Source organism: Thalassospira sp. MCCC 1A03138, assembly GCF_002115785.1.
Taxonomy (GTDB): domain Bacteria; phylum Pseudomonadota; class Alphaproteobacteria; order Rhodospirillales; family Thalassospiraceae; genus Thalassospira.
In genome coordinates this window covers 172,489-633,861 of record NZ_JFJY01000002.1, presented here as the reverse complement: position 1 = coordinate 633,861, position 461,373 = coordinate 172,489, and the positions used below count along the sequence as shown (strand labels likewise).

434 protein-coding genes, 3 tRNA genes, 2 pseudogenes and 1 riboswitch (2 of these 440 cut by a window edge) are annotated in these 461,373 nt (G+C 53.1%); of the genes and pseudogenes, 199 read left to right on the top strand and 240 right to left on the bottom strand.

Annotated elements, in window-relative coordinates:
• The 11 genes from TH468_RS07760 to TH468_RS07710 form a co-directional block, all read right to left on the bottom strand.
• A protein-coding gene (locus TH468_RS07760) for a methyltransferase, TIGR04325 family (protein WP_085642949.1) crosses the window boundary here: on the bottom strand, nt 1–788 show its 5' portion. Its footprint begins 37 nt before the window's first position; 788 of the gene's 825 nt are visible here — the first part of the coding sequence; the start codon lies at nt 786–788; its stop codon lies off the left edge, out of view.
• A complete protein-coding gene (locus TH468_RS07755; RefSeq protein WP_168177095.1) occupies nt 785–1,636 on the bottom strand; it encodes a glycosyltransferase family 2 protein in 852 nt (283 codons plus the stop codon). The genes TH468_RS07760 and TH468_RS07755 overlap by 4 nt, the downstream gene beginning before the upstream one ends.
• A gap of 53 nt (nt 1,637–1,689) precedes the next feature.
• Nucleotides 1,690–2,427, bottom strand: coding sequence for an FkbM family methyltransferase (locus tag TH468_RS07750; RefSeq protein WP_246832250.1), 738 nt, complete (start codon nt 2,425–2,427; stop codon nt 1,690–1,692).
• A 642-nt stretch (nt 2,428–3,069) separates the two neighbouring features.
• The gene (locus tag TH468_RS07745; RefSeq protein ID WP_085642943.1) at nt 3,070–4,419 is read right to left on the bottom strand and encodes a flippase; all 1,350 of its coding nucleotides are present in this window, start codon (nt 4,417–4,419) and stop codon (nt 3,070–3,072) included.
• A gap of 58 nt (nt 4,420–4,477) precedes the next feature.
• On the bottom strand, nt 4,478–5,572 hold the full coding sequence (gene gmd / locus TH468_RS07740; RefSeq protein WP_085642942.1) for a GDP-mannose 4,6-dehydratase: 1,095 nt from the start codon (nt 5,570–5,572) through the stop codon (nt 4,478–4,480).
• Nucleotides 5,569–6,504 carry a GDP-L-fucose synthase gene (locus tag TH468_RS07735; protein ID WP_007088319.1) on the bottom strand — a complete coding sequence of 312 codons (936 nt, stop codon included), beginning with the start codon at nt 6,502–6,504 and terminating at the stop codon, nt 5,569–5,571. The genes gmd and TH468_RS07735 overlap by 4 nt, the downstream gene beginning before the upstream one ends.
• Nucleotides 6,491–6,691 carry a hypothetical protein gene (locus TH468_RS21995; RefSeq protein ID WP_085642940.1) on the bottom strand — a complete coding sequence of 67 codons (201 nt, stop codon included), beginning with the start codon at nt 6,689–6,691 and terminating at the stop codon, nt 6,491–6,493. The genes TH468_RS07735 and TH468_RS21995 overlap by 14 nt, the downstream gene beginning before the upstream one ends.
• 188 nt (nt 6,692–6,879) lie before the next feature.
• On the bottom strand, nt 6,880–7,998 hold the full coding sequence (locus TH468_RS07725) for a DegT/DnrJ/EryC1/StrS aminotransferase family protein (RefSeq protein ID WP_085642938.1): 1,119 nt from the start codon (nt 7,996–7,998) through the stop codon (nt 6,880–6,882).
• Nucleotides 7,995–8,411, bottom strand: a complete 417-nt coding sequence (locus tag TH468_RS07720) for a hypothetical protein (RefSeq protein ID WP_139834663.1) — start codon at nt 8,409–8,411, stop codon at nt 7,995–7,997. Before TH468_RS07720 ends, TH468_RS07725 begins: the two co-directional genes overlap by 4 nt.
• Before the next feature lie 11 nt (nt 8,412–8,422).
• Complete coding sequence (locus TH468_RS07715; protein WP_085642935.1) at nt 8,423–9,223, bottom strand: bifunctional 2-polyprenyl-6-hydroxyphenol methylase/3-demethylubiquinol 3-O-methyltransferase UbiG; 801 nt, start codon at nt 9,221–9,223, stop codon at nt 8,423–8,425.
• Entirely contained in the window at nt 9,224–10,168 is a 945-nt protein-coding gene (locus TH468_RS07710; RefSeq protein ID WP_085642933.1) for a hypothetical protein, read from the bottom strand.
• Between the two features lie 556 nt (nt 10,169–10,724).
• Here TH468_RS07710 and TH468_RS07705 point away from each other — a divergent pair.
• From TH468_RS07705 to TH468_RS07680, 6 genes are all read left to right on the top strand, one after another.
• Complete coding sequence (locus TH468_RS07705; RefSeq protein WP_139834662.1) at nt 10,725–11,918, top strand: glycosyltransferase family 1 protein; 1,194 nt, start codon at nt 10,725–10,727, stop codon at nt 11,916–11,918.
• A gap of 7 nt (nt 11,919–11,925) precedes the next feature.
• A complete protein-coding gene (locus TH468_RS07700) occupies nt 11,926–12,729 on the top strand; it encodes a glycosyltransferase family 2 protein (protein ID WP_085642929.1) in 804 nt (267 codons plus the stop codon).
• A gap of 143 nt (nt 12,730–12,872) precedes the next feature.
• A complete protein-coding gene (locus tag TH468_RS07695; RefSeq protein WP_210402228.1) occupies nt 12,873–13,484 on the top strand; it encodes a DUF268 domain-containing protein in 612 nt (203 codons plus the stop codon).
• Nucleotides 13,481–14,215 carry a class I SAM-dependent methyltransferase gene (locus TH468_RS07690; RefSeq protein ID WP_246832249.1) on the top strand — a complete coding sequence of 245 codons (735 nt, stop codon included), beginning with the start codon at nt 13,481–13,483 and terminating at the stop codon, nt 14,213–14,215. The genes TH468_RS07695 and TH468_RS07690 overlap by 4 nt, the downstream gene beginning before the upstream one ends.
• Nucleotides 14,212–15,393, top strand: a complete 1,182-nt coding sequence (locus TH468_RS07685) for a glycosyltransferase (RefSeq protein WP_085642925.1) — start codon at nt 14,212–14,214, stop codon at nt 15,391–15,393. Before TH468_RS07690 ends, TH468_RS07685 begins: the two co-directional genes overlap by 4 nt.
• A gap of 271 nt (nt 15,394–15,664) precedes the next feature.
• Entirely contained in the window at nt 15,665–16,525 is an 861-nt protein-coding gene (locus TH468_RS07680) for a glycosyltransferase family 2 protein (protein WP_085642923.1), read from the top strand.
• 599 nt (nt 16,526–17,124) lie between these two features.
• On the opposite strand, the gene TH468_RS07675 is transcribed toward TH468_RS07680, so the two are convergent.
• Nucleotides 17,125–17,592 (bottom strand): very short patch repair endonuclease, encoded by a 468-nt coding sequence (locus TH468_RS07675; RefSeq protein ID WP_085642921.1) that lies wholly within the window; start codon nt 17,590–17,592, stop codon nt 17,125–17,127.
• A 91-nt stretch (nt 17,593–17,683) separates the two neighbouring features.
• Here TH468_RS07675 and TH468_RS07670 point away from each other — a divergent pair, with 91 nt between their 5' ends.
• Entirely contained in the window at nt 17,684–19,177 is a 1,494-nt protein-coding gene (locus TH468_RS07670) for a DNA cytosine methyltransferase (protein ID WP_085642919.1), read from the top strand.
• Between the two features lie 45 nt (nt 19,178–19,222).
• Here TH468_RS07670 and TH468_RS07665 read toward each other — a convergent pair whose 3' ends face one another.
• The 9 genes from TH468_RS07665 to TH468_RS07625 form a co-directional block, all read right to left on the bottom strand.
• Entirely contained in the window at nt 19,223–21,301 is a 2,079-nt protein-coding gene (locus TH468_RS07665; RefSeq protein WP_085642917.1) for an AIPR family protein, read from the bottom strand.
• Nucleotides 21,294–22,280 (bottom strand): PD-(D/E)XK motif protein, encoded by a 987-nt coding sequence (locus TH468_RS07660; RefSeq protein ID WP_085642915.1) that lies wholly within the window; start codon nt 22,278–22,280, stop codon nt 21,294–21,296. Before TH468_RS07660 ends, TH468_RS07665 begins: the two co-directional genes overlap by 8 nt.
• Nucleotides 22,273–24,978, bottom strand: coding sequence for a Z1 domain-containing protein (locus TH468_RS07655; protein WP_085642913.1), 2,706 nt, complete (start codon nt 24,976–24,978; stop codon nt 22,273–22,275). The genes TH468_RS07660 and TH468_RS07655 overlap by 8 nt, the downstream gene beginning before the upstream one ends.
• Nucleotides 24,979–26,445: an ATP-binding protein gene (locus TH468_RS07650; RefSeq protein WP_246832257.1), complete on the bottom strand. Its 1,467-nt coding sequence runs from the start codon at nt 26,443–26,445 to the stop codon at nt 24,979–24,981.
• Between the two features lie 295 nt (nt 26,446–26,740).
• The gene (locus TH468_RS07645) at nt 26,741–28,606 is read right to left on the bottom strand and encodes a TniQ family protein (protein ID WP_139834661.1); all 1,866 of its coding nucleotides are present in this window, start codon (nt 28,604–28,606) and stop codon (nt 26,741–26,743) included.
• A gap of 5 nt (nt 28,607–28,611) precedes the next feature.
• Entirely contained in the window at nt 28,612–29,622 is a 1,011-nt protein-coding gene (locus TH468_RS07640; protein ID WP_085642907.1) for a TniB family NTP-binding protein, read from the bottom strand.
• Nucleotides 29,619–30,887 (bottom strand): Mu transposase C-terminal domain-containing protein, encoded by a 1,269-nt coding sequence (locus TH468_RS07635; protein WP_139834660.1) that lies wholly within the window; start codon nt 30,885–30,887, stop codon nt 29,619–29,621. The genes TH468_RS07640 and TH468_RS07635 overlap by 4 nt, the downstream gene beginning before the upstream one ends.
• A gap of 44 nt (nt 30,888–30,931) precedes the next feature.
• The gene (locus TH468_RS07630) at nt 30,932–31,618 is read right to left on the bottom strand and encodes a hypothetical protein (protein WP_085642905.1); all 687 of its coding nucleotides are present in this window, start codon (nt 31,616–31,618) and stop codon (nt 30,932–30,934) included.
• Nucleotides 31,618–32,265 (bottom strand): TnsA endonuclease N-terminal domain-containing protein, encoded by a 648-nt coding sequence (locus TH468_RS07625; RefSeq protein ID WP_085642904.1) that lies wholly within the window; start codon nt 32,263–32,265, stop codon nt 31,618–31,620. Before TH468_RS07625 ends, TH468_RS07630 begins: the two co-directional genes overlap by 1 nt.
• A gap of 115 nt (nt 32,266–32,380) precedes the next feature.
• On the opposite strand from TH468_RS07625, the gene TH468_RS07620 reads away from it, so the two are divergent.
• Nucleotides 32,381–33,358, top strand: a complete 978-nt coding sequence (locus TH468_RS07620) for a hypothetical protein (protein ID WP_085642903.1) — start codon at nt 32,381–32,383, stop codon at nt 33,356–33,358.
• 11 nt (nt 33,359–33,369) lie between these two features.
• On the opposite strand, the gene TH468_RS07615 is transcribed toward TH468_RS07620, so the two are convergent.
• From TH468_RS07615 to mutM, 15 genes are all read right to left on the bottom strand, one after another.
• Nucleotides 33,370–34,476 carry a Fic family protein gene (locus TH468_RS07615; RefSeq protein ID WP_085642902.1) on the bottom strand — a complete coding sequence of 369 codons (1,107 nt, stop codon included), beginning with the start codon at nt 34,474–34,476 and terminating at the stop codon, nt 33,370–33,372.
• Between the two features lie 266 nt (nt 34,477–34,742).
• Nucleotides 34,743–35,414 carry a histidine phosphatase family protein gene (locus tag TH468_RS07610; protein ID WP_085642901.1) on the bottom strand — a complete coding sequence of 224 codons (672 nt, stop codon included), beginning with the start codon at nt 35,412–35,414 and terminating at the stop codon, nt 34,743–34,745.
• 77 nt (nt 35,415–35,491) lie between these two features.
• The gene (locus tag TH468_RS07605) at nt 35,492–36,616 is read right to left on the bottom strand and encodes an ABC transporter ATP-binding protein (protein ID WP_210402227.1); all 1,125 of its coding nucleotides are present in this window, start codon (nt 36,614–36,616) and stop codon (nt 35,492–35,494) included.
• Nucleotides 36,613–38,343, bottom strand: a complete 1,731-nt coding sequence (locus tag TH468_RS07600; RefSeq protein WP_085642899.1) for an iron ABC transporter permease — start codon at nt 38,341–38,343, stop codon at nt 36,613–36,615. Before TH468_RS07600 ends, TH468_RS07605 begins: the two co-directional genes overlap by 4 nt.
• A 152-nt stretch (nt 38,344–38,495) precedes the next feature.
• Complete coding sequence (locus tag TH468_RS07595; protein WP_210402231.1) at nt 38,496–39,842, bottom strand: extracellular solute-binding protein; 1,347 nt, start codon at nt 39,840–39,842, stop codon at nt 38,496–38,498.
• A gap of 213 nt (nt 39,843–40,055) precedes the next feature.
• Nucleotides 40,056–41,414, bottom strand: coding sequence for a sigma-54 dependent transcriptional regulator (locus TH468_RS07590; protein WP_085642897.1), 1,359 nt, complete (start codon nt 41,412–41,414; stop codon nt 40,056–40,058).
• Nucleotides 41,411–43,420 (bottom strand): ATP-binding protein, encoded by a 2,010-nt coding sequence (locus tag TH468_RS07585; protein ID WP_085642896.1) that lies wholly within the window; start codon nt 43,418–43,420, stop codon nt 41,411–41,413. The genes TH468_RS07590 and TH468_RS07585 overlap by 4 nt, the downstream gene beginning before the upstream one ends.
• Nucleotides 43,417–44,754 carry an ABC transporter substrate-binding protein gene (locus tag TH468_RS07580; protein ID WP_085642895.1) on the bottom strand — a complete coding sequence of 446 codons (1,338 nt, stop codon included), beginning with the start codon at nt 44,752–44,754 and terminating at the stop codon, nt 43,417–43,419. The genes TH468_RS07585 and TH468_RS07580 overlap by 4 nt, the downstream gene beginning before the upstream one ends.
• Before the next feature lie 314 nt (nt 44,755–45,068).
• Nucleotides 45,069–47,528, bottom strand: coding sequence for a DNA topoisomerase (ATP-hydrolyzing) subunit B (gyrB, locus tag TH468_RS07575; protein WP_063092090.1), 2,460 nt, complete (start codon nt 47,526–47,528; stop codon nt 45,069–45,071).
• 19 nt (nt 47,529–47,547) lie between these two features.
• Entirely contained in the window at nt 47,548–48,708 is a 1,161-nt protein-coding gene (gene recF, locus TH468_RS07570; RefSeq protein ID WP_085642894.1) for a DNA replication/repair protein RecF, read from the bottom strand.
• A gap of 64 nt (nt 48,709–48,772) precedes the next feature.
• Nucleotides 48,773–49,891, bottom strand: a complete 1,119-nt coding sequence (gene dnaN / locus TH468_RS07565; protein WP_007088333.1) for a DNA polymerase III subunit beta — start codon at nt 49,889–49,891, stop codon at nt 48,773–48,775.
• Between the two features lie 311 nt (nt 49,892–50,202).
• Nucleotides 50,203–51,786 (bottom strand): chromosomal replication initiator protein DnaA, encoded by a 1,584-nt coding sequence (dnaA, locus tag TH468_RS07560; protein WP_085642893.1) that lies wholly within the window; start codon nt 51,784–51,786, stop codon nt 50,203–50,205.
• A gap of 392 nt (nt 51,787–52,178) precedes the next feature.
• The gene (rpsT, locus tag TH468_RS07555; RefSeq protein ID WP_062949743.1) at nt 52,179–52,439 is read right to left on the bottom strand and encodes a 30S ribosomal protein S20; all 261 of its coding nucleotides are present in this window, start codon (nt 52,437–52,439) and stop codon (nt 52,179–52,181) included.
• A gap of 176 nt (nt 52,440–52,615) precedes the next feature.
• Nucleotides 52,616–53,392 (bottom strand): enoyl-CoA hydratase, encoded by a 777-nt coding sequence (locus tag TH468_RS07550; protein ID WP_085642892.1) that lies wholly within the window; start codon nt 53,390–53,392, stop codon nt 52,616–52,618.
• Nucleotides 53,393–53,559: 167 nt separating this feature from the next.
• Nucleotides 53,560–54,399: a bifunctional DNA-formamidopyrimidine glycosylase/DNA-(apurinic or apyrimidinic site) lyase gene (gene mutM / locus TH468_RS07545; protein ID WP_085642891.1), complete on the bottom strand. Its 840-nt coding sequence runs from the start codon at nt 54,397–54,399 to the stop codon at nt 53,560–53,562.
• A 195-nt stretch (nt 54,400–54,594) separates the two neighbouring features.
• Between mutM and TH468_RS07540 the strand changes: the two genes are divergently transcribed.
• Nucleotides 54,595–55,398 carry a TSUP family transporter gene (locus TH468_RS07540; RefSeq protein ID WP_085642890.1) on the top strand — a complete coding sequence of 268 codons (804 nt, stop codon included), beginning with the start codon at nt 54,595–54,597 and terminating at the stop codon, nt 55,396–55,398.
• Nucleotides 55,399–55,478: 80 nt separating this feature from the next.
• On the opposite strand, the gene TH468_RS07535 is transcribed toward TH468_RS07540, so the two are convergent.
• The 8 genes from TH468_RS07535 to aroA form a co-directional block, all read right to left on the bottom strand.
• Nucleotides 55,479–56,687 carry an MFS transporter gene (locus tag TH468_RS07535; protein ID WP_085643055.1) on the bottom strand — a complete coding sequence of 403 codons (1,209 nt, stop codon included), beginning with the start codon at nt 56,685–56,687 and terminating at the stop codon, nt 55,479–55,481.
• Nucleotides 56,688–56,921: 234 nt separating this feature from the next.
• Nucleotides 56,922–57,644, bottom strand: coding sequence for an orotidine-5'-phosphate decarboxylase (gene pyrF, locus TH468_RS07530; RefSeq protein ID WP_085643053.1), 723 nt, complete (start codon nt 57,642–57,644; stop codon nt 56,922–56,924).
• A 134-nt stretch (nt 57,645–57,778) separates the two neighbouring features.
• Nucleotides 57,779–58,093 carry a lipopolysaccharide assembly LapA domain-containing protein gene (locus TH468_RS07525; RefSeq protein WP_085642889.1) on the bottom strand — a complete coding sequence of 105 codons (315 nt, stop codon included), beginning with the start codon at nt 58,091–58,093 and terminating at the stop codon, nt 57,779–57,781.
• A gap of 189 nt (nt 58,094–58,282) precedes the next feature.
• On the bottom strand, nt 58,283–58,558 hold the full coding sequence (ihfB, locus tag TH468_RS07520; protein WP_007088342.1) for an integration host factor subunit beta: 276 nt from the start codon (nt 58,556–58,558) through the stop codon (nt 58,283–58,285).
• A 73-nt stretch (nt 58,559–58,631) separates the two neighbouring features.
• Nucleotides 58,632–59,555 carry a signal peptide peptidase SppA gene (gene sppA, locus TH468_RS07515; RefSeq protein WP_085642888.1) on the bottom strand — a complete coding sequence of 308 codons (924 nt, stop codon included), beginning with the start codon at nt 59,553–59,555 and terminating at the stop codon, nt 58,632–58,634.
• A 253-nt stretch (nt 59,556–59,808) separates the two neighbouring features.
• Nucleotides 59,809–61,512 carry a 30S ribosomal protein S1 gene (rpsA, locus tag TH468_RS07510; protein WP_085642887.1) on the bottom strand — a complete coding sequence of 568 codons (1,704 nt, stop codon included), beginning with the start codon at nt 61,510–61,512 and terminating at the stop codon, nt 59,809–59,811.
• Between the two features lie 225 nt (nt 61,513–61,737).
• The gene (gene cmk, locus TH468_RS07505) at nt 61,738–62,382 is read right to left on the bottom strand and encodes a (d)CMP kinase (RefSeq protein WP_085642886.1); all 645 of its coding nucleotides are present in this window, start codon (nt 62,380–62,382) and stop codon (nt 61,738–61,740) included.
• Between the two features lie 103 nt (nt 62,383–62,485).
• Complete coding sequence (gene aroA, locus TH468_RS07500) at nt 62,486–63,832, bottom strand: 3-phosphoshikimate 1-carboxyvinyltransferase (protein ID WP_085642885.1); 1,347 nt, start codon at nt 63,830–63,832, stop codon at nt 62,486–62,488.
• A 344-nt stretch (nt 63,833–64,176) separates the two neighbouring features.
• On the opposite strand from aroA, the gene TH468_RS07495 reads away from it, so the two are divergent.
• Nucleotides 64,177–64,482 (top strand): FYDLN acid domain-containing protein, encoded by a 306-nt coding sequence (locus tag TH468_RS07495; protein WP_007088347.1) that lies wholly within the window; start codon nt 64,177–64,179, stop codon nt 64,480–64,482.
• Nucleotides 64,483–64,582: 100 nt separating this feature from the next.
• Nucleotides 64,583–64,658: transfer RNA gene (locus tag TH468_RS07490), tRNA-Ala, on the top strand.
• 110 nt (nt 64,659–64,768) lie between these two features.
• Here TH468_RS07490 and TH468_RS07485 read toward each other — a convergent pair.
• On the bottom strand, nt 64,769–65,743 hold the full coding sequence (locus TH468_RS07485; RefSeq protein ID WP_063092149.1) for a methyltransferase domain-containing protein: 975 nt from the start codon (nt 65,741–65,743) through the stop codon (nt 64,769–64,771).
• Between the two features lie 46 nt (nt 65,744–65,789).
• The gene (locus TH468_RS21600; protein WP_156487995.1) at nt 65,790–65,933 is read right to left on the bottom strand and encodes a hypothetical protein; all 144 of its coding nucleotides are present in this window, start codon (nt 65,931–65,933) and stop codon (nt 65,790–65,792) included.
• A gap of 120 nt (nt 65,934–66,053) precedes the next feature.
• On the opposite strand from TH468_RS21600, the gene TH468_RS07475 reads away from it, so the two are divergent.
• The 6 genes from TH468_RS07475 to TH468_RS07450 all read left to right on the top strand — a co-directional run bounded on the left by TH468_RS07475 (nt 66,054) and on the right by TH468_RS07450 (nt 70,757).
• The gene (locus tag TH468_RS07475; protein ID WP_085642884.1) at nt 66,054–66,485 is read left to right on the top strand and encodes a YeeE/YedE family protein; all 432 of its coding nucleotides are present in this window, start codon (nt 66,054–66,056) and stop codon (nt 66,483–66,485) included.
• Between the two features lie 4 nt (nt 66,486–66,489).
• Nucleotides 66,490–66,939 (top strand): DUF6691 family protein, encoded by a 450-nt coding sequence (locus TH468_RS07470; protein ID WP_085642883.1) that lies wholly within the window; start codon nt 66,490–66,492, stop codon nt 66,937–66,939.
• A gap of 206 nt (nt 66,940–67,145) precedes the next feature.
• Nucleotides 67,146–67,871, top strand: a complete 726-nt coding sequence (locus TH468_RS07465) for a gamma-glutamyl-gamma-aminobutyrate hydrolase family protein (RefSeq protein ID WP_063092150.1) — start codon at nt 67,146–67,148, stop codon at nt 67,869–67,871.
• A gap of 192 nt (nt 67,872–68,063) precedes the next feature.
• Nucleotides 68,064–69,734: an adenylate/guanylate cyclase domain-containing protein gene (locus tag TH468_RS07460; protein ID WP_085642882.1), complete on the top strand. Its 1,671-nt coding sequence runs from the start codon at nt 68,064–68,066 to the stop codon at nt 69,732–69,734.
• Between the two features lie 236 nt (nt 69,735–69,970).
• Nucleotides 69,971–70,474, top strand: a complete 504-nt coding sequence (locus TH468_RS07455; RefSeq protein WP_007088353.1) for an Hsp20 family protein — start codon at nt 69,971–69,973, stop codon at nt 70,472–70,474.
• A 16-nt stretch (nt 70,475–70,490) separates the two neighbouring features.
• A complete protein-coding gene (locus tag TH468_RS07450; RefSeq protein WP_007088354.1) occupies nt 70,491–70,757 on the top strand; it encodes a DUF1150 family protein in 267 nt (88 codons plus the stop codon).
• Nucleotides 70,758–70,836: 79 nt separating this feature from the next.
• Here TH468_RS07450 and TH468_RS07445 read toward each other — a convergent pair whose 3' ends face one another.
• The 7 genes from TH468_RS07445 to cobA form a co-directional block, all read right to left on the bottom strand.
• Entirely contained in the window at nt 70,837–71,589 is a 753-nt protein-coding gene (locus tag TH468_RS07445; protein ID WP_139328086.1) for an MBL fold metallo-hydrolase, read from the bottom strand.
• Nucleotides 71,590–71,781: 192 nt separating this feature from the next.
• Entirely contained in the window at nt 71,782–73,272 is a 1,491-nt protein-coding gene (locus TH468_RS07440; RefSeq protein ID WP_085642881.1) for a PAS domain-containing methyl-accepting chemotaxis protein, read from the bottom strand.
• Nucleotides 73,273–73,455: 183 nt separating this feature from the next.
• Nucleotides 73,456–73,917 (bottom strand): YcgN family cysteine cluster protein, encoded by a 462-nt coding sequence (locus TH468_RS07435; protein ID WP_085642880.1) that lies wholly within the window; start codon nt 73,915–73,917, stop codon nt 73,456–73,458.
• Between the two features lie 82 nt (nt 73,918–73,999).
• The gene (locus TH468_RS07430) at nt 74,000–75,337 is read right to left on the bottom strand and encodes a cobyrinate a,c-diamide synthase (RefSeq protein WP_085642879.1); all 1,338 of its coding nucleotides are present in this window, start codon (nt 75,335–75,337) and stop codon (nt 74,000–74,002) included.
• 42 nt (nt 75,338–75,379) lie between these two features.
• Nucleotides 75,380–76,000: an SCO family protein gene (locus TH468_RS07425; RefSeq protein ID WP_085642878.1), complete on the bottom strand. Its 621-nt coding sequence runs from the start codon at nt 75,998–76,000 to the stop codon at nt 75,380–75,382.
• A 156-nt stretch (nt 76,001–76,156) separates the two neighbouring features.
• The gene (locus tag TH468_RS07420; RefSeq protein ID WP_085643051.1) at nt 76,157–76,945 is read right to left on the bottom strand and encodes a sulfite exporter TauE/SafE family protein; all 789 of its coding nucleotides are present in this window, start codon (nt 76,943–76,945) and stop codon (nt 76,157–76,159) included.
• A gap of 78 nt (nt 76,946–77,023) precedes the next feature.
• Nucleotides 77,024–77,893, bottom strand: coding sequence for a uroporphyrinogen-III C-methyltransferase (gene cobA, locus TH468_RS07415; RefSeq protein WP_085642877.1), 870 nt, complete (start codon nt 77,891–77,893; stop codon nt 77,024–77,026).
• A gap of 235 nt (nt 77,894–78,128) precedes the next feature.
• Between cobA and TH468_RS07410 the strand changes: the two genes are divergently transcribed.
• The 3 genes from TH468_RS07410 (at nt 78,129) to TH468_RS21595 (ending at nt 82,336) form a co-directional block, all read left to right on the top strand.
• On the top strand, nt 78,129–79,262 hold the full coding sequence (locus TH468_RS07410; protein ID WP_085642876.1) for a cobalt-precorrin-5B (C(1))-methyltransferase: 1,134 nt from the start codon (nt 78,129–78,131) through the stop codon (nt 79,260–79,262).
• A 26-nt stretch (nt 79,263–79,288) separates the two neighbouring features.
• The gene (locus tag TH468_RS07405; protein WP_085642875.1) at nt 79,289–80,074 is read left to right on the top strand and encodes a cobalt-precorrin-6A reductase; all 786 of its coding nucleotides are present in this window, start codon (nt 79,289–79,291) and stop codon (nt 80,072–80,074) included.
• A 114-nt stretch (nt 80,075–80,188) separates the two neighbouring features.
• Nucleotides 80,189–82,336 (top strand): methyl-accepting chemotaxis protein, encoded by a 2,148-nt coding sequence (locus TH468_RS21595; protein ID WP_168177092.1) that lies wholly within the window; start codon nt 80,189–80,191, stop codon nt 82,334–82,336.
• Between the two features lie 86 nt (nt 82,337–82,422).
• Here TH468_RS21595 and TH468_RS07395 read toward each other — a convergent pair whose 3' ends face one another.
• Entirely contained in the window at nt 82,423–83,430 is a 1,008-nt protein-coding gene (locus tag TH468_RS07395; protein WP_085642873.1) for a complex I NDUFA9 subunit family protein, read from the bottom strand.
• Between the two features lie 151 nt (nt 83,431–83,581).
• Entirely contained in the window at nt 83,582–84,487 is a 906-nt protein-coding gene (locus TH468_RS07390; protein ID WP_085642872.1) for an SDR family oxidoreductase, read from the bottom strand.
• A gap of 240 nt (nt 84,488–84,727) precedes the next feature.
• On the opposite strand from TH468_RS07390, the gene TH468_RS07385 reads away from it, so the two are divergent.
• Both TH468_RS07385 and TH468_RS07380 read left to right on the top strand, forming a co-directional pair.
• Nucleotides 84,728–85,540 (top strand): tetratricopeptide repeat protein, encoded by an 813-nt coding sequence (locus TH468_RS07385; RefSeq protein WP_246832248.1) that lies wholly within the window; start codon nt 84,728–84,730, stop codon nt 85,538–85,540.
• Between the two features lie 72 nt (nt 85,541–85,612).
• On the top strand, nt 85,613–86,644 hold the full coding sequence (locus TH468_RS07380) for a substrate-binding domain-containing protein (RefSeq protein WP_085642870.1): 1,032 nt from the start codon (nt 85,613–85,615) through the stop codon (nt 86,642–86,644).
• A gap of 34 nt (nt 86,645–86,678) precedes the next feature.
• Here the strand turns inward: TH468_RS07380 and TH468_RS07375 are convergent, their stop codons facing one another.
• The 9 genes from TH468_RS07375 to cobU form a co-directional block, all read right to left on the bottom strand.
• Entirely contained in the window at nt 86,679–87,485 is an 807-nt protein-coding gene (locus TH468_RS07375) for a trans-aconitate 2-methyltransferase (protein WP_085642869.1), read from the bottom strand.
• A complete protein-coding gene (locus tag TH468_RS07370; RefSeq protein WP_085642868.1) occupies nt 87,482–88,153 on the bottom strand; it encodes a glutathione S-transferase family protein in 672 nt (223 codons plus the stop codon). The genes TH468_RS07375 and TH468_RS07370 overlap by 4 nt, the downstream gene beginning before the upstream one ends.
• A gap of 192 nt (nt 88,154–88,345) precedes the next feature.
• The gene (locus TH468_RS07365) at nt 88,346–89,860 is read right to left on the bottom strand and encodes a cobyric acid synthase (protein WP_085642867.1); all 1,515 of its coding nucleotides are present in this window, start codon (nt 89,858–89,860) and stop codon (nt 88,346–88,348) included.
• Nucleotides 89,861–89,908: 48 nt separating this feature from the next.
• Complete coding sequence (gene cobO / locus TH468_RS07360; protein WP_062949813.1) at nt 89,909–90,535, bottom strand: cob(I)yrinic acid a,c-diamide adenosyltransferase; 627 nt, start codon at nt 90,533–90,535, stop codon at nt 89,909–89,911.
• A 53-nt stretch (nt 90,536–90,588) separates the two neighbouring features.
• Complete coding sequence (locus tag TH468_RS07355; RefSeq protein WP_085642866.1) at nt 90,589–91,386, bottom strand: endo alpha-1,4 polygalactosaminidase; 798 nt, start codon at nt 91,384–91,386, stop codon at nt 90,589–90,591.
• A gap of 167 nt (nt 91,387–91,553) precedes the next feature.
• Nucleotides 91,554–92,240 carry a hypothetical protein gene (locus tag TH468_RS07350; protein WP_085642865.1) on the bottom strand — a complete coding sequence of 229 codons (687 nt, stop codon included), beginning with the start codon at nt 92,238–92,240 and terminating at the stop codon, nt 91,554–91,556.
• 199 nt (nt 92,241–92,439) lie between these two features.
• Nucleotides 92,440–96,207 carry a cobaltochelatase subunit CobN gene (cobN, locus tag TH468_RS07345; RefSeq protein WP_085642864.1) on the bottom strand — a complete coding sequence of 1,256 codons (3,768 nt, stop codon included), beginning with the start codon at nt 96,205–96,207 and terminating at the stop codon, nt 92,440–92,442.
• A 103-nt stretch (nt 96,208–96,310) separates the two neighbouring features.
• Complete coding sequence (gene cobW, locus TH468_RS07340; protein WP_085642863.1) at nt 96,311–97,351, bottom strand: cobalamin biosynthesis protein CobW; 1,041 nt, start codon at nt 97,349–97,351, stop codon at nt 96,311–96,313.
• Between the two features lie 32 nt (nt 97,352–97,383).
• On the bottom strand, nt 97,384–97,923 hold the full coding sequence (gene cobU / locus TH468_RS07335; protein ID WP_210402226.1) for a bifunctional adenosylcobinamide kinase/adenosylcobinamide-phosphate guanylyltransferase: 540 nt from the start codon (nt 97,921–97,923) through the stop codon (nt 97,384–97,386).
• A gap of 59 nt (nt 97,924–97,982) precedes the next feature.
• Nucleotides 97,983–98,191, bottom strand: a riboswitch (cobalamin riboswitch).
• Between the two features lie 333 nt (nt 98,192–98,524).
• Between cobU and TH468_RS07330 the strand changes: the two genes are divergently transcribed.
• The gene (locus TH468_RS07330; RefSeq protein WP_246832247.1) at nt 98,525–99,100 is read left to right on the top strand and encodes a hypothetical protein; all 576 of its coding nucleotides are present in this window, start codon (nt 98,525–98,527) and stop codon (nt 99,098–99,100) included.
• 76 nt (nt 99,101–99,176) lie between these two features.
• Here TH468_RS07330 and TH468_RS07325 read toward each other — a convergent pair whose 3' ends face one another.
• Entirely contained in the window at nt 99,177–99,788 is a 612-nt protein-coding gene (locus tag TH468_RS07325; protein ID WP_085642861.1) for a histidine phosphatase family protein, read from the bottom strand.
• Nucleotides 99,789–99,872: 84 nt separating this feature from the next.
• Entirely contained in the window at nt 99,873–100,736 is an 864-nt protein-coding gene (gene cobS, locus TH468_RS07320) for an adenosylcobinamide-GDP ribazoletransferase (RefSeq protein WP_085643047.1), read from the bottom strand.
• A gap of 114 nt (nt 100,737–100,850) precedes the next feature.
• Between cobS and cobT the strand changes: the two genes are divergently transcribed.
• The gene (cobT, locus tag TH468_RS07315) at nt 100,851–101,882 is read left to right on the top strand and encodes a nicotinate-nucleotide--dimethylbenzimidazole phosphoribosyltransferase (RefSeq protein WP_085642860.1); all 1,032 of its coding nucleotides are present in this window, start codon (nt 100,851–100,853) and stop codon (nt 101,880–101,882) included.
• Nucleotides 101,883–101,927: 45 nt separating this feature from the next.
• On the opposite strand, the gene TH468_RS07310 is transcribed toward cobT, so the two are convergent.
• On the bottom strand, nt 101,928–103,157 hold the full coding sequence (locus TH468_RS07310; RefSeq protein ID WP_085642859.1) for a hypothetical protein: 1,230 nt from the start codon (nt 103,155–103,157) through the stop codon (nt 101,928–101,930).
• Between the two features lie 256 nt (nt 103,158–103,413).
• Here TH468_RS07310 and TH468_RS07305 point away from each other — a divergent pair, with 256 nt between their 5' ends.
• Both TH468_RS07305 and rfaE1 read left to right on the top strand, forming a co-directional pair.
• Entirely contained in the window at nt 103,414–103,998 is a 585-nt protein-coding gene (locus tag TH468_RS07305; protein ID WP_085642858.1) for a D-sedoheptulose 7-phosphate isomerase, read from the top strand.
• Nucleotides 103,999–104,040: 42 nt separating this feature from the next.
• Nucleotides 104,041–105,513: a D-glycero-beta-D-manno-heptose-7-phosphate kinase gene (gene rfaE1 / locus TH468_RS07300; RefSeq protein ID WP_085642857.1), complete on the top strand. Its 1,473-nt coding sequence runs from the start codon at nt 104,041–104,043 to the stop codon at nt 105,511–105,513.
• Here rfaE1 and cbiB read toward each other — a convergent pair.
• Nucleotides 105,510–106,529 carry an adenosylcobinamide-phosphate synthase CbiB gene (cbiB, locus tag TH468_RS07295; protein ID WP_246832246.1) on the bottom strand — a complete coding sequence of 340 codons (1,020 nt, stop codon included), beginning with the start codon at nt 106,527–106,529 and terminating at the stop codon, nt 105,510–105,512. The genes rfaE1 and cbiB overlap by 4 nt on opposite strands.
• 418 nt (nt 106,530–106,947) lie before the next feature.
• On the opposite strand from cbiB, the gene TH468_RS07290 reads away from it, so the two are divergent.
• The 10 genes from TH468_RS07290 (at nt 106,948) to TH468_RS07245 (ending at nt 117,508) form a co-directional block, all read left to right on the top strand.
• Nucleotides 106,948–107,982: a sirohydrochlorin chelatase gene (locus TH468_RS07290; protein WP_085642856.1), complete on the top strand. Its 1,035-nt coding sequence runs from the start codon at nt 106,948–106,950 to the stop codon at nt 107,980–107,982.
• Nucleotides 107,983–108,017: 35 nt separating this feature from the next.
• Entirely contained in the window at nt 108,018–108,710 is a 693-nt protein-coding gene (locus TH468_RS07285; RefSeq protein ID WP_085642855.1) for a precorrin-8X methylmutase, read from the top strand.
• Nucleotides 108,707–109,960, top strand: coding sequence for a precorrin-6y C5,15-methyltransferase (decarboxylating) subunit CbiE (cbiE, locus tag TH468_RS07280; protein ID WP_085642854.1), 1,254 nt, complete (start codon nt 108,707–108,709; stop codon nt 109,958–109,960). Before TH468_RS07285 ends, cbiE begins: the two co-directional genes overlap by 4 nt.
• Nucleotides 109,957–110,697, top strand: coding sequence for a precorrin-2 C(20)-methyltransferase (gene cobI / locus TH468_RS07275; RefSeq protein WP_085642853.1), 741 nt, complete (start codon nt 109,957–109,959; stop codon nt 110,695–110,697). The genes cbiE and cobI overlap by 4 nt, the downstream gene beginning before the upstream one ends.
• On the top strand, nt 110,688–112,643 hold the full coding sequence (gene cobJ, locus TH468_RS07270; protein WP_085642852.1) for a precorrin-3B C(17)-methyltransferase: 1,956 nt from the start codon (nt 110,688–110,690) through the stop codon (nt 112,641–112,643). The genes cobI and cobJ overlap by 10 nt, the downstream gene beginning before the upstream one ends.
• Nucleotides 112,643–113,404, top strand: a complete 762-nt coding sequence (gene cobM / locus TH468_RS07265; RefSeq protein ID WP_085642851.1) for a precorrin-4 C(11)-methyltransferase — start codon at nt 112,643–112,645, stop codon at nt 113,402–113,404. Before cobJ ends, cobM begins: the two co-directional genes overlap by 1 nt.
• A 164-nt stretch (nt 113,405–113,568) precedes the next feature.
• The gene (locus tag TH468_RS07260; protein WP_085642850.1) at nt 113,569–114,972 is read left to right on the top strand and encodes a circularly permuted type 2 ATP-grasp protein; all 1,404 of its coding nucleotides are present in this window, start codon (nt 113,569–113,571) and stop codon (nt 114,970–114,972) included.
• A 17-nt stretch (nt 114,973–114,989) separates the two neighbouring features.
• Entirely contained in the window at nt 114,990–115,937 is a 948-nt protein-coding gene (locus tag TH468_RS07255; RefSeq protein ID WP_085642849.1) for an alpha-E domain-containing protein, read from the top strand.
• Between the two features lies 1 nt (nt 115,938).
• Nucleotides 115,939–116,757, top strand: coding sequence for a transglutaminase family protein (locus tag TH468_RS07250; protein WP_085642848.1), 819 nt, complete (start codon nt 115,939–115,941; stop codon nt 116,755–116,757).
• Nucleotides 116,758–116,776: 19 nt separating this feature from the next.
• Nucleotides 116,777–117,508: a proteasome-type protease gene (locus TH468_RS07245; protein ID WP_085642847.1), complete on the top strand. Its 732-nt coding sequence runs from the start codon at nt 116,777–116,779 to the stop codon at nt 117,506–117,508.
• 67 nt (nt 117,509–117,575) lie between these two features.
• Here the strand turns inward: TH468_RS07245 and TH468_RS07240 are convergent, their stop codons facing one another.
• Nucleotides 117,576–120,068, bottom strand: a complete 2,493-nt coding sequence (locus tag TH468_RS07240) for a plasma-membrane proton-efflux P-type ATPase (protein WP_085642846.1) — start codon at nt 120,066–120,068, stop codon at nt 117,576–117,578.
• Nucleotides 120,069–120,183: 115 nt separating this feature from the next.
• On the opposite strand from TH468_RS07240, the gene TH468_RS07235 reads away from it, so the two are divergent.
• The 3 genes from TH468_RS07235 (at nt 120,184) to bioB (ending at nt 122,689) form a co-directional block, all read left to right on the top strand.
• Nucleotides 120,184–120,834, top strand: a complete 651-nt coding sequence (locus TH468_RS07235) for a GntR family transcriptional regulator (protein WP_085642845.1) — start codon at nt 120,184–120,186, stop codon at nt 120,832–120,834.
• Between the two features lie 287 nt (nt 120,835–121,121).
• On the top strand, nt 121,122–121,697 hold the full coding sequence (locus TH468_RS07230) for a biotin transporter BioY (RefSeq protein ID WP_085642844.1): 576 nt from the start codon (nt 121,122–121,124) through the stop codon (nt 121,695–121,697).
• A complete protein-coding gene (bioB, locus tag TH468_RS07225; RefSeq protein WP_085642843.1) occupies nt 121,697–122,689 on the top strand; it encodes a biotin synthase BioB in 993 nt (330 codons plus the stop codon). The genes TH468_RS07230 and bioB overlap by 1 nt, the downstream gene beginning before the upstream one ends.
• Nucleotides 122,690–122,820: 131 nt before the next feature.
• On the opposite strand, the gene TH468_RS07220 is transcribed toward bioB, so the two are convergent.
• Together TH468_RS07220 and TH468_RS07215 are read right to left on the bottom strand one after the other, a co-directional pair.
• Nucleotides 122,821–123,384, bottom strand: a complete 564-nt coding sequence (locus TH468_RS07220; RefSeq protein WP_085642842.1) for a CHAP domain-containing protein — start codon at nt 123,382–123,384, stop codon at nt 122,821–122,823.
• An 86-nt stretch (nt 123,385–123,470) separates the two neighbouring features.
• Complete coding sequence (locus tag TH468_RS07215; RefSeq protein ID WP_085642841.1) at nt 123,471–124,748, bottom strand: MFS transporter; 1,278 nt, start codon at nt 124,746–124,748, stop codon at nt 123,471–123,473.
• A 294-nt stretch (nt 124,749–125,042) separates the two neighbouring features.
• Between TH468_RS07215 and TH468_RS07210 the strand changes: the two genes are divergently transcribed.
• The 3 genes from TH468_RS07210 (at nt 125,043) to TH468_RS07200 (ending at nt 128,691) form a co-directional block, all read left to right on the top strand.
• Nucleotides 125,043–127,394: an alpha/beta fold hydrolase gene (locus TH468_RS07210; RefSeq protein ID WP_139834658.1), complete on the top strand. Its 2,352-nt coding sequence runs from the start codon at nt 125,043–125,045 to the stop codon at nt 127,392–127,394.
• A gap of 212 nt (nt 127,395–127,606) precedes the next feature.
• Nucleotides 127,607–128,239, top strand: coding sequence for a GntR family transcriptional regulator (locus tag TH468_RS07205; RefSeq protein WP_085643043.1), 633 nt, complete (start codon nt 127,607–127,609; stop codon nt 128,237–128,239).
• The gene (locus TH468_RS07200; RefSeq protein ID WP_085642839.1) at nt 128,236–128,691 is read left to right on the top strand and encodes an OsmC family protein; all 456 of its coding nucleotides are present in this window, start codon (nt 128,236–128,238) and stop codon (nt 128,689–128,691) included. The genes TH468_RS07205 and TH468_RS07200 overlap by 4 nt, the downstream gene beginning before the upstream one ends.
• A gap of 131 nt (nt 128,692–128,822) precedes the next feature.
• Here TH468_RS07200 and TH468_RS07195 read toward each other — a convergent pair whose 3' ends face one another.
• Nucleotides 128,823–129,611, bottom strand: a complete 789-nt coding sequence (locus TH468_RS07195) for a class I SAM-dependent methyltransferase (protein WP_085642838.1) — start codon at nt 129,609–129,611, stop codon at nt 128,823–128,825.
• 189 nt (nt 129,612–129,800) lie between these two features.
• Between TH468_RS07195 and TH468_RS07190 the strand changes: the two genes are divergently transcribed.
• The 3 genes from TH468_RS07190 to TH468_RS07180 are packed head-to-tail and all read left to right on the top strand — an operon-like array spanning nt 129,801 to nt 132,792.
• Entirely contained in the window at nt 129,801–130,925 is a 1,125-nt protein-coding gene (locus tag TH468_RS07190) for an ABC transporter substrate-binding protein (protein ID WP_085642837.1), read from the top strand.
• A gap of 5 nt (nt 130,926–130,930) precedes the next feature.
• Entirely contained in the window at nt 130,931–131,992 is a 1,062-nt protein-coding gene (locus TH468_RS07185; protein ID WP_085642836.1) for an iron ABC transporter permease, read from the top strand.
• Complete coding sequence (locus TH468_RS07180; protein ID WP_085642835.1) at nt 131,986–132,792, top strand: ABC transporter ATP-binding protein; 807 nt, start codon at nt 131,986–131,988, stop codon at nt 132,790–132,792. Before TH468_RS07185 ends, TH468_RS07180 begins: the two co-directional genes overlap by 7 nt.
• Nucleotides 132,793–132,810: 18 nt before the next feature.
• Here TH468_RS07180 and TH468_RS07175 read toward each other — a convergent pair whose 3' ends face one another.
• From TH468_RS07175 to TH468_RS07030, 30 genes are all read right to left on the bottom strand, one after another.
• Entirely contained in the window at nt 132,811–133,779 is a 969-nt protein-coding gene (locus TH468_RS07175) for a serine hydrolase (RefSeq protein WP_085642834.1), read from the bottom strand.
• Nucleotides 133,780–133,844: 65 nt separating this feature from the next.
• Complete coding sequence (locus TH468_RS07170) at nt 133,845–134,282, bottom strand: rubrerythrin family protein (RefSeq protein ID WP_085642833.1); 438 nt, start codon at nt 134,280–134,282, stop codon at nt 133,845–133,847.
• 247 nt (nt 134,283–134,529) lie between these two features.
• Nucleotides 134,530–134,967 carry an iron response transcriptional regulator IrrA gene (irrA, locus tag TH468_RS07165; protein WP_007088411.1) on the bottom strand — a complete coding sequence of 146 codons (438 nt, stop codon included), beginning with the start codon at nt 134,965–134,967 and terminating at the stop codon, nt 134,530–134,532.
• Between the two features lie 219 nt (nt 134,968–135,186).
• Nucleotides 135,187–136,581: a nitronate monooxygenase family protein gene (locus TH468_RS07160; RefSeq protein ID WP_085643041.1), complete on the bottom strand. Its 1,395-nt coding sequence runs from the start codon at nt 136,579–136,581 to the stop codon at nt 135,187–135,189.
• A gap of 106 nt (nt 136,582–136,687) precedes the next feature.
• Entirely contained in the window at nt 136,688–138,814 is a 2,127-nt protein-coding gene (pnp, locus tag TH468_RS07155) for a polyribonucleotide nucleotidyltransferase (RefSeq protein ID WP_085642832.1), read from the bottom strand.
• A gap of 222 nt (nt 138,815–139,036) precedes the next feature.
• On the bottom strand, nt 139,037–139,306 hold the full coding sequence (rpsO, locus tag TH468_RS07150) for a 30S ribosomal protein S15 (RefSeq protein ID WP_007088414.1): 270 nt from the start codon (nt 139,304–139,306) through the stop codon (nt 139,037–139,039).
• Nucleotides 139,307–139,323: 17 nt separating this feature from the next.
• Nucleotides 139,324–140,250, bottom strand: coding sequence for a tRNA pseudouridine(55) synthase TruB (truB, locus tag TH468_RS07145; RefSeq protein ID WP_085642831.1), 927 nt, complete (start codon nt 140,248–140,250; stop codon nt 139,324–139,326).
• Nucleotides 140,250–140,669, bottom strand: coding sequence for a 30S ribosome-binding factor RbfA (gene rbfA, locus TH468_RS07140; protein ID WP_007088416.1), 420 nt, complete (start codon nt 140,667–140,669; stop codon nt 140,250–140,252). Before rbfA ends, truB begins: the two co-directional genes overlap by 1 nt.
• Before the next feature lie 17 nt (nt 140,670–140,686).
• Nucleotides 140,687–143,347 carry a translation initiation factor IF-2 gene (gene infB / locus TH468_RS07135; protein ID WP_085642830.1) on the bottom strand — a complete coding sequence of 887 codons (2,661 nt, stop codon included), beginning with the start codon at nt 143,345–143,347 and terminating at the stop codon, nt 140,687–140,689.
• A gap of 80 nt (nt 143,348–143,427) precedes the next feature.
• Nucleotides 143,428–144,018 (bottom strand): RNA-binding protein, encoded by a 591-nt coding sequence (locus TH468_RS07130; RefSeq protein WP_007088418.1) that lies wholly within the window; start codon nt 144,016–144,018, stop codon nt 143,428–143,430.
• Nucleotides 144,019–144,037: 19 nt separating this feature from the next.
• Entirely contained in the window at nt 144,038–145,597 is a 1,560-nt protein-coding gene (nusA, locus tag TH468_RS07125) for a transcription termination factor NusA (protein WP_085642829.1), read from the bottom strand.
• A gap of 9 nt (nt 145,598–145,606) precedes the next feature.
• The gene (rimP, locus tag TH468_RS07120; RefSeq protein ID WP_085642828.1) at nt 145,607–146,146 is read right to left on the bottom strand and encodes a ribosome maturation factor RimP; all 540 of its coding nucleotides are present in this window, start codon (nt 146,144–146,146) and stop codon (nt 145,607–145,609) included.
• Nucleotides 146,147–146,302: 156 nt separating this feature from the next.
• Nucleotides 146,303–146,905, bottom strand: a complete 603-nt coding sequence (locus TH468_RS07115) for a biliverdin-producing heme oxygenase (RefSeq protein ID WP_085642827.1) — start codon at nt 146,903–146,905, stop codon at nt 146,303–146,305.
• Nucleotides 146,906–147,005: 100 nt separating this feature from the next.
• Nucleotides 147,006–148,343 carry an HlyD family type I secretion periplasmic adaptor subunit gene (locus TH468_RS07110; RefSeq protein ID WP_085642826.1) on the bottom strand — a complete coding sequence of 446 codons (1,338 nt, stop codon included), beginning with the start codon at nt 148,341–148,343 and terminating at the stop codon, nt 147,006–147,008.
• Nucleotides 148,340–150,088: a type I secretion system permease/ATPase gene (locus tag TH468_RS07105; protein ID WP_085643039.1), complete on the bottom strand. Its 1,749-nt coding sequence runs from the start codon at nt 150,086–150,088 to the stop codon at nt 148,340–148,342. The genes TH468_RS07110 and TH468_RS07105 overlap by 4 nt, the downstream gene beginning before the upstream one ends.
• Before the next feature lie 116 nt (nt 150,089–150,204).
• The gene (locus tag TH468_RS07100; RefSeq protein ID WP_085643037.1) at nt 150,205–150,939 is read right to left on the bottom strand and encodes a calcium-binding protein; all 735 of its coding nucleotides are present in this window, start codon (nt 150,937–150,939) and stop codon (nt 150,205–150,207) included.
• Between the two features lie 179 nt (nt 150,940–151,118).
• Nucleotides 151,119–153,632 (bottom strand): TonB-dependent hemoglobin/transferrin/lactoferrin family receptor, encoded by a 2,514-nt coding sequence (locus TH468_RS07095; RefSeq protein WP_371268728.1) that lies wholly within the window; start codon nt 153,630–153,632, stop codon nt 151,119–151,121.
• Nucleotides 153,633–154,057: 425 nt separating this feature from the next.
• Nucleotides 154,058–154,984, bottom strand: coding sequence for a DUF4880 domain-containing protein (locus TH468_RS07090; protein WP_085643035.1), 927 nt, complete (start codon nt 154,982–154,984; stop codon nt 154,058–154,060).
• A gap of 104 nt (nt 154,985–155,088) precedes the next feature.
• Nucleotides 155,089–155,598 (bottom strand): RNA polymerase sigma factor, encoded by a 510-nt coding sequence (locus TH468_RS07085; protein ID WP_256376253.1) that lies wholly within the window; start codon nt 155,596–155,598, stop codon nt 155,089–155,091.
• Between the two features lie 232 nt (nt 155,599–155,830).
• Nucleotides 155,831–156,547 (bottom strand): tRNA (guanosine(46)-N7)-methyltransferase TrmB, encoded by a 717-nt coding sequence (gene trmB, locus TH468_RS07080; protein WP_085642824.1) that lies wholly within the window; start codon nt 156,545–156,547, stop codon nt 155,831–155,833.
• A 133-nt stretch (nt 156,548–156,680) separates the two neighbouring features.
• Nucleotides 156,681–157,853: a methionine adenosyltransferase gene (gene metK / locus TH468_RS07075; RefSeq protein ID WP_085642823.1), complete on the bottom strand. Its 1,173-nt coding sequence runs from the start codon at nt 157,851–157,853 to the stop codon at nt 156,681–156,683.
• A 310-nt stretch (nt 157,854–158,163) separates the two neighbouring features.
• Entirely contained in the window at nt 158,164–158,658 is a 495-nt protein-coding gene (locus TH468_RS07070) for a helix-turn-helix domain-containing protein (protein ID WP_371268726.1), read from the bottom strand.
• Between the two features lie 75 nt (nt 158,659–158,733).
• Nucleotides 158,734–160,314, bottom strand: a complete 1,581-nt coding sequence (gene lnt, locus TH468_RS07065; RefSeq protein ID WP_085642821.1) for an apolipoprotein N-acyltransferase — start codon at nt 160,312–160,314, stop codon at nt 158,734–158,736.
• Nucleotides 160,307–161,287, bottom strand: coding sequence for a hemolysin family protein (locus TH468_RS07060; RefSeq protein WP_085642820.1), 981 nt, complete (start codon nt 161,285–161,287; stop codon nt 160,307–160,309). The genes lnt and TH468_RS07060 overlap by 8 nt, the downstream gene beginning before the upstream one ends.
• On the bottom strand, nt 161,284–161,886 hold the full coding sequence (ybeY, locus tag TH468_RS07055) for an rRNA maturation RNase YbeY (protein ID WP_085642819.1): 603 nt from the start codon (nt 161,884–161,886) through the stop codon (nt 161,284–161,286). Before ybeY ends, TH468_RS07060 begins: the two co-directional genes overlap by 4 nt.
• On the bottom strand, nt 161,870–162,964 hold the full coding sequence (locus TH468_RS07050) for a PhoH family protein (protein WP_085642818.1): 1,095 nt from the start codon (nt 162,962–162,964) through the stop codon (nt 161,870–161,872). The genes ybeY and TH468_RS07050 overlap by 17 nt, the downstream gene beginning before the upstream one ends.
• Nucleotides 162,961–164,352: a tRNA (N6-isopentenyl adenosine(37)-C2)-methylthiotransferase MiaB gene (gene miaB / locus TH468_RS07045; protein ID WP_085642817.1), complete on the bottom strand. Its 1,392-nt coding sequence runs from the start codon at nt 164,350–164,352 to the stop codon at nt 162,961–162,963. Before miaB ends, TH468_RS07050 begins: the two co-directional genes overlap by 4 nt.
• Nucleotides 164,353–164,490: 138 nt before the next feature.
• Entirely contained in the window at nt 164,491–165,393 is a 903-nt protein-coding gene (locus TH468_RS07040; RefSeq protein WP_085642816.1) for a 1-acyl-sn-glycerol-3-phosphate acyltransferase, read from the bottom strand.
• On the bottom strand, nt 165,390–166,181 hold the full coding sequence (locus tag TH468_RS07035; RefSeq protein ID WP_085642815.1) for a GNAT family N-acetyltransferase: 792 nt from the start codon (nt 166,179–166,181) through the stop codon (nt 165,390–165,392). Before TH468_RS07035 ends, TH468_RS07040 begins: the two co-directional genes overlap by 4 nt.
• 165 nt (nt 166,182–166,346) lie before the next feature.
• Nucleotides 166,347–166,769, bottom strand: coding sequence for a Fur family transcriptional regulator (locus TH468_RS07030; protein ID WP_085642814.1), 423 nt, complete (start codon nt 166,767–166,769; stop codon nt 166,347–166,349).
• Between the two features lie 195 nt (nt 166,770–166,964).
• On the opposite strand from TH468_RS07030, the gene TH468_RS07025 reads away from it, so the two are divergent.
• Complete coding sequence (locus TH468_RS07025) at nt 166,965–167,210, top strand: sulfurtransferase TusA family protein (protein WP_085642813.1); 246 nt, start codon at nt 166,965–166,967, stop codon at nt 167,208–167,210.
• 103 nt (nt 167,211–167,313) lie between these two features.
• Here TH468_RS07025 and rimI read toward each other — a convergent pair whose 3' ends face one another.
• A complete protein-coding gene (rimI, locus tag TH468_RS07020; protein WP_085642812.1) occupies nt 167,314–167,853 on the bottom strand; it encodes a ribosomal protein S18-alanine N-acetyltransferase in 540 nt (179 codons plus the stop codon).
• Nucleotides 167,850–168,668, bottom strand: coding sequence for a tRNA (adenosine(37)-N6)-threonylcarbamoyltransferase complex dimerization subunit type 1 TsaB (tsaB, locus tag TH468_RS07015; protein WP_085642811.1), 819 nt, complete (start codon nt 168,666–168,668; stop codon nt 167,850–167,852). The genes rimI and tsaB overlap by 4 nt, the downstream gene beginning before the upstream one ends.
• A 19-nt stretch (nt 168,669–168,687) precedes the next feature.
• Between tsaB and ddpX the strand changes: the two genes are divergently transcribed.
• A complete protein-coding gene (ddpX, locus tag TH468_RS07010; RefSeq protein ID WP_085642810.1) occupies nt 168,688–169,245 on the top strand; it encodes a D-alanyl-D-alanine dipeptidase in 558 nt (185 codons plus the stop codon).
• 36 nt (nt 169,246–169,281) lie between these two features.
• Here the strand turns inward: ddpX and TH468_RS07005 are convergent, their stop codons facing one another.
• From TH468_RS07005 to TH468_RS06990, 4 genes are all read right to left on the bottom strand, one after another.
• Nucleotides 169,282–170,355, bottom strand: a complete 1,074-nt coding sequence (locus tag TH468_RS07005; protein WP_085642809.1) for an ABC transporter ATP-binding protein — start codon at nt 170,353–170,355, stop codon at nt 169,282–169,284.
• Nucleotides 170,356–170,360: 5 nt separating this feature from the next.
• A complete protein-coding gene (locus TH468_RS07000; RefSeq protein WP_007088444.1) occupies nt 170,361–171,215 on the bottom strand; it encodes a carbohydrate ABC transporter permease in 855 nt (284 codons plus the stop codon).
• 2 nt (nt 171,216–171,217) lie between these two features.
• Nucleotides 171,218–172,147, bottom strand: a complete 930-nt coding sequence (locus TH468_RS06995; RefSeq protein ID WP_085642808.1) for a carbohydrate ABC transporter permease — start codon at nt 172,145–172,147, stop codon at nt 171,218–171,220.
• A gap of 78 nt (nt 172,148–172,225) precedes the next feature.
• Complete coding sequence (locus tag TH468_RS06990) at nt 172,226–173,470, bottom strand: ABC transporter substrate-binding protein (RefSeq protein ID WP_085642807.1); 1,245 nt, start codon at nt 173,468–173,470, stop codon at nt 172,226–172,228.
• A 228-nt stretch (nt 173,471–173,698) separates the two neighbouring features.
• Between TH468_RS06990 and TH468_RS06985 the strand changes: the two genes are divergently transcribed.
• Nucleotides 173,699–175,030, top strand: coding sequence for a GH1 family beta-glucosidase (locus TH468_RS06985; protein ID WP_085642806.1), 1,332 nt, complete (start codon nt 173,699–173,701; stop codon nt 175,028–175,030).
• 53 nt (nt 175,031–175,083) lie between these two features.
• Nucleotides 175,084–176,124: a LacI family DNA-binding transcriptional regulator gene (locus TH468_RS06980; RefSeq protein WP_085642805.1), complete on the top strand. Its 1,041-nt coding sequence runs from the start codon at nt 175,084–175,086 to the stop codon at nt 176,122–176,124.
• Nucleotides 176,125–176,134: 10 nt separating this feature from the next.
• Here the strand turns inward: TH468_RS06980 and TH468_RS06975 are convergent, their stop codons facing one another.
• Both TH468_RS06975 and TH468_RS06970 read right to left on the bottom strand, forming a co-directional pair.
• Nucleotides 176,135–176,668 carry an MgtC/SapB family protein gene (locus TH468_RS06975; protein WP_085642804.1) on the bottom strand — a complete coding sequence of 178 codons (534 nt, stop codon included), beginning with the start codon at nt 176,666–176,668 and terminating at the stop codon, nt 176,135–176,137.
• Between the two features lie 101 nt (nt 176,669–176,769).
• Nucleotides 176,770–177,687 carry a LysR substrate-binding domain-containing protein gene (locus tag TH468_RS06970; protein WP_085643031.1) on the bottom strand — a complete coding sequence of 306 codons (918 nt, stop codon included), beginning with the start codon at nt 177,685–177,687 and terminating at the stop codon, nt 176,770–176,772.
• A gap of 81 nt (nt 177,688–177,768) precedes the next feature.
• On the opposite strand from TH468_RS06970, the gene TH468_RS06965 reads away from it, so the two are divergent.
• Nucleotides 177,769–178,443, top strand: coding sequence for a LysE family translocator (locus TH468_RS06965; protein ID WP_085642803.1), 675 nt, complete (start codon nt 177,769–177,771; stop codon nt 178,441–178,443).
• 13 nt (nt 178,444–178,456) lie between these two features.
• Here TH468_RS06965 and TH468_RS06960 read toward each other — a convergent pair whose 3' ends face one another.
• The 7 genes from TH468_RS06960 to TH468_RS06930 form a co-directional block, all read right to left on the bottom strand.
• Nucleotides 178,457–178,900 (bottom strand): DsrE family protein, encoded by a 444-nt coding sequence (locus tag TH468_RS06960; RefSeq protein WP_085642802.1) that lies wholly within the window; start codon nt 178,898–178,900, stop codon nt 178,457–178,459.
• Nucleotides 178,890–179,693: a molybdopterin-synthase adenylyltransferase MoeB gene (locus TH468_RS06955; RefSeq protein WP_085642801.1), complete on the bottom strand. Its 804-nt coding sequence runs from the start codon at nt 179,691–179,693 to the stop codon at nt 178,890–178,892. The genes TH468_RS06960 and TH468_RS06955 overlap by 11 nt, the downstream gene beginning before the upstream one ends.
• A 120-nt stretch (nt 179,694–179,813) precedes the next feature.
• Nucleotides 179,814–180,764, bottom strand: a complete 951-nt coding sequence (gene cysK, locus TH468_RS06950; RefSeq protein ID WP_007088454.1) for a cysteine synthase A — start codon at nt 180,762–180,764, stop codon at nt 179,814–179,816.
• A gap of 202 nt (nt 180,765–180,966) precedes the next feature.
• A complete protein-coding gene (locus TH468_RS06945) occupies nt 180,967–181,422 on the bottom strand; it encodes an Rrf2 family transcriptional regulator (protein ID WP_007088455.1) in 456 nt (151 codons plus the stop codon).
• Between the two features lie 140 nt (nt 181,423–181,562).
• Nucleotides 181,563–182,036: a dUTP diphosphatase gene (gene dut, locus TH468_RS06940; RefSeq protein WP_085642800.1), complete on the bottom strand. Its 474-nt coding sequence runs from the start codon at nt 182,034–182,036 to the stop codon at nt 181,563–181,565.
• Nucleotides 182,037–182,114: 78 nt separating this feature from the next.
• Entirely contained in the window at nt 182,115–183,332 is a 1,218-nt protein-coding gene (gene coaBC, locus TH468_RS06935; protein ID WP_085642799.1) for a bifunctional phosphopantothenoylcysteine decarboxylase/phosphopantothenate--cysteine ligase CoaBC, read from the bottom strand.
• A gap of 146 nt (nt 183,333–183,478) precedes the next feature.
• Nucleotides 183,479–184,666, bottom strand: coding sequence for a polysaccharide deacetylase family protein (locus TH468_RS06930; protein WP_085643029.1), 1,188 nt, complete (start codon nt 184,664–184,666; stop codon nt 183,479–183,481).
• 212 nt (nt 184,667–184,878) lie between these two features.
• On the opposite strand from TH468_RS06930, the gene TH468_RS06920 reads away from it, so the two are divergent.
• Both TH468_RS06920 and TH468_RS06915 read left to right on the top strand, forming a co-directional pair.
• Nucleotides 184,879–185,460: a malonic semialdehyde reductase gene (locus TH468_RS06920; protein WP_085642797.1), complete on the top strand. Its 582-nt coding sequence runs from the start codon at nt 184,879–184,881 to the stop codon at nt 185,458–185,460.
• A gap of 245 nt (nt 185,461–185,705) precedes the next feature.
• Entirely contained in the window at nt 185,706–187,115 is a 1,410-nt protein-coding gene (locus TH468_RS06915) for an ATP-binding protein (RefSeq protein ID WP_085642796.1), read from the top strand.
• A 7-nt stretch (nt 187,116–187,122) separates the two neighbouring features.
• Here the strand turns inward: TH468_RS06915 and TH468_RS06910 are convergent, their stop codons facing one another.
• From TH468_RS06910 to hslV, 3 genes are all read right to left on the bottom strand, one after another.
• On the bottom strand, nt 187,123–187,602 hold the full coding sequence (locus TH468_RS06910; protein ID WP_085642795.1) for a GNAT family N-acetyltransferase: 480 nt from the start codon (nt 187,600–187,602) through the stop codon (nt 187,123–187,125).
• A 123-nt stretch (nt 187,603–187,725) separates the two neighbouring features.
• Entirely contained in the window at nt 187,726–189,036 is a 1,311-nt protein-coding gene (hslU, locus tag TH468_RS06905) for an ATP-dependent protease ATPase subunit HslU (protein ID WP_007088461.1), read from the bottom strand.
• A gap of 58 nt (nt 189,037–189,094) precedes the next feature.
• Nucleotides 189,095–189,655, bottom strand: a complete 561-nt coding sequence (hslV, locus tag TH468_RS06900; RefSeq protein WP_085642794.1) for an ATP-dependent protease subunit HslV — start codon at nt 189,653–189,655, stop codon at nt 189,095–189,097.
• 207 nt (nt 189,656–189,862) lie between these two features.
• Here hslV and ade point away from each other — a divergent pair, with 207 nt between their 5' ends.
• The 12 genes from ade (at nt 189,863) to TH468_RS06840 (ending at nt 198,434) form a co-directional block, all read left to right on the top strand.
• Nucleotides 189,863–191,593, top strand: coding sequence for an adenine deaminase (ade, locus tag TH468_RS06895; RefSeq protein ID WP_085642793.1), 1,731 nt, complete (start codon nt 189,863–189,865; stop codon nt 191,591–191,593).
• Nucleotides 191,594–191,740: 147 nt separating this feature from the next.
• On the top strand, nt 191,741–192,340 hold the full coding sequence (gene hisB, locus TH468_RS06890) for an imidazoleglycerol-phosphate dehydratase HisB (protein WP_085642792.1): 600 nt from the start codon (nt 191,741–191,743) through the stop codon (nt 192,338–192,340).
• Between the two features lie 71 nt (nt 192,341–192,411).
• On the top strand, nt 192,412–192,852 hold the full coding sequence (locus TH468_RS06885) for a DUF2628 domain-containing protein (protein ID WP_085642791.1): 441 nt from the start codon (nt 192,412–192,414) through the stop codon (nt 192,850–192,852).
• A complete protein-coding gene (gene hisH, locus TH468_RS06880) occupies nt 192,849–193,499 on the top strand; it encodes an imidazole glycerol phosphate synthase subunit HisH (RefSeq protein ID WP_085642790.1) in 651 nt (216 codons plus the stop codon). The genes TH468_RS06885 and hisH overlap by 4 nt, the downstream gene beginning before the upstream one ends.
• Entirely contained in the window at nt 193,496–194,050 is a 555-nt protein-coding gene (locus TH468_RS06875) for a GNAT family N-acetyltransferase (RefSeq protein ID WP_037989259.1), read from the top strand. The genes hisH and TH468_RS06875 overlap by 4 nt, the downstream gene beginning before the upstream one ends.
• Nucleotides 194,047–194,775, top strand: coding sequence for a 1-(5-phosphoribosyl)-5-[(5-phosphoribosylamino)methylideneamino]imidazole-4-carboxamide isomerase (gene hisA, locus TH468_RS06870; protein WP_085642789.1), 729 nt, complete (start codon nt 194,047–194,049; stop codon nt 194,773–194,775). The genes TH468_RS06875 and hisA overlap by 4 nt, the downstream gene beginning before the upstream one ends.
• Nucleotides 194,776–194,800: 25 nt before the next feature.
• On the top strand, nt 194,801–195,562 hold the full coding sequence (gene hisF / locus TH468_RS06865; protein WP_063092231.1) for an imidazole glycerol phosphate synthase subunit HisF: 762 nt from the start codon (nt 194,801–194,803) through the stop codon (nt 195,560–195,562).
• A 2-nt stretch (nt 195,563–195,564) separates the two neighbouring features.
• Nucleotides 195,565–195,891, top strand: coding sequence for a phosphoribosyl-ATP diphosphatase (locus tag TH468_RS06860; RefSeq protein ID WP_085643027.1), 327 nt, complete (start codon nt 195,565–195,567; stop codon nt 195,889–195,891).
• A gap of 32 nt (nt 195,892–195,923) precedes the next feature.
• On the top strand, nt 195,924–196,295 hold the full coding sequence (locus TH468_RS06855) for a histidine triad nucleotide-binding protein (protein WP_085642788.1): 372 nt from the start codon (nt 195,924–195,926) through the stop codon (nt 196,293–196,295).
• A 75-nt stretch (nt 196,296–196,370) separates the two neighbouring features.
• Nucleotides 196,371–196,847, top strand: coding sequence for a DUF6314 family protein (locus TH468_RS06850; protein ID WP_085642787.1), 477 nt, complete (start codon nt 196,371–196,373; stop codon nt 196,845–196,847).
• A 34-nt stretch (nt 196,848–196,881) separates the two neighbouring features.
• Nucleotides 196,882–197,301 carry a VOC family protein gene (locus tag TH468_RS06845; protein WP_085642786.1) on the top strand — a complete coding sequence of 140 codons (420 nt, stop codon included), beginning with the start codon at nt 196,882–196,884 and terminating at the stop codon, nt 197,299–197,301.
• Between the two features lie 167 nt (nt 197,302–197,468).
• Nucleotides 197,469–198,434 carry a glyoxylate/hydroxypyruvate reductase A gene (locus TH468_RS06840; RefSeq protein ID WP_246832244.1) on the top strand — a complete coding sequence of 322 codons (966 nt, stop codon included), beginning with the start codon at nt 197,469–197,471 and terminating at the stop codon, nt 198,432–198,434.
• Nucleotides 198,435–198,515: 81 nt separating this feature from the next.
• On the opposite strand, the gene TH468_RS06835 is transcribed toward TH468_RS06840, so the two are convergent.
• Nucleotides 198,516–199,430: a LysR family transcriptional regulator gene (locus TH468_RS06835; RefSeq protein WP_085642784.1), complete on the bottom strand. Its 915-nt coding sequence runs from the start codon at nt 199,428–199,430 to the stop codon at nt 198,516–198,518.
• Nucleotides 199,431–199,553: 123 nt separating this feature from the next.
• Between TH468_RS06835 and TH468_RS06830 the strand changes: the two genes are divergently transcribed.
• From TH468_RS06830 to TH468_RS06810, 5 genes are all read left to right on the top strand, one after another.
• A complete protein-coding gene (locus tag TH468_RS06830) occupies nt 199,554–200,297 on the top strand; it encodes an SDR family oxidoreductase (protein WP_085643025.1) in 744 nt (247 codons plus the stop codon).
• A gap of 221 nt (nt 200,298–200,518) precedes the next feature.
• On the top strand, nt 200,519–200,989 hold the full coding sequence (locus tag TH468_RS06825) for a GNAT family N-acetyltransferase (protein ID WP_085642783.1): 471 nt from the start codon (nt 200,519–200,521) through the stop codon (nt 200,987–200,989).
• Between the two features lie 88 nt (nt 200,990–201,077).
• Nucleotides 201,078–201,392, top strand: a complete 315-nt coding sequence (locus tag TH468_RS06820; protein WP_085642782.1) for a phosphoribosylpyrophosphate synthetase — start codon at nt 201,078–201,080, stop codon at nt 201,390–201,392.
• A 71-nt stretch (nt 201,393–201,463) separates the two neighbouring features.
• The gene (locus TH468_RS06815; protein WP_085642781.1) at nt 201,464–201,757 is read left to right on the top strand and encodes a phosphoribosylpyrophosphate synthetase; all 294 of its coding nucleotides are present in this window, start codon (nt 201,464–201,466) and stop codon (nt 201,755–201,757) included.
• Between the two features lie 172 nt (nt 201,758–201,929).
• Nucleotides 201,930–202,442 carry a class I SAM-dependent methyltransferase gene (locus tag TH468_RS06810; RefSeq protein ID WP_246832243.1) on the top strand — a complete coding sequence of 171 codons (513 nt, stop codon included), beginning with the start codon at nt 201,930–201,932 and terminating at the stop codon, nt 202,440–202,442.
• Here the strand turns inward: TH468_RS06810 and TH468_RS06805 are convergent, their stop codons facing one another.
• The 4 genes and pseudogenes from TH468_RS06805 to TH468_RS06790 all read right to left on the bottom strand — a co-directional run bounded on the left by TH468_RS06805 (nt 202,443) and on the right by TH468_RS06790 (nt 205,479).
• Nucleotides 202,443–203,954 (bottom strand): YifB family Mg chelatase-like AAA ATPase, encoded by a 1,512-nt coding sequence (locus TH468_RS06805; RefSeq protein WP_085642779.1) that lies wholly within the window; start codon nt 203,952–203,954, stop codon nt 202,443–202,445.
• An 88-nt stretch (nt 203,955–204,042) separates the two neighbouring features.
• Nucleotides 204,043–204,468: a VOC family protein gene (locus TH468_RS06800; protein ID WP_085642778.1), complete on the bottom strand. Its 426-nt coding sequence runs from the start codon at nt 204,466–204,468 to the stop codon at nt 204,043–204,045.
• Nucleotides 204,469–204,510: 42 nt separating this feature from the next.
• Nucleotides 204,511–204,948, bottom strand: a pseudogene (locus TH468_RS06795) (nuclear transport factor 2 family protein).
• A 57-nt stretch (nt 204,949–205,005) separates the two neighbouring features.
• Nucleotides 205,006–205,479 (bottom strand): VOC family protein, encoded by a 474-nt coding sequence (locus tag TH468_RS06790; RefSeq protein WP_085642777.1) that lies wholly within the window; start codon nt 205,477–205,479, stop codon nt 205,006–205,008.
• A 119-nt stretch (nt 205,480–205,598) separates the two neighbouring features.
• Here TH468_RS06790 and TH468_RS06785 point away from each other — a divergent pair, with 119 nt between their 5' ends.
• A complete protein-coding gene (locus TH468_RS06785; protein ID WP_085642776.1) occupies nt 205,599–206,066 on the top strand; it encodes a MarR family winged helix-turn-helix transcriptional regulator in 468 nt (155 codons plus the stop codon).
• A 15-nt stretch (nt 206,067–206,081) separates the two neighbouring features.
• Here the strand turns inward: TH468_RS06785 and TH468_RS06780 are convergent, their stop codons facing one another.
• The 5 genes from TH468_RS06780 to gshB form a co-directional block, all read right to left on the bottom strand.
• On the bottom strand, nt 206,082–206,351 hold the full coding sequence (locus TH468_RS06780) for a hypothetical protein (RefSeq protein ID WP_246832242.1): 270 nt from the start codon (nt 206,349–206,351) through the stop codon (nt 206,082–206,084).
• Nucleotides 206,352–206,459: 108 nt separating this feature from the next.
• Nucleotides 206,460–206,816: a hypothetical protein gene (locus TH468_RS06775; RefSeq protein ID WP_085642774.1), complete on the bottom strand. Its 357-nt coding sequence runs from the start codon at nt 206,814–206,816 to the stop codon at nt 206,460–206,462.
• Nucleotides 206,817–206,834: 18 nt separating this feature from the next.
• Nucleotides 206,835–206,909: a glutathione S-transferase N-terminal domain-containing protein gene (locus TH468_RS21990; protein WP_139834668.1), complete on the bottom strand. Its 75-nt coding sequence runs from the start codon at nt 206,907–206,909 to the stop codon at nt 206,835–206,837.
• 22 nt (nt 206,910–206,931) lie between these two features.
• Nucleotides 206,932–208,389 carry an alkaline phosphatase D family protein gene (locus tag TH468_RS06770; RefSeq protein WP_246832241.1) on the bottom strand — a complete coding sequence of 486 codons (1,458 nt, stop codon included), beginning with the start codon at nt 208,387–208,389 and terminating at the stop codon, nt 206,932–206,934.
• Nucleotides 208,390–208,628: 239 nt separating this feature from the next.
• Nucleotides 208,629–209,573 (bottom strand): glutathione synthase, encoded by a 945-nt coding sequence (gshB, locus tag TH468_RS06765; RefSeq protein ID WP_085642772.1) that lies wholly within the window; start codon nt 209,571–209,573, stop codon nt 208,629–208,631.
• 233 nt (nt 209,574–209,806) lie between these two features.
• Between gshB and TH468_RS06760 the strand changes: the two genes are divergently transcribed.
• A complete protein-coding gene (locus TH468_RS06760) occupies nt 209,807–210,502 on the top strand; it encodes an outer membrane lipoprotein carrier protein LolA (protein WP_085642771.1) in 696 nt (231 codons plus the stop codon).
• Nucleotides 210,503–210,986: 484 nt separating this feature from the next.
• Nucleotides 210,987–211,667, top strand: coding sequence for an EI24 domain-containing protein (locus TH468_RS06755; protein ID WP_085642770.1), 681 nt, complete (start codon nt 210,987–210,989; stop codon nt 211,665–211,667).
• Here TH468_RS06755 and TH468_RS21920 read toward each other — a convergent pair.
• The gene (locus tag TH468_RS21920; RefSeq protein ID WP_223304931.1) at nt 211,622–211,981 is read right to left on the bottom strand and encodes a hypothetical protein; all 360 of its coding nucleotides are present in this window, start codon (nt 211,979–211,981) and stop codon (nt 211,622–211,624) included. The genes TH468_RS06755 and TH468_RS21920 overlap by 46 nt on opposite strands.
• On the opposite strand from TH468_RS21920, the gene TH468_RS06750 reads away from it, so the two are divergent.
• From TH468_RS06750 to rlmN, 4 genes are all read left to right on the top strand, one after another.
• Nucleotides 211,971–212,468 carry a polymer-forming cytoskeletal protein gene (locus TH468_RS06750; protein ID WP_246832240.1) on the top strand — a complete coding sequence of 166 codons (498 nt, stop codon included), beginning with the start codon at nt 211,971–211,973 and terminating at the stop codon, nt 212,466–212,468. The genes TH468_RS21920 and TH468_RS06750 overlap by 11 nt on opposite strands.
• Nucleotides 212,469–212,471: 3 nt before the next feature.
• Complete coding sequence (locus TH468_RS06745) at nt 212,472–213,083, top strand: hypothetical protein (RefSeq protein WP_085642768.1); 612 nt, start codon at nt 212,472–212,474, stop codon at nt 213,081–213,083.
• A 195-nt stretch (nt 213,084–213,278) separates the two neighbouring features.
• Nucleotides 213,279–213,827: an invasion associated locus B family protein gene (locus TH468_RS06740; RefSeq protein WP_085642767.1), complete on the top strand. Its 549-nt coding sequence runs from the start codon at nt 213,279–213,281 to the stop codon at nt 213,825–213,827.
• Nucleotides 213,828–214,114: 287 nt separating this feature from the next.
• Nucleotides 214,115–215,359, top strand: coding sequence for a 23S rRNA (adenine(2503)-C(2))-methyltransferase RlmN (rlmN, locus tag TH468_RS06735; RefSeq protein WP_085642766.1), 1,245 nt, complete (start codon nt 214,115–214,117; stop codon nt 215,357–215,359).
• Nucleotides 215,360–215,512: 153 nt separating this feature from the next.
• Here rlmN and TH468_RS06725 read toward each other — a convergent pair whose 3' ends face one another.
• The 3 genes from TH468_RS06725 to TH468_RS06715 all read right to left on the bottom strand — a co-directional run bounded on the left by TH468_RS06725 (nt 215,513) and on the right by TH468_RS06715 (nt 218,084).
• Nucleotides 215,513–215,764 (bottom strand): hypothetical protein, encoded by a 252-nt coding sequence (locus TH468_RS06725; protein WP_246832239.1) that lies wholly within the window; start codon nt 215,762–215,764, stop codon nt 215,513–215,515.
• A 114-nt stretch (nt 215,765–215,878) separates the two neighbouring features.
• Nucleotides 215,879–217,150: a murein transglycosylase A gene (locus tag TH468_RS06720; RefSeq protein WP_085643023.1), complete on the bottom strand. Its 1,272-nt coding sequence runs from the start codon at nt 217,148–217,150 to the stop codon at nt 215,879–215,881.
• 217 nt (nt 217,151–217,367) lie between these two features.
• Complete coding sequence (locus TH468_RS06715; protein ID WP_139834657.1) at nt 217,368–218,084, bottom strand: Tim44/TimA family putative adaptor protein; 717 nt, start codon at nt 218,082–218,084, stop codon at nt 217,368–217,370.
• A gap of 382 nt (nt 218,085–218,466) precedes the next feature.
• Between TH468_RS06715 and TH468_RS06710 the strand changes: the two genes are divergently transcribed.
• Together TH468_RS06710 and secB are read left to right on the top strand one after the other, a co-directional pair.
• Nucleotides 218,467–219,045: an FxsA family protein gene (locus tag TH468_RS06710; RefSeq protein ID WP_085642763.1), complete on the top strand. Its 579-nt coding sequence runs from the start codon at nt 218,467–218,469 to the stop codon at nt 219,043–219,045.
• Between the two features lie 387 nt (nt 219,046–219,432).
• Nucleotides 219,433–219,927 (top strand): protein-export chaperone SecB, encoded by a 495-nt coding sequence (gene secB, locus TH468_RS06705; protein WP_085642762.1) that lies wholly within the window; start codon nt 219,433–219,435, stop codon nt 219,925–219,927.
• Nucleotides 219,928–220,037: 110 nt separating this feature from the next.
• Here secB and hemJ read toward each other — a convergent pair whose 3' ends face one another.
• The 3 genes from hemJ to hemE form a co-directional block, all read right to left on the bottom strand.
• On the bottom strand, nt 220,038–220,466 hold the full coding sequence (gene hemJ, locus TH468_RS06700) for a protoporphyrinogen oxidase HemJ (RefSeq protein ID WP_085642761.1): 429 nt from the start codon (nt 220,464–220,466) through the stop codon (nt 220,038–220,040).
• 106 nt (nt 220,467–220,572) lie between these two features.
• Entirely contained in the window at nt 220,573–221,685 is a 1,113-nt protein-coding gene (hemH, locus tag TH468_RS06695) for a ferrochelatase (protein ID WP_246832238.1), read from the bottom strand.
• Between the two features lie 177 nt (nt 221,686–221,862).
• Complete coding sequence (gene hemE / locus TH468_RS06690) at nt 221,863–222,900, bottom strand: uroporphyrinogen decarboxylase (protein WP_085642759.1); 1,038 nt, start codon at nt 222,898–222,900, stop codon at nt 221,863–221,865.
• Between the two features lie 666 nt (nt 222,901–223,566).
• Between hemE and TH468_RS06685 the strand changes: the two genes are divergently transcribed.
• The 13 genes and pseudogenes from TH468_RS06685 to TH468_RS06625 all read left to right on the top strand — a co-directional run bounded on the left by TH468_RS06685 (nt 223,567) and on the right by TH468_RS06625 (nt 235,034).
• The gene (locus tag TH468_RS06685) at nt 223,567–224,391 is read left to right on the top strand and encodes a pyruvate, water dikinase regulatory protein (protein ID WP_085642758.1); all 825 of its coding nucleotides are present in this window, start codon (nt 223,567–223,569) and stop codon (nt 224,389–224,391) included.
• Nucleotides 224,392–224,435: 44 nt separating this feature from the next.
• Nucleotides 224,436–225,032, top strand: a complete 597-nt coding sequence (locus tag TH468_RS06680) for a nucleoside triphosphate pyrophosphatase (protein WP_085642757.1) — start codon at nt 224,436–224,438, stop codon at nt 225,030–225,032.
• A gap of 31 nt (nt 225,033–225,063) precedes the next feature.
• Nucleotides 225,064–225,930 carry a shikimate dehydrogenase gene (locus tag TH468_RS06675; protein WP_085642756.1) on the top strand — a complete coding sequence of 289 codons (867 nt, stop codon included), beginning with the start codon at nt 225,064–225,066 and terminating at the stop codon, nt 225,928–225,930.
• A 31-nt stretch (nt 225,931–225,961) separates the two neighbouring features.
• Nucleotides 225,962–226,564, top strand: coding sequence for a dephospho-CoA kinase (gene coaE / locus TH468_RS06670; protein WP_085642755.1), 603 nt, complete (start codon nt 225,962–225,964; stop codon nt 226,562–226,564).
• Complete coding sequence (gene dnaQ, locus TH468_RS06665) at nt 226,557–227,270, top strand: DNA polymerase III subunit epsilon (protein ID WP_085642754.1); 714 nt, start codon at nt 226,557–226,559, stop codon at nt 227,268–227,270. The genes coaE and dnaQ overlap by 8 nt, the downstream gene beginning before the upstream one ends.
• 10 nt (nt 227,271–227,280) lie before the next feature.
• Nucleotides 227,281–228,273 (top strand): ABC transporter substrate-binding protein, encoded by a 993-nt coding sequence (locus tag TH468_RS06660; RefSeq protein WP_246832254.1) that lies wholly within the window; start codon nt 227,281–227,283, stop codon nt 228,271–228,273.
• Between the two features lie 212 nt (nt 228,274–228,485).
• Nucleotides 228,486–228,647 (top strand): annotated as a pseudogene (locus tag TH468_RS21915) (LUD domain-containing protein); the annotation flags it as partial.
• Complete coding sequence (locus tag TH468_RS06650) at nt 228,625–229,272, top strand: Smr/MutS family protein (protein ID WP_085642752.1); 648 nt, start codon at nt 228,625–228,627, stop codon at nt 229,270–229,272. The pseudogene TH468_RS21915 and the gene TH468_RS06650, both read left to right, overlap by 23 nt.
• Nucleotides 229,269–229,628 carry a helix-turn-helix domain-containing protein gene (locus tag TH468_RS06645; protein WP_085642751.1) on the top strand — a complete coding sequence of 120 codons (360 nt, stop codon included), beginning with the start codon at nt 229,269–229,271 and terminating at the stop codon, nt 229,626–229,628. Before TH468_RS06650 ends, TH468_RS06645 begins: the two co-directional genes overlap by 4 nt.
• A gap of 291 nt (nt 229,629–229,919) precedes the next feature.
• Nucleotides 229,920–231,902 (top strand): methyl-accepting chemotaxis protein, encoded by a 1,983-nt coding sequence (locus tag TH468_RS06640; RefSeq protein WP_246832253.1) that lies wholly within the window; start codon nt 229,920–229,922, stop codon nt 231,900–231,902.
• 360 nt (nt 231,903–232,262) lie between these two features.
• Nucleotides 232,263–233,525 carry a transcription termination factor Rho gene (rho, locus tag TH468_RS06635; protein ID WP_007088512.1) on the top strand — a complete coding sequence of 421 codons (1,263 nt, stop codon included), beginning with the start codon at nt 232,263–232,265 and terminating at the stop codon, nt 233,523–233,525.
• Nucleotides 233,526–233,740: 215 nt separating this feature from the next.
• Nucleotides 233,741–234,316: a GNAT family N-acetyltransferase gene (locus tag TH468_RS06630; RefSeq protein WP_085642749.1), complete on the top strand. Its 576-nt coding sequence runs from the start codon at nt 233,741–233,743 to the stop codon at nt 234,314–234,316.
• Nucleotides 234,317–234,419: 103 nt separating this feature from the next.
• Nucleotides 234,420–235,034 carry a LysE family translocator gene (locus tag TH468_RS06625; protein WP_085642748.1) on the top strand — a complete coding sequence of 205 codons (615 nt, stop codon included), beginning with the start codon at nt 234,420–234,422 and terminating at the stop codon, nt 235,032–235,034.
• Nucleotides 235,035–235,048: 14 nt separating this feature from the next.
• Here TH468_RS06625 and TH468_RS06620 read toward each other — a convergent pair whose 3' ends face one another.
• Complete coding sequence (locus TH468_RS06620) at nt 235,049–235,351, bottom strand: hypothetical protein (RefSeq protein WP_062950053.1); 303 nt, start codon at nt 235,349–235,351, stop codon at nt 235,049–235,051.
• Nucleotides 235,352–235,488: 137 nt separating this feature from the next.
• On the opposite strand from TH468_RS06620, the gene TH468_RS06615 reads away from it, so the two are divergent.
• Nucleotides 235,489–236,040, top strand: a complete 552-nt coding sequence (locus TH468_RS06615) for an HD domain-containing protein (RefSeq protein WP_085642747.1) — start codon at nt 235,489–235,491, stop codon at nt 236,038–236,040.
• A 69-nt stretch (nt 236,041–236,109) separates the two neighbouring features.
• On the opposite strand, the gene TH468_RS06610 is transcribed toward TH468_RS06615, so the two are convergent.
• The 3 genes from TH468_RS06610 to TH468_RS06600 all read right to left on the bottom strand — a co-directional run bounded on the left by TH468_RS06610 (nt 236,110) and on the right by TH468_RS06600 (nt 239,929).
• Nucleotides 236,110–237,084, bottom strand: coding sequence for a quinone oxidoreductase (locus TH468_RS06610; RefSeq protein ID WP_085642746.1), 975 nt, complete (start codon nt 237,082–237,084; stop codon nt 236,110–236,112).
• Nucleotides 237,085–237,259: 175 nt separating this feature from the next.
• Nucleotides 237,260–237,745, bottom strand: coding sequence for a methylated-DNA--[protein]-cysteine S-methyltransferase (locus tag TH468_RS06605; RefSeq protein ID WP_085642745.1), 486 nt, complete (start codon nt 237,743–237,745; stop codon nt 237,260–237,262).
• A gap of 132 nt (nt 237,746–237,877) precedes the next feature.
• Complete coding sequence (locus TH468_RS06600) at nt 237,878–239,929, bottom strand: thioredoxin domain-containing protein (protein WP_085642744.1); 2,052 nt, start codon at nt 239,927–239,929, stop codon at nt 237,878–237,880.
• A gap of 236 nt (nt 239,930–240,165) precedes the next feature.
• On the opposite strand from TH468_RS06600, the gene TH468_RS06595 reads away from it, so the two are divergent.
• The 11 genes from TH468_RS06595 to TH468_RS06545 all read left to right on the top strand — a co-directional run bounded on the left by TH468_RS06595 (nt 240,166) and on the right by TH468_RS06545 (nt 251,204).
• Complete coding sequence (locus TH468_RS06595; RefSeq protein WP_085642743.1) at nt 240,166–240,573, top strand: hypothetical protein; 408 nt, start codon at nt 240,166–240,168, stop codon at nt 240,571–240,573.
• A 136-nt stretch (nt 240,574–240,709) separates the two neighbouring features.
• Nucleotides 240,710–241,816 (top strand): ABC transporter substrate-binding protein, encoded by a 1,107-nt coding sequence (locus TH468_RS06590; protein ID WP_085642742.1) that lies wholly within the window; start codon nt 240,710–240,712, stop codon nt 241,814–241,816.
• Complete coding sequence (locus TH468_RS06585) at nt 241,813–242,877, top strand: iron ABC transporter permease (RefSeq protein WP_210402225.1); 1,065 nt, start codon at nt 241,813–241,815, stop codon at nt 242,875–242,877. Before TH468_RS06590 ends, TH468_RS06585 begins: the two co-directional genes overlap by 4 nt.
• Nucleotides 242,874–243,635: an ABC transporter ATP-binding protein gene (locus TH468_RS06580; RefSeq protein WP_085642741.1), complete on the top strand. Its 762-nt coding sequence runs from the start codon at nt 242,874–242,876 to the stop codon at nt 243,633–243,635. Before TH468_RS06585 ends, TH468_RS06580 begins: the two co-directional genes overlap by 4 nt.
• 196 nt (nt 243,636–243,831) lie before the next feature.
• On the top strand, nt 243,832–244,101 hold the full coding sequence (locus TH468_RS06575) for a DUF6489 family protein (RefSeq protein WP_085643019.1): 270 nt from the start codon (nt 243,832–243,834) through the stop codon (nt 244,099–244,101).
• A 14-nt stretch (nt 244,102–244,115) separates the two neighbouring features.
• Nucleotides 244,116–244,439, top strand: coding sequence for a ferredoxin (locus tag TH468_RS06570; protein WP_085642740.1), 324 nt, complete (start codon nt 244,116–244,118; stop codon nt 244,437–244,439).
• 319 nt (nt 244,440–244,758) lie between these two features.
• Entirely contained in the window at nt 244,759–246,168 is a 1,410-nt protein-coding gene (gene mnmE, locus TH468_RS06565) for a tRNA uridine-5-carboxymethylaminomethyl(34) synthesis GTPase MnmE (RefSeq protein ID WP_085642739.1), read from the top strand.
• 146 nt (nt 246,169–246,314) lie between these two features.
• Complete coding sequence (mnmG, locus tag TH468_RS06560; protein ID WP_085642738.1) at nt 246,315–248,213, top strand: tRNA uridine-5-carboxymethylaminomethyl(34) synthesis enzyme MnmG; 1,899 nt, start codon at nt 246,315–246,317, stop codon at nt 248,211–248,213.
• A gap of 284 nt (nt 248,214–248,497) precedes the next feature.
• On the top strand, nt 248,498–249,133 hold the full coding sequence (rsmG, locus tag TH468_RS06555; protein ID WP_085642737.1) for a 16S rRNA (guanine(527)-N(7))-methyltransferase RsmG: 636 nt from the start codon (nt 248,498–248,500) through the stop codon (nt 249,131–249,133).
• A complete protein-coding gene (locus tag TH468_RS06550) occupies nt 249,130–249,954 on the top strand; it encodes a ParA family protein (protein WP_062950071.1) in 825 nt (274 codons plus the stop codon). Before rsmG ends, TH468_RS06550 begins: the two co-directional genes overlap by 4 nt.
• Nucleotides 249,951–251,204, top strand: coding sequence for a ParB/RepB/Spo0J family partition protein (locus TH468_RS06545; protein WP_085642736.1), 1,254 nt, complete (start codon nt 249,951–249,953; stop codon nt 251,202–251,204). The genes TH468_RS06550 and TH468_RS06545 overlap by 4 nt, the downstream gene beginning before the upstream one ends.
• Nucleotides 251,205–251,293: 89 nt before the next feature.
• Here the strand turns inward: TH468_RS06545 and holA are convergent, their stop codons facing one another.
• From holA to TH468_RS06525, 4 genes are all read right to left on the bottom strand, one after another.
• Nucleotides 251,294–252,325: a DNA polymerase III subunit delta gene (gene holA / locus TH468_RS06540; RefSeq protein ID WP_085642735.1), complete on the bottom strand. Its 1,032-nt coding sequence runs from the start codon at nt 252,323–252,325 to the stop codon at nt 251,294–251,296.
• 13 nt (nt 252,326–252,338) lie between these two features.
• The gene (locus TH468_RS06535; protein ID WP_085642734.1) at nt 252,339–252,848 is read right to left on the bottom strand and encodes an LPS assembly lipoprotein LptE; all 510 of its coding nucleotides are present in this window, start codon (nt 252,846–252,848) and stop codon (nt 252,339–252,341) included.
• Nucleotides 252,845–253,462: a hypothetical protein gene (locus TH468_RS06530; protein WP_139834656.1), complete on the bottom strand. Its 618-nt coding sequence runs from the start codon at nt 253,460–253,462 to the stop codon at nt 252,845–252,847. Before TH468_RS06530 ends, TH468_RS06535 begins: the two co-directional genes overlap by 4 nt.
• Nucleotides 253,463–253,549: 87 nt before the next feature.
• A complete protein-coding gene (locus TH468_RS06525) occupies nt 253,550–254,089 on the bottom strand; it encodes a DUF3576 domain-containing protein (RefSeq protein ID WP_371268727.1) in 540 nt (179 codons plus the stop codon).
• 277 nt (nt 254,090–254,366) lie between these two features.
• Between TH468_RS06525 and TH468_RS06520 the strand changes: the two genes are divergently transcribed.
• The 3 genes from TH468_RS06520 to TH468_RS06510 all read left to right on the top strand — a co-directional run bounded on the left by TH468_RS06520 (nt 254,367) and on the right by TH468_RS06510 (nt 258,487).
• Complete coding sequence (locus TH468_RS06520) at nt 254,367–255,419, top strand: porin (protein ID WP_085642731.1); 1,053 nt, start codon at nt 254,367–254,369, stop codon at nt 255,417–255,419.
• 426 nt (nt 255,420–255,845) lie between these two features.
• Nucleotides 255,846–256,898 (top strand): porin, encoded by a 1,053-nt coding sequence (locus TH468_RS06515; protein WP_037988987.1) that lies wholly within the window; start codon nt 255,846–255,848, stop codon nt 256,896–256,898.
• A gap of 533 nt (nt 256,899–257,431) precedes the next feature.
• Entirely contained in the window at nt 257,432–258,487 is a 1,056-nt protein-coding gene (locus tag TH468_RS06510) for a porin (RefSeq protein WP_085642730.1), read from the top strand.
• Nucleotides 258,488–258,562: 75 nt separating this feature from the next.
• Here the strand turns inward: TH468_RS06510 and TH468_RS06505 are convergent, their stop codons facing one another.
• The gene (locus tag TH468_RS06505; protein WP_085642729.1) at nt 258,563–259,783 is read right to left on the bottom strand and encodes a glycosyltransferase family 9 protein; all 1,221 of its coding nucleotides are present in this window, start codon (nt 259,781–259,783) and stop codon (nt 258,563–258,565) included.
• A gap of 34 nt (nt 259,784–259,817) precedes the next feature.
• Nucleotides 259,818–260,456 carry a thiamine phosphate synthase gene (locus TH468_RS06500; protein WP_085642728.1) on the bottom strand — a complete coding sequence of 213 codons (639 nt, stop codon included), beginning with the start codon at nt 260,454–260,456 and terminating at the stop codon, nt 259,818–259,820.
• A gap of 55 nt (nt 260,457–260,511) precedes the next feature.
• On the opposite strand from TH468_RS06500, the gene TH468_RS06495 reads away from it, so the two are divergent.
• Nucleotides 260,512–261,207, top strand: a complete 696-nt coding sequence (locus TH468_RS06495) for a YggS family pyridoxal phosphate-dependent enzyme (protein ID WP_085642727.1) — start codon at nt 260,512–260,514, stop codon at nt 261,205–261,207.
• A gap of 272 nt (nt 261,208–261,479) precedes the next feature.
• Here TH468_RS06495 and TH468_RS06490 read toward each other — a convergent pair whose 3' ends face one another.
• Complete coding sequence (locus TH468_RS06490) at nt 261,480–262,169, bottom strand: response regulator transcription factor (protein WP_007088535.1); 690 nt, start codon at nt 262,167–262,169, stop codon at nt 261,480–261,482.
• A gap of 236 nt (nt 262,170–262,405) precedes the next feature.
• Between TH468_RS06490 and ribA the strand changes: the two genes are divergently transcribed.
• Both ribA and TH468_RS06480 read left to right on the top strand, forming a co-directional pair.
• Nucleotides 262,406–263,554, top strand: coding sequence for a GTP cyclohydrolase II (ribA, locus tag TH468_RS06485; protein WP_085642726.1), 1,149 nt, complete (start codon nt 262,406–262,408; stop codon nt 263,552–263,554).
• Nucleotides 263,555–263,728: 174 nt separating this feature from the next.
• Nucleotides 263,729–265,288: a hypothetical protein gene (locus TH468_RS06480; protein ID WP_085642725.1), complete on the top strand. Its 1,560-nt coding sequence runs from the start codon at nt 263,729–263,731 to the stop codon at nt 265,286–265,288.
• Between the two features lie 84 nt (nt 265,289–265,372).
• On the opposite strand, the gene trpS is transcribed toward TH468_RS06480, so the two are convergent.
• From trpS to mutS, 4 genes are all read right to left on the bottom strand, one after another.
• Nucleotides 265,373–266,371 carry a tryptophan--tRNA ligase gene (trpS, locus tag TH468_RS06475; RefSeq protein WP_210402222.1) on the bottom strand — a complete coding sequence of 333 codons (999 nt, stop codon included), beginning with the start codon at nt 266,369–266,371 and terminating at the stop codon, nt 265,373–265,375.
• A gap of 173 nt (nt 266,372–266,544) precedes the next feature.
• A complete protein-coding gene (gene murJ, locus TH468_RS06470; protein ID WP_085642723.1) occupies nt 266,545–268,095 on the bottom strand; it encodes a murein biosynthesis integral membrane protein MurJ in 1,551 nt (516 codons plus the stop codon).
• A 547-nt stretch (nt 268,096–268,642) separates the two neighbouring features.
• The gene (locus tag TH468_RS06465; protein ID WP_085642722.1) at nt 268,643–271,396 is read right to left on the bottom strand and encodes a [protein-PII] uridylyltransferase; all 2,754 of its coding nucleotides are present in this window, start codon (nt 271,394–271,396) and stop codon (nt 268,643–268,645) included.
• Nucleotides 271,397–271,607: 211 nt separating this feature from the next.
• A complete protein-coding gene (mutS, locus tag TH468_RS06460) occupies nt 271,608–274,331 on the bottom strand; it encodes a DNA mismatch repair protein MutS (protein ID WP_085642721.1) in 2,724 nt (907 codons plus the stop codon).
• A gap of 183 nt (nt 274,332–274,514) precedes the next feature.
• Between mutS and TH468_RS06455 the strand changes: the two genes are divergently transcribed.
• From TH468_RS06455 to TH468_RS06440, 4 genes are all read left to right on the top strand, one after another.
• A complete protein-coding gene (locus TH468_RS06455; RefSeq protein WP_085642720.1) occupies nt 274,515–275,012 on the top strand; it encodes a hypothetical protein in 498 nt (165 codons plus the stop codon).
• A 306-nt stretch (nt 275,013–275,318) separates the two neighbouring features.
• Complete coding sequence (locus TH468_RS06450) at nt 275,319–277,586, top strand: NADP-dependent malic enzyme (protein WP_085642719.1); 2,268 nt, start codon at nt 275,319–275,321, stop codon at nt 277,584–277,586.
• Between the two features lie 215 nt (nt 277,587–277,801).
• Nucleotides 277,802–278,146, top strand: coding sequence for a hypothetical protein (locus tag TH468_RS06445; RefSeq protein WP_139834655.1), 345 nt, complete (start codon nt 277,802–277,804; stop codon nt 278,144–278,146).
• Between the two features lie 106 nt (nt 278,147–278,252).
• A complete protein-coding gene (locus TH468_RS06440) occupies nt 278,253–278,714 on the top strand; it encodes a hypothetical protein (protein WP_085642717.1) in 462 nt (153 codons plus the stop codon).
• A gap of 79 nt (nt 278,715–278,793) precedes the next feature.
• On the opposite strand, the gene TH468_RS06435 is transcribed toward TH468_RS06440, so the two are convergent.
• The 8 genes from TH468_RS06435 to TH468_RS06400 all read right to left on the bottom strand — a co-directional run bounded on the left by TH468_RS06435 (nt 278,794) and on the right by TH468_RS06400 (nt 286,350).
• A complete protein-coding gene (locus tag TH468_RS06435; protein WP_085642716.1) occupies nt 278,794–279,780 on the bottom strand; it encodes a glucosaminidase domain-containing protein in 987 nt (328 codons plus the stop codon).
• 195 nt (nt 279,781–279,975) lie between these two features.
• On the bottom strand, nt 279,976–280,545 hold the full coding sequence (locus TH468_RS06430) for a NifU family protein (protein WP_085642715.1): 570 nt from the start codon (nt 280,543–280,545) through the stop codon (nt 279,976–279,978).
• A gap of 162 nt (nt 280,546–280,707) precedes the next feature.
• A complete protein-coding gene (locus tag TH468_RS06425) occupies nt 280,708–281,682 on the bottom strand; it encodes a DUF2333 family protein (RefSeq protein ID WP_085642714.1) in 975 nt (324 codons plus the stop codon).
• Nucleotides 281,683–281,751: 69 nt separating this feature from the next.
• Nucleotides 281,752–282,294 (bottom strand): L,D-transpeptidase, encoded by a 543-nt coding sequence (locus tag TH468_RS06420; protein ID WP_085642713.1) that lies wholly within the window; start codon nt 282,292–282,294, stop codon nt 281,752–281,754.
• 370 nt (nt 282,295–282,664) lie between these two features.
• Nucleotides 282,665–283,189 carry an inorganic diphosphatase gene (gene ppa / locus TH468_RS06415; protein WP_085642712.1) on the bottom strand — a complete coding sequence of 175 codons (525 nt, stop codon included), beginning with the start codon at nt 283,187–283,189 and terminating at the stop codon, nt 282,665–282,667.
• A 158-nt stretch (nt 283,190–283,347) separates the two neighbouring features.
• Nucleotides 283,348–284,214 carry a glycosyltransferase family 2 protein gene (locus TH468_RS06410; RefSeq protein ID WP_246832236.1) on the bottom strand — a complete coding sequence of 289 codons (867 nt, stop codon included), beginning with the start codon at nt 284,212–284,214 and terminating at the stop codon, nt 283,348–283,350.
• A gap of 120 nt (nt 284,215–284,334) precedes the next feature.
• Entirely contained in the window at nt 284,335–285,330 is a 996-nt protein-coding gene (gene galE, locus TH468_RS06405) for a UDP-glucose 4-epimerase GalE (RefSeq protein WP_085642711.1), read from the bottom strand.
• Nucleotides 285,331–285,408: 78 nt separating this feature from the next.
• Nucleotides 285,409–286,350, bottom strand: coding sequence for a LysR family transcriptional regulator (locus tag TH468_RS06400; RefSeq protein ID WP_063092300.1), 942 nt, complete (start codon nt 286,348–286,350; stop codon nt 285,409–285,411).
• A 243-nt stretch (nt 286,351–286,593) separates the two neighbouring features.
• On the opposite strand from TH468_RS06400, the gene TH468_RS06395 reads away from it, so the two are divergent.
• Nucleotides 286,594–287,538, top strand: a complete 945-nt coding sequence (locus TH468_RS06395; RefSeq protein ID WP_085642710.1) for a DMT family transporter — start codon at nt 286,594–286,596, stop codon at nt 287,536–287,538.
• A gap of 27 nt (nt 287,539–287,565) precedes the next feature.
• On the opposite strand, the gene TH468_RS06390 is transcribed toward TH468_RS06395, so the two are convergent.
• Nucleotides 287,566–287,919 carry an antibiotic biosynthesis monooxygenase gene (locus TH468_RS06390; RefSeq protein WP_085642709.1) on the bottom strand — a complete coding sequence of 118 codons (354 nt, stop codon included), beginning with the start codon at nt 287,917–287,919 and terminating at the stop codon, nt 287,566–287,568.
• A complete protein-coding gene (locus tag TH468_RS06385; RefSeq protein WP_007088556.1) occupies nt 287,916–288,245 on the bottom strand; it encodes an NIPSNAP family protein in 330 nt (109 codons plus the stop codon). The genes TH468_RS06390 and TH468_RS06385 overlap by 4 nt, the downstream gene beginning before the upstream one ends.
• Nucleotides 288,246–288,349: 104 nt before the next feature.
• Between TH468_RS06385 and TH468_RS06380 the strand changes: the two genes are divergently transcribed.
• Nucleotides 288,350–289,030 carry a helix-turn-helix transcriptional regulator gene (locus TH468_RS06380; RefSeq protein ID WP_085642708.1) on the top strand — a complete coding sequence of 227 codons (681 nt, stop codon included), beginning with the start codon at nt 288,350–288,352 and terminating at the stop codon, nt 289,028–289,030.
• Here TH468_RS06380 and TH468_RS06375 read toward each other — a convergent pair.
• The 3 genes from TH468_RS06375 to hrcA all read right to left on the bottom strand — a co-directional run bounded on the left by TH468_RS06375 (nt 289,008) and on the right by hrcA (nt 291,695).
• Nucleotides 289,008–289,793: an NAD-dependent deacylase gene (locus tag TH468_RS06375; protein ID WP_085643015.1), complete on the bottom strand. Its 786-nt coding sequence runs from the start codon at nt 289,791–289,793 to the stop codon at nt 289,008–289,010. The genes TH468_RS06380 and TH468_RS06375 overlap by 23 nt on opposite strands.
• 151 nt (nt 289,794–289,944) lie before the next feature.
• Nucleotides 289,945–290,586, bottom strand: a complete 642-nt coding sequence (gene grpE / locus TH468_RS06370; protein WP_085642707.1) for a nucleotide exchange factor GrpE — start codon at nt 290,584–290,586, stop codon at nt 289,945–289,947.
• 50 nt (nt 290,587–290,636) lie between these two features.
• Nucleotides 290,637–291,695, bottom strand: coding sequence for a heat-inducible transcriptional repressor HrcA (gene hrcA / locus TH468_RS06365; RefSeq protein ID WP_085642706.1), 1,059 nt, complete (start codon nt 291,693–291,695; stop codon nt 290,637–290,639).
• Between the two features lie 336 nt (nt 291,696–292,031).
• On the opposite strand from hrcA, the gene rph reads away from it, so the two are divergent.
• The 14 genes from rph (at nt 292,032) to ptsN (ending at nt 304,560) form a co-directional block, all read left to right on the top strand.
• Entirely contained in the window at nt 292,032–292,748 is a 717-nt protein-coding gene (gene rph, locus TH468_RS06360; protein WP_085642705.1) for a ribonuclease PH, read from the top strand.
• Between the two features lie 99 nt (nt 292,749–292,847).
• Entirely contained in the window at nt 292,848–293,444 is a 597-nt protein-coding gene (gene rdgB / locus TH468_RS06355) for an RdgB/HAM1 family non-canonical purine NTP pyrophosphatase (protein WP_085642704.1), read from the top strand.
• 59 nt (nt 293,445–293,503) lie between these two features.
• A complete protein-coding gene (hemW, locus tag TH468_RS06350; RefSeq protein WP_085642703.1) occupies nt 293,504–294,742 on the top strand; it encodes a radical SAM family heme chaperone HemW in 1,239 nt (412 codons plus the stop codon).
• Between the two features lie 169 nt (nt 294,743–294,911).
• Nucleotides 294,912–294,998, top strand: a tRNA-Leu gene (locus TH468_RS06345).
• Nucleotides 294,999–295,135: 137 nt separating this feature from the next.
• A complete protein-coding gene (locus TH468_RS06340) occupies nt 295,136–296,086 on the top strand; it encodes a glycosyltransferase family 2 protein (protein WP_246832235.1) in 951 nt (316 codons plus the stop codon).
• On the top strand, nt 296,083–297,345 hold the full coding sequence (locus TH468_RS06335; protein WP_085642701.1) for an O-antigen ligase: 1,263 nt from the start codon (nt 296,083–296,085) through the stop codon (nt 297,343–297,345). The genes TH468_RS06340 and TH468_RS06335 overlap by 4 nt, the downstream gene beginning before the upstream one ends.
• 122 nt (nt 297,346–297,467) lie before the next feature.
• Nucleotides 297,468–298,079 (top strand): ribonuclease D, encoded by a 612-nt coding sequence (locus TH468_RS06330; protein WP_085642700.1) that lies wholly within the window; start codon nt 297,468–297,470, stop codon nt 298,077–298,079.
• 185 nt (nt 298,080–298,264) lie between these two features.
• Nucleotides 298,265–299,263 carry an SIS domain-containing protein gene (locus tag TH468_RS06325; RefSeq protein ID WP_085642699.1) on the top strand — a complete coding sequence of 333 codons (999 nt, stop codon included), beginning with the start codon at nt 298,265–298,267 and terminating at the stop codon, nt 299,261–299,263.
• A 3-nt stretch (nt 299,264–299,266) separates the two neighbouring features.
• Complete coding sequence (gene lptC / locus TH468_RS06320; protein WP_085642698.1) at nt 299,267–299,974, top strand: LPS export ABC transporter periplasmic protein LptC; 708 nt, start codon at nt 299,267–299,269, stop codon at nt 299,972–299,974.
• Nucleotides 299,971–300,834, top strand: a complete 864-nt coding sequence (locus tag TH468_RS06315; protein WP_085642697.1) for an LptA/OstA family protein — start codon at nt 299,971–299,973, stop codon at nt 300,832–300,834. Before lptC ends, TH468_RS06315 begins: the two co-directional genes overlap by 4 nt.
• A gap of 111 nt (nt 300,835–300,945) precedes the next feature.
• Entirely contained in the window at nt 300,946–301,677 is a 732-nt protein-coding gene (gene lptB / locus TH468_RS06310) for an LPS export ABC transporter ATP-binding protein (protein WP_246832234.1), read from the top strand.
• Nucleotides 301,678–301,726: 49 nt separating this feature from the next.
• Nucleotides 301,727–303,295, top strand: coding sequence for an RNA polymerase factor sigma-54 (rpoN, locus tag TH468_RS06305; RefSeq protein ID WP_085642695.1), 1,569 nt, complete (start codon nt 301,727–301,729; stop codon nt 303,293–303,295).
• A 162-nt stretch (nt 303,296–303,457) separates the two neighbouring features.
• Nucleotides 303,458–304,054, top strand: a complete 597-nt coding sequence (gene hpf / locus TH468_RS06300; RefSeq protein WP_037988948.1) for a ribosome hibernation-promoting factor, HPF/YfiA family — start codon at nt 303,458–303,460, stop codon at nt 304,052–304,054.
• Between the two features lie 41 nt (nt 304,055–304,095).
• Nucleotides 304,096–304,560 carry a PTS IIA-like nitrogen regulatory protein PtsN gene (gene ptsN, locus TH468_RS06295; protein WP_007088574.1) on the top strand — a complete coding sequence of 155 codons (465 nt, stop codon included), beginning with the start codon at nt 304,096–304,098 and terminating at the stop codon, nt 304,558–304,560.
• Between the two features lie 81 nt (nt 304,561–304,641).
• Here the strand turns inward: ptsN and TH468_RS06290 are convergent, their stop codons facing one another.
• The 6 genes from TH468_RS06290 to TH468_RS06265 all read right to left on the bottom strand — a co-directional run bounded on the left by TH468_RS06290 (nt 304,642) and on the right by TH468_RS06265 (nt 312,955).
• Nucleotides 304,642–306,222 carry an MFS transporter gene (locus tag TH468_RS06290; RefSeq protein ID WP_085642694.1) on the bottom strand — a complete coding sequence of 527 codons (1,581 nt, stop codon included), beginning with the start codon at nt 306,220–306,222 and terminating at the stop codon, nt 304,642–304,644.
• Between the two features lie 247 nt (nt 306,223–306,469).
• A complete protein-coding gene (gene typA, locus TH468_RS06285) occupies nt 306,470–308,290 on the bottom strand; it encodes a translational GTPase TypA (protein WP_085643013.1) in 1,821 nt (606 codons plus the stop codon).
• A 424-nt stretch (nt 308,291–308,714) separates the two neighbouring features.
• The gene (locus TH468_RS06280) at nt 308,715–309,704 is read right to left on the bottom strand and encodes an adenosine kinase (RefSeq protein ID WP_085642693.1); all 990 of its coding nucleotides are present in this window, start codon (nt 309,702–309,704) and stop codon (nt 308,715–308,717) included.
• 618 nt (nt 309,705–310,322) lie between these two features.
• Complete coding sequence (locus TH468_RS06275; protein ID WP_085642692.1) at nt 310,323–311,234, bottom strand: SirB1 family protein; 912 nt, start codon at nt 311,232–311,234, stop codon at nt 310,323–310,325.
• Nucleotides 311,235–311,338: 104 nt separating this feature from the next.
• Nucleotides 311,339–311,995 (bottom strand): BON domain-containing protein, encoded by a 657-nt coding sequence (locus tag TH468_RS06270; RefSeq protein WP_085642691.1) that lies wholly within the window; start codon nt 311,993–311,995, stop codon nt 311,339–311,341.
• A 96-nt stretch (nt 311,996–312,091) separates the two neighbouring features.
• Entirely contained in the window at nt 312,092–312,955 is an 864-nt protein-coding gene (locus TH468_RS06265; protein ID WP_085642690.1) for an AraC family transcriptional regulator, read from the bottom strand.
• Nucleotides 312,956–313,004: 49 nt separating this feature from the next.
• On the opposite strand from TH468_RS06265, the gene TH468_RS06260 reads away from it, so the two are divergent.
• Nucleotides 313,005–313,412 carry a DUF2000 family protein gene (locus TH468_RS06260; protein ID WP_085642689.1) on the top strand — a complete coding sequence of 136 codons (408 nt, stop codon included), beginning with the start codon at nt 313,005–313,007 and terminating at the stop codon, nt 313,410–313,412.
• An 8-nt stretch (nt 313,413–313,420) separates the two neighbouring features.
• Here the strand turns inward: TH468_RS06260 and TH468_RS06255 are convergent, their stop codons facing one another.
• Complete coding sequence (locus TH468_RS06255) at nt 313,421–313,804, bottom strand: YraN family protein (protein ID WP_085642688.1); 384 nt, start codon at nt 313,802–313,804, stop codon at nt 313,421–313,423.
• A gap of 2 nt (nt 313,805–313,806) precedes the next feature.
• Nucleotides 313,807–314,811 carry a 16S rRNA (cytidine(1402)-2'-O)-methyltransferase gene (gene rsmI, locus TH468_RS06250; protein WP_371268724.1) on the bottom strand — a complete coding sequence of 335 codons (1,005 nt, stop codon included), beginning with the start codon at nt 314,809–314,811 and terminating at the stop codon, nt 313,807–313,809.
• On the opposite strand from rsmI, the gene TH468_RS06245 reads away from it, so the two are divergent.
• The gene (locus TH468_RS06245) at nt 314,733–316,178 is read left to right on the top strand and encodes a penicillin-binding protein activator (protein WP_085642686.1); all 1,446 of its coding nucleotides are present in this window, start codon (nt 314,733–314,735) and stop codon (nt 316,176–316,178) included. The two genes, rsmI and TH468_RS06245, sit on opposite strands and share 79 nt — an antisense overlap.
• A gap of 48 nt (nt 316,179–316,226) precedes the next feature.
• Here TH468_RS06245 and nth read toward each other — a convergent pair whose 3' ends face one another.
• Nucleotides 316,227–316,868 carry an endonuclease III gene (gene nth / locus TH468_RS06240; RefSeq protein WP_210402229.1) on the bottom strand — a complete coding sequence of 214 codons (642 nt, stop codon included), beginning with the start codon at nt 316,866–316,868 and terminating at the stop codon, nt 316,227–316,229.
• 213 nt (nt 316,869–317,081) lie between these two features.
• Between nth and TH468_RS06230 the strand changes: the two genes are divergently transcribed.
• The 3 genes from TH468_RS06230 to dnaJ all read left to right on the top strand — a co-directional run bounded on the left by TH468_RS06230 (nt 317,082) and on the right by dnaJ (nt 321,119).
• Complete coding sequence (locus TH468_RS06230) at nt 317,082–317,582, top strand: DUF2244 domain-containing protein (protein ID WP_168177091.1); 501 nt, start codon at nt 317,082–317,084, stop codon at nt 317,580–317,582.
• A gap of 373 nt (nt 317,583–317,955) precedes the next feature.
• Nucleotides 317,956–319,869 (top strand): molecular chaperone DnaK, encoded by a 1,914-nt coding sequence (dnaK, locus tag TH468_RS06225; protein WP_085642683.1) that lies wholly within the window; start codon nt 317,956–317,958, stop codon nt 319,867–319,869.
• Between the two features lie 104 nt (nt 319,870–319,973).
• Nucleotides 319,974–321,119 carry a molecular chaperone DnaJ gene (dnaJ, locus tag TH468_RS06220; protein WP_007088588.1) on the top strand — a complete coding sequence of 382 codons (1,146 nt, stop codon included), beginning with the start codon at nt 319,974–319,976 and terminating at the stop codon, nt 321,117–321,119.
• A 47-nt stretch (nt 321,120–321,166) separates the two neighbouring features.
• Here dnaJ and TH468_RS06215 read toward each other — a convergent pair whose 3' ends face one another.
• Nucleotides 321,167–322,105, bottom strand: coding sequence for a LysR family transcriptional regulator (locus TH468_RS06215; protein WP_085642682.1), 939 nt, complete (start codon nt 322,103–322,105; stop codon nt 321,167–321,169).
• Between the two features lie 108 nt (nt 322,106–322,213).
• Here TH468_RS06215 and TH468_RS06210 point away from each other — a divergent pair, with 108 nt between their 5' ends.
• Nucleotides 322,214–323,098 carry an aldo/keto reductase family oxidoreductase gene (locus TH468_RS06210; protein WP_085642681.1) on the top strand — a complete coding sequence of 295 codons (885 nt, stop codon included), beginning with the start codon at nt 322,214–322,216 and terminating at the stop codon, nt 323,096–323,098.
• A gap of 104 nt (nt 323,099–323,202) precedes the next feature.
• A complete protein-coding gene (gene dapB, locus TH468_RS06205) occupies nt 323,203–324,003 on the top strand; it encodes a 4-hydroxy-tetrahydrodipicolinate reductase (protein ID WP_085642680.1) in 801 nt (266 codons plus the stop codon).
• 88 nt (nt 324,004–324,091) lie between these two features.
• On the opposite strand, the gene polA is transcribed toward dapB, so the two are convergent.
• Nucleotides 324,092–326,917 carry a DNA polymerase I gene (gene polA / locus TH468_RS06200; protein WP_085642679.1) on the bottom strand — a complete coding sequence of 942 codons (2,826 nt, stop codon included), beginning with the start codon at nt 326,915–326,917 and terminating at the stop codon, nt 324,092–324,094.
• A gap of 315 nt (nt 326,918–327,232) precedes the next feature.
• Between polA and TH468_RS06195 the strand changes: the two genes are divergently transcribed.
• Nucleotides 327,233–328,015: a hypothetical protein gene (locus TH468_RS06195; protein ID WP_246832252.1), complete on the top strand. Its 783-nt coding sequence runs from the start codon at nt 327,233–327,235 to the stop codon at nt 328,013–328,015.
• A 17-nt stretch (nt 328,016–328,032) separates the two neighbouring features.
• Here the strand turns inward: TH468_RS06195 and TH468_RS06190 are convergent, their stop codons facing one another.
• From TH468_RS06190 to TH468_RS06170, 5 genes are all read right to left on the bottom strand, one after another.
• On the bottom strand, nt 328,033–329,328 hold the full coding sequence (locus TH468_RS06190) for a folylpolyglutamate synthase/dihydrofolate synthase family protein (protein ID WP_085642677.1): 1,296 nt from the start codon (nt 329,326–329,328) through the stop codon (nt 328,033–328,035).
• Nucleotides 329,309–330,244 (bottom strand): acetyl-CoA carboxylase, carboxyltransferase subunit beta, encoded by a 936-nt coding sequence (gene accD, locus TH468_RS06185; RefSeq protein ID WP_085642676.1) that lies wholly within the window; start codon nt 330,242–330,244, stop codon nt 329,309–329,311. Before accD ends, TH468_RS06190 begins: the two co-directional genes overlap by 20 nt.
• Nucleotides 330,245–330,301: 57 nt before the next feature.
• Nucleotides 330,302–331,150 carry a tryptophan synthase subunit alpha gene (trpA, locus tag TH468_RS06180; RefSeq protein WP_085642675.1) on the bottom strand — a complete coding sequence of 283 codons (849 nt, stop codon included), beginning with the start codon at nt 331,148–331,150 and terminating at the stop codon, nt 330,302–330,304.
• Nucleotides 331,147–332,370: a tryptophan synthase subunit beta gene (gene trpB / locus TH468_RS06175; protein WP_007088595.1), complete on the bottom strand. Its 1,224-nt coding sequence runs from the start codon at nt 332,368–332,370 to the stop codon at nt 331,147–331,149. Before trpB ends, trpA begins: the two co-directional genes overlap by 4 nt.
• A 141-nt stretch (nt 332,371–332,511) precedes the next feature.
• A complete protein-coding gene (locus TH468_RS06170) occupies nt 332,512–332,691 on the bottom strand; it encodes a zinc-finger domain-containing protein (RefSeq protein WP_007088596.1) in 180 nt (59 codons plus the stop codon).
• 185 nt (nt 332,692–332,876) lie between these two features.
• Between TH468_RS06170 and TH468_RS06165 the strand changes: the two genes are divergently transcribed.
• The 5 genes from TH468_RS06165 (at nt 332,877) to TH468_RS06145 (ending at nt 337,791) form a co-directional block, all read left to right on the top strand.
• Nucleotides 332,877–333,839, top strand: coding sequence for an ABC transporter ATP-binding protein (locus tag TH468_RS06165; RefSeq protein WP_139834654.1), 963 nt, complete (start codon nt 332,877–332,879; stop codon nt 333,837–333,839).
• 224 nt (nt 333,840–334,063) lie between these two features.
• Complete coding sequence (locus tag TH468_RS06160; RefSeq protein ID WP_246832233.1) at nt 334,064–334,927, top strand: alpha/beta hydrolase; 864 nt, start codon at nt 334,064–334,066, stop codon at nt 334,925–334,927.
• Nucleotides 334,928–335,086: 159 nt separating this feature from the next.
• Nucleotides 335,087–336,823, top strand: coding sequence for an adenylate/guanylate cyclase domain-containing protein (locus TH468_RS06155; protein WP_085642672.1), 1,737 nt, complete (start codon nt 335,087–335,089; stop codon nt 336,821–336,823).
• Nucleotides 336,824–336,964: 141 nt separating this feature from the next.
• Nucleotides 336,965–337,041 (top strand) — tRNA-Arg (locus TH468_RS06150).
• A 102-nt stretch (nt 337,042–337,143) separates the two neighbouring features.
• On the top strand, nt 337,144–337,791 hold the full coding sequence (locus TH468_RS06145; RefSeq protein WP_085642671.1) for a 5'-methylthioadenosine/S-adenosylhomocysteine nucleosidase: 648 nt from the start codon (nt 337,144–337,146) through the stop codon (nt 337,789–337,791).
• Nucleotides 337,792–337,822: 31 nt separating this feature from the next.
• Here TH468_RS06145 and TH468_RS06140 read toward each other — a convergent pair whose 3' ends face one another.
• The 14 genes from TH468_RS06140 to TH468_RS06075 all read right to left on the bottom strand — a co-directional run bounded on the left by TH468_RS06140 (nt 337,823) and on the right by TH468_RS06075 (nt 353,664).
• On the bottom strand, nt 337,823–339,490 hold the full coding sequence (locus tag TH468_RS06140; RefSeq protein ID WP_085642670.1) for a thiamine pyrophosphate-binding protein: 1,668 nt from the start codon (nt 339,488–339,490) through the stop codon (nt 337,823–337,825).
• Between the two features lie 182 nt (nt 339,491–339,672).
• A complete protein-coding gene (locus tag TH468_RS06135) occupies nt 339,673–340,611 on the bottom strand; it encodes an AEC family transporter (protein WP_085642669.1) in 939 nt (312 codons plus the stop codon).
• A 100-nt stretch (nt 340,612–340,711) separates the two neighbouring features.
• Nucleotides 340,712–342,226, bottom strand: a complete 1,515-nt coding sequence (locus TH468_RS06130) for a tripartite tricarboxylate transporter permease (RefSeq protein WP_085642668.1) — start codon at nt 342,224–342,226, stop codon at nt 340,712–340,714.
• Nucleotides 342,223–342,723: a tripartite tricarboxylate transporter TctB family protein gene (locus tag TH468_RS06125; RefSeq protein ID WP_085642667.1), complete on the bottom strand. Its 501-nt coding sequence runs from the start codon at nt 342,721–342,723 to the stop codon at nt 342,223–342,225. The genes TH468_RS06130 and TH468_RS06125 overlap by 4 nt, the downstream gene beginning before the upstream one ends.
• An 87-nt stretch (nt 342,724–342,810) precedes the next feature.
• Entirely contained in the window at nt 342,811–343,791 is a 981-nt protein-coding gene (locus TH468_RS06120) for a tripartite tricarboxylate transporter substrate binding protein (protein ID WP_085642666.1), read from the bottom strand.
• Between the two features lie 468 nt (nt 343,792–344,259).
• Complete coding sequence (locus TH468_RS06115; RefSeq protein ID WP_085642665.1) at nt 344,260–344,781, bottom strand: polysaccharide biosynthesis/export family protein; 522 nt, start codon at nt 344,779–344,781, stop codon at nt 344,260–344,262.
• A gap of 4 nt (nt 344,782–344,785) precedes the next feature.
• A complete protein-coding gene (locus TH468_RS06110) occupies nt 344,786–346,033 on the bottom strand; it encodes an outer membrane beta-barrel protein (RefSeq protein ID WP_085642664.1) in 1,248 nt (415 codons plus the stop codon).
• Nucleotides 346,018–346,683 (bottom strand): sugar transferase, encoded by a 666-nt coding sequence (locus TH468_RS06105; RefSeq protein ID WP_085642663.1) that lies wholly within the window; start codon nt 346,681–346,683, stop codon nt 346,018–346,020. Before TH468_RS06105 ends, TH468_RS06110 begins: the two co-directional genes overlap by 16 nt.
• Nucleotides 346,684–346,753: 70 nt before the next feature.
• Nucleotides 346,754–347,872 (bottom strand): AbrB family transcriptional regulator, encoded by a 1,119-nt coding sequence (locus TH468_RS06100; protein ID WP_085642662.1) that lies wholly within the window; start codon nt 347,870–347,872, stop codon nt 346,754–346,756.
• 2 nt (nt 347,873–347,874) lie between these two features.
• Complete coding sequence (locus tag TH468_RS06095; RefSeq protein ID WP_085642661.1) at nt 347,875–349,557, bottom strand: methyl-accepting chemotaxis protein; 1,683 nt, start codon at nt 349,555–349,557, stop codon at nt 347,875–347,877.
• A gap of 35 nt (nt 349,558–349,592) precedes the next feature.
• Nucleotides 349,593–351,128: a tripartite tricarboxylate transporter permease gene (locus tag TH468_RS06090; protein WP_007088607.1), complete on the bottom strand. Its 1,536-nt coding sequence runs from the start codon at nt 351,126–351,128 to the stop codon at nt 349,593–349,595.
• Nucleotides 351,129–351,138: 10 nt separating this feature from the next.
• Nucleotides 351,139–351,612: a tripartite tricarboxylate transporter TctB family protein gene (locus TH468_RS06085; protein WP_007088608.1), complete on the bottom strand. Its 474-nt coding sequence runs from the start codon at nt 351,610–351,612 to the stop codon at nt 351,139–351,141.
• Between the two features lie 46 nt (nt 351,613–351,658).
• Nucleotides 351,659–352,657 carry a tripartite tricarboxylate transporter substrate binding protein gene (locus tag TH468_RS06080; RefSeq protein ID WP_085642660.1) on the bottom strand — a complete coding sequence of 333 codons (999 nt, stop codon included), beginning with the start codon at nt 352,655–352,657 and terminating at the stop codon, nt 351,659–351,661.
• A gap of 326 nt (nt 352,658–352,983) precedes the next feature.
• Entirely contained in the window at nt 352,984–353,664 is a 681-nt protein-coding gene (locus TH468_RS06075; RefSeq protein ID WP_085642659.1) for an IclR family transcriptional regulator, read from the bottom strand.
• Nucleotides 353,665–353,783: 119 nt separating this feature from the next.
• On the opposite strand from TH468_RS06075, the gene TH468_RS06070 reads away from it, so the two are divergent.
• Entirely contained in the window at nt 353,784–355,001 is a 1,218-nt protein-coding gene (locus TH468_RS06070; RefSeq protein ID WP_085642658.1) for a CaiB/BaiF CoA-transferase family protein, read from the top strand.
• The gene (locus TH468_RS06065) at nt 354,998–355,846 is read left to right on the top strand and encodes a citryl-CoA lyase (RefSeq protein WP_085642657.1); all 849 of its coding nucleotides are present in this window, start codon (nt 354,998–355,000) and stop codon (nt 355,844–355,846) included. Before TH468_RS06070 ends, TH468_RS06065 begins: the two co-directional genes overlap by 4 nt.
• Here the strand turns inward: TH468_RS06065 and TH468_RS06060 are convergent.
• Nucleotides 355,833–356,822: an ABC transporter substrate-binding protein gene (locus tag TH468_RS06060; RefSeq protein WP_246832232.1), complete on the bottom strand. Its 990-nt coding sequence runs from the start codon at nt 356,820–356,822 to the stop codon at nt 355,833–355,835. The genes TH468_RS06065 and TH468_RS06060 overlap by 14 nt on opposite strands.
• A gap of 285 nt (nt 356,823–357,107) precedes the next feature.
• On the opposite strand from TH468_RS06060, the gene TH468_RS06055 reads away from it, so the two are divergent.
• Together TH468_RS06055 and TH468_RS06050 are read left to right on the top strand one after the other, a co-directional pair.
• Nucleotides 357,108–357,773, top strand: a complete 666-nt coding sequence (locus TH468_RS06055) for a response regulator transcription factor (protein ID WP_007088617.1) — start codon at nt 357,108–357,110, stop codon at nt 357,771–357,773.
• Nucleotides 357,770–359,176, top strand: a complete 1,407-nt coding sequence (locus TH468_RS06050; protein WP_085642655.1) for a sensor histidine kinase — start codon at nt 357,770–357,772, stop codon at nt 359,174–359,176. Before TH468_RS06055 ends, TH468_RS06050 begins: the two co-directional genes overlap by 4 nt.
• Nucleotides 359,177–359,184: 8 nt before the next feature.
• Here the strand turns inward: TH468_RS06050 and TH468_RS06045 are convergent, their stop codons facing one another.
• Complete coding sequence (locus TH468_RS06045) at nt 359,185–360,162, bottom strand: DNA-binding response regulator (RefSeq protein ID WP_246832231.1); 978 nt, start codon at nt 360,160–360,162, stop codon at nt 359,185–359,187.
• 134 nt (nt 360,163–360,296) lie between these two features.
• Here TH468_RS06045 and TH468_RS06040 point away from each other — a divergent pair, with 134 nt between their 5' ends.
• The 3 genes from TH468_RS06040 (at nt 360,297) to TH468_RS06030 (ending at nt 363,540) form a co-directional block, all read left to right on the top strand.
• Nucleotides 360,297–361,463 (top strand): EAL domain-containing protein, encoded by a 1,167-nt coding sequence (locus TH468_RS06040; RefSeq protein WP_085642654.1) that lies wholly within the window; start codon nt 360,297–360,299, stop codon nt 361,461–361,463.
• A 177-nt stretch (nt 361,464–361,640) separates the two neighbouring features.
• The gene (locus TH468_RS06035) at nt 361,641–362,033 is read left to right on the top strand and encodes a hypothetical protein (protein ID WP_246832230.1); all 393 of its coding nucleotides are present in this window, start codon (nt 361,641–361,643) and stop codon (nt 362,031–362,033) included.
• A gap of 43 nt (nt 362,034–362,076) precedes the next feature.
• Entirely contained in the window at nt 362,077–363,540 is a 1,464-nt protein-coding gene (locus tag TH468_RS06030; protein WP_246832229.1) for a sensor histidine kinase, read from the top strand.
• A gap of 55 nt (nt 363,541–363,595) precedes the next feature.
• Here the strand turns inward: TH468_RS06030 and TH468_RS06025 are convergent, their stop codons facing one another.
• From TH468_RS06025 to TH468_RS06010, 4 genes are all read right to left on the bottom strand, one after another.
• On the bottom strand, nt 363,596–364,810 hold the full coding sequence (locus TH468_RS06025) for a response regulator (protein WP_085642651.1): 1,215 nt from the start codon (nt 364,808–364,810) through the stop codon (nt 363,596–363,598).
• 22 nt (nt 364,811–364,832) lie between these two features.
• Complete coding sequence (locus TH468_RS06020) at nt 364,833–365,303, bottom strand: response regulator (RefSeq protein WP_085642650.1); 471 nt, start codon at nt 365,301–365,303, stop codon at nt 364,833–364,835.
• Nucleotides 365,304–365,513: 210 nt separating this feature from the next.
• On the bottom strand, nt 365,514–365,984 hold the full coding sequence (locus TH468_RS06015; RefSeq protein ID WP_085643007.1) for a DoxX family protein: 471 nt from the start codon (nt 365,982–365,984) through the stop codon (nt 365,514–365,516).
• 38 nt (nt 365,985–366,022) lie between these two features.
• Nucleotides 366,023–366,724: a pirin family protein gene (locus TH468_RS06010; protein ID WP_085643005.1), complete on the bottom strand. Its 702-nt coding sequence runs from the start codon at nt 366,722–366,724 to the stop codon at nt 366,023–366,025.
• 138 nt (nt 366,725–366,862) lie between these two features.
• Between TH468_RS06010 and TH468_RS06005 the strand changes: the two genes are divergently transcribed.
• Both TH468_RS06005 and TH468_RS06000 read left to right on the top strand, forming a co-directional pair.
• Nucleotides 366,863–367,774: a LysR family transcriptional regulator gene (locus tag TH468_RS06005; RefSeq protein ID WP_062950304.1), complete on the top strand. Its 912-nt coding sequence runs from the start codon at nt 366,863–366,865 to the stop codon at nt 367,772–367,774.
• A 73-nt stretch (nt 367,775–367,847) separates the two neighbouring features.
• Nucleotides 367,848–368,654 (top strand): CbiX/SirB N-terminal domain-containing protein, encoded by an 807-nt coding sequence (locus TH468_RS06000; protein WP_246832228.1) that lies wholly within the window; start codon nt 367,848–367,850, stop codon nt 368,652–368,654.
• Nucleotides 368,655–368,669: 15 nt separating this feature from the next.
• Here TH468_RS06000 and TH468_RS05995 read toward each other — a convergent pair whose 3' ends face one another.
• Complete coding sequence (locus tag TH468_RS05995; RefSeq protein WP_085642649.1) at nt 368,670–369,602, bottom strand: LysR family transcriptional regulator; 933 nt, start codon at nt 369,600–369,602, stop codon at nt 368,670–368,672.
• A 100-nt stretch (nt 369,603–369,702) separates the two neighbouring features.
• Nucleotides 369,703–369,879 (bottom strand): hypothetical protein, encoded by a 177-nt coding sequence (locus TH468_RS21590; RefSeq protein WP_156484574.1) that lies wholly within the window; start codon nt 369,877–369,879, stop codon nt 369,703–369,705.
• Between the two features lie 233 nt (nt 369,880–370,112).
• On the opposite strand from TH468_RS21590, the gene TH468_RS05990 reads away from it, so the two are divergent.
• Nucleotides 370,113–370,562, top strand: coding sequence for a PaaI family thioesterase (locus TH468_RS05990; protein WP_085642648.1), 450 nt, complete (start codon nt 370,113–370,115; stop codon nt 370,560–370,562).
• 953 nt (nt 370,563–371,515) lie between these two features.
• Here the strand turns inward: TH468_RS05990 and TH468_RS05985 are convergent.
• The gene (locus TH468_RS05985; protein WP_062960476.1) at nt 371,516–373,093 is read right to left on the bottom strand and encodes an aldehyde dehydrogenase (NADP(+)); all 1,578 of its coding nucleotides are present in this window, start codon (nt 373,091–373,093) and stop codon (nt 371,516–371,518) included.
• Nucleotides 373,094–373,742: 649 nt separating this feature from the next.
• Here TH468_RS05985 and TH468_RS05970 point away from each other — a divergent pair.
• Nucleotides 373,743–374,201: a hypothetical protein gene (locus TH468_RS05970; RefSeq protein WP_085642645.1), complete on the top strand. Its 459-nt coding sequence runs from the start codon at nt 373,743–373,745 to the stop codon at nt 374,199–374,201.
• Nucleotides 374,202–374,318: 117 nt separating this feature from the next.
• Here the strand turns inward: TH468_RS05970 and TH468_RS05965 are convergent, their stop codons facing one another.
• The gene (locus TH468_RS05965) at nt 374,319–375,050 is read right to left on the bottom strand and encodes a GntR family transcriptional regulator (RefSeq protein ID WP_085642644.1); all 732 of its coding nucleotides are present in this window, start codon (nt 375,048–375,050) and stop codon (nt 374,319–374,321) included.
• 314 nt (nt 375,051–375,364) lie between these two features.
• On the opposite strand from TH468_RS05965, the gene TH468_RS05955 reads away from it, so the two are divergent.
• From TH468_RS05955 to TH468_RS05935, 5 genes are all read left to right on the top strand, one after another.
• Nucleotides 375,365–376,450: an ABC transporter ATP-binding protein gene (locus tag TH468_RS05955; protein WP_037988293.1), complete on the top strand. Its 1,086-nt coding sequence runs from the start codon at nt 375,365–375,367 to the stop codon at nt 376,448–376,450.
• Between the two features lie 27 nt (nt 376,451–376,477).
• Nucleotides 376,478–377,794, top strand: coding sequence for a PotD/PotF family extracellular solute-binding protein (locus TH468_RS05950; RefSeq protein WP_062950322.1), 1,317 nt, complete (start codon nt 376,478–376,480; stop codon nt 377,792–377,794).
• A gap of 97 nt (nt 377,795–377,891) precedes the next feature.
• Entirely contained in the window at nt 377,892–378,737 is an 846-nt protein-coding gene (locus TH468_RS05945) for an ABC transporter permease (RefSeq protein WP_223304904.1), read from the top strand.
• Between the two features lies 1 nt (nt 378,738).
• A complete protein-coding gene (locus TH468_RS05940; protein WP_062950324.1) occupies nt 378,739–379,566 on the top strand; it encodes an ABC transporter permease in 828 nt (275 codons plus the stop codon).
• Nucleotides 379,563–380,318, top strand: coding sequence for an aspartate/glutamate racemase family protein (locus tag TH468_RS05935; RefSeq protein ID WP_085642642.1), 756 nt, complete (start codon nt 379,563–379,565; stop codon nt 380,316–380,318). The genes TH468_RS05940 and TH468_RS05935 overlap by 4 nt, the downstream gene beginning before the upstream one ends.
• Before the next feature lie 19 nt (nt 380,319–380,337).
• On the opposite strand, the gene TH468_RS05930 is transcribed toward TH468_RS05935, so the two are convergent.
• Nucleotides 380,338–381,009, bottom strand: coding sequence for a FadR/GntR family transcriptional regulator (locus tag TH468_RS05930; RefSeq protein ID WP_085642641.1), 672 nt, complete (start codon nt 381,007–381,009; stop codon nt 380,338–380,340).
• A gap of 113 nt (nt 381,010–381,122) precedes the next feature.
• Nucleotides 381,123–381,956, bottom strand: a complete 834-nt coding sequence (locus tag TH468_RS05925) for a sulfite exporter TauE/SafE family protein (RefSeq protein WP_037988410.1) — start codon at nt 381,954–381,956, stop codon at nt 381,123–381,125.
• Between the two features lie 238 nt (nt 381,957–382,194).
• Here TH468_RS05925 and TH468_RS05920 point away from each other — a divergent pair, with 238 nt between their 5' ends.
• The 7 genes from TH468_RS05920 (at nt 382,195) to TH468_RS05890 (ending at nt 391,798) form a co-directional block, all read left to right on the top strand.
• Nucleotides 382,195–383,139 (top strand): tripartite tricarboxylate transporter substrate binding protein, encoded by a 945-nt coding sequence (locus TH468_RS05920; protein ID WP_085642640.1) that lies wholly within the window; start codon nt 382,195–382,197, stop codon nt 383,137–383,139.
• Entirely contained in the window at nt 383,136–383,687 is a 552-nt protein-coding gene (locus TH468_RS05915) for a tripartite tricarboxylate transporter TctB family protein (protein ID WP_085642639.1), read from the top strand. The genes TH468_RS05920 and TH468_RS05915 overlap by 4 nt, the downstream gene beginning before the upstream one ends.
• Nucleotides 383,688–383,704: 17 nt before the next feature.
• On the top strand, nt 383,705–385,225 hold the full coding sequence (locus TH468_RS05910) for a tripartite tricarboxylate transporter permease (RefSeq protein WP_062950340.1): 1,521 nt from the start codon (nt 383,705–383,707) through the stop codon (nt 385,223–385,225).
• Between the two features lie 18 nt (nt 385,226–385,243).
• On the top strand, nt 385,244–386,842 hold the full coding sequence (locus tag TH468_RS05905) for a gamma-glutamyltransferase family protein (RefSeq protein WP_085642638.1): 1,599 nt from the start codon (nt 385,244–385,246) through the stop codon (nt 386,840–386,842).
• A 338-nt stretch (nt 386,843–387,180) separates the two neighbouring features.
• Entirely contained in the window at nt 387,181–388,971 is a 1,791-nt protein-coding gene (locus TH468_RS05900) for a glucan biosynthesis protein (protein WP_246832227.1), read from the top strand.
• 111 nt (nt 388,972–389,082) lie between these two features.
• Entirely contained in the window at nt 389,083–391,176 is a 2,094-nt protein-coding gene (mdoH, locus tag TH468_RS05895) for a glucans biosynthesis glucosyltransferase MdoH (RefSeq protein ID WP_246832226.1), read from the top strand.
• 139 nt (nt 391,177–391,315) lie between these two features.
• Nucleotides 391,316–391,798: a hypothetical protein gene (locus tag TH468_RS05890; RefSeq protein WP_085642635.1), complete on the top strand. Its 483-nt coding sequence runs from the start codon at nt 391,316–391,318 to the stop codon at nt 391,796–391,798.
• Between the two features lie 224 nt (nt 391,799–392,022).
• Here the strand turns inward: TH468_RS05890 and TH468_RS05885 are convergent, their stop codons facing one another.
• The 13 genes from TH468_RS05885 to TH468_RS05825 form a co-directional block, all read right to left on the bottom strand.
• The gene (locus TH468_RS05885) at nt 392,023–392,916 is read right to left on the bottom strand and encodes an NAD(P)-dependent oxidoreductase (RefSeq protein ID WP_085642634.1); all 894 of its coding nucleotides are present in this window, start codon (nt 392,914–392,916) and stop codon (nt 392,023–392,025) included.
• Between the two features lie 21 nt (nt 392,917–392,937).
• Nucleotides 392,938–393,744: an enoyl-CoA hydratase/isomerase family protein gene (locus tag TH468_RS05880; protein WP_085642633.1), complete on the bottom strand. Its 807-nt coding sequence runs from the start codon at nt 393,742–393,744 to the stop codon at nt 392,938–392,940.
• Nucleotides 393,745–393,782: 38 nt separating this feature from the next.
• Nucleotides 393,783–394,313, bottom strand: coding sequence for a thioesterase family protein (locus TH468_RS05875; RefSeq protein ID WP_085642632.1), 531 nt, complete (start codon nt 394,311–394,313; stop codon nt 393,783–393,785).
• Nucleotides 394,314–394,368: 55 nt separating this feature from the next.
• Entirely contained in the window at nt 394,369–396,153 is a 1,785-nt protein-coding gene (locus tag TH468_RS05870; RefSeq protein WP_085642631.1) for an acyl-CoA dehydrogenase C-terminal domain-containing protein, read from the bottom strand.
• An 18-nt stretch (nt 396,154–396,171) separates the two neighbouring features.
• Nucleotides 396,172–398,496, bottom strand: a complete 2,325-nt coding sequence (locus TH468_RS05865) for a 3-hydroxyacyl-CoA dehydrogenase/enoyl-CoA hydratase family protein (protein ID WP_085642630.1) — start codon at nt 398,494–398,496, stop codon at nt 396,172–396,174.
• Complete coding sequence (locus TH468_RS05860; protein WP_062950362.1) at nt 398,496–399,632, bottom strand: thiolase family protein; 1,137 nt, start codon at nt 399,630–399,632, stop codon at nt 398,496–398,498. The genes TH468_RS05865 and TH468_RS05860 overlap by 1 nt, the downstream gene beginning before the upstream one ends.
• A gap of 47 nt (nt 399,633–399,679) precedes the next feature.
• Entirely contained in the window at nt 399,680–400,084 is a 405-nt protein-coding gene (locus tag TH468_RS05855; protein ID WP_085642629.1) for a MerR family DNA-binding transcriptional regulator, read from the bottom strand.
• 104 nt (nt 400,085–400,188) lie between these two features.
• Nucleotides 400,189–401,880 (bottom strand): long-chain fatty acid--CoA ligase, encoded by a 1,692-nt coding sequence (locus tag TH468_RS05850; protein ID WP_085643001.1) that lies wholly within the window; start codon nt 401,878–401,880, stop codon nt 400,189–400,191.
• A gap of 98 nt (nt 401,881–401,978) precedes the next feature.
• On the bottom strand, nt 401,979–403,286 hold the full coding sequence (locus tag TH468_RS05845) for an OmpP1/FadL family transporter (protein WP_085642628.1): 1,308 nt from the start codon (nt 403,284–403,286) through the stop codon (nt 401,979–401,981).
• A gap of 54 nt (nt 403,287–403,340) precedes the next feature.
• Nucleotides 403,341–404,012, bottom strand: a complete 672-nt coding sequence (locus tag TH468_RS05840) for a DUF6134 family protein (protein ID WP_085642627.1) — start codon at nt 404,010–404,012, stop codon at nt 403,341–403,343.
• A 23-nt stretch (nt 404,013–404,035) separates the two neighbouring features.
• Entirely contained in the window at nt 404,036–404,332 is a 297-nt protein-coding gene (locus tag TH468_RS05835) for an SCP2 sterol-binding domain-containing protein (protein ID WP_063092425.1), read from the bottom strand.
• 232 nt (nt 404,333–404,564) lie between these two features.
• Nucleotides 404,565–405,173, bottom strand: coding sequence for a hypothetical protein (locus TH468_RS05830; RefSeq protein WP_085642626.1), 609 nt, complete (start codon nt 405,171–405,173; stop codon nt 404,565–404,567).
• Nucleotides 405,170–405,403: a glycine zipper domain-containing protein gene (locus TH468_RS05825; RefSeq protein ID WP_040060230.1), complete on the bottom strand. Its 234-nt coding sequence runs from the start codon at nt 405,401–405,403 to the stop codon at nt 405,170–405,172. The genes TH468_RS05830 and TH468_RS05825 overlap by 4 nt, the downstream gene beginning before the upstream one ends.
• A 296-nt stretch (nt 405,404–405,699) precedes the next feature.
• On the opposite strand from TH468_RS05825, the gene TH468_RS05820 reads away from it, so the two are divergent.
• On the top strand, nt 405,700–406,332 hold the full coding sequence (locus TH468_RS05820; protein WP_085642625.1) for a LysE family translocator: 633 nt from the start codon (nt 405,700–405,702) through the stop codon (nt 406,330–406,332).
• 24 nt (nt 406,333–406,356) lie between these two features.
• Here the strand turns inward: TH468_RS05820 and TH468_RS05815 are convergent, their stop codons facing one another.
• Nucleotides 406,357–407,253: a LysR substrate-binding domain-containing protein gene (locus TH468_RS05815; RefSeq protein ID WP_085642624.1), complete on the bottom strand. Its 897-nt coding sequence runs from the start codon at nt 407,251–407,253 to the stop codon at nt 406,357–406,359.
• A gap of 119 nt (nt 407,254–407,372) precedes the next feature.
• Nucleotides 407,373–407,528 carry a hypothetical protein gene (locus TH468_RS21585; protein WP_168177089.1) on the bottom strand — a complete coding sequence of 52 codons (156 nt, stop codon included), beginning with the start codon at nt 407,526–407,528 and terminating at the stop codon, nt 407,373–407,375.
• Nucleotides 407,529–407,550: 22 nt separating this feature from the next.
• Between TH468_RS21585 and TH468_RS05810 the strand changes: the two genes are divergently transcribed.
• Nucleotides 407,551–408,456, top strand: coding sequence for a PhzF family phenazine biosynthesis protein (locus TH468_RS05810; protein ID WP_210402220.1), 906 nt, complete (start codon nt 407,551–407,553; stop codon nt 408,454–408,456).
• A gap of 317 nt (nt 408,457–408,773) precedes the next feature.
• On the top strand, nt 408,774–410,048 hold the full coding sequence (locus TH468_RS05805; protein ID WP_085642623.1) for an MFS transporter: 1,275 nt from the start codon (nt 408,774–408,776) through the stop codon (nt 410,046–410,048).
• A gap of 79 nt (nt 410,049–410,127) precedes the next feature.
• Here TH468_RS05805 and TH468_RS05800 read toward each other — a convergent pair whose 3' ends face one another.
• Nucleotides 410,128–411,843 (bottom strand): methyl-accepting chemotaxis protein, encoded by a 1,716-nt coding sequence (locus TH468_RS05800; protein ID WP_168177088.1) that lies wholly within the window; start codon nt 411,841–411,843, stop codon nt 410,128–410,130.
• A 127-nt stretch (nt 411,844–411,970) separates the two neighbouring features.
• Nucleotides 411,971–412,888, bottom strand: a complete 918-nt coding sequence (gene gcvA, locus TH468_RS05795) for a transcriptional regulator GcvA (protein WP_062960499.1) — start codon at nt 412,886–412,888, stop codon at nt 411,971–411,973.
• A gap of 179 nt (nt 412,889–413,067) precedes the next feature.
• Between gcvA and TH468_RS05790 the strand changes: the two genes are divergently transcribed.
• The 4 genes from TH468_RS05790 (at nt 413,068) to TH468_RS05775 (ending at nt 418,335) form a co-directional block, all read left to right on the top strand.
• Nucleotides 413,068–414,129, top strand: a complete 1,062-nt coding sequence (locus tag TH468_RS05790) for a DUF1338 domain-containing protein (RefSeq protein WP_085642997.1) — start codon at nt 413,068–413,070, stop codon at nt 414,127–414,129.
• Nucleotides 414,130–414,207: 78 nt separating this feature from the next.
• Complete coding sequence (locus TH468_RS05785; protein WP_085642621.1) at nt 414,208–415,395, top strand: FAD-binding oxidoreductase; 1,188 nt, start codon at nt 414,208–414,210, stop codon at nt 415,393–415,395.
• Between the two features lie 62 nt (nt 415,396–415,457).
• Nucleotides 415,458–416,801 (top strand): aspartate aminotransferase family protein, encoded by a 1,344-nt coding sequence (locus tag TH468_RS05780; RefSeq protein WP_085642620.1) that lies wholly within the window; start codon nt 415,458–415,460, stop codon nt 416,799–416,801.
• Between the two features lie 34 nt (nt 416,802–416,835).
• On the top strand, nt 416,836–418,335 hold the full coding sequence (locus TH468_RS05775) for an aldehyde dehydrogenase family protein (protein WP_139834653.1): 1,500 nt from the start codon (nt 416,836–416,838) through the stop codon (nt 418,333–418,335).
• 130 nt (nt 418,336–418,465) lie between these two features.
• Here the strand turns inward: TH468_RS05775 and TH468_RS05770 are convergent, their stop codons facing one another.
• The 3 genes from TH468_RS05770 to TH468_RS05755 form a co-directional block, all read right to left on the bottom strand.
• Nucleotides 418,466–419,071 carry a superoxide dismutase gene (locus TH468_RS05770; RefSeq protein WP_007088675.1) on the bottom strand — a complete coding sequence of 202 codons (606 nt, stop codon included), beginning with the start codon at nt 419,069–419,071 and terminating at the stop codon, nt 418,466–418,468.
• A 383-nt stretch (nt 419,072–419,454) separates the two neighbouring features.
• Nucleotides 419,455–419,760, bottom strand: a complete 306-nt coding sequence (locus tag TH468_RS05760; RefSeq protein WP_062950398.1) for a hypothetical protein — start codon at nt 419,758–419,760, stop codon at nt 419,455–419,457.
• A gap of 187 nt (nt 419,761–419,947) precedes the next feature.
• Nucleotides 419,948–422,317 (bottom strand): Tex family protein, encoded by a 2,370-nt coding sequence (locus TH468_RS05755; protein WP_085642618.1) that lies wholly within the window; start codon nt 422,315–422,317, stop codon nt 419,948–419,950.
• On the opposite strand from TH468_RS05755, the gene TH468_RS21580 reads away from it, so the two are divergent.
• Together TH468_RS21580 and TH468_RS21910 are read left to right on the top strand one after the other, a co-directional pair.
• Entirely contained in the window at nt 422,316–422,489 is a 174-nt protein-coding gene (locus TH468_RS21580; RefSeq protein WP_167710591.1) for a hypothetical protein, read from the top strand. The genes TH468_RS05755 and TH468_RS21580 overlap by 2 nt on opposite strands.
• A 76-nt stretch (nt 422,490–422,565) precedes the next feature.
• A complete protein-coding gene (locus tag TH468_RS21910; RefSeq protein WP_007088679.1) occupies nt 422,566–422,826 on the top strand; it encodes a DUF1674 domain-containing protein in 261 nt (86 codons plus the stop codon).
• 13 nt (nt 422,827–422,839) lie between these two features.
• Here TH468_RS21910 and TH468_RS05745 read toward each other — a convergent pair whose 3' ends face one another.
• A complete protein-coding gene (locus TH468_RS05745; RefSeq protein ID WP_085642617.1) occupies nt 422,840–423,724 on the bottom strand; it encodes an Abi family protein in 885 nt (294 codons plus the stop codon).
• A gap of 273 nt (nt 423,725–423,997) precedes the next feature.
• Between TH468_RS05745 and TH468_RS05740 the strand changes: the two genes are divergently transcribed.
• The gene (locus tag TH468_RS05740) at nt 423,998–424,375 is read left to right on the top strand and encodes a hypothetical protein (protein WP_085642616.1); all 378 of its coding nucleotides are present in this window, start codon (nt 423,998–424,000) and stop codon (nt 424,373–424,375) included.
• Nucleotides 424,376–424,424: 49 nt separating this feature from the next.
• Here the strand turns inward: TH468_RS05740 and rpe are convergent, their stop codons facing one another.
• Together rpe and TH468_RS05730 are read right to left on the bottom strand one after the other, a co-directional pair.
• Nucleotides 424,425–425,090, bottom strand: coding sequence for a ribulose-phosphate 3-epimerase (gene rpe, locus TH468_RS05735; RefSeq protein ID WP_085642993.1), 666 nt, complete (start codon nt 425,088–425,090; stop codon nt 424,425–424,427).
• Nucleotides 425,091–425,216: 126 nt separating this feature from the next.
• A complete protein-coding gene (locus TH468_RS05730) occupies nt 425,217–426,566 on the bottom strand; it encodes an RsmB/NOP family class I SAM-dependent RNA methyltransferase (protein ID WP_085642615.1) in 1,350 nt (449 codons plus the stop codon).
• A 189-nt stretch (nt 426,567–426,755) separates the two neighbouring features.
• On the opposite strand from TH468_RS05730, the gene TH468_RS05725 reads away from it, so the two are divergent.
• The 3 genes from TH468_RS05725 to purH all read left to right on the top strand — a co-directional run bounded on the left by TH468_RS05725 (nt 426,756) and on the right by purH (nt 431,717).
• A complete protein-coding gene (locus TH468_RS05725) occupies nt 426,756–427,769 on the top strand; it encodes a glycosyltransferase family 4 protein (RefSeq protein ID WP_085642614.1) in 1,014 nt (337 codons plus the stop codon).
• 123 nt (nt 427,770–427,892) lie between these two features.
• Entirely contained in the window at nt 427,893–429,851 is a 1,959-nt protein-coding gene (locus tag TH468_RS05720) for a nucleoside-diphosphate sugar epimerase/dehydratase (RefSeq protein WP_085642613.1), read from the top strand.
• 288 nt (nt 429,852–430,139) lie between these two features.
• Nucleotides 430,140–431,717, top strand: coding sequence for a bifunctional phosphoribosylaminoimidazolecarboxamide formyltransferase/IMP cyclohydrolase (purH, locus tag TH468_RS05715; protein WP_085642612.1), 1,578 nt, complete (start codon nt 430,140–430,142; stop codon nt 431,715–431,717).
• Between the two features lie 88 nt (nt 431,718–431,805).
• Here purH and TH468_RS05710 read toward each other — a convergent pair whose 3' ends face one another.
• From TH468_RS05710 to hemC, 4 genes are read right to left on the bottom strand one after another with little or no spacing between them, the layout of a single operon-like run.
• The gene (locus TH468_RS05710) at nt 431,806–433,236 is read right to left on the bottom strand and encodes a heme biosynthesis protein HemY (protein WP_085642611.1); all 1,431 of its coding nucleotides are present in this window, start codon (nt 433,234–433,236) and stop codon (nt 431,806–431,808) included.
• Nucleotides 433,233–434,756 carry a COG4223 family protein gene (locus TH468_RS05705; RefSeq protein ID WP_085642610.1) on the bottom strand — a complete coding sequence of 508 codons (1,524 nt, stop codon included), beginning with the start codon at nt 434,754–434,756 and terminating at the stop codon, nt 433,233–433,235. Before TH468_RS05705 ends, TH468_RS05710 begins: the two co-directional genes overlap by 4 nt.
• A gap of 54 nt (nt 434,757–434,810) precedes the next feature.
• A complete protein-coding gene (locus TH468_RS05700; RefSeq protein ID WP_085642609.1) occupies nt 434,811–435,533 on the bottom strand; it encodes a uroporphyrinogen-III synthase in 723 nt (240 codons plus the stop codon).
• Nucleotides 435,534–435,573: 40 nt separating this feature from the next.
• Nucleotides 435,574–436,527, bottom strand: a complete 954-nt coding sequence (gene hemC, locus TH468_RS05695) for a hydroxymethylbilane synthase (RefSeq protein ID WP_085642608.1) — start codon at nt 436,525–436,527, stop codon at nt 435,574–435,576.
• A gap of 263 nt (nt 436,528–436,790) precedes the next feature.
• Between hemC and tsaD the strand changes: the two genes are divergently transcribed.
• The 5 genes from tsaD (at nt 436,791) to TH468_RS05670 (ending at nt 440,054) form a co-directional block, all read left to right on the top strand.
• Nucleotides 436,791–437,849, top strand: a complete 1,059-nt coding sequence (tsaD, locus tag TH468_RS05690) for a tRNA (adenosine(37)-N6)-threonylcarbamoyltransferase complex transferase subunit TsaD (protein ID WP_085642607.1) — start codon at nt 436,791–436,793, stop codon at nt 437,847–437,849.
• 53 nt (nt 437,850–437,902) lie between these two features.
• Entirely contained in the window at nt 437,903–438,910 is a 1,008-nt protein-coding gene (locus tag TH468_RS05685) for an NAD(P)H-dependent glycerol-3-phosphate dehydrogenase (RefSeq protein WP_085642606.1), read from the top strand.
• Nucleotides 438,911–439,011: 101 nt separating this feature from the next.
• Nucleotides 439,012–439,290 (top strand): YciI family protein, encoded by a 279-nt coding sequence (locus tag TH468_RS05680; RefSeq protein WP_085642605.1) that lies wholly within the window; start codon nt 439,012–439,014, stop codon nt 439,288–439,290.
• Between the two features lie 3 nt (nt 439,291–439,293).
• Nucleotides 439,294–439,707, top strand: coding sequence for an EVE domain-containing protein (locus TH468_RS05675; protein ID WP_085642604.1), 414 nt, complete (start codon nt 439,294–439,296; stop codon nt 439,705–439,707).
• The gene (locus tag TH468_RS05670) at nt 439,704–440,054 is read left to right on the top strand and encodes a Rieske (2Fe-2S) protein (protein WP_085642603.1); all 351 of its coding nucleotides are present in this window, start codon (nt 439,704–439,706) and stop codon (nt 440,052–440,054) included. The genes TH468_RS05675 and TH468_RS05670 overlap by 4 nt, the downstream gene beginning before the upstream one ends.
• Nucleotides 440,055–440,077: 23 nt before the next feature.
• Here the strand turns inward: TH468_RS05670 and TH468_RS05665 are convergent, their stop codons facing one another.
• Entirely contained in the window at nt 440,078–440,740 is a 663-nt protein-coding gene (locus TH468_RS05665) for a carboxylesterase (protein ID WP_168177087.1), read from the bottom strand.
• A 174-nt stretch (nt 440,741–440,914) separates the two neighbouring features.
• On the opposite strand from TH468_RS05665, the gene TH468_RS05660 reads away from it, so the two are divergent.
• The 8 genes from TH468_RS05660 to pheT all read left to right on the top strand — a co-directional run bounded on the left by TH468_RS05660 (nt 440,915) and on the right by pheT (nt 448,889).
• On the top strand, nt 440,915–442,147 hold the full coding sequence (locus TH468_RS05660) for a glycosyltransferase family 4 protein (RefSeq protein ID WP_085642601.1): 1,233 nt from the start codon (nt 440,915–440,917) through the stop codon (nt 442,145–442,147).
• Entirely contained in the window at nt 442,144–443,160 is a 1,017-nt protein-coding gene (locus tag TH468_RS05655; RefSeq protein WP_139834652.1) for a glycosyltransferase family 9 protein, read from the top strand. Before TH468_RS05660 ends, TH468_RS05655 begins: the two co-directional genes overlap by 4 nt.
• Nucleotides 443,161–443,408: 248 nt before the next feature.
• On the top strand, nt 443,409–443,924 hold the full coding sequence (gene infC / locus TH468_RS05650; protein ID WP_007088697.1) for a translation initiation factor IF-3: 516 nt from the start codon (nt 443,409–443,411) through the stop codon (nt 443,922–443,924).
• 38 nt (nt 443,925–443,962) lie between these two features.
• Nucleotides 443,963–444,367: a response regulator gene (locus TH468_RS05645; RefSeq protein WP_007088698.1), complete on the top strand. Its 405-nt coding sequence runs from the start codon at nt 443,963–443,965 to the stop codon at nt 444,365–444,367.
• A 350-nt stretch (nt 444,368–444,717) separates the two neighbouring features.
• Entirely contained in the window at nt 444,718–444,915 is a 198-nt protein-coding gene (rpmI, locus tag TH468_RS05640) for a 50S ribosomal protein L35 (RefSeq protein WP_007088699.1), read from the top strand.
• Nucleotides 444,916–444,931: 16 nt separating this feature from the next.
• Nucleotides 444,932–445,288: a 50S ribosomal protein L20 gene (gene rplT, locus TH468_RS05635; RefSeq protein WP_007088700.1), complete on the top strand. Its 357-nt coding sequence runs from the start codon at nt 444,932–444,934 to the stop codon at nt 445,286–445,288.
• A gap of 117 nt (nt 445,289–445,405) precedes the next feature.
• Nucleotides 445,406–446,476 (top strand): phenylalanine--tRNA ligase subunit alpha, encoded by a 1,071-nt coding sequence (gene pheS, locus TH468_RS05630; protein ID WP_063092449.1) that lies wholly within the window; start codon nt 445,406–445,408, stop codon nt 446,474–446,476.
• Nucleotides 446,477–446,480: 4 nt separating this feature from the next.
• The gene (gene pheT / locus TH468_RS05625; RefSeq protein ID WP_085642600.1) at nt 446,481–448,889 is read left to right on the top strand and encodes a phenylalanine--tRNA ligase subunit beta; all 2,409 of its coding nucleotides are present in this window, start codon (nt 446,481–446,483) and stop codon (nt 448,887–448,889) included.
• Nucleotides 448,890–448,985: 96 nt separating this feature from the next.
• Here pheT and TH468_RS05620 read toward each other — a convergent pair whose 3' ends face one another.
• Both TH468_RS05620 and TH468_RS05615 read right to left on the bottom strand, forming a co-directional pair.
• Entirely contained in the window at nt 448,986–449,441 is a 456-nt protein-coding gene (locus TH468_RS05620; RefSeq protein WP_037988385.1) for a hypothetical protein, read from the bottom strand.
• A 109-nt stretch (nt 449,442–449,550) separates the two neighbouring features.
• On the bottom strand, nt 449,551–451,593 hold the full coding sequence (locus tag TH468_RS05615) for an ATP-binding protein (protein ID WP_085642599.1): 2,043 nt from the start codon (nt 451,591–451,593) through the stop codon (nt 449,551–449,553).
• 534 nt (nt 451,594–452,127) lie between these two features.
• Here TH468_RS05615 and lepA point away from each other — a divergent pair.
• Both lepA and TH468_RS05600 read left to right on the top strand, forming a co-directional pair.
• On the top strand, nt 452,128–453,933 hold the full coding sequence (gene lepA / locus TH468_RS05605; protein WP_007088706.1) for a translation elongation factor 4: 1,806 nt from the start codon (nt 452,128–452,130) through the stop codon (nt 453,931–453,933).
• A gap of 130 nt (nt 453,934–454,063) precedes the next feature.
• A complete protein-coding gene (locus TH468_RS05600; protein ID WP_085642597.1) occupies nt 454,064–454,522 on the top strand; it encodes a heme-degrading domain-containing protein in 459 nt (152 codons plus the stop codon).
• 41 nt (nt 454,523–454,563) lie between these two features.
• Here the strand turns inward: TH468_RS05600 and TH468_RS05595 are convergent, their stop codons facing one another.
• Nucleotides 454,564–454,905 (bottom strand): helix-turn-helix domain-containing protein, encoded by a 342-nt coding sequence (locus TH468_RS05595; RefSeq protein WP_085642596.1) that lies wholly within the window; start codon nt 454,903–454,905, stop codon nt 454,564–454,566.
• A gap of 103 nt (nt 454,906–455,008) precedes the next feature.
• Here TH468_RS05595 and TH468_RS05590 point away from each other — a divergent pair, with 103 nt between their 5' ends.
• On the top strand, nt 455,009–455,326 hold the full coding sequence (locus tag TH468_RS05590) for a nuclear transport factor 2 family protein (protein ID WP_139834651.1): 318 nt from the start codon (nt 455,009–455,011) through the stop codon (nt 455,324–455,326).
• 50 nt (nt 455,327–455,376) lie between these two features.
• Nucleotides 455,377–456,171 (top strand): SDR family oxidoreductase, encoded by a 795-nt coding sequence (locus TH468_RS05585; RefSeq protein ID WP_085642989.1) that lies wholly within the window; start codon nt 455,377–455,379, stop codon nt 456,169–456,171.
• Nucleotides 456,172–456,192: 21 nt separating this feature from the next.
• On the opposite strand, the gene TH468_RS05580 is transcribed toward TH468_RS05585, so the two are convergent.
• The gene (locus tag TH468_RS05580; RefSeq protein ID WP_085642594.1) at nt 456,193–456,600 is read right to left on the bottom strand and encodes a GFA family protein; all 408 of its coding nucleotides are present in this window, start codon (nt 456,598–456,600) and stop codon (nt 456,193–456,195) included.
• 27 nt (nt 456,601–456,627) lie between these two features.
• Nucleotides 456,628–457,650 (bottom strand): NAD(P)/FAD-dependent oxidoreductase, encoded by a 1,023-nt coding sequence (locus TH468_RS05575; protein ID WP_181850035.1) that lies wholly within the window; start codon nt 457,648–457,650, stop codon nt 456,628–456,630.
• A gap of 230 nt (nt 457,651–457,880) precedes the next feature.
• Here TH468_RS05575 and tsaE point away from each other — a divergent pair, with 230 nt between their 5' ends.
• The 4 genes in view from tsaE to addB are tightly spaced (each overlapping or abutting the next) and all read left to right on the top strand, a layout consistent with a single transcriptional unit that may run on beyond the window.
• Nucleotides 457,881–458,357 carry a tRNA (adenosine(37)-N6)-threonylcarbamoyltransferase complex ATPase subunit type 1 TsaE gene (gene tsaE / locus TH468_RS05570; RefSeq protein ID WP_085642593.1) on the top strand — a complete coding sequence of 159 codons (477 nt, stop codon included), beginning with the start codon at nt 457,881–457,883 and terminating at the stop codon, nt 458,355–458,357.
• Nucleotides 458,354–459,451 (top strand): aminoglycoside phosphotransferase family protein, encoded by a 1,098-nt coding sequence (locus TH468_RS05565; RefSeq protein WP_085642592.1) that lies wholly within the window; start codon nt 458,354–458,356, stop codon nt 459,449–459,451. The genes tsaE and TH468_RS05565 overlap by 4 nt, the downstream gene beginning before the upstream one ends.
• Entirely contained in the window at nt 459,451–460,224 is a 774-nt protein-coding gene (locus tag TH468_RS05560) for a nucleotidyltransferase family protein (RefSeq protein ID WP_085642591.1), read from the top strand. Before TH468_RS05565 ends, TH468_RS05560 begins: the two co-directional genes overlap by 1 nt.
• On the top strand, nt 460,224–461,373 hold the 5' end (the start) of the coding sequence (gene addB, locus TH468_RS05555; RefSeq protein WP_085642590.1) for a double-strand break repair protein AddB. The gene runs 1,985 nt beyond the window's last position; 1,150 of the gene's 3,135 nt are visible here — the first part of the coding sequence; its start codon is at nt 460,224–460,226; its stop codon lies off the right edge, out of view. The genes TH468_RS05560 and addB overlap by 1 nt, the downstream gene beginning before the upstream one ends.

The following is a 461,373-nucleotide window of genomic DNA, read 5'->3' as shown; positions in this document are numbered from 1 at the left end:
TTCGACAAAAGCTTTCCGAAACCAATAGTACCATCCAGCGCGCCAAAAGACGATATTTCCTCATAATCATTATCAATATTTTTCTTTATATCCTGCTCTGAAAAAAGCCGGATTGGATATTCAGATTTGTTTATTGATTTTGGCACAATCTGGCTTGAAATAATGGTATTACCATTCACCAATATTGGTGTCCGATCAACGACAATATATGGAACTTTAAGAGCAACCATAGATTTTAATAAATCATCAGGGTTACTTAGATACTGTAAAGTACCTGATATCAGCGCTACATCCGGAGTAAAATTTGAACCTACTTCAGCCAAGCTCTGAGCAAACTTAAGTTGGTCATTTTCGAATTCTTCTTTACCGATTTTGACAAAATTTTTCTGCTCAACAACAACCCATTCAATATCTTTTAAGCCTTCAAGAAAATCTCGACACTGGTAATAAGAACTGCCAAGGGCCCCTCCGTAGTCTAACACCTTTAAACGGTTGCCATTCTCAACCGCTGCACGAAGCAATGTCGCGATAAGGGGAAAAGGATAGGGTATTGCATCAAAAATAACGCCATCTCTCTCCGACTTAGCCCGTCCGTCAACAACCTGCTTAGCAGCCCACCTAACTCTATCAAGTATCTCAGTTGCTTCGTAACCTTTAGTGGCTTCCTGAGCAGCTTCCCAATTTTCAAAATTCCCACGAAACACTATTCCACGATTGAAATAGCACGAGTAAGCTTTGACAAATATTGGAGGCATCCAGTTTCGTAAAATTTTTTTCAAAAAACTCATTTCAATAATCTCTTTATTTTTCTTACAACTCGGCTAAGCACTTTATCTCTTATGTTTTCCCGTTTTAACTTCAAGAGAAAATCACGCCAGGCCTCCCGAGCTTCGTCAGATTCTACAACTGGAATATCCTGTAAATCCGGGCAAGTTTCGGACAGCGACTGATCATAAATATCATTTTCGCCGCAATGTGTTCCAGTACCATCAAAACCTATATTTTGGGTCATAGATTTCCCAGGATATACAGTCAGCCCCCCCGCCAGAAGAACTGATGCGGACCAACGAATAGCCCAAGAATCATTCTTACCTTCGATTTGCTTTTTCAGCATATCTGTGTAGGGAAAGGCACCGTCAAAATCGAATTTTCTTTGTAAATTTCTTGCTTTCAATTCTCTAAGCAAGCTAGCACCGTCAGCCTGATAGAATTTCCAGCTTCGCCCCCAAACAGCCCATCCCCAACAATCCGGAAGAGACAGAAAGAAGCTATTTTCCAACTTTCTGTCTGTTGGAAATACATAGCATCCAACACTGAAGACTCTCGTGTCATGTTCGTACTTTTTAAGTGCTGCGTTAACCCAGCTCAGAAAATGTCGCGAAACTATTACATCATCCTCTACAACGGCCACAAAGCCGTACTCGTTGCATAATTGACTTACGCCGTCGACAATAGAGGCCGATAAACCCAGGTTATGATCTCGCTCAATTACGGTAACACTGCGAAAGCCTGAAACCCGTCGGCAGAACGACCGGACTTCTGTTACAGCATCAACATCGTCGGGACTTTTGGCGCCATCACAGAAAATAAATAAATCTGTTTCACTCGCAAGAGTATTCTCCTGCAAGCTTTTCACAACCAACCGCAAATGTTGGATGCGACGATAGGCGAATAAGGCTACCGGACAATTCAATTAGTTAGCACCTTTAATTCTGCAAATTTCTTTTCGACAAAAAGAAAAGAGTTATAAGTCTTAGCGAAAAAAACATACCCCTTTGACATCAAAAATGAATATACGTCACTGTTTTGAATATATTCAAAACTAATTTCATGGAGCAAACACTCAACTAAAACACATTTTGGTCGATACTTAACCCAGTCATTAGACATTAAGACCTTGAGATCTAAGCCTTCGACATCTATTGACATAAAGTCAATATCAACGCCAAAAGGTAAATGCTTCTCCAGAATCGAATCTAGCCTTTCAACATTTACTTCTCGCGTCGTCAGTATTGTGTACACGACGGTTTCATCTCGAGACTGGGCCAAATCTGAGTCAAATGTATTAAGTGCAGGATCATTAAATTCATAATATACAAGTTTTTCAGGACAGTCCGAAACACCGACGCATAGATTTATATCCCTTGGTCTTTGCTTCTTAAAAACAGCTTCTGCTGATGGATTTGGTTCTATATTAATGCCCGTCCAACCGGATTGATAAAAATGAAACGTGTTCGAAAATCTTCTAGGATGATGGGCTCCAACATCTACATAAAACCCATTCTTTTGCGCGCTAAAAAGTCGAGCTAGGATAGCGTCCTCGCCCTCTTGAGAATAAAAAACCCTTGCATTCGGATCAAGTATACGCGCAATAAGAGGAAGCCTTTTCCCAAGTAGCCACCTCAAAGAGTTCAAAAAAAATCTCACAGCCGACCTCCTAAAATCCAAGAAGATTATCATTATTGTAAAAAATATTTGCTCTCCACGTCTGAATATTAATTGGACCAGGAAAGTCTATTATTTTGAACTCTTTTTCAGAAATAAAAGTCAATGCTTCCTCATATTCGGGAACATTGCTGTTATCGATTATAAGAACACCATTTCTTGACAAAGCGGGTAAAGAGTTTTTAACGCAATTTACACGATCTCGGCCATCTGTGAATATGACATCAAAACAATCACGATATCCCAATACTTTTTTTACAATAGTCCCCTCCATATTCCAAAGCTACCAGGTTGGATTTTACATTCGCGGGTAAAGATGCGGAAAGTCTGTCATACCAAACTGAATCATGTTCACATGTCGCCACTTTCCCAGCGCGATCAGTCCACCATAATGCTGAGCCACATGTCACGTGTTCAAATACGGAAGAAATACCGCTAGGTAGCCTATCTTCCAGAAATATCAAACAAGGGTAGGTAATCCATGGAATTGGGTTCCCCTCCGCAATGATCGGAATACCTTTCTTGCGACTTTCGAACCAACCCATTTCAAGCAAGTCCCCCTTGTCCCGAAGAGAAAACAAAGAGTAGAGCTTCGTTCTCCCCCCAAAATTACTTATTATTTCTTTAAAAATTTGCATAATTTTTCGCTCCCCTTATGAAATTAATAAGATTAAGAGGCAGAATGGATCGACTGATTATGAAACATTGACCTCGTGACGAATCAAAAAGTATCAAAGAAAATGCAGAAATATAAAAAGATATGACAGTCGCAAACGCCGCTCCAAAAGCACCCCATATTGGTATAAATAAAGCATTCATAACAAGATTTACTACCAATCCAATAGCTGTTCTATAAAAAGATATCCTTTGTAAATTCTCAATAACAAGATACTGACTGCTTGCAACACCTAAAAAGACAGCCATTGTCGCCCAAGTATGGGTTCTTAGCACCAAGGCAGTCTCTTGATATTGATGGCCATAAATTATCTGAACCAAATAATCTGCAAATAGAAAAATAAAAATTGAGACAATAAAACTTAGTAAAATCATAAACTCATACAAAACACGCAGTCGAAAAATGTAAAGATCTCGACTTATCTCACGCGCCCGAACCAAAAAAGGCTGTAGGGACGAAATGAATGCTGCTGGCAGAAAATACCAAATCTCTGAAATGCGGAGCGCTGCAGTATAAATACCTACAGAGCGGTTAGAACTTAATTGCCCCAGCATAACAAGGTCCACCCTCATATAAAGAGCAGCGCCGGCAGCAGAAAGTAACAGCGGCCACCCCTCTGCCAGTATTTTCTTCGCTGTTTCAAACTTGTATGACCAGCTGAAACCGACTTTATTTCTCTTTAACAGGAAAAAATACGTAAGCGCTACCGCAGAGAGTATTGCTTCTGCCAAGCCAACCCAAGCAAAGGATATTAGAGGAGAATCGTTAAAAATAAGAATTATTCTTAGAATGGCAGATAGAACACAAGAGAATGATTTAGCCAATACAGCATACTTTGATTTAACGATAGATTGAAAATACAAGCTCACAACATCAAATGGCAAAAAGAACATACTCATCGACAATATAATTGTAATACTTACTACCGTTTCATCATTAGGCCTGAGAATAAAAACAGATGATATGCAACATATTACAGCAATCAATGAACCAGATAACTTTAAAAAGAAAGTTATTCCAATTTTCTCACCGACCCTGTCTTTCTCTTTAACCAAATCGCGTACAATATTGCTGTCCATTCCCAGTCCAGCTAAGACACCGAACATCCCAACAATTGCACTTGAATAACTAAGCTTCCCTAAATTTTCTGGCCCCAAATATCTGGCAATAAAAACACCTACAGTTAACCCAACAATTGCCCTGATAATACTCTCAAACACAATCCAGCTTGTATTTGACATAAAGGAATATAATCCGGTTTTTTTTAAAACCGAAAATGATTTCATAAAACCACTCATTTATGATTTATTCACTCGAGTACCAAAAGGATAGATTTAGAATACTCCGCAGCGCTTTCTACTCATTATAGCGCATATATTTAAAGCCATGTGCCTTCACAAGCTCATCTCTCTCAGCGGCTTTTAAATCCTCGATGACCATCTCGGACACTAGCTCCTGAAAGCTTGTTTTCGGCTGCCATGCCAGCTTGGTTTTCGCCTTTGTAGCGTCGCCAAGTAACGTCTCAACCTCAGTCGGTCGAAAATATCGTGGATCCACTTCCACAATTAGCTTTCCATTTTCATCATATCCTTTCTCCATAACACCTTGGCCACTCCAAGAGATATTCATGCCGAGTTCGCATGCCGCCGCATTCACAAAATCACGGACGCTGTACTGCACACCAGATGCAATGACAAAGTCCTCCGGCTGTTCCTGCTGAAGCATTAACCACTGCATTTCGACGTAATCCCTCGCATGCCCCCAATCGCGTTTGGCATCAAGGTTTCCAAGGTAAAGGCAGTCTTGAAGCCCAAGCTTAATACGGGCAAGTGCCCGAGTAATTTTTCTCGTGACAAACGTTTCACCACGTATCGGACTTTCGTGGTTAAAAAGAATCCCGTTACACGCGTACATCCCATACGCTTCTCGGTAGTTCACAGTAATCCAGTATGCATAAAGCTTTGCAACGGCATACGGACTGCGGGGATAAAACGGTGTCGTTTCTTTTTGGGGTATTTCCTGAACAAGGCCATACAGCTCAGAAGTGCTAGCCTGATAATAACGGGTCTTTTTCTCCATGCCGAGTATTCTTAACGCCTCGAGAATCCTCAGCGCGCCCAAAGCATCGGAGTTTGCGGTATACTCCGGCTCCTCAAAGCTAACCGCAACATGACTTTGGGCAGCCAGATTATATATTTCGTCGGGCTGCGTTTTCTGAATAATCCGCGTGAGGCTGGAACTATCCGTCATATCGCCGTGATGCAGGAAAAATCGCAAACTTTTTTCGTGCTGATCCCGGTAAAGATGGTCTATTCGATCCGTATTAAATAAGCTTGTACGGCGCTTAATACCGTGAACGATATACCCCTTTTCCAACAAAAACTCAGCCAAATACGCGCCATCCTGGCCGGTTACACCTGTAATAAGGGCGACTTTATTTTCTTTGTTCACAGCGTTACTTTCGTATTTTCAAGGTAATTTTCGTATGTCTTGGCGAGCCCATCGATCAAGGATAATTTCGGTTTCCATCCAAGATTAGACATTCGGGAGACATCCAACAACTTGCGGGGTGTGCCATCTGGTTTTGATGCATCAAAAATCACCTCGCCCTCAAACCCAACAGCATCCATTACTTTCTGAGCCAGATCTCTTATAGTAATATCTTCACCACAACCTACGTTATACATACCTTCACGAACCCCGTTTTGCATTAGAAACACACAGGCATCCGCAAGATCATCAACGTAGAGAAATTCGCGTCTAGGAGCCCCAGTCCCCCAAACAATCATTTCCTTTCCGCCTTGCACTTTTGCCTCATGAGCCTTACGCATCAGCGCTGGCAAAACGTGCGCATTATTCAAGTCATAATTATCATTCGGTCCGTAAAGATTAGTCGGCATCACGCAAATATAACGTGTTCCATACTGCAAGTTGCAGCTTTCACAGAGTTTAAGCCCGGCAATTTTAGCTATCGCGTATGGTTCATTGGTTTTCTCAAGCGCACCAGTAAGCAAGCTATCTTCTTTGATTGGTTGCGGGCAGTCTCGAGGATAAATACAACTAGAACCCAGAAAGCACATATCTTTGATACCGGCTGACATCGCCCCCCAAATGATATTATTCTGAATTTGGAGATTAGAATAGATAAAGTCAGCTCGATAAGTATTGTTCGCGTGAATACCACCTACTCTGGCAGCAGCCATGAATATATAGTCCGGCTTCTCTAATTTAAGAAAGTTAAACACCGCCTCTTGGTCAAGAAGATTGATCTCATCCTTTGATCGCAACAAAAGATTATTATAACCAAGAGATCGAAGTTTGCGGACAATAGCGGATCCGACCATACCACGATGGCCCGCAACAAATATTTTACTTCCTACCATTGTAGTCCTCAAAACGCACGATATCATCTTTTACAAGATAACAACCCGGTTGATACCCAACGATTTTCATCGCGGATCTCTCCGGGTTTGCCAACGTATGCCATACTCCCAACAGAATGCGAAAAACAATCATCGAAATATCGAAGAACTTTTCAGCAACTGTTTGTTTTTCTTTCACGCCATATATGACTGTCCAGCTCTTAAGCTATTTTTGACGGATGAAGTGCGACAACAAGATATATAGAAGCACTCTAATATTGAAACCAGTCCCGTCGTCAGCTCCAGTATTTGCAGCCACCTACTAGCTCATCTGGCGCGTCAAAAAGACCATTTCCAATTCCTCATCGCCTCAAAAGCCTATTTAATTCTGGATACTTAATCTAATAAACCGCCTTGCAGATCGCTCAGAGTTTTCGCTATTTGCGCCAGCTGCGCTTCAGTAAGGTTATGAGTTGAGGGAAGGTAAAGCCCGTTTTCCCATATACGGTCTGCAACCGGGCAAGGTACGTTTCTGAAACCTGGTATCTCCTGCAAACATGGCTGTTGGTTCATGGGGCAGAAGAACGTGCGTGTATCTATGCCGTGCTTCCTGAGGCTCTCACTTAACTGATCCCGTGACATTCCAAATTCATCACCAATGACTACGGCGTACATCCAGTAGACGTTGTACGCCCATTCTCTTTCCACAGGCAGCAAAAGACCAGGAATGTCCTCTAGAAGAGAATTGTAGGTATGCGCAACGCGACGCTTTTCATCCACTATATGTTCGATACGACGCAGTTGGGCCAGCCCCATCGCAGCTTGGTAGCCCGTCATTCGAAAATTGTAGCCAAGCTCCTCATGGCGAAATCTGGGTGTTGTAAAAGCAAGGTTACGCAACAACCGCAACCGCTCAGCCAAGGCTTTGTCATTAGTAACCACCATACCACCCTCACCGGTGGTAATTACCTTGTTCGCATAAAAGCTGAAGCACCCCATATCACCAAAGCCCCCGGTCTTCCGACCGCGGCAGGTGGCGCCGTGTGCTTCGGCACAATCTTCGATAACTATCAAATCGTGCTTTCTTGCCACTGCCATCAGCGCATCCATATCTACAGGATGCCCAAACAAATGGACGGGGATGATTGCTTTTGTTTTCGGCGTTATAAGTGATTCGATTAAATCTAGATCAAGATTCCAAGTTCCCTCTTCAGAGTCGACAGGAACTGGAATTGCGTTGTTGTGAGCTACAGCCAAGGCCGTTGCAATATTTGTGCTGGCGCTTATCAGTACTTCATCACCAGGTTGGATACCCGCTGCGGCAACAGCAAGATGAAGTGCCGTGGTACCATTTGAAACAGCCACACCATATTCGCAACCGCAAAACGCGGCGAACTCAGCCTCGAAAGCTTCCAAATAATGACCAAAAGTCCCTGACAACTCACCTTTACGTAACGCATCTGTAACGTAAGAAATTTCTTCTTCGCCAATAATTGGCTCAAACACTGGAATCATGGTTGTTTGACCTCTATCTCAACCTTGTCAAACTCGTCCCCCATAAAAGGCCCTTGCTTGACGCTAATGCATTGCATGTCTTCGATTACGTGGATGGCATGCGCACCATGAATAAGCACGATTGCATCACCAGCATTAAGTATGACCTCACGGATTAGCACTCCGTCATCATCAAACAACTGAACGCCAACAACCCCTCTTTGAACCACGAACATCTGCTGCAGATCACGTACGGTTCTCTCAAACTCACGATGGAAATGAGGTGGTTCTTGGTATCCTGCCTCATGCGCCAACAGTCCAAATTGGAATGACGATTCTGGAGGAGAGAAAAAACGGGTTTTTTCAACTTGGGCGGTGGCCCATATAATCTCGGCGTACCGGGTACCCTGGTATTCTACAATTTCATGACTCATCAGCCTATCTCCTAAAGAACCGTCCATCCAGACTGATCTATTCGTATTGGATTGGCACTACAGCGCCAAAAAACTTCCTGCCGCAACATCCCAGGACTGAATGGAGTGTCGTACTTGACCACTCGGTATGCTCGATAGGGGAAATGGCTGCTAAAAAGAGCATCCAGTTCTTCAATCGTTTCGAAGAACTGAAGGTGATCATGCCCCTCCAAACCTAAAGATTCAGAACCTGCAAAGACCCCATCCTCTGAGAGAACTTCCACTATTTTTGCGAGCACTATGTGGGTTGTCTCGGCTGCAAAATGCCCGATTGCGCCATCCCAAACCACTATGTTGTAATCTACAGACGGAAATGGTGTATTTACAGCATCACTCAATCGATAGTCGATTTTTGGAGATGCGTTCAAGGACTTTGCCGTCTCGATTGCAGTAGGGTCAATATCGATTGCATCAATGTGCGCGCAGCGTTTTGAATAGAAGCGTTTCGCAAAAAAACCGTCTCCGCACCCTATATCAAGCAACCGATCATGGTCTTTTATAAGCTCAGAGACAAAGAAACCACGGTAATATGGGAATATGCTGGTTCCGCCCTCTCCATAAATGAAGTCAAAAAAACCGATCCTATGACTGAAGAAATGCGGTTGTTCGCGAGCCCAAGACCACTCTCTCCGAAACACACTGCGGTAGTGCAAGCTTAAAAGCTTTACTAGAACTTTTTCGGACAACCGCCCGCCAAAAAAAATGCGTTCAAAAAGCCCAAAAGCCTTTTTTCTCAAAATCGTCAATGAGCCGTTTTCTTTCTGATTATCCATTTAAATTCCAAATATTTCTGAAATATTCCCAGTTAACTGCTTTTCCACGTCAAAGACTGGCATCTGAGATATTTCCTCAAGTCTTTTACCAGCCGGCAAGTAAGTCAACCCGCCGTCAGGGTGGCGCGACTCGCGGAATTTTGCCTCGACAAAACCTTCGGAACATTTCAAAGCCCGCAGATTACCCAACTTATCCCTACGCACAAAGTAAGCATTATTTCCCGCACTGTTGCATCCAACGAAGACGTATCCACGACGCTCGGCTAGCATGCAAAGCGATGCCAACGACGCTCCCCAATACAAATTGGAATAATGCGCCGCACCTCGCTGGAATTTTGGATCGTAAGGAACAGTAACTGCGAGCTCATCCCCAAAGACACTATTATACTCGCAAATCACAATGATTGGATCCACGACATCGATAGCATCCCAAACCCAGTAGTCGTTCCCGTCAATATCCACGCTTAAGATTCCGATTTCACCTTCGAAACCGTTGCTAGAAAACAGCTCGTTCACGTTGTCTTTATCGATGAAAGCAGCTATCGCCGTGAGATCGTATCGCCAAAAATGAGTGTCTGATACTACCTTGCTGATGTTTTTGCTCGAACCATCCAGGATCAACCCACTCCAGTTATCATTCATGAGCAAAAACCTAGTATTAGACTCTTGGTAATCTTGCACACCAAATTCGATAAATCTCCGCGCACCTTCTGGAACATCTACCTGCTGCAGTAGATATTGAATAATGCCATCATCACCGAATTGAGAAAAAACCTTGAACTCCGCGTCAGAAATCTTTGGCAGAGCTTGGTGCGATTTCATTTGATTGGCTATCTGTCGCCCCAATAGAATCTTCGTTTCTACAATCTGCTCACGAATCTCGTAGACACCGACAGCCCTTGCACATGACTGCAGGCATTTGAAGAACCAGTTTTTTACACTCATAATATTTCCTAGGCTCACAAAATCTATACTGGCTCAGAAACTTAGCTTACGCGACCGAAATAGCATAAGTGTTTAGCATCATCACCACCTGATTTGTTAGATTGTCACCTGCTTCTGATAAATTGATCAAAATCAGAACCTTAAATCTAAGGCTAACAAGATGAATTAAATTTTCATTTCAGTTAAACGATAAACAGAACCGCACTGGTTCGGCTCCTCTATAAACGGTCGGACCACATTGCAAAATGCCAGCCGAAACCAGACCCTAAGCAAGATTGCTGCACTAAAATAAAAGCAGCTCTCTAAGCAGGAAATTGAGAAATTATTGAACAGCATAAAAATCCCAGTTAATAAATCAAATTACATAGCTCGCCGGAAGGAGGCAATTATCTGGCCCCATAGAGAAACGCGCACGATACAAGCAAGGCGGATAAAATGGCCTGCATCCCACATCAAAACTCAATTATTCTAAGAACATTATCGATATAGTACCGCATTTTGACTAGAAATTTGGTTAATATGCCTACTTTAAAAGCTGTAAAACAGGTGCTTAATTGTGAAAATTGGTATTTGCTTGGGAAATTTCCATCAAGATACAGGTGGCGCTTTCACATTCCAAAATGAAGTGTTTAACGCTATTTTTCCCTTTATACGTGATAGCAATCACAGTTTTTTCGCATTAACTGAAAATGATACAATTTTAAAAAATAACAATGAAAAATCAAAAGAAATAGAACATCTAAAAATAGATACAAGTTCACTGGATAAATTTAAGAATAATTTATCGAGTTACTCCCCTTTAATTCGCCGACTACTAAGAAGCCCGGGTCCACTCCAACGCACAGCTTTAAAGCATGAGCTAGATCTTCTCTGGCATGTTGGAGGAGGTGCGCACGAAGTTACCGACACACCTTATATAGCAACAGTGTGGGATCTTCAGCATCGCATGACGCCCTGGTTTCCGGAAATGAGTGCTCTTGGAACATGGGATGCAAGAGAACAGTCATACAAATATTTTCTGCAACGTGCCTCCTTCATCATCACAGGAACAGAAGTTGGCAAACAAGAGCTGATGCAGTTATATGGGATACCAGCGCCTAGGGTAAGAATACTCCCCCATCCAACACCAAGCTTCGCATTAAGCTCAGCAAAACAGGAAACAGATATTCGCCAGAAGAAAGGGATCAGCGGCGACTATGTGGTTTACCCGGCCCAATTTTGGCCGCATAAAAACCACGCGAATTTGCTTTTAGCTCTGAAAGAATTACGTGAAAGACACGAAACCAAATTGCAGTTGGTCTTGGTGGGTTCCAATAAAGGAAACGAGAACTACATCAGGCAGCTTGCAGAAGACCTAGGCTTAACCAGCCAGGTTGTGTTTTGTGGATTTGTATCAAAATCAGAGTTGATCGATTTGTATCAAAATGCTCAAATGCTGGTCTATCCCAGTATTTGTGGTCCAGAGAATCTCCCTCCTCTCGAAGCATTTGCTTTAGGATGCCCCGTCGCTGCGGCCGACATTCCGGGAGCGCGTGAACAACTCAAAGACGCAGCTATTTTCTTTGATCCATTGGCCCCCTCTGACATAGTAAAAGCAATCCACACTGTTTACACCCAAAAATCTTTAGCGTTAGATTTAAAGAAAATGGGAAAAATTCGAGCGGAAAGCTGGAAGCCCCATGATTTCTGCTCCGGCATCTATGAACTGATCGAAGAATTTTCCAAAATTAGAAGAAATTGGCTTCGGTAAATTAAAAATGAAATTTTCTATTGTCACCCCAAACTATAATTCCGGTCAATTTCTAGCGGAAACAATCGAATCTGTTTTGATTAACCTGAAGAAAGGAGATGAATACTTCGTAATTGATGGTGGATCGCATGATAATAGCGTTGATATCATCAAAAAATACGAAAAACATATAACCGGCTGGGTCAGCTGCCCGGACAACGGATACGCTGATGCTATTTCAAAGGGATTTGCACGTGCAACCGGTGATATTATGGCTTGGATTAATTCAAGCGACCTGTTGCTCGATGGTGCGCTTGATACAGCGCGCGAGAAATTTATAAAATCCGATGTTGATTGGATATTTGGTGACGATTATTACATCGACGAAACCAGCCACGTCTTGTTTCGAAGCTGTGGTGGAACAAGCAACATAGAGAAAATGATGTTATATGGGGCATGGACTCCTCTTCAAGATGCTTGTTTTTGGAGGAGTTCTTTATACCACAGCGTTGGTGGCATAAATTCTAACATCAAGTATGCGGCGGATTTTGACTTCTTCCTTAAACTTTCCAGCATTGGAAAATCGGAATACATTCCAAAAGTTTTCAGTGCCTATAGAAAACACTCCAATCAAATCTCAATTGGTAAGTCGACCCAATACAAAGAAGAGAAGAAAGAAATTTCAGAGAAATTCAGTAGAAATTATGAAAAACGATTATCGAGGTATTATTACTTTGCTTGGGCAAGAGTCAGAGCAAGGATATTCCAAAGATTTATCAATTCGCATGCTGAAAAAGGCACACATATTTCCAATTGTAGGTGCGTGCGATAGTTATGCTTAGAAAAAACAAAAATCTAATAAAGAACTGGATTACTTCCCTGAATTTACACAGTTTCTTTATATGTTTATTATATTTTCCCTCCTATTTTCTGGACTGGAGGCGATTTGTAGCACTAGGAGGGAAAGCTAGTTTCTTGGATAGCTATCCTTGCCTAGGAGACAAAACTTCTCAAACAAGCTTTGATCCCCATTATTTTTATCAAGCGGCTTGGCTGTCACGCAAACTTGCAAGCAGCAAACCACACAATCACGTCGATATAGGTTCAGACATTAAAACCATCAATGTTTTATCAGCTTTTGTACCTGTCGAATTTCTCGATTTTAGACCACTAAATGTAAACATCTCCGGCCTCACATGCCTTGGTGACGATTTACTAAATCTGTCTAGAACAAGCAGAAGCATAAGCTCCCTGTCTTGCATGCATGTGATTGAACATGTAGGCCTTGGCCGCTATGGAGACCCCATAACCCCGACCGGCAGCTTGCAGGCCGCGAAAGAATTAGAACGCGTTATCTCTCCTGGGGGGAGACTGTATATTTCTGTACCCGTAGGCGAAGAGAAAGTGTGTTTTAATGCACATCGGATATTCGATCCTGTAAAGTTTATAGATATGTTTCCCGAACTGGATTTAGAGAGCTTCAGCTTTGTAGACGATCTCGGCAACTATTTCGAGAAAGCCGAGCCTTTAGATGCAGCGGATAATTCTTACGCATGCGGTATGTATGTATTTGTTAGGAAGTCATGAAGTCAGTTCGTAAAGCAATACATTCAGTTTGGGCTTACAACCTATATGAGCGAGATATTTGGGTATCTTCTCAGTGTCGCCAACTTCCGGCAGGAAGCAAAGTCTTGGATGTCGGCGCGGGATCATGTCCATATCGGAATCAATTACAGCACTGTGAATACAAAACCCAAGATTTTCAGCAGCTAACCTCCAGTCAGCTGCGAAATGGTTCTTATGGTCAAATAGACTATGTATGTGATGCATCTTCTATCCCAGTAGAAGACGCTAGCTTTGATGTAATTATATGCACCGAAGTATTAGAACACATCCTTGAACCAATTAAAGTGATAGAAGAGTTCAGCAGAATACTTAAACCGGGTGGGAAAGTTTTACTTTCTGCGCCACTCGGATCAGGGATACATCAAGAACCACACCACTATTATGGTGGTTTCACGCCTTTTTGGTATAAATCCGTTTTGGAAAGAAATGGATTTAAGGAAATCCAGGTTGAAGAAAACCGAGGATCTTATGCGTTTTTCTCTCAAGAGAGCATACGGTTTGTCGCATCCACTAAGCCGTGGAAGTTAAAAACGAACGTTATAAGTCGACTACTGTGGTTACCAATATGGATCGCGCTATCACCAATTCTTGCCATAGCAATACCAATTATCTCTCGCATACTTGACAAATATGATGCGGAAAAGAAATTTACGGTTGGATATCACATAGTCGCACAAAAAGGATTTAAATGAGAATTCTCTGTGTCTTTGGAAAACATCAATATGGAGATCCAAGCAGAGGATTGGGCATAGAATATGTTTCATTTATACCTGCTCTAAAGAAACTTGGCCATGAGGTGCTTCATTTCGAGTCATGGGACAAAGATAATTATAGAGATTTTTCGGATTTGAATAAGAAACTCTTAGAAACAGTTATTACATTCGAACCGGAAATAATTCTAACTGTTCATATGAGCTACGAAATATGGGCGGAAACTATCGATATTATCTCGGCAAGAGATGGCGTTAAAACCATTTCTTGGGCAGCGGATGATTCGTGGAAGTACAAAGAAGTTTCTAAGTTTATTGGCCGTCACTACCACGTGATGACCACCACATATGATTATATAGTTCCTCGCTATCATAAAGATGGCATTAGAAACGTTTTGCTAACTCAATGGGCTGCACCGGAAAATTGGCTTTCTGAGCCTCTATCCGCAAAAGATTGTCAGTATGAAGTTAGTTTTGTAGGGGCAGCTCACGGCTCACGGATCAAAAGAGTAGAAGAGCTAAAGAAAAACGGTATAGAAGTGGCATGTTTTGGTCACGGATGGCCTGCAGGACCCGTACCCGCAGAACGAATACCGTTCATTATAAGAAACTCAAAAATAAGCCTTAACTTTGCCAACTCGTACGGTGAGAACCAAATTAAAGCAAGAACGTTCGAGGTGCCTGGTTGCGGTGGGTTTCTAGTTACGGAAAATGCTCGGAACATCGAGAAATTTTACGAAAATGGTAAAGAAGTCATAATATTTGATACCGATAAAGAGTTGGAAGACCTAATAAAATATTATCTAGCAAACCCAGAAGAAAGAGACGATATAGCCCAGAACGGCTTCTCCAGAACTGCCAGAGAACACACATATGTCAATAGAATGAAATCCATTTTGAATTACTCCTCATCAATAGAGGCGTATGACGTGAAAAAAGACAACAATGGCACCCTTGAAAAATCGATAAAAGATCATAGAAAGACATATTTATTAACTGTTATTAGAAAAATCATTTGCGGATTACTTTGCGTAATTTTTGGAAAAAGACGTGGCCCAAGAGCGGCGCGTAGACTGGTTTTTGAACTTTCTTGGAGATTTCTAGGGCACCACACATTCACAGCAAAAGGAATTCCAGGACGAATGTTTCCCGACTTATAATGGAAGCTTTTCGTTCTATGTCGATAAATCGCGACAATCAGAAATAATAATCCAATATAGCATAGTGAATATTTATTTGTCTGAATAATTTAATTACACACATAAAACTAAAATATAATTTCATTACTTGATTTTTATACATATCATTAGCATCATCCGATGAAATGCTATGATTATTGAGTTAGGGATTTTGGTGATAAGATAAATAATAATATATCCAACCATTCTTCTCGCGAAAATATCCATAAAAAGCATAAATAGAGATGTTTACATGAAAAACACTCCCCTAGTCAGCATTGGAATGTCTGTTCATAATAGCGCCAATACTATTTCGGCAGCAATTAATTCAATATTGAATCAATCTTACCCATTTTGGGAACTAATTATAATTGATGATGGGTCCACAGATAACACGAGATCTATTATCGATAAATTCTCGGATAGCAGAATAAAGTTCTCCCACCATCAAAATTGTCGCGGTCTAGCTTATCGACTAAACCAAGCAATAGATACTTCAGCCGGAAAATATTTCATGAGAATGGATGGTGACGATATTTGTTTTCCGGAACGCATCCATAAGCAAGTTGATTTTCTAGAGTCACACCCGAGTATAGATTTACTTGGAACTAGCTTGCTTATCTTTAGAGATAACGGAGAAGCAATCGGCGTCCGCGACCTTCCATCAGATCATAAATCTATTTGCAAAAGCCCATTGTCCGGGTTTGAGTTACCTCACCCTACTTGGATGGGAAAAATAGAGTGGTTTAGACATTTCCGGTATGATGAGAATCAGTTTAAATCACAAGACTATGATGTGTTACTGCGATCTTATAAGCATAGCTGTTTCGCCGTATTACCCGAAGTCCTTCTTGGATATCGGGAAGATTTTTTCAATTTTCAGAAGCGTATTGTTAGTAGAAAATTCACAATAATATCGCAAATAAAATGCAGCAGAACCCTTCCTGATTACTTGAAACTAATTTATTCAATAACCTTACAAATTGCAAAATTATCGATTGATTACCTGTTCATCGAAGTATTTAAGAAAAATTCGAAAATTTATACTACAAAACTGAAAGCAAGCAAGGAAACTGAAAAATTATGGAAAGAAACCTGGGATACATGCAATTAAAATAAAACTATATAATCCCTCTGCAATAGAAAGCACAGGGAAAATCCTTTGGCGAATACGTACCAAGATTTATAAGATTATCTTTTCAAGGTTCAACATTGGAAGACTTGATCCGAGAACTGGCAATTGAAGATTCGATGCAACTCCCCATTAAGAAGAAGCATCACCGAAACCTCTCAGAATCTGTTTATGCATGCGCAGGAGCTAATATCCGTATTCGGCAACCAGACAGTTCGTCGCAAAAATCTCAGCATAAAAGATAGAACAGAGCGCACTCATCTCAATCAGATGAACTTGCTCTGCCCATTCTAATTTTATGCGTCAATTCACAACACGTGTGAATTGACGCATAAATCCAGAAACTCAGACCACCGTTTGCCAACGAAACCTCGAACTTTGCGACACATTATGCTGAAAAGGTTTGAAGCATAATCTTGGAATTCTCTCTATTCCTTATAAAATTCATAAAATCAAATGCTTACAGCATATCCAATTTGAGAAAAACGCTACAAATTTCGAAGATTATGTGTCGAATTCACTTGTAGTGTAATCTTGTTATGCATCGAACCGGATATCACGCTCCAAGATACTCATTGAGGCTAGCGTTGAGTATAGCCTTTCTGAGGAGCACCTAATTCGACATGCTGTTTAGCAGTTTGGCTTATGAAGCTAGCTAAGTCATCGATCAGCTCAAAATCAATCTTTGTCCCAATAGCACACTCCCATACAATTGCAGTGCGCCAACCCAAGTTATGCAATTCCTCTATCGCTGTTTTATCTCTCTTGGTATTGGCCGCAAATTTCTTAGTCCAGAAATCAGTGTTTGTTGCCGGTGTCGTCGCTTTCTTGCAGTCCGGATGACGATGCCAAAAGCAACCGTGCACGAAAATCACAACTCGCCACTTCGGCAGCACTATGTCCGGTGAGCCCGGCAACAGACGTACATTGATTCTGTAGCGATAGCCCACAGCGTGCAGTGCTTTTCTCAGCAGAACCTCTGGTTTCGTGTTTCTGCTCCTGATGCCAGACATCATTCTGGAGCGTGTTTTAGAGTCAACTATATCCATGATTTCACAAACATAGCGCAATCAAGCTTATTTTCCACCTGGTGACACTTGGTGAAACCTGGTAAAAGGCTCGACATTATGGGGAGAAACGATGTCCAAAGATTTTGCCATCATTGATTTGTTCGCCGGGCCAGGAGGGCTGAGTGAAGGATTTTCAAGGGCAGGACGCGACAAGGAAACCCCAATGAAGACCCATCTCTCAATCGAGATGGATGACCATGCAATTCAAACGTTGCGACTGAGGGCCTTCCTGCGGTCCTTTGATCGATTTCCTCAAGAATATTATGTCGCTCTCAATAGTGGTCTTGAGCTTCCTGACTGGGCCGACCTCTATCCCAACAATTGGAAAGTTGCGGCTAAGGAGGTACGTCAACGCGTCTTGGGGAGCGACGGTGTATTCGAGGAACTAGCGACCGAACTAGACCAAGTGCGCGAACGTCATCACGGCGATACAATCTTGATCGGAGGACCTCCCTGCCAAGCATATTCGTTAGTTGGAAGATCGAGAAATCGGGGCAAGGCAGGTTACGTTCCCGAGGATGATAATCGGCATTTTCTATATCGCGAGTATGTGCGCATTCTAGACCGGCTTCGCCCTGCGGCCTTTGTGATGGAAAATGTTAAGGGGATGCTCTCGAGCCAAATTAATGGCGGTCGGATTTTCAGCAAAGTCCTCGATGATCTTGAGGAGGCGGGAGACGGGTACCGTTTGTTACCGCTCGCAACTTCCGCCCCTCTCGATGGCTCCCGAGCTTCGGCCAAAGACTTTCTGATACGGTCAGAAGACTTTGGAGTTCCCCAAGCCCGCCATCGAGTTATCATTCTCGGAGTTAGGGTGGATCTCGCTCAACGCCTGAAACTCGACGGTCCACTTCTCGGCGCTACCCAAAAGCAAGTGGACGTGGGCACCGCAATTGACGGTCTTTCACCGCTCCGCAGTGGACTCAGCCGTGGCGATACAACAGAAGCTTGGAAAGCTGCTGTTCGTGAACAGGCTATACGCATTGCCAGAGCTGGAAACACTCCAGAAGAAGTAAGGAATATCGCTCAAAGGATTTCTTCTGCCACCAAATTGCCTGAAGCAAGGTCAAGTCGCGAGAAGGCGATTGCTGGCAATATGCCAAAACATCTCCTTAGGTGGTTCGATGATGAACGACTTCGGGCAACGCTGCATCATGAAACCCGAGGACATATCCCGGAAGATATCGGTCGCTACCTTTTCTCTTCCGCTTTTTCCAGCTCGTACTCACGTTCCCCGAAACTGGACGAGTTTCCAGATTTTTTGCAGCCGGCTCACAAGAACCGTGATTCTGGCCATTTTTCCGACCGTTTCCGCACCCAACTGAGTGGACGCCCATCGACCACTGTCACAAGTCACATATCCAAGGATGGTCATTATTTTATCCATCCCGATCCCGGCCAGTGCCGCTCACTCACCGTAAGGGAGGCTGCCCGCTTGCAAACATTCCCTGACAACTATTTATTCTGCGGATCTCGAACCAAACAATATCATCAAGTGGGCAATGCGGTACCACCGTACCTAGCATGGCAAATAGCTAAAGCAGTTTACAAAGTTTTGGGATAAAGAAGGCCTAAATGTTGGCTTGATCAGAAGGGGCGAAAGCGATCTCTAGCCAAGCACCTCAACCGGGGTGCCTTCTTCAGCCAATCGGTCGATAAGAAGTTTCATCGCATTCCTTTCAGGTCTGGAAAGCGAGATATTTCCAACGGCCAATTTCGCCAAGGCGCTATTCGATTTGTCGGTAAGAAGATGTTTTTCTTTTGCATTTTTGCGAACGATATCCGCTTTTGCGACAATCGAAAGCAGTACGACATCAAGATTAATCTCGTTATCGATTTTTTTCGTGTTACGCCCGTCTTTTCTCAAATCTTTTTCTTCATCGACACTGACCAAAACATGTTCAGGGAGAGCTGTCACATCGAAGTCAGCCTTTGACACTGCCTCCCAGCAAGCCTGCATTTTGCAGTACTCGCCCACATTTCGCACGTTAGTGGGGGTGCTTCTAATCGCACGTGCCACTTGAGGCGCAAGCGTAATGATGAACTCTTGAAGCTCATCAGGTACATCCTGCGACGACCAGATGATATCCCAGTTGAGCGACGCCTGCCCAATGCTCCGTACATGATGAGCAAGCCAAGCCATCGTATAGGCCACAGTCTGCGACTTGAAACCGCGATCAAGCTGATACCAATCCGATTGCGCGATCATCTTGTCAGTCCACCTGAACAACAGCGCCATAGAGCACGCATTTTTGAACCAAGTTTCGTTGTAGTCGGCCTGATGGGTTTTCCATGACTTCACCGTTTCGTCAGCGAAATGCATAAAGCATTTCTGCGCGCCTTTAGAGACAATATCAGGACGGCAATGGAAGGTGACCACGTATTTTGCGAGATCCGTTTTGACCATGACTTTAGCCTTGGGAAACTCAACCTGGTACTTTCGTCTTTCCGACTGGCTAGCATAGGCCATACCATCTTGGTACTGGCCCCGCGCACGCTCATAGAACCATTTCTCTCCTGAGAGCGCCCCATCCCGAGGCGGAGCTGCGAGAACCCGCGAATAGCGTTCCATCTGCAAATGAAATCGATGGTTTGAGAAGAAATCTGCTTCAGAGATACGGTTTTGCGTGTTCGCATAGCGCGAAATAAGCGGGACTACTTTTTCGACGGCACTTTCGGGTACAACCGACAACTTCATTTGAACATGAACTTGGTCCAGTGCAGCCTTTCCCACATCCTTTGCATACAGGATAGAAGCTGTTGTCTGCCCTCCGTTCACGATCTGAAGGTCACGAATGGCCGAGATGGCGAGCTGACCGTCACCCAGCTCCTTGAGCTCTACCCCGGATGCCGTCGCTGTCAGACCGTTATTATAAGCGAAAAACATCTCGGGCTCTTTGCGAATCGTCGCAAGAATTCCCTTGTTTACCTTCGTTCTTGCCTGGAGATAGGTTCTTACATTCTGTTCAAGTAAACGTGCCCCATAGAGCCCATAAACTTCGGCCAACAGTTCACCTGGGATTGCCAACAGATAGGCTTCATAATCAGCCGATGAGCGAGAAGCTCTTAGACAAGGAATTGGACTACCGGAGATTTCTTCTAGATCAACCTCGATAGCTTCAGGTGCTGCCCTTGATCTCTGAATCTCAGCATACCTAGCAACGTCGAGCACTGTATAAACGACAGGAACCCCCGCAACGTTTGCCACCAGCTGTGGAGGCTTCCTAGCAACGAGGCGAGCATTGGACAATAAAATCACACGTAACCGTCGGATGGTATGCTGGTTCGAATATATCGGATAGGCAGCTGAAAACGCAGAACTACTATCTTCGAGCGCATTGATAAAATCAGGTGAGAGAGCATTCTCAAAAAAATTGGTGGCCTGCTTCAGTGCAGAATCAATCCGTGACGCCTGAAGTGACTGTAGATCCTTTCCTTCCCGGTAGTCACAGACCGCTAAATAAAGCGTCCCACGATCCGCATCAAACGCATGGCCATCTACACGATAAGGTCGAGAACCTCCTTCTTTTCTGCAATGTGCGTACTCAAGATCTATTGTGTCGCCGTTCTCGCTCGCGGCCTCGGCGTATATTTCAAAAAACGCCTCTTCCTGAAACAATCCACTTGCTTCTGCCTCAAGCATTACATCTTCGCGTAGATCCTGAAACGCCACATCCAGATCATCCATATATCAGTTTCTCCAAAGTCGAGTGCAGGTCTACTCCGTAGGGCTGACAGTCAGAAACACGGATTCTGTAACGTACTTGCTCCACCCCGTGCCTAAGTTCGGCGCGTTCTATACGTGGGAAATCACCCCTGATTTCGTAAACAGCTCTGTCCACCAGCATCCAGATCTCGTCGTCGTACTCTTCATGCGGCTCATAACCTGCTTCCAACAGCCCAATGGCAAGAAGATCAGATGCAGCACCTCCAGTAGCTTTAGCAAGGCCAACCAGTTCTTTCACAATAGAATTGAGAGTGCATGCATTGGATGTGCCGCTTGGCACTGGAGAAATGCCTTGGTTGCAAAGTAATATACGTCCCTGCACAGGATCCAACTGATCCTCAGATGAAATCGAAATCATGCGATCTGCGGTTACGACTTGAGTTTTCACCTCAAAAATCGCTGAAGAAATTACAAAGTCCTGCTCGTGCCCCTCATGCCCTGTCCAAGCGAGAAGTGCAGGTAAGATTTCCATTCGCGGCAGTAGCTCGTCTCTTAGAAACAGAAGCTCGCCGACCAAACCAATCCTCTCGCTCCGGGTTAGTCGATTGTCACGACGTCTCTTCAACATTTCGTGCCAACGATGCAGTTCTTCGAGCGTTTTTAGGAGACCCTCAGGTGATCGGGATGCCGAAATTGCATTGGTTGCGAGCATCAACCCAGTACACATCAGTGAGAAGTTCTGAAGATCCGCATCATCTTGCAGGACCACAACTAGACGCGTTCGGTCATTTGCCAAATTTTCCAGCTCGATCAACATACCCTTGACACTGGGAAGAACTGGTCTTTTGTCGACAGGTTTATCTGTATCAAGCATGAAAACAAAACGCCCACGGCAATCTCGACCGATCCGGAAATCGAGTGGATGAGCACTGTCGGCAATGAGAACATTGCGCGCGCCGATTTCGGGTGCCGGGCTAAGAGATCTCCATCGCTCAAGCATCTTGCTCCCCCAACATAGCCTCGGCGTCGTCGTCCTCTTCGAATTCGTACTGGTCTCTAAGTTGCGCCAGATAAACTGCGTTAACCTGGTAAGTGTGCTCTTTTGCCGGCTGCTTGGTCTCTGGCAGACAGAAAGACAACGTTACAGCGACATCACCCACTCTCAGTATATCGTCGGACTGTTCTTTGTGATCTTTGTCGTTACGCAGACTGGGCTCGAAGATATGAATTAGCATCAACGGGCGCTTACGAACGCTACAGGCCGCACGCTCCTTTTTGTATTGGTCATTGGCTACTCGCTGAGTTGCAATCCGTTTTTGGTCTTCATCAAGTTCAATCTCAGCATCTGGTTGATCAGCGACCCTGCTCCTCCCGCCATAAACCTTATAAGATCCATTTTTAACCAAACCCTTTTCTCGCCTTCTCAGTGAGAGATTCTGGCCCGCAAACAACAGTGGTTTACCATCAGTCTGACGCATTGGAATTGCGACATCCCAAACAGACATTTCGCCAGAAATGCGATCTTGAATGTAGTCCTGAAAAAGAGATGTATCCGAGATCTTGGAGAGATCGGCATGTGCTCCAAAATTGAACCTGTCGATCAAGTTCAACACTTCTCGACCGTTTACATTATCCCAAAAAAGATAGCCTTTTGTCGCTTTTTTAGGGTCTCCGAACTGCTCCAAGAAAGACGACACGGATGCGTAATTTTCAGCACTTTTTTGGGTATCATTTGGCAGCGCATGACCTTCGACGTGACGAGCGGAGTAGTCTTGAGCGACAGTCAGCTTTTCTGCCGTCCGCATTTTATTGGCAGCCGTCACCCGGATTGCCAAAGGGCTTTGACGAACCTTAAGACCGAAATCCGCCGGTGTACTGTTGGCAGCTTTCATACGCTTGACTTCTCTACGAAGCTCCTCGGTAGCCTCATCTACATATTCGTAGTGATCGAAGGACATCTTTGGTAGGTACAGGCGACAAATGTGCTCATAGCCGGGGCGATAACCGAACCAGCGTGCCATCTGCATAAGTGTGTCGCTCGCCCCCACATTTCGTAGGAGATAGGATACGGTCAGTCCCTCGAGCGTCAAACCGCGGGAAAGTGCAAGACCACCAATGGCTATGACGTGAAGGCCGTGCTCTTTGTTGAGCGTATAGTCAAGCACTCCACCTTGCATGTTTACAGTACGGACCTCGATGCTCTGAATCCCTTCGTTAAGATTTGAAAGCACATCAGACCAGTTGTAGTCTAAGTCGGAGTATTCACTCTCAAAGCTTTCCTGCAATTTAGTCATCGTCTCGTCATGGATGTTATCCGGATCGAGAGAAGCATGAACCGAAACTGCATACTTTAGTTCACCAAGGTACTCATGAGTATGGCCTAAAATTTGAGTCTGAATGGCATTGAAACGGCTGACATTGATCATCATCGAACAATGTGCATGCCCCTTTCCTTGAAAAACTCGAATTGCGCGAGTTAAACAGAAAACCCGGATCGCGTGCTTCAGACTTTCGGGTAAATCACTTACTAAATCGCCACTCTTATGCTTGAGGGGCAAAAGCACTCGATAGTCATCAACAGTTTTGACCATATTCTCCCGCAAATCACCGTCTTCTCTAAAGACCCGATGCGAGCCCACATAATTTGAGGGCGGATCGAGGGCCTTGATGAAGTTTCCAGGAAACAGATCGTCATGCTCCATATCTTCGGACGTTTCAGGATCGATGAAGATGTTGGCAAAAGGTGTTGCTGTATATCCAACGTAAACGGACCTTGGGAAACGGTTCAAAATCTGCCGAATAATCCCGTTTATTGCAGTCGTGAGCTTTGGATCCTTTGCCGTGTTGATTGACGCATTGTCCGCCTCATCATCGATAAGAAGAAGCGGCAGTTCAAAACCACCAGTCTGTTCTTGATCGTCGATCCACTTCTCAAGTCTTTCAAGCACAGACTTGTTCTTCTTGGTCACAAAAATCATCGGCTCTTGGTGACCCGTCAAACCGAAATAAATTCCGTCCCTTCCGGCTTTGAAGTCTGAATCTCTGGTAGTTCCGACAGCCGGGATTCGCCTTTCTGTTGCGAACCTCTGGATCGGCAGAGACTGTTGAGCTGCGGCATTTGCAACCGAAACCTTTCCGATGAAAGTTTCATCCAAACGTTCCTGCGTTTGTGTCCGAAGAGAGTTCGTTATACCAGCAAGAAGAATGATGACTCGGTAGCCAGCGTCCGCAGCCTTACAGATCAAGGCTGAATAATTGGTTGTTTTGCCCATCTGCACGTTGCCCATGACCATCCCTCGGACCGCTTGGTACGACGGGTCTAGAGGATCACCACAAAGATCAAGGATTTCATCGGTGTCAGAATCAAGTGTTGCTACTACGCTAGATGGTAGAGTTCCAGTCTCTCGATAAAATTTACTAAGACGGTTCCAGTAATAAAACTCCAGATCGGATTTCTTTTTTGAAAGCCAAGGCTGATGTCCCTTAGAAATCACGGCACCACGTCTTTGTGTCACCCTGAAACTTGCTTGCAATTCGCGAATGATAAATACTGTTGCTTCCTCGTCGAGATGACTGAAAGGCCCTTCGCGCACAATTTCTTCGATAGTACCTTCTGGCAAACCCGTGCCACTCGCGAAAAGATCGGCGTATTTTTGTTCAATGTTCAAACGGAAATAGGCAAGTTCTGCATCATGCATCTACCACCATCCTTTCGACTTCAAATGTTCCTCGACAACAGATGTTTGGCCTGCCCACGGCTCAGTCACCTGAAGTAATTCCCACAACTTCTCGAATGATCCTTCTGAGCGCGCGAGGAGAGATGGCAAGGCCGTTTCGAGGTGTTCGATAAAAGCGTCACGACCTAGAGCGCTCTGGTTCATCATCTCAGGCCTCACAGCAAAATCTTCGCCAATGCTGATTGCCGGAAAGCAATCCTCAATAACTCCCAGTGTAGCCATGAATGATTGGGCGACTTCGGCATTCTCATGCTCAAGCAACTGCAAAATGAGGGGATGCTCGCGATTGAGGTAATATCGAACTTCACCGTTACGGACATACTTTGCCCATACTGGAGTTTTACCATCGGTAGGCTTGATCCTACCTCCGCGCGATTGAAACACTTTTCCAGACTGGCTTTTGAGACCCTTTACGATTTCTTTCAATCGTGACCGCAATCCAGATGGCAGCTGGGCTTCAGACTTATCCACCGTAATCTTCCAGATTGCGTCGAGGCTATTGGGGATGCTCACGGCTACCCTGACCAACTGAGACAACTCACCATGTCGCACCAGCCGAAACCAAGTGCCATGCATTATCAAGCGATTCTGCCGATAGATGTAGAAACCCTGGTTTCGGACGAAGCCTTCCTCACCGCCCAACCTCTCATGGTCATGTGACGAAATCTTCGAGAAATGCGGCAGGATGAAGGCCTGAACATTGAACGGTTTACCTTCCAGTTCGAGATGCTCCACTGGACCTTCCTGAGTTGCCAAATGATCGCGCAAGAACGGATCGACAGGAGCAAGCAGCCCACCATTGAACGAGATCTTCAACTTTCTGAGGCCGAACTCCCCCGCAATATAGCGGTGAAACGTAAGTGCCAATTCAGACTTGGCGTGCGCGACTATCTCGTTGAAGCCCTTGCTGCTAACCCTTCCAAACTCGGAAAGGCGGTCGCATTTGGTCCATATGACTTCAGTTCCATCACGCTCAAGAAGCTTGCTGTTCGCAATATTTTCAATTTCGAAGGGCTCGAGTATCCCCATTTTCCAGTCGGCAAGATCATCAAGATCCCAACTTGCACCAGAAAGAACGCCTTCCTTTCTCGTCAGAACAGTTAAATGCCTACATTGAGAAAGCGACGCGGACTTCATGCCCCAACCAAAGCGCCCTAAATCGTCGGGAGCGCGCTCGTCATCTGGATTTGCACTTGCAGGTCGCATGGCATCATAAAGTTCCTCTTCGCTCATGCCATGGCCGTCGTCGAGAATTCGGACTACCGGTTCGCCGTCGTGACGAATACAGAGAATATCAATAGAGTACGCCTTGGCCTTGATGCTATTATCCAACAGATCAGCAAGTGCACTTGGCAGATCGTAATTTCCAAAGCTCCGCGCAGAAGTCATAAGCGCAGCTGCATCAGGTGGATTATTTGTGTACTTCACCAAGCGTCGAATCCCTACCCAGAACATCTCCTTCTAATATAGTGATCATCTTTTTTTTCTAACGTAAATGGTTATTGTCAAAAAAGTTTTCTTCTATCGACCGTCGTTCATCACAGGGCATTAATTGTTCGATTTAATTGGCAAAAAACACGAAAGCCCGCGACAAGCGCGGGCTTCGGAAAGCGGGCAACCACTGCTGTCGTTGCGTCGCAGTCATTAGATTGGCGACATACTGAAGAAGAGTTAATCAATTCGCCCCAGTTCCGCCACCAGCCAATCCGTTTGAGCTAGCGTCCTATCCTGTCGCTGATCTTCTGAAGAAGTATTGGCGACTTCCATCAATCGCTGGCCCAGTAACAGGGCTGGTCCCAAATTCCTTCAGCTGAGCAACGACAGATCTGGCCGAAGTATTCTTATGTGCTGCCAAGCAGGAAGCTGAAATATAATTCGCTTTGAACCCCTCGATCGCATCCAATGAAACCTGCCTGCGAAGACGCCCGTCTAATGGAACAGAGATTGTTTCAAGAAATCCTTTTTGCACGAGATTACGTGTTGCCTCTTCGTTTAACCCAAGCATTCTTGCAGCTTCACGAATGGTAACAGCCCATTTGATAGTACGTTTCTCGTTATATAGAAAAGCTCGAAAGTCTGGTTCATTGAAGAACAGATCATTCAGCTTTATTCCGTTCCTAGCGTGCCTAAGAGCTTTTAGCTCTCCGCTTAGGATCGACTGTACCAAGTCAACAATACAAAGACCCTTGGCCGTACAGCGGCGCACTGCTTTATCAAAGGCTATCGGTTCTTCTGCCGAACTGTATCGGTTCGCACGATTAATCAAGGATGCAAGAAATTCCCCGATATCACACTTTTTGAAGGCCCAGTGCTGAGAACCATCAACCTTCGGCCCCTTGACGGCTTTGATCAAGCCTGCGTTCACCAGTTTCATGAGTGGGTGCTTTGAAACGCCTAGCAGTTCCTGAGCGTCATTGGTTCCAAGCAGGTTTTCGCGCGCGTTTCGGTACCGCTCAACCTCCGAGACCTCTATGACGCGAAGACATCTGCTTTGCATCTGTCTCGTGGTTGCAGCCAAACTTCCCTCGGCGATATCACGTCTCAGGATACTTGGATGAATACCAAGGCGTCGTGCTGCTTCCGCAACCGTAATAAACGACTGATCTTGGGACCATTCCTCTGACAGTCGTTTACTGGTTGGCACGACAAACCCAGCAAACCATTTGCCTTCAATGTATTTGGCAAATTCGGCCCGGATGAGATGTAGATGCTCAACTTCCTGCTGCTTACGAAACAGATTGGTGTAGAGCGATCGAAATTCTGCCTCGAGCCCGACATGTTTTCCAACGTCTTGTTCGGTGAATTGCCGCACCTCATCAAGCAGCAAGTGAAACCCGTTCGGCCAATCAGCAAGAATCACAGAAACCCGGTCAAACACCTCACGCAACGCATCAGCGGCAAGATTGTAAAACAGTTGTCGGCCGGTCCCACGCCCTCGACCTGAAATATAAGCCGCTAGGAACATCGTGTGATTCAGAAGGTCCGTGAAACTCAACTTCTGAAATGCCGGATGCAAGGAGCAGCTTTCGTCTGCCAGCTGACCGTGGAGACGCTTCTCCAGCAACCTGCAGAAACCTATTGTTTTATCGGGTGCTGAACGCGGCCGGAACGACCTCAAATCCGCACCACAGTTACACTCCAGAAGGTTCTCACGCCCCCAACCAATACGGCGATCACATTTTCTGCAACTTTCAAGCAGATATGTCCCGTGTTTCGGGCAGGCACTTAAAAGCTTGAGATCCCACACGGCACGATGGTACGGAGCTTCGCTCAAGCATTCAGGACAATAGCGAAAGGAACGCCTTTCCTGTGCACAGATATGAACTTCATGCGCCCCCACACGAACCCACCGAGGCGCCACAACTCGGTTCTGCATATTTGAAAGCTCGCGGTCCTGGAGATTTAGCGCGCTTGCCAACTTTGCAATGTCATCACGCGGCAAATATGTGCGTGGATGAATACCAAGCTGCCTCAGCATCCAGTTTGCATTGTGATAACCATTTTCCGTCGAAACCCTGAGCAGATATCCTCGGAAGCTCTCAGCCTTTTCCGGCTTAGGACGTACCAGTAGTGACCGATCACCTGACATGTGTCTCACCTTGCTGAGAGGACTTCGTTAACGTTTTGAGAACGTGATCTCGCGCTAATCGACGGGATGCATCCCGCCACCGACATATGCCTGCTCTCGGGAAGCGGGTCGATTGCTTGCCCATCCCAACTGTCGAGAAACGGATTGAGAACTGCCTTGTCTGGTACAAGGCGCTCTCTGAACGATTTGGCAAGGTGCTGCCGGGTTATTGACGAAGCATTGCATTTGGCTGATTCGTAGGCGGCACCATGGAGTAGCTTGATCAGCAGAGAAATCAAGCCTTTCGTCGCAGCATGGCAGCGGACAGCTTGGCTCTTCAAATCGCTTCGGCTTCCCAAGATATCTGTTAGCTTTCCGTCTACAGCGTCGAGAATCCTGATGAACTCTGCACGCTCCGCCTTGTCATCCCAGTCAAAGGGCGAGAGTTCTGTCTGATAACTGAAACGCCGCATCAGCTGTTCATTGGCCGACAGAACATTTCTCGAATACGGAAGCCCAACCAAAGCCACCGGGATCGATGTGTTGGAAATGAGGTTCTTGAGCCAATCAGAAACATCAAGGATTACCTGCTCGCTCTTGCGATCGATAAAGTGCTGAAACTCATCAAGGATGATGAGTTTCGTTCCGCACTCCCGGAGCAGCTTGCGAAGTCTTTTGGTTCTTTGTTCAAGTGTGCCCCGATCGGAAAGAGGGTCGCCAAGCTTATCGAGAAGCTCGGACGCCATATTCTTCATTGTCGCCGGCACAGGGATTACGGCGCTCAGAACCGGAACCAATTTACGGTCCTGGGCTTCGACAGGTTGGTTATCGACGAGAAAAGCCTTTGCAAGCGTCGACTTCCCAACCCCTGAAGGACCATGCAGAAGCATACAAACCGGCTCTCCATAGCCCGTATAGGACTGCATGCATTCATCAAGCCGTGCCAACCCGGTTTTAAAGGAACGATGGCGGATCAGCACATCACCCATCACCTGATTGATGCCAGAAAGCTTGTCTGGATTAACAGAAATGCTCATACGTCGTCCTTTCCGACCGCCTGAATACGCCGCATACCGTCAGCAAGAAAATCGTCATCTTCGACCAGGTTGTCGCGATAATCTTCCTCCTCGGCCCTTCGCACAGCATCAAATGAGATCTCATAAGAAGTGTTCGGTTCGACTATACGATCTTCATTTGGGGCTGCTTGGCTGGACGACTCACGAAACCGTCCAATCCGTGCATTGGTTGTGCGTTTCCGCTTCTTGGTCTTGGCCGATTCCTGAATAAGGTCGTGAATGTGTTCTTTGACTTTCGCAAGTTCAGTTGGATCGATCTGACGCGCCCCCATTTTCCGAAGATACTTACGAAGGATCTTGTGCGGCCATAACCCGAGTCCTTCTGCGTATTCGGGATCCAATGCCGGGACATTGAAATAGGTATTAGTTCTGGGATCACGGACATGAATGCGGCCCATATTGGTCGGGTCAAACTTCATATCTACCTGAAAATCCTTGGTAGAACTGTTGCGGAGCTCGGTCAGCGTTCTTGAGCTGTACCAAATGCCCTCTATGACGATTCCTTTGGGGTGAATTTTCCGAATTTCCTTGAAGCAGGAAAGAAGAACATTGAGGTCCTCCTGATCGGAAATAAGCCGAGGTGGAAACGTCTCCACACCTTCAGTCCATCTCTCAAGCGGTATTGCTCGTATACCCTCGTGCATCTTCTTGGCATGAATTTCCACAATCCATTTACACAAGACATGCTCAAGAAGAGCGACAGGAACGCTAGCCTCTCCAACCGCATCATTCTCAGAGCGTGCATCCTTGTTGTGAAAGGTTTTGCCCGGCGCATCACACAGCAGAGATCGGTTGATCTCACCAAAAATCCTCTCCACAACGCCTTTGGTCCATGGCGACTTCACTTTGTTATGCTGAATGGTGATACCCAGTTGGGCACACGCGATTTCCAAGTCTTTGGAATGGAATTCAGGCCCGTTGTCCGTAACAAGAACCTCAGGCACGCCATAACAAGGCCATGTGCCTTCAATGTCAGGGTAACGCTCGTTGACCCATTCCTTGGTTCCAATCGCATTGCGCAGTGCCATCATAACACTCGCTGAACCTGGCGCTTCGAAGCCGAGATAAAAGCCCAAAGGCATCCGTGAAAAATGGTCAATGATCAATGTGAGTGTTGGCCGCCCCAGTGGAATATCGAGATCCTCATCGTAGGCGATGATATCGAGAAGACTGTGGTCGATCTCTACCCGCTCAAGCGGTCGAGAGGAGAACGCACCTTTTCCCACGTGTCGCGTTTCCTTATCCGCAATGTATTTTCCATATCGACCCTTCAAGTATGTGTATGGCTCGAGTTTCTCGATTTCGCGATAAAGAGTTCTAAGCGTCGGCACCGCCAGTTAAATGCTGGTCTATATGCATTCAGTCTTTCGATTTCGACGACGACAGCAGAGTAAACATCCGTTGGCCTAGGCCTGGACGTAACCAGAAATCGCTCATTAATTACGGCCTGAAGGATTTCGAGTACCTCAGGAGAAAATCGTCGTTGTCGGTTCCCGCGGCGCTTTGTTTGCGGCACCAAAGCCACAGGATCACCGCCAGCCTGACGGTAAAGTTTGCACCAGTTATAAAGCGTTGCCACTGACGGCGGTTTAGGGTCGTTAAGTTGTGCCGCACCAATTTCGATGCTGGCTTTCACCAAGGCGGCACCACTCTCTGCAACCCTCGGCTTCTCGACCAATTTTACGTAGGCAAGCCTGCGACGAAGCTCATCGCGATCTTTTTCGGGAAGGACACTCAGGTCCCGGCGTTCTAAAACTTTGTGCTTCCGGTCACCAACGATGATGGAAGCTTCACCGTTGGCAACGGAAAACGCCAACTCAGGTCTTGGGATTTTCACCAATTGACCGTCATCTTCGGACTCAAGCTGAAGAATATCCCCTGCAAGGCAACGACGAACGGCATAGATCGTTTCACCAACAGACACCTCAGTTCCCATACCGATGCGAACAGCAACCATTACGAAGCCCTCCGCAGACAAACAGGCGTATCGTCGTTGTCAATCGGTTGATTAATATCGACGCCAAGACTGCCTTGAGCGATGAGTGCGTAGACGTGCGAGAACGGAACACCATGCTCTTTCAGATGTTCGAACAACTCTTCAAGGGTCTGAACCCCACTATCAACGAGATTGATAACAACCTGCTTACTGGCGGGATTTACGATTTCGCGCTGATACCGCAAGAGTTTGGTGATGTTTGAAAGTCGCGGTTCTTTTCGGATTTCGCGCTCGGTCATCACCATGAAATCTATGCCTTGCGCGCTGTAGTACTCCCGGAATGCCACAAGTCTCTCTTTCAAGGGGCTTGCTATGGACTGTTCGTAAGGCTTCACCTCAAAGACAGTTACGCCAGTTGTCATCTGCGCGATAAAATCGGGTGTGTATTTACGCCTTTTTCCGCTATCGAAATAAGTAAGAGGCTCTGGTTGCTCCCGATATGACAACACCGCCGGATCAAACTCCAACAAACGGATCATGTCGCGCTCGAGCTGGGACTCCCAGTGGACGACCCGACTTGATTTCAAGCTTGGGAAACGGCCGACAACGCGATGCGTTGTTCGACGGACAACCTTCCTGCTTCTTTGTGCATGGGGATCAAACATCATTCACAATCCACGTTATGATTCGTGGCATATTATGATCTGAATCAACTTTGCACAATCAAAAAATTCTGCTATTGGTGATTGAAAGAAACTTCCAACACCGTGGAAAAGAATCAAAATGAGCACACAATCGTTCGATGAACTTCTTGCAAAACTCGATAATGCCCGGGATCGCAGACTTCCATGGACAGAGATCGCAATGCTCATTAATGCGATCGAGAGAACGCCAGCAGGTAAGCAATACTCTGCAAATAAAGAACATTTCTGGGAAATGCTTGCTCAGAAAACGCGATACACACGCAACGCATTGCAACGCATGCGCTCAACACTCATCCGCGGAAATGCCATCGCAGATCGCGAAAAAATGAAACTGCAAGAAATTCTCGGACAGCGCGCACTCGAACCAAATGCCCTGTTTGACGTACTGGGTCACTTTCACACTGCAGAATTGTTCGCACGTATTCACAGTGCAGATCCAGACGCTGCACTCGATCTCTTGGCTGAGATGCGAGACAAAAAGGTCCCGGTTGTTCGCATCAAGGAAATCCTCAGTGAAGTAACGAACCGCAAATACTCTTCATCAGCCGCTCCAACGTTCCTGATGCCCAAAGACGCCCTCCACAGAAAAGACGCGCTTGCTCTGATCGATGAGCACAAGTCGCTTCTTTATGGAGGTGACGATGTCAGTATCTATTTTAAAAGATACAACTTCGAATTCGTCAGCATTGACGCTGTTGGCATTCGCTGTGGCGAGGATGGCGCCTTACAGCTGGTTGACGGCTTCATGTTCATGACCGGCTCCCCAAGAAACAACAAACTCGCTTTCCAGAACCTGCTATCAGATATCGATTATCGATCGAGCTTTTTCCGGCACGTATGGCTTTGCAGAAACAACTCGTTCCGTTGGCCATCAGAAGAAATTAATTTTGCGATTGATGCTCTGGACATTCATCAAGTCGGGATAATCGAATTTGATGAAACGGGCAGCGAAATGAAGATTGTTCGTCGTCCAAAAGGAGACACCCGGCCCTCTCGTTATTCTCTAACCCTTCGCGAAATCATGCGTCAGGGCATACCAGATTTTGGAATGGTCTAATGCCTGATCAATTATTTTCCTGACAAACGGTATTTCGTCGAACGGCCGCGTCCTTCGCAAACGCATAGATAGCCTTTGTCAACCAGGTCAGTAAGGTGGCGCGTCGCTGTCGCCTTACTAACGCTATTAATCGCAGCATATTGTGATGCGCTTATGACATTTTGATCCGCATCATCATGCAGCAACACAAGAATTCTAACTTGTTGCGTCAGAAGTCGATTTTCTGGCTGCATTGTCACGAGGCTGTTCGCTTCAACACTCCAGCTTAATCTCGGTATCGCACCTTCAAGTGCATTTTCCAAAGTTTTGAAAAACCAAACCATCCATTCCGTTATTTCCAAACCGAAAGACTGAGTTTGCTCCAACACTCGGTAATAGTTCTCACGGTCGGCTAATATGTAAGGCGCCATTGGGTACAAGACAGCATTGCTGTCTGACTGAAACAGTGCCAGGTCAGCAACCGCGCGTGCGCTCCTGCCATTGCCATCTTCGAACGGATGCAAGGTCACGAACCACAGGTGCGCCAAAGCAGCTCGCGAGACCGGGTCTATTTCTTTGCTTTCCCGACTGGAAACAAACCAATTAAGGAATGCTTCCATCTCAATTTCGACGCGTGATGCGTCAGGGGCTTCGAAATGAATTTTCCGGTCGCAGGTTCCACCGGAAACCACCTTCATATCTTCAGTTCGCCACGTTGCAGGCTGTCCGATTTGAGCTGGCGAGTAGGTCCTCTCGAACATGCAGCGCTGCCACATCCCCAATCGATGCAGAGTAAGGTCTTGAGAGGACTCGTCAAAAACGGTTGATATCAAAGCAGCGGCGTTTCCCTCCAGCAGCCCGACACTCTTGGCCTCATCGCAAGAGGAAGGTCGGCCAAACCCTCGCTCGATTTCATAGGATACTTCAGTTGCGTTTAGGTACTCGCCCTCAATTGCAAAAGAAGCAACAATGTTCTCAGTAAGTGCTTTGGTGATTAAGGCTCGTCTGCCGTTCAGCGAGTTGACCAATCCGGCCAGGTATCCCTGTTTATGATAAACAGAAGGTAAGTAGGGTTGGGTTTGCTGCCTATCCCAAGTGAAGTTGGGCCAATCACTGTGCTGCCAGTTCCATTTGCCCATCACAATACCTCCTCGTGAGCCGATTAATCACCATATTCGGCTCACATTATGACGTGAATAAATTTCACGGAAGAGGCAAAACCTACAACAACTCGCGATTTTGGCAAAAAATAACCCCCCAAGAGGCGCATCACTGAACTCCTAAGAACTGCAGGATAAGCGTGGGGGGTGTTGTTATGGAAAATATATAATACCGAGCCATCAACCTGCAATTCAAATCGCGGGATATCAGCCTACTTTCAAATTCCCGCAAACCGATACCAACTTCAAATCTGAACTGTCAGCGCTTGTGAGTTCAAGTCGAACCTTTTGGTCAACTCTATCGGCATCGTGTATTCGAGCTCTTTACCGTCACTAAGCAAATAAGACGTTGTTTGCGGTTCGCGGTATGCATCCATTTCCATCTTTGAAGCACCAACATAAAGCCCACGAATTAGACGAAAACAGCCGCTGTGGGTCACGATCACATGTGGGTTGTCGACGGAAAGCGTGGCAAGCCAATGCTTGATCCTTGTACTTAACTGATTTTTGCTCTCTCCGTCGGGGACCTGATAACCCCAAATATCACGTTGGTGTGCATCAAACTCCAGAGGACGGAGCCGAGAAATTTCTGGCAAGGTCATGCCCTCCCATGCGCCATAGTTCCGTTCCGCAATGGCATCGTTGTATTGGAAATCCGAGTACCGGATTCCCCAGCAATCGGCGAGAACAGAGGCTGTCTGACGCGCGCGACCAAGTGGACTGGAGAAATAACTAACGGCTCTATCAGCAGACAACTTCATCCAGATATCACGTGTGTTTTCGGCAACGGCGCAAACTTGTCGGAACCCGTTTACAGTGAGTGGTGCATCTCGTTGGCCCTGCAAGCGTCCTTCGATGTTCCACTGGGTTTCACCATGGCGGATCAGCACAATTGTCGGGAGTTTCGTTTCAGACATTTTCAAACCTTTGCGATCCTAATCACAAAAAAGGGCATTGAGCCGCCATGGCGGCTCAATGCTCCAATTGGTTAAAATCAATCGCGGATCAGAACCGCCTGGGCAGGGTCAAGCTTAAGCGCAACGTTTTCACCCTTTTCCATACGCTTCTTGCCACGCGTATGTCGTTCGTCGACCAACAGTTCCTGACCGTTTACATCGATCGCATAGCGCACCATCCCGCCGAGGAACTCGGCAGAAGCAACCAAGCCTGACAAGGAGTCGTTCGCACCATCAGCCGCAAACTCGATACTTTCAGGACGTACCACCAACCGTGCTTTGCCAGTTGCTTCGTCTGCATCGACCGGAATGCGAAGGTCGGCACCGCAATCGAAGCTCTTGCCCTCCGCAGATGCGACAACCTCACCTTCGAGGATGTTTGCGGTCCCAAGGAATTTTGCAACGAAGCTGTTGGCTGGATTATCGTAAACCTCGTCAGGGCGACCAATTTGCTGCACCACCCCGTCTGCCATAACGGCAATTCGGTCACAGATCGTGTTTGCTTCTTCCTGATCGTGGGTGACGAAGATCGTGGTAATGCCCAAGCGACGTTGCAACTTGAGAAGGTCCTGCCGCATTTGCACACGCAAATTCGCATCAAGGTTTGAAAGCGGCTCATCAAGAAGAAGAACACGCGGTTCCACAACGATGGTACGTGCAAGTGCAACACGCTGCTGCTGTCCGCCTGAAAGCTGCGACGGAAAACGTTCGGCATAGTCCCCCATGCCAACCAGTTCCAGTGCTGCACGGACTTTCGGCCCGATTTCTGATGCCGGAACCTTGCGTTCTTCAAGGCCAAAGGCAACGTTTTTGGCAACCGTCATATGCGGCCAAAGTGCATAGCTTTGGAACACCATGCCGACATTACGCTGCCAAGGCACAGACCCGACAATGTCCTGTCCATCAAGCTTGATCTGACCTTTCGGGGTCGGACCAAATCCGGCGATGGCACGAAGAAGGGTCGATTTACCCGAACCGGACGGGCCGAGAAAGGCAAAGAATTCGCCCGGACGAATGGCCAGATTGACCCCTTTGAGAACTTCGGTATTGCCGAATGACAGGGAAAGATTTTCGATGTCGATCTGAACCGGTGAGGATTGCATCGTGGTCATGGTGTCGGCCTCCGCGCGACGATTATTGGAAGGAGTTCTTGTTACGGTCATGCGACGTCCCCTGTGGCTTGTTCCATGCTGCTGCGCTGCTGACGCGCACGATCAACCATGCGGTGTGACAGATAAGTTGCCAGACCAACGATGATCACAGCCATGACACCCAGTGCCGCACCCGGACCACGTCCGGCCGCGGATTGCATGAACAGGTAAAGTCCATAGGCAAGCGGTGCGTCATTTTCAGTCGAAACAAGCATGATGGTTGCCGACAATTCGACCGCAGCGGTCGAGAAGCTGGTAACAAAACCGGCCACAAGGCCGCTTGCCATCAGCGGAACGACAATGCGCCGAACCGTACGGAACTTCGATGCACCAAGGTTTTCCGATGCTTCTTCAAGTGACGGCGAAACCTGCTGCAAGGCAGCGGTGCAGGAACGAAGCGCATAAGGCAAACGGCGTACAGCAAGGGCAATTACAATAATCCCCCACCAGGTTGCCATCGGCTGATCGGTGAAGGGCATATTCACGCCATAGAACACACGCAGATAACCGATACCAAGCACAACGCCCGGAACTGCAAGGGCCGACACGGCAAGGTAATCAAGCCACTTGCGACCAATCACATTGGTGCGCATCACCACGTAGGCGATGGCGGTGCCAAGGACGATATCGATAACCCCGGCAAGACCGGCATAGATCAGCGTGTTTTTGATAAAGGTCCAGGCAGAGGTAAATGCCGTGCCATAGTGGCTGGTGGTGAAGCTGTCAGGCAGGACACTAAAGGACCAGACAGACCCGAAGGACAGCAACAACAAGCCCAAATGCGGGGCCAGAACGATCCCCAGGATAGAGAAGATCACGACATAACAAAGAATTGCTTCATGCGAACGCAGATCGCGCTTGGAAAGACCGCCCCCGCCTTTTTGCGTCGTCGAATAATCCTTGCCGCGCATGCCAAGGAACGCCACCCACATCGCAAAGACCGAGAAGACAATCAGGATACAGGAAATCACATAACCCATCGGATCAGAAATACCGATCGACGAAATACGCAGATAAGCCTGCGGGGCCAGCATGGTGTTGACGTTCAGCAAAAGCGGCGTTCCAAGATCGTCAAAGACCTTGACGAAAACAAGCGACGCGCCGGCAATATAACCCGGCATGGCCAGCGGGAAGACAATGCGGCGGAACAGACGGAAACCACTTGAACCCAGCATCTGGCCTGCTTCTTCCATCGAACGGTCAATGTTCTGAAGGCTGGCACTGAGATTGATCAGGATGAACGGGAAATAGTGAATGGACTGAACGAAGATGACGCCATTCAAACCTTCCATGAAGGGAATGTCGAACCCGAACCAGTCGCGCATCAAAAGGTTTACGCTGCCATTCGATCCAAACAGCAATTGCATGGCCACCGCACCGATAAAGGGCGGCATGATCAGCGGCACAAAGGCAAGCGTCTGGATAATAACCGAACCCGAGAAATTGAAACGGGTCGTGAAATAGGCCAGAGGCAGCGCAAATGCCGACGCAAACACGACAGACATGCCCGACACATAGACCGAGTTGAAGAAGGACTGGCGGAAAAGCGAACTGTTAAAGAAGTCCTGGAAGTTCACCATCGTGAACGAACCACTGGACGGGTCCTGGAACGCCACCTGAATAACTTTCAGGACCGGCACCAGAAGGAATGTCCCAAGGAACAGGACCACAATCCCAGCGACCATGTATGGACCAAGCGAAGAAAAACGCACCGGTCGCGCAATAGCGGCGGAGGACATGAGTATTCTCCAATGTCGGGAAATTAGGCCCCTGCCAGAGAGGTCAATGTGATGAAATTCTCTGGCAGGGAGGGTGAGCATCATGCAGTCCCCGCGCATACCCCCAGCGGCTGCGTGGTCGATCTACATGATACCAGGGAGGTCAGTACGACTTAGAACATGAAGCGGGCCGTATTCGCGAGCTCGGCTGCTTTCTGGTAGTTCTGAACGATCTGGTCATCCCATTCCTGTTCGATCTCGGCCTGACGGCCTTCTACCTTGTCGGTCTGCTTTTTACGTTTGGATTTGAAGATCGCGGCAAATTCAGGATCATTTGCCTTTGCTTCGTCAATCGGCAAGGTGTGAAGAAGTGCCTTGGCATCCGCGATCAGTTTGGTTGCTTCGGCATTGGTAGCACCGCTTTCAGCCAGTGCGACTTCGGCTTCCTGGATGGCAACAACTGCTGCACGCAGGTCTTCCAAACGATAGGTGATCATCACGTCGAACAACGAGTTCACAACGTTATAACGACCTTGCGAAACCGCGGTGTCAAAGTTGACTTCGGATTTGATCGAACCGTCAAACGGGTTCGGCAGGCCCTTCGGTGCATTTGCATAAACGCTTTTATTGACCGGAAGACGCATGATTTTCGGATCGAACAACAGGCCCTGACCGGTTTCAGACATCAGGAAGTCGATGAATTTCTGTGCCGGTCCATTGTTGGGTGCGTTGTTGATCACACCGATATTGGCCGGAACAAGTGCGGTGACGCTCGGATAACGGAAATCAACAGGGAAGCCCGATGCCATCGACGAGAAACCGAAGAAGTCGATAACAATACCGATACCAAATGAACCGCTGTTGACCCCATCCGGAACACCAAAGCTGCGCTCGGTAATGGTTTTGGCGTTGCCCGACATGTCACGGATGGTCTGCCAACCTTTTTCCCAGCCTTCACCCTGAAGGATGGTTTCAATGGTCAGGTGCGTGGTGCCAGAACGCGACGGTGCAGAAATACCGACATGGCCGTTATAGACCGGCTTTGTCAGATCTTCCCATTCGGTCGGCTCGGGAAGTTTGAAGGCATCCATGTAACGTTCGTTCCACATGAAGCCATAACCCGACAGGGCAAAACCGGAATAATAGCCATCAGGATCGTTGATCGGATAACCGTTCAGTTCAGTGGCAACACCGCCGACAGAGGATTCATATTTCGCAAGAAGGCTGTTTTCTTTCAGCACTTCAAACGCATCGGGTGCCGATGCCCAAAAGATGTCGGACTGGTTGTTCTGTGCGGTTTCAATCAGGTATTTCACGCCAGACGAGGTGCTTTTATTCACGACCTCGACGGAAATCGACGGATTTTCCTTCATGAAGGCATTTTTGAAAACGTCGGTAAGATCAGACGGAAACGACGTTACAATGACAAGCTTGTCATCGGCGGCATGGGCCGTCGCAGTCGCAAGCATTGCGGCAATCGCAACACCTGTCCCCAGGTGGCGAAGAGTCTTGTGAACCATGTTGGACACTGGTTCCTCCCTATTTGGTTGTTCATTGACCGACACTGTCGGCAACCAAACAAGAGCAACGCCTATGCCAGAAAACTCAGCCCGCCAAACTCAATACAACCAATTGTAAAACAAAGATAAATTAAATACTTTCTCAACTTACCTAAGCCAAAAATGGGTCAAAATTGACACATTCTGCAAAAGATACGTGTCACTAACGACCCATTATTCAGTGCCTGCAAAGGCACGTTTGTCGATATTGTGGTGCTGCATCCGCAGATACAGTTTCTTGCGCGGGATCGACAAATAGTCGGCGGTTTCCTGAACGCGACCACCACAACGGCGCAAGGCAGATACAATGACCTTTTTCTCAAAGGCATCAATCTGATCAGGTAATGACATAATTCCGGTATCCCGCGGATCAGATGCCATCCCGGTATTTTCCAATTGCAGGGCATAACGTTCAGCCGCATTGACCAGTTCACGCACATTACCCAGCCATGACTTTCCGCGCAGGTCATCAAGATTGATTTCGCTGATTTCCGGGATGGTCAAACCATGCTTGCGACAGGCCTTGGTCACGTAATGCACGAAAAGAAGTGCGATATCCTCCCCGCGTTCGCGCAAAGACGGAATGGTCAGGGATGCAACTGCCAGCCGATAATAAAGGTCGGCACGGAAACGCGTTTCCTCGGACGCCAGCTCAAGGTCTTCCTTGGCCGCCGCCACCACGCGCACGTCAATATTGATCTGGGATTTCCCGCCAAGCCGTTCGATCACCTGCCCCTGCAAGGCACGCAAAAGCTGGGTTTGTTGACCAAGTGGCATGCTTTCGATTTCATCAAGGAAAAGCGTCCCGCCGCTGGCCTGTTCAAGCTTGCCGATACGACGACGATCTGCACCGGTAAAGGCCCCGGCTTCATGACCGAACAACTCGCTGGCAATCAGGTTTTCGTTCAGTGCACCACAGTTGATGGCAATGAACGGCCCGTCCTTGCGCGGTCCCAATTCATGCAAGGCACGGGCAACCAGCTCCTTGCCCGTCCCGGTCTCCCCATAGATCACCGTATTGACATCCGCCCCGGCAACGACGGCGATTTGCGCCCGTAACCTTTCGATTTTGGGATGGTTGCCCATAATGTGATTTTCGATTTTATAGCCGTCCGAACTGCTATTGCTTAGACGCCGGTTTTCCAAAACCAGCCGGCGCAATTCAGCCGCGCGCACCATCACGGCAAGCAATGTGTCAGGGTCGGCAGGCTTTTCGATGAAATCATAGGCCCCGGCTTTGACTGCCTTGGTCGCCATCGGAATATCACCATGCCCGGTCACGATAATGACAGGGATTTTCGGATCAATGCGCTTAACTGTGTCAAGAACACCAAACCCGTCCAATCCCGGCATCCGCAAATCGGTCAAAACCACACCAGGCCAAGTAGCATCAAGGGTCGCAACGGCAGCAGCCCCGTCTTCGAACGGATGCGGTGCGAAATCATTCAGATGCAGGGTTTCTTCCCAGGCACGGCGAATTTCGGCTTCGTCATCAATCAACAGGACTGGTGGTTTTACACTGTTATCGGTCACGTTTTAAACAGCTCCACAGTTGCGGTCGTTCCACCCTGATCACAGGTGCCTGGCAAGACCTGCAAACGGCCGCCAAGGTCACGAATGATATTGAATGAAATCGACAATCCAAGCCCCAGACCTTTGCCCGGCGGCTTGGTTGTAAAGAAAGGTTCAAACAGTTTATCGCTGACTTCCGGTGCAAATCCGGTGCCATTATCAGCGACTGAAATGATTGCCCGACGGTCGGTTTCACTGATCACCAGATGCAAGGTCGGGTCATCCTGATGTTCGACCGCATCAATGGCGTTGCTGATCAGATTGACCATAACCTGTTCAAGCTTGGCCGGGTCGGTCAGGACATGAACCGGGCCGTCGGGATAATCGCGGACAAGTTTGATATTGCCCCGCGTCACCGGGTCTTCGAACAGCGACAGTGCGTTCTCCAGAACCTCGATCGCGCTATGGCGTGTTACAGCTTCTTGCGGTCGACGGGCAAAGCTTTTCAGATGGTTCGATGTCTTGGAAAGACGTTTCACCAGCCTGTCGATATCTTCAAGTTTCTCGCGGCATTTCTCGATTTCACCGCGCTCAAGATACAGCTCGGCATTGTGGTTATAGGAACTAAGCGCTGCCAATGGCTGATTAAACTCGTGGGCAATGCTTGCTGATAGCTGCCCCAATGCGGCAAGCTTGGCCGCCTGCAAAAGTTCAGCCTGAGTTTCACGCAAATCCTGTTCGGCCTGATGACGCAGGGCAATCTCGTGGCGCAACTCGCTATTGGTTTCCTGAAGAACCTCGGCATGAGTTTCGAGTTCCTGGGACTTGTGGCGGAACAATCGCACAGCATCGGCAAGCTGCCCGATCTCGTCCATGCCATCGACCAGAACCCGATGTGCAAAGTTGCCATCGGCGATAATCTGCATCGAAGACAAAACGCGCATCAATCGCTGCAACAACTGTCCACGAATGAAGAACACCGAAAACAGGACCAACAACACAACGGTGGCAAGACCGGCCAACACCCCGAACAACTGCCCGTTTTGGACTTCCTGTTTGATCTGAAGGGATACACCTTCGGTACGCTGACCACTCTCGCGCACAGTATCTGCAACAAGCCCGCCCAACGCCTCAAGCAAGATGGCACTTTCATTCTGAAGCTGGGCATTTTGGCGACGAAGGGCCGTTTCACGCAGCTTCAGTTCAAGCAAATCACGCGGACTATCGCCATAGGATGCAATTTCGCGCCAGATTTGAAGCAGGGTGATGGAACTGCTGTTTTGCTGCAGCGCCGGCAGGTTTTCATTGGCCTCCGAAATGCTTTCCAACAGGCGCAAGCGAAGTTGTTCAATCGCCCCGAAATCATCTTCGCCAACCGCACGCAACATCAAACCCACAATCAGGTTACAGGCCGCGTGCAAACGCCCCAGTGCCTCGGTAAACCGGACTTCGTTGATTACCGGATCAGCCTGAATTTCCTGTCCCGGTGTCGCGAAACTGCGATCAATTGCCGATGTCACATTGAAATTGGCATCAATCAGCAAAGGATCAACTTCGAGCAAAAAGTCACTATGCAGACGATTGATCCTTGCCACCTGTCGGCCGAGATCATCGCGCATGGTGAACTTGCCCGCGACATTGGCATCAAGCTTTTCTACATTGCCCATCAAGGCATCAAGTAAACCGGTCAGCTTTTCAGTAAGCTCCGGCGCATAGTTCGCAAGTTCGTCACTTAGCTGTTTCAGGTCCCTGAAATGACCTTCCAGACTATTCAGGGCTTCTTGCCGGCCATATTGGGTCGTCGCACTTCCCAAGCGCGGTGTATCAACCCTGATCTCCTGACCGATTTCGGCAAAACGCGCACTTGTCGCCGTCACCGACAGGTTTTCCGATGCCAGATCGGCAACCGTCTGACTGACCCCGCCAAGGGTCAGATTTGAAATCACCGTTGCCATCACGGAAACACTGGCGATGACAAAAATCGACAAGGTCAACTTGGATTTAAGGCTGTTTGGGCGCCACTTCATTTCACGGTGCCCGTATCAAGGTGACTTTGAAACGAGTCCATGCGCGCGATCAACTCGCGGGCCGATTTGAAACGCTGACTGAAATCGTTTGACCAGCTGTCTTGCACCCGCAGTCTGCCAACAACCGTGTTTTCAGACGGTATGACATCGGAAAACACCCGTTCAAAGCTGTGTTCATTGGCCATAAAGGCCGCAACCGGAACGGATTCAAGCGCATCACGCACCGCACTCAGCAACGGTTTGGTCGCGTCAGACTGGGCAATCACCGGTGTCGCTTCCAACCGGCGCAATGATTGCCAAAGTTTTCGAAGCTCAAGCAGCCGGTGCGTGATCATGTCATCATAAAGCGCGTTGACCACCGCCATGCGACGTGCTGCCAGTCTTAGATCAAGCCCCTGTGCCGGATTGTTTGCAGACGGTAGAAATCCGGCCTGCGGCCACAATTTCGGATCAATCGGAATTCGCCGGATTTCCGGTTGCAACAGCAACTGCTGGGCGGCAGCGCCACGCAGGAAATCAACGAACTCCAGAGACCGCACATTTTGCGCCCCCAATCCGGTCACTGCCACACTGGCCGGGAAATACCAGCCAGGCGAGAAAGATTGAAATAACAGGGCATCACCAGTTTGCGGCTCAGACTGGGCCAGAAAATCGATCCCGATCCCATAGGGGAACCGATTACGTGCAACACCGTCGCGCACGCCAAAACTGCGTGCGGTGACGGTCGCAAGGTTCCCGCCAATTTGCGACAGCAAGGCCCAGCCATCCTGCCAGCCATATTGTTGCAACAGGCTTTCGACAAAAAGATGGGTGGTGCCGCTGCGTGACGGCGAACTCATACCCAGCAGGCCGTAATAATCCGGCGACGCAAGATCGGCGATTTCAATCGGCCCGTTTCCAAATGGCTGATCAGCCCCGGACATCACGCCGATTGTCGACAACGCAAACCCAAAACGTGATCCGTCAGGCGCATCTGGCTGAATACCGCCATCACCAATCGGTTTTGATACCTTGTCCGGGAACTTCGCCAAGGCATCTTGTTGATCAAGAAGTTCGAACGCAACCGGCGAACTGGCCCAAACGATATCAGGAACCGGGCGACGATTTTCGCGCACATGGGAAATCAGACCGATGGTGTTTTTATTCTGAACACAAACGTCCTCTGCACCCGTTTTCTGAACAAAAAGGTCGATAAACGGTTTGTAAAATGACGACGGATAGGACGTCAGAATGCTCAGTTCGCACGCGCCCGCTTTGCCGTATGTCGCAAATACCGCGATACCGGCAATCAGTCGGAGCACAGCGCGAAACGAAATCGCTGGCCACAAACGCATTGCGTTATTTTCCACGGATCGACGGCATTTGGGCCTGTTGTCCGCGCCTCCCGAATTGGTATTTGTTTTATATTTTTCCGACGGAGTAATACCCTGTCTGACGAACAAATACTATTCAGGAAGCCACTTCTTGGCGACCCTTTTCGACGAAATGGAACTCAGGGGCGATTCTTCGAACCAAATTTTCAGTCCATAACCACAAAAAACCATGGCTGCAAAAGTTCACAGCCATGGTTCCAACTTTACGCGTCACAGATTCTAGATTTATGCGTCACGTTTCCAGATTTATGAGTCAATTCACAACACGCCGATAATCAGACGTCTAGATTAGCAACTTTGAGAGCATTCGACTGGATGAAGTCACGACGCGGCTCAACGACATCCCCCATCAGGGTCGAGAAGACTTCCTCGGCCTCATCTGCATGATCAACACGGACCTGAAGAAGGGAGCGGACATTCGGATCAAGGGTGGTTTCCCAAAGCTGATCGGGGTTCATTTCGCCCAGACCTTTATAGCGCTGGATCGAAATTCCGCGACGGCCATATTCCATTACCGCATTAACCAGATCGACCGGACCATTGATTTTCCAGATCTTGTCCTTGGCACCGAATTCAGCACCACTTTCGAACAATTCGCGAAGTTCAACGAGCAACCCGGCAATCGCACGGCTTTCGGCCGAACGCAGGATATTGCCATCAATGACGTGACGTTCTTCGACACCGCGCAGCATACGCCACATGACGATTTCATCCTGGGATGCCTCGCCCTTCCATCCGCGATCAAAATCTTCGGACAGAAGATCAAGACGACCAGCAAGCGTATTCGCCGCTTCCTGACGTTTGGCATCATCGTCAAGCAATGCCGGGTTCAGGGCACCCGCCAGTACGGCCTGTTCGAGAATCGAAATCGGCAATTTCAGCGAAAGCGGCTCCAGCAGTCCCTTGGCCTTGCGCGCCAGTTCCACAATCCGGACCAGATCCGAACCAGCAACCTGCACGCCGCCATTGAGCGTCAGCAACGCATCTTCGGTCCCTTGTGCGGTCAGATACTGTTCCATCTCGCGGTCATCTTTGAGGTACTGGACCGAGTTACCGCGTTTGGCGCGATAAAGCGGTGGTTGTGCGATATAGAGATATCCCCGCTCAACCAGTTCGGGCATCTGACGATAGAAGAAGGTCAGAAGCAGGGTTCGGATATGCGCACCATCGACGTCGGCGTCAGTCATGATGATGATTTTGTGGTAGCGCGTTTTTTCAATATTGAAATCATCGCGGCCGATCCCGGTGCCAAGGGCGGTAATCAGCGTACCGATTTCCTGACTTGAGAGCATTTTATCAAAACGCGCGCGCTCAACGTTCAGGATTTTACCACGCAATGGCAGGATTGCCTGAAAGCCACGTTCGCGGCCCTGTTTGGCCGATCCACCTGCGGAATCACCCTCCACGATGAACAGTTCGGCTTTGGACGCATCGCGTTCCTGACAATCGGCAAGCTTGCCCGGCAGGGATGAGATATCAAGCGCACCTTTACGACGGGTCAGTTCACGTGCCTTGCGCGCCGCTTCGCGGGCCGACGCGGCTTCGACAACCTTGGTGACGATTTTGCGTGCATCCTGCGGATGTTCTTCCAGCCATTGCTGAAGCCTGTCGTTCACGATGTTCTCGACGACCGGACGGACTTCGGATGAAACCAGTTTGTCCTTGGTCTGGGATGAGAATTTCGGATCCGGCACCTTGACCGAAATCACGCAGGTCAGGCCTTCCCGGGCATCATCCCCCGAAAGACTGACCTTTTCCTTCTTCACAATTCCGCTTTCCTGCGCATAGGAGTTGATCTGACGGGTCAGGGCCGCACGGAAACCGGCCATGTGGGTTCCGCCATCACGCTGCGGAATGTTGTTGGTAAAGCACAGCGTGGTTTCGTGATAGCTGTCATTCCACTGCAGGGAAACTTCAACGGTAATACCGTCTTTTTCACCCACAATGGCGATTGGTTCCTCGATCTGCGGTGCCTTGTTACGATCGAGATATTCGACAAAAGCACGAATGCCACCTTCGTAATGCAGCTTGGTTTCAACCGGCTCGCCGTGGCGTTCATCACGCAGCGTCAGGATCACGCCAGAGTTCAGGAAAGCCAGTTCGCGCAGACGATGTTCAAGCGTCGGCAGGTTGAACTCGGTCATCGTGAAGATTTCGGCATCGGGATAGAAGGTAACTTCAGTCCCGGTCAGCGGCTTGCCCTCTGCCGTCATCGGCGCATCACCAACAATTTCCAGCGGCTTGATCGCATCGCCACCGGAGAATTCCATGTAATGCTCCTTGCCGTTGCGCCAGATGCGCAGCTTCAGCAAGGTTGAAAGCGCGTTCACAACCGACACACCCACGCCATGCAGACCACCAGAAACCTTATAGGAGTTCTGGTCAAACTTACCACCGGCATGCAGCTGGGTCATGATGACCTCGGCTGCAGAAACGCCTTCTTCCTTGTGCAGATCGGTCGGGATGCCACGGCCGTTATCGCGGATCGTTGCCGACCCATCACCGTTTAGCTGCACCCAGACAGTATCACAATACCCGCCCAGTGCCTCGTCAATCGCGTTATCGACGACTTCGTAGATCATGTGGTGCAAGCCACTGCCGTCATCGGTATCGCCGATATACATGCCCGGGCGTTTCCGCACCGCTTCAAGGCCCTTAAGAACCTTGATCGATTCTGCACCGTAATCCTGCGCCTGCTGTTCGGCGGTTTTCGGAGCTTCTGTTTCGTTGGTCATAGCGTCACAACCTCGGCATTCACGGAGTGGTTTCAGCGGTCAGGGTGGCATCTTCCACGCGGAAGAATTGCGCACGTCCGTCCAAACCTTCAAACAGCGCCCGGTCCGTGCCTGTCATCCAGGCCTGGACGCCAAGCGCCACGATTTCATCAAACAGGTAGCGGCGACGCTCTGCATCCAGATGCGCCACGACCTCGTCAAGCAACAGCAACGGACCAGCTCCGCGTGCTTTGCTCTGCAAGCGGGTATTGGCCATAATCATCGATAGCAGCAGGGCCTTTTGTTCGCCCGTCGAACACTGATCTGCCGACTGGTTCTTGGCATCATGCCACACCAGCAAATCACTGCGTTGTGGTCCGACGGAAGCCCCGCCATAGGTAGCATCGCGTGACCGTCCATCGCGCAATGCAGCCCGCATCCTGTCTTCAACCTCGATCGCTGGCAACTGCTCCAGCCAGTTTTCAAGATCCCCTGCAAGTGCAAGTCTTGCCGCCGGAAAAGGCCCAACAACCATAGTCCCGGCCCGGCCAAGCTTTGCCAGCAATTCGGCACGGGCAACCGCAACGGCAATACCGTGACGCACCATCGAATCCTCGATCGAGGCCAGCCACCTGTCGTCACCTTTGCCTTCTTTCAAAAGCTTGGCCCGACTGCGCAAACTATGTTCATACGCGGCGACCCGGCTGCTATGTTCTGGATCAAGGCCATAAACCAGACGATCCAGAAAACGGCGACGCGCCGATGGGCCGTCCAGAAACAGACGATCCATTTGCGGTGTCAGCCAGACCGCGGCACACACCCGACCCAGTGATGCCTGCCCACGCTGGCTTTCACCATCAATACGCACGGCACGTTTTTCGCGCCCCTGCGCAAGAGCCGCAGGATCAAGGCCTGATCCAACCTGATATTCACCATCCGGTGTGGTCAGGTGCGCTGAAACGGCCCAGGCCCGTACGCTACCCTCTTCTTCGCCCGGCACCCTGCGCGATATCTCGCCCAGCTTGGCTCGCCTTAACCCGCTTCCCGGCGAAAGAAGCGATAACGCTTCAAGCAGATTGGTTTTCCCGGCCCCGTTCGGACCGGTCAAAACCACCGGTGCCCCGTCAAGCGACAGGCGCAGGCTTTCGTAACACCGAAAATCACCAAGCTGTATACGGGAAACGGCAAGACGGTTCGTCATCGACGTACCGTCTTGGTGTGGAAGATTATGGGCAAGAACAGCCACAGCAAAAGTGCGCTAACCGTCAGACGCGCATCGGCATCAGAACATACAATGCCGACAGATCATCGGTATCGCGCAGAATGGTCGGCGATGATCCGTCCGACATCAGAAGGTTGAGGGTGTCACCCTTCACCTGCTTGGCGATATCGAGCAAATAACGCGAGTTGAAACCGATTTCGATGTCATCAGCATCATAATTGATTTCGAGTTCCTCGGATGCGGTTCCGTGTTCCGGGCTCGACGCAGAAAGGGTCAGGGTATTACCCGACATGACGACTTTGACCGCACGCGATTTTTCGATCGAAATGGCGGAAACGCGGTCAACAGCGTCTGCGAAAGCCTTGCATTCGATATCAAGGGTCTTGTCATTGCCAGACGGAATGACACGTTCGTAATCCGGGAACGTACCATCGATCAGTTTGGAGGTCAGAACCGCCTTTCCGAAACCAAAGCGAATTTTGGTATCGGACAATGCGATATCGACCGCTTCGCCGGTTTCCTCGATCAGCTTGCGCAATTCGCCAACGGTTTTGCGTGGTACAATGACGCCCGGCATGTTTTCCGCCCCGTCGGGAAGCGGTGCTTCGACGCGCGCCAGACGATGGCCATCGGTTGCAACCGCACGCAGGATTTTGGTTCCTTCGGCGTCTGTCGCGTGAAAATAGATACCGTTCAGGTAATAACGGGTTTCTTCGGTCGAAATCGCAAATTCGGCACGATCGATCAGACCGCGAAGTTCCGCCGCGGCAAGGCCGAAGCTAACCGGAAGCTCGCCACCGGACATGACCGGGAAGTCATCAACCGGAAGAACCGCCAGATTGAATTTCGAACGACCCGCCGACAGGGTAAGACGCCCTGCACCTGGCTCAAGCGCGATTTGCACCTGCGAGCCTTCCGGCAACTTGCGGACAATCTCGTAAAGGGTATGGGCGGGGGTTGTGGTTGCACCGGCTTCACTGACTTCTGCAGTGGTGGTTTCAATCACCTCAAGATCCATGTCCGTTGCCGTCAGAGAAAGCTGGTCATTCTCCGCCCGCAGCAAAATATTGGACAGAATCGGAATGGTATTTCGCCGTTCGACCACACTTTGAACATGGGTCAAAGATTTCAACAGAGCCGCGCGTTCAATGGTCAGCTTCATGCCCGTCCTATCCGTCTGTCAGTATTGGTTTAACAAATTGATTTATAATCGGTTTTGTCGCTTTTGCTCCACCCTTTCGGGCAAGGCAGACGCATTATAACATGCATGCTGGGAAATCGAAGGATTTTTAAGGCTTAAACCCAAGCAAACAAACCGAGTCGTTGTATATTTTCCAACACAATGCACGCAAAAGGCAGAACCCCGCGCGATGCCTGATTTTCAGCCCGTCGATTACCGTAAATATCCGACTGGAATATCAGAACGGGTCACCGCCCCTGGACCGTGACCCGTAGCGTATTTTCAAACTGCGATCAGCCTTCAAGCATACGACGCAACAGGTCGATGTCTTCCGACAGCGACGGATCGCTCACATGCAACTCTTCGATCTTGCGAACTGCATGCATGACGGTCGTATGGTCACGACCGCCAAATTTACGACCGATTTCCGGTAGGGAATGCGTCGTCAATTGTTTGGACAGATACATCGCAACCTGACGCGGGCGGGCAACTGCCCGGGCACGACGGGCGGAATGCATGTCCGACACCTTGATGTTGAAATGCTCGGCAACTTTTTTCTGAATTTCTTCAATCGAAACCCGGCGTTCGGATGCTCGCAGGACGTCGTGCAGCACGTCCTGAACCATCTCGAGACTGATTTCACGACCGACAAGCTGCGCATGGGCGATCACGCGGTTAAGCGCGCCTTCAAGCTCGCGCACGTTCGCGGTGATCTTGTGAGCCAGAAACTCCATCACACGCTGTGGCAGCTCTATGTTCTGACGCTCTGCCTTCGATTCGAGAATACCCAGACGCAATTCATAGGTCGTAGCATGAATATCGGCAACAAGGCCCGAGCCAAGACGCGAACGCAGGCGTTCTTCGATATCTTCCAGATCGGATGGCGACTTGTCAGCGGACACAATGATCTGACGCCCCTGATCCACCAGCGCATTGAAGGTGTGGAAGAATTCTTCCTGGGTCGAGTCCTTGCCCGAAATGAACTGAACGTCATCAACCATCAGAACATCGACGGACCGGAACTGATCCTTGAAATCGACGGTGTTCTTGTCACGCAAGGCCCGGATGAAGCGGTACATGAATTTTTCAGCAGACAGGTAAATCACCGTGCGGTGCGGCTGCGTGCGGCGAATATGCCATGCAATCGCGTGCATCAGGTGGGTTTTACCAAGGCCAACACCGCCATAAAGGAACAGCGGGTTGAAAGGCACCGATTCGGCTTCGGCCAGGCGGCGTGCTGCCGCATAGGCAAATTCGTTCGGCTTGCCGATCACGAAATTGTCGAATGTATATCGCGGATCAAGTGCGGCCGATATGCCGTCATCGGACATGGTGCCAATTGCCTTGCGACCGCCGGAAACCAGACCTTTTGCATTGCCCGCATAGGATGGGCTGGAACCTTCAACACCAGTCACCTCGTTCGCGACTTTATCCAGCCGTGTGACATCGTCACTGATGCGACCACGCGCACTACCATTCCCGGACTGGGGGGCACCTGAATTCGAAGCGGAGGAAGAAGGCGGGCTTTTCTGACCATTACCATTTGCCGGCTGAACAACAACGATCTCGACAAAATGGATATTCTCATCCTCGGAATGCCAGAAGGATTGAATACGATCCAGATAGTGCTGAGTTACCCAGTCACGCATTGCACGCGTTGGCGCACCAAGACGCGCAACACCGGCTTCGACCGCGATCAATGCGACGGGATCAAGCCAATAGCGATAAGCTGTCGCGCCAAACTCCGAACGAAGCTTTTCGCGAACAATCTGCCATGTCGCTTTCGCGTGATCGTCTAGTGCCGCCTGCTGGTCACCCGGAATCCCCCCGTTGGACTCCCCGAGTGCCGATTGCGTTCCCCTAACGGCGTGCTGCACTGTTAGAACCTTTCCCCGCTTAATCAATCTTCACTACCAAACAAAACGCGAAAGACAAAAAAGTACTCGCCCGCGTTGATCACAAACATGATCAACACGCCTGTCTTCCACCAAGTCTTGGAAGCGTACTCGCGCCTTTTGTTTTTTGGTTCTTCGTCTTTCGCCGCGTTGCGCGGCCAGCGAAGTCAAAACACTGTACTGATGCGATCCGCATCAGGCAAGGCGATCTTTAACAGAACGTTAAAAGGATTTCGGCACCAAAACAGTCCTTTGTTTGTGCGGTTTTTTGCGATGCCGCAACCAAGGAACAAAAGGTGATTCGACGAAATCCGGGCAGCGAAAAGGCCGTGCTACAAGCACGGCCTTCGACTCGCCATCCCGTAAGGGATAAATTAAAGCGCTTTGACGCGAGCGGTCAGACGCGAGACCTTACGAGCGACGGTGTTCTTGTGCAGAACGCCGAGCTGCGCGCCACGTGCCATTTCCGGCTCTGCAACTTTCAGCGCAGCCAGAGCGGCATCTTTGTCGCCAACGTTCAGCGCAGCCTCGACCTTCTTAACGAAGGTACGAATGCGACCGATGCGTGCACCATTAACTTCTGCACGTGCGGCGTTGCGGCGAATGCGCTTCTTGGCCGATTTATGGTGAGCCATTGCGAACCTGTCTCTTAAAACAAATGTTACGTAATTCGGAGCGCGGCTTATAGCTCCGTCGGAAACCCTCGTCAACCCCCGATACCTTCAATCCCGCTGAATTTCCGCGGTTTGCGACTCTTTACTACTGCAAGGCAGCAATGCATCGCAGGTATCAGGGTACGATCCAGCCCGAATCAGCGATGCTTGAAGTCCGGTTTTCTCTTTTCAGCAAAGGCTTTCATGCCCTCGGCCCGGTCATCGAGCGCGAATGTCGAATGGAACTCGCGACGTTCAAACATCAGACCTTCGGTCAGAGACATTTCATAAGACTTGCTGACACTTTCTTTCACCTTCATCGAAACCGGGCCAGAAAAAGAAGCAATTTTATCAGCCAGTTTCATCGCTTCTTCCATAAGCGAGTCGGCCGGGACGACTCGTGCGACGAGTCCCGAGCGTTCTGCTTCTTCAGCATCCATCATCCGACCGGTAAGGCACATTTCCATTGCTTTGGATTTGCCAATGGCACGCGTAAGGCGCTGCGTTCCGCCAGCACCCGGAATGGTTCCGATGGTGATTTCCGGCTGACCGAACTTTGCCGTATCCGCAGCAAGAATGATGTCGCACATCATCGCAAGCTCGCAACCGCCGCCAAGCGCAAAGCCCGCGACCGCGGCAATAACCGGCTTGCGGCAGCTCGCCACCCGTGTCCAGCCCTTGGTGATGAAGTCGCTCTTATAGACATCCATATAATCATAATCGGCCATTTCCTTGATATCGGCCCCGGCCGCAAAGGCCCGTTCCGATCCGGTAATGACGATGGCGCGAATGTTTTCGTCATTTTCGAACTGATCAAGCGCCCCACCGATGTCGGTGATCAATGCCGCACAAAGCGCGTTCAAAGCCTGGGGACGATTAAGAGTGATCAGGCCGACATTGCCCTTAACCTCGGCAATGATGTTCTCGTATGACATTCTGCAAATCCTTTGTCGGAGAATCGCGCCCACATTCAAAAGCAGGCCGATTCGGTCGAAACCATATTTTGATACTGTTTTACCGATTTTATTTGCTGGCCGCAACCGAGCCGGCAGGATCAAATGATAACTAGGTCGGTTTCCCGGCTCACATGCGGGTCAGGGATTTATTTCTGACATGTCGGGCAGAAGAAGGTTGATCGCCCTGCCTGTACGATTCGCCCGACGGTGCTGCCGCAACCATCGGCAAAGCAACCTTCACCCTCTCGGCCATAGACGCGGAAGCTGTGCTGAAAATAGCCAAGCTCGCCATTGGCCTGACGATGATCTTTCAGGCTCGATCCTCCAGCGGCAATCGCGTCCTCAAGAACCAACCGGATTTCCCGGTAAAGACGCTCAATCTCGTCCGGTTTCAAATCCTTGGCCAAACGGTCCGGCGCGATGCCCGATCTGAACAATGCTTCGCATACATATATATTACCAAGTCCCGCAACCAATCGCTGATCAAGCAGCACAGTTTTGATCGGACTTGCGCGTTTGGCTATTCCCGCCGCCAGAACGGTCGCATTAAAACTGTTGCCCAATGGCTCCGGCCCAATATCGGCAAGCATCTTGTGGGTATTAACCTCGTCCGCAGCAATCAGGGTGATAACCCCGAACCGCCGCGGATCGGTAAACCGGACAACCGCGCCACTCTGCATGACAAAATCGACGTGATCGTGCTTTGCAGGGGCTGGAACCCCCACCAAGGGATCATCAAAAATCGTCATCCGGCCCGACATTCCAAGATGGACCAACAGAACCTGCCCGTCATCCAGATAGCCCAGGATATATTTTGCCCGACGGGTCAGCTGATTGATCCGGCGCCCCGCCATGCGTCCCACAAAATTTTCCGGAAATGGAAAACGCAGGTTTGGACGGCGTTGCACAACGTGATCAACCACGAAACCTTCCATCACCGGCGTCAGACCGCGTGTCACCGTTTCGACTTCAGGCAATTCAGGCATTGGAAAACTCACAAAATGAATGGGTCAAACATATCTAGAACCCGGCCTGGTGATTGGCAAGCCAGCACACCAAACAACATTGTCGCCATTACAAAGTAACAATGGACGATGACCGCCAAGTACATATGATTGCGCCGTTTATTGCCACCCGGCCCGTCAGCCCCACCTTACGTGCCATCCACAGGATTTCAGTCAATGGAATTTGGCGTTGATCTTTTACTGATACTTTTTGCTGTCGCAGCCTTCGCCGGCATGGTTGATTCAATAGCCGGTGGCGGCGGATTGATTACCATCCCGGCCCTGCTCTGGGCGGGTATTACCCCGGCACAGGCTTTGGCAACCAACAAGCTGCAGGGCAGCTTTGGCAGCCTGACATCTTCAATCAACTTTATCCGTAAGGGTTATGTTGATCCGCGAGATATGGTACTGGCGATCGTCCTGACATTTGCCGGATCGGCACTTGGTACCGTGCTGGTGCAGATGCTTGATGCCAGCATCCTGCTTAAAATCCTTCCGGCTCTGTTGATCCTGATTGCGCTTTATTTTCTTTTCTCGCCACGCGTTGGTGATATTGACGCGCATCAGGTTATCAGCAAGTCGGTATTTGCCTTTACCGCAGGCTTTGGCATCGGCTTTTACGATGGCTTTTTCGGACCGGGTACCGGATCGTTCTTTTCCATCGCTTTTGTCGCTTTGCTTGGTTTCAACATGACAAAGGCAACCGCCCACACCAAGGTTCTGAACTTCACATCAAATTTCGCGTCACTTGTCATGTTCATTGCGGGTGGCGAAGTCGTCTGGATCATCGGGGTGGTTATGGCTGTCGGCTCTTTGATTGGCGCCCAGATCGGATCGCATATGGTGATGAAGGTCGGTGCACGGCTCGTACGCCCGCTTCTGGTTATCACCTCTATCGCGATTTCGATCAAACTGATCATCGACCAGTACGGCGGCACCATCATCCAGTATTGGGATCAAATGCAGGTTTGGACCGGATAAGGTTCTATATAGCTTATTTACGATGTGGCAAAGCCCGCCGAATGGTTTCCAGCGGGCTTTGCATTTGGTTTCGAAATCCGTCAGGCGCTGGCTGCGGTTTCGATAAAGGCCTCGTCCCGGCGATCAATCAGGTGGCTCCAGACTGCAAACATTAAGGCAATCACCGCAATCCCGGCACCAAGCCATGGGATATCCTGATAGGAAACGCCCTGTGTAATCGCGATACCGCCAAACCAGGCACCAGAAGCATTACCAAGATTGAAGGCTCCCTGATTAAGGGTCGATGCAAGATTGGGTGCCTCCGTGGCTTCGTTAACCACCCGCATCTGAAGCGGCGAAACCAGCGCGAAGGAAACCACTCCCCAGACAAAAACCGTTGCCACGGCCGGGATCACATTGGTGATGGTTTCAGCAAATACGGCAAGTATCGCAATCAGGAGAACAAACGCCGCGATGATTGCGGGCATCAGGCGCCAATCCCCCAGACGGCCACCGATATAGTTGCCTATCGTCAAACCGGCACCGAACAGCAGCAGAACATAGGTCACCTGCCGTGCAGAAATGCCGGTAATGTTCTGCAACATCGGGGTGATATAGGTAAACACGCTAAACATGCTGGCCGAAGCCAGAACACTGATCGCCATGGCAAAGATAACCTGGGTTTTCGCCAAAGCCCGGGCTTCGGCAATCAAGCTACCGCCCGATGCGGCGATCTTGCGTGGCAAACAGAAATAAAGTGCCACAGCCGCAAAAACCCCGATCCCGACAACCGCCCAGAAAGTCGAACGCCAACCGAGTTCCTGACCAAGTGCCGTGCCAAACGGGACACCCAGAACATTCGCCAATGTCAGACCGGAAAACATCAAGGCAATGGCCTGTACCCGTTTATGTGGCGCAACAAGATTTGCCGCAACAACAGCCCCCAGACCAAAGAATGCCCCATGGCAGAATGCGGTCACAACACGGGCCGCCATCAGAAGCCAGTAGTCCGGTGCCATCGCACACAGGAAATTGCCGAAAATGAAAATTGCCATCAGCATCAACAAGGCATGACGACGATCCATTTTTGCCGTCGCAATCGCCAGAAACGGCGCGCCAAACGTAACACCCAACGCATAACCGGTAACCAGCAACCCGGCATCGGGAATACTTACACCGAGATCTGTCGCCACATCCGGCAACAATCCCATGATAACAAATTCGGTCGTACCGATCCCGAAGGATGAGAGCGCAAGAGCAAGGATCGGAAGGTTTCCAAAGAAACCATTACGGGCAGCAGCAGTTATCATGATCAGGATGTCCAAGGGTGCATCGCACCAATGCGGGATAATGTCGGGCGACAAGTTTCGGACGTGTTTGAGAAGCGCTTCAATCAGCCGAAAGCTTGAAACGATTCAATTCTGCGTGCAGTGCACAAATTTCACCATCGCGAAATTGGCATAAAAACTATGCAGTTACGTCACAACTGAAACAGGCCCGGTTGAACACCGGACCTGCGTGAATTACAAAATGGATAAATCGGATCAGGAAAGTTCTGCAACAATGCGTTTTGCGGCCACAGCCGGGTCATCAGCTTTGGTAATCGGTCGACCAATCACCATCACATCTGTTCCCATCGCCATGGCATCGTGCGGCGTGACAATGCGTTTCTGATCATCGGTACTTGCCCAGGTTGGCCGAATGCCCGGTGTGATCAATTTGAAATCAGGTCCACATGCCGCACGTGCCGCTGTAATTTCCTGTGCGGAACAAACAACCCCGTCCAGACCGGCCTTCTGGGTCAATTCGGCAAGTTTGACAACACGATCACTGATCGGTCCCCTCAGACCAACATCATCGAGGTCAGCCTGATCCAGACTGGTCAGGATCGTTACCGCGATAACCCACGGCGCGTTAACACCGGCTTTGTCGGCGGCTTCACGTGCGGCTTCACCAGCACGTTTCATCATCTCAAGGCCGCCCGTGGCATGAACATTCACAATCCTGAGGCCAAGCGGCGTTACCGCACGCACAGCACCGGCAACCGTATTGGGAATGTCGTGGTATTTGACATCCAGAAAAATCGGCAGCCCGGCTTTTGCGACTTCACGCACGCCCTGCGGGCCGTGGGCCGCAAAGAATTCCTTGCCAAGCTTCGCCCCACCAATCACTCCGCACAAACGAGAAGCCAGATCAACTGCATGTGCAAGATCAGTGGTGTCGATGGCGCAAAAAATACGGTCTTGGGGGGCTATAGCTTGGGTCATGCGTCCTCCGGCGGGCTGGAATTTCATGATTGGCCCACGAAGTTGCGGCGGACCGGGCATGACTTAGCCGATTTTAACCGAAATACCAACCCGAATTAGGCACAATATTGGCCCGGGCGTCGCAGTCTTTTTTGTCAGGACGCTTTCTGCTGGCTGATCGCCTTGTTGGCATTTGGCGTGTCGTTGCCAGTTTCTTCCGGGCGCAATCGACGCAATTCTGTATCCATGCGCTTGACCGCACGACGATGCTTGCCATGCACCAGCCATTCATACGTCAACCCGATACCAAGCCCGATCAACAGTGCGACCATGATCGGCAGGAAAAGCGGCATATCGACTTCATAGGGCAACGGCCACAACGACAATGTCACCAACGCCCGGTTCGACACGGCAAAAATCGCAATCAGGATCGCAAGCGGAATAGAAATGATCCAATAGAGAATGCGCATTTTAACTCCTGGTGCCGACGGGCAAAAAGGCATGGTGTCATAGCCCACACCTCAGACAAGCCAAAGCATGGACCCGATAGGGTCAAATGGAAATATTTTCAAATGACTTTACAGCCACCGAGAAAACCCGGCAGGCTTGGTTTAACGCAGTTCGCATACGAACAGCAAGCCGCTCAAAACGGCAAACTGTCAGTTAAGACGCTCGCGCAGCTGCTTCCCGGTTTTGAAATAAGGAACCTTTTTCTCGCCCACAGGCACAGCCTCACCGGTACGCGGATTGCGTCCGACCCGGGAATCACGCTGTTTCACGGAAAATGCGCCGAAGCCGCGCAGCTCAACCCGATCCCCGCGTGCCAGCGCCTCGGTAATTTCGTCAAAGATCGTCGCCACGATCCGTTCCACATCGCGCTGATACAAATGCGGGTTCATCTCGGCCAGCCGGGCGATCAGTTCTGATTTTGTCATATTCAGGCCCCATCCTGTTCGTTCTGACAGATATCCAATCAACCAAAGGTTAGATTACGTCACGTCGGCGCTTTCACTCAGGTTGCCAGACAGTCAGCAACCCGTCAAGTTTAAGCCCCTCAGATGACAGCATTTTTCCGATATTTCCCTCGAATAACACCGTCATGAGGGAGTCATTCGGATAATCGATTTCAAGCGGCACAACTGCCACATCGGGTGCAACACCCTTTTCATCCTGCAGCCAACGCAAAGCTTCGCGTCGACCACCAATTTCGTCGATCAGACCGTTCGCAACTGCCTGTTGACCGGTATAAACCCGGCCATCGGCTAATTTCCGTACGGTATCAGTATCCATGCCGCGTCGTTCAGCGACCATGTCGACAAACACGCCAAACATGTCTGAAATCAGGCTTTCCATAGCCGTTCGCGCGGTATCGTCCACCGGCTCGAACGGGTTTGGCACGGCTTTCAGGGGGCCACTTTTAACCGTTAGCGGCTCAACACCCAGCTTTTCCAAGGTGCCGTTGAAATTCATCGACTGGAAAATCACACCGATCGATCCCGTCACCGTCCCGCGATGGGCGACAATATGATCGGCGGCAATGGCGGCCATATAACCACCCGATGCGGCCACGGTTCCCATTTCAGCAACGATCGGTCGGGTTGCACCAATCCGGCGCAGGCTCTCAAACAGCGCCTCGCCACCGACCATGGTGCCACCGGGGCTGTTGATATGGACAATTACGCCTGCGACATCGCTGTCTTCTTCAATCTCCTCTAGCGCATCCAGAAGATAGGGATCTTCTGTAATCACCCCTTCGATGTTCACCTCGACAATGCGCGGACCAATATTGCCCCATACGGCGTCACTTGCGCCACTGCGTGCAAAGGCGATCACGATGGCAATGATGACGGCAACGACCGCTAGGACCCGCCAGCGGAAAATCGATTTTTTCAAACGTCGACGATCAAGAAGGATATCGGCATCAAGTGCCATTTAATGTGCCCCGGTATTCAGTATGAACTAACAGCTTCAAAAACCTGCCTTTTCAAATGGTTTTTCTTCATTCGCTTGGCAAGGACAAAAACTGTTTGAAACCAAAATTCTCGCTAAAAAATGACACGGCGACGGCAAAGTCGCGTCCAAACGGGGAATTTTGAACAAAAGCGATAAAAAAACGGGCCGTGCAATGCACGACCCGTCTTCATGATCTGCCGTGGCAGACCCTGTTCGATCAGGAACAGATGCCTTATTCGGCACCTTCCTGTTTCTTGCGAAGTGCTTCGCCAAGGATATCACCAAGCGATGCACCGCTGTCAGCCGAACCATAATCCGCCATGGCTTTCTTCTCGTCAGCAACTTCAAGAGCTTTGACCGAGAGGGTAACCTTGCGGGTTTTGGCGTCGATCGTGGTCACACGCGCATCGACTTTCTCGCCAACTGCGAAACGTTCCGGACGCTGGTCCGAACGGTCACGTGCGAGTTCAGCCTTGCGGATGAAGCCTTTAAGATCGGTGCCACCAACAGCAACCTCGATACCACCATCATTAACTTCGGTAATTTCACAGGTTACGGTTTCGCCGCGTTTGATGCCGGTAACGGCTTCTTTGAACGGGTCACCCGAAAGCTGTTTGATACCAAGCGAGATGCGTTCTTTCTCAACGTCAACGTCAAGAACCTTGGCTTTGACGATGTCACCTTTTTTGTATTCTTTGATGACTTCTTCACCAGCGCGGTCCCATGACAGGTCCGAGAGGTGCGCCATACCGTCGATACCGCCCAGAAGGCCAATGAACAGACCGAATTCGGTGATGTTCTTGACTTCGCCTTCGATCTCGGACTCGACCGGATGAGCGGCCAGGAAGGCATCCCACGGGTTCGAGGTGCACTGCTTGAGACCAAGCGAGATACGGCGTTTCTGTGCATCGACGTCGAGCACCATGACTTCGACTTCCTGCGAGGTCGAAACGATTTTGCCCGGGTGGATGTTTTTCTTGGTCCAAGACATTTCGGAAACGTGGACCAGACCTTCGACACCAGCTTCGAGTTCGACGAATGCGCCGTAATCGGTGATGTTGGTGACACGGCCTTCGAATTTCGAACCGACCGGGTATTTGGCTTCGACACCTTCCCACGGATCAGCTTCAAGCTGTTTCATGCCAAGCGAGATACGCTGGGTTTCGCTGTTGAAGCGGATAACCTGGACCTTGACGGTCTGACCGATCTGAAGGGCTTCAGACGGATGGTTGATACGCTTCCATGCGATGTCGGTGACGTGCAGCAGGCCGTCAACACCGCCGAGATCGACGAATGCGCCGTAATCGGTGATGTTTTTGACAACGCCGTCAAGAACCTGACCTTCCTGGAGGTTCTGGATCAGTTCGGCGCGCTGTTCAGCACGGGTTTCTTCGAGAACGGCACGACGCGAAACCACGATGTTACCGCGCGAACGATCCATTTTCAGGATCTGGAACGGCTGCGGATTGTTCATCAGCGGGGTAACGTCGCGAACCGGACGGATGTCAACCTGGCTGCCCGGCAGGAATGCCACGGCGCCCGACAGATCGACAGTGAAGCCGCCTTTAACACGACCAAAGATGGTACCGTCGACGCGTTTGCCTTCGTTGAACTGTTTTTCCAGCTCGACCCAGGCTTCTTCGCGACGCGCTTTTTCGCGCGACAGAACGATCAGGCCATCTTTGTTTTCATAGCGATCGACATAAACATCAACGGTATCGCCGATATTAACGTCGCCTGCGCCAAATTCTTTAAGCGGCACGCGGCCTTCGGACTTCAGACCCACGTCGACGATTGCATCGTCGTCGGTGGTTTTGACGACCGTACCGGTCATCACGCGGCCAATAAAGCCCTCGTCTTCAGAACCGAGGCTTTCGGCCAGCAGGGCGGCGAAATCTTCGCCGGTGGAGAATTGTGCTTGTTCAGCGGCTGTCATTAAAGAGACTTCCTTTCGAGTGTATCGTCACTATTCCGGCCAATCGGTTGTATCCGATGGTCTTGCCACAAAATCGTGGCGGGTTTTTGCCAATCGATTTCCCGATCCCGTTCGCGAAAAACCAAACGGTTTTCCATAGACGAAAAGGTGAACGCACATGTCGTTCACCTTAGGGTAACAACCCCTGAGATCGTTCTGTCGCTTGACGGTTAAAATGCCCGTGTGTCAGTCATTCTCGCCCATATGGGTCCGAATATGCGCCATGACTGCATTAAACACCGCATCAGCATTCAGACGATCCGTATCGATGTGGATTGCGTCCGATGCCATCTTGAGCGGTGCAACGTCCCGCGCACTGTCTCGAGCATCCCGTTCTTCAAGCTCCTTGAGAACGCGCTCGTATATAGCAGCGGGATTTTTTTCCTGCAACTGTTTGAACCGACGGTTTGCACGTTCTTCAACACTGGCCGTCAAATAGAACTTGATTGGGGCATCCGGACAGACAACCGTGCCAATGTCACGACCATCAAGAACAGCACCACGTTTGCCGTCAGGCGGGCTACTGGCAAGGTTGCGCTGAAAAGCTAGCAACACCGCGCGAACCTTTGGAATCGCTGCAACTTTTGACGCTGCATTTCCGACTTCTTCGCTGCGAAGTTCTTGGCCGTCAAGATCGTTGGCGCCGAGTTTTTCGGCCACTCCGACCGCCACATCCTCGTCCGAGGGATCAAGCCCAAGCGCCAAAACCTTTGCCCCCGTCGCCCGGTACAAAAGCCCGGTATCAAGATAGGCATAGTCCATTGCCCCGGCGACTCGACGTGCCAAAGTGCCTTTTCCCGATGCTGCCGGTCCGTCAATTGCGATGATCATGCGCGGGTGCCCCTGTTTGTTTTGATGTCACTTAATACTTGTGTGCCAATAACGGCATTACGAGCCCCGGTATGTGAATAGAGAAGCCCGCCCGCGAAACAGATTACGAACCAGCCGGGGCAAGGTTGGCCCCAAGTTCGCGCATCAGCGCTTCGAAACTCGGAAAACTGGTCGCAATCGGGTTGGCATCATCAACCGCAACCGGATCATTCGCGCCCAGTCCAAGAACAAGGAACGACATCGCAATGCGATGATCAAGGTGGGTCTCAACCATGCCGCCACCCGGCACATCGCCACCCGTAACAATAAGATCGTCACCTTCGATACGATGAATGATCCCGTTTGCTGCCAGACCCGCGGCCACAGCGGCAAGACGATCCGATTCCTTAACCCGCAATTCTTCAAGTCCGCACATCCGGGTTTCACCCTGCGCATAAGCAGCAGCAACAGCCAGCACCGGATATTCGTCAATCATTGAAGGCGCACGTTCCGCCGGCACAACAATGCCGGTCAGGCGATTTTTACCACTAACAACAAGATCACCGATGGTTTCGCCGGCTTCTTCACGTTCGTTGGTGATTGTGATGTCGCCGCCCATTTCAATAAGCGTCGTGATCAGGCCGGTTCGCAATGGGTTTAAACAGACATCACGGATGGTAACCTGTGACTCCGGATTGATCAAAGCCGCCACCAGCGGGAATGCCGCCGAGCTCGGATCTGTGGGAACCACAATATCAGCCGCCTTCATTTCAACCGGACCGATCAGGCTGACAGTGCGGCCGCCATCGTCATTGATGCTGACATCAACATCGACACCGAAATGACGCAACATGCGTTCGGTATGATCACGCGATGGTTTCGGTTCGATCACTGTGGTCGTTCCGGCGGTATTCAAACCGGCAAGCAACACGGCTGATTTTACCTGCGCGGATGCCATCGGCAGCGTATAGGTCACCGGCTTTGCTTCATCAGTTCCAATGACGGCCATCGGTGGGCGACCACGTTCACGCGTGATGAATTGCGCACCGAATTCAGCAAGCGGGTCGGCAACACGCCCCATCGGACGTTTGCAAAGCGACGCATCACCGGTAAAGAAAGTGGTGATCGGATGGGTCGCAACAATCCCGGCCATCAGGCGAATACCGGTTCCCGCATTGCCCATGTCAATGACGCTATCGGGTTCCCGCAAGGCGCCAACCCCGACACCAGTCACATGCCAGGTCCCGTCATTATCGCGATTAACGGTCGCGCCAAGCTTGCGCATGGCTTCTGCGGTCGCCAGAACATCTTCACCTTCGAGCAGGCCGGTAATTTTCGTTTCACCAATGGCAAGACCGCCAAACATCAGGGAACGATGGGAAATTGATTTGTCGCCGGGAACCCGGATATCGCCTTTAAGCGCACGGGACTTGAGCGATTGAAGCGGACGTTTGGTCTGCGAAGAGCTCATCGGGCCTGCCTGTCTATTCTTGTTGTGACCATCAAATAATCGTTTTCCGACCATTGAACCGTACCTTGATGCCGCCGCAAGTCCAGGCGCAAATGGTACGTTCGATTGCCGGGGGCAAACTCGTATCATATGCGCTTTTGACGCACCAGTATCGAAGCCAAATTTTGCTTGAAGCTTATGGCGGCGCGTAGCGCAGAATCCCGCCTTTTTGAGGCTTGGAATAAAATCGGACAATTTCCTTTTGACAAGCCCGCCCCAAGATGGCAATTGGGCCAACTAGAAGAAGGTGAATTCGGCCTTCAACCCATTCTTTGATGAAACGGTATTTAAGAGGGTTTGCCGTAATGTCAGCACGCGGTAAGAAACGTCACTGCCAAGCCTGCGGTACCAAATACTATGATTTGAATCGTACGCCGGTCGTGTGCCCCAAATGCGCAACCCCGGACGGGGTGACCAAAATCAAGAAAGCCGCGGTTGCAAAGCCGAAGCCGGAAGAAGACGAAGATCTTGATGATGACGTCGATCTCGATGACGACGTCGACACCGATATTGATGACGATATCCTTGAGGATGCGTCTGATCTTGGTGAAGATGACGATGATCTTGGCGAAGTTCTCGAACATGTCGAAAGCGACGAAGACGACCGCTAGGATTTTTTAAAAATAGGTCTTGCCAAGATTTGGTGAACCTTCTAAATATCGCCCGCGCCGCAACGGAAACACTCAAAATCGTTGCGACGCGGACTAAAATGGGGCCGTAGCTCAGTTGGGAGAGCGCTACAATGGCATTGTAGAGGTCGTCAGTTCGATCCTGATCGGCTCCACCATCAAAACCCGTCGCCTAAAGCGACGGGTTTTGTCGTTTCAGTATTCTTTTCCCAAATGAAAAGGCCGTCCAAAGGACGACCTTCAAAAGCGTCTGGATGCAAAATACTGCTTAGTGCACGGTGCGATCGATTGAACGCTCCGGATCGGGAAGATGTCCAAAACCATCAAGCAATTCGGCGATACCATCTCCTGCACGAACCACCATAATACGGCCTGAAACAGGGTTCCCCTTTTCCTGTCGCAAAATTCCAATCACATCGGCAATGACTTTGAACTGGCAATCTTTCAACCAGTCATGAATTGCCTGTTCATGATGGCGGAACCTTTGCCCCGGCCCAAGATCGAACGGGAATGTGTCACCATGTTCAAGTGAGAAAACCATCAATCCACCTGGTACAATCCGCTCGTGGGCAGCCCGCAGCGCAGGGACAAGATCGCCAAGATAATTCAGAACATCAGCAGCAACCACCAAGCCATAGTCGCGATCAAGCGCATCAGGCAAATCCGTGATGTCCCCGGCAATCAGATTTCGATAAAGACCCTTTGCCTTTGCCCGGTTAATCATGCGCGGCGATAGATCGACACCGTCAATCACGTCAACATGGCCCGCAAAAACGTCCGCGACCAATCCTGTACCGCAACCAAGATCAAGAACCCGCAACGGGCGCAACAATTCCGGCAAGTATGGCCGGATGGCTTCAAAAAGAAGCTCCGGCCCACGATAGGCCAAGCGATCCCGCAACGAGATTTCAAAACGTGGTGCATAGTCGTCAAACAGGGCCCGAACATAATCAGGCGGCAAGCGATCGCGCATGGCAACCGCACCCAGCAAAGTCAGTCGAACTTCGGCTCCCATACGGTCAACCGGATCAAGAGCAAGGCACTGACGAAAAGCTTCGATCGCATTTTCGTGCTGTCCCATGCGTTCGAAAATATCGCCCAGCACAAAATGTGCTTCTTCCCAATCGGGATCAGCCGAAATTGCCGCCCGGGTCACATCGATTGCGGCCTCGGTATCATTCTGCCCGACAAGCGCCAGCGCGACATCAAGCCGCCGACTGGCCAACAAACGATCTTTGCTCATGTATATGAAGAAATCCGAAAAGGCTCCGGCCAAATGACCGGCAGCATCAAAACTCGATCATCGCTATATCAGCTGAATCCGCGCTTTTGGCAATATGGATAATATCATTTAAAATCAGATGTTTATCTAATTTTATCGCTTTTGCACGCTGCAAAATCATTTTATCTGGTCCCTCTGCATCAGAATTCACGACAAACTTCGCAGTTGATGAATAGTCTTGGATGATCCGGGCGATCACCAGAATAACTTGATTAAAACATAATGTATTAATATAAATATTTACCTCAACCTCTTGCTGCCGGGAAACAAGATGGAAAACTTTACGCCTTATTCCGCACTTCTGGGTGGTGCGCTGATCGGACTGGCTTCAGGCCTTTACCTTTTGCTCAATGGCCGCATTGCAGGCATCAGCGGCATCCTTGGAGGCCTGCTTACCAGCAAAGGCCCGACATCGGGTCGCGTTGAAAAACTTGCCTTTATCTCTGGCATGATCATTGCTCCAATGATCCTGTTGGCCCTCACCCTGATCGATGCCCAAAGCATTGTAAGCGCTTCATGGCCGGTCATTATTGCAGCCGGCTTGATCGTCGGGTTTGGCACGAGACTTGGCAGTGGCTGCACCAGCGGACACGGAATTTGCGGCCTGTCGCGTCTGTCAGCACGATCAATGGTCGCCACCCTGTGTTTCATGGGCGCGGGCATGGCCAGTACCTTTGTCATTCGTCATGTTATCGGGGGCTAAATCAATGCGTATTCTTGCTTCTGCTTTCTGTGGCGCCCTGTTCGGCTTGGGCCTAATCATTTCGGGGATGACAGACCCCCAAAAGGTTCTTGGTTTCCTTGATATCGCAGCGATCCAGACCGGAAACTGGGACCCCAGCCTTGCGTTCGTCATGGCGGGTGCCCTTGTTATCGCATTCCCGATATTTCGCTTTGCCCAATCCCGCAGAACTGCCATTTGCGGCGGGACAATAGAACTGCCGAAACGACGCGACATTGACCGCAATCTGGTTATTGGCGGGCTATTGTTCGGCATTGGGTGGAGCATGGTTGGCTATTGCCCGGGTCCCGCGATTAGTGCGCTTGCCTTTGGGCATATCGAAACAATCATTTTTGTGATCGCGATGATCGCCGGAATGATCGTGCATAAACTGATGATGAACACATTGGATCAGGCCGCAATCGCGCAAAAATAGCGAAAACCTTAACCTTTATGGCAAGTGCGCCACGCAAACCAGCCATACGCCACAAATTGCCATTCGCAGGGAAATCAATCTGTTAGCATTCAAAATTTGTGGCGACTAGTCTGGAAAGCCTGAAATCTTGCTGCAACATGCTTGTCTTTGCAGCGACACTGGCATATGTGCAAAACAACATCACAGTATGATTTCAAAGGCCTCGCATGAAAATCGGCATTCTTGAAACCGGTCTTGTTCCGGAAGAACTTCGCGATGAATTCAAAAGCTATCCATCCATGTTCGAAACCATGCTTGGCGCATTGGATCCCGAGCTTGCCTTCCAGACCTGGACTGTACTTTTGGATCAATTCCCCGAAGACCTGAATGCCGTCGATGCCTGGATTGTGACCGGATCAAAGCATGGTGTTTATGAAAACGAACCCTGGATGATCCGTTTGCAGGAATTGCTTCGCGATATCGTCGCCGCACAAATTCCTGTTTTCGGGGTCTGCTTTGGTCACCAGATTCTGGCCGCCGCCCTTGGTGGCACGGTCGTCAAATCTGACAAAGGCTGGGGTATTGGTGTTCATGAATACACCACCAGCAAAACGGCCCCGATCTGGCTTGGAAATGCGCCGGCCAAGTTCAAGCTGAACGCATTCCATCAGGATCAGGTGATAGAATTGCCCGAAGGCGCAAATGTTTGGGCAAGCTCCGAATTCTGCCCCTATGCCGCTATTCAATACGGCGAAACCGCTGCTTCGATCCAGCCGCATCCGGAATTCCAGCGCCCCTATGAAGAAGCATTGCTGAAGGCACGATACACATTGTTGCCCGAAGACGTACATTCAAAGGCAACCAAGTCACTTGACGAAAAGCTTGATAGCCAACTGTTTGCCAAATGGATGCTCAATTTCCTGCGGGGTAATCGGGCGGTTAAAGCCGCCTGACCCAGGATCGGGAAGGCATTATCCCCTTATAACGGACCGCGGCATTTCGATGGCGGTCCGTTTTGCGTTTCAAGATATAGTGATGCATGCGCAACCGGCTGGAAGTTTTCAGAACATTCCGCAATACGATTTGTTTATGATTGCGCCTGATACTGGACTTTAGCAAAATTTCTGCCAGTAAAATGGAATGCCATGATCCAGAATTTACGGCTTTATTCCGGTCTGACGCTGTTTGCATATGTCTTCATGCATCTGATCAATCAGGCCGCTGGCATCATTTCGCCCGAAGCAATGGAAGCCATCGTCCCGGTTACAACCGGTATCTGGCAATTCCCACCGCTGGAAATTCTTCTTTTATGCGCTGCGATCACGCATTTCCTTCTGGCGACAGCGCGACTGACCAGCAGGCGCTCCCTGCGCCTGCGCAAATCCGAATGGACACAGATGATCCTTGGTCTGTGCATTCCATTTCTATTGTTCCGCCATATAATCGCAACGCGGATCATCGACCTCGGATTTGGTGTCGATTCGGCGTTTGAACGTGTTTTGCTTGATCTTGCCGTGTTTATTCCGGGCCAGGGCGTATTGCATGCAATCGCTGTAATTGTCGTCTGGACCCATGGTTGTATCGGTATTCATTTCTGGCTGCGATTAAAGCCATTTTACCCGCGTTGGCGCGGTGTGCTTGGCGCATCAGCAGTACTTGTCCCGACACTGGCACTGGCCGGATTTGGCGCGGCATCCGCTGAAATCATTCGCCGGACCGAAGAAGGCGGACGCAAATATGTTTTTGGTGTTCTGGATGCCGCAAACGTCAATGACGCGGCAGTAAAATTTTATGAAAATGCACTTCTCCCAGGCACGATAATTGCCATTTCTCTGGCTTTGGCACCCTTTGTCGTGCGGCAAATTCGCCAGACCGTTGATCGCATCAAACGCGGACCGATGCTATTGATGCCCAACGGCAAGCTGATCCGCGTCGCCCCCGGGGCAACGGCACTTGAAGCCCTTCGCGATGCCGGTGTGCAGATGGCATCGGTTTGTGGCGGACATGGTCGTTGCACGACATGCCGCATCCATTGCGGATCGGGCATTGATCAGCTTGCAGCCCCCGGCAAGATCGAAGCAGCCGCGCTTGAGAGCATCCACGCGCCGCGTGGTATGCGATTGGCCTGCCAGATCAAGCCGGTAAACGATCTTGCGGTTGCGCCGTTATTGCCGCCGAACGCCACCGCACAGGATGGACGCCGCCCCGGCGGTTTGTCCGGTAGCGAACGTCAGGTTGTTTCCATATTCACCGACCTTCGGGATTCGACACGTTTGGGCGAAAAGAAAATGCCCTACGATGTACTGTTCATCCTGAACCAGTTTTTTGCCGAAATGACAGAAGCCTTACGCGAAAGTGGCGGGCTCTATGCCCAGTTCACCGGTGATGGCCTGATGGCGCTTTACGGTCTTGATACGGACGATACGGAAACCATGATCCGTGATGCCCTTCACGGGGCGGCGGGGATGTTGCGCCGAATCGAAAATCTGAATGAACATTTGAAATCAGAGCTTCCGCATACATTACGCATCGGTATTGGCATTCACATGGGCGAAGCGATTGTTGGCGAAATGGGGCCACCCGGCCGCGAAAACATCAGCGCCATCGGCGACACGATCAATACGGCGGCAAGACTGGAAAGCCAGACCAAAAAGCATGGTGTGCCGTTGGTGATATCAAAAGCAATTTTCGACCATGGGCCGATTCCATTACCTGAAAATGCGGTGATGCATGAAGTGGCCTTGCGCGGAAAGGATCAGACTGTTGCCTACTATGCACTGGAAAATATGCCCGAACTGCCGGAACGCGTTGTATGATCATCTCTGATCGGTCATGATCTGCGTATTACACAGGTCTGATATCGCATATTCCCAAGGTTTCCGCGGTTACAGTATCAATCCGGGTCTTGACTATGCGATAGAAAACCACATTTATTCGATTAGATAGATATGTCTGATGCCGAACGGGTCGGGTCAGATGTTCAGACGCCCGAAACGCCAAAAGCGTGGGGTCTGGTCGATATCACACTCGCTCTACTGAGGAGGTGCTGCCTATGTCACGAATTTCAATGTTTAACAGTCCGCTGCTGTTGGGGTTTGACCAGATCGAACGTGTTCTTGATCAGGTTTCCAAAACCAAGGCAGAAGGCTATCCGCCTTATAATATCGAGCAAATCGGCGAAAACCATCTGCGTATCACGGTCGCGGTCGCAGGATTTGCCGAAGACGATCTGTCGGTAACGACCGAAGACAACCAGTTGATTATTCGTGGCAAGCATCAGGAAGACGACAGCAACCGCATCTATATCCATCGCGGTATAGCATCCCGCCAATTCCAGCGTTCCTTTGTACTGGCCGAGGGTATTGAAGTTGTTGGCGCCCATCTTGATAACGGTCTTTTGCATGTGGATTTGAACCGTCCGGTTCCTGAACCGGTGGTACGTGAAATTGCGATCAACTCTGCCAAGAAGAAAGCCGTCTCGTCACGCACCATAGATATGACCGTCGATGCTGAAAATGGCGCAGACGCGGTCGAAGATAAAAGCCGCAAGGCGTAACAAGGAGAGTGGTTTTATGAGCAATCGCATCTCAGACCATGAGACCAAAGAAACCCGCGGCGCGGAACAGGATTTGAACCTGCTTTCGTCTGGTGATTTTGCCATGCTTGGCATTCACGATTTTGCTTATGTGCGCGCGATGGCCAATCCTGAAGACGAGAGCAACGAAACGGTCTTTGGGGTATTTACCGCCGATGGTACCCATATCGCATCGTTCGAAAGTCAGGCCGTAGCCCATGCGGCAATCCGCCAGCACGACATGGACCCGCGTTCGGTTCACTAAGACGACCCGATCAGGATATCGCGGAAATCAGAAGGCAGCCGATGGGCTGCCTTTTTGCTGGGTTTGATGAGGCGTCACCCTAACGGATTTCGATCACTTCGCCAGGTACGGCAACCCGTACCTGCGGATTTTCGCGTAGAAGTTCGGCGATCTCGCGTCTTACATCACGTTTGATGTGATAGAGCCAGAAACGTGATCCGGGCATATCAGATGCCAATTGCAGAACAGTTTCCAAATCGCAGTGCGCGGCATGTTTTGGATCATGCTTGGGCAAATATGTTTCCTGAAACACCAGATCAGCAGCGGTAAAAAGCGCTGTAGTATCGGCTGTCACGTTACCGTCACCGGAATAGGCAAAACCCTTATTTTCGAAACGCAGCAAAATTGCATGGTTCTGAACGCTGTGATCGGAACGGGCAAATTTGGTTTCGAACGGACCTATCTGCGTGGTTTCCGGCACCGCATGCCAGATAATTTCAAACGGCCACGCACTTCCAAGCCCGGCAAAGCCAAGCTCCATGATCTTTTCCAGATGATTGCGTACCGCAGGTGTCGCAATGATATGGATCGGCTTTGATCGACCGTCATCGCGCCAGTTCAGCATAACCGGCACCAGTCCGAAAACGTGATCGGGATGCATGTGGGTGAAATAAATCGCATCAATGGCATCCGGATCGGGAAACTTGCGCATCAGCAATCCGGGCACTGTTGCCCCACAGTCGATCATCAGCCTATAGCCATTTGCACTCACCACGACGGATGAGTTTTCAAAGGCGGGATCGAATGCCTCGCCAACACCCAGAACATCTATGCGCATATATTCACTCGACATTCCCCGTCACCGCGTTGTTTGCGGATCATTTGCAATGAGTGTCTATTTTTGCTGAGACAATGAACATTAGGCAAGCTGTTCAGATTTGTTTTCGCGATAAAGTCTCAAAACCGTCACCGCACAAACAAAACTGGGCGGCCGAATGCATCGGCCATCCTGCAGTTCGATACATCTGTATAGGAAATCAGACGGTTAACGCGCCAGAACTTCCGCGGCCTTGCGCGTCCGACTGACCGAGTCGGCAACCATTCCCGTGGTAGACTTGATGTTATCAAGGTTTCGGGAAAGACCATCAACCGCACCAGCCATCAACCGCATGTTTTCCGAAACACCTTCGGTCACCGCACTCTGTTCCTCTACCGCCGAGGATATGTTGGTGACACTGTCCCGCACCGTTTCTACCGAATGACGGATGGTTTCAAGAGCACCGACAACCTCGGACGATATTGACTGAATGCCCGAAATTTCATCGGAAATCTGCTCGGTCGCACGAGCCGCCTGATTGGCAAGATTTTTGACTTCGTTGGCAACAACTGCAAATCCCTTGCCGGCGTCGCCTGCACGTGCACTTTCGATCGTCGCATTCAGTGCCAACAGGTTAATCTGCCCGGCAATGTCCTGAATGACTTCAACAATGCTTCCCATCGATTCGACAACTTCCGCCATTCGCTGGGTAGAATTGTTGGCACTAATCGTCTGATCAAACGCGCGCTCCGTTTCATCACGTGACTGCGCCATGCTGCGCGAAATTTCTGCAATCGATGCCGCCATCTGCTCCGCACTGGCCGCTACAGTCTGCACCGTTTGCGAGGTTTCCTCCGACGTGCTGACACTTTGATTGGCCGAATTGCCCAAGGCTGCAATGTTGCTATCGATCTCGGTAAAGTTCTGATCAATCATGGTCTTAAGCTCAAGCAACAGAAGGGTTTGCTCAGTAATATCTGTCGCGAACTTGATCACCTTGAAAGGTTTTCCAACCGGATCAAGCACCGGGTTATAGGACGCTTCAATCCAAATTTCCTTGCCACCCTTGCCGACACGTTTGAATTGGCCAGTGTGAAAATTCCCGGTTTTGAGGGTTTCCCAGAACGAGCGATACTCAGCAGAGTCACGATATGCTGGCTCAACAAACATGCTGTGATGCTTGCCGATAATTTCATTGAGACTGTATCCCATGGTATCGAGAAAATTCTTGTTTGCCTTAAGGATAATGCCGTTCAGGTCAAACTCAATCACGGCCTGCGATTTTTCCATCGCATCAAATACACTTTGCAGGACTGCACGCTCAACGCGACGCGCTGTAATGTCGGATGCAAATTTGACGACCTTCGTCGGCTTTCCGTCTTTGCCAAGAATCGGGTTGTAAGTCGCTTCAAGCCAAATCATCTCGCCATTTTTGCGCACACGCGGCACCGCACCGGACGAAAATTTGCCGTTGCGAAGCTGTTCCCAGAATTTCCGGTATTCTTCACTACTGCTGATTTCACGCGGGACGAACATCGAATGATTCCGACCAACAATCTCCTCAATCGAGAATCCCATTGTCTTCAGGAAATTATCGTTGGCAGTCAAAACCTTGCCATCGATCGAAAACTCGATAACGGCCATCGACAGGCTCAGCGCATTTACAATCTGCTGCCCTTCCTGCGAACTGCCATTATTGAAAAGTGACGCAAAACCCATCCGGATATCTTCCTTGTGCTGTCCGGATCTCTAACTACAAACCCGGTCATTTATAGGCATGTATAAAAACAAACCGAACAATTGCGCACATGCCGCACAATTGTTCGGTTTGCAGGATACTTATACTTAAGAAGTAATCAACCACCTATTTTGGCATAGGTGCATCTACTCTGGGTTACGCCTTCAAGCAGGCCATTTTACAATATATCGGGTCAGATCAGGGTGTGCGTCATCCTCCGAGATCACCATTCCCTTAATCGACATTCCGGCCGAGATCGTAGAATCTGAGCGCCCCGTAATAAGTGGATGCCAGTCAGGCAATCCTTTTCCTTCAGCCATCAAACGATAAGCACATGTTGATGGCATCCAGGACAATGTCGTGACGTTTTCCTGCGAAAGTTGCACACAGTCAGGCACATGCTGGGTTCGATTTGGATAATCCTTGCAGCTGCAGGTTTCGCAATCCAGCAATCGACAGGCGACTGATGTGTAGTAGACAAAGTCGGTATCTTCGTCCTGAAGTTTGTGCAGACAGCACTTGCCGCAACCGTCACAAACGGCTTCCCATTCCTGTGGCGTCATCTGCTCCAACGTCTTGGATTCCCAAAACCGGGCTTTGTCTGCCTCATGCGTCGGCTCTTTCATCGTCTCTCTCGTCCGGCAATCATTTTATTGTTCAATTGTATCATATGGCGGGCTTTCAAGCTGTAAAGATCGCCAACCGAAACTACTGGCAGATCAGATGAAAGAACGAGCCGAAAACACTGCCCTTCATCAAACCGGCGCTGCCAAGGTCATCACCAGTTGCCGTAGCCATATTTCCAAGGGGCGTACCATCGGCTTTGATTGTCGAGGCATAATGAAACTCATGCCCGCGAAGGATCGTTCCAACCGCCCCCAAAGCTGTGGCCTCGGACAAAACCAGTGTTCGATATCCCAAATGCAGCTTGCGATCCGCAAAGCTCGTCACAAGGGGCAAAAGCCCAAGCATCTCGTGATGTTGGCCTGACGCATCAATCAGTGCCTCGCCCAGCACCATGTAGCCACCGCATTCACCATAGATCGGGGTATTTTTGGCTGCCATCACCGCAAGAGTCGCTTTGAAATTCCCTGCTCTCGCCAATCGTTCACCATGCAGCTCCGGATAACCGCCCGGCAGATAGACCGCGTTCGCCCCATTGCTGGGGGTTTCATCGGCAAGCGGTGAAAAGAAAGATAATTCCGCCCCCTGACGATGCCAGTCTTCAAGAAGATGCGGGTAGGCAAAGGCAAAGGCCGTGTCCCGCGCGATGGCGATATGCTGCCCCAATGGCGGGATACCGATGACCGCATCCGAACCATTACCAGACCCCACCGCAAGTTTCCTCCCGCTTACCAGACCGATCAACTGATCAAGATTGACATCCTCGGCAATAATGCCGGCCGCCTGATCAAGAAACACATCAAGCGCGTCATATTCGCCTGCCTGCACAAGGCCAAGATGCCGTTCGGGCAGCGATAATGCATCACTGCGCCGGACCGCCCCGATCACAGGAATTTCCGGAAGATGTTCGCGGCACGCCGTTTCGATCATCACACGGTGCCGATCACTGCCAACCCGGTTTAGGATCACAGCCGCAATCTTCACATCCTTGCGAAAACTGGCAAACCCGGCGATCACCGCGGCAGCCGATACCGACTGCCCCTTGACATCAATAACCAGCACAACCGGCCAGTTCATCATCGCCGCAAGATCGGCAGTCGATCCACTACCGTCCGCCGCCCCGTCAAACAGGCCCATCACACCTTCACACAGAAGAAGGGACTTGTCCCCGGCCTGCCGCTGGGCAAGCGCAACGATCTGATCACCGGACATCGCCCAGGGATCAAGATTGATACATTTTTCTCGACACGCCGCGGCCTGAAATGCCGGGTCTATATAGTCCGGTCCGGTTTTCGCCGCTGTAACACGAACACCCCGATTGGCAAGTGCACGCAAAAGGCCAAGCGTCAGAACCGTCTTGCCGCTATTTGACGAAGGTGCGGCAATAATCAGGCCCGGAAGCTGCATTGCAGATAATTCCATATTCTTCCGGTTTCCCTGAATGCCGCAACAGAAACGCGGTAATCATCCGTTCTTCTTAACGACCTCGGTAATGCCCTTTGCCATATCTTCCGGGGCTGTTCCGTAATTAAAGTGACGGATAAATGACCCATCACGTCCCATCAGATACACAAAGGACGAATGATCCATCAGATAGGCATCCGAATCCTTTGATTCCCCATCGGCATATGCCTTGGCGTAATACACACGGAAAGTCTTTGCCGCGGCTGTAGTCTGTTCAAGCGTTCCGGTCAGGCCAACCATACGTTCGTGAAAATGCGGAACATAGGCCGCAATCGCATCAACCGTATCGCGTTCCGGGTCAACCGAAATAAAGACCGGCGTTACCTCATTGGCAATTTCTGGATCAAGTGCATCAAGCGCATTGCCCATCACCTGCAATTCGGTCGGGCACACATCCGGGCAATAGGTATAGCCGAAATAAATCAGCATGTATTTCCCGCGGAAATCCTGTTCAGTGCGGGTCTGGCCATTCTGGTCAACCAGTTCAAACGGCCCGCCGATCGCCGCAGTCCCCGAACCGGAATACGTCGTTTCCGATCCCATCATCATCAATCGATAGGTCAGACCAATACCGAGAACCAGCGCAATCGCCAGAATGATCACAAGTGTTTTCTTGCTCACGCCGTTACCTGTCCTTTTGTTCCGGGATTACAAGCCTGCGCCAATCAACCGGATAAATAAGCCACTGTCTTGCGGGCACTATAAATCCGCAAAACGATCATGCAAGACCCGTAACTGTGCCACGGCTCACAATGACGTCATTGCGAATTCTCAAAATTATCCGATCTGATGAAATGCCAGCATGGCAAGGATGACAGCGTTAACGACCATAAGGCCCCGCCCAACCGGTGCCATAAAAGCACGAAAACGTCGGGTGGCATACTGGCCGATCACACCCGTTGCAAACAGCATCGGCACGGTGCCAAGCCCGAATACCGCCATGACAAATCCGCCGGTCAATGCGTTGCCACCTGCGGCCGCGAGAACCAGCGCACCATAAATCAGGCCACATGGGATAAACCCAAGCATGATCCCCAGCAGATAACCCCGCCAGCCAAATGGCGCACCAAATAGCGGTTTGATTCGATCACCAACCACACGGTTCCACCATGCCCCCGCAGCATTTCCTCCAGCCACGTTTGGAAACGGCCCCGCAAGATGTGGCACCAGACCGATTACCCCAAAGACCAGAAAGAAAAGTGCCGCACACAAAAGCAACATAGGCCCCAACCACCAGATTTTGGTCAGCACCGTGATGCTATCGGCGAAAAAGCCCGCCATCACACCAAGCAGGGTATAGGTCGTCAATCGGCCAAACTGATAAGGCAATAAGGCGGCCCCGGTAAGTCGGCGAAGCTCGCTCATCTTTTCAAGCGGCAGCTTTTCCATGCGCGACGTGACCTGACTGATCACAAATGGCCCACACATCCCGACACAGTGCGTGGCACTGCCGACAAGTCCGGCAATCAGTGCCGTCGCCAAAACACCACTGTCCTCTTGAAGGACCGTGGTGCATTGTGCCCAGCCGCTTTCGATGATGCGGATCAGTATCTGTTGTTCGTCCATGATCCACCCGGAATGATCAGTTGCGTCGATTGTGACGCGCCGATCCATTGAGAACAACGATATAGATCAATCCGGGACTCAGGATTTGGAAACGTTCGTATCCACCGGCATGGTAATAAGATCAAGGACCTGTTCGAACGGCACATACCGAACCGCTTTGACGTCATCCTGCGGCGAAAGCCAGTTCAACCGGTCGCGCAAGTCGACCACCTTGCCCAGAATACAAACTGCCGGCGGTTCCACACCGGCTTTTTCGACATCATCGGCCGCATTGGCAAGCGTTGAAATCAGAATGCCCTGATTGGGGGTTGTTGCCTGATTGATAACCGCAAGTGGTTCGTCACCGGATCGTCCATTGGCCATCAGTTCCGATGAAATACGGCGCAAATGCTTCATCGCCATATACAGCACCAATACCGGCGCCCCTTTGGCAAGAGCCGCCCAATTAATGTTATCGGGCATTTCGCCACTTGAACCGTGGCCTGTGACAAAGGTTACCGATGAATTGCAATCACGATGCGTTGTTGGAATCCCGGCATAGGCCGCACCGGCAATCCCCGCCGTAATACCTGGCACGACCCGGAACGGCACATTATGTTCAACCAGCGTCAGACCTTCTTCACCACCGCGACCAAAAACAAACGGATCACCACCCTTAAGCCGCAGAACCCTTAAGCCCTGCTTGGCGTAATCAACAAGCTGCAGGGATATATCCGTTTGCTTTGAAGACGGCCGACCACCGCGCTTCCCGGCATAAACACGCTTGGCATCCGAACGCAAAAGATTGAGAATCCGGTCATCAACCAACGCATCATAGACAACAATATCGGCCTGCTGCATCGCATTGACAGCATGAAGCGTCAGCAAACCGGGATCACCCGGACCTGCGCCGACCAGCCAAACCCAACCCGGCTCAAATACCGGAAAATCAAGACCAAGTGTCGTCATTGCGGAATTCTTTATCTCTCAGCCAACTGGTCCATCTGTGCAGGACCGGATCGTTTGGATATGTTAAACAGCATCTTGGTGCTACGTCCAACATATTAATCCGTATTTTTTTCGTTATTTACCTAATACCACATCATTTATAATGTTTAATATATGAGCTTTGTCAAAAAATGCGTGGTGCCATAATAATGGTTAACCCAAATCTTCAAAGCCATAAACCGGGATCGCCCGCCCCATGACCCGAAAACCGGACGGACCACTACGCAAGGGATGGACAACGGGGGCCTGTGCCACCGCGGCAACCCACGCGGCGTGGCAAGCGCTGTTGTCTGGCGAATTTCCTGATCCGGTCACCATCATCCTTCCCCGGGGTGAAACACCATCCTTTAACCTGATCAAGGCTGAAACCGGCGATGGCTGGGCACGGGCAAGCGTGATCAAGGATGCAGGCGATGATCCCGATGTCACCCATGGCGCGGAAATCATTGCAACAATCCGCCATGGACAACAGGGGTCCGGCATCACCTTCCATGCCGGCGACGGTGTCGGGATGATTACGAAACCTGGCCTGCCCATCCCGGTGGGCGAAGCCGCGATCAACCCCAAACCGCGCGAAATGATGACACAGCAAATCGTCGAACTGGCAAACAGGTTTAACGCGACTACCGATGTCGAAATTGAAATTTCCATTCCCGGCGGGCGGGAAATCGCTCTGAAAACCTGGAACCCGCGACTGGGAATTGTTGGCGGTCTTTCCGTACTGGGAACCACCGGCGTGGTGATTCCATTCAGCTGTTCGGCGTGGATTCATTCCATCCATCGTGGCATTGATGTCGCGCGCGCCACCGGCCGCAAACATGTTGCCGGGGCCACCGGCAAAACGTCCGAAGCAGCCATTCGGCAATTTTATAATCTGCCGGACGAGGCGATCCTGGATATGGGCGACTTTGTTGGCGGCATGCTAAAATATCTGCGTCGCCATCCAGTCGATTATATCACAATTTCAGGCGGATTTGCCAAACTGGTCAAACTGGCGCAGGGCCATATGGATCTGCATAGCAGCCGGTCCGAAGTCGATTTCAACAAGCTCTCTGATACAGTTGCCGCACTTGGCGGTGATGCCGAACTGGTATCTGAAATTGCCAACGCAAATACGGCCAAACAGGTTCTGGAACTTTGCTCATCCAGAAACGTTGATATAGCACGCACCATTGCCCTTCAGGCTGGTGAAACCGCCCGCGCAACCATCGACGGCGCTTCCGCCATCGAAATTGTCGTTGTTGATCGTGTTGGCAGGATCATCGCCCGTGCCGGACATGGTGATTTTGACGCCTTTCTGCCTGCCAAAGGCACAAACCCGAACCTTTAAAATGAACAAGAACAGGCCCGCAACATATGACTCCCCCTCGAAACAGAGAAACCCCGCTGAACATTCTTATTTTTGGCGGCACGGGGGATGCCAACCGTATCGCTGCTGATCTGTTACAGGAATTCGGATCAGATGTGCGTCTGCAGCTTTCTTTTGCCGGTCGTACCAGTGCCCCAAGATTACCGGATGGCATCCCCGTCCGCATTGGTGGTTTTGGCGGAGCCGAAGGCATCATATCCTATCTGGGTTCGGAAAAAATCGATCTCGTGATCGATGCAACTCACCCCTATGCCACACAGATATCCAGCCACATTGCCCAAGCCTGTCACGCGGTGGCGACACCCTGCATTCAGTTTCAGCGGTCAGCATGGCAAAAAACGGATAAAGACCGCTGGATCATCGTCAGAAGCCTCGCAGAGGCAGCTCAAATCCTGCCCGAACACGGAAAACGCGCCTTGATCGCCAGCGGACGCAAGGATCTTGCCCATTTCGAAGGCTTGGAAAAAACATGGCTGCTTGTGCGGACTGTCGAGTCTCCCAAAGATCCATTCAATCTGACTCTGGGTGAATGGCTGATTGCCCGTGGTCCCTTCACGGTCGAAGGGGAAATCGAACTTCTGCAACGCCATAACATCGATGTCATCGTCAGCAAAAATAGCGGCGGTGACGCCACCGAAGCCAAGATTCTGGCTGCCCGCGAACTGAACATACCGATCATCATGGTTGAACGGCCCGGCGCAGCTCCGGTTGAACAAGCAGAGAAAACACAAGAAATAATAGAAAAAATCAGAAATACGCTTGCAAAACACTGACTCAAAAAGATATTTCTTCTCGTGATTTGGACCTTTCAGGGCGGTCCAAGCAACAACAGTCGAGAAGGGCAAAATAAGCCGCCGACACCCTGAAATCCTTTAATGGGAATTGTCATGACCGGCAAAATTGGTTTGCGCGGAAGGCTGATGCTGGCAATTGTGCCAATCGCCTTGCTCGCTGTATGTGCCGCCGCCCTAGCGGTTTTTTCTTTCCAAATTACAGAACAACAGCAAAAAGTCGTAGCAGAAGAAGCTATCCCGGCCCTGATTTCCGGCCAGGAACTAAGCGCGTTTAGCGATGCCGTCACCGGCATGGCGCGTCGTGTCACAACTGCGCAATCAGAAGCACAGTTGGAAAACACGACCAAAGCACTCGGCATGATCGAAAATCGCATGAACGATCAAATCGCCGAGTTGGCCAGATACGATATTGATGGCGAAATACTAAGCTCATTCTCCCAACAAACAGGGAAGATGATCAATAATATTAATAGCTTGTCCGATATCATGAAGTCACGATTTGACACGCAGAAAACGCGTCAACTTATCATGAGTGACATCATTCGCGCTGTGAATGAAATTGAATCGATCACAATCAGCGCCAGTGACATGGCGAACAGCAATCTGGAAAACAACTTAAGCCAGCTATATGGCCTGGTCCGCAATCCGGAGAAAACCAGAGAAGTCTTTCAAACGCTGAATACGCTTCGCGGAGAGGACGCGCCAACAACAAAGAACATGCTGGAACTGCGCGCAGTGGCACTTAAGATTCCCGCACTGGCCCGCATGATTTTCACGGCAAGCAGCCCCGAAGAACTCGACAAGATCAAGAATTTATCAACGCCGCTTATCCCCCAAATGCAAAGTGGCTCAGATGAAATTCCGTCGGATGAAGATCGCGAAACGGCAAGATCGTCGGTTGAAACAATTGCAAATGGTCTGACATCGAACGGCAGTAATAATCTGTTCAATTTGCGTCAGAACGAATTCGTTAGCGAAGCTTTGCTGACCGATCTGTTGACGCAAACAACAGAGACATCCCAACAAATGAGCCAAACCGCGCAACGACTTCTGGAAGATATGCGCGCGAAAATCAACGATGCCAATCAGGGGGTTACAACCACCATCGGCATTGCAAAAAATATCATGATCGGGGTTGCGACCGTAGCACTGATTATTTCTGCACTGATCATATGGCTTTATGTCCAACGCAACCTTTTGGCCCGTCTGATCGGATTGAACGTTGCCATGGATCGCTTGACCAAAGGAGACCTTGAAACACCGGTAACCGATCATGGCAGCGACGAAATTGCAGATATGGCATCTGCAGTCGAATTGTTCCGGGAAAACGCGAAGGAAGCAGAACGTCTTCGGGAAGAAAACAAAGCCGCAGAAATTCGTGCGGAACAACAACGTCGCGAAGCATTGCTGGAAATGGCGAACGGCTTTGAAAGCTCCGTCAATGGGTTGGTCACGGAACTGCTGTCCCAGGTTGGTGACATGCGCGATGCGGCCGACAACATGGCACATAACGCCGGTGACAACGTTCACCGTGCAATCGAAGTCAGCGAAGCATCCCAGAATGCATCCCAGAATGTCAGCTCGGTCTCGTCCGCGACCGAGGAACTGTCTGCATCGATTGCCGAAATCGAACGACAGGTTTCCAAGGCGGAGGAAGTTTCCCGCGCTGCCGTTTCCGAAGCCCGCAAATCTGATGAAACCGTTCGCCAGATGTCTGACACGGCAAATCGCATTGGCGAAGTCATTGAACTGATCACGACCATTGCTGACCAAACCAACCTGCTGGCCCTTAACGCTACCATCGAAGCCGCGCGAGCCGGTGACGCCGGCAAGGGGTTTGCCGTGGTCGCAAACGAGGTCAAAAATCTGGCATCCCAAACTCAGCGTGCAACCGAGGATATCGGCAAGCAGATCGAAGAAATGCGTTCGGTCAGTAGCGAAGCCGTCGAGATGATTTCGACCATCGCCCGGACTATCGGCGAAATCGATACGATCTCAAGCTCGATCGCAGCCGCCATGCGTCAACAGGGTTCTGCCACGGCCGAGATTGCCAGCGGATCGGAAGAAGCCGCCAACGGTGTGCGTCACGTGTCTGAAAACATGCTCAATGTATCACGTGCCGCCGAAGCGGTTCAGGACCTGTCAGGCTCAACCCGCAACACTGCCGAAGAGCTTCTGCAAAAGGCCCATCGTCTGCAAGACGAAGCCAACAGCTTTGTAGCCCGTGTTCGCGCCGGTTAGGCTGCTTGAGAATGCCTGAAATCAGCAAAAACCCCCGCCGAAATGATCGTCGGGGGTTTTAATATCAGTTCTGAAAGATTTAGTGCTTAGACGAAACGCCGGAACTCACCGCTTTTGCGCGGCGGACAGAAACGCTTCAGATAGGTCGGCGCAATTGCTTCAACGCTGTTGGGCGTAATGCCAAGCTCGGCAAAACCTTCGGCACCGTCGGAAACGACATTGTCGGTTTTAAGCAGACGAACCTGATCCGGGGTCAAAAGCGGTTTTGGCAGGAATTGCAGGAAAAACGCCTTGATCGACGCCAGCCAGAACGGCACCGGCATCAGAATGGCGCGTTGACGGGTCATCTGCAGCATATCGCGCAGAAGTCCCATAAAGCTGTATACTTCCGGCCCACCCAACTCATAGGTCTTGCCAGCAGATTTGCCCTCGACCAGTGCCGTTACGAACGCTTCGGCTACGTCGGCAACATAGACCGGCTGAAATTTCGGACCACCATCGCCAAGCATGTCGACCTTGCCTTTATCGAGTTCGACCTTCGGCAGGCCTGGCGCACCAATAACCGGCAAAACCGGGGAATAGCGCGCCATAGTGGCAAACTGGTTCAGGAAATTGTCTTCCGGACCAAAGATAACCGACGGACGGAAAATCACCGCATCCGGGAAGGCTGCGCGAACAGCTTTTTCACCAGCCAGTTTCGAAGTCGCATAAAGCGCATACGGGTTCTTATCCACACCAAGCGCCGACATATGCAGAAAGGTTTTCACACCACATGCCTTGGCTTCTTCGGCAATACGTTTGGCTGCTTTGACATGGATATTCATGAAGCTGCTGCTGCCGCGCTGATATAGAATGCCCAGCAGGTTAATCACCGCTTCCGAACCTTCAATCGCGCCTTTGATCGACTCTTCATTGCGAACATCGCAATGTACCGGAACCACCTGCCCAAGATAGCCCATCGGCTTCAGTTTCTTGACGCGCTCAAAGCTGCGGGTCGGAACGCGGACGATAAAGTCACGCTCAAGCAAACGCTTGACGATATGACGCCCGACAAATCCGGTGCCGCCAAAAACGGTTACGATACGACGATCCATGCTTGCTCTCTCCTTGCCGGCCGATGATGTCGCGATGATCCCGCCATCACGATCCGGCGCTGGGTACCATCAGGGCCAAATGCGGATATCGGCCCGATCAAAATTCCTAAGCGGTTATATACGACCCATAGGGTGCGTCAACAATGCGCTTTTAAAGCGCATGTGTCCCGCCCCCGTTGATTTTGGCCAATATTTCATCATGAAGCGCCAACAAACCCGCCTTGTAGTCGGGAAAACGGAGCTTCACACCAAGTTCGGCCTTGATCCGGTCATTGGCAACCCGCTTGTTATCTTCATAAAAGCTTGCAGCCATCGGGCTCAGATATGCCGTCTTGAAATCTTCCTCCGGCGGAGGGTCCATACCCAGCAAACCACAGGCATACGCAATCACATCCTGCGGAGGAGCGGCATCATCGTCACACACATTATAAGCTGCACCGGCATTCGGACGTTTGATGGATGCCAGAACCGTCTGTGCAATATCTTCGACATGGATACGTGAAAAAACCTGCCCGGGCTTTACAACCCGCCGCGCCCGTCCGGATCGAACCGTTTCCAGGGCATTACGCCCCGGTCCGTAAATCCCGGCCAATCGGAAACTTTGCACACAAAGATCATGACGCTGCCCCAGATCGAACCATGCCTTTTCTGCGGCCACCCGTCTGCGACCACGTTTGCCGCTTGGCATCAGGTCGTCATCTTCCGTGACGGTCGCACCGTCGTAATCGCCATAAACACCTGTTGTCGACAGATATCCGATCCATGTACCACCCGGCAGCGCGGCAAGATCACCGGCATGATGGGCCAGAACAGGATCACCATTTCCACCCGGCGGTGCAGAAATCAGGACATGCGTGACACCTTTCAGGGCATCGCGAATGTCGGCCACCGGTGCGTCGTCGGAAAAAATATGGGGCTTGATCCCCTGCGCGCGCAGTACTTCTGCCTTTTCTGCGCTACGCGTGGTACCGGCAATTTTCCAACCTTCCTCGCTCAGCTGATTGGCGACAAGGCGCGCTGAAAATCCCAATCCGAAGCAAAACAGCTTTTCGGTCATTATCAAATCCATATGCCGGGGCGATTATCTTTGTGTGTGGAACACTATCGACCCCGAGCGCCCATGACAAAAGCTTTCCGGTCGGTTTTCGGAAACTTTGAAATCACAATCATTTTCTTGCCGCTTTCATGATTTGGAATGCGGCCCTTATAAACGGCTTCTGGTCAGAATTGATAACATCCGCATATGCTGATCATTATCGATCCGCCTTGCAACCAACGCCAAACTGAAAGGCCAATCATGTCTGAACTGCTTGCACGCAAAACCCTGCGCGCATCATCCCTTGTTACGATGACTTTGTTTGGCATGGTTCTGGTTTCGCTCGGTCTGCAAAGGCAAGCCTTGGCGCAAGGCACGGATATGAGCGCGGAGGATGCCAAACAATATCAGGACTGCCTGAAACTCGCCCGCCTGAAACCCGAAGACGGTTTTGAAAGCGCCATCGCATGGCGCGATATGGGCGGCGGTGAACCGGCGAAACATTGCGTTGCGGTCGCCCTGATTGCACTTGAAAAATACGAAGAAGCCGCAACCCGCCTTGATGCACTTGCCGATGAAAGCACATCCCCCCAACAGGTTGTCGCCGGGCTTTTGGCCCAGGCCGGACAAAGCTGGATGATGGCGGGAAATCTGGAATTTGCCTGGCGCGACCAGTCTCGAGCACTTGGCATTGTTAAAAACGATCCGACCCTTTGGGTTGATAGGGCAATGGTACTTGGCATGGCCGGTCAGTATTGGGATTCAATCGATGACCTTAACAACGCGCTTGATCTTGATCCGGACAATGTCGAAGCCCTGATTTATCGCGGCACCGCATGGCGTATGCTTGAAACCTATGACCTTGCCATGGCCGATATCCAACGCGCGCTGGAACTGTCGCCCAAAAATATTCAGGCGCTTTTTGAACGTGCCAACCTGCACCGGATCAACAAAGACAATGACCTTGCGCGTCAGGATTATCTAGCTGTCATAGAAAATTCAAACGGAACCCCTGTCGCTGATGCGGCAAGAGCGAATATAGAAAAGATGGATGTTCAAACCGGATCGGAATAGGTTCTGATCCGTACTTGATATGTGCCCACTGGTTTCGGGACCATATCGCCAGATTTTCAGCCGGGGGACCCCATGCGTCGTTTGATTGCCACGACCGCCATCGCCGCGTCCATATCCATGATGCTTGCCGCAAACACTGCGCAAGCGCGTGACCAGATAAGAATTGTCGGTTCTTCGACCATCTTTCCGCTGACCACCAAGGTCGCCGAATATTTCGGCAAGACCACCGGTGAACCCGCCCCGGTGGTTGAAAGCACCGGTTCTGGTGGCGGTTTTAAACTGTTCTGCGGCGGGATCGGTGCGGAATATCCCGATATTGTTGATGCATCGCGCCAGATCACCGGGTCAGAAACCGCCATCTGTGCCGCCAATTCGGTACGCAATATCAGCGAAATCAAGATCGGTTACGACGGCATCGTGCTTATGGGAGGACGTAATGCACCGACCATGTCATTGACCGCACGGCAGCTTTATCTGGCACTGGCCCGTACTGTCCCGGTTCAGGGTGCAAGCGTTCCCAATCCGAATGTCAAATGGTCCGATATCGATGCCGACCTGCCGGATATTCCGATACGCGTCTATGGTCCGCCGCCGACATCGGGTACACGCGACCTTATGGGACAGCTTCTCATGGATAAGGGATGCGCAACTTTCAGTGACATCGCCAGCCTCGAAGCCAGCGACCCCGAAAGCTTCCGCCTTCTATGCCGCACCATCCGCGAAGACGGTGCCTATATCGCTGCCGGTGAAAATGATCGTCTGGTCATCAGCAAACTTGAGAAAGACCCGAAGTCTTACGGCATTATGGGTTTCAACAACCTGGACCGCAATCGCGACACCATGCAGGGTGTATCGATCAATGGCGTTGCCCCCGATTACGATACGATCCTTGACGGAAGCTATCCTGGATCGCGCGCCCTTTACCTGTATGTTAAGGATGATCACCAGCAACTGGTCAGAACGCTTGGCTCGTTCATTTCGACCTATACCTCGGACACGGTGATTGGCGAGGAGGGCCTGCTTGCCGAAAATGGCTTGGTCCCGCTGCCCGATGATGAACGTGCAGACGCCATTGCCGGGGCAAAGAAATTCGTCGGGAACTGAGCGCGCACAAATGAATTGGCAAAACGACCGGGCATCAGTCCGGTCGTTTTGCCATCCAGACCTGATTGGCTGCATATCGCGGCGGGCTGCCTTTGAAATCCGAAAATTCCGACACCAAAATGAAACCTGAAATCTCTAACATCAGGCGCATTTCACTACGATGAACCCATCGCATGTGATGCCAGCAATCCTCGCATCGCAGAACGTTGTCCGACGGATCAATTTCCTCGAACCGCCAATGTTCTTCAAACCGCTGGGTCAGGGGGTCGCTGGTTCGTTCCATCGCCGTGATCCGCAACCTGCTATCTTGTGCTCCAAAACCTTCTGGCATCGGAAACAGCGGCAGTTCAACACTTTCCGGATCACCTTCCGGAAGGCAATACCGAAGGTCGGGATCAATCAGATCAAGAACCAGCATCCCGCCAGGCAGTAAATGATCCGAGGCCGTCATCAGACAGCTTTTCTGATCCTCGCCATCGGTGATTTCCTGAAATCCGCGAAACGGAATAATGATCAGGGCAAATTGCCGCCCCAGATCAAATTCACACATATCGCCCTTATGCCAGACCATGTCGGGATATTTCGCGCGCGCCTGTGCCAGCATCGCGTCAGAAAGATCAAGCCCTTCAACCGCAACACCGGCCTCACGAATGGCGGCGGCAATCCGGCCGGTCCCGCAGCCCAGTTCAAGAACCGGGCCACCGGTTTTGACGGCAATATCACGATAAAACGGGATCGGATCTTCGAATAATTTGCGATCAAGCTCGGCACGAAAGTCATAGCTGGCGGCGTTAAGGCCACCTTGTGGATAAAAGCTGTCGACCTTCGAGGAACCCGTCATTCAAAATCCAGATCGGCATAATGCGGGGATGGTGGGAAGCTTGCCTGCCGGTCCGCGAGAATATCGCGCATCGCAGGTCGGCTTTTGATCCGCATATACCAATCCTTGGCACGCGGATGTTTGGACCAGTTGATGTCACCCATATAATCAATGACAGAAATCTGTGCCGCAGCAGCAATATCGGCCATGGTCAGATGTTCCCCCGCCAGCCAGTTCCGGCGTTCAAACAGCCAGCCGATATAATCCAGATGATAGGCCGCATTGGTCCGCCCGGCGCGCAGGATTTTGGTATCCGGCGTCCCGGTCGAAAAGAATCGTTTCAACAACTTCTCGCCGAGCAGATGGTCTGTAACCTCGCGGTTGAACTTGCCGTCGAACCACGCGACAAGGCGGCGGATTTCCGCACGTTCCTTGGCATCCGCCCCCAAAAGAGGGGTGTCGATATAAACTTCATCCAGATATTCGCAGATCACGGTTGAATCGCATAGAACCGTGCCATCTTCTTCCTCCAGAACCGGCACTTCTCCCGCCGGGTTCAGCGACAGAAACACATCGCGCCGCTCCCAGACTGGTTCTGCCTTAAGCTCAAATTCAAGCTTCTTCTCGGCCAGAACCAGGCGCACTTTGCGCGAAAACGGTGACAGCCAGAAATGATGTAATTGACGCATGGAATTGAAGATACCCAACCAAGGATGAATGTTTTGCAAACCGGGCCGCATATGGCGGTTTCATACCATATGGCGTCTGTGCGCCATTCATTACAGGACCGGAATTTCAAATTCTCTCAAACCACGCAAATGCGCCAATGTAAAGGCTTTGTCGCGCCAAACAGCACCAATCTTGCGCTTTTTGTCATCCGTTCAATCCGACCGGCTTCGCGCCAACGCCAAAAGCCCGGCAAGATCAAGACACGCTTCGACATGATCGGCCAGTTCATCGAGCGCTGCTTCAATCCCGGCCTCGAAATCGGTACTGCCATCACGCAACCGCCCGGCGAGCCCCGCCAGATAGGCCGACCGGAACGCATCACTGCCAAACAGACCATGCAAATAGCAGCCTGCAACACGACCGTTCACACTTTGCGCGCCATCCGCAATCCCACCTTCAAGACAAAGCCAGCTTCGGTCGCGATCCGGCCCGGCTGTCTCGCCCATATGGATTTCATAGCCACTGACCGGAATATTGGCCTCACCCCCGCCAAGTTCCGCCAGCCCGGCGGTTTGACGCAGCGTCTTGTCACCGCCCATCACGGTTTCAACGTCAAGCAATCCAAGCCCGGCTTCTGATCCCGCCGCACCGTCGATCCCTTCGGGATCATGGACCATGCGTCCCAGCATCTGATACCCGCCGCAAATGCCAATCACGTGACCGCCCCGGCGGTAATGCGCCAGAATGTCGATATCCCAACCCTGTTCTTTGAGGAAACGAAGGTCGGATGTGGTCGATTTGCTACCGGGCAAAAGCACAAGGTCGATATCGGCAGGAATAACCTCGCCCGGTTTAATGATCAGAAGTTCGACATCCGGCTCGGTCGCCAGCGGATCAAGGTCATCAAAATTCGCAATCCGCGGCAGATGCGGCACTGCAATCCTAATCAGTTTTCCACCCTTACCGGTCCGCACATAACGTCCGGCTTTTTCAAGCGCGACACCATCCTCGGCAGGCAGGCGATTGGCCCCATGCCAATATGTTGCGATACCGTAACTTTCAAGCCCCGTATGATCGCGGATGATCTGCAAGGCAGACTCGAACAGCGAGACATCACCGCGAAACTTGTTGATGATATAGCCACGCAGCCAGTGACGGTCCCCTTCGGACAGCAGGGCATGCGTGCCGACAATCGATGCGATTACCCCACCTCTATCAATGTCCCCCACCAGCACCACCGGGATTTTTGCCGCCTCGGCAAAGCCCATATTGGCAATATCAGCCGCGCGCAGATTAACCTCAGCCGGTGACCCTGCACCTTCGACAAGCACAAGATCGGCGTCCTGTGCCACCAGATCGAAGCTTTCAGTCACACGCGGCAGCAAATCGCGTTTCAGCCGGTAATAATCCCGCGCCTTCGCACTGGTCAGGACCTTGCCCTGCACCACGACCTGTGCGCCGATGTCACTTTGCGGTTTCAGCAGAACCGGGTTCATGTGGACCGATGTGGGCACCCCGCAAGCTCGTGCCTGCAACGCCTGTGCCCGGCCAATTTCACCGCCATCATCGGTCACGGCCGCATTGTTGGACATGTTTTGCGGCTTGAACGGACGCACCCGAAGCCCGCGCCGCGCAAATGCACGGCATAACCCGGCCACCAGCAAGGATTTACCCACATCCGAACCGGTACCTTGCAACATCAAAGCAGGAACAGGGCGCGCACTCATTCCGGTTTCAAAACCTTCCTGTATCTGGCTATCCACCGAAACGGCAGATCAGAACTCGACACCGATCTGTGCCTTAATACCCTGTTCGCGGAACGGATGTTTGATCATGGTCATCTCGGTCACAAGGTCCGCCGCCTCGATCAGGGTATCGGGCGCATTTCGGCCGGTCAGGACAACGTGCTGGTCGGGCAGTTTATCCGCCAACGCTGCCAGAACATCATCAAGCGGCAGGAAATCATAGCGCAGAACGATGTTGATCTCGTCAAGGATCACCATGGCAAAGCTTGGGTCGCGCATCATCTCAAGCGCCTTGTTCCAGGCTTCACGCGCCAGTGCAACATCCTGCGCCCGGTTCTGTGTTTCCCAGGTAAAGCCCGCGCCCATGGCGTGAAATTCGCAAAGATCGGGAAACTTCTTCAAAAGCTTTGCCTCGCCGGTTTCCCAACCACCTTTGATGAACTGCACAACGCCGACTTTCATGTCATGTCCGACACACCGCATCGCCATGCCAAATGCCGATGATGACTTGCCTTTGCCCTTGCCTGTATGAACGATGATCAGGCCCTTTTTGTCGATCTTCTGCGCCATCATCTTGTCGCGCGCGGCCTTGATCTTCTTCATTTTTTCATCATGGCGGGCATTCAGGTCGGTATCAGGCGTGTTGTTGTCGGTCATTGCTTCATCCCTTTGTATTTCTATCGGAACAATGCGGTGAAGCGCGCCCCCGATCAAGGACAGTTTTCGGGTTTCTGATCCAGTTCAAGATGCGCGACGACACCCTGAAAACCGTATTTTCGGGCTTCCGGGCAGAACCGGTCTGGATCGGTCCCTTCTTCGATATATTCGACCGCAAAAACCGGCTTTTTCATCTTTGCATAAGGTAAAAACGCATCCATGAAACCAAACCGAAATGATGATTCAAGCAGGGCAAAATCCATCCGGCCGACCAGTTCCGGAACCAGTTCGCCGGCATTCTTCTGCCCGATGGCAAGCCCGCGGGCATGCGCCTGCTCAATCAGCCATCCGACATAACGAAGCTGATCGGAACGTGTCAGGTCAAACCCGGTTTTTTTATTCGACCCATCCGCTTCGTAAGCATCGATATTATCCGGCTCGACACCCAGAAAACCCTTTTCCCGACACAGGTCAAACCGTGCCTCCATGATATGGGCGAATTGCTCGAACCGGCTGATATCAAGCCAGTTTTCGCCTTCCCAACCCCAATAGGGGTTGCCAATCACGTCTTTGGGGAATTCGGCATAATCGTCGTTCCAGTCCTCGACCGCGCCAACATTGATGTAGCAGATCGGGAAAATACCGGCTTCGCGCCATTCCTGAACCTGATTGGTCGTCGTTTCAAACAGATCGCTATCGGTTACGCGGATACTGCCGCCGATATCAATGTCGCCCTGCAACTGCCAATGCAACGGCCCGTTCGGGACCTTTGGCCAGTCATCCGCCGCCGCAATGCCGCTCCCCGCACCAAATTGCAAAACCAAAGCTGCAACGGCAAAAAACGCGCGCATCCATATACCCCCGGACAATCAATCTTGCGAGTTTGCCCGTCTGACAGGCTATAGACAACCACCCAAAAAGAAAGCGCGGCCGTTTCCAGCCGCGCTCTTGCACCCGTAACGGGTGCGGTCCCCCGGAACCCCACCGGGTTCGGTTCACTGACATGTCTGTTACGACTTCAACCTGATGACAATCCAAGATCGCCCGTCACCAGATCGGCCCATTTATCAGGTTCGCGCATGTCGGTATTACGCAATTCGGGGCGGCGCATCCGTGCCTTGTTGAACAATTGCAAACGGTCACCCGGTGACATCTGACGCAGGCGAAGCAATGCCTTGCGCACAGCATCATTCGGGGCATGAACCGGTTTCTGGAAACTTTTTTCGATCACTTCAAGCCGACGCTCAAGCCAGTTGCGTGTCGTAACAACATCCGCAATCAGTAATTTCAATTCGCGAACCACGGGAAAATGATTTAACGCCACATGGGCCCTTGAAATGGTTGCCCGCCAGATCTGACGCTCGACACCTTGAAGATAACGCCAGTAAATCCGCACCTTGGCATCGATTTCGATGGCTGTTTGATCTGGTCCCGGCAGATGGCGCGCCAGTTCGTCCAAGCCATCACGAAATTCTTCGATACTGACCGGTGCATGAACACCGTTAAACCGTTCACGCAGGTCAAGAACCGAACGGATCGCACCGCGGGCCGGGCGGTCATGACCCTGACCGTGCAAATCGGCGCGTAACCAGTCAGGAAGGTCGGCATCAGCAAGCAGGAAATCGACAATGTCTGCATGTCCGACATGAACCGGCAGAGGGGTCTGCAGATAGTCAGGCAAACGAACGTGTTTCGTTCTTTCCATAGTGGCCTCCTAACTCTATTGCCGATCCGTCTTTTGCGGTTATCGGCTCGATAGGTGTGCCCCGTCCCTCAACCAATTGATTAACACTTGGTTAAAAGAGATATGGTGCGAAATCGAAACGTTTCAACTCCCCGGTTTGTTCCGACTATTCATTTCAACGGTAAAATTCTCGTGATTCACGATGACGGCCAAGGCCCGGTTATGCCGTGCCATTCCCCATCAGATCGACTGATACGGAATTCCGGCGCGGCTGCCAAAGACCACGGTCAATCGCCTCGCGAAGGCGGTTGCGAATATCGCAAAACGCATCGGGATTGTGATCCCTGATGAATTCACGCACATCCGTATCGCCAAGATACGCATCATAAACCAGATCAAAATGATGATCGGCGACACACCGCGCCGTCGCGGCAAAGGCAAACAGGTAATCCACCGTCGCCGCCATCTCAAATGCGCCCTTATACCCATGGCGCATCACGCCTTTGATCCATTTCGGATTAACCACGCGGGCCCGGACAACACGGGCAATTTCTTCTTCCAAAGTTCGGATTTTCGGGCTTTCCGGACGGGAATGATCACTGTGATAGACCGTCGGCTGCCTGCCGGACAGATGCCGGACCGCCGATGTCATTCCGCCTTCGAACTGATAATAGTCATCGGAATCCAGCAAATCATGTTCGCGATTGTCCTGATTATGAACAATCGCGTCCACCCGCGACAGCCGCGTTTCAAACAGATCACGCGCCGCTTCGCCTTCTGCCCCGTTGCCATAGGCATAACTGCCCCACGCCAGATAGGCATCCGCCAGATCGGCCTCGTCTTCCCAAAGTTCTTCGTCGATCATCGCCTGCAACCCCGCGCCATAGGCGCCAGGTTTTGCGCCGAATACGCGAAATGCCGCCTGTTTCCGTGCCTGCTCGGGATTTGCCCCGGCGTCACACAGCTTTGCGGTTTCCGCTGCCACCCGAAATGCAATCGGGTTCATGTCCGGCGCTTCGTCCGCCTGTTCGGCCACCGCACGCACCGCGCTGTCAAACAGGTCAATCAAGCCGGGGAATGCATCGCGGAAAAACCCCGATATGCGCAACGTCACATCAACGCGCGGACGCCCCAACAGGGATATCGGCATGATCTCGAACCCGGTGACCCGACGCGATGCACTGTCCCAGGTTGGCCGTACCCCCATCAGGGCAAGCGCCTGGGCAATATCATCGCCTCCGGTGCGCATATTACTGGTGCCCCAAACCGAAAGACCAAGGGCCACGGGCCATTCACCATGATCCTGAACATGCCGTTCCAACAACAGTTCGGCTGATTTCCAGCCCAGTTGCCATGCCGCCGGGGTCGGAACCGTCCGTGTATCAACCGAATAGAAATTCCGCCCAGTCGGCAAGACGTCCGGGCGGCCGCGCGTTGGTGCACCCGATGGCCCCGGTTCGACAAACCTGCCTGCAAGACCGCGCAGCAATCCGGCAATCTCGGCATCGCCACAGGCTGTGACAGCTGGACGAATAGACGTTTCGATATCGGAAAGAACTTCGGTTGTCCGCTGCCATGCACTATCGGCGGCGACCAAGCCACGCACCAGATCGCGCGCTAGAAGCTCGATCCGTTCCACCGTATCACCGGTCGTTCGCCACGGACCAACATCATATCGCGCAAGGATTTCGGGCTTCAGGCCCGGCCAAAACTCGGCAAATGCACAATCAAGCGGATCAAAACCGGGATCACCAAGGATATCAGTCGCAAGGGCACGATGAAGTGACGCCTTTGGCCCCTCGCTTGCCCCGCGCGGCAATCTTGCCAGTGCGACCAGAAGGTCGGTCAAAAGATCGCCTTCCGGGGCTTTGCCAAAGATATGCAAACCATCGCGAATCTGAAGTTCCTTCAACTCGCACAGATAGTTATCAAGCTTGGCAAGCGCGCTTTCCTCATCCTCGTCCGGCTCAATCCCGCAGTCACGGTCAAGGCCGATGCGAATGGCAAGTTCAAGAATATCGCGCTTCAGGATCAGCAGTCGCCTTGGGTCAACCGCAGCCGCGTCATAATATTCATCGACCAGCGCCTCCAGATCCTTGAGCGGCCCGTAACTTTCCGCCCGCGTCAAAGGCGGTGTCAGATGATCAAGGATCACGGCGTGCGCACGGCGCTTGGCCTGTGTGCCTTCACCCGGATCATTAACGATAAAGGGATAGAAATGCGGCGTCGGGCCAAACACGGCCTCGGGGAAGCATTCTTCCGACAGCGCCAACGACTTGCCCGGCAACCATTCCATATTGCCATGTTTGCCGAAATGAATGACCGCATGTGCCCCGAAATGACGCCGCAACCAGATATAAAACGCGAAATAGTTATGCGGCGGCACCAGATCGGGCGAGTGATAGCTTTCAAGCGGATCAATATTGTATCCGCGCGCCGGTTGCAGTCCGACCACGACATTACCCATCGGCAGGATCGAAAGGGCAATTGCCGCCCGATCCGGCAGATAAAACGGATCGCTTTCCGGCTCACCCCAGGCATCTGTCACCTGCTGGCGAATGGGCGCGGGCAGGGCGGCAAATGCCGCGCGATAATCTGCAACCGGGATCGTCACCCGAACAATCCGATCAGCCAGCGACTTGAAATTATTGGTCGGCCCGGCCTTGACCGCCGCAATCAGCGCATCGCCATTTTCCGGCAGGTCATCAATCCTGTACCCGGCATCCTTCATCGCCCGCAGGGTTTCAATCATCCCGGCCGGCGTATCAAGCCCCACACCATTGCCAAGCCGCGCATCCTTGTTGGGGTAATTGGCCATGATCATCGCGACTTTGCGCATCGGGGCATCTGTTTTGCGCAATTTGACCCAATTGGCCGACAGTCCGGCAACAAAGGCAACGCGATCGCGCACCGGAATATATTTGACCAGATCAATCTGCGTCAGGGCATCCTTGCCCGCCGATCCCTTGAACGAGATGGCACGCGACAGGATACGTCCATCCACTTCCGGCAATGCGACATTCATCGCAATATCGCGCGCCGCAAGCCCGTTGACACCATCACGCCAGGACGCTTCACCACCGCCCGACAGCACAACCTGAAAAACCGGTGCGTCTACGCCGTCAAACGGTCCGCTCTGGCGTTCGACACCGGGCACCGCAAGGGAAAAACCGGTAGTGTTGAGGATCAGGACCGCTTTGGTCGCACCCAGCCATTCCTCGACCAAGGCAGCAGCGACAGGATCTTTCAGGCTGGCAACAAAAATTGGCAACGGGTTTAGTTTATTAGCCTGAAGTTCTTCAACCAGTGCATCAATTACATCCAGATTACCGGCCTGAATTAACGCACGGTAGAAGATTATCGGAACAACAGGATGATTTTGTTTCCAAATTTGTTCAATTTCTTCAAGGTTTACCGTTGTTTTTCCCGGCCAATACAAACCGGCCTTGACCAAGGATGCCGCCGGCTTCCAGTCCCAACTGACAGACGGGTTCAACTTTTCATATATAAGACGCAGTAAATGTTCAGCATTTCCCGGACCACCTTCGATCAGGTAACGCCAGATTTGCTGATACGTTGCACCCTTAACCGTCGATAGGGACAGAAGCTCCCCATCGGGTTGATCGTCACCGGGCAAAAGCACCAGCGGCACGTCATTGCGACGCGCCAGTTCGACCAGTTGTTCGATCCCGTATTCCCAATATCCTCGCCCGCCCAGAATGCGCAAGATGATGAATTTGGCCTCTGCCAGAACGTTGTCGACATAAAGATCGACCGACATATTGTGCCCCAGCTGCAAAAGGCTCGCCAATCGCAAGGAAGGGACGTCTTTGCCAAACACCGCATCCAGCCGTGCCTGCGCACCCGCCAGACAGGCAAGCTCGGACTCTGCCGCCGACAGGACAACGACATCGCCCGGGCTTTGCCCCAGATCGACGGCCTCGCTTCCATCGGTGACCAGTCCCGGCTGGGCGGCAAGTAGATGCATCGGGAACTTCCGTTTCTTTTCTCGGATATCAAGACCCTGATATCACCCGGCCTGCACATGCGCAGCCGGATGATCTCAGCGTCAAACATGACTGCGCCGCTAATCAGGACGCCTTGATTGCCGCTTCTATGGCATTGCGATCCAGACCATGCAGGCCAATCACCACCAGTTCCGACCGGCGTTTCTCGTTTGCCGCCCACGGACGGTCGAAATAACGCTGGAACCGTTCACCAACACCCTGAACGACCTGGCGCATCGGTTTGCCGGGAATATCAAGGAACCCCTTGATCCGAAGCACATCAAACTGACGCACAACATCAATCAAACGCTTCTCGAGTGCTGCGGCATCCTCAACATTATCAAGCGACACGACAAAGCTTTCAAAATCATCATGGTCATGTTCGTGACCATCGTCATGATGAGACGGACGACTATCAAGGTCGTCCTCTGCTGCCGCACCAAGGCCCAGCAAAACAGCATTTTCGACCTTTGAATGCGCAGTTGCGATAATCTTGACGGACGGGCGTTTCAGCTCGGCCCGGACATCCGCCTCGACCTTGGCAATTTCGGCATCCGTCAGCAAATCGGTCTTGTTCAGAACCACCATATCCGCGCAATGAAGCTGTTCTTCAAACAGCTCCTCAAGCGGGCTTTCATGATCAAGATTGTCGTCCGCCTCGCGCTGCGCCTGAACCGCGTGATGATCGTGGGCAAACAACCCGTCACGCAATGCTGCCCCGTCCAGAACCGCCACCACACCATCGACCGTCACCCGTGACCGGATTTCCGGCCAGTTAAACGCCTTGACCAACGGTTTTGGCAATGCCAGACCAGATGTTTCGATAACGATATGATCTGGTGGCGTTTCCCGGTCGATCAATCCTTTGATGGTTGGCAGAAAATCATCCGCCACCGTGCAGCAGATGCAGCCATTGGCCAGTTCGACAACATCTTCCTCCGCGCAGCCTGAAATGCCGCAACCATTAATAACCTCACGGTCGACCCCCAGATCACCAAACTCGTTGATGATCAATGCAATCCGCTTGCCCCCGGCATTTTCCAGCATATTGCGGATCATCGTGGTTTTGCCTGCACCAAGAAAACCGGTGATCACTGTTGCCGGAATTTTTCCAAGCTGTGCCATATTCAATTACCCTTAAATCTATGAATTCTGATCTATTTAACCGACATCGGAATGCCCGCAACCACAAGCGTCACCTGATCGGCAAGCTCGGCAATCCGTTGATGCAATCGTCCGGCATGATCGCCAAAGCTGCGCGCCATGGCATTTTCCGGCACAATCCCGAAACCAACCTCGTTCGAAACCAGAAGAACTGGGATATCCAGCCCCGGCAAAAGGTCGCAAAGCCGGTCAAACTCGGCCCCGATATCACGATCTTCCAGCATCAGATTGGTCAGCCAAAGCGTCAGGCAATCGACCAGCACCGGTTTGCTGCCGTCATGATTGCAGGCAGACAGGACAGCGCAAAGATCAAGCGGTTCCTCAATCGTTTGCCATATCTCGCCACGCGATGATTTGTGAAGTTCGATACGATTTGCCATTTCCTCGTCCCATGCACGACCGGTCGCGACATAAATACCGCCGCCTGCATGGTTGATCCGGTTTTCGGCAAACCGGCTTTTGCCCGATCTGGCACCGCCAAGGATCAGATGGATCCCGGCAAGCTGGCTGTTATCAGCCATATTCTGGGTCATACCCGCTTTCCTTCGCTTTGACCTCCCACCGAGGCCCGATTGCGTTACCCCATATCCTTACGAACAGGGATACCGATGGCTGGTTTCCTGGCTGCGGGCATGAAAGCAATCCGCCTTCCCGGCATGTTGCTTGTTCATCAACATTACCGGTGGCTGGTGACATCACATCACATCACCCGGATCACCCAACCCGTTACAGTTGCGGGGGCAGCACCGGCATCACACCGGTTTCCCATCACCAAACGGCAGCGCCGAACCTAACAGCTTTACCCCCACGACCAAAGCCCAAACTCCGACCTAGCCATAAGGTCAGTATTTGTAAGAATTGACTGCTTGTCGGCGGTTGTTCTTTAGGAGAACATAATTTTGTCACGGTGGATCAGAGCCGACAAAAGCCGCCCGCGTGACCGCCGGACATTACAAAACAAACAAAGTCCGGATGCCGAAACCGCAAAGGGTTTCGGAAAAACTTCTTGGGGTTAATTGGAAATTTGCTGACCAAATGGCAATTCATGAACAAATTCAACGAATTCGGAATCTGAAATCAACAACCTGGCAGACCGTATCACGTGAAGACATGTGGCGCGGGCTGCTGGATAGATTGAACTATAATGATCAATCCTTTCCCGAATTCCTGCAACATCATGCTGTAAATGGTGAAATATCATTGGCGCGTCGTGATGTTCGAAACATTTATGCCAGCCGTCCGACCTGTGGTGTTGTCGCGACCATCATTTGGTCGCACGCGCGTGGCATCCGCGTAAATGCGCTTTCGCTTCTGGTCCGTGACCTGACGAAACTCGTGGAATTGTTCGAAAATGACGATTTCGACGAAGATCAAATGTCACTGCTTCTGGGCCAGCCTGGGATATCCATCCCGACCGCCAGCAAAATGCTCTCAGCATGCGGCAAGAAATACAAAGGCAAACCGGCAGCCATCATTGACGACACGATCATTCAGGTTATCGAAGCACCGGAATTTGCATCCGACTTTACGGAAATCAACGAGCTTCGCGGCAAATCGCGCAGCCGGCCTATTCCCTACTACGAAGCCTATCTCGACGATGTCGCGACAATCTGCGGCAGATACGATGTATCTGCCGATATGGTAGATCGCTTTTTGTCGGAATATGCGCTTGTCGATGCGCAGGAAACCGATCAACGGAAATCCGCCTGAAAACCGATACCCTGTGGGGCTTGAATGACATGCCACACAGGGTATCGGCAGATGGGTAATGCACAGCCCCCTTTAATCAGTAACGCAAATTAACCCCGGTCACCCGCCAGCCCGGCTGATCGACGCCGGTTATATGTTCGATCCGTGTCACGCCAAGCGTATCGATATGAAATGATAAGGCCGCCTCAAGCGACAGACCAAGCGCATTGGCAAGGGCCGCGCGCACCGTCCCGCCGTGAATAACGGCCACAATATCGCGTCCGGCCCAATACCTTGTCAGCCGGTCAAATATTGGCCCAACCCGTTCGACAACGTCACTGAAACTTTCACCATTTGGAGGATGCTGGCGCGCAAAATCGGTCCAGAAACGGGTGGTTTCCCCTTTGGGCAGATCATTCCAGTGTTTCTTTTCCCATGCGCCAAAATGCTGTTCGGCAAAGCCGGTTTCACGCGTCGGAAGGATGTTTTCATCCATCAGCTCAAGAAGTTTAAGTGCGGTATCAAGCGTGCGCGAAAGGTGGCTCGTAATCCAGACCGCGTCGTTTGGCAAATGGCGTGACAGGGCACGCAATGCCTTTTCATCGGTAAGATCGACCGGCATGTCGCTTCGGCCATAGACAAGCCGTTCCGGGTTGAGAACCGGCGCATGGCGAACAAGCCACCAATGGGTTGTCACTGCTTTGTCCATTCTTCCCCCAAGGAAAAATGCGGTCGAAAAATACGACCTCGAATTTCGGCCCCGTTTTGAACGGCCCTTTTTATGATCTTATCATCAAGAAATCTGAAGTATCGCGATAAATGCAATGCCGACACATAGCTCGGAAACAATTTGGGTCATTCCCAGAACATCACCAGTATGGCCACCAATCTGATGCCGGGCAATCCATCCAACGACCGAGGCCCCGACCACCATGGCAATCAGGCACATGAACGTGGTCAATGCCCCCGCAACGATCACCACCAGAACCAGGGCAATGGCAATTCCCGCACTAACCATCCTGATGTCGGGTCGGTCAGCGCCTTTGCTAAGTCCATCTTCTCGCGCCGGGTCAAACACATAGGTCACAATCGGCATCGCCGCACGCGATAGTGTCGCCATCACAATCAGGATCGCGGCCATGCTGCCGCTTTCACCCGCTGCTCCCAGAACAGCAATACGCATAGCAAGGCATAGAACGAGTGCAACAACGCCATATGTCCCGATCCGGCTATCACGCATGATGTCAAGCTTGCGCTGACGATCAAATCCCCCGCCAAACCCATCGGCACAATCGGCAATGCCGTCCTCATGCATCGCCCCGGTCAATAGGATCAGCGTAAAGGTTGCGACAATGGCGGCAACCATGACATTGCCGGTCAGAATCTCAATGACATAGGCAGGAATAATCGCAATCCCGGCCATAAACAGCCCAACCAGCGGCCAGCACCAAACCGATCTCGCCATTGCCTGCGGACTGAAATCGCACGAAATGAAAACCGGCACACGGCTTAGCAGGGCAAGAGCCCGCCAAAAATCGCCAAGCATGCCCGTGGCGGGTGCTTCCGGCTCAGTTTGGGGCTCTCGCTGTTTGGCATCAACTTGATCATCATCAAGGCTTTGCGAATTCATTCCGGTTTGATTATGATCATTGTTCACGGGTGTTTTCCGATATTCGATCTGGCATTTTGCACGCAATCAGACTAATCATGGGCGCGACAGAAGCCAAGCAGAAGACGCTTTGCATCCTTGTCCGCCAGCCGGAGATTTTCCATGTTCGATCCCAAGCACCCCCCCCAATGTCTTGATGAAATCCGCACCCTGATGGCCCAATTGCCCGGTGTCGATGCAGAGGCTCAGGCAGCCGTAAGTACGCGCGAGCCACAATTGACCAAGCCCGCAGGCGCGCTCGGCAGGATGGAAGATATCAGCCTTTGGCTGGCCGGGTGGCAAGGAAATTCACGACCGAACATGACACGCCCGCGTGTCACGGTCTTTGCCGGAAGCCACGGCGTCTGTGCACAGGGCGTGTCGGCATTCCCGACCGAGGTCAACCAGCAGATGGTTGAAAACTTCATCAATGGCGGAGCAGCAATCAACCAGATCTGCAAAACCGTTGACGCCGAATTGCGCGTGATGGAAGTCGCTCTCGAAATCCCGACCAACGATTTCTCCCAAGAGCCCGCCATGGATGATGAAGGCTGTGCCGAAGCAATGGCCTTTGGCATGAGCGCGATCGAAAAGGGGATTGACCTTTTTGTGCCCGGCGAAATGGGGATTGGCAACACCACCTCGGCGGCTGCCATCGCCTATGCCCTGTTTGGCGGTGAAGCCGCCGACTGGACCGGACGCGGCACCGGCATCGATGATGAAACGCTTAAACGCAAAACACGCGTGGTCGGGGATGCCATCATCCTGCACAAAAATCAGTTCCATGATGCATTCGACGTTCTGCGCTGTGTCGGCGGACGCGAAATTGCCGCGATGGCCGGTGCCATTCTGGCCGCGCGTTACCAACGGGTACCGGTTCTTCTTGATGGATATGTTTCCTGTGCAGCCGCGGCAATCCTTGGCACTATTCGCAGCGATGCCCTTGACCATTGTCTGGTCGGACATGTTTCGGCCGAACCGGGCCATAAACGACTGATCGAAAAGCTTGGAAAACAGGCGCTTCTCGATTTTGGCATGCGCCTTGGCGAAGGATCGGGTGCAGCCCTTGCCATTCCGCTATTGCGGGCATCGGCGGAATGCCACAACGGCATGGCAACCTTTGCCAAGGCTGGTATCACAAGCCGCGACGCGTAATCGTTTTGATTTCGGAATTAAAAAGGTACCAGCCGTTTGCTGGCGTTATTTTTTGGTGCGCTCGCTTAGCAGATGCTCGACATGGCGACCCTGGAACATGGTGATATTGATCGAATGACCAAATTTGATCGCCCGTTCGTCATCGCAGCGACACATGATCACGCGCGTATCGCCTGATTGCGCCACAGCTTCGCGCATGGCGTTGCCGTGCTCTTCGTCCAGATTTTCCATTTCCGGGTCCCAGATCATCTTGATCATATCGACGCCAAGCTTGTTGCGATTGATATAGGGCAGCGAAAGATGGCTGATCCCGTCAATACAAATCCGGTAACCACGATCGCGGCAGAAATCACGCGCAAAGAAGAATGCGCCAAGATCGGCAAAGATATCGATCTTTTGCAGTTCAAGCACGATGGTTCCGCGCTGACCTGCCTTGACGTTGCTGTCAAATGTCAGGAAATCCGGTGACAGCAGAGTCGAAACATTCAGATTGATACTGACCGAACCGGTCACCGATGCATCATTGCTTCGCGTCAGCAACGACAACATGCGACGATCAAGAATTTCCGTCAGATGCTGAAACAACCAGCGATTGGACAAAACATTGACATCGGGCAGCAGTGTTTGCTGCAAATCCTTGATCGAAATGAACAATTCGTGAAAAACCGGCGTCGGGTTCGCATCACCGACAACCGCACAAATCGCCTGCCTGCGCATCAGGTTCGAAAGATCGGCCCTACGCAATGCTTCGTCAATACGCCCCAGTATTTTGGGTGTCAGCGGTGCACGATCATCTTCAAGCATCGGGCTGTCGTTGTGACGCTCGGCCGCCTTGCTGACCTGACGCGGACGGTTGGCGTTTGAGCGCACAAGCGTTTGTGTCAGATGCAGGAAATCCTTGTATTGCTGGGCGACATCGAAATAGTCGGCAAAGGTCGCAGGCGCGCCGCTTTCATCCTTGCCGTCACTGATCAACGGATCATCATTGAAAAGGAATTTGAGCCGGAAGATGACTGCATTGACCTCGTCAATCTCGGCCGCATCAAAGATGAAAATCAGATCCTGATTGGACAGCGTGAAAATACGCCCGGTCACATCAGGAACGATTTCTTCGAATGACGCAATTGCCGTGCGGATATGATGATCGCGCCGGTTGAACGGCAGCAGCTTTGAAAAATGCACATGAACCGCCCCCACGCCATCCTTGCGACGTTCAAGACGCCGCACATAATCGACCAGAAAGGCTTCGGGTGAGGGTAACGTGCTTTCAGACATACAGGATGACCAGATTTTCCAATGTGCAACGCGCGGCGAAAGTCCCGATTGAAATACAATAGTTCGCGGGCCGTTAACAGCTTATGTATTTATCATTGTGACAAATTGAAACCAAACCCGAAAATCAGTCATTTCCTGACGTTCCGATATTTGCCGAAAACAGCACTTTTAAAAACGATAAGTCATGGCAATGGATCATCCAAGCTGCTAGTTTCAGGCCGATTTCATCAGCCTCGAACATTCCAGAGATCAAAACATGGATATCAATGCCTTCTTCGATGCCGAATTTGACGAGCATCTTGATCTGGTCGATAAAACCCGCGAAGCCACGCGTGCGCCTTTTGCCGAACTGGTATCAATCTGCACCAACTCACTGAACGAAGGCAACAAGTTGCTGTTCTTTGGCAATGGTGGATCGGCCGCCGACGCACAGCATATCGCAACCGAATTCACGGTTCGTTACATCAATGACCGGCGTGCCCTGCCGGCCATTGCCCTGACAACCGATAGCTCGGCACTGACCGCAATCGGCAATGATTTCGGGTTTGATTATCTGTTTTCCCGTCAGATCGAAGCACTGGGTAGGCCAGGTGATGTCGCAATTGGCATTTCGACATCGGGCAACAGCAAAAACGTCAATCTCGGCCTTGAAAAGGCCCGCGAAATGGGCCTGGTCGCAACCGGCTGGACCGGTAAAACCGGTGGCGCCATGGTTGATCTGTGTGATCCGTTGATGATCGTGCCAAGCAACACCACCGCCCGTATTCAGGAAATGCATATACAGCTCGGGCAAATGCTTGTTGGCGCACTCGAACATACCCTTGGCCTGACCAAGGCCTGATCCGAACCACTTTCGACTTAACGAACAGAAGACGATACGCACATGACCGATCTCAGCCATCTGGCCCAACTGGTTGAACAACTGCCCAACGCCAAGGTGCTTTGCATCGGCGATGTGATGCTTGACCGGTTTGTCTATGGCTCGGTCACACGCATCTCACCCGAGGCACCGATCCCGATCATCCGGGTCGAACGCGAAAGTGCAATGCTGGGTGGTGCGGGCAACGTTGCCCGCAATGCGACGGCCCTTGGCGCATCGGTTCGTTTTCTTTCCCTCGTCGGTGATGATCTTCCGGGCCGGGAGGTGATGGAATATGTCGCCAATGACAAGGGTGTCGAACCCTATATCCAGATTGAACGCAACCGCCCGACAACGATCAAAACTCGCTATATCGCGGGCGGACAGCAATTGTTGCGATCTGACAACGAAACTACCGCAATGCTTGCCGCCCCAACCATCAGCAACCTGTCTGCCTTGGCTGCACAACTGGCACCCGATGTCAGTGCCATTATCCTCTCCGATTATGGTAAGGGCGTTTTGCACGGTGACGTTGTCACCGCAACCATTGCCGCCGCCCGCAAGGCCGGAAAACCGGTGATTGTCGATCCCAAGGGTACAGATTACAGCATCTATCGCGGTGCGACAGTCGTCACCCCAAACCGAGCCGAAGCCCAGGCCGCAACCGGCATCGACATTCAAAGTGATGAGGATGCAATTGCCGCAGCCACCAAAATCATCACCGAATGCGGTATTGAAAACGTCCTTCTGACCCGAAGCCAGGATGGCATGACGCTTGTCACCAGCAAAGGTGAGGCAACCCACCTTCCGACCGAAGCGCGCGAAGTGTTTGATGTATCGGGGGCCGGTGACACGGTCGTTGCCTGTCTTGCATCCGCCATTGCAGGTGGAGCTTCGCTTTCAGATGCCGCGCGCATCGCCAATGTTGCCGCTGGCATCGTGGTTGGCAAAATCGGCACCGCCGTTGTTTATCCGGACGAGCTGGTTTCTGTCCTGCATCATCATGACCTGATGATCGGCGAAGCCAAACTGATGCCACTTGACCGCATGGTGGACCGTGTCGAACGCTGGCGCCGCAAAGGCTACAAAGTCGGCTTTACAAACGGTTGTTTTGATCTGCTGCATCCGGGCCATCTGAGCCTCCTGCAACAGGCGCGATCCAATTGTGACCGGCTGATTGTCGGGCTTAATTCCGATGCGTCGGTCAAACGCCTCAAGGGCGAAGCGCGCCCCGTGCAATCCGAGGCCGCCCGTGCTGCTGTCCTTGGATCGCTTGAAACCATCAGTGGTGTGGTGATTTTCGGCGAGGATACCCCGATCACGGTGATCGAGGCCCTGAAACCCGATATTCTGGTCAAGGGTGCCGATTACACCATCGACAAGGTTGTCGGTGCGGATATCGTTCAGGGCTATGGCGGCAAGGTTGTTCTAGCCAATCTCGCCGATGGCTTCTCGACGACATCGACCATTGCGCGCATCAATCAGGGCAAAGACTAGACCAGCCCGACCCAGATCATCTTTAACACCACCGGCCACGCCGCGTTCAGAATACAGGACGTTGTGTAAAGTTTTAGCGCACGGTCGATGTCGCTGGCATCCGCATCCCGCCTGCCATCACCGATATAGGGGTCTTCGACCAGTTCCGCGCCATATTGGCGCGGCCCGGCAAGCGACAGGTCAAGCGCCCCGGCAAAGGCTGCTTCCTGCCATCCGGCATTGGGCGATTTGTGTTTTGACGCATCGCGCAGCATGACTTTCCAGGCATGCGCGCCGGAAGTTTTGCGGCCCACCAAAGCGGCAAGGCAGATTACCCCACCGGCAATCCGTGCAGGGACAAAGTTCACAACATCATCAAGGCGTGCCGCGAACTTGCCGAAGTAAAGATATCGGTCACTGCGATGGCCGATCATGGAATCAAGCGTATTGATCGCCTTATAGGCACAAAGCCCGATCGGCCCGCCCAGCACGTACCAGAACAGCGGCGCTACCACCCCGTCCGAAAAGTTTTCCGCACAGCTTTCAATCGCCGCCCGGCTGACCCCGGCCTCGTCAAGTGATTGCGGATCGCGTCCGACAATCATCGAAACCGTTGCCCGTCCGCCTGCAAGGCCATCGCGCTTTAACGCGACCGAGACGTCTTTGACATGCTGATAAAGCCCCTTTTGCGCAATCAGGATGGCAAGCAGTAGAATATCGGCAAACCGGAAAACATCGCCAAATGACGATATCATCTGGATCACGCCGCCAAACGACGCAGCACAGGCAATCACCGCCAGACTGGTGAGGCTTCCGCGTAAAAAGCGATCACTGTTACCATATCGCGGTTTGTTCAGGCGTTTTTCAAACCACGCAATCAGGTTGCCAATCCAGACCACCGGATGCGGCACCCGCCCGAACAGCCACGGGAAATCACCAAAAACGGCATCAAGCACCAGCGCCAGTACCAGCACGGTGAAAAGCGGGCCCATGAAACCGGGCACGGGGATCAAAAATTCTAGGATCGTGGTTTCCATTGCGGCAATGTGCGTCGCGTGCACATGCTCGTCAATCATCATCCGGCATTACACGGACAAATTGCCAAACAAACAGCACGATTTGCCAATCGGTACGGGCTTTGGTAAAAGTATTTCATACTTTTTGTTTTTTCTTCATACCGCACTCCAATATCCAGATCAGGAGACCTCAAACCTGTTACTTACCCCTTCCATCATTCCGGGTAGCAAGATTTGTGACCACAACATCTGCAATCGCCCGTAAAACAAACCACAACAGTTTGTATTTTCTATCCGACGCACCCTTGCGACGATTATCCAATCAGCTGTGGCTTGCATTCCGCAGGCCAATCGGTGAAAACGGGGGTGGCATCGGGTACCGTGGCGGTTTGTGACCGTCATGCACCAAAACACGAGAGAGACAAAGGAGCAGCCTTTTATGTCCCCCAAAGGCGCCGTAATGATTTGCGGACACGGTTCGCGTGATGAGCGCGCTGTTTCACAGTTCAACGCCATGGTTGAAACAATGAAGCAGACCCATCTGGCCGATTATGATGTCGAAAGCGGCTTTCTCGAATTTGCGCACCCGATCCTGCGCGATGGCTTTGAAAAACTCAAAGCTATGGGCCACAAAAAGATTTATGCCCTGCCGGGCATGTTGTTTGCCGCCGGTCACGTAAAAAATGACCTGCCAAGCGAAGTGAACAATTTCGCCCATGAAAACCCGGATATCGACGTTAAATTCGGACGTGATCTGGCGATTGACCCGAAACTTCTGCGCGCCAGTGCTGATCGCATCGAAGAAGCCCTTGCAAGCGCTGATGACGGCATCTCGCGCAAGGATACGCTTTTGATGGTCGTCGGGCGTGGCACCAATGACCCCGATGCCAATTCAAACGTCTATAAGGTCGCACGCATGTTACAGGAAGGGCTTGGTTTCGGTCGTACCGAAATCAGCTATTCCGGCGTTGCGCATCCGCGCGTCAATGCCGGCCTGCGAGAAGCCATGAAGCTTGGCTACAAGCGTGTGGTGGTCTTCCCGTATTTCCTGTTTGCAGGCATTCTGATCGACCGGATTTACACCCACACCGACGAAGTCGCCGCCGAATTCCCCGATGTTGAATTCGTCAAGGCGGAATATCTGCGCGACCATCCGCTGGTGCTTGAAAGCTTTGCCGAACGTCTGGCCGAGATCGATACCGGCGACAACAACATGAACTGCCAGCTTTGCAAATATCGCGAACAGATCATTGGATATGAAGACGACGTTGCAACACCTCAGGTCGGGCATCATCATCATGTGATGGGGATTGGTACCGACGGACATAGTCACGGCCACAACCATGGTCACGGACACCATCATGATCATTCTCATGGGCATTCCCACGGTCATTCTCATGGCCACAACCATGACCATGATCACGGTCACAGCCACGACCATAGCCACGAAACCAATAAAGCGACCGGTTCCTGACCGGTCGCCCTTCGTTCCCTGCGAAAGGCGCGGCGATGTTCGACTATCTGCGAGACCCGCAGGAAATCTATCGGCAAAGCTTTGCAACCATCGAAGCAGAAGCCGATCTCGCCCGCTTTCCCGAAGAATTGCGGCCGGTTGCCGTGCGGATCATCCATGCCTGTGGCATGGTTGAAATTGCAGATAAAATTGCATTTGGCGACAATGTCGCACCTGCTTCAATCGGATCGCTGCAAAAGGGAAGGCCAATCCTTTGTGATGCGGAAATGGTCCGGCACGGGATCATTTCCCGCCTGTTGCCCGCCGATAATCCGGTCCTTTGCACCTTGAATGCAGATGGCAATGCTGAACGCGCAGGCAAACTTGGCACCACACGGTCTGCCGCTGCCATCGAAGACTGGGTTGATCATATCGATGGTGCAATAATTGCCATCGGCAATGCGCCAACCGCGCTTTTTCACCTTCTCGAAGCCCTGATTTCGAACCGTCTGGCGAAACCTGCACTGATCATCGGCATGCCGGTGGGCTTCGTCGGGGCCGAGGAAAGCAAGGAAGCCCTGATGGCCCATGCTGGTGACATTCCGTTCGTCACGTTGCGCGGCCGGTTTGGCGGCAGTGCGGTTACCGCGGCAACGCTCAACGCATTGGCGCGGCTTGCATCGCCGGGGCAAACACCGGATGGCACGACCGCAAACCCCACCGACCCTGACAAGGGGGACGGCAAATGAACGAACAGTCGCCCCTGAACGGCAAAATCACCGTGATTGGCATTGGTGAAGATGGATATGACGGACTAAGTGCGATTGCGCGTCAGATACTTGAAACCGCCAGCGTGATTTTTGGCGGCAAACGCCATATCGCCATGCTGCCCGGATCAAATATTGCCATCCAGAACAGCTGGATTACCCCGTTCGAAGCCAATATGCCCCTGATCGAGGATTGCCTTGATAAGAACCCGGTCATTCTCGCCAGTGGCGACCCGATGTTTTTTGGTGTCGGCAGTACACTGGTTAATTATTTCGGTTCCAGATCAATTACCGTAATCCCGCACCCGTCCAGCATCAGTCTGGCCGCCGCCCGCATGGGCTGGGCGCTTGCCGAATGCGATGTGATCACGTTGCACGGGCGAGACCCGGAAATCCTGCGATCGCACCTGCGTCCGCGCGGTAAACTGATCGCGCTTAGTGCCGATGGCAGTACCCCGGCACTGGTTGCGGTCATGCTGTGCGAAGCCGGCTACGATCAAAGCCATATGACGATTTGCGAACGGCTGGGCGGCACGCAGGAACGCATCACCACCCAAACCGCCCAAACATGGCAGTCCACGGCAACCTCAATGCCCGATATCAAACCGGTTGATCCGTTAAACCTGATCATGATTGATCTGGTGGCCGGTCCCAAAAGCCGCGTTCTGGGCAATGGGGCCGGTCTTCCCGATGATGCCTTCATCCATGACGGGATGATCACCAAATCCGAAATTCGTGCCCAAACCTTGTCATCCCTTGCCCCGTGGCGCGATGCCATGCTTTGGGATCTGGGGGCGGGATGCGGTTCGGTTTCAATCGAATGGATGCGCGCCGGGGGGCAGGCCATCGCCATAGAACGCGATGCAAATCGCTGCGACCTGATCGCAAAAAATGCCATCCGCCTTGGTACACCCGATCTGATGATCCGCCAAAAGGGGATCGAGGATGTGATTGCCTTCGCCGATCAACTCCCGACACCTGATGCGATTTTTGTCGGCGGCGGCATTACGACGCCCGGTCTGATGGATCGGTGCTGGGATATCCTGCCGATGCATGGGCGGCTGGCGGCCAATACGGTCACGCTGGAAGGCGAAGAAGAATTATTACGGTTTTACAATAAAAACGGTGGCACCCTGTCTCGCCTGTCGGTTTCACGGCTGGTTCCACGCGGCAGTTTCAGGGGCTGGAGCAACCTTGCCCCCGTCACCCACTATGTCGGAGTAAAAGCATGAGCGACGCGGCCACAACACCCGCCAGCGCATTACCCGTGGCGGGTACGGCCTATGGCCTTGGCATCGGGCCGGGCGAACCCGACCTGATCACGCTCAAAGCCTATAACATCCTGCAAAAGGCGGATGTGATTGCCTATCCCGCCCTCGAAGACGGTGCCAGTCTGGCCCGCCAGATCGTCGCGCCGCATGTCCCCGATGGCCGGATCGAGATCGCCATCCGCATTACCATGGGCCAGTCCGCCGACCCGATCTATGACGCCGCCGCCCTTGAAATCGGAGAACATCTGAAAGCCGGAAAAAGTGTTGCCGTCCTGTGCGAAGGCGATCCGTTCTTCTATGGCAGCTTCATGTATCTGTTCGGCCGTCTGGCCGAGGCCGGCCACCCGGTTCAAACCGTGCCGGGTGTCAGTTCGATGATGGCCTGTGCTGCCGAGCTTGGCGCACCACTTGCCGCCAGAAACGACGTGTTGCAGGTCATTCCTGGCCCCTTGTCCGAAGAACGCCTGCGCGCGCAACTTGGCGATACCGATGCCGCCGCCATCATCAAACTTGGCCGCCACTTCGCCAAGGTCCGCAAGGTGATCGGAGAACTTGGCCTAACCGGCCGGGCGCGCTATATCGAACGCGCGACGCTTGAAACCCAGAAAATGGTCCCGCTTGGGGACCTTCCGGAAGATACCATAGCACCCTATTTCTCGATGATCCTGATCCACCGTCGCGGAGACGCATGGCGATGACGCCCCCGAATATCCCCACCGCCAGCAATACCAACCCGATCCTGCCGACGGACCCGATTGCGCCGATTGCGGTCATCTGTCTGACGCAACGTGCCCTTGCCACCGCCAAACGCATTGCCGCAAACCTGCAGGGTGCATCGGTTCACGGCCTGCGCACACGCGTTTCGATAAGCGATGTCGATGTCGCGTTCGATGATACCATTACACATCTGCAACAAACATTTTCGGCCGATCATGTGATTATCGGTGTTTGCGCATCAGGCATTCTGATCCGCGCACTGGCACCGCTTCTGGCCGGTAAATGGCAGGATGCTGCCGTCATCGCCGTCGACGAAGCCGGCAGCACTTTTATCCCGCTTCTGGGCGGCCATCACGGCGGCAATCGGCTGGCCCGCGATCTCGCCGAACGGCTGGGCGGGCAGGCGGCGATCACCACACCCGGCGATGCGATGCTGGGACTGGCCCTTGATGAGCCGCCGGTCGGCTGGCATCTTGCTAATCCGCAGGCCGCCAAACCGGCCACTGCCGCCCTTCTGGCCGGTGAAACCGCCCGGTTCGAGATCGAGGCAGGATCGGCCGCCTGGCTAACCAACAGCAATATCGAACGCAGCGACACTGGCAAGGTCGTCATTCGCACCACCGCCAAGGCGATGGAAACGAATAGCGACGACAGGAACAATCACGAGATTGTCTATCATCCACCGGTCCTGGCGCTTGGCGTCGGATGCGAACGCCATTGCGAACCGGACGAACTGATAAAACTCGCAACCGAAACCGTTGCCGCAAATGGCCTGAGTGCGCAAAGCGTTGCCTGCGTTACATCCATCGATCTCAAGGCCGATGAGGCCGCTGTTCACGCACTGGCCGATCATCTGGGCGTCCCGGCACGCTTTTATGACGCTGCAACGCTGGAAGCCGAAGCTCCCCGCCTTGCCAATCCGTCCGACATTGTCTTTGCCGAAACCGGCTGCCACGGCGTTGCCGAGGGTGCGGCACTTGCCATGATTGGCAAGGACGGCACCCTGATCGTTTCGAAACAGAAATCAAAACGGGCCACGTGTGCCATCGGGCTTGCGAGCAATGACATTGATCCGCTGCAATCCGGCCATCCGCAGGGACGTCTGTCGATTGTCGGCATCGGCCCTGGACAGCCCGGCTGGCGCAGCCCCGAAGCCAGCAGCCTGATTGCGCGTGCGACCGATGTTGTCGGTTATCAGATGTATCTTGATCTTCTGGGGCCCCTGATTGATGGAAAATCCTGCCATCATTCCGATCTGGGCGCCGAAGAAGCCCGTGCACGACACGCGCTTGAACTCGCCGCCACCGGCAGGGACGTCGCCCTGATCGGATCTGGCGATGCCGGGATTTATGCGCTGGCGACGCTTGTGTTTGAATTGCTTGATCGCGAAGATCGTTCTGATTGGAACCGGGTTGCCGTACAGGTATCGCCGGGCATTTCCGCCCTTCAGGCGGCCGCATCAAGGATCGGTGCGCCACTGGGCCATGATTTCTGCGCGATATCGCTTTCTGACCTTCTGACCCCGCGTGAAGATATCCTGCGCCGCCTCAAGGCCGCGGGCGAGGGTGATTTTGTCATTGCCTTCTATAACCCGGTATCCAAACGCCGCCGTGATCTTCTGGCACAGGCGCGTGATATCCTGCTCGAATACCGCGGGCCGGAAACGCCGGTTGTTTTGGGTCGGCAGCTTGGTCGCCCTGACGAGCAAATCACGGTCGTTCCGCTTTCGAAACTTGAAGTCGACAGGGTCGATATGCTGACCACCGTTCTGGTCGGATCGAGTAACAGCCGCCATATCACACGTGGTGAAAACAGCTGGGTCTATACCCCGCGCGGCTATGCCAAAAAGGGGCCGGACGCAGCCAACGCACCCGTCCACAGCCTCGATAACTCCAAGAATGACCCCAAAAACGATAAGGCAAACTGATGACCGTTCATTTTATCGGTGCCGGTCCCGGCGCCCCCGATCTGATCACCGTTCGCGGGCTTAAGCTGATCGAAAAATGCCCGGTCTGTCTCTATGCCGGGTCGCTCGTGCCCGAGGAAATCGTTAAGTCCGCCCCCGAAGGGGCACGCGTGATTGATACCGCGCCAATGAACCTTGATGAAATCTTGGCCGAAATTGAAAGGGCCCACGCCGCAGGGCAGGATGTCGCACGCGTGCATTCCGGCGATCCGTCAATTTATGGCGCGATTGCCGAACAGATCCGCAGGCTTGATGATCTTGGCATCCCCTATGACATCACGCCGGGCGTTTCGGCCTATGCCGCCACCGCTGCCGAACTGGGGGCGGAGCTGACGTTGCCCGATATTTCGCAAACCGTGATCCTGACGCGCACTGCCATGCGGTCATCCGCCATGCCTGACGGCGAAAGTCTGGCCGAACTTGGCCGTTCGCGGGCGACACTTGCGGTGCATCTGTCGGTCAATAATCTGGTCAATGTTGTCCGTGATCTGGTGCCGCATTACGGCGAGGATTGCCCGGTGGTGGTTGCTTATCGCGTCACCTGGCCAGATCAGCAATTCATCCACGGCACGCTTGGCGATATCCGCGCCAAGGTCAAAGGCAGCGGCATCACACGGACCACCCTGATCATGGTGGGCGAGGTCTTTGGGCGTAAGGATTTCACCGATTCCCGCCTGTATGCCGCCGATCACACCCATGTCTTGCGGCCGGCAAAACCGTAACCGAACTGTAAAGCGCCCGTTTTTTACGCAATCAACAAAACACGCCAGTTCAATTTTTCATCAAACCCTTATTTTGCCGAAAAAAGAATCATTTCAACCGTGAACATGCTTGACCGCCCCTTGCGACACCGCCTTTAATCAAAGGATAAGCAAGGGGAGTGTGCATGTTCAACGAAATGATGATGAACGATGAAGTACGCGAACCTTATCGCGCACTGGTTGACTGGATGGAGGCCAGCGGGCCCGAGACCCTCCAGCAGAAGCGACTTGAGGCAGAAACACTCTTTCGCAAAATCGGCATCACCTTCGCGGTCTATGGCGAAGGTGGCGATCCGGAACGGCTGATTCCGTTCGATCTTATTCCACGCATTTTCACCGCCACGGAATGGCGCAAGCTTGAACGCGGCGTCAAGCAGCGCGCACGCGCGCTCAACACCTTCCTTTACGATGTCTATCACAACGCCGAAATCATCAAGGCCGGGATTATCCCCGCCGATCTGGTGTTTAAAAACGCCGCGTTTGAACCGGCCGTGATCGGCATTGATCCGCCGCGGAAGGTTTACAGTCACATTGTCGGGGTTGATGTCGTGCGCGTCGGGCCGGATGATTTCTATGTGCTGGAAGATAACTGCCGCACCCCGTCGGGCGTGTCTTACATGCTCGAAAACCGCGAAATCATGATGCGGATGTTCCCGGAACTGTTTTCGAAATTACGAATCGAACCGGTCGAAAGCTATCCGGACATGCTCCATAAGACGCTCAAAAGCATTGCTCCCAAACGGTGTGATCGCGAACCCAATATCGTGGTCCTGACACCGGGTGCGATGAACAGCGCCTATTACGAACATTCCTTCCTTGCCGACCAGATGGGTGTTGAACTTGTCGAAGGGCAGGATTTGTTCGTTTCCGAAGGCCGCGTCTATATGCGCACAACGCGCGGGCCCGCCCGGGTTGATGTGATCTATCGCCGGATTGATGATGCCTTTATCGATCCACTCTGTTTCCGACCCGATTCCGTGCTGGGCGTTCCCGGACTGATGAATGTCTATCGATCAGGCGGGGTTGCCATCTGCTCGGCCCCCGGCGCTGGTGTCGCCGATGACAAGGCGATCTATACCTATGTCCCGGACATGATCCGGTTCTACCTTGGGCAGGAACCGATCCTGAACAATGTCCCGACATGGAAATGTGCAAATCCCGATGATCTGAATTATGTGCTGGAAAATCTTGGTGAACTGGTCGTCAAGGAAGTCCACGGTTCGGGCGGGTACGGCATGCTGGTTGGACCAGCTTCCACCAAGGAAGAACAGGCCACCTACGCCGAACGCATCAAGGCCGATCCGGGCGATTTCATTGCCCAGCCAACTCTTGCCCTTTCCGCCTGTCCGACCTTCGTTGAAAGTGGCATCGCCCCACGCCATGTCGATTTCCGGCCCTTCTGCCTTGTCGGCGATGACATTCGCCTGACCCCAGGCGGTTTGACCCGTGTCGCCATGCGCGAAGGGTCACTTGTCGTGAACTCGTCGCAGGGCGGCGGGGTCAAGGACACATGGATCATGGCTGATTAGGAAAAGGGAGGTCACACATGCTTAGTCGTACAGCTGACAACCTTTTCTGGTTGTCCCGTTACGTGGAACGGGCCGAAAACATGGCCCGACTGATGGAAATGGGTTATCGCATGGCCCTGATGCCGGCCGCCGGCGACGGCAACCGGTCGGAATGGGCGTCGGTTCTTTCGGCATCGGGCTGCGCACAGGGCTATGATCCCGATATGCCGCTCCGTCAGGCCGAGGTTGCCGATTACCTGATTTTCAATCGCGACAACCCGTCTTCGATCCTGAACTGCTTTGAAAATGCACGTGCCAATGCACGCGCCATGCGTACCGCCATCACCGCCGAAATGTGGGAAGCATTAAACAATGCCCTGATGGAACTGCGCCGGACGGCAATGCATAATCTTGCAAAAACCGACCTGCCGGAATTCATCGACTGGGTCAAACGGCAGGGTGCCTTGTTTCGCGGCGCAACCGATTCAACGATCCTGCGCAACGACGGATACGATTTTATCCGTCTTGGCATTTTTATCGAACGCGCCGATAACACCGCACGATTGCTAGACGTAAAATATTATGTCCTGCTGCCGGAAACCAGCATGGTTGGTGACGGGGTCGATAATTACCAATGGACGACGGTTCTGCGCGCGGCATCATCCCTGCGCGCCTTCCACTGGGTGTATCGCGATGACTATTCTCCCTATCGCATCGCACATTTCCTTATCCTCAACCCGTTCAGCCCCCGGTCACTGGCCCATTGTTCCGAACAGATCACCAACCATCTGGAACATCTGGCCCGCCATTATGGTCAACGCAGCCCGGTGCACAGTCTGGCTGTGGAAACCTATTCACTGCTGACTCAAAGCCGGATGGAAGAAATTTTCAGCCAGGGTCTGCACGAATTCCTTTCCGATTTCCTTAAACGAAATCAGGTCCTGTCTTCGGCAATTGCCGAAACCTATTATTTCGGGAGCCAGTAAGATGCGTCTGACCGTTGAACATCGCACACATTACCGGTTCTCGCCATCGGCACGCTATGTGGTGCAAAGCCTGAAACTGACGCCATCCCAGTTTGACGGGCAAAAAGTCATCCGCTGGTCGATCAAGGCCGAGGGATGTGTGATCAACTCCGAATTTATCGATGGCAATGGCGATACCATCAGCACCCTGACCGCAAGCGGCCCGATTGATTCCGTCGATGTCGTTGTGTCCGGCGAAGTTGAAACCATTGATACGACCGGTGTTCTACGCGGGCATAAGGAACGTGCCTTTCCGGCGGTATTCCTGCGCTCGACCCCGGTGACCAAATCCAGTGCGGCCATCCGTAAAATGGCCGCCAAGGTCGAAAGGAAAACCAGTGCGGATAACCTGCTTGAACGGGCGCATGCCCTCTCGGCAGCCGTTTCTGATGCCGTCGCCTATGTGCCGGGCAGCACTCATGTTCACACCACCGCCGCCGATGCCCTGGCCGATGGTCAGGGTGTCTGTCAGGATCACGCCCATGTCATGATTTCGGCGGCTCGCCATCTTGGCATCCCGGCGCGATATGTATCGGGTTATCTCTTTGCCGATCAGGATGGCAAATCACACGAAGCATCCCATGCGTGGGCGGAACTGCATTTGCCCGAACTGGGCTGGGTCGGGTTTGACCCGGCAAACCGCTGCTGCCCGACCGATTATTATATTCGTCTGGGGTCTGGACTTGATGCACAGGGTGCCACACCTATACGGGGCGTACATACTGGTGGTGCGAACGAGAATTTGGATGTAACAGTCATCGTTGCACAATCACAGCAATAGCCGGACCCGAGAATAGAAGATGACCTACTGCGTGGGCTTGATGCTCGATGAGGGGATGGTATTCCTCTCCGACACCCGAACCAATGCCGGGCTCGATAACATTTCGCGTTATCGCAAGATGTTCACTTGGGAAGTACCCGGTGAACGCGCCATTGTGGCCTTGACTGCGGGCAACCTTGCCATCACGCAGGCCGTGATGAGTACCCTGCAGGAAGCCATCGACAACCCGGAAACCGAACCCGGCGACTGTATCCTGAGCGCACCCAGCATGTTCCGTGTTGCCGAATTGATGGGCGAGGCAATGCAGAAAGTGCAGCACAAATATCAGGACACGCTCGAACAGCGCAAGGAAAGCAGCTCGGCCTCGATCATGGTCGGCGGGCAACGTAAAGGCGGGGCGCAACGCCTGTTTCTGGTCTATGCGGCGGGCAACTTTATAGAAGCCACCGAAGACACGCCTTACCTTCAGATCGGCGAACACAAATACGGCAAACCGATCCTTGATCGCGTGATCACCCCGGAAACGCCGATTGCCGATGGCGTCAAGGCCGCCTTGCTATCGATGGATTCAACATTGCGATCCAACCTGTCGGTCGGCATGCCGCTTGATCTTGCCGTCCTGCCCGAAGGATCGTGCCATTTCTCCGAACATCGCCGGATTGATGCCGAAGACGCCGGGTTCAAGGCCCTTTCGGATGCATGGTCGCAGGCACTGCGCGAAGCGTTCGCCGATATGCCTGACGAGAAATAGCACCAAACCAGGTCTCGTACTGACTTTGCGGTAACGGGATAGCGCCTTGCATGGACTGGTTATTACCTCAATCAATCCGACGACGATGCAGCCACCCCTCCACACGGGCAAGGTGCCAGGCTTGCCGCGGATGGTCATGGGTCAGAAGCCGGTAGGCCCATACCTTTATGCATCCGGCAACAACGAACCAGCCAAGCGCATACCCCCATACAATCAACGCTTGGTACCAACCGATCGGCGGCACCAACCAACCGTAAACCGCAGCCATCGTCCCGATCACCTGCGTTATCTCGGTCGCCACAAACAACTTCCAGCTCGGATAGGGTTTCTGCCAAAAGAAACCTTTATGACGGGTCAGATAAATTGTCAGATGCCCTGCGACAAGCAGCTTAAGAAAAACAAGCACCTGAACTTCGTCGGGCGGTAAATGCAGCCAGACATCCGCAATCCATAACACACCGAACGATGACACAACACCAATGCCACCCAGCACGCAGGCCATTGTAAGGGTATTGACCATATTCCAACGAATAGGCTGCGGCGCCACATCAGCATTATCGTAAGCAATCATCATGATCGGAAAATCATTTAACAATGCCAGCAACACAATCATGATTGCCGTCACCGGGTAAAAATCAAATACTAGGATAGAGATGGTCATAAACAGCAAAACCCGGATTGTTTCTGAAATCCGAAACGTGGCGTAGCTGTTCATGCGCCCAAAAATTCGCCGGGATTCTTCAATAGCAGACGTAATGACCGAAATGCCCGGCGCGGTAAGAACAAGATCGGCTGCTGCCCGGGCTGCATCCGTCGCATTCGATACCGCGATACCGATATCTGCCTGCTTTAAAGCTGGCGCATCATTGACACCATCACCCGTCATTCCGACGATGTGACCTCGGCCCTGCAATTCGTGGACGATGGCATATTTATGCTGTGGGAAAACACGTGCAAATCCATCTGCTTTTTCCATCGCCTGCGGATCGCGTAGGCGATCATACTGATCAAAAACGTCATTGGCAGGCAATATATTTTGCCCCAGACCAAGCTGCCTCGCAATTTCACGACCAATGGCCTCGTGGTCACCGGTAATCATTCGAATATCAACGCCTTTGGCCTGCAATTCGGCAATTGTCGCCGCCGCATCCTCCCGCGGGGGGTCAAACAAGGGCAGCAACCCCATGAACTGCCATCGTCCCGTTTGGTCTGTACGGGCAACGGCAAGCGAGCGATAACCACGCCTTGCCATTTCATCAATTGCGGCCATCATCGGCGCATATTCAATCAGGCTGGACAAATCACCAATTTCGCCGTCGACAAGCAACGAAAGAACCGCCTGCGGTGCCCCCTTGGCAACCTGAAATGTCATTTCATCGCGCACAATGGTTGCTTCTGCCCTTTTACGTACCGGATCAAATTGCCGAAAAGAAACAACGTTGTAATCAGAAATCAAGTCAGCACCGCCAAGCGAGGCGTAAATCGCCCCATCAATCGGATCATGACTGTCAACTTCCGAAGCCAACGCTGCCATACGCAGAATGTCATCACGTGATGCATTACCGATCAAAACCGGTTCCCCCACCGTCAGACGATTTTGGGTCAAGGTTCCGGTTTTATCCGAGCACAGAATATCCATGCCCGCCATTTCTTCAATCGCAACAAGCCGCGATACAATGGCCTTCATTTTCGCAAGTTTCTCGGCTCCCACTGCCATTGTCACCGACAAGACCGTCGGCAAGGCAACAGGAATGGCTGCAACAGCAAGGATCAAAGCAAAAAGAAGCGTTTCCGTAATCGGATCCCCCCGATAGACAGCGACTGTCATGATCAGCGCGATCAGGCCGATCGTCATCAAAATCAGGAAATTGCCAATACGCAGAACAGCACGTTGAAAGTGCGACGCTTTTCCTGCCGTCTGGACCAAACGCGCCGTTTTGCCAATATAGGTCGCCATGCCGGTTGCAGTTACTATTGCATCCATCTGCCCCTGTCGTGCAATCGAACCGGAATAGGCAACATCACCGACCTTTTTATCAAGCGCAAGAGACTCGCCCGTCAAAGCAGATTGATCGACACGTAAATAGTCCCCGTGAAGCAGCCTCACATCTGCGGGGATAATGTCGCCCAGTTTCAAACGAACAATATCCCCAGGGACAAGGCCAGCTGCCTGAATATCGCACCATTTGCCATCGCGACATACACGCGCCTGCGGAGCCAGACGTTGCCGAAGTGCAGCAATCGCGCTGCCCGCCTTGTATTCCTGCCAAAAACCCACGCCAACATTTAAAAATAACATGATCAGAATGATCGCAAAGTCAGACCAGTGTTGAACGATAGCTGATAGGATGGCAGCAATTTCGATCATCCATGGGATTGGCCCCCAGAAAAAACCCGCCAGTTTACGCCAAACTCCAGCATCATTTTCCGGCAAACGGTTTTCACCAAACTGATGGATCCGACTCTCGACTTCCTGTGTCGTCAGACCTTGCTGCGGGTCGGTTTGCAAAAGATTCGAATTTACCGGCTCGTCGGCTTTAACCCTCTCTTGATCAAACATTGGCTCTGCTTTCTTCGGGGAAGATAAAACGATTTTAATCTTTATTGCAGTGCACAACATTGACGCGCATCAATGCGAGTCGACAATCTGCCCTGCACCAATTATCTATAAAATCATGAAAAGTGACATTGACAACACCGTTACCGGCAGGATCACCCGCGAACTGGCCGACCGCATCATCGCCGGGCATATCGCGCCGGGCACGAAATTGCGGCAAGACCATTTTGCCGAGGAATTTGGCGCAAGCCACGTGCCGGTCCGCGAAGCCTTTCGCCGCCTCGAAGCACAGGGACTAGTCGTCAGTGAACCGCGCCGCGGTGTGCGGGTCGCAAGTTTTGACATTGCCGAAGTCCGCGAAGTCGCTGAAATGCGCGCATCCCTCGAAGTCCTCGCCCTTCGCCATGCCGCCCCGCACCTGACCAGCGCCATTCTCGACGAGGCCGAGGCAATCAACCGCGCAGGCGAAAATGCCCCCGATGTCCGGGCATGGGAAGAAGCCAATCGCGCCTTCCACCGCCTGATCCTGACCCCGTGCAGCATGCCCCGCCTGCTGGCAACCATTGATGATCTGCATGCCGCAAGTGCGCGTTTCCTGTTTTCAGGCTTCCGCATGGAATGGGAAGCCCCCACCGATCAGGATCACCGTGCGATCCTCAAGGCGCTCCGCGAACGGCAGTTTGATGTTGCCGCCGCCACCCTTGCCCGTCACGTCAAATGGATTGGCACCAAACCGGGCACCAAAACCCGTTCGCGAACCCTTTCCTGACCCCTTCCTGAAATGCCTCCCGAACCTAAAATCCAAGGTTCAAATTTGATCCAGCCTGCATTTTGGCAATGCGGGGCGTCTATTCACGCATAAATTTCCAATTTTATAGATAAAAATATATTATTAAAATCAATATGATAGCTATATCGTTTCGCAAATATTCACCAATTTGGCCTGATTATCTATTTTGGGGATTGATTTCACCTTCTTGTCGCGGCGTAATTAATAGATGAGATTCCTTTTTTATCTATAATTTTGAATCCGATCCTGAGGAGGATGAAATCACCATGAGCAATGCAGTCTCCAAACCGGCCGAAACCCGCATATCATCGGGAATGAAATACAGCCTGATGGTTCTGGCCGGAATCGCCATCCTGACCGCAAGTGCCAAGATCACCGTTCCCTTCTGGCCGGTGCCAATGACCCTGCAAACCACGGCGATCATGGCAATTGCACTGACGACCGGTCCGCGCGTCGCCTGTGCAACAGTCCTGGGGTATCTGGCTGCGGGTGCTGCTGGCTTGCCGGTCTTTGCCGGAACGCCGGAACGCGGCATCGGGCTTGCCTATATGGTCGGGCCGACCGGCGGCTATCTGCTGGGCTATCTGATTGCCTCATGGCTGGTCGGGGCGCTTGCTAAGGGGCGCGGTACGCTGGCGCGCTTTGGCATCATGATGGCCGGCATGATCCCGGTCTATGTTCTGGGCCTGGCATGGCTTGCCGCCTTTGTGCCGATTAAAAAGGTTGCCGAATACGGCTTCACCCCGTTCATTCTGGGCGACACCATCAAGATCGCCCTTGTTGCCCTTGGCAGTGCCGCCTGCACCCGCCTTGTCAAACGAGATAAAGGCGGCAACGCCTGATGAACAGTCTTCCCGCACAAAATCCGGCAATCGATCAAACCATCCGTCACGACTGGACAGTGGACGAGATCGAGGCGATCTATCGCCTGCCGCTGCTTGAACTGATGGGTCGCGCCAACGCGGTCCATCGCACCCATCACGATCCCAATGCCGTGCAAAAGGCTAGCCTGCTGTCGATCAAAACCGGCGGCTGCCCCGAAGATTGCGCCTATTGCCCGCAATCGGCCCACCACCGCGAGGTCAAACTGAGCAAAGAACAGTTGATGGACCCCGGTATGGTTTTGAAAATGGCGGCGCGTGCCAAGGCCGCCGGGGCGGATCGTTTCTGCATGGGAGCCGCATGGCGACGCGTGCGCGATGGCGCGGCCTTTGATGCGGTGATCGAAATGGTACGCGGTGTCCGCAACCTCGGCATGGAGGCGTGCGTGACCCTTGGCATGCTCGAAACCCGCCATGCCGAACGCCTCGCCGGGGCGGGCCTGACCGCCTATAATCACAATCTTGATACCAGCCCGGAATATTACAGCCAGATCATCTCGACCCGGACCTATCAGGACCGGCTCGATACGCTCGCCGCTGTGCGGGGTGCCGGGATTGATCTTTGTTGTGGCGGGATCATCGGCATGGGTGAAAGCATCCAGGACCGGGCATCGATGCTCCATGTTCTGGCCGGTTTCGCGCCACATCCCGAAAGTGTACCGATCAACGCGCTGGTGCCGGTGGCCGGAACACCACTTGCCGACCGCGAGCCCGTCGATGCCCTTGAACTGGTCCGCATGGTCGCAACCGCCCGCATCACCATGCCGAAATCCACCGTCCGCCTTTCGGCCGGGCGTACCGACCTTACCCGCGAAGCCCAGATCATGTGCCTGATGGCCGGGGCCAATTCGGTGTTTTACGGCGAAAAACTTTTGACCACGCCGAACCCGCAGGAAGATAGCGATACCGCCCTTTTTGCCGCGCTTGGGCCGGTTCCGGCGTCAGCGGCCTGACAATACCCAAATCAACCCCCGAACTTGTGCGACCCATCCGCGCAAAGTTCACCTTGGCGAAGCGTCCCTCAGTCGGGCCTTCGCCATTTTTTATAAACAGGCAGAGAAGCAGGAAGGAAGGAGCAAGCGACCTATTGCACTTCGGCAGTTTCGCGTGGCTGATAGATAAATCCATGCGCCGGATAAACCCGGCCGAATGTGCCAATCGTGTTCATCATCCGCACTTCCGACCAGTCATTATTGGGTGAAACATCAACAACCGGCTGGCGGTAATGCACCTTGCCGCGTGTACGCGAATCACTGCCCCAATTGGCGTGATTGACCATGATCTTGCGATTATCAAGAATGGCGGAAACCACTGCGACATGCCCGTATTTCAAACGCGAAGTTTTCTTAAGCGCCAGAACGGCCCCAACTTCGGGTTTTTTGCCTCGGTTATAAGCATTTTTCGCCTGATCCCACCATGTCCAGGCATCGCCATAAATCTCGATACCGGAAACAGCGCGTGCATAGGGCACGCATTGCAAAAATTCATCGGTGGGCGCAAAGGGTAGCAGGCGCGACGACGGCAGGCTGACATTAGTCGCGTTCGAGACCGTATCATTTGCAAGGCCGGTATTGGGTTTCGGGGTACTCGCGGATGCAAAACATCCCGACAAAAGCACACAAAATCCGATGACTACGGCCAGCCGCATGCGATATTCCCCTTAAAAGGCATGATCAGGCACCCTAACCCGACGAGTTTTAAACAAGCGTTTACAAAGCGCCCCGAAGAACACGATCATTTTGCCGTTTCTGTGGCAGGTTTCGAAGAATCTGACGCAATACGATACAGGCGCCAAAGCCCGACAATCGCTGCGCTCAAAATCAATGTTCCCGATCCACGTGCGGTGTATTGAATGTGGCCCGCTTCCGATATCGCGCCTAGCATCGTGCCGCCCAAGGCAATCCCGCCAAAACTTGTCGCACTCCAGAAGCTCATCACCCGACCGCGCAGCTTATTATCTACGGTCAATTGCAATGCGGTTTGTGATCCGACGCCAACTGCTGTCAAACCAAAACCGGTAACTGCGACCAAAACCACGGCAAGCTCGTACCAAGGTGCAAAACCAAGCCCGAGCATGCCGTACCCCGCAGCAAAGGCCCCGATGATCGTCACCCGCTGAAAGGCGGCCGGATTAGATTTGACCCGCGACAACATGAATGTCGATGCAACCGCGCCAACCCCGCTTGCCGATGCCAGCATGCCTAGTCCTTTGACCCCCCGGTCATAAACCGCCTCGGCAAAGACCGGCATCAGCTCGACCATGCCCGTGCCCACCAGTGCGACAAAACACGATAGCGCCAGAACGGATCGGATCATCGGATGATGAATGGCGTAATTGGCCCCGTCGACAAGGGCCGCCAGAACCCTTTTGCTTTTGGCATCCGGTGCCCGTTCGACATGGATTTTGACAGTCGCCAGAACAAAGATCATCGGGATATAGGATGCCGCATTAATCATGAATGCCGCCCCGGTTCCCCATGTCGCGATCACCACACCGCCAACCGCCGGGCCAACCAGACGCGACATATTGAAATTCATCGCCGCATAGGCCACGGCACGGCTCATGAATTCCCGCTGGACAATCACCGGCACCAGCGAAAGCCGAACGGGCGTCATCGCACTGGCCAAAACCCCGTTCGTCCCGGCCAGAACCACCATCCAGAACAGGTTTATCTGCCCTGCCATCGCCAGAACCATCAACAGAAATGCGGTAGCCGCCATCATCAGGTTCAGGGTCACCGCTGTTTTACGAAGATTGACCCGATCGGCCATAACGCCAAAAACAGGGCCCAGAATGAAGGCCGGGGCGAAATTAAGGGCGGCAATCAACCCGGTCCAGAATGGTGATCCGGTCAATGACCATGCCAGCCACGACATGGCGATTTTCTGCACCCAAAGTCCTTGTGTGGTGATGCATTGCCCGACCAGAAACAGGACAAAGTTTCGATCCTGAAAGATTGATTTCCGGGGTGGCTCGACGGTTGGTGGCAGCACGGATTTTCCAGTTTTCATGACGGGGCGGGATCATGTTGTACCGGACAGCTATATTAACAACGATCTTTGATGGCCATATTTGGGGCGAAATGGCCTGTTATCCGGACAGAACGGTATTTGAAATGTCGCGTTGAGTATAGGGACAGGCAAAGGCACGTACCACAGATTGTTCGCCTGATGCGTGTATCTGGCCTTCTCAAACCCGTTCGGAAAACACATATCTGTTTCAAGCATCAGGACCTAAAGGAAACGACCGCAGTTAATCATAACGCCGATCAATTTGGCATTCAGGCCTTCGGGGCGGAAACACCCATGCATCAGAACTTCCGGGAAATCGAACGCGAGCAATTCGCGATCCGCAACCAGACTTGCGAATGGACCATACGGGCCATGACGGCGTTGCGCGCCAAAGTCGACATCAATATCAAGATGCATGGTGACCGCGATCATCTGGCCCAGGGCGACATTTTCATGTTCAACCATTTCGCCCGGTTTGAAACCTTCATCCCGCAATATCTGATCGCGCTTGAAACCGGTGTGTTCTGCCGCTCTATCGCATCGGGCGAGTTTTTTGTCGAAGACAACCGGTTTTCACGCTATCTGCGCGCCCTTGGCGGTGTCCCCAACGACTACGAACGTCTGCTACCGTTCCTGGCCGAGGAAATCCTGCGTGGCGGCAAAGTTGTGATCTTTCCCGAGGGCGGCATGGTCAAGGACCGGCGCGTTCTTGCCGCTGAACGCCCGCATCCCAAACGTCCGGATTACAGCATCTATTCCCGTTCTGCCGATCAACGGCGCGCACATCATGCCGGGGCGGCGCTGCTTGGGCTTTGCATTGACGGCTTCAAGATCGGTTTGTCGATGCTGCTTGATAAAGGCAAACACGACGAGCTTGATCGCTGGGCAGACGCGATTGATACCACGCCCGAAACTCTCAAAGCCGCCCTTGCCAAGCCAACATTGATGTTTCCGGCCAACATAACCTTTCACCCGCTGCGTGTTGACCAGAACCTTCTGGCGCGGGGCGCAGATCTTTTTGCTGGCGGACTTAGCCCCAAGATGGCCGAAGAACTGATTATCGAAGGCAATCTTCTGTTCAAACGCACGGATATGGATATCCGGCTTGGCGATCCGGTTGATCCGCGCCATCAATTCAACTGGATTGACCGGCGCATGCTGGCCCACCGGGTTGAAACCGCAAACAGCATCGATGATCTTTTCCGTCCTGCCAAAGCGCTTGAGAAAATACCCGACCGCATCACCCAATATGCCATTAGCCGCCATATCAACCCGCTTCGCGATCATTGCATGGGTGTGATGTATTCCAACCTGACACTCAATGTCAGTCATCTGGCATCGCGCCTGATCATGATGTGGCTGGCTGATGGCGTGACCGAGGTCGATATCGCCCATTTTGACCGCACACTTTATCTGGCGGTCAAGAATGTCCAGCAGGCCGAAGGCATTCATTTGCATCGCGGCATGCGCAACCCGGCGGATTATATCGGCATCTTTGATCTGAAATGCCCGCAGATTCGCGAATATATTGATGCTGCGGTTCATCTTGGCCTGATCGAACGGTCCGAAGGCAAATATTGCTTCCTGCCAAAATTGCAGGAAGAAGCCACCTTTGATCAAATCCGCATGGATAATCCGGTGATGGTCTATGCCAATGAAATGGCACCGATCAACGCCGCCTGGACTGCACTTGAAAAGGCGCGGGACGAAGTCGATCATCTGACACCACGCGATTTTGCCAAACGTCGTTTTGATGATGAAATCCGGGCATGGCAATGGAACCGCGCCAAATACCAGAAACGGAAATACGCCGCGATCAATGATCAGGAAACGGCAACCGCCGATAGCCGCCCCTATCTGTTGCTGCCCAATGGCAACGAACATTTCACCACCGGCGTTCTCGTCGTCCACGGGTTCCTTGCCTCCCCGGCGGAACTTCGCAATCTTGGTGATCGGCTGGCCGCACGCGATTATGCCGTGATGGGAGTCCGCCTTGCCGGGCACGGCACATCCCCGCACGAGTTGCAAAAACGTCCGTGGAGCGACTGGCTGGCATCGGTTCGGCGCGGCTATGAAATCCTGTCGGCCTTTTGCGACAACATTATTATTGTCGGCTTTTCAACCGGCGGGGCGCTTTCGGCCATTCTGGCGTCCGACCGACCCGAAAAACTCGCCGGGCTGGTCATGGCATCAACACCCCTTAAATTCCGCAATCGCAATCTGATGTTTGTGCCGCTGCTTTATGGTGCCAACAAACTGATGGGCTGGGTACCCTCGGCACAGGAAATGCTCAGTTTCCGGCTTAACGAATCCGAACATCCCAATATCAATTACCGTAACATCCCGATTGGCGGTCTGCACAATCTGCGCCAGGCGGTTGCCGAAATGCAAAACCGCCTGCCCGATGTTGCTTGTCCGATCCTGATTTTACAGGGCGACGGCGATCGGGTCGTCGATCCCGCCAGTGCGACCCTGATCAAACGCCACGCCACCGGATGCAGTCATCTTGAAATCCAGATGCTCAATTCGGATCGCCATGGCATCCTGAACGAGGATATCGACAATGCGGTCAATCGCGTGATCGACTTCATCTCCAAAACCGCCCCGACCAATAGCACCCTTACGGAAGCCATCCCGGCCCAATAACCTGAGGGAATGCCGGCCAAATCCCCCATTGAGCCCATGAGCCTCCGTGGGGCAGACGCCCGACGCCCACGCCCCTCCACAATGCCGCGGGTTAAATCCTCATACAAATAAAATGCGCGCGGGATTTACGATGCTGTCGCATCAAATTTCGGGTGAACTCACGCCAACGGAACCCACTTGACTCTTTGGCAAATCTGGACGACTTTGGATCCATGGATCCAAATAAAATCACTGAAACGCTTCAAAGCGAAATCGAAAACGGTACCCTTTCGCCCGGCACAATCCTGAAACAGGAACGGCTGGCCGAACGGTTCGGTGTCAGCCGCCAGCCGGTGCGTCAGGCGCTGGAACGGTTGCTGGCAAACGGGTTGCTATCCAAACGATCCGACCGCAGCCTCGCGGTAAACGGTTTAAGCGCCAACGAGGCCCACGAACTGTCGCAAATCCGCATTTCACTTGAATCGACGGCCCTGATCCTGTCGATCCCGCATCTGACACAACGCGACCTGCGCAAGGCGATCCGCCTGAACGACGATCTTTTTGAAGAAGAAGACCCGGAGATCATCGAGGAGCTCGATATCGCCTTTCACCGGACCCTGTATGCCCCCTGCGGCAATGGCCGCCTGTTGAAGATGATTGACGAATTACGCCGCGAGGCACGCCGTTCCTATCACCGGCAACCCGCAGGATCGCAGGCGCGTAAAGCGTTTTATGAAGAACATAATGACCTGCTGGCTGTATGTAACCTTTGCGATGTCAGCAAGGCCGTTGAAATCATTGAAAAACACATCGGCATCACCTTACGACAACTTGTTGAGCACCCCGAAAGTGGAGCCCCGCAATGAGCAGTTTTGGCGCAGAAGTCAGATGGCAACGCGACGGCACAAACTTTGCCGACCGCCGGTATAGCCGCGGTCATCTCTGGCGGTTTGACGGCGGGGTCGAAGTCCCCGCATCCTCATCCCCGCATGTCGTGCCACTGCCCTATTCCGTCGCCGAAAATGTAGACCCCGAAGAAGCCTATGTGGCTGCCCTTTCAAGCTGTCACATGCTGTTCTTCCTTGACTTCGCATCACGCCGGAAAATCGTCGTCGACAGTTATGTCGATGCTGCAACCGGTGTCATGGAAAAGCAGGACGGCAAAACAGTCATCACCCGGGTCGAACTTTGCCCCAAGGTCACCTATGCCGCCGCAGCGCCAACGGCCGGGGTCGAGGCCGAACTGCATCACGCGGCCCACGAGGCCTGCTTTCTTGCCAATTCGGTCAAAACCGAAATCAGCATCAAACTTGATTAGGGTAATTACCTGTCGGTCAAAACGCACGGAAGATGTGTTACTTGCGCTGCTTCACCCGTTGCTGGATGCGATGCACCACGACATCGCAATGTTTTCCGGTCGCCTGCAATCAGCCAATTCTGTGTAACCTTCTACGGCTTGGTCGCGCAAATGGCATAACGGTGCTGGGCTCTGCGTTCCAAGCCCTTGGCAAGCGTAAGGTGTTTTGACTGGGCGCGGTGAATCTGGCGCATGTTGAAATCCGCAACAACCGGATCAAATCCGGCGGTTTTCAACATCGATGTCACTTCATCGGCCCGCGCACCTTGGGAAAAATGAACGCGCGAGAGAATATCTTGATGGGTTTTCAGTTGCGGCATTTCGGCTGCTTCGCGCTTCAAGCCAAAGGATTTAAGGAAACCTGCCATTACCCTGTTCAAACTGCTGATCCAGGTCGGGGAAACAAAATCACCATCAACCACCAAAAGCTTGCCCCCCGGTTTCAGAACCCGGAACCATTCGGCAAAGGCCGCCGCCGGATCCACAAGCGTCCAGACCAGATGCCGGGTGACGATGACGTCATAGCTGTTATCGTCTTCAAGCGTGTTTTCCGCATCGCCCAGAAGGAAACGGATGTTTGACTGGCGCTGTTTCGACTTGGCGCGCGCCTTTTCCAGCATCGCTTCGGACCAATCAAGGCCAGTAACCTCAAACCCGATGTCATGCATCAAATGGCTGATAACCCCTGTGCCACTGGCAAGGTCAAGCGCACGTTTGCCGGTCCCGTCACCAAGATGCCGACGAAACAGATCGTGCCACGCCAGACGTTCCTGATCTGAAAAAATTTCGTGTCCTGGCTGTTGATCGAACGTAGCGGCGCGCATTGACCAGTATTCCTTGATCTCGTCGCGCAGATTGAAATTGCTTGAATGCGTCGTCATCGTCCGAAAAATCCCCCAATAGCCTGTCCCTGCAAAAGGCCACGCGATCTTGCGGGGATCACACGGCGGCAGATACCGCGCCAAATATCACCAAATCCATAAAAAAATCAATTATTGCGAAAAGTATTGATTTGCATTCTCAATAAATGATAATGCCGCGGTCAGGCAATCCTAAATAAGGGTACGGGGATGAAAATTTTTGGCGCTATTGCTGCCGTTGCGTTAATGGTCGCGGGGACCGTTCACGCAGCAGAAACCGTCACGATCACCGATGTGGCAGGCCGCGAAGTTTCGGTCAAAGTTCCGGCAGAAAAGCTTATTCTTGGCGAAGGTCGTCTGATTTATGGCCTCGCGACGCTTGATACCGACGCGCCGTTCAAGCGAGTCGTTGGCTGGCGCGATGATCTTAAAAAAGCCGATCCGCAAGGTTACGGCATATATGCAGCAACGTATCCGGAAATTGATAGCTTGCCGACGTTTGGCGGTATCAAGGATGGAACATTCGATATCGAACAGGCCATATCGCTTAAACCTGATGTCATTGTGATGAACCTTGAAGCGAAGGGTGCGACCGATGATGCCAGCCTTGACAAAAAACTCACTGCTGTAGGTATTCCGCTGGTCTATATCGACTTCCGTGAATCACCGATGAAGAACACAGAAACCAGTATGCGCATTCTTGGTCAGTTAACCGGTCTGGAAGCGCGCGCCGAGGAATTCATCAAATTCCGCGCCGATCATATCAAACTGGTCACTGATCGCCTTGCCAAGGCCAACCCCAAAATACCCGACGTCTTCATCGAACGTGCTGCCGGTTATTCCGACGAATGCTGCATGTCGTTTGGCAATGAGAATTTCGGTAAAATGGTTGAACTTGCCGGTGGCAAAAACATTGCAGCCGATATCATTCCGGGCACTTTCGGCACAATTAACCCGGAACAGGTTGTTGCCAGCAACCCCGACCAATTTGTCGGTACTGGCGGTGACTGGGAAGCATATGCACCCGGCATGGGCTGGGTTCCTGTTGGGCCCGGAGCTGACATGAAAGAAGCCAAACGCAAATTGATTGGCCTGACAGAACGCCCGGCATTCCGGGATATCAAGGCGACCAAAAACAACAATATCCACATCGTTTGGCATCAATTCTATAACAGCCCCTATCAGTTCGTGGTGATCGAACAAATGGCAAAATGGTTCCACCCGGATTTGTTTGCCGATATCGAACCGGAGGCATCATTCCGCGAACTGCATGAAAGATTTCTACCGATCGATTATCAGCCGGGTTACTTCATTTCCATCAGCGATCAGAACTGATTTCCATGATCTCCGATCAAACCACCGTTATGGCAGGGAGCGCGCATTACAGGGCGCGTTCCCTGCGTCGTATCCTGATCCTGAGCGGCATGACAATTGCGCTGTTCCTGTCATTTGCTGTTGATCTGGCAACCGGCCCGGCCAATTATCCGCTGGCTGATGTGATTTTTGCTCTGCTGAACCCGTCGGATGCCAGCGATCAGTTGCGCGTCGTGATCTGGGAAATTCGCATGCCGGTCGCCCTAATGGCGCTGACCGTGGGTGCGGCCCTTTCGACCGCGGGCGCGCAAATGCAAACCATCCTGGCCAACCCGCTCGCCAGCCCGTTTACGCTGGGTATCTCGGCTGCGGCCGGTTTCGGTGCAGCCTTGGCATTGGTTCTCGGGGTCGCGATCCTGCCGGCTTTTGTCGAATTCATTATTCCGATCAATGCCTTTCTCATGGCGATGGCGACCGCGTTGATCATTCATTTCTTCAGCCGTATGCGCGGTGTCACGGTTGAAACCATCGTCCTTCTGGGGATCGCGCTGGTCTTTACCTTCAACGCGCTTCTGGCGTTGCTGCAATATCTCGCCAGCGAACAGGCATTGGCCGCGGTCGTATTCTGGACCATGGGCAGTCTGGTCAAGGCGACCTGGTCCAAGGTTGCCATCACGGCCATTGCCGTTGCCATCGCCCTTCCGCTATTTACCCGTCAGGCTTGGGCACTCACCGCCCTTCGACTGGGAGATGCCAAGGCGGAAAGTTTCGGCGTCAATGTCCAGTCGTTGCGCCTGAAGACGATGTTGCTGGTCAGTATGCTGGCGGCAATCCCGGTTTCCTTTGTCGGGACCATCGGGTTCATCGGTCTGGTCGGGCCACATATCGCCCGCATGCTGGTGGGCGAGGATCAGCGTTTCTTCCTGCCGGCATCCGTCCTGTGCGGGGCGTTGATCCTGTCGGCGACGTCGGTTCTGTCAAAACTTCTGATCCCCGGCGCGATCCTGCCCATTGGGGTAATTACCGCGCTTGTCGGCGTGCCGTTCTTCTTCTCGCTGATTTTCGCAAGCCGGAGAAAATCATGGTAACAACACTTCGTCTTGAAGACCTTGGCACCCGTTATGGCCGCACCGAGGTGGTTTCCGGTGTTAGTACACCGGTTCTGACGGGAGGCGACGTAATTGCCGTCATTGGCCCGAATGCAGCGGGAAAATCAAGCCTGTTCAAACGGGTCGCCGGTCTTGCCAAGGGTAGCGGAAAAGTGCATGTCGAAACGGCGAATTATAGCCGTAACACGATTTGCTACATGCCGCAGGACACCGGATCAAACGCGGTTCTTTCTGTTTACGAGTCGGTTATTCTTGCCGCCAAACAGGGATCGTCATTGCGCGTTCAGACCGATGAACTGGCGCGGATTGACGATATTCTGGCCGCCCTTAGGATTTCTGATCTGGCGGCACGCAATCTGGGAGAGCTTAGCGGCGGCCAACGCCAGTTGGTTGCCATTGCTCAGACGCTGGTGCGTGAACCCGAAATCCTGCTGATGGACGAGCCGACCTCAGCCCTTGATCTGCATCGTCAGATGGAGGTTCTGTCTTTCATGCGTGATATCGCCAAGCGCCAGAAAATAATCGTCCTGATTGCGATCCACGATCTGAACCATGCGCTGCAATATTGTGATCACGCCATGGCGATTCGCGATGGCCGCATGGTGGCATTTGGCAAATGCGCCAATGTGATTGATCGTGATCTTTTGCGTGATGTGTATCAGGTTGATGGCCATGTCGAACGCAATTCGCTTGGTCATCCGCATGTTGTTTTGCGCGGACCGATCACCGGCAGTAGCCACACCGTCGAATACCTTTCAGAACGGATTGCGGCTCAATAAAAAGTCCGCTCACCCCGATCAGCCTGCATCTGCTTCTATCCTGTCGATGATATCGGCCATTAAGCCATGCAGCTGATCGCGGTATCCGGTTCGGGCCGAGGGTTTTGTTTCGTCCGATGTCATCGCCACGGTCAATTCAAGGTCAGGAACGATGTAAAGCATCTGCCCACCATATCCCCACGCATAGACCACATCCTGCCCGGCAAGATTGCGCATAAACCAACCATAACCGTATTCATCGCCGGTAAAGCGTGAATTTGTCCGATGCTGCCAGCTTTGATCGATCCAGTTTTGCGTGATGATCTGTCTGCCATCCGCGGTGCGCCCACCATTCCGGTAAAGTTCGCCAAAAGCCAGAAGCGATCTGGTGCTCATCGCCATCTGATTCCCACCAAAGTAAATACCCTGAGGGTCGCGATCCCATGCGGTAATAGCAAAACCGTCCAATGGCCCCAGCCATTCACGCGCCAGTTCCAGCGTGGATTTTCCGGTTTGGCGTGTCAGGATGGCCGACAGCAGGTGGCTTGAGCCGGTGGAATACAGCATTTCACCACCCGGATCGTCGGCAAACGGTCGGGCAAGGGCAGCACGCACCCAGTTCGATTGCGCGACCCACTGACCGTAATATTGCCCCGATGTCCGCCCCAGACCAGCCTGCATCGACAAAAGATGCCCGATGGTAATATCAAACAGTCGGGGGTCGGGATCGGCAGGTAACTGATCCCGCAGCAAGGGGGCGATTTTCTGATCCGTACCGGACAAAACACCACGTTCTAAGCCAATGCCAACCAATGCTGAAATGACCGATTTCGACGCGGATTTGATATTGGCCGCCTGATCAGGGGAACTGCCGTGGTATCCCTGCTGCGCAATCACATTACCGCGATGGGCGATCATCAAGGCCTGCAAGGGTTCCAAACGCCCCGCATTGGTCAGGATATCGTCAAGGTCCACCGACGATTGTGCCTTGGCTGCTAGCGGTGCCATTAACATCACCAGAAGCAGAAAGGCGCTATATCTGTAAAAGAAGCATCGTCGGATTGTCTTCAATCTTATTCCACCGGTTCGGAAACAGTCCCAAAAGATGCCAAGGCGCGTTCCATTCGGGCAGCATGGGCATCTTCGACACGCGCAAGGCTTTCAAACCAGTCGGCAATATCGTTAAAACCTTCTTCGCGCGCAATACGGGCCATTTCGGGATATCGGGATCTGGCATCGTTCTGTTCATCGGCAAATGCGGCTTCAAGGTTAAGCCTGGTGGTACCAATCCGCTGCCCGGTTGCAGGGTCCCCGACCTGTTCAAGAAATTCGAGATGGCCAAAGGCATGGCCGGTTTCGGCTTCGGCGGTAGCGCGGAACATTTCGGCAATTTCCGGATGGCCTTCGATATCGGCCTGCTGCGCGAAATAAAGATAACGACGATTGACCTGTGCTTCAGATGCGAATGCCGCACGCAGAAGTTCCTCGGTCCGTGTTCCCTTGAGCACCATTACGGGCTTCCTTTTTTGTCGTTGAAGTCTGAAATATGCGGTGTTGCTGTCACACACATAGGCAAAAAAAGGGCGACCGTTCCATGTGGAACCGTCGCCTCTGTATTTGTCTTGAAAACCCTGCCCGTCAAGCACTGAAGGGACGTTTCGCGCCATTTCAGGCGGTTTTCATCGACGCGTCATTTCGCTGTCACCGCACCGCTATATTTGCGACACAGCACTGCCGAATAAACCGACCCAATAACAATCAGGCAGCGTTGCGGGCCGACTGGCGCCGCAAACGAAACACCAGATCAACCGATGCCAATTCCGTACCACGGGGCATATTGGGGACGCGTGCAAGCTGCACCGCATCAGCGGGTATGTCGCTGAGCATGCCGTCTTCTTCGCAATAGAAGTGGTAATGCGGGGCGGTATTGGTATCGAAATAGGATCGGCCGGAATCGATCACAATTTCATTCAGAAGCGCTGCCTCGGTGAACTGGTGCAACGTATTGTATACGGTCGCCAGTGATACCTTGATATTCTGGCTCATGGCTTCGGAATGAAGCTGTTCGGCGGTGATGTGCCGATGACCATTATCAAATAGCAGGCGGGCCAATGCCAAGCGCTGACGGGTCGGGCGCAACCCGGCCTCTTTCAGGCGGTTCAAGGCATGGGTGTAAGGACGCGGGTTCGTCGTCATGAAATTGTCCCTTCATACGCTTTTCAGGACCGGCCAACGCCCGGTTCCCGATCAAATCCAAGCGTATATTAAGGAACCAAGACGCACCTTTCTTTGATTTTGATCAACTCCAATCATACCGATTTTCAATAGCCCATAGGGGATCAAACAACAAGAAGGGGTCGGAAACCCGACCCCTTCTTGATCCGTAAAAGTCCAGTGTCTGATTTGGTGTCTAATCTAATCGCCCGTGGCGATCCGGTCGACCAACTGTTTGACCGTCGGGACAAAGCCGTTGGCATAGAACGGATCTTCACCAAATTTATAGGCATTATGACCAGCAAACATCAGCTCGTTTTCAACCATCGCGCCATGCGCAATGTTCTGAAGCGTTTTCTGAATGCAGAACGAACGCGGATCGGCACGTTTGCCGGTAGTACCGCTATGCTGTTCCCAGTTCGAGAACTGGCACTGTGACAGGCACCCCATGCAATCAATCTGGTCTTTCTTGATCGTAAGTGCACTGTCAGGCGTTACAAACACCATGGTTTCATCGGGTGTCGGCATGCCTTCGGTATAACCGGCATCAAGCCATGCCCGAACCTTGTCGGCGTCATCTTCGCGGACATAAATCGGACGACCACGACGGCCCAGCGGAATACCGACATGCAGGTCGGCTTCTGCAGTACGCGAATAACGGACCTGACGATCAGAACGCTGATGCAGATCTTCAAGGAAGTCGTTGCGAACAGCCGAGCTGTAAAAACCGGTCGGGCTGAATTTATGCAGCGAGACGTCGCCGTCCTGCAGCGTCAGCAAACGGTTTTTCCATTCTTCGGAAATCTCGCTTTCCTTGGTCAGAAGCGGACGGGTTCCAAACTGGAACGCCACCGGGGCAACTTCCGGATTATCAAGCCAGTCTTCGTAGTCACGCAGGAACCAGACGCCACCCGCCATAATGATCGGAACTTCATTCAGGCCAACCGAATTCATGTATTCGCGAAGGGCTGCAACACGCGGGAACGGATCTTCGGGCACCAGCGGGTCTTCGGAATTCGAAAGACCGTTGTGACCGCCAGCGCGCCACGGATCTTCATAGACCACACCACCAAGCCATTCTGGGGTGTTTTTGTACGAACGCAGCCACAAGGCACGGAACGCACGCGCAGAAGATACGATCGGGTAATAATGCACGCCATACTGGGCTGCGATCTGCGATACCTTGTAAGGCATGCCCGCGCCACAGGTCACCCCATGGACAAGCCCCTTGGTGCCCTCAAGCACGCCGCGCAGAATTTCTTCCGCACCGCCCATTTCCCACAGAACGTTCATATGCAGGCGACCTTCACCGCCGCGCATTTCATGTGCGATCTGTGCCTGGGCGATACCGCCGCGGATGCCATAGGCGATCAGTTCCTGATGGCGCTCACCGCGGGTTTTTCCGGCATATTCGACCGGAACCAGATTGCCATTTTCGTCATAAGAATCGGCATTGACGGCGGAAAACGTCCCGATGCCACCAGCAGCTGCCCACGCGCCGGAACTTTTACCCGTCGAAACAGCGATACCTTTACCACCTTCAATCAGTGGCAAGACCTCTTTTCCCGACATGACGAGCGGTTTAAGGGCTTTCAAATTCGTCTCTCCCATTCGGCTTTTCATCGCCAGCGATGCCCCGGCATCGCATTTGGAAAACCGGACGGCGTGTTGTTGTTATCGCCGTCCGGTCTATCAGATCGGATTATTCAGCGTCGCCGGCTTCGAGATCGGCACCGGTTTCCTGGTCAACGCGTTTCATCGACAATTTGATCTTGCCGCGATCATCAAATCCAATGACCTTGACCTTGACCGCATCGCCTTCCTTGACGATATCCGAAACCTGTTTGACGCGTTCCTGCGCCAGTTCGGAGATATGGACCAGACCGTCGCGCGCGCCAAAGAAATTGACGAATGCGCCAAAGTCGACAGCCTTAACAACCTTACCATCATAGATATGGTTCAATTCAGGTTCCGCAACGATTGATTTGATCCAATCGACAGCCTGTTTGCCTTTTGCACCGTCGGTATGTGCAACAGTGATCGAGCCATCGTCTTCGATATCGACCTTCGCACCGGTTTCTTCGCAGATTTCACGAATGACCTTGCCGCCCGACCCGATAACGTCACGGATTTTGTCACGCGGGATCGAGAACTGGGTGATGGTCGGTGCATTGCCCGAAACTTCACCACGTGCTTCCGGAAGCGCCTTGGACATTTCGCCAAGGATGTGCAGACGGCCGTCACGGGCCTGGCCCAGCGCGATCTGCATGATATCCGGGGTCACCGAGGTGATCTTGATATCCATCTGAAGCGAGGTGATACCGTTTTCGGTACCGGCAACCTTGAAGTCCATATCGCCAAGGTGATCTTCATCACCCATGATGTCGGACAGAACGGCAAAATCATCGCCTTCCTTGATCAGACCCATGGCAATACCGGCAACCGGACGTGCCAGCGGAACACCGGCATCCATCATTGCAAGCGAGGTTGCGCAAACAGTCGCCATCGAGGACGAACCGTTCGATTCGGTGACTTCGGAAACGATACGGATGGTGTAAGGGAACGCATCCTTGCCCGGCATTAGCGGGTGCAGGGCACGCCATGCCAGTTTACCGTGACCGATTTCACGACGGCCCGGCGAACCCATACGGCCAGCTTCACCAACCGAGTAGGGCGGGAAGTTGTAGTGCAGCATGAAGTTTTCACGGTATTCACCGTCCAGCGCGTCAACGATCTGTTCATCCTGACCGGTGCCAAGGGTGGCAACGGCAAGTGCCTGGGTTTCACCACGGGTAAAGATCGCGGAACCGTGCGCGCGCGGCAGAACTGAAACTTCGCCAAGGATCGGGCGAACGTCGGCACCGGTACGGCCATCGATACGTTTGCCGGTCTTCAGGATCGCACCGCGGACGATGTCTTTTTCCAGATCCTTGATGATCGACGAAACCTTGCCTTTCAGGGCATCGGCGACTTCTTCTTCAGCCAGTTTCTCGGCAATGGCAGCTTTGGCGTCGGAAACAGCAGCCGAACGCTCCTGCTTGACGACATGGCTGTATGCTTTGGTCAGGCCATCGGTGCCAAGGGCAGCAACTTTTTCGACCAGTGCATCATAGCCTTCCGGCAGTTCTGCGATGTCGCGCGGTTCTTTCGCGGCGTCTTCGGCCAGCGAAATGATCAGATCAAGAACCGACTGGAACTGCTCGTGACCGAATTTAACGGCGCCAAGCATGATTTCTTCCGAAAGCTCGCTGGCTTCGGACTCAACCATCATCACACCGTCACGGGTACCGGCAACAACCAGATCAAGGTCGCTTTCCTTAACCGACTCGGTTGCCGGGTTCAGGATATATTCGCCATCTTTGTAACCGACGCGCGCAGCACCGATCGGGCCGAGGAACGGCAGACCGGAAATGGTCAGCGCCGCAGACGCACCGATCATCGCAACTACGTCCGGATCATTTTCCATGTCATGGGACAGAACGGTACAAACGATCTGGGTTTCGTTGCGATACAGCGGGTGGAACAGCGGACGGATCGGACGGTCGATCAGACGCGAAACCAGGGTTTCCTTTTCCGAAGGACGGCCTTCACGCTTGAAGAAACCACCCGGGATCTTACCGGCAGCGAATGCCTTTTCCTGGTAGTTCACGGTCAGCGGGAAAAAGTCGATATCCGGGCGCGGCGATTTCGCGCCAACAGCGGTACAAAGCACAACGGTCTCGCCATAGGTAACCATGACGGCACCATCGGCCTGGCGCGCGACCTTGCCGGTTTCGAGAACCAGCTTGGCATTGCCCCACTGCATTTCCTTGCGGACGACATTAAACATTATTTTCTCTTCCTCTTACAAACCTTCAGCGGACCCGGATAGTCATACACGAGTTCCGAACACATTAATTATGAGGCTTTCATAAAAGCTGCATAATTAATGGGTCCGGACCAAGCAAAGAGGTCGGCCCATCCGACCCTGCTTCCCCGTGTTTCCCGATCCGCTCGGGACATTAAAAAAACGACGGCGGAGGGGATCAACCACCTCCGCCGCAGTTCGATATCAGCGGCGAATACCGAGGCGTTCGATAACGGTCTCGTAACGCGACTGGTCTTTGCGCTGCAGGTACTTCAGCAGACGACGGCGCTGGCCAACCATCATGAGAAGACCACGACGGCTGTGGAAGTCGTGGTTATGTTCTTTCATGTGTTCGGTCAGGTTCTTGATCCGCTCGGTCAGGATTGCAACCTGGACTTCGGGGGAACCGGTGTCACCGTCTTTCTGAGCGTATTCTTTGATCAGCTCAGCTTTGCGTTCAGCAGTAATCGACATCAGGCATCCTTTCGCCTTTAGAGATTAAAAACACGTACAGGCCGGATTTCGCCACCACTTATCTCCGCCAACGCAACCGCGCGGTCATGGAGCATGGCGCAGACGATATCGTCCTGCACGACGGGAATTTCGAGGGCACTGCGTTTTGCCACCGGCAACAACCCGACAGGTTGCCCACTCGATAGCCGCTGCGCCTCGACTTCGGTCAGGGCCAGCGCCGGGATGTCGTCCAGCGCGGTCTCGACCGGAAGCAATTTCTCCAACACCGCATCCGGATCCATTTCAAGCAACTCCGCAAGCGGAATGGAACTCGTTTCAGGAAACGGCCCCGCCGACGTGCGGCGAAGGGCGGATATATGGCCGACAGAACCAAGGCGCAGCGCAATATCGCGCGCCAAAGACCGCATATATGCCCCTTTGCCCGAAACAACTTCGAGAACGGCATGATCGCGATCCGGCATATCGACCAGTCGAAGATCCTTGATCAGAATCGGACGCGGTTTAAGCACCACGTCTTCATCGCGACGGGCAAGATCATAGGCACGCTTGCCATTAACCTTGATCGCCGAAAACTTTGGCGGCACCTGCTGGATTTCACCAATAAACTCACCCAGCACGGCCTTTATTTCGTCTGCATCCGGACGATGATCCGAGGTGGCCGTAACTTCGCCCTCGGCATCGTCGGTACTGCGTGCTTCGCCGAATTTCAGCGTCACACGATAACTTTTGCTGCCATCCATGACATAGGCAACCGTTTTTGTCGCCTCGCCAAATGCAATAGGCAGGACACCACTCGCCAATGGGTCAAGTGTCCCGCCGTGACCGGCCTTTGCCGCATCAAGCAGACGACGCACCTGATTGACCACCGTCGAAGAGGTGATTTCCAGGGGCTTGTCGACTGCCAGCCAGCCATTGATGCTTCTACCGCGACGCCGACGCGCCATCAGTCGTCCTCATTCTCATGGTCGTCCGACCGGTCCGCCGCAAGATCCTGTGCGACATGCGGGTCACGCAGGAGGGCACCGATATGGTCGGCGACATCGAAACTTTTGTCTTCCACAAAACGCAATGCCGGTACGTATTTCATATGAACCGTACGCGCCACATGGGTACGCAAATGGCCCTTCTGCCGCGTTAGCGCCTTAAGCGAGGTTTCCGCCTCGCCCCCGCCAAGCGGCGTAAAGGATACCATCGCATTGCGCATATCCGGGCTCAAACTGACACCGGTAATGGTTACCGGGCGCCGGGTCAGGTCCGGGTCATAAATATCTCCGCGCTCAAGTGCCTGCGACAGGGCTTGGCGGATTTCCTCCGCCACGCGCAACTGTCGCTGACTTGGTGCTTTGGCCGGTTGCTTCGCCATATCGTCAATCCACCGTCTTAAAGTTCGACAGCGATTTCCTCCTGCTCGAAGCACTCGATCATATCGCCGACCTGCAGGTCATTATACTTGGCGAATGACATGCCACATTCATAGCCCTCGCGGACTTCTTTTACTTCATCCTTGAAGCGACGCAGTGTCGACAGCTCGCCCGAATGGATCACCACGTTGTCGCGAAGCAGGCGAACACCCGCACCACGCTTGACGGTACCCTCGGTAACCATACAACCGGCAATCTTGTTGCCCGAGATGGTAAAGATGTCGCGGATTTCTGCGTACCCCAGGAACTTCTCGCGAACTTCCGGCGACAGCATGCCCGACAGCATCTTTTTGATGTCGTCTGCAACATCATAGATGATCGAATAATAACGAATGTCGACATTGTCGCGACGGGACTGTTCACGGGCCTGCTGGTTGGCACGCACGTTAAAGCCGATGATCAGCGCATTTGACGCACGCGCCAGCGTGACATCGGACTCGTTGATCCCGCCAACGCCACTATGCAGGACGCGTACACTGACTTCCTCGTTACCCAGCTTCTGCAGGGTACCAATAAGCGCTTCGACAGAACCCTGCACGTCACCTTTAATAAGGATCGGCAGTTCCTTGACGTCGCCCGAGCTCGAGAACATGTTCTCAAGTGCCGATTTCTTCATCGCAGCAGCCTGCGTTTCGCGGATGCGACGCTGACGATAGTCGGAAATCTCACGCGCTTTGGCTTCGTTTTCGACAACGACGAAGTCATCACCGGCAGACGGCACACCGTTCAGACCGGTTACTTCGACCGGCATGCCCGGAATAGCTTCTTCGATGCGAACGCCATGATCGTTGACCAACGCACGAACGCGGCCCCACTCGGCACCCGTAACAAAGATATCACCGTTTTTAAGCGTACCGCGCTGAACCAGAACCGTGGCAACCGGGCCGCGACCTTTTTCCATGCGGGCTTCAACGACAACACCGTCAGCAACACGTGCCGGGTTGGCTTTAAGGTCAAGAACCTCGGCCTGAAGCAGAATGGCTTCTTCCAGCTCGGTCAGGCCAAGGCCCTGTTTGGCGGAAACTTCAAGACACTGAACTTCACCGCCCATTTCCTCGACGACGACTTCGTGCTGAAGCAGTTCGGTTTTAACCTTCGACGGGTTTGCACCCGGTTTGTCGATCTTGTTGATCGCGATGATCATCGGCACACCGGCTGCTTTCGCATGGCTGATGGCTTCGATCGTCTGCGGCATGACCGAGTCGTCAGCAGCAACAACCAGAACGACGATGTCGGTAACCTTGGCACCGCGCGAACGCATTTCCGTGAAGGCAGCGTGGCCCGGGGTATCGATGAAGGTAATCTTCGATCCGGTTTCCATCGTCACCTGATAGGCACCGATATGCTGGGTGATGCCGCCAGCTTCGCCACTGACAACGTCAGTTTTGCGCAGGGCATCAAGCAACGAGGTTTTACCATGGTCAACGTGCCCCATGACGGTCACAACCGGCGGACGACCGATCAGCTGATCTTCGTTGTCAACGGCACTGACCAGCGCTTCTTCAACATCGGCATCCGAAACGCGTTTCATCTTGTGGCCGAATTCCTCGACAACCAGCTGTGCGGTATCGGGATCAAGGCTTTGGTTGATGGTTGCCATAACGCCAAGGCCCATCAGGCACTTGATGACGTCGGCAGCACGTTCAGCCATACGGTTGGCAAGTTCCTGAACGGTAATAACGTCCGGAACGATAACATCACGCACGATTTTCTCTTTCGGCTTCTGCTGACCCTGCATACGGGCCTTTGCTTTTGCCTGCTGACGCTTGATCGAGGCCATCGAACGACGACGGCCACCTTCGTCACCGGTCATCGCATTATTGATCGAAAGCTTGCCACGACGGCGACCTTCGTCACCCTTCGTACGCGCGGCACGGCCAAGAGCTTCTTCTTCGGCGCGTTTGCGTGCGGCTGCGGTACGGGCTTCTTCCTCGTCCAGTTCCTTGCGGCTTTTCGGCTTGACGGTGGACGGATCGGCACGACGGCGTTCTTCCGGAACCAGCGGTTCTGCCGGTTCGCCAGGAATGATTTCTTCCTGTTTCTTGGCAACAGCAGCAGGCTTCGGTTTGGATTTGCCTTTGGTCGTCGATGCTTCAAGGGCTTTCTCGACTTCTTCTACAGAAACCGGGGCATCCTTTTCCAGCACAGGGGTTTCTGCCGCAGCAGCTTTTGCTGCTTCGGCCTCTTCCTGTTTACGACGTTCGGCTTCTTCTGCCTTGCGCTTGCTTTCCTCAGCGGCACGTACGGCAGCTTCGGCTTCTTCCTGCTTGCGGCGCTCTTCGGCTGCTTTCAGGGCAGCCATGCGTGCTGCACGCTCGCTATCGGTAAGATTGCCGTGATCTTCAACCGGTTCGGGTTTGGCAACCGGTTCGGGTTTTGCCGCGGGCGCCGGCGCGGCAGGTTGCTGCTGCTGTTCAGCAACCGCATCCTTCTTCACTTCACGGAAGCGGCCGGATTCGTTCTTTTCGAAAGTCCGCTTCTTACGCACTTCGACAGTCACAGATTTGGACCGTCCATGCGAGAAGCTTTGCCGCACCTGCCCAGCCTCGACCGTCTTGCTCAGTTCAAGTTTCGATCTGTTGAGGCTCAGCGGTTTCTTCTCCTGATCGCGATCACTCATAATCCGTCCAACTTCCTCATTTCCTGCGGGACCGGCATCCTTTGCCTGTCCTGTCCTGTCCGTTCTGCGCAAGCCTGCCTTCAGACCGCGCGAAATCCTTCTAGCCGCCTAAGCGAGCGACTTAACTGTTTTGCCAGTCCACCTGGCGCAACAGCCACATGTACTGCTTTTTCGCGGCCAAAGGCCGCGCCAATCTCGGCAGCATCCAGAACGGTATAAATCGGCAGATCCCGGGCTTTCGCCTCGATCTTGGATTTTCCGTCCGCAGCACCATCTCGGGCTGCCAATATCATTGCCGCGCCCTCGTCAATCTGGGCCCGGACTTTTTCATAACCGGCAACCGCCTGACCGGCTCTGCGCGCAAGCGACAGCAGATCGAGGCTTTTCTGAAGCAAAAGCTTCTCGATCCGGTCTGCCAGCGCAGGATCAATCACGACTTTTTGCCGCGCCGCCTTGGCAAAGGCATTTTTTGCACAGGCGGTATTTATCACATCCCGCGACGGGCACAACCATAATCCCCGTCCAGGCAACCGTTCCTCAAGGTCGGGAACAACCGAATCATCCGGTCCGATCACAACCCTGAGAAGGTCTTCCTTAGGCCGGACTTCGCCGGTGACGATACACCGGCGTTCCGGAACCTCGGCTACCTTGCCGCCTTTACGGTGCGACATGGCGTCCTCCGATCAGCCCTCAGGCGTCTTCGCCTTCTTCGGCATCTTCGGAAACTTCTTCTTCAAGTCCTTCGAACCAGCCAAGCTGACGACGCGCGTCCATGATCAGGTCATTGGCCTGATCCATGGTCATGTTGTCCGCATCACCGACATATTCGATCAGCTCGTCGCTTGCGAGATCCGCGAAGTCCTCAAGGGTTTTGACATCGTTCTCGCCCAGGCGAACAACAACGGCCAGCGACAGTCCGCCAAATTCGACGAGGTCATCGGCAACCTTAAGCTCTTCACGACGCTTCTGAAGACGTTCGGCTTCTTCGGCAAGGAAGTTACGAGCGCGCGTGCGCAGCTCTTCGGCGATTTCTTCTTCGAAACCTTCGATCTCTGCCAGTTCGGCCAACGGCACGTAACCGACTTCCTCGATCGAGGTAAAGCCTTCGGCGACCAGAAGATGGGCAATGACTTCATCAACATCAAGTGCCTTGATGAACATATCAGCCCGCTTACGGGCTTCTTCCTGGCGACGTTCGCTTTCGTCTTCCTCGGTCAGGATATCGATATCCCATCCGGTCAGCTGGGACGCCAGACGCACATTCTGACCACGACGGCCAATGGCCAGGCTCAGCTGATCGTCGGGAACGACAACCTCGATACGATTGGTTTCTTCATCAAGAACAACCTTGGTGACCTCGGCCGGAGCCAATGCGTTCACAACGAAGGTTGCCGGGTCTTCCGACCACTGGATGATGTCGATTTTTTCGCCCTGAAGTTCGCCAACAACAGCCTGCACGCGCGAACCACGCATACCGACACATGCCCCGACCGGGTCGATCGAGTTATCCGACGACTGAACGGAAATCTTGGCGCGCGACCCCGGATCACGGGCAACCGATTTGATTTCGATAATACCGTCGTAGATTTCCGGAACTTCCTGGGCAAACAGTTTTGCCATGAAAGTCGGATGGGTACGCGACAGGAAGATCTGCGGCCCACGCTGTTCGCGACGCACATCAAGGATCAGCGCACGAACGCGATCACCCTGACGGACAGTTTCACGCGGGATCAGTTCTTCGCGGCGCAGAATGGCTTCTGCACGGCCCATGTCGACCAGAACATTACCAAACTCGACTCGTTTGACGACGCCGTTGATCACTTCACCGGCACGGTCTTTATATTCTTCGAACTGACGTTCACGTTCCGCATCACGGACCTTCTGCACGATAACCTGTTTTGCGGTCTGCGCAGCAATACGTCCGAAATCGATCGGCGGCAGCGGATCAATCAGGAATTCACCAAGCTGGATATTTTCGTTGCGAATACGCGCCTGTTCCAGCGACATCTGGGTGAAGTCGTTTTCGATATCATCCGTGACCTCGATGAAACGGGCCAGCTTGATTTCACCGGTTTTACGGTCGATATGGGCACGGATGTCATGCTCGTGGCCATATCTGGAACGGCCGGCCTTTTGGATGGCCTGTTCCATTGCGCCAAGAACTTCATCACGATCAATGCCCTTTTCACGGGCAACGGCATCTGCAACCTGCAAAAGTTCCGGCCGCGGCATTCCCGAAGTTGCTTCCATATCCAACCTCTATTCTGCGTTTTCGTCAGACCGGCCCTTGCCGGTGACATGCGCGATCAATTCATCCGTCAGCACCAATTTCGACTTTGCGATATCAGCCAACGGCAACAATTCACGTTCGCCATCGACAATCAGGGCGACCGCATCATCCTCAACTCCATCCAGCTTTCCGCTGAAACGGCGACGGCCATTCTGGGCCATCACCAGCTCGACCTTTGCCTCGAACCCGCGCCAGACATCAAAGTCCTTGGCACGGGTCAGCGGGCGGTCAATACCCGGTGAACTGACTTCAAGGTGATAAGCCCCGGAAATCGGGTCCTCGACATCCATCAGGGCAGAGACGGTACGGCTGATTTCGGCGCAATCTTCAACATTGATGCTGCCGTTGCCATCCGCACGATCTGTCATGATCTGCAAGACATTACTGTCCTTGCCCATCATGGACACACGTACCAGTTCGAAACCCAGCGCATTGATCGACGGCTCGATAATCTCCGTGATCCGCATCATCAGCGGGTCTTTCAACTGTTGTCCGATCAGCTCAGCCATATAGCGATGCCATACCCCAAAAAGCACAAAAGAGCGGGCGAAGGGCCCACTCTTTGTCAGAATTTACAAAAAGCTTGGCGGCTTTATACAGCCGACTTTGCCAGAAATCAAGTCACGATCCTGTCTCTGCAAGCCTTTCAACCAAGGGATTTGCGCCTATGCGGCAAGCTTGCGATCTTCGATCAAAAGGGTTCGGAAAAAGTCAAAGGCAGCAATAGCACCATCAATCACTTCCTGTTCTTGTTTAGCGCTTAAAGCCAAGCCATTGACCTGATCAACAAATTCGCGCCAATGCTTGCCGCGACCGTCTTCGTGCCCAGCCAGGTGACGGGCACCAAACTCGGCATTCAGCCCGATATTTCCGGCTGCTTTCAGCAAAAATGCCGCCCCAAGCGACGAACCTTCACAAACATATAACCATCCCAGACGACCCATTCCGGTTTGGGGAACAGGAAATGGTTTGGTATTTTCAGGTAGGCTGCATTGCAGGTCTGCAAGATCTGCACAGACATGATCGAACCGACTGCGCATCGAAAGCCCGGGTATCAGGGCGTTCAGGTCACTGGCGTCATAAAGCGTTTTTACAGCGCAGTGAAACACATACTGCATCCCGACAAACCGGGCGTAGTTATCGCGGCTTTCAAACGGTGCCATTTCCATCACCATGTCATCGATGTGCTGATGGTCGCCGGTTGTTGCCTGTTTGAGGTTCTGAAGGCGGGTTTTTATCACACCGTCTGCTGTTATATCCAAAGTCATCCCGATTACCTTTCGTCCCTGTCCGCAAATGCCGCATGAATTCGCAGCCCTTCAAAGCAGAAACGATTCGGGGCGTTCGATATCCGAAACCGGTGAAAAATTATTCTTCGCGGAACGCGCGGGCAAACTGATCGGTAAGTGGTTTGGCAAGATAGCTAAGTGCGGTGCGATCCCCCGTTGCGATAAAGGTTTCAACCGGCATGCCGGGCATCAGACCTTGCCCATCAAGTTTTTCCATCTCGCCACCGGCAATTTTCACCCGGACATTATAGTAGGTTTCGCCTGTCAGTTCATCGCGTGAAAGGTCCGCTGCCACAAAGGACACCGTCCCGGAAAGTTCCGGTGTTGTGCGCTGATTAAAGGCAGTAAAACGCAGCATCGCCTTTTGCCCTGGATGGACCTGATCAATATCGCGCGGGTTGGTTCGGGCTTCGATCACCAGCTCATCCTGATCAGGCACAATCCTCATGATCCGGTCCCCGCCCGCAACCACGCCGCCAATCGTATGTATCGTCATCTGATAGACCGTCCCGTCATAGGGGGCTCGGATGTCGACACGACGCAGTTGATCGCGCAACGCAACCTGCTTTTGCATCAATTCGGCCAATTGTTGATCAATTTCACCCAGTTCCGTCAGGACTTCGGTTTGGCGGTTCCGGTCAAGCTGCAGGATCGACATTTCTGTTTCCGAGATTTGCATGCCGGTCGCGGCAATCTGTGCCGTCAACTCCCCGTGTTTGCCCCCCAGACTGGCGCGTTCACGACGCAATGCCGCAACACGGGTAATCGGTACAAGCTGCTTTTTGTAAAGCATTTCAAGCCCGTCAAGTTCATCGCGAATATGGCGGCTTTCTTCTTCATTGGCAGCTTTCTGGGCCTCAAGCCCGATGATCGTCTCCGAAAGCTGCAACAGTTTTTGCTCAAGCTGGGCCTTTTCACCCTCCAGACTTTTACGCCTTGCTTCGAATAGTTTTGTCTCGGCCGCAACCAGCTCAACGATTGCCAGGTCCTGCATACGGGCCGCGAACAAATCGGGCACGGCAACGATTTTCGCTTCGTTCCGTTCAGCAACCAGACGCATTTTGCGCGCCCGCAAGGCATCGATCTGGCTATCGACAATGCCAAGGCTTGCGCGTGCCATCGTATCGTCCAGCCGGATCAGAAGATCACCGGCCTGCACCCGATCCCCGTCACGCACGCGGATTTCACCAATAATGCCTCCGTCAGGGTGCTGCACATCCTTGACATTGCTTTCGACCACCAGTTTGCCGGTGGCAACCACCGCCCCGGAAAGATTGGCCAACGCCATCCAGCTTCCCAGACCAGCAAACAATGCCAGCATCACGGATACGCCAAACAGGGTATGTCGACGCAAACTATGCATTGCGGGGCTGACGAATGGAGTTTTTGACGACGTGTGCGACTGTTTTCGGCTCATGCGCTTTCTCCGACCTGGCGCATGGTTTTGCGCAGAATGTCGTCACGCGCACCAAAGGCAATCTGGCGTCCATCCTGAATAACCATCGCCAGATTGACCGTTGCCAATGCGCCGGGGCGATGGGCAATCATGACAACAATCGCCCCGCGTTGCCGGGCCAGACGGACCGCTTCGATCAGGGCCTGTTCCCCGACACTGTCGAGACTGGAATTGGGTTCATCAAGGACAATCAGGAACGGATCACCAAACAGGGCACGCGCCAGCCCGATCCGTTGGCGTTGCCCACCCGACAAAATAAGCCCGCCACTTCCGATCAGCGTGTCATATCCCTTGGGCAGAGACAGGACCATGTCATGCACTCCGGCCAATTGCGCGGCCTTAACGATTGCCGCAGAGTCCACATCGCTACGTAGCCTCGCAATATTGCGGGCAACAGTATCGTCAAACAGATCGACGTCCTGCGGCAAATAACCGACATGCGCCCCCAGCCGATCCGGTTCCCAGTGATCAAGCTCCGCCCCATCCAGGCGGATGGTGCCATTCTGGATCGCACCAATCCCGACCAGTGCGCGACCGAATGTCGATTTCCCCGATCCGCTTGGCCCAATAATGCCAAGCCCGTCGCCTGCTTTCAGGAACACGTCGTTGATGCGCAGCAATACGCGCCCCGGTGCGGCCAGCTTTCCTTCCACCCGCTTTGCAGGGGCCCGAACGATCAGATTGGAAACATGCAGGCTTTGTTGCGGGGCAGGCAGTCCGAGGCGTTCAGACGTTTTTTGTGTGTCGGCAAAGCAGCGTTCAAGACGTTGGCGCGATTGACGGGCACCAACAAATCCGCGCCAGTTGCCAATCGCCTGTTCGACCGGGGACAATGCCCGCGCTGTCAGGATTGAGGCGGCAACCATCACACCCGGTGTGACTTCCTGCAGGATCGCCAGATACGCACCAAGTGCCAGAACGCCGGACTGCATCGCAAGGCGAATGACCTTGATATAGGCCGAGAAGGTCGAATTGACGTCACCGACACCGGTATTGTCGCGTAAATACCTGTCATTCAGACGTGCCCAATAGTCCGTGAAACTCGCCAGCATGCCCATCGCACGAATGGCTTCGGCATTTCGACGCCCAGCTTCGACAAGATTTGCACGTGAAACGGCTTGGCAGTTCATCCGTTCAACCTGGCGACGGGTGGCAAGCTCGCTGATCAATGTCAAAATCACCAGAATGATACCGCCAATAAGGGCAAGAAAACCAAGCCAGGGATGAAAAGCAAAAACGATCCCCAGAAACAGCGGCATCCAAGGCATATCGCAAATCGCAATAGGACCCGCACCACCCAGAAACTGTCGGATTTGATCAAGATCGTTGAGCGGCCTTAAGGTTGCATTATCATTTCGCAGCGCCTGATCGAGGGTAGTTGCCAGTGCCATCGGCACAACTTGCTCATCCACCCGCCAGCCAATCCGCACCAGCATCCGCGCCCGAAGCGCATCGACAGTTCCCAGAAACAGATATAGCGCCAGCATCAGAACAACGAGCGCGACCAGCGTCGGCACACTGCGGCTCGCCAGAACCCGATCATAAACCTGCAGCATGAAAAGCGGCCCGGTCAGCATCAGGATATTTGACACGCCGCTTAACGCCGCGACCGACAGGAACGCTCCGCGCACGGATCGAATGGCGGCCGCCAACGGCGAGAATACGGACGATTTGGACAAATGTTGCGGATGGACCTGTTCGAACACGCTGTTTCCATTCCGGAAAAGAAAAAGATAGGATGGGGTGGGCACCGCTGTTCCGCGGTGCCCTGCAATCAAAGACCTTGTGCCCGTTCCGCCGCCTGCGGAGCGGGCCGCCTTCGTTAAACGAAGTCGCTTGCGTCAAGGTCGTTGAAGTCAACACCAGTCAGGGTGATGGTGCCGTTGCCATGGGTAATGAGCGCATTGCCAGCACCATCATCTCCAATCGTGACCGAGTTGTAATCGATATCGAGAAGATCGGTGCCATCGGTGAAGTCGGTAACGGTGTCATCACCGAACGATGCCGAAGTATCGAATTCAAAGGTATCGGCACCGGCATTACCGGTCAGAACGTCATCACCGGCCCAGCCGCCGATGACATCATCACCAGTGCTACCGTTGATTTCGACGCCTTGGTCAAGAGTCGATTCAAGTGTGGAAGTGCTTCCGGTATAGATGCCGGTAAGGACGCTGTTTGTGTCGCTACCAGAAAGCCCCAACCCGGAAATATCGACCGAAGAGTCGGAGAATTGGTACTGACCAGCAGTGGCATCATAAGCCAGCGTGCTGCCAAACGAAAATCCGTCGAGGTCACCGGTGATGGTGTGGGAGCTTAGATCATAGGCAAAATCAGTCGTCCCGGCAGTAGCAAGAACACCACCCGTATAAGAACTGCTGCTGTCCATATCCGCCGCGTAGTATTGTGTACCACCTAGACCAGCAGGCGCTGCGCCATCAAAGAAGTAACCGTGGTTGCCTGAACCAAGCGAAAAGTTCGCATTGAAATCGTCAAATACCGCTTGCAGATCAACACCGTTGCCCGACGAATTTGCATTCAGATCAATCGTAATCGTCATTTTGATTTCTCCTGTCAATTTGTTGCCCAACCACTGAACAACAAAATGAGAATGACTCTTATTATCTCAAATAGTCAATCAAAAAATCAATTTAAATCAATTGCTTAACTGAAAAATGCCGAATAGCCGATCAAGCAAAATGCCTGATCGGCTGGTTGGAGTTCCGATATCTGGACGGCTTAGAAATTACCGCTTAACGTGAGAACAGCGGTTCGGCCAGGAGCAGGCGCGTAGGTTCCACCAGCCCCCTGAACGTAACCTTCATCAAACATGTTATTTACTGCAAGACGCAGCGAGACATTGTCGTTCACGTCATAAGAACTGTAGAAATCGAAGACGCGATATTTGAAATATTCCCCAACGACACTTGAAAGACTCGAACTGCCGAAATTGTCCTGTGGGTAAACAAAGGTCGCTCGCATGCCCATCACAAGATCACGATCCAAAAGCCGGAATCCGCCATCTAGCGTGTATTTGCGTTTCGGGGTTGCGTAAATTCCGTAAAGGTCGCCAGCATCACCATAAATCGGATCTCCGACTCCAAGGGGACTTAGCCCGGAATTAGCGTATTGATCGTAATCAGTATCAAGAACGAACGGGTTATAGTCGCCTTGAAGATCCATGTCAGAGAGCGTTAGCGTCCCGCCGAGATAATATTCGCCCGCATCATAAGATAGCTCCATCTCGGTCCCGTTGACATAGACGGGATCTTCAAGGTTCACCATCGCAGCGGCCTGATTTGAGTTGATCAGCAGCCCAGGAATTATGGTGCTTGTTGTTGGCTGGGGCACATAGGCAATTGTCGCGTAATTCTCAATTTTCGACCTGAAATATGCAACCTTGGCACGGAAACCATCACCTTTCTGAAGAACATTATCAAATTTGAAATTGACGCCGATCTCCTTGGTTTCGGATTCTTCAGCCTTCAAGTTTGCATTCGAATAAAAAGGAATACCCACATTGCCGATATGGTCACCACTTAACATCGCTTCCTGAATTGTGGGTGCCCGCATGTTTTCGCGATAATTGGCAAAAAACTGAACACCTTCGACAGGAGAAATACTTGCGCCAAAACTCGGCGAGACCTTGCTTTCTGCAAGATCAATATCAAGCGAAGTTCCACCATCCGAGCAAAGGTTGCCAGATGCGGCTGCCGTTTCGCACCAGAAAGCATCACCGTTCAGGTCATAACGATCATATCTAAGTCCGCCGGTAATCTGGAACATATCATTCCAGCCATAGGTGGTATTGAGATACCCACCATAAACATCACGCTTGCCGCTTGGCGTCGAACCTTCGACCTGATATGCAGCGCCAGCACCACCAAGCCCGCCCATTTCGGCAGTTGTCTTGGCATTGTCGTGAAAGAATTCTGTGCCATAATCAATGCTGACACGGCTTAATCCGTCGCCGATTTTGTTGAATGCAAAATCGCTGCGGTTCGCAATATCCGCACCCGTCGTATCCAACGTATATTGGTTATCAAACGAGTCCGTCGTAACAGTGCCTGAAGCACTTAAACGTGCAGGGCGAAACTGATGATTCTCGGTTCTGGTCCAGTAAACACCCGAATTAAGGTTGATCAGGTCGGATTCTGGATTCCAGTTGTGTTTTGCCGTCAGCGTATGGGTCTCGGTTTCATTGAAATCGGTAAAAAGGTTGGTGACATCGTTTGTTTTCGCATAGTCGCTTTGGGAACCAACATAGCCGAGGTTAATCTCCTGATCCTCATCTAGGTAAATGTTTGCCTTTAGCAGACCTGACGTCTGACGCAGGAATGTGTATTCAGGCCGCGAGTTTTCCGTCGAATAATAGTTTCCATTCCCGGTGGTAAACAGACCCGGATTATGTGCACCGGCACGGTAATTGCCGATCACTTTGCGGCTGATGGTCGCCGAAATGTCAAACTTCGGCGAAATGCGTGCACCTGCCGATGCGTCGCCAGCAAAATCATAGCTGTTGGTTCCATGGCTGATATTGACCTTACCACCCCATTCTTCACCCTCATCAAGGATATCCTGGGTATTAAGCGTGCGCATGGTCACAATTCCTGCCGAAGCACCCGCACCGCCATTTTGGGTCAGATTGGATTTTTCGATATCGACTTCTGCCAGCAACGCCGGATCGATGTAGACACGCGACGTTGTCCCATGGGTCAGCTGATTATAGTTCTGACGCGCGCCGTCGATATTGACGTTCACACGCCCCATTTCCTGCTGACCGCGAACGTTGACCGTCAAACCGGGGTCACGCGCGTCATTGGAAACATCCACACCGGCAACATTGTTGAAAATCTCGCGCGCTTCGCGTACGGGCGACTTGCGCATACTTTCCTGGGTAATTACCGCTACCGAGCCCGGCGTTTCATACACTTTGTCCGATACCCCATTAGGACCAAGCGCCCTTTCAGTCGCCGTTACGGTGACCGGAACGGTTATGATTGAGGTGTTCCCGGCATCTCCCCGAACAGGGTCAATGATGGAAATGGTTGTCGGATTGACGGCGTTCCAGATCAAACCGCTTTGCGACAACATGCGATCAAGGGCTGCGCCAGCCGTCATATTCCCCTGTACGGCAACGCTTTGTATACCGTCGGGCAATGTCCCGTCCACGGCAACATCGATCCCCGATACACGCGAAAAATTGACCAATGCTATGGCAAGCGATTGTGCAGATATATCAAATGAGAGCATATCATTTGACAAGGTCACACTCCCTTCAGCGGCCTGCGCAATTTCAGCCTTGTTAGCCTGTTGCAATATTTCTGCGTCCCGGGTTTGAGCCCCCACGGCAAGCGGCATCAAAGCAATCATGCCACTGCCAACGGCTGTCAGGGCAATTGTGCGAACACCCCCAATAGGTGTACTGGATTTACGAATTATTTTGTTGGTGTCGACAATGCGACCCACCCCGTTCGAGAGCATTCTTTTTGTCTCCTGAGTCACGAATGCATATCTATGAGATTGCGTCTCATTCGTTATTTCGTTACTCAGTTAGACGAGGCTGAAATTCAGATATCTGATATTCATTGCATTGTTTTGATAATAATTTTTATTATCAAAACATTCTGACCGAACCGAAGGATCATATCGATTGGTGATTTTGGAATTTGAGAGGATCAGGCGGCGCGAATGACGGTAAGGTAATCTGTAAACCGATGCACATTGATCGATAGAACACGGGCCAGAACCGGCAGAACATCCTTTGACCGTTCAAGGTCGACCACAAGGGTTACCGGGCGGGATTTGAGTTCTTCGCCGATGATCATGATCTTGCCGTTCTGCCAGCGCTGCAAAACGCGAACGACTTCGCCGAGCGGCCTCCCCATAAAGACGAGTTGGCCGTTCCGCCATGCCAGCTCTGCCGAAAGATCAACCTCGTAAGGCCGCCCGATTTGCACATCTCGATAGCGCACGGCATTTCCCGCAGCCACTTGGGTTTGCGCGCCGCCAACACGAACAATCAACGGATTTTGTTCTGCGATTACCGTGACATCCCCATCATAAGCAGCCACGTCGAGCCTTCCGCCCCACGACCAGCTTGCGCCATGGGCAGCAGCAACAAAAAAGGCGTTGCCTGTTGCCAAATGATTGAACCATGCTTCGCCGCTATGGAGTTCGACACCCTTTACCCCGTCACGCGCGATGTAGGACATAACAGTATCGCTTGCCAGTTCGGCCTCCACACCACCGGGAAGGGAAAAACGATACCGTTCGCCGGTTACAGTCCGGATATCGGCAAAAGGGTGACGCGGAGCGAATGCCCAACCCGCACTTATGACAAGCGCTGCCGCCGTTCCCGTCATAAAGGCACGTCGACCGACCTTATTGCCTGTTGAAAGATTAAGGCTAGTGCTGCCACTCCAAAGCCTTTCTACCTCGCCAAAGGCCTCAAGATGCGCCACATCAGCCTCAACCCAGCGGGCGAATGCACGACGGTCTTCTTCGGTTTCACTGCCATCAAGCAACAGTGCAAACCAATAGATCGCCTGCTCCGACACCGTATCGGGCAGATTTGCAAGGTGATTTTCACCTGTCATAGTCATGAATGCCGGGTTCCGTGCGTCATTGATCAGATGGTCTTTGGGCGTATCACACAAACACCCCAACTATTGGGACGAACCTGAAGCGTATATTTCTGATCCAACATTCAATTTTTTTCCGATTTATCCATTGCCTCCTTGACAAGTGTCAGGGCACGGACCATGCGGCTAAACGCGGTTTGTGTTGGAATGCCAAGTTGTTCGCCGATTTCGACGTATGTTTTGCCTTCAAGCCGGGCAAGAATGAAAACAGTCCGAAGGTTTTTTGGCAAAGCATTCAGTGAAGCCTGTAGATGGCGCAATTCCTGCCGAGACCATGCGATCTGTTCGGGGGACGGAGCGTCATCGGCAACGAATTCAAATGCTTTATCGGGTTCCTGAACGAAGGTCAGTATTCGTTCCCGCCGGAAATGATCAATCACCAGGTTTTGGGCCGTCCTAAAAAGATAGGACTGGGCAAATTGCGGATCGGGTAGCGATGGTGTGGTCACAACCCGAAGAAAGGTGTCCTGCACGATGTCGTCGGCCATGTGCCAAGACAACTTCCGCCGCTGCACAAAATGCAGCAACCGGGAGCGATAAGTTCGGAACAGTATGTTGACATCCCAGTGTGTCACGGTTCGGACCTTTGGAATTATGCGCAAAAATTGTTGTTACCTGCATTTGGCACAAGCGATTTTGCGACAATGTCATATCAGTGGAACAACATGAATATCGCACATGACAATCATTCTCAATTAAAATTTCAACTTATTGAAATTGTGCCGTTATGTTGTTCACGCAAAAGAAAGCCCGCACACAACGAAAAGCCTTTGGTGCGGGTAAGATAACAATAGAAAACCGTGCAGATCAGGAACGCTTTTTACGACGAAACCGCAAATAGTTGCACTTTTTGCCCTGACGGAGTGCCTTTTGTTCATAACGGGTTTTGACCCAATCAACGGGCGGATTGCGCCAGTCTTCGGGGCTTTCAGCAAGCCATTCGAAATCCGGATGATTGTGCATATGTTGCAGTGTCCAGGAAATATACTGCATATCGTCGCTGGCCAGCCGGAACTCGGCCCCATCTTTGAGAAGACGCGCCAGCAATGCAAGGTTTTTGGGGCCAATGAATCGACGTTCGGCATGACGCTTTTTCGGCCACGGATCCGGGAACAGCAGGAATGCCCGATCAAAGCAGGCATCAACCAACTTATAAAGCAGTGGTCGGGAATCGTCCGCAATGACCCGAACATTGGTCAGTCCGCGCTCATCGATATGGCGCAACAGGCTGCCAACCCCATCCATAAACGGCTCGGCCCCGATAATGCCGGTCTGCAGGTTCGCCTGAGCCTGGCCCGCCAAATGCTCACCACCGCCAAAGCCAATCTCAAGCCAGAGCTGTTCCGGTTTTTGCGCAAAATAGCTGTTCGGATCGACACTGCCCTGATCGGGATAGGTTATCCCGATTTTTGGCATCAGTTCATCAACCAGCGCACGGCGCGAATCCTTGAGCGGTCGACTGCCACGGCGGCCATAAAAATTCGGACGATCCGGAGTTGGTAGCGGGCGGTTGCTGTTGCGCATTGTCTTAATCTGTCAGGACGGGTTCGAAAAAGGGGCTCAAAATGAAACAGGCGACCCTGGATTTTCATCGGGGCCGCCTGCCTCATATCATGTCACACGATTTTGGCAAATCGCGCTTTGGCATTTCTGCGTATCATGCACCAAATGCCGATTTCAGATCCCCCACCAGATCGGTGCGCTCCCAAGAGAAGCGACCATCGTCCTGCGGCTGACGCCCGAAATGACCGTAAGCAGAAGTCGGGGTGTAAATCGGACGGCACAACGAGAGATGTTCGCGAATGCCACGCGGGCTGAGGTCCATCAACTGGCGCAGAACGCTGCCCAGTTTGATTTCATCCACATTACCAGTGCCATGGTTATTCACATAAAGAGCCAACGGTTTGGAAATACCGATCGCGTAGGCAACCTGAATGGTGCAGCGCTCAGCCAGACCAGCAGCAACCACGTTTTTCGCGAGATAACGGGCAGCATAAGCAGCCGAACGGTCAACCTTGGTCGGATCTTTACCCGAGAATGCGCCACCTCCATGCGGGGCCGCACCACCATATGTATCAACGATGATTTTACGACCAGTCAGACCGGCGTCGCCATCGGGACCGCCAATAACAAATCGGCCCGTCGGGTTGATGTAAATCTCGTCTTCTGCAGGCATCCATCCTTCCGGAAGGATGTTCTCGATATAGGGCATAACCAGTGAGCGGACATCAGCCTGATTAAGGCCATCTGCATGCTGGGTCGAAACAACTACCGAGGTCGCGCCAACCGGCTTGCCATCCACATAACGCAGGGTAACCTGGCTTTTTGCATCCGGACCAAACTCAGCCGATTTACCGGAATGGCGGTCTTCAGCCATTTTACGCAGGATACGATGCGAGAACTGGATCGGAGCTGGCATCAGCTCATCGGTTTCGTTACAGGCATAACCGAACATGATGCCCTGATCACCCGCACCTAGGTCTTTCTCACCAGCTGAATCAACACCTTGGGCAATATCAGCAGACTGCTCGTGGACGTGGCACTCGATTTCGGCCGTTTTCCAGTGAAAGCCCTCCTGCTCATAACCGATGGCACGGATAGCTTCGCGTGCCTTTTCGATCATGACTTCCTTGGAAACGCTCTCAGGACCGCGAACTTCGCCCGCCAAAACCACACGATTGGTGGTTGCCAGAGTCTCAACGGCAACGCGAGAATCTTCATCGGCGGCCAGAAACGCATCAACGATGGAATCGGAAATGCGGTCACAGACCTTGTCCGGGTGACCCTCGGAAACCGACTCACTGGTAAAAAGATATTCGGAAAGAGACATTCAAACCTTCTCCGGTAAAAAAGGAGTTCCACAACTGGACCGGAGGGCATCGGTACAAGTTTGCACCAATTGCGCCCACTTAGCCTTTTTTAACGTGGTGGCAAGCGGTCCAAATCCGTCCACGTATTCAATTGGGCTTATCACCCTAGCTGCGGTTTTGCCCCAATGACATTTTCGGGTCAAGAAAGATCGACGCATAAGCGTAACGCGCCTGATGCATTTCGGCCAGAAATTCGAAGGAAACAAAGAAAAAGCGCATTTGCAACTTTCTAGCAAATGCGCTTTTTGAAATCATAATTTCGGGTGTCTTCTATTTCGCATTTTCGTTATCGGCAACAAGAATGCCCATCGATTTAACCAACTCGAAAACACGCTTGCGCTGAGTCGGATCGGTGATCCGATAATATGCACGTACCAGTTCAAGGGTTTCACGGCGGTTCATCGGATCATTATCGAATGGATCCGGGCTTTCCGACATTTCGCGACGCTCATGCACGGATTTCGTCGAAATCTCGTCTGGCATGTCATCAAAGAAGAAGGAAACCGGCACTTCGAGAACGCGGGACAAATCATAAAGGCGCGAAGCCCCGACACGGTTTGCGCCACGTTCGTATTTCTGAACCTGCTGGAATGTCAGCCCAATGGCCTCACCAAGTTTTTCCTGGCTCATCCCGAGCAGAGTTCGGCGCAACCGAACGCGTGCACCGACATGAATATCAACAGGGTTCGGCTTGCCACTTGCGGTCCGGCCCCGACCTCTACCACGGGTATTCTTGACCATCGTGTTTTCATCCTTAGGCGACATTTTGTGTTGTCCTTCTCTCACTCCGACCTACCCGCTCTTATTTTTGATGGGACAATCAGGGAGCGGTTCGGTGCTTCACACAGCCGCTTTAAGGGATTTGAAGAACCTACTATATCCCAAAACGAGAACGGCTAGAAAGGTTACAATACCGTAAAATAGAATATCGCGCCACAAATAATATACTGTAGTATGGTTATACACCCCCGAAAGGGTGTGAATCATGAATCCCTCTGTTCTTAAGGGGAGTTTTGCCAGTTCCCGGCCATATGCGTCATACATCACTGATACGCCGGTATAGGCCGCCCGGACCATAGGTCGACCTTCTTCAATGCTGCGGAACCGCGCTGCTGCCAGATGCTGATAGGGACCAGCACTTTTGCCAAACCACCCGTCATTGGTAACATTAAGCAGCCAGTCAGGCTGATTAGCATCGTCAATAACAGCGCCCGGGAAAATAACCTCGTAACATATCAACGGCGAAAAACTCGGCATTCCGGCCACGTCAAGCGTCTTTGGCCCTTCACCAAATGAAAAATCCGTACGCCCGGCAGTCAGCTTCGGGATCGGAATCCATTCACGGAACGGCACATATTCGCCAAATGGAACAAGGTGAAACTTGTCAAAACTCGCAACAATTTCTCCTTGGCTATCAAGAACCTGAACGGCGTTCCAAACCTTGAAGTCATCCGTATCCCGCGGATAAGTTCTTGGTGCTCCGGTAATCAGGATATCATCGGGCCCAAGAATCGATGCCATCTGCAACCTGCGAACAGGCTGCGCTTCCACAAAGAATGTCGCAGCCGTTTCCGGCCAAATCACGATACGTTTTCGATCTGGCGCCATATCAACCGGGCGACGCGACAATCGCAGCAATTTGGCAAAATGCTGATCCTGAAGTTCGGGAATCCATTTTTCACGCTGAGGAATATTGGGTTGGACAACCTGAACCACTGGCAGATCATCGGAAACGGTTGCATCCGCCGTTGCGGGACCAATCAACGCCAAACGGATCGCACCACCGCCCCAAAGCAGAACCGCAATCATGATACCGGCCATCGCGCTTATCCTGCCAGCGCGCCCGGCAATAACCGTTGCAGGTAGCGTCGAAAACAACGCCGTAATGACGGATAATCCGTAAACACCGACAACCGAGGCAAATTGCATTGGTGCCGGATCAAAAGCCCAGACATGCGCCAGTAAATTCCACGGAAATCCGGTCAACACATGACCACGGACGAATTCCGCCACGGCCCAAAGAGTTGCCAGCATTATGGCACGACCAATGATTTGCCGCGTCAACCGCCAGCTTGCCCAAACGGCGACCATCGGGAAAATTGCCAGCCCGCCGCCTAGCCCCAAAAGAGCAAATGGAATCATCCAGCCATAGATTTCCGGCTGAACCAGAAACGCATGACTGATCCAATAGAACCCAGCGGCAAAATGCCCGGTGCCAAACCACCAACCGGCAGAAAGCGCCCCCTTGTTGCACTTAACCCCCTCAAGCGACCAGAGCAGTATAGCAAAAGCCATCGGCAAGGCCGGCAAAAAGAAGAAAGGCGGTAACGCCAAAACCGCAACCGCCCCAGACACCAACCACAGGAAGCGCCTGCGCCAACCCGAAAGGTTGGCGAGGCGCGCCGCCAGTCTGTCAATCATTCGATGATCCCTGTTTGGAACTTTCGTCACTGATCTCGGCCGGTTCGGTCCGGACCAGATGAATACGCAAACGCCGAATTCGGCGCGGGTCGGCATCAAGGACTTCGAACTGGATACCGGACGGATGCTCGATCAGTTCCCCACGCGCAGGCACACGCCCCGCAAGCGAGAAGACCAGCCCGCCCAATGTATCGATATCTTCGTCCTCGTCTTCATCCAACAGGCCGAATCCCAGCTTTTCCTCAAGGTCTTCGACCTCGTAGCGGGCATCGGCGATATAACAGCCATCGGAAAGCCGGATCAGTTTCGGTGTCTGATCAATGTCATGTTCGTCATCAATCTCGCCGACGATTTCCTCGACCAGATCCTCGATCGTGATCAGCCCGTCAATACCGCCAAACTCGTCGACGACCAATGCCATATGCGTTCGCGACAAACGCATTTCGGACAGAAGATCAAGCACCCGAATGGCGGGCGATACGAACAACACCCGACGCAAAAGGGATTGCAGCTTGAATTCCTTGCCAGCGGCGACACAGCCCAGCACATCCTTGATATGAACCATACCGGCAATTTCATCGAGGGACTCGCCATAAACCGGTAGGCGTGAATGAGCTTTTTTCACCATCACGTCAACAAGCTCGTCAAGCGTGATGCTTTTTTCGACCGCAACGATATCGGCCCGCGGAATCATGACATCCTCGGCCGTCATATCGCGGAGTGCGATGATATTTTCAAAAAGTGACCGTTCGTGAAGCGAGACAGGCTCGTCATCTTCTTCACTGCGCTCGGCAAGTTCTTCAAGTGTGTCGGAAAGCGATGCCTCGCCATTCCTTGGCTTGCCGCGCTTAAGGCCTAATGCCGATGCGACATTTCCCCACAAGGATCCGTTATCGGAATCCAGACCATTATCCCCGCCCTGGCGAGGGCTCGTACTCTCGTGGTCGTCGTCGCGCTGACTATTCTCGTTCATTGTCCTGTTTCGATATCTTGATCTTCAATCGGTTCATAGGGATCATCGATCCCCAGTGCGGCAAGAATTTGCCGTTCAAGTTCTTCCATCTCTTCGGCTTCATCATCAACCATATGATCATAGCCGACAAGATGCAGCGTGCCATGTACAGTCAGATGAACAAGATGATTTATCAGTGTCTTGTTCTGTTCCGAAGCTTCACGTTCGCATGTTTCACGTGCAATGACGATATCACCGAGCATCAGGGGCATCTCAGGCGACATCATGAAATCTGCTGCATCATCCGCACTTTCAAGCGCTGCAAACGATAAAACATTGGTCGGGTTGTCCTTGCCGCGATAATCGCGGTTCAATATCCGGACCAATGCATCGTCGGATAGCCGAACACCAACTTCGACCACCGGTGCAATGCTCAGAAGCGATGCGCCATCCCCTTCGTCAAATGTTCCATCGGTTGGAACGGCATCTGCTTCCCAAAGTGCACCATCACGCGCAGCCCCATCAAGAGCCGCACGCACAGCGTTTTCAATCGCATCAATCTCGGCCTTGGTCCAATTGCCGACTTCAACATCAAGGTCCAGATCAAGCGGTGCTGTCATCGCCCTGACCCTCGTCCTTGATTCCGCGATAGCCTTTTTTCAGTCTGTCCCGCAATGCATCTGCCGCGTCATAAGCCTGAACAATCTTGGTGACAAGCGCATGGCGAACAACGTCGCGCTGATCAAACTTGATCGTCGCGACACCTTTGACATCCGCGATGGTTTCAAGCGCATCCCGCAGACCCGATTTGGTGCCATCGGGCAAATCGACCTGAGTCAGGTCACCCGTCACCACCATCCGCGATCCTTCGCCGAGACGGGTTAGGAACATTTTCATCTGCATGGCTGTCGTGTTCTGTGCTTCGTCCAGAATGACAAAGGCATGGGCCAAAGTACGGCCACGCATAAAAGCAAGCGGGGCAACTTCGATCTCGCCACTTTCCATTCGCTTGATCACGACGTCGCCCGGCAGGGTGTCATGCAGCGCATCATAAAGCGGACGCAGATACGGATCTACCTTGTCCTTCAGATCACCCGGCAGGAAGCCAAGCCGTTCGCCTGCCTCGACCGCAGGACGTGACAGAACGATACGATCAACCTGACCCTGAATAAGCGATTGAACCGCCATGGCGACCGCCAGATAGGTCTTGCCGGTTCCGGCCGGACCAATGCCAAAGACCAGCTCGTGATCAAGCATGGCCTCGACATAATCCTTCTGGCGTTTGGATCGCGGCGAAATCCGGCGCTTTTTGGTCTGGATGGTCAGACGCGACCCGCCAAACATGTCTTTGGTCTGCCCGGTCCAGGGGTCGGCTTCGTCGGGTTCGGACAAACGGATGGCACCATCAACCGTTTCGACATCGACATGATCTATTTCCTTGTCGCGCAAGCGCGCATAAAGCTGACCTAGAACCTTTTTGGCCTGGGCCACTTTGGCGCCTTGCCCGGCAAGGGTCACAACCGATCCACGACTGGAAACCTGAACGCCGGTACCTTCGGAAAGGCGGGTCAGGTTTTCGGCCTGCGGCCCATATAAAAGCTGGGCAAGTGCATTATCTGCAAATTCGATCTGGTCGGTGTCTTTGGTCGAATACTTGGCTTTTGCCGTGTTTTTTGCCTTGGCTGAGGTGGCAGTCACGCAATTTTCCTTTCAGAATCCCGGTTTTGAACCGGGGCATCGACCAGTTCACCGCCAAGGGAATTAGGCAGCGCTTCGGTGATTTTCAACCTTACTATTTGTCCCAATGACGATTCCGGTAAACCGCTAACATGTACCGGCTGCATGTACGGGCTTTTTCCGACAAGCTGTCCCTCAAGTTTGCCATAACGTTCCAGCAGGACATCCATTTCCCGGCCAAGACAGTTTCGATTGAATTCCAGCTGCTGCTCGGCAAGAAGCGCCTGCAAACGCATGATCCGTTCGGTCTTTACCGGTTCGGGAACCTGCAATTCCATGGCCGATGCCGGGGTGCCGGGACGCGGGCTGTATTTAAAGCTGAACGCCTGAATGAAGGTGATATCGCGCACCATCTGCATCGTGTCCTCAAAATCCTTGTCGGATTCGCCGGGGAAACCCACGATGAAATCGGATGACAACGCAAGATCGGGGCAGGCGTCTTTGAGTTTAGCAACGATTTCGCGATAAGACGCGCCATCATGTTTGCGGTTCATCGCCTGCAACACGCGATCCGATCCCGCCTGAATGGGAAGATGCAGGAACGGCATCAGTTTTGGCAGGTCACGATGAGCCGCAATCAAATCACCATCAACATCGCGCGGGTGCGAGGTAGTGTAACGGATGCGATCCAGTCCATCGATCTCGGACAATTCGCGTAACAAACGGCCAAGCGTCCACTCACCACCATTTGAGGCCTCTCCGTGATAGGCATTTACGTTCTGCCCCAAGAGGGTGATTTCGCGCGTGCCCTTGCCAACAAGCTGTCGGGCTTCATTGACGACATCCATGCCCGGACGGGAATATTCCGCACCGCGGGTATAAGGCACAACACAGAAGGTACAGAATTTATCGCATCCTTCCTGAATAGCCAGAAAGGCTGAATAACCCTGCCTTGAAACCTGCTGGGGCAGATGATCGAACTTTTCCTCGGCCGGGAAATCGGTATCGATGATGCGATCACGCCCGATGGCACGATTGGCGCGCGCTACCATTTCCGGCAAACGATGATAGGTCTGCGGCCCGAACACCATGTCGACCATCGGTTCGCGACGCATCAATTCCGCACCTTCGGCCTGCGCAACACAACCGGCAACAGCGACAATCATCTTGTCCGTGCCATTAGCTTCCTTGGCTTTTTTGTGTTTACGAATACGGCCAAGATCGGAAAAGACCTTCTCAGCAGCCTTTTCGCGGATGTGGCAAGTATTGAGGATAACCATATCGGCACCTGCGGCATCGTCGACCGGCTGGTAACCCAGCGGCGCCAATACGTCCTGCATGCGCTGGCTGTCATAAACATTCATCTGACAGCCATAGGTTTTTACAAAAAGCTTTTTCGTCGCACTCACTTCTGGATCCGTTTTCTGCTTTCTCGAATACGCCCAAAAGCGGTGTGAAAGCTCACACCGCAGACCGGACATCTTCGATATCTGAAATTCCGGTTACATGAAACCCAATTCATGCAACCGGATCATACGGCAAAACGGTCAGGAGCCGAACTGACGATCCGGTCCGAACAGACGAAAATCTTCGGAAACAATGGCCAGCGGCGAAAAGCCAATCAGGTCACCGGTACGTGCATTATCAATCAGCGGAACCGGAACCCCCTGATGCATGCCGGTCAGTGCTGCATGATGTCCACGCGCAACAGCTTTTTCACACATCCGGGAAAGTTCCTTGCGCGACCCAGCATCGGCCAAGGTCACAGGCGGATGAACAACCAGCTCAACCGTTACTTTGCCAAGAGCCAGAAACTGCCACAAATGCGGCGCCAAGTCCATATCGCCATACCAGGAATAGAAAGCCCGCAAATCGCGTCCGATCGGTGCTCCATCAAGACGAGTGGCCGCAATCGAAACCGGCTGGACTTTTACCTGCGATCCATCAGGCAGGGTGCGTTCGGCAACACCGAACAAAGTCGATTTGAACGGCAGCACACGGTTGCCGTCGTTGCTGGTGCCTTCAGGGAACAGGATCAGTTTGTGCCCATCAGCAAGACGCTGGGAAATCTGATCATTCTGCTCGCGAGCGCGGGCCGGGCGACGTTCGACAAAAGTGGATCGCTGCAACTTGGCAAGCGTTCCGAAGATCGGCCAGCTGGCGACCTCGGTCTTGGCAATGAAACTACCGCGAACCAAGGCCCCCAGCACCGGAATATCGAGATAGGATGCGTGGTTGGCCACAATAATACCCGGACCGTCCATCAACTCTGCGCCAGAAACGCGAAGCTCGATATGAAGGATTTTCAGGCAAAGCGCATGATAAAACCGCGGCAGATCATCTGCCAATCGCAGTCGAAACGCAATCGCCATCACCTGAACCGGTATCAGGATCAAAGTCAGCAAAGCATAGGCTAACAGCCGGATGGCTGCACACGCATAACAGTTCACGACACCCTCGCGGTCCGCTCATAATGCTTGTAATAACGATCAGTTACCTTTTCCGTCGGTAACACGATGCAAATGTCGGTGGTATTAAACTGATGATCAACCACTGCACCGTCACCGACGAAACCACCCAATCGCAGATAGCCCTTGATCAATGGCGGCAGATCACGAAGCGCCTGTCGTGCATCAATTGCATCAATCGTCGTGCGCGCCATCGGCTCGTACCGGCCTTCGACTGCGCGCGGTCGCATTTCTTCGGGTGCCAGATGATTGTGATGCAGATAGGTCAGAACATCGCCAAAGGCATCCGGATCGGTGCCATGGAAAGATGCGCAGCCAAACATCAGCTTGATATCGTATTTGAAAACATAGGCAGCAATTCCCTGCCAGAGAAGTTGCAGGGTCGGCATCGTGCGATAGGCTTCTTCAACGCAGGAACGGCCGAGTTCCATGATCTCGCCATTGCCTTGTGCAGCATCAAGCATCGACTGGATGTGATATTCATCGGCGCTGTAAAAGCCGCCATGCTGATTGGCAACCGACTGACGCAACAGGCGATAGGTACCAACAACCCCGTCCGGCCCCTGTCCGCGATTATGATCAATTACCAGCAGGTGATCACACAAAGGATCGTAATGGTCAAAGTCGCGCTCGGCCGCGGCCATTTCGGCGCTGGGCTTTGCCCCGCGTTCCTCATAGAACACCTTGTAGCGAAGTTTCTGACTTGCGAGGATTTCGTCCTCGGTTTCGGCAAGGCGTACCTCTAGCCGCTGCTGTCGATCGTCGCTCATCGCAACTCCCTTTCGTTCATCTGCGCAGATTTTGCGCAAGTTTCGCGTCAGGGGCGAGTGAAGGCTTTGTTAAGAACGCGTAACAGGAATATGAAAAGCCACCCGCTCGGCAGGAGCGGATGGCTTGAAATCAGCGATTTTCGCAACCGGTTTGTCAGAAATCGGTTACTTTTCGTCCTTCATCGGAACGCCATAAAGCTCCAGTCGATGGCCAACAAGCTTGAAACCAAGCTCTTTGGCGATCTCTTCCTGCAACTTTTCGATTTTTTCGTTCGAAAACTCGATCACGCTACCGGATCGCATATCAATCAGGTGATCGTGATGTTCTTCGGTCAGTTCCTCGTAACGCGCACGGCCATCGCCGAAATCGTGTTTTTCAAGGATATCCGCCTCTTCAAAAAGGCGAACGGTCCGATAAACGGTCGCAATCGAAATCTTCGGGTCAATTTCAGTCGCCCGGCGATAAACGAGCTCTACGTCGGGATGATCTTCAGATTCCGACAGGACTCGGGCAATCACCCGGCGTTGGCCGGTCATTTTCAGACCCGCGTCGATGCACTTTTGCTCGATGGTTGATTCTGCAAGCATAGTCTTGTTTCTCGTTTCCGGTTCCGCCTGTCCCCAGCCAGGATGCTCCCAGGCTTTTGCTCTCATATGGGCTAAATATCGAGAAAACTGTCACATATCGCAAGGTACAAATCGCGATATTTTGTTCTCTCCGGCTTGCCTCCCGCCCAATGAAACGCTACTTCACGTTTCCGGTGCCCGATCAGGAGACAACATATGGACGACACCACGCCCGATCATAAGATCGACATCACCAACGATGTCTGCCCGATGACGTTTGTTCGCACTCGTCTGAAACTTGAAACCATGACACAGGGTCAGGTTCTGGAAGTTACGCTCGGCGCTGGCGAACCGTTGAAAAACGTTCCGCGTTCTGTCACCGAAATGGGCGACACCGTCATTGACCTTGTCGAACATGCCGACTCACCGAACACATACCGTTTAACGATACGAAAAGGTTGAACAAATCCCGCGCGTCGTCATCAAGGCCTAGACTATAACAGCTTGGCGATCAAAACCACACATTTGATGTGGATATAGCGAAATAGAATGCATCCAGCTTGCATTAATCGCCCCAGCCCAAAACACAAGCACCAAAATCACGCTCCATAACCAGCGCATCGACCTCACGCCCGGACTTCCGGCGATAGTATCTCTTGCGCCGCCCGATCTCGGCAAAGCCGCAATCACGATAAAGCGCAATCGCTAGCGCGTTATCATCGGCCACTTCCAGTAAAACCCGCCTGACACCGGTTTCGCGCAAGCGATCAAAGGTCGCAGACAGCAGTTTTCTGGCAACGCCGCGTTTACGCGCTTCCTTTGCGACAACGATGGTGTTGATTTCCGCCTCGTCCAGCACTGCCTGCATCTGGATAAAACCAAGTGGGATATCAAGGCGGTTTTCCGCCTCATTCCCCGGTGCAAAGGCCAGAAACCCGAAGGCCCCAGGCACATCAAGCAGTGCGATCATCTCGTCCGCCGACCAGCAGTCCTGATCTTCGAACCCTTCAGCATGAAGCGCACTTGCAACATTGCAAAACGCCGCAGTCAGGGGAACAACTTCAATCCCGTCTTCAACCTCCGGCTGGTGGGATGAAGCACTCATTCCTCATGTACCGGCTTGTTTTTTGCCGGTCCCTGATCCTCGATCCGGCGCGCATCGGGTACACGCAGATACATTGGAACAGGCGGCAGGTTTTCATCCGTTCCCCAGCGCGCCGCTGCAATCCGCGCCACATTTCCTGCTCGCGGTAGCCCCGGCGCCGTGCAATCATAAAACGCATCCGGCGCGTGGGCAGCCGCAGTCAAAAGGCGTGGGGTAGCATCGCCGGCCAGAAGCGTATCGCCAGGTGGGGCCATCATCAGAGCCTGTCGGGGTGCGACACATTCCGGCGCACTTAGCGGGCGTTTCTTGCCATCAAAAGCCTGGGCGAAAATCTCGTTCCGCTTGCTGTCGAGTGCGACCAGAATATTGCGTCCCTGCTGATCGCGTTCGGAAACCCCATAAGCCACCGCCTCAAGCGAACTGACACCGACCACCGGAATTTTGCGCGCCAGTCCCAGTGCACGCGCGGTCGCAAGCCCGATCCGCATGCCGGTAAAGGCCCCGGGTCCAACGGTCACGGCGATGCCGTCAACCTCGTCGAACGTGATGCTTGCCTGGCTAAGGCTTTCGGTAATGAAGCCCATCAGGTTTTCGGCCTGACCGCGTTCCATGTCTTCGTAAAGCTCGCCCTTGACCACACCATTGATCAGAACGGCTGTTGAAAGCGATGTTGAGGCAGTATCGATTGCCAAAAGCGTCGGGCCTGCTTTTTCAATGGCCCCGGATGGCGTTTGCGATGCGGTGTGATCTGCGCTATGGGGATTGTGACGCAACTGACCGGTCAGCATTTTTTTGATGTAATCGGTAAACGACAAGAACAGGGGGCCTCCGGCAATGGCGCTGGTCGAAATTACGCCACAAGAATATGATGTCGAAATTGATATTGTTTATGCCACGGATCGCAATTTCACCGGGGCACCGATCTATTCACGGCCTGCCTGCTATCTTCATCGTGATGCGGCGGACTGCCTGAAAAAGGCTGTCGCCATGGCACGACGTCACGGTAAACGCATTCGCATTCTGGATGCCTTCCGTCCACAGGAAGCCCAGAGGGCCCTTTGGAACCATACACCCAATCCCGATTTCATCGCCAATCCCGATCTTGGATCGCCACATAGCCGTGGTGTTGCCATTGATCTAACGCTGTTGGACGCAAACGGCAAGGAACTGGATATGGGGGCAGGGTTTGATGAAATGCATATCCGATCCTATCATGGAGCGGACGGGCTTTCAAAAGACGCCGAGGCCAACCGTTTGCTGCTTCTGGGCATCATGGTTAGTGCGGGTTTCGAATATTACGATCATGAATGGTGGCACTATCAGTTGCCCAACGCGCGCAACAAATACCCGCTATTTTCCGACAGTTCTCTGCCGCAAAGCATGATGAAATAATATCGGGTAGATGCCCCGAATGCGGAATTGGACAACCTAAAGAATTGCGCGTCCGCTTTCGGGATCGAATAGCGATACACGAGCACCGTCAATCATGATCCGCGCATCGGTACCGGAACTGAAATGCTGTTCGGGGCCGGTGCGCGCGGTGACTTCCGATCCGGCAACCGCAAGACGGACATACTGATCCGGTCCGGTCGGTTCGGCCAGAAGCACCCGTGCATTGGCCCCAAGATCATCAAACATCAGATGTTCGGGACGCGCGCCCAAGGTTACGGGTTGCCCGATCAGATCACGTGCGCGCGTTGGCAAACTTGCCAACGGCAACTGACCCGACCCACCATCGAATGCAATACCGTCGCCATCCTGTACCAGCTTGCCATCGATGAAATTCATGGTCGGGGCCCCAACAAAGCTGGCTACAAATTTGTTGGCCGGTCGGCGATAGACATTTTCCGGCGTATCGGCCTGCTGAATGGACCCCTTGTCCAGCACCACCACCTTGGTTGCCAGCGTCATGGCTTCGATCTGATCATGGGTGACATAGACAATTGTCCGGCCAAGCCGTTCATGCAGACGTTTCAGTTCCACGCGCATATCGGCACGTAATTTGGCATCAAGGTTCGATAACGGTTCATCAAACAGGAAAACCGATGGTTCGCGCACAAGCGCACGGCCGATTGCCACACGCTGCTGCTGGCCACCGGACAATTGCGATGGCTTGCGATCCAGAAGCGGGGTAATTTGCAAAAGTTCACCGATTTCATCGACCCGTTTTTCGATATCGGCCTTGGGCATGCCCCGCATTTTAAGGCCAAAACCGATATTCCTGCGAACCGACATGGTCGGATAGAGCGCATAGGACTGAAACACCATCGCGATATCGCGTTCATCAGGCTCCAGTTCCGTGACCTCCCGCCCTGCGATGTGGATTGATCCGCCGGTGACGGGTTCCAGACCGGCAATCATGTTCAAGATCGTCGATTTGCCGCACCCCGACGGCCCTAACAGGACCAGAAACGCACCATCCTCGATTTCGAGATTGATATCCTTCATCACGGTCAGACCGGCATAGGCCTTGGTCACACCACGCAATTCAACGCCGTTCATGTCCGTTATCCTTTCACTGCACCAGCCGCAATTCCGCGAACAAACAACCGCCCCGACAGCAGATAAACAGCCAATGTCGGAAGCGCCGTCAGCATGGTGGCAGCCATATCCACGTTATATTCCTTCTCGCCGAACTGCGATCCGACAAGGTTATTGAGCGCAACCGTCATCGGTTGTCCGGATCGCCCACCAAAGGTCAGGCCCAACAGAAAATCGTTCCAGATATATGTGAACTGCAAAATCATCGCGACACCGAGTATCGGCAACGAAAGGGGCAACATGACATGCCAGAACAAAGGCCAGAATCCGGCCCCGTCAATCCGGGCGGCTTTCAGCAGATCCTGCGGAACGGTTTTGAAAAAGTTACGAAACATCATGGTGGTAAAGGCAACGCCCCATATGACATGCACCAGAACCAATCCCGGAATGGATCCGAATATTCCCAGTTCGCGCACCATGATGATCAGGGGATAAAGTGTTACCTGTGGCGGGATGAACATGCCAACCAGAAGGGCAGCAAACATCAGATTGGCCCCGCGCATTTTCCACGCTGCCAAGGCATAACCGGTAACCGCACCAAGTCCGACCGAAAGGAAAAGCGCCGGAATGACGATTTTGACTGATGTCAGGAAGGAGGATGACAGACCACCGCAATTTCCGCCTGCGGTTTGGCTACAATCGCCAGACCATGCTTCGCGCCACGCGTCAAAACTTGGTTCCACCGGCAGGGCAAAGATGCTGCCATCACGAATTTCATCCATCGGTTTAAGCGATGTCGACACCATGATAAAAACCGGCGCCAAAATCATCAGGGCAGCAATCCCGAGCAGTCCATAAAGCGCAAGACGGTTAAATCGCATGGTCAATGCCCCCCACCGTCGCGTGCTTTGCGCAGTTCAAAATGGATATAGGGCGAAATGACTGCAATCACGGTACAAAGCAATACAAATGCACCGGCCGCACCAAGGCCAAGTTCCTGCCGGTTCAGGATATGATCGACCACAAATTTCGCCGGCAAATCCGATGAAAAGCCGGGCCCGCCGCCGGTCAGGGCAACGACAAGGTCATAGGCCTTCATGACAATCGCGCTCATCAGGATGAATACGGTAAAGAATACGGTGCGCATCATCGGCGTAATCACATGCAGATAGACCCGCCAGACCGGAATGCCATCCACCCTTGATGCCTTCCAGATATTGGGATCGACATTACGCAGCCCTGCTAGAAATAGCGCCATGCACAGCCCGACCTGCTGCCAGATTCCGGCAATGGCAAGGGTATAGATCGCCCGGTCCTGACGCACGATCCAGTTGAATTCAAACGTGGTCCAGCCCAGTTCGCGCACGGCATCCTGAAGCCCCAAACCCGGATTCATCACCCATTGCCAGATGACACCGGTTACGATGAAAGACATCGAAAGCGGCAGCATGAAAACCGTGCGAAACATACCCTCGGCCTTGATCCCGCGATCAATCAGAATCGCCAGCAAATAGCCGAAAACAATACATCCACCGATAAACAGGAAGCCGTGGATGGCGATATTCTGCATCGCCGTCCACCAGCGTTCATTAGCAAACAGACGCACATATTGATCAAACCCGGTAAATTTATAAACCGGCAACAGACGCGAACGCGTCAACGAGATCACAAAGGTCCAGATGATAAAGCCATAGAAACAGACGATGGTAATCGTCATGGCAGGGATCAGCGCCATTCTTGCCGTCCATTGCGGACGCCAGCGCCATCTGCCATCGTGCGAAGTCTTCAACGCACCCTGTGCCGGTTCGGCCATGAATAATCTCGCTTCTTTGTGAAGGCGCCGCTGCATGAGGCAGCGGCGCACCTGCAAAGCCGTGTCATTCCATCTGCCTTACTTGGCATAGGAAATCGCCTGACGGAATTCTTCCTGCCCCTGTTCCGGACTCATGTCAGCACTGTTCCAGAAATTGGAGATACTGTCATCAATTGCCCCGGAAACGGCACTTGGAACACCAAACAGACCGGTACTGACCAGATGGGTTTTCTTGTCCTGCAATGTCGCCATGGCCTTTTGTGCACAGACATCAAAACTATCACCCGGCACATCAAGAAGGGCAGGGATCGAACCCTTTTTCTTATTGAACGCAATCTGGACATCAGGCTCCAGCATCACATGCGCCATTTTTTCCTGGGCCGCCTGTGCTTCTTCGCTGTCCATCGCGGAAAAGGCAAAGGCATCAACCGTCATGATATAGGCGGTATCGATGGCCGGGGCGAAGGCACAGCCGACCGTTGTGCCCGGTTCGACACCGGCCGCAATAATTTCACCCTTGGCCCAGTCACCCATAAACTGAAACGCGGCGTCGCCGCGGATGACCATATTGGTCGCTTCGTTCCAGTTACGACCCGGGCTCGCTTCATCGACAAAGGGTTTGAGCGCTGCAAAGGTTTCAAACACCTTGCGCATGGTGTCGGATGCCAGAAGTTCATCATCCAGCGTGCTGTATAGCTTGGCGTAGAATTCACGCCCGCCAACGCCGAGAAGGACACTGTTAAACAGGATGCGTTCCTGCCACGGCTGCCCGCCAAGGCCGATCGGAATCACACCGTCATCTTCAAGCTTTTTGGCCGCATCAACGAATTCTGGCCAGCTTTTCGGCACCTCGATCCCGGCTTTTTCAAGCGCTTCCTTGTTGTAGAACATCCAGTTTTCACCATGGATGTTGATCGGGGCCGCGATGTAATCACCATCATATTTTGCCGCCTGAACGATCAATGGTGGCAGTTTTTCATCCCAGTTTTCTTCTTCGGCTACCGCATTCACATCGGCCAACAGTCCCTGATCGGCCAGTTCACGCAATTGTTGCCCAATTGAAAACTGGAAAACGGTCGCCGGATCGCCGCCCAGCATGCGGTTGACCGCAGCCGCACGGGCATTGCCGCCACCGGCAATCGGTGTATCGACCCATTTGCCGCCCTGCGCCTCGAAAGCCGCACGGATTTCGCCCAAGGCAGCCTGCTCGCTGCCCGAGGTCCACCAGTGCAAAACTTCGGCTGTCTGGGCGTGAAGCGCACCGACAGAAACACCGGCGCTCAGAAATGTCGCGAGTGCTGCGACCTTTGAAAATTTCTTCATAACGGATGTCCTCCCTAATGGATACGTTCGCGCCCGACTTCTTGATGGTCGAAAATTCGTAACGTTTCGATTTTTTTGATAGGCGCTTTATTCACTCTTGTCAATCAACAAAACCCGGCCATAATAAGGCGAAATCGACCCGGCATTATTTTTTTGCCGAAATTTCCGAAACGTTACGATTTTGGATCTGCCAACGAATGCGATCCGTGACAGGGCAAGGAAACAACCATGACCAAACCTTTTCCCAACGGTTTCCGCTGGGGTGTCTCTACCTCAAGCTATCAGATTGAAGGCGGCGCGAGCGACGACGGGCGCGGCGACAGCATCTGGGACACCTACTGTGCAACACCCGGCCGGGTCGCCAATGGCGATAACGGCAGTATCGCCTGCGACCATTACCATCGCTGGGCCGAGGATCTTGACCTGATCCGGCGGCTTGGTGCGAAGCATTATCGATTTTCGATAATGTGGCCGCGTGTCATACCGAATGGCACCGGCGAAGTTAATGAAACCGGCATGGCGTTTTACGACCGGCTGATTGACGGAATGTGCGAACGCGGTCTTGATCCTTGGCTTTGTCTTTATCACTGGGATTTGCCACAGGCTTTGCAGGATCGCGGCGGCTGGACGAATCGCGATATCGTCGACTGGTTTGGCGATTACACCGAATTGCTGGTGAAGCGGTTTGGCGACCGGGTCAAATCATGGGTTACATTTAACGAACCCAATGTGGTTGCATGGGTCGGCCATGAAGAAGGCCGCCACGCACCGGGCATTACCGATCCACGCGCAGCGATGCGCGTCGCCCACCATCTGAATATGTGCCATGCCCGTGCAGCCCGCTTGATCAAGCATCATTATCCGGATGCCCCGGTCGGATTCGTTTTGCCGATGCACAAGGCCTATACACTGCCGCATCGACGCGAACAGGACGCCCATCTGATCGATCTGTTCGAAGCCAAATGGAATGGCATCTTCCTTGATCCGGTTTATTTCGGCCGCTATCCCGAGCTGATTATTGATCGCATGGAACCCCATATTCAGGATGGCGACCTTGAAGCGATCAAAACCAAAGTCGATTTTCAGGGCCTGAACCAGTATTTCCCGAGCTATATCGAAGCCGCCGAGGGACGCGCCTGGCCGTTCAAACACGCCGAACCGCCAAAATATTTCCGCCGCACAGAAATGGGGTGGGCGATTGATGGTGACTGCTTCTATCGCACCATGAAAATTCTGCAGGAAAACTACGGCAATCCGCCGGTTTTCGTGACAGAGAATGGTGGCGCCTTTACCGATCTCCCCGGTCATGACGGCTATATCGACGATCAGGACCGCATTGCCTACTACAGTGAATATCTCTCGGCTCTTTTGCGCGCCGTTGACGAAGGCGCAAATGTGCAGGGATATATGCCCTGGTCCCTGCTTGATAATTTCGAATGGGCCTATGGCTATGAAAAACGGTTCGGGTTGGTGCATGTCGATTACGACACGCTCAAACGGACGCCAAAAGCATCCTATGACTTCATGCGTCGCGTGATCGAAAGCAACGCATTGCCTTAACCGCAAACGGGCGATTAGATTGTCCGCCAAAGAATAGATGAACGGACCTGTATATGTCAGCCACCCGCCCGAACCTTCGCACCATCGCCGACCGTCTTGGCCTGTCGGTCACAACGGTCTCGCGTGCATTGAAAGACGGGCCGGAGGTCAAACCCGATACGGTCGCACGCGTCAAAGCCGCGGCGACCGAAATCGGCTACCATCCCGATGCCCGTGGCGTCATGCTGCGCACTGGCAAGACGATGCAGGTCTGTTCTATCCTGTATTCCCCGGAAGTCGGCGATTACGGCGACCCCGGTTTTCTGGCTCAGGTTGAAAGCCTGGCAAAAGGTTTGGAGGCCGATCACTATTCACTGGTTGTCCTGGCCCAGACCAGCAGCGAAGATCCACTTGAACCCGTTCGCCGCGTGCATACGCAACACATGGCCGATGCGGTTGTCTTTTCGCGCACCACATTGCAGGACAGCCGCGCCAAATACTGCCTGCAACATGACTTTCCATTTGTCAGTTTTGGCCGGACGGAACTTTTAACCCCGCATGCCTTTGTCGATCATGACGATGAACAGGCGGCTTATGATGCGGTCAAACGCCTGATTGATGATGGCCATCGCAAAATCGGCATGATTGATCCGCCCGAAGACCTGACTTTTTTTGGCTATCGCAAACGCGGTGCACGCCGCGCCATGATCGAGGCAGGATTTGATCCAGAAAGCCTGATCTGGATGACTTCGGATGTTTCCGTCCGCGCGGCCCGCGAAGCCACCATCCGCCTGCTGACCGATCAGCGCGATGCTACTGCCGTGGTCTGCGCAAGTCAGATGACAATGATTGGCGCACTTGAAGCATTGCTGGAACTCGGCATGGACACGATCCGTGACGGAATCGGTGTTGTCGGCTTTGGCGGCATGCCGTTCCGTATGCTTTCAAAACAGAAACTTGCCTATTACTACCAGCCGCAACGCAAGGTTGGAAAAGTCCTGTCAGAACATTTGCACAGCCTGATGACCGGCACACCCGCCGAAAAACTGCAAACGCTGCTGCCTTATCGGCGGATTGATGACCTCGCCGCCTTCCGGGAAGGGGAGGATTTCTGATCCATGGCAATCAGCCTTCGTTGTCTTTCCTGATATCTTCCACCGTTTCGTCGCTACCCAGAAGCCGAACCAGCATCAGCTCGACCGGTTTTAAAACAATCAGGACAATCAACGTCAACACCGTCGCGATCACCACGATATGCCAAGCCGCAAGGGCGCACGCGATGCCAAGTGCCGCCGTAATCCAGACGGTTGTCGCCGTCGTCAGGCCGCTGACCGACATATCCTTTGGATGGCGCAGAATCACACCCGCCCCGATAAAGCCGATGCCGGTTAAAACGCCCTGCAAAATCCCCTGCACGACGCGCGATAGTGCATCGGGATGATCGATCAAATCCTCGAAATGTACAGCAACCACCGATACAACCGCCGCACCAAGTGCTACCAATGCCAATGTACGCATGCCGGTCGGCTTGCCATTCACATCCCGGTTTAACCCGATCAACATGCCAATGACTGTTGCCGCGCAAAGCCGCAGGATCATGTCGATCACCGCAATATCGAAATAGCCTTCGACGGTTGCAAGATAGGAAAGGTTGGTCATGCCGCATCCAGTTCGCGCTTAATCTGCTTTGATATATAAACCGAAACGCGCCCTGTTCGTGCATTGTTCCATCACCGGCAAACCGGGCACCGCAATATCAATCAGGCTTGTGGAACGACTCCGCTTTCAATTCCCTTGGCTTCGGCCATCAGCCAGTCAAAGAAGCGCAAAATCCGCGGGTCGCGCCCCGGTCTATCCAATGTAATCAGGACATAGTCATAGCCGGTAGGCGCCATACCGTACGGCGCAACCAATCGGCCAGCCAACAGATCATCATAAACCAGTGGCAAAGGCCCGATTGCAGTCCCCAAACGATTGACGGCGGCTTGAAGTGTAAAAAAGAAATGGTCGAAATATTGCTCACTTGCCGGACTGCTATTGCTCCCACTCGCCCGCCTCCAGATATCCCAGGCATCCGGCCGCGTACGACTATGCAACCATCGCGCATTGGACAAATCGCGAATCAGAATATCTTCCCAGCAATCCGGGTCACAAACCGGCCCGGCAAATTCCGGCCAAAGGCGGGTTACCTCGTAATCTTCGGCAATACCGAAATCAGCTCGCCGGATTGCCAGATCGCATCCCTCAACCAGTAGATCAACCGGCCCACCAGCCAGCCTTAGATCAATATTCAAGTCAGGATTGGCTTCGCGAAATGCACCCAGCCTTGGCATCAACCAGCGCATGGCAAGGCTGGGTTCGCACGATACTGACAGTATCGGCGATGCACTGTCATGGCGGTGAATTTCCTCGACCGTGCCATCAAGCCCGTCCAGCGCTGTTACGACCGACTTGAAAAGCCTTTCGCCTGCCGGGGTCAACCAGACACGCCGGTTGCGACGAACAAACAGATCAATACCCAGCCGTTCCTCGATCTGCGCGACTGCACGGCTGATCGCACCATGCGTCAGGTGCAATTCTTCGGCAGCGCGCGAAAAGCTTTGATGCCGCGCTGCGGCCTCAAAGGCAGGTAACGCAGCAAGTGGCGGCAGATTGCGCTTTCTGTGAAAATTACTCACGAAATTTCCCACGAATTTTCGATTTTCTGGTGATCTTTTCAATTTGATACTGAATCAACTCACAGATCAAGGACCACGAACATGCTCGTCATTGCCCAGATCGAAGTCATTGCCGTCGCTATCATCACCATTCTTGCCGTTATCAGCCCCGGACCGGATTTCGCCATGGTGACGCGTATTGCACTTACACGGGGTCGTCGCGCTGGTGTTCTGTGCGCCATCGGGATCGGCAGCGGTGTTTCAGTACATCTGGCCTATACGCTGATCGGGCTTGGCGTTGTATTTGCCAGTAATGCCTGGGTTCTGACCAGCTTGCGCTATCTGGGTGCTGCCTATCTGATATGGCTGGGGATATCCGCACTTTGGCCCGATGTTCGGGCTTTATTTTCGAAAAGACCCGCGGCACTTCAGGCCCGAATGACAAACAAAAGCACCAACAGGCCGGAAGAAGATCAAAAACGGAACGGATCCGCTTTCTGGATCGGCTTTGCCTGCAATGCCCTTAACCCCAAGACGATGCTGTTCATCGTTTCATTGTTCAGTCAGATGATTTCACCCGATACACCGGTTTTGATGGAAATCGGTTACGGTTTGTATATCACAGCATGCCACATGATGTGGTTTGCGCTGGTCGCGGTCGCGTTGACACTGCCTTCGGTGCAAGCGCGCATCGCAGCTATTAAAATCTGGATAGAACGTGGTGTGGGCCTGTGTCTTGCCGGACTTGGCATCAAGCTACTGACAAGCACCAACTGAATTCTTCAACGTCTTAGATAAACAGCATTTCGCCCTGTTGGCGGGCATCATTCAGAAACGTTACAACACCGCCCGTCTCGATTTTGAGCTCTTCACGTTTGGCTTCGTTTTCCAGCCCAAGTGCGCGAAGACCCATATCACAAACCATGAACTTACCATCCAGTGCGACACAGGCGGACAGCAGTTCCTCGAACGTGCCGATGCCACGTATGGAATAACTGAGATCAATCGAGGTAGCCGTTGCCCCTTCGGCCTCTGTCCGCAAATGACGCCAGCCCGACGGAGCCAGAACCGCACGGCAGGCTTCCATGGTGAAAAACAGGGTGGCCTCGCGCCCCGAAGCCAGTGCCGCAGATGCCATTACGAGTGCGTAATGAACTTTTTCAAAGCTGCCGGAAAACACCACCAGCGACAGTTTCTTCGGGCTTTCGGACTGGTTGGCGGTTTCAATGCTCATGAATGGACAAGTCCTTGATACTGGCGTTTTCGGAACAAAGCGGGCAGCCCGGATCGCGCGGGACTTTGATCTTTCGGAAGGATGCACCAAGTGCATCGACAATCACAAGCCTGCCAGACAAACCATCGCCAATCCCCATCAGTTCCTTGAGGATTTCGGTTGCCTGAATCCCACCGATCATGCCCACGACCGAACCCAGAACACCACCCTGGGCACAGGACGGAATGGCGTCTTCGGGCGGTGGACTGTGATAGATGCAGCGATAACAGGGATGCGGATCGCCCAGATGCGCCTTAAAGGTCGCAACCTGCCCGTCAAACCGAAGGGCTGCACCCGACACCAGCGTTTTGCCCGCAAAATAGCATGCATCGTTTAGCAGGAATCGTGTTTCGAAATTATCCGACCCATCGGCAATCACATCATAATCCCCAATCAGGTCCATAACATTGGACGCATCAAGCCGCACATCATGCGTCCGTACGGTGATTTCCGGGTTCATGTCGAGCATGGTTGATTTGGCACTTTCAACCTTTGGCCTGCCAAGGTCTTTCATGCCATGTGCGATCTGACGCTGCAGATTGGAAAGTTCGACCGTATCGGCATCGACGATCCCGATGATTCCGACCCCGGCCGCTGCCAGATACATCGCCAAGGGCGACCCAAGCCCGCCTGCGCCGACAATCAGGACCCGCCCGCGTTTCAGCTTCATCTGACCTGTACCGCCAACATCCTTCAGGACGATATGTCGGGCATAGCGCTGCACTTCATTTTCGCTGAAATCAAAATCACTCACACGCGGTTTCTTTCATTCATTCCAAACGGGTCTACCATTGCATATAGCGTGCGTGGCACAGACAAGAAAGGCCCGGGAAAATCCGGGCCTTCTTAAGATGCGTCGGTCAGCAAAACCGGATTACTGAAGACCTTCGAACAGCGGGGTCGACAGATAACGTTCGGCAAAGCTCGGGATGATGATCACGATACGTTTGCCTTCGTTTTCCGGCAACTGGCCAAGCTCGATACCGGCAGCAACGGCCGCACCGGACGAAATCCCGGTCGGCAGACCTTCGATGCTGGCAAGTTTGCGTGCGGTGGCAAAGGCGGTTTCATTGCCAATCGTCATGACCTTGTCAATCACATCGGTATGAAGGTTACCGGGAATGAAACCGGCACCAATGCCCTGGATTTTATGCGGGCCAGGTGCGCCACCGGAAATAACCGGGCTGTCTTCGGGCTCGACCGCGACGATCTGGATATTCGGATTATGCTTTTTCAGAACTTCACCAACACCGGTCAATGTCCCGCCAGTACCGACACCGGCAACAAAGATATCGATCTTGCCTGCGGTATCCTTGATGATTTCCTCGGCCGTCGTATTGCGATGAATTTCCGGGTTTGCCGGGTTTTCAAACTGCTGCAGCATGATCGCGCCATCAATCTCAGCAACCAATTCCTCGGCACGGGCGACCGCACCCTTCATGCCCTTGGCCGCCGGGGTCAGGTCAATCTGCGCGCCCAAAAGCATCAGCATCTTGCGGCGTTCCAGCGACATGCTTTCCGGCATGGTCAGGATCAGTTTGTAACCCTTGGCCGCCGCAACAAAAGCAAGCGCGATACCGGTATTGCCAGATGTCGGTTCGACCAGTGTTGCACCCGGCTTGATGCGGCCGGACTTTTCGGCATCCTCGATCATTGCGAGACCGATACGGTCTTTGACCGACGCCAGCGGGTTGAAGAATTCAAGCTTGCCAATCAGGTCGGCCTTCACACCCTCGGCCGCTGCCAGACGTGAAAGACGAACCAACGGCGTCGCACCAATGGTGTCGATAATGCTGTCGTAAATCTTGCCGCGAAACTCAGTCATGTTTTCCTCGCAATTTCTTGTGATTTAAAACCAACCACATTCTTGATTTGTATTTATCCCGTTTAACATCCAAGTCAATTGGGTTTAAACAGTTTTTACGCAAAACCCGGTTTGGCCGGTTTCCGATGCCTGTGTATTGGATATGAACCGCAGCGGATTTTTGTGGTTTAACGATACAACAATCCGCAGCCCGTTCCGACGACTAAATAATGAAATCCGGTGATTCCTCAATTCCGCTGCGCAGGCCTGCGTCACGCGCACGGTTGCAAAGATCCTCGACCGTGATCCGGGTCAGCGCCACCATCATTTCGTCCTGCAATTCCCGCCAAAGTGGACGGACAACTTCCTTGCCCAACGGCGATCCTGCCGGATCTTCGATAGGGTCATCGGATGTTTCCATGGACCGGATCACCGATACGATATCAGCAAGGGTGATACGCCGACGTTCACGTGCCAGACGGTACCCGCCACGCGGACCACGCACACCGACAAGAATGTCGGCACGCACTAACTGTTGCAGGGTCTGCTCAAGATAACGTTTCGGAATGCCCTGACGTGCGGTGATATCGCGGCTTTGCACCGGTTCACCCGCAGCGTTATAGGCGATGTCCACCACCGCCTCGATGGCGAACAGCATCTTCTTTGACAGTTTTAACATCGTCTCTTTCATGCTCCCCTTACAGTCCCGCTGATCCCCCCGGAAATATCGGGACTGGCGATTATCAGAGTTCACAACGCAGCAACATCATCAGATAATCCAAATACTTTCGATGATATTGCTGGTGTATTTAACGGCAATCAGACCGTTTTCCCCGCCGGTGCGGCAACACCGGTCGATCCAAAGCCACCTGCACCACGCTCCGTTTCATCCAGATCAGTAACAACGTTCCACGCCACCTGAGTTACCGGTGCGATCACAAGCTGGGCGATGCGCATACCTCGCTCGATGGTGAATGCCGCGTCACCGTGATTGATCAGGATTACTTTGATTTCACCGCGATAATCCGCATCGATCGTCCCCGGGCTGTTCAGAACCGTGACGCCATTTTTCGCAGCCAACCCCGAACGCGGGCGAACCTGTGCTTCGAACCCGGCGGGTAGGGCAATCGCAATACCTGTTTCAACCATGGCCCGTTTACCCGGAGCAATCACAAGCGTATCGTCAATCGCTGCCTGCAAATCGACGGCCGCCGACTGTGCGGTGGCATAATCGGGCAGCGGAAAATCCGCACCATGGGGCAGCTGTTTCAGATCGACAGTCAAACGCGTCATAAACAATCCTTGTCTTCACTTTTCTGGTCAGATGCGTGGCAATGCCGGACAAACACTGACCTGGTTAAATCCATAATATCATGCAAAATGCCGGATAATTCGTTCTGCCAGCGCCCGTGCCACACCGTTCTTGCCCTGGCGAGGCCAGGTTTCGTCACTGGCGGCATCCACCCCGGAAATCAGGAAAATTTCATTCTGGTCTCCGCCAAAGGTCCCGGTTCCAGGGGCGACGTCGTTTGCAAGAATCCAGTCACACCCCTTGCGCGCGCGCTTGGCGCGGGCATGTTCGATGACATTTTCCGTTTCGGCAGCGAAACCAACAACCAATTGCGGGCGTTTAGGACCTTTCTGGCTGAGTGTCGCCAAAATATCCGGATTTTCAGAAAGCTTCAGGTCTGCAATCACACCAGAGCCATCTTTTTTAAGCTTCTGACCTGCTTCTTCGGTTACGCGCCAATCTGCGACTGCGGCAGCACAAATCGCGATATCGACGGGCAGGGCAGCCAGCACCGAATCAAGCATCTGGCGGGCTGTTTCAATACGCACAACTTTGACACCCATCGGATCAGGCAGGCTTACCGGGCCGCTAACCAGCGTCACATCTGCACCCGCCGCAGCAAGAGCCCCGGCAATCGCATGTCCTTGCTTGCCCGAAGACCGGTTGGCGATGTAGCGCACCGGATCAATCGGCTCGTATGTCGGGCCACTGGTTACAACGGCCTTTTTCCCTGAAAGCGGTTTTGAAACCGGCTGTCCTTCAAGAAAATCCACAACCGCTGCGATGATTTCAGCAGGTTCCGCCAAACGACCCGATCCGGTTTCACCACAAGCCAGATCACCCGCCGCCGGCCCGACACGCATCACGCCACGCCCTTCAAGGGTCGCGATATTTGCCTGTGTCGCCGCATGGTTCCACATTTCGACATTCATCGCAGGAACGACCATCACCGGCTTGTTGGTAGCCAACAGGGCAGTCGTTGCAAGATCACCCGCCTGTCCGGTGGCCATTTTCGCAAGGATATCGGCACTTGCCGGGGCGACCAGAACAAGGTCGGCCTCACGCGACAGGCGGATATGGCCCATTTCGGACTCATCGGTCAGAGAAAAAAGATCCTGATAAACCTTGTTCTCGGTCAGGGCGGCCACCGACAGCGGTGTAACGAACTCTGCACCGCCTTTGGTCAGGATCGCGCGGATATTGATATCCCGGTCGCGCAACCGCCGGATCACCTCAAGAACCTTATAGGCGGCAATGCCGCCCGAGATGATCAGAAGGATATTTTTTCCTGCCTGCACTGTGGTTACCAACTATTTACGTTGAAGAAGTGTGATTAACACTACCTTCTCCGTTGATTGCGCGCAAGCGTCCAAAGTGATCAGAAAAAACGCCACAGGTTCGTAAAACCCATGGCGCCATTTCATTGTTCATTTTCAATGATTTATCAGGGAACGGTATAAAGCATTCCAAACCAGCGCCACCGTCCATTCGGCCCCATCGAAGTACAGTTGATCCGCCACCGCCCCGATGAAACCGGGGCATCCAGACGGATTTCAACCCGTTCATCGCCCAGCCGATTCATAGTCGGTTCGCCCTCGGAAGGGTAACAGGCTACGTGGGCTGCCTTCTGCTTGAGGGTGAAGCCGAATGCTGGCGGATTACGTTCAAGCGTGTAATTTGGCGGTGTCACATCGCTGACCGATAACGGGAGGGAATTTGCCGCCAGAATAAAGCGATCCATTTCGCCGTAATTCTCGTTCATGGCAAAGCGCGGCAGATACATCATATCCGATTCAGTACTCATCGCGCCGCTTTGCTGGCCAAATGCCGCCTTGTAACCGGCCTCCTTTACCGCTGCGACGACTTCGTCGCTGGCCTCGCCATACGGATATGCAAAGATGTCCGGGACAAAGCCCAGTTCTTCCTTGAAACGCCGTGCCGAATGCGCAAGTTCGGCCTTCACTTCCTCGATTGGCAAGCTTGGCAAGTGCGAATGATGCTGGCTGTGGCCGCCAATGGTTACCCCGTCCTTGACCAGCACGCGCAACATATCCCAGGTCATGTAGTTCTCGTACCCGGCATCAACCTGCTCGGTTGCGACGAATACCGTCATCGGGATGTTGTGCTTTTTAAAGGCTGGCCACGCAACGTCATAAACCGAACGGTAGGCGTCATCGACCGTAATACCGACGGCATAATCGGGAAGTCCTTTGCCATTTTGCATGGCATCAATGATTTCCGGGATGCCCATGACCGTATATTTGCCATTTGTAAGTTCGCGGATATGGGCTTCGAACTGCGGACCACGAATATTGGTCGACGGGAAATCGATTTCCGCGAACCGATGATACATAAACACAACGGCCGACGTCGCATCACCCGATGGTGCCTGTACGTCCCCGGAGGCATCATTGTTGCTTTGGCGATTGTCAGACTGCAACACATCAGCAGCAGGAGGTTGGACTTCTGTTGCAGTACCGTTTGTATCGGCATTCTGGGCCATGCCCGGCGAGACACCAAATGTCAGACCGACCGCAAAGGCCGTGCCGAATACCATGCAACGAAACATGTTTGCGCGTCTGGCGCGTGCAACAGCATCAGAAGTTTGCTGCCCATTGGTCTGTGCTTGCATTGCCACATCCATCTTTTTGCGACCCCACTCAATTGGTCACTGCAGCCCCCAAAACCACAGTCTTCATTTTATGGTTTCCGGTAATTATGTTTTTTGTGAACCTACCAGCGAACCAATTGTTTTTCCACAATTTCGTCACTCGGCTTGTGTATAGTTTATTGCAACCTACCTGAAAGGCACTCAATTCAACCGCAGTATTAACGGAGATTCGCATGCTGGATTCAGACGCACTCGACATTCTTTTCAATGAAGCTCGAACCCACAATGCCTGGCAGGATCGCGATGTCGATACAGACCTTCTGAAAAAGGCGTGGGACCTTACGGTTATGGGCCCGACCAGCGCGAACTGCGAACCGATGCGCATCAAGTTTGTCAAATCACAGGACGCCAAACAACGCCTGAAACCAGCACTTTCCGAAGGAAATCGGGAAAAAACCCTTGCAGCTCCGGTCACAGCCATCATTGCCCATGACATGGAATTCCATGAAAAATTACCGAAACTGTTCCCGCATGCAGATGCAAAATCGTGGTTTTCAGGCAATCATGACCTAATTGCCACCACCGCGTTTCGTAACGGAACATTACAGGCAGCCTACTTCATTCTGGCGTTACGTGCCCTTGGACTTGATTGCGGCCCGATGTCAGGCTTTGACAATTCCAAGGTTGATGGGGAATTCTTCGCGGGCACGGCGGTCAAAAGCAATTTCCTGATCAATATCGGCTATGGCGACCCCTCAAAACTGTTTGATCGCAGCCCTCGTCTTGCGTTTAACGAAGGTGCCGAAATTATCTGATTTCTATCTGAAGTCGAAACCGACGCGGGAAGGCCGCGCTAGCGCATTCGCAGATTTTTTGGCAAAATCAGATTATACACCTGTATGATCAGGGTTCGGACGACGTATTTTTTCAAGCTTTTCCGATGCTTGAAAACTGTCATCTAACTTTTATTTGATCTTTACTAGCGCATAATCATTTTAGTCGAAATTTTGTGCATGCGTTAACGCGTACCCGGAGGGGTACCCGACATCAGGAGCATCCATTGGGCTTTCGCCAGTTGTTAATGACCGCATTTGCGGTTGCATTCCCGAATGCTGCGATCTTTATCGTACTGGCATCGATGGAATTGCTAGGCTGGGGCACAGCGATTCTGTGTGCGGTCTTGGCGTGGGTCGGTGTCGCCGGGATTTTACGTATCTATTTCGATGATCTGCGCCGTGTTGCGCGTTACGCCACCGCATTGCGTGACAAGTTCCGCGGCACCCCGCCACAGCATCTTTTTTTCGGTGCGGCGTCCGAGCTGTCGTCCCTTTATACCCAAATCACCAACGCATTTCGCGAACGCATCGCCCATCTTGAAGCCCAGACCAGCACTGATGCCGAAATCCTTGATCACCTGCCGAACCCGGTTGTGATGGTCAACCGGCAACGCGTTGTGACCGGTTTTAATCAGGCCGCACGCGGCCTGTTCCATAATCTGGAAATCGGTCGCGATCTGACACGCTATATCCGCGATCCGATCCTGCTTGATGCCTTTGATGATGTCGCGGGCGAACGCGAACAGATGAAACATGCCGAATTCGTTCTGGCAAGCGACGCCCATCGTCATTTCGATGTTCTGACCGCGCGCCTGCCAGCCGCAACCGGGGACCGGAACTTTGTTCTGTCCTTCTCGGACCTGACAGAGCTTCGCAAACTTGAACAGATGCGCGCCGATTTCGCAACCGATGCTGGGCATGAACTACGCACCCCGCTTTCGGTGCTGCTGGGCTTTATCGAAACGCTTGAAGGCCCGGCAAAGGACGATCCCGATGCGTTGCACCAGTTCCTACCGGTCATGCGTGATCAGGGCCAGCGTATGCAGCACCTGATCGAAGATTTGCTGTCACTTGCACGGATCGAGCTGAACGAACATACACCGCCATCTGATGATTGCGATATCGGCAAGATCATCGACAAAGTCGCCCAGACACTGGCGATGAAGGCCGAAGCCAAAGGCATGGAAATCAAGATTTCCTGCGACCTCGACAACACCGAAATTGTTGGCGAGGAAAAGGAAATGACCCAAGTTTTTGTCAATCTGGTCGAAAACGCCATCAAATATGGACATCCCAAAACCAGTATTGATGTATCGATCACACTGGCCAAAAACACTCCGGGTGCATTGGCCCGTTACCGGCATGACCGTGTTCTGGCCGTTGCCATCCGGGATCATTCCGACGGAATCGCACGCGAACATCTGCCACGCCTGACTGAACGGTTTTACAGGGTCGATACGGCACGGTCTCGTGCCGTTGGCGGCACCGGTCTTGGTCTTGCCATCGTCAAACATCTGGTACAACGCCACCGCGGCACCATGATCATCGACAGCGAACAGGGGGTTGGTTCGGTATTCACCGTCTATCTGCCCGCCAAGGCCAGCGATAATATCCGCAAACTCCATACCGCCTGAACCACAATCACATATCCTTGCAGAACAGGATTTCATGACCTGCGGCAGCGGTACTCGCATCTCTGCGTTCAATTTCGCGAAACCCCAATTTTCGATACATCCCGGCAGCACTTCCGGCCTGAAGATAAACAATGTCGAAATCAAAACGTTTTGCTTCTTGCAGGATACGCTCGACAAGCGTTGTTGCAATGCGCATCCCGCGATAGCGGTAAAACGTATAGACTGCAGCAATCCATGGGCTTTTATCCGGCCATTCCTGCCCATCCTGCGGCCACAGGCTAATCATCCCGATAGGCAGGTTGGTATCGCGGTTGATCGCCAGAAGAGTCATCGGAAGACCGTCCTTCTGACTGCATTGAGCAAAGTAAGCCCTAGCATTTTCAAGACTACTCTCAGGCTTTTGCACGCCCCAACGCCCATATGCCCAAGCCGCACAGGCATCAACGCAATCAGGCCTGTCTGCCAGATAAACAATGTCATATGACATGACCGCCCCATTCAATACACATGCCCTAATTATAGTCCAAGATCAAACCGCGCAGGGTTAAAGTAAAAGGGCTAGCAATATCGTGCTAGCCCTTTGCGTATCTGGCCTAATCGAACATTTCGATTACAAAATAAACTTCGAAAGATCGGCATCCTTGGCAAGGCCATCGACCTGCTCGCGGACGTAATTCGCATCAATCTTGATCGTTTCACCGCCGCGGTCGGTTGCGGTAAAGCTGATGTCATCCAAAAGCTTTTCCAACACCGTATGCAGTCGACGTGCGCCTATATTTTCCACGGTTTCATTAACGCTGGCCGAAATGCGGGCAAGTTCATCAACCGCATCGTCGGCGAATTCCAGCGTAACATCCTCGGTTTTCAGCAGTGCGACATACTGCTTGATCAGGGATGCTTCCGGTTCCAGCAGGATACGGCGGAAATCTTCCTCGGTCAGGGCTTTCAACTCGACCCGGATTGGCAAACGGCCCTGCAATTCCGGCAGCAGGTCCGATGGCTTTGAAAGATGGAATGCCCCCGAACAGATAAACAGGATATGGTCGGTTTTGACCGTACCATGTTTGGTCGAGACACTTGTCCCTTCGATCAACGGCAGTAAATCGCGCTGCACACCTTCGCGCGATACATCACCGCCACGCTCGGAACGAGCGGTAATCTTATCGATCTCGTCAAGGAACACGATACCATTCTGTTCAACGTTTTCGATGGCCTCGGCGGTGACCTTGTCCATATCCAAAAGCTTGTCGCCTTCCTCGTCGATCAGGCGTTCAAACGCTTCCTCGACGGTCATGCGTTTTGGTTTGGTCTGGCCGCCGAACGCCTTGCCGAACACATCCGACAGGTTCAGCATCCCCATCTGTGCGCCTGGCATGCCGGGAATATCGATGGTCGGCATCGAAGAAGAACTGTTTTCCTGAACAGGGATTTCAATTTCCTTGTCCTGCAATTCGCCTTCACGCAGCATCTTGCGGAATTTCTGACGGGTATCAGCCGAGGCATTTTCACCAACCAGACCATCAAGAATGCGTTCCTCGGCCTGCATTTCGGCCTTGGCACGGACTTTCTTGCGCATGCTTTCACGCGTCAGGTCCAGAGACACTTCCAGAAGGTCACGAACGATCTGTTCAACATCACGACCAACATAACCGACTTCGGTGAATTTGGTGGCTTCGATCTTGATGAACGGGGCCTCTGCCAGTTTAGCAAGACGCCGGGCGATTTCGGTTTTGCCAACACCGGTCGGGCCGATCATCAGAATGTTTTTGGGTAGCACTTCATTGCGCATCGTGTCGTCAAGCTGCTGGCGGCGCCAACGGTTGCGCAAGGCAATGGCGACAGCGCGCTTGGCATCTTTCTGACCGATGATATGGCGATCAAGCTCGGATACGATCTCGCGCGGGCTGAAATGTTGAGTCATTAAATTTATCCGTTAGTTCTTGCGACGGAAATGCGATGTCAGGCCCGAAACGGCACCCTTATTTCGCATCCTCGATCTTTTCCAGCGTAACGCTGTCATTGGTATAAACACAGATTTCACCGGCAATCGCCATGGCTTTGCGGGCAATTTCCTCGGCACTCAGGTCCAGATCAATCAGGGCCCGCGCCGCGGCAAGGGCATAATTCCCGCCCGATCCGATGGCGATAATGCCGTCTTCCGGTTCAAGAACATCGCCCATCCCGGTCAGGACCAGCGAAACATCCTTGTCGGCCACCGCCATCATTGCTTCAAGCTTGCGCAAATAACGATCCGTACGCCAGTCCTTGGCCAGCTCGACACAGGCACGCATGGTCTGGCCCGGATGACGATCCAGCTTGGCTTCAAGACGTTCCAAAAGGGTAAAGGCATCCGCCGTTGCCCCGGCAAATCCGACGATGATCTCGCCTTTCTGGCCGATGCGGCGCACTTTGCGGGCGTTACCCTTGATCACGGTCTGGCCCAAAGAAACCTGACCGTCACCGGCAACCACCACTTCATTGCCCTTACGCACCGACAGGATCGTCGTGCCATGCCAGCTCGGCTGCGATTTTTCGCTCATAAATAATCCCTAGATTTTCATCCAATGCGTTCGATCAAGAGTTAGCACGCACAACAGCCCGGTCAAGGGCCAAGCCCCGCGAACCATCATCCCCGGATCACAAACACTGTTTCAATGCGATGGAATGCAAAAAATTCAGGACGTATTACCGCCACATGCTTTACCCTTGGACCATAAAAGAATTTCAAAGAGCGAAGGAAAATAGTCATGGGCAATCCTGACCTTGCGCAAACCCATCTTGGCAAATGCATTCTTGCCGGTCAGGGCAGGATCAAGGCTGATCTGGTCCTGCGCAATATCGGATTGCTTGATGTTATCACCGGCGCGGTAACTGAAACCGATATTGCCATTGTAGGTGACCGGATTGTTGGTGCGCATGCCACATACGAGGGCGACCGCGAAATTGACTGTACCGGTAAATTCGCCGTTCCGGGCTTCATCGACACGCATCTGCATATCGAAAGCTCGCTCGTCACACCGCTTGAATTTGATCGCTGCGTCTTGCCGCATGGTGTGACCACGGTCCTGTGTGATCCCCATGAAATTGCCAATGTTCTGGGCGCAGACGGAATTAGATACTTTCTGGATTGCGCCGAACGGTCCGTGATGGATATCCGCGTCAATCTGTCATCGTGCGTTCCGGCAACCGGGTTTGAAACATCGGGTGCGCAGCTTGAAATCGATGATCTTCTGCCATTCCGAAACCATCCCAAGGTCGTCGGGCTGGCCGAAATGATGAATTATCCGGGTGTTCTGAACCTTGATACCGGCATCATGGCAAAACTTGAAGCTTTTCAGGACGGCCACATCGATGGCCACGCCCCGTTGGTGCAGGGTACGGCACTGAACGGCTATATGGCCGCGGGCATTCGCACCGATCACGAGGCAACATCAGCCGCTGAAGCGCGCGAAAAGCTTGCCAAGGGCATGGCGATCCTGATCCGGGAAGGATCTGTTTCCAAGGATCTTGAGGCACTTGCCGAAATTCTGGATGAAAATACGTCAAGCTTCGTTGCGCTGTGCACAGATGACCGCAATCCGCTTGATATTGGTGAAGAAGGTCATCTTGATAGTCTTATTGAAAGATTAATCGGCCATTTAAAAGAACGTAATTGCCCGATCCATCATGTCTATCGCGCCGCATCGTATTCAGCGGCCCGCATTTTCGGCTTGCGTGACCGCGGACTGATCGGGCCTGGTTGGCGGGCCGATATAGCCATACTTGATGATTTGGAAACCTGTGCGGTCAGCGATGTGATTGCCGGTGGCCGTCTGGTCACCAACGGTCTGTTTGATGCCCGCGAAACCGTTGCGCCAATTGGCTTGACCTCGATGAAGGCCAAACCGGTCACCGCCGAGGCATTCATGGCCGAACCCAAACCGGGTCAGAACCAAACGCCTGTGATACGCGTCAAACCGGGCCTGATCCTGACCTTCCGAGATGAAGCCACCCTTGAAATTGGTGACAACGGCCTGAAACCCGATCTTGAAAAGGATGTGATCAAGGTGGCCGTTGTCGAACGCCACGGCAAGAACGGCAATATTGGGCGCAGTTTCGTCCGTGGTTTTGGTTTGAAACGCGGGGCAATTGCATCTTCGGTCGGGCATGACAGCCACAATATCACTGTGGTCGGTGCCAATGACGCCGACATGGCCGCCGCGGTCAATCGCCTGATTGAACTGGGTGGCGGCTTTGCCGTTGCAGATGGTGGCAGGATCACGGCCGAACTGGCGTTACCCGTTGCCGGATTGATGAGCACGGAACCGTTTGAGGTCGTCGAAAAGGACCTGATCACGCTACGCGCGGCTGCCAAGGATCTTGGCTGTGTCCTGCCCGAGCCGTTCCTTCAGGTCGCCTTCCTGGCACTGCCGGTAATCCCGCATCTGAAAATGACCGATAAAGGCCTTTTTGACGTCGATAAATTCGACTTTGTCTAAGCCATCAAACCGGACAGTTTAACAATGACAAATACCGGTTACGTTTTGTGGCCAATACTTAGCCGGTTAAACTGGCTTTTCGGCAGCTTTATTGCTAAATAACCACCCAATGGAAATGCATTGATACCTGCAGGAAAGGAGCTTTGCATGCGCAAGGCCCGCGTAGAGCGCAATACCAACGAAACACAGATCACGGTCGAGCTTAATCTTGACGGGACCGGCATCTATGATGTCGAGACCGGGGTTGGCTTCCTTGATCACATGCTCGAACAGCTTTCACGCCATAGCCTGATGGACCTTAAAGTCCGGGCCAAGGGCGACCTGCATATCGATTTCCATCACACCACCGAAGATACCGGTATCGCCATTGGTCAGGCCTTCTCTCAGGCACTGGGCGACAAAAAGGGCATCAATCGTTACGGCAGCTGCCTGCTTCCGATGGACGAGGCACTGACACGTGTGGCGCTGGATTGTTCAAACCGCCCCTATCTGATCTGGAATGTCGAATTTACCCGCGACAAACTTGGCGATATGGACACCGAACTGTTCCGCGAATGGTTCCAGGGCTTTGCCCAGGCAGCAGGTCTGACGCTGCATGTCGAAAACCTGTATGGCGATAACAACCATCATATCGTCGAAAGTGCCTTTAAGGCGCTGGCACGGTCCCTGCGCGCCGCGATCGAGATCGATCCGCGCAAATCCGATGCCATTCCCTCGACCAAGGGTGTTCTGGGCGGGTCGCTTTAACCCGCTAGATGCCCCTGATCTGATCCGATTGACCGGGTGATCCATCACCCGGAACAGGAAGCCGGTTTTCGATGAAGGTTTACACAGTCCATACCCATCCCGGCGATGCCGATCCGATGGAAAATGCGATCCTGATCCGCGAAGGCTTTAATTTCTGGGCCTTTATTTTTAGCGGTATCTGGGCGCTTTATCATCGTTTGTGGGCCGCTTTTTTTGGTCTGATCAGCGTATCGCTGATTTGCAATCTTGTGATCTATCTATTCGATGGCGGTCCGGAAATGGATTTTGCACTCGCCCTTGCTACCGGCATCGGTTTCGGCCTGATTGCCAATGACTTGCGGCGCAAAAAGCTTGCGGCCGGTGGCTGGAAGCTTGTCGAAATTGTCGCAGGCCCCAACGAAAATGCTGCCGAACATCGTTTCTTTGATCGCCTGCGTGACGGACGCGCTGTTCACGATACCCTGCAAAATGCTGCGCCCACCCCCTTATCCGGGAGCACCCCCTACCCATGAGTGTTGCGATTATCGATTACGGTTCAGGCAACCTGCGTTCTGCTGCCAAGGCGTTTGAACGCGCGGCCCGCGAAACCGGCATTTCCGCCGATATCATTGTCACCGATGATCCGGAAAAGGTCCGCAATGCCAGTCATATCGTCCTGCCCGGTGTTGGCGCCTATGCCGATTGCCGTGCCGGCCTTGATGCCGTTACCGGCATGGTCGAAGTTCTGAACGAGCAGGTCATCAAAGGTGGTAAGCCATTCTTTGGCATTTGTGTCGGCATGCAGTTGATGTCGACGGTTGGTCGCGAATTTGCCGACACCCCGGGTCTTGACTGGATCAAGGGCGAAGTGGTTGCAATTGAACCCGCAGACCTATCGCTTAAAATCCCGCATATGGGCTGGAACGAGCTGGTACTTGATCCGTCGGGCAGGAAACATACCGTGCTATCGGGCGTTTCGGATGGCGATCACGCCTATTTTGTGCACAGCTATCACATGCATGTGCAAAACCCGGCCGAGCGTCTGGCATCGGTCGAATATGGTGGAGCACTGACAGCAATGATCGGGTGCAATAACATGATCGGTACCCAGTTCCACCCGGAAAAAAGCCAGAAAACGGGTCTTACCATAATTGGTAACTTCCTGGGATGGAAACCATGACCGCACCCAGCAATACGATCGAACCCGGTGTGACCGCCGAACGCGTTACGGAACTGAGCGCCGGCGACCTTTCTGACATCGTTGATGCCTGCACCCAGGCAATCGTTGAAGGCGGAGGTTTTGGCTGGCTGACACCGCCGGATCGTCCGGATATGGAAAAATACTGGCGCGGCGTTTTGCTGATGCCCGGGCGCCATCTGTTTGTATCGCGCGTGGATGGTGTGATTTCCGGCGCGGCCCAGTTGCTTGAAACGCCGTCCAACCTTGAAGCACAGCGGCATTCAGCTCAGATTACCGGGCATTTCGTGGCACCGTGGGCGCGCGGGCGCGGTAATGGCAAGGCCATCGTGCGCAGCATCGAATTTTATGCGCGCGAACGCGGTTATTCGGTTTTGAAACTTGATCTTCGTGAAACCCAGACTGCTGCTATCGCACTTTATAACGGGCTGGGTTATGTCCGTTGGGGCATCAATCCCTATTACGCAATGGTCAACGGTAAAATGGTCGAAGGTTACTACTACACCAAGAAAATACAGGACACTGACCAGTGAATCTCTATCCGGCAATCGACCTTAAAGATGGTGCGTGCGTTCGCCTGCTGCGCGGTGATATGGACAAAGCCACCGTATTCAACAACGATCCGGGTGCACAGGCCGGTGAATTTGTCGCTGCCGGCTGTCATTGGGTCCATATCGTTGATCTGAATGGTGCCTTTGCAGGGGAACCGGTCAATGGGGCGGCTGTCGACAGCATCCTTGCCGCCGTTTCGGACAAGGCCAAAACACAGCTTGGCGGCGGTATTCGCACGATGGAAACGGTTGATTACTGGCTTAACAAGGGTATTACCCGTGTGATCCTTGGCACTGTGGCCCTGCGTAACCCCGAATTCGTCAAGGAAGCCTGCGCAAAATGGCCGGGCCGGATTGCGGTTGGTATTGATGCCCGCAATGGCTATGTCGCAGTCGAAGGCTGGGCCGAAACATCCGAAGTCACGGCCCTTGAACTGGCGCAAAAGTTCGAGGATTGCGGTGTCACCGCAATCATCTTTACCGATATTGACCGCGATGGTGCGATGGGCGGCCCCAATATCGAAAGCACAGTGGCCCTTGCCAGTGTGATTTCGACCCCGGTCATTGTATCGGGCGGAGTTTCATCGCTGGATGATCTGATAGCGGTTGCCAAACATACCGATGCCGGGATTGACGGCGCGATTTCCGGGCGTGCGATTTATGACGGCCGTATTGATCTGGCAGATGCCATCAGGGCATTGTCCTGAACGGACCCAAACAGGATAACCGATCATGTTGAAAACCCGTGTCATTCCCTGTCTCGACGTTAAGGACGGTCGTGTCGTCAAAGGGGTCAATTTCGTTGATCTGATCGATGCTGGCGATCCGGTAGAACAGGCGCGCATCTATGATGCCGAAGGCGCTGACGAGCTTTGTTTCCTTGATATCACCGCATCAAGCGACAATCGCGATACAATTTTCGACGTCGTCGCTCGCACGGCAGAAGCCTGCTTTATGCCCGTCACCGTCGGTGGCGGCGTGCGTTCGCTTGAAGATATTCGCAAACTGCTTTTGGCAGGTGCCGACAAGGTTTCGATCAATACGGCCGCGGTCAATAACCCCGATTTCGTGCGCGAAGCAGCACGCAAGTTCGGGTCACAGTGCATTGTGGTTTCGATTGACGCCAAATCGACCGGCCCGGACAAGTTTGAAATCTTCACCCATGGCGGCCGAAAACCAACCGGGATTGACGCCGTTTCGTTTGCAAAACAAATGACGGAATATGGCGCCGGGGAACTTTTGGTCACCTCGATGGACCGCGATGGCACCAAGTCGGGCTTTAACCTGCCGCTGACGCGATCCATTGCGGATGCCGTACATGTGCCGGTGATTGCATCGGGCGGTGTCGGGACGCTGGACCATATGGTCGAAGGTGTGACCGAAGGCCACGCTTCCGCAGTTCTGGCTGCCTCGATCTTCCATTTCGGGACCTATCGTATCCGCGAGGTCAAGGACCACATGAAAGCCGCCGGCATCCCGGTCCGGGAGGGATGATTATGACCGATAAACATATCCTTGATCAGCTTTACAATGTGGTCTCCGCCCGCAAGGGTGCGGATCCAGAAACAAGCTATACCGCCGGACTCTTTGCCAAAGGCACGGCAAAAATCGCCCAGAAAGTTGGCGAAGAAGGCGTTGAAACCGTGATCGCGGCCCTTGCCGAAACCCCGGAAAAAGTCGCATCGGAAAGTGCCGATCTGCTTTATCACCTGACCGTGCTTTGGGCCGATCAGGGGGTAAAGCCGGAAGATGTATGGAACATACTGGCCGAACGTCAGGGCATTTCCGGTATTGCCGAAAAGGCATCCCGCACAGATAAATAGGGTCATATCCCGTCAAGATCAGGAGCATCCCCATGGCCGTCTCTGCCTATGATCCGCAAAACATCTTTGCCAAAATTCTTCGTGGCGAAATCCCGTGCAATAAGGTTTTTGAGGACGATCACGTCCTTGCCTTTCACGATATCGCCCCGCAGGCCCCGACCCATATCCTTGTGATCCCGAAGGGTGCCTATACCAGCTATGACGATCTTGCGACCAACGCGTCGGACGCCGAAATCATCGCCTATACCCGTGCAATCGGCAAAATCGCTGCCGCGGCAGGCGTGGTTGAGGATGGCTACCGCCTGATCGCCAATACCCGCGACCATGGCCGCCAGGACGTCCCGCATCTGCATGTTCATATCATTGGCGGCAAGAAGCTGGGCCTGATGCTGCCAAAAGACTAAGGTTAACGCCCGCAAAACCAGAATTCAGGGCAGGGCAGCCACGGCATCCCTGCCTTTTTGATTTACCGGAATGTCATGACCCGAGATATCTCGTCCGCCGCTAAGATTTTCCAAAGCCTTCCGGGTGACTGGGCGCTTGTGCGAGATATTCGTCCCACAGGAAAGTTCAAAGGCGATGTGACTTTTCGTCTGATAGAGCCTGAAAAGACCGGAATTATGCGCTATCGGGAGGAAGGGGTTCTTGAGCGCGGTGATGGAAAACGCTTTGACGGTTACCGCGAATACGACTTCGTTCTGCATAAAGACCCGCCCGGGATTGAGCTTCTGTTTCGCGATCCGTTAAGCTTTAGCAATCGCTATGTCCTGCTGCAATTTGGAGAAGATGCAGCCGATGGGCTTTGTGCACACGACGTTCATCCCTGTGGTGATGATTTTTATCATCATTGCATGATCTGGCATGATGAAAATCATTTCGAAACTAAAATAAATATAACTGGCCCGAAAAAAGACCATTTGTTGCACAGCATTTATCTTCGAAAACCGAAGGCCTAGGCCGCCGCAATTTCCTTAACGTTATGAGGTTCACATGTCACTGCCCCCGTTCCATCTGGCATTTCCGATTAAATCGATTGCCGATACACGCGCGTTTTATATCGATATCCTTGGCTGTGACGAAGGTCGTTCGACCGAGGCCTGGATTGATTTTGATTTCTTTGGTCATCAGCTTTCCGCCCATGTTCGCCCCGAAGCAGGACAAAATGCCGGCCCGGGGAATGTGGATGGTGATGCGGTGCCAATCCCGCATTTTGGTGCGGTTCTGGAATGGGATAAATGGCATGATCTGGCAGATCGCCTGAAAGAAGCGGGGGTTAAATTCCTGCTGGAGCCGAAAATCCGATTTAAGGGTGAGCCAGGCGAACAAGGAACTTTCTTTGTCGAAGACCCGGCCGGCAATGGTCTGGAATTCAAGACATTCCGCGATCCGGCGATGATTTTTGCGCATTAATTGGCATTTCAGGCAGAGATGATCCGACTTTGGCTTTGATGTCGCGGAACGCTTTGCCCTGCAATGCGTTATATGATCAGGTAATATGAGCGATGCCGGTTCTGATCGGTATCCGCGACATCCCTAAATCGTCGATCCACATCATCCGTCCGTCAGGAGAATTGCCCATGTCCGCCGCCAGTTCCGCCAACGCACCCCGCAAAAACCTCAACATCCTGATTGCGGCAGCGGGCGAGGATGATCGCTGGAAAGAGGCCATGGTCGCCCGCCTGACGTACGCAAATATTGTCACCCAACATGAAAATTACGATCCCGCAACAATTGACTTTACCTTGTTGTGGAAACAGCCGCAGGGGCTGCTTAAAAGCCTGACAGGACTTCAGGCGATCTTCTCGCTTGGTGCGGGGGTTGATCATGTGCTTTCGGCCCCCAGTCTTCCGGCAGATGTGCCGGTCATTCGCCTTGAAGATGCCGGTATGGCCGATCAGATGGTGCAATATCACCTGTATGCCGCGCTGCATTTCATGCGCGATTTCGATATTTATGCCCGTCAGCAGGCCAAGGCCGACTGGACCCAGCACGATGTCGCACGTATTTCGAAATGCCGGGTCGGGGTGATGGGGCTGGGTGCACTTGGTGCGGCGGTCGCCACCGCCCTGACCCAGCTTGGCTTTGCCGTATCCGGCTGGAGCCGCACGATGAAGGCGATTGATGGCATCACCACCTATGCCGGGGCGGAAACCCTCAACGAGTTCCTTGGACAATCCGACATCCTGGTTTGCATGTTGCCGCGTACCGCCAAAACCGAGGGCGTTTTGAACGGAAACACTCTGTCCCAATTGCCAAAAAATGCCGCAGTGATCAATGCCGCGCGCGGTGCAATGATTGTGGAGGCGGATCTTCTGCGCCTGATCGATACCGGGCATCTGCGCGGGGCGTTCCTTGATGTGGCGTTAACCGAACCGCTACCCGAAAGCCATCCGTTCTGGGATCATTCGAAAATCCGCATCACGCCGCATATCGCGGCAGCGACCCGGATTGAGGAATCGGTCGATCAGATCGCCGAAAATATTGATCGCATCACCCGCGGCGAAACCCCGCGCGGCCTTGTTGATCGTAAAACAGGATATTAAGCCGCATCGTCGGTAAAGGAGCAGAATGGACTGGCATAGCCAACCATTCTGCCTGCCAACGTTAGTCACCTCGAACCGCAATCAGCTTGCCATCAGTCCTTCGACCCCATTGGCAAAAAGCTGCCCCAGCCAGTCGGTAAATACCCGAACGCGCGGTGAAAGTTGCCTGTTCTGCGGATAAAGTACTGATACCGGCATCGGTTCGGGCGGGTATCGCGGCAGGATTTCCACCAGCCGACCAGCCTTCAGATCGGCCACCGCGCGGTAATACGGGACCTGAATGATCCCAAGCCCCGCAACGGCCGCGGCCATGTATAAATCAGCCCCTGTCACTGAAATATTGGCCGGGATTTCGACCTGTCGCACAAGACCATCAATCGTGAAATCAAGAGGCATCGGCTTGGCATCGGCACCGGAAAGGAAGGAAACAACCCGGTGCTCCTGGCGTTCAAAATCCTCGATCCGTTCGGGCATGCCATATTTTTCAAGATAGCCGGGACTTGCAACCGTCACCTCGGGCATTGTTGCCAAACGACGGCCGATCATGGATGAATCGACCAGCTCCCCACTGCGCAACACGCAATCATATCCTTCATGAACCAGATCGACATACCGATCACCATCCGCCACCACAAGCGTGATATCAGGATATTCATCCATAAAACCCGGCAGGGCCGGAATGACAAACATCCGGGCCAGTGTCCCCTGAAGATTGACGCGCAAAAGCCCTTTGGGCGCACAAGGCCGAAAAAGGCCGTCGGCTTCCTCCAGCTCGCCCAGTATCCGGATACAGCGCTTGTAATAAGCTTCGCCGTCTAGGGTTGGTCGAACCTGTCGGGTGGTGCGGTTCAGAAGCCGAGTACCCAACCGTTCTTCAAGGCGCTGAATGGCGTTGGTCATCGTGGCACGTGGTATCTGAAGATCCGTCGCGGCCTTGGTAAAGCTTCTGCGCTCGACAATTCGAACGAAGTTGCGCATTTCCTCAAACCGGTCCATCGCATCTCCAATTGTTATGATTTATCGAACAGTATTGTCGATTATGGGGTAATTATCCCGAATGTCATTCGGTTCATACTCCGCCTATCGAAATTGGTTCATCACCAGGCAGGAAAAACCGACATGACAAACGCAAATGAAACCAGAACCGCCATTATCACCGGTGCCGCACGTGGCATTGGTGTGGCCCTTGCCAAACGCTTGGCGGAGGATGGCTTTGCCGTTGTTATCAACTATGCCAACAGTGCCACCAGCGCAGACGCGCTTGTCGACGAACTGACAACAAACAGCCATCAGGCGATGGCAATCAAAGCCGATATCACCGATGCCGATGCCGTCAAACAGATGTTCGATCACGCCGAAACCCGTTTTGGCGGGGTTGATGTCATCGTTAATAATGCCGGTATCATGACAACACAGCCGATCTCGGAAATGAGTGACGCGGTCTATGACGCGATGATGGATACCAATGTGCGCGGCACCTTCAACATGCTGCGCGAGGGGGCCAAGCGACTGCGTAACGATGGACGTGTCATCAATTTTTCGACTACCGCCCTTCATCTGAAATTGCCGGGTTATGCTGTTTACAACGCAACCAAGGCAGCAGTTGAAGCGATGACAGGTGTTTATGCCAAGGAACTGCGTGGTCGTAACATTACGGTAAATGCCGTAGCCCCCGGCCCGGTTGCAACCGAACTGTTCCTGAATGGTAAAACCGATGAACAAATCGCGCAGTTTTCGAAAATGCCGCCGATTGAACGTCTTGGTCAGCCCGAAGACATCTCTGGCGTCGTTTCCTTCCTGGCCGGACCGGATTCCGGTTGGGTCAACGGACAGACGCTACGCGCCAATGGCGGGCTTGCCTGATCCAAATGCCAAATTGATTGCCTTGCCACCTTTCCCCCGATCCCGCGCGTCAAGGTAATTTAACATTGGTGCCGTCCTGAATAAGGACGGCACCTTTGCCGTATCACGAAAACCCTATTACCAAAACAGGGACAAGGAACTCGCAAGAACACCAGCATGCAAATTGGCAAGCATCCGATTTTGCTTCATGATGGCGCCCAGCCCCAAGCAAGGATGCCCTTATGACCAATATTACCTTCCGCTATGCTACCCGCGAAGATTTGCCTGCCATCGTTACCCTTCTCGCCGATGACGAAAAGGGTAAAACCCGCGAAGAACTGCGCGATCCGCTGCCCGATGTCTACTATGCCGCATTTGATGCCATGCAAAGTCAAAGCACCGAAGCCCTTCCAAACAAATACCTTTTAGCATGTCAGGGGAATGACATTGTCGGTTGTCTGCAACTAACCCTGATTGCCGGACTTTCGCGCAAAGGCCGTCTGCGTGCACAGATCGAAGGTGTACGGGTATCGTCGAAATGCCGGGGTCAGAAAGTGGGAGAAAAATTGATCATCGAATCTATTTCGATTTCGAAATCACTTGGTGCATCTCTTGTGCAATTCACAACCGATAAAAGCCGAAAGGATGCACACCGCTTCTACGAACGGCTTGGTTTTGTTGCCAGCCACGAAGGTATGAAAAAGGAAATCTGAGGTTTTCTGCCATTGTGATGGCAATATTTCCCAACCTTATAGTGCTATGATTGAGATCCCGAAAACACTAGCAAACGGAGCTTAAGCCATGAACCTCTCCGAACTGCAGGAAATTGCCACTCTAAAGGGCTTCACCCACCATTTCAGTGCGACCGGAAATCATGTCACCTGCGATGGCAAAGAGGTCAGCTATTCCGCCAATGATCTGACCATTATAGATAGTCGATCCGTCGATAGCGGCACCGATCCAGGTGATGATGCTACCCTTTATATGATTAAGGCCCGTGACGGTACGCGAGGCATCCTGATCGTGCCCAGCAGCTTTTATACGGAACATGACAAAGCCGAACTGATTGACCATTTGCGAAGTCAGCAGCGCGAAAACACATCAGGTAATCCTTAACCCTGGCGGAACAGTCACTCTCTTTGCGCGTTTATCAGACAAGGATAGTAAAACGAGCAAGGAGTCAGACAATGAATCTCGCAGAACTTCAGGAAAACGCCATCCGCCACGGCTTTTCGCATCAATTTGTTTATGAAAATGGCGGGTTGCGCTGTGATGGTAATGGCCCGGTCTATGATCCGGCTGATCTTAAAATCGTACATAGCAATAGCGTCGATGCCGGAACCGATCCGGGCGATGATGCCACCCTTTACATGATTGAAGCCCGCGATGGCACCAAGGGAATGATGATCATCCCGTCAAGCTTCCATACCGATCCAGCAAAGGCACAGCTGATCGATGATCTGCGTCGGAACACACATTAACTGGGGTGTGACAGCTTTTCGCGCATTCTCACAAAATGAACACAAACCTGCACTTTTGGCGACATGAAGAATGATGAGATTGACGTCATTCTCGAAATTCGATCAAAAGGCGGTAAACGCAATGTCGGACCTGTTGCCGTTTTTTCGGGCTTGGGTGGCAGATCCCAGAAGGGTGTCAGCCATTTCTCCGTCCAGCCCGGCATTGGCAGAGCTGATTACATCCGAAATTTCCCCCGCAACCGGCTCCGTGCTTGAACTTGGTCCGGGTACCGGTGTTTTTACACGGGCCCTGATCGCGCGCGGTCTTGATGAGGGCGATCTGACCTTGGTCGAAGCCGGGGCCGAATTTGCCCGATTGCTCTCAGATCGTTATCCACGAGCCCGGGTCCTGCATATGGATGCCAGCCGGATCACCTTAAACCCGCTTTATCCATCCAACGATCTAGGTGCTGCCATCAGCGGTCTGCCATTGCTTTCCATGCGGCCCCGTCAAGTGATGGGCGTTTTGAATGGTGCATTCCGTTATCTTGGACCTACCGGTGCCCTCTATCAGTTCACCTATGGCCCACGCTGCCCGATTCCAAGCACCATTCTTGATCGGATGGACCTTCGCGCCAGCCGGATCGGAACGATCATGCGCAATGTGCCACCATCGTCCGTTTACCGGATTTCCCGCGTTGCCTGATCATCTCCGATAGGCCATATGCCGGTAACCGAGGGCTTCGGCGATATGCCCACGCTTGACGTTATCCATCCCCGCCAAATCGGCAATCGTGCGGGCAACGCGCAAAACACGGTGATACCCACGAGCTGAAAGCTTCATCTGACGCGTAGCATCCTGCAACAAAGCACGCCCATCCTCATCCAGAACTGCTGCTTTTTGCAGGACCTCGCCATCTGCTTCAGCATTGGTCAAAATATTATCATTTTTATATCGTAATGACTGGGTTTCGCGCGCCGCCAAAATCCGTTTGCGCACCACCTGCGTCGTCTCGCCCGACGCCGGAAGGTCAAGTTCTTCGGGTGTGACTGCGGGAACATCAATCTGGATATCAAAACGATCCAGAAGCGGACCGGAAAGCCGCGCCTGATAATCTTCGCCACATCGCGGTGCCCGCGTGCACGACAGATCATTATCACCCAAATAGCCACACCTGCAGGGATTCATTGCCGCCACCAGCTGCACACGCGCCGGATAGGTTACATGCGCATTGGCACGCGCAACCGATACCTGCCCGGTTTCAAGTGGCTGACGCAACGCATCAAGGACATTACGCTGAAATTCCGGTAATTCATCCAAAAACAGAACGCCATGATGGGCTAAGGAAATCTCGCCAGGGCGGACACGATGGCCACCGCCAACAAGTGCAGGCATGGATGCCGAATGGTGGGGCTGTCGGAAGGGTCGTGTGCGGATAAGACCGCCTTCGGGCAGCATCCCGGAAACCGAATGGATCACGGTAGTTTCAAGGGCCTGTCTGGCATTCAATTCTGGCAAAAGCCCCGGCAGACGAGCTGCAAGCATCGATTTTCCCGAACCGGGCGGGCCGCTCATCAATAAATTATGACCGCCAGCCGCAGCAATTTCGAGCGCGCGTTTGGCACTTTCCTGCCCCTTGATATCGCGTAGATCTGGCAATGATAGGGGAGATGAGCTAACCTTCGGCGCACATGGCCGCGACAGGATCTGAGTTCCTTTGAAATGGTTGATCAATCCGGTCAAACGCGATGGTGCCAGAATTTCAAGGTCCCCTGCCCAAAGCGCTTCCGCACCGTTATCTGCCGGGCAGATAATCCCCCGATCCAAGCCACTTGCCTGCATGGCCGCCGGTAAAATTCCGCCGACGCCGGTGATACTGCCATCAAGCCCCAATTCACCCAGCACGACAAAATTCGCAATGTCTTCGTGCCCGATCACATCCATCTCGGCCAAAAGACCCAACGCAATCGGCAGATCGAAATGCGATCCTTCCTTTAGTAAATCGGCGGGGGCCAGATTGATTGTGATGCGCTTGGGCGGCAATGCCAGCCCCATCGCTGAAAGCGCGGATCGCACACGTTCGCGCGCTTCGGAAACCGCCTTGTCGGGCAAACCAACCACGCTAAAAGCGGGCAATCCGCTTGCCATCTGAACCTGCACATCGACCGGAATTGTATCAATCCCGGCAAAGGCGACGGTCATAACCCGTGCTGTCATGTGGTGCTGATCCCCGTAACCCCAAGTTATATATACCACTTTGGCGGGAAACAGGGATCAAGGCAACAAGTCGTTTATCCCTTATGGCTCAGGCGCAACTTGCTCCGTCTTCCGATGACATATCAGTATTGATCATCCAGGGTGTGCCAAACTTGTCTGTAAACATGCCATAGCCCGGTGACCAGAAGGTTTCCTCGAACGGCATGGTGACTTCGCCACCTGACGAGAGAGTATCAAACATTTTTCTGGCGTCGGTCGCATTTTCAAAATGCAGGGATGCTGTCATGCCCTGCATTTTAGTGAAATATTCCGGTGGGCAGTCGGATGCCATCAAATGCCAGCCATCGCCCATCAGGCACGCATGGGCAATCCTGTCATTATGCTCAGGCGAGTCAGCAGCCATTGGTGTATCGCCGAATGGCATCATGATCAGTTCACCACCCAAGATGGATTGATAGAATTCAAATGCCTGGCGGCAGTTCCCATCGAAATTCAGATAGGTGATCAGTTTCATCGGGACATTCCTTTATGTGTAAAATCTGGTGGGTTTGGAGATTTACGGCTGCAACCCGAACTGAGCGGCACCGTTTTCAAAATCAAAGGGCACGGAAAAATGTTCATGCGCGATGCGCCATTCACTACCCTGCTTTTCAAGGTGGTAGCTTGACCGCATCCAGCTTGCCTGCTCGGTCCCGTCTTCCTTGCGCATACCGCACCGGATCAGGAACCGTGCAACTGCCAGATGACCGGAAACACAAATTATCGGTTCCTGCGGTTCCATGATGAATTCGTCATCGAACGCCATGCAGCGTTCCTAATGGGCACGATAGTCGTCGCGGCCCTTGAATTGTAGGGGACCAACCGCGTCATAGGAGCAGATATCATCGCTATATAACGCCATGATACCCTCGAGATCCTTGTTACGCGCTGCCGTTGACCAGCGGGTGAAAATCTCGCGGATAGCAACTTTGTCTTTGCTTTGTTTATCAGTCATGGGGCATTTCCTTGCGTTGGTGGTGCGAGGGATTGGCTAAAATTTTGCGTGAAGTTTTCAGATGCCTTTGGCGGCACGTTCAATCCCGGCGATATCGAATTTTTCCATCGACATCATGGTTGTTGCCACCCGGGCCGCAACATCCGGATCCGGATCGTTCATCAGTTCGATCAGACGAACCGGAGTGATCTGCCAGAAAAAACCGAACCTGTCTTTTAGCCAGCCGCACTGTCTGGGTTCCCCACCTTCGGAAAGGCAGTCCCAGTAATAATCAACTTCTGCCTGATCATTGCAGGACACAGTGAAGGAAACAGCCTCGGTAAACTTGAACTGCGGCCCACCGTTAAGGGCTGTGAATTGTTGACCTTCAAGCTCGAAGCTTACTGTCAAAACATTACCTTCCGGTCCGGGTCCGGCCTTGCTGCTGCGCAAGATTTTGCCGATCGTGGCATTTGGAAAAACGGACGCATAAAATTTGACGGCTTCTTCGGCGTTGCCGTCAAACCATAGAAAGGGGCTGATCTTCTGCATCGGGCTTCCTCCTTGCCGTTCAGAAGTGAATTCGAAATCAGGTGAAGCGTGGTGGCGCTTGATCAGTTTTCTCTTATTTTCCCGTTTGACAAATACGTTGATATCAACATAATTATCTGATGTCAAAAAAAGATTTCAACCAGAACGATAAAGTCCCGTTTTCATCGACGCTGATGGTGCGTGACAGTTGTCTTTGTCTGCATGTGCGGCGGGCCGCACGCACGATTGCACGCCGGTTCGACGATGCTTTTCGCCCGCTTGACCTGACTAGTGGGCAATATTCCCTGCTGATGTCGCTTAACCGGCCACACCCGCCGCACATGCAAGATGTTGCTGATTTGCTGGCGATGGATCGCACAACACTGACCGCCAATCTTAAACCGCTGGAAAGACGGGGGCTGGTTGCAATCGATATCGACCCCAAGGATAAACGCAGTCGTTTGCTGACTCTAACCGATCAGGGAATGGCGTTGCTCGTTAAAGCCTTTCCGATCTGGCAAAAAACCCAGAAAGACCTCAATGCACTGGTCACGAATTCCGATTCGCGCCACCTTTTGACAGATTTGATCAGCCTGACGAATGGCTAGGACAGAATCAGATGATCAGTCTTCGGAAGGTTCGGATTTGGCCAGATCTTCAGATGCATCGCCATCAGTCGCATCGCCGTCACGCGGCGGCAGGAATTCCTTGCGACATGGAACAGCAACACCGTCTACAACGGTCCAGCCAAAATTGCGGAACTTGCCAAAGCTTTCTTTTTTCATCGTGATGCCGCTAGCGCGGTGCTTGCGCACTTCGGCGGAATCTTCGCCCTGAATTTTTCCGGCCCGGGCCCAAGCCCGTTCACGCATGGATTTGGTAATGTCGGTCATGAAACCCGTTTCATCTGAAAAGTTGCTGCCCGACATCATAACACATCTGGCTGCCCCGCCACGCTATAGCGTGTTTAACTGGCCCGGACAATATTGCATCCATGCAGATCAGATCTGTCGAACCGGAAGCAAATTATACCGCATCGCAAGCATGGCTGGGCGATTGGCCATGCCCGCCATCCAATGGCGCAGATCGTCTGAAACAGCAAAACACCCATCGGGCCAGCGGAAATCAACATATTCAAGGGCTGCGGCCACCGAAAGAGTGCCGATATCTGGCCTATCTGTTGTAAGGCTGCTGATCCCGACTTTTATGGCGTCAATGCTTGCATAAACCGCGGCACGATGACGATCCATTACGAAATGAAAACGTTCAGTTTCCGGGCGTTTGCTATCGGCGAATAACCGCCTGGTCGAGGACATCATACCGTCACGCAAAGTAGCATCCGTCCAAGGATCGATCATAATTTCAGAAATATCGCCTCACAATCCCAATTCGCGGACAATGATCCGCACCTTCCGTGAAAAGGGCGATGTCGGCGAATAGTAAAGCTGCATGGTAGGAACTATGGGATCCTCCCTAGATCGTTAAATCCGGTGTCCAGCCAATATTTTCCAGATGCCAGTTGGCCCGCCAGTTTTCGCCCTTTCGGTCCAGTGTCAGGTAATTGCGTGCAGCGCAATAGGTGCCAATCCGCCCAGGAAGCGGCTTAAGTTTGGTCGGGCGACCGGGCAGGGGATTATCGCCAATCCATGCCAAAAGACCAAGCACACGTGCAAACGCCAACGGCGGGGCAGTGTGCGAAATGCCCGATGCCACCAGTTGGTGAATGGACTTGCCATGGGTTTCAAACGTGCCGCGGGTCGCCACATGAATTTCCCCCGAAAGCAGGGTCATGTCATAACCGCGCTTGACGACGACATCTTCAATGGTTTCCAGAAAACGGCACCATTCCTTACGATGCCAGCGACTTTGCCACTGATCGCGCAGGTCATCTTCGTACTTCTGCGCACTGGGCATCAGATGCAGGATCGCCTCGACCAGTGACAGGCGCGGGCCAATCACCGGCACACTCGACATCAACAAAATACGATGATGTTCCGGAATCGTATCGAGTGTCGCAATCATGTCCCGCCAACCATGTTCGCCCATGATCGCATGCGGGGTCCGTTCCGACCGCAAGTCGGGCGCAATCACCGAAAATCCGGGGAAATCCGTACGCCAGCCAAGGCTTTGCCCCGAACGATCCAGTATTTTCTGCGGCAATTCGTCGGGCGCGGTGCAAAGCTGCATCAGGCAAAATGCTTCACGCGCACAGGCAAACATGCCCTTTGCGACCATGCTGTCATGAAACCATTTCTTGTGACTGCCCCAGCCGTCAAAAATGTCGTGGTCATCCCACATCATCAAAGATGGCACCCGCGCCAGTATATGGCTGATCTGCGGCTGTCCATAAATTTCAAGATAATGTTCCAGATAGAATTTCAGAACACTATTGCGCATCTCGGGGGTGAAATCCGCTGCCAGTTTCTGCTGACGTCTCGTCTTTTTCCATGTGACAATATCAGGATGGCATCCCCAGACCCCGTCGGCATAAATCTGGTCCCCGCCATGCAAAAACAGGGAAAAAGGCCGTTTTTGATGTTCGCGGGCCAAATCAATCCACAGCGCATTACGATCCGCCAAAGGTCGGTCCAAATCACCGTCTTCTTGTCCGTTACACGAGACAAACCCGATCCGAAGGTCATGAGTCAAATCGGTATTCACATAATATGTTTCGATATCGAAACTGTAACGCGCATCCGACACAACCGGCAGCTCGAAATCATAACGCCAGTAATGACGCCCGAACCGGTTCGCAAGCTTTGTCGGGGTTACAATATCCTCACCCATGATTCGAAACTCGGCCGGATCGGCTCCTTCCGGCGTCACAACAAGGGCGGCCAGACGGACCGTTTTATCGTCGCTGCCACGCGCGAACAGGAACGGGCCAAAGGTACCGTTTGTTGAAATTGCGCTGTTTTGCTTATCCGCCATGCAATCGGATTCCGCCTTGTTGATGATTGATCCCAAAACCATACGCAGAAACAGGCATTTGGTTCCAGCCTGCGGGCATGAATTCAGTCACATCAACGGATATGGGCAGCAAATTGGTGCAGAATTGCCGATGAAATCCGGCCATTTCGCGGCCATTCGTTCCGACCAGACAGGGGGCCAGAAAAAGGGGCAAATGGTTAAACCGCTTGCCCCGAAAATCGTCCCGTCGTCAAATCCGATCAGGACAGGCGGGTTTCAATCGCATCCCAGATCAGGGATTCCAGTTTCGATCCGTCAAAACGGTTTACCTCCTGAAGCCCTGTCGGCGATGTGACGTTGATTTCCGTCATATAATCGCCAATCACGTCAATCCCGACAAAGATCAGATCGCGCTTTTTCAGTTCCGGCCCAATGCGTTCGCAAATCTCAAGTTCACGCGGGGTCAGCATGGATTTTTCCGCTACCCCGCCAACATGCATGTTCGACCGTGCCTCACCCTCGGCCGGGACACGGTTGATCGCACCGACAGGTTTGCCATCGACCAGAATGATGCGTTTGTCGCCTTTGCGCACATCGGGCAAGTAAGCCTGTACCATCAAAGGCTCGCGCGACTGCGCGGCGAATAGTTCCAACAACGAATTCAGGTTTTCGTCACCCGGTTTCAGATGGAAAACACCAGCCCCGCCATTGCCAAACAGCGGCTTGACAATGATGTCCTTGAATTCCTCGCGGAAATCCCGAATACGCGCGGCCGACCGGGTAATCAGGGTCGGCGGCATCAGATCGGGAAACTCTGTAACGAAAATCTTTTCCGGCGCATTGCGGACATGACCAGGGTGGTTGACCACGAAGCTTTCCGGATGAACGGCTTCAAGCAGATGGGTTGCCGTGATGTAATTCATATCAAACGGCGGGTCCTGACGCATCAGGATCACATCGGTTTCTTTGGCGAGATCTATGATCTTTGCCTCACCCAGATCATAGTGATTGCCCTTCTCGTAACGAAGCGTCATCGGGCGGACTTCCGCCTTGATCCGACCGCGGTCATAAAACATGTCATCGGGATGATAGTGCAAAAGATCATAACCGCGTGACTGGGCTTCAAGCCCCATCACAAAGGTTGAATCCCCCTTGATATCGATCGATGCGATCGGATCCATCTGAATGGCGACGATACGACTCATAAAACGCTTTCTCCTGTTGCCGGAAAGCCGACCACTGCTGCAAATGCGGCCAAACCCGGCCAATTGTGATCATTTGCGGGCGTGACTTGACCCGGCTGGCCTTCCCGGCCAAATGATGCGATATGTTGTACATATTGTGGTTGGTTACAATTTGGCTGAATTTTTATCATTCGCCATTCCGGTTTCGCAATCGCGATCACAGAATTTCTTAAAACGAGTAGACAGGCTGTCACATGGCATTCTTCAGCAAATTCGGCAAATTCCGCATCAAACAGGTGGGCGCGCGCTTCCGCTACATGACGGCGGCATCCGTCTTTGCCACAGCCTTTGCGATTGCCGCACCGGTTTCAATCAGCCTTACGCCCGCAAGTGCTTTGGCGCAGTCAGGCGCGATAGATCAGGCAACCATCGAGAAAATCGAAAACTATCTTGAGGACATCACCACACTGAAAGGTGATTTCGTCCAGATTTCGTCGGATGGTGGCGCCGCAGAGGGCAAGCTTTATATGGAACGGCCCGGCAAGATGCGGTTTGAATACAACCCGCCTGCTCAAATCCTGCTGGTCTCCACCGGGTCTGATTTCATTTATTATGATAAGGAAATCAACGCCCCGACCTATTTCAATGTCGACGAAACCCCGGCCGGTATCATTCTGGCAAAGGACGTATCTCTGACGCGAGAGGTCAAGGTTGTTGATTTCAAACGTACCGCCGAAACCATGCGGGTTGAAATGGTGCGCAAATCCGATCCGGGTGCTGGCAGTGTCACACTGGTGTTTCAGGAAAATCCGATGCAGTTGCGTCAATGGATTGTCACCGACCCCGCCGGGGTAGAGACGACCGTGACCCTGTTCAATACCGAAGAAGGCATGAAGCTGGACCCGGCATTATTCAAATTTGACCGTATCTGGCCAAATCAGCGCGGCTGATTTCAAAATTCCCGGTCAACTTCACGAAAATGTCAAATCCGCCTGACAAAGCGGTTAAGCATTCCGATTCAAGCTCTTGCAAACATTGTTGTTTCGCAACGATCAATCGGTATGACATTTTTCACCGGAATCCACGAAATTTATCGCCAATAAGCGGCCCTGATCTATGGCAGACGGGGGTTATAGTTCCTATATGAAAATCTGTCACAAGGTTCCCGAATTTTGATGTGGGAGCCAAGTGTGAGGAACAGGTCTCCCCTACCTTTCCTCACGCTCCAGATCATCGGAGCGCTGGCGTCCGGTTCTCCCCCCCTGACCGGACGCCTTTTTTCTGCCCAACACATACGATATCCGGCGCTTTGGGCAAAAAATCTGTCAAATCCATTACCGATTTCACGGCCTGTTAATTTTGATTGCCTAGTAATGTTTGGCATGATTCCCTTGGAACGTATTTACGACAGTGCCAGCAGGATAAAATCCGCCAATGATCAATGACTTTCTCAAATCCGTTTCCCAGTTCTCTGACCCGCGTTTTCGCAAGGTTGTGTGGATCGGCGTTGCCGGCGCGTTGGCAACAATTGTCGGGCTATGGATGCTGATTGGCTTTGGCCTGAATTCGGTAACCTTTTTTGCAGATGGCGGCTGGATGGAAACTGCGGCAGACTGGCTGCTTGGCGTTGGTCTGGCATTTTTGGTGCTGTTGATGTTCCCGGCAGCGACCGTGCTGATTTCAAGCCTGCTGCTTGATCAGATCGCCGATGCGGTCGAAGATAAATATTATCCAGCCCTGCCCGACACCCGCCCGCAACCGATCACCGAAGCCCTGATCAGCGGTCTTAAATTCGCATTGACCGCTTTGGCGCTTAACATCCTGATACTGCCGCTTCTTTTGGCCGGGCCGGTCTACATCATAGCGTTCTATGCAATGAATGGGTATCTGCTTTCGCGCGAATATTTTGAACTGGTGGCCGCACGTCGTTATGATGTGCACACGGTGAACGCCATTCGCAAGAGCCGCCAGATGAAACTGTGGTTTGCTGGGATCGGCCTGACATTCCTGATGACCGTGCCACTGGTCAACCTTGTGGCTCCGATCATTGCGACTGCCTTTATGGTACATTACTCCGTCCGTCTGGGCGCGTTCGAAAACCGGACCACAGCCTGACGCCATTCCGGTGGGCATCGGATAAAACGGCGGAAACCTGAAACAAAACTGCAAGACAAGGATTTGGTCATCCCCATGTTCGGAAAGAAAAAAGCCAACAAAACAGTCGACAGCAGCCCGGCTTCGTCAGATACATCTTCTTCCAGATTGAATTCAGGCGGTCTTTCCGACAGCACAGCTTCCTCGCCGAACACGTCGACTTCGGACGAAAGTGCGAGTGCCAGCAACGATACCGCCACAAAAACAGAAAAACGTAGTGAGCCGCAGCTATTTACCCAGCCGCGCACAAAGGAAGAACCGCAAATGTCCAGCAAACCGCATTCCACCAGCTTCCGCCCGGAAATCCCGAAGCGCCCGCTTGAAATTCCGACCCGCGGCAGTGCTGGCCGTCCGAGCGCAACACCAAGCAATACCGAAGGCAAGAAGCTGACGGTTGGCCGCGACATCCGTCTGGCTGGCGAAATCGGTTCCTGCGACGTTCTCGTCGTAGAAGGCCATGTTGAAGCCCAGATAAAGGAATGCACCCGTCTTGAAGTTTCCCACGGTGGAACCTTTGTTGGCACCGCCCAGGTCGACGAAGCCGAAATCAGCGGTACCTTCGAAGGCGATCTGACAGCCCGCCGCGTCATCGTGATCGGCACGGCCGACATCAACGGCAAAATCACCTATGGTGCGCTTCAGATCGAAAACGGTGCCCGTATCAAAGGCTCGCTGGAATATGTTGAAGGCAGCGACGACGGCACCAGCCGTACCGGTCATTCGGCTGCGATCACCATTCCGCGTAAAAGCGACGACATCTGACCCGTGACCGGCACAAACCGCTCACCAATCCATACGACCCCGAAACAGATCCGGCGCGGTGTAACACACCCCGCCGGGCTTCTTTGCGCGATGATACTGATCGCGACCTCGCTTGTGGCATGTGGTGGTAATGCCATCCCGCCGGGCAGCACCAATCAGAACTATGGCAAGGCTACATCGGCCAGTTCGCCGCGCGTGACGCAGAACATCCCGAAAAAACCCGAAGCGTCTGCCACTGGTAGCACAACGGCAACAGAACCCGCGGCAAGCTCGACTGGCACGGCCAAATCGAAGTCGCCGCGTATCACGGTTGCCATTCCGCCTATTCCCTTTAAATCAATCAAGGCTGAAACCCTGATGGGTCTTTCAGAGGACGCGGTAAAACAAAAAATCGGCGAACCGGAAATGACCCGCGGCGAAGGCCCCGCTCGGGTTTGGCAATACCGTTCCGATGACTGCTCCTTTGATGCGTTCTTTTTCCCAGCTGCCGAAGGGCAAAAACGTAAAATGACCCATATGCTTGCCCGCAAACGCAAAAGTGCCGATAAAATCTCGGTCCAAGATTGCCTCGATCAGGTCGTAAAATCCCAGGCTACCCTAAACAACAAGGGCTAAAAGCCCAAAAGGAACAGGTATTTGCACCATTTTCCCATATCGCAGCCGATTTTTTCAAATTTCGCGATATACCGGTATTTCCTTGGTCGAATATTTACCTTTTCCCGTCACGCTTGGGAAAATTTCTCATAAATCCACCACATCGGATGGATTTAAGGTCTTCGTCCCGAAACTTCAGACACGATACGCGAGCCCATGAAAAAACACGCCCATCGTCTTGTCAGAAATTCGCTGGCAGGTGCAGCTGCCGCCCTTGTCGCTTTGATCTCTCAGGCTGCGATAGCGCAAAATGCGCCGCAACTGATTGATGTATATGGAAAATGGGAAGCCTATAGCTATTCCGAAAAAGGCAAAAAAGTTTGCTATATCGGAAGTCAGCCGACATCTGCCAAGGGCGACTATACCCAACGCGGCAAAATCTATGTCATGGTCACGCACCGTCCGGCGCTTAAACTGTTCAACGAGGTCAGCTTCATCACCGGCTATACCTATGAAAAGGATAGCGATGTTGATCTTCGAATCGATTCCAAAAGCTTCAAGTTGTTTACCTACGAAGATTCAGCCTGGGCCGTGAACGGTGAGGAAGACCGAAAACTGGTTAGTGCCATGAAGTCGGGCAGCACGATGGTTGTTGTCGGGAACTCGTCACGCGGCACGAAAACCACCGATACGTACTCTCTTTCCGGTTTTACCGCTGCCTATAATGCAATTTCAAAGGCTTGCGACGCCAAACCTGTTAGCTAACCCAATAGCAAACCGATAATTCCCTGCTGCGGTTTAAGGTGCTTGTAAAGCCGCATCGCGTCCAGCAAATAGCTGCAATGTGAATTTTATCGTTTGTAAATTGCCCCGGCCCCGCTATATGCGGGGCCATGGTTTATGCGCCAAAAGCATTTTGTGGGAAAACCTGTTATAGTCCCACCCGTTGCAAATCGGCGCGCATCGGATGCACAAAACCAGACACGGTACGATGCACCCGGTGACGAAGAACATACGCCGATAAACGCCAAACACCAAAGAGAGAACCCGGGATGACCGACGTCCTGTCCGAAAACGCGACCCAAAACGCTGCAAACGGTGAAACACCGTCTGGCCCGACGCTGACTGACTTCGTAACACGCGCCGCCAATGGGCAGGCTGCTGACGGACGTCGTGATCTCGTCGGCCTGTCGCGCGATCAGCTGACCGAACTGCTTCGCGAAATGGGTGAAAGCAAGTTTCGCGTCAAACAGATGTGGAACTGGATTTATAACCGCGGTGTCAAAGACATCGAAGATATGACCAACATTTCCAAAAAGCTTCGCGATCGACTGTCGCAGGACTTCTATATTGGTCGCCCGGTTCTAACAGCCGATCAGAAAAGCTCGGACGATACCCATAAATGGCTGATGAAGTTCCATGACGGTAACGAAGCCGAAACCGTCTACATCCCAGATCGCAACGAAGATCGTGGTGCTGTCTGCATTTCATCGCAGGTCGGCTGCACACTGACCTGCAAATTCTGCCATACCGGTACCCAGCTTCTGGTTCGCAACCTTACCCCTGGCGAAATCATCAGCCAGTTCATGGTTGCCCGTGACAGTTATGGCGAATGGCCAACACCTGCAAACGGTATCCGCCGTCTTTCAAACATTGTCATGATGGGCATGGGCGAGCCGCTGTTTAACTATGAAAATGTCCGCGAAGCGCTGAAAATCGCCATGGATGGCGAAGGAATTTCAATTTCGCGCCGTCGCGTTACCCTCTCGACTTCTGGCGTTGTACCGGAAATCGTGCGTTGTGGCGAGGAACTCGGTGTTGGTCTGGCCATTTCACTGCATGCGCCTGATGACGATCTGCGTAATGAAATCATGCCGATCAACAAGAAATACCCGCTCAAGGAACTGATGGATGCCTGCCGCCATTATCCCGGTATGTCCAATTCTCGCCCGATCACCATGGAATATGTGATGCTAAAAGGCGTTAACGACAAACCTGAACATGCACGCGCGCTGGCAAAGCTGGTCAAGGGTGTCCATTGCAAATTCAACCTGATCCCGTTCAATAAATGGCCGGGTTCGGACTATGAATGCACGCCGACCAACGACATCAAGAAATTCGCACATACGTTGCTTGAACTCGGCTACGAAGCACCAATCCGCTGGCCGCGCGGCCGCGATATCTTGGCAGCTTGCGGCCAGTTGAAATCCGAAAGCCAGCGCCAGCGTAAATCGCGTGTCGGCGGCTGTGGCAATGCTTCGAGCGACGAAAGTACCAATGTGGTTGCCGCGCAGTAACTACCGCGCAGAACACGGTAAACATCTGGAATTGCAAACGGGCAGGTTCATCCTGCCCGTTTTCTTTTTTGGTGAAAAATATCCACCTTTGTCACTGCCAAGAAGAAACATTTTTTATAAAAATAAAATCAATCATTTATTTCTGATTGATAATTATATCCATTTCGCCTGAAGTTTCTTCGGAGGTAAGTCGTCGGACGTTTTCATATCCGAAATATCAAGATTGATTGCCAGGACTCCGCCCAGTCCACCGACCGTCATTTCTGAAATACGGCGACCGACCCCGTCCTTGTCCAGACCGGAAAGATACGCATCACGGGCCGCCCCATCGACGAAATCAATGGCTAATGCATGGGTGAAACCCTGACTAAGCCCGCTTCCCGGTGTTTTTTGGACCCGCGGCAAAGGCCAGAATTCCCGGCGTTTCAAGGGCAACTTGCGATAATTCTTCAAGAAGGTCCGTGATCTGTGCTGCCAAAACACCGTCTCCGATCTGTAACAGCACGATGTGACGCAACATCAGGGTTTGGCCTCCGCCAGTTTGGCCTGATCAACAGATGCCGGCAGCAAAACAAATTTACGTCCCATGCGGTTCATATGACCGGCATGCAGAGCGGCATCCTCGCCTGGACCAAAGAAGATATCCCCGCGTACCGGGCCACGAATGGCGCCGCCCGTATCTTGCGCAACCATCAGACGATGAAATCTGGCATCGGCATTCATCGCATCATCGGTTTCAAGCCAGATCGGAACCCCCATGGCATGGAAACGCCGGTCAACCGCCAATGACCGCCCCGGTTCCAACGACACTCCCTGCGATCCCAACGGCCCGGCATCGGGATCATCCGGATCGGTTTTCAGCGGATTGAAAAACACAAAGGATGCGTTGGTATTCATCACATCAGCTGCCTGATCGGGATGATCGGATAACCATTGCCGGATGGTTTGCAAAGATACGGTTTCACGCGTCAATTCTCCCCGTTCGATCAGTTCCCGACCAATTGCGAAATAGGGATGTCCGTTGGTCGCCGCATATCCGATGCGCAACACACTGCCATCTGGCAAAACAACACGGCCCGATCCCTGAATTTGCAGGAAAAAGGCATCAATCGCGTCATCAACCCAGACAAGTTCAAGATCCCGCCCCGCAAGTGCACCATTTTCAATCGCCGCACGGTCATAATAGGGCTTTACATTTTTACCCTCAATCCGACCAACCAGTGTTGTGCCATTAAGGTCCTCACGAAACGCGCCAAGATCAATTGACACCATATCGTCAGGTTTCAGATAAATCGCCGTCTGGAAAGGTCCTTCGCGGGTCAGATTACCGCGCAGTTCCGGCTCGAAATAACCGGTAAACAATCCTTCGGGATCGTCGTTATTGCCCACCAGCCACGGTTTGAATCCGCTTTGGAAAAAGGTGCGTGCGTCTTCCTTGCGTATCGCATCGGGCTCAAGTGCCAGCGCGGTTTCACACAATCCGCGCCAGTCACCAACCGTTCCCATCCGCCGGTCCGGGCCAATATCGCGGTCATCAGAACGTTTGATCATTGCAGCACAGGACCGCTGAAATGCTTTCAGGCTGCCGCGCATGTCGTCAGACTGCCAACCGTCAAGATGATTGAAGTCCGTGGCACTCAGTGTCAGTGCATCTGCTGGCTTTTCCGGTACCTCTCCCCATCCGACAAAACCGGCAATATCGGTCCAAAACAGCCAGACAAGAGCACCTGTCGCTCCGATAAAAACCGCAATGAATGAAAGAAGTCGCGACAAAACCAGACGTCTTTTCAAGGCAAAACCCGCTATCTGCAAAATCCGGATCAGAACCGGCAAGATGATTTGACCCATGCTTGCCCATTTCAATTATCTGCCGCGATTTTCCGAAAACATGCTTAACAAGCCGATAATCGAAACCCACAACGGCCATCAAATCCATAAAATCAGGCAATAAAAAAGACGACCCGTCTGGATCGCCTTTATCAATTCAGTGCCAGTGGAGACCGCCAAATTACTGCGCGGTTTCTTCTTCCGGCGTTTCGGTCGCAACCAGCTGCCAGTTTGGATCGCGGCTTTCAATATTGCGTGCGAATGTCCAGAGGTCTTCGGCCTCGACCACCTGATTCGGATCGCCGGAAATCACATCACCTTCATTATTGAGGATGACTGATACTTCCTCGGACACGAATTTGATCGTGATATAGGCGGTGCGGCCCTCAAGGCTGGCATCGTGAATGGTGGCACTTTTGATTCCAACCAGCGTGGTTTCCTCGCGCTCTCCCTTTTCGGCACGAGCATCAATGGCGGCGGCAAAGTTTTTATAGACTTCGGCCGAAAGAAGCGGGTTCAGGCCATCCTTGTCACCCTTGGCAAAATATTCGACGATCATTTCGAACGCCATCCGCGCCCCGTTCAGGAAATCCTGTTGGGTAAAGTCGGGATCGGCTTTCTGGATTTGCTGCAACACGCCAAAGGCGCTGCTATCAGCAGGAACCGTTCCTTCGTTCTTTCCAACTGCCTTATCTGCATCAGGCAGGCGATATACATTATCCGTCGGCTGCGGCACGCCATTTTGGGCACCTTTGCTGTCATCCTCGTGCGAACGACGGCCAAAAACATCCGTTGGACCCTGCTTTTCCTCGCCATTGCGGCGCCCAAGGGTACTGCGCAGGCGCAAAACCAGAAAAACAGCGATCAATGCGAAAAGAATGATGTCGAAATACTGCAAGCCCGGACTCTTGATCTGTAAGGTTTCGAAAAACGCCAAAAACAGCAAAACTGCCGTGGTCGAGAAATGGTATGGACCGAAGCGAATGCAAGGGCAACTCCCGATCGCATTTAAAATGTGATCGGTTTCACCATGTTCATCCGCACAATCATCATATTGTCGCGAACATGGTGGTAAACTGCCGCATTTTCGTCCAGTTATACCGGTAGTTTGCCGCCAAATTCAGAAAGTATTTCAAGCAAGATTAAAGCGAAATAACTGAAAACCAACATGTTTATGCAATACTGCGCTTTGCGGACCGGTCCTGTCAAAGTATGTTTGCCTGACAGGCTATGATCAAACCTGATCATATCGACCAAATGCAAAGCCGAGCGGAGCAAAAATGGGCTTTTATTTTCTGGCCATCTTCGTGGCCATGCCGATCATCGAAATTGCCGTCTTCATTCAGGCGGGCGAACTGATTGGCCTGTGGCCAACGATTGGCATCGTCATCCTGACCGCTGTGGTCGGAACTTCGCTGATGCGCGCCCAGGGTTTGCAAACCCTTGCCCGTGCGCAGGCACAAATGGATCAGGGTGAAATGCCAATTGGCGAGTTGTTTGACGGCATCTGCATTCTGGTTGCCGGTGTGCTGCTTCTGACTCCGGGTTTTGTCACCGATACCATGGGCTTCCTGTTATTGGTCCCGCCACTACGCAGGGCGGTTGGTACCGGCGTCATTATGAAACTGGTTCAGTCAGGTAATATCCGCACCAGTTTTTCGCGCCGGACCTATGGCAATCCGGGTTCGTCATCAGGCGGTGCTTCTACTGGCCCAGGGCGACGTCCGGGCACTGGTCCAATCATAGATGGTGATTTCGAAAATGTCAGTCCAGCCAACGGAAATGGTGAGGGCCAAGGTGAAACGGGTCACGACGCCAATAATGATGATCCCCGCAATCTGCCACCCAATAATTCATAATATCTGGCTTCCGCCTCGTCTGGCGTAACCGATTGCATTGAACGATATCGACAGGACCCTTGGCGATGCCTCGGGTCCTGTTTTCGTTTTGGTGGCCTGTTCAATACCTTGCGGGACGCTCTTTAAACCTGAACCAGACCGCAGGCAATCACGTACGAAATGCTCATGTTTCGCCACTTATGACCCGTGCAGGATGTTACGGCGATTTTCTTGCCCGTATCCAGAAGACATGCTAGGCCATGAAAGGACATGCCGCGGGGTTGCGGCGTCAGAAACAAGCATACCAGCCAGTTTCAGATCATCTGACCATGCTGCCAATGCCTTGTCAGATACGTTCTGAACGGCTTGTTTCTGATCAAGACCGAGATTCAAGGGAGTTATACTTTAATGGCCGAGAACACCACCGGTGCAGCACAGAGCGGCGAAGAACAGAAGCCGACTGGCAACCCGATCACGATCCATACCCAGTACATCAAGGATCTTTCCTTCGAAAATCCGAATGCACCGGAAAGCGTAGCTCTGCAACAGCAGCCGAAAATCAACATCGATGTCGATGTCGAGGCGCGCACGACTCAGGATCAGAAACTTCACGAAGTTACCGTCAAGATCAACGTCAAAGCCGATGTTGCCGACAAGATCGCTTTCATTGCCGAACTTCAGTATGGTGCCGTCGTGACGCTTAATGTGGCTGACGAACATCGTTTGCCGGTTCTTCTGATTGAAGTTCCACGTATGCTGTTCCCCTATGTCCGCAAAATCATCTCTGACCTGACTGCCGATGGTGGATTCCCGCCGTTGATGATGCAGCAGATTGATTTTGCTGATCTTTTCCGCAAGAAATTTGCCAAACAGATGGATGGCCAGCCTGCTGGAAATGCCTGATTTCCTGTTTGGTACGATACCAAAACAAAGGCCGCCAAACAGGCGGCCTTTTTATTTTAATACCGAAATGATTTTCGGATGATCGATAAATCACCCTGAAATCATCCCGATCAGAACGGGCGGGCAATGACCATAAAGACAATAACCACCATCAGGATGGTTGGTCCCTCGTTCAAAATTCTGAAGAACTTCTGGGACTTGGTGTTTGCATCGGCGTCAAACATACGGCGATAGCGCGCCATCATCATATGCATCCCGGTCATCAGCACCACGCACAGCAATTTAACGTGGAACCATCCCTCGGTCATCACACCGGCCGCATGGATCAGATAACCGCCGAAAATCCACGATGCAATCATCGCCGGATTCATGATCGCGCGCAGCAACCGGCGTTCCATGACCTTAAATTTCTCGCTGGCTTCCGAACCTGCTTCCACTTCGCAGTGATAGACAAAAAGCCGCGGCAGATACAAAAGCCCTGCCATCCAGGCAATAATGCTGATGACATGCAGGGATTTGATAACGCTGTAGGTATCCATGTCTCTCTCTTCTGGTCGATTCGGGGCACGGGGAAATTGATATTGTTTGTTTCAAACAGGATAAACGTCAAATTGCCCGATCAGCAATATAATCAGGCCAGAATAATCAGGCAGGGCCCGCACCCATTGGTTGTTTGGCCACCGCACAGCTATGTTCATCCGGGCACCACCAGCCACGCGTTTCCACCGCGTAATCATCGGGTCCGTTCTGATCAAGTTCCTGCTGGGTTTCGTTGACCACATCAACCAAGCCACTGATAAAAAGCGGATGCGAACAAACCGTTCGAACACGTTCGTAAACCGGGATTTTCAGTTCATCGGCAATTTCGCGATATTCAATGTCCAGCTCGACCAGCGTTTCGGAATGCTCGGTAACAAAGGCAATCGGAACAATCACTAATGGTACGCCATCCTTGCCGGCACGTTCAATTTCATGCTCGGTCGACGGGCCGATCCATTCCATCGGCCCTACACGGCTTTGATAGCACACAAGCCAGTCCAGATCAGCAATTGCCATCTTGTCGACCACGGCTTGTGCTGATTTTTCAATCTGCGACTGATAGGGATCAGCACGTTTGGTAATCACTGCCTTGGGCACACCATGGGCAGAAAACAGCAGGCGTGGCTTGCCAACACCAAGATCGGCAGCCTTTTTTAGAGCATTTTCATACCCGGCCTTAACCATTTCAGCCGATGCATCAACAAAGCCAGGATTGGTTGGATAACAACACGCGGTTTTAATCGGCGCCGTAAGGCCAACCTTGTGACAGGCCCGTTTCCAGTCCTTGACCGAGGACCCGCTGGTGGTTGTTGAAAATTGCGGATAAAGCGGCAACAAAATCTGTTCATCCGCGCCCCATGCCTTAACCGCGGCCGCACTTTCATCGGCAAACGGTTTCCAGTAACGCATGGCAATGAAACAGCGATTTTCATAGCCGTCATCAAGCCCGTTAAGCGCTGTTTCAAGCGCATCCGCCTGATCCTTAGTCAATTCCAGCAGCGGCGATTTTCCGCCGATATAGTTATAGATCTCGCGCGCAATCGGTGCGCGGCGCGATGAAATAAGTTTTGCCAGAAAATACCGGAACGGATTGGGCAGGCTAATAATCGCGGGATCATTAAACAGATTGAACAGGAACGGTTTAACCGCATCCGGCCCATCCGGGCCGCCCAGATTGAAAAGAATGATCGCGCGTTTTTTACGCTTTAGCTCGGACATCGGCATATCCTTCATGGCGTTTTGAAACTGTCCGGTTCATCCCGGAAGCCTCGTTTGGATAAACCCGTCCCGCTTCTTTTGATCCCGCGGTCATAATGGCCAAACAGGATAGAAGCGCAACGGGTTTAAGCCATTTTACGCATTGTATTTTTCAATCGATTTGATCGATTTCAATTATCACCGATAATTTCGAATAAATTCGACCAGTTTGCCGACATTTTCAGGTGATGTTTCCGGCGTGATGCCATGCCCCAGATTGAAAATGAACGGACCATTGCGCAGCGTATCAAGAATACGGCGGGTTTCTTCGATCATCTCGTCCCCGCCGGTAATCAGATACATCGGATCAAGATTTCCCTGTACCGGTCCAAGCGGCTGAAGGTTTTCCGCCACCCATTTCAACGGAACGCCACTATCAAGACCAACAGCATCCACACCGGTATGATGTTTGAAGTCGATCAAATGCAAACCAGCACCCCTTGGGAAGCCAATCACCGGTAAATCCGGATGTACCGCCTTCAGATTTGCGACGATTTTTTTGGTCGGTTCTATCACCCAACGTTTGAACCCGTTTTCCGACAGTACCCCACCCCAGGTTTCAAACAACTGGATGCATTCTGCGCCAGCTTCGATCTGTTTCAGCAGATATTGCGTCGTAGCTTCGACAAGAATGTCGATCAGGCGTGAAAATCCGTCCGGATCGCCATAGGCAAATCGTCTGATATTGGCAAAATCCTTGCTGCCTTTGCCCTCAACCATATAGGTCGCCACCGTCCATGGTGCCCCTGCAAAACCGATCAGGGAAGTATGTGACGGAACGGATGCCGAAAGCTTTGACACTGTCTCGTAAACGGGCCCCAACGTATCGTGAATACGATCAACATCGAGGATACCGAGGCCAGATGCATTGCGAATGGCGTCGAGCTGCGGACCTTCTCCCTGCTTGAAGGCTAAATGCTGTCCAAGTGCCTGTGGTATGACGAGGATATCGGAAAACAGAATTGCCGCATCGAAATCATAGCGCCTGAGCGGTTGCAAGGTAACTTCGCAAGCAAGATCAGGATTATAGCAAAGATCGAGGAATGAACCGGCCTCGGACCGTGTTGCGCGATATTCCGGAAGATAGCGACCAGCCTGACGCATCAGCCAGATCGGTGGTACGGGCATTGTCTCACCTGCAAGGGCGCGCAAAAAGGTCTTGGTTGGTTTGGGCATGACGTTTCCTGTTTGACTGCCCGGAATTGCCTTTCAAGGGGCGTTTCCGGGTATGATAGTCCCGATCTTTTTTGTCAGACACGATAGTCTGACGTTTATGTCCGGTTTCCGGTTCCTGACCCGTGAATTGTGTCCTGAAGCCTGTCCAGGCCGTTTTTCCACCGTGTCTCTAACAAAACCTTCTTTAATAAAAAAGGATGTTGTTTGTTAGTGGTTCCCTGTGGATAACGGGGATCAAATTTGGTGCACAGTTTATCCACATTGCGACTCGGGAAAAATGATTCATCTCAAAAGGTCTTGGGGAAAACTGGGGACGACTCCGAACGACTCCCAAAGGTAAGCTTGGGAAAAGCCGTTTTTGAATAATGTGGATAACGGGGATTAATCTGGTTTTTACGTTGTTATCCCTGCTATTAGGGAAAAAATTTTCCGCTTATCCCCCGTGGGACGGATGCTTTGAGAAATTTTGTATGACGTGCAGGATAAAATCTGTGGAAAAAATTTGGCCGGAGTCGCCCCCGTTATCCACAATTATCCACAGGCCCGACTCCGTCGGTTTAATTTGTGGTTGGGATTGCAGTGCCTTGTCAGATGACAGATGATCGAAATATCGAACACCGGGTTTCGGTTAAGTGATGTGAAACGCTGGCAGATTGCAGGACTGCGATGATTGACGACGACAATATCTTTCACCTTCATCTGGTATCGGACTCTACCGGTGAAACCGTTGATGGGGTGGCGCGTGCCTGCATCGCGCAATTTCCTGATGTGCGAGCACATGAACATGTCTGGTCACTGATCCGAACCGATGCACAGCTTGCCCGTGTGCTTGCCGATATCGAATGCAATCCTGGGATCGTGCTTTATACGGTTTTCGATATGGATATCCGCCGCAAGCTCGAAGAAGGCTGTCGCCGTTTGCAGGTACCGCATAGCCATGTGCTTGATAATACCATCACCATGATGGCCGGTTATCTGGGACAGCAATCACGCGGCCGCACCGGCGCCCTTCATAAAATGGACGAAGATTATTTCAACCGGATCGAAGCCATTGATTACACGCTGTCTCATGATGATGGGCAATCGACATGGGATCTTGAAGAAGCCGATGTCGTGATTGTCGGAGTTTCGCGTACGTCAAAGACACCGACCTCCGTCTATCTGGCAAATCGTGGCATCAAAACCGCCAATGTGCCGTTTGTGCCGGGGTGCCCGTTGCCCCCGGAACTCGACAAGCTTAAAAATCCGCTGGTTGTTGGCCTGATCAAGGATGTTGATCAACTGGTATCGATCCGCAAAAATCGACTGCGCCAGATCGAGCGCGGCGAGGGTGGAGATTACGTTGACCCGGTTGCCGTGCGAAACGAAGTCCATCAGGCACGCCGTTATTTTACTGATCGCAGCTGGAAGATTATCAACGTCACCAGACGATCCATCGAAGAAACCGCGGCGATCATTCTATCGACCATGTATGATCGCCGTGGTCATTAATTCGATTAATTCAAAGACATCAGAAAATTACAGGATACCGATACATGACCAGACTGATTCTGGCGTCCAGCAGTAAAGCCCGACATTCCATGCTTACAAATTCAGGTGTGGATTGCGAGGCAATTGCCTCCATGATCGACGAAGACGGTTACAAGCAATCAATGAAGGCTGAAGGTGCCAGTGCTGCCGAAGCCGCCGAAACGCTCGCCGAAATGAAGGCATTGCGCATGTATCGACAGCAACCCGATGGTATCGTTATTGCGGCCGATCAGATGCTGGAATGCAACGGGATCTGGTTTGACAAGCCGCGTGACCGCGACAATACCCGTGCCCAGCTTCTGGCGCTTCGCGGTAAAACCCATCAACTGGTTTCGGCGGCCGTGATCTATAAGGAAGGATCACGTATCTGGGGCACCATTGATACCGCTCATCTGACCATGCGCAACTTCACCGATAAATGGCTCGAAGACTATCTTGATGCCGCTGGCGAAGAAATTTACGACTGTGTTGGAGGTTATCAGCTTGAAGGTATTGGGGCTCAGCTTTTCACCGAAGTGCGCGGTGACTATTTTACCGTTCTGGGCCTGCCTCTTTTACCGCTGATTGGCTTCTTGCGTGATCACGGTATTCTCAAGGCATAATAAAAGACATTCAGGCAGGAAATTGTTCATTATGACTTCGCGAACCCCTTATCGAACCCTGTCGGGTACCTCGCGTCTTGCCGGTGTGATGGGCTGGCCGGTGTCACATTCCAAATCGCCGCGATTGCATGGCTACTGGCTGGCAAAATACGGGATCGACGGGTCCTATATGCCGCTTCCAGTCGAACCGAAGAATTTTCAGGATGCCTTGAAATCCTTGCGAAATCTGGGTTTTTCTGGGGTCAATGTCACCATTCCGCAAAAGGAAATGGCGACGCCCGAATGTGATGAACTCTCTGATCGTGCGCGTCGCATCGGGGCGGTCAATACCGTGACCTTTGCCAAGGATGGCCGCATGCTGGGCGATAATACCGATGGGTTCGGTTTTATCGAAAACCTGCGCCAAGAAGCCCCGAATATCGATTTTGCGTCTGGTCCTTCGGTGGTGCTGGGGGCGGGTGGAGCATCGCGCGCGGTTTTGATTGCCCTGCTTGACGAAGGCAGTCCCGAAATCCGTATTGCCAATCGTACACGCAAACGCGCTGAAGATCTGGCGACCGAGATTAATGATCCTCGGATCAATGTTGTGAACTGGCCGCTTGATCCTGCAAGCCTTGCCGATGCGGCACTTGTGGTCAATACCACAAGCCTTGGCATGGTCGGACAGCCGAAACTTGAAATCGATCTTGAAGGTTTGCCGGAAACTGCTCTTGTCACCGATATCGTTTATGCGCCACTGATAACCGATCTGCTGGCACAGGCCAAAAAACGCGGCAATCCGGTGGTTGATGGGCTGGGCATGCTGCTGCATCAGGCACGGCCGGGATTCCATCGCTGGTTCGGGATTGACCCGGAAGTCACGGCAGAGCTTCGCGAATTTGTTCTTTCGCCGGATTAACCAAAATTAAGATCACAGGACACTATTTATTATGGTGATTTTGGGGCTGACCGGGTCCATCGGCATGGGTAAATCGACCGCGGCGGGGATGTTTCGTTATCTCGGCGTGCCGGTCCATGATGCCGATGCTAGCGTTCATCGTTTGATGGCACCGAGCGGGGTGGCATTTGATTCGATCATCTCGGCATTTCCCGATGTCCTAAAAGACCGCCGGATTGATCGCCAGATACTGGGGGCAATCGTTTTTGCCGATTCCGGTGCGCTGAAACGTCTTGAAGCCATCCTGCACCCGCTGGTTCGGGCTGAAGAAAACAGGTTTCTTAAACGTAACCGTCTGGCGCAAAGATCACTGGTTGTACTGGATATCCCGCTTCTGTTTGAAACGGTGGGTGAAAAGCGTTGCGATCACGTTGCGGTAGTATCAGCACCGGAATTCATTCAACTTCAACGTGTTATGGCGCGATCAGGGATGACGGACGCCAAATTTTCCGCCATTCTTGCCAAACAGATGCCGGATCGCGAAAAACGTCGCAAAGCCGATTTTATCATCCCGACAGGCTTGGGGCGTGCGGTAACTTTCGCTACGATACGAACCATCGTTGACCAACTGGAAAATCGGACCCGACATGCGTGAAATTGTCCTTGATACGGAAACCACAGGCCTTGATCCTTATGCTGACCATCGTCTGGTGGAAATCGGTTGCATCGAGTTGATCAATCACATGCCGACGGGACAGCAATATCACCAATATATCAATCCGCAGCGTCCGATGCCAAAAGAGGCATTTGACGTTCACGGCTTGGGTGACGATTTCCTCAAAGACCAGCCTGTTTTTGCCGAAATTGTCGATGATTTCCTCGAATTTATCGGCGATGATTCGCTTCTTGTGATCCATAACGCTGCGTTCGATATGAAATTCCTGAACGCAGAACTTGAATGGTTGAGTAAGCCGAAAATTGCCATGAATCGCGCGATTGATACCGTGCAGATGGCGCGCAAAAAATTCCCTGGTTCTCCGGTCAGCCTCGATGCGCTGTGCCGTCGTTTCAAGATTGATAACTCTAACCGTACTCTGCACGGCGCATTGCTCGATTCCGATCTGTTGGCGCTGGTTTATCTTGAACTGCTGGGGGGGCGGCAACACGGGCTTTTGCTTGATCCGAATGCCAAGGAAAAAGCAAAAAAGGATATCGAGAATGCCCCGCGCAGGTTGGGTCCAAAGGAAAACCACCTCGAACCACGGCCCCATATCGTCAGTGACGAAGAACTTGCTGCTCATCGCGCCTATGTTGAAAAAATGATTTCCGGTGCCTTTTGGCTCAAGCACGAAGAGGCATGATGTGATCGGCATGTTTTCCCGATATGCCGCTTTCCATCGAGTTTCTTTTTTTTGTCAGGTCGTCTTCTCTTTTTTTGAACGCCCGTTTCTGAGGTGTTCGATTTTTACCCGGCGCAATGTGACTGAATGTTTGACCGTCGCGATGCTGTTGTCGACGATCATAATCCGTGACGCCGGGGCCCAGTATCAATCTGATAATCAATCCTCGCTCCAGTCGCAGCAAACCGATAGCCTCATTGATGGCGAACTTGCCTATACCATTCACGAATCCGAGGGTGGACGGGATAAAGTCCGCCCCGAACCGGGTTATTTCGATAATCTTGTCACTACCCTGCTCAAAGATGCTGGTCTGCCCTATGTCATCGCGGCGCAAGCACCCTGGAAACGGGTTATAGAACAGGCATTGCAGGGCAATCGTCACGTGATCTATCCGACAACCCGAACTGCGGACCGCGAAAACAGTTTCAAATGGGTTGGCCCGATCAGTCGCACGATCTGGAACCTTTATGGTTATGCCGATGAGAAATGGCAGGATATGAGTTTTGACACTATCCTTTCTTCGGCGCGGATTGGGATTTTGCTTGGATCGGCGCGCGAGCTCTATTTGCGCGAACGTGGAGCACAGCAGCTTGTTTTGGTACCGCGCGAAGACCTTTTACTGCCTATGTTACATGCTGATCGTGTGGATCTGATTGCAATTGGTGGTTCGGTTCTGCGCCAATATCGCGACATTGTCGATCCCAGCGCTCAACAACGCGATATTGACGGGATTTTACCCTATCGCAGTTGTTTTCTTTATATCGCCATTAGCAACGCAGCACCGATTGAAGAGATCAAAAAACTACAGGATTCCCTAGATAAGAATAAGATAAGTGGCCAATTCATTGAATTTCGCGAAAAACATGGCTTGTCTTCGGATACCAACAGTGCATTTTTACGGGCAATGTTGAATCTCGACAATAACGGTGTTGCCTGTATTGATCTTTTTGGTCGGGATGACTGACCGAGTTATACAAAAAAGGTTGTCCGCCAGCTGATCGATATGTTCGAAAACTACGATCTGGTTTCTTTACTGACCGATGTCATGAAGATTGACACTGTTCCCCCTACGTGAGGTTATCTATCTGGAAGCGGATACTTCCCATACTTCCTGACACCCATATTGCGGTTTTGAAATCCAGCGATATCGTCTCAACTTGAGAAGAAGTATGGGCACGGTTGCGCGAATGGGAAGGAAACGGCAATATGCCGCGAACATTCCTTTGGGTGACAGGCCCGTCGCGAACAGGCGATATCGAACAGACGATACAGCTAGGCGCGCACGGACCGCGCCGTTTGCATATCGTTCTGGTGGATGACACAAAAGAAAACCCATAAAAGACGGCGCTCCGTCAGCGACGAAGAAAAGGCCCTTTGGGAAATTTTCACGCGTGATGTCAAACCCCTGCGTTCCAAACAGCGCAAGGGCAGCGACGCCGTTTTCGAACTGGACGACGATCATCCCAAAAGCAATACGGCGATGCCGCTTCCGGATGACCTGCAAGGCGAAATCAACAAGGCCGAAGAAGTCCGGGCTGCGCGCAATCTGCCATCTGCACGCAATGCTGATCGAGGCCCGCAGATAAAGAATCGCGCCTTGGCCGAACTTGAACCCGGTGTCACCGATAACATTGATAAGTCGACGGCCAAAAAATTCCAGAAAGGCCAGATGTCAATCGATGGACGTATCGATCTGCACGGCATGACCCAGGATGTCGCCCACCATGCACTGAATGCTTTTATAGAAGACAGCTGGCGGGCCGGAAAACGGTGTGTTCTGGTGATTACGGGCAAAGGATCGCGTGCTGATGAATATGGCCGCACCGGTCTTTTGCGCCAACGCACCCCGCAATGGCTAAGCGCGCCAATGCTTCGCACCCGTATTCTTGCCGTCAGCGAAGCCCGTATCCAGCACGGCGGATCGGGCGCTTTTTATGTTCTGCTGAAACGGAGACGCCCGTGACACCCTTTGGCAATCGTATTCGCGAATTACGGGCGCGGCATAATGTCACCCTGACCGATATGGCAAACGCCTTGCAGCTCTCGCCAGCATACCTTTCCGCGCTTGAACATGGCCATCGTGGACGGCCAAGCCCAGGTCTGGTGCAGCAAATCTGCGGCTATTTCAATCTTGTCTGGGACGAAGTCGACGAAATTAAACGCTTGGCACAGCTTTCCCATCCTAAGGTAACCGTAGATACCGCAGGGCTTGAGCCCGGGGCAACCGAACTTGCCAATCTTCTGTCGGAACGGATTGCCGGTCTCAGCAACGATCAACTTGACCGGATGTTGGCTATCGTTGTCGAAAAAGCACGTTAAACGTCAATTTTCTGACTTATATAAGTTTTTTGCACTGCAATAGTCTTGTCTTTTTCGAGATAATTACAACATCAAATAAAATTATAAAGATAGTAAATGTTGTCGCATATAAGTTGACTCGGTCTAAAGGTGACAGTTTGGTCGAATCTTTGTGACGTGTCCCACGGGAGCGGGATAATCATCTGGCGGACTTTGCAACATGGTTTGGGGTCCGTGATGTTTGCTTTCCTTCAGAATATCCGTATCGGGTCAAAAATGGCCCTGTCGCTTGTTCCGGTCATCTTTGGGGTGGTGGTTTTGTCGCTGGTGATTGTCAGTAGTCGCTATCAGCAGATGTCGGAACTTGGAAAAATCCGTGGTCTGACCGAGGTCGCAGGCTATATTGGAGCGACGGTACATGAATTGCAGAAAGAACGTGGGGCTTCGGCAGGCTTTATCGGATCAGGCGGGAAACAGTTCGGTGATCAGCTTGTCTCACAACGCAAGATTTCTGATGAGAAAATAGCAGCTCTTTCGGCAATACTGGCGAAATTTGATCAAACACAATATGACCCGAAACTCCGAACAGATATTGATGCTTTCCAAGTCCTGATCACCCGTATTCCATCAATACGAGATGGGGTTGATACCATTCAGGTCAGTTTGAGCGATGCAGTTGGCTTTTATACCGGCATCATTTCCAGAATGCTTTCCGTGGTCAATCTAATGGGTTCGCTTAGCAAAGACGCCGAACTCCTTCGTATTATTGCTTCTTATAACAATTTCCTCCAAGCTAAGGAACGCGCAGGCCTTGAACGAGCAACAGGTGCTGCGGGATTTGGCATGGGAAAATTCGAACCTGCCCTTTATCGACGCTTTGTGGAACTGGTCTCGACTCAAAACACCTATCTTTTGGTGTTTGGTGAATTCGCCAATGCCGATATTCGTAATTTTTACGACAAAACCTTAACTTCTGAGGCCGTCGAGGCGGTGGATAACCTTCGGGCCGTCGTGTTTGATTTTCCAGTAAGTGGTACAGTTAGGGATGTCAGTGGTGATGACTGGTTCAAAACAATCACCGTCAAAATCAACCAGTACAAAGTGGTGGAAGACTTTATTGCTTCCGATCTGGTTCGGGTAGCCGATAGCAAATATTCCGAAGCCAGCCTCTATTTTTATGCAACACTTGTCGGATTGATTTTCGTGATACTGCTTGCCAGTGTCTTTGTTCTAGTGGTGACCCGCAGCGTCACTGTTCCAATTAGGGTTCTGACCGAAGACATGAGTCGCCTTGCCGATGGCGATACAGACATTGAGATCACCGATCAGGACCGGGGCGATGAAATGGGCGAAATGTCGCGTGCGGTTGAGGTTTTTCGCATTAACTTGGTTCAGAATCGCGAACTTAGCCAGCAGAGAGAAGCAGATCGCCAGTCTCGCGAAGCCAATGCCAAACGGATTGAAGCCCTTGCTGCCGCCTTTCGGGGCAATGTAAACGGACTCCTGACTTCGGTACAAGACGCCACCGACAATCTGCGCGAAACATCAACTGAAATGACCAGCATTGTTGGTAAGACCCGCCAGCAGGCGTCGAGTGTTGCTTCCAGCGCGGAAGAAGCGTCAAGCAACGTTGCTGCCGTCTCTGCCGCGACCGAGGAACTGGCCAATTCTATCCTCGAAATCTCGCGCCAGATTTCTAATGCTTCGACTATTGCATCTGATGCCGCCGATGAAGCCCGCGGTGCAGACACCATTGCTGAAGATCTTAAAGAAGGTGCTCTTCGGATCGGTGAGGTGATCGGTCTGATCCGCGATATTGCCGAACAGACAAACTTGCTTGCGCTTAATGCAACAATTGAAGCGGCTCGCGCTGGTGAAGCAGGCAAGGGATTTGCCGTTGTGGCGAACGAAGTCAAGAACCTTGCGACGCAGACTTCGCGCGCAACAGAGGAAATCACCAGCCAGATAGGCAATCTTCAAACTGCGACCGAACAGGCGGTATCAGCCATCCATCGTATTGGTAAGCGGATCGAGGATATCGACGATACATCCTCGTCCCTTTCCGCCGCCGTGACTCAGCAACAAGCGGCAACATCAGAAATTGCGGGCAATGTTGAACGCGCCTCGGTTGGTACGACTGAGGTGTCGCAAAATATTGCCGGTGTCAGTGCTGCTACGGATCAGACAGGTCATGCTGCAGAAAAGGTTTTGGTGGCATGTGAGAGTGTCACAGAGGTCGCGGTCAATCTTCGCCGCGAGGTTGAAGAATTTCTGACATCGGTCCAGGCGAGGTAGGTGGAGCCAGCCTTGGTTCAAAACCGGGCTGGCAAGTCTTTGGAAAGTCTCTTGGCGTAGCAGATAATAGCCGCAAAGACAAAGGGGCACACAAAGGAGGGATGGCAGTTCTGCAACAGGTATAAGTGATATTGCCTTAATGGCGTGAAACACGGTTTGACTATTGGTTCAATCGGAGTTATCAATCTGCGGTGTTTCACACCCGAAGAATAAAACAGTCCTGCCTGATTCACAACTACAAGGTTGTGACTGGTCCGCAGAAACGATCATCTGCCTGACCGTCAACCGCATTCCTCTCTTTATCTCTCCTCCTTTCAATCATCGCCTTTCCCGGCAATCACAAGATCATTAAACGCACATATGCATCTTCAGGAACTCAAAAAGAAATCCCCGACGGAGCTTCTTGCCCTGTCCGAGGAACTCGAAATCGAAAACGCCAGTACGCTCCGTAAACAGGAGCTGATGTTTGCCATTCTCAAACAGCTGGCCGAAAACGATCATGCCATTTTCGGCGAGGGCGTGTTGGAGGTTCTGCCAGACGGCTTTGGCTTCCTGCGCAGTCCCGAGGCAAACTATCTTGCTGGTCCAGACGATATCTATGTCTCGCCGAGCCAGGTTAGGCGCTTTGGTCTGCGCACGGGCGATACGGTTGAAGGCCAGATTCGTTCACCAAAGGAAGGCGAGCGTTATTTCGCGTTGCTGAAGGTCGACAAGGTCAACTTTGATGCACCCGAAAAAGTCCGCCATCGCATCAATTTCGATAACTTGACCCCGCTTTACCCGGACGAGCCGCTCAAGATGGAGCGTCACCTTGATCAGGAAGGCAACAAGGACATCACCAACCGTGTGATCGAGCTTGTATCGCCTTTGGGTAAAGGTCAGCGTGCCCTGATCGTCGCGCCGCCACGCACCGGTAAAACCGTGATGCTGCAAAACATTGCGCATGCGATTGAGGAAAACCATCCGGAAGCCTATCTGATCGTTCTTCTGATCGATGAACGTCCGGAAGAAGTGACCGACATGGATCGCTCGGTAAAAGGCGAGGTCATCAGTTCGACCTTCGACGAACCGGCACAGCGTCACGTCCAGGTTACTGAAATGGTTCTGGAAAAGGCAAAACGCTTGGTTGAGCACAAGCATGATGTCGTCATCCTGCTGGACTCGATCACCCGCCTTGCACGCGCTTACAACACCGTTGTTCCGAGCTCTGGCAAGGTTCTGACCGGTGGTGTCGATGCCAACGCCCTGCAGCGCCCGAAACGCTTCTTTGGTGCCGCACGTAACATTGAAGAAGGCGGTTCACTGACCATTATCGCAACCGCGCTGATCGATACCGGCTCGCGCATGGACGAGGTCATCTTTGAAGAATTCAAAGGGACCGGTAACTCTGAGCTTATTCTGGATCGTAAACTGTCTGACAAGCGTATCTTCCCGGCGATCGATATCCTTAAATCGGGAACCCGTAAGGAAGAACTGCTGGTCGAGAAAAGCGCGCTTTCCAAAATGTGGGTTCTGCGCCGTATCCTCAATCCCATGGGGCCGCAGGATGCGATGGAATTCCTGCTCGGCAAGCTCAAATCGACCAAAAACAACGACGATTTCTTCGATTCAATGAATGGTTAATCGTAGTTCGATCCTGTAATCGAACTATCATTGAAAACCCCCGGCAATCTGCCGGGGGTTTTTGTTTGGTTCTGGCTCGCCTCGGTAAAGCAGTCTGCGTCTGCTACAAGCGGGTCCATTGTGTAGGCGTGCCAAACCACTGTGATCTACTTCGCTTGAAGCGGGACTGGCACCTGCCTACATAGCGCAAAGCATAAATAACATATTGTTTTGCAATGAAAATTACGTTTCCCTCTACACCGATTCAGACAAATCGCCTGTCGCTTCGCCCCTTCATGGCGTGCGATTTTGATCAATATGCTGCCTATCATTCCCAGCCATCGGTCTATCGCTATCTTTACGCTGCACCTCCAGCGGCAAATGCGCTGACAGAACAGTTTTCCATCGTGCTGACCGCGCACTTTGATGCTGAAGGCGATGTATTTCGTTTGGCGGTAATTAACCGGGACGATGATACCCTTCTGGGAGAGGTTCTTTTGAAACTTGCCAGCATTGCAGCCCTTCAGGCTGAAGTCGGTTATATCTTCAATCCGGATTTTTCAGGCCACGGCTATGCGACCGAGGCCGTATCGGCGATGATTGATCTTGGTTTCAATCATTTCGGTTTTCACCGGATTTTTGCTCGCCTTGACACCGAAAATATCGGATCGGTCGGCATTGTTGAACGACTTGGCCTGCGATGCGAGGCGCATCTGATCGAAAATGATCGCTTCAACGGTGTCTGGGGTGATGAATATATCTATGCGGTTCTGGCCGCCGAATGGCAGTCACGCAGCCGCAACCGGGCTTGATCGGCTACTTCTTCGTGGAATGTTTCATGTCAAACATTGGCGTTTGAAAATTCCTTTTGCGCGGTGATAGGGTTTCCTATCAACAGCAAAGGACTTTGGCGTCATGTATATGATGGAACTCGGGACGGTGATGGTCGGGATTGCCTTGGCACAGATATCGCCGGGGCCAAACATGATGGCAGTATCATCAGCCGCACTTTCCGGCGGGCGGCAGCTCGGATTGCTGAGTGCTGTGGGAGTTGCCACCGGCGTTTTCATTGATGCTTTCCCTCAAAGCCTGACGGCGATGAAGCTGGTGGGCGGGGGATATTTCCTTTATCTCGCGCTGAAATCGTTGTGGTCTTGCTTGAAAGGTTCTGGTTCGGTTGGTAGCGCGCGCGATAATCTGTATAGCCCCGCGTCAAAGATTGGTTTCACTGCCTATCGCACCGGCTTACTCGTTGTTCTGACCAATCCCAAGGCTGCATTGATGTGGGTGGCGGTTTCGATGTTTCTGGCCTCTGCCCAGGGCACGCATCCTGCATTGATCGTTATCGGGGTACTTGCGTCGTGTTCGGCAATGGTTATTTACGGTATCTATGCTCTGCTATTTTCCACTGGAGTTGCCGTTCGGGCCTACCAGGGGTTTTTCCGCGTTGTTGACGGGATTTTTGGCGCAGTATTCGGCGTAATCGGCAGCAAGATTTTGATTGATGGCATGAGCGATCTGCGTAGTTAAGCTGATTGTTTTCCCTAAGCTAAAGCCAATGTCAATTCGGCAATGTGACCATCAAGCTTCTGCCGGATCAGTTTACTGTCACCTGGTTCTACCTGAAGCTTTCCATTGCCAAGATGAAGCCCGATATGATGCATTCCGTATCGCAGGGTGATGGTGAGTTCGTCAGCCGCAACGATTTCGCAATCGGATTGGCTGTTGGCAGCCAGATGATGGGGTGGGGCGGATTTCCAGCCGGTTTGCGGTGCCAGACTGGTCAGATGCAGGGGTTCGGTGCCGGTATTTTGCAGGATCAGCTTAAGGTTCATTTCCCCGGGCATGTCTCGTTCGCCTCCTTGATTTTGGCTCTTTCATGTATGTAAGGCGCAGATTTTCGATGTCGATAGCCATCAATGCTTGCAGTGGCCGCAATCACATGTGACTCTGGTGCTGTTCTTCCACTACGTTTTCAAGGCTGATGCAGCTTTTACTGAAATCCGTCGATTTTGCCGCCCGAGCGCATCGTGACCAGCGCCGCAAGGGCCCGGCTAATGAACCCTATATCAATCATCCGATCGAGGTTTCGCGCCTGATCGTCGAATGCGAACCGGGCACGGACGAATATGTGCTGTGTGCCGCGGTTCTGCATGACGTGATTGAGGATTGCGGTGCGACCCGCGATGAAATTGCTGCCTGTTTCAACGAAATGATTGCCGATATCGTGCTTGAGGTCAGTGACGACAAAGCCTTGCCGCGCGATGACCGTAAAGCCCGTCAGATCGAAACCGCTCCGCATCTTAGTAACGGGGCTAAACTGGTCCGTCTGGCCGACAAGGTCGCCAATGTTGGCGCGATGTTGACCGATACCCCGGTTGGCTGGGATCGGGAACAGATCCTGCGCTATGTTGATTGGGCCGAGGCTGTCATTGCACCCTGCCGTATCACCAGCTCCAGTCTTTCGGACCGTTTCGATGCCATCGCGCGCGACGTCCGTGCCTGGCACACTGAAGAAGAAGAGGCAGGGGTTTAATCCTGCCTCTGGCTGTTAGCGGTCATCCCCGCGACGGGGGGAAACCGTGTTTTTCAACAAAATGCTGTCTTATGGCTTCAAAATCACCGAACCGGTGGTTTTGCGGCCTTCAAGATCGTCATGGGCCTGTTTGGCGTCCGCCAAGGCATAGGTCGCACCGATGTCGATCTTCACCACACCGGATTTCAGCACGTCAAATAGCTCGTTCGCGGTTGCCAGAAGCTCTTCGCGAGTGGCGGTATATTGAAAGACGCTCGGACGGGTCAGGAAATAGGCTCCGGGTGCGAGAGCTTTAAGAGGGACGGGTGGGACAGCGCCTGATGATTGGCCGAAACTGACCATCATGCCAAGACGTTTCAGGCAATCCAGCGAGTCGTCAAAGGTATCCTTACCGACGGAATCATAAACAACTTCAACGCCTTGGCCGTTGGTGATCTCTTTGACACGCTCGGATACCTTTTCCTCCCGATAGAGGATCGGATAATCGCAGCCCTTGGATTTGGCGATCTCGGCCTTTTCCTTCGATCCGACGGTGCCGATCACGATGGCACCCAGATGTTTGGCCCACTGGCAGACAATCTGGCCAACCCCGCCTGCCGCCGCATGGATCAGGATCGTATCACCTTTTTTGACGTGATAGGTTCGGCGCAGCAGATATTGTGCCGTCATGCCCTGCAACATGGCGGCGGCTGCAAGATCAAAGCTGATCCCATCGGGGATCTTAACCAAACCCTTGGCCGGCATTACACGTGCCTCGGCATAGGCGCCAAGCGGCTGTGCCGCATAGGCAACCCGATCACCAACTGCAAGGTCGGTTACGCCGTCACCAACCGCCTCGATCACGCCCGACCCTTCAAGCCCTAGGCCCGATGGCAGGGACGGAGCCGGATAAACCCCGGAACGGAAATAGATATCGATATAGTTCAGTCCGATGGCTTCCTGTCGCAGGCGAACTTCACCGGTACCTGGTGCACCAACCTCGACATCTTCAAAACGCAGGACATCGCTGCCGCCGGTTTCATAAAATCGGAAAGCTTTGGTCATGGAGACCTCCCGTTAATGCGCCATTTTGGCGCCTGTCTGATCAATGGACCAAGTCTATGTCAGAAAACGGCATTTTGCTATCCGGCAGGTTTGGTTTTGCCCGTTCCGACGGGTGTTAAAAGACGGTATTTCATCTGATGGAATGCCAGACAAAATTGGCTGATAGCTGCTTTGTTCAGAACAGGTTGCCCTGATCGCTTGGGATAACCAGGTCGACGCCTTCGATTTTCAAAAGCGCGCGTTTGGTTTCAAGCCCGCCATCGCCGGAATAACCGCCCGGTTTGCCGCCGCTCGCCAGAACACGGTGGCATGGAATAATTATGGGGATTGGATTAAGCCCGCAGGCCGTACCAACAGCCTGATAGGCAGTTGGTGCCCCGGCTGCAATCGCCATATCCTTATAGGTCGCGGTTTTGCCCAGCGGGATTTTGCACATTGCCTCCCATACAGCCTTGTGGAAATCGGTGCCATCAGGGGCCAGCGGCAGGTCAAAAGTATCGAGCTTGCCGGTGAAATAGGCGTTAAGCTGCGCCTTCGCTTCGCTCAGGACGGGACTTGATTCCATATCCTCGACAAAGCCCCAGTCGACCGCGACGATTTTATCGTCAAACTCGAAAACCGTAATCGCCCCGACTGGGCTGTTCATCGAAATCTGGGGCATTGGCGAAATCCTGCGGTTCGTACGGGGGCAAAAGGTAAAATAGAGATAGCGGGGCGTAAGGCGGGGAAGTGGGCCTCCAATACATGTTTCACGTGAAACATTGGAAATGGACAGGCGCCACAGCACCGTTCTTTATGCCGCGCTGGTCGGTAGATCGGCAAGCAGTTTGGCAAGGTCAGGGGCATTGGTTACCGGCGCAGAACAGACAAGTCCCTGGCAGACATAGGCGGTTTCATGGCCATCAATCGCCGTTTTGCCCTTGGCCGGGTGAAGATCGGGCAGGGCATCGGTATCGGCAAGGATGGTAATTGCCCGGTTCGGCAGATAGGCGGCAAAGATTGCGTGGCGCATTTCCAGATAAATCTGGCTGCGTTCCTTCGCGACCAGTACGATTTGAAGTGGGTTTTGCAGCATTTCAGCTGCCAGAAGCAGTCCCGGAATATTGGGGAATTGTTCGTTTAATCGCCCGGCAAAGGCGGCAATGGTGATTTCTGCCCGGTCGCGATATTTGGTATCGCCGGTCAGGGCATAAAGCCGCGCCAGATTTTGTGCCATGACCGAATTCCCGGCCGGAACCGCATTATCCATATGTGGTTTCTGCCGAACCACCAGATCATCGGTATCAGATGCCGATTGGAAATAACCACCTTTGGTGTCGGCAAACAGGTTTTCGACTGCTTCGCACCATTCGGTGGCTTCGCGAAGGTATGCATCCTCGCCAAAGCATTCATAAAGCCGCAAAGCCGCGCATATCATGTGTGCGTAATCTTCGAGCATTCCGGCATGTTGTGCCTTGCCATTGCGATAACTATGCAGGAAGCGCCGGTCATTGCTTTCGCCAGTCATCAGGCTGTTGATCACAAAATTATAGGCAAGCTTTGCATAATCAAGCCAGTCTGCGCGCTTGAACACCATTGCGGCTTCAGCCAAAGCTGTGATGGTCATTGCATTCCAGTCGGTCAGAGCCTTGTCATCCCATCCCGGCCAGATGCGCTTGTTGCGCACTGCCAAAAGCTTTGTACGTATTTCCGAAAGTTTCTTTTCCGTCGTCCGGTCCGCAAGGCCAAGGCCCGATTGCGTGCGGTTCAGGATATTTTTATGTTCCCAGTTTCCCGTGGGACTGACGTCATAGATATCCTTGAACAGGGCGGCATCATTGCCAAGAATGGCGTTAATTTCGGCTTCGTCCCAGACATAGAACTTGCCTTCTATACCCTCGCTGTCGGCATCAAGGCTGGCGGCAAAGGCTCCGCCAGGGATCCTCATATCGCGCAGGATCCAGTCGATGGTTTCGGAAATGCGGGCTTCATAAAGCGGGTTGCCGGTTTCACGCCAGACATCGCACAGAAGATCAATCAGCTGCGCATTGTCATACAGCATCTTTTCAAAATGCGGCACCAGCCATTGGTCATCGACGGCATAACGCGCAAAACCGCCACCAACATGGTCATAAATCCCGCCTTGGCACATGCGATCAAGGCTGTGGCGGACGATGTGTTTAAGATCGGTATCGTTGGTGCGAACTCCGACACGCCATATAAGGGCCAGAAGGCTTGGTTGCGGGAATTTTGGCGCACCATTGGTGCCGCCATTTTCGCCGTCCATGATCTGTAAGCAGCCATGACCGCACTGATCAATCATCGCGAGCGACGGCATCGACCCAGTTGCACCGCTATTCATTTTAATCAGCGCCTGACCGATCTGTGCAACGTTATGGCGGATGTTATCGGGCTGTTGGGTATAGATTTCTGAAACCGACTTCAAAACATCGCCAAATCCCGGGCGGCCATACCGGGCCTCCTTGGGGAAATAGGTCCCACCCCAGAACGGTTCGCCATCCGGCGTCAGGAACATGGTCAGCGGCCAGCCGCCCTGTTGGCCGAGAAGGGCCAGCGCATTCTGATAAAGCGCATCAAGGTCGGGGCGTTCTTCGCGATCAAGCTTGATATTGATGAAAAGCTCGTTCATCAGGGCCGCAATACCCTCATCCTCAAAGCTTTCATGCGCCATGACATGGCACCAGTGACACGCCGCATACCCGACCGACAGCAGGATCGGCTTGTTCGCAGCCTTGGCCTTGGCAAGGATTTCAGCACTCCAGGGCTGCCAATGCACCGGGTTGTCGCGATGCTGGACAAGATAGGGGCTTGTTTCCGAACCAAGATTATTGCGTGCGAGTTCCATACTGCTTCCTCTGTCCGATGCGCTGTTTCGATCTTTGATCAGCGTTTTTTATTCATGGCTGTTTGTTATCATCAAGCCTAAAGATCGTGGATAAAATAACAAGTGATCAGAGGTTGTTAGGGGGGTAATTTCACTAATTCTTGATGATGGTTGACACATTTGCGATAAATCATGGCAAATGACGTGCGATTGATTGAGTATGATCAAATACTTCAAACTTTCGAGATCATCTTATTGTGACGCGCAAATCCAAACATCCACTGGCAGGCAATGTCATCCGCGCACTTTGCGCGTTGGCACTTGTTATGGTGGGGTTTGCGCATCTGGTCCCGCAGTTTCCGCAAGGCAATGGAGCTGGGCAACCTGATCTTGCCTATTATGGCCTGCCAGACGGATCGATCCCGTTCATTTGCTCTGTCGCGAACCCGACAGGTGCCGATGGCGAACAGGGATCCAGTCTGACGCAGGATTGCCCTGCCTGTCGCATTATTTCCTCCATAGTTCTGCCAGTTCCGCAGCCCGGGCTTAAGGTCCGCGAACCCTATGCCAGGATTGTCTTTCCACGGGCACAGGAACCCATTTATCTCGCAGAACCTGTTTTCGCTGATATCTCGCCACGTGCACCTCCCGTCCTGATCGGGTGAATCCCGCTTTTTGCGAATGCACGAAATGACCGTGACCCCACGCGTATTACCGGGGATTGTTGCTGCGCGCTTGGTTTGCAGTGCGTTTCCGGTGGCAAGGTCGCGGTCTTGAGAAAATCCTATCAGGAAAACGACAATGAAATTCTTTGCGAAAGTTGCCATTGGCGCGATTGCCATCTTTGGTGCGACCCAGGCACAGGCCGATATCAAAATCACCGACGTTGAAGGCCGCACCATTACCCTTGAAAAGCCCGCAGAACGGGTAATACTTGGCTTTAACTTCGAAGACTTTATGGCGATTGCTGGTGACGGTGCGCTGGATCGTGTTGTTGCCATCTCCCGCCCGGTCTGGGAGGGATGGCGCCCCAAACAATTTGAGGCCTATACCGCTAAATTCCCCGAAATTGATCAGATGACCGATGTTGGCGATACCGAAGGCGGGACGTTCTCGATCGAGGCCGCCATTGCCACCCGCCCGGATCTTGCGATCCTGGCTGCCTGGCAATACCGCGCCCTTGGTCAGAATGTCGAACAGATCGAACAGGCCGGCATCCCGATTCTGGTGATTGATTACAATGCCCAGACGCTGGAACGGCATCTGGCCTCGACCCTTGCCATCGGCAAGGCCATGGGCACCGAAGACCGGGCCGAGAAGCTGGCGGCACTTTATGAATCCTATTACACCGACACACTTAAACGTGTCGGGGAATCCAATGCAGAGCGCAAAAAAGTCTATGTCGAACTGGCCAAAAAGGGCCCGTCTGATATAGGCAACAGCTATGCCAACGGCATGTGGGGTGGTCTGATTGATACCCTTGGCGGGGACAACATCGCCAATGGTCAGATTAAAAACTGGGGGCCGCTGAACCCGGAATATGTTCTGGCCAACAAGCCCGATGTTATTTTCCTGGCTGGTTCTGAATGGTTGGGCTCGCCCGGTGCGGTGCCGGTCGGCTTTGGTGCCGACCCCAAACTGGTCAATGAACGGATGGCGGCCTATCTGGCCCGTCCGGGCTGGTCGGATCTGCCGGCGGTTAAAAACGGCGAGATTTATGCGCTGTATCATGGAGGTGCGCGCACGCTTTCAGATTTCGTCTATATGCGCATGGTTGCCAAGGCGCTCTATCCTGAAAGCTTTGCCGACGTCCATCCGCGCAAGGAACTTGAGGCTTTCTATGCCGATTGGCTGCCGATTGCACCGGACGGTGTGTTTGTTGCGCGTTACGCTCCTGCCGGGCAATGAGCAACGAAGCAATGGCATTCGATACCCGGCATATTGCCGGGTATCGACGCATGGCCTTCAAACGTGCGATTGCCATGGGCATTGCCCTTGTGATTATGTTGTGGCTGGTCATTCTTGATCTGTCGATTGGGCCATCGGGCATGCCGCTTTTAGACGTTATTGATGCCGTTCTTGCCGGGCCGACTGCCGGCGACCGGGCGACGGCGACCATCATCTGGTATTTGCGCATGCCACAAAGCATCATGGCGGTGGTGGTCGGCATGTGCCTTGGCATTGCCGGGCTTCAGATGCAGACGATCCTTGATAACCCGCTGGCAAGCCCGTTTACGCTGGGCTTTTCGGCCGCCGCCGGGTTTGGCGCGGCATTATCCATCATGTTCGGGGCGGCTTTGCCGTTGCCGGAATATCTGGTGACGCCGATTGCCGCCTTTGCCATGACCATCCTTGCTTGTGTGATTGTCTATGGCATGGTGCATGCGCTGGGCGAAACGCCGGAAATCCTTGTTTTGTGCGGCATCGGGGTGCTGTTTCTGTTCCAGTCACTGCAATCGCTTTTGCAATATCTCGCCTCGCCGGAAATCCTGCAACAGATTGTGTTCTGGCTGTTTGGCAGCCTGCTTAAAGCCAACTGGACCAGTGTCGCGGTGACCAGCCTTGTGGCATTGGCCTGTTTGCCGTTCATTTTGCATGATACCTGGAAACTGACGGTGTTGCGGCTGGGCGATGCCAATGCGGCAAGTCTGGGCATTTCGGTGGGCCGGTTGCGTCGGCGAAGCTTCGTGCTGATTGCGCTTCTGACCGCGGCGGCGGTCAGTTTTGTGGGCACGATTGGCTTTGTCGGGCTGGTCGCCCCGCATGTTGCCAAGGCACTGGTCGGTGAAGATCACCGCTTTGCCATTCCGCTATCGGCCATGATGGGGGCGGTGATCCTTGCCAGTGCGTCGGTGTTTGGCAAGCTGATCTCGCCGGGCGGGGTTATTCCGGTGGGGATCATCACCGCAGTGGCCGGTATTCCCATGCTGTTTCTGGTTATTTACGCACGTAAAAGGCGGTCCTCATGAAAACGCAAATCCTTGCCATTGACGATCTGCGTGTCCGGCGCTCAGGCGCTGATATTCTGTCTGGCGTAAGTTGTTCCCTGACCACCGGGCAGGTGGTTGGTGTGATTGGTCCCAACGGGGCCGGGAAATCAACGCTTCTTTCTGCCGTGGCCGGGCAATCAGGCTTTTCGGGGGCGGTACGCTGGGATGGGACGCGCGGCAAAGGCGGCGATATTGGCTATATGCCGCAATCGTGCAAGGTTTCGGCGGCTCTGACGGCGCTTGAAACCGTGCTTTTGGGCATGCATGAACGGCTGGGCTGGCGGGTGTCGCAAAGCGATATTGCGCGCGCGACCGGCATTCTGGCGGAATTGTCCTTATCCCATCTGGCATCGCGCTGCATGACGACGCTTTCGGGCGGGCAGCAACAGCTTGTCCTTCTGGCGCAACGTCTGGTGCGCGAGCCACGTTTGCTGGTGCTCGATGAAGCGACCAGTGCGCTTGATATGTCGCATCAGATATCGGTTCTGATGCTGTTGAAACGCTATGTCTTGCGCCACAATGCGCTTGCTCTGATGGCCATTCATGATCTGAACATCGCCATGCAATATGCCGATCAGCTTATCCTGATCCATGATGGTCGGCTTGTTCATCAGGACGCTCCGGAAAATGTGCTTTCTGTTGTAAACATCCGCACCTGTTATGGGCTTGATGTCGACCTTGTGACGCGCCCGGGCGGCAGGCCGGTGATTGCACCGCTGGCGCGCGCCATAGCCTGAAACATGCTTGATAAAATCTGGGTTTTGCCGATTTAAGGGCATTCGGGCGATCTATTTTTGCCGATCTGCCGGGGGTTTTGCATCCGGCTGTCGGGTCTCTGCGTGCTTTGTGTTTGAGATGTTGCCATTCCCCGTCATAATGGCGACAACCAGACAAAGACACCGCGAACAAAAAACGCATGAGGAGATCAGGGCCATGAAAGTAACCGTGAATATTGACTGCACACCGGAAGAGGCAAGGACCTTTTTTGGTCTTCCTGATGTCCAGCCGATGCAAAAGGCAATGATGCAGGATATCGAAGACCGCATGAAAGCCAATCTAGCGGCGATGGACCCGGAAACCATGCTCAATACCTGGCTGCCGCAGGGCATCCAGAACTGGGAGCAGCTGCAAAAAGCCTTCTGGGGCCAGTTCAATGCTGGCGGCGCTGGGACCGGTAGCGGTGACAAGAAAGATAAAGGCTAGGCAGACCCAAACCCATGCGTGACCATTACTATGAGGCACATGTTTTCGTGTGCCAGAACGAACGGCCTGCTGGCCATGAACGCGGATGCTGTAATTCCAAAGGGGCGACCAAGCTTCGCAATTACATGAAGGTACGTGCCAAGGAACTTGGCCTGCCACTGACGCGGATCAATACCGCCGGATGTCTTGATCGCTGCGAACTGGGGCCGGTGATGGTGATCTATCCCGAAGGCACTTGGTATCGTTACGAGACGATCGAAGATATTGATACCATCCTTAATGACCATCTGGTCGGGGGAAAGGTGGTTGAACGGCTGCGCCTAAGCCCGGATCAATAACCGGTAAGGCGTGATGCGCGGCATCATCATTAGGACAATCACTTCAAACGGCTCCGACAGGGGCCGTTTTGCGCTTTCTGGCAACGAGAACGGTAACAAGTTGGTGCTGTTTCCAAAGATCTGCCAATCAAACTGGAAACCGGTTTCCGCGAGGATCATGTGGTGCTCAGAAAGGTGATGATATGCCGCTTTCAGCTATCTTGTGCAGCCTTAAAGCCCTGTTTGTAATTGCAGCTATATGTTGACCTTCGCAGAAGGCTGACCGATATGGACAGCCAGCAACATTTTTCTTCAGATGGCGTGACGGATAGCAGAACGGATGACGATTAACGTGACCGACAGTGGAACCCCGATCCGAGTGGGCCAGACAGACACCATATTTGCCCTTTCCAGCGGCGCTGGGCGGGCCGGGGTGGCGGTTATCCGGCTATCCGGGCCAATGGCTGGGGCGACATTGTGTGCACTTCTGGGCCGCGACAGCCTACCAAAGGCACGTCATGCGATCTATGCGCCGATCCATGATCCGAAAACGAACGAGCGACTTGATGATGCGGTGGCGATCTACTTTGTCGGGCCGGCCAGCTTTACAGGCGAGGATGTCGTCGAGCTTCATACTCATGGCGGGCGTGCGGTAATCGACGGTGTTCTTGATTGCTTGGCCGCTCGGCCGGGCCTGCGTATTGCCGAACCGGGGGAATATACCAGACGTGCCTTCGAAAATGGCAAAATGGACCTGACCGCGGCCGAGGGCATTGCCGATCTGATCGATGCCGAAACCGCGGCCCAACGCAGGCAGGCCGTGCGCCAGATGGCAGGCGAATTGGGCGCCCTTTACGAAAACTGGCGCGCGCGTTTAATGAAGGCATTGGCCTATATCGAGGCGGATATCGATTTTCCGGACGAAGATTTGCCTGGTGGTATTGTGCCGGTGGTACGTGGTGATTTGTCATCCGTTCACGGCGAGATGGATAAACATCTCGCCGACAATCGGCGCGGCGAACGGTTGCGCGAAGGGTTCCAGATTGTGATTCTCGGTGCGCCCAATGCCGGGAAATCGAGCCTTCTGAACCGGCTGGCACGGCGCGACGCGGCAATTGTGTCCGAGATTGCCGGAACCACCCGAGATATGATCGAGGTCCATTTTGATCTTGGTGGTTTCCCGGTCACCATGGTGGATACCGCTGGTCTTCGAGAAAGCGGCGATGTTATCGAAACCGAAGGGGTTCGGCGTGCAACGGCACGGGCAGAGGATGCCGATCTGCGTCTTGTTGTGGTGGATCAAGGCGATTGGCCGCGCATTGATGCAGAGGCTGCGCGCCTGATTGATGGCAATACGATCCTGCTGGTCAATAAGGTTGACGTGGCGGATACTGGCTATGTTCCGGCGGTCTGGTCTGGGCAATCAGCAGGCGGTGATCAGCTTGAGCTTCCCGTTTTGCCCATATCGGCCATGACCGGGCTGGGGATGGAAAGCCTCTTGCAACTGCTGGAGACTCGCGTAAAAGAGGGGCTCGATTTTGCGGGACCGGTACCCCTGACACGGCTGCGGCACCGCCAGGCACTTGAACGTGCCAGTGATCATCTGGATCGCGGATTGCAGACTGATATTGCCGAACTGGCGGCCGAGGATATTCGCCTCGCCGTGCGTGAAATCGGCAAGATCACCGGACGCGTCGATGTGGAAGACCTGCTTGATATTATCTTCGGCGACTTCTGTATTGGCAAATAAGATTATCAAGAATTGTTTCACGTGAAACATTGGCACTGTCGATGGCGCGTGATTGTGAATTAAGACCTGAACAAGACGCGCAAGCTGTGTGGCTTTGGCCTGATATTACAGCTTTTGCGCGATCAAGGAATTCAGCGAGGAATTCGATGTCGGATAACCGTTTTGATGTGATTGTTGTTGGCGGGGGCCATGCCGGGTGCGAGGCTGCGGCTGCGGCTGCGCGCATGGGGGCTAAAACGGCACTGATCACACATCGCGCCGATCGAATTGGCGAAATGTCGTGCAACCCGGCAATTGGCGGGTTGGGCAAGGGCCATATGGTCCGGGAGGTCGACGCGCTTGACGGTGTGATGGGGCGGGCGATTGACCGGGCCGGTATCCAGTTCCGGATGCTTAACCGGTCCAAGGGGCCGGCTGTGCGTGGCCCGCGGGCACAGGCGGATCGCAAGCTGTATCGCGAAGCGGTGCAGGACATTCTGGCTCATCAGGAAAACCTGACGATCATCGAAGGTGCGGTTCACGACCTTAAAATTGCCGAAGGCGGGGACAACCGTGTGACCGGTGTCATCACCGAAGATGGACGCGAATATGGCGCCGGGGCGGTGGTTCTGACAACGGGCACGTTCCTGCGCGGTCTTATTCATATTGGCGAAAAAACCACACCGGCGGGCCGCATCGGCGATGCGCCGGCTCTTGGTCTTTCGGAGACGTTGGAAAAATTCGGCTTCCGTTTGGGACGCCTGAAAACCGGTACCCCAGCACGGCTTGATGGCCGCACCATTGATTGGGCAAGCCTGCAGGAACAGCCGGGGGATAATCCGCCAGATCCGTTTTCCTTCCTGACCAGCGAAATTACCGTTCCGCAAATCCCTTGTCACATGACCTGGACGACCGAGGCGACGCACGAGATTATCCGTGCGAACCTGCATCGGGCGCCGATGTATAGCGGTCAGATCAAAAGCAGCGGCCCGCGTTATTGCCCGTCCATAGAAGACAAGGTAGTGCGTTTTGCCGAAAAGAATCAGCACCAGATTTTTCTGGAGCCGGAAGGGCTTGATGATCCGACGGTTTATCCGAATGGTATTTCGACCTCATTGCCTGAGGAAGTTCAGCTTGCAATGCTGGCTACGATTCCGGGGCTTGAGAAGGTCGAGATTTTCCGTCCTGGCTATGCCGTCGAATATGATTTCGTTGATCCGCGCGAGCTGCGCCATACGCTGGAAACCAAGAAAGTCGGTGCGCTGTTCTTCGCCGGGCAGATCAATGGCACGACAGGTTATGAAGAAGCTGCCGGGCAGGGACTTGTTGCCGGTGTCAATGCGGCGTTGGTTGCGGGCAGTACTGCGGGGTCTGTTGATCGTGAGTTTGTTCTGGATCGTGCCGATGCCTATATCGGTGTGATGATCGACGATCTGGTGACCCTCGGTACGCGCGAACCCTATCGCATGTTTACGTCGCGCGCCGAGTATCGCCTGATGCTACGCGCTGATAACGCCGATCAGCGCCTGACTGATCGAGGTCTTGAAATTGGTTGCGTTGCCTCGCACCGCGCGCAGGTTTGGGGCGACAAAAAGCTTGCCCTTGAAGCGGCCAAGCGGACGGTCTCTAACCTAACCGAAACGCCGAATGGCCTTGCCAAGCACGATATCAAGATCAACCAGGATGGGGTGCGGCGCTCTGCGTATGATCTGCTGGCCTATCCGGACATTGATTTCGATACGCTGACTCGTGTCTGGCCGCAACTTTCGGAAATTACTCCGGAAATCTTTGACCAGGTGTCAATTGATGCTCAGTATAAAGGTTACCTCGAACGACAGTCCGCCGATGTTGCGGCCTTCCGTCGGGACGAGGAACTGCGCCTGCCACGCGATCTTGACTTCGACAGCGTTGGTAGCCTGTCGGCGGAAATCCGGTTGAAACTCAAAGAAATCCAGCCCGAAACCATTGGTGCGGCATCACGCATTCCGGGCGTGACTCCGGCGGCAGTGACCGCTTTGCTTGGTCATATTAAAAGCCACAAGCACAAAGTTGTTCGCGGTGCCTGAGGCTCTATCAGCAATCGGGTTGGACATAAGACAAGGCAGCATATATATGCTGCTTTTTTTATCGTCTTTTGGAAGCAACTTTTGTCGAAGCCGGTGGAATGCGCAGGAGAAGGCGAACGTGAACGTATCTTGATAGGAGGGCATCTTATTTGATCGTCACCTAGAATGTTTCACGTGAAACATTTCCGTGTTTTTGCCAAAAATTTTCGGTTTCGACGCGGTTAAACGCGTTAATCTAAAAATCAAGTCTGGTGCGATTCGTTAACGCGGATTATAACTCAAGCATGCAATCCATTTCAGAACCCGTAAAAACATGGTTTGAGACCGATTTGAATGTTTCACGTGAAACATTGGATCGACTTGGACTTTATGCTGATCTCGTTGTCAAATGGCAGCCGAGGATCAATATCGTTGGTGCTAGCACAGCGGAAGACGTCTGGGCGCGCCATTTGCAGGACTCAGCGCAGCTTTTGCCATATCTGAATGAAGTAGTCGATAGCGGTAAGATCGTTGATTTCGGCTCCGGGGCAGGATTCCCGGGCATCGTTTTGGCTATCTTGGGCGCAAATGACGTGACTTTAATGGAATCAAACACCAAAAAAACCGTGTTTTTGCTGGAAGCGGCGCGGGTTTGTGGTGTGCTGGAGCAGACAAAGATTGCACGCGAACGGATCGAAACCGCTGCACCACGTGAAGCGGACGTTATTACGGCCCGTGCGTTTGCGCCACTGCCAAGGCTTCTGGAACTTGGTCAGCGTCATCTGAAACCGGACGGATATTATGTATTGCTGAAGGGACGTGCCTTTAAGGATGAACTGGCTGAAGCACGTGCAGCCGGATGGACATTCACTGTAACCACCCATGCCAGTCTGGTTGATCCCGAAGGCGTGGTGATGATTTTGCAAGGAGTTGACCGGTGACCGACGTTATTGATCTGCCGCTTTCAATCTCTTCCGAGGCCGGTCACCGGCCGCGGATCATTGCCGTTGCCAATCAGAAGGGCGGAGTCGGCAAGACCACGACCACGATCAATTTGGCGACCGCACTGGCGGCTGTAAACCAGCGGGTTCTGATCGTCGATCTTGATCCGCAGGGCAATGCCAGTACGGGCTTGGGCCTGCGTCCGTCGGAACGGCAGATCAGTTCCTATGACGTGTTGATCAATGGAAATACGCTGGAAGAAGCGCGCAAGCCGACCGCCATTCCACGGTTGAGCATCGTGCCTTCGGGTATGGATCTGTCAGGCGCGGAGATTGAGCTTGTCGATTTTGACCGCCGCGAAATGCAGCTTAAGGAATCGCTGGGTCGCTTACCGCATGATGTTGATTACGTGCTGATTGATTGTCCGCCATCGCTTGGGTTGCTGACGTTGAATGCGCTGGTGGCGAGTGATGCGGTATTGGTGCCGTTGCAGTGCGAATTCTTTGCCCTTGAAGGGATCAGCCACCTGGTGCGGACTATCAAGCGGGTAAAAAAGGCGTTTAATCCGGCGCTCGAAATCCAGGGCATCGTTTTGACGATGTATGACAAACGTAATAATTTGTCGGCACAGGTTGCCAATGACGTGCGCGATTATTTCGGTGATGTCGTTTACCGCACGGTGATCCCACGCAATGTTCGTGTGTCCGAGGCGCCGAGCCACGGAACGCCGGTGCTGGTTTATGACATGAAATGTCCGGGGTCACGGGCATATCTTAATCTGGCAAGCGAAGTTCTGAAACGCGAAGGGGTGAAGGCATGAGCGAGGCAAAGAAGCGCGGTTTGGGACGTGGACTTTCGGCCCTGCTGGGCGAGGAAGACGAGGATGTTGGCGCAGCGGTTGCCGGTGGTAACGAGAATACAGCTCATCCCGGCCCGGGTGGTACCACACAGCTGATTGCTATCACAGACCTGAAACCGTCACCATTCCAGCCACGCAGCAATTTTGATGATGAGGCGATTGACGATCTGGCGGCATCAATCCGCCAGAAAGGCATTATTCAGCCGATTCTGGTGCGTGCATCTTCTACGGGCGAAACAACATACGAAATCATTGCTGGCGAACGGCGCTGGCGCGCGGCACAGCGGGCACAATTGCACGAAGTACCGGTTCTGGTGCGTGATTTTGACGACCGGGAAACCGCCGAGATTGCCCTGATCGAAAACCTGCAACGGCAGGATCTGTCGCCGCTTGAGGAGTCCGAAGGTTACAGCCGTCTGATGAGCGATTTCTCGCATACTCAGGAGGCACTGGCCCAAGCGCTCGGCAAAAGCCGTAGTCATATTGCCAACAGCCTGCGTTTGTTGAGCCTGCCATCGCCGATCAAGCAGATGCTATCGGACAGGATGCTGAGCCCCGGTCATGCTCGTGCGCTTTTGGGAGCAGACAATGCGGTCGAGCTGGCGACCCAGATCGTTAAGAAGGGCCTGAACGTTCGTCAGACTGAAAAACTGGTAAAAAGTGACGGTGGTAAAACCGCGCGTCCAAAAAAGTCCTCGGCTGGACACAAAAGCGATAAAGATCCAGATACAGTGGCTCTGGAACATGACCTTAGCAATATGTTGGGGTTGGCGGTAAATATCGATTTTGACGGGGCGGGGGGCAAAATCTCTGTCCGGTATGAAACACTTGAGCAACTTGACGATATTCTCAAACGCTTGAGTCAGGGACGGTTGGGCGAATCTGTGCCGGTAAATGATGAAAATGATCCGCTTGTTCCCGAAGGTGACGTGGACAACGAGTTCGACTCGATGTTTATTGACGATGAAGCGGATGGTCCTGACAGCGATGAGGCTCTTCTGACCGACGAACTCGAATCGATTGCTGATGCGACAGAGATTGGGTTTGACGACGACGAGGATGCCGAAAATGCGTTTGCCGAAGAACCTGAGGGTGATTTGCCGATCGAGCAAGACGAAGTCAGCGAAGAGGTACTTGAGACACTGTCTGATGCGGAAGCCATGCATAACGATCATCTGGCAGGAAAGAAAGCGCAAACGCGAGGAAACTGACCAGGTTTTATCGATATTTCGTTCTCGTTAAACGGACCTGTACGACTCGATCGCCGGGGCCGTTTTCCTTTGCTAAATATTTGGGATTGTTAACGTCTTCCTTGTTTTTGACGGGCGACGGCGACCTTGATCATGGCCCGGTGTGCAATGGTTTCCGGGATGGCAAGGCCGCTTTTGCAGTCTTTTTCTGCTTCGAGCAAGATTTGCAGGGCACGTTGCAGATTGTTAAGCGCCCAATTGTTTAAACTGGCGCGAAACTGATCGGCAGCTTTGAAAAACAGGGGGGGACGCAACGATTTCATTGCCTGCTCGGCATTGGTTCCCTGGGCCATTTGGCCTTTAACCAGATGGAGTTTCTGAAAGTAGCCAATCATCATACGAAGTGCGCCAACGGGATTAAGGCCTTCTTCGACCAGACGTGTCAGGGCGCTATCAAGGCTTGCGACATTGCCCTGGGATACGGCCTGCACGACATCGTCATAATGGCGGGCGGAACTATCCCCAACACAGGCCGTCGCGCAGGCCAATGTGACCTGGCCTTCTTTCAGAGCGTAAAGAGCCAGTTTTTCAAGTTCGCTTCGTGAAATCATCCTGTCAGAGCCGAGATTGCCGACCAGATAGCGTATGGCATCGCGATCAATGCGCAGTTTGTGATCTTCCATGACGGAATTGATCAGGGCTTCGATATCCCGTCCGCTGTCGGCATAGCAGGGTAGCGCCATACCATTACCAGCTTTCTCGACCGCTTGACGCAGTTTGGATTTGGACGCAAGGCTGCCAGCTTCGATGACGATCAGGGCATCACCGGCGGGATCGGCAAGGAAATCGGCAATTACGGGGGCCTGTGCCTCGCCAATATCGCGGATTCGGATCACACGGCGCCCACCGCCGAAACTGATTGCGGCGGCTTCATCGCGCAGACGGCTTGCGTCTTCCTTAAGCTGGGCAGTGCCAAGTTCGATTACGCGGAATGGGTCCTTGAGATCCTCGACCACGGTTTTGGCAAGTCTGACCGCACGTTCTCGTACAAGCCCCTCATCCTCGCCATAGATCAGGACGAGTTGCGCCTTGGCATCGGGAGCGCGAAGGAAGTTTTCAACCTGTGCCGCCTTGAGCTTCATGGCGTGATATTACCTAACGTCCGCTGCGCAGGCCAACGGCGACCTGATTGGCAAGCTGTCGGGCAAGATTGCGGGCAGCGTCTGAGCGGGCGGCGGACTCTGCTTCTAGTGAGGCAAAGTCGGAGTCGACAAGGTTGTAAGTTGTTCGGGCGCGAAGCGTGCCTGAACGGAGTATTCTTGAGTCGGAAATTCGAGAAAGTTGGTACTGGGCGCTCAAAATGTAGTCGGCAATGGTTGCTACATTGTCCTTGGTATAACCGAGTTCGGAAGTTGATTCATCAAGAGTAATATCGAGGGTATATTCCGGCCGAACAGTTTGGCCGCGCGGGGTCAGCGTTTCGACCAGAACGTTACGTGTTATTTGTCCGATTCGGTCTTCCATCATCGATATTTTGACCCTCGCCATATCGGCCGCGGTACTGTCACCGCCTTTATCCTCGGCATAAAGAGGGCGGAATCCGCAAGCGGTGAGGCCAGTCAGGGCAAGCACGGCGATAATCGATAACAGGGCGCGCAACGTCATTCCTCGCTATTTTTTGCGTGATGGTTTGTGCCGAAAGGCGCATGACCAAGACGATACAATAGTTCCGATCCGATCAAAGGGCAAAACAGAGTTAGGTTCTTGATGAAAGAAAGTCTGAGTTCAAGATTTTTAGCTGAGTCGCTGTTATTTGAAAGAGACTTGAAGTCGCTGCGCAGGTTCGCAATGGCCGTATTGAAACGACCCTTTTCAAGCTCATCTACAATTTTGCTTTTCGGCGTATTTCGTAAACTGTGAGTCTGGGCTTCAGGCATAAAGGTAAAGGCCTGCTCGCCTATCGCCAGTTTGGTCCAAACCTGACGCAGCCAGCGCCAATGGCCGATCAGGCTGTTCTGGGTAATATGCAAAGGACGATCAAGTGGCACATCTGCGAGAAGCGAGAGGCACAAGATATCACTCCCTATCTGGGAATGAAGCTTTGTCAGATTGTTGTCGATGATGTCTGTTGAAACCGGTCCGGCATTTTTTGGCTGGCGCGGAAAATCCTTTTGTTCTTCCCAAGCAGGAAGCAGGCCAAGAATTTCGCACGCGATTGCAAGTCGCCCAACGTGCAGATCATCGCCGTATTTTGAAAATGCAGGTCTATGAAGGGCCAAGACAAACCCCCATTCACGTGTCAGCGAATGGGGGTTGTATTTATCTGACACATATATAGGTGTGTCTGGCATATCCAAACAGAATGCTTATTGTGCGGTTGCGCTGTCAATGCGCAGTTGACGCGCACGGGTCAGAATCGAGTCTTCCATTGCGGTTACGGTACTTGGTTCGACCACAGCATCTGCCCATTGGTCCGTTCCAACGCGGACCTGACGGAAGACAGCGACCTTAATCGCGTCGGAGCGAAGGGCGGTACCGAGGATATAGCCGGTAATCTTGAAACGCTCGTTTGGTGTTTCCGGCGGGCTGTACCAATCGGTAATGATTACACCGCCAAACGGATCGGCTGAATTCAGCGGCATGAAGGACAGCGTATCAAGCGATGCGCGCCACAGGAAGCTGTTCACACCAATACCGGTGCCGCCACCCTGATTTTTGTTTTCATCGCCACCCAGAAAGTTAAAGCCCTCGGGACCAAAAAGGGTGCCTTCTTTTTTCTGGTCCGCGATTGTTTGCGATCGACCGGTTGTTCCGACGCGCTTATCTCCAGGAGCTGAACCCGGGTAACTGTCATATTCCGACTGGGTCCCCGCACCACATGCTACAAGGAGCACACATATCGCCATCGAGGCAAAAGCTTTAAAGAGAGACAATCGCACGGTCCATTCCTTGTCTGAGTTATCAGAATTTCTGTCCGCACTATAGGACCGACAAGGCTTTCAGCAAACAAAAACATGTGTGCTATATATGCAACTGTTCTGCGGAAATGTATCTTTTCGATCACAGTGTTGTTGACGTGCCATAGTTTTACTGGCTCCATTACCCCCGAACCGAACGGCGAAAAGTCGTTCACCTATTTTTGTTAGGCGGTTTTCCGCACTTGCAAAGACGTTGAGGGAAAAGATGAAAAAGATTCTGTTTGCTTCCAGCGCAATCGTCGCTGTTGCTTTCGCAGGCCAGGCTTCGGCTTCTGAGCCGATTAAATTGTCGGTTGGCGGTTACATGGAACAGTGGGCTGGTTTCGCTGACCAGGACCTCGATTCAGCTGGTGGTCGTGTAAACGCGTTCCAGTCTGACACCGAAGTTTACTTCACCGGCTCGACCACTCTTGATAACGGCATCGAAATTGGCGCACGTATCGAGCTCGAAGGCGAAACCTCGACCGACCAGGTCGATGAGCAGTTCCTGTTCGTCAACGGCGGCTTCGGTCGTATCGAAATGGGTAAAAACGACAGCGCAGCTGACGCCATGGGTGTTACCGCTCCGTCTGTTGGCCCGGTTGGCCCGAACGATGGCGGCATGGAAGATTGGGTCAACATGACCGTTATCGATACCGTTCCGTCTTCAGGTGACCAGAACCGCGTGACCTACTACACCCCGAACTTCGGTGGTTTCCAGGCTGGTGTTTCGTTCGCTGATAATAGCCAGACCAACGGTTCGCTTAATGTTTCTACCACTGCCGGTTCCCAGAGCATCTATGCATCTGACACTTCTGGTAACGGTGACAATGTGCTTTCCGCTGCAGTTGCTTACTCGAATGATTTCGATGGTTTCTCCCTCGGTCTGTCGCTTGAAGGCGAAAATCAGGGTGAAGGTAACTGGTATGGTGTCGGCGCGAACGTTGGCTTCGGCAACTTCACGGTTGGTGGCTCCTACGGTCGTAAAGAAGACGACTATGGCCTCTCTTCGCGTAACAGCACCACTGGTCTCGACGATACCGACGCATTCGACCTCGGCGTTTCTTACGCCATGGACGCTGCTTCTGTTTCGGCAACCTACGCTTATCAGGAAACTGGCAGCACCGAAACTCAGGGCGCAGCTCTGGGCTTGAGCTACACGCTTGGTGCAGGCGTTGCATGGCAGTCCTCTGTCTTCTGGTTTGATGATGACAAAGCTGGTGCAGCAAGCGACAACGATGGTTACGGTGCCGTTACCGGCCTGAAACTGTCCTTCTAATTCTCTAATAGAGAGCTAGAAAAGCGAGAAGGGAGCGAGAAATCGCTCCCTTCTTTTTTGTTTTGGAAGCTTTCAGCAGTTCGGTCTGTCAGATCATTATTGTGGTCTTTGTTTTACAATTTATACCTAAAATTAGGCCTTGTCGTAGCGAGCAAACATAAGTGAATATATAGTCATTTATCGGGAGGCATTTTTCGCTGTAAGACGTTGCTTTCGGTAACTTGTAGCTTGTGGTCAGGAAATAATGACGAAAAATGGGCAGTATATGTGATCAAAATATCACATGTAATGACATAACTGGTCGATGGTCACTTAAATCAATTGACCGTAAGTCACTATATCCGTTTTACTCTCGTTCAGTGATCAGCCGACGTGTTGTGTGGAATACGGTGTTGCTGATCGGCTACAGATTATTAAGAGGGTAAGATGAAAAAGATTCTTGTTGCTTCCAGCGCGCTCGTCGCTGTCGCTTTCGCAGGTCAGGCTTCGGCTTCCGAACCGATCAAGTTGTCGGTCGGCGGTTACATGGAACAGTGGGCTGGCTTCTCTGACGAAGACACCACTGCTTCAGGTGGTCGTAAAAACGCCTTCCAGTCGGACACCGAAGTTCACTTCAAAGGTTCCACCACGCTTGATAACGGCATTGAAATCGGTGCGGTAATTGAACTCGAAGGCGAAACCTCGACTGACCAGATTGACGAACAGTACCTTTACATCAACGGTGGTTTTGGTCAGTTCAAACTGGGTAAAGACGACAGTGCTGCCGATGACATGGGCATCACTGCACCGGCAGTCGGTCCGGTTGGTGTCAACGATGGTGACATGGACCAGTGGTCGAACGTTTATCTGATCGACACTGTTCGCTCCAGCGGTGACCAGAATCGTGCTACCTATTACACCCCGGTCTTCGGTGGTTTCCGTGCAGGTGTGTCGTTTGCTGATGATAGCGGCAAAAACGGTACCGCGAACGTTTCCACTACCGCTGGTTCGCAGAGCATTCTTAGCTCCGATACTTCGGGCAATGGTGATAACATTGTTTCTGCTGGTCTGGAATTCAATCGTGACTTCGGTGGCGTATCGCTTGGTCTGTCGGCTGTTGGTGAAAACCAGGGCGAAGGCAGCTGGTACGGGTTTGGTACCAATGTTGGTTTCGGCAACTTCACCGTTGGTGGTTCTTACGGTCACACCGAAGACGATTATGGTCTGAGCTCGCGTGACACTGCTGGCCAGGATCTGGACGCATTTGACATCGGTGTTTCTTACGCCATGGATGCTGCTGCCGTTTCCCTGACCTACGGTTATGAAGATTTCGGTTCAGGTGACGTTAGCGCAGTCGATCTTGGCCTGCGTTATGCGCTTGGTGCTGGCGTTTCGTGGCGTTCGTCGGTCTTCTGGTTCGATCAGGACACCGATGCTGGTGCGAGCCGTTCGGATAACGATGGCTACGGTGTTGTAACCGGTCTGCGTCTCGACTTCTAATTCGGTTCGAATTAGTGCGATTTGAAGGGGGCGGTTTACCGTCCCCTTTTTTTTAAAATCCCGCAGCGTAGCAAAACGTTGAGCGGGATTTTTTTATTTGGAAAGTGCAGATGTTCCAGTATCGTGATGCGTTATTCAGTAGGGATATCGTTGCTATATTAATCAACTTTTGCTTGTTTTGTGCTTGGACAATAAAAATTCGCGCAGGCAAAGGGTTGCCTGCGCGATGATGTCATCTTTGGCCATGTGTGGGATAGCCAAGTTTCCAGCACTTGTTGCTTCAGCAAGGATTTAAATGACCAATAGTCATATATGCGAAGGTGATCTAAGTTTCAAGGCCTTTTGAAATAATACGATTTCCCGTGTAAGTGAGAGGTAATTTACCTCTATGTGCTTATTCTGCCACACGTATGTACAGAAAATATGTTCTGCATTCCATTATAATTGACCGCCGGTCATTTTTGTCGTTTTATGAGTCTGGAGAGTCCGGGCAGGCCAAACACCCGGTGCACACGTAAAATCAAGAGGTTAAGATGAAAAAATTATTGATCGCTTCCAGCGCGCTTGTCGCTGTTGCGTTTGCGGGTCAGGCTCAGGCGTCCGAGCCGATTAAATTGTCGGTTGGTGGCTACATGAACCAATGGGCCGGTTTTGCTGATCAGGAAGTCGGTGATCGCAACAATGCCTTCCAGTCCGACACCGAGATTCACTTTAAGGGTTCCACGACTCTTGATAACGGTATTGAAGTTGGCGCGGTTGTGGAACTGGAAGGTGAAACTTCCAGCGACCAGATTGATGAACAGTACCTGTATATAAGCGGCAATTTCGGCCGCATCGAAATGGGCAAAAACGACAGCGCGGCCGACTCGATGCAGATTGTTGCACCCGCGGTCGGTCCTGTTGGTGTTAACGATGGTGACCTCGACATCTGGGTAAACTCTTATCTGATTGACACCACTGTCCCGAATGGTGATCAGAACCGCGTTACGTACTTCACGCCAAGCATTAGCGGTTTCCGAGCAGGTGTGTCCTTTGCTGATAATAGTGAGAAAAATGGTCGCCTGAATGTAAGCACGACTCCCGGGTCCCAGAGCATCTATGGTTCAGACACCTCTGGCTCTGGCGATAACATCGTTTCCGGTGCTCTTGAATATACCGGTGATTTCAGTGGCATCTCGCTTGGCGTTTCGGCGATTGGCGAAAACTGGGGTGAAGGCAACCTTGTTGGCGGCGGTCTGAATGTTGGTTTCGGCAACTTTACCGTTGGCGGTTCCTATTCACATACAGATGATGACTATGGCTTCAGCGAAGGTAGCCGCAATCCGGACGATACCGATCAGTTCGATATCGGCGTTTCCTATGAAATGGATGCCGCAGCTGTATCTCTGACCTATGGCTATGCTGAATATGGTAATGGCAGCCGTGGTAATGGTACCGGTGAAATCAGCACCGCGGATCTTGGCCTTGCTTACACCCTTGGTGCCGGCGTTGCCTGGAAATCCTCGATCTTCTGGTTCGATGACGAAGTCGATGGCGCAGAGGACAATGACGGTTACGGCGTTGTCACCGGTCTGGCACTGACTTTCTAATTCCTAGGAATTAGCATGATTTGAAAAGGGCGGTTTTCCGCCCTTTTCTTTTTGTTCAACATCCGTGTTTCCGGCTCAGATCCCGATATCCTGACGCAGAAAAGCTAAAAAGCGGTCTTTCTGTGCGACAAGGTCGGCAACACAGGGAACCGGATTTTCGGTCACAAGCCGTTCGGCCAGTGCTCTGTCAGAATTGACAGGCAGGTTTCCGAGTTCCGACATTGGAAGTCGGAGGCTACCCATGCATCCGATTTCACCCGATGTGGTTGCGCGCAATTTTGCAAGCCCGCAGGGCGCTTCGCAGAACTCGCCTTTATAACTGCTTTGCCAAGGGTAAAGGTTGTGGTGGCGGCCCTGTAAAACGGTGGCAGAGGCCGAGCTATAGATGCCAATGCCGGGCGTCTGAAACAGCTTGGTGATATGAGCAGGTCCGCTATCGGCCAGAACGACATAATCCTGTTCCCGGATGAAGGACACGAGATTTCCGATGGTTTTGAAACCGTCAACGACGCGGATATTCGGCGTGTTGAACGACCCGATCGTGTCCTTGTATCTCTTCATTACCCCCTGATAGGCGTTGAGAATCAGAGTGGTTTCAAATCCGGATTGTGCAAGGAGTTCCGTGGTTTCGTGCACTAGTTCCGGGGGAAGGGTGCGAAGGGGGGATGAGGCCATTGGCAGGATGCCAATTTTCATACCCGATGCCAGTTTCGGCGCGCGCTCGGATGCAAGCGGGATCGGCGGAACTCCGAATGCCTCGCAAAGTGCCTCTTCCGGGTTAACTGGCATGGTCGCGATATCTTTCCAGCCTTCCATCTCGCTGAAATCGATCAGATAGTCGAATGTTTTGAGGCGTTTGGCGGAGATGAAAAGCTGAAAGATCGTGATATCGGGGATGGTGGCGAATATGTCAGACGCCGTACCGCTATTGAGCACAGCGATTTTCACGCCGGGATATTTTGTTGCAAAGGCACGTAGAAACAGAACCATGCCGACACAATCGCCAATCGCATCGTCCGGGATCAAAAACAGGACCCGTTTACGATCAAAATCAGTATCGGCCCATGCACCGCGGGCAAGGACATCAGGTTGAACGCTATCTGATATGATTTTTACTGATGGCGCATTGGCAAGAATTTGCTGGCGCAAAAGCGATGAGGCGCGTGTCAGATAGGCCGGGCTATTATCCGATGCCTGCACGAGGTTCGGGCTGACATTGGGCAGGCCGAACTGAAACGGCTGTTTTGATGAAAACCGGGTAAATTTCTTACGGGCGGGATGGTGATGTGCAGGCATTTTCGGGCGATCTCCGGTCACCTTTTGCTCGGTGTTATGTGGCAGAGAACCCGATCCCGGCCAAAGATGCAACGCCCGATCCCTTTAACAGGGCGACATTGTCAGGTTTTATGCCGCCAAGGGCAACGGGGATAAGGCCAAGACTGAGGCAAAAAGCAGTTCTTTGAAGGAATATCGAAAACGTCATGCCCGGTTGACCGGGGTGGCTTTGGGAGGCAAAAACCGGCGAGATCAGAACCCCATCGGGACGTTGATCGGGTGCGAGAAGTGCCAGCTTGCGCAGGGTTTGCAAGCTGTGGCAGGCGGATGTCACAAACATGTCGTGTGGTATTTGCCGATAGATATGCGGTCTTTTCTCGATGTGGTATTCCGGCAAATGAATACCATCGGCATCTAGGCGCAAGGCCAGTGCAAGATCATCGGCAATCAGGCAAAGGTGATCATATTGGCGACAGGTTCGCCGAACGATGTAGGCAAGGTGTGCACGGTCCTTAGGGTTGAGCCCGTAGTGTCGGAAAATGACCATGCTTCTGCGCGGCAGACCGATGATTGCCGGGATCGGATCGGGCACGCGTTTGTCGTCGGTCATCAATATGATCGGCGGGATTGGGCAATCAGGACCGCCATTGCGCAAATTGAGTTGGCGTGCCTGCTTTGCCAGTGTGGCATCCATTGATAGTATCCCGATTCTGTTTCACCGATTCCTGTACCTATTTGGGCCATCATCCATGAGCGATCAGCATCTGTCATCCGGCAATCCCGACATCGCGGCCAATCTTGCCGAGATCCAGCAAAATATCGATAAAGCCTGTACAGCGGTTGGTCGCGCACCCAGCGATGTCACCTTGATCTGTGTCAGCAAGAACCACGACGCCGATCATGTGCACCCCGCTCTTGTCGGCGGGCGGCGGGTGTTTGGTGAAAACCGGGTACAGGAAGCAGCAAGGAAATGGCCGGGCCTCAGGGATGAATTCCCTGATATCGAACTGCATCTGATCGGGCCTCTTCAGACCAACAAGCTAAAAGATGCGGTTGTGTTGTTTGATGTGATCGAAACCGTTGATCGTCCAAAACTTGCCAATGCGCTGGCAAAGCATCGCGATACGATCGGCGAATGCCCCGATCTTTATATCCAGATCAATATCGGAGAAGAACCGCAGAAAGCCGGAATAGCCCCGGCCGATGCCGATGATTTTATTATCGACTGTATCGAACGCCTGAAATTGCCGATCAAGGGATTGATGTGCATCCCGCCGGTGGATGAGGAACCGGCACCGTATTTTGTCCTGTTAGGCAAAATTGCCGACCGTCATGGTTTGGCCATTCGCAGCATGGGCATGAGTGGCGATTACGAAGCAGCAGTCCGGCTTGGCGCGACCCATATCCGTATCGGGACAGCAATTTTCGGCTCACGGGGCTATTAAATCGCCAGATGAAGCCTTTTAAAGACGGCTGCAACTCTGTTTTTATTGCTTTCGACGCAAATCTGATGCTGTAAACGCCGATTTTTCTATCTTTAAGGTGTGATTTCGGTCAAATGCCCGAATTTGGCAGGAAATGTGGATAACTGGCCCAGACGTATAAGACGCATTCAAAGCCGTTTTGTGACGAAAAAAATCAAAAATCCCGCCAAGTGGATATAGCCCGGCGGGATTTTTGCAAATTATTTGTATTTCTGCGGTTTGTCTGGGTCTGGTTATGGAACGAGCTTGTAGCCGCCAGGCTCGGTGACCAGGATCGTCGCGTTTGACGGGTCCTTTTCGATTTTCTGGCGCAGGCGATAAACGTGGGTTTCCAGCGTGTGGGTGGTGACCCCGGCGTTATAGCCCCAAACCTCGTCAAGCAGGGTTTCGCGTGTGACCGGCTTGTCGCCAGCGCGGAACAGGAATTTCAGGATCGAGGTTTCCTTTTCCGTCAGGCGAACTTTTTTCTCGGTCGTGGTTTCGATCAGAAGTTTGGCGCTGGGCTGAAAGCTGTAGGGGCCGATAACGAAAACAGCGTCTTCGCTTTGTTCATGCTGGCGAATGTGGGCACGAATGCGTGCCAGCAGCACGTTCAGGCGGAACGGTTTGGTAACATAGTCGTTGGCACCCGATTCAAGGCCCAAGATCGTGTCGGAATCGCTATCGGCACCGGTCAGCATGATGATCGGGGATTTGACCCCGGCGCGCCGCATCAGTTTGCAGACATCACGACCATCCATATCGGGCAGGCCGACATCAAGAAGGATAATGTCGTAGTAATTTTCTTTGGCGACTTCGAGGGCGTTTTGGCCACTATTGGCGACGACACATTCGAATTCCTCATGAAGCCGGAGCTGTTCGGTGAGAGACTGGCTAAGTGCCGCGTCATCTTCGACCACCAGAACCTGTTTACCTGTCGACATTCGCCATCCCTTGCTGCTTGCTAAATCCCGCCTATATTCTGGGCCTGCCGACGGTTCTTTTTGTGGCATTGTTCTCGTAGGCCCGCCATATACTTAGGATCAGAGTCTCATACTGCGTTTTGAAGAACAAACTGTTTTCGCTTTAGCCCATTGACGTGCACCCTATCCAGCCCCATACCGACCGGATCGCGATGTTGTGATCATCCGTGTATGACCCAGAAGAAACAAAGACTGCAATGACCCAATCTGCTGCCGTGCCATCAAAAGCCAATGTTTCCGCGACCGATCTGGTGACCGTATCGCGTGCTGTTGCCGATTTGCGGCGCGGTGAAATCGTTCTGGTCCAGGGACAGGCAAACAGCATTGCCCATTGTGTGGCGGTGATTGCTGCCGAACCGCTTTCCGACCACGGGTTGGCGCGCCTTCATGACATTGCTGGCAAAAGCGGAAATACCGCGATTGTTTTGCCGCGCGTGCGGGCCAGATCGCTCGGCAAGACCTGTAAAAACGATCATTTCATTGCTTTTGTCAGCGCCAAAAAATCCGCTGTTGATGCGAAAGTGTTGGCCGAGATAGCCAATCCGTTGCTGGATCTTGAAAGCATGCCAGCTGGCGCGTGGCGTCCGGTCAATATGGCCGAAAGTGCGGCCATTCGCCTTGCGAAGCTGGCTCGGTTGCTACCGGCGGTGGTGACGGCACCGGTTGACCCCGAACAGCTTGAAATGCTGTCAAAGGTGCAGAACCTTCTGGTGCTTCAGTCCGAGAGCATCAATGGATACGAAGACGCATCGGCCGCAACCCTGCGCCAGGTCAGCGAAGCACGCGTTCCGTTGGAAAATGCCGAGAACGCAACGGTTATCGCGTTTCGTCCGGAAGATGGTGGTCAGGAACATCTGGCGATTGTGATTGATGAGCCGGCAAAAGATCAGCCGGTTTTGATCCGGCTGCATTCAGAATGCTTTACCGGCGATTTGATCGGGTCGCTGAGATGTGATTGCGGACCGCAATTGCGCGGAGCGATTGCCGAAATTGCGAAAAGCGAGCAGGGCGGAATTATTCTTTACCTGCGACAGGAAGGGCGCGGTATCGGGCTTGTGAACAAATTGCGCGCCTATGCATTGCAGGACCGCGGTTTTGATACGCTGGATGCCAACGAGGAACTTGGTTTTGATGCTGATGAACGGGTTTATCGGCCAGCTGCCGAAATGCTGCGTCAGATGGGGTTTGAAACTGTCCGGCTCCTGACCAATAATCCCGAAAAGCTTACTGGGCTTGAAAGCTGGGGCGTGACGGTTGCCGAACGTGTGCCGCACAAGTTTCCGTCCAATGGTCATAACGAATTTTATCTTCAGACCAAAAAGGACCGCGCGGGCCATCTGTTTTGAGTCGCGCATAACGGAAGCCGCCTGATTATGACTGCCTGATGCTACCCGGCAGAAGATTCCGACAGGCAGTTCTGCGTCAAATTCTCTTTCAATAAATTCCATTAAAATCAATACCTTAACTAGAAACAAAACTGGCACTCCTTTTGCAAAATAGTTGGCAAGAGGAGGACAGATATGTCGATTGGTGCAGATTGGCGGCAAATATCGCCCGGTAACGGGGCAAGCATCGCAAACGGAACGGCAGGCAGCGGGTCTGCTGGATCGGGTGCAGCCGAGCAGCTTGTTGATGGTGCTGAAGAAGGCCGCAGCTTTTCCGAATATATGTTCGGAAAGGACGGCTTTGAATTCACCGATTTCCTCGATGTGATCAATCCTTTGCAGCATATCCCCGGCGTGGGCATGGTTTACCGCAGCATCACAGGCGACGAGCTTGGCAATGGTGCGCGCGTTGTTGGTGGCGGTCTGTTTGGCGGTATCTTTGGTCTGGCCGGTGCGGCGGTTGATGCGGTTGTCGATATGGCGACCGGTGAAGATACCGGTGCGCATATCATGGCGATGTTTGAAGGTGACGAGGCCCCGGCAGATCAGCCGATGATGGCCGATGCATCGCTCGAAGGTGGCCCAACTGGCGGGGCCAGCGATCTTGTCCTGCCGTGGATGGTTGGTGACAGGTCAATGGGCGGTGAGGATGGTTTACCGGTCGATCCCGCCGAACAAGCAACAATTACCGATGCTGCCCCGGTGGCCGGTGTTGAGACCCTGGCGATGAACGAACAGCCGGGTACTACGACCCAAACAGGTACCATGGCCTATAATGCGGCTGATCTGGTGACGCCTTGGGGCGGGGCGGTTCGTAATGCCAATGCCGCAGTTGCCTATGGTGCTGTTAAACCAGTCGCAAGTCCGGCCGTCTCTAATGCTCAAACCCTGACGCAATCAGTTGCCCGACAGCAGGTCGCAGCGTCGTCAGCTTCAATGTCAGCGGGCGATGATCCCGCAATACAGACCGCCCAGCGTCTTTTGGCCAAGGCAGGGGATGATGTGGCCGGAACCAATATCGACGCGCAGGATGCCGATCCGGCCGAACTGGCCGTAGCAATTGCACGTGCCGGGCAGAGTGATATTGCATCAAACATGACCATGCGCACAGCAGAGGATAGCCGCAATGGACATCAGGGCATGATACAGCGCGCATCCTTTAGCAGCGAAAATGGTGATACGGTCTGGGCACGTGCGCAAAGTTCCGGGCGGTTAAGCCGTGGAACATCGCAATTTGGCGTCGCGCCCGAAATTGCTGCCCGGGAGGCAAAGTATGCCAAGATCAAGCAGGGTGACGTAACCAAACCGGCAAATTCACAAGAAGCAGGTTTGGGGCAGCAGGGCCCCTTGAGTGCCGCGGAAATGGCCGCACGGTTTAACGCAGCCCTTGGCCGTGATCGGGCGCAAACCATGGCAAATGATGCCGTTGCATCGACCAATGCGGTGGCACAGGACAAGCCGGCATCAGGTCAGCAGATTCAGCGCGATGATAGGGCAAATTCAGAGCCCGACATAGCGCGCAATGATAGCGCAGACAGTGCCGAAATGGTCCATCCATTGATGGAAAAAGCACAAAGCCACAGCAATAGCGACGCCCCGGTCGGAGTTTGGTTCAGTCAGACCATGATGGACGGGCTTAAGAAATACCAGGCAATGCAGGAAGGTCGCCAGCAGCCCGCAGGCAATTCAATCTGATTACCCGATCATAAAGTATCAAAAAACCCGACAATCGTTTGACGTCGGGTTTTGTTTTGATTTAGTAACGAATCCTTGGCGATTTTAGCGATTAAGGAAACCGACGATTTCCTTGACCTCTTTGAGGATCGGCTGGGCAATGGCATCCGCACGTTCTGCACCCTTCGCCAGAACTGCGTCGATATAGGTATTGTCGGCTTTAAGACGTGCCATTTCTTCGGTGATTGGTGCCAGTTTTTCGACAACAACATCGGTCAGCGCCTGTTTGAAGCCCGAGAACTGGGTTCCACCATGTTCTACCAGAACGTCAGAAACATTTGCATCGGTCAGTGCGGCATAGATGGTGATCAGGTTTTTGGCCTCGGGGCGGCCTTCAAGACCCGCAGCCTCGCTTGGCAGCGGTTCCGGATCGGTTTTGGCCTTGCGGATTTTCTTTGCTAGCGTGTCGGCATCGTCGGTCATGTTGATGCGCGACATATCCGATGCATCGGATTTCGACATCTTTTTCGAACCGTCACGTAGTGACATCACACGCGTTGCCGGACCAAGAATCAGCGGATCTGGTTGCGGGAAAAACTCGACGCCAAAATCATTGTTGAACTTGATCGCAATGTCGCGGGTCAGTTCAAGATGCTGCTTCTGGTCTTCGCCGACCGGCACATGGGTTGCCTTGTAGGCCAGAATGTCGGCGGCCATCAGGCTTGGATATGCATAAAGACCAAGTGATGCGTTTTCACGGTTCTTGCCGGCCTTTTCCTTGAACTGGGTCATACGGTTCAGCCAGCCGATGCGCGCGATACAGTTGAAAATCCAGGCCAGTTCGGCATGTGCCGAAACCTGACTTTGATTGAACAGGACATGTTTTTCCGGATCAATGCCAGATGCGATCATGCTGGCAGCAAGTTCGCGGATGTTGGAACGCAGTTCATTGGGCTCTTGCCAGACGGTTATGGCATGTAGATCAACGACGCAGAAGATGCATTCGAAGTCTTTCTGCAGGGCGACCCAATTGCGGATCGCACCAAGATAGTTGCCAAGATGAAGGTTACCAGTGGGCTGAGCACCCGAAAAAACACGTTCCATAACGGTGTCGTCCATTTCCAAAAAATGTGTTGATTGATCTGCATGCTCCGCCAGGTTTTGGACACCCGCCGGCGGACGAGCCTGCAAATCTTCGGGCGGGAGTTAAGCCGCCGGACCGGATTTGGTCAAGCGGCTTGTCCCGAAATGACGGAAATAAGGTGCAATAGTCGTCTTCAGGCAGTGTTGCTGCGTTTAAGTGTTGTTTTCAGTTCCGAGAAACTGGTCGCGCCCGAAAGCTGTGCGGTGACGGCGTAAATCAGCAATCCGCCACTGACCAGCCCGGCCATGGTGATGACGCGCGTGATTGAAAGGGCGTCATTTTGCCACAGCCAGTCGATGGTAAACCACAGGGCAAGCCCCATCAGAACCGATGACAGCAAGATGCGTGGTACCCGGCGTTTAAGCCGGTCGTCAAAGGCCAGATCACCGTGTTTGTGCAGAATCCAGCCAAGCGCGCCTGCATTGATCCAGACCGAGGTCGAGGTTGCTGCTGCAATCCCAAGATGGCCGAAGGTCGGCATCAGGGCGATGATCAGAACGATATTGATCACCATGGCGGAAATGCCGATGCGGATGGGCGTTTTAGTATCTTCGCGCGCAAAGAATCCCGGCGCGAGAACCTTGACCAGAACCGACGCGGGCAGGCCAAAGGCAAAAATGGTCAGCGCCATGCCAGTCATCAGCGTTTCGCTGGCGCCAAAGGCACCGCGTTCAAACAGGACATTGATGATCGGAATACCCATTACGCCAAGCGCAACCGCGGAAGGCAGGGTCAGCAGCAATGCGATTTCTATGCCGCGATTCTGGCTATACATTGCGATTTTTGGGTCTGCCCCCTGAAGTTGACGCGACAGGGTCGGCAGAAGGGCCGTGCCAATCGCGATCCCGATGACGCCTAGCGGCAATTGATGCACGCGGTCGGCATAGTAAAGCCAGGATACGGCACCATCCGAAACAAGGGATGCCAGCATGGTATCGATCAGTAGGTTCAACTGATAGACTCCCGCACCGATCATGCCCGGGATCATGCGTTTGCCCAGCAACTTGATCCGGTCATCAATTTTGGGCAATTGCCATTTGATGGCAAAACCGGCGCGTTTGCAGGCAATCACCAGACAAACGAACTGCGCGATACCGGCAATCGCAACCCCCCATGCCAGGGCATGGGCCGGGGTTTCGGTCATCGGTGTCAGTCCCAGAAGGGCACCGATCAGACAGATATTGAGAATGATGGGCGCACCCGCTGCCGCGGCATAGCGGTGCAGGGTGTTAAGCACACCCGACATCAGGGCAACAGCCGAAATGAAGGCGAGATAGGGGAAGGTAATACGCGACAGTTCGACGGCAAGGGCGAATTTTTCCGGGTCTTCGGCAAATCCCGGTGCAAAGACATGCATTGCCCAAGGCATGGTGATTTCGATGATCGCGACCAGAAAACCGGTAATCAGGATCAGCATCGACATGGCGCGTGCGGCAAATTCGCGCGCGACATCAAGGCCGCGTTTTTCAATATCTCCGGCTAGCAAAGGTACAAAGGCGGCGTTAAACGCACCTTCGCCAAACAGGCGGCGGAACAGGTTGGGAAATTTGAAGGCGACGAAAAAGGCATCAGCCATGCCACCGGCACCTAGCATCCCGGCAATCATGATGTCGCGGGCAAAACCCAGAAGACGCGAGATCAGGGTAAAACCACTGACCGTGGCAATGGAACGTACGAGCGACATTCGCAATCAAATCCAAAAAAAGTTATGAACCAGAATATTTTTTAACCGTGGCAAAGAGTCCCACCGGGTTCGTTAGTCATGAAATCTGCCAGTCGAAGGTGAATAACTCGTAATGACGGCGGATTAGCGGTGAGTGAGAGGCGATAATTTTTGCCTAAATAGGCACACAAACATTGAACTTTTGTGAAATGGACTGTGGTTTTGTAAAAAATGCAAGTGGTTGTGACAACCGTCACAGAAAATATGCTTCAATACTCATACATTGCAACTCGCTGAGGATTCGTTGGGACGCGAGCCTCGCTATTCTGACCGGACGAGGGATAAAGGCGCTCCACCTCAACCTGCTGCATTCCGAGGAATATGATGTTACGGGACAACAGGCCATAACATCAGGTTTCAGGACCGACCAGCCCTCGTCCGTTCAAACTTCCGACACAAAATAAAAATTCGATCATGGCGCTTGCGTCATTGAACACGGATCCCTGCCGGGGCGATTTGGCGTTTGGCCAACCGCAGGGGCGGGGATTTTGTGTTTTCGGATCGGTTTTCAGCCGTTTTCCAAGGTTTGGGTCAGGGTTTCCTTGACCTGCAGGAATTTGGTGCGGCTATCAATTTTCAGACCAAACACGTCCTTGACGTAGAAAACGTCGACTGCGCGTTCGCCAAAGGTCGAAATACGCGCCGATGCGATTTGCAGCGAAAGGTCGCGTAATGTGCGTGTGACGTCGTAAAGCAGACCCTGTCGGTCGCGCGCGGTAATTTCAATGACCGTATGGGTGCGGCTGGCCTTGTTGTCGATGATGACGTTTGGCTCGACTTTGAAGACGGCGGTACGGTGCTTGTTATCCTTGATCTGGCGACGTTCGATTTCCTGACTCGGTCGCAGACGGCCTGAAATCACCTGTTCAAGCGTTTTGCGTAATTTATCGAGCTTGGATTTGTCGTTGAAGGCCTCACCATTGGTATCCTGGATAAAGAAGGTATCAAGTGCCATGCCGTCGGCAAGGGTCAGGATTTTGGCATCGACGACATTGGCGCCACACAGCGCCATCGACCCGGCAATCTGGGAAAACAGCCCGGGATGGTCGGTGGTGTGGACAATGATTTCGGTGGCATCGATATCGGTTTCAATGCGCATATCGATCGTGATGTCGGCACCGCTTGCCTTGGCATCACGGGTCAGATGGGCATGACGGACCTGGGTTTCGGTGTCAAAACTGAGCCAATAGGACGGATAACCGCGATCAATGAAGTCCTCGACATCCTGTTCTGGCCAGTTGGATCCGGACGCGGCTAGCGCATCGCGCAGCGCCTGTTGAGCACGGGCGACACGTGAATCGCGGCTATCGGCGTTCAGGCCGCCCGAAAGCAGATCATCGGTGGCATAGAAAAGTTCGCGCAGAAGCGTTGCCTTCCAGCCATTCCAGACATTCGGACCAACGGCGCGAATATCGGCGACCGTCAGACACAATAGCAAGCGCAGTCTTTCCTGTGACTGGACCAGATCGGCAAAGGCGCGAATCGTGGTTGGATCATTCAGGTCACGCTTGAACGCCGTCAGGCTCATCCACAGGTGGGCCTTCACCAGCCAGACGACGGTTTCGGTATCGGCAGGCGACAGGCCCAGACGCGGACAAAGCTTTTCGGCGACTTCGGCGCCGAGTTCTGAATGATCACCGCCTCGGCCCTTGGCGATATCATGAAGCAATACCGCGACATAAAGCACGCGGCGCGAAATCACCTTTTCCATGATACGGGTGGCAACCGGGGCTTCTTCTGCCAGTTCGCCGCGTTCTATCTGGTTCAATATGCCGATCGCACGGATGGTATGCTCGTCCACGGTATATGTGTGGTACATGTCGTATTGCATCTGGGCAACAACACGACCGAAATCCGGGATGAAGCGGCCCAGCAATCCGGCCTCGTTCATTTTGCGAAGAGGGATATCCGGCGTATCGCGGTGGGTCAGGATTTCAAGAAAGACCTCGTTCGCGGCCGGATCCTTTTGCAGTTTGTGATCAACCAGTTTTAGGCTTTGTGTTACCCAGCGCAACGTTTCGGGGTGAATGCCGACCCCGTTCTGATGGGCGACAAGAAACAGGCGCAAAATCTGGATCGGGTCACTTTGCAGGGTTTCGAGACTATCGACCGTCAGTCGATCATTGCGCAGCTGAAAACCGTCGACTTCCTTGCTGCCAAAGAAACGTGCCGGGAAGCGGATCAGCGGTTTGCGTTGATGGCGTTCTTCAAGGGCGGCACAGAAGATGCGGGTCAGGTTGCCGACATGTTTCACCATCAGATAATAGTGTTTCATGAAGCGTTCGACACCTGATGCGCCTGCATGGTCGGTATAGCCAAGCTTATCGGCAATATCGCGCTGCATATCAAATGTCAGGCGGTCTTCTTCGCGTCCGGTCAGGTAATGCAGCCAGCAGCGCACCGACCACAGGAAGTTTTGTGCCTTCAGAAAGCCTTGTGCTTCCTTGCGGGTCAGGACTTTGAGGTCGACAAGTTCAAGCGGGTTGCTGACGCGGTAAAGGTATTTGCCGATCCAGAACAGGGTATGAAGATCGCGAAGGCCGCCTTTGCCGTCCTTGACGTTGGGTTCAACCACATAGCGGGAATCACCCATGCGAATGTGGCGTTCATCGCGTTCGTTCAGCTTGCCTTCGATGAATTCAAGCCCCGTGCCCTTGACCAGTTCTTCCATGAAGCGGGTGCGGAAGGCGTTATAGACTTCTTCATCCGCCCATACGAACCGGCTTTCAAGCAGGTTGGTGCGAATTGTGATGTCCTGTTTGCCCATGCGCAGGCAGTCATCAATCGAACGGGTGGCATGACCGACCTTCAGCCCTAGATCCCAGAGCATATAAAGGATGTATTCGACAACCTGTTCGCCATGCGCGGTTTGTTTGTAGGGGAACAGAAACAGGATATCGACATCAGATTGCGGCGCCATATCGCCGCGACCGTAACCGCCGACCGCGACAACCGCCATGCGTTGCTCATTGGTTGGATTATGCAGCGGATAGACGAATTTCAGGGCGAAATCATGGATCAGACGGACAATCTGATCGATCAGGAAACTGTTGGAAAAGACCGCGTCCTGCCCGGAATTGGTTTCTTCGAAACGGGCACGGATGACCTTGCGGCCATTCTCCAGAACGGCTTTGAGGTGTTTAAGGATTTCCGCACGCTGTTTGAAGGATGTCAGATCCGCATTGGCAGCGATGGTTTCAAGCTCGGCAAAGATTTTGCGGCGGTCGATGATTTCGCGCTGTTTCTTGATTCTATACGTCACTTGAAGTGGTTTCCTCGGTCGCGTCTGGCATAAACGGGCTGGTTGCCCTTTTGGGTCCACCACAATGCATATGGCATGCCGTGTTTCCGATGCCAGTGTTAGGCTGATCGCCGGAGTTTAACATCAAAAAGCAAACAGGCACCTGCCTGATATAAGGGCAAAGTGCCTGTTTTTAATGCGTTGGCCGATATTTTTCGCGACAGATGCGAAATCAATCGCGCATGGCGCGCAAGCGATACAGCGCATCAAGGGCTTCGCGCGGGGTCATGTTATCGGGATCGATTTCAGCCACAGCATCCAGAAGGGCCTTATGTTCCGGCGACAATGCAGGGGTTTTGGCTTTCTCTTCCTGTTTGACCTGCTCGATTGCGGCAGCAAAAAGCGGCAGGTCATCGGCCAGTTTTGAAACCGCACCGCCCTGTTCGCCCTTCTCTAGGGTTTTCAGTACCTGTTCGGCGCGTTTGATCACTGGTTTGGGCAGACCTGCGAGCTGGGCAACATGAATGCCATAAGACCGATCCGCACTTCCTGCACCGACTTCGTGCAGGAAGACGACTTCGCCCTGCCATTCCTTGATCAGCATGGTGTGACAGGACAGATGGGCAAGCTTGGCGGCAAGGGCTGTGAGTTCATGATAGTGGGTTGCGAAGAGGCCACGGCATTTATTGACTTCGTGCAGGTTTTCAACAACTGCCCACGCAATTGAAAGACCATCAAATGTTGCCGTACCACGCCCGATTTCATCAAGGATAACCAGCGAACGATCGGATGCCTGATTAAGGATGGCGGCTGTTTCGACCATTTCGACCATGAAGGTCGAGCGGCCACGCGCCAGATCATCCGCCGCCCCGACACGCGAAAACAGCCGGTCAATCACACCGATATGCGCTGTTTCCGCGGGGACAAAGGCACCGATCTGGGCCAGAACCGCAATCAGGGCATTCTGGCGCAGGAAGGTCGATTTACCGGCCATGTTCGGACCAGTAATCAGCCAAAGGCTTTGTTCGCCTTCAAGGCGGCAGTCATTGGCGACAAAGGGGCTGTCGCCATTTTCGCGCAGGGCGGCTTCCACCACCGGATGGCGACCGCCACGGATATCAAAGGCAAGGCTGTCATCAATGGTCGGGCGGATACATCCCTGATCACGCGCCAGTTCGGCCAAGGCGGCCGACACATCAAGTCCGGCCAGCGCCTGCGCGCAGCGGGCAATGGCATCGGCATGTTCAAGGACACTTGCGACCAGTGTGTCAAACAGTTCAAGTTCAAGAGCAAGCGCCTGATCCCCGGCCTTGGAAACCTTGCTTTCGAGTTCGGACAGTTCGACCGTGGTGAAACGGACCGCATTAGCCATGGTTTGGCGATGTATAAATTCATCGATTTCCATCATCCGGTCAGCCTGTTTGGCTGGTACTTCGATGAAGTAGCCAAGGACGTTGTTGTGTTTGACCTTAAGGCTGGTGATGGCCGTTTGTTCGGTATATCGGGCCTGCAGATTGGCGATCAGCTTTTTGCTTTCGCTTGAAAGCATGCGCAATTCATCAAGCGGCGGGTGATAGCCACTTGCGATAAAACCGCCATCACGTGCCAGCAGCGGCAGATTCTCGCTGAGCGACCGGCGCAGCAAATCAACCAGATCGCCATGATGGCCCATACCGGTCAGATGATCGACAAGGGCAGCGGGTTGGGTCGTCAGTCCGTCATTGCCACCGTCGGGTTTGTGCAGAAGGTTACCAATCGCAAAGGCGCAGGCCAGACCATCACGCATCGCAGCAAGGTCGCGTGGACCGCCACGACCGACTGAAAGACGTGACAATGCACGTTCGATATCCGGGCATTCGCCAAGGGCAGCACGCAGATCGAACCGCAGGGCATCGCGATCATGGAAATAGGAAACCAGATCAAGGCGTTTATTGATCGTGCCTGCATCGGTCAGCGGTGCGGACAGGCGGGCGGCCAGCAACCGTGCGCCGGCGCCCGTCCGGGTTCGGTCGATGACCGATAAAAGCGATCCCTTGCGTTCACCTGATTGGGTCTGGGTCAATTCCAGTGACCGGCGGGTGGCGGCATCGATTTCCATTGCAGCACCCGCAGCCATGCGTTGCGGTGGGGCAAGGCGCGGCATCTGACCCTTTTGGGTCAGATCGACATAATCGATCAGCGCCCCGGCCGCCGAAAGTTCGGCAATTTCGAATCCGCCAAAAGCGTCAAGAGCCGCAACTTCATATAGTTTTTTAAGGCGCAGCTGGGCATTTTCGGCATCAAAGCGTGATGCGGGTTGCGGGGTGATGACGTTTTTGTATTCGGCGTAGATATCGAACATTTCCGAACGATTCAGAAGTTTGTCCGATATCAGAAGCTCACCAGCGTCAAGACGGGCAAGGGCGGCAGGAAGCCCGCCCATATCACATGGCTGAACATAAAAATCGCCGGTCGACATATCAAGCCAGGCTAGGCCGACCTTGCCGCGAACTTCGGATATGGCGGCCAGATAGTTATGGCGCCGGGCATCCAGAAGGCTGTCTTCGGTCAGGGTACCGGGCGTGATCAGTCGGACAACGCCGCGTTTGACGACGGATTTGGCGCCGCGTTTCTTGGCCTCGGCGGGGTCTTCCATCTGTTCGCAGACAGCGACACGGAAACCCTTGCGGATCAGACGCTGAAGATATGTTTCGTGGCTATGGACGGGAACACCGGCCATGGGAATTTCGTTACCCTGATGTTTGCCACGTTTTGTCAGCGCGATATCGAGTGCCTCGGCCGCCTTGACGGCATCGTCGAAGAACAGCTCGTAAAAGTCGCCCATGCGGTAAAACAGCAGGCAGTCCTGATACTGCTCCTTGATTTCAAGGAACTGCATCATCATCGGGGTCGCACCTTCGGTATCGAACGAAAGGGGGACGGTCTGAGTATCGGAAGGATCGGCAATATTGTTCATGACGAGTGTGATAGCAAACCCTGAAGGCATTGACGAGGGGATGAAACGGCCCGGGAGCAGTTTTTGACCTATGCCATTGCAATGCCTGATTTTCTGTAAAATATGTTAAGATACGCAGGCAGCAAAGTGGCACGATCATCGCCGATTTGCCGCCCTTTGACCAGTGACCAAGGAGATAAGAAGATGGCAGCAGACCAAGCGACTCGTCAGGCACCGGAACTGGTTGGATTATTCGATACAAAAGACGGTTTTGATGCTGCGGTTCGGGAATTGCGCGAGAGCGGATTTTCGCGCACGGACCTGTCGGTTTTAAGCTCCCATGAATCGATCGATGTTGCCGGGGCGGATGGTCGGTCCTGGTCCGATGTGCTGACCGCACTGGTTGGTGAGGCAAAATACGAGGTGCCTTTGGTGGCATCGGGGGCGATTGCACTGTTTGGCGGGGCGGCAACCGCGCCGGTGGCGCTTGCGGTTGGTGCGGGCGTTGGCGCCGTGGCGCTTCGCGAGTTTATCGAGGAAGTTACATCAACCCCGCATACCGAAGATTTCGCCCGCGCGATCAATGCCGGGTCGGTGATCCTGTGGGTGCGGATTGATCCCGACAAGGAGGATGCAGAAGCCAAGGCGATCGCGATTCTGAAAAAGAACGGCGCGGAAAACATTCATCTTCATCAGGGATAATCCCTTGATTTTGGGTGCGTATTTGCATTTTTCGGCATGACGAACATGGTTTGCTAAAACGTTAAAGGCGATCAGAAATGGTCGCCTTTCTTATGTACGGTTGGTGTGCGGTTAGCATATGATGCGCTGCAACATACGGAAAACGCTACGTAATTTTGCGGTTGCCGTTAACGTCGCCTTTGACCCGGGGCCAGAAGCCTGATTTATTGAGCAGTCCGGCATGATGGCTCCACACCTGATTGCCGGGTTAAAGTTTACAGGTTCTCACCGCTTTCCAACCCACCACGCAAGCGTCAGTGAAAATATATGTCAGATTCAGAAATCAAGGTTCGTGACCGTGAAGCGCTGCTGTTTCATTCAAGTGGCCGCCCCGGAAAAATCGAAATCACTCCGTCGAAGCCGCTGACCACACAGCGCGATCTTTCACTTGCCTATTCACCAGGTGTGGCGGTGCCATGCCTCGAAATCGCCAAGAATCCGGCGACGGCCTATGACTATACGTCCAAGGGCAATATCGTCGCCGTGATCTCGAATGGTACGGCCGTTCTGGGGCTTGGTAATCTGGGTGCGCTGGCATCCAAGCCGGTAATGGAAGGCAAGGCGGTCCTGTTCAAGCGTTTTGCCGATGTTGACGGGCTGGACCTTGAAGTGTCGACCGAGGATGTTGACGAGTTCGTCAATTGCGTGCGCTTCCTTGGCGCGTCGTTCGGCGGGATCAACCTTGAAGACATCAAGGCCCCGGAATGCTTCATCATCGAGCAACGCCTACGCGAACTGATGGATATTCCGGTCTTCCATGACGACCAGCACGGTACGGCGATCATTGCCGCATCCGGACTGATCAATGCCTGCGACCTGACGGGGCGTGAGCTTAAAGACATCAAGCTCGTGATTAACGGGGCTGGTGCGGCGGCCATTGCATGTTGCGAGCTGGTCAAAAGCATGGGTGTGACGCCCGATAACGTCATCATGTGCGATTCGCGCGGGGTGATTTACAAGGGCCGTGAAGACGGCATGAACCAGTGGAAATCGGCGCACGCGGCCGAAACAGATGCCCGCACGCTGGAAGAAGCGATGGACGGGGCGGATGCGTTCTTCGGCCTGTCGGTCAAGGGCGCGGTGACGGCGGCCATGGTCAAAAGCATGGCCAAACAGCCTATCATCTTTGCCATGGCAAACCCGGATCCGGAAATCAGCCCGGAAGACGTCGCCGCGATCCGAAATGACGCGATCTGTGCCACCGGGCGTTCGGACTATGCCAACCAGATCAATAACGTGCTTGGTTTCCCTTATATCTTCCGCGGGGCGCTTGACGTTCAGGCATCCACGATCAACGAGGAAATGAAGATTGCCGCGGCGCATGCGGTGGCGTCACTGGCGCGTGAAGATGTGCCTGACGAGGTTGCTGCGGCTTATTCCGGCCGTCGCCTGCAATATGGTCCGGAATATATCATTCCGGCACCGTTTGACCCGCGCCTTATCATTGCGGTGCCCAAGGCCGTGGCACAGGCCGCGATGGACAGTGGTGTTGCACGTCGTCCGATCATTGATATGGCTGAATATGAAAATCAGTTGCGCGGACGCCTTGACCCGACGGCAGCGCATTTGCAACTGATTTCCGACTATGTACGGGCGCATCCGAAACGCATCGCCTTTGCCGAGGGCGAAGAGGAAACCGTTATTCGTGCGGCTGTGGCCTATCGCAATTCCGGTTATGGCACTCCGATCCTGATCGGGCGCGAGGACCGGATCGCAGAATCGGCCAAATCGCTCGGTATCGAAAGCCTTGAAGGTGTCGAAATCAGCAATGCGGCCCTTTCTCACAAGAACAAGGAATATGCCGAGTTCCTGTATGGTCGCCTGCAGCGTAAGGGCTTCCTGTGGCGTGATTGCCAACGCATGGTCAACCAGAAGCGTAACGTCTTTGCCGCGGTCATGGTGGCCAAGGGTGATGCCGATGGCCTGATTACCGGCCTGACGCGAAACTTCCATCGCAGCTTTACCGATATCAGTTCGGTGATCGATGCCAAGCCGGGCGAAATCCCGATGGGTCTTTCGATAGCAATTGCAAAAGGCCGGACGGTGTTTATTGCCGATACGCGTGTGCATAACATGCCCGATGCCGAGCAGCTTGCCGAGATTGCGATCCAGGCGGCCGAGAAAGCCCGTCAGCTTGGTCACGAGCCGCGTGTGGCAATGGTATCGCATTCGACGTTTGGCAACCCGTGGAGTGCTGATACCGACCGTATTCGCGAGGCGGTCGGCATCCTTGAGCGCAGAAATGTCGATTTTGAATTCGATGGTGATATTGCGGTCGACGTGGCGCTTGATACTGAACTGTTGAAGCTTTATCCGTTCTGCCGTCTTTCCGGCCCGGCCAATGTGCTTGTAATGCCGGCCCTTCATGCGGCGACAACGGCGTCAAAGCTTCTCGACAAGCTGGGCGGTGGTACGGTTGTTGGTCCGGTGATGATCGGGCTCGAAAAGCCGGCACAGATCACTCAGATGGGCAGTACGGTTAACGACCTTGTCAACCTGGCAGCACTGGCCGCACACGAGGCAGAACACGGCTAAGTTGCGCTAAACAATATTGTTAAAATGGCGGAATTGCTGATGCAATTTCCGCCATTTTACTTTAAGAGGCCGGAATATAACAAAAAACAACCGGTAATCGTGGGAACGTGACGTTGAATTTTTCATGCAAATGGCGTTTTGGGCTATGCACAGTTTTTTTGATTCTGTTCGGTTGCAATGCTTCCGGGCCTTCGTCAGAACTGATTACGTCCAGCTTGAACGAACTGCACGATGAAGCCCTGATAGGCATGCTATCGCATCTGGAAAATATCGAGATATCCGATACGGAGCGAGCAGGCGACAATCGCAGCCGTGTATCTGTGCGATACGAACTGGTGTTTGACATTGATTTTGCCAATGCCATTCGCATTGTTGCCGATCCGGGAGCAGCTTCGGAAGCCGAACGTATGCGGTTTCGTGATTATCTTGGTATTCTTGGGACTGTTGAATTGACGGGCCTGACCAGCCTTTATGGTGAATTTGAAAAAGATCAGCGCTTTGACGTCGCCCGGGTCGTCGATTTCGTCAAGATTAAAGGCAAATGGATCGCGCAGCCCTGATGGCTTTTATCGTTTGGACAATAGCGTGGATCGACCCGATTTCTGCCACATCGGACTGTAACAGGTTAGTGCCATAAAACGTATTTTAGGCATAAGGAACTTGTCGATGCACAGCATCAGTCGTTTTTTTGCATTTATTCTGTTTGTTCCGGCGATGGTCGCTCTGGCTGCATGCGAGGACACAAAGACCGAGGGTCCAACGGGTGATGAAATCACTACGGCCGTGATCGAACGTTTCCGTGATGATCCTTATGCCAAAGTTGGTCATGTTGAAAATGTTACAAAGACCAACAGCATCAAAGAAGCCGACGATGAAACGACAGTTATGGTGCGTTACGAATTGGTGTTTGATCGCTCGGTCGCGGATTTTGCCGAAGACGTCACGGAAAAAGGCAAGGCCGCCGGGGACCTTGATACGGTTGGTGACACTGTCAGCGAAGCAATTGATCTGGTGAAGACCAAGATGCTGGCCTTGAAGGAAGGCGAGTTCAAGGCGGGTGACAGGCGCATTGTCGAAAGCGAGATCCGGCTGGTCAAATCCGAGAAAGGCTGGATTTACCGGCCATAGAATCTGGCGATATCCATTTACGGAAATAAGAAAAGGAACCGCGTGAAAACGGTCCCTTTTTTATGCACGATTGGTGCGATCAATCTTCAAGAAGTGCCAGAACACTTGGCGGCGGCGGTATATCGCCAGACGCGAAACCGATCCCGTCGAATGTTTCAAGACCGTTCACGCGCATAATGGCGTGAAGCGAGTCGACATATTCTTCACCACGTTCGGAATATTTGGTTAGTGTATCGGCCAGATCCCAACCAAGCACGACTTCGCCGCCTTCACGCAATTTGGCACGTTCAGCGCGCAGTTCGGCATATGCCGGGTGCGAGTTGATGTTGCGTGCATAGGCACGAACACTGTCGATCAGGCTGTTAAACGATTTGATGACGTGGGTTTTGCCTTCGGCACGATCTTCTGGGACGATGCCGTCTTCATCCCAGGCCCACTGGCCAAACAGGGCATTCCCCTTGCGCACGAAGCGCGACGTGCCCCAGCCGCTTTCCTCAGCGGACTGAGCAAGCATCAGAGATGGCGGAATGATATCGATGCGTTCAAGCAGTGCGGTGACACCGCCATCCGTCACGCGATAGCGCTTCATCATCTGATCGACCCATTCTTTTTCAGCCGCACTGATCGGGTCGCCGGAATATTTCTTGCTCTGAATAGCCATCAGGCGATCACGTCGTGCCGTGATTTCCTCGTTCACACGCAATGCCAGCGGCAGCATGATTCGAATGAAAATCTGTTTGCGCTCGTCTGCGGATGCCAGATCGCGCATGCCTTTGGGAACGCGTTTGATATAGACGCGTGGAATTTCCTGCACACCCGACAGGCTATAGCCGATGCTTTGATAATACTGGTTAAGCGCGATCACTTCTGGATCGCGACGGTAGAGCGGTTTGACGTTCTTTTTTTCCGGCGCAACGGTAACTGCTGCAACTTCGTCAAAGCTCATACCTTTGGGTGACGGGGTGATATCCCATCCGCCAAAAATACCAAAATACAGTAAACCTACCGCTCCAAACACTGAAGCAAGCGCAATTTTACGGTAACTGCCTTCTTTTGCGCTATTCATGTTGTTTCTCCAGGATCAGTAAAACTGTCGGTTCATGCGAGCCGTTATCTATGCCTGCGTGTCACGCGGATCGCAACCTGCAATATCGAAAAGGTTAATTTTTCCTTAACCGCGTTTGCGTTCGCGCGAGCAATGACAACGCCCGGCACCGTGATTTGTGCGCGCCGGGCGGAAAAAATTTTGCGAATCGGGAAATCAGTCAGCCATGACCGGTTCTACGGCCTGAACTTCCGGCACGTAATAACGCAGCATGTTTTCGATGCCCATTTTAAGGGTCGCCGTGCTGCTCGGGCAGCCGGAGCATGCGCCGTGCATTTCAAGGAAGACAACGCCGTCTTCGAATTTGTGGAAGACGATATCGCCGCCATCCTGCGCGACGGCCGGCCGGACACGGGTATCAAGCAGTTCCTTGATCTGGCTGACCAGTTCATCATCTCCATCTGATGCGGTGCTGGCACCGGTGGCGGCACCGGAATTCTGATCAAGAACCGGCTGTCCGGAGGTGTAATGCTCCATGATACCGCCAAGGATTTGCGGTTTCAGTGTCTGCCAGTCCTTGGCATCGTCCTTGGTGATGGTGATGAAGTCACCGCCCAGAAACACCCCGGTGATGCCTTCAACTTCAAACAGCTTGCGGGCAAGCGGTGATTTTATATCTGTATCGGTTGCCGTGAAGTTGGCGGTGCCTTGACGGCCCATAACATCTTCGCCGGGCAGGAATTTTAGTGTTGCCGGGTTCGGAGTCGGCTCGGTTTGAATGAACATGTCGGCTTGTCCTCTCACTCTGGGGGCCGGGGCAAATCTTGCCCGCACGGCGTTCCCGATTTCATCTGGTTAGGCCCTAAATGGGGCAAAAACAGGAAAAGATCAAGTCTGAGCGCGCAACTCAGGTATTCGTGATCTGACACCCGGTGCGGGGAACCTGTCTTATCGCTGCAGGATAGAGCTGATTTCGCGCATCTGGGTACGGGCGCGCAGCAGATAAAAACCAAGCCCGGCCAAGTGGTTTGGGAAAACAATGCCATCGGCCGAACCGTTGACCACAACCAGTGGATCAAGAGCTGCTGCTGCCTGCAACGAGCCGATCATTTCCGCCCAGGCTGGTGCTACCTGACGTTCATTGATGACCTGTTCGAAATCGGTGCCAAGGTCACGCAGGATCAGGCTATAGGCATAAAGACGGCCCTTGGTGGCATAAAAGACATCATCAGAAGTGCGATCAAACAGGGATGGGTCTTCGACCTTGTCATCAATCAGTGCGGATGCTGATCCAAGATCATTGGCGAAACGGTTCAGCGTTTCCTGCAGATTGTCAGCACGGCGTTCAAACACGGCCTTGCCATCCGCAAGGCGCTGATTATAACGGTTAAGCGCTGCAATAGCCTGCCGGTATTGCTGTTCGGAGGTTACACCGGGCAAAAGTGACACGCTGGGATCAAAGACCCATTTGTCACCTCTGAATTTCAGGAGGCCTGCTGCATCATCCAGATCGGGGTCAACCTGGCTTGATCCACGTGTTCGACCGATCTGATCGGACAGTTCAATCGCAAACCGTGACAGGGCATACACAATACCAGTCTGGAAGTTCGGCATATTATCCAATGCAGCACTTGGCAGGAAGAAGGGATCGTTCGCCGTCCATCGGTTCTGATTGATTTCGCGATCTATCAATGCGGATGCGGTGCTTACCGAATGGCTGCCGCCCTGATAATTACCGGTGAAATCGGGATTGTCGTCGATCTTGTGCACCAGTGCCATGCCGACCGGATAATAGATGACAGCGACCAACACAATAACGGTAAGGCTGCCCACCCAAAACTTGCGAGAGCTGAAAACACGCCTGATGCGTGCTCCGAAACCGGAAATACCGTTCTTTTTGTATAGATAATCGTCTTCAATCATGATCCGTCCCGGTCAATGGCATGCAGCATGAAACTAGGGTGTCATTGCCACAACGGCAAGTCCATGATTTTACATATCAATCCGAATATAGCTTTCAGTCGTGCACATTGACAAAACGGTTTCGAGATCTTTTTCGCCAAGCGCAACGCAGCCTTCGGTGCCGGTATAATCCGGGCGGGCAATATGCATGAAAATCGCCGACCCTTTTCCCGGGACGGTAGGATCATCGTTGTGACCAAGTACGACGATGAGGTTGTAAAGCCCGTCGTCGCGAAACAGTTTCTCATGGCTGGCATCAAACGGAAGCCGCACGGGGCGATTATAGTCCGGATGGGTAGGATCGTCGCACCAGCCATCAGAAAAGGAAATAGTGGTGACTGGAAGGTCTGTATGGGGGCTTGCGCGGCGATCAGAGCGATACATAACATAACGCAGTCGCCAGGTTCCAGCCGGCGTTTTACCGTCACCTTCGGTCTTGGCATCGGCAGAGACCACGCCGTTTTTGCCAATTGCACAGCGGAATTCCCGGTCCTCAAAGCGCAGCAATCCATCTGTCGAGACAATCATTTCTACCGGATCGGACGGCGTAATGGTTTGCAGGTTGCTTTGCATTGGTCTGAAACTCTGAATTCCGGTTGTCTAAAGTGCTGTCGCCAAAGCGTTTTGCAGAAAATTTCTTGAAGATGTTGAGAAACAACAAAGGTGAATTTGTGGCAATGCCGTATCAGCTACAATGATTGCACGCAAAGTTGATACGGGAATGCAGACTGTCAGGTTTAGCAGGTAACCAAAAATACCTTTGGAAAGGGGCGGAAGGCTTAATGCCTGCGTCAGGCGTGCTTCGCCTGCATGGAACAAATCCTTTGTCCAATAGTCCCGAGCGAATTGAGATTATGTATGTTTTTTGGTGTCATGTTCAAATGGCAACGCCCCGCACCGGAATCCGGGCGGGGCGTTAGAAAGCCATCGCACATAAATCGGCTTATTTGCCGAGACGGGCTACACCTTCTTCGATCAGTTTGGCGGCCTTCTCGGCGCCGTCCCAACCGGTGACTTTTACCCATTTGCCTTTTTCGAGGTCTTTGTAACGCTCGAAGAAATGCTGGATCTGATCGCGCAGAATCTGTGGAAGATCTTCGTGGGATTTGATATCGGTATAGTACGGATCGATCTTGTCGTGCGGCACGCAGATCAGTTTCTCATCCTGTCCGGCCTCGTCTTCCATCATCAGAACACCGACCGGACGGGCGCGAATGACCGAGCCAGCAACAACCGGTTCACGGAACATGACCATGGCATCGACGGGATCACCATCCAGGCCAAGGGTGCTCGGGATGAAACCGTAATTTACCGGATAATACATCGAGGTATGGAGGAAGCGGTCAACGAAGACAGCACCGGAGTCTTTGTCGACTTCATACTTGATCGGTCCGCCCTGCGGGATTTCGATGACGACGTTAACGTCCCAGGGAACATCTTTGCCAACGGCAATCTTGCTGAGATCCATATGGGGAAAATCCCTTTCGCTTTTTGATAAGGCTGTACCCCGTTGCCGGGGCTGTCACAACGCACAGACACTCGAAATCTATCGAGGATGCAAAAATCAGGTGGTCCTTTTATCTTGAAATTGGCGTTGTTCCAAGCCCCGCAGATAACTGGACTATTTTATGCTGAAGCGGCGATTGGAATGAGTTCACTCTGTCTCGGTTGGAAGCGGCTCGGGTCTGCTTCTAGCTCTTTAAAATACATACCGTTATTTGATTTGTTGGCGTGACGTTGCCCTATGGAGCGTCCGTGATACAGATGCAGAACAGGTGAGCAGTATTCGACGCTTTTGCGTTTCACGCCAGATCGGATCATGCGCAGCACGAAATCGGAATCTTCGAGACCATGTCCCTCATAGGCTTCGTCAAAACCGCCGATTGCCAGAATGTCATTTCGAAAGGCGGCAATATTGCACCCTTGTGCCTTTTTCCAGCATTTCTGATGCGCCCAAAGGCTTTTCTTGTTTTGCGGGAGAGGGGCAAACTGGAAGGGGCGATTGCATTGTCCCAACAAACCGAGCATGAACAAAAACGCGCGGGGCCATTTGTGAAATGAAATACGCTTTTTCATAGCGAATTCAGTGAAGCGTCGTTTGAGAAAAACGCGCTTGCCGGTCACGAAGCAGCCTGATTCGGCCACTTTTCGGTGGTTTGAGACAAAATCAGGAAGAAGACAACAGTCACCATCGGTGAAAACAACAATATCGCCCTCTGCGAGTTTGATTGCGCCATTGCGGACACGTGACAGGCGATAGCCCATATCTTCTTGCCAGAAATGTTTGATCGGCACGGGTGATTTTTTCTGCATGCGGATAATGGTATTTGCCGTCTCCGGGCCGGACCCGTCATCTGCGACGATCACCTCGAAGTTCCTGTCTTTCTGGTCGATTAACGACTGCAAGACCATCTCAAGTGCTTCGGGCCAATTATAGGTCGAAACGATCACAGAAACCTTATGCACGTAATTTCCCCCAATTACAGAACGCATTCAACCAGTATCCCCTCTGGTCCATAATGCATGGAGCCGATTTCCGCTCCGTCTCGTCAATTACAAAAAAGTTCTAGATATTAAAATCGTATATCACATGAACAGGTTACCAATTTGTGTTCATTCAGACTTTCGAGCGTTAGAACAATAATAGGCCCAAGCATGAGCAATCGTTTCACGTGGGTCTGTATATTTCGGCTTCCAGTTTAATAGTGAATTCGCTTTCGCCGGATTGGCAATCAGTTTTACGGGGTCGCCCGGGCGGCGTGCCGCGTCAGATATCGGGAACTCGATACCCGTAACTTCTCTGCAAAGCATCAATATTTCACGTACAGAACAGCCGTTGCCCGTTCCAATATTGACGCAATCAAAAAATGGTTTTGTTTTGCCTGTTATATGCTCAAGTGCCTTGACGTGGGCCGTTGCCAGGTCATCAACGTGAACGTAGTCGCGAATGCAGGTTCCATCCGGCGTGTCATAGTCATTGCCGAATATTTTTAAACCGTCTCTTCGCCCTGCCGCCGCCAATAGCGCAAGCGGAATAAGATGAGTTTCAGGATCATGTCTTTCACCGGTTCGCCTTGAAGGGTCCGCACCCGCGGCATTAAAATAACGCAGAGCAATGGAACGAAAACCATATAACGCGCAATAATCCGCGATCATTGTTTCAACCATCGCCTTTGAGCGGCCGTAGGGATTTTCAGGCTGAGCCGGTAAAGTCTCGTCAAGCATGTCGAGATTGGTGTTACCGTATATGGCGGCAGTTGATGAGAAAACGATCTGCCGACACTCATGATGACGCATCGCTTCAAGCAGATTAAATGAGCCGGTTGTATTCACCTCGTAAAAGCTGGCTGGTTCCTGCATCGAAAGACCTGCCTCAATCAGGGCAGCCATATGAATGACGGCAGCTGGTTGGAATTTTTTAAAGGTATCGTCAAGAGCGGTGCGATTACGAATATCTGCATGAACAAATGGGATATCACCAGAAATAGCATCACGGTGACCGTTCGACAAATTGTCAAGAACCACCGGCAGATAGCCACTTTCTTGCAATTTCAGGCATATATGAGATCCGATATATCCGGCGCCGCCTGTTACCAGTATTTTTTCCATAGCTTCCGTTATGTTCAATATCCAGCCAATGATTTGGTCGTATTAGAAATACAGATTAGGTGAATTCTGTCTGGCAGATCATTTCTTAAGCATTTTGCCTTTCAGTGACGCCGTATGTGGATTGATCAGTTCGCGGATCCAGTTGGCGGCGGCGATGACAGCCGGGTCTTTTTCACGGGCTGGGCGGATCAGCAGGCGATACCACCAGTGCGATACGAAATCGGGGAAATTAAGCAAGACCAGTTCCCCGCGTTCCACAAAGTTGCGGGCGATCACATCGGTGCTGGCAACAATGCCTTGTCCAGCACGGGCTGCTTCGAGTGCCCAGATATGATGGCTGAAGGTCCAGCAATCATCGAGTGAAAAGGTGGCGCGATCAAACCAGTTGGCAATCTGCGAAAATTGTTCGCTGTCGCTGTCTATCAGCAGGATATCGCGCGATCCAAGTGAGCCGACATCGATATTGCAGGGATCAAGTCCGCGCTTTTCGAGCCATTCAGGTGCAGCAAAGGCATTGTAAATTTCGGGAGTCAGAAGTTCGGTGATCCAGCCATCAAGCCCCGGCAAATCTTTTGGTGCGATCTGAAGGGCGATGTCGATTTCAAGTGGATCAAGATCATCATCAAATTCGATCTTGCGAAACTGAACGGGAATATCGGCAGGCATACGGGCCTGCAGGTCACCAAGCTCGTTTAACAGAACGGTCAGGGCAGGGGTTGCCAATGCGCCTATACGGATCGCCTTGCCCTTGTCGGGTCCGACTTCGCCGGTGATATCGGCAATGCCATCAAGGGCTTCTGTCAGGCGCGGGAGCAGACGGGTTGCCGATTTGGTCAGGCTGAGCCCTCGCCCCTTGCGAACAAACAGGACAACGCCAAGACATTCTTCAAGCTGACGCAATTGATGGCTGATCGCACTTTGGGTGACATGCAATTCTTCCGCCGCCGCCTTCACACTTTGATGGCGGGCGGTGGCTTCAAAAGCGACAAGCGCGCGTAAGGGGGGCAGTTTGCGGCGCATCGAACATTTCCGTGGGACAGGGTTTTTAGAGTTTATTCCTGTGTAACAGGCCTGAATGTGGTTTGGGGCAAAAAATTCTCATCAATGGCTGAAAACTCCTCATTCGCATTTCTCAATTTTTGCGGGCACACTGCTGAATGAAAAGGGTTTCCGGCTGATCGATAGATAGTCTCCTTGCGCCACCCCGCAGCAGTCTCCCCGCTGTCGGAAACCGCCTTTAATTCCAGAGATCAGGATCAAGTGATGACCGGGACGCTTTTGCGCCTCAGCGGCAATTTTCGCGGCGTTTTGTGGATGACGGCGGCGATGGCATCGGGCGTTTTTGTCGATGTCTGTGCCAAGCTGGTATCCCATGATGTGCCGACGGCACAAATTCTCGCGATGCGTGCAGTGACGACGGTGGCTGTGTTCGTGATCATCCTGATGTTTATTGGCACCAGGTCGATCCGGACCAAGCGACCTTATGCGCATCTGGCGCGCGGGGTTCTTTGGTACGGATCGTTGTTTTTTGTGTTCTTTGCCCTTCGCCAGATGAGTATTGCCGAGGTAAATGCCTATCTGTTCATCGAGGCCTTGCTGACCGTGATGCTTGCCGTTGTGATTCTTGGCGAGCAGTTGACGGCACGTAAAGCGATCGCAACCCTTCTTGGACTTGTTGGCGTTTGGGTGATGTGCGTTCCCAAAATGGACGGATTTGGCGTTCCATTGGGGGTTGCCGCAGCCCTGATCGGGGCGTTCTGTTTTTCCGCGCAAACGCTTTATGCCAAGGTTCTGACCCGGACCGAGACGAATTTCTCCATGCTGTTCTGGCCCCAGATTGTCGCCATCGTGATCTGGGTGCCGGTTGCCGTCATCATGTGGCAACCGGCGGCCTTGTCTGACTGGCTTTATTCTGCGGGTGCAGGTTTCTTTGCCATGCTGACCAACTACATGGTTCTGCGGGCTGTTCGGGTTGCGGATGCCAGTGTCATTTCGCCTGCAGCCTATACGGCCTTGCCGTTTTCTGTGGCAATGGATCTGATCTTCTTTGACATGCTTCCGGTGCCGGTGATTTTTTTCGGGGCGGCGATTGTCGTGCTGGCGGTTGCCTTGCTGGATTACAGAGGCGGGGTAGAACCGGTTTCGGTTGCGCCTGCCGAAGATGATGAAAGCGATGGAAATCGCAAGGCCGCAATGGCGAAAGTTTAGCCTTTCTTCGGAAAACCTGTTTATCCGTTATGAACTGTCGTCGTGTTGCTTGCGGGAATCATCGGGTGTTTCAGCCCGTTCATGCATCCCATAATCACGCATGACATGGGCGACCCGCAGACGATAATCGTCGAAAATCCGGTTACGGCCTTTGTGCTGTGCAATGCGGTGTTCGCCGACATTGCGCCATGCCATGACGGCTTCTTCATCGCGCCAGAACGAAAGAGACAGAATCTTGCCCGGTTCGTTAAGGCTTTCGAACCGTTCGATGGAAATGAAGCCGTCGATTGTTTCAAGTACCGGCCGGAGGTCTTTTGCGATCGAGAAATATTCGTTGCGATGTTGCGGGTGAGGCAGGACTTCGAAAATGACGGCAATCATGGCTTGACCAGCTCCGCATGCGGGGTAGAGGCAATTTTGAAAAACTGGCGTTCTTCGCGCAGGATGAATTTTTCACGTTGGGCGAACTGATAGTTTTCACGCCCCAGCGGGTCTTGTGATAGGCGGGCGCGATAGGCTTCATATGCTGCCAGATCCGGCAAATGATAAACTGCGTAAGCGGTCGATATTGTTCCTTCATGAGGCGCGAAATAGCCGACCAGATCAGCACCGCATCGTGGAATTGCTTCGCCCCAGTTACGGGCATATTCCACAAAAGCATTCTTCTTATAAGGGTCGATTTCATAGCGAATGAAACACGTGATCATTGACTTTATGCTCCTTTTGGCGTGGCGTTCCATTTTTCCGGTTGGAACGGGTTCGGGATAGATATCTGATTGTCTTGGATTAATGCTTCGATTAACATCGAACTATGAAAGAAGGACCCGATATTGCCCGCGTGGCTGCATTGCTTGGCGATCCGGCACGCTCAAACATGCTGACTGCTCTGATGAGTGGCCGCGCGCTGACCGCTGCCGAGCTGGCACAGGAGGCCGGTGTGACGCCGCAAACGGCGAGTTCACATCTGGCAAAGCTGGAGGCTGGTCAGATCGTTATCCCGCGAAAGCAGGGGCGGCATCGTTATTTTACGCTTTCGGGCCCCGATATTGTCGAGGCATTGGAAGTCCTGATGGGGATTGCCAGTCGGGTCGGACATAATCGGGTCCGAACCGGGCCGAGGGACCCGGCATTGCGCAAGGCACGTGTTTGCTACGATCATTTGGCCGGGGAAATGGGGGTTGCCCTGTTTTCGGGGCTTGAGGCCCGCAAACTGATTTCGACAGATCATAATGGCGTGGCTTTGACAGATGCCGGTACAGATTTCGCCGAGGCGTTTGGGATTAATCTGAATGAACTGCGCACCAGCCGCAGGCCGCTTTGCCGGGAATGCCTGGATTGGAGCGCCCGACAATCTCATTTGGCAGGGTCGTTTGGTGCTGCGTTACTGGACCGGTTTTATGATCTGGGCTGGGCACATCGAAATATGGAGTCGCGTGTGGTGATTTTCAGCCCCGAAGGCGAACGCAACTTCAAGGCGCTGTGCGATAGTTAATAGTTGTCAGACTTGATCCATCAATAGGCTGTCGACCAGTGCCGGCCGGAACCAATTCAGTCGCCAGGCCATATGAACTGTGATCAAACAAGGACGCCCCGGAACCCGGTTCCAGGTTGATCTCGACCGTTTCAGCACCAGCTTCTTCACTGGCGATTTGGACGAACCCTGCAGCCGGATAAACGTTCCCTGATGTGCCGATGGAAATGAATAGGCCACATTTGGCAAGAGCAGCATAAATGCGTTCCATTTCAAGCGGCATTTCCCCGAACCAGACAACGTGTGGGCGTAGGTCGCCGGTTTTGGTGCAGGAGGTGCAGGGAGTGTCTCGTCCCAGTGGGGCGGACCAGACCGTCAGAAGCTCGCAATGATTGCAGCGGATTTTCAGCAATTCGCCATGCATATGGATAAGGTTTTTTGATCCGGCGCGGTCATGGAGATCGTCGATATTCTGGGTTACCAGCAGAACGTCGTTTGGCCACCTGGTTTCGAGCCGGGCAAGGGCAAGATGCGCCTTGTTTGGCTGTATTGCAGGGTCAAACAGCCCTGCGCGTCTGTCATTGTAAAAGTGATGTACAAGATCGGGATTGTTGATGAATGCCTCAGGCGTTGCGACTTCGGAAATGTCATATTTTGCCCAGATCCCATCCGGGTCGCGGAAGGTATGCAGGCCGCTTTCCTTCGAAATACCGGCCCCGGTCAAGATAACAATCGTTGCGGCTTCATCGCGCAGAATATTGATAATGTCAGGACGAAGCGGCATGGTGTGTTCCGATGTCATTGTTGCAACCAGGCCAGATTAGACCCGAAATGGACAAAATAAAACGGCCCGCCGTGAAAATGGCAGGGCCGTTTAAATATTTGATCTTTTAAAACCGGTTTGCGGATTCCCGACCGGCAATCAGCCAGCGCTATCAGGCAGAGGTGTCAACATTGCTGCCAGGTTCGTCGTTTTTTGCGGCTTCCTGACCGGCGGGGTTTTTGGTGACCCCGACCATTGCCGGGCGCAAAAGGCGACCTTTGAGCACGTAACCGGCCTGCATTACCTGAGCGACATGGCCGTCTGGATAAGCAGGATTTGGCATTTCAAACACGGCTTGATGATGATTGGGGTCAAGTTTTTCCCCAAGCGGTTCAAGCTTTTCAACGCCGTTCTTTTCCAGCGCCTTAAGAAGCGTCTGTTCGGTCATTTCAACGCCTTCAACCAGCTTTTTCATCGTCGGGTCGGCATTGGACGTGTCGCCAGCAGCCTCAAGGGCGCGTCGGAGGTTGTCACCCACATCAAGCAGTTCGCGGGCAAATTTGGTAATCGCATAGTTCCCGGCGTCTTCGACGTCTTTCTTCGCGCGACGACGCGTGTTTTCCACCTCGGCGGCGGCGCGCAATAGGCGGTCTTTCAACTCAGCAACTTCTTCTTCAAGTGCTGCAACCGGATCTGTGGTGGCTTCGCCACCTTCGGCTTCGGTTGCTTCTGAGACGACATCCTCTGCGGCAGTTTCTTCTGCCGACGCGGCATCATGCAGATCGTCCTGGTTGTTCTTTGCGGTTTCCGACATGGCTAACCTGTACCTTACAATTTGTGTGGCCTGACATGCAGCACCAACGTTTATCCAATCAGTCGCCCGACCAGCTTGGCGGTGTAATCGACCAGCGGAATGATCCGGGCATAATTGATCCGGGTCGGTCCGACAACCCCGATTGCGCCCACAATGCTGCCTTCGGCATTCTGATAGGGCGAAATCACCATCGAAAGCCCCGATCCGCCGAACAATTTGTTCTCGGACCCGATGAAAATCTGCACACCTTGGGCAATCGTGGTGACATCAAGCAATTCAATCATCTGATCGCGTGCTTCGAGCACGTTGAACAGCCTTCTTACGGTTTCGAGCTGTTCGATCGTGTCGATATTTTCAAGCAATTGCGACTGACCCTTTACGATCAGGGACGAACCCTTGACCCCGCCGGCCCATGTCGCAATTCCTGCATCAATCAGTCCAGCCGACAATTCGTCGAGTTCCTGTTTGATGCGGTCGCGTTCCAAACTCATCAATTGCCTGGCGTCATCAAGTGTCTTTCCGGCCAACCGGGTATTTAGATAGTTCGACGCTTCTGTCAATGCCGAGGTCGGCAAATCGGGCGGAACATCAAGGATACGGTTTTCAACATTACCGGTCTGCGAAACCAGAACCGCAAGGACCTTGCCCGGCGAAAGTGCAACAAATTCAATCTGTTTTAAACGGATGCCATCGGTTTTCGGTGCAACCACAAGCCCGGCACAGCGTGACAGCCCCGAAAGCATACTTGTGGCCTCGCCCAGCATCTGATCAAGGGAATATCCGGCCTGCTCGCAATTTTTGGTCAATTGATCGCGCTCGGCATTTGGCAGATCACCGACTTCCATCAGGGCATTGACGAAAAGACGCAAGCCTTTCTCGCTTGGCAATCGACCGGCCGAAATATGGGGTGCAACCAGAAGCCCCATTTCCTCAAGATCGGACATGACATTGCGGATGGTCGCCGCCGAGAGGTTTTCTGACATGCGGCGTGAGATGGATCGTGATCCGATCGGTTCGCCGGTTTCGACATAGGCATCTACGATCTGGCGAAAGACCTCGCGGGATCGCGCGTTCATGTCGCCCAGCAATGTGTCGTCAAACAGCGCCATGTTAAACCTGTCAAAACCAAATGTGTTGTGTGGAATTTAGTGAGGTGGCGGGCAGGCGTCAATGAAGCTGGCAGATTGGTGATAGCCGGAGGACGGGCAAACGATGGTATCAATCAGGAAGTTAGTTCTGCCAAATCTTTGAATTCGTCGCGAATCGAGTGCCATTTACGGTTTTTGCGCGCGGATCTGAGTCATGGTGTTGCCGGGATTTTACCGTTATTTTCGGGGAAATTGCTGGACCTTTGATACGATGCTCAGTAGCTTTGGCCGCAATTTCAGCCATCGTTGATCAGCCATGCAGGTTGATCCGACCCAGAACAAAGAGGTTCAGACCCCATGCGTCCATCCGGCCGTAATTTCGATCAGCTTCGCGACGTTTCCATTGAGACAGGTGTTTCCAAATATGCAGAGGGCTCCTGCCTGATTAAATTTGGCGATACCCATGTGATTTGTACCGCGACGGTCGAGGACAAGGTGCCAGGCTGGATGCGTAATTCAGGCAAGGGTTGGATCACTGCAGAATATGGCATGCTGCCGCGTGCAACCGACAGCCGCATGCAGCGCGAAGCCGCACGCGGTGGCCAGTCGGGCCGGACCCAGGAAATCCAGCGCCTGATCGGGCGTTCGATCCGTGCGGTCGCTGACCTTAAGGGGATGGGTGAAATGCAGATGCGCCTTGATTGCGATGTTATCCAGGCTGATGGCGGAACACGCACCGCATCAATCACGGGTGCCTATGTTGCCGCCCATCTGGCGTTTCAGGGCGTACGCCGTCTTGGCTTGATCAAGGAAATCCCGTTGTCTCAGCCGGTTGCCGCAATTTCGTGCGGTATTTATCAGGGTGAAGCGGTTCTTGATCTTGATTATGCCGAAGACAGCAACGCGGGTGCGGATGCGAACTTTGTTCTGGCGGGTAGTGGCGGCATTGTTGAGGTTCAGGCGACCGCCGAAGATGTGCCGTTTGATCGTTCTGCTTATGACAAAATGTTTGAACTGGCGGAAAAAGGCTGCAGGGAACTGTTTGCCAAACAGCGAGCAGCGATTGGCATCTAAGAATTTATTCGGGCGAGCCGGGATACGGCTCGCCCGATATTGTTTTTGCGGTTTCCACCCGTCTTCGTCTTAACGACCCGAATATCTCTAGGCAGCATCATGGCCCGTCGCTTTACGGAAAAAAAACTCGTTATCGCCAGCCACAACAAAGGCAAGCTCAAGGAGATTGCCGAACTGCTTGATCCGTTCGGGATCGAAGTGGTTTCAGCAGGCGATTTGAATCTTCCCGAACCCGAAGAAACCGAAAACAGTTTTATTGGCAATGCGCAGCTGAAGTCGTTGGCGGCAACAAAGGCCGCCAATCTGCCAGCTCTGTCTGATGATAGCGGCATGGCGGTTTCCGCCCTTGATGGGGCACCGGGCATTTATTCAGCACGATGGGCCGGGCCGGACAAGGATTTTGATATGGCGATGGAAAAGGTCCAGAACGGAATCGGGAACCATCCCGACCGTCGGGCGGCCTTTATCTGTGCCTTGTCTCTGGCTTGGCCAGACGGTCATGTGGAGAATTTTGAAGGTCGTGTTGAAGGTGAAATCGTTTGGCCCAAACGTGGCCGTCACGGTTTCGGCTATGATCCGATTTTCCAGCCAAAAGGTTATGAGCAGACCTTTGGGGAAATGGACCCGGCACAGAAACATGAAATGAGTCATCGCGCGGATGCGTTTCGCCAGCTGGTCAAGGCTTGCTTCGGGTAAGGATTTTGCTGCCTGCATCGAACCTATGCACGCATCGCTGATGTAACTATCGGTGGTGCATGTTACTTTATCCGTCTTTCCCGCAGTCGAAGATCGAGAACCGCGTGTCCCTAGCAACCGCAGAAGATGTCCCTTTTGGCATCTATATCCATTGGCCTTTTTGCCTGTCGAAATGTCCCTATTGCGATTTCAATAGTCATGTTGCTGATAAGGTTGATCATGCGCGCTGGAGGGCAGCATTGCGTGCGGAACTTGCCGCAGGTGCCGCGCGTCATCCCGGCCGCACGGTCGGATCGGTATTCTTTGGTGGAGGGACACCGTCGCTGATGGATCCGGAAACCGCAGGGGCCCTGATCGCCGATATCAAAACCTTCTGGCCGGTAACCGATGACATCGAAATCACGCTTGAAGCCAATCCGGGTACGGTTGAAATCAACCGGTTCTCGTCTTTTGCTGCCAATGGCATCAACCGGGTCTCAGTTGGCATTCAGGCGCTCAATGACCGCGATCTTAAATTTCTGGGGCGGGTGCACAATGCGGCTGAAGCCATGCGTGCTCTTGATGTTGCGGCGAATGTGTTTGACCGGTTTTCGTTCGATCTGATTTATGCCCGGCCCGAACATGATCCGAAAGTCTGGCGTCAGGAGCTGCGCGAAGCACTTGAGATCGCGCGCGGTCATATTTCGCTTTATCAGTTGACGATCGAACCAGGAACGCAGTTCCATACCTTGCATCAGCGCGGTGATCTCGTTGTGCCCGATGAAGACCTTGCGACCGATCTTTATGAAATCACCCAGGAAGAAACCAAAGCCGCCGGTTATGGTTGTTACGAGGTTTCCAACCATGCCCGACCCGGGCAGGAAAGCCGCCATAACCTCGTATACTGGCGCTACGGCGATTATCTTGGCATTGGTCCGGGTGCACATGGCCGCGAAGCTGTTATTCAGCCAGATGGCAGCACGAAACCAATGGCTGTGCGCCGTCATCGTGCGCCGGAAATCTGGCTTGACCGTGTGGAAAAGCAGGGACACGGCACGCAGGAAGAGACCACTTTGGTTGCGGATGAACGCCTTATTGAAATGGTGATGATGGGGCTGCGCCTGAATGAACCGATTCCGGTGGGACGCTTCGAGCGGATTATTGGCAAAACCCCGCGCGAGGCATTGGATTCAGAACGGCTTGAAATCCTGATTGCGTCGGGTGATCTGATTTGCGATCAGGCCGGATTGCGCACGACCGATCAGGGACGGAACCGTTTGAACGGGGTTCTCAGATACTTGTTCGACCATTCGGTGTGATCGCGAATGAGCGTAAAAATCAAGATCTTCCTTATGTCTTGCGACGGGGGGCGATTTTCAAAGACGCGTTTTGCAAAACTCTCAAAAAGGTTGTTGACACTGAAGTTTGGCAGCGTATATTGCGCCCCGTTCCGGCGGGTTGCGCCGGGCAAATACCACAAGCCCCTATGCCCAGGTGGCGGAATTGGTAGACGCGCTGGCTTCAGGTGCCAGTGGCCGCAAGGTCGTGGAAGTTCGAGTCTTCTCCTGGGCACCATACCCCAGCACATTGATGATGTGCTGGGGTATTGTCGTTCTAGGACCTTTAAAGCCCTAGATACACATGACTTTTGCGTCGCGGCGTATCAAGCACTGTGTTAAGACGACGAAGTATCTGCATAGTTGAGAGTTGTAATGATTTCCTCTCCTTCTGATGGCGTGATGCCTGATGTCAGTTTTGTGCTACCGGTGTTTAACAAGGCAAATGCTTTGCCGTATTTTTTTGAGACATTGATTGCGCAACAGGGTGGGTTTTCGTGCGAGGTAATACTTGTCGATGATGCGTCAACCGATGGATCTCGTGCTGTTTTGGAGGGTTTTGCAAAGCAGTACGATTTTGTTTACGTCATTGCCAATGATGACAATGCCGGTCCCGCGATCCGGCTAAATCAGGGCGCGAAACGCGCGCGTGGCAAATATCTTGCGTTATTTGATTGTGACGAGCTTCTGGCACCCGATGCGGTTGCTGCAATGCTTGAACTTGCCCGAGAGCATGATGCTGACATGGTGCATGGGCAGGGACGCAAGACTGACGCTGTAATTGCTCTGGCAAAGGCTGACTTGATCGGTAACAACGTTGATACCAAAATATTTGACGATGCCTTGGACCGGATTTTAGGGCGAGGCATGGTGAGAATGACTTGGTTGGTTGAGCGTGAGTTGTTTGGAAAGTCGGGAGGATGCGACCCCGATATTTTCATTCAAGATGAGTCTTTGCCTTTGAGATTGTCGTACCATGCTCGTCGGGTTGTTGATGCTGATATGGTTGTGACACTTGTTCCGGACGCGGGCAGTCACCTTTCAAGCAATAAAATGCAGCAGCATCATGATCGTTTTTTTGCCTATGCAAACTTTTTACGCGCCCATCCCGAGCTGGGCTTGGCGAAGCGTCGCAAAGTGTTTGGCAAATGTATTTCTGCCGCACGTAAAGCCAAGCGTGATGGTGCGCCGTTCAATTGGCTTGATCTTCAGCTTCAATATCTGGCAAACAAACTTTCTATTGGCCCTGCTGATTCAACGAGTTTGAACCGCTTCGTGCCTGTTTTTGAACAAATTTCCGGCATCAGGAGGCCGATCAAACCGTGATTTCCGCCCAATCTTCCAGTGTGTTTGATCGCCGTATGCACATTGTTGCGACATTCTTCCTTTGCACGCTCCCAGCCTTCCTGTTGTTTGCGCGTGGCGTTGCTGATGGTGCTTTGGTTTTAATCGGACTGTTGTTTCTCGTGCGTAGTGCCGCGTACCGGGATTGGTATTGGGTGCGAGAAGTAGATATCGCGATCCTTTTGATGATCTGGCTGATCCTGAATATACTGGTTTCACCCTTTGCTGAATTTACAGGCAAAAGTTTCGGGCGATCTGCGAGCTGGATAAGGTTTGTGATTTTCTATGCGGCTGTAACGCGCTGGATTCTGATTGATCAGAAAGCCATTAGTTGGGTTTGCAAGGCTTTTATGATAACGGCTTCTGTCGCGGTTGCTGACGCGTTTTATCAGTTCTTTGTCGGTTATTCCCTGTTGGGGGGGCAGCCTATGGAAGGAGGTCGTCTTACAGGGCCGCTGGATAGACCCAATATCGGTATTTATCTGGCGAAGACTGGTTTCGCCACACTGACTCTGATAGCGGTGCAATTTGTTTCGACATCAAAACATGATAAGCTTTATGTCGCTCTGGCAGCCTTTCCGTTTTTACTCGCAATCATATTCTTAAGTGGAGAACGCACAGCAAGTGTTCTATCTCTTTTGGCAATTAGTTGCGGTCTGTTCGGGCTTTTTTTTGTTGGGGGGAAATGGCGCTATGCGGCAGTGACAATCGCCATATTTGTCGCTGCTGGAATCGGTTCGCTTCTTCTCTTAAGTGATCGCATTCTTGCACGGGTTATGGCGCTCGGGAATGTTGTTAGTGACTATAGCAATTCGATCTATGGTGAGCTGACATCACTTGGTTGGCGCTTGTTTGCGGAACATCCTATTACCGGGACCGGTATGGGAAACTTTGGTCTGGTTTGTCCGAGTTACGAAGCACAAGGCTTGATTAGCGAATGTCATCCCCATCCGCATAACTTCTATGTAGAATGGTTGTCGGATACTGGATTACTGGGCACTTTGCCTTGGTTGGCTTTTGTTGGAATACTTGTTTGGGCTGGGCTGCGCCATTTCCGTAACGGGGATCGCCAAAGTCTGGTCGCTGGTTTGTATTTCGGCACGCTGGTTCTGTCCTTATTCCCGTTAGCGGCAACACAAAGTGCATTTTCAAATTGGCCTGCGATTGTTGCGTGGAATTCGATTGCTGTTGCCGTTGCTGCGTTGCGCTTGTCTGAAAAGCATCAGGTTAAATCTGTGTGATCGATTGGGCTTTTTGCGAAATTTCATCGACGTAAAAAGCTGATCTTTGGTGAGTCTTTTGCGTCGCGACGTTGGTAATGCTGTGTTAAGACAGCGTCAAACCAGCATTCTGGAGAATTGCGATGACCAATTTCCTTCATCATGGAGACTTGCCCGACGGGCTTGATCTTGGCAAAACCGTTGCCATTGACAGTGAAACCATGGGCCTTAATCCGCATCGTGATCGACTTTGTGTGGTCCAGCTTTCGGCGGGTGATGGCGATGCTCATCTGGTGAAGTTTGACGTGGAAAGCTACGAAGCGCCCAACCTTAAAAAGCTTTTGTCCGATCCGTCGGTTTTGAAGCTGTTTCACTTTGGGCGGTTCGATATTGCTGTGATGGACAAGTATCTTGGTGTGCGGTGTGCACCAGTCTATTGCACCAAGATTGCATCCAAACTCGTGCGCACCTACACCGACCGTCATGGTTTAAAAGACCTTGTGCGGGAGTTGGTTGGAATCAACCTCGACAAGCAACAGCAGAGCTCTGACTGGGGTTCTTCTGATCTGTCAGATGAACAGATCGCATATGCCGCGTCCGATGTGCTGTATCTGCACAAGGCCAAGGAAGAGCTTGATCGTCGTTTGGCGCGCGAAGGAAGAACGGAACTGGCGCAGGCCTGTTTTGACTTCTTGCCGACAAGGGCGGCGCTTGATCTTGCTGGCTGGGAAGAGACAGATATTTTTGCCCACTGATTTGACTTTTTTGGTGTGTTGAAATTTTTCCTGGTGAGCCTGCATTGTTAATTCTGCGTCAACGGCCTTTGGCGTAAGGGAATGATCCCTGCGACATCATTAATCTGATCGTTGCTTGCCAGTGCAGATGATCCCGCCCATCTTTCCCCGTAGTTAGTTCCGCCGGGAAACGCATAAAGAAACTGATGACAGTGACCTCGAAACCGCAAAACACGCCTGAACCGGCATCGGAGAAAGACCTTGAAGTCGCCCGCCGAGTTCTGGCAATTGAAGCCGATGCACTCAGAGATCTTGCAAAATCCTTAAACGGTGATTTTTGCAAGGCAATCGATCTGATCGAGAGCCTTGCGGGCCGCCTTGTCGTAACCGGCATGGGTAAAAGTGGTCATATTGCCAAAAAGATCGCAGCAACTTTTGCGTCGACAGGAACGCCATCCTTCTTTGTCCATCCGGCTGAAGCGAGCCATGGCGATTTGGGGATGATTGGCAAAAATGATGCCGTCTTGGCCCTGTCGAATTCAGGCGAAACACCAGAACTGTCAGATATCATCGCGTATACGCGCCGCTTTAACGTGCCATTGATCGGTATGACCCGGCGTCCGGAAAGTTCGCTGGCAGCTCAATGTGATTATCCGCTGATTCTGCCCAATAGCCCGGAAGCCTGCCCGAACAAGCAGGCACCGACGACGTCGACGACAGCGATGCTGGCTTTTGCCGATGCGCTTGCTGTGACATTGATGGAGCGTCGTGGCTTCAGTGCCGATGATTTCCGCACATTCCACCCTGGTGGCAAACTGGGGCAGCGATTGCTGCGTGTTGGTGACGTTATGCATGACGTTGCGGATATTCCACTGATTGAGGAAAATGCGCTGATGTCCGAGGCATTGGTCATCATGACCGGCAAGTCATTTGGCTGTGTCGGTGTGCTGGACGATACAGGCTTGATGAGCGGCATCGTAACGGATGGTGATCTACGCAGGCATATGGCAGACAATCTGGTGGCAATGCGGGTCGGTGATGTGATGACGCGAAATCCCAAGGCGACCAAATCCGACGTTCTGGCTGTCGAGGCGCTTGCGATTATGAATGATCGCAGCATCACGGCCTTGTTTGTCGTTGATGATGCAGGCAAGCCTGTTGGCCTTGTGCATATCCATGACCTTCTGCGTCTGGGGGTTGCGTAATCCATGAGCGAAGAACGGAAGGCCGAGATCGAACGGGCCGCGCGTAATGCGCGCATGAACGATCGTCTTCCGTCCGGGCGGCGGGACGTGCGGATCAATCCGTTTCGCCGTTCGATCGTTAACATGCTGAAACTTGTGCTGCCGTTGATTGCGGCATCGCTTGTTGCTCTTGTTGTGCTGTGGCCACAAATCGAGAAGGTTCAGGAAAGTGGTTTTCGTCTTGGCTTTTCGACCACACCCGATGATTTGATGGAAAATGTTACCATGAGTAATCCGCGCTTTTTTGGCGTGGATGGGAATAAGCAACCCTTCACCGTCACAGCCAACGACGCGGTTGAGCAACCGGAAAACGGCGAGCGGCTGGCACATGTGCATCTTGATGCACCACAGGCTGATATAACGCTTGAAGATGGTTCGTGGATTGCACTTACGGCGGATGAAGGTTTTTATACCGAGTCCGATGAATTGCTTGATCTGGTCGGGACCGTGAATATGTATCACGATCAGGGGTTCGAAATTCATACCGAGCAGGCCGAGATTGCATTGAATAGCGGCAGTGCCAAAGGCAATGAACCTGTCGATGGACAGGGACCGTTCGGGACGATCAAATCTGACACCGGGTTTGAGCTTGAGGACAAGGGTGCCGTGATCCGCTTTTTGGGGAATGCTCGTCTGGTGATTTTCGATAGTGCTTTGAAAGGTAAATCATGATCGCAGTTGCGCGTTTTGCGGTGCGCCGTTTTTTGATGGCGACAGTTTTTGGGGGCGCGCTGCTGGTTCCCTCAGTGGCGGCATATGCCGATCCACTTGGTCTTGCCCAAAGTGGAAGCGGGGGGCTTGAGGTCGAATCCGATAATGGCATTGAATGGCGTCGTAACGAGCAGGTCCTGATTGCGCGAGGTAATGCGGTGGCTAAACGCGGCAATTCCCGTGTTGACGCAGATGAACTGCGTGCCCTTTATCGGGATCGTGACGGTCAAAGCGAGATTTACCGTATCATTGCCACGGGCAACGTAAAACTGTCTTCAGAAACCGATGTCGCAACCGGTGATCAGGCGATCTATGACATTGACGATGCCGTTGTCGTTTTGACGGGTAAAGATCTGCGATACAAAACGCCCAATGAAACCCTGACCGCTGAAGAAAGCCTTGAATACTGGGAAACCGAACGTATGGCGGTTGCGCGTGGTAATGCTGTTGCCGTTGCCGATGATCGTACCCTTCGCGGTGATGTTCTGACGGCACGGTTCGAAGCGGGCAAGAATGGCGAAAACGAACTGAGCCGCATTGACGGTGATGGAAATGTTACTATCCGAACGTCAACCGATTTTGTGGTTGGCAATCAAGGCGTTTATGATGCGAAAACGGGTATCGCAACCCTTGTCGGATCGGTTAAGATCACGCGCGGCGAGAACCAGTTGAATGGGGATCGCGCTGTTGTCGACCTGAATACAGGTGTCAGCCGATTGACCGCCAACGGAAATGGCGATGGCAAAAGCCGCGTCCGCGGTTTGCTTGTGCCGGAAAAAGACGACGAAAACAGCCCGGGCCAATCCGGGAATGGCAACTGACGAAGGGTCGGGAATTTGTTCTGGTCGCGCAAAAGCGGAAAATCCGACAACACACATGTACCAAAGACCGGTAGTGGCAGCAATGCATCCTCCGGTACGGGCCCGCGGCTTGTGACAGCCAACAAGGGGCTGGTGGCGCACAATCTTGGCAAGAGCTTCAAGAAGAGACCGGTGCTTAAAGACGTGTCGATGTCGGTACAACGCGGCGAAGCCGTCGGCCTTCTGGGGCCAAATGGCGCCGGAAAGACAACCAGTTTTTATATCATCACGGGTCTGATTTCTCCGGATCGGGGGAATATTTCGCTTGATGGGCGCGATATCACCATGATGCCGATGTATCAGCGCGCGCGCATGGGAATCGGTTATTTGCCGCAGGAAGCCTCTATTTTCCGTGGGATGACGGTCGAACAGAACATCATGGCGGTTCTGGAGGTCGTGGAAGATGACCGGATCAAGCGTGAACAGAACCTGGAAGATCTTCTGGCGGAATTTGCCATCGAGCATTTGCGCCGCACTCCTGCCCTAGCCTTGTCGGGCGGGGAACGCCGCCGGTGCGAGATTGCACGTGCCCTTGCGGCCCATCCGAACTTCGTTCTGCTAGACGAGCCGCTGGCCGGGATTGACCCGATTGCGGTCGGTGATATTCGCGATCTTGTACGTCATCTAAAAGATCGTGGCATTGGGGTCTTGATTACCGACCACAATGTGCGCGAGACTCTGGACATCATTGACCGGGCATATATCTTGCATGATGGTCGGGTTTTGATGGAAGGTGGTCCTGACGAAATCGTCAGAAATGATGATGTCAGAAGGGTTTATCTGGGTGATCGTTTCAGCCTTTGATCACACACCTTGTTCCTAGGGGGTTCGGATTGACGAGGGGTAGTTCATAATGGCCCTGAAGGCGCGGCTTGATCTTCGTCAGTCTCAGTCTCTCGTCATGACGCCTCAGTTGCAGCAGGCGATCAAACTTCTGCAATTTAACAACATCGAACTTTCCAATTTCATCGATAGTGAATTGCTGGAAAATCCACTGCTGGAACGCGCAGATCCGGGGCAAACCTTTGCCGAAACAGGTGACGGGGCCGTCGGGAATGGCGATCAGGGTATCGATTCTCGTACCAGCGATGATTTTGCGGATCGAGAAGATCGTTTTGGCACCGACCGCCTGACGTCAAGTGAAACCATGAGCACCGGCGATTCCAGTCCGCTCGATTGTGCGCCTGATGCCCTTTACAACGGCGAAGGTGAAATCACTCCCGATGGTGCCCCGGTTGCTGGAAACCATGATTATTCGTCGCCCTATAGCGGCGGAACGGGTGGTGGAGGCAGTGGCGAAGATCTGCCGGGCCTAGAACAGACGCTTGCCGACAAGGCGACACTTCGTCAGTCACTTGATGATCAGCTTAACATCGCGTTTGCGGATGCCATTTCACGCATGATTGGCAGCTACCTGATCGATATGCTTGATGAAAATGGCTATGTCGCCGGGCCTCTTGAAGAGGTTGCCGAGGCACTTGAGTGCGAAATGAGCGATGTATTGCGCGTTCTTGCCGTTATGCAGGGATTTGAGCCAGTGGGCATCTTCGCCCGCGACCTTGCCCAATGCCTCGAACTGCAATTGCGTGAGCTTAATCGGTTTGATCCAGCGATGGCAGCGTTGCTGGCCAATCTGGATTTGCTTGCGCGTCGTGAATTTGATCGCTTGCGCCGGATATGCGGCGTGGATACCGATGATCTTTCGGACATGATTTCCGAAATTCGCACCCTTGATCCGCGTCCGGGGCGAACTGCCGATGGGGAACCGGCAACGCCGGTCATTCCCGATGTTCTGATGCGTGCAGCCGGAAGCGGCAACTGGCATCTTGAACTGAACAGCGATGCATTGCCACGCGTATTGGTGAACGAGGATTACGCCGTAAAGATAGGACAGGGGCTGCGTAATCGCGAGGAACGAAGCTTTCTTAGCGAGAAGCTTCAGAACGCCAATTGGCTGGTAAAGGCACTGCATCAACGTGCTACCACGATCATGAAAGTCGCAAGCGAGATCGTGCGTCAGCAGGATGGATTCTTCAATTACGGCGTGTCGCATTTGCGCCCGTTGATCCTGCGCGATATCGCCGAAGCAATCGGCATGCATGAAAGCACGGTTTCACGGGTGACCAATGGCAAGTTTATGGCGACCCCGCGTGGCGTTTACGAGTTGAAGTACTTTTTCACCACGGCAATTTCATCTGCGGACGGTGGAGATGCGCATTCTTCTGAATCTGTGCGTCATCGTATCAAGTCATTGATAGACGGGGAAGATCCGAAAAAGATTTTGTCTGATGACAAACTTGTCGAGCTGCTTCAAAAGGAAGGGATCGACATCGCCCGCCGAACAGTGGCAAAATACCGCGAAGCGATGAGAATTCCCTCGTCGGTCCAGCGACGGCGCGAAAAAAAGTCGCGAGTTTCCTAGTCAGTCAAACACTGCAAAATATACCTTAAGGTATTGTATATTCAGCAATAATACCCAAATGTTGACTTGGCATTAACGAGGGAATATGGTGCGGCCTCCTGATTGAGGGGCACTGAATGTCCATATGTACTGGGAAGTCACTCAACTGGGGATAGGCGATCCATGCAAATTACGGTTATTGGTAAACAACTCGACGTTGGTAACGCACTCCGTCAACACGTCGTCGAGACGTTGGACCCTGCGGTAGAGAAATATTTCGATCACGCGATCGAAGCCACGGTGACCATCACCAAAGAGGCACATCTCTACATCACGCAGATATCGGTCCATGTCGGCAAGGGCATGTTGGTTCAGGCGAAGGCATCGGCGAATGAAGTGTATCCTGCCTTCGATTCCGCCTGTGATCGTGTCGCTAAACAGCTGCGACGCTACAAGCGGCGTCTGCGTGACCATCATACCAACCGTGATCAGTATGAGCAGGCAAGAATTGATGCGACACATTATGTGATCGCACAGGAAGACGACGATCATTCAGATGACGAACATGTCAACGGCTTCGAGCCTGTGATCGTCGCTGAAACACCGGATCGCATTGATACGCTCTCTGTTGGAGAAGCTGTTATGCGGCTCGACTTGGGGGACATTCCGGCACTTATGTTCCGGAATGGCAAACATGGCGGATTGAATGTTGTATATCGTCGTGCTGACGGCAATATCGGGTGGCTTGACCCATCCGATAAGGAGGCTGGTGCAGCGTGACGGATACAGATTCTTCCGAGCCAAACAACGCAACGCGAAAAATGGACATATCATCGATTCTTTCCCCTTCGGGGGTAATACCGGCCCTGCGGTCCGGTGCGAAAAAGGCTGTCCTTGAGGAACTTGCCGAAAAGGCAGCTGACGTCACCGGGCGTGAAGCGGGCGAGATTTTTTCCGTTTTGCTTGACCGTGAAAAACTTGGCAGCACCGGCGTAGGTGGTGGTGTCGCGATTCCGCACGGCAAGCTGGCGGATCTTGACCGGTTGCACATGATCTTTGCGCGTGCTCAGAACCCGATTGAGTTCGATGCCGTTGACGAACATCCTGTCGATTTGTTTTGCATGCTGATTGCTCCGGAAGAAGCTGGTGCAGATCACCTGAAAGCACTGGCGCGTATTTCCCGCCTTCTGCGTAATCAGGGCATGTGCGATAAGTTGCGCGGTGCGGGTTCTGCGGATGCAATCTATGCACTGCTGACACAGGATGAGGCTGAACAGGCCGCCTGAGCGTCGTGACATCAGAAGATCTGAAACCGGGTGCCATTATGTGGTGCCCGGTTTTATTTTGCCTTGATGAATAACTGTTGGTTACCCGTCTTCGTTCATCGCTGCTGCGTGCGCGGCTTTTTCTGCGGTATTCTGTGTCATCAGCCTACCGGCCAAGACAACGAGATACAGCACGGGTATGCCAATCAGGGCTGTGCCAATAAAGAACCAGCTGTAACCGAGCGCATCGACGACACTGCCCGAAAATCCGGCAAGGATTTTGGGGAACAGGGTCATGATCGAGCTAAAGATCGCATATTGCATGGCGGTAAAGGAAATATTGGTCAGGCCCGACAGGTAGGCGATGAAGGCGGCTGTTGCAAGACCACCTGACAGGTTGTCGGCCATAATCACACCAGCAAACATGATCGTGTTCGGGCCCAGATGAGCCATAATTGCAAACAGGATGTTGGTAATTGCCGAGAGAAGTGCGCCAAAAAACAGGATACGCACGACCCCGTAGCGAACCGAAAGAAGGCCGCCAAGGAAGCTGCCTGCAATGGTCATGAACAGGCCAAATGTTTTGGAAACAGCTGCTATTTCTTCCTTGGAAAAGCCCAGATCGGTATAGAAAACATTTGCCATGACCCCCATGACAATATCGGCAATCCGATAGACGCCAATGAGTGCCAGCACAACTATCGCAGCCTTGCCATAGCGGTCTATGAAATCCTTAACCGGTGCGAGATAGGTTTCCTGAACCATGCCGGTTGGGGTTACGCCGACACGGGTGGTCAGCCATGCGACAAGGATTGCGGCTGCGACAGAGATGGCTAGTTTGAGAAACCCGGCGATGAAACCAGCCAGTTCGTCGATCATTCCGTTTTCGACTAAAGCCGTTTTTAACGGCTCGGTCAGGTTGCTGGCATAAATGTTGGCAATGATGAAGGCGATCACAGTCAGCGCAAACATCAGAAGGAAACGACCGTAATCGGATGTTTTATGAAAATACTTGCTGTCAGTCCGATTTACGGTGGGTTCGCGAATGATCAGCGTGGTGATAACGCCGATCCCCATGGCCAGAGCCATGCAGCCATAGGCAATTGTCCAAGCAATCGGCTCATAACTGCCTTCGGCCTCAAATAGTCCGGCAATGGTCAATGCTCCGGCACCGGCGACAATCATTCCGATACGATACCCACCGATATAGGCCGAGCTCATCATGGCTTGCAGGTCGGTATCTGCTGCCTCGATGCGATAGGCGTCAATCACGATGTCCTGTGTTGCCGATGCAAAGCCAAGCGCAACAGCAGCAACGGCCATAATAGTCAGGTTTTCGGCCGGATCGGTAAAGCCCATCCAAAGGATGGCGCCGATAATGGCGCATTGTGCAATAATCAGCCAGCTTCGCCGACGTCCAAGAACCCCATGCAAAATCGGGAACGGCAGCCGGTCAATAAGGGGGGCCCAGACAAATTTGAAAGAATAACCAAGGGCGGCCCAGCTGAAATAGGTGACAGTAGAACGTTCCACCCCGGCTTCGCGTAGCCAGATCGATAGGGTTGAGAAAATCAGCAGAATGGGAATCCCGGCCGACAGTCCCATGAACAGCATGGTAATCACGCGTGGATGAATGAACGCCCGAAATGAATCACCCCAACTGCGCAAGGCTGAGTCGTGCATTGATATTCCCCGTCTGAATGCGGCCTTGTGAGAAATTAGGGGAAACACGTTAAGGAATGCCGAAACGGTGCAGGCGATTGTATGTCTCGTCCTGAAATACGTTGTCAGCTATAGGCGCAGACAAAGGTCGACTTCGGGACGAGACCCCTTATGAAAAAGGCGCGAACATCATAACAAATGTTCGTGCCTCTCAATGTATAAGGGCCGCCCAAGCAGGCGACCCTTCTAAATCACGATCCAAACCAGTTTAAACGGTTTCGGATTCCGCTTTGCGGCTTTCGCGTTTGCGCACGTTCGGGTCGAGGTGCAGCTTGCGAATACGGATGCTTTGCGGGGTAACTTCGACCAGTTCGTCGTTCTGGATATAAGCCAGCGCTTCTTCAAGCGACATACGACGCGGCGGGGTCAGGGTGATGGCATCATCCTTGCCTGATGCGCGGACGTTGGTCAGTTTTTTGCCCTTGAGAATGTTAACTTCAAGGTCGTTGTTACGGTTGTGTTCGCCGATGATCATGCCTTCATAGACACGTTCGCCCGGATTGATGAACATCGAACCGCGATCTTCCAGACCCCAAAGGGCATAGGCAACCGCATCGCCCTGATCGTTCGAAATCAGAACACCATTACGACGACCTGCAATCGAACCTTTGACCGGACCATAGGAATGGAACACACGGTTCATCACACCGGTACCGCGGGTATCGGTCAGGAATTCGCCATGATAACCGATCAGGCCACGCGACGGTGCCAAGAACATGATACGGGTCTTGCCGCCACCGCTTGAGCGCATGTCGGTCATTTCGGCCTTGCGCAGGCTCATCTTTTCAACGACGGCACCGGCAAATTCTTCGTCCACGTCGACCTGGACTTCTTCGAACGGCTCGGACAGGACGCCGTCGATTTCCTTGATCAGAACGCGCGGACGCGAGATCGACAGTTCGTAACCTTCGCGACGCATGGTTTCGATCAGAACGCCAAGCTGAAGTTCGCCACGACCGGCAACTTCAAAGGCGTCCTTATCCGCAGTTTCCGACAGCTGAATGGCAATGTTGCCTTCGACTTCGCGTTCCAGACGGGCACGGATCATGCGCGATGTAACCTTGTCGCCTTCCTGCCCAGCAAGCGGAGAGTTGTTGACCGAGAAAGTCATGGCAAGGGTCGGCGGATCAATCGGCTGGCTTGAAATTGCACTGGTGACTTCCGGTGCGCAGATGGTGTCGGCAACGGTTGCGTCGGTCAGACCGGCAATCGCGATGATGTCACCTGCAACAGCTTCTTCCTGCGGGACACGATCAAGTCCACGGAAACCCATCAATTTCGAAAGACGACCGGTTTCGACAGTGCCATCACCACGAAGAACCTTGACCGGCATGTTAAGTTTTGCGCGGCCCTGTGCGACACGGCCAGTCAGGATACGGCCAAGGAAGTTGTCAGCATGCAGCATGGTCGCAATCATTGCGAAGGGCGCGTCAACTTCTACCTTCGGTGCCGGCACATAGTTCAGAACCAGGTTCATCAGCGGTGTCAGGTTTTCTTTCGGGCCTTCCGGTGCCTCGGCAGCCCAGCCATCACGACCGGAGGCATACAGAACCGGGAAATCAAGCTGTTCGTCATTGGCTTCAAGCGACACGAACAGATCAAATATCTCGTCGAGAACTTCTTCTGCGCGCTGGTCCGGGCGGTCGATCTTGTTGATGATCACGATTGGCTTCAGGCCGAGTTTCAGGGCTTTACCCAGAACGAATTTAGTCTGTGGCATCGGGCCTTCGGCCGAGTCAACCAGCAGAACAACACCGTCAACCATCGACAGGATACGTTCGACTTCACCACCGAAATCGGCGTGGCCCGGGGTATCGACGATATTGATACGTGTATCGCCCCACTGAATTGCGGTCGGCTTTGCCATGATGGTGATGCCGCGTTCGCGTTCCAGATCGTTACTGTCCATGGCGCGTTCATCAACACGCTGGTTGTCACGATAAACACCAGATTGACGGAACATCGCGTCGACGAGGGTGGTTTTGCCATGGTCGACGTGTGCGATAATGGCGATATTGCGCAAGTTCATTGGCGCGGACTCCAGAATAAAAATGCCGCGCGCCGGGATACATCCCTTGCGCATCGGTCAGTAAAAGTTTCAAGGCCAGTAGATATTCAGCTGCCGCAGGACCGGTGTTGCCCGGTCGGCAAGTTCAAACCCGCGCATTAGCGCAGCACTGCACATGCTGAATGTTTACTGGTCCAAAAGACAAATTGCAGTTTGGCTCGGAAGCCGCCCTGTCATAGCCAATGTCGAGGCGAATGACCAGCCTTGTGCATGCCATGCGGGGTTGATTTTTATGCAATGCCGGGTTCTTGCGCTATTAACTGGAGAAAGTCAATCTTTGTGTGCATTGCAAAACGGCAGAATACCGGCGATTGGTACAAAAGAAACGGGACGGCAACCAAATGTTGCCATCCCGTGAATTTTATCGTGAGACCATGGCGAAGGGTCAAAGAGTCTTCGCAACCAGTTCCTTAAGGTCTGCATCGGGGCGTGCGCCCATATGCGAAATCACTTCGGCAGCACAAATCGAGCCAAGGCGACCACATGTCGCAAGACTATCGCCACGTGTGTAGCCAGAAAGGAAGCCCGATGCGAAAAGATCACCTGCGCCGGTGGTGTCAATCACCTGGGCAACCGGTTCGGCATCAACCTGTATGACTTCGTCATCCGATACAATGACCGAACCTTTTTCACTGCGGGTCAGGGCTGCGACTTTGCAGTGTTTACGGACTTCCGCCAGGGCTTCTTCGAAGGTGTCGACCTCATAAAGCGATTTGATCTCGTCTTCGTTGGCAAACAGTACGTCGATATGATTATGGACCAGATCGCGGAATGATTCACGATGACGGTCGACACAAAAGGAATCGGACAGGCTGATCGAAACCTGTCGTCCGGCATCGTGCGCGACCTGTGCGGCCTTGATGAAAGCTTCCTTCGCTTCGGGGCGATCCCAAAGATATCCTTCCATGTAGGTGACCTTGGCCGATGCGATTAGTTCGGCATCGATATCATCCGGGCCAAGCTCCGTGCAGGCACCAAGGAAGGTATTCATGGTACGATGACCATCCGGTGTCACGAAAATCAGGCAGCGCGCCGTTGGGGAGCCGCTTGTTGCCGGGGTCGAATTAAAGGAAACGCCGATGGCACGGATATCGTGGCGGAAAACCTCACCCAGCTGATCGTTACGCACTTTGCCAATATAAGCACCTTTGCCGCCAAGAGCCGCAATCCCCGCCATGGTATTGCCAGCGGATCCACCGGACATTTCAAGACCTGGGCCCATTTGGGCGTAAAGACTGTCGGCGGTTTCGGCGTCGATCAGAGTCATGGCGTTCTTTACAAGGTTCAAACGGCCAAGGTCTTCTTCCTTGCAGTGAGAAAGAACGTCGACAATGGCATTGCCGATTCCGACGACGTCGAATTTGGTGTCACTCATTGACTTGAATTTCCTAAGCTTTTTTCGGTATTTCCCGACAGTTAAGGTTCGGCAAGTCATAGTGCTTGGCTGCCATCGCCTTATATGGGTCGGATGATCTGGAGCGGGAGTATAGAGAATGAAAATCGTGGTGCAAGCATCGCGACCGTTTCGCGTCCGGTCTTTTAACCCTGTGTTAAGGACGTGAGAAACTGCATCCGTAGTTTTTCACGTGGCTTTCCGAAATCAATTCCATCTTTGTTGACCGAGATTTTTTTGCGATTGTCGGAAATTGATTCGTCGCACCCTGGTCGCCGATTCCACGATGCGCAGAAAACCGCGATTTGTGACTCCTCCAAGACATGATGAGGGCTCTTTACCTATTGTTTGCCGATGTGATGTCTTTAGCGCTCTGTTGTCACTCACAAATCTGACTATAAGATCGTTTTATTTATCTTAATTATGAAATTAGCAAAGATAAGAGATGTGTTAAAATTCAAACAGACTGGTATGTCTTCATCTAGATATATATAAAATTCCTAAAAATTATAATATAGTAACATTTAATCAATCTTATTCTAGGAAAAATAGCGGTTAAGTCTGAAGTGGCTTCCCCGTGCCTTGACACTACTGAGGAGTTCAGGGTTGACCGGAATCAGGATTGTCCGAGGGATTTTTGTGATCAGTGTTTTGCGACCGGATCGGATATAGCTGCACTGGCGCATCTGAATTTGGCACGTCGCGCGTGTCATTCTTGCGGTCAGAAGATTGATGACCGAGGCGATCACGCAGTTCTTCGACAACAGCACTTATGCGGACCCGATGCATCGGGTCCTTACACAGTTCAACGAACCGGGTGAAGGCATGGAGTGCTTTTGCATCTTCGTGCAGGCGGGCGTGAAGCGCACCGAGCTGATGCCAAAGCCCATCATGGTCAGGTGCAATCAGCAAGCTGTTTTCAATCACACGCGCGGCAAGGGCCAGTTCACCCCGCCGAAGGGCCCTAACCTTTATATTGTTTTGAAGTCGTAACAATATTGCAATATCAGATGCTTCACGATAATGAGCGGGTTGCAGTTCTGCATCTAGCCCCTGAAACGCCTTCAACAACTCGCGTAACTCGGCAGAACCCAATGTGATGCCGCCATGGAAGGGATCGATCATTCTTCGCGCCCCCCCGGATTGCAGACGCAGCAGAAAGTGACCAGGAAAATCGATGCCCGTGATCTCTATCTGGCAACGTTTGGCAACATGCACGTAAAGCAAGGCGAGTGCCACAGGCAGACCGCGCTTACGATCAATGACCGACATCAGATCCGCATTCGCGATATCGTCGTAATTTTCCGCATCGCCCTGAAACTGATAGTAACCGGGGATAATATCCTGCATGGCTTGCACGATAAGATCGATGGCGGCATGGTTCTGATCTTCGTTGTCTGTTTGCACAGACAGGGTGGCAATCCGTTTTCGGACATCGTCGGAAATGACTTCCAGCAAATCGATATAGGGGGCGATATCCCGGCCGGGGTCATTCAGGCGCGCAAAGTGCAATGCGGCTTCTGCAACAGTTGCATCGGGATATTGGCCTTTACCGTAATCGGTAAGCCATTGGCGATCATTTGCGGTGATGTCCTTTTCCCGATCAATAATAATGCTTAGGTCCTCTGACGTTGGGGGTCATCCTTCAGTCTTACATGACTGACAACTCGCCTGACATAACTGGTGCCGCGCGCGTGAGCGATGACAAGGTTGCGCTCACGTTCGCTTTGCGCGATTCCCATGATATGGACGGTACCATTGATGGTTTCGACACTGTAGTTAATCGCATAGACGTCTGTGTCAAACATCAGTGCGGTTTTGATGCGGGTCGTGATCAAAAGATCACTGGCGCTGTCCATTAAACTGCTGCCTTGACCAACATTGATTTCGTTAATGACGCGGTTTACGCCATTGACCTGCCAGGCCAACTCGACCGCTTTAAGTTCGCTGTCGGTATTATCGACTGTCCCGGCAAGCAGAACTTCACCCTCAACCACTTCGATTTCGATCCGGCGAAACAGGTTTTCATCTTCGGTCAGGAACTTCTGCCAGATCTCGGCCGTGATTGCGGTATCGCTGACCGCGCCGCCAAATCCGCGTTCTTGTAGGGCGGCCACACCGGCAGTTGCACCTGCACCCACTGCAAGAGACGTGCATCCCGCAAGTGGCATAAAAGCAAGGATCACCAGAACGGGTCCTGCCTGCGCAATATAATTCCTGACTTTAACAACACGGCCCTTTGACCGTCGCAATGTGCGTGACAGCAATGTCATCTATCGGTTTCTCGCCCCGCGTTCCCCCGTCGTCTCAACTGCCAATATGAGCGCAGCCGGTTAAGGAGTTTTAAACTCGAAGCGCGGTTTGACCGATTAATGACTTTTTTCGCATGTGAGTTCGGCCCAACGGCCGGGTGTGATACCAAATGCACGTTTGAAATGCCGATTAAGATGGCTTTGATCAGCAAATCCGGTATCGCCCGCAATATCGACCAGCGGCTGGCGAAGACTGATAAGGGTACGCGCTTTTTGCAGGCGACGCATCATCAGATAACGATAGGGTGTTGTCCCAAAACAGGCACGGAATTGACGGATAAGACGATATCTATCAAGCCCTGTGACCTCTTCAAGCTCGGCGGACTGTACCGGGCGATCAAAGTTGTCCTCAAGATATTGTCTGGCCCGTTCCATGCGTTCCAACGCCAGAAAGCCAATCGGTTTCATTGAGTTTTTGGCGTGACGCGCAAGGCCGGTGGCGATGTCAGAGATAAATTGATCTATCAGAAGCGGATCAACATCTTCATCAAGATGGGCGAGCACCGAGGCAAGTGTTGCGGCCAACTGCGAGTCGGCAATGACGGGATCAGAAACAAAGGGCAGGGAAGCCGTATCCGTGCCAAGGCCCTGCCGTAGCAGTGATGGTTCGAGATAAAGCATGCGATAGCGCAAACCGTCCTCGGTTCCTGCACCTCCGTCATGGACCTCGTCGGGGTGAAGGATGATCACATTACCGGGCTGACTGGCACAGGAGGAGCCGCGATAGTTGAAGGTCTGAACGCCCTGCATGGTGATGCCCAGCGCATAGGTATCGTGACGATGGGGGGCAAACATATTACCAAAGAAAAGGGCTTCCATTCGCTCGATCCCCGGCAGCGGGGCCGCAGAAATGAAGTGCTCGCGCGGTTTGCACAAACGTTCAAGACCGTCAGATGGGGTTTGGTTTAAAGAATCCAGCATTACGGTTTTCCCGATAACCTCCCGAACCTGAAAATCAACGGATGTGCAAATGTTTGATACCAAAGTCGCCATTGTTCTTCGCAATGATCTCGAAAATTGGCAATCGCTGAATGTGACGGCATTTTTAATGAGCGGTATTGTCGCCCAGTTTCCCGAAATCATCGGGGAACCCTATAAAGACCGTGACAATAATATCTATAACCCCTTGTTCCGCCAACCTGCGATCGTTCTGTCGGCTGATGCCGTGACAATGGCAAAGATTCACCGCCGTGCCCTTGAGCGTGGGGTAACCACATCTCTTTATGTCGAAGAGATGTTTTCAACCGGTCATGACGAAGCCAATCGCGATGCTTTCGGGCAATTTTCGCCAGAGGATGCCAAAGCGGTCGGAATTGCTTTGCGCGCGGAAAAACGGGTGACTGACAAAATCATCAAGGGCGCAAAGATGCATCCATGATTATCTGATCACAGCGTCCAGGCGTTTTTCAAATGCCTGATACGCCAGCCGTTCCGTACGGCTATGATGTCAAAACGCAAATCGCCATGATGCCCTATGTTTGAGGCGAATTTTGAAAGAGCGCGGGCAATGCGTTGTTGCTGTTTGGGGCGCAAAGCATGCAGCGCATCGTCGAGGTTAGCGCGATTTTTGACTTCGATTGCGGCGATCAGATCGCCTTTTTTGACGATGATATCGATTTCGCCGACCGGGCAGCGATACCGGGTTTGGAGAATACGATAACCGCATAGCCGAAGCCACATTGCGCATAACCATTCTGCACGTCTACCGGCCAGCTCGGCCTTGCGACGGTCATATCGGCCTGTGTCACTTGTTGTCCGGGCGGATTTCATGGCTATCCCCCGGATGGTTTGGAAAGTTCAAGCGCTCGATTATAAAGATCACGCTTTTTAAGGCCGGTTTCCTTGGCCAACTGATCGGCGGCTTCTTTGGTACGCAGGGTTTTCAGAAGTTCGGTCAGGCGCGCATCAATGTCATCGGCGTCGGGTTCGGCGTCCTGTTCATTCTGCGGCCCGACAACAACAATGATTTCGCCCTTGGGCGTGCCTTCGGCTGAATAATGAGCCGCCAGATTGCCAAGTGTTCCGGTTCGAACTTCCTCAAACATTTTTGTCAGTTCGCGAGTGACGGCTGCTTCGCGCGTTTCGCCCAGCATTTCAGCCATATCGGCAAGACTGCTTGCCAGTCGTTTGGGACTCTCAAGAAAGATCAGGCTTCCGGGGATGCTCGAAAATCGTGCCAGTTCCTTTTTGCGTGCTGATGTCTTGGGGGGCAGGAAGCCAGCATAAAAGAAATGGTCACTGGGAAGCCCCGATAAAATAAGAGCCACAATCGGTGACGAGGCACCGGGGGCAGCAGTGACATTGAAGCCTTCTGCCTTGCAATCACGGACCAGTTTGTAGCCGGGATCGTTGATCAGGGGCGTTCCGGCATCCGAAATCAGCGCAAGCCCCTGTCCCTTGCCAAGGCGTTCCATGATTTCGGGGCGCATTTTGGCGGCGTTATGTTCGTGATAGGCGATCCGTTTGGTTTTTACGCCATATCGCGACAATAACTTGCCCGACGTTCTGGTGTCTTCACACAGGATAATATCGGCACGTTTGAGGATATCGAGCGCACGGAACGTAATATCGCCCAAATTACCGATTGGAGTGGCGACAAGATAAAGAGCTGATGAAAGTGGCAAGTGTCGTTCATCTGGTTTACTTGATCCGTCGCGCGCATTACCCTGCGTGCGAAACGAGCTATCGGGAGGTGAGAGTGGGTTTTCCGAAACGTCATCCGTTGCAGAATCAGGACGGGAATTCGGCATGGTGCCGGGTCGCGCGCCGGACGGCATCTGTGGTGGTCCTTTCGCTGGGGCTTGCGGCATGTAACGCGACCACGAGTATCACGGACCTGTTGGGCATGCAACGGGATGGGGCGCCTGTGGAAAAGGCAAATAACCCTGCAAACGATCCGACCAGAGCCCCCGATCAGGGGCTTATTACGGATGCCAACCCTTGGCCGGGCGATGCCGCCCTACCAGAGGGAGAGGGTCAGGAGATTCTGACGCTTTATAACGATGAAGCGGCATTAAATGAAAAGCGCGTTGCACTTCTGCTGCCGCTTTCCGGGCCAAACGAGGAGCTTGGCCGGGCGATGCGCCATGCGGCCGAACTTGCAATGTTTGATGTTGCCGGTGACGATTTCGTCCTGATGCCGATTGACACGGCAGGAACTTATCAGGGTGGGCAGGCCGCAGCCCATCAGGCGATCAATGCCGGGGCAAAGATGATTCTTGGTCCGCTTTTTGCTGAATCGGTTAGCGGTGCCAGTGAAATCGCTAAGGCCGCCGGTGTTCCGGTAATCGCATTTTCGAACAATCAGCGGGTTGCTGAAAGCGGTGTCTGGGTTAACGGCTTTGTCCCCGAAGACCAGATCGCGCGTGCTGCTGGCTATGCAACAACACAGGGTAAATACCGATTTGCAGCCCTGCTGCCGCAAAACGACTATGGGCGCCAGATCGCAGGCGCATTGCAGGGTGTTGTTTCACGTGTCGGCGGCAGCCTTGGCCGGGTCGCGTTCTATGCACCGGGGTCGGAAAATCTGGAACAGACAATTCGTGATTTTGCCAATTATGATGCCAGACGGGCAAACTTGCGGGCACGTAAACGCGAATTGCAGGCCGATGGTTCGGCAGCATCCCAACGTGCTTTGAAGCGTTTGGAAGGTGTCGATACACTTGGTGAACTTGATTTTGATGCGCTGATCCTGCCAGCAACCGGTGGCGAGCTTCGTCAGGTTTCTGCGCTGTTGGCCTATTTTGATGTCGATGGCGCGCAGGTTCAGTTTATCGGGACATTCGGCTGGAATGATCCGGGCCTGTTTTCCGAGCCAGCACTTAAGGGCGGCATTTTTGCTGCACCGGATCCCGAAAACTGGAAACTGTTCTCGGATCGCTTCCAGCGGACCTTTGGTGAACAACCCCCGCGTATTTCAAGCCTTGCCTATGACAGTGCAGCCCTAGCTGCCGTGCTGTCGCGCGATTCCGGTCAGATGACCCGCGAAGCTGTTACTAACCCGAACGGGTTTGTCGGGGTGGATGGTATTTTCCGTCTGACGGCTCAGGGACGTTCGGAACGTGGCTATGCAGTTATGCAAATCCAGCCTGATGGCGCAAAGGTTGTCGCACCGGCACCTGCTGCATTCGATCAGGTTTTCTGATCTGTTCGGATTTGGAGACTGCTGCAACGCTCTCAAACACCCGCCGGATTATGCTTCGGCGGGTGTTTTGTCTTTGTAATTACACAGGTCATTGACGATGCAGTCACCACAGCGTGGTTTGCGTGCCTTGCAAATATAACGACCATGCAGGATCAGCCAGTGATGGGCATGGGTCATGAAACGTGACGGGACCTTTTTCAAAAGACCCTTTTCAACAGCAAGCACGTTTTTGCCGTTTGCCATTCCCGTCCGGTTGCCGAGCCGGAAAATATGGGTATCAACAGCCATAGTGGGTTCGCCCCACGCAATGTTGCGGACAACATTGGCTGTTTTGCGACCAACGCCGGGCAATTCTTCAAGCGCATCCTGATCGTTGGGGACGATCCCACCATGTTTTTCAACAAGAATGCGTGCAGCAGCCATGACATTCTTGGCCTTGCCGCGATAGAGCCCAATGGTTTTGATGTGTTCGATCAGGGCTTCTTCGCCAAGGTCTAGCATGTCCTGCGGGGTTTCGACGATCTGGAACAGCTTTTTGGTGGCCTTGTTGACACCAACATCTGTTGCCTGCGCTGACAGTGCGACAGCGACCAGAAGCGTATAGGGATTGGTGTAATCCAGCTCCCCCTTAGGTTCCGGGTCGGCATCCGAAAGGCGCTGAAAAAATTCTTCTATGGCGGTTTTGCTCATCGGGCGGGACATGGATTTTAGTCTCTGTGTTGATGCCGCATTTTTGCGGTCATTTCCGGGATAAGGGAGGGTTGACTTTCCGCATTCCTGATCTGATCTCCTGCTATCAGCATATATAAACGGCTGCTTTGCAAAGGTCGAATTTTGATTGCGACGGATCTGGAAGCGTTCCAGAATTGAAACATTGGAAATGCCGCAAACCGGTTGATAGCCATGCCAGCCGTACCAAGAACAGAAAAGCCGATATTTCGGGTTAATCTGCATCCGCCGCGTTCGCTCGGCAGGCGAGCGGCACGCAATATCGTTATTGCGATGGCATGTGTCACATCGATTATCGGTCTTATTTTCTGGTTGGTCGGGGCGTGGCCGGTGATCGGCTTTCTTGGTGTTGACGTGATATTATTGTCGCTTGCCTTTTATTTCAGTTTCCGTGCAGCACGGGCGGAGGAGCGGATTGAATTGCGTCACGGCAATTTGCGGGTCACCAGAATTTCGGCGCGCGGGACGCGACAGGAATTTGATTTTCAACCCTATTGGCTTCAGGTGGTGCTTGAACGGGGTGATGATGACCAATGCGAACTTTATTTGCGATCGCATGGAAAGCGTTTCGAGATTGCGGGATTTCTGGGTGTGGAAGAAAAGACCGATCTTGCCGGGAAGCTTGATCGTCTGCTGCGTCAGGCTCGATGCAGTCCCGATCCTCGTGCAGTGTGATTAGTGAAAGTCGAGGTTTGAAGCGGGCTCTCAAGATTCTTTGACTGGTTTTGCTGTGTCGGCAACCCCGATATGCTTCCCACGAATTTCATTAACCTTGTCCGTGCAAACATCTGGAAAAGATGTAATTTCGGTCGTGGAAACGGTGTTGGAACCGGTTCAGGACACCGAAATACACGTTTCAGAGTAAAATTCACCCGAGATTCCCCGTTTTCACCGCTTGCGAGTTTTTGATGACTTTCATATATAGGTGCGCGGGGTAATTACCCCACGAATTTTGAGACTATTACAACCATTGGTCCCAGGAGGTCCTGCGCAGCGCTTAGATCGTGAAGGCTGCGGGACGGACCGGCCGCTAAAAGAGGAACTTACTATGGGCAAGATTATCGGTATCGACCTTGGCACCACCAACTCCTGCGTCGCAGTCATGGACGGCAAAGAAGGCCGCGTGATCGAGAACAGCGAAGGTGCCCGTACCACTCCGTCGATGGTCGCATTCACCAATGACGGTGAGCGCCTTGTCGGTCAGCCTGCGAAACGCCAGGCAGTGACCAACCCGGAAAACACCCTGTTTGCGATTAAACGTCTGATCGGTCGTCGTTATGGTGACCCAGAAGTCGAAAAAGACAAAGACCTTGTCCCGTACAAAATTGTCGCGGGTGACAATGGTGATGCATGGGTTGAAGTCAATGGCGAGAAAATGGCACCGAGCCAGATCGCAGCCATGGTGCTTCAGAAAATGAAGGAAACCGCAGAAGCCCATCTGGGTGAACCGGTAACCGAAGCCGTTATTACCGTTCCGGCATATTTCAACGACAGCCAGCGTCAGGCAACCAAGGATGCCGGTAAAATTGCCGGTCTTGAAGTAAAGCGTATCATCAACGAGCCGACTGCAGCAGCACTGGCTTATGGTCTGGACAAGAAAGATGGTGGCACCGTGGTCGTTTATGACCTTGGTGGCGGTACCTTTGACGTCTCGGTTCTGGAAATCGGCGACGGTGTGTTTGAAGTTAAGTCAACCAACGGCGATACTTTCCTTGGTGGTGAAGACTTCGACAAACAGATCATTGACTATCTTGCTGATGAGTTCAAAAAAGAACAGCAGATCGACCTGCGCAAAGATCGTCTGGCCCTGCAGCGTCTGAAAGAAGCCGCAGAGAAAGCCAAGATCGAGCTTTCCTCGTCGATGCAGACCGACGTCAACCTGCCGTTCATCACGGCTGATGCATCTGGTCCGAAACACCTCAACATCAAGCTGTCGCGTGCGAAGCTTGAAGGTCTGGTTGGTGATCTGATCGAACGCACCATGACCCCGTGTAAGGCCGCGCTTAAAGATGCTGGCATTACTGCAGGCGAAATCGACGATGTTATCCTGGTTGGCGGCATGACCCGTATGCCGAAGGTTCAGGAACGCGTTAAAGAGTTCTTCGGCCGTGAGCCGCACAAAGGTGTAAACCCGGACGAAGTTGTTGCCCTTGGTGCAGCAATTCAGGGTGGCGTTCTGCAGGGCGACGTCAAAGACGTTCTTCTGCTTGACGTGACCCCTCTGTCGCTGGGTATTGAAACCCTTGGCGGCGTGTTCACCCGTCTGATCGACCGTAACACCACGATCCCGACCCGTAAGTCGCAGACCTTCTCGACCGCTGAAGACAACCAGACGGCCGTGACCATCCGCGTCTTCCAGGGCGAACGTGAAATGGCTGCCGACAACAAGATGCTTGGCCAGTTTGATCTGGTCGGTATCCCGCCGGCACCGCGTGGGGTTCCGCAGATCGAAGTGACCTTTGACATTGATGCCAACGGTATCGTCAACGTGTCTGCCAAAGACAAGGCGACTAACAAAGAACAGCAGATCCGTATTCAGGCATCTGGTGGTCTTGGCGATGACGAGATCGAAAAAATGGTCAAGGATGCCGAAGCCAATGCGGAATCCGACAAAAAGCGCAAAGCGCTTGTCGAAGCCCGTAACCAGGCGGAAGCCGTCATTCATTCGACCGAGAAAAACCTTGCCGAACACGGTGACAAGGTTGATGCCGGTGCGAAATCGATGATCGAAGACGCTCTTTCTGCGCTTAAAGAAGCGAAGGACGGCGAAGATCCGGAAGCAATCACCGCGAAGGTCAACGAACTTCAGCAGGCTGCAATGAAACTTGGCGAAGCCATGTATCAGGCACAGCAGGCCGAAGAAGGTGGCGAAGGAGAATCTGCTGGCGCATCCGCACAGGCCGATGACGGTGTTGTTGATGCCGACTTCGAAGAAGTCGATGACAGCAAAAAAGACAAGTAAGGCGACCGCAGAGGTCGTCTTGAACGACGCCCTGTAAATAAAAATCGGGCCGTTCCGGACGCAGAGAATTGCGGGAACGGCCCGACCGTGTTTCGGAGTTACAGATGGCGAAAGAAGATTATTACGAGTTGTTGGGTGTTGGCAAAGACGCCGATGCTGCCGCGCTCAAAAGCGCCTATCGTAAACAGGCGATGAAGTATCATCCGGATAAAAATCCGGGCGATACCGAAGCCGAAGTAAAATTCAAGCAAGTCAACGAAGCCTACGAAGTCCTTAAAGATCAGGAAAAGCGTGCTGCCTATGACCGTTTTGGTCATGCTGCGTTTGAGCAGGGTGGGCCGGGCGGTGCCGGTGGTTTCGGTGGCGGATTTGGCGGTGGTTTCGGCGGCGGAGGGTTTGCCGACGTTTTCGACGAGATTTTCGGTGCCATGGGCGGTGGTCGCCGTGGTGGTGGATCGTCGCGCGGTGCCGACCTTCGCTACAATATGGCGATTTCGCTTGAAGAAGCGTTTGAAGGCAAAAAGGCCGAGATCACCATTCCGGGGTCGGTTGCCTGTGAAGAATGCCATGGCAGCGGCGCCGAGGCCGGCTCGCAGCCGGTAACCTGTCCGACCTGTAATGGTCATGGCAAGGTCCGCGCGCAGCAGGGCTTCTTTACGATCGAGCGCACCTGCCCGAGCTGTCATGGCAAAGGCAAAATCATCAAGAATCCTTGCAAATCCTGTCATGGTGTTGGTCGCGTTGAACAGGAAAAGACCCTGTCGGTGACTATTCCGGCCGGGGTTGAAGATGGTACGCGTATTCGTCTGGCGGGCGAAGGTGAAGCCGGTGCCAATGGTGCACCGGCAGGTGATTTGTATATCTTCCTGGATATCCAGAATCATCGCTTCTTCCAGCGTGACGGGGCGAACCTGTATTGCCGGATTCCAATCCCGATGAGCAAGGCAGCCCTTGGTGGGACCATCGAGGTGCCGACAATCGAGGGCACGCGCACTCGGATCAATATCCCAGAAGGTACGCAATCGGGACAGCAGCTGCGTCTCCGCGGCAAGGGCATGACCATCCTGCGCTCGCAGGCTCGTGGTGACATGTTCGTTGAAATCAGTGTCGAAACTCCGGTCAGACTGACCGAGCGGCAGAAAGAACTTTTGAAAGAGTTTGACGAGATTTCGCGCGAAGAGGGTAGCAACCCGGAGAGCGAAGGTTTCTTTTCCAAAATGAAGGAAATCTGGAAAGACCTGACGGATTAAGTGCTAGCCAAACCAACTGGCTGCCAAAGATGTTTAACCCCGCTCTGTTACCTTGGGCGGGGTTTTTCTTTGGCCGCATCACGTGGCCAGGGGTGGCTTTTGACAAAGTCGATGAAAGTCCGGAGCGGTGTGGGGACAAGGCGACGCCCCGGGTAATAAAGCTTTGGTCCCGGAAACTGTGGCCACCAGTCTGCAAGCACAGGGATAAGAGCACCGCTATTAAAATAGGGCTGAAGCCAGTCTTCAAACAGGTAAATGATACCTGTTCCCGCACAAGCCGCGTCAACCGACAGGTCTGTCCCGCCGCCGGGCCGGATCAGTAACTGGCCACCGGGGCTGAGTTCAATGGTTTCATCGCCGCGTTCAAATTCCCATGGATGCATGGCGCCACTGGCAAAGCGGCCGCGCAGGCAGGCATGTTCCATCAGGTCACGCGGGTGTTCCGGCATACCGTGCCGGTTCAGATATTCAAGCGAAGCCCCGGCGGCGAAACGCTGGGTACGGGGGCCGATGGGGATTGCGATCATGTCCAGTTCAAGGCTTTCGTCATAGCGAATGCCAGCGTCACACCCTTCGGCAAGAACATCGACGAAGCTTTCCTCGGTAATGATTTCAACCCGGATATCGGGATAGGCTGCCAGAAAGGCCGGAATGATGTGTGGCAGAACAAGGCGTGCGGCACTGACAGGAACGTTAAGCTTTACCGTACCAGCCGGACGATTGCGGTAGCTGTTCACCACATCAAGTGCCAATTCCATTTCGTCAAGTGCGGGTGAAAGTCGGTTGAACAATCCCTGACCAGCTTCGGTCAGGGCCACACTGCGTGTACTGCGATTGAACAGCCTTACGCCAAGCTCGGCCTCCAGTCGGCGGACCTGATCGCTTAGACGTGATGCGCTTCCGCCACTGATGCGGGCGCCTTCACGAAAACCGCCTGCGCGGGCAACGGTGACGAACGCGGTGATGTTGGGCAGATCAAGTTTCATTGTTTCAAATCCCGTACAGCTTGTTCTGATTGTATCGGATTGTTGATCAAATCTGTAGGGCTTAGCTTCGGTACAGAAATCGAATGTCTGACATGAAAGGAGATTTCCATGTCCAATGTCGAGCAAGCCGGGAATTTCAAGATCGGTGATCTAAGCGTTAAACGTATGGGTTACGGCGCGATGCAGTTGGCTGGACCTGGCGTTTTTGGCCCCCCAAAAGATCGAGATGGTGCGATCAAAGTGCTGCGCAAGGCGGTCGAAGCGGGCGTCAATCATATCGATACCAGCGACTTTTACGGTCCGCACATTACCAATCAGCTGATTCGTGAAGCTCTTCATCCTTATCAGGATGATCTTGTGATCGTGACAAAGATCAGTGCAAAGCGTGGCGATGATGGATCATGGCTGCCTGCGCTATCAGCTGGAGAATTGACAGCAGCAGTACATGATAATCTGCGCAATCTTGGGATTGATGTGATCGATGTCGTCAATTTCCGATCAATGCACGGGCTTCATGGACCGGCTGAGGGTTCGATCGAAGAACAGCTTGCCGTCTTGGCAGAATTGCAGCAGCAGGGATTGATCCGACATATTGGACTGTCGAATGTGACATCGACCCAGATCGAGGAAGGGCGCAAGATTTGTGACATCGTCTGTGTGCAGAATCAGTACAATCTGGCGCATCGCGATGATGACGGATTGATCGCTAGCCTTGCGGCTGATGGCATTCCCTATGTGCCGTTTTTCCCGCTTGGCGGTTTTTCGCCATTACAGTCAAAAGCCCTTTCACAGGTTGCCATGCGCCTTGACGCAACGCCGATGCAGGTTGCCCTTGCCTGGTTGTTGCAGCGTTCGACCAATATCCTGTTGATTCCGGGAACGTCATCGTCCGAGCATTTGACGCAAAACCTTGCTGCGGCCAGCCTGAAGCTTCCGGTTGACGCCGTTGCCGACCTTGACAGGATTGCAGCACAGTTCGTCACAACAGACTGATTGTTGATTTGTCCGACATTTGGACATTTCCGGTGATTTCATCACAGAGCGGCATGTGCTAAAGCAATGACACGTTTGAAATTGCTTGCCGGAGGAGACCGGAAATGAAAATCGGGATTGTCGGATGTGCCGGCCGAATGGGGCGCATGCTGGTCAATGAAACGGCCCAAACCAACGGCTGCGAGGTTGGCGGTGGTACCGATCTGCCAGACAGCCCGTTTGTCGGCAAGGACGTCACACTGATTGCAGGTCTGGAAGAAAGTGGCGTTCTGGTCGGTGACGATCCCAAGGCATTGTTTAAAGCTGTTGATGCGGTGATTGATTTCACCGCACCGGCTGCGACCATGAACCATGCCAAACTGGCAGCTGAAACCGGTAAAATCCTTGTGATTGGCACGACCGGGCTTTCGAATGATCAGAAAGCAGAGCTTAAGGTCGCAGCCAAAACAGCAACCATCATTTTCGCACCGAACATGAGTGTCGGCGTGAACCTTGCCTTTGCGCTGGTCGAGAAGGTTGCGGCGATCCTTGATAAGGATACGGCTGATATTGAAATCGTTGAAATGCACCACAAGCACAAGGTTGATGCACCTTCCGGCACGGCACTTGGCCTTGGCGAAGCGGCGGCAAAGGGTCGTGGTGTCGATCTGGATGCGGTTTCGGTGCGCTCACGCGACGGGCATACCGGCGCACGCGAAAACGGCACCATCGGCTTTGCAACGCTGCGTGGCGGCGACGTTGTGGGCGACCATACCGTTGTTTTTGCCTGCGAGGGGGAGCGGATCGAAATTACTCATAAGGCATCATCACGCGAAGTTTTCGCCAAGGGGGCGGTACGTGCCGCGAAATGGGCCGAGGGCAAGAAGCCCGGTCTTTATTCAATGCGTGACGTTCTGGGTCTATAAATCATCGCCAATCGACGCATTTTACGCAAAAGCCCCGGCAGTACTGCCGGGGCTTTTGTCTTGATTAAGGGTCTGGATATTGATCTGATCAGTGTGCATCCGCCCAGCTATCCCCGATACCGGCATCTGCGATAAGCGGTACGGACAGGTGTGCGGCATTTTCCATAACCTCGCGGATCACCTTAACGGCCTTTTCGGTTTCATCTTCGGGGGCCTCGAAAATCAATTCATCATGAACCTGAAGCAGCATGCGGGTTTTAAGCCCCGCATCAAGAAGGGCACCGGGAACGGCAATCATGGCGCGTTTGATGATGTCAGCGGCACCGCCCTGAATAGGGGCGTTGATGGCCGCACGTTCGCCGAAGCTTCGCCGCATCCCGTTTTTATCATTAATGCCGTTGATATGAATATGACGGCCAAACAGGGTCCTGACAAAGCCATGCTTTTTGGCGAAGTCTTTTGCCCGTTCCATATAATCGCGAATGCCGGGATAAATTTCGAAATAGGCTTCGATAAAGGCTTTGGCTTCTTTTTGCGGGATACCAAGCTGGTTGGCGAGGCCAAAGGCCGAAATCCCGTAAATGATTCCGAAATTAATGGCCTTGGCTTTGCGGCGGACCATAGGATCCATGCCTTCAATCGGAACGCCAAACACCTTGGATGCTGTTGCGGCGTGGATATCTTCGCCATTTTTAAAGGCATCCCGCAGGGCGTCGATTTCGGCGACATGCGCCAGAAGGCGCAACTCGATCTGCGAATAGTCGGCAGAAATCAGTTTGCAACCGGGTTCCGAGATAAAGGCCGTACGGATTTTACGGCCTTCCTCGCTTCGGATCGGGATGTTTTGCAGGTTGGGATCGTTTGACGAAAGGCGGCCGGTATTCACATTGGTCTGGCCATAGCTTGTGTGAACGCGGCCGGTTTCAGGATTAATGTGATTGGCAAGAGCATCGGTATAGGTGCTTTTGAGCTTTGAAAGCTGCCGCCATTCAAGGATTTTGGTCGGCAGGTCATGTCCCTGAGCCGCCAATGCTTCAAGAACATCCGCGCCAGTCTGCCATGCACCGGTTTTGGTTTTTTTCCCGCCCGGCAGGCTCATCTTTTCAAACAGAATTTCGCCAAGCTGTTTTGGGCTGCCGAGATTGAACGGTTCACCGGCCATTTCATGGATGGTTTCTTCAAGGGCAGCCATCCGCTTGGCAAAGTCATTCGACAGGGTTTTGAGCTTGTCGGCATCAATGCGGATGCCAAGGCTTTCCATTTTGGCCAGGACCGGGACGAGTGGCCGATCCAGCGTTTCATAAACGCTGGCCATGTGTTCCTGTGCAATCCGCGGCTTCAGAAGTCGATGCAGGCGCAGCGTGATATCGGCGTCTTCGGCGGCGTAATCAAGCGCCTTGTCGAGCGGCACCTGATCAAAGGTGATCTGGGTTTTGCCCGATCCGCAAACATCGGAAAACTTGATGGGTTTGTAATCCAGATGCAGTTCGGCCAATTCATCCATGCCATGGCCGTGGCTTGTGCCGTCCAGAACATAGGACAGCACCATGGTGTCGTCTATCGGGGCGACATTGATGCCGTGACGGGACAACACGATCATATCGTATTTCAGGTTCTGGCCAACCTTGAGAACACCCGGGTCTTCCAGAAGGGGTTTGAGCAAGGCAATCGCGCGATCCAGCGGGATTTGCTTTGGCACTTCGATTTCTGTCGGTGCCTCGGCAGGGGCATCGAAATCGAAACCTCCCTGTGCTTCGCCACTTTCGCCGTGACCCCGTCCGTGCCCGACAGGGATATAACAGCCATTGCCCGGTTCGGTCGAAAGCGAAATGCCAACCAGTTTGGCCTGATGGGCATTAAGCGATGTGGTTTCTGTATCGACAGCAACCGTACCGGCATATTCAGCCATTGAAATCCAGTGCTTTAGGCGGTCTTCATCCTGCACCAGTTCATATTCTGCCTTTTCGACACTGATATCATTGACACCGGTACCCGGTTCGACAATGCCATCGGCATCAACAGAGCCACCGAACTTTGCCTTTATTTTAGAAATCAGTGATTTAAAGCCATGTGTTGAAACAAAGCTTAAAAGAACATCCGGATCAGGTTCGCGCAGTTCAAAACCATCCAGCTTTTCGACAACCGGAACATCGGTTTTGAGGGTCACAAGATCGCGTGAAATGCGCGCCAGTTCGGCATTCTCGATCAGTTTTTCGCGGCGCTTGGGTTGCTTGATTTCGCCTGCACGTTCCAGCAGGCCATCCAGATCGCCATATTCGTCAATCAGTTGGGCCGCGGTTTTAATGCCAATGCCGGGCACGCCGGGAACGTTATCAACGGAATCGCCAGCAAGCGCCTGGATATCAATAACCTTGTCGGGTGTAACGCCGAATTTTTCCAAGACTTCCGGTGCGCCAATAGTACGATTCTTCATCGCATCAAACATTTGCACCCGGTCCGTGACAAGTTGCATCAGGTCCTTGTCCGAAGACACGATAATCACATCGGAACCTTCGGCCTCAGCCTGTCGGGCGTAGGTCGCGATCAGATCATCGGCCTCGTATCCTTCGAGTTCGATCGAAGGCAGGTTGAAGGCACGCGTCGCATCACGGATAAGCCCGAACTGGGGGACCAATTCTTCGGGCGGCGGCGGACGGTGCGCCTTGTATTCGGGATAGAAATCGTTTCTGAACGACTTACCCTTGGTATCGAAGATAACCGCCATATGATCGGGCTTGGTATCTTCGCGCAATTTCATCAGCATGGTACAGAAACCATATACCGCATTCACCGGCGTACCGTCCGGACTGGTCATCGGTGGCAAGGCATGGAAGGCCCGGAAAATAAAGCCCGATCCGTCAACCAGCACAACGCGACGGGGGGATTTACCGGTGGATGGCGCAGAATCTGTCATGCGTCTAATGCTCATTCATTCGTGTGATTTGATGGCCCGCAGAATGCCCGATCCAGCGGGCTAAGTCGAGTGGGGCATCGCCGAAAGCGGGAATATATTGGCTGTTTCCGGTTCTACTACTGACAGGAGACTGTCAGGAGAGAGCAAGAATTTTGACTATCGTGTCGATATCGAAATGAAAACTTCGATCATGATCGTATTCTGAGCATTTATGGCAGGATGTCGCTTTGGGCTTATCAGGACGCACAGGGATTGATATGGTCTATCGCAGTGCAACTTTCCTTCGGGAAACGGGAGAACCGGTCATTGCCGACGATGGAAGATAAACCGGTTTTCAAGCCACAAGGCATCGGCATTGAAACCGCAGAACCGACGCGCGAGCTGCATGACGACATGAAGCTGGCAAATCGGCGCAAGAAGGCCAAAAAAGCCGAACGGGTTGCGCGGTCCAACGGATCGGGATGGCGCAGGTTCTTTAGTGCGTCCTCATGGATGCGCTTTCTTATTACGTTCGGAATTTTCGGGCTTTTCCTGCACGGTTTGTTCGTTGTCTTTGGCGTTTATGACCGTAACCAGCGTCTTCCGGCGGTCGACCATTTCGTGCTGCTGATCAAACTCGTGGTGTTCATCGCACTGATGTACCTGTTTTACGCGATGCTGATGCATTACGGGCCGATCCGCCACAAGGTGCGCGGGATATTCTTCCTTGCACTCGCCCCCGTGGCGGCGGTTTGCATTTTCATGATTTATGGCGGTGGGCAGCTATTCGGTAGTTTCCTGCCGGTTTTGCAGTTCCTGACCCTTACCATTGGCGTAGGGGGATTCCTGCTTTATGTGTTGGGTTACACATGGGTTACCGGTCGCACTGTTCGGCGCGAAGCAGATCGTTATGACCGGATGGAGCATGTAGGGAACCAGATGTCGAAAGAGGGTGCCTCTGCCGGATTGCCGCCCGGTGTGGCCGGAGACCGGCGCAAGGTGCACAAAGCTGGCAGTCTTCGCCTGCGCAAGGATGATGACGGATCATCAAACGGCAGTGGCACGGGGGGTGGCAGTTCGTCAGCAGTAAACAATAAAGTGCGGTTACCGGAAATCTGATCGCGAGACGTGCCAGATCAGGCGTGATTTTCCAGTACAACACCTGCCAGATAAAGCGACCCCAAAATCAAAACTCTTTTGGGTTTTGCAACAGCGTTCTTCAGAACGGCCAACGCATCATCCAGGGTTTCGCAGGCATGTGCATTTGCGATTCCTGCCGTGGCGGCAGCATCACGCAACGTATCAGCGCTGTGGACTTCGTGATCTCCCGGGATCGGAATGCCGGCAAATGATGTGATATGAGGGGCCAGCGGTTGGAGAAATGCGACCGGGTCCCTGTTATCAAGCATTCCCATGATCGCGACGATATCGCCTTTGGGCTGACGGGACAGCCAGTCTGCGATGACTTCGGCAGCGGCGATATTGTGTCCCCCATCCAGAATAAGCTCGCACCCCTCAGGCAGGGCATCACAAAGTGGTCCGGTGATCAGCTTCTGAAGGCGTGCGGGCCAACTGGCTTGGCTGATTCCGCGCGCTATTATTGCCAAATCCGGGCCTGCGACATCGGGAATACCGGCCTTGCGGGCGGCAATAATGGCGGTTGCGGCATTGATGAATTGATGGCGACCGGGCAGGGCGGGCAATGGCAGATCAAATTCTTCTTCGGCGATACGAAGTGTGAAACCATCCTCGCGCTCGGCGGTAACGGCGAAATTCGTGATCAGGGGGCTGCCGATATCGTCAGCGTGGCGGGCAAGCGTATCAAATGCCTCAAGGCTTTGAGGCGCAAGTACACACGGCACACCCGGCTTCATGATTCCGGCCTTTTCAAAGGCGATCTTGGCAATCGTATCGCCAAGGAACCCCTGATGATCAAGCGAGATCGGCGTAATGACGGTCAGAGCCGGCTTACCAATCACGTTGGAGGCATCAACCCGACCGCCAAGACCGGTTTCAAGCAGAACAACGTCTGCCGGAATTCGGGAATAGGCCAGAAAAGCTGCGGTCTGGGTGATTTCAAAGAAGGTTATCTGTTCACCGCCATTGACCGCCTCGACTTCTTCAAGAAGGTCACACAGCATGTCTTCTGTGATCAGGTCACCCGCCAGCCTTATGCGTTCATGAAAGCGAACAAGATGGGGAGATGTAGAAGTATGGACACGAAGGCCTGCGGCCTCATAGATGGCACGCAGGTAAGCCAGCGTTGATCCCTTGCCATTGGTTCCGGCCAGATGAATGACGGGCGGCAGATTGAGGTGCGGATTACCCAGCTTGTCGAGCAAGCGGGTAATCCGACCCAATGAAAGGTCGATCACTTTTGGATGAAGCTGGCCCAGACGCGCAAGAATGGCGTCACTTCTTGGCGTTGTCACCTTCGGTCTCGGCCTTTTTCGCGGGTTTCTTTTTCGCATCCTTGATCGGAACGATCGCGGCACCCGGCTTGGTGCGACGGATCATGTCTATCAGGCGACCGATGGTTTCATTCAACTCACCGCGCGGCACGACCATATCGACCATCCCGTGATCCAGAAGATATTCTGCTGTCTGGAAATCATCCGGAAGCTTTTCACGAATGGTGTTTTCGATCACGCGACGACCGGCAAAACCGATCTGTGCACCTGGCTCGGCAATCTGGATATCACCCAGCATGGCGAAGGATGCCGAAACACCACCGGTGGTCGGATCGGTTAGAAGGACGAAATAGGGCAGACCCTTTTCCTTGACCTTCTCGATCGCGGCCGTGGTGCGCGCCATCTGCATAAGGCTTAGAATGCCTTCCTGCATACGTGCACCACCCGACGCCGGAACGATGATAAGGGCCGCATCCTGAACCGTTGCGAGCTCGGCCGCGGCAACGATGCCTTCGCCAACGGCGGTGCCCATCGATCCGCCCATGAAGGAAAAATCAAAGACCGCAACGACGGTTGCATGACCGCCGACATCGCCATGCGCAACAGCCAGGGCATCCTTGTAGGTTGCCTTGGCCTGTGCCGCTTTCAGGCGGTCGGTGTATTTTTTCTGATCGCGGAATTTCAGCGGATCGACCGGAACGCTCGGCAGTTCGATGGTCTGGTATTTACCATCATCGAACAGGAGTTCCAGACGTTCCTTGGCGGAAATGCGCATGTGATGGCCGCAATGCTGACAAACATGTTTGTTTTTTGCCAGGTCACGGTGGAAGATCATCTGTTCGCACGACGGGCACTTATGCCAGAGATTTTCGGGCACATCGGTGCGGCGAACAAGTTTCTGAATCTTGGGACGGACGAATTCTGTCAGCCACGACATATCGGATACTGATCCTTGGTTTTGCCTATATCGGTCATTTCACAGCAACGCACAGAATTAGCTGCGCGCGTTGCGTACCCCGTCTGCAAGTTCGCGAACAAGGCCTGTGACCATAGAGGCGGTCTTATCGGTGGCCTTGCCGTTTTCGTCAAGACTTTCGGCAATTTTTGATACGATTGCCGATCCGACCACAGCAGCATCAGCCTGCCGGGCAACTTCTGCGGCCTGGGTCGCGTTCTTGATACCGAAACCAACGGCAATCGGCAAATCCGTATGGCGACGCAGGCGTGCCATGGCTTCGACAATCTGGTCATTGGTTGCCGAACCGGCACCTGTAACACCAGCAACCGAGACATAATAAACAAAGCCTGACGTATTCTGAACGAGTTTCGGCAGGCGTTTGTCATCGGATGTCGGGGTTGTCAGTCGAATGAAGGACAAACCTTTTTCCACGGTCGGGACGCAAAGTTCAGCATCCTCTTCGGGCGGAAGATCGACGACAATCAGGCCATCAACCCCTGCATTGCGTGCATCTTCAAGGAATTCGGCGACGCCATAGATATAGATCGGGTTATAATAGCCCATCAGAATAATGGGCGTTTCGTGATCCTGATCGCGGAAACCGCGAACCAGCGACAGGGTCTTGCGCATATGCATGCCGGCTGCCAATGCACGGATTGATGCTTCCTGAATGGCCGGGCCATCGGCCATCGGATCGGTAAATGGCATACCGAGTTCGATGACGTCCGCACCTGCTGCAGGCAGGGCTTTAAGGATTTCAAACGATGCTTCCGGGTCGGGGTCACCTGCGGTGATGAACGTGACCAGACCGGCACGACCTTCTTCCTTGAGCTTCGCGAAACGTTTGGCGATGCGGTCCTGGCCGCCGATGATTGCGTCGCTCACAGTTCTACTCCCAGTGCTTCGGCCACGGTAAAGATATCCTTGTCGCCCCTGCCGCTCAGACACATGAGAATGATCTTGTCTTTACCCATTTTTGGGGCTTCTTTCATGATCTGCGCGATGGCGTGACTGCATTCCAGCGCGGGAATAATGCCCTCGAGTTCCGAACAAAGTTTAAAAGCTTCCAGCGCTTCTTTGTCGGTGATCGGCTCGTAACGCGCACGACCAATATCTTTAAGCCAGCTATGTTCCGGCCCAATACCGGGATAATCAAGACCGGCTGAAATCGAGTCGGCCTCTTTGATCTGTCCGTCGTCATCCATCAGCAGATAGGTGCGGTTCCCGTGCAAAACGCCTGGTTTTCCAGCGCTCAGGCTGGCGGCGTGTTTACCGGTGTGCACGCCATGACCGGCAGCTTCGACACCAACCACCTCGATATCCTTGTCATCAAGGAACGGGTGGAACAAACCGATCGCGTTTGATCCACCACCAACGGCCGCTATTACCTGATCGGGCAGGCGACCTTCCTGCTCAAGAATCTGTTCTTTGGCTTCGTTACCGATCACGCATTGGAAATCGCGAACCAGTTCCGGATAGGGGTGCGGACCCGCCGCCGTCCCGATGATGTAGAAGGTATCCTCGACATTGGTGACCCAGTCACGGAGGGCCTCGTTCATCGCATCCTTGAGCGAGCAGGAACCGGATTTAACCGGTTTGACTTCGGCACCAAGCAGGCGCATGCGGAAAACGTTCGGCGACTGACGTTCGATATCCTTGGAGCCCATATAAACTGTGCAGGGCAGACCAAAGCGCGCGCAAACCGTCGCTGTTGCAACGCCGTGCTGACCCGCGCCGGTCTCGGCGATGATGCGGGTTTTGCCCATGCGTTTGGCCAGAAGGATCTGACCGATGCAGTTGTTGATCTTGTGCGCGCCGGTATGGTTCAGGTCCTCGCGCTTGAAATAGATCTTGGCACCGCCAAGATGTTCGGTCAGGCGTTCGGCGAAATAAAGCGGATTTGCGCGACCGACATAGTGCTTCAGGTAATAGTCGAGTTCTTTCTGAAACGCCGGATCTTTCCTGGCATCCTTGTAGGCCTGCTCAAGCTCGAGAATCAGTGGCATCAGGGTCTCGGCGACAAAGCGGCCCCCGAAATTGCCGAAATGTCCGTCCGGATCCGGAAGGGCACGATAGCTGTTAAGAGCGGTTGGTGCAGACGTCATAGGATTTCCCCGTGGATGTGCCGCGAAATGCCGCGACGGCAAAGACATGCGACAGTCATTAAGTCAGCGAAAAGCTGCCGGGATCAACGATATTGGCAGCTTTGGCGCTGGTTCCTTTTACCTGTGGTCAGGCAAAACGGATTAATGGGCTGCGTGCTCGGCCTGGGATTTGTCGAAAATATATTTCTTTGAGCAGTAAGGGCAGACCACCTCGCCCTTTTCCTCAAGATTGAGGTAAACGGTGGGATGGCCAAGGTGACCTTTGCCGCCGTCACAGGCAACATTAAGGCTGCCGACTTTGATTTCTTCGGTGATCTTCATATATCCAGCTTCCCAGTTAGCACAGGCATCGGTATTGCCATCGGTTGATCATCGGCCTGAAACCGGTCCAAGAGCCATTGACCCCGCTTTCATAGGGATGATACCGATTGCGCATATTCAATCAACACTTCCGCATGGTCTTAGCGCAAACAAGCCACGCGGAAAAGAGCGGAGATCACGCATTCATGACTGCAATGCCCGACTACGCCATCGAAGTCGAAGGGCTGACCAAGCTCTATAAGGGTGCGAACGGCGAAAAACTAGCACTGGACAATGTGTCGTTGAAAATACCACGTGGTTCTTTCTTTGCCCTTCTTGGTCCGAATGGTGCCGGAAAGTCCACTTTTATCAATATACTGGCTGGTCTTGTCACCAAGACAAGCGGTACGGCAAAAATCTGGGGCTACGATATAGAAACCGAAATGCGCGCTGCGCGTTGTTCGATCGGGATCGTGCCACAGGAACTTAATCTGGATGCATTTTTTACCCCGCGTCAGGCGATGGAATTGCAGGCAGGCCTTTATGGTGTTCCCAAACCGGAACGCCGTACGGACGAGATTCTTGCTGCCCTTGGGCTGTCGGACAAGGCCGATTCCTATTCCCGTTCACTCTCGGGTGGGATGCGTCGGCGTCTTCTGGTCGGCAAGGCGATGGTCCATATGCCGCCAGTTCTGGTACTGGATGAGCCAACGGCCGGGGTCGATATCGAACTGCGTCAGCAGCTTTGGGCTTATGTGAAGGAACTGAACAAAGCGGGCGTTACGATTGTTCTGACCACGCATTACCTTGAAGAAGCCGAAGAGCTTTGTGACGAGATTGCGATCATCAACAAGGGCAATGTGATTGCCCATGAAGACAAGCGCAGTCTTCTGCGTCGTATTGATCATAAAACCCTGATTCTAACAGTTAAAAATGCACTCAATGCCGTGCCCGAGGAACTCACCCCTTGGGGGGCGGAGCTTAAGGGCGCAAACCAGATCGCGCTGAATTACCGGCCCAGCAATACCCAGATGGCTGAAATCCTTAATGCCATTCAGGGTTGCGGTCTTGCAATTACCGACCTGTCGACCGAGGAAGGCGATCTTGAAGATATCTTCCTGATGCTGACACGAGATAATGACAAGGCCCGTGCAGGCAAGGCTGCCTGATTTTCAGGGTGTCACGCCATCCTTCAAAACCCTGCAAGTTGCTTGCAGGGTTTTGTTTTTTGGCCTTAATTTGATCTGTAAATGCAAAGCAACATGATTTGGGGGCGGCAATTCATTACATTCAGAAGGTATTTTCATGGTTTGTCGGGCTTGGGTTCGCATTTTGGCTAGCGGGCTGCGCGCCGACGATAATTCCCGCTGGCGATCCGATCGCCAGCGTTAGAATGACCGAAAATGCGTTTATGGCGTCTGATGGGGCGTCTTTGCCGTTGCAGTATTGGGGGCCGGTTGATGATCCGGATGCGGTAATTCTTGGTCTGCACGGATTTGGCGATTATGCGAACGCGTTTGACGAAGCCGGAACGGCGTTAGCTTCTGAAAATATTGTGCTTTTTGCCTATGATCAGCGCGGATTTGGCCGCACGGCGACACGGCCATTTTGGGCGGGAACGCAAAGCCTGATCAATGATGCATCTGATATGCTCGTCATTCTTCGCATGCGATATCCGGGGCGACCGATCTATTTGATGGGGGACTCGATGGGGGGCGCAGTTGCAATTGTGACAGCTGCGTCGCGCCCCCAATGGATGGACGGGGTTATTCTGGTCGCACCGGCAGTCTGGAACCGCGACATGATGCCATGGTATCAGACAGCACCATTATCGATGATTTCCAATAGTTTGCCTTGGTTGCCTCTGTCGGGGCAGGGGCTTGATATATGGCCGTCTGACAATATCGAAATGCTTCGTCGTCTATCTCGTGATCCGTACATGATGAAATCGGTGCGGGTCGACATGGTTGCAGGACTGGCAGATTTGATGGATTTGGCGCAGCAGCGCGGTGGCGATATCGATATTCCGACACTTTTGATGTCAGGTCAGCAGGATCAGGTTATTCCACCAGGGGCGGTTGCCGCGATTGCAGATAACATGCGGGCGTCAAATAGCGATCAAAGCACGATTTGTCTTTATCGCGACGGCTATCACATGCTGTTGCGGGACCTGAATGGGCCAACGGTAATCGGCGATATCGGACGCTGGATAAAGGGTGGTGGTACCGCGCGGGATTTTTCGTGCCGGGTCAACTGATTGCATTTTGACCGGGGATCACCGATCAGGTAGCATTTTTAATCAGTTGCATATGGTTGTCATGCTTGTTACGCGGTGCGACCATCACGATATGGCACCTATCGCCTTTGCGTATTTGGTGGTGCTTTCAGCCATGTTTTTCGGAGGATCAGGACCGGCATGCTAAGGACCGTTCGGGCGAAGTTCCTGGGTGTCGCGGCCTTTTTTGTCGTGTGGCTTGTGGTGGCTACCGGGTTCTCCGTCATTCAGTCGTTGGGGATCAATGGTGACCTTGAAGCGGTGTCGCGCTATGTCACGCCGGTGAAGGATGCGCTTTCCGATGTGCGTTCCCGTCAGCTTGAACAGATTTCGCTGATCGACCGTTATATGCGTGTGGTCGAGAATGAAGGACCGGATGCATCGCTTTTAAGTGGCATCGAAATCGAAATTGATGCCAAGCAGACCCAGATCGAACAGGCTTTTCGCAAGGCGTTCACATCGGCAGCCCTTGGCCGGGCACAGGCATCAGGTCATTTTGATCAGGGCGTCTTGCTTGATCTTGATGTGCGGATGCGTGAATTTGCCGATATTGCCGCCCAGTTCAATCTGGGTGTTGAACGGCTGCTTGGCCGGGTACGCGATGGTGATCTTGACGATGCGCAACGTCAGGAAAATCTGGTGCGTGGCATTCATCGCAATATAGTGCTTGATCTGCGCAGCGAGATTTTGCTGCTGGAAAAATATTCCAGCGAAACAGTCGAAAATGTCTCAGCCCGCGAAGATTTCCTGATCCAGGCCGAATTCATCATGATGCTGGCCGCGGTGGTGATTGGCATTTCCTTTGCCTATTATCTGGCGCAGGCAGTAGTCAAAGCGGTTCGTGATACGACCAATGCGTTAAACAGCGTCCAGTCGGGCAAGCTCGATACCAGCCTTGATTTCAAGGGCAAGGGCGATTTTGCCCGTTTGGCGGATGCCTTTAACCGCATGACGCGTGAATTGCGTGTCCGGTTCCGGATGCGCGAACGGTTTGGCAAATATATTGATCCAAAGATTATCAATAACCTGCTGTCGCAGGAAACCGCGCTTGAGACCTCGCAGAAGCGTGTAATGACGGTTAGCGTCGTCAACCTGACCAATTTTGACTGGATGGCGGAGCATATCCCGCCCGAGAAACTTGTCGATTTCCTGAATGACTATCTGACAGCCATGACCGAACCGATTGCCAATCATAGCGGCATTATCGATAATTTTGTCGGGGACCGGGTGATCGGTTTCTGGGGCCCGCCCTTCTGTGGGGAAAAAAGCCATGCCGGGCATGCCTGTCTGGCAGCGTTGGAGCAGGTGGCACGCTTTAACGCATTGAAGACCAAATATGCTGATCTGATTGGCGATCACGGGCTTGATATTCGCGTTGGTATTGCCACCGGCGAGGTCGTTGTCGGCTCCATCGGGACGGATAAATCACGGTCTTATACGGTGGTTGGCGACTGTGTGAACTATGCCAACCGTCTTGAAAAGGCCAACCGGATTTATGGTACGCAAATTCTGGCGTCGCATGAAACCGCCAGCATGGCAGCGGGCGAAATCGAGATGCGTGATCTTGACCATGTCGTGCTGCTGGGGACCGAGCATGTGGTCTATCTCTATGAAGTGCTGGCACAGTCCGGACAGCTGAGCGATGAACGTCGCGAGTGGCGCAAAACCTATGAGATGGCGATTGCGCTTTATCGCGAGGGCGAGTTTGGTAAGGCGCAGCCGCTGTTTGAGGAAGTTCAGGAGGGTATCGGCAGCGATTTTGCCGCGCAGCTCATGCTTAACCGAATGGAACGCCTGCAGCGCCGTGAACAGGACCGGGAATGGAATGGGACGTGGATTGTAAGGGATCCCTATGAGCGACGTGATGTTGAAAGCTGATCGCTGTGATATGCAGCAACCAGAATTTAATCAAACGGTCGGCAGGATGCTGATTGGTAGGGGCCGTCAAAAATCCTTGCCCGCGACGGACAAAACCTGTATCACCCAACCGCTCGGGCCGTGCTGCCCGATGCCTATTGCGCACCCGTAGCTCAGCTGGATAGAGCGTTGCCCTCCGAAGGCAAAGGCCACAGGTTCGAATCCTGTCGGGTGCGCCAATTTCCCAAGAATATTTTCAAATCCGCCCAATTAAGGGCTGGCAAAGCGTTTTTTGACCACTAATCTGCATCTTGATCAATCGCAGATGAGATGGATGAGACATGCGCGGATATCTTCATGATTTTGCCGGAACTAATGTGTTGTTCGCAATGGCAGCAAATCAGGAATATGGCCCTCATCTTGAAAAACTGTTCAAGCCGTTGATGATTGGTATTGGTCCGGTTGAGGCGGCACTTAATCTGAGCTCTGCCCTGACGGAACTGAGATTGTTGGGTGATTTGCCGGATCTTGTGGTTACTCTTGGATCAGCAGGGTCGCGCACGCTTAAGCAGGCGGAGGTTTATCAGGCGTCATCTGTGTCTTACCGCGATATGGATTGCTCAGCACTTGGTTTTGAGAAGGGGATTACGCCCTATCTTAATCTTCCGGCAGTTATGGAATTGCCTTATCGCATTCCGGGTGTCGCGGAAGCACGTTTGTCAACAGGTGCAAACGTTGTATCGGGTGTAGCTTATGACGTGATTGACGCGGATATGGTGGATATGGAAACCTATTCCATCTTGCGGGTCTGTCAGAAGTTTGACGTACCTTTGATCGGTCTGCGCGGAATTTCTGATGGCAAGGAAGAGCTTAAAAAGCTCTCGGACTGGACAGCCTATTTGCATGTCATTGACGAGAAGCTTGCCGAGGTTGTTGATAAGTTGCACAGGGCTCTTGAAAATGGCGAGATCATCTTGCCTGAACGGTAAGTGATCCCGCCGTATTTCACTCTCTGACAGTTCAACTGCCTGCGCGAATTTGATCAAGCGTCTTGATTGGGGTTAATGCCTGCGGATCAACCTGTACCTCGATAATCGCCGGTTTTCCCGAATTCATGGCACGTTCAAAAGCCGGTCCGAAATCTTCGGTCTTGGTAACGGTTTCGCCATGTCCGCCAAAAGCGACAGCGTAGGCCGCAAAATCCGGGTTGTGCAGCTGTGTGCCCGAAACGCGACCGGGATAATTGCGTTCCTGATGCATGCGGATGGTGCCGAACATGCCGTTATTGACCACGATCACGATGATGTTTGCCCCATACTGAACCGCCGTTGCGAATTCTTGGCCGTGCATCAAAAAGCATCCGTCACCGGCAAGGCAGATCGACGGTCGGTCTGGATGGGTCAGCTTGGCGGCCACAGATGCCGGAAGGCCATAGCCCATCGAACCCGAAGTCGGTGCAAGTTCGGTACGATATTTGCCATACCGGAAGAAGCGGTGCAGGAAGGCGGCATAGTTGCCGGCCCCATTGGTCACGATGGCGTCCTCGGGCAGGATTTCGCGAAGCTGTGCGACGACATGGGCCATCTTTACATCGCCCGGCGTATCAAGCGGGGTTGAGAACTTCAGATATGAAGCGTGAGCCGTTTCAATCTGTTCTTCCCGTCCACTTCCATCCACGGGTTCCATCATGGCGACGGTGCGGATGAATGATCGTTGAGATGCATTGATTGCGATATCAGGGCGATAAACACGGCCCAGTTCATCGGGGCCTGCGTAAACGTGGATCAGTTTCTGCTTCGGGCAGGGAATTTCAAGCAGGCTGTAACCGCTACTGGTCATTTCCCCCATGCGCGATCCGACAAGGATCACAAGGTCGCTTTCGCGAATGAATTTCGCCAGTTCCGGATTGATCCCGATGCCGACATCGCCAATGAAATGGCTGTGCGTGTTCGGGATATAGTCCTGACAGCGGAAACTGGTGGCGATCGCAACATTGTTTCGTTTTGCAAACGATTTAAGGTTCTCGGTGGTTTCTGCGGTCCATCCACCACCACCAACGATCATGATCGGCCGTTTTGCGTCTGCCAGTGCGCCACGGAAACGTGCGACGTCTTCGGGGGCGGTTTTGGCTTCGATCGGGACATAGGGTTTGGCATCGGCAACTGCAGCTGCCGAGGACAGCATGTCTTCCGGAAGCGCAAGCACGACCGGTCCGGGGCGACCGGAGGTCGCGATATGATAGGCGTGGCTGATATATTCCGGGATGCGATTGATGTCATCGATTTGGGTGACCCACTTACAAAGCGGTTCGAACATCTTGCGATAGTCGACTTCCTGAAAGGCTTCGCGGTCGACCATGTCCCGTCCGATCTGCCCGACCAGCAGGATCATCGGGGTGCTGTCCTGATGGGCGACATGTACGCCCGCCGACGCATTGGTTGCACCTGGACCGCGTGTCACCATGCAGATGCCAGGCTTTCCGGTCAGTTTGCCGTGCGCCTCGGCCATGATGGCAGCACCACCTTCCTGACGGCAGATGATCGGCTCGATATCGGGATGGTCGACCAGGCCATCGAGAACAGCCAGATAGCTTTCACCGGGAACAAGATAAACCCGTTCGCAGCCATGAAGGGCAAGTTGATCAACCAGTATGCGTCCGCCGTGACGCATTTCCGCAGTATTAGACATTTGGGGCTCCTGAGATGCGCATTGTCTTGGTGGGGCGCTTTTGCGCGTGTCCGGATTTCATCATGGTTAAACCGGCCCGTAAAGATACATGGGACGCTAAAACACGGTTTTTTCGGCTGTTATTGCAATCTTTCCAAACAGCGTGGATCGCCGACAGGAATTACGGCGTGTTCTTTGGGGGGCTACTCAAATGTGAGCGTGAACGCGAGTACCGGCAGGATCACAACAGACAGCAATGTCGCGACCAGCATTGTTGTTGCTGTTCGTTCCCGTGCAGTGTCGTAGCTTGACGCCATCAGAACAGAGTTTACTCCCGGAGGCAGTGCGGCAATCATTATTGCCGGTGCCAATGTAAGGAGCGGCAGATGCAACGCAGTACCAATCATGAATACAAGACCGGGCATCAGGCAAACTTTGGCAATCGCACCGGTTATGCTGGTGCGCAGATTTCCGCGCAGTTTTTGACCATAAATCCCTGCACCGATTAGCATGAGTGCAATTGGCGGCATCGCGGCTTTGAGCATTCCGAAGAATGTCATGGCAACCGTTGGTATAACGACACCGGATGCGGCAACGATAATGCCGCAGATAATGGCAATGATGATTGGATTACATATCTGCGCGCGCAGGGTTTTACCAAGAACTGCGGCCGGATTGCCGGTTCTGTTGCGGCTCCATTCCAGAAGCAGGATGGTTGAAGTTAAAAGGCTGACGGCATGGATGCACAATATGGTTGCCAGAACCAGCAACCCTTCATGCCCGAACAGGATATCGACAATCGGAATACCCAGCATACCGATATTGGAAAATATCGCGCCAAAGGCCAGAACAATGGCTTCGGGTGTGCTGTTTTTTCGGCCTGTTTTCAACAAAACAAAAACGGAAATCGCGGTGATGACAACAGCACCGTAATAGGCGATCCATATTGATAAATTGAATAGCTCTGAAACCCGGTTTGCCGAGATTGTCAGGAACAATGTTGCCGGGATCAGCGTCCAGAACGTCATCTTGGTCAGCCCGTCAATCGCGGTAGCCCCGATCAAGCCGATCTTGGCGAGAGCAAATCCCGCTGCAACCAGCAGAAAAATGGGTCCGAGCTGATCAATAAGGTTCAGCAGCATTGTGTTTCCTGATCTGGGCTTTTTGAAATCCGGGCGAAGAAAAAATGCCACCCGCCCCGGGAGAGAGATGAGGAAGGTGGCAAGTTCGGCAATCAATAGATCAGGCTTTTGATGGTTTGGGTACCCGGATGACCATGAAGTAGAAAAAGACAGCCGTTAGGGCGAGGAAGAAAAGACTGTCCAAGCTGGTCAGGAAAGTTAAGGGGTTTCCATCATTTAGTGACAATGCCCGCCTTAGATACTGTTCAAGATCCGGACCCAGTATGAAACCGAGCAACAGGGTGACGGTGGGGTAATTCTGTTTGCGTAAGAAAAATGCTAGAACTCCGAAAACAAGCGCCAGCATCATCTGGAAAGGTGAATAGGTCGCGACGTAGCTTCCAACCAGCGCAACGACCGCAATGCAAGAATAAAGCAGTGCCTTGCGGATCGAGACGATTTTAACGAAATACGGCCCCAATAGATAAAGGGTCAGCGGGATCAGGATCAAGGCACTGATCAAAAGGGACGCAAACATTGGTGCGATCAGATCAAGCTGTGTATCAAGAAGCCTTGGGCCCGGTTGCAAGCCATTGATGATCAGAACACCCAGAACGATTGCGGTGGTTGGATCGCCGGGAATGCCAAACATCAGCATCGGAACGAATGCGCCGCCGCACATCGAATTGTTCGCGGTTTCAGCCGCGGCAATTCCTTCGCGCGAACCTTTGCCATATTCGCCGGGTTTCTTGGATTTACGCATGGCTTCAGCGTAGGAAACGAAAGCAGCCATTGATCCGCCAGCACCGGGAAGTACGCCAATAAAGTAGCCGATCAGGGCACTTTTCAAATAAGTGAAGAACCCGATTTCGCGGATTTCATTCCAGCTTGGCAGAAAGTCTTTGCGACGGATCGGTGTCAGATTTCGGGTGTCGGCATCAATTGTCAGCGGATCGTTACTTTGCTGTGCCTGATAGAGGATTTCGCTTATGGCAAATGTTCCTATGATCAGGGGCATCATATCGATGCCTTCGACCAGCGTTTCCGTACCAAAGTTAAACCGTGCGATCGGTTGCATGACATCAATACCAATCGTCGCGATCATGATGCCCAGCAACGTTGCAACGGTTCCTTTGGCAATAGCGTCACGTTGTGAAATGACAATCACGACCAAGGCAAACAGAATCAGCGAAAACTTGCCCGGCGTCTGAATAAGCAGGGATGCTTTGGCGGCAATCGGTGTGAGAGCGATCAGAAGCAGGGCGCCGACAATGCCCCCGATCATCGAGCCAAGTGCAGCATGACCAAGGGCGTTTGCACCCTTGCCCTGCTTCATCAGTGCATATCCCTCTATTGAGGTCATCATCGATGATGGTGCGCCGGGAATGTTGATTGTGGTCGCGGTAATCGACCCGGCATACATGCCCGACATGAAAATCGACGCACACATGACAAGGGCTGGAACAACGTCAAGGCTATAGGTGATGGGTAACAAAAGTGCGATGGCAAGCACGGATGTCAGGCCAGGCACGGCACCAAAGAACGTACCGATCAGAAAGCCGATGACCATATATGCCAGTACTTCAGGTGAGGCGAGGGCACTAAACCCGCCCAGAATTTCCAGAATGAAATTCATGGTGACAGGACCTCCAGCATTGGCAGACGTACCTGGAAAATGACGGCAAAAAGGATATAGAAAACGGCTGTAATGACCGCCGAATATGCGATGCGCCAGACTTGCCCGGTCTTTTCAAGTTTGAAAAAGAACAGCAACGCATAGATATACAGAAAAGTCGAAAGCGGATAACCCAATGTCTTGAAGACGGCGATATAGATTACCGTTGCCACAACAATTTTGATCGCAGGACCAAGCGACGGCTTTTCTGTCTGCGACTCTTCGCTGATGGTTTCGTCGACGGCAACAGGCGCCTTTAGGACGTCGCGAAATACAAAACCAAGCGCAATATACATCAGGATCGATACAAGGACCGGAACGAACGATGGTCCGACCAGCCCTTCGTCAAATTGCGGGGCGATTTGTAACGCTGTGGCAAGGTAGATGGTGGTGATGATAAGCAGGAAAAGCGGAAGCACAAGAGCCCCTCTTTTTGCTGTGATGCTTGAGGCTGGCATTCGGGTTATCTCCGTTCCGGCGGGACGGCCAAAACCGGTCTGGATGGCATCATCTCGGGTGATGCCATCCGTTCCGTATTATGGGGATTACTTCTTGATAACGCCTTGGTCGACCAGGGCCTGCATCTGGTCAAACAAGGTTTTCTGGGTTTCTTTCGTCCATGCGGTTACTTCGTCGGTGCCCAGCCAGTTCGGCGAAACACCAACTTTTGATACCCATTCCTGGAATTCGCTGCTTTCCAGTGCCGCTTTATAGCTGGCTTCGACTTTGGCAACGACGTCATCTGGTGTATTGGCCGGTGCTGCAAGAACGATGAAGCTGCCAATCTGAAGATCAATCCCTTCTTCCTTCGCGGTCGGGACGTCAGGGAAGGTCAGGTTGCGGTTGTCGGAGAACTCGACAAGCCCACGAACATCACCACCTTCGATCAGGGCGGAAAAATCACCCATGCTCGTGGCAACAATATCGACCTCATCAGACAGGATTGCTTCTTTTTGCGGGGCGGCACCGCCCGGATAGGCGATCAGTTTGAATTCTGTGCCGGTCAGCTGCTGGAATTGCAGCATCGCAAGGTGCAGGCGCGAGCCTGTGTTCTGGATGCCAACCTTGATCTTGCCAGGGTTTTCCTTGGCGGCAGCAACAAGGTCGCTGACCGACTTGTAGGGTGAATCGGAAGCGACAATGATTGCATCGGGTTCACTGGTGACGCGCGCAATCAGTTTCAGTTTGTCGAGCTTGTAGGTTGGCAAAAGTCCCTGCCAAGGCACGGTGACAACGCTGTCGTATGTCAGTGCGCCAAGGGTATAACCGTCCGGACGGGCCTGCATGACCTGCATGATGCCGGTTGCGCTGATGCCGCCTTCAATATTCTCCGCATAGATCGACTGTCCGATATCCTTCTCGGCAATTGTACCAAGTTTGCGAACGATGCCATCGGTGCCACCGCCAGCGCCCCATGGAATGATCATTCGGATATCTTTGGTGGGATAATCGGCGGAAAAGGATTGGCTTGTGAAGCCGAGGGTTAACGCCAGAGTCGCACCAGCGACTTTAAGAAATGATTTCATGTGTTTCCTCCGTGATCGTTTTTTGCCCTTACAGAAGGGTAATTGATTTGTGTCGGGCGGCGGCGGTTATTGCTTCTTTTTACCGACGTGATGGCGATTTTTAATTCGTCATATTTATTATTATTTTTGAAATAGTCATCATATATATGGTTGTCAGACAACTATGAGGTTGTTGTAACTTTTATTTTGATGGGATGCCTTGTTTAGCGCGATGTTATCGAATGTAAAAAACATGTGCTCGATGATTGAACTCTAGAAAATAGAAGCTGTAATGTAAATAACATAATATGAATTTTTAGAATCGGTGATTTTTGAGGTCTTTCGCTGCCTCTGATAGTCAATCCGTCACGAATTCATCATATGAAATCTGGAAGGTGTTTTCAGGTATTGAAAAGCCCGAGCGCGAAAATGTCTGCCACGGCTCCATGCCTGCTGATCACACATCACAAAGGCCTGACGAGCCTTCCGCTAAAAATACCGTTCAGTGATGTGAATAATATCACCAGGCAATACAATGCTTTGCTCGTTGGCCTGAATCTCGACGCGATTATCGTCGCGGCCACGCATGATAATGATGTCATCCTGATCGGCGCGATAAGTGTAACCGCCACCAAGCGCGACGGCATTCAATACGTTCATTCCTGAAGTATATCCGTACTCACCGGGCTCATCGACTTCGCCAATAATATAGACGGGGCGGAAATGAAGAACATCAATAGATACAACGGGATGGCGTAGATAACCGTCTGCTAGGGCATTGGCGATGGTTTTCTGTGCGGCTTGTGGCGTGAGGTCGCGCAACTTAACCGTCCCGATCAAGGGCAGAGTGACAGATCCGTCCGCACCAACCGAGAAATCACCTGAAAGAGATTCCTCGTCGAAAACCGTGATGCGCAGCTCATCACCGCTATCAATCGTGTAGATGGTCTGGGCATGAGCGCAACTTAAAGCCGTGAAAAAAAGGATTGCAGTCAGAATTATGCTTTTCATGACATCACATTTTTAGCCGAAGCGTCAGCAAAGCACGATTACGGCGGTAATCGTGGCCCGTTTCGTTTGATCGGCGCTGGTCATATCGCCAAGAACCATCAATATCCGTAAAACGGTTCAGTTCATAACGCAAGCTCGCGCCAAACCGAGTTATTCTGTCAATACGTCCTGCACCCTCAAACCGATCCCGCTGATAACCGCCGTTAACCCGGAAATGTAACCAGCGGCGCAGTTCGTGTTCAATACCAGCATCGAAGCTTTCACCGATAATTCCGCTGGCACCGGTAACGGTGGTTTCCCCGATTTCGCGTTTGGCACGGAAATCCAACACAGTCATACGTGTAATATTCCATGTTGCTGCAGCCCGAAGTGAAAATCCCTCGTTGTTTTGTAAACGGTAATCCTCATAAATTTGCGACATCCATCCAGTCCCGATATCGGCTTTAATCAGGTCGGTCAGGTCAAATGTCATGCCACCCAGCAGCCGGTAACCGTTTGAATTGCGAAAAATACCCTGATCGTCGGGGGTACTTTCATATTCTCGTTGGTTCAAGGTGGTTTCGCCATAAGCTTCGCGGCCTAGTCCCAGTTGATACGAAGCCCGCATGATCAGCCGCAATTCAAGCCGATCCCGATCATCATTATTGGCAATGTCACCATTGGTGAGCGCGGTATCGTCAAAATCAAGCTGCCGAAAGGCCATGGCGGCTCGGTAGTGAACATCACCGGCAAAATAGCGAAGGGCAATTTCAGTATTTTTCTCGTCATAGGTGACGGGTTCGCGGGCACCGGTCGGAATATCCTCACCGCCACGATCTTCGTGACCTTTGGCGATACGGAAATCGCCATCAACAGCAAATGCCGGGCCGATATCCGATCCGGCGGAAACACCAAGTTCACCATCCAGATAATCATCTTCGTCTGATTTGGTATAAAATCCCGCATCACCAAGAGCTTCAAGCCGCAAGCGGACCCGTTGCCAATTTGATTGCAAGGTTAAAGCAGGTAATACCCGGCTAATGGTGTCGGACTTTTGGTAGCTATCGGACAGAAAAATATTGTCGTTGAATTCCTCTGTCACCGAAAGCGATGGCGCTAAATCAAAAAGGCCAAGCTGAATTGTTGTATCTCGCCTGTTCTTTTGTGTCGGTTCAGACTTTGCAAAAGCCATAGGATTGAAACAGTTAGCCAGCAGAATGCTGAAACATAGTGAAGCGGTCTTAAAGCCAGCGTTTTTCATCCGGTACGACATGATGACAGCGTTTTAGGGGATGTGCGCTTAGGGCCATTCACCCAGTACCAAGGGCGCGTGACCGTGAAGATCAAAATAAGTATGTCAGATGTCAAAGATTGCTGGTTGATATAGAGAAGATCACAGTCAAGGCGGCTTTTCAGATCAAAACTAGACTGAATTGGGCCCCGCCAACCATTGATCTGGGCCAGGCCTGTAATGCCAGGTGGCACCTGATGGCGTGCATCATAAAGCATAAAGTGCCTGGCGAAATTTTGATTGTCAGCCGGTGTATGCGGGCGCGGGCCGACAAGCGACATATCACCGCGGATGATGTTGAAAAGTTGCGGTAGCTCGTCCAGACCCCAGCGCCGAATGAAATTACAGAATTTTGTCGGTGGCAGAGGTGTGCCTTCCGGGCGTATCGAACCCCAAAGAGTGCAGAACTTATAAATATTGAAAGGTCTGCCAAGATACCCGATGCGAACCTGTTTGAAAAATACGGGGCCACGATGATCGCATTTCAGGGCTATCGTTATTAAAAGTAGTAAAGGCAGGGCCGCGATAAGTAAGGTTGTGGCAACTGAAAGATCAAAGAGCCGTTTCGGCAAAGGACTTTGGCCGTGTAAGCCGAATGTTTGCGAGCTCCGCCCCGAAAGCCTCATTTGCATTTTCTGTTCCCCGCCCGGAATGTGCAGGAAAAGATTAGCGAATTAATCGTAAGACGCCAACGCTTTATAACTAAAGGTTGTTTAAACGCTTTTGACGATATCGTTCGAACCACTTTGCCATGATTGGTGCCAGCAATACGATCTCGAAAATGCGGACGATATGATGGAAAGCAACAAAGCTTGGTTCGACATTCAGCGCCAGCGCGATAAGGGACATTTCCGCAACGCCACCCGGTGCGAAGGCGAGCAGAACAGCAATATAATCAAGATCCAGCCAGTCAGAAACAAACCAGGCCACTCCGCCGGTGAAGGTAAGGATCAGCACAGTGGCAAAGATCGAATAACCTGCAAGACGGGCGAGGAAGGAGAGCTTTACCCCGGCAAAGCGACTGCCAATTGCCGAGCCGAGGATCAGAAGGCTTCCGGCCAATAACCATCCGGGCAGATTGCCCTCCACAAGGCCGGTTACATGCAAAACCATGCTGGCCATCATGGCGCCGGTCATTTCGGCGGCGGGAATGCCGATTTTTCGGAAAATCAGGACGGTTGCAATCGCACAGAATGCCGTGATCAGTCCCTCGGACAACGTCATCTGGATGGCTTCGCTATCGCCATGGCCACTTGCGACGACACCGGTGATCATAAGGACGATCAATGGTGCTGACATGACCAGAAGCAGAACGCGCAAACCCTGTGTGAGGGCGATTTCCTGTTCATTGCCGCCTGCTGCAGCACCCAGAACCACCATCGGTGTCAAACCGCCCGGAGTTGCAGAAAACAGGGCCGTTGCGGGATCAAGTTTTGCGACTTTGCTGTAAAACCATGTGACAACAAGGGTGATGATCGGAACGTAAAGCAGAACCGCAATCATACTGATCGGCCATCGGGCCGCCTGATCAAGGGTATCTGGAGTAAAGGATGTGCCGAGAAATACGCCAATCACACCCAGAATAACGGAGCGAAATCGCATCGGGATACCCATGCGGACACGCAGTAGGCTGGCGACAAATGTCGCGAGCATTGGCCCCATCATCCAGGCAAGCGGCATATTGATGCCGTGTGCGATCAGCCCGCCCAAAAGCCCTATGCCAAGTGCCACAAACAGGTTTTTGAAAAATTTCGGGGTGAGGCTGCTGGAAAGGCGGTTGATCCAACTGTCGTCTGCGGGCCTTTCCGGCGGGACGCTCATTATTATGCCTCGGCCTTGTTCTTGTTGATCTGGTCAAGGAAGCCGTCGATCGCATCACGCAGGCGGGCAGCTTCGGCATTCAGGGTGTTTGTCGCACGCGAAACGTTTTCCGATCCGGTGTGAACGCGGGCGGTTTCCGTGTCCAATGCACCAACTGCATCGGCAACCGTCCGCATGCCACCATTGGCATCATGGATGCTGGTCGAAATGCCATTGGTCGAGGCTTGTTGTTCTTCCACCGCTGCCGCAATGGCTGCGGCTGATTGATCAACTTCACCAATAACGTTGGCAACGGATTCAAGAGCACTGACAACATTGTCCGTCAGACTGCGGATTTCTTCGACCTGTGCCGAAATGTCCTCGGTCGCGCGGGCGGTTTGTGATGCAAGGTTTTTAACCTCGCCTGCGACAACGGCAAAGCCTTTGCCTGCGTCACCGGCACGTGCTGCCTCAATCGTTGCGTTCAATGCCAGAAGGTTTGTCTGGTTGGCGATGTCTTCGATCAGCGTAACAATATCACCAATTCGCTGGGTTGCTTCGGTCAATTGTTCAAACAGGGCGCGGGAATGTTCGCTTTCATTGCGGGCGCGTCCGGCAACTTCGGCTGATTTCTGTGCCTGTTGGCCAATTTCACCTATGGCCTCTGACAGGCTGGCGGTGGTTTGTGATACAGCCTCGATATGATGTAGGACAGCTTCGGAATGATGGTTGGCATCAGCAGCACGTGCGGTGGCCGATGTCGCAATCTGTTCCATGTCGTTGGCCGAGCCATTCAGTGACCCGAATTCACGATCAAAGCCGCCAAGGGCTTCCTGGACAGCACGCTGGAAATTATCGGTGGCCTGAACCAGTTCAAGCTGGCGTTCGCGTTCTATCTTGCGCACGCGTTCGCGTTCATGGCGAAGGGTTTCAGCTTCTTTTGACTGGTCGCGCAGCACCGTTACCGACCGTGCCACGACACCAATTTCATCGCGGCGCTGAACGCCGCGGATTTCAATATCAAGGTCGCCCTTAGAAATCTGTTCGATCAGTTGCGCAAGATCGGTCATCGGGCGCGAAATACGTCGTGAAACAAATACCGATACGATTGCCGCGATAAAGATCACGACAATTGCGACAATGACGAAAACCTTCTGAAGCGTTTCGGCCTGTGCCTGGGCATTGCCAAATGATGTGGTGGCAACTTCCTGAGATTGCGCGAGAATTTTCTGCAACGGTACTTGCAGTGCGCGGAATGATTCATCGGCACGCGCAATAACCTCAAGCGCGCCATAGATATTCATCTCGCTTTCGATCAGGAACTGATCGACTTCGTTCATATAGGTGTCGTAGGCGGTGGTAAATTTATCGCCACCGACTTCTGCCAGACGTTCGGCAAGCGGGGCCAGTTCGGTAGACAGATTACCGGCCTTTTCGCGAAGTTCGGGAACAGCGGCGGCATTAACGCCGTTGGAATCCCACGTCAGAATGCGGAAAAGCGTTCCGTGCGCCTCATTTAAGGCGTCGCTGAGTGTCAGCGCATCTGAACGGCGTTCATAAGCTTCGACGCGAAGGTTATTTAGCGTTTCCTTCTCGCTTTCCAAAGTCAGGACCGTTGCGATACCCATCGCAATGATCACAACCATCAGAAAAACAGGAACCAAAAGGGTTTTGGGGCCGATTGCCAGATTATCAAGAAAACGCATCGCTTCTGGATCCTTCGCGTCGAAGATTTTCGGTCTTACATTTCACCGTCGTTTGGAACGGCTTTGCGGTTGCGCAACCACTGACGGGTGTTTCCGACGAGCGGTGCCAACAGGAAGGCAATGCTGATCAACAGGATAACCAGTGTGATCGGACGTTCCCAAAGGAAGGAAATCGAACCATCACTGATCATCAATGCGCGACGCAGGTTTTCTTCCATCATTTCGCCCAGGATGAAGCCCAGCAGCATGGGGGCCATCGGATAATTCAACAGGCGCAGGCCAATGGCAATTGCCGCGGCCAAGACCATCATGTGAATATCCATGGTGTTAAACGTCACCAGATAAACACCGATCAGCGAGAAGAACAGGACGAACGGAACCAGCAACTGTTGCGGCAGTGCCAGCAAACGCGAGATGTACGGGATCAGCGGCAGGTTCAGAACCAGCAGAACGATATTGCCGATATACATCGAAATGATGACCGACCAGAACACGTCAGGCTGTTCGACGAACAGACGCGGACCTGGCTGAACACCATAAGAAATCAGCGCACCCATCATCACAGCGGTGGTCCCCGAACCCGGGATACCAAGTGTTAGAAGCGGGACGAACGAACCGGAACATGCCGCGTTGTTGGCTGTCTCCGGTGCTGTGAGACCACGGATTGATCCCTTGCCAAACTTGAGCTTTTCCTTGGCACTGGCAAGGTTGCGTTCAAGGCCATAGGCAAGGAAGGACGCGATCGTTGCGCCGGCACCCGGAAGAACGCCGGTGAAGAAACCAAGCACCGAGGAGCGGGCGATGACCGGGGTCATGATTTTGACCTCTTCCTTCGTCAGCTTCATGGAGCCGAGGTTTCTAAGTGCTTTTTGTTCGTCAGTACGGGTATCCTTGGTCGGACGCAGAATCTGCAGAAGGGCTTCGGACAGGGCAAATGTCGACATCGCCAGCAACAGGAAGCTGATGCCGTCGACAAGGTCCATGCTGCCAAAGGTGAAGCGCGCAACGCCAGCCGCCGGATCGGTGCCGATGGTTGATAGCATGATGCCAAACAGGGTCATGGTGATTGCCTTCAGAACCTGTCCCTTTCCGGCGAACGCGGAAACGGCAGTCAGGCCCAGAACCATCAATGCAAAGTAATCAGCCGACTGGAAGGACAGCGAAACCGAAGCAAGTGCCGGTGCTGCAACCAGAAGGAAGATGGCAGCGATCGTGCCCCCAGAGAAGGAAGAATAGGCCGCGATGGCAAGTGCCTTGCCGGCATGGCCCTGCTGAGCCATCGGGTAACCGTCAAACGCCGTGGCGACGGTTCCGGCAACGCCGGGCGCATTGATCAGGATCGATGATGTCGACCCGCCAAAAATCGCGCCGTAATACACACCAGCCATAAGGATCAGGCCGGTAGAAGGATCAAAGCCATAGGTGATCGGGATCATCAGCGCAATGGCCGTGATCGGACCGAGACCAGGCAACATGCCGATAAAGGTACCGGCAAAACAACCGACAACAACCATCAGAAGGTTGATCGGCATGACCGCGGTCGAAAGACCGGAGAAAATTCCTTCAAGCATTTCTTTCGCCTTAGCCCAGCATTTCGAAGATGTCGCCCGGTGCCAGATAAATCCCCATCAACTGGGATAGCAGGAACCAGAACACGAAAACGACAGGTACGGCTGCACCCAGCAGGACCTTGATGCGGCGTTCGCCAAGAACTGCAAAACCGCCCATCAGGAAGATGGTGGTCGAGATCAGGAAGCCGAGATAGCGAATGGTCAGGCCATAGAAGATCATCAATGCGGCAAGCATGATGACCGGTTTCCATTTCATGCCGCGGAATGCGGCAAGGAGGCTGCCGGCCTCTCGATTGGCCGGCAGTACCAGTTGGACGAAGGAAACCACACCTAGTACCCACGCCACGGCATTAGGGAGGGTCCGGGCATTGAACGGGGCATCTTCGTCACCGAACAGAAGCGGGATATCGCGAACATAATAGCCATAGATCAGCGCAAGGCACAAAAAGAGCAGTGCGCCGAACTTGTCACGATTGATGGACATGGCGTGGTTTCCTTCAGAGGTCTTTTTTATTGCAGGTCGGGATGGCTTATTTCAGGAAGCCAAGTTCACGCATCAGATCGCCAACCGTTTTTTCCTGATTTTCCATGAACGCGGAAAACTCGGCACGCGGCTTGTAGAACTTTTCCCAGCCGTTACGCTTGCGAACGACTTCCCATTCTTCGGTTGCCTGAACGTCTTTCAGAATCTTGGCGTATTCGTCCGCCTTTTCAGCCGAAAGAGCCGGGGAGCCGAAATAACCACGCCAGTTGACAAATTCAGCATTGATGCCGAGTTCACCCAACGAAGGAACGTCCGGAGCAGCTTCGATACGATCGGTCGAGGTCACAGCCAGAATGCGAATCTGACCTGCTTTGTGCAGTTCAAGAAGTTCGCCAAGACCGGTCGAAATGACTTCGGTTTCGCCCGACAGTAGGCCGGCAATTGCTTTGCCACCGGCGTCGTAAGGAATGTATTTCACCTGTTTGGCATCGCCGCCGCCCTGCTGAACAGCATAGGCCGCAACAATGTGATCCATACCGCCGCGGACCGAACCGCCACCAAACTTGACCGAGCTCGGATCAGCTTTGATCGCTTCGATGACATCGGTAAAGGATTTGTAGGGGCTGTCAGCCGGAACGCCAAACGCGGCATATTCAGCAACAACACCTGCAATCGGGGTCAGGTCACGGAACGACTGCGGGAATACGCCGGTCAAAGAACGGATGATGATCGGGGTGGAGTTGACCATCAGGGTGTTGTCGAGGCGATCTGCAGCTTCGATCATGTAGGCAATGGCTTTACCACCACCGCCGCCAGACATGTTTTCATAAGACGCCGTACCGACCAGACCAGATTTGGTCAGGGCTTCACCGGTACCACGTGCAGTGCTGTCCCAGCCACCGCCGGCACCACCCGGAACGATGAAGTGGATATCATTAACTTCCTGCGCTTTGGCATCAAAGGCGCCAAATGCAGCAGTTGAAACGGCAACAGCAGTTGCTGCAGCCAAGAATCCGCGACGTGAGAACATCGTCAGCTTCGTCATGTTGTCGTCTCCTCCAGACACAAAAACCTTCCCTGGCCGCCGATTGGCGGCAGGCCGATCAGTTCAGGACAAGGCATCTGCAATGAAGGTCTGGCTGCGCTTGCATTCCGGCGACATGCCGGTACCCCATGACAACAAACAGCTGAAGGCCTCCCTTGCCGATGATCCTTTTTGATTGTCCTTATATCAGATCATTCGACCTGACGGATCGGCAGCGCGAAGACGGTAACAGGCAAACCTGTCACCAACCTGTCATCGCACCAAACAGAGTGAAAAAAGTTCACAGCATTTATGATCATGCGGCAAAAGCCGCTGCGGAAAACGGTTTATGCCGACAATGCTCGTCCACACTCAAGGGCATGTTTCTTCAGGAAAAGAAGTGCTTCCTTGCGTTTCGATTGATTGAACCGGCTGACCGGTCCCGAAAGAGTCAAAACACCAAGCAGCCTGTTCTGCCGGTCCAGAACGGGTACTGCGATTGCTGATATATCCGGATCACGTTCGCCTTCGCTTTGGGAAAAACCGGCTTCAAGAACGTCAATTGCATGATCATCGACGCCATTACCCCATGCGCGTATCACGTGCCCGGCCGCGCCACGATCACAGGGGAGTATCGCACCTTCTTCCAGATGGTGGCGCAGGCTGCTGGGGGAATTTTCGCGAAACAGGCACAGGCGATTTTCTCCTTCGGGCACATAAAAAGAGGCTGTTTCGCCGCTGGCCAAAACAAGCGCCGACAGATGTGGTCGAACTACGTCATCCATACGAAATGAGCGACGATATATTGACCCCAGACGCCACAATGCTGGTCCCAGCCGGTAACGTCCACGCCCCGATATTGCCAGAAACCCCCGCGACTCTAATGTTCCGGCCAGTCGGGTGATGGTGCTTTTATACATGCCCGTGCGTTCCGAAAGGTCCTTAAGCGACAGATCGGCATCACGATCGGTAAAGGCATCAAGGATGATCAGGGCGCGTTCAACTGCGCTAACATTTTGTTCTGACATAATAAATTGAATCCCCGTGTGACTGTTCCGCCCCGGATATCGTTATTGGGCATTTTGGGATCGGTCAAAATTCTATATAATAGAACAAAATTCTACTAGACAGAATTTAAGGAAATGTCATGGATACGACCAAACCACTTGCCGGTATTACTGTTTTGGACCTGACCAACGTTTTGGCTGGTCCGTTTTGCTGCCATCAACTGGCCCATCTGGGGGCAGATGTTATTAAGGTCGAAGCACCGGGGCGCGGCGATCTGGCGCGTCAACTTGGGGCGGATCAGGGGCTGAACGAAAAGCTGATGGGTGTTTCGTTCATGGCACAGAATGCCGGAAAGCGGTCTGTGACGCTGAACCTTAAAGACCCGCGCGGGAAGGAAATCCTTAAAAAGCTGGTCGCGAATGCCGATGTGGTTGTCGAAAATTTCCGGCCCGGCGTTATGGACCGGCTTGAGCTTGGCTATGATGTCCTTTCAAAAGTTAACCCCGCGTTGATCTATTGTGCGATTTCGGGTTTCGGGCAGACCGGCCCGATGAAAAAACTGCCAGCTTACGACCAGATTGTGCAGGGGCTTTCGGGCATTATGACGATCACTGGCGAGGAAGACCGGGAAACCTACCGTGTTGGATACCCGGTGGCGGATACCATTGGCGGTTTGACGGCTGCATACGCAATCACCGCAGCAATTGCCGGACGTGCAATGGGGAGCAACGAAGGTAAAGGCAGTTTCATCGATATTTCGATGCTGGAATCCGTGATTGCGACCATGGGCTGGGTGGTATCGAACTTCCTCATTGCCGGGAAGCAGCCGACTGCAAACGGCAACGACAATTTCACATCCTCGCCATCGGGTACGTTCTGCACACAGGATGGCAAGATCAATATTGCGGCCAACAAACAGGAACAGTTTGAAGCGGTTTGCGATGTTCTGGATTTGCCAGACCTGAAAGTTGACCCGCGTTTTGTAACCCGGACAGAACGCCTGTCGCATCGCATGGAACTAAGCGATCTGCTTGAAAGAATACTCGTAACCCATTCAACAGATCACTGGGTTTCAAAATTCAACGCCGCTGGCGTACCGGCAGGCGCGGTTTTGACCGTGCCGCAGGCCCTTTCGCTACCGCAAATTGCCGATCGCGGGATGCTTGCCGATTTTACCGATGTACCGGGTGCCGAACGTGACATCCGCATTCTGCGTACTGGTATTAAGATGAATGGCGACGCGCCTTCGGTTAATGCGCCGCCACCGGTTCTGGGACAGGATAACGAAACCATTCTGGCCACTCTTGGTCTTTCCGCCGAGGAGGCCGCCACCTTGAAAGCTGAGGGCGTGCTATGAGCAATAAAACCGCAAAAGACATTGAAAACGAAGTCAGCGACTGGTGGAAAACATCCATCATCGATATGGAACCGGGCAAAATCCATTTCAGCGGTTACGCCATTCAGGACCTGATCGGCAATATCAGTTTCCCCGGTATGATTTGGTTGATGACGCGTGGAGAGTTACCATCAGAGGGACAGGCATCCTTGCTTGAGGCCGCGCTTGTCGCGGCAGTCGATCACGGCCCGCAGGCACCGAGTATCGCAATCGCGCGAATGGCTGCGACCTGCGGGGTCGGGTTGAATAACGCGATGGCCAGTGCTGTGAATGTTCTAGGTGATGTTCATGGTGGGGCGGGCGAACAGGCTGTTGAACTGTACCAAGATATTGCCGTGCGTGTGGACGCGGGCCAAAGCCTTGCTGATGCGACAGCGGCTGGTCTGGATCATCAGATCGCCGAGCACGGCAAACATATTCCGGGATTTGGGCATCGTTTCCATCCGCTTGATCCGCGTGCTCCGCGTTTACTCTCGCTTGTTGAAACGGCGGCGGTGGATGGCGTTGTCTCAGGGCGCTTTGGACAGATTGCCAGCCAGATTGAGGAAACCCTTCTGCAACGCAAAGGCAAACGCATCCCGATGAATATCGATGGTGCGACGGCAGTGATATATGCCGAACTAGGATTTGCCGCACCGCTGGCGCGTGGTTTGTTCTGCCTATCACGGTCGGTTGGGATACTTGCCCATGCGTGGGAGCAAACCAATCAGGGGGGCCGCAACAAGGGGCCAATTCCGCGTCGTCTGATCTGGAATTATGACGGTCCGGAACGTCGCCCGGTGCCATCGGAGCTTATCGGCGATTAAGCAGTGCGTCCTGCCAGCGGCTTAAAAACCGCTGGCGTTTTGCTTGATCGAGATAAACCAGAAGCCCGGGCCCTACGGGGAATGATCGGACCCGTTCGCCGTAGCGGTCAAAAATCAGCGACGAAAACGGGCTGGGTGGGACATCGGGGCGGACCGGGTTAAAATTCCCTTCATCCTGCAGGATGCTCTGGCCTTCGATAGAAAGGATATAGTCAAGGAATCTGGCGCCAGTTTCCGGGTTGCGCGCGCCGCGCGGAATGATGGCGATACGGGAATAAACAACGATGAAATCATCAGGCAGGATCACCCCAAGATTGGGGTTTCGGTGACTGAATGTTTCTGCATATGAACCCAGCAAATTGTATCCTAGGACCAACTGACCGTCGGCGATTTTTTCAAGCATCGGAGATGTGTTGGAATACAGTTTTACCCTTGCCTGACCCAGTGTGCGGACAAAATCCCATATCCCCGAAAAAAAGCGTTCATCGCGTGCCAGAAACAGGAAGCCAACCCCGCTGCGCTCGATATCATAGGTCGTGACTTTTTCGCTGAGCAGATCATCATGATCGTTCAGAAGCCGGATGAGGTCGTTACGCGTTCTTGGAGGTTCGAGATTGTTTTCGCGAAAGAACTGCCGATTATACGCCATCACGGCGGGTTCTTGCGTGACGGCAAATGCTTCGTTGCGCCAGCGCGCCCAGTTTGGCAAAGCGCGGGTCTGATCGCTTTGATGGGAAATGGCATAACCGTCATTCGCCAGTTTCATCTGCAAGTCCATCGAAGAACTGATCACCAGATCGGCGTTTGGTTCTCCAGTTTCATGCTCCGCCAGGGTCTGGTGATACATTTCTAGTGTTTGCAGCTGATGATATTCGACGCGAATTTCGGGGTTACTTTGCTGGAAGCCATCAATCACAGGGCGAAAGGCCTCGATGTCGGCCGATCCATAAATGACGACAGTTCGACTTTCCGACAACAGGTTTTGTTCCGGGTCACCGGGACCTACATTTTGCTGTGCAGGAAAAACGAACAACTCGGCAGACGCGGGAAAAACGCGGAAAATTGCTGCGCAAAAAACTGCAATAATGATAGTACTGCGCAGGTTCATTGCTTACAGGCCCTCATTAACCGATTACGCGCAGGCGTGATGCCAGATGATTATATCAAGGCTTTCCCGATCCGGCAAAATCTGGAAAATTCATGTAATTCGGGCAATATGTACCAGACCTTTCTGGTTTAACAGGGGACCGGACCCGATACAATGAGAGTCCTTGTCGTAGAAGATCACGCAGCACTTGCCGATGGCATCGCCCGCTCCTTGCAGTTGGCGGGCTATGCGGTTGATGTGATTTCCGATGGTGAGGAAGCGGATGAAATTCTGCGTACACAGGAATACGGTCTTGTGGTGCTTGATCTCAACCTTCCCAGGATGGACGGACTTGAAATACTACGTCGGTTGCGTCATCGCGGGTCAGAAAGTGCGGTGTTGATCCTTACGGCCCGCAACGATATCGATGATCGTGTGCGTGGCCTTGATCTTGGTGCGGATGATTATCTGGCAAAACCGTTTGAACTGATCGAGCTTGAAGCGCGTGTGCGCGCCCTTATGCGTCGCCATTCCGGTACGCATAATACCCGGATCACCTGTGGCCGCCTGACATATGATACCGTAGCCCGCCGTGCGATGATCGACGGCGAGGATATCGAAATTCCAAGGCGAGAACTGAATATCCTTGAGATTCTGTTGCTGCGGCTTGGGCATGTCTTATCCAAGGAACAGATTACAGACCAGCTTGCCGGGTTTGAGGATGATATCAGTGCAAACGCGGTCGAACTTTATATCAGTCGATTGCGCAAACGCGTCGAAACGGCTGATGTCAAAATCCAGACCATCCGCGGCCTTGGCTATCTGCTGAAAAAAACATGAAGTGGCGTAACGCATCCCTTCGCCGACGGTTGCTGATCTGGCTTCTGATCCCGTTGCTTCTGGTCAGTTCGCTGATGCTGTTCGAGGTGCGCAGCAATGCCGTGCATTCCGCCAATCAGGCGTTTGATCGTGCGCTTCTGAGTTCTGCACTGGCAATTGCTGATCGTGTGGTTTTGATTGGCGGCCAGATCGAGGTTGACGTGCCTTATGTCGCGCTTGAGATGCTGACAAGCTCCGCACAGGATCGGGTTTTTTATCAGGTCAGCACCGCACAAGGTAAATTCATCACTGGTTATGAGGAATTACCACCGGTTCCCGAAAAACTGATGCCACTACTTGAAGAGCCGGTATTTTATGACGCGGAATATAACGGTGAACGTGTGCGGATCGGGGCGTTATCACGGTATGTTGCCAGTGCAAGGATGGCGACCCGTTTTCATGTACTGGTCGCCGAAACTACCGGAACACGCGAAAGCCTGAGCGAGGATATTCTGGCACGTGCCGCTGTCCGGCAATTCGGACTGATCCTGATTGCGGCTCTTATTGTCTGGTTTGGGATCGGGCAGGGGCTTAAACCGCTGGCGCGATTGGAAGAGGCACTTAACCGAAGATCGCCTTTGGACCTGAGGCCGATTTTGCATGATGTTCCAACCGAAGTGCGCCACCTTGTCGGGGCGATCAACCATTTGCTGAAACGCTTGGAAAATACGCTTTCGACCATGCAGCGCTTTACAGCAGATGCCGCGCATCAGTTGCGGACACCATTGGCGGCGTTACGTACCCAGGCCGAGCTGGGACTGCGTGAAAAGGACCCGGAAAAGCTGCATGATGTTATGGAAAAGCTGGCGGCATCAACGCGTCAGACATCCCATCTTGCCAATCAGTTGCTGGCATCTGCACGGTCCGCGCCCGAAGGCCTGGCCGGACGACCCTTTGTCCGTATTGATCTGGGCGAGATCACCCGTGCGGTCACGGGCAGCAAGGTGCCCGAGGCACTGGAACGCGGTATTGATCTCGGATACGAAGGGATTGACGGGGCGGCCCCGATCATGGGCGATGCGACGCTGATTGAGGAATTGCTGAAGAACCTGATCCACAATGCGTTGACCTATTGCCCAGAAGGCAGTTCGGTTACGGTTCGGTTAATGCCCGAGGCAGGTAACACTGCATTCATCAAGCTGGTGGTGGAGGATGACGGGCCGGGCATTGCGCTTGAACATCGCAAGCATGTGTTCGAGCGGTTCTATCGCGTGTCGGATGGCGGGGAAGACGGATGTGGTCTTGGTCTTTCGATCGTGCGTGAAATCGCCTTGCGCCACGATACACATATCCGGCTTGATGAGCCGGAAAGTCACAGTGGCGCGATTTTCTCGGTGCGTTTCCGATTTGCCCCAGGCCAATAAAACATACTTTAACGGCGAAGGGCGGGGATCGTCGACAATACTGTCTTCATAAGTTGCGGTTGTCTGTTGACCCCCGTTTTGGAAAAGACCGTTTTCAGATAGGTACGCGCCGAGCTTAGAGAAATACCGATCAAATCTGCGGCCTGATCAAGCGACATTCCTTCTGCCAGCTTTTGTGTCAGTTTGGCCTCGGATCGGGTCAGACCAAAGACATCAATCAGATCATCAATTGTCGGCGGTCCCATTCGTTCCGGTTCAACCAGAATGAATACGAAACTGTCTTTCTGTTCTGCGCCATTTCTTACGCGGCGCAGAAATACCGAAAGGGCCCCTTGTTCATGATCAAGCGAAAAACCGCGTTGCATCGCAGGGACACGACCGGCGGGGGGGTGCAGAAACCGATCAAGATCATCCGGGGCATTGTCGATCAGAAGCCGGTTTTCAGGATTAACCTGCATGGCGGGTGATCGGCGTAGCATTTCCGCAGCCTGTGCATTCATATGTGAAATCGCAAGCCGATTGTCGGTTGCAATCAGCCCCAGATGAAAGAGATCCAGGAATGCCGCGGGGATGGTATCGCGGCTTTCTCCACGTTTGCGGGCGATTTCGGTTTCGATGCCCTCAAGAACCGTCTTCAGGGCGGTAGGTTTGGGGTAGAACCGAAATACACCGAATTCATTGACCGCGGTTAATGCTGATTGCAGGTCGGCATAGCCGGTCAACATGACGATGATCAGATCGCTTCGGAGATTTCGAAGCTTGGCCGCCAGCTCAAGCCCGGTCATGATCGGCATGTGAATGTCAAGGATCGCCGCCGTAACATCGGGATCACCAGAAATTTCTGCCAGCGCGGTTTGCGGATTGTTGAAATACAATCCCTGCCAATGCGGGGCGAGATGCGCGAAATTCCGCCGGTGCGATGACAGAAGATTTTCATCATCATCGACAAAAGCAATGCGGACAGGCTGATCCGACACCATTGTCATGCACACTCCACATATGGGGATATTGGTGCGTCCATCCTGACATTATTCTTCGGTATATCAAGACCTGTATGAACTGGTGAAGATCGTTCGCGCCCAGAATCTTTACGGTTTCGTACTAACCGGAGTTGTTTCAGATGAGCGTTGCTGCAGCCGGTCTTCCGACGGTTCTGATAGTAGATGATGATGAGAATCTTCTGGCTTCGGTATGCCGTTCTTTGTCCGGAAGCTTTAATTTAGTCAAATATATCAATGGTGAAGCCGCTCTGGAATGGTTATCCAAAAATCGTTCGGGTGTGAATATCATTGTAGCTGATCTGGTGATGCCGACGATTGATGGAATCAGCTTTCTGAAACGTGCATTTCGGTGCGCCCCCGATATTCCGAGGATTCTGCTAACCGGAAATATTTCGGCAGTTCCCATGCGTGAAGCAAACGGCCTGGCAAAAGTCAGTAAAATTCTGACAAAGCCGATTTCGATTTCGACCTTCAAGGAAGTGCTTTTCAAGACGATTGAGGACAAACGTAAAGAAAGTCATGCTGATCAACTCATTGCCGATACGTTGAATGAGCTTCTTGATCAATCCTTAGTCACAACCGCGTTCCAGCCCCGTGTCAGTGCCCAAGACTTTTCGCGAACGGGGGGCGAGGTTCTTTACCGAATGTCTGATGTGCATAAAGGTTATGATATCGGGAAAATCATCAGGCAGTGCCAAAATCAGCCTGTCATGGATCGTCTGATGATGTGTTTGATGGATATGACGATTAATTCAGCGCCTGTTTATCGCAAAATTCTGGGTTCAGGTGCACTGTTGTCACTTAATCTTGATTATGCCTCGGTTTGCAACAGCCAGTTCGTTCAGGCTTTGTCTGGCTTTGTTGCTGAAATGCAGAAATATGGTTTGGAAGTCGCGTTTGAAATTCATGAAATGCAGCTCGGCAAGATTGACGAAAATTTTATAAAGAACGCGAGGTTTCTCTCAGATTGCGGAATACGAATTTTTATTGATGGGTTTGGGGCTGATAAAGGGGCGTTGGAGTTGCTGCGCCACGAATTTTTTGTTGGCGTTAAACTTGATCGTCGATTGATTCGCCAGGTGATGGAAAATGACGATACGGGAAGGTTTATTTCTTGGATTGTCCAGATATGCCGACAGATTGATTATTCGGTCATCGCCACCGGCGTTGAAAATGAGGCAACAGCCCTTCGTCTCAGAAGTTATGGCGTTGATGAATTGCAGGGATATCTGTTTGGTATGCCACAACCGATTGAAGAACATATTCCAAGTATCTTTACGAAATGAACCGGCCATACAGCCATTTTTTCCGGTCCAGATATTGTTGTAACCCTTTGGCGTGACCAATGTGTAAATCAGTTTCGGAGTATAACTATGATGATGAAAACGATCATTAAATATACGATGGCTTTGTGTGTCATCGGTTTTCTCTCAACGGAAAACGCCCGAGCAGCGGGAAAGCTCATGCTCTCAAACACGGGCGGCGAAACGGTTACTGTCTCGTTTGAGGAGTTGACCAAGCTGCCTAGCACCGAGTTCTACACTTCGACCCCATGGACGGATGGTGTTCAGAAGTTTCAGGGTGTCGATTTCGACGTTCTGTTCGATACCTATGGCATCACCGCCGATACAGTCCGCGTTTCTGCGCTAAATGATTATAGCGTTATGGTTCCGGCTGGTGTCCTGCGTCGTGACAATGCCATCCTGGTTTATCGACTGAATGATGCGGAAATGTCGGTGCGAGACAAAGGGCCGTTTTGGGTTGTGTTCCCATATGACAGCGATACCCGTTTCCAGACTGATACCTATTGGTCTTATTCCGTCTGGCAGGTGAAGTCGATTGATGGGCAAAACTAGAAATTTTCTGTCAAAAATATCGAACAGGGCCATTTTTTCAATTTTGGCTCTGTTCGTTGTTCTTTATGGGGTTTTCTCGATCGCAATCGTAAGAAAGCTCGAAGATGAGAAATTTGCCTATCGCGAAAATTTTGCATGGGCAGTTTTCCAGATTCAGCGGCAGTTCCTCGAAATTGAACGATATATCGAGTATGCCCGTTCCGATGGCGTTGTTGACAGGGAGGAGCTTGAAAAGGTTTTACTGGAATACGAAATCTTTGTTAGCAGAACCCTGCTGGTCAAGCAGGGCGAAGGGTTTCAGGTTCTGGCGCAAATCCCGGAAGTTGCAGGTCTGCTAGAAACGCTTGATCAAAAGATTGCCCGCATTGATGACCGGATCGAAAGCGTATCGAATTCGACAGCATTGTTGGAATTCATCCACGAAGAACTAGAGTCGATCGACGATCCCCTGCAGCAGGCGGTGGTACGGACAACAAATTTTGTGTCGGTCTACAATGCAAGTAACATCGCAAGCGTAAAGTCGGACATAGAAATTCTTTCCTACCTATTCTTTTCCGGGATGATCGTGATGATCGGCCTGGCGATATTTGTTATTCGCCACCGTCAGCGTGCTTTTGCTGCTGATATTGATGCAAGGCGTGCCCGGCAGGAACAGGAAGTCATCGAAGAAGCGGCAGATTACGCAAAAATGCATGCTTTGGGGACTTTGGCGGGCGGGGTTGCGCATGAAATCAATACGCCTGCCCAATACATTCAGAACAATCTTGAATTCCTTTCTGACAGCTTTGACGATCTCGTTCATGCCATTCGCAAGGATGGGGGGGATGGGGCTGCCCGTCTCGAACTGGCGCCGGAACGGATCGATTTTATGGCCGAAGAAATACCACTTGCGATCCGCGAGAGTATTCAGGGGCTTGATCGGATAGCGGAAATTGTTCGTGGCATCCGAAAATTTGCCCATCCTGCAACGGACTCCGTGGAACGGATTTCCATCGCCGAGGAAATTGAAACAGCGATAACTTTGACACGTAATCAGGTCAAACATGTTGCCGAGCTTGAACAAAGCTATGACACGGACGTTACCGAAGTTGAAGGACGACGGAATCATTTGTCACAGGCCCTGATCAACCTGATCGTCAATGCTTCGCAGGCGATACGGGAATCGGGTCAACGCTCCGGTAAAATCAAACTTGATGTCACGTCGGACGCTGAGAATGTTTTCATCCGATTACGCGATAATGGCGGTGGTGTTCCCGAGGATTTACGAGATCGAATTTTCGATTATTTCTTCACGACGAAGGAACGGGGCGTTGGGACGGGGCAGGGTTTGCCGATATGTCGGAAATTGATTCAGGACGATTTTAACGGTGACCTGACCCTCTCCGCACCGGACGGCGAAGGGGCGGAATTCGTTATTCGAATTCCGAAACCTGGTGTTCGATCAACTGATGATGAAAGTGCGTTGAATTACACTGCGACCGATGAATTTTATGACACCCGGCCGTGATGTTTATGGTCGTCTGTATTGTTTGACCGGGATGCCTAGGATGTACGGTGATTGGTCAGGCTTGGTTATCGCCAAGTGGGGCACAATGACGTTCCCAATTCGCCCATTTTTGCTGGGCATCACAATGGGCGATGAAACCCGAAGCGTGATCATATTTTGCCGCCCGGATATGACGGTCATTGCCAAACTTGCGGGCAAAATGCTGGGCTGCATAAACGACTAAAAGAGACAGAGAGTCGCGGGTTGGCGCAGCTTCGGGGCGATGATGAAAAGCAATGTTTTCGATAATTTCGTGTTTGAAACCCCAGAGAGCGGCCAAGCATGCCGATACGGCAGGATGAGACACTCCAATCTCGCCGATCTCAGTGGAAATGATATCGCATTGATCGTCGTCGGCCTGCTTGCGGCTTAAAGCAACCTGATCGGGTATTACATGCTCCATCACATTCAGACCGATATGACACAGCAATGCTGCTGCCCGAACCAGATCAATTGTTTCTGAGGGCATGCCTTCAAGTCTTGCGATCCCGGCCGCCATATTGCCCAGAATAAGACAGCGATCTATTGGCTGGTCGATATCGTCAGGATCAAATCTGGTTTGCTGTCCATGCAAGGTCCAAATGACACATAGTGCCTTGATGGTTTCAAGGCCGAACAGGTCAATCAGGGTAACGAGATCCGGACCCTCCGTTGGCAGGATCAGCTTTTCGCGCCGCGCCATTTCGCATACCAGCATAATAAAACCAGGATTTTCAAAGGAGAATTCCTGTAGTTCGTTCTGACTGTGTGGTCCCTTATATTGCAGAATTGTATGAAGCCGGTGAAACACCGGGGGCCAGACAAGTTCAGCAGGCATGCGGTACAGAATATTGATCAGCTGGGGGTCTCGCAGATAATTGCGCAGTATCAGGCCACGTTCGATGGCATGAATAACGTCCTGATCACTGCAGGGCTTCATCAGGAAATGATGGGTTGCCGCAAGACCGGTCTGGATCGCCTGTTCATCGGCGTAGCCGGAAAGCAGGATGCGTGCGGTATCCGGATATTTCCGGGCAACAGACCGAAGCAATTCTGCACCGTCCATCTCGGGCATGCGCATGTCTGAAACAATGACATCTGCACTATGCTGATCCAGACTTACGAGTGCTTCTGCGCCGCTTGTACAAAACCGCAGTTTCCAATTGGGGCGTTTGGACACGATACGGCGGCGTAATCCGCTGAGGACATGGGGATCATCATCGACGAAAATGATTGAAGCGCTTTCTGGCATCCCGGCTCCTTCGTGGAAGGGTTCAGGCAATTGCAGCCATCAGGCTGGCAGCATCGCAGGGCTTTGACAATACAAATGCCGCTCCGACCGATACGGCTTCTTTACTCATATCCGGATCAAAAAAGCCGGTCAGCATGATCATGCGGGTACCCTCGGCATGTTTGATTTGTCTGCGCTTGATCTCATAGAGCGTTTCGATCCCCGACATGCCGGGCATCATGTAATCAATTAGTATGACGTCATAGCTTTGCTGTTTTCGGGATAGTTGCGCCATCATCTGAAGTGCGGCCTCACCGTTTTCTGCGACATCGACGGATTGTGCGCCGCCGCTGCGCAGAACCCTACGTATCGAGAAGCGGACTTCAATACTGTCGTCCACAATCAGGAACTTTTTCTGGGCGTTCGGTTTGCCAAAAGCATTGTCACCCTTACAGCGACGCAAGCCATCGGCAATGGCAATATCATTGTGGCTGTTGGATTTTATCGCGTTCATTTCTTAAACTCTAACCGTAATGGTGTCCTGAAGACCGGTTGATCAAAATGTTGGTTCAGCTGGTAGTCTTTTATGTGTGGATTTTACGCCGGTTGGTAAGGGGCACATATCCCTATATAGGGAGGGGAAATAAAAAAGGGCTGCCAGTAAAGGCAGCCCGAAGTCGTTGTTCAGGGAAGAGGAAAGATCGTCGCGTTAGGGCGAGCAGGATCAGAATTCGACACCGATCTTGCGATCTACCGAGTATTTGCCGCCGCCACGGATCAGGATCGAAAGCGCCATCAGGCCCCAGAAAAGTGGCATTTCAAACCCGGCATTGTTCCACGCATAACCGTTTGGCAGGTGAATGGTAATGGCAACCGCCATGAAGGCAATCACAGCGGCAGCCACCGGGCGGGTCAGCAGACCGATGGTCAGCATCAGACCACCCACGAATTCCAGAAGCCCGATCAGCAGTGCAAAAAGCAGACCCGGTGCAAAGCCGATGCTTTCAAGCCAGCCAGCGGTACCTTCAAGGCCATAGCCGCCAAAGGCACCAAACAGTTTCTGGGCACCGTGCGGCATCAGAAGAAGGCCGGTGGTGACGCGAACGATCACGGGTGACAGGGGTTCGAGTGCCGCCCAAAGATTGCCAAGGGCCGGGATGATCGTACGCGGTTTGGTGTTTGCAAGAGATGACATATTCATTCTCCATCGAAAAGTCGGACCGGGAAACCGGTTCAGGCGACCATGTCAAAAACAAGAGCTTCGGCTTCGGTTGCGTCGCTGAAAATCAGTTCGTCTTCGTCCCGGATGGCGGCACCATCGCCGGCCTTCAGGGTTTCGCCATTCACGCTCAGCATGCCGCGCGCTACCTGAACCCAGGCAATCCGGCCCGGTTCGATTTTATGGGATGCTGTTTCACCTTCACCGAGATGGGCAACGTAAAGATCAACATCCTGATGAATGGTGATCGATCCATCCCGGCCGGTGCGGCTGCCGATCAGTGACAGGCCCGAACCCGTATCGGAACGTGCGATTTCCTTTTCCTCGTAACCCGGTTCGAGGTTCGCTGCTTCTGGAATGACCCAAATCTGCAGGAAGTGCACCGGGTTTTCTTTCGAATGGTTGTATTCCGAATGACGGATACCCGTTCCGGCCGTCATGCGCTGCAGGCGGCCCGGGCGGATAACGGAACCGGTGCCAAGGCTGTCTTTGTGTTCAAGCGCGCCATCAAGCACATAGGAAATGATTTCCATATCCTTGTGGCCGTGAGTGTCAAAACCGGCACCGGGGATAACCCGGTCTTCGTTAATCACACGCAGCGGGCCCCAACCCATCCGTTTCGGATCGTAATAGTGACCGAAGGAAAAAGTGTGATGGGAGTCAAGCCAGCCAAACTGGGCGCGGCCACGGTCTGCGGATTTGATCTTGGTAATCATGTTGGTCTCCATCGCTGGGGTGTCGTTTGTTGGAGCCAGAATACGCTTTTCGCAAAAAGTGACAATTATCGTAATAATGTGCATACTGTCGCATAATCAGCGACAATAGAACAGATATAGGCATAGCGGAGCCCTTGGATGGACAAGCTTGGAAGCTTGCAAACCTTTGTAAAAGTTGTCGATGAAGGCAGTTTTGCTGCGGCGGCACGTGCGATTGGTCAATCACGGTCCCAGGTTAACCGGGCGGTCATTGCGCTTGAGGAAGATTTGGGGGTGCAGCTTCTGAACCGCACGACGCGTCAGGTTGCCGTCACGCCAAGCGGCCGGGCTTTTTATGACCGGGCCAAAGCCGTGCTTGCCGATTTGCATGAAGCAGAAGAAGCCATTCGCGAAAACCGCGAAACGCCATCGGGTGATATGCGCATCAATGCGCCGATGTCATTTGGCACGCTGCATCTGGGGCCTGCACTGGTTGATTTTGCCCGGCAATATCCTGACATCCGGGTCGAACTTGCCCTATCGGACCGTTTTATCGACCCGGTCGCGGACGGGTATGACATGACTGTGCGGATCAGTCAGCCCAGTGAAACACTGGCACTGATTGATCATGAAATCATTCCGATGAACCGGGTTTTGTGTGCTTCACCGGACTTCATCCGAAAGCATGGCGAACCGGAATCTCCGCGTGATCTTGCGACTTTGCCATGCCTGCATTACGGCAGCCTGCCAGCCGGTTCGAGCTGGAAGATGAACGGTCCGGACGGGCCGGTTTCCGTGCAGGTGAATGGCGTTTTCTGCTGCAACAATGCCGAAGTTCTGCGCGATGCAGCACTTGCCGATCTGGGTCTGGCATTATTGCCAACCTTCATTGCCGGGCCGGATTTGCAAAGTGGCAATCTGGTCAGTGTTTTGTGTGATTACAGCCCGCCGGAACTGTTTCTGTATCTGCTTTATCCGCCCAGCCGACAATTATCGGCACGTATCCGGCTTTTGGTCGATTTTATTTATGACCGTTTTGGCGGTCAGCCCCACTGGGATCTGGTGCAATAAAGAAGGGGCGGGAAATCCGAACCCTTGCAGTCCACGTACCAGATATTAGGTTTTGATCAGGCCCTGGTGGTACATGGATATGACGAGTTTTGGCATGCCGACCCTGATGATGGTGTCACATGGTAACAGCGGCAATGGCGGCGATCCTGCGGTGGCGCTGGCGGATGCCGTGCGTGATCATTGGGCAGGGCCGGTACGCCATGGCTATATGCGCAGTACACCGTCGGTTCCTGATCAACTGGCAAAGCTGAAGCGCGATCACGAGGCAGACGATCTGATCGTCTTTCCGTTGTTTTTCAGCGAAGGATATCTGGTTTTTGAGGAACTGCCGCGCAATTTGCGCGATGCCGGACTTGATCGTGCGGTTATCCTGCCGCCTGCAATCAACCTGCCGGGTTTTACGGCCATGGTTGCCCGCCATGTTCAGGCCGCCCTGTTGCGGCGCGGCTGGGATGGATCGGAAACATCGGTATTTCTGGTGCCGCATGGTCTGAAAACCCTGACCGAGCCACTGCCGGAAACCGTCAGATTTGCCAAAGAACTTTGCAGCGTCTGCGCCGGAAGCGAGATTTGCATTGGCAATATCGAAGGCGATCCGTCACTGCGGGACTGGCGAACAATCGGGTCGCGCAAGCATGCGCTGATTGTGCCGATGCTCGCAGGCGGTGGCATGCATGCCTGCACGGATTTACCGGAAATGATTGCTGCACAACCGGGCGAGACGATTGAAATACTCGCTCCGATTGGCGAATGGGCGGAATTGCCTGATCTGATTTTGGCAGAGGCAGCAAGGTTTGTGCGCCATAGGCCTGATCGATCAAAGGGGCTGCATCGCCCGATTGCCAAAAGCCGGGTCGAGAACGGCGCAGGCCTGATTTAAGGTCACGCGACCCGTTCAGCCAAGACCCGGTTTGACCTTGGTTTCGGATGCCTTTTTAAGCAGATAATCGCGGAATATTTTTGCCGAACTGGTCAGGGTATCTTCGCCGTCATGCACGATTAGCAACTGGCGTTTGGCCCAGTTATCGGCAATCGGTGCGCCGGAAATATTCATGTGATCAATGTAACCGGCAACCGAGCTTTGCCGCAGGAAGCCGATGCCAAGTCCGGCGGCGATCATCTGGCGCAAGGATCCAAAACGCATGACCTTGATATGCGGATGCATATCGTGATGCAGTTTTCCTGCCGCGTCGCTGATCAGATCATCAATCACACCGCCTTCATGCAGGGAAATGATGTCGTATTTTGCGGCTTCGGCAAAGGTAACCGGGGCCGGATTGGATGGATCGGGGATGAGCGGATGGCCCTTGGGGGTCACGACCCAGATCGGGTCGTCGCAAAAGACGTGGCTTGAAAGTCCCTGACAGGGGCCGTTATCGGCCATGATCGCCAGATCGGCACGGCCTTCGCGCACCGCATCAGATGACTCGCGCGATGTCAGTTCACGGACATCGACGGTCACATCGGGAAAATCACGTTGAAAATCGGCCAGAAAAGCAGGCAGTCCGGTGAGAATGGCCGAGGTCACGGCAGCAAGATAGATCTTGCCCTTTTCGCCGGTATTGAAATCGCGCAGCTCGTTTGACAGGTGATTAAGATCACCCAGCAGCTTTTCGCCGTAGCGCGCGAAAATCGCACCTTCTTCCGTCGGTTCGACACCGCGCGGCAAACGGCGCAGCAGCTTGACGCCAAGCATGGCTTCAAGTTCGCCGATGCGGCGACTTACAGCCGATGTCGCGATATGTTCGCGCCGGGCGGCTTCATTGATGCTTCCGGCGCGCACAATGGCGACAAACAACCGGATCGTGACGATATCAAACTTTTGCATTCAACCGTTTTCGGTTGTTTGGTTGAAACCGTCAAGGGCGATGAATTGACAGCATCTTTTGGATGCCAATCCTCAAACCCGCAGGGTCAGAGAGGGCGAATTAGCCCTCGACCTGACGCCATGCATTGTTCCACTCGGTCATCAGTTCATCATGGGTGCGTGCTTTCGACGCTTTCATGATCACGGCGACCTGAAGCGCATGAACAAGGTTGGTGAACCAGTTGACGCGAACTTCGCGTTCGATGGTGGTGGTGTCTTTAAGTGCAAGCGTTGCCATGGTTAGGTTCCTTTGCGTCTGGGGTGATTTCAGATGTACCAGACGCCGTTTGAACCCACTATTCTCGTTTCACCGCTATCCCGTTCTTGTTTGGAGAACGATAGATATAACTAATTGATATTAAATGATTAATTTATATCGCAATGCACAATATATTACCAAACGCGCATGGTCCAAAATGTTGGATTTATCTGCTATAGCTTACCAAACAGGATTTACCAGAGGTCGGCAACATGAGTGATGTGGATGACAATCTTGCCTGGGAACAGGCGCATGGTAGCGGGCTTCAGGCTTATCTGGGCTATCAGGTTGTTGAATGGGAAGAAGACCGTGCGGTGGTCGAGCTTGAAATCAGGGATCATCACCGCAATCGTGCGGGTATCCTGCATGGTGGCGTGATTGCAACCCTGATGGATACGGCGTCGGGCTGTGCCGTCTGTTACTGCGCTGTTCCGGGGAATGTCCGCAAATCGCTGACCCTGTCACTCACGACTAATTTCATTGGCATGGCAACTGGTGGCACGGTGCGGGTTGAGGGGCGCAAACAGGGTGGCGGGCGCAAGATCGTCTTTACCGAAGCCACCGCCTATAACGCGGCGGGCGAGGTGATCGCAATCGCGACCGGCACCTTCAAATACCATCGCGGCAGCGAGGACCCGAACGGGGTGCCGCGCGACGCATAGGGTTTATGAAAATACAGGACGGCCCCGTAGGGGCGCGGCCTTTGACGCTATGTAAAGCTTTTTCAAAAAGTTCTTGATTTGTTCTTTTAATTATGTCATAAGAGTCAAGTCAACGGGAGAAATGCACCCGGACCAAAACCCGTGAAGCGCCTTGTGCGCCTCGCGGTTTTTTGCGTTTGGGGCCGGATCGAAGAGGGGGGCAGGATGCAAGGGCAAAGATTGAGGCAGGGCAGCGGGGCAATCCGCAGGATATGGGGCGGCGGATGGCGGAGCCATTACGGCGGTGTTCCGCGCCGGTTCTAACACGCTTTTAACACCCTTATTTATCATGACGGGAGAGGTGCGTCTTATCGGGGAAGCGACCCCGAATTTGCCGAAAGTGGCAGCAATGGCAGCAGTGGCAGCAGTGATTTGTGGCCCGTCGGTGGTGGACAGGTTGGGGGCAGTGCGCCCGAAATCCGTCTGCTGGTGAAAATGACGAACGCCCGAAGTTTGTCCGGGCTCGGTGGTCGTGGCGTTGCCGGAAGAGCCGGAGCAGGCAGCGAGGCCGTGGGCGGTCAGTGGTCCGACTGTTGGCGGGGCTGGTGGAGGTCCGAGATTTGTCCAGTATTGCCGGAAGTTCTGCATCGCCGGAAGTCGCTGTGGAGGATTTGCTGGAAGAGGCAGCAGGGACGGCATCGGGCCGTCTATGAGCCGCTTATTGGTCGGGCTGTTGGAGGTGCGCTTTTGTTCGGGCAGGGCATTGGGTCTGTTTGCGGGAAAGTCACCCCTGTTGCCGTGCTTTCGGAGGCTGGCGTTCCTGTCCTGCCATTGTCTTTGGGATGATCCGGGCGTCCTCAACCGTTTCGTGACCGGTTATCAGGCAGAGGGACTTGCCTGATCTTTCTGCCGCTCAACGCAAAAGGGCGCGCCATTATGACGCGCCCTTGGCTGATTGATGGATATGGCCGGGATTATTTCGGCATCTGCCATTTGCCGTTTACAAGGCGCGGGATGTTGAGCGGGTTCGCGTCCTTGAGGGCTTCGGGCAGCAATGCGTCCGGGAAGGCCTGATAGGAGACCGGGCGGATGAAACGTTTGATCGCGAGCGACCCGACCGATGTTGCACGGGAATCCGTGCTTGCCGGATAGGGTCCGCCATGGACCATGGAATGACAGACTTCGACCCCGGTCGGCCAGCCATTGATCAGGATGCGGCCAGCACATTTTTCAAGGGCGGGGCGCAGTTTCCCGGCCAGTTCGGCATCGGCGTCAATCATATGGATGGTCGCGGTCAACTGCCCGATCAGGGTTGCCGACAGGGCAACCATTTCTTCGGGCGTGTCGCATTCGACAATGATGCCAGCCGGGCCGAACATTTCCTCGGCCAGTTCCGGGTTGGCCTGCCAGTCGGCAGCGGTGGTGCGGAAGATCGCCGGGCTGCCTTCGAACGGGCCGTCGCTGTCGCGGCGTTTAAGCGCGCAGGTTACCTTGGCGTGACCGGCCATGGCGTCGGTGACATGATGATAGGCGCTTGAAACGCGGTCGGTCAGCATGGCAGCACCGCCAACCTGACCGAGTTCGGCGGCAGCGGTTTCGACAAAGGCATCAAGGTCGGCACCTTTGAGTGCGATCAACAGACCCGGATTGGTGCAGAACTGGCCAACACCCATGGTGAGCGATCCGACCCAGCCCTTGGCGATTTCAACGGCCTTGGCACCCATGGCTTTGGGCATCAGGAAGACCGGGTTGTTGCTGCCGAGTTCGCCATAGAACGGGATTGGTTCCGGGCGGGAGACGGCAATATCAAACAGTGCACGACCGCCACCGGTCGAACCGGTGAAGCCAACCGCCTTGATCAGCGGATGGGCAACCAGTGCCTGACCGACCTTGCGGGTGCCGCCATGGATCAGGCTGAACACGCCTTTGGGCATGCCGGTTTTTTTAACCGCGGCTTCGATGGCCTTGGCAACGACTTCGGACGTGCCGGGGTGGGCAGCGTGGCCCTTGAACACGACCGGGCAACCGGCGGCCAGTGCCGATGCGGTGTCACCGCCCGCGGTCGAAAATGCCAGCGGGAAGTTAGACGCGCCGAAAACACCAACCGGGCCAAGTGCCTTATGCATGACGCGGATGTCGGGCTTTGGCAGGGGCTGACGATCTGGCTGGGCGGTTTCAATGCGGGCTTCGAACCATGATCCTTCTTCGATCCAGTCGGCAAAGAAGCGCAACTGACCCACGGTGCGGCCGCGCTCGCCGGTCAGGCGTGCCGCGGGCAGGGCTGATTCGAGATTGCCGATTTCGGTGATTTCATCGCCGCGTGCATCGATTTCATCGGCAATCGCGCGCAGGAAGGCCGCGCGTTTGGCCGGGAGCATCGCCGCAAATTCTTCGGCACAGGCATTTGCCGCCTGAACCGCCTGATCCACCAGTTCCTCGGTGCCGTGCTGGAACTTTGTTGGCAGTTTTTCGCCGGTCGACGGGTTGTCGGCCTGAAACACATCCGGACCGTTCAGCCATTCGCCTGCAATATAGTGCTGTCCATTCAGCATGGAGCCTCCTGTGGGGTTGGCGTGTTTGTATGATGATACCGTGCAAAGGGTTGGGCGGTGGATCTCGGTAATCCTGCAACGCCCGATTTACGCGGTTTTATTCGGCGGCAGCTTAAGAAATCGGGGATGGGATGTAAATATCATATTATATGACAAAAATGCCGTCGGCAGCCGCCAGTAAAGATTCAAACAGTTAAGCACTATTGGATAATTTATACAATTATAATTGGCCAGAGAAAGCTACGGGCGTGTGTGCCCGCGGCGGACATGGCAGTGAAAGACTGCCGTTTGGTCGGGGGGCTGATGCTTACGCTCAATCATCAGAAGATCAGGCTTCCAAAGATGATCATACAGCCCCGTACAGCTATGAAGATATCAAGTCTCAATATCGTGGGGTTAATGCTGCTATTTGTTGATGCCAAGAACTATGCAGATTGGTGAAAGGAGCAGGAAGAGAAAGAGGAGTCAAAACCAGATAGTGAGTAAAATAACTTGTAAACATGATCTTCTGAACCCGTCTGTCTTCCTGTTGAAATTAGTCAGACGGGCTTTTGTGTTTGTGATCAAGAAATATTGACTATTGTCTGAAAAATACCAAATATAATTATCTATAAATAAGCCGCGTTCAGAACATCAGGTTCGTAAGTGAATGGCATCCGATATAGATAAAAATGAGCTAAAACTCAGAGAAATTTGGAATCAGGGTAATATTCCCGTAATTTTGCGTCGGGGAGGAAAAGGCCAACGCTTGCGTTTGCGGTTACCTTTTTCAAAAAGCAATCGATTATGGTTGCAAAACGGCAGAAGTAATTCACCAACATGGGTGGCCAATGGTAATTACTGGGAAGTGCCCAAGGCATGGTTCAATGATTTAGTAGAACGTTCCCTTGAAAGATATGGCAAGCTCTATGTAATTCAGCCCTATCGTGAGCAAGAAAAATGTGCCCCTGCATGTTGGAATGCGCAAGGACATGAATGCCAATGTTCTTGCATGGGAGCGAATCACGGTGCCGGTAATGATGAGAGTTGGTTTGTTGTTTCAGAGACTTTTGCGACGCGATGGGGAGATCAGCAAATAGCTTGCCGTTTAATGCTTCGTAGAGAGTAATAAAGTCCATACTTCGCATGCAGAACTGCAGTTGTCTCTTGTGGTGTAAGGTATTTAATACCACAAGAGACAACTGTAGGGCGGTAACTGGAAAATCCCGACTGATAACGGGTCGGTTTAGCTGGCGACTGATTTGGGATTTCGGCCAAAGATGCTGGCGAAATCGGTTTTGGCCGGTTTGGGGCGTTGAAGCTGCAACCGGTCGCGAATGGCATCAAGGTGTTTGGCCATTTCAGCGGCGGCTGCGTCCGGATCACCACCCAGAAGGGCGTTTAACAGCGTTTCATGTTCCGAGTGAGAGCAATCCACCGGTTGCGGGCTTTCATACATTGCAATGATCAGGGAACTGCGCAGGATCAGACGTTCCAGAAATTCCTCGATCACCAGATTGTCGGCAAGGCGGGCCAGCAAAAGGTGGAATTCCCCGGAAAGAATGATCGCGGCGCGATGATCGCCGGCGTGATGGGCCTGATGTTCGCGTTCCAGATGTTCGCGGATCTGGCTTGCGCGGTCGGGCGTCATCTTGGCGGCGATTTTACGAACCACGCCGTCCTCGATCATCCGGCGGGCCGAAAAGACTTCGATGGCCTCGTCAATGGTCGGTTCGGCGATGAAGGCCCCGCGATTGGGGACCAGATTGATCAGCTTGTCATGGGCGAGCTGTAAAAAGGTGGCCCGGATGCGCGCCCGGCTGACCGAGAATGTTTTGGCAAGATCCTCTTCGATCAGTTTCATGCCCGGTTCCAGCCGCCGGTCAAGAATGGCGCCCAGCATTTCCTGATAGATCAATTCTTCCGGGCGAAGTTTACCGCTGCCTTTATAGGGTGTGGGCTGTGCGGGGTTGGCCATCGCGGCGCATCTTTCCGGTTGTTCATTCGAGGGGTCAATTCTTTTCTACAAAATTGTTGACGATCTGCAAAACAAAAAAATGCGGCAATCGTTTTGAATGAGTCGCAACGGCGTTGCCCTCAGTTTAATCAAAAGAATGCTGCTGTGCAAAAATTGCGCACAAGTTGCGTATGAATCGGGCATTGGCGGGTTTCATCGCCCTATGGTTTTGGGTAAACGTCCCGCAAAACTGCCGATCCTGAAAGTGGCATGCAATTTGCCTACAATCAAAATATGGATTGTTAACAATTTTGCATGCAGTAACGGGTGGGCGCATGAAGGGTAACGGGGCCATTGAGTTGATCGCTGTCAGTAAGCATTACGGCAGTACCATCGCAGTCAAATCGATCGACCTCAAGATACCGGCAGGGGCCTATTGCTGCCTGATTGGTCCATCCGGCTGCGGCAAAACCACGACATTGCGCATGATCGCCGGGCATGAGGTGATCAGCGAAGGTGATCTTCTGATCGGGGATCGCAATGTGACCGAGCTTCCGCCGGTCAAGCGCGGCACGGCCATGATGTTCCAGAATTATGCATTGTTCCCGCACATGACCTGCATGGAAAATGTCGCGTTCGGCCTGCGGATGCAGGGCATTTCCCCGGCAGAGCGCAATGAACGGGCCAAGGAAATGCTGGCGCGTGTCCATATGGAAAAGTTTGCGGATCGCAAGCCCGATCAGCTTTCGGGTGGGCAGCAGCAGCGCATTGCGCTTGCGCGTGCACTAATCACGCAGCCCTCCGTCCTGTTGCTGGACGAGCCGCTTTCGGCCCTTGATCCGTTCCTGCGGGCGCGGATGCGTGATGAATTGCGCCGCCTTCAGCAGGAGCTTGGCATCACGTTTGTCCATGTCACCCATGCCCAGGATGAGGCGCTTGCGCTTTCGGACATGGTTGTTGTGATGGAAGACGGTGTCATTCGCCAGAAAGGCACGCCCGAGGAAATATTCAACAAGCCGCGTTCGCGCTTCATCGCCAATTTCATGGGCGGTCAGAATATCTTCAAGGGAACGGTTTCGGAAAGCAGCCCGGCGGGAACCCTTCTGACCCGTGGCCCCGATAGTTTCTTCCTGCCCGGATATGGCGATGGTGCCACGGGCGAGGATCTTGAATTCACAATTCGTACCGACCTGATCGGACTGGGTGAAACAGCGCCCGGTGATGCCGAAAATGGTCAGATTCCCGTCGAAATCACAACGGTCGAGTATCTCGGCCTTTGGGTGCGGATTGTGGCGACGACCAATGACGGCAAGGAAATCACCCTGATGAAGACCGAAAGCGAATTTCGGCAGGCGCCCGTGCGCCGGAAGGAAAAGTTCATCGCCTACTGGAAACCCGAACACGCGCATGTTCTGGCCTAAAAAAACATCATTTATCAGGAGCTTCACATGACGACCGACAATTCCAAAACGACGAAAAACCTGCTTTCCACCAAGGAAGTCACCCGCCGCGGTTTTGTTAAAGGGGCGGCTGCGACTGCCGGTGTCGCGATTGGTTCAGGTGCGATCACCGGTTTCCCGACCATCTGGGCGCAGAACATCAAGGATGTGACGTTGCGCCAGTTCGGCACGGGTGTTTCAAACATCAACGCGGTGGCCGACAAGGTTAAGGAAGACCTTGGCTTCACGCTTCAGATGACGGCCCTTGATTCCGATGCGGTTGCGCAGCGTGCGGTCACCCAGCCGAAATCGTTTGATATTGCCGATATCGAATACTGGATCTGTAAGAAGGTTTTCCCGGCGGGCACCATGCAGCCGATGGATACCACCAAGCTTAAAAACTATCAGTATATCTCCAAGCTGTTCATCGACGGCAAACTGACCCCGGATTCCGAGATCGCACAGGGCACGGCACCGCACACGGTTGGCTTCGTCGAAGGTGCCGACAGCGTTGAATTTGCATCTGCACCGACCCAGTGGATGACCCTTGTTCCGACGATTTACAATGCCGATACGCTGGGCATTCGCCCGGACCTGATCGAACGCCCGATCAATAGCTGGGCCGATTTGCTTGATCCGGCATTCAAGGGCAAGGCATCGATCCTGAATATTCCGTCCATCGGGATCATGGATGCGGCCATGGTTTGCGAAGCCATGGGCGAAGTCACCTATGGTGACAAGGGCAACATGACCCAGGAAGAAATCGACAAGACGATTGCGATCATGATCGATGCCAAGAAAGCCGGTCAGTTCCGCGCCTTCTGGAAGAGCTTCGATGAGTCGGTCAACCTGATGGCATCGGGCGAAGTCGTGATCCAGTCGATGTGGTCACCGGCGGTTGCCGCCGTTCGGTCCAAGGGCATTGCGTGCAAATACCAGCCGCTTAAGGAAGGGTATCGTGCATGGGGTGGCGGCATTGGTTTGGCCAAGCACCTTACCGGCCTCGAACTTGAGGCGGCGTATGAATATATCGACTGGTACCTGTCGGGCTGGGTCGGGGCGTATCTTAACCGTCAGGGTTATTACAGCGCCGCCCCGGCAACCGCACAGAAATTCATGTCCGAAGACGAATGGGGCTTCTGGATGGAAGGCAAGGAAGCCCAGGGCGATATCCTTAGCCCGGATGGCAAGGTCATGGAAAAGGCCGGTGCGGTTCGCGATGGCGGCTCGTACGAGGAACGCATGGGATCGGTTGCGTGCTGGAACTCTGTCATGGACGAGAACAAGCACATGGTCCGCAAGTGGAACGAATTCATCGCCGCATAAGGCGTTTCAATTCGGTCGGGCGCAGCTTCGGTTGCGCCCGATATCCTGATTTCCTTGATGATTTTTCCGGTTCAAAGGGCAGACAATGGCGTTTGATATGTCCAAGCGATCGTCGTATTTCCTGATCTCGCCGATGGCGCTGATCTTTGCGATCTTTCTGGTCGTGCCGTTGCTGACGATTATTGTCGTCAGTTTCTGGGACTATGACGAATACCGCATTCTGCCCGACTTCATTTTTGAAAATTACAAATACCTGCTGGGGTCATCGGTAACCTGGCAGATTTACCTTAATACATTCAAATATGCCGCGTTGACCTGGGGCTTTACCCTTCTGATCGGGTTTACGGTTGCCTATTTCCTGGCGTTCCATGTGCGCAGCCTGACATGGCAGATTGTTCTGTTCATGTTGTGCACGATCCCGTTCTGGACATCGAACATCATTCGCATGATTTCGTGGATTCCGTTTTTGGGGCGCAACGGGCTTTTGAATTCGGCCCTGATGGGGCTGGGTATTGTGGATGAACCGCTTGAATTCCTGCTGTTTTCGGATTTTGCGGTCGTTCTGGCGGATGTGCATCTTTACACCCTGTTTATGGTCGTGCCGATTTTCAATTCGATGATGCGCATTGACCGTTCCCTGATCGAGGCCGCCCGTGATGCCGGGGCATCGGGGTTTGAAACCCTGCGCCACGTCATTGTGCCGCTATCGAAGCCCGGAATTGCAATCGGTTCGATCTTTGTCATCACGGTCGTGATGGGTGATTTCATCACGGTGCGTTTGATGAGCGGCGGGCAGAGTGCGTCGGTCGGGCTTCAGATTTCCAATGAAATCGGGTTGCTGCAATATCCGGCGGCGGCGGCCAGTGCGGTGGTTCTTCTGGTGACCGTACTTTTGATCGTGACGGCGTTGCTTCGCATGGTCGATATCAGGAAGGAGCTTTGAGATGGCGAAGACCCGTGAAAAGCGTCCGACAAGCTTCTATTTTCTGGCGGCTTTCTTTGCGCTGTTTGTGCTGTTCCTGTATGGGCCGATGCTGACGATCTTTATCCTGTCATTTCAGGGTGAGAATGGCGGTCTGACCTTCCCGATGAATGGGTTTTCGGTCCATTGGTTCGGCAACCTGTTTGAACAGCAGGCGGTCGGGGATTTTGGCGGGTCGTTCCTGCGATCCCTTAAACTTGGCCTGATTGTCATGGTGGTGACGGTTCTGGTGTCCTTTATGGCGGGGCTTGCGTTTCGCAAGCGGTTCAAGGGGGACAGCGTGATTTTCTATCTGGCGATTGCCAGCCTGATCGTGCCGTCGATCCTGATTTCGCTTGGCATCGGATTGCTGTTCAATATCGTGAGCTGGCAACCGCAATGGTTTACATCGGCCCTTGGCGCGCATCTGACATGGACCTTCCCGTTCGGGCTTCTGATCATGTTCGCGGTGTTTAACCGGTTTGATCCGTCCTATGAGGAAGCGGCACGCGATCTGGGGGCGAGCAGTTGGCAGACCATCTGGCATATTGTTCTGCCGATGGTGGCCCCCAGCCTGATTGGTGTCGCGATGTTTTCTTTTACCCTGTCCTATGACGAATTTGCCCGGACCCTGATGACGGCGGGCGCGCTTAATACCCTGCCGCTTGAGATTTACGGGATGACAACCAATGTGACGACGCCAGTGCTTTATGCGCTGGGCACGGTGACGACGGGCTTTTCGTTTGTGGTGATTGCCATAGCGCTTGGTTCGGTCCTGATCCTGCGGCATCGCAAGGGGCAAAAGGCATGACCCGGATCGCGGTTATCAATCCCAATATGTCGGTCGGGTTTACCGAGAAGGTTGGTATGCAGGCGCGCCGTATTGTCGCAGCGGGGACCGAGGTTTTGGCGCTTAATCCGCAATTCGGCCCGGCCAGTATTGAAGGCTATTATGACGAGGCGTTTGCCAGTGTCGGGTTGCTTGCGGCGATGCGCGGGCTTGAGGCAGACGGGGCATCGGGCGGGAAGATCAGCGGATATGTCGTGGCGTGTTTTGATGATACCGGTGTTGATGCCGCGCGCTGCCTGACCAAGGCGCCGGTGATGGGGTTATGCGAGGCGGCACTTAGGTTTGCGGCCATCGTTGCATCGCGCTTTGCCATCGTCACCCCGATGGCGGTATCGGTGCGTCCGCTTGAACATCTGGTGTCGAAATACGGGGCGTCGTCGCAATGTGTGGTGCGGGCGGCGGGTGTCCGGACACTGGATTTCGAGGGTGAAAATGCGGATATGGCCTATCTGGCGTTGAAAACGTCGGCGGAAAACTGCCTTGCCGAAGATGGTGCCGAGGCGATTGTGCTGGGCTGTGCCGGGATGACCGATATTGCCGATCGTTTGCAGGCCGAGCTTGGCGTACCGGTGATTGACGGGGTGAGTGCGGCGGTCAAGCTGATCGAGGCGATGGGGATGCTTGGGCTTCAGACCAGCAAGGCGGGGGCCTATGCCAGCCCGCCGGTCAAATCCTATGACGGGATATTTGCCGAGTTTGCCCCGGTGGCGTAATCACGGATCAGATTTTCGGTCAGATTTGCTTTAAGGCCTGTTCGACCTGAACCAGATGACGCCGCATGGCGTCTTCTGCGCGTTTGGGGTCGCGCTGTTCTATGGCATCGACGATTTCGCGATGCTGGGCGCTTAGGTCATTGATCAGGCGATCCGAATGGCTGCTTTCGCGCATGCGCGCCCATGCGGCTTCGCGCCGGACGGCACTGACGGCTTCGAACACTGCCAGAAACAGGGTGTTGCGGACACTTTCGGCCAGTTTCTGATGAAAGGCCGCATCCCATTTTTCATATTCGCCCTGATTTTGGGCCTTGGCGGCGTTTTCGATCATGGTGCGCATGGTGTCGATATCAGCCTGCGAGGCGCGCAGGGCGGCAAACCGGGCCATCGAGGGCTCGATCTCCTGGCGGACTTCCATGATTTCAAACGGGCTTGTTCGGGTAGCCAGACCTTCGAGCTTGCGCAGGCGTGGTGTGGGTGGGGTGCCGACAAAGGTGCCCTGGCCCTGACGGCGCCAGATCAGGCCATCAGCTTCGAGCTGATCCAGTGCCTTGCGCAGCGCACGACGCCCGACATCAAGCTGTTCGGCCAGTTCGCGCTCGGCGATGACGCGCCCGTTCTTGACGAATTCTCCCGCGGCGAAGCTTGTTCTCAGCTTTTCTGCCAACCCCTGGGTTGCTATGTCATTCATGGCTTTTTTTATCGTTATCTGGACGTTTAAATCTTATCTGTTCCGGCTCGTTGCCCGCGTTTTGCACCCTTGCGGTTTCATCGGTCCGGAACAGCATCAATCCCAATCAGATATCAGGAAATCAGATCATAGAACATGCGCAATGACGTGATGGCCAGAAACAGGCCAAAACAGATGCGAAGGGCGCGCCTTGGGATGGAATGTGCGATGCGTGCGCCGACCGGTGCGAAAAGAACCGTCATCGGGATCAGAAGGGCCGCGGCCAGAACGTTTACATAGCCCAGCGAGAAGGGTGGACGCCCGTCCACACCGATGCCGGACATGGCATAGCCAATCGTGCCGGGCAGGGCGATGATCAGGCCGATTGCGGCCGATGTGCCCACCGCGCGGCGGATGTCATATCCAAGGAAGCTTAATACCGGTACGCAGATCGTGCCGCCGCCGATACCCATCATGGCCGACAGGCTGCCCGCGATGACACCCAGTATCGCCCAGACGGATTTGGGCGGGTTTTTCTGGGTATCGGTTTCGCGATCCCGGACCAGAATCATATTGGCCGCAACCAGCAGGGCCACGACGGCAAACACGATGGTCAGAACCCTGCCATCGGCAAAGCCGCCAATCGCGGTGCCAATCAGGACACCGACGACAATTGCCGGTCCCCAGTGTTTGAGCAGGGCGATATCGACCGAGCCCTTTTTGTAATGGCTTCGGGTTGATGAAATCGCGGTGGCGATAATGGTTGTTAAGGAGGTGGCAACCGCGACCTGCATGCGCAGGCTTTCATCAACGCCCATGGTGGTCAGGAAATGATACAGCACCGGCACAATGACGATGCCGCCGCCGACGCCCAGAAGCCCGGCCATGATGCCGCCAACGATGCCGGCAAACAGCATTGCTGCACCCCACAGCAGGTACAGGCTCATGGTGCCTTCGATTTCAATCATGATGAACCAATCCAAACCAATAATGACTATCTAGGTGTATTGGTACTAACTCTGATTGGTCGTAGTTGGCAAATGTTTTGCGCTGTTAATCAGCTTAATCTGGCAATTAATCAGCATTAACCAGATTTAATAGTTGCGAACCAAATGCAAGAATGCCAACAATATGGCGACAAAATGAACAAACCAAATATAAATTGGTTCAGACTCAGGTATCAAATCTCATCAGGAGGCAGAACATATGTTCCGCAAGATTGCCGTAGCCGCCGGTTTGATGGCCGCTGCCTTTGCTGCACCCGCGCAGGCGCAGAGCTATCCCGAAAAACCGATTGAATTCATCGTGCCGTGGGGCCCGGGTGGTGGCAGTGACACGCTGATGCGTATCGTTGCCCAGGGCCTTACCGAAGAAACCGGTCAGGCCGTACCGGTTATCAACATGCCCGGCGTGGGTGGCAATGTCGGCCTTGCCGAATTCGCCAAGCGCCCGGCAGATGGTTATACCATTTCGCAGATTCACGAAGGTCTTCTCGTATCGAACCAGACCGGGATTACCGACCTGAATTGGGACAGCTTCATTCCGGTCGCGCTGGTGGCGTCCTCGCCGCAGTATCTGACGCTTTCGAAGAACGACAATTTTTCGAACTTTGAAGAACTGGTTGCCTATGCCAAAGCCCACCCGGGTGCCGTTCGCGCCGGTGTGACGCTGGGCGGGATCCCGCATGTTCATATCGCGATGATCGAAGAAGCCATGGGGCTTCAGTTTTCCTATGTCGGTTACACCGACACGGGTGAGCGTATCCGTGCCCTGATGGGTGGCAACATCGATATCGCGATTGGCGATATCTCGTCTGCCAAGCAGTTCGTCGACAATGGTGATCTGATTTATGCAGCCGTTGGCACCGAGGAACGCACCGATGACGCGCCGGATGTCCCGACGCTTAAGGAACTTGGCATGGATGCCGAGCTGGTGATCACGCGTGGTGTGGTTCTGCCGAAAGGCACGCCGCAGGAAACCGTTGATGCGCTTGAAGCCCATATCGAAAAGGTCATGCAGCGCGAAGACGTGATTAAGCTGATGAAAAATGCCGGTGCCGATCCGGTGTTTTATGGTCAGGAAAAATACAGCGCCTATCTTGATAAGCTTAACGCGACCATCGCGAAGCTTGTAGGCAAGCTCGAAGGATGACCGTCAAGGTGACGGAGGCAGCAGCAGCGGATACAGGTGTATCCGCTGCTTCGCGCGCCCGCACCGAATTGGCGCGGCTGATCTCCTATATCGTTTTTGGTGGCGTTTCTGTTGTTCTGTCCTCGATGGCGGCCGGTTTGCCGACGTCCCGCTGGGAACCGCTGGGGGCGGGCACGTTTCCCAAGCTTGTTTTTGCCCTGCTGGCGGTGCTTTGCCTGATTGCGGCTGTTCGTTCGATCATTGAAATCGTGCGGGCGGGGGGCCTTGCGGGTGTTGGGGCTGCCTTTACCCAGTGGCTTTATGTGCGTCGGGTCGCCATTGGTCTGTTTGTCCTGTTCGCGGTTTATCTTGGCGTTCTGCCCTGGACCGGGTTCTCGCTTGCGAGTTTTGTCTTTCTGCTGATTGTGCAGTTGATGATTGCGGGTGTTTCGCGACGAACCGTCATTCAGTCCATCATCGCCGCCCTGATTTTTTCGGTCGGGTTGAACCTGCTGTTTGCAGAAGTTTTCAATGTGTTCTTACCGCGCGGTGTTCTGTTCGCGGGTTAGGCGGGAAAGTTTAAATTATGCTGGATGCGTTTCTTGCCGGGGCCCATCAGGTATTTGCCTTTGATACCCTGACATACATGCTGATCGGGTCGGTTGCCGGGATTATTGCCGCGGCGATCCCCGGTTTTACCGTAACAATGGCAATTATCCTGACGCTGCCGCTGACCTTTGCCATGGAACCGTTGCAGGGGGTGTCGGTGATGCTGTCGGTTTATGTCGGTGGGTACACCGGCGGCCTGATCAGTGCCGCCCTTCTGGGGATTCCCGGAACGCCAAGTTCGGTCGCGACCACCTTTGATGCCTTTCCGATGGCGCGCAAGGGGGAACCGGGCCGGGCCCTTTCACTGGGTGTATGGGCGTCGTTCTTCGGGACGGTGATTTCGACCATCGTTCTGATCGTTGCCGCCCCGCCGCTGGCACTGATTGCGGTCAAGCTTGGCCCGTGGGAATATTTCGCGCTGATCGTCTTTGCGCTGACGATTGTCGCAAGCCTTGTCGGGAATTCGTTAATCCGTGGTTTGATCGCGGGCGTCATTGGCCTTGGCATTGCGACCATCGGGCCGGACCCGATGATGGGTAAATCGCGCTTGACCTTTGATACCGATCTTCTGATGCCGGGCTTGCCGTTCCTTGTGGTGCTGATTGGTATTTTCGCGATCAGCCAGCTTCTGAGCGAGGTCGAAATTCATGGCAAGAAAACCAATCAGGCGCTGATCCCCGATGTGATCGACTTCAAGACATGGAAAGTCATGCGCGAAGTCCTGATGGCACCGGTCAATCTGTTCCGGTCGTCGATGATCGGGGTTTTGATTGGCGCGCTGCCCGGTGCAGGTGGATCCATCGCCAATCTGCTGGCCTATGATCAGGCCAAACGCAGTTCCAAAAACCCGGAAAAATTCGGCGAAGGCTGTGCCGATGGTGTGGTCGCATCCGAAGCAGGTAACTCTGCCACGGCGGGTGGCGGTCTGATCCCGATGATTGCGCTTGGTATCCCCGGTTCTGCGGTTGATGCCATTCTGATGGCGTCATTGATGGTGCACGGTATTTCGGTTGGTCCGCGCCTGATCATGGATCATGCCGATCTGGCCTATGGCATGTTCATTGCCATGATCGTTTCCAGCCTGATGATGCTGGTGGTGTGTGTCGCATCCATGCGCCTGTTCCTGCGGGTGACGGACATCCCCAAGCAGTTCATCGTGCCGACGGTCATCATTTGCTGCGTTATTGGGGCGTTCGCGCTTAATAACCGTGTGACGGACCTGTATCTTCTGGGAATTATCGGGCTGGTTGGTTATGGCCTGAAAAGCCTTGATTATCCGCTCGCACCGCTGGTGCTGGGTGTGATCCTGGGGCCGATTGCCGAAACCAATCTGCGTCGCGCATTGATGAGCGATCCGGACTGGACGACCTTCTTTACCCGTCCGATTTCAGCCATCCTTCTGGCGGCGGCGTTGCTGTCGGTTATCTTCAGCGTCCGGTCCATCCTTAAAATGCGTAAAAAGAACCGTCCCGCCACCGATGAACAGGACGGCGATTAAGCCGATTAGGAGACTCCAATGAAACTTCGTCACGACGCGCTTTATGCCTCACGCCGGTCACCGGTGCTTGCGCGCAATGTTGTCTCGACTTCCCAGCCATTGGCCGCACAGGCCGGTTTGCGCATGTTGCTTGTGGGCGGGAATGCCGCCGATGCTGCGCTGGCATCGGCCATTGCATTGACGGTGCTTGAACCGACCGGCAACGGGCTTGGTTCGGATGCCTATGCTATCATCTGGGATGGCAAGGAACTGCATGGCCTTAATGCATCGGGTCGTGCGCCTGCTGCATGGTCGCCGGAACGTTTTGCCGGGGCGGATGCCATGCCCCAGCGTGGTTGGGAGGCCGTGACGGTCCCCGGTGCGGTTTCCGCGTGGCGCGAAATTTCTGACAAGTTCGGCAAACTGCCGTTTGAAAAGCTGTTTGAACCAGCCATCGAATATGCCACCCGTGGTTTTGCCGTTTCCCCGATCATCGCGACCCTTTGGGAAAAGGGCGGCGATCTTTTGGGTAAGCAGCCGGGCTTTGCCGAGGCATTCCTGCCCGGTGGCAAGGCACCGAAAGCGGGTGAATTGTTCATCAACCGTGCGATTGCCGAAAGCCTGACCGATATCGCCGAGACCGGTGGCGAGAGTTTCTATCGCGGTCGGTTGGCAGCCAAAATTGCGGCTTTTGCCAAGGAAAATGGTGCGGTGCTTACCGAGGAAGACCTTGGCAATCATAAAACCGACTGGGTCGGAACGATTTCGCAAAGCTTTGGCAAGGTGAAGCTGCATGAAATCCCACCAAACGGGCAGGGGATTTCGGCCCTGATTGCGCTGGGTATTTTGCGTCATACCAACATTGCCGATTATGCTCCGGACTCGGTCGAGGCCCTGCATCTTGAGATCGAGGCGATGAAGCTGGCCTTTGCGGATATGCATGAATATGTTGCCGATCTGGATCACATGCGCGATGTGACGGTCGAACATCTGCTGTCGGATGATTATCTGAAATCCCGTGCGGCATTGATTGATGCCAGCAAGGCGCAGGATTTCAAGGCGGGTGCGCCAAAGCATGGCGGCACGGTCTATGTCACGGCGGCGGATGAAAGCGGCATGATGGTGTCGTTCATCCAGTCGAACTATATGGGTTTCGGGTCCGGTGTGGTTGTGCCGGGCACATCGATCAGCCTGCAGAACCGTGGTTTCGGTTTCACCCTGAAAGACGGTCATCCCAATCAGGTGGCTGGCGGAAAACGCCCGTTCCAGACGATCATACCGGGTTTCCTGATGGGGGACGACGGCAATCCGGTCATGAGCTTTGGTGTCATGGGCGGCCCGATGCAGTCACAGGGCCATTTGCAGATGACACTGCGGACGCAGCTTTGGGGGCAGGACCCGCAAACGGCGGCGGATGCACCGCGCTGGCAGGCGCTTTCCGGGCTTGAGGTTGCCGTTGAGTCCTCGGTCGGGGCGGATGTGATTGATGCCCTGAAAGCCAAGGGGCACGCGATCAAGGTTGAGGCCCCCGACAGCACCAATTTCGGTTTTGGCGGAGCGCAGCTTATTGCGAAAACCGATGCCGGATATGTCGCGGGTTCTGATCCGCGCAAGGATGGATGTGCTGTCGGTTACTGATTTTCCTATCCTGATTCAGATGAGCTCCCCTTAATTCATCTGAGAAAAAGGTCGGTCATTCATTTGACCGGCCTTTTCTTTTGAAAATCTGACGGGCTTGGTCATTCTATATTTTTGTTCCCGTCAAGATAGAAATCACCGCATTTCAGGGGGATAGCCCATGCAAAAATGCCGCTTTGAGTCTCGCCCGGACAGGCGTAAAGACGCAGGATGCGGAATTTGAAATGTTGGCAGCATCGGATTCTTATCAAGATGCTGTCACATTGCTGCCCCGTTCTTTAAGCAAAACATCTTTGGCGGGAAATTCGCCGATCGGTTGGAAAACTCAGACGGGAAATATGTACAGATTTCAAAAGCGTGTCACCAGTGTCTCGGTTCATGCTCTGCTTGCGGTTGCGCTAGCAGGGTTTTTAACGTTTGGGGCGGGCGATTTTGCACGTGCCCAGGACACTACCGCCAAGGAAACCCCGTCCGGGACACAACCGGCTGCATCGACGCAAGCCAACCCGGAAAAACAGCCCGATGGCAGCGCGGATAGCACCGCCGCACCAGCATCCCCATCGCCGGAGCAAGCCGGGCAGGTTGAGCCGGTTGATGCCAGTGCCACGGCCGAGACCGCCAATGATGGTTCTGCCGGGGTACAGGATGGCCCGGAAAAGCCGGCTGTTTCTGTACCGGTGGCATTTGATCCGGCACTGGTGATCGAGCGGGCGCGCAATCTTGCAAAGCAACCGTTCGAGAACCCGCATCGTGAGTTGCCCGAAGCACTGGCAAATCTTAGCTCTGAGAATTACGCGAAAATCCGCTTCAAATCCGAGCGTGCCTTTTTCAGTCAGGCAAATTCAGGTTTTGCACTCGACCTTTATCATCCGGGCAACATGTATGACGTGCCGGTTGCCATAAACCTTATTCGTGAAGGTCAGGTGCAGGCTGTGCCGTATTCGGCGGGGCTGTTTGATTTTGGCGAGACCGGCCTTTCGGGTAATGATTTCTCCACACAGGGATATGCCGGTTTCCGTCTGCGTTATCCGCTGGGTAATGTTGCAGGCAGCGATGAACTGGCGACCTTCCTTGGCGCTTCCTATTTCCGCATTCAGGGACGCGATCAGGTTGCCGGGCAGATGGCGCGCGGCCTGACCATTGATCTTGCCGGTCCGTCCGGCGAAGAAATCCCTGTATTTCGTGAATTCTGGATCGTTGCGCCCAAAGAAGGCGAGCGTACGATCACGGTATTTGCGCTTCTTGATAGTGTGCGCGTAACCGGTGCCTATCGGTTCGACATTCGCCCGGGCGACAACAGCAAAGTCGATGTCAGCAGCACCCTGTTTTTCCGCGATCGCGTTGAAAAGATCGGTCTTGCCCCCTTGAACAGCATGTTCCTTTATGGGGAACAGAAACGGCGCCGGTTCGAAGATTATCGCGGAGAAGTTCATTCCAGCGACGGGCTTCTGATCAATAATGGCAAGGGCGAGTGGCTTTGGCGGCCGCTTGATAACCCGGCCAACTTGCAGATCAGTTCGTTCCTTGATGAAAATCCGCGTGGTTTCGGGCTTTTGCAGCGTGACCGGAACTTTGACCATTATCAGGACCTTGATACCCGTTTTGATCAGCAGCCCGGTTATTGGGTGACGCCAAAAGGCGATTGGGGCAAAGGCCATGTCGAACTGGTCGAAATTCCAAGCCCGAGCGAGAGCAACGATAATATCGTCGCTTTCTGGGTGCCGCAGAACAAGCCCGAAGCGGGAACCGAGCTGACATTCGAATATCAGATTGCCGCGACACAGGATGGAAGTGACCTGCACAAACTTTCGCAGGCGACCGATACCCACATCATGCATATTCCGGCAGGCGGCAATGATGAGCAGGCGGCAACCCGTTTCATATTGAATTTTGCGGGTGAAGAGCTTGAATATTACCTGACTGATCTTGAGAATCTTAAGGCGAATATCAGCGCGTCCAATGCCGAAATACGCAATGTCCGTATCATGAAAGATCCGGAAAATGGCGGGGTTCGCGTGATGTTTGATCTGATTGGTACGGGCGAAGCCCAAAGTTCAAATTTACGTGCCTTCCTGCAATATGACGACAGGGTACTGAGTGAAACCTGGACGATGCCGTGGGTGTTTTAACGCCTTTGGCCCCACCACGCGGGCACAATTGCCCGCGTGGTGCGTTTTGCCCGACAGTCGCAAGTTGAATTCAGGGAAAAGTAAAACCTTATGAACCGGATTTCCGATCCCATGCCTGATAGCGCAGCCAATCATGGCGCCCACGAGGATGACCTTGACCCGACAGTTAAGCTGAGGGGGCCGGGTGTTGGATCACGGCGTATTTTCCTGTTCGGGGCATCTATTTTCTCGACGGCTTATGCCGCGTGGCTGATGGCGGACGTATTGGGTGCGGATCAGCTTACCGTCATGGAAATGGTGGTGATTGCGTTCTTCATGATCAATTTTGCATGGATTTCGCTGTCCTTCTTTACGGGGATTGTCGGGATATTCCTGCGCGGGTTCGGGTTGGATGCCATTACGCTGAAACGGTTGAAGCCGATTGCGCGCAAAGGGTCGTTGAAATCCAAGAACGTGATTGTCATCCCGGTTTATAACGAAGACCCGGACCGGGTGTTTGCCGGGTTGCGTGCGAGTTATGAAAGCCTTGCCGCGACGGGCGAAATTGATGCGTTTGATTTCTTTGTTCTGTCCGATACCCGCGACCCGGATATCTGGATCGCCGAGGAAGTTGCATGGGCCAAGGCCTGCGCGGATCTGAAAGCGCGCGGCAAGATATTCTTCCGCCGTCGTGCGGAAAATACCGAACGCAAATCGGGGAACCTTAAGGAATTCTGCGAAACCTATGCGACGCATTACGATCACATGATCGTTTTTGACGCCGATAGTGTGATGTCTGGCGAGGCCATGGTGAATATGGCCTATCTGATGGAAAACAACCCCGATGCCGGGATCATCCAGAGCCCGCCGCAGCCGACCGGCCGTCAGACCCTGTTTGCCCGTATCCTTCAGTTCATTTCGCGCGTTCATGGCCCGACCATGTCGGCCGGTCTGTCATTCTGGTGCATGGGCAGTTCGAACTATTGGGGGCACAACGCGATCATTCGTGTGCAGGCTTTCATCGATTGCTGTGGGTTGCCGGTTCTGTCGGGCAAGCCGCCGATGGGCGGGCATATCCTGAGCCACGATTTCGTCGAAGCCGCCTTTATGCGCAAGGCAGGCTGGCGTTGCTGGCTGATCCCGCAGCTTGAAGGTAGCTGGGAAGAATTGCCGCCGAACCTGATTGATTATGCAATCCGTGATCGCCGCTGGTGCCAGGGCAATATGCAGCATGCGCGGCTTCTGTTTGCGCCGGGATTCAGGCCGCTTAGCCGTTTGCATTTCTTTATGGGTGTCATGAGCTTTGGCTCCTCGCCGCTGTGGCTTTTGCTGTTGCTGTCTTCGACGATTGCGACGCTGCAGAACACGCAACTGACCTATAGCTTCTTCCCCAGCCAGTTCACGATGTTCCCGCAATGGCCGGTTGATCGGTCGTTCGAGATGCTGGTGCTGCTGGTCTTTACCATCGGTATGCTGGTGGTGCCCAAAATCATCTCGATCCTGATGGTTTGCCTTGGCCGTGACCGGAAGAAATACGGTGGGGTCATGGTGCTGGCGAGCGGTATCCTTGAAACGCTTTATTCCGCATTGCAGGCACCGATCATGATGATGCTGCATGCGCAGTTCGTGTTTTCGGTTCTGACCGGCAATCAGGTGGGTTGGGACGCGCAGGAACGTGATGATACCGGTGTGCCGTTTAAGGCCGCACTTAAAACCCATCGGACGATCATCGTGATCGGCCTTATCTGGGGGGCGGTGGCGCTGTTTGTGGATACGGCGTTCTTCTGGTGGCTGTCGCCAATTCTGGCGGGGCTTGTTCTGGCGCCGTGGCTGACGCATTGGTCAAGCAGCCTTGCCATCGGGCGTGCCGCGCGCCGGATGAAGCTTTTTGTGACACCGGAAGAAACCGAATCACCCGAAGAACTTGCGACATTGGCGCGCCTGACGGCGGAAGCACCTGATGAGGATGTCAAAGACGGGTTGCTGCGCCTGATCGAGGATCCGTTTGCCAACGCATTGCATTCGGCCCTTTTGCCCGCGCGCAAACCCGACCGTCGGACCCAGATCGAGATCGGGATCATCTATGAAAAGCTGGCCCGGTTGGGGGTCGAAAGCCTGACACGGGACGAGAAGCTTAAGATCCTGTCGTGGCCGGTCAAGCCGCTTGACCAGATCATGGCGGGGAAAAAGGACGAAAATGCAAAGCTGCCTGCTAATTCGTCATAGTGCATTGATTTTCTTGCATGGGTCGCGCCACAAAAACGCCCCGATTTGATCAAAATATGCCGCGGTTTTTCGGTGATCATAATCCTTACCAAAGAGTTAATCGCCGATTGTCGCCATTTAGCCCGAAGGGGCCGCAAACATGACTGACCTGACCATCGCATCCAAAGGTTACGCCTACGCTGCTTTTGAATCTGCCGCAGTGACCCGTCTGATCGACGAGACCGCGCGTGCATGGTTGCGCTCGTTTAGCGTTGATAATCCGCACGCCCATCAGCGTCTGGTGAACGAGTTGCGTACCGCGTTGCAGCAGGACTCCGTTGCGACAACGGAAAAAGAAAGCATGCAGGACATCCTTGATCAGGCGGCCCACGATGCCATCGCAAGCTGGTTTGCCGATCTGAGCGGCCAGAACAACTGTTTTGGTTCTTCGGGCTTTGCCATGATGCGCTGTGCTTTCCTGTCGGCCAACTGCGACAAGGCATGGTCCGAGCGTTTTCTGGATCGTGAGCACAGCAACAATGACCTGGCCCTTGCCCTGTCGGTACAGATGATGTGCCCGACTCCGGCGGTTAAAAGCTGTGTGATGCCGCGCCAGTCGCTGGATCGTCGCGCCGCGTCCTAAGAATTTAAAGATTTGCGCTGACTTGTCTTACCCTCAACGTCACTTGCGCATTACCAACGAAGCACTGCCATAAAGGCGGTGCTTTGTTGTTTGTGCATCGGGCCAAAAAAGAACCCGCCCAAAAGGGCGGGTCGAGTTCAGCGGGCGAGTGGGACCTGATCCCGATTGAAATCAGATCCCGATGACGTCAGGGCACACACTCCCCAACGCCGACGAAAAAGGGTTCAGGCGGCCTTGCGTGCCGCGGACAGTTTTTCAAGAAGCCGGGCGACGGCCGGATCGTTTTTGCCGTTCCGGTCCATTTCAAGGAAGAAGTCCGGGTAAGGAGCCTTGCCCGGTGTCAGGTTGTAGGGTTCGAAATCGGTGATCCCGATGGCTTCGAGCACGCTTTCATCGGTGAAGAAGCCCCCCGTAACGTCGCGTGCGGGGGATGTCAGGATGGCGTGCGCGGCATCGGCAAGGATTTCGGGGCTACGTGCGCGACCCTGTTCAAGACCGGGGATCATGTTAAGGGCGGCGGTTTCGATCACGGTTACGGGCCAAAGCGAGTTGACAGCGACACCTTCGTCTTCGAATTCGGCAGCAAGACCCAGCGTCACCAGGCTCATACCGTATTTTGAAATCGTATAGGCCGTGTGATTGGCAAACCATTGTGCCGACAGGTTGGGCGGTGGCGACATGGTCAGGATATGCGGATTATCGGATTTCATCAGATGCGGCAGGCAGGCCTGCGCGCAGGCGAAACTGGCCCGGGTGTTGACCTGATACATCAGGTCAAACCGTTTCATCGGTGTTTGCAGGGTCGGGGTCAGATTGATCGCACTGGCATTGTTGATCAGGATGTCGATCCCGCCAAAGGCATCAACGGTTCTGGCGACGGCATCGGCGATCTGGTCTTCTTCGCGAATGTCGGTTTTAAGGGCGAGTGCCCTGCCACCGGCTTCCTCGATCTCGGCGGCAGCACTGTGAATGGTGCCGGGCAGTTTGGGATGGGGTTCATCAGTTTTGGCGATGATCGCGACATTTGCCCCGTCGCGTGCCGCACGCAGCGCGATTGCCTTGCCGATCCCGCGCGATGCGCCGGTGATGAACAGTGTTTTGCCAGCTAAACTTGCCATGATTTTCTTCCCTGAATTTTCTTATGATTTGCCAAATTGCGGGCTGCGTTTTTCGACAAAGGCGCTGACACCTTCGCGGAAGTCGTGGCTTCCGGCGCAATCGGCGAAGGCGGTGGCTTCCAGTTCCAATTGTTCGGCCAGATCATGTTCAAGCGCGGTGTTGAGCAACGCCTTGGTTCGGGCAAGGGCGTCGCGCGGACCGTCGGCAAGGCGTGTCGCATATTTGGCTGTCGCCGATGCCAGTTGATCGGCGGGGACGACCTTGTTGATCAGGCCGCATTCGTGGGCGTCGGTCGCGGTGAACCGGTCACCCAGAAAGGCGATTTCCTTGGCCTTTTTCATGCCGACAAGGCGGGGCAGCGAATGGGTTGATCCGCCGTCGGGTGATGTGCCGATATGGATATAGGCCAGTGTGAAAACGGTTTCCTCGGCAGCAACCGCAAGGTCGCAGGCATTCATCAGGCTGATGCCAAACCCGGCAACCGCCCCTTCGAGCTTTGCAATAACCGGACGGGGCAGGGCGGTTAGGCGGATGATGATGTCATGGACCCGGTTGATCATGGTTTCGATCTGGGGGCGGGATTCTTCGGCCGGGTTTTGCGACAATTCATAAAAGAACTTAACATCGCCGCCCGCCATGAAAGTGCCGCCTGATCCTTCGATAATGACCGCGCCGATATTGGCAATTTCCGCCTCGATCCGGTCAAGCGCGGTGCCAAATCCTTCGATCATGGATTGATCAAGCGCATTCATCCGGTCGGGCCGGTTCATTGTGATCGTTGCGATCTGATCGGTGATCGACAGCAAGACGGCATCATTTGAAGTCATAAGAATTCCTCCCGCGGGTTTGTGCCCGGTTATTCTTGTCAGGCGGCAAGCCGTGCTTCGATGGCGGTTTCCATGTCCGGCCAGCCTGAAAGCCAGTCGGGCATGACCGGTGACGTTTCATCCGCACCCACCAGCCTGCAAATCTGTTCGGGCGGGACGATGCCATCGGGGCCGACAAACACGGCTTTCACAACGCCAAGTGCCAGAGTTTTGCCCTTCGCGGTAAAGCGCTGTTCCAGATAGAAACCCTTTTCGTCCCAATAAAGGGCCTGGGTTTCGAGTTTGAAGCGCTGAAACGGTTTGATCGCGCGCTTGAACCGCATGGTGGACCCGGACACGACCGGCTGCCATTTGCGTTTAAGCATCTGTCTGGCAATGCCGTTGCGCAGGATCAGTTCGGTGCGTCCGAGATCCATCAGGGCGAAGTAGCGCGAATTGGTCATATGGACATTGATATCCAGATCCAATGGCCACGCCCGGAATGACAAGACAGACGGATCAAGCGGATGCAGACCGGGCCGCAACCAGGACAAGACCAGCACACGGATCAGTCGGAAAATCAGATTCACGACAGGCTCCTTGTGCCGATATATGCCGGTTGAGGGATGCGGCCCGTTTGCATGATCAGAACAGATCCTCGTCCAGTTCCATCATGGTGTCGGACCCGGCCATCATCGCGCTGAACAGCGCGCCGGACTGCGGCAGGATGCGTTCCATATAGAATTTGGCGGTGATCAGTTTGGCCTTATAGAAACCGTCCGGATCGTCGTCCTGTTTCGCCAACGCGATTTCCGCCATGCGGGCCCACATGTAGCCAACCGCGACCAGACCAAACAGACGCAGGAATTCGGTGGCTGCAGCCCCGGCTTCGTTCGGGTTTTTCATGCCGCGTTGGGCCAGTTCACCGGTTGCCTGCTGCAAACGCATGAAGGCCTTTGCCAGTGGCTGGATGAAATCGCCAAGCCCGTCCTTCGAGACATTGGCTTCGATATATTCCTGTACCGGGTGGAAGAAGCGCCGAAGGTAACGACCGGCCTTTGCCGGCATTTTACGCCCGACAAGATCAAGGGCCTGAATGCCGTTGGTGCCTTCGTAAATCTGGGCGATGCGGGCATCACGAACATATTGTTCCATACCCCATTCCCGGATGTAACCGTGGCCGCCAAAGACCTGCACGCCGAGATTGGTGTTATCAAAGCCCCAATCGGTGAACAGGGCCTTGACGATTGGCGTCATGAGCTGGACGAATTCGTCGGCTTCTTCGCGTTTGACCGGATCGGCATGGTGTTTGGCGGTATCAAGCGCGCGCGCCACCCATATGCCCATTGCCCGGCATCCTTCGTTGGTCGCGCGTGCGGTCAGAAGCATCCGGCGTACATCGGGATGTACCAGCAGGGAGTCGGCAGGTTTGTCGGGGCTTTTGGGGCCGGTCAATGCCCTTCCTTGCAGGCGGTCACGGGCATAGGCAGCCGCCCCCTGATAGGCGGCTTCGCCAAGTCCAAGACCCTGAATACCGACCGAAAGGCGTTCCTGGTTCATCATGGTGAACATGGCGGGCATGCCCTGATGGGGTTCGCCGACCAGATAGCCGATTGCGCCATCAAAGTTCATGACACAGGTGGCGGATGCCTTGATGCCCATCTTGTGTTCGATCGACCCGCATTTGACCGCGTTGCGATCGCCAAGCGATCCGTCATCGCCAACCATGAATTTCGGGACCAGGAACAGGGAAATGCCCTTGGTCCCCTTGGGCGCATCGGGCAGTTTCGCCAGAACCAGATGGATGATGTTTTCCGTCAGGTCATGTTCCCCGGCCGAGATGAAAATCTTGGTGCCGGAAATGGCATAAGACCCGTCTTCACGCGGTTCGGCCTTGGTCTTGATGATGCCAAGATCGGTACCGCAATGCGGTTCGGTCAGGCACATGGTGCCAGCCCACGTGCCTTCGACCATTTTCGGAAGATATTTGTCCTTCAGTTCGTCCGAGGCGTGGCTGTGAAGGGCGGCATAGGCCCCAAAAGACAGGCCCGGATACATCCCGAATGACAGGTTGGTCGAACAGATCATTTCCTCGACCAGGGCATTGATCGTTTTCGGCGCACCCTGACCGCCATAGGCGGGATCGCAGGCAATGCCGGTCCATCCGCCTTCGGCAAAGGTCTGATAGGCTTCCTTGAAGCCCTTGGGCGTGGTGACAACACCATCATCCCAATGACAGCCTTCCTCGTCACCTGTGCGGTTGATCGGGAACAGGAGTTCCTCGCAGACCTTGGCGGCTTCTTCGAGAACGGCATCGACGACGTCCGGTGTGAAATCCTCGCATCCGGGCATCTGGTTGATGTCGTTATAGTCAAACAGTTCGGTCAGGACGAAGCGCATGTCGCGCAGCGGTGCTTTATATTGGGCCATTTTTCTGTCCTCCTCGTCCTAGTTTCGCAACGGCTTGCCGGTCAGAAGCATATGTTCGACCCGGGCCATGGTGCCTTCGTTGCGGACCAGACGCATGAAGCCTTCGCGCTCCAGTTCCAGAATGTCGTCTTCGGAAAGTTCTTCGGTGACGTCGGTGTCACCACCGGCCAGAACCCTGGCAAGTTCACCTGCGACGACACGGTCGTAATCGGTGGCCTTGCCCAGACGATAGAAACCATCAACCGCCATTTCGAAGGCGACCCGTGCGCTTTCGCCGGGCAGGCGATAGGTGAATTCTTCGGGGGCTTCGTAACCATCGACCATGGAAAGCGCGCGCGCCTTGGCATCGGCCAGCAGACGGTTGCGGTTCATGGTGATGCCATCACCCTCGCGGAAGAACAGGTTTTCCTTGGCTTCCATTGCGGATTTGGCAACGGTTGCCACCGAAATGATTTCAAACGCCTTGGCACTTGGTGCCATCGGGCCCTTGGGGAATTTCGGGTTTTCGGACCAGCGACGGATCATTTCCTTGCACCCGCCCCAGGCCGGGATCAGGCCAACGCCGGGTTCGACCAGACCGATATAGGTTTCCCCATGGGCCTGTACGGCATCACAATGCAAAAGGACCTCGCAGCCACCACCCAATGCCATGCCGCTGGGCGCGCCAACAACCGGGAAGGGCGAATATTTCAGGGCCTTGTAGGTTTCCTGACCGGTTTCAACGAGGTTTTCGATTTCCGGCCACGCGGCGATATTGGCGGCAAACAGCGCCAGACCAAGGTTGGCCCCGGCGGAGAAATTACTGCCTTCGTTATAGATCACCATCGCCTTGAACTGCTTTTTGACAGTCCGGATGGATGTCTTGATCATGCCAAGAACATCGGCATCAAGCGCATTCATTTTGGTATGGAATTCAAGGCAGGCGACGCCGTCACCGATATCCCAAAGCGATGCGGCGCGGTTGCCGACAACCGGTTCGGATTTGCGTTTGATGTCTTCAAGCAGAAGAACACCGTCCGGACGAACGACGTCGGCATATTTGCCATCAAAACCAAGGAAGAACAGCGTGCCGTTTTCGACCTTGTAAAACGATTTTCCGGCCGCCTTTTTGAGTAATGCCGGGACCTCGATACCGTCCGCTTCAAGCATGGCAATCAGGGTATCGACCCCGATGGCATCGATCAGTTCGAACGGACCGGTTTTCCACGCATAGCCAAGTTTCATCGCGTCATCGACATCGACAATCGAATTGGCGGCTTCTTCGGCGATGAAGGCGGCATAGGCAAGGGTTTTGGCCATCACGGCACGACCATAAAGGCCCCCCTTGTCCTTTGCTTCCATCATTTTGCGCGGGTCTTTACCGGCAGAACGGACGCTTTCAAGGCGGGCTTTTTCCGATCTGGCGAATTCACCGGTCTGAAGATTGACCGATTCCTTGACCTTTTCGCCACCTTCACGGTTCAGACGGTAAAAACCGCCCTTGCCCTTGCGACCGGTATAGCCATCCGCGATCAGTTTGCCGACCAGATCGCTTTCGCGGTAAATCGAGTGGAACGGATCGGATTTATCAAGGGCACCTGCCATGCTGGATTGCACATGGGGCATCAGATCCAGACCCACCAGATCCATCAGGCCAAAGACACCGGTTTTGGGAATACCGAACGGGCGACCGATGACGCTGTCGGCTTCTTCGACAGTCAATCCCCGATCCATCGCTTCGACCATGGCGGCCTGAATCCAGTAGACACCAAGGCGGTTGGCGATAAAGCCCGGCTTGTCATGGCAGATGACACAGGTCTTGCCCAGTTTATGATCGGCAAATTGCTCGACCATGTCGATGACGCCGTTTCGGGTGACGTTTGATCCGACCAGTTCCAGCAGACGCATATAGCGCGGCGGGTTGAAGAAATGCGTGATGATGAAATCCTGTGCAAACCCGTCGCCCATGCCATCGATCAGTGTGGCCAGCGGAATGGTCGAGGTGTTTGACGAGACAACCGAGCCCTTGGCGCGAACCGCGTCAATCTTGCGATACAGATCCTGTTTGATATCAAGGCGTTCGATGACGGCCTCGACGATCCAGTCACATTTGGAAAGCTTATCAAGGTCGTCCTCGATATTGCCGCACGTGATCAGCTTTGCCACACGTTTGGACATGAACGGGGCCGGATCGGTTTTCAGCATTTTGGCAACCGCACCTTCGGCCACCGCGTTGCGGTTTTTTGATCCTGCGGGAACGATATCAAGCAACAGCACGGGCGTGCCCGAGTTGGCGATATGGGCGGCAATCCCAGCCCCCATAACACCGGCGCCGATAACGGCGACCTGTTTGATGCTGGTCATTACATCGCCTCCAGAATGGTCGCGATCCCCTGACCCCCGCCAATACATTGCGAGGCAAGTGCGTATTTGCCGCCTTCACGTTTAAGAAGGGCGGCGGCCTTGCCAACGATACGCGCACCCGTTGCCCCCAGCGGATGCCCGATGGCCAGTGCGCCGCCATCGATATTGACGGTTTTGATATCCAGGCCAAGGTCGGAAATGCTGGCCATTGCCTGCGACGAGAATGCTTCGTTCAGTTCAACGACATTAAGGTCGGATGCCTTGATACCAGCGCGCGCCAGTGCCTTTTTCGAGGCACCAACCGGGCCGATCCCCATGATTTCCGGCAGGCAACCGTCAACAGCGACAGATTTGATCCGTGCCAGCGGTGTGAGGCCGTGTTTTTTTGCGTATTCCTCGGAGCAGACCAGAACGGCAGATGCACCGTCGGTCAGCGGCGAGGATGTGCCCGCAGTCACAACACCATCCGCCTTGAAAGCCGGTTTCAGATCGGCCAGACCTTCGGCTGTGGTGTCGCCGCGAATGCAGCCGTCTTCGGCGATTGTGCCATCGGGGCCTTCAATCGGGATGATTTCATCGACAAATTTTCCTGCTGCCTGTGCGGCGGCGGCCTTTTTATGGCTTTCAACGGCAAAGGCTTCCTGATCGGCGCGCGACAGGCTGTATTTGGTTGCGACGTTTTCCGCCGTATCACCCATGCCCATATATGCCTCGGGCATTTCCTTATACAGGGCCGGGTTCGGCATCGGGTTGAAGCCCATCATCGGCACGCGTGACATGCTTTCGATACCGGCACAGATAAAGGCATCACCGGCACCAATCGCGATTGCGCCTGCTGCCTGATGGATCGACTGCATGGATGATCCGCAGAAACGGTTGACCGTAACACCGCCGACCGAGCGCGGCAGACCGGCAAGGAACGTGATCAGGCGGGCGACGTTAAGACCCTGTTCGCCTTCGGGGAAGGCGCAGCCCAGAACCAGATCCTCGATCGTGTTGGGATCGATACCGGTTTTATCCACCAGACCTTTGACGACCTGTGCCGCAAGATCGTCAGGACGGACCTTGGCAAGGGCACCTTTGCGTGCCGGGGTGAAAGGCGACCGGACATATCCGGCAATAACGGCATTGGTCATGGCGAAGTATTCCTTCCTGAGCTGTCAGCGATTCCGGAAAGCAATTGTTACGCTACCGGATCGAGTCCTTTTTCTTTAAGCGCATCAATCGATTGTTGTTCGATGTCACGCAATTCATCCAAAGTGATGTCCAGTGCCTGGCGTTGATCTTCCAGGGCTTCTATCCGTTCCCGAACCCGGGTCAGCAGCATTTTGATCTGCTCGGCCTGGGTGGGGTCTGCGCCATAAAGATCCAGATAATCTGCAATCTCCTTCAGCGTGAAACCCAGCCTCTTGCCCCGCAGGATGATCAGCATTCTTGCCCTGTCCTGACGGGTATAAATCCGGGTGGTGCCAGCGCGCTGTGGTGCTACGAGACCCTTTTGTTCGTAAAACCGGATGGTGCGTGGTGTGACCCCCAGATTCTCCGCCAGTTCGGGAACGGTATAAAACCGGTCGTCAATTTTCGTCATTTGATCGCCCTTATGGTATATATTTTTATCTTTACGTCAATTAGTTTACGTTAACGTCACTTGGATTTTTTCCATTCTGTGTGACGTGACATTAACGTATTGAATTATTGTGCTTTTCCCTCGCGCTTCAGGCGCTCTTCCTCGACCAGTTCCTTCTTCGACAATTTGCCGACCATGGTTTTTGGAAGTTCTTCCCTGATCTCGATTTCGCGCGGCATCTCGATTCTCGAAATCTTGTCGTCAAGGAAGGTTCGAAGATCTTCGGCGGTTACATCGGTGACATTGTCCTTCAGACGTACAAAGGCCTTGGGCGCCTGACCGCGATATTGATCCGGAACGCCGATTACGGTGACCTCGGCGATCTGTTCGTGCAGATAAAGCGCTTCTTCGATGGCGCGCGGATAGACATTGTAACCGCTGCACAGGATGACGTCTTTAAGCCGATCAACCAGAAAGATATATCCGTCCTGATCGGCATAGCCCACATCGCCGGTCTTGAGCCAGCCATCGACAAAGGTTTCTCTGGTTGCCGTCTCGTTCTGCCAGTATGCGGGCATCACCTGCGGACCGCGAACGCAAACCTCGCCTTTCTCGCCGGTCGGCATGATTTGATCCGGTCGGTCAAGCGACCTGATCTGGATTTCGGCGCCGGGCATCGGAATGCCGATTGATCCTTCCTTATTCACGCCCTTGACCGGATTGCATGTGCAGACCGGGCTGGCTTCTGTCAGGCCATAGCCTTCGACCAGTTTGGCGCCGGTGATTTCTTCAAAACGGTGTTTGACTTCAACAGGAAGCGGCGCGCCGCCCGAAATGCAGCAACGGACCGAAGACAGATCATGTTTGAGCGTTTCCGGCGAGTTATTAATCGCCGTGTAGATCGTCGGCACACCGGGGAAGATCGTGACGTTTTTCTTGTCGAGTGCCTTTAACAACGCATCAAGTTCAAAGCGCGGCTGCAGAACAAGTTCCGCCCCGAGATTGATCGATGTGTTCAGTGCCACGGTCATGGCAAAGACATGGAAGAATGGCAGCACACACAGCGTGACTTCGTGCCCCGGATTTGCATCGGGCATCCAGCGTGTCAGCTGATCGACATTGGCGCTGAGATTCCCGTGGGTCAGCATTGCCCCCTTGGGGCGACCGGTTGTACCACCGGTATATTGCAGCACGGCCAGATCGTTGACCGTTACGTCGGCAACGAAGTTTATGGGTTTGCAGTCAGTCAGTCGCGAGAAGGGGATATGACGCAGATCCCTGGGGATTTCGGCAAGCTCGCTGCGTTTGAACAGGCTGAAAAGAACGCTTTTGACCGGGGGAAGGATATCGCTCATCTCGCAGACGACGATCCGCTTCAGGCAGGTTACATCAAGGCAATCGGCAACCTTGGAATAAATCTGCTTCAGATTAAGCGTTACCATCAGGCGGCAACCGGAATCCTCGATCTGATAGGCGATTTCGCGCTTGGCATAAAGCGGGTTAAAATTGACAACGACACCGCCGCATTTCAGCACGGCATAATAGCAGATCACGTAGTAAGGCGTGTTGGGCAGGCACAGCCCGACCTTGTCGCCTTTACGCACGCCCAGCTGATGAAAGCCTTCGGCGACGCGATCAATTTGTCTGGAAATGTCTTCGTAGTCGTAAATTCGACCCAGGAAATCAAGACATGGGCGCGTGGCAAAACGCTTTGCCGCATCATCAAAAATCTCGTGAACCGGGCGCATGCGCACCGGCGAGCTGACATCGACACCATTTTGCAGGACAGGCGCGTCTTGGACGTTTATTTGGTTCATACGCGTTAACTCCATTACGTTAACGTCACTTTGCGGGCAAAAAAAACCGCCCGATGCGGAATGGCAAGCCGCCATCCCGCATCGAACAGTATAACCGATCAGAACTGGAATTTCGCCTGTAGAGCGATGATGTCGACCTCTGATTCGTATTCACCTCTGAAGGTGCCGACATTGGTTTCTGTGTGATTGACGGTTGAGTTGTGGGCAAAGATATGAGTGTAACCGAGACTTACGTCGGCCCAGTCTGCGACTTTGTACGATGCGCCAAGAGATAACCAGTAACGGTTTGAATCCGGAATACGAACAGAACGGTATTCGTCAGATATGGGTGTCTGATCGTAGGCCACACCACCGCGGAAGGTCCAGTTTTCATCGTAGCGATATTTAGCGCCGAGCGAATAGAACCAGGAACTGCTCCAGTTATAGACGTCAGCAGTGCTGTTCTGGTTTCCAGCGAAGTTGACGTTGGTGTCGCCACCATATCTGAAGTTCAGTGTTCCAATCGATTCCCAATTGGTCCACTGACCATCAGCCATGATCGTCCATTTTTCCCCAATATCCTGTGCAATGCCAAAGGTAATGTATTCGGGGGTGGTAACTTTGGCTTCTGCCGTTTGATTACGGTACCCACCAGCTTGGGCAGCGCTATCAAACGTGATGTCGCCTTTCAGGTTGTGGGTGATTTCCGAAACATAGGATGCCCCGATACGGGTGCCGGTCGGCAGTTCCCAGTTCATACCGGCAGTCCAGCCTGCGGCAAGGTCGTCACCGGTAACATCGCCATTACCCTCGCCGGCACCAAAGCCCACGGCTTTGGCCAGACGTGCATCCATATATTGGATCTGCGCCCCGCCACCAACGGAAAGTCCATTGTCAAAACGGTAGGCCAGAACGGGTTTGACGTTCGCTGTTTTGATGGCGGATGTGGTGCCGAAGAAACGACCGGCAAAGTCGCTTTCATAGTCGGTTACTAACCCCCAAGGTGTTGTGAGCGAGATGCCCAGATTAAGCTGGTCTGTCAATGTCCAGACGGCATGCGCATTTGGAACAAGGGCATCCTGACCCATATCTCCGTAGGTAGCGTTTGATACGCTGCCTGCCGCGTTAGTAAGTGTGCTTGAGGTAAAGCTGCCGCTTTTGAGTTTCACATTTGGCATTACAAGGCTTGTGCCCACCGAATAGGTCGATTCTCGGAGTTGGCCAACAGAGCCTGGGTTGAAGAATATTTGCGATGCATCATCCGTTTGTGTGGACATGCCAGCAAAGGACGAACCCTGTAGACTGCCACTGACTTCGCGAAGCTGAAAGCCTGAAGCATGGGCGCTGCCGCTTGCCGCAAGTGCGCAGATGAGTGCTGTTCCGGAAGCTGCCCCCCACAGGCAGCTTTTCTTGAATTTGGACGTCATGGGTTTCTCCCTGGATCATAACGGTTTTGAAGAATGCGCTTTTTGCGCCCGCTTTTATTTTTGAAGGTCTTTGGCATCGACCCGGATAAAGTCGATGTCGTAACCCTTTCTTTCGAAGCTTGTTTTCAGAAGCCTGCCGTCATCGCCATACCAGAGATCGCGTTGGACATCCCCGGTCATGACATAGTGTGTGGCGGGTATTTCCCGGTTATTGATGGCAAGTGTTTCTGTCCCGGTTTTCCGGGTTGTCACAGCGTAAGGTTCGGCATTGATTACGCTGTAAAGGCTTGTTTTCGTGGTGATATCCTCGCGCCAGAGCGTAAGGGGCCATGCGCCGTCACAGGCATCGCGTTTCGCAACACCCTTGCCGGCGACCTCGAAACAGTCACCTTCATATTCAGCCTTGTAGGTATATGGGGAGCCGTCATCATTTGTATCGGTATCAACGGACACAAGTTGATCGTTCCGCCATTTTTCAAGGCGTGAATGGCCATATTGGAATTGAAGGAAAAGGACTTTCACATCGGTGCGCGTGGTGATGGTGGCGGTATAACCATCGGGCGTGTCGGTGATTTCGACCGTTTCAAAGCCGATGGGTTCCCCATCCTTCAAGACCTGATAATTCAGTGTTTCGTCGGCATGCGCCGATGAGATTGCACCAAGGCTTCCGATCAGGCCGGCGGCCAAAGTGCAAAGAACGGTGCTTTTGATAAAGCTGTGCCGCATCCCTGTTCCCCTGACGTTAGAAATCAATCCAGCATGGATGAAAGTTTTGCCGCGACTCCCATGGAGCCCTTGATCTTGAGCTTGCCCATTGTAAAGGCGAGCATCGGATCAAGTTTGCCGGCAATCATCTTTTCCAGATTGGCTTTCTTGATTTTCAGGATGCAGTCCGCGTCGCTCATATCGTCATCACTGATTTCCGGCTCGGGGCCGGTCGCATCAATGACTATATGTCCGTCTTCGCCGCAATCAAAGGCAACCACGGCATTGAGGCCGCGCAATTGCGGAAGTTTCTGTTTTACGGATTCGAGGATATCCTCCACGAACGCCTCCCTGTGAAGCTGATGTTGTTTTTCTGTTTATGTCAGCACTGTAACGCAAAGTGACGTTAACGTAAAACAAATTACGATATGGATAGTTGGGCTCCTATTAAGTCACTGATCTGGATAAATAATCGACCGCAAAATTGCGGTTCCAGACAGCAAAAAGGACCCGAAACTTCCGGGTCCTTCAATATACAACTACGCGTATAGGTAGTATTTCCGGCAGGCGATATCAGGATACGATCTGCCAGCTTCCATCCGGTTGCATGCAGGCTGTGCCATAGCTTTGCTGCTGATTTCCGCCAATGACAGTTGTTGCCGTATATTCGTGACAGTAACGTCCCGCCGTATTTTGCCATGTCCGGGTTGGTGTCATATCAAACTGGCGTTGCGACTCCGGGTTGATCCAGCGGGCCGTCTGTCCGTCCGGAATTTGTTGAAGGGCATATCCCGTGCAGGCGACATCGGCCTGATCAAGGCTTTGCCCGACGGAGTACCCAGCCAGAAGGCCAAGGATCGCACCGCCAATCATGGCAACGTCACGACCGCTGCCTTTGCCAATTGTCGATCCGATTGCGGTTCCCGCACCGCCACCAATCAATGCGCCAATCACATCGCGGTTGCATCGCAGGAAATTCCCGTCTGATACGAACATGTCGGATCGATATCCGCGGTCATAATCCCTGCGATGGTGTTTATCATGATGCTTTGCACGGTGACCGTGCGCCGGTGCCCAGGGTGGCGGGTCGGCAAAGGCCGTCGCCGGAATGGCAACCGGTGCGACGATGCCAACAGAGACCGCAGCGGCCATAATGCGTCGGGACCATTTCAAGCCTGTCACTTCCGGCGTTCCTCATTCTCATGAAGGATATAACCCGCACCGGTGCCCACGACCCCGCCAATTAAAGCCCCGCAGGAAATACATCCGCCCGTGACGGCTGTGCCAACAACGCCAACACCGGCACCAATGGCGGCGCCGCTCAGCATTTTCTGGTCCCTGTCACCCAAACCGCTACAGGCCGATAATCCCAGTGTGCTGGCAACGGCCAATGTAATAGCTACGTTTCGCATCTCTCGTGTCCTTCCCATTTTGTTTTATCGTGGTGGCATTCCGGGAAATGGATACGCCGCCGATCAGACAGTCTGATCGGGCAATAAGGAAGGCATCGGGCGGCTTTAAGGAGAGAGTGCGGCAGATAAGGTAACAAAAAGGCATCGGGGAATGCCTTGATTCAGAACGCGTTTTCGCCTGTGATTGATGCGATTTTGAAACATCATTTGCGTTGAAACGGTTCAGACATCCCGCTAGCTTGATGGTGCGATCACGAGCGCGATAACAAAACCGCCAAGATACCAAGGGAAACATCATGACATTTGCGGCCTGGTTGTCCGTTGCGACAATCTGCATCCTTGGCGCGATGACGCCCGGCCCCAGCCTTGCGGTTGTTTTGCGATATTCCGTCGGGCAATCCCGTCAGGCAGGATTTGCCTGTGCGGTGGCGCATGGTTTGGGCGTCGGTTTTTATGCCGTCATTACCATGACCGGCCTTGGCATACTTTTCCAAACGGTTCCGGCATTTCGCAATATCGTCAGCGTCCTTGGCGCGCTTTATCTGATCTATCTGGCGATCAAGGCCTGGCGTGCGGCAGGGTCAGGCGCACGGTTCGAGTCTGATCAGGGTGGGCAGGTTGCAGATACAATGACGCAGGCGGCACGCGATGGTTTCATGATCGCGTTTCTGAACCCGAAGATTGCGCTGTTCTTCCTTGCCCTGTTCAGTCAGTTCGTGTCCCCGGAATTTGAATGGGGCGGTAAATTCCTGCTGGCTTTCACCGCGGCGGGGATTGATGCCGCCTGGTACTGCCTTGTTGCGGTCGGCTTATCGCATGGCGCGGTTTTGCCGTGGCTGCGCGCACATTCGATGTGGATCGAACGCATCATCGCAATATTGTTTGTCGTGATTGCGATGCGGGTCATCATTGGCATATTGCCGGTTTGATCAAACGAGTTTTTGATCGCCTGGTTAGCCTGTCTGCAACGCAAAGCTTTTCACTTCTTCGATGATCCAGTTCCGGAACGCCCGCACCGTCGGGCGGTTCCAGCGGGATTCCGATGACACGAGCCAATAGGCATAGGGTGTCGGGGCGCAGATTTTGAACGGTTCAATCAGATCGCCATTGCGCAATGCGTCCTGAATGATGACGGGCCAGCCAAGCATCGCACCGTGGCCCGCCATTGCGGCCTCAAGTGCGAGATATCCGTCGGAAAATGTGATTTCCTGCCCTGAAAGCGGTTCATCCGTTCCGGCGGCATCCAGCCAGTCCTGCCAGGCGAAAAAACTGAGGCGGTCGACAATGCGGGGCCCGCGCGCGATGTCGGCCGGCTCGCGAAAGCGGTCCTTGAGTGACGGGGCGCAAACCGGCAGCATTTGCTGTTCAAGAAGCTTGTGCGCCCGCAATCCTTCCCAGCCACCGCGACCGAACCGTACCCCGATGTCAACATCGTCACGATCAAACGATGTCAGCCGATTGTCGGTTGAAATCCGGATATCAATTTCCGGGTGGCGGTCACGGAACCGGCCAAGACGCGGCACCAGCCATTTTCCGGCAAAAATCACCCCGGTTGTCACGGTCAGGACGTTTTCGTCCTGCCGCGTTGCTGCGGCAATGCTGTCGCGGATGCGGGTAAATGCATCGCTTAATCCCGGCAGTAATCGTTGACCCGCTTCAGTCGGGATCATGCCCTTGTCGGTTCGGGCAAAAAGCTCCAGCCCCAGAAATTGTTCAAGCGTTTTAAGCTGCTGGCTAACTGCACCTGGCGTGACGTTGAGTTCGTCGGCCGTGCGCAGAAGTGTTCCGTTTCGGCCAATCGCCTCGGCGGTGCGCAGACTGTTTAACGGGGGAAGCGGTGCTCGTTTCATTTTAGAAAATCTAAAATCATTTCAAAATAGATGAATTGAACCATTCACGCGATCTGTTGGAATGTCAATCACGCAATGCCCGATGATCCCGGATCGGCAGAGCAGAAGATTTAGTTCATCTAAAGGTGGAAGGTGAAATGAAGGATTTCCTGTGCGGTCTTTTTCAGATGTTCTTTGCGCCACCGGCTGAGCCCGATCCCTTGGCTGGTTTCACGCCCCGGATGCTTGACGATCTGCCATTGCGTCCGTGCGGTGTTTTTACGGGCTACCGTCATTTTCAAAATACAGGAGAACACAATGAACATCGCGAAAACGATGAAAACCCACCCGTATCATATCGTTGATGTTTTTGCGTCATCGGTGCTTGGCGGCAATCCGCTTGCGGTGGTGATGGATGCGGATGATTTATCGACCACGGTGATGCAGGCGATATCGCGCGAGTTCAATTTGTCTGAAACGACCTTCCTGATGCGTCCGAAAACTGCCGGCGGTGCGGATTGGAAACTTCGCTCGTTTACCGGGGCTGGGGTCGAGGTTGGTGGAACCGGTCATAATGCTTTGGGGGCATGGTGGCTGCTTGGTCATCTTGGTTTGTTACCCGCCGGTCAGAGGGAATTTACCCAGGAAATCGGTGGTCGTGATCTGCCTGTTGAAGTCCTGAAAGGAAAAGACGGGATTACTGTGACCATGGATCAGGCGTCGGCGGAAGCGCGCGCGGTTCTATCTGATCTGGATGCGCTTGCCTTGGGGCTTGGTGTTTCGCGTGACGACATTGGTATTGGCAATGTGCCGGTGCAAACCGTTTACACCGGGACGGCACATCTTCTGGTCCCGATGCGTAGCCGATCTGTCATTGCCAATGTGGAGCCCGATGTGCGCCGTCTGCGCGATATTCTGGCAACGGTTGGGGCGGAGGGGATTTATCTGTTCTCGCTTGATCCGGAAGACAGAAGCATGACCGCGCATGCGCGTTTCTTCAATCCGACTGCCGGTATTGTCGAGGACCCGGCAACGGGCAGTGCCGCGGGGCCGCTGGCCTGGCAACTGGCAAAGTACTGTTACGCGGATGCGAACGCATCGGTCAGAATCATACAGGGCGTTGAAATGGACCGGCCCAGCGTGATTCGCATCGAGCTGGATGGTGATTTCATCAAATTGTCTGGTGGTGCGGTGCTTGCGGCATCCGGGGAATTATTTGTGTAAGGGCGGCTTCGTTTTTACAAGGGTGACCGGCGGGGAGGGCTTGCTTTGCCTTGCCGGTAATTCCCAATTGTCGGATTTGCGTTGAGCGACCCGGTTTCTGCGGCTAGCATGCGGCCAAACAAAGCAAAATTCTGGAAACGTTCGAAAATCTGCCAAAAGTGCCACGGGTGACACATATATTATGTCCCCATGTCGCGGACAAAATCAGACAGGTTCTCGTACTGCTTCGTTGTTTTGCAGTTCGTTCACGCAATTTCGGGCTTTCAGGCCCGTGATACTCAGGCTTTCCCCGCCACCACCCTTGCCGGAGTATTCCGATGACCCAAAATCAGGACGGTGTTGCACCGTCTGAAACCTTGTCTGCTGTGCCCCCGGCGCAGCAGAATGAAGACACGCGATCAGCCGATCCTGCGTCACGCGGATTTCGTCACCTTGGTCCGCATATCGGCTTTTTGCTGGCGCTTTTGCTTTTGGCAGCGAACATGCGCGGCAGCATCGTTGCCATGGGGCCGCTTGCCGAGATTGTCGGCGTTGATTTGCAGCTTTCGGGCGTGCAGCTTGGCCTGTTGACGACCATCCCGGTTCTTAGTTTTGGTGTGCTATCGATTTTTGCGCCGCGTCTTGGGCAGCGGTTCGGGTTGGAGGCAACGCTTCTGACCATGCTGCTGTTTATTGCGGTGGGGCAGGGGCTTCGCGCAACGGGCAGCTATGGCATCATGATTGTTGGCACGATCATTCTTGGGTCGGCGATTGCCGTTTTAAATGTGCTGACGCCGTCGCTGGTGCGGCGCAGTTTCCCGACCCGTGTTGCTTTGATTACAGCGCTTTACACCTTTACCATGTCGACCGGTGCGACGGTTGCGGCATTCGCTGCCATTCCGATACGAAACGCGGCGGATGGTGATTGGCGGTATTCATTGGGGATCTGGGCGGTGTTTGCCGCCTTTGCCTTCCTGTTGTGGCTGCCAATGTTGCGCTATCGCCACAAGGGACCGGCACCCGTTTCTGTCACACAGGTTTCGCTTTGGAAAAATGCCGAGGCATGGTGGCTTGCGCTGTTTTTCGGGTGTCAGTCCCTGATGTTTTATACCGGCACCGCATGGGTCGCGAAGGTCTTCATCGATAGCGGCATTTCAGAGGGTGAGGCCGCAACCCTTCTGACCATCTTTAACGTGTTTGGCATTCCGTCCGCGTTTGCCGCCCCCCTGATCTATTCAAAAATCGCCAACAAGAAACTGGCGATGGTCATTTTGCATGTTCCGCTGATGATCGGTATTCCCGGCTTTGTTTTTGCCACGACCGAGCTTCCCTATCTTTGGGCGTTCTGCATGGGGCTTGGGCAGGGGGCGATGATCAGTATCGCCTTGACGCTGGTGGGTATCCGCGGGGCGGACCCGCAGACCTCGGCCCGGTTGTCGGGTATGTGTCAGTCGGTTGGTTATTTGCTGGCGGCTATCGGCCCGGTTCTGTTTGGCGCCCTGCATGATCTGCTTGGCAACTGGGAGGCGGCCTTGTCCTTCCTGTTTGCGATTGTGTGCGTTCAGATGATTGCAGCGCTGCGTGCCGGGTCGGCCGCGAAGATCGGCGGATAACGTTTCACGTATCGCCTTCATCAGAGTTGATTGCCCGGACATTAAACCGTCCGGGCTTTCTTTTGCGCGGGGGATGAGGTTATTCGGCGGCTTCGGCAAGCGGGGTGATATTGCGCGCTTCGTTTGCCAGTTGATCGAGTTTCTGCAGGACTTCGTGGGTTGCGGTTTCCATGCGGGCGAAGGCCGTTTCCGCAGCAACGATATCGCGATTCCTGAAGGCCGTGATCGCCGCCTGACCGGCTTCGTGTTGTGCCAGATGCGGTGCCCGGATCGCGTCAAAAGACGGCAGATGGCGGAACGGTTTTGATGCCGGGCTGTCATACCATTTGCCAAACCGGCAGGCTTTGGCATCGCCCATGTGGATATCGGCACTGCTGCCCAGTCCGGCCAGAAGTTCGGCAACGGATTTGAAGAAGACGGCATGCTCGGCGCGGGCACTTCGTATGGTCCGGTTTGGAATTTCATACTGAACGAGTTCGGAAACCTGTGTTTCGATCAAGCCTTCGACCTGTCCGATAACGCCGATGGCGGACCGGATGGCCGCAACCTGCCCACCGGTTTGCCCCGCGATGCCGGTAATGCCATCGCGGACGGCATCGGTTGCCTTGTTCTGTTCATCAAGGATGGTTGAAATATCGGCGATACGACGCGTCGTGTCTTCCATCTTGCTGCCGATGTCACCCATTTCGCGGGCAACATCATTCATCACATTCTGCCCGTGTGAAACGGCATCATTGCCGCGCGCCATGGCATCGACGATGCCCTGTGTTTCGCCCTGCAGATTGACAATGCGGCTGCGGATTTCCTCGGTCGCGCGTGCGGTCTGCTGGCTAAGCGCCTTGACCTCGCCCGCGACGACGGCAAATCCCTTGCCGGCTTCGCCCGCGCGGGCGGCCTCGATTGTGGCGTTGAGCGCCAGAAGGTTGGTTTCGGCGGCAATTGCCTCGATCGATGCGACAATTTCGCCGATTTTTTCGGATGCCTCGGCCAGGGCATCGACCCGGCCGGATGCATCGGAAACCGCATGTGCGATGTCATCCATGCTGCCAACGGCTTCCCTGACGGTTTGCTGGCCGTTGCGTGTGGCGGTGATGGCATCGGACGCGTTATCGGCAGCAGCGCGGCCATTTTCGGCGATGTGGCTAATGCCTGAAACCATTTGATCAATGGCAGCCGAAATAGATTGTGCCTTGCGGTCGACATCTTCGATGACATTCATCATGCGGGCATTGGATACGGCACTTTGGTTGATCGCAACCGACAGATCCATCGTGCGATCAAGCTGCTGATCGGCAAAGGCGTTTTCCGATGCATTGTGGCGTTTGACGGCACTGGCATCGCAATAGGCGGTCAGGGTCAGTTCGATATCAAGCAGCATGACCGATGTCAGCGAAGTGACAATGCTTGCCGCCTGACCGGCGTTCCATCGATGGCGGGTAATGATCGCCTCGATCAGGGCATCGGTGATCGCATTATAGGTCGCGATGTAAAGTTTGGGGGTAATGCCGTGGGTTTCGTGGGCCTGGCCGATCTGGCTGGCCTGGATGACGAACGCCTCGTCAATCTTGCCATCAAACAGGTTTTTCCAGTGATTTTGCAATGATTTCGTCAGGGACGCGATGGTCGCCTCCGAAAGCGGGGTGGCTTTCAGGTCGTCACTTTGGCTGATGGTTTTGTAAAAGCCTTCGGCGCGTTTGGCCGATTGATCGTGGATCAGCCCGGATGCCTTGCGCAAGGTGCCAAACGTTCCGGGCAGCACATTATAAAGATCCAGACGATTTTCCAGTTGCGACACAACCAATTCCCCTTACCCCGGTCTGACCGCGCGGATGGCGGTTCTTATACATATGGGTGGGAACTTTAGGGTTGGTGAATTCAATCGGCAATGAAATTCGTTGTCGGGATATATCCGTTGGAAGATGTCATGCGGCGTTTGACTGTGCTGTTTCAGCCCGACAGGTTGCAATGATCCAGTCACGGAACGCCCGAACCGCAAAGTTGTTTTCCTTTTCTTCGGGGTAAACAACGTAATAGGCATGCCGGTTGGGGATCGATACGTCAAACGGGGCGACAAGCCGCCCGTTATCAAGTTCTTCGCGCACCAGAAATTCCGGCAGAAGGGCCAGCCCCAGTCCGGCCACGGCGGCCTGGATCACCATGTGGAAATGCTCAAACCTCGGACCGGCAAGTTCATCCACAACCGCAACGCCGGTTGCAGCCAGCCAGTCCTGCCACGCACGTGGACGGGTGGAATGTTGCAACAGGGTGCAATTGCGGACCCGTTCACGCGCAATTGGCAGATCGTCATTTTCCTTAAGGATTTTGGGCGCGCAAACCGCAATCAGGGTTTCACCCATCAGACGGTGAAACACGCAGCCGGGCATGTTGTCCTCGCCAAAATGGATGGCGATATCGATGCCTTCGCGGGTGAAATTGAATTCGCGGGTCTGGGTGATCAGGTTAAGCTGGATATCGGGCCATGTGGTTTTGAAATCCCCCAGTCGCGGCACCAGCCAGCGTGCGCCAAAGGTCGGCAATGTCCCGACATTCAGCATCCCGCCCGCATCGGAATAGGCCATGACCTGCAGGGTTGCGGCTTCTGCGCGATCCAGAAGATCGCGCACCTGTGCGGCATAGGCTTCGCCCGCCGCGGTTAGCTTCAGGCGCTTTTTCACCCGACGAAAAAGATCCCGGCCCAGATATTCCTCCAGTGCGCGGATCTGGCGGCTGATAGCACTTTGCGTCACATTCAGTTCCTCGGCCGCACGGGTAAAGCTCAGATGCCGGGCAGAGCTTTCGAAAAATTGCAGGGCAGTGAGGGACGGCAGGACGCGACGCATGTGTTTTTATCCCCAAGTTCATTACCAAATGGAATGATATGGTGCGAATATATCGTTTGTGAGATTTCCTGCCAAGCCTTAGCATTTCAATGGTTCGGAACCCCTCGTGCCACCACATGATCCTTCCGGACAGTAAAATTGATCGGGTAATTGATAATATTACGGAAGGAGAGGCAGAAGTGCCCCAGCCAGTTAAATCCCCGCTAGACAGCCAGCTTGGCGCTGTTCTTAAAGCTGTTCTTGGTGCGGAAAAGGCCGATTATCTGTTTCGCATGATTGATGTGAATGACCGGCTTTTGGCCGATCCTGCGAATGAGGCCGGAAAAGTCAGCCGCCTGACGATGGCACAGGCGCTTAACATGATCTTGTTTGATGGTCTTCTGGAAGCCGTTCCCGAAGGCAAAGCCTATTCCGAGGATAAACTGGCCGCGGGCGAGCCGATCATTTTCGATCATGGTGCCATTCGTACCGTTGATGGCCCGGCGACCGGCGCATTGCCGCGCGGTCATGTTGCCATGGCGCGCATTCTTGCCCCGCTTGGATTTGATGTTGCCGGTGTTTATCCGCTGTCGCGTTTGAAAATGACGGGTCGGGCGTTTTGCCATGCTGATGAACCGGAACTGATTGCGCAGTTCTTTGTGTCCGAACTTCATGTCGAAGAATTCAGCCCGGCCTTCCAGCAGGCGGTTGCCAATACGGTTGGCAAATCGGTTGATCCGCTGTCGCCCGGTGCCAAGGTCCTGCTGGATCAACTGGCTGCTAACGGCACTGTCAACTTTGCCGATGCGACCAAGCTTCTGCCGGTTCTGGTCAAATGTTTCGGCGCGCAGCACGGCCCGGTAGCCGAGGCCGATTATGAGGTCCTTTTGGCAGAGTCGGCAGAAATGGCGTGGATTTCGACCGAAGGCAATGCGTTCAACCATGCAACGGATCGGGTTGACGATATCGAGGCGGTTGCCAGCGAACAGCGCGCCAAAGGCCGCCCGATGAAGGAAAAGGTCGAAATTTCAAGCACCGGATCGGTGCGTCAGACCGCATTCAAAGCAACCCGTGTCCTGCGTCAGATGCGTGATGCCAATGGCGATCTGGTGACCCGTGATGTGCCCGGTTCCTTCTATGAATTCATCAGCCGTGATCACGTGCGTGATGAGGCGACCGGGGAACAAAAACTTGATCTTCGATTTGACAGCAGCAATGCACAGGGCATCTTTAAAATGACTGCCGGAAACGCGGCGGCATAAGAAAGCAAAAAAGACCGGAATGCCGGAACGGATTATACCGTTCCGGTTTCAAAACATTCTATCGGGTGACAGGCGATCATGGGATCAGTGGACGAAAATTATGATGTCATCATTGTTGGCGGGGCGGTTATCGGAAGCTCCGCCGCGTGGTTTTTGACCGGCCGGGATGATTTCAAGGGCCGGGTTCTGGTCATTGAAAAAGACCCGAATTATGAATTCTGTTCGACAACCCTGTCGGCGGCATCCATCCGTCAGCAGTTTTCGACCCCGATCAATATTGAAATGTCGGGTTTCGGCATTGAATTCCTGCGCAACCTGAAACGTGATCTTGATCCGGAAGTCGATATTTCCTTCCATGAAAAGGGCTATCTGGTTCTGGCGACCGAGTCCGGGCGCGATATCCTGCGACAGAATCACGCAACCCAGACCAAGCTGGGGGCTGATATCGTCTGGATGGAGCCCGATGAACTGGCGGCCAAATATCCGTGGATGAACACATCCGATCTGGCGGCGGCCTGCTGGGGCCGTACCGGCGAGGGATGGTTTGATGCCTATTCCCTGATGCAATCCTTCCGCAAACAGGCCCGCCGTCAGGGGGCCGATTATATCGATGGCGAAGTCGTCGAGGTTCTGCGCGATGGCGATCAGGTCACGGGTGTGGTCCTGAAAGACGGACGGCGGTTTGGTTGCGGGGCGCTTGTCAATGCGGCGGGAACCGGTGGATCCAAAGTTGCCCGCATGGTGGGGCTTGAAATCCCGGTGGAGCCTCGCAAACGCTGTATCTTTGTGTTTGATTGCCGTGATGCGGCCGACATCAACGCGTCCTGCCCGATGCTGATTGATCCAAGTGGCCTTTATGTCCGTCCCGAAGGCGATCTTTTCATTACCGGCATTGCGCCGCCCGCGGATCGTGATCCGGAATGCTGGGACTTCGAAGTCGATTACAGCCTGTTTGACGACATCGTCTGGCCGGGACTTTACGAGCGTTGTGAACGGTTCGAGGCGATCAAGATGGTCAATGCCTGGGCCGGTCATTATTCCTATAACCTGCTGGATCAGAACGCGATCATCGGTCCGCATCCGGAGGTAAAGAATTTCTTCTTTGCCAACGGGTTCTCGGGCCATGGCTTACAGCAAAGCCCGGCAGTTGGCCGTGGCCTTTCGGAACTGATCGTCGCAGGCCATTACCAGACCCTTGATATGTCCGTGTTCGGCTATGAGCGCATCCGCGACAATGCCCCGGTTCTGGAATTGAACGTAATTTAAATCGATTTCGCAACGAATATTCGAGATCAATAACTTAACGATGAAAGCCGGAGCAACCCCACATGCCCCGTGACGATATGACCAACCAGACACAAGATGCCGCGATTGACGCCGCCACCATCACGGCACGCCAGAAACACAGCGTTTCAAATGGTATTCGCACTCTGCACCCGATTTATCTGGATCGGGCGCTGAATGCTGAAGCCTGGGATATCGACGGCAATCGCTATATCGATTTCATCGGCGGGATCGGGGTGCTGAATACCGGGCATCGCAATCCGGTCGTCATGGCCCGTGTGGCACAGCAGTGCGAACGCTTTACCCATTCCTGCTTTAACGCGTTGCCGCATGAACCTTATGTCGCGGTAACCGATTGGCTGGAGCAAAACTGCCCGATTGAAGGTCCGGCAAAATCGATGCTGACCAATTCCGGGGCGGAGGCGATGGAAAATGCCCTGAAACTTGCCCGTGCCTTTACCGGCCGGACGGGTGTTCTGGCCTTTGAGGGGGCGTTTCATGGCCGAACGCTTGCGACCCTTGCGCTGACGGGCAAAACCAAACCCTACAAGACCGGGCTTGGGCCGCTTCCGGGGCCGGTTTACCATTTGCCATATCCCTGCCGTGAAACCGGTGTATCGGTGGCCAATGCAATGGACGCAATTGCCAAATTATTTGCCGTATCGGTCGATCCGGGCAGTATCGGTGCCGTGGTGATCGAACCCGTGCAGGGCGAAGGTGGTTTCAGGGCGTGCGACGCGGCCTTTCTTGTCGAACTGCGCCGTCTTTGCGATGCCAATGGCATGGTTCTGATTGCTGATGAAATCCAGTCGGGCTTTGGCCGGACGGGTAAGATGTTCGCCATCGAGCATGCCAATGTCTGCCCCGATATTATCGTGATGGGCAAGGGTATTGGCGGTGGCTTCCCGCTGGCGGCGATCACGGGGGCCGAGGATGTGATGAATGCCCTGTTGCCCGGTGGTCTGGGCGGGACCTATTCCGGTAATCCGGTGGCCTGTGCGGCGGCGACCGGTGTGTTCGAGGTGCTGGAAACAGACGGCATTTTGAACCGTGCCAAGCAGCTTGGCGAAAAATATGCCACCCATATTGCGTGGTTACGTGATTTGCCCGGTGGGCAGGTCATCGGTGCAATGCGTGGAATTGGCGCAATGCGCGCCTTCGAACTGGTTGCAGATGACGGGGCACCGTCGCCGAAACGTCTGCAAACATTATTGCAACTGGCTCGTGCAAGCGGGCTATTGTTGATGCCAAGTGGTGAACACGCCAATGTGGTGCGCCTTCTGGCCCCGCTGACCATTCCGTTCGAACAGGTCGATGAAGCTTTTGCGATCATCGGCAAGTTGCTGCCAAAGCTGGCGGCGGTATCGGATGCGGATGACCGGTCGTGATCGCCGTAAAATTCAAAAAGAAGGGAGCTTAACCGTGAGTTTCAAAAACATTCTGACCGAACTGGGCCTGTCCGAGGCCGAGATTTCCAATGGTACGCTTAAGGTTCAGACCCCGGTTGACGGTTCTGAAATTGCGGCTGTTGCCGAGACCGACCCGTCGGAAATGAACGACATCATTGCGCGTTCGAAAAAGGCATTTGCCCAGTGGCGTCAGGTGCCCGGCCCGCGCCGTGGTGAACTGGCCCGTCTTCTGGGCGAGGAACTGCGCGCGGCCAAGGAACCGCTGGGACGTCTGGTGTCGCTTGAATGCGGCAAGATCTATCAGGAAGGTCTTGGCGAAGTTCAGGAAATGATCGATATCTGCGATTTCGCCGTCGGCCTGTCGCGCCAGCTTTACGGTTTGACCATCGCGTCCGAACGTCCGGGCCATAAAATGATGGAAAACTGGCATCCGCTGGGCGTTGTTGGCGTCATCTCCGCGTTTAACTTCCCGGTTGCCGTCTGGTCATGGAACACTGCGCTGGCACTGGTCTGCGGCAACGCGGTGATCTGGAAACCGTCGGAAAAAACCCCGCTGACAGCCCTTGCCTGCCAGAAAATCTTTGAAAAGGCGTTGGCGAAATTTGGTGATGCCCCGGAAGGCCTGCATCATGTTGTCATCGGTGATCGCCGCATTGGCGAGGCCCTTACCGACAGCCATGATGTGGCACTTGTTTCGGCAACCGGTTCGACCCGCATGGGCCGCGAAGTTGCCCCGCGTGTGGCGGAACGTTTTGGCCGGACCATCCTGGAACTGGGTGGCAACAACGCCATGATCGTTACCCCGTCTGCCGATCTTGATATGACCGTGCGTGCGGTTGTCTTCTCGGCGGTTGGGACCTGTGGCCAGCGTTGCACATCCCTGCGTCGCGTGATTGTCCATAAGGACGTCAAAGACGAATTGCTGCCGAAAATCGTTGCTGCCTACAAGTCTGTCAAAATCGGTGATCCGCTTGCCGATGGCACGCTTGTCGGTCCGCTGATTGATGAGGACAGTTTCAACAACATGCAGACCGCGCTTTCCAATGCCAAGAAAGACGGCGGTACGGTCCATGGTGGTGAACGCGTGTTGGCTGATCAATATCCGAATGCCTACTACGTCACCCCGGCGGTTGTTGAAATGCCGTCGCAGACCGAAACTGTGCGCAACGAAACCTTTGCGCCGATCCTGTATGTGATGACCTATGAAACGCTTGAAGAAGCCATTGCGCTTCAGAACGGTGTGCCACAGGGCCTGTCATCCTGCATCTTCTCGACCGATCTGCGCGAAACCGAACTGTTCCTGTCGGCTGTTGGTTCGGATTGCGGTATCGCCAACGTCAATATCGGCCCGTCGGGTGCGGAAATCGGCGGTGCGTTTGGCGGTGAAAAAGAAACCGGTGGCGGACGTGAATCGGGTTCGGACGCATGGAAAGGCTATATGCGCCGTGCGACCAACACGATCAACTATTCCCGCGAACTGCCGCTGGCGCAGGGGATTAAGTTTGATATCTGATCGCGCGTTTGATTGTGCTTTCAATAAACCCCGTCGGTTTTCCGGCGGGGTTTTTGTTTGGGCGTTCTGAAAAAAAAAACGGCCCCCGAAGGGACCGTTCTCTCTAATTCTGTTTCCAAGCTTGGCTTGATTAGCCAGCTTTGGAGAAACGTTCTGCAACATATTCCCAGTTCACCAGGTCGTTGATGAACGCTTTGACATAGTCCGGGCGCGCGTTGCGGTAATCGATGTAGTAGGAGTGTTCCCACACATCGCAACCAAGCAGCGGGGTCTGACCGTGGACCAGCGGGTTTTCCGCGTTCGGGGTTTTGGTCACGACCAGCTTGCCGGATTTATCAAGCGCCAGCCAGCACCAGCCAGAACCGAACTGGGTTACGCCAGCCTGAATGAAGGCTTCCTTGAAGGCATCGACAGAGCCGAAATCTTCAACGATTTTCTTTTCCAGTTCGCCCGGAATGTTGCCGCCGCCGTTTTTCTTCATCATCTGCCAGAACTCGATATGGTTCCAGTGCTGGGCAGCGTTGTTGAACAGGCCGGCTTTGGATGCATCGCCATAGGATGCAACAACGATTTCTTCGAGCGACTTGCCTTCAAGGCCGGAACCTTCGAGCAGCTTGTTGCCGTTCACAACATAGGCGTTGTGGTGTTTGTCATGGTGAAACTCAAGGGTTTCAGCCGACATGACCGGTGCAAGCGCGTCATAAGCGTAAGGGAGTGCAGGGAGTTCAAGAGCCATGATACAGATCCTCGACTTTCGTTATTGGTTTGTGCGGTCAGCACAGGGCTTCCGCAACATATCCCCATTACCACCTGCCGTAAAAGTGAAAATCCCATGCAACCTGTTGGAAAACTTGTTGCTATGGATGATCACTGTCTTTTGGCTGGTTCGGAAACGGGCATGATGGAAAACCTCGTGGTCTTAATCCTCGGCCTTTATCTAGGACAAAGGAAGCAGCGCGCAATGCCTTGGACAGCTTTGCGATATTCCATACCCTTTAAACAAGCTGAGGCGCGCATCGTTCCATGGACGCGAAAATATTTTGAATTCTGCGAATGTCTGCCCGACAGGCTTCTGCCGTCGGGCGTCATGTACCCCGAGCCGGATAACCGGTTAGCCTGCTATTCCTTATAAAGGCTGACCATGTTCTGAATATCGGTGCCATTGCGGATCATCACGTCATATTCCCCCTTTTGCAGGCGGGAAATATCGATACGGCACGGGAAAGAGCCGCAATCTTTGTTCAGCGCAATCGATCCGTCCTGAAAGGACAGGATGACTTCGCCTTTTGCCTGATCAGCATGGATGGTGACACTGTCGGTGGTCGCTTTCGGTGCGACACGGATTGCAGCCAGTGCGGCTGTCGTCACTGTCAAAACTCCGACGAGGGCGATTACAACCGGCTTGCTGCGCAAAGATCTAAACATGATGTTTCCTCGCGCTTCTTTTTGGTGATGCAAAGATGCGCGGTGAAGACGGGAAAATGGGGGCGCAAATGCGGCATTTCAGTGCCGAATGTTTCGATTTTCCAACCGTCACATGTAAAAAGCCCCCTGAACAAAAGGTTAGGGGGCTTTCTACAATCAGTTGAGATGCGAAATTTTTATGAAATCTCTATTTCCGGCGTTCCATTGCGGCCTTGAGAGCCGCAGCCATGGCACCACCGTCATTTCCGGTATTGCCCTGACCGCCTTGATGATTTCCGCCGCGTTGCGGGTTGTGCCGCCCGGTGTTTGTGCGTGCCTGATGGCCGGGATTGCTTTGATTGCCACGGGACTCGGTACGCTTTTCACGGGTGCCTTCATAATCCGGGGCCGATTTCATCGACAGACCGATACGTTTGCGCGGCGCATCGACTTCCATGACGGTAACCGACACGATCTGCCCCGCCTTGACGACTTCACGCGGGTCGGAAACGAATTTGTCCGCCAGTTGCGAAATATGAACCAGCCCGTCCTGATGGACACCGATATCCACAAATGCCCCGAAATTGGTGACGTTGGTGACGGTACCTTCAAGTTTCATTCCGGTCTTGAGGTCCTTGATCTCGTTCACGCCATCGGTGAATTTCGCGGTCTTGAATTCGGGGCGCGGATCGCGGCCGGGTTTATCAAGTTCGGCCAGAATGTCGCGGATGGTTGGGACGCCGAACACATCATCGGCATAATCATCCGGGCGCAGGGTTTTGATGAAGGGCGAGTCGCCAATCAGCTCTGCCAGCGGTTTGTTGGAACGGGTGCTGATACGTTCCACCAGTTTATAGGCTTCCGGATGCACCGCCGATGCATCAAGCGGGTTTTCTCCGCCACGAATGCGCAGGAAACCGGCGCATTGTTCGAACGCTTTGGGGCCGAGGCGTTCTACCTTGCGAAGGTCCGCACGTGACCGGAACGCGCCATTGATATCGCGATAACCGACAATATTGCGCGCCAGCGTTTCCGAAAGGCCGGCAACACGGGTCAGAAGCGGAATGGAGGCGGTGTTGAGGTCAACCCCCACACCGTTCACGCAATCCTCAACCACGGCATCAAGTGATTTGGCCAGTTTGGTTTCCGATACGTCGTGCTGATACTGCCCGACACCAATGGATTTTGGTTCGATCTTCACCAGTTCTGCCAACGGGTCCTGTAGGCGGCGGGCGATGGATACCGCGCCACGCAGCGACACATCCAGATCCGGGAATTCCTCGGCGGCAAATTGCGACGCGGAATAAATCGATGCACCGGATTCGTTGACGATGACCTTGGTCGCCTTAAGGGCCGGGAAGCGTTTGAGTAACTGACCGGCGAGATCGTCGGTTTCACGCGAATAGGTGCCATTGCCAATCGCGATCAGTTCGATCTTGTGGCGGGCGGCAAGGGCGGCCAGTGTATTCAGCGCGCCTTCGACGTCATTGCGTGGCTGGAACGGGTAAACGGTTGCGGTATCAACCATCTTGCCGGTGGCATCGATCACGGCAACCTTGACACCGGTACGCACCCCCGGATCGAGGCCCATGGTGGCCTTCTGCCCGGCCGGTGCGGCAAGCAGCAGGTCTTTGAGGTTATCGGCAAAGACCTTGATCGCGTCTTCTTCGGCGCTGTCACGAAGGGTGCCAAACAGGTCAAGTTCGATGGATAGCGACAGTTTGACCCGCCAGGTCCAGCGAACCGTATCCACCAGCCATTTGTCTGCGGCACGGCCACGATCCGCAATACCGACATGGGCGGAAATCATGATCTCGGCCCGGCCCTGCTCGGTGCGGGGGCGGTCTTCGTCGGCTGCACCGAGTGTCAGTTTAAGTTGCAGGATGTTTTCGTTGCGCCCCCTGAACAGGGCCAGTGCGCGATGTGACGGGCAGGTTTTGATTTTTTCGGAATGTTCGAAATAGTCGGAAAACTTGGCACCTTCGGCCTGTTTGCCATCAATCACGCTGGCGCTGATTTCGCCGTCATTCCACAAAAGATCGCGCAGCTTGGCGACCAGATCGGCATCCTCGGCAAAGCGTTCCATCAGGATTTGACGGGCACCATCAAGGGCGGCCTTGGTATCTTCGACGCCTTTTTCGGCATCGACATATTTGGCGGCTTCGGTTTCCGGATCAAGGTTCGGATTGCCGTACAGATCATCTGCCAGCGGCTCAAGCCCGGCTTCGCGAGCGATCTGGGCCTTGGTGCGGCGCTTTTTCTTGTAGGGCAGGTACAAATCTTCAAGGCGGGTTTTGGTATCTGCCTCGTTGATGGCCTTTTCAAGTTCCGGCGTCAGTTTTTCCTGTTCGCGGATGCTTTCAAGCACGCTTGAACGGCGTTCTTCCAGTTCGGTCAGATAGCGCAGGCGTTCTTCCAGCGTACGAAGTTGGGTATCATCAAGACCGCCGGTTTTTTCTTTGCGGTAGCGCGCAATGAATGGAACGGTGGAGCCCTCATTGAGCATCTCGATGGTGGCAATGACCTGTTCCGGCCGGCATGAAAGTTCTTCGGCGATACGCTGGGGAATTGGACGCATGGTTTCTCCTTGGTTTGCTCGTCTGCCTGAAATAGCGGCTTTCGGGCAGGGGGGAAAGAGCCAGTTTCGGATAAATGGCTGTCTGCATGTTTGGTGGATTTTGTCGTTGAAATCCCAAGCTGCTGAAATCGAACGGATTTTGGAAATCCTGCCAGATATTGCTGCCCTATAACTTGCCCCGACGGTGCAGGCGGGCTATTTCTGGGATAGCAGTTCCATCGGGCAGTCCCGACAACCGGAGAATAAGGATGGCCGGAAAGTTCCGCGAGACCGTCATTCACGAGGTGCCTAAAGAAAAGGCCGAACCGAAAACCTCGGAAGAAAAGAATGAAGCCATTGCCGGTGCAGACATGGCGCCTGTTCTGTCACAGGATGCAATCAATGCGCTGGCTGAAGCCAAGGCCGCCAAGGAAGCTGCTGCAAAACAGCGCGAAATCGGCGGGCCCAAAGGCCCCGAGCCGACCCGCTTCGGTGATTGGGAAAACAAGGGGCGTTGCATCGATTTCTAGTTTATTTGTGAGTTTAACCTAGTTGGCCGTTCCATAAAGGACGATCTTTCCAGTCTTCGGGAAAGCCTATGGCCGATATGAAAACCGTCCGAGGTCTTGAATCTATCAGTTTTTCAAGGCGTTGTGACCAACGGTATCGGCCATCATGATCTATCTTTTTGAGCATAATTTGCATAATTGCAAGTCGCGCATAGCATGAACCATTTGGTTGCAAGTCATCTAAATAAGCTCGGGCCTGTCTAGGCTTGTTAACAATGAGTTCAGCGTTCCAAAGTCGCCAATGGTGAGCGCAAAAGTTTCTCAATGTTGATAAAGACTTAAACCACGAAACGCACAATTTTTCTGAAAGAGAAAATTCCCTAGCTATCTCTTTCCTGTATTGCAATTTTAAATCTGCGTAGATCATTGATATCGTGCCGAAGGTTGATGCTTCTGTAAGACACCAGATAGGCGGAAGGTCAGGGGTTGAGTACTGATTCTTGTAATGTGTGATAGATAAGTGCTTTCCTTCTGCACCAAGTTTCTTAACTTTGGCTACCGCTTCGGCTGAATGAAAATACCCGGCATCATAGTAGAAGTGGGGGCCTCCGTGAGCGCCCATTATATTTATTATGTGAGCCCTTAGTGCGACTTCAATGCGTTCAATTGCATCGAGACATAGGAGTCGTAGTTCACGATCAAAGTCATATAGCTCAACGATGTCTTCAAAGCGGACCCCATCATTAAACTGTTTCCCGGTTTCTAAGGGGCGCATGTATATTTTTAGTCTGTAATAACCAACGCATTGAAGGCAGTGAGCCGCATATGGCTCATCATCAATGATAAGGCCTTTATTCCTTAGAAAACTAATTAGCTCAGTTGTTGATTTTGCAGGCTTCTTGAATGTTCTACGAGCCATGATGAGCTCTTTGTATCGTGCAAAAATAAACCCCCTGGTGCGCTTCGTCGAGAGGCGTGGGGGTTCTGATTGATTGGAAATATGAGTCAGCAGAGATAAATCTTCAAGCAAAAATGTTGAGTAAATACAAACGTGCTATGCAACATAGTTTATAAACTATGTTGCATAGCACGTTTGTAAGTTAAAATCAAGTTGGAAGAGCAAATTTAGTGATCTGATTTTAAAGGGAAAATTTTTATCGAAAAATGCAATATGTTGCGATAACATGAGAGTATGACCGATAAAGATCCCATAATTGAGAAGTTGGAAGAAGAAAAGCGCCATTTGGAGGCGCGTGTGAGAGATATTCGTGCTGAAATAAATGCGCTGAATAACCTTATTCTGAGGCGCCGCGCTAGACATAGTGCTCAGAATAAAGATCAACAGGTCAATCTAAAGAATGTAGATCGATTATTTTTTGAGACTGCTATCCTTGAGTTGCTGAAGAGGACCAAAAAGGGCGCACGAACTTCAGAAATATTCAGCGAGCTTAAATCGCAAGGAATTGGTGTTAATTACAATACGCTAAGAAGCTATGTTTCTCGGATGTCCGAGAAAAAAATGATCAGAAAAACTGGTCAATATTGGCAGCTGGGTTTCGAGGATAAATAAATCACCGGGTTAATTCTCCCCGGTGATTTATCGAATCTATTTCGTTTAACTATCCGCGAATGGCTTTGATGTTGTTGGCATATTCGGATGGGCCGCCTTTGAAGGTCGCGGAACCGGCAACCAGAACGTTTGCCCCGGCTTCGATCACCTTGGGCGCGATTTCCGGGTTTACACCACCATCGACTTCAAGGTCGATATCACGGCCGGTCGCGTCGATCATCTTGCGGATGCGTTTGATTTTTTCAAGCTGGCTTGGAATGAATTTCTGGCCGCCAAAGCCGGGGTTGACGGTCATGACCAGAACAAGGTCAACCATGTCCATGACATATTCGATCACGCTTTCCGGCGTCGACGGGTTCAGCGACACCCCGGCTTTCTTGCCCAGCGACTTGATCAGCTGAAGCGAACGATGCAGGTGCGGGCCTGCTTCGGCATGGATGGTGATGATGTCTGAACCGGCGTTGGCGAAGGCTTCGATATAGGGATCGACCGGTGCGATCATCAGATGAACGTCAAACACCTTGTCGCTATGGGGGCGCAGTGCCTTGACCACATCCGGGCCGATGGTGATGTTGGGCACGTAATGGCCGTCCATGACATCGATATGGATGTAATCCGCCCCGGCGGCATCAACCGCGCGGACATCAACGCCCAACTGGGCGAAATCGGCGGAAAGGATCGAAGGTGCGATTTTAATGGCGTTTGATGCGGTCATGGCGCGGCAAAGGTCCTGAAGCGGGTTGGGATATGGGAATTTCGCGGTTCTCATACCCCAAAAACGCGGTCCTGTCACCCAAGCGGCGCGAATGGCTGTCTTGATCTGTATCGTTCAAGATACCAATCAGGATTTCTTGACCAACCGTGCGCAGAAGAAACCATCAATCCCGCCATATTCCTGCATGTGAAGCGGCAGGATGCGAAGCTCTCCGGCATCGTTGATCGCCTCACTCCAGCCGCCAAGTTCGTCGGCGGTAATCGGTTTGCGTTCGTAATTGGGATGATCGGCCAAAAATGATTTGACCTGATGCTCGCCCTCTTCAGGTTGCAGTGAACAGGTGCAATAGATCAGCTCGCCACCAACATTCAGAAGCTTGTCAGCCTGATTGAGCAGCTTGGTCTGGATCGGCAAAAGCGATCGCATCAGTTTGTCGTTCTGACGCAACAGAATATCGGGATGGCGACGAATGGTGCCGGTTGCCGAACAGGGGGCATCAAGCAAAACCGCATCGGCACGTGGCGTATCAGGGGCCAGATCGGTGGCGTCCCCGATAACAACGGCGGCACCGAGTTCAACCCGTTCAAGGTTTTCATAGACGCGTTTCAGGCGGCCCTCGGATTTATCAACGGCAATGGCCTGTGCACCAAAAGCCGCCAGCTGCATGGTTTTTCCGCCCGGTGCAGCGCAGAGATCATAAATGGTTTTGCCCTTGTGAGCCGAAAACAGCTTGGCCGGCATGGATGCCGCCGCGTCCTGCACCCACCATTTACCGTCTTTATAGCCCGGCAGGTTGCGGATGCGACGCCCGCCTTCAAGCCGGACCGTGCCGGTTGGAAGGACGATACCGTCCATTTTTTCCGCCCATTCGGCGGCCTCGGCCGGGTCTTTGATCGAAAGGTCAAGCATGGCATAGCCAAGGCTTGCCTGTGCAATGCCCTGGGCCACGTCCGCGCCATAGGCCTTTTTCCATGATCCGCGCAGCCATGCCGGAACGTTCAATTGCCAGTCTTCGACATTTTCAGGCCATTCAAAGCCGTCGCGCTGCAAACCGCGCAAGACGGCATTGATCAGTTTGGTGTACCGATGAAGTCCGGCATCGCGCGCCAGATTAACCGTGCTGTCAACAGCACCGTGATCGGCCGTATCCATGAAAAACAGCTGGGCGATACCCAGACGCAGGATGTTGGTCAGTCGTGCGGCGGTGCGATCTTGTGGCGGGTGATAGCGTGGGGCCAGCATGGCATCAATTTCACCCAGATGGCGCAATGTCGTGCCCAGCAATTGGCGCAAAAAATTGCGGTCCAGTGACGGCAGGCCAAACCCGTGTTTTGACAGAAGCTCGTCCAGTGTGATTTCCCCCCCGCGCAGTTCCTGCAGGGTTTTGAGCGCCAGCATCCGGGGATCGGGAAGATCGGCCGGTTGGCTATGGTGTGGCGCGTGGCGGTTGTCCGGACGGGCGCGGCGTTCTGTCAAAGGAATATCTCCGGTTTCGGGTTGTGGCTTGTAAGTAAGCGCCCTTTGGGGGGCTGTAAAGCACTTAGCCGCGCGATTTCTGGCATGGCTGGCCTGCTGGATATGGTTTGTCGGCTACTTAAAAGCCTTGCGATGGGGACGAGTGCCCGGTAATCCAGACGGATGATTTGAACGGAACGGGCGATACAGATGTCTTTTGCCGCACTTGCGATTTTTTCCGGCTGCTTTCTGATCGGCTCTATGGTGCTGACCTGGGCGGTGTTGCTTTATCTGCGGCGCAAGGCGATTCTGGATATGCCCAATCATCGTTCCAGTCACGCGGTGCCAACCCCGCGCGGTGGTGGATTGGCCGTGACACCGCTTTTGGTGTTCATGGTCGGAGCGGTTTTTTTATGGTCGGGGAATGCTGATCTGCCTCAATGGGTCATGCTCGCCGCGGCTGCGGCGCTTGGCACGTTAAGCTGGTTTGATGATCGACATGATCTGTCGCCCGCTATTCGTTTTGCCTGTCAGTTCGTTGCCGTGATCGTCGGTGTGTTTGCGATTGACAGTCCTGTCCTGCAAGGGCTGGTGCCAATGTGGCTGGATCGTGTTCTGGTGGTTCTTGCCTGGGTCTGGTTCCTTAATCTTTTCAATTTCATGGATGGGATTGACGGCATTACCGGCGTAGAGGCAGGATCCATTGGCGCGGGCGTTTTTGCTTTGGCGCTTTTGATGCCATTGCCTGAATTCATTGATCTTGGTTATATCGGGCTTGGTATTCTGGCGATCATGGCCGGATTCCTGATCTGGAACTGGCATCCGGCGAAACTTTTTCTGGGCGATGTCGGATCGGTGCCGTTGGGGTTTGTTCTGGGTTGGTTGCTGCTTGAACTGGCGGCACGTGGTGCGTGGATGCCAGCTTTGATCCTGCCGCTATACTATCTGGTTGATGCCACCTTTACGTTGATAAAGCGCGGACTTCGGGGGGAAAAGGTATGGCATGCCCATCGTGAACATTTCTATCAGCAGGCAACCCAGCGCGGAATGAGCCACGCGGGGGTTTCTTTCCTGATATTGCTGACCAATCTGGCACTGATCGTTGTGGTGTTCTTGCCGACAGATGCAGAGATATTCGAACGGCTGGCAATGGCCACGATGATTGTCGTTTTCCTGATTGCGGGAATGAAATTGTTGCCGGTCAAGACAGTCAAAACACAGTAGTTGTGAGTGCCGCTCGTTCGGATAGCTTGACTTGTTTCAGGCCGGACGCGAAAAGAAAAACCGTGTCCCTGCCAAAGGCTTGCGGCTAATATGAACCACACCAGTATTCCGGTAAGGAACCGAATGTCGCGTTTATTCCAACGTAGCCAGATTGCCTTTGTCCATGATGTGACAATGGCGGCTGTTTCATTGCCCGCAGCACTTTATCTGCGCGTGGGCGATGGTGTGGTTTTTTATAATCCGCAGAACATTCTGTTTTCGGCATCAGTCTTTACCGTCATCGCCGCAGTCTCTTTCTGGTTTTTTGGTCTTTATCGCGGGATTTGGCGTTATGCGTCTTTGAACGATCTGACGCGAATTGCCAAGGCGGTAACAATTGCCGTTGGGTTATTGTTTCTCGTGCTGTTCCTGACTGTGCGGCTTGACTGGTTGCCGCGATCAACACCGATTATTCAGTGGTTCCTCTTAATGGCGCTCCTGGGCGGGTCCCGGCTGATTTACCGGATTGCCAAGGATAAAACGTCTGCCCGCGAAATGGTGCGGCAGGGTACCCATCGGTTGCCGGTTCTGTTGATTGGTGCAGGCGACGAGGCGGAAGCCTTCATTCGCGAAACGCGTCGTTCAGCAAATACACCGTTTGATGTTGTCGGGATTGTTTCGCTGACCGATAGCCGCGTTGGGCGCAACATGCATGGTGTTGACGTGCTTGCGACCGTAGACCGTCTTGAGGAGATCCTTGGCAAGCTCGCCAATAGCAAGCGTGGGCTGCCGCGCCGTTTGGTTCTTACCGGTGACGCACTGCGCCACGAAGATATCACGAAATGGGTCGAGGTTGCTGATCAAAGGGGCATCACCCTTGCGCGCCTGCCAAAGTTGAATGATCTGCGGGAAGGTCTTGCCGACCCACTGCAAATCCGCCCCGTAGCGATCGAGGATTTGCTGGGCCGTCCGCAGGCGCGCCTTGATCGAGACAAGGTTCGTCAGATGATTGCCGGGCATCGGGTGCTTGTGACCGGTGCGGGTGGATCAATCGGGTCGGAGCTGGTGCGGCAGATTGCTGCCTATGGTCCGGAAAGTCTAACCTTGCTGGATGCGGGGGAATACAATCTTTATGCCATCGATATGGAGATGGCGGAAAAATATCCCGATCTTCCGCGTGAAAGTATTTTAGGCGATGTTCGTGATCGAACCCGGATCGATCAGGTTTTTGCAAAGCAAAAGCCGGAGATTGTTTTTCATGCCGCAGCTTATAAACATGTGCCGCTGGTTGAACACAATCCCAATGAAGGTATTCTGACCAATACGTTGGGCACCCGCAACGTTGCCGAGGCATGCCGTGCGGCCGGGGTTGGCACCATGGTTCTGATTTCAACGGACAAGGCCGTAAATCCGGCGAATGTCATGGGGGCGTCAAAACGTTTGGCGGAATGCTATTGTCAGGCGCTTGAGACGCTGCCAGCGGATCAGCGTGGCCCGACGCGGTTTGTAACGGTTCGGTTTGGCAATGTGCTGGGCTCAACTGGATCCGTCGTGCCCCTGTTCCGTCGCCAGTTGGAGGCCGGCGGTCCGTTGACGGTGACGCACGAAGGCATCACGCGGTACTTCATGACAATTGCCGAAGCGGTGGAACTTGTTTTGCAGGCCGCCGAACTTGGCAAACATGGTGTCACCGATGGTGGCAAGATATTCGTTCTTGATATGGGGCGCCCGGTAAAGATTATCGATCTGGCGCGTCAGATGATCCTGCTATCGGGCCTGCGTCCGGGCAAGGATATCGATATCAAGGTAACGGGATTACGCCCCGGCGAGAAGCTTTACGAAGAATTGTTTCACGATGGTGAGCCACCAGAGCCGACAGAAACGGATGGTGTCATGCTGGCCGCACCGCGGGTCGTTGATTACGCCCTGATCAAACAGGTGTTCGATGAACTTGGGCAGAGCGCAGTCAATCGTGATACCCACAAAACGCTGGAACTGATGGGGCGTCTTGTCCCCGAATTTCAGCCGCCCGAGATTGGGGTTAAATCCTTTTTTGCAGATAGCGATCCGGGAAAACTCGATCAGGCGGTTAGTGGTCAATAATCTGATGTCTGTTTAAAGACGGCACGTCTGCGCAGTCCGGCCTGCGGCCATGCAACATTTCGGGGTCCACATTTTGGCGCGTGCGTGATAAAGCTCCGCGCGAAACATGGTTCGGACTCATTGATCATGTGTCGGCCCGAATGAAAATCAGCGGTTTTCACTCATCATAAAGCCGATTGCCCGCAAACGTCATTACCCCGTATGCACCAATAGCAATACGGAGTAGGCCGATATATCATCAATGGGTCCGGGGCCTTCATCATTGACGATGTATTGAAAGCGAACCCGATGACTGCTCGTATTGCGCGCGCGCTGATCTCCGTTTCCGACAAGACCGGTCTGGTCGAATTTGCCAAATCCCTTCATGAACAGGGTGTTGAAATCCTGTCGACCGGTGGTTCTGCCAAGGCCATCGAAGCGGCCGGTATCCCTGTGAAGGAAGTTGCCGATCACACCGGTTTTCCCGAAATCATGGACGGTCGCGTCAAGACTCTTCATCCGAAGATTCACGGCGGCCTTTTGGGCCGCCGTTCTCTTTCCAGCCATATGCAGGCGATGGAAGATAACGACATTTCACCGATCGATCTGGTTTGTGTGAACCTTTATCCGTTCGAGGAAACCGTTGCCAAGGGTGCCGATTTCGATACCTGCATCGAAAATATCGATATCGGCGGACCGAGCATGATCCGTTCGGCAGCAAAGAACCATGAATCGGTTACGGTTGTTGTCGATCCGTCTGATTACGACCGCGTTACTGCCGAGATGAAAGACAATGCCGGTACCACGACGGCTGAAACCCGACGTGTTCTGGCTGCCAAGGCATTTGCCCGCACGGGGGCCTATGATTCGGCCATTTCAAGCTGGTTTGCTGGCGAGCTTGGCGAAACCTTCCCGCAGCGCCTGAATGTTTCTGCCGAACTGAAACAGACCCTGCGTTACGGCGAAAACCCGCATCAGCAGGCAGCATTCTATACCAACGGTAAAAACCGTCCGGGCGTTGCCACCGCGACCCAGCTTCAGGGTAAGGAATTGTCATTCAATAACCTGAATGACACGGATGCGGCGTTTGAGCTGGTGTCCGAGTTTGATGAAAAACCGGCTGTTGCCATCATCAAGCACGCCAATCCGTGTGGCGTTGCCGAGGGGGCAACTCTGATTGAAGCCTATAACAAGGCCCTGTCTTGTGATCCGGTTTCGGCCTTTGGCGGCATCATTGCCATTAACCGTACCCTTGATAAAGCGACTGCCGAAGAAATTGCCAAACTGTTTGCCGAAGTCGTGATCTGCCCGGATGCCGATGACGCGGCGAAGGAAGTTCTGGCAGCGAAGAAGAACCTGCGTCTTCTGGTGACCGGTGGCATGGCGGATCCGGAAGGTGAAGACATGACGCTTCGCTCGCTGGCAGGTGGCTATCTTCTTCAGAACCGCGATGCCGGTCGCGTCAAGCGTGACGCGCTTAAAGTTGTCACCAAGCGCAAGCCGACCGAAGCCGAACTTGATGATCTGCTGTTTGCTTTCCGCGTTGGCAAGCACGTCAAATCAAACGCGATTGTTTATGTCAAAGACGGCAAGACGGTTGGTGTGGGTGCCGGCCAGATGAGTCGTGTTGACAGTTCACGGATTGCCGCATGGAAAGCCGAAGAAGCTGGTAAAAATGCGGGTGAAGGCGAATTGCGTACCAAGGGATCGGTCGTGTCGTCTGATGCGTTCTTCCCGTTTGCAGACGGATTGCTGGCCGCAGTCAATGCCGGTGCCACAGCGGTTATTCAGCCGGGCGGTTCAATGCGTGACGAAGAAGTCATTGCGGCTGCCGATGAACACGGTATTGCCATGGTGTTTACCGGTATGCGTCACTTCCGCCATTAATCTTTGGTTTGAACCTTAAGCAAACAGGCCGCAGACATTTTATGTCCGCGGCCTGTTTGTTTTGGTGCTTATTGCAGGAATATTAAAGTCAAACAGCCGTCGCAGGATGTTCACCTTTTGCGGCGTTCACCGTTTTATCAGTCGGATCGGCGTTTTCGATCATTGCACCATCCTGCTTTATTGCGGCAGGCTGTCTTGGTGTTGCCGGGCTGGATGCTGGCTGGTCATTGTGAACGCGCATTGGTGCGCGCCAGTCAATGCTGCCAAAGGAATGACAGGACGGGCAGGTTACCGCCCATTTATCTGTTTCCGTACCACATGCACCGCACCGCCAGCCGGGGTCGGGATTGGCGTGACTTGCCTTTACCAGCAGCTCACGTGCTTTTGCGGCATCTTTCTTTTCACGGAATTCCAGATCAGCCAGAAGACGGTAGTGACGTGACTGCGCCTTCTGGGCGATGGCCTTTTCCAGGTTGCTGCGTGCCATGCCCCACAAATCGGCAGAAAGTGCGGCTTCGGCAAGCAAAAGCTGGCTTTCTACATGTTCCGGATTGGCGGCAATCAGCTTTTCGACAGCTTTGACTTTTGCCAAGGCGTCTTCGGAAAGACTGTCCAGATAGATTTTACCCAAGGCCGCGGATGGTGATGTTTGCCAGCTTTGCTGGGCAACGTCGCGCGCTTTCGCAGGCTGATCAATGTCGGCATAAAGCCGGGCCAGAAGAACAGCCGCGCCGGTAAAGTCCGGGCGCGCGTTCAAAGCTTTGCGCAAAAGTTTGATGGCTTCGGCATTTTCACCATCCGTTATTGCGTCTTCAGCTTTGGCTGTAATCAGAAGTGCGCGGCGACGTGTCAGTTCATCTTCGTTAAAGATATCTGCCTTTTGGGCATCCACCAGCAGGGTCAGGGCCCGGTCCCAGCGTTTTGCACCCAGTAACAAATCAAATAACGTTACAAGCACGGACGGGTTGCGAGGACGCAGGCGGTGGGCCCGTTCCGCATAATCGAGTGCCTCCGACCGGTTATCGGACTTCAGCGATAACTGCAGTAAACCGCGCAACCCGAAAAATGCTGAATCAGGCTTTTCCAGCATTGCTTCAAATTGACGTTTGGCAGCCTCGTTGTTCCCGTCAAGTTCGGCTGCTTGGGCTGTTAACAGGCGGGTCAGGGTATCGTCTTCAAGATACCGGTCGACCGCACGGGTATGCTTCAATGCTTGTCGAACATCACCAGATGCAAGTTCCAGCAATCCCATGGTAAGGGCCTGCTGACCTTTTTTGCGACGACGACTGCCCAGAATACGGCCAAGCCAATTGGGAGAATTGGCAATGGCGGACCAACAGCGCCACAGGATGACCAGAACCCCGGTCAGAACAAGAAGGCCAAGGGCGACCATGCCAATAGAGCCATCAAACCTGTAGCCGAGCCAGACGATGGTCATTGTACCGGGATTATTGGCAAACCAGACCGTGCAGGTGACCAGAATTGCAGTTATCAGAATGAACAGGCCAAGACGGATCATTGGCTGTCCCCCGTATGTGCGGACCCATCACCGGTCAGAAGATTGATCGCATGTGCACTGAGCGTTGCGATGGCACCGTTCAACACCTGACGGCTTTTGGCGTCTTCAAGCCACTCGTTGACGGCGGCCTTGGCATTGTCACCTTCGATACCATCAAGGGCGGCAATGGCACCATCAAGATCATCACTTTCAAGCGCTGTTTCTGCGCTCACCAAACGTCCATCGAGCGATTCTTCGCCGACAACATCAATACGCCTAACCGGAATCAGCTTTTTGATATTGGCCCAGGTCGCGTCAAGAACACTACCGGAATGGTCGTCACTTGATGCCTGCACGGCTTTCTGTGCCATTGCCGGAAATGACTGGCGCAGCTTTTCGATGGTGGGCGCGCCACGATCGGCAAGCGGTTTCAGGGCAGATATCTGTTCTGCAATTACGGGATCGTCCGAGCCGCTGCGTTCCAGCTGATTAAGCGCGATCATAAACGATCCGCCGCGCTGCACGGCATCGCGCAGGATCGTAACGGCCATGGCAATGGCCTGGCCACGGCTTTCAACCCGAAGACCGGCAGTTGCCCGCACTTCTTCTTCCATGGTTGACAAACGTGCTGACAGATCGCGCATTTCTGCTGCAACACCAGAAAGTTCTGCTTCGACCCGTGCCAGTTCTTCAATCGGTGCGGTGCGGGTTTCAATTTCTGCCATCCGGCGTGCAACCGTGGAGTTCAGCGAATCGCCGCGTTCACTGTCAAGGCGTTCACGCAAGGCGTTGATTGTACCTTCGAGACGTGACAGGCGTTCGGTCAATGCCGTATCGACAACGACTGTTTCATCACCTTCGGGTGTTGTTTTTTCATCGCTCGGGAACGCGCTGTCTGACGGCTCGGACAGGTTGTCTTCATTGCCAATCATTGCATCGCCACGTTCAGGCGCAGCAGGCGTTATGCTTGGTGAAGTTCCGGTTGCATCATTGGCAGATGTGGATGGTGTGGGACTATCGGCTGGCGGCTCGCTACCAGTTCCTGACGACTGGTTATCTGGCACGTTTTCCGGTGTGATCTCGGCCAGGATTTCAGCAGGCACATACTGGCTCAGAACGGGTTCCGCATCACGCCACCAAACGGCGCGTGTCAGCCATCCGGTGACCAAGGCACCGGCAATAATGATCACAAACAACAGGATTGCCCGACCACCACGCTTTTTTTGCACGGTTTTGTCTGTCTTGTCTGCGGCTTGCTTGTCGGCAACAGTCTTTTGGCTCATACCCGGCTTGATTTCGGGTTTTGCATCTGCCGTTTTGGTGCCGGACTTCTGGCTGTCTGACTTTGAGGTGGTGTTTGACGTGGATGAAGGTTTCGCACCTTCTGACCCACCCGACGTCGTTCCCGGCTTTTGATCAGCAGGTTCTTTGGCAATATTTGCATTGCCCTTGCTATCAATGGAAATGGTTTCGGACGAGCCGGATTTTGCCTCGGCTGGGTCTGTGGAAGCGTGGGTTTTTGGCGTTTCTGGTTTTTTCACTGTCGGACCATTGCAGTTTGCGGTTGTTCCGAGACACCACTTGGCGCGGAAAAGTCAGGCGAATGCGTTCTCTAGTGCCGAAAGAAGGTATTCCTGTGTCGGGTGTTGTGCCACTTCTGTCTTTAGCCATGTAAGGACGCTTAGGCGATCTTGCACTGCCGAACTCAGACAAATTGCACGTGTACCGACCAGATCTTTTTGCAGTTTGTGTCTTTCAATCAGCTTAACAAAGCTTTCCGCCGTACGGGGAGAGAAAAATAAAACTGCATCAATATGATGGGCAGAAATCGCGCTGACGACCTCATCTGGAAGACAATCGGACGGAACGGCATCATACATGGTTTGCCTGCGGATATCGAAGTTTCCGTCTCGCAAAAGTGATCCCAGATCTCCGGCGACCTTGCGGGCCGCAGGATGGAATAATGCACCGTTTGTCGGATCAATCTGATCTTTGATCAGGCGTGCCAAATCGTGAATGTCGCCGTTAGCACTTCGTATATCGGTGAAACCGGCCTGTTGTGCGGTGCGGGCAGTCGCATCACCTACACATAAAGCCGGATAATGCCGGTCATCACATTGCCGGGTAAAGGCACGCACACCATTGGCAGAGGTAAATATCAATGCCTGTACATCAGCAAGATCAAGCTGATCCGGGTTTTGGGGAAACTCGATCCGCAACATCGGCGCCGAAAGCAGGCGATAACCACGTTGCAAAAGCGTGGTTTCGAGTTCCTGCGAATCGGCTTCCGGCCGGGTATTGAGGATCAATGGTCCCATAGTCTCCCCGCTGATATTCCAGATCGCGCAATTAAGCCGACTAGGCCGAGATAAAGTCTGACCCGCCACGTTCTTTGAGCTCGTTACCGGCATCGGTTCCGGCGGCTGCGGCATTTGCCAGGTCCGGGTCATCAATCATTCGTTCAGTATCCAGTCGTTCGCTGCCATCCGGGCGCACAATGCTGACCCGTAAACGCATTCTGCCATCCGGGAGATATTCGGCAAGAGCAGCAATAGGGGTGCGACATGAACCGTCGAGCGCACGTAACGCCGCGCGTTCAGCCGCGACGCGGATGGCCGATGCCGGGCAGTTCAAAGCAGAAAGCCAGTTGTGCGTTTGGTTGTCAGTTTCGCGAATAGTAATACCGATTGCCCCTTGGGCAACAGCGGGGAGCATGTCGTCCTCGGAAATTGCAGCAGTTGCAACTTCTGGACGGTTTAGCCGGTTCAAACCTGCCATTGCCAGAAGTGTGGCATCCACCTGACCCTCTTCAAGCTTGCGAAGGCGGGTTTGGACATTGCCACGGAATGTCACAACCTTGAGATCGGGATATTTATTAAGGATCATTGCTTGGCGGCGTAATGATGCCGAGCCGATCACCGATCCGGCAGGCATTTCGGCAAAGCTTTTGTATTTCAGAGAAATAAACGCATCTCGCACGTCTTCGCGCGGCAGGATCGTTGGCAAAATCATGCCATCTGGCAGCACCGTCGGCACATCCTTCATACTGTGAACCGCAAGATCAATCTCGCCGCCCATCAGGGCATCATCAATTTCCTTGGTGAACAACCCCTTGCCACCGATTTCCGACAATGCGCGATCAAGAATCTTGTCGCCCGTCGTTGTAATAACGGTAATGGCAATCGCGCCCTCGGCGGCGAGTTCGGGATGCGCTTTCGCAAGCTTGTCGCGGACTTCATGCGCCTGAGCCATCGCCAGGGGAGAGCCACGTGTGCCGATGCGGAGTTTTACGGTATCAGATGTGTTTGTCATGAGCCCGAGTTGTAGTCATAAAACCGATTGAAAACAAGGGCGGTAGCGTATGCCACCTTGCCCAAACCGGATCGGATTATAATGATGAATGTCCCTGTTTCATTGACTTATGTGGTAGTGTTTTTTCTCTGACGCTTTTCCTGCATAGGGCAAATGCATTGCCTTGGGGTGGAAAGCGGGTGCTGTTTAGGCTACATCACTGCCAGAATTTTCCCACACAGGATGCGTCAATCTGACGCGACTTATTGCCGGATTTGCAAGAAATGATCGTATTGGGTATCGAAACCAGTTGTGATGAAACGGCGGCAGCTGTCGTGAATGACAAGCGTGAAGTTATGTCCAACAGGGTGCTTTCGCAGCTTGACGATCATCGTCCTTACGGTGGTGTTGTTCCGGAAATTGCGGCGCGGGCGCATCTTGAACATCTTGACCGTCTTGTCGCCGAAGCGATGGATGATGCGGGTGTTGATTTTACCGATCTTGATGCCGTGGCCTGCACAGGTGGCCCCGGTCTGATTGGTGGGGTGATGGTGGGGACCATGACCGCGAAGGCGATTGCCTTTGCCGCGCAGAAGCCGTTTCTGGCGGTCAATCATCTTGAAGGTCATGCACTTACAGTGCGCCTTACGGATGATGTTGCATTTCCATACTTGCTGTTACTGGTTTCCGGCGGGCATTGCCAGGTCCTGATCGTTGAAGGTGTCGGCCAATACAAACGAATTGGTACAACCATTGATGACGCGGTAGGCGAGGCATTCGACAAAACCGCAAAAATGATGGGACTTGGTTATCCTGGGGGCCCTGCGCTTGAAAAAACGGCGGAGGCCGGGAACCCGGACCGGTTTGGTTTGCCCCGACCGTTACGCGGGCGTCCCGGGTGTGATTTTTCGTTTTCGGGTCTTAAAACGGCGGTTCGTAACTATCTGGACGGGTTCCCGATAGAGCAGCAAACTGCCGAAGTCAAAGCTGATCTGGCGGCTTCGTTCCAGCGGGCGGTTGGCGATACGCTGATTGATCGGACGCGAAATGCAATTTTTGAGTTTATGCGGGATTATCCGGCAGGTAAGGCGCTGGTTCTTGCCGGTGGTGTGGCTGCGAACAAATATCTGCGTACCCGTCTGACAGAATTGACCGATCAGGCAGGCATGACGCTTGTTGCGCCACCGTTGGAGCTTTGTACTGATAATGCCGCCATGATTGCCTGGGCCGGGTTGGAACGTTTTCGCCTCGGTCAGCATGACGAACTGGATTTCAAGCCGCGACCGCGCTGGCCGCTTGACCCCGAGGCACCAAAGCGTCCGGGTGCGGGCGTGAAGGCCTGATCTTTTCCAAACACCAACTGTTCGAATATTTATCATCGGGGTCGAGAAGAACTATGTCGGATAAGCGCATAACGGTAGTCGGCGGCGGCGCATGGGGTACTGCGCTGGCCATTCAGGCTGTTCGGGCTGGTGCTGATGTCGAGCTTGTGCTGCGTGATAGTGCACTGGCGGAACGCATCGACAATTCTGGTGAAAATGACCTTTATCTACCTGGCGTGAAGCTTCCGAAAGCATTAAGAGGGACAATTGCGATTGATGGATTGCGAGAGTCAAACGCGGTTCTTCTGGTTACACCGGCACAGCATCTTCGAAGCACTTTGATCAAGCTTGCCCCGCATTGGCCCGAAACGCTTCCTGCCGTTATTTGCGCCAAAGGGATCGAAAAAGGGACCGGTGCCTTGATGGCGCAGGTCGTAAAAGAAACACTCGGGAATGTGCCTGTTGCGGTTCTATCTGGGCCGACATTTGCCCAGGAAGTCGCGAAGGGGCTGCCCGCAGCGATTACACTTGCCTGTTCAGACAGGAATTTGGGCAAGGATCTGGTGGAATTGATCGGTACGTCGGCGTTTCGGCCCTATTTCAGTACCGATGTTGTTGGTGTTGAAGTTGCGGGGGCTATCAAAAACGTTCTGGCGATTGCAAGCGGTGTTGTTGCCGGGCTTGAGCTTGGCGATAATGCGCGTGCGGCCCTGATTACCCGTGGCCTTGCCGAAATGTCGCGATTGGCAGTGGCGATGGGGGGCCGGATTGAAACCATGATGGGGCTGGCGGGACTTGGCGATTTGACGCTGACCTGTACCGGTACGTTGTCGCGTAATTACACCTTCGGGTTTGCCCTTGGTCAGGGTGCCAAGGCCGAGGATATTCTAGCCGAACGCCGTTCCGTGACCGAAGGTGTTCATACTGCTGCGTCAATTACGGCCGTTGCGTCGAAATACGGTATTGAAATGCCGATCTGCAGTGCTGTGGATCAGGTCGCCAACCATGATGCGGACCTGCGAAGCACGATCAATGCATTGTTGCAGCGCCCGTTTCGCGATGAGCTTGAAACCGGAAAATAATCCGGTCACATCCACGCTATCAGCCTTTGTTCGGCTTGAGCCTTTGAGCAGGTTCTGTCAATTTACCGGTATCAAAACCAATTTTGACAGGAAACGCTGCCATGCATTTTTACATTCGCTGTGTCGACAAACCGGAGCATCTTGCTGTGCGCAAAGCCAATCGTGATGCGCATCTTGCCTATATCAAGGACGGTTTTGCCGACAGGATCGTTGCAGCAGGCCCCACACTTGATCCCGATCTTGAGGGCATGAATGGCTCGGTCTTCATTATCGAATTTGACACCCAGGCCGAAGCCGAAGAATTTGCTGCCAATGACCCCTACGGCAAGGCAGGTCTGTTTGAATCCGTGATTATTCGTCCGTTCAAAAAGGTATTCTGATCCATGGCATACTGGCTGATCAAAACCGAGCCGGGAAGCTGGTCGTGGGACGATCAGGTCAGGAAAGGTGTCGAGGGATGGGACGGGGTTCGCAACCATCAGGCGGCAAAAAACCTCAAGACCATGCAGATCGGTGATCTGGCTTTCTTTTATCATTCGGTGAATGAAAAACGGATTGTCGGCATTGTCGAGGTTGTCCGCGAAGCCTATCCCGATCCAACTGACACCAGCGGTAAATTTGTTCAGGTTGACTTCAAAACCGTCAAACCGGTGCCAAATCCGGTGACGCTGGCTGATATCAAAGCTGATCCGCGATTTGCCGAATTGCCGTTGCTCAGACAATCCCGTTTGTCCGTCATGCCGATAGATGATGCATCCTGGACAGCGATTTGCGAGATGGGGGGTGTTTCGGGATGACGGTTGAGCTGCCGCCCCCCGGAACAGTGTTATGCGAACTTTCCGATCTGGATGCCACCGGGGCCAAGGGCATATCGCTTGATGGAAATCCTGGCCGGGCCGGGATTTTCATCGTGCGGGACGACGCAGGGGTTTTCGGTTACGTCAACAGTTGTCCCCATATTGGTGTGCCGCTTGAACTTGAGCCGGATGAATTCATTAGCAATCTTGGCAATGAGATCATCTGTTCGACGCATGGCGCACGTTTCAGGATCGAAGATGGCCTATGCGTATCGGGTCCTTGTGACGGCGATATGCTGGAACCCGTTGCCGTAAAGATCGAGAATGAGAAAGTCGTTCTGGCCTGAAATTATGCGTCATCATGACGGTCTTAGCCGACCGTCACCTTTTGGATAACCTCATCAAGATATTTGGTGATGACATCAAGCTCATCCGGTTCGGACAGGCGATGATCACCGGTTTTGATCAGATCTATACGGACATCTTTGGAAACCAGTGCTTCTGCCAGACGAATGGCAGTCTGCCACGGGACATCCGGGTCCTGCATGCCCTGGACAAGGCGCACCGGGCATTTAAGTTTGATCGGGTTTCGCAAAAGGAGCTGATTTCTGCCGTCTTCGATCAGGGCATGCGTGATCGTATAGGGATCGTCGCCATATTCGGTGGGCTCAATCAGCGCCCCTTTTTCGACGATTTCGGATTTCTGGGCATCGGTGAATTGCGCCCACATAAGGTCTTCGGTGAAGTCGGGGGCTGCCGCAATGCCAACAAGACCGGCGATGCGTTCTTTCCGCGCCAGTGCCGCCAATAGCATGATCCAGCCACCCATAGATGATCCAACCAAAACAAGTGGACCCGAGGTGATTTCGTCAATAATGGCAATGGCATCGCGGGCCCACTGTCTAATGGTGCCGTCTTTGAATGCGCCTGCCGATTGTCCGTGACCCGAATAGTCAAAGCGGGTATAAGCCAGCCCCTGCTGTACGCAATGGGCCTCGAGATGGGTGGCCTTGGTGCCGGTCATATCGGACATGAAGCCCCCCAGAAACAGAACACCAGGCTTTTGTCGGCCTTGTACTTCTGTCAGCTTGCCGGGAGTCGCATGGTATGCGATTTTTAATCCGTCAGGCCGCTCGAGATACTGAGGCGTCGGCATGTCATTTGTCATCCGGGAAGGGTATCCTTGGGTGTTAGTGGTTGGAATTGCATGAGCGCGTCAGAGATCAAGACCCAGTCAGTTTATCGTCCGGAACAGCAGGTGCAAGGTTCGGCTTATCGTCCGGCCGTAATTCTGCAAGTTCTGCCGGAACTTGATACCGGTGGTGTGGAGCGCGGTACGGTTGATATTGCGCGTGCCATTGTTGATGGTGGTGGTGTTGCGCTGGTTGCCTCTCAGGGCGGGCGGCTTGAGCGGGAGCTGGATCGGTTTGGTGCCCGTCATATTACCCTGCCACTGAAGTCAAAAAATCTGTTTACCATGCGCCGCAATGTTGATGCGCTGGTTGATCTTATCCGTGCAGAGGGTGTTGATATTATTCATGCGCGTTCGCGCGCGCCGGCTTGGAGTGCCTATTTTGCTGCGCGCAAGGCGGGGATTCCCTTTGTTACGACATTCCATGGCACTTATTCCGGTCATAACAACCTGTTCAAAAAGCGTTATAACGCGATCATGACAATGGGTGATCAGGTCATCGCCATTTCCAATCATATCGCGGACCATATTCGCAAGTTTTATAAAATGGACCCGGCGCGCCTGAATATCGTGCCGCGCGGGACCAATACCGATTTGTTCAATCCGGAAAATGTCAGTCAGGAACGCCTGATTGCATTGTCAAACCAGTGGCGTTTGACCGGTGAAGAATATGTCATCATGTTGCCGGGGCGGATCACGCGCTGGAAAGGGCATTGTTTCCTGATAAAGGCATTGCCCGCAGTATTCGAGGCACTTGGCCATCGGAACGTGCGTTGCCTGATGGTTGGTTCCGATCAGGGTCGCACGGCTTACCGTGATGAAGTGCTGGCTTTGACCAAAAAGCTTGGCCTTGAGGATATCGTGCATATCGTTGATCATTGTGCCGATATGCCGGCGGCCTACATGCTGGCGGATGTCGTGGCATGTCCCTCAATCGAGCCCGAGGCGTTTGGCCGAATTCCATCCGAAGCGCAGGCCATGGGGCGTCCGGTTGTTTCGACGGCTCATGGCGGTGCCATGGAGACGGTCTTGCCCGGTGAAACCGGATGGCTTGTTACGCCGAATGAAGTTGAGCAATTGTCTGTCGCATTGACGCAGGTGTTGCGGTTGACCCCGGAAAAGCGTGCCGCTTTAGCGCAAAAAGGGCGAAAGCACGTTATTGAAAACTATTCCCTGACACAGATGGCGGAAAAAACCCTGGCGGTTTATGAAAAGGCGCTGAAAAGCGCGATCAGGAACGCTGCATGACAGAAACGATGACTTCGGACATGCCGCAAGATGCTGAAATCGTCGCGGGTGTGATGCCGGATGCCAGGCAGGAACGCATCCTTGTCATCAAGCTGTCTGCCTTGGGGGACATTATTCTTGCCATGGGGGCGTTTGCCGCGATTCGATCCGCGCACCCGCGTGCTCATATCACGGTTTTGACAACCCGGCTTTATGTCGACCTGATAAAATCAACGGGTTATTTTGACGCCATTGCAATAGACCGGCGGCCAAAGCTTTATCAGGTGCGTGAGGTTCTTGCGCTGCGCCGCTTCCTGCGCAATGGCAACTTTGATCGGATCTATGATCTGCAAACATCAGATCGCAGCGGATTCTACTATCGGCTTTTCTGGCCGGGTAAAACCCCGGAATGGTCCGGAATTGCCAAGGGATGTTCGCACCCGCATGACAACCCGGATCGTGACAGTTTGCATACCATCGACCGTTTGGCGGATCAGCTGCATCGCTCCGGGATTGAAAATGTGCCACCGCCGTTTATTGCCGGGTCGGATATTGATCTGGAACGTTTTGGCGTTCGCAGTCCCTTTGTGCTCATTTGTCCAGGCGGGGCACCGCATCGTCCTGATAAACGCTGGCCTGCCGAGCGGTTCGGTCTATTGGCAAAAAAGATCGCCGATTATCGTCTGACACCGGTGCTGATCGGAACCGATAAGGAAGCCGAGGTTCTTGGCAAAATCGATAGTATGTGCCCCAAGGCGCGAAACCTGATGGGGCGTACAGGGTTTCTTGATATTGCGGGACTTGCGGCACGCTCAGTTTTGGCGATTGGTAACGATACGGGGCCGATGCATATTGCAGCAGCGGCAGGGGCGCCTTCTATTGTGCTGTTTTCACGGGACTCCGACCCTAAAAAAAGTGCGCCGCGCGGAACCACGGACAACGCAGTCAGCATTGTCAGAGAGAATGACCTGAGGGAATTGACGGTTAATCGGGTGATGGATGAGGTGCGTCATCGCCTTGATCTTGTCGATTAATATCGCCGTTTCTGCCATGTCGGTCGTGCGTCATTGAATGCGAAGGACTTCAAGGCTTTGAATACCGTTGCACAAGGCTAAAATCATTGCTTTCTGATGACGGCCCGATATGCTAGGCAAAGGTCCGTTTTGCAGTACGCATGATCGGATGTGCTTTCCGGCGACTTATTGCATCACCAGCGACTTGTTTCTGTGCTTTTTTGTTTGATTACCAAAGGAGATTATCCATAGCACGACCACGTAAACCGATGCAGCCGACCAAGGAAGGTCCGCGCGTCAATGAGGATATCAAAGCCCGTGCCATTTGTGTCGTAGACGCTGAAGGCAATATGTCTGATCCAATGACGGTTCGTGAAGGCATTGAAATGGCGATGGAAGCTGGACTCGACCTTGTCGAAGTCGCTCCGAATGCCGAGCCTCCCGTCTGTAAGCTGATCGACTACGGCAAGTTCAAATACGAACAAAGCAAGAAACAGAACGAAGCCAAAAAGAAACAGAAGGTTATTGAAGTCAAGGAAATCAAGCTCCGTCCGAACATTGATATCCATGACTACAATGTGAAGCTCCGTGCAGCGCAGAAGTTTCTTGGCGGTGGAGATAAGGTGAAAGTCACGTTGCGTTTCCGTGGACGTGAAATGGCTCACCAGGACCTTGGTCTTGGCATGCTGCAGCGTTTTTCGGGGGATCTTGAAGATCTTGCCAAAACCGAACAGATGCCGAAGATGGAAGGCCGCATAATGATTATGGTGCTGGCGCCGCGTTAACCCGCGGCGTTTTGCCTTTCCAAGCAAGAGGGAATGCCATGGCAGCCGGGAATGATCTTCTGATCGTCGGGGTCGATGACGACCCTAAAAGTCTCGTGCTTCTGAAACGAATCGTCGAAAGTGGCGGATACAGTTTTGTTGGCGTTTCCTCTGGCAAGGAACTTCTGGAAGTCCTGAAGACAAAAAAGCCGCGCATCATCCTGATGGATATCATGATGCCCGGCATGAACGGCTTTGAAACTTCGCTTCGGGTTCGGACGGGTTTCCCTGATCGTGCCTGTGCAATCATCTATGTCACGGCTCGTCAGGGCGAAGAAGATTTGCGTGGCGGTGTCGCCGCGGGTGGAAATGACTTCGTCTTAAAGCCGATCAATCGCGAAAAACTGCTGAGCCGAATCGAGAAGTGGATCGGTCGAGTTCACACAATTAAAACAGCGGTTTAACATATTTCTGCCGGGCTGACATCGATCTGCCGCCAGGTATTGAGTGCATACTTATCGTCCGGCTTTTTCCCTGACTTTCACAATACGATTTCGGATCACGCAGATATGCGAGGATCTCTGCCAACGGTGTGTTGTTGTGACCGTTTCAGTCTGATCTTTTACGCGATGTGGTGAAGCGGGGGAAATCGCGGGTAACAGGGGCGAAAAGGTCCTTGAAAAAGGAAGGGGTGGAGTCTATAACCACCCGTCCCCAAAACAGGTGGTGAGGCTGGAAAGATCATTGATCTTTCAGGGCATGCCCAGCCGCCGTGGGGAATTTCGTGTTTCATTGCTTATGCAAGGATAGAAAAATGCCCAAGATGAAGACCAAAGCGAGCGCTAAAAAACGCTTTAGCCTGACCGCAAAGGGTAAAGTTCGTCGCAATGTCGCTAACAAGCGCCACCTGTTGACTGCGAAACCCACCAAGATGAAGCGCCAGGCACGTGGCACGGAGATTCTCTGTGACGCAGATGCCCGCATCGTCAAAAAATTCCTGCCGTACGGTTAAGGCTAAGGAGAGTTAAATGGCTCGTGTAAAAGGGGGCGTGTCTTCTCACGCCCGTCACCGCAAGGTTATCAAGGCTGCCAAAGGTTATCGTGGTCGCCGCAAGAATGCTTACCGCACTGCTGTGCAGGCCGTTGAAAAAGGTCTGCAATATGCATATCGCGACCGTCGCGTTAAGAAACGCCAGTTCCGCAGCTTGTGGATTCAGCGTATCAACGCCGGTGCTCGTGAAAACGGTCTGAGCTATTCGCAGTTCATGAACGGCCTTAAGAAGGCCGGCGTTGAACTGGACCGCAAAGTGCTTGCCGACATCGCCGTGCGCGAACCCGATGCTTTCAAAGCTCTGGTTACCCAGGCGCAGGCTGCACTCGGCTAATAAACCTTTTGCAAAAAGGTTTAATCGGCACTTGCCTGATTTGATCGGGGGCGGCCATATTGGCCGTCCCTTTTCTTTTGTTTATCCCAATTCACTTTAAGCAAAGCATCGGAAGTTATGGAAAACATCGAAGCATTGCGCGAAGAGGTTCTGGCCGAAATCGAAAAAGCAGCCGACTTGCAGGCTCTTGAAGATGTTCGTATCAGTGCTCTTGGCAAAAAGGGCCGCATTACCGGCCTGATGAAAAACCTTGGCCAGATGGATCCGGATCAGCGCCGCGAATTCGGTCAGACGCTGAACACGGTCAAGGATCAGGTTGCCGAGGCGATCGAGACCCGCAAATCCGGCCTGGAAGACGCGGCCTTGAACGCACGTCTGGTTGGCGAACGGATCGATGTAACCCTGCCTTCGCGCATGGACGAGACTGCAGGCCGGATTCATCCGATCAGCCAGACGATGGACGAAATCATCTCGATCTTTGGCGAGATGGGCTTTGCGCTTGCCGAAGGTCCGGATGTCGAAGACGATTTCCATAACTTTACCGCCCTGAACATCCCACCGGAACACCCGGCGCGCGAGATGCAGGATACCTTCTATCTGCCCGAGCAGGAAGACGGGTCGCGCCTTGTGCTGCGCACCCATACCTCGCCGGTGCAAATCAGAACCATGCAGAGCAAAACCCCACCGATCCGGATCATCGCGCCGGGGCGGACATATCGTTCCGATAGCGATATGACCCATACGCCGATGTTCCATCAGGTCGAGGGACTGGTGATCGACAAGAAAACCCATATGGGTCACCTGAAAGGGTGCCTGCTGGAGTTTGTTAAAACCTATTTCGAACTGGATGAAGTTCCGGTTCGCTACCGTCCGAGCTTCTTCCCGTTTACCGAGCCGAGTGCCGAAATGGACATTGGCTGTTCGCGCAAGGGTGGGGAGCTCAAGATTGGTGAAGGCGACGACTGGCTGGAGATTCTGGGCTGCGGCATGGTTCATCCGCGCGTTCTGGCGGCTTGTGGGCTTGATCCAAATGAATATCAGGGCTTTGCCTTTGGCATGGGGATCGAACGTATCGCGATGCTGAAATACGGCATTCCCGATCTTCGCACCTTCTTCGATACCGATCTGCGCTGGCTGAAACATTACGGTTTCGTGCCGCTGGATGTACCGAACATGGTGAGAGGCTAAGATCATGAAATTCACACTCGATTGGCTGAAGCAGCACCTCGATACCGATGCGTCGATTGATGTTATCGCTGAAAAACTGACCGATGTCGGGCTTGAAATCGAAAGCGTCACCGACCGGGCCGCAGCGCTTAGGGATATCCGTGTCGCCTATATCGAAGAAGCTGGCCAGCACCCGGATGCCGACCGCCTGAAACTGTGCCGGGTGAATACCGGTGATAAAATCATTCAGGTCGTTTGCGGTGCACCGAACGCACGAACCGGGATCAAGGTTGCACTGGCACAGCCGGGCGCGATCATCCCGATTGACGGTTCGAAACTGAAACCGGGTAAAATCCGCGGCGTCGAAAGTCAGGGCATGATGTGTTCGACCCGCGAACTTTGCCTGGGTGAAGATCACGACGGCATCATCGAGTTGCCGGAAGATGCCGAAATCGGTGCACAGGTTGCAACGGTTCTTGGTGCGGACGATCCGATCATTGAAATCGGCCTGACCCCGAACCGTCCCGATTGTACCGGTGTACGCGGGATCGCACGTGATCTTGCCGCTGCCGGTCTTGGGGCGCTAAAGGCAGATCCCCGTCAGGAAGCGGTTGCCGGATCGTTTGATAGCCCGGTGGGTGTCACGATTTCAGCCGATATTGCGAAAAATGGCGCAGCCCCGGCATTTTATGGTCGCTATATCCGTGGTGTTAAAAACGGCGAAAGCCCGGCATGGCTGAAAGCCCGTCTTGAAGCCATCGGTTTGCGGCCGATTTCGACTCTTGTCGATATCACAAACCTTGTGACCCATGATCTTGCTCGTCCATTGCATGTATTTGATGCCGACAAGATGTCGGGTGACATCAATGTGCGCTATGCAACCAATGGCGAAAAGCTTGCTGCACTTGATAACAGGGAATACGAGCTGTCCGACAGCATGGTCGTGATTGCCGATCAGGCAAAGGCACTTGGCATCGGTGGTATTATCGGCGGTGAAGAAACCGGTTGTGTCGAAGACACGGTCAATGTGTTTGTCGAATGTGCCCTGTTCGATCCGATCAGTGTTGCAAAAACCGGTCGCAAACTGCAGATCAATTCCGACGCGCGTTACCGGTTCGAGCGCGGCGTTGATCCGCAATCAATTGTCTGGGGCATGGAAGTTGCCACCCGTCTGATCACGGAACTTTGTGGTGGCGAAGTTTCGCACGTGGTCAAGGCCGGGGAAGTTCCTGCGCCCCGGAACAGCTTTGATCTTCGCATTGATCGCATCCGGGAACTGGGTGGTGTTGAAGTTGACGCCGATCAGGCGATTGCAATTCTGAAGTCGCTTGGCTTCGAAGTCAGCGGTTCTGCGCCGGTTATTACAGCTGTTGCACCGACCTGGCGTCCGGATGTTATCGGCGAAGCCGATCTGGTCGAGGAAGTGCTGCGCATTGTCGGATATGACAAAATACCGACGGTGCCGCTGGAACGTGAAACCAGCCTGCCGGTTCCGGCCCTTAGCCCGTTCCAAAAGCGGGTCGGTCTGACCCGTCGGACACTGGCTTCGCGCGGCATGTTTGAAACCGTCACATGGTCGTTCACGGACTCGCGTTGGGCAAAACTGTTTGCGGATTTGAAACCGGGGCTGTTCCTTGCCAATCCGATCAGTTCCGATCTTGATGTGATGCGGCCCAATGTGCTGATCAACCTGATTGCTGCAGTCGGTCGCAATCAGTCGCGCGGCTTTGCCGATCTGGCACTGTTTGAAGCCGGTCCGGAATTCTTTGGCGATCAGCCGGGGGATCAGCGTTTGGTTGCGGCCGGTTTGCGGTCAGGATCAACTACTCCGCGCAGCTGGACAGGGTCCCGTCGGGATATTGACCTGTTTGATGTCAAGGCGGATGCCGAGGCATTGCTGGAAGCCCTTGGTACTGCCGCAGCCAACGTGCAGGTGAATGCTGATGGTGCCCCGTCGTGGTATCACCCGGGCCGATCAGCCGCCTTGCAGCTGGGACCGAAAAACATCCTTGGCTATTTCGGTGAACTGCACCCGAAAGTATTGAAAGCTTTGGGTGTCAAAGGGCGCGTCGTTGCGTTCGAGCTGTTCGTTGAAAACGTTCCGATGCCAAAGAAAAAAGGCACCGGTCGCCCGTTACTGAATGCATCAAGCTTCCAGTCGGTCGAACGTGATTTTGCCTTCCTTCTGGATGCGGATGTTCAGTCCGAAGCCATTGTCAAGGCAGCACGGAATGTGGACCGTAACCTGATTTCGGATGTCACGATCTTTGATCTTTATGCCGGCAAAGGTATCGAGGATGGCAAGAAATCGATTGCTTTCTCGATCACCTTGCAGCCGACCAAGGCAACCCTGACCGAAGAAGAAATCGACGGGGTTTGTAAAAAGGTTGTCGCTGCTGTCGAAAAGGCAACAGGCGGTTCTTTGCGCGCCTAGGGTTTTCCCCGACAAGCATAGTAAAAACGGGTCGCCTGTCTGGCGGCCCGTTTTTTGTTGTCCGAATGTGGGAATGTGCGCGAAGGCGCAAGGAAGCTATCCACCTGGTCGTTTACGCAAGACGGCAAATTCTTCTTCATCAAGGTCGACGGCCACGATGTCCGGACCATTGGTGTAAATCCGCCATTCCATATCGGTGTCATCGCATTCGATGTTAAGTTGATCGATCATGCTGTTCCATGTGCAGCTTTCCCAGTCGTCATCCGCTTCAAGCCGACCGGTTCCGTTATCGGACAGATGCATGACCAGCAGTTCTTCATCCTCGTCAACTGAGTAAACAGCGTAAGTTTCGTTTGCGAAACGGTAGTTGATTTCTTTGCCATTCAATTGCCGCCATCCGCGCGGCATAGGGGCATGAACATCGCGCTCGGCAAACAGGCTGGCCAGCGATTGCATGTGGCTGTTTGGCATGGTTCGCATGTCCGAGCCACATGCTGCCAGAAGCAACAAACCAGTCAATGAAAGTGCCGTATAGAAACGGGTGCTAGTCATACCATGCTCCGTCGTGGCCGATGGTCATCAAGCGGGCAGGTTTTACCGACCCGCTTTGTGCTGTCTGTTCCAAAGCAAGATGCTTGCCACCCTTGGACTTGGGGGGCCTTTATGGCTTCCCGCGCAGAGTGAAGACAAATGTGGCACCGGGATCGGTCAGGGGGCGGGTCGTATCAAGCCATATCCGGCCGCCATGCTGTTCTGCAATTTTCCGGCATAGTGAAAGCCCAAGCCCGGTTCCGCTGAACTCATCTTTGTGTAAACGCTGGAACAGGCGGAAAATACGATGTGCATGTTCCGGATGAATGCCAATTCCATTATCGCGAACCGAAATACGCCAGAATCCGGGCATGTCGGGATCTCGCACGGCATGAATATCGATGTGAGGCGGGACGCCCGGGCGACGATATTTGATCGCATTCGACAGCAGGTTCTGGAATAGACGTGACAAACTGATCCGATCACCGTTGATCACGGGCAGATCATTATGGGTAATGGTTGCCTGTTCCTGAACAATAATGGCCTTGAGGTCGGCTTGCGCTTCGTTAAGCACCTGATTGCAGTCGAGTTCCGCCATTTCATCATCGTTGCTGCCGGTTTTGGCATATTCCAGCAAATGGCTGATCAGTTTATGCATGCGCTTTGCGCCATCGACCGCATAGTCGATATATTCGTCCGCTTCCTGGTCAAGTGATCCGCCATAACGGCGTTTCAAAAGCTGGGTATAGCTTGCGACCATGCGTAATGGCTGTTGCAGGTCATGGGACGCGACATAGGCAAATTGCTCAAGGTCTTCATTGGTCCGCTTGAGCTGATCAAGGGTATCGCGAAGCTTGTTTGCATTTTCGACAAACTGGGTCACGTCGCGTGCGCTGCTGAATGTCATGCCCTCGAACGGACCAATGCCGTGCCACGCCAGCCATCGGGTTTCCCCGCGCTGATCGGAAATACGTAAAACCAGTTCTCTTTCCTGTGTATCGCCACTTTGCCGGTTTATGAAACTTGTGCGGATAGTTTCCCGGTCTTCTGGCAGGAAAAGAAATTCGACCGGCTTTCCGATCAGGTCATAGACCGCCTTGCCAACAAGTTCGGCCAATGCGGGGCTGAGGCCTTGCAGAATGCCTTCCATGTCGACGGCGATCGCAGGTTCTGGCGTATGATGCAGATAGGTTTCGAACGGGTGACAAAGTTCCTGCTGCGGGGCGATTTCCAGCAAAAGGACGGTAATGGTTTCACTATCTTCTTCCTGACGGCGTTGAGCCATCAGATAAAAGCGCTGAGTTTGACCGGCCGATGTCAGTATATCGACCATTGTGCCGATACGATTATCTTGCCACTCGTTGTCAATCAGCGGACTTCTTAGCTGTGCCCGCGATGCCTCGCCAAGACGTGACAGAAATGCATCGGCGGTTGGTTTGACATCGCCAAATTCAAGGCCGAGTATTTCCGGCCAGTTCAGACGAGATGTAAGAATTCCCGACGGGTTCTTTGACGACCAGCTTAAAATCGCACAGCCGCAATCAGACAGCGTGTTTTCTGAATCGTTGAAATGCTCGGCCAGGTCGGCGGCGCGCAAATGCTGTCGTTTCAGGCGCTGCCACAGCCAGACAGAAAGTCCCGCCATAATAACCAGCACGATCAGGAACAACGAGGCGTGAAGCATGATGGCTTCGCGCCAGTTGCCCAATAAAATGTGCCGCGGAATGTAGGTCACAACGATACGGTCAAGCTGCGGCAAAATACTGTAGGCCATCAGCATCACGGTATTGCCATGCATGCAAAGCAAACTGCCGCGATATGCCTTTTGTTCGTTTATCTCGTCAAAAAGATCATCAATCAAATGGGCCGGAATGGTGCCGTTGATCTGATTGCGATCAGTATCCAGAACGCCAACGGAAAGATCGGGATTTTCATCAATGACGCGTTGCAGGTCGATTGTGCTGTTTTGCATCAGCACGGCACTCAGATGATAAGTGATGGCCATCATTTGCGCTCGCGCCTGATCAATCGCACTGTCGTATAGTGTTTTCTGGATAAAGAAGAAGGAAAAAAGCAGGATCACCATGCCGGTCATAGTGAGCGCAGCCAGACGCTTTCGCAGTTTGCTTAACCCGCGTCGGGACAATGAGGGCTCGATGGATGTCAGAAACATTTTCTTTATTGCACCCTTGCCTGATCCTGCCTAACTGCCCCGTGATCAAAGCCTATGTTTTTTTGGTCGGGTTGAAAAGCTTTCAACCGGCAATAATGCGGATGATCTCATATAAAAAATCGCGCAGTGACAGCAACTTGCTCTTGTTCGGGGTATGTTGTTGCCATCAGGAAGGGACGATCATGCAAATCCGGGGCAGGGTGAAGGCGAATTCGCAGAACCTGATTCAAACACAGTGCTTCTAATTGAAGTTAAAAACCCCTATAAACCCGCTGTTGGCGATTGGTTTTTATCGCCAGGACGGCCAAGACGATCCGAAATTGCCGGTATCGCCCGCTTGCTCCGCGGCAGCACAACTTTTACTGCCGTGCCTTTCCAGATGTCGCTGCCTTGTGCAGGGCTGGCTGACCGGGATGGTGCAAACGGCGTGACACCGGCTTTGTGATAAATGATCGATGTGAAATGCGATCAAGTTTTGGCAAAAACCGAACCGAATTTTTGACATAACCATCGCCCAGTGCCAGAAGCAGCCATATGACCGATCTTAAGAACATTCGAAACTTTTCGATTATCGCGCATATCGACCACGGTAAATCGACCCTGGCCGACCGTCTGATCCAGCTTACCGGCGGTCTTACCGATCGCGAGATGTCCGAGCAGGTCCTCGACTCGATGGATATCGAACGCGAACGCGGGATCACCATCAAGTCGCAGGCCGTGCGTTTGAAATACACGGCCAAGGATGGTCAGGAATATACCCTGAACCTGATGGATACGCCGGGTCACGTCGATTTTGCCTATGAAGTGTCGCGTTCGCTTGCCGCGTGCGAGGGATCGCTTCTGGTGGTTGATGCCGCACAGGGTGTCGAAGCGCAGACGCTGGCCAACGTTTATCAGGCAATTGATAACAACCACGAAATCGTGCCTGTCCTGAACAAGGTTGATCTGCCCGCCGCAGAACCGGACCGCGTCAAGGAACAGATCGAAGAAGTGATTGGCATTGATGCCAGCGATGCGCTGATGATTTCAGCCAAAACCGGCCTGGGCGTGCCTGATGTGCTCGAAGCACTGGTGCATCGTTTACCTGCTCCGACGGGCGATCCGGCGGCACCGCTTGAAGTCCTGCTGGTCGATAGCTGGTACGATTCCTATCTGGGTGTCATGATTCTGGTGCGTGTCAAAGAAGGCACCCTGAAAAAAGGCCAGAAAATCCGCTTCATGAACGCCAAGGTCACCCACACGGTTGACCGTGTCGGCGTGTTCACGCCCAAGCCGCTTGCGCTTGATGAAATGGGGCCGGGTGAAGTCGGCTTTATCAATTGCGGTATGAAAACCGTTGCCGAATGCGAAGTCGGCGACACGATTACCGAAGAAAAACGTCCCTGCGCAAAACCGCTTGCCGGTTTCAAACCGTCCATTCCGGTGGTGTTCTGTGGCATTTTCCCGGTTGATACCAGCGAATATGACGTGCTTCGCGATGCGCTTGAAAAGCTGCACCTTAACGATGCATCCTTCCAGTTCGAGCCGGAAAACTCGACCGCACTGGGGCTTGGTTTCCGCTGTGGCTTCCTAGGGCTTTTGCATCTGGAGATCATTCAGGAGCGTCTTGAACGCGAGTTTGAACTTGATCTGATCACCACGGCGCCATCGGTTTCCTATAAAATCTCGATGACCAAGGGCGAAGATATTCTGCTGCACAACCCGGCGGATTTCCCCGATGTCACCAAGATCAAGGCGATTGAAGAACCCTGGATCAAGGCATCCATCATGGTGCCGGACGAATATCTTGGCGGCATTCTGACGCTTTGCACCGAACGTCGCGGTATTCAGCAGGATCTGACCTATGTCGGGAACCGGGCGATGGCGGTGTACAAGCTGCCGCTGAACGAGGTGGTGTTTGATTTCTATGACCGCCTGAAGTCGATTTCGCGTGGTTATGCCAGCTTTGATTACGAACTGGCCGGCTATGACGAAAGCGATCTGGTCAAGGTATCCATTCTGGTCAACGAAGAGCCGGTTGATGCGCTTGCATTGATGGTTCACCGTTCTGCTGCCGAACATCGGGGCCGCGAGATTTGCAAACGTCTTAAGGACCTTATCCCGCGCCAGATGTTCAAGGTCGCCATTCAGGCAGCCATCGGCGGTAAGGTGATCGCACGTGAAACGGTTTCTGCGATGCGTAAAGACGTGACAGCCAAATGTTATGGCGGTGACGTGTCGCGTAAACGCAAACTTCTGGACAAACAGAAGGCCGGTAAGAAAAAGATGCGCCAGTTCGGCAAGGTCGAAATTCCACAGTCGGCCTTTATCAACGCCCTTAAGATGAGCGACGATAAATAAATCGATATTACGGTATCGAAACAAGGGCTGCATCCCATTGTGGATGCAGCCTTTTTCTTTGAGGGCTTTCGGCAATTCGTGCCATGCGTTATGGATAGGTCGTCATACTGTTTTGTTGCAGGAGCCCGCCATGGATCTTGAAATTCTTCAACGCCAGGAAGCCATCCTTGTCTTTGATCGCTTTGACGAGGAAACGGCGTGGGAAATCGGATCGGCCCTTGTGGCGGTTGCACGGGCACAGAATGCCCCGGTCGTCGTCGACATCCGTACATCTGATCGCACCCTGTTCCACGCGGCCCTTTTGGGGGCAAAACCCGCCAATGATTCCTGGGCATATCGCAAAAGCAATCTGACGCTTCGCGAACATCAGTCATCGATGCAGTTTGGATTGGCGTTGAAGGCCAAGGGCAAAACGCTTGCCGACCATGGGATTGATTTCGCCGATTATGCCGACCACGGCGGCAGTTTTCCGGTTCGCGTCAAAGGCGTTGGCGTGATCGCGGCAATCACCGTTTCCGGCCTTGCCTCGCACGAGGATCACGGCATGATTGTTGGTGTTCTTGAAGATTTTCTTGGGGTTTCGGCTTGATTCGGTTCGGTTTCGGATATCGGGTTATCGGCCAATGATCGTCAGCAAACTTTCAGATCGGCAGGACGGGCTTCTGCCCATTTAAGCAGGGCATCCAATGCGGGGCACAATGATTGGCCCCATTCGCTCATGCGATATTCGACCTTGGGCGGCACCACCGGATAAACTTTGCGTTCGATAATGCCATCGGCTTCAAGCTGTCGAAGTTGCTGAGCGAGCATCTTTTGCGAAATGCCGGGGATCAGCTTTTCCAGATCTGAATAACGTTGCACCTTGCCGCCAAACAGATGGAAAAGAATGATCAGCTTCCATCGACCTTCAAGCATTTTAAAGATCGTTTCGACGTCTGATGCCGCAGTGACCGGCGTGTAGGTCTTCGCCATGCTTCAAGCCTGTTAGTTACTTACTTTAAAGTACGTACTTCCCAAAATGGGAGTTTGTTTGAAAAATGCCTGTCTGACAAGCAAGCAGACAGGAACAAACGAAATGATCAAACTCCCCGAACCGATCATCGCATATTTTGATCCCGCCAATAGCGTTGCGCAGAAGGTTGCGGCTTTCAATGACACTGCAATTGTCGAAGACGAAAACCAACGCCATCAGGGACGACCTGAAATCGGGAAGTGGATGGCAGACGCCAAAGCAAAATACAACTTTGTGGCCGAGCCGATTGACGTTGTTCATGCAGATGAAAAATTTGCCGTGAAAGCCAAGGTCAGCGGTGACTTCCCCAACAGTCCGATTGAGCTTGATTACCAGTTCGAACTTGCGAATGGCGGGATCGAAAAGCTTCTGATCGGTTAGGCGACCGCGACTTTTGGCACAACTTTCCCAGTAAAATGAGCGACCATAAAATGTTTCAGCTTCCAGATCCTGTGCAGGAATTTGCGCAGAAACGCATAGTTGTGACCGGCGGCACCAAAGGTACAGGAAAGGCCGTTTTTGAGCGCATGCTGGCTGGCGGGGGAACCTTGATTACGGCAGCCCGCGGCGAGAAGCCCGATGATATCGCCAGCGATTGCTATGTGCAGGCGGACCTTTCGACCACGGCCGGCGTCGAAAAACTGGCCGCAGCCGCACGCGAACGCATGGGAGGGGTTGATATCCTGATCCACGTTCTGGGCGGGTCATCAAACCCGTCCGGTGGCTTTGCCGTAATCGACGATGCCGGTTGGGAAAAGGAACTGAACCTTAACCTGATGTCGGCTGTGCGACTTGATCGCTGTCTGGTGCCCGAAATGATCGCGCGTGGCAGCGGTATTGTTGTGCATACATCGTCAATTCAGCGCCGTTTGCCGCTATTTGACGCAACAACGGCCTATGCCGCAGCAAAAGCAGCACTTACGACTTACAGCAAGGTTCTTTCGAAGGAAGTTGGTCCCAAGGGCGTGCGGGTTAATGCTGTTGCGCCGGGGTGGATTTATACCGATGCATCAAAGGCGATGGTCGAACGGATTGCCGAAGGCGGCAGTATCGGCGAGGAAGCCGCGCGCCAAAGCATCCTTGATGCATTGGGAGGCATTCCATTAGGGCGTCCGGCGCAGCCGGAAGAAGTGGCTGAATTGATTGCTTTTCTGACATCAGATCGGGCGTCATCAATTCATGGCGCGGAATACACCATTGATGGTGGCACGGTGCCGACGGTCTAGGAAAAGTACAATGCTGCCCGGTCAGCTGGACTGATCGACATGTTCGATATCGGGATCAATTCCGGCAAAACTGGGCAGGGCTGTGCTCATCCATAGATGCTTTTTGGCTTTGAAAGGCGTCGGGTCGTCGAAGCTGCCAAGCCTGAAATCGAGGAAGTCGGGATAATCGCCGTGCCGCCAGGTAAGGCTTGATCCGCATTTCGGGCAAAATCCGCGAAACCGGTTGGGCGAACTTTCAAACTCGGCCGGTTTGCCATCCCATTTCAGGGTTGCCGTCGGAAAGGTAACAAAGGTCGAAACACCCGACCCGCTGTCTTTACGGCACATGCCGCAATGGCAGTGGTTGCCGCCCGTTGGCTCGCCCGAAACAGAAAAGCGCACCGCACCGCACAGACAGCCGCCAGTATGAAGATCGGTGGTTGTGGGCATGGTGCGCTTTTCCTTTTTGATCAGGGCTTATTCCGCCGGAACGCCCGTCGTGGTGGAATATTCGAAATGGAATTCCTTATCGGGGAACAGGTAGCTGCGCGCGGAATGGATGGCGCTGGCCCCTTCGGCAAAGCCTGACAGGATCAGTTTCAGTTTGTGGTCATAGGTTGCGATATCGCCAATCGCGAAGATGCCCGGAACCGAAGTTGCCATGGTGGCCTGCGTGACACCAATATGGTTGCGATCAAGGTTAAGGCCCCAATCGGCAATCGGGCCAAGTTCCATGGCAAGGCCAAAGAACGGCAACAGGTGATCTGCTTCGAGTGCAAGTTCCTCGCCCTTGAGCGTCGCAACGACGACGTGGGAAAGCTTGCCATTGTCACCCTTGAGGCTCTTGAGCTGATAGGGAATGACCATCTCGATCTTCCCGGCTTCGGCCAAGGCCTGCAATTTCGCACTGCTGTCCGGGGCGGCGCGGAATTTCGGGCGACGATGAACGACCATGACTTTTTCGGCAATGTCATGAAGGGAAAGCGCCCAATCCACAGCCGAATCACCACCACCGGCAATAACGACTTTTTTCCCGGCAAAATCGGCACGGCGTTTGACGTAATACTGAACGCCGCCGCTGCCTTCGTAATCTTCAAGGCCTTCCATCGGCGGTTTGTTCGGGCCAAAGGCACCGCAACCGGCCGCAATCACAACCGCACCCGCATCAATGATGGTGCCGACCGAGGTTTCCAGCGTGAAACGGCCATCGTCACGTTTTTCAAGTTTTACGACCTGCTGACCGAGATGATAGGTCGGTTCGAACGGGGCGGCCTGCTTGGCAAGCTGATCAATCAGGTCCTGACCGGCAATCTGGGGATGGGCCGGAATATCGAAAATCGGCTTTTCCGGATAAAGCGCGCTGCATTGTCCGCCAACCATATCAAGCGCGTCGATGACATGAGTTTTAAGCCCAAGCATTCCGGCTTCGAAAACGGCGAAAAGACCGACAGGGCCGGCGCCTATGATGGCAATATCGGTGCTGTGCGACGCGTCTGACATGTTCATTCCATCCAAATAACATCAGGTCGATAAAAGCGACGGTAAATCATAGCCTAATCTATACATGTGCGAGATAGCATTTGGGACCGTTTATCGCAACGTAAACCGGCCTTTCTTGCAGGTTGTCCGGCAAACTGCTGCCTGCGTTATACGATGCATGTAAAATCATTGCGAAGGGTGGGCCCATCACCCTACAACTAGGATCAGAACACAATTATTCGACGGATATCATGAGCAAGACAGTCACTGTCAGTGATCAGAAAGGTACCGAAACCCTTGCCGGGCACCTTGCCGCCCTTGCAAAAGCCGGTGATGTGATCCTGATGCACGGGACGTTGGGAATGGGGAAAAGTGCGTTTTGCCGCGCCTATATCCGCGCACTTGCCGGTAATCCGCATGAAGAAGTCCCAAGCCCGACCTTCACACTGGTTCAGATTTACGAACTTGATCCGGTCCCGGTCTGGCATTTCGATCTTTACCGGCTTTCCGATCCCGAAGAAATCCACGAACTTGATATCGAGGACGCCTTTACCGATGGTGTCAGCCTGATAGAATGGCCTGACCGGTTGGAATATCTGACACCGCAAGACCGGCTTGATATTCATATCGAACCCGGATCAAACCCAGATGCGCGCGTTTTTCAACTGGTCCCGCATGGCGAGGATTGGGAAAAACGGATAACAAATCTGCCCGGGGTCGCATCATGACCGTGATTAGACGTCAGGATGTAATCGACAGATTTCTGCGCGAAAATGGCTGGGCTGATATTGAACCCGTCGCATTGGTTGATGATGCATCGGCGCGAAAATACTACCGTCTGGATAATGGGCGACAGACCGCCCTTCTGATGGATTTTCCGCCTGACGCGATCAGTGTCGACCCGCACGGTATTCATGAAAACCCGGAACGTCCGGCTTCGGTCACGCCGGTTATTGCAACGACATCACTGCTGTCGCAAGCCGGTTGGCGTATCCCCGCGATATATGCAAGCGATGTTGCGCTTGGCCTTGTCCTGATCGAGGATTTTGGCGATCTGACCTTTACCCGCGCACTTGATCTGAGCGGGGCCTCCAAACCGGCACTTTATCTGCGCGCGGTGGATCAGCTCATCACCCTGCACCGGTATTGTGATACCCGGTTTGAAAGTGCGGATTCCGGGCTGGTCCGATACGCGCCAGACAATTTCAAGCGCATGCTGCAAAGCTTCAAGACCGATTATCTGCCATTGATCGTGACGGATGACGCAAAGCGTAGCCGGGCCATCGTCGAATTTGATGCGATGCTTGAGGCCGTGTTGCCGAACTGCTGGAAATCCGGCGAGGTGATCATTCACCGCGATTATCACGTTGATAATCTGATGCTGGTTGAAAATGACGAGGGCGGCGAGGATTGCGGCATCATTGATTTTCAGGATGCGGCAATTGCCCCGCGGCCCTATGATCTGGTGTCGCTTTTGCGCGATGTGCGTCATGATATCGGTGTCGAACTTGAAAACAGCCTGAAAGACCGATATTGCGCGGCCTTTGAAAATCTTGATCGTTCCGATTTCGAAATGTCTTATGCTGCCTGCAATATGGTAAGGAACTTCAGGATCTTGGGCCGGTTCGGCTGGCTCGCGATCAAGGCGGGCAAACGACGCTATTTCGATTTCATCCCGCGTTGCTGGGAATTGATCCTGCGCGATGCAGACCGCAATCTGCCTGAATTGGCAGCGTGGATTGCACATCATATCCCGGTTGAGGCACGAATGGCTCCGTCACTGGCCAACTCGCAGCAATCGTCCGAACAGGGGGCATCCTGATGAGGGATAGGAACGCAAAGGCGCAAGCAATGGTTCTGGCTGCCGGGCTTGGCAAACGCATGCGTCCGATCACCGATCACATGCCAAAGCCGCTGGTGCCGGTTGCAGGCAAGCCGATGCTTGATCACGTACTTGATAAGCTGGCCTTGGCGGGCTTTGATCAGGCTGTGGTCAACAGCCATTATCTGGGACAGATGATTGTAGATCATGTTGCCAGCCGGACAATGCCAAGGGTTCTTTGCTCGCCCGAGGAAGACCTGCTTGAAACAGGCGGTGGGGTGAAAAAGGCCCTGCCGATGCTTGATGATCAGGCCGTGCTGGTTGCCAACGCAGATGTTTTCTGGACCGAGGGCGCGGAGCCGCTTTTTGATCGCCTGACAGAGGCATTCGATCCGGACCATATGGATGCATTGCTTGCGATCTATCCGGTCGAAGGGGCGTTTGGTTATGACGGTGCTGGTGATTTCTTCTGGCAGGTCGATGGCCGTTTGAAGCGTCGCGGCGATGCCGTGTCTGCCCCATATTTCTTTACCGGTGTTCAGATTCTGTCGCCGCGATTGTTTGAAAATACCCCTGATGGCGCATTTTCATCAAATCTGGTTTACGACAAGGCATTGGCATCGGGGCGTTGCTTCGGTCTGGTTCATGACGGGGATTATTTCCATATCGGCACGCCAGAAGCATTGGCCGATGCCGAAATCGTCATCGCAGATGCATTGGCACATGAAAGTACCGCCAGAATGGCAAAAGCAGCCAAATCCGGGGGCGATTGATGGCGGATCTGTTCGATTATATGGACGCCGCCGATACCTTTGCCGCACCGGCGGCACAGCCGGAAAACCTGTTTTATATTCCGCCGGGTGCCGCCTTTGCCGATCTGATTGCAAAACAGCTGATTGCCGAAACGGCCAGCCAGCCCGTTGCCTTGTCCGACTATGTCCTGATGGTGCCCAATCGCCGTTCGGCCAAGGTGATGCGCGATGCGTTTCTGCGTCAATCAAATGGCGCGGTGACGATGCTGCCAACCATCCGCGCGCTGGGCGAGGCGGACGAGGATGAACTGGCGATCTATGGTGCCGGTGGGGAACAGGCGGCCCTTGATCTACCGCCATCCATTCCCGATCTGCAACGGAAATTGCTGTTAACCCGACTGATCATGAACCGGCCCGATCACAAGGGCGATAAACCAACTGCGGATCAGGCCGCCCGTCTTGCCGGCGAACTGGCGCGATTTCTTGATCAGGTGCAGATCGAAAACTGCAAATTTGATGATCTTAAGGGGCTGGTGCCTGCCGAATTTGCCGAACATTGGCAATTGACGCTGGAATTCCTGCAAATCCTCACGTTGCACTGGCCCGCCATTCTCGAAACCTATCAGGTCAGTGACCGGGCTATGCGCCGCAATGCCCTGATTGCCGCCCAGATCACGCTTTGGCGCGAAAACCCGCCCGCGACACCAATCATTGTCGCAGGCTCAACCGGCCCGTTTCCAGCATTGCGCGATCTGATGAGCGCGGTTTTGAACATGCCGCATGGTCGTGTGGTCCTGCCGGGTCTGATGACGGGCTTGGGGCGTGACGACTGGCAGGCGATTGGCGAGGATGCCACCCATCCGCAACATCTTTTGGGCACGACATTGCGTCATATCGGGCGTGATCCGGCGACGGTTCTGCTTTGGCCATCGGTGCCTGCGGCGAACCCGGCCCAGGAAGAACGCCGCCGTTTGGCCCGCGAAGCCCTGCGCCCGGCACAAACCACCGATCAATGGCGCCATGCTGGCAATTTCGCATCCGATGTGCTTGATGGTGTGCTGCGTATCGATTGTTCCGGTGCCCGCGAGGAGGCGGCGACAATTGCCCTTCTGATGCGTGACGCGCTTGAAGTGCCGGGCAAGACATGCGCACTGGTAACACCCGACCGGG

Bases quoted from the DNA above. Each gene is read 5' to 3' on its own strand.
- TH468_RS05620 (WP_037988385.1), bottom strand. From the start codon at position 449,441: ATGACTAGCACCCGTTTCTATACGGCACTTTCATTGACTGGTTTGTTG.
- TH468_RS07605 (WP_210402227.1), bottom strand. From the start codon at position 36,616: ATGACCGTAACAAGAACTCCTTCCAATAATCGTCGCGCGGAGGCCGAC.
- TH468_RS05710 (WP_085642611.1), bottom strand. From the start codon at position 433,236: ATGATCCGTCTTGGCCTGTTCATTCTGATAACTGCAATTCTGGTCACC.
- TH468_RS05805 (WP_085642623.1), top strand. From the start codon at position 408,774: ATGACCCAAAATCAGGACGGTGTTGCACCGTCTGAAACCTTGTCTGCT.
- TH468_RS06710 (WP_085642763.1), top strand. From the start codon at position 218,467: ATGGGCTTTTATTTTCTGGCCATCTTCGTGGCCATGCCGATCATCGAA.
- TH468_RS06570 (WP_085642740.1), top strand. From the start codon at position 244,116: ATGCGTGACCATTACTATGAGGCACATGTTTTCGTGTGCCAGAACGAA.
- TH468_RS06840 (WP_246832244.1), top strand. From the start codon at position 197,469: ATGTCCGCCGCCAGTTCCGCCAACGCACCCCGCAAAAACCTCAACATC.
- rdgB (WP_085642704.1), top strand. From the start codon at position 292,848: ATGGCCCGTCGCTTTACGGAAAAAAAACTCGTTATCGCCAGCCACAAC.
- TH468_RS05565 (WP_085642592.1), top strand. From the start codon at position 458,354: ATGACCGTGATTAGACGTCAGGATGTAATCGACAGATTTCTGCGCGAA.
- tsaE (WP_085642593.1), top strand. From the start codon at position 457,881: ATGAGCAAGACAGTCACTGTCAGTGATCAGAAAGGTACCGAAACCCTT.
- TH468_RS07220 (WP_085642842.1), bottom strand. From the start codon at position 123,384: ATGCGGCTGGCCGTAGTCATCGGATTTTGTGTGCTTTTGTCGGGATGT.
- TH468_RS07725 (WP_085642938.1), bottom strand. From the start codon at position 7,998: ATGATTCCAGTGTTTGAGCCAATTATTGGCGAAGAAGAAATTTCTTAC.
- TH468_RS07595 (WP_210402231.1), bottom strand. From the start codon at position 39,842: ATGGTTCACAAGACTCTTCGCCACCTGGGGACAGGTGTTGCGATTGCC.
- TH468_RS05855 (WP_085642629.1), bottom strand. From the start codon at position 400,084: ATGACGAAAATTGACGACCGGTTTTATACCGTTCCCGAACTGGCGGAG.
- rpsO (WP_007088414.1), bottom strand. From the start codon at position 139,306: ATGTCGATTACTGCTGAACGCAAAGCTGAGCTGATCAAAGAATACGCT.
- TH468_RS06330 (WP_085642700.1), top strand. From the start codon at position 297,468: ATGACCAATTTCCTTCATCATGGAGACTTGCCCGACGGGCTTGATCTT.
- rpsT (WP_062949743.1), bottom strand. From the start codon at position 52,439: ATGGCTCACCATAAATCGGCCAAGAAGCGCATTCGCCGCAACGCCGCA.
- ddpX (WP_085642810.1), top strand. From the start codon at position 168,688: ATGGCGCTGGTCGAAATTACGCCACAAGAATATGATGTCGAAATTGAT.
- TH468_RS06825 (WP_085642783.1), top strand. From the start codon at position 200,519: ATGACCAATATTACCTTCCGCTATGCTACCCGCGAAGATTTGCCTGCC.
- TH468_RS07710 (WP_085642933.1), bottom strand. From the start codon at position 10,168: ATGAGTGTAAAAAACTGGTTCTTCAAATGCCTGCAGTCATGTGCAAGG.
- TH468_RS06425 (WP_085642714.1), bottom strand. From the start codon at position 281,682: ATGATTGAAGACGATTATCTATACAAAAAGAACGGTATTTCCGGTTTC.
- TH468_RS06005 (WP_062950304.1), top strand. From the start codon at position 366,863: ATGGACAAGCTTGGAAGCTTGCAAACCTTTGTAAAAGTTGTCGATGAA.
- TH468_RS05645 (WP_007088698.1), top strand. From the start codon at position 443,963: ATGGCAGCCGGGAATGATCTTCTGATCGTCGGGGTCGATGACGACCCT.
- TH468_RS05770 (WP_007088675.1), bottom strand. From the start codon at position 419,071: ATGGCTCTTGAACTCCCTGCACTCCCTTACGCTTATGACGCGCTTGCA.
- typA (WP_085643013.1), bottom strand. From the start codon at position 308,290: ATGAACTTGCGCAATATCGCCATTATCGCACACGTCGACCATGGCAAA.
- TH468_RS06590 (WP_085642742.1), top strand. From the start codon at position 240,710: ATGAAATTCTTTGCGAAAGTTGCCATTGGCGCGATTGCCATCTTTGGT.
- TH468_RS05935 (WP_085642642.1), top strand. From the start codon at position 379,563: ATGACCCGGATCGCGGTTATCAATCCCAATATGTCGGTCGGGTTTACC.
- TH468_RS05655 (WP_139834652.1), top strand. From the start codon at position 442,144: ATGACAGAAACGATGACTTCGGACATGCCGCAAGATGCTGAAATCGTC.
- TH468_RS07000 (WP_007088444.1), bottom strand. From the start codon at position 171,215: ATGCGATTTAACCGTCTTGCGCTTTATGGACTGCTCGGGATTGCTGCC.
- TH468_RS07460 (WP_085642882.1), top strand. From the start codon at position 68,064: ATGATCCAGAATTTACGGCTTTATTCCGGTCTGACGCTGTTTGCATAT.
- cobI (WP_085642853.1), top strand. From the start codon at position 109,957: ATGAGCGACGCGGCCACAACACCCGCCAGCGCATTACCCGTGGCGGGT.
- nth (WP_210402229.1), bottom strand. From the start codon at position 316,868: ATGAGCAAAACCGCCATAGAAGAATTTTTTCAGCGCCTTTCGGATGCC.
- TH468_RS05940 (WP_062950324.1), top strand. From the start codon at position 378,739: ATGGCGAAGACCCGTGAAAAGCGTCCGACAAGCTTCTATTTTCTGGCG.
- TH468_RS07325 (WP_085642861.1), bottom strand. From the start codon at position 99,788: ATGGACAAAGCAGTGACAACCCATTGGTGGCTTGTTCGCCATGCGCCG.
- TH468_RS05600 (WP_085642597.1), top strand. From the start codon at position 454,064: ATGGATCTTGAAATTCTTCAACGCCAGGAAGCCATCCTTGTCTTTGAT.
- TH468_RS06455 (WP_085642720.1), top strand. From the start codon at position 274,515: ATGGCAGCAGACCAAGCGACTCGTCAGGCACCGGAACTGGTTGGATTA.
- TH468_RS06585 (WP_210402225.1), top strand. From the start codon at position 241,813: ATGAGCAACGAAGCAATGGCATTCGATACCCGGCATATTGCCGGGTAT.
- TH468_RS05740 (WP_085642616.1), top strand. From the start codon at position 423,998: ATGACCGATAAAGATCCCATAATTGAGAAGTTGGAAGAAGAAAAGCGC.
- TH468_RS06265 (WP_085642690.1), bottom strand. From the start codon at position 312,955: ATGCTGGATTCTTTAAACCAAACCCCATCTGACGGTCTTGAACGTTTG.
- TH468_RS07170 (WP_085642833.1), bottom strand. From the start codon at position 134,282: ATGGTGCTCAAGGGAACACGGACCGAGGAACTTCTGCGTGCGGCATTC.
- TH468_RS05810 (WP_210402220.1), top strand. From the start codon at position 407,551: ATGAACATCGCGAAAACGATGAAAACCCACCCGTATCATATCGTTGAT.
- TH468_RS06010 (WP_085643005.1), bottom strand. From the start codon at position 366,724: ATGATTACCAAGATCAAATCCGCAGACCGTGGCCGCGCCCAGTTTGGC.
- TH468_RS06815 (WP_085642781.1), top strand. From the start codon at position 201,464: ATGAATCTCGCAGAACTTCAGGAAAACGCCATCCGCCACGGCTTTTCG.
- TH468_RS06340 (WP_246832235.1), top strand. From the start codon at position 295,136: ATGATTTCCTCTCCTTCTGATGGCGTGATGCCTGATGTCAGTTTTGTG.
- TH468_RS07525 (WP_085642889.1), bottom strand. From the start codon at position 58,093: ATGCGCATTCTCTATTGGATCATTTCTATTCCGCTTGCGATCCTGATT.
- TH468_RS06170 (WP_007088596.1), bottom strand. From the start codon at position 332,691: ATGAAGATCACCGAAGAAATCAAAGTCGGCAGCCTTAATGTTGCCTGT.
- TH468_RS07430 (WP_085642879.1), bottom strand. From the start codon at position 75,337: ATGGAATTATCTGCAATGCAGCTTCCGGGCCTGATTATTGCCGCACCT.
- TH468_RS06845 (WP_085642786.1), top strand. From the start codon at position 196,882: ATGTCACTGCCCCCGTTCCATCTGGCATTTCCGATTAAATCGATTGCC.
- TH468_RS07130 (WP_007088418.1), bottom strand. From the start codon at position 144,018: ATGTCGCACCGTAAAGGCGGCAAGGTAGCCGAGGTTCCGGAACGCCGG.
- TH468_RS05615 (WP_085642599.1), bottom strand. From the start codon at position 451,593: ATGTTTCTGACATCCATCGAGCCCTCATTGTCCCGACGCGGGTTAAGC.
- TH468_RS05840 (WP_085642627.1), bottom strand. From the start codon at position 404,012: ATGCGGCACAGCTTTATCAAAAGCACCGTTCTTTGCACTTTGGCCGCC.
- rimI (WP_085642812.1), bottom strand. From the start codon at position 167,853: ATGAGTGCTTCATCCCACCAGCCGGAGGTTGAAGACGGGATTGAAGTT.
- dapB (WP_085642680.1), top strand. From the start codon at position 323,203: ATGAAAATCGGGATTGTCGGATGTGCCGGCCGAATGGGGCGCATGCTG.
- TH468_RS05990 (WP_085642648.1), top strand. From the start codon at position 370,113: ATGAGTGATGTGGATGACAATCTTGCCTGGGAACAGGCGCATGGTAGC.
- TH468_RS05965 (WP_085642644.1), bottom strand. From the start codon at position 375,050: ATGGCCAACCCCGCACAGCCCACACCCTATAAAGGCAGCGGTAAACTT.
- TH468_RS07185 (WP_085642836.1), top strand. From the start codon at position 130,931: ATGATCTCCGATCAAACCACCGTTATGGCAGGGAGCGCGCATTACAGG.
- TH468_RS06195 (WP_246832252.1), top strand. From the start codon at position 327,233: ATGGAAGATAAACCGGTTTTCAAGCCACAAGGCATCGGCATTGAAACC.
- pyrF (WP_085643053.1), bottom strand. From the start codon at position 57,644: ATGACCCAAGCTATAGCCCCCCAAGACCGTATTTTTTGCGCCATCGAC.
- TH468_RS06450 (WP_085642719.1), top strand. From the start codon at position 275,319: ATGTCAGATTCAGAAATCAAGGTTCGTGACCGTGAAGCGCTGCTGTTT.
- mutM (WP_085642891.1), bottom strand. From the start codon at position 54,399: ATGCCTGAATTGCCTGAAGTCGAAACGGTGACACGCGGTCTGACGCCG.
- galE (WP_085642711.1), bottom strand. From the start codon at position 285,330: ATGGAAAAAATACTGGTAACAGGCGGCGCCGGATATATCGGATCTCAT.
- infB (WP_085642830.1), bottom strand. From the start codon at position 143,347: ATGAGTGATCGCGATCAGGAGAAGAAACCGCTGAGCCTCAACAGATCG.
- cobM (WP_085642851.1), top strand. From the start codon at position 112,643: ATGACCGTTCATTTTATCGGTGCCGGTCCCGGCGCCCCCGATCTGATC.
- mutS (WP_085642721.1), bottom strand. From the start codon at position 274,331: ATGAACAATATTGCCGATCCTTCCGATACTCAGACCGTCCCCCTTTCG.
- TH468_RS07690 (WP_246832249.1), top strand. From the start codon at position 13,481: ATGAAGTCAGTTCGTAAAGCAATACATTCAGTTTGGGCTTACAACCTA.
- hemH (WP_246832238.1), bottom strand. From the start codon at position 221,685: ATGTCCGAGCTAAAGCGTAAAAAACGCGCGATCATTCTTTTCAATCTG.
- infC (WP_007088697.1), top strand. From the start codon at position 443,409: ATGCAGCCGACCAAGGAAGGTCCGCGCGTCAATGAGGATATCAAAGCC.
- dnaJ (WP_007088588.1), top strand. From the start codon at position 319,974: ATGGCGAAAGAAGATTATTACGAGTTGTTGGGTGTTGGCAAAGACGCC.
- TH468_RS06975 (WP_085642804.1), bottom strand. From the start codon at position 176,668: ATGACCAACCTTTCCTATCTTGCAACCGTCGAAGGCTATTTCGATATT.
- TH468_RS05585 (WP_085642989.1), top strand. From the start codon at position 455,377: ATGTTTCAGCTTCCAGATCCTGTGCAGGAATTTGCGCAGAAACGCATA.
- TH468_RS07660 (WP_085642915.1), bottom strand. From the start codon at position 22,280: ATGCTTGAGCGATGGAGATCTCTTAGCCCGGCACCCGAAATCGGCGCG.
- TH468_RS07485 (WP_063092149.1), bottom strand. From the start codon at position 65,743: ATGAGCAAAGATCGTTTGTTGGCCAGTCGGCGGCTTGATGTCGCGCTG.
- TH468_RS06315 (WP_085642697.1), top strand. From the start codon at position 299,971: ATGATCGCAGTTGCGCGTTTTGCGGTGCGCCGTTTTTTGATGGCGACA.
- mnmG (WP_085642738.1), top strand. From the start codon at position 246,315: ATGTCGGATAACCGTTTTGATGTGATTGTTGTTGGCGGGGGCCATGCC.
- TH468_RS07255 (WP_085642849.1), top strand. From the start codon at position 114,990: ATGCTTAGTCGTACAGCTGACAACCTTTTCTGGTTGTCCCGTTACGTG.
- TH468_RS07395 (WP_085642873.1), bottom strand. From the start codon at position 83,430: ATGGATCGTCGTATCGTAACCGTTTTTGGCGGCACCGGATTTGTCGGG.
- TH468_RS06260 (WP_085642689.1), top strand. From the start codon at position 313,005: ATGTTTGATACCAAAGTCGCCATTGTTCTTCGCAATGATCTCGAAAAT.
- cbiB (WP_246832246.1), bottom strand. From the start codon at position 106,529: ATGGAAACCACGATCCTAGAATTTTTGATCCCCGTGCCCGGTTTCATG.
- TH468_RS06545 (WP_085642736.1), top strand. From the start codon at position 249,951: ATGAGCGAGGCAAAGAAGCGCGGTTTGGGACGTGGACTTTCGGCCCTG.
- TH468_RS06930 (WP_085643029.1), bottom strand. From the start codon at position 184,666: ATGCAAGCACAGACCAATGGGCAGCAAACTTCTGATGCTGTTGCACGC.
- bioB (WP_085642843.1), top strand. From the start codon at position 121,697: ATGAACAGTCTTCCCGCACAAAATCCGGCAATCGATCAAACCATCCGT.
- TH468_RS21595 (WP_168177092.1), top strand. From the start codon at position 80,189: ATGACCGGCAAAATTGGTTTGCGCGGAAGGCTGATGCTGGCAATTGTG.
- TH468_RS07190 (WP_085642837.1), top strand. From the start codon at position 129,801: ATGAAAATTTTTGGCGCTATTGCTGCCGTTGCGTTAATGGTCGCGGGG.
- gyrB (WP_063092090.1), bottom strand. From the start codon at position 47,528: ATGACCAACGAAACAGAAGCTCCGAAAACCGCCGAACAGCAGGCGCAG.
- TH468_RS07230 (WP_085642844.1), top strand. From the start codon at position 121,122: ATGAGCAATGCAGTCTCCAAACCGGCCGAAACCCGCATATCATCGGGA.
- gcvA (WP_062960499.1), bottom strand. From the start codon at position 412,888: ATGCGTCGCGTCCTGCCGTCCCTCACTGCCCTGCAATTTTTCGAAAGC.
- TH468_RS07610 (WP_085642901.1), bottom strand. From the start codon at position 35,414: ATGTCTGAAACGAAACTCCCGACAATTGTGCTGATCCGCCATGGTGAA.
- rsmI (WP_371268724.1), bottom strand. From the start codon at position 314,811: ATGCCGTCCGGCGCGCGACCCGGCACCATGCCGAATTCCCGTCCTGAT.
- TH468_RS06165 (WP_139834654.1), top strand. From the start codon at position 332,877: ATGACTGCAATGCCCGACTACGCCATCGAAGTCGAAGGGCTGACCAAG.
- TH468_RS06960 (WP_085642802.1), bottom strand. From the start codon at position 178,900: ATGAGCATTGAAACCGCCAACCAGTCCGAAAGCCCGAAGAAACTGTCG.
- TH468_RS05860 (WP_062950362.1), bottom strand. From the start codon at position 399,632: ATGACCAATGCCGTTATTGCCGGATATGTCCGGTCGCCTTTCACCCCG.
- TH468_RS06835 (WP_085642784.1), bottom strand. From the start codon at position 199,430: ATGGACCGGTTTGAGGAAATGCGCAACTTCGTTCGAATTGTCGAGCGC.
- mdoH (WP_246832226.1), top strand. From the start codon at position 389,083: ATGCCTGATAGCGCAGCCAATCATGGCGCCCACGAGGATGACCTTGAC.
- TH468_RS06855 (WP_085642788.1), top strand. From the start codon at position 195,924: ATGGCCGTCTCTGCCTATGATCCGCAAAACATCTTTGCCAAAATTCTT.
- TH468_RS07625 (WP_085642904.1), bottom strand. From the start codon at position 32,265: ATGATGTTTGATCCCCATGCACAAAGAAGCAGGAAGGTTGTCCGTCGA.
- aroA (WP_085642885.1), bottom strand. From the start codon at position 63,832: ATGAGCTCTTCGCAGACCAAACGTCCGCTTCAATCGCTCAAGTCCCGT.
- secB (WP_085642762.1), top strand. From the start codon at position 219,433: ATGGCCGAGAACACCACCGGTGCAGCACAGAGCGGCGAAGAACAGAAG.
- TH468_RS07210 (WP_139834658.1), top strand. From the start codon at position 125,043: ATGCATCAGAACTTCCGGGAAATCGAACGCGAGCAATTCGCGATCCGC.
- TH468_RS07305 (WP_085642858.1), top strand. From the start codon at position 103,414: ATGGATATCAATGCCTTCTTCGATGCCGAATTTGACGAGCATCTTGAT.
- TH468_RS06625 (WP_085642748.1), top strand. From the start codon at position 234,420: ATGTATATGATGGAACTCGGGACGGTGATGGTCGGGATTGCCTTGGCA.
- TH468_RS07235 (WP_085642845.1), top strand. From the start codon at position 120,184: ATGAAAAGTGACATTGACAACACCGTTACCGGCAGGATCACCCGCGAA.
- TH468_RS05995 (WP_085642649.1), bottom strand. From the start codon at position 369,602: ATGCAAAAGTTTGATATCGTCACGATCCGGTTGTTTGTCGCCATTGTG.
- TH468_RS07290 (WP_085642856.1), top strand. From the start codon at position 106,948: ATGTCCCCCAAAGGCGCCGTAATGATTTGCGGACACGGTTCGCGTGAT.
- TH468_RS06875 (WP_037989259.1), top strand. From the start codon at position 193,496: ATGACCGCACCCAGCAATACGATCGAACCCGGTGTGACCGCCGAACGC.
- TH468_RS06375 (WP_085643015.1), bottom strand. From the start codon at position 289,793: ATGCCGCTTCGTCCTGACATTATCAATATTCTGCGCGATGAAGCCGCA.
- TH468_RS06790 (WP_085642777.1), bottom strand. From the start codon at position 205,479: ATGCAGAAGATCAGCCCCTTTCTATGGTTTGACGGCAACGCCGAAGAA.
- TH468_RS06410 (WP_246832236.1), bottom strand. From the start codon at position 284,214: ATGCGTTCTGTAATTGGGGGAAATTACGTGCATAAGGTTTCTGTGATC.
- TH468_RS05850 (WP_085643001.1), bottom strand. From the start codon at position 401,880: ATGAACCAAATAAACGTCCAAGACGCGCCTGTCCTGCAAAATGGTGTC.
- hslV (WP_085642794.1), bottom strand. From the start codon at position 189,655: ATGAGCGAAAAATCGCAGCCGAGCTGGCATGGCACGACGATCCTGTCG.
- TH468_RS07215 (WP_085642841.1), bottom strand. From the start codon at position 124,748: ATGAAAACTGGAAAATCCGTGCTGCCACCAACCGTCGAGCCACCCCGG.
- cobA (WP_085642877.1), bottom strand. From the start codon at position 77,893: ATGACGACACTTGGTCTTGATTTTCCGGTATTTGAGCCGGGTTGGGTT.
- TH468_RS07445 (WP_139328086.1), bottom strand. From the start codon at position 71,589: ATGTCGAGTGAATATATGCGCATAGATGTTCTGGGTGTTGGCGAGGCA.
- TH468_RS05680 (WP_085642605.1), top strand. From the start codon at position 439,012: ATGCATTTTTACATTCGCTGTGTCGACAAACCGGAGCATCTTGCTGTG.
- hemC (WP_085642608.1), bottom strand. From the start codon at position 436,527: ATGACAAACACATCTGATACCGTAAAACTCCGCATCGGCACACGTGGC.
- pheS (WP_063092449.1), top strand. From the start codon at position 445,406: ATGGAAAACATCGAAGCATTGCGCGAAGAGGTTCTGGCCGAAATCGAA.
- TH468_RS07435 (WP_085642880.1), bottom strand. From the start codon at position 73,917: ATGAAAGAGCCGACGCATGAGGCAGACAAAGCCCGGTTTTGGGAATCC.
- purH (WP_085642612.1), top strand. From the start codon at position 430,140: ATGACTGCTCGTATTGCGCGCGCGCTGATCTCCGTTTCCGACAAGACC.
- TH468_RS05870 (WP_085642631.1), bottom strand. From the start codon at position 396,153: ATGGCCCAATATAAAGCACCGCTGCGCGACATGCGCTTCGTCCTGACC.
- lepA (WP_007088706.1), top strand. From the start codon at position 452,128: ATGACCGATCTTAAGAACATTCGAAACTTTTCGATTATCGCGCATATC.
- TH468_RS06045 (WP_246832231.1), bottom strand. From the start codon at position 360,162: ATGACAATGGTGTCGGATCAGCCTGTCCGCATTGCTTTTGTCGATGAT.
- TH468_RS06580 (WP_085642741.1), top strand. From the start codon at position 242,874: ATGAAAACGCAAATCCTTGCCATTGACGATCTGCGTGTCCGGCGCTCA.
- TH468_RS06270 (WP_085642691.1), bottom strand. From the start codon at position 311,995: ATGACATTGCTGTCACGCACATTGCGACGGTCAAAGGGCCGTGTTGTT.
- TH468_RS07375 (WP_085642869.1), bottom strand. From the start codon at position 87,485: ATGACGGGTTCCTCGAAGGTCGACAGCTTTTATCCACAAGGTGGCCTT.
- TH468_RS06420 (WP_085642713.1), bottom strand. From the start codon at position 282,294: ATGCAAAGCAACCTGCAAACCATTACGCCGTCCGATCCGGTAGAAATG.
- TH468_RS06160 (WP_246832233.1), top strand. From the start codon at position 334,064: ATGACCGAAAATGCGTTTATGGCGTCTGATGGGGCGTCTTTGCCGTTG.
- sppA (WP_085642888.1), bottom strand. From the start codon at position 59,555: ATGGCACTTGATGCCGATATCCTTCTTGATCGTCGACGTTTGAAAAAA.
- TH468_RS07070 (WP_371268726.1), bottom strand. From the start codon at position 158,658: ATGTCGCCTAAGGATGAAAACACGATGGTCAAGAATACCCGTGGTAGA.
- ppa (WP_085642712.1), bottom strand. From the start codon at position 283,189: ATGGATCTCAGCAAGATTGCCGTTGGCAAAGATGTTCCCTGGGACGTT.
- rho (WP_007088512.1), top strand. From the start codon at position 232,263: ATGCATCTTCAGGAACTCAAAAAGAAATCCCCGACGGAGCTTCTTGCC.
- truB (WP_085642831.1), bottom strand. From the start codon at position 140,250: ATGGCGCGTCGGCGTCGCGGTAGAAGCATCAATGGCTGGCTGGCAGTC.
- rbfA (WP_007088416.1), bottom strand. From the start codon at position 140,669: ATGGCGAAGCAACCGGCCAAAGCACCAAGTCAGCGACAGTTGCGCGTG.
- TH468_RS07735 (WP_007088319.1), bottom strand. From the start codon at position 6,504: ATGGTAGGAAGTAAAATATTTGTTGCGGGCCATCGTGGTATGGTCGGA.
- TH468_RS06985 (WP_085642806.1), top strand. From the start codon at position 173,699: ATGACCAAACCTTTTCCCAACGGTTTCCGCTGGGGTGTCTCTACCTCA.
- TH468_RS06210 (WP_085642681.1), top strand. From the start codon at position 322,214: ATGTCCAATGTCGAGCAAGCCGGGAATTTCAAGATCGGTGATCTAAGC.
- TH468_RS06215 (WP_085642682.1), bottom strand. From the start codon at position 322,105: ATGAAACTTGATCTGCCCAACATCACCGCGTTCGTCACCGTTGCCCGC.
- dnaN (WP_007088333.1), bottom strand. From the start codon at position 49,891: ATGAAGCTGACCATTGAACGCGCGGCTCTGTTGAAATCTTTGACCCAT.
- TH468_RS07450 (WP_007088354.1), top strand. From the start codon at position 70,491: ATGAGCAATCGCATCTCAGACCATGAGACCAAAGAAACCCGCGGCGCG.
- TH468_RS06290 (WP_085642694.1), bottom strand. From the start codon at position 306,222: ATGCACGACTCAGCCTTGCGCAGTTGGGGTGATTCATTTCGGGCGTTC.
- lnt (WP_085642821.1), bottom strand. From the start codon at position 160,314: ATGATTGACAGACTGGCGGCGCGCCTCGCCAACCTTTCGGGTTGGCGC.
- TH468_RS07100 (WP_085643037.1), bottom strand. From the start codon at position 150,939: ATGACGATTACGATTGATCTGAATGCAAATTCGTCGGGCAACGGTGTT.
- pnp (WP_085642832.1), bottom strand. From the start codon at position 138,814: ATGTTTAATGTCGTCCGCAAGGAAATGCAGTGGGGCAATGCCAAGCTG.
- TH468_RS06255 (WP_085642688.1), bottom strand. From the start codon at position 313,804: ATGAAATCCGCCCGGACAACAAGTGACACAGGCCGATATGACCGTCGC.
- TH468_RS07645 (WP_139834661.1), bottom strand. From the start codon at position 28,606: ATGTCAGGTGATCGGTCACTACTGGTACGTCCTAAGCCGGAAAAGGCT.
- mnmE (WP_085642739.1), top strand. From the start codon at position 244,759: ATGACGATTAACGTGACCGACAGTGGAACCCCGATCCGAGTGGGCCAG.
- TH468_RS06090 (WP_007088607.1), bottom strand. From the start codon at position 351,128: ATGCTTGAAGGAATTTTCTCCGGTCTTTCGACCGCGGTCATGCCGATC.
- TH468_RS06995 (WP_085642808.1), bottom strand. From the start codon at position 172,147: ATGGCCGAACCGGCACAGGGTGCGTTGAAGACTTCGCACGATGGCAGA.
- cobN (WP_085642864.1), bottom strand. From the start codon at position 96,207: ATGCATCTACTTGCCGCCCAGCCGGGACTGGTCACCGATGGAAGCGAG.
- TH468_RS06965 (WP_085642803.1), top strand. From the start codon at position 177,769: ATGCTCGTCATTGCCCAGATCGAAGTCATTGCCGTCGCTATCATCACC.
- TH468_RS07035 (WP_085642815.1), bottom strand. From the start codon at position 166,181: ATGAGCGACGATCGACAGCAGCGGCTAGAGGTACGCCTTGCCGAAACC.
- TH468_RS21580 (WP_167710591.1), top strand. From the start codon at position 422,316: ATGGTTTCTCCTTGGTTTGCTCGTCTGCCTGAAATAGCGGCTTTCGGG.
- irrA (WP_007088411.1), bottom strand. From the start codon at position 134,967: ATGACGACGAACCCGCGTCCTTACACCCATGCCTTGAACCGCCTGAAA.
- TH468_RS06750 (WP_246832240.1), top strand. From the start codon at position 211,971: ATGTCCAGCAAACCGCATTCCACCAGCTTCCGCCCGGAAATCCCGAAG.
- TH468_RS05900 (WP_246832227.1), top strand. From the start codon at position 387,181: ATGTACAGATTTCAAAAGCGTGTCACCAGTGTCTCGGTTCATGCTCTG.
- TH468_RS06630 (WP_085642749.1), top strand. From the start codon at position 233,741: ATGAAAATTACGTTTCCCTCTACACCGATTCAGACAAATCGCCTGTCG.
- TH468_RS05815 (WP_085642624.1), bottom strand. From the start codon at position 407,253: ATGAAACGAGCACCGCTTCCCCCGTTAAACAGTCTGCGCACCGCCGAG.
- grpE (WP_085642707.1), bottom strand. From the start codon at position 290,586: ATGTCGGAAACCGCAAAGAACAACCAGGACGATCTGCATGATGCCGCG.
- trmB (WP_085642824.1), bottom strand. From the start codon at position 156,547: ATGCGCAACAGCAACCGCCCGCTACCAACTCCGGATCGTCCGAATTTT.
- accD (WP_085642676.1), bottom strand. From the start codon at position 330,244: ATGTCGTGGCTGACAGAATTCGTCCGTCCCAAGATTCAGAAACTTGTT.
- TH468_RS06490 (WP_007088535.1), bottom strand. From the start codon at position 262,169: ATGTCGACAGGTAAACAGGTTCTGGTGGTCGAAGATGACGCGGCACTT.
- TH468_RS05945 (WP_223304904.1), top strand. From the start codon at position 377,892: ATGTCCAAGCGATCGTCGTATTTCCTGATCTCGCCGATGGCGCTGATC.
- TH468_RS07495 (WP_007088347.1), top strand. From the start codon at position 64,177: ATGTCAGCACGCGGTAAGAAACGTCACTGCCAAGCCTGCGGTACCAAA.
- TH468_RS07670 (WP_085642919.1), top strand. From the start codon at position 17,684: ATGTCCAAAGATTTTGCCATCATTGATTTGTTCGCCGGGCCAGGAGGG.
- rpoN (WP_085642695.1), top strand. From the start codon at position 301,727: ATGGCCCTGAAGGCGCGGCTTGATCTTCGTCAGTCTCAGTCTCTCGTC.
- dnaK (WP_085642683.1), top strand. From the start codon at position 317,956: ATGGGCAAGATTATCGGTATCGACCTTGGCACCACCAACTCCTGCGTC.
- TH468_RS07680 (WP_085642923.1), top strand. From the start codon at position 15,665: ATGAAAAACACTCCCCTAGTCAGCATTGGAATGTCTGTTCATAATAGC.
- TH468_RS07350 (WP_085642865.1), bottom strand. From the start codon at position 92,240: ATGGAAAGAACGAAACACGTTCGTTTGCCTGACTATCTGCAGACCCCT.
- TH468_RS06525 (WP_371268727.1), bottom strand. From the start codon at position 254,089: ATGGCGATATGTGTGCTCCTTGTAGCATGTGGTGCGGGGACCCAGTCG.
- TH468_RS07195 (WP_085642838.1), bottom strand. From the start codon at position 129,611: ATGACGACGCATTCAAGCAATTTCAATCTGCGCGACGAGATCAAGGAA.
- TH468_RS07380 (WP_085642870.1), top strand. From the start codon at position 85,613: ATGCGTCGTTTGATTGCCACGACCGCCATCGCCGCGTCCATATCCATG.
- TH468_RS06775 (WP_085642774.1), bottom strand. From the start codon at position 206,816: ATGATCGATCCTTGGACGGATGCTACTTTGCGTGACGGTATGATGTCC.
- dnaQ (WP_085642754.1), top strand. From the start codon at position 226,557: ATGCGTGAAATTGTCCTTGATACGGAAACCACAGGCCTTGATCCTTAT.
- TH468_RS05575 (WP_181850035.1), bottom strand. From the start codon at position 457,650: ATGTCAGACGCGTCGCACAGCACCGATATTGCCATCATAGGCGCCGGC.
- TH468_RS06400 (WP_063092300.1), bottom strand. From the start codon at position 286,350: ATGCGCCGCAAACTGCCCCCCTTACGCGCGCTTGTCGCTTTTGAAGCC.
- TH468_RS06755 (WP_085642770.1), top strand. From the start codon at position 210,987: ATGATCAATGACTTTCTCAAATCCGTTTCCCAGTTCTCTGACCCGCGT.
- TH468_RS07370 (WP_085642868.1), bottom strand. From the start codon at position 88,153: ATGCGTCAATTACATCATTTCTGGCTGTCACCGTTTTCGCGCAAAGTG.
- pheT (WP_085642600.1), top strand. From the start codon at position 446,481: ATGAAATTCACACTCGATTGGCTGAAGCAGCACCTCGATACCGATGCG.
- tsaD (WP_085642607.1), top strand. From the start codon at position 436,791: ATGATCGTATTGGGTATCGAAACCAGTTGTGATGAAACGGCGGCAGCT.
- TH468_RS05930 (WP_085642641.1), bottom strand. From the start codon at position 381,009: ATGAATGACATAGCAACCCAGGGGTTGGCAGAAAAGCTGAGAACAAGC.
- TH468_RS07205 (WP_085643043.1), top strand. From the start codon at position 127,607: ATGGATCCAAATAAAATCACTGAAACGCTTCAAAGCGAAATCGAAAAC.
- TH468_RS07285 (WP_085642855.1), top strand. From the start codon at position 108,018: ATGTTCGACTATCTGCGAGACCCGCAGGAAATCTATCGGCAAAGCTTT.
- TH468_RS07005 (WP_085642809.1), bottom strand. From the start codon at position 170,355: ATGAACGGCGTTGAATTGCGTGGTGTGACCAAGGCCTATGCCGGTCTG.
- TH468_RS06675 (WP_085642756.1), top strand. From the start codon at position 225,064: ATGACTTCGCGAACCCCTTATCGAACCCTGTCGGGTACCTCGCGTCTT.
- TH468_RS06685 (WP_085642758.1), top strand. From the start codon at position 223,567: ATGATTGACGACGACAATATCTTTCACCTTCATCTGGTATCGGACTCT.
- TH468_RS06100 (WP_085642662.1), bottom strand. From the start codon at position 347,872: ATGAGCGTCCCGCCGGAAAGGCCCGCAGACGACAGTTGGATCAACCGC.
- trpB (WP_007088595.1), bottom strand. From the start codon at position 332,370: ATGACGTCTGCACCAACCGCTCTTAACAGCTATCGTGCCCTTCCGGAT.
- cmk (WP_085642886.1), bottom strand. From the start codon at position 62,382: ATGATCATCGCAATTGACGGACCGGCAGCATCGGGAAAAGGCACTTTG.
- hpf (WP_037988948.1), top strand. From the start codon at position 303,458: ATGCAAATTACGGTTATTGGTAAACAACTCGACGTTGGTAACGCACTC.
- rlmN (WP_085642766.1), top strand. From the start codon at position 214,115: ATGACCGACGTCCTGTCCGAAAACGCGACCCAAAACGCTGCAAACGGT.
- TH468_RS21585 (WP_168177089.1), bottom strand. From the start codon at position 407,528: ATGACGGTAGCCCGTAAAAACACCGCACGGACGCAATGGCAGATCGTC.
- TH468_RS06050 (WP_085642655.1), top strand. From the start codon at position 357,770: ATGAAGTGGCGTAACGCATCCCTTCGCCGACGGTTGCTGATCTGGCTT.
- TH468_RS07600 (WP_085642899.1), bottom strand. From the start codon at position 38,343: ATGTCCTCCGCCGCTATTGCGCGACCGGTGCGTTTTTCTTCGCTTGGT.
- TH468_RS07110 (WP_085642826.1), bottom strand. From the start codon at position 148,343: ATGAGCCGAAAACAGTCGCACACGTCGTCAAAAACTCCATTCGTCAGC.
- TH468_RS06780 (WP_246832242.1), bottom strand. From the start codon at position 206,351: ATGACCGACATTACCAAATCCATGCGTGAACGGGCTTGGGCCCGGGCC.
- TH468_RS05595 (WP_085642596.1), bottom strand. From the start codon at position 454,905: ATGGCGAAGACCTACACGCCGGTCACTGCGGCATCAGACGTCGAAACG.
- TH468_RS05670 (WP_085642603.1), top strand. From the start codon at position 439,704: ATGACGGTTGAGCTGCCGCCCCCCGGAACAGTGTTATGCGAACTTTCC.
- TH468_RS06480 (WP_085642725.1), top strand. From the start codon at position 263,729: ATGTCGATTGGTGCAGATTGGCGGCAAATATCGCCCGGTAACGGGGCA.
- TH468_RS06740 (WP_085642767.1), top strand. From the start codon at position 213,279: ATGAAAAAACACGCCCATCGTCTTGTCAGAAATTCGCTGGCAGGTGCA.
- rpmI (WP_007088699.1), top strand. From the start codon at position 444,718: ATGCCCAAGATGAAGACCAAAGCGAGCGCTAAAAAACGCTTTAGCCTG.
- TH468_RS07260 (WP_085642850.1), top strand. From the start codon at position 113,569: ATGTTCAACGAAATGATGATGAACGATGAAGTACGCGAACCTTATCGC.
- TH468_RS05780 (WP_085642620.1), top strand. From the start codon at position 415,458: ATGCCCCGTGACGATATGACCAACCAGACACAAGATGCCGCGATTGAC.
- TH468_RS07535 (WP_085643055.1), bottom strand. From the start codon at position 56,687: ATGATAACTGCTGCTGCCCGTAATGGTTTCTTTGGAAACCTTCCGATC.
- TH468_RS07420 (WP_085643051.1), bottom strand. From the start codon at position 76,945: ATGGACGAACAACAGATACTGATCCGCATCATCGAAAGCGGCTGGGCA.
- TH468_RS05665 (WP_168177087.1), bottom strand. From the start codon at position 440,740: ATGTCCGATATGACCGGCACCAAGGCCACCCATCTCGAGGCCCATTGC.
- TH468_RS06395 (WP_085642710.1), top strand. From the start codon at position 286,594: ATGACCGGGACGCTTTTGCGCCTCAGCGGCAATTTTCGCGGCGTTTTG.
- TH468_RS06760 (WP_085642771.1), top strand. From the start codon at position 209,807: ATGGCATTCTTCAGCAAATTCGGCAAATTCCGCATCAAACAGGTGGGC.
- TH468_RS06075 (WP_085642659.1), bottom strand. From the start codon at position 353,664: ATGTCAGAACAAAATGTTAGCGCAGTTGAACGCGCCCTGATCATCCTT.
- TH468_RS06020 (WP_085642650.1), bottom strand. From the start codon at position 365,303: ATGAACGCGATAAAATCCAACAGCCACAATGATATTGCCATTGCCGAT.
- TH468_RS07585 (WP_085642896.1), bottom strand. From the start codon at position 43,420: ATGAAGTGGCGCCCAAACAGCCTTAAATCCAAGTTGACCTTGTCGATT.
- TH468_RS06920 (WP_085642797.1), top strand. From the start codon at position 184,879: ATGCTGGATTCAGACGCACTCGACATTCTTTTCAATGAAGCTCGAACC.
- TH468_RS05755 (WP_085642618.1), bottom strand. From the start codon at position 422,317: ATGCGTCCAATTCCCCAGCGTATCGCCGAAGAACTTTCATGCCGGCCG.
- TH468_RS07720 (WP_139834663.1), bottom strand. From the start codon at position 8,411: ATGAGTCATGAAATTGTAGAATACCAGGGTACCCGGTACGCCGAGATT.
- TH468_RS06610 (WP_085642746.1), bottom strand. From the start codon at position 237,084: ATGACCAAAGCTTTCCGATTTTATGAAACCGGCGGCAGCGATGTCCTG.
- rfaE1 (WP_085642857.1), top strand. From the start codon at position 104,041: ATGACCGATCTCAGCCATCTGGCCCAACTGGTTGAACAACTGCCCAAC.
- hisH (WP_085642790.1), top strand. From the start codon at position 192,849: ATGAGTGTTGCGATTATCGATTACGGTTCAGGCAACCTGCGTTCTGCT.
- TH468_RS07405 (WP_085642875.1), top strand. From the start codon at position 79,289: ATGACTCCCCCTCGAAACAGAGAAACCCCGCTGAACATTCTTATTTTT.
- TH468_RS07355 (WP_085642866.1), bottom strand. From the start codon at position 91,386: ATGCGCGCGTTTTTTGCCGTTGCAGCTTTGGTTTTGCAATTTGGTGCG.
- cobO (WP_062949813.1), bottom strand. From the start codon at position 90,535: ATGACCGACAACAACACGCCTGATACCGACCTGAATGCCCGCCATGAT.
- ihfB (WP_007088342.1), bottom strand. From the start codon at position 58,558: ATGACAAAATCAGAACTGATCGCCCGGCTGGCCGAGATGAACCCGCAT.
- TH468_RS06110 (WP_085642664.1), bottom strand. From the start codon at position 346,033: ATGTCGTACCGGATGAAAAACGCTGGCTTTAAGACCGCTTCACTATGT.
- TH468_RS06430 (WP_085642715.1), bottom strand. From the start codon at position 280,545: ATGTTCATTCAAACCGAGCCGACTCCGAACCCGGCAACACTAAAATTC.
- nusA (WP_085642829.1), bottom strand. From the start codon at position 145,597: ATGGAAGCAACTTCGGGAATGCCGCGGCCGGAACTTTTGCAGGTTGCA.
- TH468_RS07200 (WP_085642839.1), top strand. From the start codon at position 128,236: ATGAGCAGTTTTGGCGCAGAAGTCAGATGGCAACGCGACGGCACAAAC.
- TH468_RS06600 (WP_085642744.1), bottom strand. From the start codon at position 239,929: ATGGAACTCGCACGCAATAATCTTGGTTCGGAAACAAGCCCCTATCTT.
- TH468_RS06230 (WP_168177091.1), top strand. From the start codon at position 317,082: ATGCCAGCCGTACCAAGAACAGAAAAGCCGATATTTCGGGTTAATCTG.
- murJ (WP_085642723.1), bottom strand. From the start codon at position 268,095: ATGTCGCTCGTACGTTCCATTGCCACGGTCAGTGGTTTTACCCTGATC.
- hemW (WP_085642703.1), top strand. From the start codon at position 293,504: ATGTTACTTTATCCGTCTTTCCCGCAGTCGAAGATCGAGAACCGCGTG.
- TH468_RS07465 (WP_063092150.1), top strand. From the start codon at position 67,146: ATGAAAATCGGCATTCTTGAAACCGGTCTTGTTCCGGAAGAACTTCGC.
- recF (WP_085642894.1), bottom strand. From the start codon at position 48,708: ATGACGAACCGTCTTGCCGTTTCCCGTATACAGCTTGGTGATTTTCGG.
- TH468_RS06080 (WP_085642660.1), bottom strand. From the start codon at position 352,657: ATGACGAAGCTGACGATGTTCTCACGTCGCGGATTCTTGGCTGCAGCA.
- TH468_RS05890 (WP_085642635.1), top strand. From the start codon at position 391,316: ATGACTGACCTGACCATCGCATCCAAAGGTTACGCCTACGCTGCTTTT.
- TH468_RS06945 (WP_007088455.1), bottom strand. From the start codon at position 181,422: ATGTTAAAACTGTCAAAGAAGATGCTGTTCGCCATCGAGGCGGTGGTG.
- ade (WP_085642793.1), top strand. From the start codon at position 189,863: ATGGGCAATCCTGACCTTGCGCAAACCCATCTTGGCAAATGCATTCTT.
- TH468_RS07470 (WP_085642883.1), top strand. From the start codon at position 66,490: ATGCGTATTCTTGCTTCTGCTTTCTGTGGCGCCCTGTTCGGCTTGGGC.
- TH468_RS06145 (WP_085642671.1), top strand. From the start codon at position 337,144: ATGCGCGGATATCTTCATGATTTTGCCGGAACTAATGTGTTGTTCGCA.
- TH468_RS05560 (WP_085642591.1), top strand. From the start codon at position 459,451: ATGAGGGATAGGAACGCAAAGGCGCAAGCAATGGTTCTGGCTGCCGGG.
- polA (WP_085642679.1), bottom strand. From the start codon at position 326,917: ATGACAGATTCTGCGCCATCCACCGGTAAATCCCCCCGTCGCGTTGTG.
- TH468_RS07030 (WP_085642814.1), bottom strand. From the start codon at position 166,769: ATGCTTGCAGAATCAACCATCGAGCAAAAGTGCATCGACGCGGGTCTG.
- TH468_RS07475 (WP_085642884.1), top strand. From the start codon at position 66,054: ATGGAAAACTTTACGCCTTATTCCGCACTTCTGGGTGGTGCGCTGATC.
- TH468_RS07540 (WP_085642890.1), top strand. From the start codon at position 54,595: ATGGAATTTGGCGTTGATCTTTTACTGATACTTTTTGCTGTCGCAGCC.
- lptC (WP_085642698.1), top strand. From the start codon at position 299,267: ATGAGCGAAGAACGGAAGGCCGAGATCGAACGGGCCGCGCGTAATGCG.
- metK (WP_085642823.1), bottom strand. From the start codon at position 157,853: ATGTCTCTTTCCGAATATCTTTTTACCAGTGAGTCGGTTTCCGAGGGT.
- TH468_RS05920 (WP_085642640.1), top strand. From the start codon at position 382,195: ATGTTCCGCAAGATTGCCGTAGCCGCCGGTTTGATGGCCGCTGCCTTT.
- dut (WP_085642800.1), bottom strand. From the start codon at position 182,036: ATGACGCGTTTGACTGTCGATCTGAAACAGCTGCCCCATGGTGCGGAT.
- TH468_RS05785 (WP_085642621.1), top strand. From the start codon at position 414,208: ATGGGATCAGTGGACGAAAATTATGATGTCATCATTGTTGGCGGGGCG.
- rsmG (WP_085642737.1), top strand. From the start codon at position 248,498: ATGCAATCCATTTCAGAACCCGTAAAAACATGGTTTGAGACCGATTTG.
- TH468_RS07550 (WP_085642892.1), bottom strand. From the start codon at position 53,392: ATGTCATACGAGAACATCATTGCCGAGGTTAAGGGCAATGTCGGCCTG.
- TH468_RS05865 (WP_085642630.1), bottom strand. From the start codon at position 398,496: ATGACCAGCATCAAACAGGTCGCCGTTATCGGCGCCGGTGTTATGGGG.
- TH468_RS07180 (WP_085642835.1), top strand. From the start codon at position 131,986: ATGGTAACAACACTTCGTCTTGAAGACCTTGGCACCCGTTATGGCCGC.
- TH468_RS07385 (WP_246832248.1), top strand. From the start codon at position 84,728: ATGTCTGAACTGCTTGCACGCAAAACCCTGCGCGCATCATCCCTTGTT.
- TH468_RS06070 (WP_085642658.1), top strand. From the start codon at position 353,784: ATGGATACGACCAAACCACTTGCCGGTATTACTGTTTTGGACCTGACC.
- TH468_RS06510 (WP_085642730.1), top strand. From the start codon at position 257,432: ATGAAAAAATTATTGATCGCTTCCAGCGCGCTTGTCGCTGTTGCGTTT.
- TH468_RS07655 (WP_085642913.1), bottom strand. From the start codon at position 24,978: ATGCATGATGCAGAACTTGCCTATTTCCGTTTGAACATTGAACAAAAA.
- TH468_RS06325 (WP_085642699.1), top strand. From the start codon at position 298,265: ATGACAGTGACCTCGAAACCGCAAAACACGCCTGAACCGGCATCGGAG.
- hrcA (WP_085642706.1), bottom strand. From the start codon at position 291,695: ATGGCGCTGTTTGACGACACATTGCTGGGCGACATGAACGCGCGATCC.
- TH468_RS05950 (WP_062950322.1), top strand. From the start codon at position 376,478: ATGACGACCGACAATTCCAAAACGACGAAAAACCTGCTTTCCACCAAG.
- cobT (WP_085642860.1), top strand. From the start codon at position 100,851: ATGTTCGATCCCAAGCACCCCCCCCAATGTCTTGATGAAATCCGCACC.
- cobJ (WP_085642852.1), top strand. From the start codon at position 110,688: ATGGCGATGACGCCCCCGAATATCCCCACCGCCAGCAATACCAACCCG.
- TH468_RS06910 (WP_085642795.1), bottom strand. From the start codon at position 187,602: ATGTCATATGACATTGTTTATCTGGCAGACAGGCCTGATTGCGTTGAT.
- TH468_RS07175 (WP_085642834.1), bottom strand. From the start codon at position 133,779: ATGGCACCGCTAGCAGCCAAGGCACAATCGTCGGTGGACCTTGACGAT.
- TH468_RS05685 (WP_085642606.1), top strand. From the start codon at position 437,903: ATGTCGGATAAGCGCATAACGGTAGTCGGCGGCGGCGCATGGGGTACT.
- TH468_RS06035 (WP_246832230.1), top strand. From the start codon at position 361,641: ATGCTCTCAAACACGGGCGGCGAAACGGTTACTGTCTCGTTTGAGGAG.
- TH468_RS06040 (WP_085642654.1), top strand. From the start codon at position 360,297: ATGAGCGTTGCTGCAGCCGGTCTTCCGACGGTTCTGATAGTAGATGAT.
- TH468_RS06820 (WP_085642782.1), top strand. From the start codon at position 201,078: ATGAACCTCTCCGAACTGCAGGAAATTGCCACTCTAAAGGGCTTCACC.
- ybeY (WP_085642819.1), bottom strand. From the start codon at position 161,886: ATGACAGCACCGCTTGATCTGGACCTTGATGTTGAAGTCGGCAATTGG.
- TH468_RS06785 (WP_085642776.1), top strand. From the start codon at position 205,599: ATGTCAAAAAAAGATTTCAACCAGAACGATAAAGTCCCGTTTTCATCG.
- TH468_RS07455 (WP_007088353.1), top strand. From the start codon at position 69,971: ATGTCACGAATTTCAATGTTTAACAGTCCGCTGCTGTTGGGGTTTGAC.
- TH468_RS05905 (WP_085642638.1), top strand. From the start codon at position 385,244: ATGAAACTTCGTCACGACGCGCTTTATGCCTCACGCCGGTCACCGGTG.
- TH468_RS06120 (WP_085642666.1), bottom strand. From the start codon at position 343,791: ATGAAATCATTTCTTAAAGTCGCTGGTGCGACTCTGGCGTTAACCCTC.
- rph (WP_085642705.1), top strand. From the start codon at position 292,032: ATGCGTCCATCCGGCCGTAATTTCGATCAGCTTCGCGACGTTTCCATT.
- TH468_RS05970 (WP_085642645.1), top strand. From the start codon at position 373,743: ATGGCATCCGATATAGATAAAAATGAGCTAAAACTCAGAGAAATTTGG.
- TH468_RS07630 (WP_085642905.1), bottom strand. From the start codon at position 31,618: ATGGTTGCTGTTCGCATCGGTATGGGAACTGAGGTGTCTGTTGGTGAA.
- TH468_RS07615 (WP_085642902.1), bottom strand. From the start codon at position 34,476: ATGGGCAAATGGAACTGGCAGCACAGTGATTGGCCCAACTTCACTTGG.
- TH468_RS06990 (WP_085642807.1), bottom strand. From the start codon at position 173,470: ATGAAGAAATTTTCAAAGGTCGCAGCACTCGCGACATTTCTGAGCGCC.
- TH468_RS07745 (WP_085642943.1), bottom strand. From the start codon at position 4,419: ATGAGTGGTTTTATGAAATCATTTTCGGTTTTAAAAAAAACCGGATTA.
- TH468_RS07640 (WP_085642907.1), bottom strand. From the start codon at position 29,622: ATGAGCATTTCTGTTAATCCAGACAAGCTTTCTGGCATCAATCAGGTG.
- TH468_RS06095 (WP_085642661.1), bottom strand. From the start codon at position 349,557: ATGCGTTTTCTTGATAATCTGGCAATCGGCCCCAAAACCCTTTTGGTT.
- TH468_RS07115 (WP_085642827.1), bottom strand. From the start codon at position 146,905: ATGACTTTGGATATAACAGCAGACGGTGTGATAAAAACCCGCCTTCAG.
- TH468_RS06680 (WP_085642757.1), top strand. From the start codon at position 224,436: ATGACCAGACTGATTCTGGCGTCCAGCAGTAAAGCCCGACATTCCATG.
- TH468_RS05590 (WP_139834651.1), top strand. From the start codon at position 455,009: ATGATCAAACTCCCCGAACCGATCATCGCATATTTTGATCCCGCCAAT.
- TH468_RS06615 (WP_085642747.1), top strand. From the start codon at position 235,489: ATGCAGCTTTTACTGAAATCCGTCGATTTTGCCGCCCGAGCGCATCGT.
- TH468_RS05760 (WP_062950398.1), bottom strand. From the start codon at position 419,760: ATGTTTAGATCTTTGCGCAGCAAGCCGGTTGTAATCGCCCTCGTCGGA.
- TH468_RS05910 (WP_062950340.1), top strand. From the start codon at position 383,705: ATGCTGGATGCGTTTCTTGCCGGGGCCCATCAGGTATTTGCCTTTGAT.
- TH468_RS05885 (WP_085642634.1), bottom strand. From the start codon at position 392,916: ATGGCAAGTTTAGCTGGCAAAACACTGTTCATCACCGGCGCATCGCGC.
- TH468_RS05880 (WP_085642633.1), bottom strand. From the start codon at position 393,744: ATGACTTCAAATGATGCCGTCTTGCTGTCGATCACCGATCAGATCGCA.
- TH468_RS06495 (WP_085642727.1), top strand. From the start codon at position 260,512: ATGAGCGATCAGCATCTGTCATCCGGCAATCCCGACATCGCGGCCAAT.
- TH468_RS06115 (WP_085642665.1), bottom strand. From the start codon at position 344,781: ATGAAAAGCATAATTCTGACTGCAATCCTTTTTTTCACGGCTTTAAGT.
- TH468_RS06015 (WP_085643007.1), bottom strand. From the start codon at position 365,984: ATGTCATCTCTTGCAAACACCAAACCGCGTACGATCATCCCGGCCCTT.
- TH468_RS05820 (WP_085642625.1), top strand. From the start codon at position 405,700: ATGACATTTGCGGCCTGGTTGTCCGTTGCGACAATCTGCATCCTTGGC.
- TH468_RS07685 (WP_085642925.1), top strand. From the start codon at position 14,212: ATGAGAATTCTCTGTGTCTTTGGAAAACATCAATATGGAGATCCAAGC.
- TH468_RS05925 (WP_037988410.1), bottom strand. From the start codon at position 381,956: ATGATTGAAATCGAAGGCACCATGAGCCTGTACCTGCTGTGGGGTGCA.
- TH468_RS05725 (WP_085642614.1), top strand. From the start codon at position 426,756: ATGTCTTTTGCCGCACTTGCGATTTTTTCCGGCTGCTTTCTGATCGGC.
- hemE (WP_085642759.1), bottom strand. From the start codon at position 222,900: ATGCCCAAACCAACCAAGACCTTTTTGCGCGCCCTTGCAGGTGAGACA.
- TH468_RS07675 (WP_085642921.1), bottom strand. From the start codon at position 17,592: ATGGATATAGTTGACTCTAAAACACGCTCCAGAATGATGTCTGGCATC.
- TH468_RS07410 (WP_085642876.1), top strand. From the start codon at position 78,129: ATGACCCGAAAACCGGACGGACCACTACGCAAGGGATGGACAACGGGG.
- TH468_RS06515 (WP_037988987.1), top strand. From the start codon at position 255,846: ATGAAAAAGATTCTTGTTGCTTCCAGCGCGCTCGTCGCTGTCGCTTTC.
- TH468_RS06065 (WP_085642657.1), top strand. From the start codon at position 354,998: ATGAGCAATAAAACCGCAAAAGACATTGAAAACGAAGTCAGCGACTGG.
- TH468_RS05720 (WP_085642613.1), top strand. From the start codon at position 427,893: ATGTCGCGTTTATTCCAACGTAGCCAGATTGCCTTTGTCCATGATGTG.
- TH468_RS06125 (WP_085642667.1), bottom strand. From the start codon at position 342,723: ATGCCAGCCTCAAGCATCACAGCAAAAAGAGGGGCTCTTGTGCTTCCG.
- ptsN (WP_007088574.1), top strand. From the start codon at position 304,096: ATGGACATATCATCGATTCTTTCCCCTTCGGGGGTAATACCGGCCCTG.
- TH468_RS05955 (WP_037988293.1), top strand. From the start codon at position 375,365: ATGAAGGGTAACGGGGCCATTGAGTTGATCGCTGTCAGTAAGCATTAC.
- TH468_RS06660 (WP_246832254.1), top strand. From the start codon at position 227,281: ATGTTTTCCCGATATGCCGCTTTCCATCGAGTTTCTTTTTTTTGTCAG.
- TH468_RS06770 (WP_246832241.1), bottom strand. From the start codon at position 208,389: ATGGCGGATAAGCAAAACAGCGCAATTTCAACAAACGGTACCTTTGGC.
- TH468_RS05700 (WP_085642609.1), bottom strand. From the start codon at position 435,533: ATGGGACCATTGATCCTCAATACCCGGCCGGAAGCCGATTCGCAGGAA.
- TH468_RS07365 (WP_085642867.1), bottom strand. From the start codon at position 89,860: ATGAGTGCGCGCCCTGTTCCTGCTTTGATGTTGCAAGGTACCGGTTCG.
- cbiE (WP_085642854.1), top strand. From the start codon at position 108,707: ATGAACGAACAGTCGCCCCTGAACGGCAAAATCACCGTGATTGGCATT.
- TH468_RS07620 (WP_085642903.1), top strand. From the start codon at position 32,381: ATGAGCACACAATCGTTCGATGAACTTCTTGCAAAACTCGATAATGCC.
- TH468_RS05985 (WP_062960476.1), bottom strand. From the start codon at position 373,093: ATGCTGAATGGACAGCACTATATTGCAGGCGAATGGCTGAACGGTCCG.
- TH468_RS06280 (WP_085642693.1), bottom strand. From the start codon at position 309,704: ATGAGTGACACCAAATTCGACGTCGTCGGAATCGGCAATGCCATTGTC.
- TH468_RS06980 (WP_085642805.1), top strand. From the start codon at position 175,084: ATGTCAGCCACCCGCCCGAACCTTCGCACCATCGCCGACCGTCTTGGC.
- TH468_RS05745 (WP_085642617.1), bottom strand. From the start codon at position 423,724: ATGGCTCGTAGAACATTCAAGAAGCCTGCAAAATCAACAACTGAGCTA.
- TH468_RS06385 (WP_007088556.1), bottom strand. From the start codon at position 288,245: ATGATCACGTGTTTCATTCGCTATGAAATCGACCCTTATAAGAAGAAT.
- hisB (WP_085642792.1), top strand. From the start codon at position 191,741: ATGCGCAAGGCCCGCGTAGAGCGCAATACCAACGAAACACAGATCACG.
- rimP (WP_085642828.1), bottom strand. From the start codon at position 146,146: ATGGCTGAGCTGATCGGACAACAGTTGAAAGACCCGCTGATGATGCGG.
- trpS (WP_210402222.1), bottom strand. From the start codon at position 266,371: ATGGAACGTGTTTTTTCGGGTGCTCAGCCCACTGGTAACCTTCATCTT.
- cobU (WP_210402226.1), bottom strand. From the start codon at position 97,923: ATGACCCAGAATATGGCTGATAACAGCCAGCTTGCCGGGATCCATCTG.
- TH468_RS21590 (WP_156484574.1), bottom strand. From the start codon at position 369,879: ATGGCAACGCTTGCACTTAAAGACACCACCACCATCGAACGCGAAGTT.
- TH468_RS07250 (WP_085642848.1), top strand. From the start codon at position 115,939: ATGCGTCTGACCGTTGAACATCGCACACATTACCGGTTCTCGCCATCG.
- holA (WP_085642735.1), bottom strand. From the start codon at position 252,325: ATGAAGCTCAAGGCGGCACAGGTTGAAAACTTCCTTCGCGCTCCCGAT.
- TH468_RS06860 (WP_085643027.1), top strand. From the start codon at position 195,565: ATGACCGATAAACATATCCTTGATCAGCTTTACAATGTGGTCTCCGCC.
- TH468_RS07090 (WP_085643035.1), bottom strand. From the start codon at position 154,984: ATGACTATGACAGGTGAAAATCACCTTGCAAATCTGCCCGATACGGTG.
- TH468_RS05845 (WP_085642628.1), bottom strand. From the start codon at position 403,286: ATGACGTCCAAATTCAAGAAAAGCTGCCTGTGGGGGGCAGCTTCCGGA.
- TH468_RS07700 (WP_085642929.1), top strand. From the start codon at position 11,926: ATGAAATTTTCTATTGTCACCCCAAACTATAATTCCGGTCAATTTCTA.
- hisF (WP_063092231.1), top strand. From the start codon at position 194,801: ATGTTGAAAACCCGTGTCATTCCCTGTCTCGACGTTAAGGACGGTCGT.
- TH468_RS05675 (WP_085642604.1), top strand. From the start codon at position 439,294: ATGGCATACTGGCTGATCAAAACCGAGCCGGGAAGCTGGTCGTGGGAC.
- TH468_RS06390 (WP_085642709.1), bottom strand. From the start codon at position 287,919: ATGATTGCCGTCATTTTCGAAGTCCTGCCTCACCCGCAACATCGCAAC.
- ribA (WP_085642726.1), top strand. From the start codon at position 262,406: ATGACCCAATCTGCTGCCGTGCCATCAAAAGCCAATGTTTCCGCGACC.
- hemJ (WP_085642761.1), bottom strand. From the start codon at position 220,466: ATGGATACCTACAGCGTTATCAAATCCCTGCATGTCATCAGCATTATT.
- rpsA (WP_085642887.1), bottom strand. From the start codon at position 61,512: ATGACAGCCGCTGAACAAGCACAATTCTCCACCGGCGAAGATTTCGCC.
- TH468_RS06520 (WP_085642731.1), top strand. From the start codon at position 254,367: ATGAAAAAGATTCTGTTTGCTTCCAGCGCAATCGTCGCTGTTGCTTTC.
- TH468_RS06500 (WP_085642728.1), bottom strand. From the start codon at position 260,456: ATGGATGCCACACTGGCAAAGCAGGCACGCCAACTCAATTTGCGCAAT.
- TH468_RS06140 (WP_085642670.1), bottom strand. From the start codon at position 339,490: ATGTCTAATACTGCGGAAATGCGTCACGGCGGACGCATACTGGTTGAT.
- TH468_RS06025 (WP_085642651.1), bottom strand. From the start codon at position 364,810: ATGCCAGAAAGCGCTTCAATCATTTTCGTCGATGATGATCCCCATGTC.
- TH468_RS07060 (WP_085642820.1), bottom strand. From the start codon at position 161,287: ATGAACGAGAATAGTCAGCGCGACGACGACCACGAGAGTACGAGCCCT.
- TH468_RS06800 (WP_085642778.1), bottom strand. From the start codon at position 204,468: ATGAAACTGATCACCTATCTGAATTTCGATGGGAACTGCCGCCAGGCA.
- TH468_RS06435 (WP_085642716.1), bottom strand. From the start codon at position 279,780: ATGAATAGCGCAAAAGAAGGCAGTTACCGTAAAATTGCGCTTGCTTCA.
- TH468_RS06085 (WP_007088608.1), bottom strand. From the start codon at position 351,612: ATGTCCATCAATCGTGACAAGTTCGGCGCACTGCTCTTTTTGTGCCTT.
- TH468_RS06000 (WP_246832228.1), top strand. From the start codon at position 367,848: ATGGATATGACGAGTTTTGGCATGCCGACCCTGATGATGGTGTCACAT.
- TH468_RS07310 (WP_085642859.1), bottom strand. From the start codon at position 103,157: ATGTCTGAAAGCACGTTACCCTCACCCGAAGCCTTTCTGGTCGATTAT.
- hslU (WP_007088461.1), bottom strand. From the start codon at position 189,036: ATGACTCAACATTTCAGCCCGCGCGAGATCGTATCCGAGCTTGATCGC.
- TH468_RS07240 (WP_085642846.1), bottom strand. From the start codon at position 120,068: ATGTTTGATCAAGAGAGGGTTAAAGCCGACGAGCCGGTAAATTCGAAT.
- TH468_RS07025 (WP_085642813.1), top strand. From the start codon at position 166,965: ATGGACGACACCACGCCCGATCATAAGATCGACATCACCAACGATGTC.
- TH468_RS07440 (WP_085642881.1), bottom strand. From the start codon at position 73,272: ATGGGTTTTGCGTCACTTTTCAATAATGGCAGTTCGCAGGAAGGGCAG.
- TH468_RS06885 (WP_085642791.1), top strand. From the start codon at position 192,412: ATGAAGGTTTACACAGTCCATACCCATCCCGGCGATGCCGATCCGATG.
- TH468_RS06650 (WP_085642752.1), top strand. From the start codon at position 228,625: ATGACACAAAAGAAAACCCATAAAAGACGGCGCTCCGTCAGCGACGAA.
- TH468_RS06620 (WP_062950053.1), bottom strand. From the start codon at position 235,351: ATGCCCGGGGAAATGAACCTTAAGCTGATCCTGCAAAATACCGGCACC.
- TH468_RS07715 (WP_085642935.1), bottom strand. From the start codon at position 9,223: ATGGATAATCAGAAAGAAAACGGCTCATTGACGATTTTGAGAAAAAAG.
- TH468_RS07390 (WP_085642872.1), bottom strand. From the start codon at position 84,487: ATGACCGAAAAGCTGTTTTGCTTCGGATTGGGATTTTCAGCGCGCCTT.
- coaE (WP_085642755.1), top strand. From the start codon at position 225,962: ATGGTGATTTTGGGGCTGACCGGGTCCATCGGCATGGGTAAATCGACC.
- TH468_RS06380 (WP_085642708.1), top strand. From the start codon at position 288,350: ATGAAAGAAGGACCCGATATTGCCCGCGTGGCTGCATTGCTTGGCGAT.
- TH468_RS21910 (WP_007088679.1), top strand. From the start codon at position 422,566: ATGGCCGGAAAGTTCCGCGAGACCGTCATTCACGAGGTGCCTAAAGAA.
- TH468_RS05580 (WP_085642594.1), bottom strand. From the start codon at position 456,600: ATGCCCACAACCACCGATCTTCATACTGGCGGCTGTCTGTGCGGTGCG.
- TH468_RS06055 (WP_007088617.1), top strand. From the start codon at position 357,108: ATGAGAGTCCTTGTCGTAGAAGATCACGCAGCACTTGCCGATGGCATC.
- TH468_RS07665 (WP_085642917.1), bottom strand. From the start codon at position 21,301: ATGGATGATCTGGATGTGGCGTTTCAGGATCTACGCGAAGATGTAATG.
- TH468_RS07245 (WP_085642847.1), top strand. From the start codon at position 116,777: ATGACCTACTGCGTGGGCTTGATGCTCGATGAGGGGATGGTATTCCTC.
- TH468_RS06505 (WP_085642729.1), bottom strand. From the start codon at position 259,783: ATGCCTGCACATCACCATCCCGCCCGTAAGAAATTTACCCGGTTTTCA.
- TH468_RS06805 (WP_085642779.1), bottom strand. From the start codon at position 203,954: ATGACAGCACGGGTTATGACCGTCGCCTTTGCCGGGATTGATACAATT.
- TH468_RS06575 (WP_085643019.1), top strand. From the start codon at position 243,832: ATGAAAGTAACCGTGAATATTGACTGCACACCGGAAGAGGCAAGGACC.
- TH468_RS05915 (WP_085642639.1), top strand. From the start codon at position 383,136: ATGACCGTCAAGGTGACGGAGGCAGCAGCAGCGGATACAGGTGTATCC.
- TH468_RS06850 (WP_085642787.1), top strand. From the start codon at position 196,371: ATGACCCGAGATATCTCGTCCGCCGCTAAGATTTTCCAAAGCCTTCCG.
- TH468_RS06105 (WP_085642663.1), bottom strand. From the start codon at position 346,683: ATGCAAATGAGGCTTTCGGGGCGGAGCTCGCAAACATTCGGCTTACAC.
- TH468_RS06130 (WP_085642668.1), bottom strand. From the start codon at position 342,226: ATGAATTTCATTCTGGAAATTCTGGGCGGGTTTAGTGCCCTCGCCTCA.
- TH468_RS05660 (WP_085642601.1), top strand. From the start codon at position 440,915: ATGAGCGCGTCAGAGATCAAGACCCAGTCAGTTTATCGTCCGGAACAG.
- cobW (WP_085642863.1), bottom strand. From the start codon at position 97,351: ATGGCACAGCTTGGAAAAATTCCGGCAACAGTGATCACCGGTTTTCTT.
- TH468_RS05825 (WP_040060230.1), bottom strand. From the start codon at position 405,403: ATGCGAAACGTAGCTATTACATTGGCCGTTGCCAGCACACTGGGATTA.
- TH468_RS06535 (WP_085642734.1), bottom strand. From the start codon at position 252,848: ATGACGTTGCGCGCCCTGTTATCGATTATCGCCGTGCTTGCCCTGACT.
- gshB (WP_085642772.1), bottom strand. From the start codon at position 209,573: ATGAGTCGTATCGTCGCCATTCAGATGGATCCGATCGCATCGATCGAT.
- TH468_RS06830 (WP_085643025.1), top strand. From the start codon at position 199,554: ATGACAAACGCAAATGAAACCAGAACCGCCATTATCACCGGTGCCGCA.
- TH468_RS06605 (WP_085642745.1), bottom strand. From the start codon at position 237,745: ATGCCCCAGATTTCGATGAACAGCCCAGTCGGGGCGATTACGGTTTTC.
- rplT (WP_007088700.1), top strand. From the start codon at position 444,932: ATGGCTCGTGTAAAAGGGGGCGTGTCTTCTCACGCCCGTCACCGCAAG.
- TH468_RS06440 (WP_085642717.1), top strand. From the start codon at position 278,253: ATGCACAGCATCAGTCGTTTTTTTGCATTTATTCTGTTTGTTCCGGCG.
- TH468_RS06155 (WP_085642672.1), top strand. From the start codon at position 335,087: ATGCTAAGGACCGTTCGGGCGAAGTTCCTGGGTGTCGCGGCCTTTTTT.
- TH468_RS06135 (WP_085642669.1), bottom strand. From the start codon at position 340,611: ATGCTGCTGAACCTTATTGATCAGCTCGGACCCATTTTTCTGCTGGTT.
- TH468_RS07580 (WP_085642895.1), bottom strand. From the start codon at position 44,754: ATGCGTTTGTGGCCAGCGATTTCGTTTCGCGCTGTGCTCCGACTGATT.
- TH468_RS07095 (WP_371268728.1), bottom strand. From the start codon at position 153,632: ATGCTCTCATTTGATATATCTGCACAATCGCTTGCCATAGCATTGGTC.
- rpe (WP_085642993.1), bottom strand. From the start codon at position 425,090: ATGACCGCATCAAACGCCATTAAAATCGCACCTTCGATCCTTTCCGCC.
- cysK (WP_007088454.1), bottom strand. From the start codon at position 180,764: ATGACTGAGTTTCGCGGCAAGATTTACGACAGCATTATCGACACCATT.